This is a genomic window from Rothia uropygioeca, from assembly GCF_004136585.1.
Classification (GTDB): domain Bacteria; phylum Actinomycetota; class Actinomycetes; order Actinomycetales; family Micrococcaceae; genus Rothia.
The window spans coordinates 57,672-445,957 of sequence record NZ_NOIR01000003.1 but is presented as its reverse complement, the minus strand read 5'-3'; the positions used below and the strand labels follow the sequence as shown (position 1 = coordinate 445,957).

Here is a 388,286-nt window from a genome sequence, read left to right as displayed (position 1 = left end):
CGGACCATCATCACGGGGTGATGACACAAACATCCGCCGTGTCATGTTGAAACCAACAAGAATTCAAAAAATAAAAACTTCGGTACAACATTCAAACAAAGCACACTATTGAGTTCTCAAACAACAATCCCGTACTAGGAACTCGCATCAGGTATGTGATGTCCGCTCCCGCGGTTTGCTTGAACAACTTTACCGGCTGTTCATCGGCGAGTCAACTTGACGTTTCCGCTTTGTTCACTCAATTTTCGGCTCTTGAAGACCTAAGTCTCAAGGAGCCACAATCTACCAGTCTAGCTCACTCATCTCACTGAAGCAAGTCGGTGAGCTGGAGAATTTTTCCGGAGATTAGTCGCCACTGCCGGGTCGTGGACCCAGTCGCCGTGGCAACTCGCATTACTTTACATACGCTCACGGACCCCCGCAACTCGAGGGCCCGTGATGTGCATTACGCTCTTCGTGGTGCGGGGACAGACCCCTATCGTTGCCCCTCGGCTTGCCCCCGGAGGCGGGATACCTCATACAAAGCGATGCCCGCAGCCAACGATGCGTTGAGGGACTCCATCGACGAGTCAATCGGGATAGAAACTACTTGATCGCACTTCTCAGCCGTCAACCGGGACAGGCCCTTGCCTTCGGAACCCACGACGACGCAAAGAGGTTCGGTCGCCAGCCCGAGTGCCGGCAGTTGAACATCACCGTCGCCATCGAGGCCTACGACGAACACCCCCTGTTCTTTGAGCTGGTCAATCACACGGTTCAGGTTGGTTGCCTTGGCTACCGGAACTCGTGAGACCGCCCCCGCACTCGTCTTCCATGCTGAAGCCGTCACGCCGGCGGCTCGACGTTCCGGAACAATCACAGCTTGTCCCGAGAAGGCCGAAACGCTCCTGATGATCGCGCCCAAGTTACGCGGATCCGTGATTCCGTCCAGAGCAACGAACAGCGGAGGCTTCTCCATCTTGCCCGCGTGCCACTTCTCCAGAATCGAAGACGTGAGGTCGCCTGCGTCCGGGTATTTGTAGGGAGGGATCTGCAGAGCCACCCCTTGGTGAACGGCCCCTTCTGTCAACCGCTCGATCTCGCTCCGCGTGATCTCCAAAGCGGGAATGTCTCGGCGGGTGACGGTTGCGAGAATTTCCCGGATGCGGTCGTCGGCCTCGATATTGGCCATCACAAAGATGTGCTTGGCCGGAATATCAGTGCGCAGCGCTTCAAGGACGGCGTTGCGCCCCGTCACGAGTTCTTCGCTCGTGCGCCTTCCGCCAAGACGTTGCTGCCTCGCCGGCCCAGCGGAACGCTGGTGCCGGGCCGCAAGCTTCTTCGCCTTGTGAGCTTTGTGATAAGGACGGTCCTCCGCCTTGGGTGTCGGGCCCTTGCCCTCCAAAGATTTGCGCCCGTGGCCACCCGTGCCTTTGAGGGGGCCCTTTTTCTTCTTCCGGATTGCTCCGGGCCGGTTGTTTTCAGCCATGATGTGCCTTTCTGTGCTTGGCTCGGTCTCAGACCGACCAAGTCGTCCCGCTTTCGGAATCCTTGACGGTAATTCCGGCGGCGGCGAGTTCGTCTCTGATGTGATCTGCGCGGGCCCAATCCTTTGCGGCGCGCGCCTCGGCCCTCTGGGCCACAAGTGTTCGGATGAGTGAGTCGAGGGCTGAATGCTCCGCCCCTGAACCGCTCGGTGAAGCGAAGTCCATGAGAGGCGTCAGACCTAGCACATCCGTCATCGCTCGCACGGCGTCGGCTTCACGGGCGACGGCATCTTCCTTATGCTCCGCACGGGCCGCATTTCCGGACCGTACGTGTTCATGCAAAATGGCCAGGGCCTGCGGGATATTGAGGTCATCATCCATCGCGTCCGCGAATCCTTGCGGGACCTCACCATCGGGACGTCCGCCGCCTGCATGTGCGAGGAAAGTCTCCACGCGTTCCACCGCCACTTGGGCTTCATCCAACGAGGTAGGGCGATAATCCAGTATCGACCGATAGTGCGCTTGGCCCAAGTAGTACCTGACGACCAACGGACGCGCTGTTTCCAGCATCTCCTCGGGGGAGACGGTGTTGCCAATGGACTTGGACATTTTGTCGCCCTCGTAGGTCACCAGGCCGTTGTGCAGCCAGAAGTTCGCGAAGCCGAAACCTGCCGCGGTGGACTGCGCCAGTTCATTCTCGTGATGCGGGAAACGCAAGTCCAGCCCGCCCCCGTGAATATCGAAGCGTTCCCCCAAATACTTACCGGCCATCGCAGAGCACTCCAGGTGCCACCCTGGCCGTCCCCTCCCCCAGGGAGATTCCCACGAGGCCGTGAACGGCTCGCCATCCTTATGGCCCTTCCACAAAGCAAAGTCGCGAGGATCGCGCTTGCCCCTGGGATCGGCATCGGGGGCGGCTTGCATGTCATCGATGTTCTGACGGGTCAGTGAGCCGTAGGACTTCCATGACCGGACGTCGAAGTAGACATCTCCGGAATCGTCCAAAGCGGGATAGGCGTGTCCACGATCGATTAGCCGTTGGATGAGACGGAACATCTCCGTAATGTGCCCTGTCGCGCGCGGCTCGTAGGTCGGTTGGTCGATTGCGAGTGCCTGATACGCCGAAGCGAAGACCTTCTCGAATCGATAGGCCAGAGCCCACCACTGTTCTTCGGGATGCGAACCCGAATAACCCTGCTCAAAACTGGCCGCAGAATTGGCGAGGATCTTATCGTCAATATCCGTCACGTTACGGACCGTCGTGACCTTAAATCCCCGATACCGCAGCCAACGGCTGAGCTGATCAAAGACCAAAGCTGATCTGATGTGGCCGATATGAGGCATACCCTGCACCGTGGCGCCACAGTAGTAGAGACGCGCCTCCCCCGGGGAGACCGGCTCAAAATCTCGGACACTGGCCGTATCGGTACTGTAAAAACGCAAGCTCACGGGGCAATTCTAACGAGGATCATCAAGTACCGAGTCCAGGGCGCGATCAAAACGCGCCCTCGGCCGACCCGGAACTGCCGGGCGAGGACAAGATCAACGACAAAAGCGCGTCCCTCCTGGGTGGAGGAACGCGCATTCGTCGTGAACTCTTCGGCGCCTGAAGGCCCGCCTAGTCCTCGAGGATCTTGTCGAGCTGGGTCTCCGCTGCCTCTTCGTCGATGTCCCTCGCCAGGGCCACCTCGGAGGAGAGAATTTGCCGAGCTTTGGACAGCATGCGCTTCTCGCCCGCCGAAAGACCCTTTACTTGTTCGCGGCGCCACAGGTCGCGAACGACCTCGGCAACCTTGAGGACATCGCCGGAGGCGAGCTTCTCGGAGTTGGCCTTGAAACGGCGGGACCAGTTACTGGCTTCCTCGACGTCCTCGGCCTGAAGTACGTTGATGACCTCTTGGAGGCCCTTCTCATCAACGACGTCCCGGACGCCCACCATGTCGACGTTGTCCGCCGGAACCTCAATCGTCAGGTCACCCTGTGCGACCTGCAATTTGAGATACATCTTCTCTTCGCCCTTGACCATGCGAGTCTTGATCTCTTCGATCGTCGCCGCGCCGTGGTGAGGGTATACGACGGTTTCGCCAACCTCAAAAAGCATATGGATAAACCCCTTTCAGCCTACCCAGTTTACCACGGCCCATTTACACCAATGAGCCATGAGTTTCCTATAATGAAGCACTGGAAATTCTGAGGCTTTCGCCACCACCGCCAGTGGGGTGCATCCCTCTAAATCAAGGCACGGCCGCCCTATCGGCCAAGGCCACGGCTTCGGCGCGCCCGCCACGGGCCCCGTTGCCGACGAAGCGTCCACAAAAAGCGCTAAACTGACCAGGGAATGACTCTGCGGCGCTTTAATCGGGGCGTCGATCGATCCTCGCATCACCACACAAGGAGTGAGACGTGAAGTCTTTTGCTCGCCAGAACGTCAAGCGCGCCGGAGCAACGGTTGCCATTGCGGCGGCGGTTCTGTCCGCCACGGGCTGTGGCTACATTCACCAGCAGCCCACCACGATTCATTACGCCGCGTCCGACGGCGTTCATGCGAACGTGGCTGATGCAGAATTCCGGAACCTGATGGTCATAGCCAAGGACAAGGACTCCGCGGGCCGTCTGCTCGGAACCATCATCAACTCCTCGGACCAGGACATGGACGTCCGGATCGACACGGGCAACGCGACCGCTTCCGTCAGTGTTCCCGCCAACGGCAAGGTTCAGTTGGAACAGAAGGAAACCATCCTCGACCCCGTCAGCAAGGCTCCGGGTGAACTCCTCGACGGCACCAAGCTTTCGGTCGGATCCCAGAGCACCACCGCCAACGTTCCGGTTCTGGACGGCACGCTCGATGAGTACAAGGAATACATGCCGAACCTGGCCGAAACGCAGTCCTCGAGCAGCGCCTCGCCCAGCTCCAGCCAGTCTTCACAGGGCAGCTAAGACTCACGCATTCCGGAAGCGGACAGCCCCGCTCCGCATACACGAGGGCTCCCCGTTGCAGTGCAACGGGGAGCCCTCGTGTATGCCGGGGTCTTTCCATCATGCCGATGAAGGACCTGACCAGTTTCAGGGTTCGAATTTGTACCCGAGGCCGCGTACGGTCACGAGGTACCGAGGATGGGAAGGATCGGGTTCAATCTTGGACCGGAGCCTTTTGATGTGAACATCCAGTGTCTTGGTGTCGCCCACGTAGTCGCTGCCCCACACACGGTCGATGAGCTGACCACGGGTCAGAACACGGCCAGCGTTGCGCAACAGCATCTCGAGGAGTTCAAATTCTTTCAGAGGCATTGCGGTTTGTTGGCCGTTGACGCTGACCACATGCCGCTCGATGTCCATGCGCACGGGCCCGCCCTCGACCGTCGAGGTCACCAACTCCTCGGTCTCCGTTTGTCGCCGCAATACGGCGCGCACCCGGGCAACGAGTTCACGAGACGAATATGGCTTCGTCACATAATCGTCGGCACCGAGCTCGAGGCCGAGAACCTTATCGATTTCCGTGTCCTTCGCGGTCAACATGATGATCGGGACGTTGGAGCGTTGGCGCAATTGTTTGCACACTTCCGTCCCGGACTGACCCGGCAACATCAGGTCCAGAAGAACCAGATCGGCTCCTGCTCGATCGAATTCGGCGACGGCGTCGAGACCGTTGTCGATCACGGTCACCTCGAACCCCTCGCGCCCCAGTAAAAAGGCCAGAGGCTCGCTGAGGGCTTCCTCATCCTCGATAACCAAGAGTCGAGTCATGCTTGAGTATCCTCCTCGTCAAAACCGGTATCACCGGATCTATTCTTCCCCGCGCTATCTGCAGGGGTCTGATCCACCGCAATGATGGAAACGGGTTCTTGATCGCGGATCGGTCCGAGATCCGACTCGCTTTCGCGCAGGTCCTTCTCGGTTGCCTCGTCCAGCTCCGGGAGGCTCACCGTAAAGGTCGATCCCTGTCCCGGCGTAGACCACACAGAGATTTCTCCGCCGTGCTGAGCCATCACGTGTTTCACGATCGACAGCCCCAAACCGGTACCACCCGTCTGCCGTGAGCGAGCGGCGTCGACCCGGTAAAAGCGTTCGAATATGCGGTCTTGCTCTTCTTCGGGAATACCCGGACCCTGATCCTTGACGGACACCGAAGCCGTGCCGTTCTTGGATCGGATTCCCACTCCGATGCGGGTATTCTCCGGCGAATAGCGAATTGCATTGTCGATGAGATTCCGCAAGGCGGTCATGAGCAACTCCGGGTCGCCGTGAATCGGCCGGGTAGCCGTACCTCCGACACGAATCGAGATGTTCTTGTTCTCGGCGGTGAGCTTGTTTCGATCCGCTGCTTCATGCACCAGCTGGTTGAGATCGATGATCTTTCCCTTTTGCACGATATCCGTGCCCTGCAACCGCGAGAGTTCGATGATGTCGTGAACCAGCGCGGTCAATCGCGCCGCTTCCTTATGGAGTCTCCGGGTGAAATGCCGTACCGCCTCCGGGTCCTCGGAGGACCCTTCGATCGCTTCAGCCAGCAAACGGACGGCACCGACCGGGGTCTTGAGCTCATGTGACACGTTCGCCACAAAGTCTGTTCGGATCGCCTGTGCACGGGTGATCTCGGTGCGGTCATCCGCGAGCATCAAAATGTATTCGTCTGCCACGGGTGCTATGCGGACATTCAGCACGAGGACTCCGCGCCCCATGGGGCCACGAGAAATCTCTACGGTCTTCTCGATAATCACTCCGTCGCGCCGTACCTGACGGATCAATTCGAGCAATTCGGGTTGAGCCAGACTGTGTCCGCGTACCAGGCCGTAGGCATAAGACCCCTGGGACGCGCGTACGACGCCGTCCACCGCGTCGACGAGTACGTACGCCTGCCCGACGACAGCCAGTACCTGAGCGGCACCATCGCTTATAGTTGGTTCGTCGACCACGGCCCACTCGGCACGCTGGCGATCGCTTCGGCGCAGGGCGAAGTGGCTGACCAAACCAAGCGCCAACCCGATCAGGCCCCACATGAAGGCTAAAGCGACAGAACTCACCTGTACAGCTTAGGCATAAGTATCAACTGAATTGATCCAAATAGTGCCTTGCGCCCCCGGGTTCAACTAAGGTTCACCCAAGACGGGGATCGCGTTTACGCGCGATTGAGACTCTAAGGTAGTAGATCCGTGTTGTCAGGAAAGGACCGTTAATCGTGCGCAAAGTTTTTCAGGCCGAGCTCCAACAAGTGGGCGACGACCTCGTCGAAATCGCGACCCTCGTGGAGGCTGCGTTCGACCGCGCATCTGACTCGTTATTGAACGCAGACATTCAGCAGGCCGAAGAGGTCATCTCGAATGACGCGCGCATTGACTTCCTGCAGAACCAGCTCGACGAGCGTTCCATTGATCTCCTCGCTCTCCAAGGCCCCGTCGCCTCGGACCTTCGCATGATCGTGGGAGCTCTTCGCATGAGTGCCTCGCTCGAACGAGCCGGAGACCTCGCCCGCCACGTCGCACAGGTCACGCGGCTCCGGTATCCCGAAGCCGCCGTCCCGGAAGACCTCCTCCCGACCTTCCAGGAAATCATTGACAACGACAAGACGATCATCAAGAACGTTATCCAATTGCTCGAAACCCGCGAGTTGGGCTACGCCGACGAGATCTACACGGCCAAAGGCCGCATCAATGTGCTGCACGAATCGGTTTTCTCCCACATTGCGGGCGCCGAATGGGGCTCCAATGCACAGACCACGATCGATATGACCTTGGTTTCCCGTTACATGGAGCGCTTCGGCGACCACGGCGTTTCGGTCGCTCGCAAAGTCACATACTTGGTCACCGGCGAGTGGGACTCCGCGCCGACGGCCAGCCAGTCATAAAGGCTTAGTCAAAAAGACAGCTCCCGGCCGCGGAGACGACGTCGTCGGCGCGAGCTTGTGACGGATCCGGTCCGTACCCTTGAGCGCAATGAAGCCGCCCCGCGAGGTACCTCGCGGGGCGGCTTCATTGCTGAGTAAGACCAGGCCTTATTTCTTGCCTTGATTGGCAACGGCCTGGATCGCGTCGGCAGCGGCGTCGGGATCCAGGTACTCACCGGCCTTGATCGGTTTGAAGTTCTCGTCGAGCTCGTAATAGAGCGGGATCCCGGTCGGAATGTTCAGCCCGGAAATCTCGTCGTCGGCGATGTTGTCCAAGTGCTTGACCAACGCGCGGAGCGAATTGCCGTGCGCGGCCACCAGGACGGTTTTGCCTGCGGCCAGGTCAGGTTTGATGCCCTCGTCCCAGTACGGAAGCATGCGCTCGAGAACATCCTTGAGACATTCGGTTCGGGGGGCGTCCTCAACATCCGCGTACCGCGGATCATGAGCTTGGGAGAACTCTGAGTCATCTTCCAAGGGAGGCGGCGGCACGTCGTACGAGCGGCGCCACTGCATGAACTGGTCCTCGCCGTATTTCTCCCGGACCTCGGCCTTGTCCTTGCCTTGGAGGTCTCCGTAGTGGCGCTCGTTGAGACGCCAACTGCGCTTGACGGGGATCCAAAGGCGATCGGCCTCGTCCAGCGCGATGTTCGCGGTGTTCATGGCACGGCGCAAGAGGGAGGTATGAACGATCTCCGGAAGGATTCCCCTTTCCTTGAGCAAGGCGCCGCCTCGCGCGGCTTCTTCCTTGCCCTGGTCGGAGAGGGGCACGTCAACCCATCCGGTGAACAGGTTCTCTTTGTTCCATTCGCTCTGCCCGTGACGGAGCAAAACAAGTTTGTAAGTTTCAGCCATAGCCCCATTGTTCCACTTTCCGAGGAGCATTCGGGAATGCATTCCACAGAAAACACACATGCCCCGGGCGAACCCGGGGCATGTGGACGACCGCGCATGCGGCAGAGAAGATTGAGCGCTATTTCCTCGTGCGAACGGCCGGCCTGACGTCGGCGAGGAACACGCCCACGGCAGAGGCCGCAATCAGCTGGATGAACAGGCTCGAAGAGCCTCCTCGCCACGCCCCGAGCATCGAAATCACGGCGCCCAGAAGGCACGCAGCCGTGACCAGGACCCAGAATTTCTTGGTGCGTTTGAAAGCGGATTGATAAGCGTAGTCGCTGGCCCCCACCGCGGAAATAAAGGCCCACAGGGCGAGCAGGAATAGAATCAGGCCGAGCGCGAGGTCGATAATGCGCTCGAGGTTCAGCACTACGGTCAAGATCGTCATATGACTACCCTATCGTTTCTGAACAAGCTCAAGTGCTTGCTGGAGATCGCTCCACAAGTCCTCGACGTCCTCGATGCCCACCGACAGGCGGAGCAATGACTCACTGACGCTCTGCGCCTCGTTGGAGTGTCGGCGACGACGCTCGATCAACGATTCCACGCCGCCCAACGACGTCGCCGGAGTCCAGAGGTTCAGGGCATCGACCACGCGCTCAGCAGTTTCCGCATCGGCGTCGAGAGTGACTGAGAGGACCGAACCGAAATTGCTCATCTGTGCTTTGGCGCGCTCGTGTCCTCGATCGGTCGGAAGCCCCGGGTAGCGCACTTCGGCGGCCGCGGGATGCTCGCTGAGGCGTTCGGCCAGAATCTGTGCCGATGAGGACGACTGTTTGATGCGCAAGGGCAGAGTCCTCAGTCCTCGCAGACCCAACCACGCTTCGACCGGTCCGGCGATCGCCCCGGACAGCGAGCGCTCGGCCAGAGTGGATTTCCTCAGCTGCGGGTCGCGAGTGACGACGGCGCCCAGGATCACGTCAGAGTGTCCGGCCAGGTATTTGGTTGCGGAATGCACGACGAAGTCCGCTCCCCATTCAAGAGGGCGTTGCACCAACGGCGTTGCGAACGTGTTGTCCACTGCGGTCCGGACTCCCAACCCGCGAGCCACGGCGAGTAGCGTCGGCAGATCAGCGACCTCGAGCATGGGGTTGGTGGGGCTTTCCAACCACAACAACACATACGGAGCTTCGGCGCCCTGAGACGGTTCGGGAAGAGAGCGGGCCTGCTGAGTCAGTACCTCGATGACGTGATCGGTGTCTTCGATCGGAACCTCGACGAGCGTGCAAACCCCGCGTTGCTCCATCTGCCGCACCAACGACATGGAGCCCAGGTACGTATGCTCCGGCATGACGATGACGGATCCGACCGGGACCTGGCCGACGACCGCTGCGACCGCGGCCATTCCGGAACCGAAGAGAAGAGCAGGCAATTCCGAGCCTTCGAGTGAGGAAAGCACCCCTTCGAAGTCCTCCCACGTCGGGTTCGTGAACCGCCCGTACGCTCGGTCCTCGGGCAGGATGGGGCCTGCCCCGTGAAATGTGGAGGACAGGACGATCGGCGAGTTGACGGGTGCGTCATGTTCTGAGGCAGGGCGTCCTGCCGAGACCACCAGAGTTTCCCGTGACCACGGGGATGATGCTTCCGTGCCTTCACGCTCGGCGCGGCGCTCTTCCGCAATAATCTCCTCGGGCTCGTGCCCCTTGCGTCCGTGGATATCCGAAGAATCTAGCTGCATAATCCACAGGCTACCCGGAGCACCGCGGCAATCCCCGCTGGGCGCCCATATGCCTCCAATGATTTCGATAGGCTACGAGAGTGACTTCAGAGCTCCATTACTCCCCGGCAACCAACGCTCCCCCACGTCCCGGCGTTTTCATCGTCTTCGAGGGCGGAGACGGCAGCGGGAAGTCGACCCAAGCCCGGATCCTGGAGACGCGGATTCGTGAGGAAATCAAGTGCGAGGTGCTCCTCACGCGTGAGCCCGGAGGCACAGAAATCGGCGAGAAGATTCGGTCCTTGGTCCTGGAACAGGGTCAGGGGCAGATAGATGCCCGCACCGAAGCCCTTCTGTACGCGGCCTCCAGGTCAGCGCACACGCATCAGGTCATTGCCCCGGCGCTCGAGCGTGGCGCGATCGTCGTCTGTGATCGTTACATCGACTCCTCGGCCGCATACCAGGGGGCCGGTCGCGGACTCGGCGAACGCCCCGTCACCGAACTTTCCCGGTGGGCCACCGAAAACCTTCTTCCCGACCTCACGATATTTCTTTCGCTCGGGGTCTCGGACGCCCGCCGGCGAGTCACGTCGCGTGGAGCGGCCGACCGGCTGGAGGCAGAACCGGACTCATTCCATGCCCGGGTCCGCGATTCCTTTCACGCGTTGGCGCAGAGCACCGATTCCGCTCGCGTCACAGTCAACGGCGGAGGAGAGATCGACGACGTCGCCGACCGGGTGTGGAACGCCGTCGCACCAGTACTGACGGCGGGTGAGCCGCGATGAGCGTGTGGGACCAGTTGGTCGGACAGGGCCAGGCAGTTCAGCAATTGCGCCGGGCAGCATCTTCTGAGCAACCGCCGCATGCCTGGTTGTTCACGGGGCCTCCCGGCTCCGGCCGATCCATTGCGGCGAGGTCCCTCGCGGCCGCTTTGCTCTGCGAGAAGCCGGATCCTGCCGAGCGCGGCTGCGGCGAATGCAAATCCTGCCGCACCGCCATGACTGGTGCACATGCGGACGTCACCAACTTCGCAACCGAAAACGTCAGCATCAAGATCGAAGAAGCACGCGACCTCGTGGTCAAGGCCCAGGACCGTCCTTCGGTGGGTCGCTGGCGGATCATGATCGTCGAAGACGCGGACCGCATGCCCGAACGCACCTCGAACGTGCTCCTCAAGGCCGTTGAGGAACCGCCGCCCCACACCATCTGGTTGCTCTGCGCACCGAGCCCTATCGACGTCTTGGTCACGATCCGTTCGAGGTGCCGCGCAATCACGCTCAAGGTTCCCGCGACCGAGGAGGTCGCAGGGCTCTTGTCTCTCCGGGATAACGTGGATCCGGAGACCGCGCAGCAAGCGGCACGCCTGGCTCAAGGACATATTGGAATCGCCCGGCGGCTGGCGTTGTACCCGGAAGCCAAAGCCCGTCGTGAGGACGTGGTTCGACTCCCCCTGGGGTTGGCGGGCATCAGCTCGGCGGTTGCCGCTGCGGATCGTCTGATTTCAACGGCCGAGGCAGAGGCATCCGCCGATGCCGACGAGCGCAATGACCAAGAAAAAGCAGACCTCTTGATCACCCTCGGTGCCCCCGAATCGGGCCGGATCCCGCCGACCATCAAAGCCGCCGTACGCCGTCTGGAAGAAGATCAGAAGCGCCGAGCCAAGCGCATACAGGTAGACACCTTGGATCGTTTTCTCATTGATCTGTCGACCTTTTACCGAGATGTGCTGACGCTTCAGCTCAAAACGGGATCGCAACTGATCAATCACCATTTAGAACGCGAGCTGACCGATTATGCGGTCAATTCGAGCGCGGAACGAACCCTCGAACAGATCGACACGATCAATCTCACACGGCGCCGGATTTCCACGAACGTCAGCCCGCGATTGGCCTTCGAAGCGATGGCGGCCAGCTTGATACTGCGCCACTGAACCTGCTGGCCCAAAGATCTTCGTTTTCATCTCCCGCCAAACGGCCCCATGCCTCAGAGAGGCGTGGGGCCGAAGCTGGAGGAGTTCTCCATAGTTCAGTTTCGGAAGCCGTGGACGGGCGACGGAATATAGCCCGCCCTCTTGACGAATACCTCTGATGAGCCCTGATGCGCAGGCATAACGGGTGCCCGCCCCAGCAGACCGCCAAATTCGACGATGTCGCCTACACCCAATCCGACAGCGGGGATCACCCGGACCGCCGTGGTTTTGTGGTTCATAACTCCAATGGCCGCCTCGTCCGCGATCATCGCCGACAGCGTCGCAGCGGTCGTATCACCGGGGACGGCCACCATGTCCAGCCCGACGGAGCAGATCGCGGTCATAGCCTCGAGCTTGTCGAGTGTGATGTCACCGGAAGCCGCCGCCTCGATCATCCCGATATCTTCTGAAATCGGGATGAACGACCCGGACAGGCCACCGACACGCGAGCAAGCCATCAGCCCGCCCTTCTTCATGGCATCGTTGAGCAACGCCAGGGCTGCGGTGGTTCCGTGAGTTCCCACGACTTCAAGTCCCATTTCTTCCAGGACACGCGCCACTGAGTCCCCGACCTCGGCCGTGGGGGCCAAGGACAAATCAACGATGCCGAAGGAGACACCAAGACGTTCCGCGGCCAAGTTGCCCACCAGCTGGCCGACACGCGTGATCTTGAAAGCGGCCTTCTTGATGGTCTCCGCACACGCATTCAATGACGCGCCGGGAACCTTCTCGAGCGCGCGTTTGACGACGCCAGGACCGGAGACACCCACGCTGACGACGCAGTCGGCCTCTTGTACGCCGTGGAATGCCCCGGCCATGAATGGGTTGTCCGATACGGCATTCGCGAAGACAACCAGTTTGGCGCAGCCGAAACCATGGGCATCCGCGGTGAGGTCCGCGGTCTGGCGGACAACCCGTCCCATGTCCTGGACGGCATCCATGTTGATGCCGGCCCGCGACGATCCGATATTGACGGATGAACACACGACATCCGTCTCCGCGAGCGCCTGCGGTATCGAGGCCATGAGCCTCCGGTCGGCTTCAGTCTGGCCTTTGTCGACCAGAGCCGAGAATCCTCCGATGAAATCGACCCCTACCGCCCGGGCCGCCCGGTCGAGGGTGCGCGCGTAGTCGAAGTACTCGGTGTCACCCGAGGCCCCAGCTACGATCGCGATGGGGGTCACCGCGATGCGCTTGTTGATGATCGGGATGCCCAACTCGGCCTCGATCCCCTGAGCGACGCGTACGAGGTCCTTGGCCCGGCCGGTGATCTTGTCGTAGATCTTTTGGCGGGCTCTCGCCCCGTCCGAATCGATGCAGTCGAGCAGAGAGATGCCCATGGTGACCGTCCGGATGTCGAGTTTGTCCTCCTCGATCATCTGGATGGTTTCAAGAATATTTGCGTTGGTATCGATCATGCTCGGGCGCCCTAAAGTGTGTGCATCGCGTCGAATATGGCCTCGGACTGGATCCTGACCTCGACCCGAGCCGCCTGCCCTATAGGCTTCATGGCTGCTTGGATGTCCTCGATGGTCTGTTGAGTCTCGTCGAACTCACCCTGCATGATCATGGTGAAATAACCCTCCATGAGGGTCTGGGAGACGTTGAGGATGTTCACGTGACGATCGGCCAATCCCGTGGAGACGGCGGCAATGATGCCTTCGTGATCCAGGCCCGTCACGGTGAGAATTATTTTCATGGTGCTCTTTCTGAGTGATCGCGGATTGCCGGAGGTCTGCGCGGCCCCGGACAGCTCGGTCGGCTCGAGCGGGCCAGTTCATTAAATCACTCAGAGAGAGCCTGTTCAGGGTTTTTCTCTGGCGCTCGTGGCACCGCCAGCGGGCCGCTGCCGTCCGAGCCGCACTCCTTTTTCACGCTTGAGCTGCCGCTTTTGCTCCGAGGAGGGGCCCACGGCTCCGGCCGGAGCATCGTCCGGGTCCGGGCCATACGTCTTACGCAGCGAATAACGTCCGTCTTCGTGAACGGAGTCCCCGATTCGGCGCAAGTCGTTGGGCTTGCCCCTGGAATCGAAGGCCACTCCGATCCACCGCGAGCGGGGGTCCGAGTCGATGAACATCGCTTTGAAGAACAAAGTCAGGGGCACAGCGAGGATCGCGCCGAGAGGGCCCACGATTGCCGCCCAGAAGATCAAGGAAACGAACGTTACGGTGGTGTTGAGCCCGACGGCGTCCCCCGTAACTTTGGGCTGGATCACGGACTGGGCCACGAAATTGATGACCGAGTACAGCACGACAACCCAGATCGCCGTGGCCGGTCCGCCGGCGAGAAGCCCTAGGAGGGCCGGAGGAATCAAGCCGATGACGAACCCGATGTTCGGGATGTAGTTGGTGACGAACGAGAAAACGCCCCAGGTAAAGGCCAACGGAACGCCCAGAAGCATCAGGGCAACGGTGTCCAAGACCGCGACAATCGCGCCGAATACCGTATTGACTACCCAGTATTTCGAGGTTCGGTGGCTGAAGTCCGCGTATGCCTCCCCCAGGCCCGGCTTGGCTTTACTGATTTCCGAGCGACGGCCGGGGATGATCGTGGCGTCGATGAAGAGAAAGGCCATGACCATCACGAGCACGAAGAGCTGGGACCCGGCCGAAGAAAGCCCGCTCAGAATCGTGGTGGCCGCGCTGATGATGCGGCTGGGCTGCAGGTACTCCAGCAGCGAGTCTCCGACGTCGGTCTCGCTGAGACCATAGTCGCTCAGCCAGTGCCTCGCTTCCTGATAGAGAGCAGCAAATTTACCGCTGTAACTGGGCAAAGTCTCCGCCAGTTGGACAACAGAGACGACCATCGATCCGATGATGGCCAGAAGTATGGCATAGAGGAAAAGGGCAACCAAGAGCGTCGCCAGCCAGCGAGGAACCTTGCGGTCGGCGAGCCACAGACGCATAGGCCGTACGGCAACAACCAATGAGTATGCAAGGAACATCGGCCCGAAAATGTCCGAGATAAATTTGAGCCCACCCATGAATACGACGAGGGCTGCGAGCGCAACCAGCCCTACGACGCCCAGAGGTAAGCCTGCGCCGCGTCGCGACTGCTGATCCTGATGACTCATCGCAGTGGGAGTCTCCGTTTCTCTTCTACCCGTTCGGTGGTTGACCCGGTGCACGGGCTTGAACTGGCTGTCCACCGGTTTTGATCAGTGATTAGACGCAGGTCGCAACGTATGCACGGCCGTTGCCCGTCAATTCAAGCGTGTCTTCAGAGCCAACATGCAACACGGATTCCGTCCCGCGCAGCCTGAAGTTTTCTCCGGCTCCCGAAATGCCGATCTCGCCGTCTATGCACAAGATCGCGGCAAGACCATCGCATGGGTACTCTACGGGCACGTCCTGTGCAACGTCGATCTGGGCAACGCTCAACCGAGGGTCCCACAATTCATAGCGAGCGACCCCAGGCATTTGCTTCTTCGGCAGTCGGAGTTCCGGAGCGGGCTGGTCCTCAATGAGGACCGACAGCATTTCCTTGACGTCGATGTGCTTGGCTGTAAGTCCGGCGCGCATCACGTTGTCCGACGGGTTCATGATCTCGATCGCGGTGCCCTGGAGATAAGCGTGTACTTGTCCGTGCGGGGTATACGCGGATTCTCCAGGCTTGAGGAAAAGCTGGTTCATGGCCACAGCTACGAGCAGTCCACGGTCCCCCGGATAGGCGTCATGCACCAGGAGGATGAGGTCGGCCAGGGCATCGAGCTCGAATCCGGGTTGCTCGCGGCGCTCGGCGGCGCCCTCCTCTTCAAACGGGTGCGCGAGGCTCCAATCCATCGCTGCATTCACGGTGGCCTCCAAAGCGACCGAAGAGCTCGTCTCATCCTTGGCGAAAATGGCCGTGATGATGTCGGCGGCGTTGTAATCGGCCATTTCCGCAAGCCACGTTAGGTTCAGTTTTTTTGCGATGTCCTTGAGCTCAAGCGCGGGACGGATACCCGTGAGGATTCGAAGTGGCGAATACGCGATGACCGTCTCCGGTTTGGATTGGCGATCCTTGTAATTGCGCTCTTGCGCATTCAGCGCGACGCCGGCCTGCTCTTCTCGTTCATACCCTTCGGCAGCCTGCGCTTCGGAAGGGTGCACCTGCAACGACAGCGGCGACTCGATGGCGAGGATCTTGAAGAGAAACGGGAATTCGTCCGTACCGCTCGGAAGCAGCCCCTCGGGATCCTCGCTGCAAAGTTCAGCGAGAGAGCGCTCCCCTTGGGGGGTCTGGATCCTGGACGGCGCTTTCGGGTGAGCACCGATCCACAGCTCCGCTTCGGGCTCGGCGGCAGGACATTCTGCGCCACGGAGCTTCGGAAGCGTGTCCCGAGTCCCCCAGGCGTAATTCTGGATTGGATTTACCATCTTCAATAGCTGCCCCATAGTCATCAATCCAACCACACGTCTTCTCGAGCGCGCAGTAGCCGTGGGCGGGTATGAGGGCGGTCACGATCGTGCACGGCAGGTTTTCAAAGCGCGGCACCGTAGAATCTCAGCGTGAGCATTAACCTAGAAGAGTCATTCAAGGCCTACGACGTCCGCGGAATCGTGGGTGAGAGCATAACCCGCGAGACCGTTCGAGCAACGGGAGCGGCTTTCGTCGATGTTCTTGGCCTAACCGGAAAAACCGTCCTGGTCGGCGGAGACATGCGTCCTTCCTCCCCCGAATTCATAGACGAGTTCGCAGCGGGAGTGACGATGCGGGGAGCCGATGTTCTGAAGATCGGTCTGATCTCCACGGATGAGCTTTATTTTGCGTGTGGCGTTTTCGACGCCCCGGGCGTTACCTTCACGGCTTCACACAATCCCGCCGAGTACAACGGCATGAAAATGGCCAAGGCCGGGGCGGTCCCGATCTCCTCCGAAACCGGATTGTTTGAGATCCGTGATGCGGCCCAGAAGTACTTGAGCGAGGGCGTGATCTCGGTCGAGAAGACTGGGTCCGTGAAGGAGCGCGACATCCTCGCGGACTACGCAAAGTACCTCCGTGATTTGGTGGATCTCGCCGGAATTCGCAGATTGAAGGTCGTGGTCGATGCGGGCAACGGGATGGCCGGAAAAACCACGCCTGCCGTCCTCGGCGACTCGGTGCTGGACGCGTTGCCGCTGGACATCAGCCCGTTGTACTTCGAGCTCGACGGTACCTTCCCCAACCACCCAGCCAATCCACTCGAGCCGGCCAATCTGCGCGATCTGCAGGCCGCCGTGGTCGAGCAGGGCGCAGACATCGGGCTGGCTTTCGACGGAGATGCAGACCGTTGTTTCGTCATCGACGAGAAGGGGCAACCGGTGACCCCCTCCGCGATTGCCGCGCTGGTTGCCGAGCGCGAGATTGACCGTGCGAACGCCGACGGGAATTCCGAACCGGTCATCATCTACAACCTGATCACCTCGAAAGCCGTGCCGGAGCTCGTCGAGGCGAAAGGTGGCCGTCCCGTCAAAACGCGCGTGGGCCATTCCTTCATCAAAGGCGTTATGGCCAGCCAAAAGGGGGTCTTCGGTGGTGAGCACTCGGCTCACTATTACTTCAAAGACTTCTTCAACGCCGACACCGGCATGCTCGCAGCAATGCACGTGCTGGCTGCGCTGGGGACGCAGGACCAGCCACTATCCGAGCTGGCTGAGAAGTACGCACCTTATGTGGCTTCCGGGGAGATCAACTCAAAAATCGAAGACAAGACGGCCGCAGTCCAGCGGGTTCGTGAGGCTCTGTCGGATCAGCCGGTAGACGTCGATGAGATGGACGGCACGACTTTCACCCATCGGTCCGAAGGATGGTGGTTCAACCTCCGCCCTTCGAACACCGAGCCGTTCCTGCGCCTGAACGTCGAGGCACCGGATCAGGCCACGATGGAGCGTGTCCGGGATTTCGCTCTGAACCTGGTTCGGCAGTAGCCGACCAACCCGTCCAGTCCACTCGATCGAGGCCCCGACGCGGACTATCGCCGGTAGACAGCGAACGACGCCGCCCGACCGCTTCCCTCATGGGATGCGACCGGGCGGCGTCGTTGTCAACGGAGGTCAGCCGTTCAAGCGTGCTCGCAGAGCGTCGCGCTGTTCCTTCACCTCGGAGGGAACGTGGTCACCGAGCTTCTCCAGCCATTCATCAATTCCCGGAAGCTCTGCCTTCCACTCATCCGCGTTGACGGCTAGGGCAGCCGCGGTGTCCTGGGGATCGGCGTCAAGTCCGGTCAGGTCGAGATCCTCGACATCGGGCACGATACCGACGGCCGTTTCCCGGCCACCGGCAGTGCCCTGAAGACGCTCGACGATCCACTTGACCACGCGCGAGTTCTCGCCGAATCCAGGCCAGGCGAAACCGCCATCCGGGGTGCGGCGGAACCAGTTCACGTAGAAGATCTTCGGCATATTCTCTTCGCCGTACTTCTCCGCGAGGCTCACCCAGTGCTTCAGGTAGTCGCCAGCGTTGTAGCCGATGAATGGCAACATTGCCATCGGATCGCGACGCACGACGCCGACCTGGCCCTTCGCCGCTGCGGTCGTTTCCGAGGACAACGTCGCGCCCTGGAAAACGCCATGGTTCCAGTCGAAGGACTGCGACACGAGCGGCACGGTGGTCTTGCGACGTCCACCGAAAACGATCGCGGACAACGGCACGCCTTCGGGGTCGCTGTACTCGGGAGCGACGATGTCGCACTGCTCGATCGGGGTGCAGAATCGCGAGTTCGGGTGCGCGGCAGGACGACCTGACTCGGGAGTCCAGTCTTGCCCCTTCCAGTCCGTCAAGTGCTCGGGGACCTCGTCGGTCATGCCTTCCCACCAGACGCCGCCGTCATCAGTCAGGGCAACGTTGGTGAAGATCGTATTACCCTTCGCGACGCCGCGCATCGCATTGGGGTTGGTCGACCAGCCGGTCCCCGGGGCCACACCGAACAGGCCGGCCTCCGGATTGATAACCCGAGGCTTGCCTTGATCATCGAAGCTGATCCAGGAAATGTCGTCGCCGACCATCTCTGCTTTCCAGCCTTCAATGCTGGGCTCGATCATCGCAAAGTTGGTCTTGCCGCACGCGGACGGGAATGCCGCGCTGATGTAATGAGTCTCCCCTTTGGGATCGGTGACCTTGAGGATTAGCATGTGCTCGGCAAGCCACCCCTCATCATGCGCGATGGCCGAGGCAATGCGCAGGGCATAGCACTTCTTTCCGAGAAGTGCGTTGCCGCCGTAACCGGAACCGAAGGACCAAATGGCTCGTTCTTCTGGGAACTGGACGATGTACTTATCCGGGTTGCAGGGCCACGCGACATCCTCCTGGCCCTCTTCCAGTGGCGCACCCACGGAGTGGAGGGCTTCTACGAAGAAAGCCTCAGTGTCTTCCATCTTGCGCAACACATCTTGACCGATGGTCGCCATAATGCGCATCGAGCACACGACGTAGGCGGAGTCTGAAAGCTCCACCCCGAATTTCGGGTCCTTGGCATCAAGGTGGCCCATGACGAAAGGGATCACGTAGAGCGTGCGACCGCGCATGCAACCACGGTATTTCTCGGTCAGGGTCCCTTTCATCTCTTCCGGGTCCACCCAGTTATTCGTGGGCCCTGCGCCCTCGCGGGTTTTGGAGCAGATGAAAGTGCGTTCCTCGACGCGCGCAACATCCTCGGGATCGGAGAATGCGGCGAATGAGTTCGGGAACTTGTCTTCATTGAGCCGCACGAACGTGCCCGCGTCCACGAGTTCACTCGTGAGACGGTCCCATTCTTCCTGTGAACCATCCACCCAATGGATGGCATCCGGTTCAGTCAACTCGGCAACTTCACGAACCCAGTCCAGCAAAGGCTGGTACTTGGTGGGGGCGTTCTTCAGGGCCTCTTCCACGGCTGGCTTCAGCTTGTCGCTGTTTCCGACGACGATGTCAGTCATTAATTGTTCCCCTCAACAGGTTGCGGCCCTCTCAGGCCATCACTCACGACATTGTGTGGGGGGTGCTCGATATCCATATGGACTGTTGCTCGCTGCGCGCACAACAGGATCCAGCTCCATCCCTTGTGACATGACCACAGTAGCGTAAACCGAACATGCTGTTCCACGATCTCAATGGGGCACAGATCACAGGAGCTCGAGTTGGCGTTTCAGATACCCGCATGTAAGCTAGTACTCGGCCTTGAAACGGGAAGCCGTTCAGTGGCCGGGCGCCTGTAGCTCAACGGATAGAGCATCTGACTACGGATCAGAAGGTTGGGGGTTCGAATCCCTTCGGGCGCACATTAAAGGAAGCCCCGTCATCGGAAGATGACGGGGCTTCTCCCGTTAAGAGCCACTCGATCAAGGTCCCCGCTCCCATTGCCTGCTGTTTCACAATGACGAGCCGAATGGGGCGTGCTCGGCCGGCTTGCAGTTCACGATCGCGATCTGGCTGATGACGACGATCGAATCTGCGATCTGCCGGTCCACACGGACACCCCCCCCCGAATCGACCCGGAGGAGCTGACTGCGCGAGCCAGCCGAGCGGAACGGACGTCCGGCCCGCGGCATGCCCGCCCGAGGAATTCCTCGGGCGGGCCGAAATCGCGATGGGACTTCGACGGTGCGGGAGAACTGCACCCTGGACCGATACCCACGGTCCGGAGCGACTCAGGACCGGGTGGTGACCCGCGCCATTCAGCCGGGCAGCCCCGTCGTCGTCCGACCGATCGAGGCGTATACGAATCCCGCCTCGGCCACGCGCTCCGGGTCGTACAGGTTGCGGCCGTCCACGATGACCCGGCCACGCATTGCCCGGGAGAGCGAGGCGGTATCGAACACCCGGAATTCCTCCCACTCGGTGCAGATCACCAACGCATCCGCACCCTCGACGGAATCCTCCTTCGTCTCCGCGTAGATCACTCGACCCTCGTCTTGGCCCACGGCGGCCCGGAACGAGTCCGCGGCGACGGGATCATAGACACGCACCGTGGATCCGACGGCCAGCAAAGATCGGACGACGTCGAGCGAAGGAGCCTCCCGCACGTCGTCCGTCTTGGGCTTGAAGCTCAAACCCCACACCGCCACGATCTTGCCCTCCAGAGAAGGAACCAGCGAGGAGAGTTTCTGGAACAAGAGCGTCTTCTGTTCCGCGTTGACGTCTTCGACGGCCTTCAGCATGCGCGGCGTACGTCCCGCGTCGCGAGCCACGTGCGCTAGGGCCGCGATGTCCTTAGGGAAACAGGATCCGCCATACCCGGCGCCCGCGTAGAGAAACGGCTGGCCGATACGGGAGTCCGAGCCGACCCCCAGGCGCACCTTTTCGATGTCAGCGCCCGTTGCTTCGGCAATGCCCGCGATCTCGTTCATCAGACTGATCTTGGCGGCCAGCATTGCATTCGCCGCGTACTTGGTGAGCTCGGCGGAGGCGACGTCCATGGCGATGATCTTCTCGCGCTGACGGTTGAAGGGTTCGTAGATCTCCCGGAGAACCGTCGCGTCGCGATCGTTCGCGGTGCCGATGACGACACGCTCACCGTGCTTGAAGTCCGCGATCGCCGTCCCCTCCTTGAGGAACTCCGGGTTGGAGGCCACACCCACGCGCGGGCTCTCCCCCTCGGGATACCGCTGGTTCAGCTCGCGCCGAATGGCCTCACCGACCCGAGCGGCCGTGCCTACGGGCACCGTGGACTTGTTGATGACCAGCATGTCGCGGTTTGCACGCCGACCGATTTCCTGGGCCACGGCGTCGACGGCGCGCAGGTCCGCCGAACCATCAGTGGCCTGGGGTGTACCCACCGCGATGAATACGGCCTCTACGCCGTCCAGGGCTTCACCGGCGTCGGTGGTGAAGTGCAACCGGTCATTTTCCAGATTCCTGGCGAGGAGGCGGTCGAGGCCCGGCTCGAAGATCGGGGATTCGCCGCCCTGCAGGCGGCGTACGCGGGCGGCGTCGACGTCGACGCATGTCACCTCGTGCCCACCATCCGCCAAACACGCACTTGTGACCAGTCCCACGTAACCGGAACCGAACACCGCAATCTGCATCGATGCATTCCTTTCTTCTGTTTTCGGTGGGGCCGGAGACCCACGGGGATTCGAAGCAGCATGGCCCCCGCCCACACTCGTACCCCGGATGATTTCCGTAGGCTACTCCCCGGTACACTAGGATAACTCCCGCCTCATGCGGCCTCCGCACGCGCAAAGGGAACGGCCGCAGTTCGGAAAACTAAGATCCCTGCCCAACGGGAGAACTCACGTCCTGGTCGGGATCTGCCCCGTGTCATTCGGCTGAACATCAGCCAGAGGCAACACCGATTCGAGTCAAAAGGCTTAGGACTTCAGCCCATAGCCGCAGAAGAGCGTGGAGCATCGACCGAATCCGGTCAGTCCGAATCGGGAGCATGGCCCGATCGAATCCACGAACGGGGACCGGCCAGATTAGTTCGGTCAAATCGCCAGATCGAGCGGGAGATCCGAGATGTCGCGGAGTCGCCGGCCTTGAACCATCGTGTGAAGGAGCTCGGCGCCGGCCGGGTCGGTCTCGGGGTCGATCGCATCCAACAATTCGTGCAGCGCGAAGTGGTAGACGCAGTCCAGGTCCCCCGTGCCGAGGGCCACCGAGGCGATGCGTGAAGGCATCGGCTCCCCCGTGACCAGCACCAGGTGGGGGATACGGCCCCGACGGTTCCGGATGAGGTGACGGGCTTCGGCCTTTATCTGTTCGGCACGGTCACTGCGGAGCGTCCACTTGCAGGAGACCACGGCGTGCAAAAGCAGTTTGGACTGGACGGCGGACCGCAAGGGACTCGAGGAGGCCAGCGGTCCCATCGGATCCACCAGTCGAGCCGAACCGTTGAGCTCCGAATCCGAGACGGGGTGACGTGCGATGACGACATCGGGGGCCATGATCTCGGCGTCGTGACCCATGAGAGCCCGGAGGTCGCGACGCCCGAGGATGGACTCGCGCATTCCGGGCAAGTGGTCGTACTGCTCGAAGATTTCGGAAGCGTCCTCTATACCGGTCCACTCCTCGCGGTCCCCGAGGCGTCGCACGACCCAGTCGCCCGGCCTCACGGCGTCGAGCGCCTGCGTGACCGACTTGAGATACGCGGCCACGGCCCGCTCGAAATTCCGGCTGACGCCTTTGCCGGGTGCGCGCGAGATCTCGGGCACGCCACCGATGCCGTCGGCCACGAAGCGTGCGTACCGGATGCTCGAAGGGGAGTCCTTGTCCGCGTTGGAAGGAACACCGCTCGCCGGGTTCAGGACCAGCACGCGCTCGTCCAGCAGCACCCGGTGGAAAACCCGACGAGCACGATCCAGAAGGTACTCGGGCTTGGACCGGTGGAAGGCGGCGACCTCAGCTCGGGTCATCTCCGCCTTCGCCTCGTCCAGATTCGGCGGCCCGGCAGTGGCGGCGATGCTCGCGGAGGTCGAGGCCGGGCCTGCCGGCGCTTCTGCACCCTCCGCTCCCGAGGCGCTGACGTGGTCCCCTGTGGTCCGTCGATTCGCTTCTTCGACGACCTTCCGGGCGGTTTTTCCGCCCGCCACACCGGATGCACCAGGCTGAGTCCGCATGCCGCCCGAGCGACGGCCCGCCTTCCCGGATTCCTCGAATTCGGTCAGGTCGAGGGAGAACAGGAACTGTTCTTCCGGTTCGTCGTGCGGATGCTTGGGACTCATGCGACCTCCTGAAGATCGGATCAGCCGCCAGGTTACTGGAGAAGTCGCGTACTCGGGTCGCGCTATGTTTCCGGTCACTCCTTGTGAAGAGTCGTTTACGCCGACACCGGAGCCCCACCTAGACTGTTTCGAAAGAGATTTTCGATCCAACCTGGAGAGCAATGAGCATCAATATCACCGTGGTCGATGAGTCCGGAGAGGCTCAGGAAGTGGAGTGGAAGGACAACCAGACACTCCTCGAATGCCTGCACAAGAACCAGTATCCGGTTCTGGCCACGTGCGGCGGAAACGCATCGTGCGCAACCTGCCATACCTTCATGGACCCCGAACACTTCGAAGCCGGCGGCGACGAACGCACGGAAGCGGAAGAAGACCTGCTCGAGATGATCGACGACGTCGCGAACGACTACTCGCGGCTGGCATGCCAGACCGAATACAAGGACGAGCTCGACGGCGCAACGGTGACTCTCAAGCCCGGGATGTAGCCTAGGTGGCTCTTGCGGCGTCATCTTGTCGAACGCCACATTCGGTGGAAGCGGTGGAACCGCTCTGTTAATACGCATAATCTAATGCCATGGCTCATGACACCACTCGACGCTTTCGAACGTCGCTCACGGGGGTAGCCTTCGCGGCATTGCTCCTCGGAGCTAGCGCGTGTTCTTCTGGCGACTCCCAAGGGCAGCACGAATCCGCGTCGTCTTCCGATTCCGCATCATCGTCGACGTCAAGCCCCGCCCCGTCGCCCTCCGCAACCTCTGCCAAATCCAACCCTGAGCCCGGCTCCTCGACGCCCGCACCCACGCCGACCGTCACCGAGCAGTCTCCGACACAAGAGCCTTCGGGCACCTCGTCCCAGGCACCGTCGGAAGCTCAGCCGAGCGAGCCCACGCCGACGGAGCAGACCCCCTCGTCAGAGGCTTCTTCCCAGAGCCCCACGAATCCACCGGGCGCGAAAAGTGCTTCTTGCGCTGACGGTGCACTCAAGGTCGCCGTCGAGGCTTCCGGCGGCGCGGCCGGATCCACAAATTACACAGTGACGTTCACCAATTCCGGATCGGACGCATGCAAGATGTCCGGATATCCCAGCGTAAACTTCGTCGACGGTTCCGGACAGACGATCGGTGCCGCGGCGATGCAGGCCACGGAACTTCCCGGCAACGGGGCAACCCTGAATCCCGGAGACTCGACCTCGGCTGCCCTGCGCAGCACTCAGGCGGATCTCTACGGGCAGACATGCGAGAAAACCAATGCTTCCGGCCTGCGCATCACCGCACCGGGAAGCGAACAAGTATTAGATGTCAGCTTCCCGATGTCGGCGTGCGCCAATGGTTCGGTTCAGCAACTGTCCGTGAGCAAGGTCGGCGTCCAGAGCTGAGCGGAGATTCCGCTAGAGGGTCGTCGTGGATTCCTCGTAGGAGTACCGCGGGGAACGATCATATGAAGGGTCGACACCCTTACCAATATTCACGACCACAAGCGAGCTCAGGTCCATTCCGGCGAGCAGGTCCTCGTCCACGCCGGCGGTGTCGAACCCTGTCATCGGGCCCGCTGCGAGGCCCAAGGCCCGTACGGCCATGACGAAGTAGCCCACCTGGATGAATGCGTTGTCGCGCCCGGTAGTCTCTGCGAGCTCCGGATTGTCCAGGTACATCTGACCCATCTGCGGACGAGCCGGCAGGAAGTGCTCGAATTTGTGGTGCCAATTCTTGTCGACGGCCAAGATCGCGACCAACGGGGCAGCCTCGGTCTTCGGCTGATTGCCGGGCATCATGTGCGAGACCAAACGTTCCCGCCCTGCCCCGCGCTCAACCCACACCACGTGAAGAGGCTGGGAGTTGAAAGCCGTGGGGCCCATCTTCGCCAGCTCGTAAATGGCGCGCTTCTGGTCCTCGGTGACCTCGATGTCCTCGAACTCGCTGACAGTGCGAGAGTTGAAGAGCAGGTGAAGATCCTCGTCGGTCAACTGCGACTGGGTAATGGTGTCGATCATGCGTATTCCTTCGTCTCGGAGCGGCACCGGACGAGTGCCGTTGCTTTACGTGTAAACGGACTCCTTCAAATGCTTATTCCTTGAGAAGCGCGTCCAGCGGCAAGTGTGATGCAACTCGCTAAAGCCTCGCCCTCGGGCGACGAGCCACCACTGCGTACACCACGAAAGTCACGACGAAGGCCGTCAGGGTTGCGCCAAGGGGAATCGAGACCACATATGCGAACCACCACGAGGTCAATGCGCCCACGGTCCATGCCAAGAGCGCAGGCAGGCCGAAGGCCGGCATAGCCGCACCTTCTGCGTAGTGAGCCTTGTTCTTCAGGTAATAATCGCAGATCATAATCGCGAAGACGGGGACGAAAAACGCCCCGATAACCAGCAGAAAATCGGTGAAATAGGACAACAGGGCAATTTGGGTGGCTCCCAGAATAGAGATCCCGCCGACCACCGCGACGGTTCTCCCGTACCGCTTACCCGCCGCCGGGAAGAGACTCGAAACGGAAGTGACCATCCCATAGACAACCATGGTGTTGGTTGCCATGACAGAAAGAAACACTGTGGCAGCGATGGGCCATCCGAAGCTGTTGACGAGCGGTTGCGGGTTGAAGTCCACCACCGAGCCGCCCTGATCAAGAATCGCCATGGTAGCCGTGGCTCCCATCGCCATCGCGAGGATCGTCGACGCCGTGTATCCCAAGAACGTGCCCGACATGGTCCCTCGCTGGGATCGACCGTACCGGTTCAGGTCCGCGGAGAGAACCGTCCACGAAATCGCCGTGGCGAAGACGGCATCGAAGGCCAACGACGGTGTATACGCTCCTTCCGCGGGGGGACTCGCGAGATACTGCGAAGCCTGACCCTCCCCCAGACACTGCCAGAATATCCAAGCCATGCACGCAAGAATGACCAAGGCCAACCACGGCTCGATGCGGGAGATTCCGGCATGTCCGAAGACGGCCAGGATCACGACCAACAGTTCGGAAGCCACAGAGAAAAGGACTGGGTTCGACCATCCCGTAGCGCTGGAGACCAACGTGTTGACGGTGACGCCCGCCAACATCGCTTGAACCCAACTCCATCCCATGAGCACCAGAATGTTGGCGACCTTGGGAACGACGCTCCCGGCCCGGCCGAAGGGAGCCTCCGTCAGTTCCATGGTCCCTCGTCGTGTACGAGTACCGATGTTGCCGACCAGAATCAGCACGATACCGCCCAGCAGAGTCCCGGCGACGATCAGCACGAGCGAGGTTCCGTAGGCCAGGGACGGTACGAAGAGTGTTCCCGTCAACATTGTGGTGACCACGAGGTTGGCCGCAAGCCAAGTGCCACCGCTGCGAAGAAAACCAGGTCGATCCTCGCTCTGAGTTTTCACTCCAACCTTCACCTGATCTCCTGTGACATATCAATGAGAGAAACACACTGCACGGTGGTCCAGGGTACCTGGAGCGAGGGAAGGCAGGACACGGCACAATGGGAGGTATGCCCTCGGCAATCGAACGTTTCAGTCCCGCAACCCGCGAGTGGTTCACCGGCGCATTCCAGCGCCCGACTTCGGCACAAGACGGTGCCTGGGATGCGATTGCCCAAGGTCGGCATGCGCTCGTTGTGGCTCCCACCGGATCCGGCAAAACCCTCGCCGCGTTCCTGTGGGCTCTCGATCGTCTCCTCCATACCGACACCGGTGCGGATTCCACCGATGAGTCAGCCCCCAGTCCGACGGGGCCTCACGGCCCACCCGAATTCCCCGGCCGACGAGCCGCGGAACGGAGGAAGAAAGCCACCAATCACACCAAGGTTCTCTACATCTCGCCACTCAAAGCCCTCGGCGTCGATGTGGAACGGAACCTGCGCTCTCCTTTGGTCGGCATCTCCCAAACCGCGAGATTCCACGGCACGGAACCACGCGAACTCTCCGTTGGGGTCCGCTCGGGTGACACCCCGGCTCGTGAGAGGCGGAGCCTGGTCACGGACCCTCCGGACATCCTGATCACCACGCCGGAGTCGCTCTACCTGATGCTGACGTCCAAGGCGAGGTCGACTTTGTCCCAGGTGGACACCGTGATCGTGGACGAGGTCCACGCCGTTGCCGGCACCAAGCGAGGTGCCCACCTGTCAGTTTCTTTGGAACGACTGGACCAGATACTCCCCCAACCGGCACAGCGGATCGGGCTCTCCGCGACGGTCGAGCCCGTGGACACTGTCGCTCGTTTCCTCGGCGGCACCGCACCCGTGACCGTCGTCCGTCCCGAGACAGAGAAGAACTGGGAACTTACGGTTTCCGTCCCGGTACCGGACATGTCCAATCTGACGACCCCGGTCCCCCGCACCGACCTGCCCGAACAGCGCTCCGGGGTCAGCGCCGGCTCGGCATCTTCGGGTACTGCGACCCTGGAGGACGCCCTCGGCCTGGACCTGAAGTCCCCTCTGACGCAGGACTCCAAGCACCATGAGCACGCGCCTGCATCGTCGTATCCACTCCCCCAGGAAACACCGCACACCGTGGTCGCCTCGATCTGGCCGCACGTTGAAGAACGAATTGTCGACTTGGTGGAAGCGAACCGCTCGACCATTGTCTTCGCCAATTCACGAGGGTTGGCGGAAAGGCTCACCTCGCGACTCAACGAGGTACACGCATTTCGCGAGGAACAACGTGGCAACGTTGCACCGACCGCGAATGATGCTGGTTTCTCCCCCATCGAGGACCCACAAGACGATGTTCCGGGAAGCCTTGCGGGCGGAGTCGAAATTCCATATGCCCCTCCGGCTCTTAACCACCTGAATTCCGGCACAGCTGCCTCCGAATTGGCCCGCGCACACCACGGGTCCGTATCCAAGGACCAACGGGCTCTGATCGAGGACGCCCTGAAGTCAGGCCGCCTCCGTTGCGTTGTCGCGACGAGTTCCCTCGAGCTTGGCATCGACATGGGCGCGGTCGACCTGGTCATTCAGGTTGAGTCTCCACCGAGTGTGGCCAGCGGACTGCAGCGGGTTGGGCGCGCAGGCCACCAAGTCGGCGAGACCTCACGCGCGGTGATGTATCCCAAACACCGAGGTGATCTGCTCTCGTCGGCCGTCACCGTTGAACGCATGCGGTCCGGGGCCATCGAGACACTGCACATTCCGGCCAACCCTCTGGACGTGTTGGCGCAGCAGACCGTTGCGGCGTGCGCGTTAGGGCCCATCGACGTGGAGGCATGGTTCGAAGCGGTCCGGCACACCGCGCCCTTCGCGGCTCTTCCACGATCCGCCTTCGATGCCGTCCTCGACCTGTTGGCCGGAAAATACCCGTCCGATGAGTTCGCGGAGCTCCGCCCACGGTTGGTCTGGGATCGAGACGCAGGAACCCTCGAGCCGCGTCCGGGCGCCCAACGCGTCGCCGTCACCTCAGGAGGCACGATCCCGGACCGTGGCCTGTACCCGGTCTACATCGTTGGCTCCGACGAGCAGGACCGGGGCCCCAAACGCGTGGGCGAACTCGACGAAGAAATGGTCTACGAATCTCGGTCCGGGGACGTCATAGCCCTCGGTGCGACCAGTTGGCGCATCGAGGAAATCACCCACGACCGGGTCAACGTGACTCCGGCCCCCGGTCAGGTCGGCAAATTGCCGTTCTGGCACGGCGACGGGCCAGGGCGACCCGTAGATCTAGGGGAAGCTACCGGAAAATTCACGCGTGAAGTGGCGACGTCTCTTGCCGAAGGCGATGAGGGCGTCGAAACAGTTCGAGAACGCCTGACGTCTGCTGGGCTGGACGAATGGGCCGTCGACAATCTGTGTGCCTACGTGGACGAACAGCGGGTCGCGACCGGCCAGGTTCCGAGCGAGAAAACCATGGTCGTCGAACGTTTCCGTGACGAACTGGGCGACTGGCGGGTCATCCTGCATTCCCCTTACGGCATGCCGGTCCATGCCCCCTGGGCGCTCGCCGTCGGAGCCCGGATCGACGAGCTCTACGGTTTGGACGGTTCCGCGATGGCATCCGATGACGGCATCGTTCTGCGCATCCCCGCGATGGAAGAGGACCCTCCCGGTGCGGACTTGTTCATGTTCGAACCGGAGGAGATCGAGGCGATCGTGACCGAGCAGGTCGGATCATCGGCATTATTCGCCTCGCGCTTCCGCGAATGCTCAGCGCGCGCTTTGTTGCTTCCGCGCCGTGACCCTGGCAAGAGGACACCGCTGTGGCAACAGAGGCAACGATCGGCCCAATTGCTCGACGTCGCCCGCAAGCACCCGAACTTCCCGATCATCCTGGAAACTGTGCGCGAGTGCCTCCAGGACGTCTACGATCTTCCGGCTCTGCGTCGAATTCACGAGAGCATCGAGTCCAAGCGCATTACCGTCCGAGAACTCGAGACCCCGGAACCCTCGCCCTTCGCCAAGACTCTGCTCTTCGGCTACGTCGGACAATTCCTGTACAACACGGATGCGCCGCTCGCCGAGCGCAAGGCCGCCGCGTTGTCCCTCGACCCGACGTTGCTCTCCGAATTGCTGGGCCGGGACGAGTTGCGCGAGCTCCTGGATCCCGAGGTGATTCGGGAGACCGAAACACAGCTTCAGCGGCTGGCCGAAGGCCGGCAGATGCATGGACCCGAGGGCCTTGCGGACCTGCTCCGGATACTCGGGCCTCTCACCGTGGAGGAGGCGGCCGCGCGCCTCGAAGACGGGGAGGACACCGAAGTTTTCGCTCAAGAATTGTTCCGAGCGAATCGTGCGTACAGGACCCGCGTCGCCGGAGCCGATAAGATCGCCGCAGTAGAAGACGCCGCCCGCTTGCGCGATGGTCTCGGCACACCTCTGCCGATGGGAATTCCTCACGCTTTCATTGAGCCCGTCGCGGATCCACTGGGTGACTTGGTCTCCCGCTTCGCACGAACCCATGGCCCGTTCACCACCTCCCAGGCTGCGCAGTCGCTCGGGCTCGGCCCCGCGGTGATCGAGACGACTCTGACGCGGCTGTCCACCGACCGGCGCGTCGCACAAGGCCGTTTCCTGCCGCCGGAGATGGCGAACGAGCGGGCAGGCGGCGAGCAAGCGGTCGAATGGTGCGACGCAAGTGTGCTCCGTACGATTCGCCGGCGTTCTCTGGCCAAATTGCGCTCGCAGATCGAGCCAGTGGATGCGGCGACATACGCTCGTTTTCTGCCGGCGTGGCAACACGTGCGAGCCGAAGGGGCCAGCGACGATCCGCGCGTGGACGATTCGGACGGCCTTCTGAGCGTCATCGACCAGCTTGCCGGCTTCCCGGTCCCGGCCTCCGCGTTGGAGACCCTCGTGTTGCCTGCCCGCATTCGCGGTTACCAGTCCCAGATGCTCGACGAGGCGATGTCCCGTGGTGACGTGTTGTGGACGGGCTCGGGCACGATTCCAGGCCAGGACGGATGGGTCAGCTTGCACTTGGCCGAGTCCGCGGATCTCACCGTTCCGGCGGAGCCCCCTACCCGGCTCGAAGACCTGAGCGAGGACGCGCGCAAGGTCTTCGATGCCATGGGGGACGGCGCCGATTTCGCCCCGAGAATTGCGATGCGCGCCGGGATGACCGTCGGTACGGCAGGCGATGCGCTGTGGGAACTCGCCTGGGCCGGATTGGTCACCAACGACACCGCGGGGCCCCTTCGCGCGTTCTTGGACGGAGGGAAGTCCGCACATTCGAGGCCCAAGGCACCGGGACGGTCCAGATCTCGTGGACGACGCGGAGCAGGCCGCATCACCTCGGCCAGGTTGGGAAGCCGGACTCACGCCGATCCGTCGCGTATTGGGCTTGGACTCGCAACAGGAGAATCCGCGGAGTCTGCCGCAAGTATGTCCGGGTTGAGCCCCCAACGGGAACGCGAGTTGAGCGGTCGGTGGTCGCGGGTCAGCTCATTCCTCGATGAGGAGCCGCTGGACACGACGGTCCGTGCGGTCGCCATGGCGCAACTGATGCTCGACCGGTACGGCATTCTGACCCGTGGGGCAGTGGCCCAAGAAGAGACGCCAGGTGGTTTCGCCGCCGTGTACCAGATACTGACCGCCCAAGAAGACCAAGGCGAAGCCCGGCGCGGATACTTCATCGAGGGTCTCGGCGGTGCTCAATTCGCCGCACCTTCCACCGTGGATCTTCTGCGGTCCTCGACGATCGACGAGCAGCTCGAGGGCTCAACCTCTGAGCCGAGGGCCCCGGAAGTGGTGGCGCTGGCGGCCAGCGATCCGGCCAATGCCTATGGCGCGGCATTGGCATGGCCCGAGGCGGTTCCCGCGCCACGGCTTCTCGGCCGTGAAGCGACTGCTGACGAGGATTCTCGTCTTGCCCGCCCGGGCAGGAAGGCCGGTTCCCTGATCGTTCTGGTAGACGGCAGGCCGGTCTTGTACGTCGAGCGCGGAGGAAAAACCATGCTTGCATTCTCTGCCGATCCCACGGACATGGAGCTTGCCGGTCCCGCGGTGGCTTCCGCTGTGCGAGTCGGGGCGGTGGACAAACTCATTGTCGAGAAGATCAATGGGGTGTCAATCCTCGAGCGGGGAACCACCGGCGATGGCGGCGAGCGCGCTCCGATCGCTATTCTCAGGGACGGGCTGGTTTCCGCGGGTTTCTATACGACGCCCCGCGGGATCCGGATGCGAAAGTGACAACGTGGCAATTTTGCACGGGCCGGGGCCGAGTTGCCCGTTGGGTGGCGACTGAGCGCAATATTCACACGGAATACCGCACAATGTTGTCACATCACTGCGCGACGTCGTCTTGGCTTGCGCGGAAAATCCGGGCTGCGGCGGCGTACCAGTCGAGGACGTCTTCATTTTCCGCACTAGACCGGTTCAATGTGTCGGCGTCCGCCCCCTGGAAAAGCTTTTTCACCGGAATCTCCATCAGTTTCCCGGTGCGCGTCCTGGGGACCGCTGGGGCTTCGATGAACTCATCGGGCACGTAGCGCGGAGAGACCCGAGTCCGAATGGCGTCCACGATGCTCGCTTTGAGCTCATCCGTGAGTTTCTTTCCCGGTTGAGGCACCACGAACAAGGGCATGTAGTAGTCCCCACCGGCCAGTTCCGCGCCGATGACCATCGACGCCTCGACGCCGTCGACCTGATCCACGACGTCGGTAATGTCCGCGGAGCCCATCCGGATGCCGCCGCGATTAATCGTCGAATCGGACCGGCCGTGGATGATCATTCGTCCGTCCGGCATCTGCGTGGTCCAGTCCCCCTGCCTCCAGGTTCCAGGGAAAAGATCAAAGTAGGCGTCACGGTATCGAGTACCGTCGGCGTCGTTCCAGAAACAGATCGGCATACTGGGCATCGGCAGTGTGATCACGAGTTCTCCCACCTCGTTCCACACCCTTTCACCTCCCGAGTTCCAGGCTTCTGCCGCGATGCCGAGGTACGGGCCCATGATTTCACCGCGATACACGTCCATATACGGATTACTGCCGACGAAAGCGCTGGTCACATCGGTTCCGCCGGAGTCGGACCCCAGCCTGACGTCGTCGCTGACGGCCTCGTACACCCAGTCCCATGTGGGGTCGGGAAGCGGCGAGCCGGTGACAAGGATTCCGTTGAGGGCCGAAAAGTCGTATTTCGTGTTGGGGTAGACGCCCGCCCGATGCGCCATGCTCAGCACGCCTGCGCCGGTTCCGAAGAAAGTGACCCTGTTACGTGCCACGAGTTCCAAAGACTTGTCCGGCCCCTCGAAAGTGGGAGAGCCGTCATAGACCAGAATCGCACTTCCGACCAGGAGGTTTCCCATGTGCAGGTTCCACATCATCCACGTCGTTGCGACCGCAATGTAGACGATGTCCCCGGGACCGACGCCTGCGTGCAGCCCCAGTGCCTTCATGAATTCGAGGGTCACGCCACCGTGTGAGTGCACCATCCCTTTGGGTTTGCCCGTGGTGCCGGAGGAGTACAGGATCCACAGGGGATGGTCGAAGGGGACCTGTTCATAATGGGGCTCGGCCGACGCCGTGATGATCTCGGAGTAGCGGAGCACGTCCTGGGGCACGGCGCCCACGTCCGTTGGGGAACTTTGGTCGACGACGATGACGTGTTCGACCGTCGGCAAGAGCTGACGCAGTGGCTCGATCGTGCCCGTCGTGTCCCGCATCGTGCCGTTATAGTCGTAGCCATCCACGGTGAACAGGATCTTAGGTTCGATCTGCGCAAAACGGTCCGCCACGCCTTGGGGACCGAAATCCGTATTGACGACCGACCAGATCGCGCCGACTGAGGCGGTAGCCATCAGCGCCACCACGGTCTCGGGAATATTGGGGAGCACCGCTGCCACGCGATCCCCGGGTTCAACACCGAGATCGCGAAGTCTCTGCGCAACCGATGCCACCTGTGCCTCGAAGTCTCTCCAGGTGAGCTCGGTGCGCGGGGCGGACTCGTGTTCGCCAACGATCGCGACGTCGTCCGGTCGGCTCTTCGCTGCGCGCAACGAATTCTCGGCGTAGTTGAGTTTGGCTCCTGGGAACCATTGGGCACCAGGCATCTCGCGAGTCGTCAAGACTCGGTCCGATTGCTCCGAGGAGACCACGCCGAAGTATTCCCAGATATCGGACCAAAAGTCCTCGAGATGCTCGGTCGACCACTTATGGAGTGCCTGGTAATGGGGCAGGTCAACCCCGTGCTTCCGTTCAGCCCACCGAGCGAAGGCGTACATCCGGGACCGTTCTATCGATTCCTGGGATGGGCTCCAGAGGCGTGTGCGGGTTTTGAGAGGTTCGGGCTGCTGGCCTCCAGGTTCGATGGGCATCGTGCCTTCTCCTTAGTTGGACTTTCGGTCGTGCCGGTACCTGCGCTCAACGTGCAGTGACACGGCAGAGTTCCGGTACGTTCGAGCCGTCGGATCGCCCTACCAGAGGCTCGCGGCATCAACCACGGTGTGCAGGTCATCACTTCAAGACTAGCCCTGGAGCATCGCGACCGGAGGAAGCGTTCATTGTGCGGGCAAAACATCCCTCTGACTTCCTCCGATCAATCGCCAGACCTTCAGTACCCAGTTTCAAATATTGAGAATCCGCCCCAAAGCGGCTATCTGCAGAGTACGCTCAGACATCACTATTACCGGCCTTACTTTCCGTTAAGGAGCCATCATGGCCTCTGGACTTTTCCGCACCAAGTCCGTTGAGCAGAGCATCCGGGACACCGAAGAGCCCGAGCATCAGCTCAAGAAAAATCTCGGTTCGCTTGATCTTGTCGTGTTCGGCGTCGGCGTCTGCATCGGTGCGGGCATCTTCGTTCTGACCGGACACGCCGCGGCCACCAACGCCGGCCCCGCTATAGTTCTCTCATTCCTCATCGCGGGCGTTGCCTGCGGTTTGGCGGCCATGTGTTACGCCGAACTCGCCTCGACCGTCCCGGTTGCGGGATCCGCCTATACCTTCACCTACGCCACGCTGGGTGAATTGGCCGCATGGATCATCGGCTGGGACCTGATCCTCGAATTCACCGTCGGTGCGGCGGCCTTGGCCACATCGTTCAGCCAGTATCTCGGCGTTCTCCTGGCCGATACTCCCTTCGCAATTCCGGACGCGATCGCTTCCGTGGAAACAGGATGGATCAACCTACCGGCATTCCTGCTGGTTGCGGCCCTGACCGTCGTCCTGATCACCGGGGTCAAACTCTCCAGCCGGTTGAATCAGGTAGTCACCGGTATCAAACTGCTCGTCGTTCTGGCGGTCATCATCGTCGGTATCTTTTTCGTCAAAGTCTCCAACTGGGTTCCTTTCATTCCTCCGGCTCAGGGAGCCAGTGGATCCGAGGGTAGCGCTCTGACGCTGCCCCTCGTCCAGACGGTCTTCGGCATCGCCCCCAGCGTCTTCGGAATCGGAGGCGTGTTCGCGGCCGCGGCCATGGTGTTCTTCGCGTTCATCGGCTTCGACATCGTCGCCACCACCGCCGAGGAGACCCGTAATCCTCAGAAGAACCTCCCGGTTGGCATCTTCGGTTCATTGGCTATCGTGACCGTCCTCTATGCCGGAGTCTCGCTAGTCATCACCGGAATGCAGAACTACAAAGACATCGATCCGGACGACGGCGCCCCGCTCGCGACCGCATTCACCCACAGCGGTCTTCCAATCATGGGAAACATCATTGCCGTGGGCGCCTGCATCGGTTTGATCGTGGTGACCATGATCTTGTTCTTGGGCCAAACCCGCGTTGGCTTCTCGATGTCGCGGGATAATCTCCTGCCAAAGGCCTTGGGAAAGACTCACCCGAAATTCAAGACTCCGTACCGGTTCACGATCCTTGCCGGTCTCGCCATTGCGCTGCTCGCCGCTTTTGTTCCGCTGTCCAAGCTCGCGGATCTCGTCAACATCGGCACGCTTTCGGCCTTTGTTCTGGTTTCGGTGGGCGTGATCATTTTGCGGAAAAATCGGCCTGATCTGAAACGCTCGTTCAAGGTTCCTTTTGTGCCGGTTCTGCCGATCATCTCCGCCCTCGTGTGCTTCTACCTCATGATGAACCTGCCCCTGGAAACCTGGATCCGCTTCGTCGTCTGGCTTGCCATCGGGATCGTGGTGTACTTCGCGTATTCCCGTCACCACAGCCGGCTCCGTCACGAGGCACCGCCCGAGCCGGCGTCGAGCGACTCCTCGACGCCGGTCTCCTGACTAGGTCTCCACGCCCCCTGACGACGGCGCGCGATCGGTCCGGCCGGTTGCGCGCCGTCGCCCTTCTATCGGTCCACGAGATACCGTGGTTTCATGACTACCTCCGATTCACAACCCGTACGCATCGCGCTCCTCCAGACCGAAGGCTCACCGGGCGACGTCGAGGCGAATCTGCAGGAACTCCGCGAGGCAGCAGAACATGCAGCCCAAGCCGGCGCAGCTTTGCTCCTCACTCCCGAAATGTTCGTGACCGGATACAACATCGGCAGTCAGCTGTCGGCCCTGACCGCTCTCCCCTTGACCGAGTCCGTCGCGGAGGTCGCCCGGGAAACGGGCGTCGCGATTGCCGCCGGCTTGCCCCTCACCACGGACGAGGGCATCGTCAACAGCGTCGCGATCTTCGACCGCCAAGGTCAGCAAATGGCCCGATACGACAAGACTCACCTGTTCGGCGAGCTCGACCGCTCGATGTTCAGTGCGGGTTCAGTTCCCTCTCCCATCATTGATTTCGAGGGCCTCAAGCTCGGAATGCTGATCTGCTACGACGTCGAGTTCCCGGAAAGTGTGCGTTCCCTCGCTCTGCAAGGGGCCGACGTCGTCCTGGTCCCGACCGCGCAGATGGCACCGTATGCATTCATCGCGGAACGCACGATCCCCTCCCGTGCGTGGGAATCCCAGATCTACGTTGCCTACGCAAACCATGTGGGCACCGAAGGGGACCTCACCTACGTGGGTCGAAGCAGCGTGACCGCTCCTGACGGCGAAATCCTGACGATGGCGGGCGAAGAACCGGAACTTCTTTTCGCGGAGCTCGACCCGAAACGCGTCCGGGCCTCCCGGGAGGAGAACCCCTACCTGAACGACCGGCGCCCCGACCTCTACACGACTTGATCCGGCGAGCACCGGATCCCGCCGACTACAGAAAACTGGCTCATGTCCCGTCGACCGAGACCATCTTGTCCCGTTCCTGCCCGCAATGGTGTTTCACCTACCCGCGTCAGACTTCCGGGCGACGGTGAATTCCCGACGATCTCCGCATTCCTCACCGCACGCTTCCCGCCGCACGATCCGAAGGTGACGGATGAGATCTTCGCACGGGGCGACGTCTTGGACCCTGAGGGAAAGCCGTTGGACGTCCGCGCGGCCTTCCGGCCAGGTAGTCACGTGTGGGTCTTCCGACCGCTGCCCGATGAACCGGAATTGCCTTCGGACCTGCCGGTTCTCTACGAGGACGAATACATACTCGCCGTCGACAAGCCTCATTCCCTGCCCGTGACTCCGCGCGGTTCATTCGTCCGACAGACCGCGGTCACGAAATTGCGGGTCGAAACGGACAATGAATTGCTCTCCCCGGTCCACCGGCTCGACCGGTTGACGGCCGGAGTCCTTCTCTTCGCAAAGACCCGTGAGGCGCGTGGTCCGCTCCAGGCGTTGTTCGAACTCCAACGGGTTTCCAAAACGTACGAGCTCATCGCTCCGCTGACTCCACTGACTCCCGACGCCGGTCCACCGGATCTCCCGGTCTATCCGGCTGAACCACGGGTCATGCGCTCCCGCATCGTCAAGGACGCCTCTTCTCTCCAAGCACGCGAGGTTCCCGGTGCCCCGAATGCCCTCACCGGCGTCGTGCTTCTGAAGGAAATCGAGGAAACGGGCTGGGGACTGTACGGCGCCAATCCGCTGTCCGGGAAAACGCACCAGATACGCGTTCATATGAACTCGTTGGGCAGACCGATCTACGGCGACCCTCTGTACCCGCGCGTCCATGAGGACGAGCTGAGGCAGCCCATCGGGAACCTTCGGTTGCTCGCCCGCGAAGTGCTCCTCAAGAACCCGTTCACTCAGGAGTACCTTCGCATCCGCTCAGACCGTACGCTGGATGTCAGTACGATCGCTGATTCCCACTGAATCGAAACCACTATCGACCGGGAGAGACCATGAGCTACGAGAACAGCCCGACCACGCAGAATTCGAGCAACGAACGCCGTCGAGCAACCACGGCATCCCATAATCAGGTCCTCACTGCAACGCAAAAAGACCGAATCGAGCGTGCAAAGCGGGCCGAACGTGCCTCATATTCCGTCAACCGTTTGTTCGTGCACCGTCTCATGGGGGTTCCCGGAACCCTGATCGGGGAACCTTCCTTGCCTCCGGCCAAGGGATTCACGAAAAGGGTGACCGATTGGAACTATTGGTGGCAGGCCCAACTTCTGGACGCCTTCGTCGATTCCGGCGAGCGCGCATTCCACAATGGTCAGAAGACCGAGGCCAAACGTGTGATCGACCAATGCCACCGGCTGCTCCGTGGCATTCGGATCCACAATTTTGGCACGTACGTCAATTCGTACTACGACGACATGGCGTGGCTCGTCCTCGCCGCTCACCGTCTCAATACCTTGTCACGCGAGGTACTGGGGGCCGGATCGGAGCCGGCACAGGAGGTGGGCCGGATTCTCTATCCGCAGCTCCGTCAGGCAGTCACGGAGGATCTCGGCGGCGGGGCCTTCTGGTCCAAGACGGAAGACTTCAAGAACCTCCCGGCATCCGGCCCCATCGCGATCGCTCTGGCCCGGGCAGGGGACCACAAAGCGGCTGCACAGTTGATCGGATGGTTCCGGGAAAACCTGTGGTCTTCGGACAAGGGCTACCTGGACGGGATCAAGCGCGTGCTCCAGAGGGACGGCTCATACGAACGCGTCGTCGAAGAAGCCGCTTTCCCCTACAACCAAGGGCTCGCGATCGGCGCCCATTTGGAGGTTTCGGGCGGAGACGTACGGCATGTGGAGGACATTGTGCGCATCGTCCTCGATCGTTTCACCGCGACGCACGAAGCAGAAAACACTCAATTCCGTATCCTCGATACACGCGGGACAGGCGACGGCGGCCTGTTCGCCGGTATTTTGGCCCGGTACCTTGCCGACGCCGCTGAAGACGCCCGGATAGATCCCAAGGTTCGGCACGCTGTCCGCGAGGTCATCATTGCGACGGCCGAACTCCTCTGGGCCGGGCGCCGCGAATACGACCCCGACCTCCCGCTCAACGAGCCCGGCGTGGACGTGAATGAAATTCGCGGTGATTCCGTGGTCCTCTTCTCCCCCGATGCTTCCCGGCACAGCTCCGAGACACTCGGTGCCGGGGCGAAGGTGGAACTCAGCTCCCAGATCCAGGCATGGACCATTCTCGAAGCCGCGTACCGCTTGGCCTGATACGTCACCTCGCGGTCGTCGAGTTGCCGATGACGCACCGATTCCCACCCCAAACCGGTGCCTCATGGGCGACTAGGCGGCCGGTGATCAGCCAGGAGCTCCGATCACAGTTCAGCGGGTAGCCGAACCCCGCCTTGAAAACCCCTGATGACTAGGCAGCACGCCATTCGGTGAGATAGAACCGAAACATGAGCAGAGTACGCACCCCGGACCCCACGCCCGGCTGGCTTTCGGATGAAGAGCTTGCACAGGCCCGCCAACAATTGCCGATGGTGTACGTCCAGGCAATCCCTGTGACCCTGGATCCCTTGGGATGTGTCAGCGAGATCGGTCTGCTTTTGCGCCCTAACGACGAGGGAAATATGATCAGATCCTTCGTTTCGGGGAGGGTTCACTATCGGGAGACGGTGCGAGCGGCATTGCTCCGCCACCTCGAAAAGGACCTCGGACAATTGGCCATGCCGCAGTTGCCTCCGTCGCTGAACCCCTTCACTATTGCCGAATACTTCCCACATCCTTCCCAGTCAGGGCTGACAGACGACAGGCAGCACGCCGTCGCCCTGTGCTACGTGATACCCGTCAACGGCGATTGCGAGCCCCGCCAGGATGCCCTGCAACTTTCCTGGCTCACACCGGAAGAAGTCCTTCGGGACGAAGTCCAAGAAGAGTTCGAGGGCGGAAGCGGGGACCTCGTCAGACGTGCCCTGGCCTACGCCGGATGGGGACGCTGCTGATGCAGGACACCAGTCGAAAAACGATCGTCATCACTGGGGCTTCCGACGGTATCGGTGCCTCTGCCGCGCGGCGGCTCAGCCATGACGGTCACGAGGTGATCGTTGTCGGGCGTTCGGGGGAGAAGACTCGCGCAGTAGCCGAAGAGATCGGTGCCCGATACTTTCTCGCGGATTTCTCCGATCTGGCACAGGTTCACTCGTTGGCTTCGGACATCGCGGAGTCGACGGACCGCATCGATGTCTTGGCCAACAATGCGGGCGGGATCTTCGGCAAAGGACGCTGGGTCACCACTGACGGGCATGAGATGACCTTCCAGGTCAATTACCTGGCGCAGTTCTACCTCACACAGTTGCTCATGGGTCGGCTCCTGGCTTCGAAAGCGACCGTCGTCAACACTTCGTCGTTCGCGCATAGGATCATGGCCCGCTTTTCCCTCGAAGATTTGGATTCCGAAAAACGCTACGATCCCCGTATCGCGTACGGAAACGCCAAACTCGCGGATTTGTTGCATGCGCAGGAACTGTCGCGGCGCTACAACCACCTCGGGCTGGCATCGGCGTCCTTCCACCCGGGCGTGATCAGCAGCAACTTTTCCAGGGATTCGTCCGGCGCGGGAGTTGGTGCCCTGTATCAGGGGCCCATGCAAAAGCTCCTCGCCGGCCCGGAGCAGGGTTCCGATACTCTCGTGTGGCTGGCCGAAGCGGTTCCGGGCGAAGAATTCGGTTCGGGCGGTTATTTCGCCAAACGCAAGCCCGCGACCATGGCACGCACTGCCCAGGACCCGCTCATGGGCCACAAGCTGTGGCAGGCTTCCGAACGCATGATCTCGGACCTTCCCGGCCTGGAATCGTGATTCACTCGGACCATCTAGGATAGGTCGGGTGTCCAACACTGAATTTCCCAATCCCAATTTTCGCTTCGACATCGGCTCGCGCCTGAACGATACGGCGGGCGACGACGCGTCCTCGGCCGCTCTTGACCGTAATAACGGCGGCGAGTTCCTGGGACGAACGGGCGTGATGACGACGCCGCACGGCCAAATCCAGACCCCCGCCTTCATTCCGGTCGGGACCAAAGCAACCGTCAAGGCTGTTCTTCCCGAGGAAATGAAGCAGCTCGGGGCCCAGGCGCTCCTGGCCAACGCTTACCACCTCTTTCTCCAGCCCGGCCCAGACGTGCTCGACGCCGCGGGCGGTCTGGGTGCGTTCATGAATTGGGGCGGACCCACGTTCACCGATTCGGGCGGTTTCCAGGTCATGTCCCTTGGCTCCGGGTTCAAGAAGGTCATCGACATGGGAACCGTCGCGGGAACCATCGGGGCCGACGGACGCCCTGTTGGGGACGACGACGTCGCCTCCGGCAAGGAACGGATGGCCCACGTCGACGAGGACGGCGTGACCTTCAAATCTCATCTCAATGGTGACCTCCACCGTTTCACGCCGGAAGTTTCTATGGGCGTCCAGCATCAGCTCGGCGCCGACGTCATGTTTGCCTTCGACGAGCTAACCACGCTCTACAACTCGCGCGGATACCAGGAAGAAGCGCTGGAAAGAACCCGTCTCTGGGCGTTGCGGTGCATCGCGGAGCATCAACGACTCACCGTTGAGCGTGCCGACAAGCCGTATCAGGCCCTGTTCGGGGTGATCCAAGGAGCCCAGTACGAGGATCTCCGACGCAAAGCATGTCGAGACCTCGGCGACATGGATTTCGACGGCTTCGGCCTCGGAGGCGCTTTGGAAAAAGAGAATCTGGGAACCATTGTGCGCTGGTGCAACGAAGAACTCCCCGAGAACAAACCGCGGCACCTGCTCGGAATCTCGGAACCCGATGACATCTTCGTGGCGATTGAAAATGGCGCCGATACCTTCGATTGTGTTTCACCGACGCGGGTCGCGCGTACTGCTGCGGTCTACTCTCCGGATGGCCGCTTCAACGTGTCCAACGCCAGGTTCAAGAAGGACTTCACACCGATCTACGACGGGTGCGACTGCTATACCTGTGCGAACTACACCAAGGCGTATCTGCATCATCTCTTCAAGGCCAAGGAACGCCTCGCGGCCACGCTGGCCTCAATTCACAATGAGCGTTTCATCGTCCGTATGGTCGATACCGCTCGGGAGACCATCGCCTCGGGCGAATACTTCCAGTATCGTGACGAGTTCCTGGGTCGTTACTATGCGTAGAAAGGCCAAGAATTGAGCATTTTGACCACGGTCCCGAAGGACCAAATCGTTTCCGTCTCCCACGATGTACCGGCTCCGCCCCAGGACGTTTTCGGTGCCTTCATCGACCCGCTCCGCCTCGCGGGCTGGTACGGACCGGAAGGCTGGATCGTGCCGGTCCACACGATTTCGCTCGAACCGAGACCAGGCGGTACTTTTCGCTTGGCCATGGTCAACCACGCACAGCCCAACCAGGCAGTTCCGCTGTATTCTACGTTCGTCAGCGTCGTCGAAGGTGAGCTCATCGAGCATCGGGAGTCTCTTCCCGGTCCCGACGGCGAAGCCACGGACGCGACCGTGCTCCATAGAATCGAATTCCTCTCGCGCGAAGTTGACGGGACCGAGGGTACACGTGTCGTCGTGAGTCAGGGTCCATTGCCGCGAGAGGCCCACGCAACCGTTGTCGCCGGATGGCGCTCGGCTCTCGCCGAGTTGGCTCACGCGATAGTCCAGGAGCGTACGGTCCGCGCCGCGAACTAGCTAGTCGCTCCCCCGACCGCCCGAGGGCCGACGGTGGCCGGCCCGGACCGCGCGCAACTGACGCGTCTCCGGATTCTCGGTTCCGGTAAGGACCCTCCCTTCGAAATCGCCGGGGTCCTCATCCTCATATTGTTGCGCTTCGGCCAGCTCTACCGCGGCGTTCTTCCGTTTCAAGTGCTGCACGTACAGGTGTCCCCCGGTGTAGAGCAGTACCCCGATGACGAGCCAGACAAGCTCCAAGATGATGTCGCCCCTGATCGAGGCGTCCGGCAGATACACCTGGAGACGGATCGCGCCGAGAGCAGCGGAACTGGGCACCACATGATTGAGCACCGTGTAGATCGGTGGGGCCATATCCAAGGGCAGGAGCAGGCCGGAGCTGGGCACGCCACACATGATGAACAGCGGCAGCGATATCAGCATCACGGAATTTCGAAGGAAAAGCGCCCCACCGAGCGTGAAGAACTGGATGGTCAGCGAGGTCAGGAACAGTATTCCCCAAACGGTCCACGGTGCACCAGGATCCAGGAAATGAACCACGTGCACCGAGATCACGTATTGCAGGAACGTGTTCGCCGCGGCCACGCCGATGACCCACGCGACGCGCCTGAACCAGTGCCACCCGCGCCCGACCAGCCCGATCATCATTCCGGCCAAGTTGGAACCGACTATTCCGCCCATTCCGAGGTACATCATCGACATGCCGAATTTGTCGTTATCGCTCGTCGGGGCCAAGTCCACCTGTTGCATCTGCTGACCGTTGGCGAGAGTTCCGAAGAGTTTTTTGACGGTTGTCTCGGCTTGCATACCGTTTCCGGTGGCCACATACAACACCGACGAGGCAGGATCGTTCCGTTCTGAAACATCCCCTGCTGCCGAAGCGGGCACGAATGCCGCGCGGGCTTTGTTCTCCTTGACGTCCTGACGCGCCTCGTCGGCGTCGTGGACCGTATTGACCTCGTACTGATCAGTTGGCAGCTGCTTCATGGTTTGGGCCAGCGCTTCGGATGATTGGTCGGCCACGACGACGTCGAGCTTCATATGATTCGGCGAGGGTGCGTGCACCAAACCGATATACATGAAAGGCAGAGCTATCAGAACGATGACGGGCAGCTTGAACGCATGGATCAGTCCTCGGCGGTTCTGCATCTGCTCTTCGCTGACCGAACGACGGCTACCGAAGTAGTAACGGAATCCTGGTGAAGAATAGCCGCGGCTGACGTGGCGGGAAACCCCTGCCGGAATCTCGCTGTCGCTCTTCTGCTCGAAGTCGAGAGCGTCCGGGTCCGACGGCCGGGGCTTTTTCAGGAAAGAGACCGCCAGCAGAATCAGCGCGAGGAAGAACCAGAACATCAACGTGATGATGTAACTGCTCAACGGCGCATTCGGGAAGTAGAGAATCCGCCGTAAGGCTTCCATCAGTGCAGGAGTGGGCAGGATCTTGTGCAACCCCTGAAATACTGGTGGAACCAGCTCGATAGCCATACCCGCGCCGGAGGCGGGTATCCCGAGAAGCACCAAGAGGAACATCGTCGGCAGGGCCATGTACAGCCCGATGAGTCTGAGCCCGCCGGTGTGGAAGAGCATGACCGTGAAGGACATGAACGCGAGCAAGCAGTATACCGGGAGCCCATGCTCGGTGAATGCCCCATGAATTGCGTAAGCGATGAACATCGGAACCGTAGCGATGAACAACGCCATGATCCCCATGATCGAGATCGAAACCTTGGCGCTGAGCTTGGCCAGGTTGCTTCTCAGCCCGACTGCCGTCATGAAGCTCGCCAAAAGGACTGGGAGGCCCATGAACATCAACGATGTCCCCATCCCGTCATTCGGCGGAGGTGGGACCAGGTCCTGGACCGTGGGCTCCGGAACATCCTTGGGGCTGTCATATTGGCCCGACTGTGTCAGAACCTGCGGCGCCGCCTTGGTGAAATACGCTTCCGCGAATTGAGCGGCAGTGGATGCGCCCATGGTGGCGACGTACTCGGTATTGGTCTGCGGATCCCACGCGGCGCGGATCTGAAGGGACTGGATCTGCTCCTTGGCCTCATCCACCGAGCCGACCGCTGAGACCTCGTAGGAGGCCCCCGCGGTCGCATTGAGCTTGGTCGCCATCTGTTCTGTCTTCGCATCCGAACCAATGACCGCGACTTTGAGACCGTGCGGGGACGGCGAATGCATGCTGAACCCGTAGACCAGCGGAAACATGATGGTCATGAACAACGGCAGGACAATCGAGAACTTCAGGACCTTGGAGGCACCTTTTCTCAATCCGCCTGCGTTGAGGCGTCTGCGTCGGGATGTCATGAGACCTTCTTCTTGCGTTGGCTACTACGGAGAATCGGCATGGCCTGCGTGTCAGCAGCGCGCTCGGCCGGAGTGCGAGTGACCAGGATGAGAACGAATCCGACGGCCGCGCCGATGGCGGTTTCTGCCATGCGCGCGGTCAGGATTTCCGTGGGCGAGGCAGGGTGGCCCATTTGAACCATCATGAGAGCCAAAGGCGTCACGAAAAGCATCGCAAACGCATAATTCCTCATGACAAACGCCTCGGCCAGGAACTGGAAAACCACCACATACACGGCCATATGCCATTGCTGCAGTCCCGTCGACAGCAGGAAGGCCGTGATCAGGATGCCGCCGAACGTCCCGATGATGCGCTGGACGCATTTGTGCAAACGGGCCGTCACGCTCGGGGCAGCGATGGGTGCCACTGCGGCAACCATCGCCCAATATGCGTGGGTCAGCCCCGAGAGTTCCCCCAGGATCCCCGCGATGGCTGCAGCGCAGAAAAAGAGCAGGCCACGCCGGAAAACCTGCGGCGTGGTCTGGCCGTGGTGCGTGGGAACGGGGGCCACGGGCCCTCGACGTCCTTCGCCCAGGAAAGTACCGGCCATGCCGGCGAGAATGGACCACATCGCCGCGCCGACCGCGGCGAGAAGTGCCAAAAGCACGGGCGGCGTCGTCGGCATCGAACCCACTGCGCCCGAAGCGAAGATGAAGAACAACCCTCCGGGCGGCCGCAGGGTGAGGATCAAGCACGCCATGGCGCACAAGCCGCCGACCAACGCACAAACCACGATCACGACCCATGGGCCAGGTTGTATAGAGGCGAGCGCAAGGCCGACGGCAATCGACCCGATCAGCAGGGCCGCGGCCTCGCATTGGTGACGGAAACGATCCCAGAAGGGTTCCTGACGCGCGTAGAGCGAAGTGAACGCACCGAATGACGCGTAAATCGTGAGATCGACACGCCCTACGAGAAGCAGTACCACCAGTGGAACAGCCACGCTTGCTGCAATTCGCATCGCCGGAATGTGATCCGAGGTCGAGGGGGCGAACGAAATGATCTCGCGCAAATGGCCGTTGGTCACTGTGAGATGGGCTCCTCAAGGGGTTGAAAACGGTGGTCGTGGACGACCCGAAGGGTCGAACTGGGAAGCAACGGGCCTGTCGCCGGACGCTCCAAGGTTCCGTAATCTTGGCGAAGGGGTGGTTCCCGTCAGGTAGCTGACAAGCTACACCTTGCTTAATACTAAACCTCTTCTCTCCAGGCGCGACCCGGGCCTTGTAACTTTGTTTGTATGACCGCGCGCACCCGAATCCACGACGACCCGATTGAGCTGTGGCGTTCCGTCGCCCAACTCAGTCCTCGGGTTTTGCCGAGGCCTCGGGCGTCGGAGCGGGCCTCCACAGTCAAGGATTACCTGTCAGGGCACCATCTTCCTTGGGAACCCGCCGCCGGTCACGTCAGCCATGGCAAGGACCGCACCTGGCGCCACGTCGTCTTCGCCGGCCTGGTCCAATACCGCCGCCTCATGACGTTTACGGGCCTCGTCTCCGACGACGCCGCCCATACCGCTGAACTCACGGCGCTCTTCGCAGCCCGCGTGACCGAGGACGGCCGACTCCTTGCGGAAAGTCTCGAATTGTCCCGTGCGGCCTGGGCAGCGGCCGTACTCGGGCGACAAGCAGACGTGCCGACTTTGTTCGCAGACGCGGCCGAGCAATGGAGGGCCGGTGCCGTCGATGTGCTCCGCGAACGCCGCGTACAGATGTACGGCGTGCGGTACCACCGGATTACGGACGACATCGAGCGGGATCACCCGCTGGACCGGGCCGACATAACGCAAATTATCAAGTACACACGTAATTGGCTCGGCCTTCAGGCCTTGTTCCCGGATAAGCCGAAGAACCTTCCCATACGCATTGCGAGCACTCTGGTTCCGCCGGTCAACTCGGTGGGAGACACGTCTATACTGAACCACCCCGCCGCGGAGGACCTCGACCTCGCAACGGACACCACAAGATTCCGTCAGGCCGCTGCGGGGCTCCTCGGGGTGGATGCCGCGGAATCCTTCGAAGATGTCACAGAATCCCGGGAGATTCTCTACTATGCGCTGGCCCCGCAGATGATCCCCGAAGGAACCTTCCACCTGGATCGTCCAACCGCAGCCACACAATTTGCCATCAACGCAGCCCTCAACGAGCTGTCGCACGCGGAAGGGCTCTGGTGCTGCCCACGACGGACTGCCGCCGGGGCTCCGGATCCGACGTGGAATGATGACATGTTGGCTGGTTTGGTGACTCGGCGCGCGGTTGCGATGGCGAACATTCCTGACCCCGCAGAGCTGTTCGACCCTGAGCCCCTGACGTGGTCCGGGAGCCGTCAGATCTTCGTACCTCACCCCGATCTGGCGCAATTCGAGATCCTGCGGTCCTCACCTCTCCTTGATCACGCGGATGGTACCGACACGGGATCGTATTCGGGCGTTCAAGGCTGTCAGAGGGCTCGGACTGATCACCTTGTTTTCGCCCCGGGGGTCTCCCCTGCACAGGTTCGGTTGTTGCCGGGTATGGAAGACGGCGAACCATATCGAGAGTTTACGAAAGACCAGAACGTGGAAGCCGTCGACGCGATCGACTCCGTACTCAACACCCTGGGGCATCTTTCGCCTCACATGACGCCAGAGGACTACGAGCTCTGGGATGAAACCGCCGAGGCCGTCTTGGCGAGCGTCGAACGAGTCCACACCCTGCTCCGAGAACGGCAACGCTTTCACGAAGTGGTTCCCATGCTGCTGCGCAACGAAGAGGTGGTCACGGATATCGCGGAAGCACTCGCCGAATCCTCGGGCGGGATCGCGGAGAAGGAAGAAGAGTTGGCGCGGCTGACTCAACTGCACGACGCCGCTCGAGCGTGCTCCATGGAGTTCAGCGATGCGATTGCCACGCACCTGAGGGACGAGCCGAGAATGATTTCGCGCCTTGCGACTTTCGGCCGTGTGCGCGTGCCTTGGCGGGAGCGTCTGTCACAGCTTCGCCGCAGCCAAAGCATCGCCCAAGCTGAGGAACAGGACGCACAGGCGAAGGTGGACGGGGTGCACAGAGAACTTCGGCAACTTCGGGCCGCCCACGAAGCGCTGCGCGATGACCTCAGAGAAAACAAGGCCTCCGTTCGATCGCTCAGAGACGAGCTGGCCAGTTATCGATACCCTGATCAGGCGATCGATCAGGAATGGCTCGCGGGTGACTGGCAGGAAACCGGCGCCTTGGCTCCGTGGCTCGACTCCGAGATCCAACAGGCACGGTACGAGGCATTCCGGGCTGCACTGCGTATGCATTCGATGGCCATCCAGGGCTTGCCCACGGAATTCCGCGCCGGTCTGTTGGCCGCTCGAGATCTTCTGAGCGGACACCCCAGTGGAGACTCCACTGCGGTTTACGCCGCATGGCAGGTCTTGTGTCTGGTTTTTCCCGAGGTCAGCATTCAAGCCGAATTCTTGCCCGGAATATGCCGCAGTTTGGGTGACCATCGGTTGGGTTGGATTGTCTATTCCGATTCCGCCCGCCTGCGACCTGGCGTCGCGTACGCCGGTATGCTGCATGCCCAGCGGGCAATACTCTTTGCGGACAAGAGCGACGATGCTGCTGGCGCGCACCAAATCGCCGGGAGCGGAATCGCCTCGACAACGGTGGAACACAGCTCTTCTCCGTACATGGTTCCGCCGGACACTGCGCAGATTGCCTTGGCGAAGGCCAACGCGTGTTCCGTCGATTGGGCGCCGTCGCGAACCAATGCCTACGAGCTTGCCCTCGCGGCGTCGAGATATTCGGGATAAGTCTACCGCGACACTCGGAGGGGGAGGAGCTCTCATCGTGGTGCTGGCCAGCGGTTACACCGGTAAAATCGAACTTGCGCGCCGGCTCCCGACCAAGAGGTCGACGCGTGCGATCATCGTCCCGCGCCAGAAAGATTCTCCATGGAAAGTACCGGCCAGCCGTACCTGCGGGCCTTTTACGATGACGTGCCTGGCCCGTGGCGTTCTGTGCTGAGCCATCTGCCGCTGTATTGCGCCGGTCTTCTGGTGATGTGGACCCTTGGGATTCTCAACAGATTTTCCGGTGCCCAGTCAGTCTCGGCTCCGGCACTTCGATCCGTGACCCCGACCATTACCTTCGTGGCCTGGCTCGTGCTGTTGATCTACACGGCTTTTCTGATCCTGGTCGCGGTGAGACCGCGCGCGTCGGGCAGGCAGCCCCTCAGCTTGCAACGGCGCCTGGCTAGAACGGTAGCGCCCACGGCCCAAACGTCACTGGTCATGGGAATCATCCAGGGCGGCGAAGTCGTCATAGGCAACATCTGGCGCGGGCCCGCCCCTCATTTCGGCGACCTCTGGTTGACCGCGTTGTTTTACGCGCTGGAAGCAACGATTGGAGTTGCGGCCTTCTGTATGCTGTTCGCGACCATCGCGGTTGCCCTTTCTCCGATCATGCGAGGTTGGTGGACATATGCGCTCGGCGCGTGGGTCGTTTATGGCGTCATCGACCGGTTTCAGAGGTACGCAACCTTTGTGCCGTTTCCTTGGACAAACGGGTCCGTGTTCCATTCGGGGCTGGACTTCGGCAAGTCCGCCGCGACCAATGTATTCATTAATGGATTTCCCGGTAATTACATTTCCTCCGGTGCGGAATCGACCGATGCACAACCTCCTTACACGAACATTGATGTTCACAATATTTGGATCAACGTGGGAATCGTTCTGGTGTGCGCTGCCTTCCTGACGGTCACTGCGCTGGTTTCCTCGTCGCGCACTCGGGCGGAATTGAGGCGATCGGGTGGCCCTCCGCGTACCGGAGCATCTTCTTTCAGCAGGACTTCGCCTGGCGAAATATACGCAGACGAGAGCAGTCTCATTCCTTGGGACCATGACGAGGCCCCGCCCTCCTCCCGTAGACTTGGCCCGTGAATTACTCGCTCCTGAACGTCCCCGGTTTGCCGCCCTGGGTCGATACAACGCTGGTGGTCATCGATTTGTTGATCCGCGTTGTTGCCCTGTGCTGGATCCCGTACAACCGAAAGCCGTCCGTGGCGCTGGGATGGCTCATGGCAATTTTCCTCATCCCTTACGTAGGAATTGTGGCGTTCTTGATCATCGGGTCAACGTATCTGCCTCGTGGACGACGTGAACGCCAAACCCACATGAATGAGATCATTCGTGAGCAAATCGGTGACCAACCTATCTTGGGAGACACCTCGGGGTTGCGGGAACCGGATTTGTCCTCCGCTAAGCTGAACTACAAACTCGGCTCTCTGCCGATGGCAGGCGGCAATCGCCTGGAGTTTCTTCGTGACAACCACGAGTCCATGCGCCTGATGGCCGATGCCGTCGACCAGGCCAAGGAATACGTTCATTTCGAGTTTTACATCGTCGCGTACGACGAAACGAGCGCGCCCCTTTTGGACTCTCTATTCCGTGCGCATCGCCGCGGGGTCAAGGTACACATTCTAGTGGACCAGCTCGGCTCTGCGGGCTACCCGGGCTACAGCAAGCTGGTGAAAATGCTGGACGATTCGGGCATCTCTTGGCGTAGGTCCCTGCCCATTCGTCCGTGGCGCGGCGAATATCAACGACCTGATCTGCGGAACCACCGCAAGATCCTGGTCATCGACGGGGATATTGCGTTCTCCGGCTCGCAGAACATCATCAACCGGTCCTACAACAAGCGTGCCAATCTCCGGAAGGGCCTGGCCTGGAAGGACCTGATGCTCGGCCTTGAGGGCCCCATGGTCGACGAGCTCAACGCGCTCTTCATCTCCGACTGGTATTCCGAGACGGGCGACCTCCTGCTCGATGAGGTGGACCAGGAGTTGCCGGCCGTGGATTCCGGGGTCCGGGCCCAGGTGGTTCCTTCGGGGCCCGGGTTTGAAACCGAAAACAATCTGCGCCTCATCAATCATTTGATCTACAACGCGGAACGCCGGATCGTCATCTGCAGCCCCTATTTTGTGCCGGACGACTCCCTCAAAATGGGGCTCACAACTGCCGCACAGTCCGGCATCGAGATCCACCTGATCGTGTGCGAGAAAGGTGATCAGTTCTTCCCGCACTTCGGCCAGCGGTCTTATTACGAGGCCCTCTTGGAGAGTGGAATCAACATTCACCTCTACCCGGCGCCCACCGTCCTGCATTCGAAATTCATGATTATCGACGACGACGTCGCCTTTATCGGTTCGTCGAATATGGACCAGCGGTCATTTGCCCTGAACCTTGAGGTATCGCTGTTGATCCTGGACAAGGAGGTCACGGCGGAGCTCCAGGAGATCGCGGATGACTACCTCGAGACCAGCTTCGGGATCGACTACGACGAATGGAAGAAGCGGCCGCTGCGCATGAAGGCGTTGGAGAACGTGTGCCGTTTGACTTCGGGTCTTCTGTAGCTCCCGATCGATGCGGGGAGTCTAAAGCGAGCTGTCAGTCCAGCTGACCGTGCCGCCAGGCGCTTGCGGAGGATTCGAGCTCTTCGGCCGTGGTGATCAGTCGGCGGGAAGCCTTGGTGAGCCGATTCCCTTGAGCAGTGGATCCGGGAGAAGAGACGAATTCCCCGGCACGCAGATGCCCCTCAGCTCCGACGGGCTCGACTGCGACGTCGGCGCGGTCCGCGGCAACGGCTTGGCCAAGGGCGACGACGCGGCAGAACGCGCCAAATCGTTCCAAGGCGACGTCGAATTCCCCCGTATACGCACCGGTGAGAATCGCGTCGATGGTCTGGCATACTTCCTCGGCTTTCGGAGGATCGGCGACGCCTGCCACCACGCGAGAGACTTGGGCCGTATCCTGTCCCAAATGATAATGGCGACTGATGTTTTCGGGGCTCTGCCGGACAGCGTCTCGGAGAGCGTAAATTCGCCACAATGCGCCGGGCAGAGAGACGCCGGGGGCTTCCGCCCACATTTCGGCGATCGCTTCTAGCCCATAGTGATCAGTGAATTCTACGAGCCTTTCGGTCACGGCGGGGTCGCTGTTCGCACGGCCTTGGGTCAACAGGGCCCAAGCCGATGAGTGAGCAGCCTGGGATATGACCTCGGGGTCCGCTCCTCCGGCGAGGTGCTCGAATATCCCCGGGGAGAACTTGACGGGGCTATGGTGCCTTGATGGCTGGCTCGATCCTGACATGCGCCCAGTCTAGGCTTCCGAGCGGTTGCGTGACCGTGCAGATTCTCACGGTTCGCCACACGGAAACGCGGTCCTGACCCGACGACGCCGCGCGATAACATTTTGATGTAAGGGTGATTACATCGGTTAGATCGAGACCGCTTGGTGTTGTAGACTAGATGAGCTTGAGTCAAGCGCGTGTTGACCGCGTCCGACTCAGGTGGGCGCCTTTAGCTCAGTTGGTAGAGCATCGGACTTTTAATCCGTGGGTCGTGGGTTCGAGCCCCACAGGGCGCACTGTTTTTGAATCCCGTCCCGGCCTGTGCCGGGGCGGGATTTTTGTCGCCTATGACGGGCCTCGGCCCGGATGTCCGCTACTAGTGAATGACCGTGGGGCCACGCTACGCACATTGCTTGCCGCATCTACAGCTGGCATCCTATGCCCGCCCCGCTGGATGCATTCGGCCCCCTTGACTGTCAATCAGAACCTCATCGATGACGAATGCTGCTTCCGTCCGAGGAAGATTTTAAGGACCCTGGGATACAACGACAGCCAGGCAAAAGACCGTTCAAGCTGACACCGGATGATCGACACGCGTTTGCTTGTTTCCACTCAGGCAGCCGCGAAGCGGGTGAGAACGGCATCGGGCCGCACACCGGGCAACACAGCCCGGAAAATCCTGTAGTACCCCAGCTCCTCCTTGCTCCGGATCTGTGGGGCACCTTCACGGTTCACCTCGGCCATGAAATCATCGTCGGCGATATCAGAACCCACGGTGTCGAGGAGGTCCTGTGCGCCGCTTCCTGCGCCGAATTGCTCTTTGCGCCGCCATAACAAGTGATCCGGGAGCCAACCGTCGAAGGCGCGGCGAAGGTGGCCTTTCTCCATCCCGTCCGCCTCGAGGGCTTTTACCCATGTCGGAAGTGACATCGAGTGCTCGATGACCTCCCGGTCCAGGAACGGCACACGAGCCTCCAATCCGTGGGCCATCGTGATGCGATCGCACCGCTGCAGGTTCAAACCGTGAAGGCTCTCGATCGTGCGTCGCAGCTCCCCATCAAGGTCATCGGGATCATCGAATTCTTCATGGTAGTAGCCGTAGCCCGCAAACAACTCGTCCGCGCCTTCTCCGGTGAGAACCGCCTTGACGTGCTGGGAGGCCAGTTGGGACAAAAACCAATTGGGCACGGCGCTGCGGACAAGACTCGCATCGAATGACTCGATGGACCCGACAACGACGCCGAGAATCTCACGGACTTCACTTTCAGCGAGGAGAGCTTCGTGGTGCTCGGTACCCAAGAACGCCGCGGTCTCACGGGCGGCCAACAGATCCGGCGATCCTTCGGTTCCCACCGCGAAAGTCTTGAGGTGGCGCCCTTGCCGCGCATACTCTTCGGCGGCCACCGCGGCGACCAACCCGGAGTCGAGGCCACCGGACAGGAAGACGCCGACATCGACATCGGCCATCAGATGTCGGCGTACGGAATCGGAGACGACGTCGAAAGTGGCCTTCTCCAAAGCCGCAGGCGATGCTTCACTCCGTTTCGCTTCCTCTTCTCTAGTGGGGACCGCGTACGCGAAACGTTGTAGGCCGTCCTCCGGCGTCCACCAGAAACCTGGCGGGAAGATCTCGGCGGCCGGTTGGACGTCAGGGGCGAAGGCTCGGAGTTCTGAAGCGAAGTGCACGCCCATTTCGGTGCGCGCCCAGTAGAGCGGTTTGATTCCAACGGCGTCGCGGGCGGCCACGAAGCGTCCGTCCTCGGTCGCTGCGCACAGGGCCCACATTCCACGTAGCCGCCCCAGCTCTCCGGGACCAAAGGTTCTCAAGACAGCGAGCGCCGCAGCGGAATCGGAAAGGGAATCGAATGCTTCGGGCATCTCCCCGCGCAATTCTTTGTGATTGTAGATCTCACCATTGCACACCAGCGACCAGTCGCCACTCCCGCGAGTGCCACCGAGGGGCTGGTGCCCCATCTCCAGGTCGACGATCGAAAGGCGACGGTGACCGAGCCAGGCTTTGCGACCGACTTGTCGAACACCTTTGTCATCGGGACCTCGGTGCGCCAACCGGTCGAGGGCCCCCTCGGCTTCTGTGGCGAGCTGAAGATTGATGTCTTTTGCATCATGGAAGATGCCTACGATTCCGCACATGAGTTAGACCGTAGGCGGTCGCGTTCCTAAACAACAACGCTCGTTGCTCCATACGCACGGAACTGCCATCATATGCAGTATGGCGAGCGAGAATTTGAGCAGCGTGCACCGTGCACTTGATGTCCTGCGCGTTCTGGGACATGGCCCTATGGGTGTTCAAGACGTGGCTTCCGCGGTAGGGCGGGAGAAAACCCAGGTCTCCCGGACGTTGAAGGTCCTGGCTCAAGAGGGCTTCGTCGAAAGGGACGCCCGTAGTCTGCGCTACAGTCTCGGGTGGCAGGTACTGGCCCTGGCGACCTCGGCGTCCGAAGACCGGCTTCAGAGAGAAGCCCCCGGCGTTCTGCGAGCCCTCGTGCGCAGAGCCGGAGAGCCCGCCTACTTGACCGTGCTTTCAGGCCAAGGTGCGATGACGCTCCTGACCGAGCGCACCTCCCGCGGGATCCAGGCGAATGAGTGGGTCGGTCGCACGTCGCCGCTCAGTTGCACTTCCGCAGGTCGCGCCCTGATGTTCGGACTCGACGAGCCTCATGTCCGGTCGCTCCTGGAAGGATCCGGCGCCCCGCTTCCGGGCACCGCCGCGTCACCCCGTGACGTCTCGGCCGTACTACTACGCCTGCGCAGTGAACGCGGGAAAGGATATTCGGTAGCCGTAGAGGAATCCGAACCAGGGCTCGTCGCGGTTGCGGCCCCGGTGTACGACCATCGAGGCGAAGTCGTCGCGGCCGTCAATGTGTCCGCACCCGCATTCCGCATGCCACCAGAGGTCATCCCCCAGGCCGCCGATTCGGTGATTTCCGCGGCTGACGAGCTCTCATCTTTGATCGGCGGGGCACCAGCAGCCGAAAATCGCTCCTAGCCGCCCTCACTCGCTCCTATTTCCGAATGCCCGATCTATGACGCAACTGCATTCACGGATCCAGAGCAATTCGACAATTCCCTCTCCCACACGCTTTTGTCACTGCTAGATTTGCCGACATAATCTGCCACGCCCTCGTAGAAGTGCGCACAAGATCTTTTCCACAAGGCATGCTCTGGGCGATTATTTCGATCTGCCTCCCTGAAGCTTGCGCGCGGAATCCAAGGAAATTACTCGAGAGGACGCGGCAAGCCAAGACGTCAGCGCTCAGCAGGTGAGATCGCTGGGTTGCAGCCACCGAATCCACACCCTTCCATTCCCACCCGGGACCGAACCCCGCTCGCCCCGGTGCCGTGCGCAATAATTCGAGTCCTCAATTCTCAATAAATAATTGAAATTTCACGGTGTGCCCTGGATACCCCCCTATACGGCCCGGTTTGTATCTGCCTCAGTTTCAGCTCCTGAAATTTTCCTTGGCTTTTCGGCTTTTACCGGGGAGTTACTCGTTGTAGCCTGAAAAAGCACCTCGAAAAGGAGACTGATATGCGACGGAAAATTGCGGCCGGAGTGTCGATTGTATTTGCACTTGCGTTAGCCGGTTGCGGAGCCGACGATGCCTCAGACGACCAGGGTTCATCGTCGTCTACCTCGGCCAATGCCAGCGCATCGAGTGGTTCAAAAGATGACCTCGCGACCAAGAAGTTCCCAGTCAGCTGGAAGGATGCCCTGAAGACGGCACAGGGCAAGTTCGACGGCGACGTCAGCAAAATCGAGTTGGAACCGAACCCCTCCGGCAAGTACGAGTACAAGATCGAGCTACTCTCTGATCAGCAAAAATATGCAATCCAGATTGATGCCGAGTCGGGTGACACCGTCAGTGAGAAAACCGATGACCTTGATCAAGAAGATATCGGAACAGAACGCGAATCGGACAAGATCGACGTGTCTAACGTCATGTCATTGGAAGATGCAATGAAGAAAGCCAAGGCCGTTCACGACGGTCCCATCAACAAATGGAAGCTTGAAGGAAAGGAACGCGGGCCCCAGTACGAGTTCGACATTGACAAGTCGGACGGGTCGGGTGATAACGAAGTCCAGATCGACGCCCACACCGGCGAAACCATCCCGGACAGCTGATCCGGCCATCAGTCAGATGCGGCAGGGTTCGAGCCACGCTTCGAACCCTGCCGTTCTTTTGAGAAAAACCATGAACGAGTGCATGATATAGAGTTGTTGTTTGGAGTCAACAAGCGATCTGGAAGCGAGGTGAGGCCCGATGGACAGTGAAAGTCCCAGTCATTCTTTATTGAGCGCCCCCTCCGGATCATTTTCCTGGGAGTAACCAGGTCCATCAGCTGGAGCGGGCGTGATGTCCCGTGGTCACACTGAGGCGATTCGTCCTCAGGTGATGAAATTCCTCTGCCTTAAGGAACCAGCATGAACACTCCTCAGACCACTGAAGTGGCCAACATTGTGGCGGACATTCAGCCGCTGATCCAGTCCAAAAACTTCGTCGCGATCGTCGACGCCGTGGCTCCTCTGACTCCCGAACAGGTCGCTTCCCTCCTGGAACGGTTGTCGGTCAATCACCTAGCGATCGTGTACCGCTTGTTGCCCAAGGAGAAAGCCTTGGAAGTCTTCGAGCGGCTCACACCCAAGATGCAAAGCGACCTCATCGACGGCCTGCAGGATTCGGAAGTCTCAGCAATCTTTGCGGATCTCGATCCCGACGACCGTGTATGGCTCCTCGATGAGCTGCCCGCAGCACTCGCTCCTCGACTCCTTCACGGGCTCTCTGCCAAAGACCGCGAACTGACCTCGGGAGTACTCGGGTACCCGAAAGGGTCCGTTGGCCGACGCATGAGCCCGGAGTACGTGTCTACGCATCCTAGCCATACGGTGGCCCAGGCCCTGGAGCGGGTGAACCATCACCTCGCGGACGCCGAAACCGTGTACACCCTTCCGGTATTGGACGGAAGCCGCCGCGTCGTCGGCGTGGTGAGCCTACGAGATCTCATGCGTTCGGAATCGCATCTGAAGATTTCCGAGCTGATGCACCAGGCCAAAACCACCTCGGCTTACCAGTCGGCAGAAGAGGCCGCCCGCCGCAGTACCAACCTGGGACTTCTCGCCCTTCCCATCGTGGACAAAGAAGGTCGGCTCGTCGGTATTCTGACCATCGACGACGCTGTCCGCATCCTCGAACACGAAGAGACGGAAGACTCGGCCCGGCAAGGCGGCGTCGAGCCCCTGGGGCGTCCGTACTTCGCGACCCCGATCCGCGCTCTCGTGAAATCTCGCATCGTGTGGCTTTTTGTCCTCGCCATCGGCGCAACTCTGACCGTACAGGTTCAGTCCCATTTCGAAGCGACCCTCGAGCAGGTAACGCTGCTCGCATTGTTCGTACCGTTGCTGATCGGCACCGGCGGAAATACCGGAAATCAGGCCGCGACCACCGTGACCCGAGCGCTGGCACTGGGCGACGTCCAGCCGCGTGACCTCTTCAAAGTCCTACTCCGTGAGCTGGGTGTGGGTTTCTCACTCGGCGCGACGCTGGGCGCTCTGGGAGGACTGCTGACCGCGCTGCTGTACGAACCGCGCATCGGAATAGTCATTGGGCTGACGCTCGTGGCCGTGTGCTCCTTGGCCGCGACGGTCGGAGGAGTCATGCCCATGATTGCGCGTGCGCTTCGAGTGGACCCCGCGGTCTTCTCGAACCCATTCATCAGCACCTTCGTGGACGCCACCGGGCTGATCGTGTACTTCCTGATCGCCCGGGCCGTCCTCCAGATATAGGACCGGCATAGTGGCGACCAGCCTGGACGAGGCGGCTGAGTATGGAAATTTCGTCATACACAACCGCTTTGGCCAGTGAATACGGCCGGGCATCACGCACAAACCCGCCACCTCGGGCGGGGGCGCGCACAAAACTGCCACCTCGACCCTCGACTACAGAAAGGAACCGGCAGGAACCGGAAAACATCCGAGGAAACTCACCGTGACGGTGAGAAGAAAACCATAGAAGCACCCCTCAGGGGTATTCCGTCCGGAGGACCATTCGCCTCCAGGGCTACGGTGATCTTGAGACGATGGGCCGTTTCCCAGGGGTCAAGGCCCTTGCCCAGATTCCTTTTGCTCCCGTTCCGCGGCGGCAGCCATTGACTCGCTCGCCAGTTCAGCCGTCATCACGACGACCCTTTCCTCGCCCTAGCCTGACCAGGCCTTGGAATAGAAGTCCTTGGACCGGGAATCCAGAAGTTCGCGGTATGCGTCCGGATCCAAGGCTTGGGCAGAGCCTTCAGGGATCTGCGAGGTGAAAGCTGACACTCCTAGTCCCGCCTGATGGTCTTTGAGCTGGAGACCCGCGGCTTCCAAGATCGTGGGGTACATGTTCAATTGGTCCACGGGGGCGCGAAGATTTCGGTTCTTGTTTTCTCCCGGAACCCAAATGCGGTTGAAGATCGAACGATTGGGGTTGTTGTCCAACTGCTCGTGGAACGCGTCGCCCGCGCTCATGTGCTTCAGGTGGTCACCCATGATCACAACCGACGTGTCATCGAGGTAGCCCTTTTCCTTCATGTAGTCCACGAATCCGGTGACCTGGTCCATGGAACAGGCGTAAACGGACGTGACGTCGCTGTTCGTGTCCACATTGCAGTAGTCGAAGATGTGCACCGGCTCGTGCGTATCCAAGGTCAGCATGGACAGGTTGAAGGGTTGTCCGGTCTGTTCCGACTCGGCGTGGAGCTGATCGATCTCGTCCTTGGCATGAGCCATCAGACGCTCGTCGCTCAAACCCCAGTCGCTCCGGAAGTTCTTCTCCGGCTCACCAGCGGCGCGCCAGTCGTTGAGGTCCTTCTCCTCGGAGTAGCCGTGGCTGCCCAGGAAGGTGTCTTTGGAAGCAAAGGACCCATTGGCCCCGCCCATGAAGACGTTCTTGTAGCCGTGGTCCGCGAGGACATTGCCTGCGCAGTTGACACCGCCCAGGTACGAAGCCTGCGACTCCTCTGACTTCCCGATGGATCCGCTGCCCTCACCGATGCCCGGCCCCTTGAGCGGAATTCCGCACTGCGTGGACGTCAGCCCCGCCATGGTCCAGCCTCCGCCCTCGTACTGCTGCAACCCGTCGACGCTCTGCCAACCTTCGGACTCTTGGGTAGCGCCTTCGAGAGATTTGAAAGCATCCTTCTCGAAGAGCTGATCGTCGGTCAGGGTCTGCTCACCTGACTCAAGGTAAATGGTCACCAAGTTGTTCTTTTTCGAATCGTCGGTGACTTCCGGCTCGGCGTAGTAGTCGCCCATGTCGTACTTGGAATTGGCGGACTTGATGTAGTCGCTCATGCCGACCGTGGTGGCAAATGCCGAACCGCCGCCAACGGTCAAAGCGAGGACCAGAACGGTTGAGATCGAGCGCCTGACCCACGGACGGCGCCGCTTCGTCTTGTCCCCACCGTTGCGCCGCAGCTTGCGCAATCGGAAATGCCGCCAGACAGCGATACCGACGGTAATGAGGACCGGGGCAACTCCGATACCGAGGATGCCCATCCAGACAATGGCTCCGCCACCGCCGTCGGTTTGAACCGACACGAGGTTCAGGAGCATCTGCCCCACGGAGATCTTGCCCCAGAAGAAACGAATACCAAGTCCTGCGATGAGGAGCGTGAGGCCCAGCCAAATCAGCACGTAAACGAGGATACCCCCGGTGACTACGCCGACTCGTCGGCTCACATCAAGAAACCGACTGGACATGGCATTACCTCGCGTTTCGACTTTCCCTAGTTCTCAGAGGACTGTTGGCACCCATATCTCATTATTCGGGCACATATAATCCTGGCTACCGTACACTACCCGTTCACGGATGGTTAACCTATTTGTGGCGTATCGCTCAGCCTGGCCAGATCCGTATTCCGAGCCCCTCGGCGGCATTGATGGGATTCGCGCGCGTGCGGAGGCTATGGATTTTTCTCAGAGCGACACGCCACGGGAAGAGCGATTCCTCAACCATTCGGTTGGTCCAGTCTTCAATCTTTTGCCCGATGTTCCGCAGGCTCGCGGCTTGGTTGAGTTGTATCCGCAACACACAGCTCATCCGAGGAAGGAACCTCCCGTGAAAAAACTATTGAATGCGGCATTCATCTACATGCTCATCGGCGTACTGTCCGGACTGTTCTACAGGGAATTCGCCAAGGCCAATGACTTCCCTGACGGGCAGTTCACACAACTCAGCCTGGTGCACACCCATCTGCTCACCCTCGGCTTCATCGTCTTGCTGATCGTCTTGGTTCTCGAGAAGGTTTTCGGCATCTCGGAGAGCCGGAAGTTGTTCACCTGGTTCTTCTGGCTCTACAACATCGGCGTGGTCCTCACCTGTGCCATGCTCGCGTGGCACGGTTCGCTGACAGTTCTCGGCAAAGAATCGAGCGCCATGATCTCCGGAATCGCGGGACTCGGACACATTTCAATTTCCGCCGGCATGATCGTGCTCTTCATCGCGCTTCGTCGCGCGATTTCGAAGGCCACCGAGAACCGTTCTGAGCCCCGCCTCGACGCCTGAAATATGGGCATCTCAGCAACCACGCACGAAAACGCTCCGACCACGAAACAGTGGATCGGGCTGGCCACGCTCGCCGCGGGACTGGGTTTGATCGTTCTCGACAGAACCATTGTGGAGGCTCGCACTCCCCACGATCATCGGCGTCATAGCGCTGGCGGTGCTGACCACCGGTGAAACGTCCAGCTGGTTGGTCGCGGTACCGCTGACCCTCTACGGATTGGGGCTCAGCCTGGCCTCCGCGCAATTCACAAGCACCGTTCTGCGTGACGTACCGAAAGAGGAGTCGGGACCGGGATTGGCAGTTCAGTCCACTGTCCGCAAGATAGGGACCGCCCTCGTCGGCGCCATTCTTTCGATCGGGATGGCGGCGAGGTGGCCTGCGAGGCTCTCGGGTGTCGATATCGACGGCTCGGATGCGGATGCAGTTTCGGATGCAACCCGATGGGCGCTCATCGTCGCGGTGATCTTCCTCGCCCTCGGATTCATCGGTGCCGTGCGCATTCGGAAGCAAGACCCCTCGAGAAAAGCCTCAACCCGGTGACGCCGGGCACGACGAGGATCTGTACGGAATCCGATCGATGCCGAGCACTCGCTCTACGAGCGGGATTTCGTCAATCCGGTCCTTTCCCACAGTTTGCGCCAGAGCGACTACGGAGGTCAGCCCGATTTCAGAGCGAGCACAGCGACTCGTGGATCCGCTGGTGTCAGTCGTGGTCCGTCAGGAGCGCGGCGTACCCTTCGCGGAAAGTCGGATATTGAAGCTCCCGCACCAGTGAGTGCGCCAAGGAACCATCCAGCGTTTTTCCGAGATCGCGACGCCCCGTTTCCGGCGCAGCCGGTGGCTCGGGGACCCCCAAGAGAGATGCAATGTGGTCCGCGACCTCCCCCAGGGGAGCGGCTGCCCTGTCGACCGCGTGAACGATCGACGGAGGGTTGTCGACTTCGAGTATTCTTTCGACCACCGTCACCAGATCGTCCCGATGTATGCGGTTTGTCATTCGTTCACGCACGAGGGGTACTCCACGGCGGACGCGGTCTATCAGGGCACCGCGGCCCGGACCGTAGATTCCGGCCGGCCGTATAATCGTCACGTTACGGAACAGGCAAGTGACCAGCCCTTCGGCTTCCAAGAGAATCCGGGAGGTTTCCCTCCGGGGCCGTGGCACGGTTTCTTCCGTGATGGTCTCGCCGTCGCTCTGGCCAAAAACCCCGGTCGAGGAGATTAGCACGACCCTAGGTTGCTCGTCGTTTTCGCTCCCTCCCAGCACGCGAGCCAACCCGCGCAGGCCCCCGAGATGCGTGTGAGCGTATGCGTCTGCACCGGGCGCATCCGTCGTCAGGGAAACAACCACCGCGTCCGGTTTCGGGATTCTCGTACTTCCCGGATTCGCCAGGTCCAAGCTCATCGGAGAGATCTCGGCAGGCAAGAGTTCCGCTCGGCGCCGAATCCCGGTCGCTCGCCAGCCGCTCCTGACCAGGCGTTGACCCAGGCAGATTCCAACGTCACCGCACCCCGCAAGCACAACACTGCGGCCCATCAGCCGCGCCCGGGTTCAAAAGCTTCGGCAACCCCGTTGAGTTGGCTCTTGAATGATGAATAGCTTTCGGGTTCGAGGGAGAATCTGGCCCAGACCTTTTCCGGAACGGCCTCGGCAGGGCGTTGGAGTTCCCGGCCCTGTTCGGTCAGGCCAATGAGTCGACGCCGCTCGTCATGAGGGTCCCGCCGCCGCACCACGAGGCCTCGTTGCTCAAGGCGACGCAGCACCGGAGTCAGGGTTCCGCTGTCCAGGCCGAGGAGTTCGCCGATTTGCCCCACGCTTTGGGGCTCATTCGATTGCCAGAGCGCAAGCATCACCAGGTACTGCGGATAAGTGAGACCCAATTCATCCAATAACGGCCGGTACGCGCGGACCATGGCGTGGCTGGCCCGATACAGGCTGAAGCACAGCTGGTTGTCCAGGGCCAAGGGTGATTTCGAATTCGACACAACCCAATTCTAGCAAAATGGTTGACGCTTTTATATTGCACCCAATATAGTCGTGCTTTAAGGAATCACTAAGGAGACCCCATGGAACCGCTTTACACTGCAGAAGCACTCAGCACAGGAAATGGCCGCTCCGGGCACGTTCGCTCGAGTGACGGCACCATCTCCATCGATCTGGCTCCGCCCCAGGAGATGGGTGGCAGCGGAGAGGGCAGCAATCCCGAGCAGCTTTTCGCTGCGGGCTACGCGGCCTGTTTCCATTCGGCTCTTCAGACGGTCGCGAAATCGGCTCACAAGAAACTCGGAGATTCCGCCGTTGGCGCGCGCGTCTCCATCGGCAAAGAGGGTGAAGGATTCGGCCTGTCGGTCGTCTTGGAAGTCGTCGTCCCCGACCTTCCCGTTGAGGAGTCCCAAGAACTGGCGGACCAAGCGCACCAGGTTTGCCCCTATTCCCGCGCGACCCGCGGGAACATCGACGTGCAACTGAACGTCACCGACCAGTAGACAACACGCAGAAGGCCGCAGGCGTGACATTTTCTGCCACACCCCGGCGTCACTTAAGCTACGCCCCTATCTGCCGAAACCACGATGGCTTCAGCAAATAGGGGCATATTGCTGTCTGCATCACCACCGAACCGACTGCTTTACAGACCTTCCCTCAGGCGCTCCCCGGTTCGCCGACGTCACCCACGTCCGCGTCGGCCGTCTCATCGATGATGTCCAGGATGTTGTTGAAGTGTTCCGATTGGGCGTCGACCAGAGAGCCATGCGAATCCCCGTCCATGAGGCGCAGACTCCCCCGACCGCCCGCCTTCTTGACGGCATCGATGTACCGCCGGGAGTTCTCGGGTGAAACGACCTGATCCGCAGTGCCGTGGACCGCGACGACCGGCAGAGTGTTGTCGATGTTCTGTATGGGATCGACGTCGGAATAACGGGCCGCGATCTGGTCGGGTGTGCCGCCGAGGGCGTTGACGATGTTGGTATCCCCGTGAGTCGCCGCATACGTCAGGTCAAGCGGACCGGCCAAGGAAACCACCCTCGTCGGCACGAATCGAGGGTGGGCACCGAGCTCATGCTCTTGCTTCGAATCTCGAGTCCCGGCCCACATGGCCAACTGGGCCCCAGCACTGTGACCGACCACCAGCTCATCGTCAGTCGTGAATTCCGGGTGCTTCTTACTGAGCTCCGGGATGAAGTCCAGCGCGGACGCGACGTCCGTGAACGTCGTCGGCCAGCCACCGCCTGAGCCCACCCGTCGGTACTCGATGTTGTATACCGCCATCCCCCGGTCGACCAGGGACTCGGCGTACGCGTCGAAGGATTCCGCCCCGATAGTGTTTTGCCATGCACCGCCATGGATCAGAACGACCAACGGCACCGACTTGGCGTCGTGCTTACCGGCGGGAAGATAGAGATCGCCCCAGTTCTGAGACGGATCTCCCTCTCCGTTGACTGGATAATTGATCCTTTTCGTCAGGGGCTCATCACGCTGGACGACCGTTTCCTCTGCATCCGACGAGGAAGGCTGCTGCGATGCAGGGGCCGAGGAGGAGCTGGCCGAATGATCTCGCTGGCCCTGTGGATCTCCCGCGGCACACGAGGCAAGGAGGAACGTGAGAGTCAGCCCAACCGCGACTCTTCGGGTCCGAGAGGCCAAGGCATGGGAGGAATTCATGGCAGACATTGTGCGACTTGCTTCCTGACGCAGAACCGATGCAGTCCTGCCCCTTGGATAGTGAGGGATCATCTTTATAAGTGCTACACATCACCGTATCAATGTCACGGAACATCACGTCAAGGTTTTTCTTGTTATGGGTGATTTCCATTCTCGAACCGACCTTCGGAGAAGATATCCACAGATTGACGAATCCACCCTCACCGGCTTCCTCCAGGATCTAATATCTCTGTCCAAGACCAAGCGGTCGGGCCAGACGCCATTGACCGTCGGTCCGGATACCGGCGGTTCCGGGCTGATGACATCAGTTAAAGAACTCACTGAGAGCTATCTGCTCGAAATACTGGAAAATCCGGGATGACTGTTTCATACCTTTGGGGGAAGGGTTTCATGCTGCTTTCAAACCGTCGAGAATTGCGAGAACGTATCGCCAGTGCACATCGACTTCACCTTTGTACGGTGGGGATATCAACACTCAGCGGCCTGCTGATGGCCTCAGCCGTTGGAAGCCAATGTGCATGGGCGTCCACGCCCGAATTTTCGTCCGTCTCCACCAACCGAGAAGCTACCGGCTACCGCGAACGCGTTCAGGTGGACACAACGGTTCTGGATACGGCAGTCTCCAACGCAGAAAATATGGGTGTTCAGGTCAGGAAAGAGGGTGTAATCAGTGAAATTGTCGAGAACAGAGCCGTGCCTGAACGCCAGGATGCGATCCGGAAATCATACCGAGAGCAAGCGAGCACCCTGGAGGCTGCCTCGAGAAGACTCCAGGAGCTGAATGCCGCGCACAGCATCAGCCAGTCTGAAGCCGAAGCTAAGTACCAGCGGGAGATGGCGGACTACGAACGAGATAAAGCCGCCTACGATCGAGCCAAAGAGCAGTACGACCGTGAGAAGGCTCAGTACGACGCCCATCTCGAGGAGCAGATCACCGCCGCCGACCCCAATCATGCCCTCTCTCCCGGGAAACTCGTGTATGAGCAGCCGTTCACCATCTCAGAAAACCGAAATAGCCTCGTCCGTGTCGAAGGCGTTGAGAGCCACCCCGGCCAGAACAATCTGTTCGACGCCCACAACAATTACAACTCGGACTCCGTGACCCACGTGTACCCGACCGACGGATCGAGTTTCACGGTCTTGTACAAGAATGTGGCTCGAGACAAGGCAACCGGTCGGTCGCTTGACGCGAGAATTCACGTATCGGATGTGGTCACGTCCACGACCAACCCGGGGCGGCCGACCATCGAAGTCTTTTCGAATTATTCGGACAATGTGGCACTCTACAACGTGACGGCGGTCAAGCAAACCGTGAGCTTTGCGTTCTCCGACACCGGGGAGGAATACGCCCGCAACTACTATGTGTCCTTCGGTTCGTTGAATGGCCAGCACCAAGGGGACAAGGCTCGCTATGAATATGCGAATGGGGTTTACGCCGCGGCCGGCCGCGGCGTGATCGCTACGTTCGTGAATCCGAAATCGGAAATATCCCGGGAAGCCCAACCGGTCCACGGTTCGGCGTCCAAGGCTGTGACCAATGCATTCATGCTGCCCCAGGGCGGTCGCCAGTCTCGGTCGATCGCTGATACCGATCCGGACATCATGACGCACCTTGGTGTGACCTTCTTGGCACACAACAGCTCGTCATTCTGGGTCGGAACTTCGGGAGGCTCCCCTGGGCATGATCCTGACGACGTCGAGAGAATTACGGCAACATACAATCACGTCATGCTCTCCTCGGACACCGTTGCGCCTACCGAGGCAATGCCTACCCCTCCGCAGCCTCCTGCGCTGCCGAAGCGTCAGGAAGTGCCACCCGTTGCGCCAGTGACCGCATCCGTCCGTTATTACGAGTTGTTCACACCGAGCTCCGGCACTGAGAAGGTCGCCCAAGGGGAAGGAAAATTCGTCCTACCTGGGCAAACCACTCACCAGACGGTCACCAAAAGCACCGGATTCGAACCACTCAAGCAATTCGTCATCGGCGACAATATCTTCGCGACCGAAGACGGACGCGTCCCGGTAGCTGTGGATATGGCCTCCGTCCGAGTTGAGTCGGGAGGAGTTGACGTTTCGGACCGGTTCCACCTCGTCAAGGAAGAGACGGAATTCCAAGGTAAGAAGGTTCTCCAAGTCCGGGCGGAAGCCAAGGACGCTCAAACTCTCACAAAAAACACCGCCTACACCCTCCGTCTGAGTCAGACGGCCTTGGCCGACGGCTCCGCAGATGATGAGTTCGACGCCGGATTTTCGATTGTCAACGGAAGACTCGATTACACGGAGACCCACGCCTACCACGAGCCATCGATCGATCCCCACAAACGCGGGGCCAGTTCGGTCAGTGGCGAGGACATCAATCAGAAAGCCGTCACCGTCGGGGAGACGATCCAATACCTACTTTCTCTGGATGCGTCCCAGCTTGCCGACACCGTCGAACCGATCACCCGCTTCGGCATGATCGATGACTACGACGAGACCCACGGCCGCATCGACGTGTCCTCGATCCGAATTTACAAGGTTCCCTCCGAGACAGATGGCGCCAATCTGAAGGCTCTCCGAGAAGTAGTCACCACCGGGTCTGAAGATGTCACCGACCAGTTCGAACTGAAGGACTCCGGCGCGGCAGGCCTATCCATCATGGCCAAGGTGGAAGGCGGCCGACTCATCCCGCCTCTCGGGTGCAAATATGTAATTTCAATTCCCTACACGGTGACCATTAATGCCGATGGGGACATCAGCAATACCGCGTGGCAGATCGTCAATGACCATCGGCTTCACACGGAGACCGTTGCCAATCACGTGCGAAAGATCAATCCGCACAAGGACATCGTCATGTCGTCCACCGACCGAACGTCGCTGGATGGCCACACCATACCTCTGGGCCAAATGTTCGATTACAGACTGGATTCCTCCATACGTCCGGCCCAATACGGCGGACAGACCACCGAGTGGACCATCTTCGACGACTACGACGAATCCCATGATCGTTACGACGGCAACTTCGTAGTCCTCTCCACGAGCTCCTTTGTCCGCGAGAACGGTTCTGTGATCGGCCCAGGTGAAGACATCACCCGGTATTTCACCCAGAAAATCGACCAACGATCCGGCGCCGTTACGTATTCGGCCACGGATGAGTTCCTCAAGATTTTGAACCTCGAATCCAACCGTGCAAAAGAGCAGGCTTGGTCCGTCTACGTTCAAATGACCCGGATCGATGCCGGCGACGTCGAGAACACTTTCACGGAGTCTTATAACGGAAACTGGCTGAAGTCGAACCCCGTCCGGACCCATACGCCGACTCCTTCACAACCGAGCGAGGAGCCCCCTCGGCCTCAGGGTCCGCCGGCCCAGCCCGTGCCTCCGCAGCCAGAGTCAAGGGATCCTGAACCGCCCGGAGGCGGCACGCCGTGGTCGCAAGAAGCCCCACCGGAAAAGCCAGCCGACGAGCTACCGGGGCCGCCCCCTCGTTCGCCCGAACCACTAGGCCCGTCGCCAGAGGAACCTCGCCGCGCTGGGCCGATCGCGCACACAGGCGTCACTGGCGATAACGAAGTCAGCTCTGCGTCGGCAGTAGGCATCGGAATAGGAACCGTCCTTGTCGGATACGGGGCTTATCGCGGCCGCCACCGTCGCAAGGATCCATCACATCCTGCAGATCGCGGCCCCCGTGCAAGCCGACTCGTTCCCGCTACGGATGATCACTGGCGACCAAAGGCGTGCACCTTCTCAGCGATGACAACCGGACAACATCACAATGCTGGAGTTTTCTAGACGCGAGCCTTCGTCAAGGGAGGGGACCCGCACCCTGGTGCCGATATGTCTGGGGCTGACGGTCATCCTGTTGGTGCTCGTCTGCGAGTTCTCCCCTTCGCGGCATGTTCCCCTCGTGCTCAGACACCCCGAGTTTCTCCTGAGCCGGACCTTCACTTCACCGGAGGGTCACACCCTCCTGGATCGAGGCCCTCACAAGACTGCCCTCGATGAAAAGACTCGTGGGCAATACGCCCCGCGTCCCGTCCGCGGTTTCAGGGACGCGCGATGTGAGACCACAACGGTTGGGATCGTCCCAGACCTTCCCGGCAGCAATACGTGGAACGCACCCACCGTCGGCGCCACGGCTGGATTCGACGTCGCCGAGGCGAATGAGCTCGGGGAATTGCCTTTACCGGAGGCACCACGAGGGGTTCGGGACAACGGGTCGGCAGACATTGGTTCTGGTTCCGGCTCCGCATTTTTGGCCGGCCACGTGAACCACGATTCTGGCGACCTTTCCCCCTGGGGGCGCCTCCACGAACTCGAACCATGCGCTCCGATTTTCGCCGCGGGATCCGACGGGGCAGCACATACATACCGCGTTACCGATCTGTACGTGGTTCCTCAGGCCAAGCTCAAGGAAGACCCGGATTTGCTGGCTTCGACAGGGCCACCTCGATTACATCTCGTCACGTGTTCCGGTCCGGAGACGGCGGGGGTCACCAGAGGTATTTTCGCATATCAAGACAACTTAGTCGTCCGGGCCAGCCTCGCCAGCTGATGGCTCTACACAGCGCATATAGAGCCGGGAAGGTCTCCGCGTTCCGGACGCGCTCCGTTCACTGCGCCGGAAGCGAGCCGACCGATGGGTCGACCCGCTTCCGTCGTCTGCGCTCTATCGAACTATCTCACCGTTCGATGCTAGTCCTCGAGGTGCTCGATGTCTTCGAATACCTCCGTCTTGTCACCTTTTCGATGCACGAAGAACCAATTGATGAGGCCTAGTGCTATACCGATGATCAGCAGTGCCCCCGCAATCTCATATTGGATCCATGCCGATCGTTCTCGGGCCCAAGGTCCGGCAAGGAATACGCACGTGATCACGCCCAGAATCGGGATGATCGTGGGAGATCGGAAAGCGCCCGGAGGGGTCGCGTCCCTGCGAAGCACGAGGAGAGACGCGTTGACCACCGCGAAGACGCACAAGAGCAACAGCGCGGTCGTTCCTCCCAGAGCCGCAACGATGCTCTTCTGGCCACTGACGTTCACGTACACGACCAGTCCAATCGCCAAGAGCGTGGTGAACACGACCGCAACCCACGGGGACCGGCGCTTGGGCAGAACGCTTGCGAAAGGTCTGGGCAAGACGTGCTGCTTGGCGAGGCCATAGAGCAGGCGACTGGCCATGAGCATATTGATGAGAGCGGTGTTCACAACGGCAAAGACCGTCAAGAACGGGAAGATCACATCGACCGGGATGCCTGGAGCGCCCACTCGCACGACGTCGAGCAGAACACCGGCATCCGGGTTCTTCGGGTCGGCAATGTCGCCCGGAGGGATCACAATCGTCACGGTCACTGCAACCAGGATGTAAATGATCACGCAAACGCCGAGTCCCGTAAGCATCATTCGGGGCATATCGCGCTTCGGATCCTTGCACTCCTCCACCAAGTTCACGGAGTCCTCGAAGCCGACCATCGCGAAGAAAGCAACCGACGTCGCCATGGTCACCGCAGCGAACATGTTCCGGTCGCTGTGATTTTCGAAGACGACTATCCGACCCAGGTCACCATGCCCACTGACGATCGCGGCAAAACCGATCACGATGATGATTCCCATCGCGACCAGAGTCACCAGCGTCAGAATCACGTTGAACTTCACGCTCTCGCCGATTCCTCGGAGGTTCACGAGCCCAAGAATGATGATGATTCCGATAGCCATGAACATCGAAGCAGTCGGCCCGGAGGGAATCCCGGGGATGAATTGCCCAATACCGATCAGCAAATTCTTGCCGACCAAGGTCGACGACGTCGCCGCGCTCGTAATACCCGAGCATGCGACCGCGAAAGCAACGATAAAGGTAACGAAGTGTATTCCGAACGCTTTATGAATATAGAGAGCAGCACCGGCCGCCTGAGGGTACTTGGTGACCAGCTCAAGGTAGGAGAACGCCGTGAAGGTCGCGACAATGAAAGCGACGAGGAACGGCAGCCACGCAACACCGCCGACTTCCTTGGAGACGGGACCGGTAATCGCGAATACCCCGGCCCCGATCACGTCTCCGATGATCAACAGAATCAGCAGCTTGGGCCCGATGACCTTTTTGAGCTCCCTCGGTTGGTCGCTCGTCTCAGCTGTGTTGGTACCCATGATTGGGCCCCCTTCTCAATCGATGCGAGTGTTGTGCCGATTACAACCCTGTGTGACCCAATCGGCAGGGACACAATTAAATCACGACTACGTCGAGTTTGTCGGCACTCCCTCCATCGCCCACGAACCGGAATTCGAGGTATCTCCCACGATGGGACCAACCTGGACCTACAAAATTTTCGATATATCGAGCATGATGTACCCATACGAGGCCCACCGGCCACTATCGAGCATCCACCAGTGAAAGCGGCGAAAACCATGGATATCGTCAGGAAAAACGTTGTATTCGATGCATCCGATATCGAAGCGGAAACCTCCTTCTGGACCAACGTTCTCGGCGGCCAGGTCAGCGACGAGGACAGCAACGATCCACGGTGGCGGGACATCGTGGTGGACGGGGAGATTCAGGTCTCGGTTCAGCACGCTCCCGATCACATCGCCCCGACCTGGCCCGCCGGTGAAGACGACCAGCACCAGCAGCTGCATTACGACCTCACCGTCGCCTCAGCGGAGTTCGAGGCCTCGTGTCAGGAAGTGCTCGCACTGGGGGCTCACTCGCTCCAAGAGCCCCGCGACCTGGAAGCTGCTCATGGCTTTCACGTCTTCGCCGACCCGGCAGGGCACCCATTCTGTATCTGCTGGGGATAACACGCGTTTCCTCCCGTGCCATGCTGGGATGAGGCGACGAACCTCGGGAGGGTCATGAAAAGCGCGAAAATTACCATTATCACGGGCGGTTTGGCCCTGCATTCCTCATCCGCGCAGCTGGCGGACCGGTTCAAGGACGCCACGAAACGCGAACTGCTCGATCGGGGAATTGAACCCAAGATCCGCACTCACCATCTGAGTCAGTTCTGCTACGACATCGCTGATTTCATCACCAACGGATACTCGGAAGGGGAATTGGAAAGCCTGCTGAATGAGGTCCTGGACTCGGCAGGGATCATCACGGTGTCCCCCACTTTTCAGGGCAGCTATTCAGGCCTCTTCAAATCCTTCTGGGATCTGGTCTCCCCCGAGGACCTCACCGGCAAACCGGTACTAGTCGGTGCCACCGGTGGATCTGCCCGCCAATCAATGGTCGTCGAGTACTCGATGCGGCCGCTATTCAATTTCCTCCACGCCGACGTGACACCGACCGGGGTCTACGCAACATCAAGCGAGCTGTCCTCGCATGAGGTCTTGGAAGGCCGCATAAGACAGGCTTCACGGGAATTCGTGGGCAAAGTTGCGCCCGGCACGTCGTCAGGCTAATCCGGAAAATGTCAGCACCACCAGCAATACGTTGAGCACAACAATTGCCACGGTGACTACGACCGCAAAGACCCGAATCACCATCGGGTTGACCCACCGACCCATGAGTTGACGGTCCGCCGTGAACTTGGCCAGCGGAATGATTGCACACGGGATGCCCAAAGAAAGAACCACTTGACTGACCACCAAGCTCCACGTGGGGTCCCAACCGACGGCGAGCACCGCGAGCGCGGGAATCAAGGTGATCGCCCTTCGTGCTAGTAACGGGACCTGAACGTGCAGAAGACCTTTCATGATCGCCGACCCCGCATAGCAACCGACTGAGGTCGAGGCCAGTCCGGAAGCCAACAATCCTATTGCAAAAACGAGTCCGACCACCGGGCCGAGATGATCGGAAATGGCCGTTGCCGCCCCTTCGATGCTGTCCGTTCCGGGCACTCCCGGCAATGACGCGGCCGCCATGAGCAGCATGCCAATATTCACCGACCCGGCGAGAACCAGGCCAAGCACGACATCCCACCGCGTTGCCTTCAAGAGGCGTCCAGTCATCCCGTCGGCACGCCCCCGGGGGCTGCCGTGTCGGTCGCGGACAAGAGCCGAATGCAGATAGATCGCATGGGGCATCACGGTGGCCCCCAGCATGCTCGCGGCAAGCAAGACGGACTGCGAGTCCTGAAACCTCGGGACCAACCCCTCGGAGACCCCTGTCCAGTCCACGGGGCTGACGACCAGTCCGGCCATGAAACCGATCGTGATAACCACCAGAAGCCCGACGACGAGCGCCTCGAACCTGCGTGGATTGCGGCGGTTCTGGGTGGCAAGGAGAAGCATCGAAACGGCACCCACCAGTACTCCACCCCAAAGCAGCGGCAGACCGAAGAGAATGTGCAAGGCTATGGCTCCGCCCACGACCTCCGCGAGATCCGTCGCTGCCGCCACAATTTCTGCTTGACCCCAGAACAGCAAACGGGGTCCTCGACGCATGCGCTGACCCAGCAGATCCGGAAGGCTCTGTCCCGTGACGACCCCGAGTTTCGCAGACAAGTACTGCACCAGGACCGCCATGAGGTTCGCCAGGACGAGCACCCAGACCAGCAGGTATCCGTATTCGGCTCCCGCCGAGAGATTTGAGGCGACGTTTCCCGGATCCACATACGCAATCGATGCGACGAACGCTGGCCCCAAGAGCGCGAACCACCGCTTGCGCGGCAGAGTTGGAGATTGCTTATGGGGCGCGGCGGTCGGCCGTGGCCTCGTCGTCTTATGGGATTCCACGGTCGCACCTCGCATCCGGACAGTTCTTCGCTCTGGCTGTTTTACAGACTACGCCGGGGCGAAGTTAGGGACCACCCCGGAGGCGCGACGTCAAATTCTGAGCCGGGAGGTCCCATTCGGTGAACCTTTGGTACAGCACCTTCGTACACCTCATTTACACCGTTAGCGACGCCCTGGGGTCCACATATGTCAGCTTCAGCTCAGATCACCAGTTCGCCCAGCACTCGAGCCCATCTCTGACTCCTGCCCTTCGCCCTGAGCCTTATCTGCTCCAACCTTCTGCTCCACATTCTGATTACCCTTCGATGCAATCGCATCGATGCAGTCTCCACAACGGCGCTGGGCGGCATCGCGGACGCGGCCTACCTCTTGACGATGGGAAGAAAGCCGAACCGAATCCGATACGGTTCTTTCATTGCTCATGCGCTCACCTACGGCGTCGTCAACGTCGGCTATCTGCTCCGCGCCTATTTTCTGGTCGCCCTGAATTCACCCGCGATCCTGACGGACGGGAAATTCCCACGGAGAAACTTCGCGGATGGCCTCCTTCTGGGGAATCGGCCTGATCACCCACGGAATCGGAGCCGTTGTGTCCCGCGGTTTCGAGGCGAGACGGCCTTGAACACTTCGAAAACGGATCCCCAGCCAATGCCCACTGAAGATCAGGAATAGGTAGAGGAACTGACCGCAAACTGGATCGAGGTCTACAAGAAGTCGGCCACGACTCTGGCACTGCTCAGGATCGTCCGCGATCACGGTCGACTATCAGCCGCTACGATCCGGACAGAATTCGTGCAGGTCACGGGCTGGTCCGTCACGGAGCGAAGACTCTACAGAACCCTCAAGAGACTGGCCGACAGCGGTGCATTGTCCGTTCGCAAGGTCGACATGGCCAGAACTGGCGCAAAGAGTCACGACTTCGAGCTGGCCCCCTTGGGCCACAACTACTTATGCAACATCGAGCAGGAACTCTTGTGAGCTTCAGACGCGCGCCCGAGTGAGGCCGCGAATGGCCCGGGCAACGTCACCCGGGGGCAGAAAATACTCGGCGAAAGAGAGAGACGGATGATCCCCCACGCAATAGCTCTGTCCCGCATTGCGCAACAGATCAACGTCATTCGCATCATTGCCGAACGCCGTATAGCTTCGGGCGGATACGTGCAACGCCCTCAAAGCTCCGTACTTCGAAATTCCGCTGGGTGCGACGTCGATCAAACCCTCCTCGGGATGGTGCGTCACTGTGAGGCCCGCCCTGCGCAGACGGCTTATCGTCTGCGCATTCTCCGTGAAGAGCACGGCCTTCGAGTAGCTTTCCAGTCGAGACCGCTCGACGCGGGAAGCCAACCGTCCGGCGTCCAGCTGCCGGAATATTCGATGATCCGCATCTCCCGTATAGGCGTAATTCCACGGACCGTCTAGCAGATACGCGTATCCACGTGCATCAATCAGTTCATCGAGCATCCTGCGATCGCCGACCCGGAACCCCACGACCTCGACCTGGCCGGCGTGACGGACAAAGGCCCCATTGCCCCCAATCAATGTTTGATCCTGAAGGTCCTTCGGGATAACGGGAACGAGGTCACGGAGAGGGCGGGCCGAGGCGAAAATGAGCGGCCGGAACCTGCGGAGCTCCCGGAGGGCTTCAACGATGTCCTCGGAGATTCTGCGCCCGTCAAAACAGATCGTTCCGTCCACGTCAAAAACTGCCGGGTTCTCCATAGCGGATGAGTCTACAAAGAATCCGAATCATCGAACAAAATGCGGCCGGGAGAGTTCGTCCCCCGGCCGCACTTCACGCCATGACATCGACGCTGGTTCGCAACGTAGGACTTTAGAATATGCCCGGACTCGGGTTCTGGAAATCGGTCGTGGTGTTTTGACGCGAGTCCACGTTCTGATCATTGCCCGTGGACTTGTCGTCGTCCAGGCGGCCCACCTGAGTCACGGTGATGTAGTTGGTCAGACGCCCCTCCTTGGTCAGCCCGTCACCGAAGTTGAGGTTGGCGATGAGCTGATCCTGACCGGCCTCGACGGGGTTGGACAGGGTGACCATGAAGGACCGGGTCGACGTTTTTTCGTCGAATCCCAAGTCTTGGGTATAAGCGCCGTTGAACCACCCTGGGGTAATCACCCGATCGACGCCTTGGGGACCGTTGTCGGTCTTGACGTCAATCCGGAAACTGATCGCCGGGAATTCGGAGTAGTACCGCTCGGACCCGACGTTCTTCGCATGAATCGCAACCAACCCGGCATAGCCTTTCGCCTTCGCTCCCGAGACGGTGTATCCAACGGTCAGGTCGTGTGCAGATGGGGCAGGTTCGGCCGCTTGGGCAGCACCCGCACCACAAGTGACGATGCCGAGGGCAAGTGCCAGAGTGGCCGCTGCGGCACGGCTCATGAGCTTTTTCATCATTTTTTTGGTTCTCCGTTCCAGAGTCCAGCGGCGTCTTAGGAATCAGCCGGATTGTTGTACAGCTTGACTTCGACCTCATTCTTGACGGGAACGAATGCGTTCCACGCCGTGGGGTTGGTCCATCTCCCATCGGCTCCGCAGATCTGTTGTGTTCCGGACATCGTCACAGTGCGGAACCCATACGTGGCTTCACCCGTGTATCCCGGAGGAACGTCGTAGGGGCCGATTGTTTGGCCTGCGTTCCAGGACAGTTGGTAGGAGGCCTCAAAACCGATCTTCTTGGAGATCTCTTCGGCGATACCGAAGGTCCCGCCGTCCTTGGAGGCTCCAGCGTTGATGGTGGTGCTATTTCCCTGTTCGCCATTCACGCTGATATTGATCGTTTGAGACTTGGACGTCTCCTGTGTCAGCGGAATGTCTTTGGTGGTGTGATTGGTCGTGGAGATGGTCCCCACCGGTGAGAAATTGTCGTTGACCTTGTACACCACGGTGCGGCGGTCCTCCAGGGCGTTGCACACGGGGTGAGGGTTCAACACATTCGGCTTGATGTGATCCGACCCGTGGTAAGTGTTCACGATCGGCAATGTGGGATTCAGCGCCGGCGTTTCAGGGTAGTGGTTCTCGATGGTGGTGGCATTCGCGGGCGATGCGGCGAGACCGACCAGCAGCGCGCTGCCGCCCAGAATTCCGGCCATCTTTCCTGTCAGCTTCATAGGTGCTCCTCGTTTTGACCTTGTTCAGTAGATCTCGACGAACCGCAGTGCGGCCGCACCGATCGACGCTCGTGACGAGGACTGCACCCTTCTCCACGAAAGCTGTTCAGCCCCGCCCTCGGGCCCGATCTGGCGAGTTCGACGACATCTGCACGGAACTTTACATAGCCACAGGACACTTTTGTACTGATTAGTACATTAACTTTTGGTGTCTTCACGGAAAGTTTCGTCCCCCGCATTGCACGGGTTCACACAACAACCCACCCAAAGTCACCGACCACTTCATGGGGCAACATGGCGGCTACCCCACCCCTCCGCCCGGACCCCAGTCGGATCCTATGAGTAGCAGCCTTAGATCCCTTGAAGCTCGAGCAGCCGGGTTACCGGACCGCTCGAGATCAGCAATCCGCTTCAATATTTAACGTGTGGTATTCGTTTGCCTTGCCCGAAGGAGTTAAGCCGGAGCGCCCCGCAACCACTCCCCTGGCCCATGGAACATTACAAACTGTTACGCAATACGGTGTTTTCCCTACGGGACACCGTCTAGTCGCGATCATTTCCGTATCGGATAGGCGTCACCCAGCCGAAACTCCACCTGACCGGCTGCGGACCATGGCTCATTTTTCACGCAGAACTTTCTTGATCGCCGCCAGCGCTGTGGCTGCTGCTTCATTCGTCCCCCGGGGCTTGCACCTCGGCATCCACCCAGGATCGGATTCTGTTCCTGGCCGAAATGACCGTGGAAACCGCTGCAACGCCGAGCTCTTGCTGGTCAATCCGAGAAAGTAACGCTCCACTCGTCGTAACCGCCCGAAAGGCTGTGGAATTCAACGTCCGGTCGCACCTCGGCCAGGATGTCCATGGCCTTCCGTGAGCGCACTCCGGCCTTGCAATAGAGAACCACGTGCGAATCCTTGTCGAGACGGGCTCCCAGGTCTTTCCCGGAGTCGCGTTGGATATCGCCCAAGGGGACGTTTGCGGCACCGGGTATTGCACCCAATCTGTTCTCCCACGGTTCGCGTACGTCCACGAGCGTCAGCTCGTTGCGCTCCTCGAGAAGAGCATTCAAGGCGGTAGGGCTGATTTCGCCCTGCGGAATCGAGGGCGAAGATACAGCGCACATCGTCTCGTCGGATGACCCTGCAAGATCCGAGGCCACACCGGTGACTTTCCGGCGTTGTGGATCCGGTTCCAGCCGTAGTTCCTGAAAACTCGCGGCCAGGGCATCGTAGACCATGACGCGGCCCAAGAGCGGGTCCCCGATACCGGCCAGGACCTTAATGGCTTCAGTCGCCATCAGAGTACCGATGACTCCGGGGAGCACTCCGATCACTCCGGCTTCGGCACATGAGGGGACCTCTCCCGGTCCCGGTGCTTCGGGGAACAAGTCCCGGTACGTGGGTCCGTGACCTGCCCAAAAGACACCGACCTGACCCTCAAAACGCAGAATTGCACCGTAAACGACGGGCTTGCCCAGGATCTCGGCCGCGTCGGAGACAACGTATCGGGTCAGGAAGTTATCCGAACCGTCGATCACCAGGTCAACGGGACGGACCAGATCCAGGGCGTTCTCCGGGGTAATCCGAAAACGGTGTTCGACGACTTCGGCATCCGGGTTGAGCCCTCTCACCACGTCCGCGGCGGACTCTGTCTTGGGCCTGCCCAGGTCGGCTTCCGAATGGATGACTTGCCGGTGGAGATTCGAACGGTCGACGACATCGTCGTCGACGATCTCGATATGCCCTACTCCCGCGGCCCCCAGGTACTGGAGGATGGGAGATCCGAGCCCTCCGGCACCAATCACGAGAATCCGGGAGTCAAGCAACGCTTGTTGCGCGTCTGGGCCGAAGCCCGCCAGGCCCAGGTGACGTTGGAAGCGCTCGAGTTGGGTATCGCTGAGATCGTTGATACCGGTCATATGCGATCCTCCGCGCGGACCCGTCCTTGCACGGGCGAGGACGCCAGGGCCTCGGTACGACGGGGGATTCGGCCTGCCTCGCGAGCGAGATAACCGGCCTCGACTCCGCGACGCATCGCGAGCCCCATCGCCCGAGAATCGCGGGCTCGCGTGACGGCCGAAGCGACCAGGACGGCGTCGCACCCGAGTTCCATGGCCTGCGCGGCCTCGGACGCGGTTCCGATGCCCGCGTCGACGATCACCGGAACCGACGCGCGGGTTGCGATGAGCTCGATGTTGTACGGGTTCAGGATTCCCAGCCCAGTGCCGATCGGCGATCCCATCGGCATGACCGCGGCCGCCCCAACGCTTTCGAGCCTGAGCGCCACGCTGGGGTCATCGGTGGTGTACACCAGTGGCGTGAACCCCTGCTCGGCGAGAGTCTCCGTCACGCGAAGCGTCTCGACGACGTCCGGCAGGAGCGTGTCCTCATCGGCGATGACTTCGACCTTAATGAGATCGGTCTCGAGTGCTTCACGGGCCAGGTTCGCGGTGAGGATCGCATCGCGAGCCGTGTAGCATCCCGCGGTATTGGGCAGGACGTCGATTCCCAGTTTTTCCAGGAGCGCGAAGACACTGGTCTTGGTATCGGGGTTGTACCGTCGCACGGCTACGGTCGTCAGCGATGTACCCGAGGCGACCAACGCATCCTCCAGGGAGGTCAGGTCTGTGGCGCCGCCCGTGCCCATGATGAGCCGGTTGACGAGTTCGTAATCTCCGATACGCAGCGGGGGCAATTCTTGGTCGGTGACCGGCTTCTGCGCCGTGGCTGCGTCGGTTTCAGTCAGCTGTTCCATTCTTTTCTTCCTTCTATCCACCCTGGACGGCGGTGACCAGGTCAATTTCCGTACCGTCCGCGACCACTCGTTCCTGCCACGCGGTCCGGGGCACCACTTGGCCTCCGACGGACAGGGCGACGCCGAGCCGTCCGCCGTCCACGGGACGCCCGTCGGGCTCTAGGTCTCGGTCCAAAAACTTGCCGACCACGTCGACGAGCGTCGCACGATCGTGCAGGGAGACCTCTTCGTCATTGACCTTCACGGTTTTCATGCGGGTATACCTCCTGTGAGGCGCGCTTGCGCCATATCAGTGTGCGCGCCGAAGCGGCCAGGGTCCATGGTTTCGAGCAATCGGGCGTCCGCGTTGCTCAAGGACGCCCCGGTGAGCAGATCGGCGCCGAGCCGTGCGCCGAGCGGAGCGAGCAAAATTCCGTGGCGCGAGTAGCCGGTTGAGACGACGACGCCCGGAGCCCCCGGCACGGGTCCGACGTACGGAATATCGTCCGGAGTCCCTGGACGCGCCCTGGCCATGGCCTCAACGAGTTCCATATCCCTCACGCCCGGCACAACGGTCACGGCGTCCTCGAGCAGCTCCTGCACGCATCCCGCGTTGACTCCGGGCAGGTTGTCTTCCCGTACGCTGGCTCCGATCACCAGCCCGCCATCGGCCCGTGGGACCAGGTAGACCTGTCGTCCCAGGACTGTCGCGCGAATCGTCGCATTCACCACATGCTTTTCTCCCGGTGCGAGTTGCCCTTCGCGGAGCTTCAGCCGAAGAATGTCTCCGTACACCGGCCTCAGGTCCAAGGGCAGACGGTCGAGAACCCCACCGATACGCCCATAATTCACGCCACACGCCACGAGCACCCGATCGACCCGGTGGGGGCCGCTGTCCCCCGCCGTGACGTCGTAGCCTGCTGTTCGGTCCCCCACCGGGTCGATTCTGGAAACGCTTTCCATAATCCATGCGGCGGACGGCCCGGCATGGGCGAATCCGGTGGGATCGAGATCATGGACGAGTGCAGCGCGGAGAGCCTCCAGGAGCAGACGCGGGTCCACCTGCTGATCGGTCGGCGCTTCGAATCCGCCGGCCAAGCGAGGGTTCAGGCCGGGTTCCATATCCAGCAGCCGACTCGCGGAGAGGGACCGGGTCTCCATGCCGTATTCGGTCTGGACCCGAGCATGATCTGCGGCTCGAGCCAAATCGGCGCGGTCTGCCGCAACAAGTAGCGTGCCGTTCTCGAGGTATCCGTGAGGACGATCGGTGACCCGTTCCAGTTGAGCGATGAGCTGCGGATATTCTCGCCGGGCAGCAAGCATGAGTGGGTAAAGGCCTTGCTGCCCGAACTGCACTTCACTGATGGGTGCCAACATGCCCGCTGCGGCCCGTGTCGCACCGTTTCCGGGGTCCGGATCGAAGATCGTCACCCGATGGCCCCGCAATCTCAGGTGCCACGCGGTCTGCATCCCGACGACGCCAGAACCCACTATGCCGATATGCATCGGTTACTCCTCCTCACGACGGCATGACCCGCATCGAGTTCGAATGGTCGGCGGTATTGCCCTCTCAGTCCGGCCAGCCCGGACTCCCACGTGTCTCCAGTCTATGACCTAACTCGCAAGTCCTTTAATGTTGCAAGGGTGACGACTGCCCAGAATGCACCAGACCATACTTCCTTGACCGCCCCCTCCCAAGCTCCCGGGCCCTCCCGCCTTCGCACGGAACGATCCGATCGATTGCGCTGCGCCCGACTTTATCTCTGCACGGATCTGCAGAGATTCATTCTCGGAGGTTCGGAAGCCGACGCTGTCGAAAAGCTTGATACCACACGACTCGAAGAGTTCTACAGGGCAGCTTTTCGCGGTGGTACGGACATCATCCAGGTGCGCGACAAGCAGGTTTCCATTCGAACCGAGCTCGAGGCCCTAGACGTTCTTGTCTCGGTTGCGGGGGAAGAAGGCGGCCTTTCGGCGGCCAACGACCGTGCCGACGTCGCGTTGCTTTCAGGGGTCGACGTATTTCACGTGGGACAAACCGACCTGACCACCGAGCAGGTTCGGCGAGTTCTCGGGGAAGACATCCTTGTCGGTCGCTCTTGTCATGACAAGGCACAGGTTCGTGCCGCGTCCCAAGACTCCGGGGTGGATTACTACTGCACTGGCCCTATCTGGGAGACTCCCACCAAACCCGGGCGGGCGGCAGTGGGACTCGAATTGCCCGAGTTCGCTGCCCACATAGGCCAGAGCCTGGATTCGGCTGCCAAACCGTTCTTCGCGATCGGAGGCGTCAACATCGACACCGCGCCGCTGGTTCGGAACGCCGGGGCCGAGCGGATCGTCGTCGTACGGGCCGTAACCGCCGCCGACGACCCGGAATCCGCGGCTCGGGAGCTCAGGGCCTGCTTCTCGCCTCGGTAATCACGAGAAACATTCCGCCTACGTCGAAACTCACTGGACGCGGCCAGGGAATTTGGTTTGAGTACCTATATGAGTACTTTTGCTGTGACAAATCCGAACACTGGCGAAGTCGAGCAGACTTTTGAGTCCCTCACGGCAGAGGAGATTCCCGGGGTCATCGACACCGCCGATCAGGCCTTCCAGTCCTGGCGGGACACCCCTGTCAGCAAGCGTGGCGAAATTCTGAACAAATTCGCTGACCTCGTCGAGGCTCGCGCCGGAGAGCTGGCCGACATCATTGGCCGAGAAATGGGCAAGCCCAAGAAGCAGGGCGAGTCAGAAGCCCAGAAGGTGGCTTTCACGGCTCGTTGGTTCGCCGAGAACGCCGAAAAATTCCTTGCCGACACACAGTTGCCGGATGCGCAAGGCGCCGACAAGACCTACGTCAAGCATGACCCGTTGGGTGTACTCCTGGGCATCATGCCCTGGAATTTCCCGTACAACCAGATCGCGCGTTTCGCATTGCCCAACATCATGGTCGGCAACGCGATCCTGATGAAGCAGGCAGCCATCTGTCCCAAGTCGTCCCAGACTTTCCAGGACCTTCTCGAAGAGGCAGGACTGCCCAAGGGCGTTTACACGAATATCTACCTGAACAGCAGCGATGCAGAAGAGGTCCTCAAGGATTTCCGCGTCAAGGGCTTCTCCTTGACCGGATCCGAGGAAGCAGGCGCCTCGGTTGCGAAGATCGCAGCGAAGCACCTTAAGCGCTCGGTTCTGGAGCTCGGCGGCAATGACCCGTTCGTCGTGCTGGACACCGATGACGTCAAAGGACTTGCGCAAAAGGCCGTAACCCTCCGGACCGCGAACGCCGGGCAGGTCTGCACCTCGCCCAAGCGTTTCATCGTGGTCGAAGACTACTATGACGACTTCGTGGCGGCCGCCAAGGAAGCAGTCGAGAACGTGACCGTCGGAGCCTTTGACGATCCCGAGACCGATATGGGACCGCTGTCCTCCGAAGGCGCACGCGACGAGGTCGTCGAGCGCATCCAAAAGGCCGCACAAGAGGGTGCGACCTTGCACACCGGAGGCGAGAAGCTGGATCGACCGGGTTGGTTCATGTCCCCGGCGTTGCTGACAGATATCGACCCGAATTCCGATTTGGGATGCAACGAGCTCTTCGGCCCGGCCGTGATGGTTTTCAAGGCCAAGGACGAGGAAGACGCCCTGAGGATCGCGAATGATACGCAGTACGGGCTGATGGCCTCGGTATGGACCACCGATCCCGAACGCGGTCAGAAGTTCGCCGAAAAGATCAATGCCGGCATGACCTTTGTGAACACCCACATGGATTCGAGCCCCGAGTTCCCCTTCGGCGGCATCAACCGCTCTGGCTATGGGCGCGAGAATGCGCAGTGGGCATTGCAGCAGTTCACCAACGAGCGCACCGTTCGTGTGCGGAACCAGCAACTCTAAGAGGCACAGCCAGCTCTTCGTCCCATCGGACGACGAGGGGGCCGGGCACCGTCTGCAAGGGACTAACCCCCGACGACGCGCCTGGCCCCCTCAGTTCTTTATACGGGCGCACCAGGGCCACGTACCGCGAATCAGCCCTGAGCAGGAGCTTCTTCCTGACGGTGCCGGGGCGCCGGCCGATCTGCGCCGTGTTCCTCGGCATCATCGTTAATGCGGTTGTGTTTGAAATGGCCGAAGCTCGTCAATAAGACGCCGAGAACGACCCACGCAATGAGCGTCCACCACTGTTGAGCCATGGGGGCCTCGGGGAAGTAGCTCAGGGACCTCAGCAATGTATTTGAGGCACCCGGCACCAGATACTGACCGATGCGCCCCCACGGTTCCACCATGAACTGCCACGGCACCTGGGCTCCGGAGAGCGGATTGCCGACCAACAGCGTGACGACAGCACCGAGTCCGATGCCCGGCGTACCCAGGACCGCCGTACAGCCCAGGATGAAAGTCGCGGTGGCCATGGCCGACAGGCCGAAGGCGAGCCAGACCAGCCCGAAATTGCCCTGCACGAACCCGAACCACGTGTGCAGAATCAGGGTCAGGCTCAGCCCGGCCAGGGCCCCATAGGCCAATGCCGCGATGAGTCTGCGCCAGACGCCCTTAACAAGGAATGTGACGAGAACACCGCCGATCATTCCGCCGAGAACCAACGGGAATGCCGCCGTGGTGAGGCCAGCGCCGTTCGAGTCGTCGCCCGAAAGGGGAACTACCTCGGTTTCGGCTACCTGAGTCGATGCCGCTTTCTCTTCCAGCTGCTCGGCCTTTTGCGCCTGCTGACCATTCAGCTGGCCACCGGACTTCTCTTTCATCTGGTCGACCTGACCGGTGATCTGGGTACGGATCTGCTGGGTCAGTTGATCAGCGATCCCGCTCATCACCTGCGTTGCGGTCGAGTTGGCGGCCGGTGCGGTGAGAACTTCCGGAGTCTTCGGTTGTTCGGCCAAGATGACGGCACCGTAAGTTTCCCGATGCTTGATCTGATCAACGGCCTGCCTGCGGCTATCGGCAGCCACGAAGTCGAAGGTGTCCCCCGACTTCTCGTTGATTTTGTTCTCGAATTGATCGACGGCTTGCTTCGGGCCTGCGACGCTGACCGGCAGATTGTGGGCGGTCGACGTCTTGCTGGGCCAGGTGAATGCCATGACGAAAATGGTCATCACCACGGCGGCAAGGAGGGACACTCCCACTACCTTGCCCATATGGCTGCCGGTGCGGATTTTCGAGGGGTTTGAGGTGGACTCAGCCTCGGCGTGCTGAGAATCCCGAACGCTCATAACGTCTCCTAAACAGAATGCTTCTTCTACTTGCGGCCAGACTAACAGAACGACTATTCTTTTTCTATGCCGAAGCTATCCGAGTCATCAAAGATCGACAGACGCGAGCGCATTATCGCCGCGGCCCGCCGCTGCTTCCTCAGCAACGGCTTCTCCAACACCTCAATGGCGGACATTGTTGCTGAATCAGGCATGTCTCCTGGTTCGATCTACTCGCACTTCGAGGGAAAAGCCTCGATCATGAGAGGCACCGCAGAGAGCATCTTCCACGCGGCACTGCAGGATTTGATTGCCATGGAAAACGAAAAAGGTTCGACCCCGGCCCCCTCCGACGTCGCCCGACTCGTGGTCAGCACGCTCTTCACCAACGGTTTGGGGCCGCTTCTGATTCAGTTCATCGCCGAATCGACCGTCAACCCGGAGGTCGCGGAGGTCGCGCGAGAAAATATTGCTCGGGCTCGTCAGCTGCTCACAGAAGTTCTCACACCGTGGTCTCGGCAAAGAGTCTCAGAGGGCGCAGACCCGCTGAGCCCCCTGATAGACCCTCCCCGACTCGCGAATATGCTCTTGCTGTTCGTCCACGGTCTCTTGGTCCGCACCGCGGTTGACATCGACGCCGACCTTGAACAACTCGTCGAAGACGCCATTCGTCTCTTCCCCGACAGGGAAAATGCGGCCTGAGGCTGCCTGGCCTCAGGCCGCGTGCCCAATTTCTAGACGGTCACACCCGCGCGTACCCGTCGGGCGGCTTCCACGAGTCTCTTCAACGCGGCCGTGGTTTCCTCATACTGTCTCGTCTTGAGACCGCAGTCTGGGTTGGCCCAGAGCCTGTCGCGAGGGATGACTCGCGCAGCCGCAGACAACAGATCCTCGGTTTCCGTCACAGTGGGAACCCGGGGAGAGTGAATATCCCAGACACCGGGCCCGATGCCACGCTCGAATCCGATGTCCGCCAGAGGATCCAGCAATTCCATCCGCGAGCGCGCCGCTTCGACGCTGGTCACGTCCGCATCCAGCGCGTCGATCGCGGAGAGCACCTCTCCAAATTCGGAATAGCACAGGTGCGTGTGGATCTGGGTTTCGGGCCTCACACCGGACGTGGCCAAGCGGAAGGCCCGTACCGACCACTCGAGATATTCGGCCCGGTCGCGTTCCCGGAGTGGAAGGAGTTCGCGCAATGCGGGTTCGTCAACTTGTACGACGCCTATACCGGCCGCCTCGAGGTCGTTCACCTCGTCGCGCAAAGCGAGAGCCACCTGATTCGCGGTATCCGCCAACGGCTGGTCCTCGCGGACGAAAGACCAGGCCAGGATAGTGACCGGACCCGTCAGCATCCCCTTCACAGGGCGGTCCGTCAGGGACTGCGCGTAGGTGATCCAGGGAACCGTGATGGCTCGACCCCGCACCCCTTCGCCTTGTCGACTGACGTCCCCCCAAAGGATCGAAGGCCGGGTGCAGCGCGAGCCATAGGACTGGACCCAGCCGTATCGGGTTACGTCGAACCCATCCAAGTTCTCCGCGAAGTACTGGACCATGTCGTTGCGCTCGGGTTCCCCGTGCACGAGCACGTCCAGCCCGATCTCCTCCTGAAGAGCAACGACGGCGCGAATTTCTTCCCGCAAGCGCTCGGTGTATTCGGAATCGGAGATGCGCCCGGCTCTGTGGTCCGCACGCACCGCTCGGATCTCCGGGGTCTGCGGGAAAGAACCGATCGTCGTCGTGGGCAGTTCCGGAAGGCTCGCCGAAATGCCCTGCAGAGCCTGTTCACGGCGCCTCTCCTCCGCGGACTCACGATGACCATCGGATTCGGTCAGCAGGTCAGCCCGTTCTCGAATCCGTGCGTCCCTGGTCCCGCGGGCCTCTGTCCTATGACGAATCGCCCCGTCGGACTCGTCGAGGAAATTCGCGATCGCCTCGGGTCCGTCCGCCAGCCCTCGGGCCAGGATGCAAACCTCCTCGACTTTCTGGTCCGCGAACGCGAGCCAGGTGCGAGGTTCGTCCCCGAGCTGGTCCTCGAGAGCGGCGTCGTGCGGTACATGGATGAGCGATGTCGAAGTACTGACCGCCACATTCGCCCCGGCCTCGTGGAGCTCCTCGAGTCGAGCCAGGGCCGTACGCAGATCCGTTCGCCAGATGTTCTGTCCGTTCACGATGCCGGCCACCAGTACCGGGGCTTCGGTGCCGGTAAAGAGGGACAGCTGATCCGGATCGAGTCGCCGGATCTGCCCGTTCGCAGGGCCGGAGACCAGGTCCACGTGAACGGCATCGACGCCAGCCGCCACCAGGGGCTCGAGAAGATTCTCGGCGTCACCGTAGGCGGTCGTAACCAGGACCAAGGGATCACCAGCTGCGCGATCGGCGCTCAAGCGCTCATAGGTTCGCCGGACGATCTCGGCCAGTTCCGGATTCTGATTCTCGGCGACGAGGGCCGGTTCTTCGAGCTGAACCCATTCGGCACCGGCATTGCCCAGCGCCGAGATGAGCTCTCGATATACCTCCACGAGTTCCTCGATCCGATTCAGAGGTTCGAATCCAACGGGCGCGGTGTCCTCGGCCTTGGACAGAAGCAAGAACGAAATCGGGCCGAGGATGGCAGGGCGCATCGGGGCGTCGTCGTTCGGCGAAAAGGCACCGGCCTGCAACTGGCCGACGATCTCCTGCGGATTTGCGGTGAAAGGAGTCCGAGGGCCGATCTCGGGCACCAAGTAGTGGTAATTCGTATTGAACCACTTGGTCATTTCGAGTGGGCCACGGGCGTCATCTCCTCGGGCCAGGACGAAGGAGGCGTCCCGGTTCAGGTGATGGTCACGGTTCGCAAGATCCGCAAACCGAGTAGGCACGGCCCCTGTCGCCAGAATCGCGTCCAGCACCTGGTCATAGAGGGCGAACGAAGCCGGGATCGAGGAGGAAGCCTTCAAGCCCAGTTCCCGCAGGCGGCCTACGGTTAGGTGTCGAATTCCGGTCACGGACGACGACAGGTCCTCGATATCGCCTTGCCCGCTCCAGTACGCTTCCAGGGCGCGCTTGACCTCGCGATTCGGTCCGATGCGCGGATAGCCGAGGATGGTTGCCGGGGGAAAAGCCCTGTCCTTGGGTGAGGTGCTGTGGAGGACGTTGTTAGGGTTCGTCACGATGATCTCCTGATCGTTGAGAGGCGAGATGGGTTGATTCGAAGGGGCAGTATTGCCGCGCAGACCGAGTCGATCCACGAGTTCGAGCGCCGCCTGGTGTTCGTTGAAGGTATAGATGTGCAGTCCTGGGGCCCCTGCGGCAAGGGCCTGGCGAGCGAAGTCCTCCGCCGAGTCCACTCCGACGGCCAGGCGTTCTGCGAACGTCTCGGCGGTTTCGAGCCTGTGTGCGAGACCTGCATTCGGCTCGATCCCTGCGAGTCCGCACACCCGCAGATACCTCCGCAGGCTTGTCACGGGCAGAATTCCGGGGATCAGAGGCAATTCGACGGCATTGGCGCGGGCCCGCTCGGCGAGACGAGCGTAATCGGAAGGGTCCGGATAGACCTGAGTGATGGCGAAATCCGCTCCCGCCCGTTGCTTGGCCAGCAGGACCTCGGTGTCGTGGTGGATGCTCGAGGATTCTGGGTGACGGACCGGATAGGCCGCCACGCCCACGGCCAGACGTCCGGCACACAATTTGGCCGATCCCCTCGACTCGACGCCACGGATCAGTTCCACCAGGTGTCGAGCGAAGGGAAGTTCGCCCTGCTTGAGGGCGTAGTTCTCAGGTCGATCGCCCCTCAGAGCCAGGAGGCCGCGCACGCCAAGCCGGATGATCTCATCGACCAGTTCTTCGAGCTCGGAAGCTATCTGTCCGGTCGAGACGATGTGGGCCAATGGTTTCAGCTCCGTTTCCTCGACGAGGTGTCGTAGCAAGTCCAGGCTTTGGCGCCTCCTCTCGCCATCCACGGCGGCGGTCACGGAAACGTAATCAGGGCGAGTGGGTTCGATCTCGGCGATAGTGGTTTCCAATGCCTGTCGGCTCATCCTGCTGCGAGGCGGATAGAGCTCGAAGGACAACGCTGGCCTGTCATCAGGGTTCACGCCGGGTCTCCTTTCGGTACACCCGACGGAGAGCGGAGCCTCCTCGTCCGCCGACGCAACCGACCCGGTCCAGTGGGACCGTGCCGGAGTTGCGCCGACGACGTCCGGAGACGGCCGATACACTCCATCGGTCCTGGCGGGAGCACCTTTCCTCGGGACCGAGATGTTCGGGTTTCCGTGAGGAGGTTGCTGCGGCGTCGACGAGCCAGGTCTCTCGGCCGCTCTGGATAGATACGCAAGTATTCAATCCGCCTCAGCGCAGGCCCGCAAGAGATGAGAGAGTTTGACGCCGCATTTCGCGCATTGAGCGCACCCACACGCTTGACGCAACGTCGACGTCATATGACGTGGCCGCAATGAATCGTGACATCGAAGTTCATGAAAGCGGCCGACCCCGCCATCCGGTATGGGCGGGAGAAGCCGGAGTCGGAACGTTGTCAGACGGAACGAGCGTTCACGAATGACTGTTCCCGGCCGTGAAACTTTGATCGTTCACGGTCTTGTCGACAGTTCGTATCGCTTGTGTTCTTTTCGATTTCCCCTGCCGGACCGGATACTTCTCCAGGTATTCGAGAACGGTCGTTCGCGACAACAAGCTATTGCACAATATTTGATACAAGGATTCACTATTGCGCCAAGACCATTGGTGTCCTGTTCCAAGAAGCGGACCGATGTGGCCGGGGTAGAGGTCGCACATAGCGCGGAAGCCCCCTCCCGTCGGGGCGTCATCAGGACGACGTGGCCCGATATACCGAGTGGGATTTTCTCCGCGGTTGGAGCATGCAAGATACCTAGAAGAAAAATGCAGTAATCTCTCGACCGTTTTTGGTTTTGTCGGATACGAATTGTTAAAGCCCAATGCCTTCGGTATTATCCCGAACTTGAGTCACCCTATTGTGGTGAACGACAAATTCATGTTTGGATAGTGACGTCAGATCAAACACCCGCGAGAGGAAATAATGACCGAGAACCACGACTCCCCGGCAGGCAACCAGCCTCCTCAGTACGGCGGCTCCCCCGAGGGCGGCCAGCCGCGGTACCAGGGTGGAGACACGGGTTACGGACAGGGAAACGGACCCGTTCAAAACCAGAGCGGGGCACTTGTCGCCCCCAAGCCCGTCAAGACGGGGGCGCTCTTGGTGTACATCTCTGCTGCCATAACCATCATCGGTTTGATCATTTCCCCATTCGTTCTCATGGGCAGCGCCGAATACAAGCAGCTTCAGGACCAAGGCCAGTCCGGTCTCGTCTGGGGCGGCTTGATTTTCGGCGCCGTCATCTCTGTGGCCATCGTGGTGCTTCAGGTTCTCGCCGCACGAGCCGCGACCAAGGGCAAGAACTGGGGACGAATCACCCTGTTGGTCCTCGCCATTCTGAGCCTTCTCTCGCTCTTGGTCTCCCTCGGTAGCGGCTCCGGAATCACCGGTTCAGTCGGAACCATCTTGTTGATCATCGGCACCATCATGATGTGGGCAGGACAAGGCGGACGTTGGTTCAAAGACATCAAACAGAACCGCAATGAGATGATGCGCTAGCCTCATCGCCTGAACACCGTGGCATCCCCCGGTTTTTTGGGGTGCTGGGTCGGATTCACCATGAGTCCGGCCCAGCCTTCTTCAGAGGTACCTCTTTGACAGGTTCTCGGGAAAAGGACCACACTGGATACAAGGCACTGGGCCGCAGGTTGCCCCGGGCTCCATTATTTAGCCGCTTCGAGCGGCCTTCCGCCGAGAGGCGCACCCGGTCCAGTGCCCCTAATCTTCACCTGCGTGCCCCCGCTCCAGCGGGGGCTTTTGCGTTCGCGAGACTGGCCCCTCGACGAATCGCCCAAAACGCGCCGGTTGCTTCCCCGACCCGGTGCCACAATGACGGATCGGATCCGGGCGAGAGCAGTATCACGGCACCGACCGGGGCCCACTGCATCATGGCCTTGTGAACCTTCCATGACAGTCCTGTTAACCAAGGACGGTTATCTTAGGAACGATCACCACCACCACCTTGGAAGGCAGAGCGTGGCAATTCGCTTATTTCCTCAGGAGAACAAGGCCCTCGAGCTGCTCGCGGACATGGCACAGCTTGTCGTTGATTCCACTTCCGCGGCCTCACGCATGATGGGGTCACCTCTCACGGATCACGACGAGGTCTTCGAACAGGCTCTGGAGATTGAGGGACGATCCACCGATTCGTTCTTCGCGCTGATGACCACCGTACGAAGCGCCTTCGTACTCCCTCTCCCCCGCGCGGACCTATACCTGCTGGGCCAACGCCTCAACCAGGCGACCGAATCCCTAACCTCGGCCTCGCATATCATCAAGATCCACAGCCTGGATCGATTTTCCAAGCGCGCCTCCGACCTCCTGGACCTTCTCCAGCGCCAAGCTTCCCTGACCGCCGAGGCCATGCGGCATCTCTCGGACCTTGAGGGCCTCGACGAATACTGGGTCGAGGTCCTTCGCATGTCCAAGCAGTCCATTCGGACCACGAACCTCTACCAAGCTGACATGATGGACCGGCTCAAGCCAGCGGCCTACCTCAAGGAGTCGCAGTTCACCGCCCAACTTCAGGCAGCTTCCCTGAGCGTGCGCGAAGTGGCCACCGACGTCGGACGAATCCTCGTCCAGGAGTCGTAACCGGTGGAGTACTTCCTCTTCGCCCTGTGTGGGTTGTTTCTTCTGGGCTACACCGTCATCGGTTGTTTCCATGACGCTTCCAACGCCGTAGCAGTGCCCGTCGGAGCCCGTGCCCTCACCCCCAAGGTTGCGCTGATCGTCTGCGCGTTCTTCAACGTGGTGGGCTTGCTCATCGGCTCGCTGACTTTGTCACTGACTTCGGATCACTGGCTCACGATCCCGCACGACGACATCGGCCTTGCCGTCCTGACCTCGTCATTGCTCACGGTGATCCTGTGGGAGATCTTCACCTGGTGGCGCAGGTCACCGTCCTCGTCGACCAATGCCCTGATCGGCGGGGTATTCGGCGCGCTGTGGGCCACCCAGCAGGTAGGGCTGGGCGATCATCTTGACCTCGGAGTCAAGATGGTGGGCGACGTCGTCCTTCCCCTCATCCTTGCCCCTTTGGCCGCCTTCGGGATCGCCTGGGTGGCTGTCATCCCGTTGGTGCATTTGCTCCAGCACACGAGCCCGGGAAGAATTCACCGACGCTCTCGCTACGTTCTTTCACTCAGCACATCCGTCATATCCCTCGGGCACGGGATCTACTTCGGGCATCGTAGCCTCGTGATCGGCGCTTTGATGTGGATGTCGATCGGGCACAGCATCACGTCGACCCAAACCGCTTGGATGTGCACACTTATCGGCGTCATGATGGTCATCGGAACTTTGATGGGCAGCTGGCGTATCGGACACACTATCTCGGACCGTCTGGTCACGATCGACCCATTCCGCGGTGCAGTGGCTCAGGCCGTAACCAGTCTCCTGGTTTTCGGTACGGGGGCAGTGGCCAAAGACCCGTTCTCCTCGTCCCACCTCGCGGCGTCTGCCGTTCTGGGCGCAGGCTCCAACCAGCGCTTCCATGCGGTGCGTGCCCATACGGCCGCCCGCCTGGTCCTGACCTGGATCGTCACCGTGCCGGTCACGGTCATCGTCTCGGCCATCTTTTTCCTCGCGCTGTCTCCTTTGTTGTAATTCCACGATCTGGTAGCCGCTCTTGGGCCGCCGTGAGGAAGTTTTAAAAGGCCGTACGGACTTTTCGAGCAGGCGTTGACCTGCCGAAAAGTCCGTACGAGGCCCAACGGCCGTCGTCGACCGACGGAGGAGACCTCAGCCGAAACGACCCGAGACGTAGTCCTCGGTCGCCTTGTTCTGAGGCTTGTTGAAGATTTCCTGGGTGGGCGCATACTCGATCAATTTGCCGGGCTTGCCCGTACCCGCAATATTGAAGAAAGCCGTCTTGTCGGAAACGCGAGCGGCCTGCTGCATATTGTGAGTCACGATGACAACGGTGTAATCCTCCTTGAGCTCGTTGATGAGGTCTTCAACGGCCAGAGTGGAAATGGGATCAAGCGCCGAACACGGCTCATCCATGAGGATCACGTCCGGGCGGACCGCGATACTGCGCGCGATGCACAGGCGTTGCTGCTGTCCACCCGAGAGGCCGGAACCTGGCTTGTCCAGGCGGTCTTTGACCTCTTCCCACAGGTTGGCGCTCCGCAGCGAGGATTCGACCAGCGTCTGAGCGTCCGAGCGGGAGATGCGCCGTGAATTCAATTTGACGCCGGCCAGCACGTTGTCGCGGATGGACATCGTGGGGAACGGGTTGGGCCGCTGGAACACCATGCCCACCTGGGAACGGACCCGGACGGGGTCCACGCCTTTCCCGTACAGGTTCTCGCCGTCGAGGTTGACCTTGCCCTCGACGTAGGCGCCAGGGATGACCTCGTGCATACGGTTCAGGGTGCGAAGGAAAGTCGACTTGCCGCACCCGGACGGCCCGATGAACGCGGTCACCGAGCGGGGCTCGATCTCCATGGTGATATCGTCCACCGCCAGGAAATCACCGTAATAGACGTTGAGGTGTTCGACGTCGATGCGCTTGGACATTTATTTCCTTTACTTCGGTTCGCCGGACTCAGCGACCGGTCTTGGGGGCAAAGAGCTTGGAGATCAGACGGGCGATGAGATTCAGCGCCATCACCAGGATGATCAGGATGAGGGCCGAAGCCCAGGCACGACCTTCGGAAACCTGCGGGTTCGTCGGCGACGTCGGGTTCATGATCTGGTAGTAGATGAACGTCGGTAACGTGGTCATCCATCCGCTGAAGGCGTTGAAATTGATGCTCGAGACGAAGCCGGCCGTCACGAGAATCGGCGCAGTCTCACCGATCACGCGGGCAATGGCCAGGGTAACGCCCGAGGATATACCGGAGATCGCCGTCGGAATGACGACCTTGGTAATGGTGCGCCATTTGCGCACCCCCAATGCATACGAGGCCTCACGCAATTCGTTCGGAACAATCTTGAGCATTTCCTCCGTATTGCGCACTACCGTCGGGATCATGAGCACCGACAATGCGACGGACGCGATGAATCCGAATCTGGCCGAGGGGTCCCCTAGAACCTGGACGAAGAGTGCCACGGCGAAGAGGCCCGCAACGATCGATGGAATTCCGGTCATGACGTCCACGAGGAACGTGATGATGCGCCCCATCCACCGGAATGCTGCGTTGCTGCCACTGTACTCGGTCAGGAACACCGCGGTGAGCAGGCCGATCGGGACCGACATCAATGTTGCCCAGAAAGTGATGATCACGGTTCCGGCGATCGCGTGGTAGGCGCCGCCGTAGACCGGACCACCATTGGCGGCCTCATTGTCGGTGACGCCGCTGACGCCGTTCATCGAGGTGCCCAGGAGATTCCCGGACAGCCCAGGAACCCCGCGGCTGAGCACGACCCAGATCACCGAGATCAGGGGGATCAAGGCCAGCAGGAACGCGCCGTAGATCAGATAGCGGGCGAATGCGTCCTGGCCTTTGCGACGACCTTCGATGATCCCGACGACGAGTGGCCCGGCAATCACGAAAATGATCGCGGCGAAGACTACCCACAAGGCAATACTGAAACCAACCAGGGCCGAAAGCGCGGCACCTACGATCAGGGCACTCATGCCGATGACTGCGGGAAGCCATCGGGGGGACTGTCCGCTGGTGAGTTTGGATGCGGTGGTCGCTGTCGTGCTCATGAGTTGGCTCCCGAGAATTCCTTGTATCGGCTGATCACCAAGCGCGCGAGGAGATTGACCACCAGGGTGATCACAAACAGAACCAAGCCCGCTGCAATGAGCTCGTTGAGGCGCAAGCCGTAGGCCTCAGGAAAGTTCAACGCGATCTCGGAAGCCACTGTCTGGTTTCCGGACTGGATCAGGGAAGGATTGAACGGTCCGCCGGAAAGGACCAGAGTCACGGCCATTGTCTCGCCCATGGCCCGGCCGAGAGCCAACATGACCGAAGAGATGATGCCGGCTCGCGCGAACGGAAACACGGTCATCCGGACCATTTCCCATTTGGTTGCCCCCAGCCCGAGCGCTGCTTCTTGTTGCAGCACCGGGGTCTGAGCAAAGATTTCGCGGCACATCGAGGTAATGATCGGCAGAATCATGATCGCCAGCACGATTCCGGCCGTGAGGATGGTCTTTCCGGTCGCGGTCGCCGGTCCTTCGAAAATCGGAAGGAATCCGAGGATGCTCGACAACCAGTCGTAGAACGGAACGATCTTGGGTGCCAGGACCGAAGCACCCCACGCACCGAAAATGATCGATGGGATAGCCGCCAGAAGATCAATCACATAGCCCACACCCTTGGCGAGCCGCGGCGGAGCATAGTGAGAAATGTACAGGGCGACGCCGATGCCAACTGGGGTCGCCAGGACCAACGCGATCACCGAGGCAATCAGGGTCCCGAGCACGAGCGGCCAGATGTAGGCCAGGAAGCCCTGCCCGCCGGTCACTTCGCTGGACGCCGCGCTGAAAATCGGCGAGGCCTGCCAGGTCAGGAAGAAAGCTACGGCCGCCAGCACCACGAGGATGATGCCTCCGGCGATGAGCGTGATGCTCGCGAAGACCTTGTCCTGGGCCGGGCTGCCCTTGGCACCGGCCACGGGAACGGGCCGATTCTGCCGAGGACTATTGCCCTCGTCCCCGTGTTCCCCACCGGGCTCGGCTGAGGTTCCGGGGGCGGGAACCGTCGAAGAAGAGTGAGACATGAATCCTCAAAAACTCTCTGCTGGTTACTGTTGGTCGTTGCGCGAGATTCCCGCCAAGGCTACCTGCGCCTTGGCGGGAATCTCACCTGGCCGCAGGTCTTGCGGCGGTAGGGCTACTTGGTCTTGATCGATTCGATAGCCTTCTTGGCGTCTTCTCGCATGCTCTCAGGAAGAACGGCAGACTTCGCAGCGCTGGCTGCCGATTTCTGCCCGTCCTCGCTCACAACGTAATTCTCGAATGCTTTGACCAGGTCAACGGTCTTCTGATCCGAGTAACCGGAGCATAGGACGTGGTAGGAGACCAAGACGATAGGGTAGGAGCCGTCATTCGGCGTACGATTCAGCTCGAGCGACATATCGTGCTGACCGCGTCCCTCAACCTTCTTGGACTGCTCGACGGCCTTGGCCGCGGAATCGGCCGAGACCTCGACGTAGTCGTCGCCGTCCTTAACCTTGGCGGTCGAAAGATCGCCCACGGCCGACTCATCGGCGTACGTTATCGCCCCGTCGGTGCTCTGAGTGGTCGAGATGACCCCGGAGGTTCCCTTGTTGGCTTCCCCCTTGAACTGACTGGGCCAGTCACCCGAAGGTTCCTGCCCCCAGGCGCCCTCTGCAGCCTTGGACAGGTACTCGGTAAAGTTCTCGGTCGTACCCGAATTGTCCGAGCGGTGGACGACGGTGATCGGGGTGGACGGGAGGTCTGCGTCCTGGTTCTGCTTCTTGATGGCGTCGTCGTTCCAATTCTTGATCTCGCCCTTGAAGATCTTGGCGATCGTCGCGGGGTCGAGGTTCAAGGAGTCGACGCCCTTGACGTTGAAGGCGACGGCAATCGGGGACACATAGACCGGGATGTCGATGGCTCCGTCGGGACCGCACTGGTCCTTGGCCTGGCTGTACTCGTCATCGGACAGGTGAGCATCCGAGCCGGCGAAGTTGGCACCGCCCGAGAGGAAGGCCTTGCGACCGGCTCCCGATCCATCCGGGGAATACTGCACGTTGGCGCCTGAATTCTGGCTCTGGAAATCGGTCTGCCACTGGGTCATGGCCGCCTGCTGGGCGGAGGACCCCACCCCAGACAGGGTGCCGTTGACATCGGGCCCTGCCGAAGACGAGGCGGTTCCCGCCTCACCCGTGGCGTTGTCGGAGCCGCAAGCGGTCAATGCGATAGCGCCTGCCGCTGCGATGGCTGCGAAACGCCCCATGCGAGAGATCTTCACAAAAAGTACCCCTTCAAGTGTCGTCAACCGTCGCCCGCGGGATTTTTCGCGCGGATCGGAACGGTCCGGTGATGTGATGCGGTCGGACGATAGCTCGACCGAATGGCAAGGAACCCGAGCGGAGAGGAATCCGTCCTGCCCCCCTACCTCTGGCACGTTACGGAGGGCAGGTATCCGGATGCCCGGGGTAGAGTGAACGGCGGGTTAATTTTGAAGTTAGGCCGTGACAACGACGAACTATGATGGCTCCATGAGTCGATTCAAGGTCAGGGAGAGGGCACGGTCCTCGAGACGCGAGATCGTCTCACGGGCTCGGCTCGGCCTCTCCAGGGTTCGGAGCGGACTGTTCCAATCCATTCAGATCACGGTCGCCGCGGTCGATGCGTACTTCATCGCTGAAGTCCTGTTCCAGCACCATCAGCCTCTGTTCGCCGCGACGGCCGCGATCGTCTCCTTGGGTTATGTCCGCGGTGGCAATCACATGCGTCGGATCATGGAAGTGGCCATCGGGTGCACCCTCGGCATCGCGGTGGGCGATTCGCTGATGTACTTCCTGGGGCGGGGCCCTCTCCAGGCCTCGCTCGTTTTGTTGTTCTCCCTGCTGCTGGCACGATTCCTGGACAACGGGACTATCTTCTCGACCCAGATGGGTCTCCAAGCGGTGCTCGTGGTTCTGTTGCCTCCCGCGATCGACGGGCCCTTTGCCCGGAGCCTCGACGCCGTCGTCGGTGGTTTGTGCGCCCTGGTGATCATGGTCTTGGTGCCGCAGGATCCACGGCGTCAGCCGAAGGACGAGATCTTGCATGTCGCCCGCGAATTCTCACGGGTACTGCGCGAGGCATCCGAGGCAATCGGGGATTACGATGCCACTCGGGCCTGGCACGCCCTGAGTCGCGCACGAAAGACCCAGCCGCTTCTCGACCAGGTCGAGAGCTCGCTCAAGACCAGCAAGTCCATGGCGAGGGTTGCGCTCACGCGACGCCAAGCGATGGAAGACATACGCTTTTACGAGCAGGCTCTCCACGGTTTCGATTACGCGATTCGAAATGCTCGTGTTCTCGTGCGGAGAATCGCCAACGTCATCAATACCGTTCAATTGCGGGACGAGGCGATTTCCTCGCTGAGAGACGTTCTGCTCGAGCTCTCCGAGGCAGTGGACCTTCTGGGCTTGGCACTCAAGGCGGACACCGAGGATGCCCGCAACGTCATGCGCCGTCGTGCCCGCATCGACCTGAGCTCGACGGCTGCGAAGCTCGACCCCCAATCCCTGGGCGTCAGGACATATCAGGGCGAGGCTCTCGTCATGATCATCCGCCCGCTGACAACTGATCTCTTGGTGATGACGGGGATGGACGAGAAGTCCGCCGGCAAAGTGCTCGTGACGATACGCCAGGAGCTCACGGAGGCCATCGACGTGATAGATCCGCGAGACATCGAGGATCAGGACTCTTAAGTTGTCAGTCAGCCCCCGTAGTCTTTTCCTATGAGCACCGCACGTAAGACAACCCGGAACACCAACGCCTATCGTTGCCGCGAATGCGGCTGGACCACGGCCAAGTGGGTCGGTCGCTGCGGCGAGTGCCAGCAGTGGGGGACCATCGAAGAATCGGGCGGCCCCACGGTCGCCCGGACCAGTGCCGCTCGTTCGGTCGAGACGCCGGCCCGTCCCATCGGCGAGGTAGATGCCTCCGTCGCCCAGTTCTCCAGCACTGGGATTCAAGAGTTCGACCGCGTCCTGGGCGGCGGCTTGGTCCCTGGTGCCGTGATCCTCATGGCCGGTGAACCCGGAGTGGGCAAGTCGACCCTCCTCCTGGACGTCGCGGCGACTTTCGCCCGAGGACGTCCTACGCACCGCGATGCTCAAGAGTCGGCGGGGCGATCTGATGCCCCGGACGGAGGCTCCGAGCCTCACGAGGTCCTGTACGTGACCGGCGAGGAATCCGCAGCGCAGGTCAAGCTCCGCGCGGACCGCATCAATGCTGTCGCCGATACATTGTTCTTGGCCGCGGAGACGGATCTGGGTTCGGCCCTGGCCCACATGGACAAGGTTTCCCCCAGCCTGCTCGTCGTGGACTCCGTCCAGACATTGGCCAGTGCGGACGTCGAAGGATCGGCGGGCGGTGTCACGCAGGTCCGCGAAGTCGCCGCGTCGATCATCGCCGAAGCTAAAAAGCGCAATATGACAACGCTGTTGGTGGGACACGTGACCAAGGAGGGGACCATCGCGGGGCCGCGTTTGCTCGAGCACCTGGTGGACGTGGTCTGCCAATTCGAGGGAGACAAGAACTCACGGATCCGAATGCTCCGTGCAGTCAAAAACCGCTTCGGGCCCACGGACGAGGTCGGTTGTTTCGACCTGCTCGAGGACGGGATCGAAGGCGTCTCGGATCCATCCGGTTTGTTCGTTTCCCGTACCGCTCACCCGGTCGCGGGTACCTGCCTGACGGTCACCATGGAAGGACGCCGCCCTCTGCTGGCCGAGGTCCAGGCCCTGCTCGACGAATCCTCAACAGCCCAGCCGCGGAGGGCAACTGCCGGACTCGATTCCGCACGCACCGCGATGCTTCTCGCCGTGCTTCAGCGCCGGGCCGGATTCAACGTCGGCAAACTGGACTGTTACCTTTCAACCGTCGGAGGGGTCAGACTCAACGAACCCGCCGCGGACTTAGCCACGGTGATGGCACTGGCCTCGGCGGCAGAAGACAAACCGCTTCCCCGCAAACTCGTGGTCTTCGGCGAAGTCGGGCTAGCTGGTGAGGTCCGGGCGGTACCCGGAATCCGGCAGCGCATCAATGAGGTAGCCCGACTCGGGTTCACGCATGTCATGGTCCCGGCCTCACCCGCCGGTGTCGGCGATGTCCCCGAGGGCGTGCACGTCAAGGAAGTCGCTTCCGTGGTTGATGCCGTCGACACTCTCTTTCCGGGCCGTTCCTGATGGCGCGGCGAGCCACATCGTTGTGACCACGCGTTAGGCTAGATTCGTGGCTTCACCCCGTAACAAACAGCTCAAAAAGACGTTGGCGCTCCTGGCTCCCGGAACTCAACTCCGGGACGGCCTCGACCGGATCCTTCAAGGACGAACCGGTGCACTGATCGTGTTGGGGAAGGATCGCACCGTCGAGGCCATCAGTAGCGGCGGGTTCACCATCGACACGGAGTTCACCGGCACCCGACTCCGCGAACTTGCCAAAATGGATGGCGCGATCGTGTGCGACCGAGAAGTCGGCACCATCTACCACGCTGGTGTACAGCTGATGCCGGATCCCACGATCAGCACCGAGGAGTCCGGAACGCGCCACCGCACGGCGGAACGGGTGGCCAAACAAACAGGGTTCCCGGTCATATCGGTCTCGAAATCCATGGGGGTCATCACCATCTATACGGATGGTCAGAGATACCCCCTGGAAGGCGCTCAAGAAATCATGGGGCGAGCGAACCAGGCCATTCAGACCCTTGAGCGATACACGATGCGCCTCGAGGAGGAGCTCAGAAACCTCTCCGCGTTGGAAATCCAATCCGATGTCACGGTGCGGAACGTGGCCCTGGCCTTGCAGCGCCTGGAACTGGTCCGCAGAATTTCCGAAGAAATCGGGGACAGCGTCGTCGAGCTGGGCGCCGAGGGCCGCATGATCGCCATGCAGCTAGAAGAGCTCGTCCTGAACCAGCCCACCGCGGAACTCGTCTTCCGCGATCACCTGCCGTCAGGCCAAGACACCGCTGTGATCGAAAGGGCCCAAGAGAGCCTCTCGGATCTTTCCCCCGTTGAGTTGGCGGATCCCGTCGCCATCGCACGGGCCGTTGGCCTCCCGGGTGGCGGAGACCTCGACTACACGCTGCATCCACGCGGTTACCGCCTGCTCAGCGGAGTCAAATCCATTCCGCGGTCGGTCTCCGAAAGACTCGTGGATCGGTTCGAGGGCCTGCAATCGCTCATGGCCGCCAATCTGGACGACCTTCGTGGCGTCGAGGGCATCGGAGAGTATCGCGCCAGAAGCATCCGTGAATCACTGGCCCGGATGGCGGAAACCAGCCTCCTCGACCGCTTCATGTAACGGTGACTGGGTACGGCGGTAGCACGACCCTCAATGACTCGATGCCAGGGTCGCCGGCCTGCCCGATCCTGGGCAGAAGCTACTGGATCACGATCTGCTGTTGCTCGCTCGGCACCCCATTGACTGAGACGGTCAGCCAGTAGTAGCCGGGTTGAGCAGGCTGCGATGCGTCACCGCAACCGTTGACGTTGATGGTTCGGTCCCATGGCTGGGTTACCTTTTGCTCGCCACCGGCTTCCAAGGTTGCTTCCTTGGAGCCTCCCCCACCGCCGCATTTGGTGTTGTTGTAGACATCGGCCGGGCCCGAAGTGATATCGTACGTGACCTTGCTGGCGCCCAAGTCGATGTTGCACGGATTGCCGCCGGTGTTCTTCACGGTCGCCGTCATGACGGGGTTCTCCCCCTGTCCGTATGACTGCTTGTCCAAGGACGCATTGACCTGAATATTAGAACCGCAGGCCTCCGGCTTGGCTGGTTCGCTATCGGTCGGGGTCTGCTCGGACGCGGCCTCTGCCGAGGACTCGCTGGGACTCGGCGTCTCACTCTTACTCTCAGAAGGTTCCGACGAGCCGGAAGCGTTCGCTGACGACGACGCCGATGGACCCGCGGAGCCGCTGGGTCCCTCCGACCCAGAAGCCGATGGCGAAGGGCGCGCGCTGAAGCTCGCGAAGTTATCGCTCGGAGGCGCTGAAGTCGATGCGTCGCTTCCCCCGGTGAGACTCGAAGCGATTTTGTTCACGGCAAAGACGATGCCCCAAACGATCAGGACGATCACCAAGAGAGCCAGGATCAACGCAATGATCCGGCGTCGACGGTATACCTCTGGGGACTCACGTCGGTACCCGCGCTCAAAACCGTCGTCATCCGGGGTGGGATCTTCGTACTCAGCCATGCGTCCAAGGCTACTAAACAGAAGCGTCAACATAGGGAAGAAATGAGGACACTACAGTAGTCACGTCATGAAATTTTCGAATGCGTCGGCCGTAAGGTCGAATCAGCCCACATCGCCCGAATATCGGGGTACCGACCTCGACCCGGAAAAGATCCAACGCCTTCATCGGCATATCGCGAACTGGTTCGCCGAAAACGCGCGGGATCTGCCTTGGCGTGCGCCCGACCGCACACCGTGGCAGGTTATGGTCAGTGAGTTCATGCTGCAGCAGACGCCCGTTGTCCGGGTATTGCCCCAGTGGACGCGCTGGATGGACTTGTGGCCGACTCCGGCGGATCTGGCACAGGCCACGACCGGCGAGGCCGTCCGGGAGTGGGGGCGTCTCGGTTACCCCCGCCGAGCATTGCGGCTGCACGCGGCCTCAGTGGCGATCGTGGAACGTCACGGAGGCGAAGTTCCCTCGGAATACGAGGATCTTCTCGCGCTGCCCGGTGTCGGCTCGTACACCGCGGCGGCTATTTCGGTTTTCGCCTTCGAAAAGCGGCAGACCGTGATCGACACGAATATTCGACGCGTCCACGCCCGCGCTGTCAGCGGCAAAGCACTTCCGGCGAAGTCTCTGACCTCAGCCGAAACACGCCTCGCTCACGAGCTCATGCCCGAGGACGACGAACCGGCGGCACTGTGGAACATATCGGTCATGGAATTGGGTGCGTTGGTCTGCACAGCCAAAGCGCCCAAATGCGATATGTGCCCCGTGCTCGACGATTGCGCCTGGGTCGCCGCCGGGCGGCCCGAGGCGGAGTACGTGCCGCGAGGCCAAACGTGGAAAGGCACCGATCGGCAGGCACGTGGCGCGATCATGGCCGTGCTGAGAGAAGCCACGAAGCCGGTTCCACGCGCATCATTAATAGCGCCCAATCGCGATACGCCGGGTGTGGAACCGAAGTCGATGACCCGGCTCCGCGCGCTCGAAGCCTCACATGAACAGCTGAAACGGTGTCTGGATGGGCTCATCCGGGACGAATTGGCCTTCGAAGACGAGCGTAATCGGGTTACGCTGCCCGGATAAACCGGAAAGCGCTCAGAGCGCGCGGATCATCCGGGTGTTGCCGAGCGTATTGGGCTTGACCCGGGCCAGGTCGAGGAATTCCGCGATCCCTTCGTCGTGGGACCGCAGGAGCTCCGCGAAGACTTCGTGGTCGATGGTCTCCTGGTTGGTCATCACCTCGAAGCCCATACGACGGAAGAATTCGACCTCAAAGGTCAGGCAGAACACCCGCTCGACGCCGATGCCGCGGGCGCGCTCCAATAGGGCGTCCACGAGCATCCGCCCCACGCCGCGTCCGCGAGCTCGCTCGTCCGCGGCGAGGGTCCGAATCTCACCGAGATCTTCCCACAGAATATGGAGGGCCCCGCAGCCGACCAACGGCGCCGCGCCTTCGGGATTTGAGGCATCAAGGTCCTCGACCACGAGGAATTCTTGGATCGCCTCGAAGTAGTCAACGGCTTCCTTGGAAATCAAGGCGCCCGTCTCCACATACGGTGCAACCAGACGCCTGATGCCGTTGACGTCTGAAGTTCTGGCAGGTCGCATCCGCAAGGTCGTCATGGGCGTTGAGTTTACGCCGCCGGCCTACCCAGGCGCCAAAGTCGCGACACGCGTCAAAGAAGTAAAAGTAGGGCCGCGGAGCCCTTGTCGCCCCGGTGGAGAGGTTAAATCCACAGTTTCGAACAGTACCCCCCTAGGGCGGCAGCCCCTGACCGAATTGTCCTCGCCGCAAAGATTCCTGGGCATGCAAAAACGGGGCCGCCCCGTAAGGGACGGCCCCGCTTATCGAAGGTCGTCAGAAGCCTGCTCAGGCCCCCTCGCACACGGCCAGCACGCTATGCGGTCGCGGAGCCCGCGGCCCCACCGCCGTCGCCGCCTTCATAACGCGGAGGCGTTGACGGGCGCGAGAGCTGCTGCGAATCCGGATTCGACTCGGTCGACTCGGTCGCGCCGTAATCGAAACCGTCGTCGGACAGCTCCGACATCTTCTGCGAAGAGAAAATGAATTTGGCTTCCTTCCCCTCGCCTTCGACGTCCACGGTGATCTTTTCGCCACCCTTGATCTCTCCGAAGAGAATCTTCTCGGAGATGTGGTCCTCGATGTCGCGCTGCATGGTACGACGCAACGGACGAGCGCCCATCGAAGGATCGTAGCCGCGCTCCCCCAGGACCTCCTTGGCCTTGTCCGTGAGCTCGATTGACATGTCCTTGTCCCTCAGGCGTTCCGCCAGACGTGCGACGAACAGGTCGACGATCTGAAGGATTTCCTTCTCCGACAGCTGCGGGAAGACGATGATGTCGTCCACACGGTTCAAGAACTCGGGACGGAAGTGCTCCTTGAGTTCCTCCTGGACCTTCGACTGCATGCGCTCGTAGTTGGTCGTCGGGTCCTCAATGGACTGGAAACCAACGGGCACACGCCGCGAAATGTCCTTGGTGCCGAGGTTCGTGGTCATGATGATCACGGTGTTCTTGAAGTCCACTACGCGACCCTGGGAATCGGTCAGACGACCATCCTCCAGGATCTGCAACAACGAGTTGAACAAATCGGCGTGGGCCTTCTCGACCTCGTCGAAGAGAACCACGGAGAACGGCTTGCGGCGGACTTTCTCGGTCAACTGTCCGCCCTCTTCATAACCGACGTAACCGGGAGGAGCGCCGAACAGTCGCGAGACAGTGTGCTTCTCTTGGTATTCGGACATGTCCAGGGTGATCAGGGATTCGTCGTCACCGAACAGGAACTCGGCCAGGGCTTTGGCCAGCTCGGTCTTGCCGACGCCGGTGGGCCCGGCGAAGATGAACGAGCCACCGGGACGGTGCGGATCCTTCAGACCCGCACGAGTACGCCGGATCGAGCGGGACAGCGCCTTGATGGCATTGTCCTGGCCGATGACGCGGCGGTGCAGCTCGTCCTCCATGTTGAGAAGGCGACCGGATTCCTCATCGGTGAGCTTGTACACAGGCACACCTGTGGAGGCCGAGAGCACTTCGGAGATGACGTCCGGAGTGACCTCGCCCATGGCGGAATCGCTCTCCTTCCATTTCTTCTCCTCCTCATCCTTCTCCGCGATGAGCTTCTGTTCCTTGTCGCGGAGCGATGCGGCCTTCTCGAAGTCCTGACCGTCGATCGCCGCTTCTTTCTGCGCCCGCACTTCCGCGACGCGCTCCTCGAGATCCTTGATCTCCGGCGGGGCCGTCAGGCGTTTGATGCGGAGACGAGCACCGGCTTCGTCGATCATGTCGATCGCCTTGTCCGGGAGGAACCGGTCCGAGATGTATCGGGCCGAGAGACTCACCGCGGCTTCGAGTGCCTCATCGGAAATCGTGACCCGGTGGTGCGCCTCGTATTTGTCCCTGAGCCCCTTGAGAATCTCGACCGTGTGGGCCTGCGAAGGCTCATCGACCTGGATCGGCTGGAAGCGGCGCTCGAGCGCGGCGTCCTTCTCGATGTGCTTGCGGTACTCGTCCAACGTGGTGGCGCCGATCGTCTGCAATTCGCCGCGAGCCAGCATCGGCTTGAGGATCGAAGCGGCGTCTATCGCACCTTCTGCGGCACCTGCGCCCACCAAAGTGTGGATCTCGTCGATGAACAGGATGATGTCGCCACGAGTGCGGATCTCCTTGAGCACCTTCTTGAGGCGTTCCTCGAAGTCACCACGGTAACGCGAACCGGCCACGAGGGAGCCCAAGTCCAGCGTGTAGAGATGCTTGTCCTTGAGCGTCTCCGGAACGTCTCCGCGGACGATAGCCTGGGCCAGCCCCTCGACAACGGCGGTCTTGCCGACGCCGGGCTCACCGATGAGCACGGGGTTGTTCTTGGTACGCCGGGAAAGGACCTGCATGACGCGTTCCATCTCCTTGTACCGCCCGATCACCGGGTCCAGCTTGCTCTCGCGAGCCGCCGCAGTCAGGTTGGTGCCGAACTGGTCCAGGACGGCGGACCCTGCTGGGGTGCCATCCTTGCCGCCGGCGCCAACGCCTGCGGTCTCTTTGGAATCTCCTGAACCGCCCTGGTAACCGGAAATCATGTCGATAACCGTCTGGCGGACGCGGGAAGGCTCGGCGCCCAACTTGGACAGAACCTGGGACGCAACTCCTTCGCCGGCGCGGATCAGACCGAGCAAGATGTGCTCGGTCCCGATGTAGTTGTGGCCCAGCTGAAGGGCTTCCCGAAGAGAGAGTTCGAGAACCTTCTTGGCCCGCGGGGTGAACGGGATGTGCCCGCTCGGTGCCTGCTGGCCAGGTCCAATGATGTCTTGCACTTGCTCGCGAACGGCAGAGAGGGTCACTCCCATGGACTCCAGAGCCTTGGCGGCGATTCCTTCGCCCTCATGGATCAGACCCAGCAACAGGTGTTCTGTGCCGATGTAATTGTGGTTGAGCATGCGGGCTTCTTCCTGAGCCAGCACCACAACACGCCGTGCGCGGTCCGTAAACCGTTCAAACATAGTTAGGTCTCCTTGTACGTCTTTGTTTCGATGCTACGCACGGAAAATGGCTTGGTATCTACTGTTCGCCACCGGCGAGACGCAATAAAGCTCAGGGCGGAAAATACATGAGAATTTCCGCCCTGAGCTTGATCTTCTACCTCAAGAGAACCGGTAGAGAGCCTCTGCCGATTCGTCGGTAACGGCCAAAACCGCCCCTTACTAGGAGTCCTTCTTACGGGCTGCGTAGTAGGCGTCCTGAATCTCCTGGTGGATGCGACCACGATCGGACACGTTGTAGCCGTTGTCCTTGGCCCACTTGCGAATCAGAGCGGTCTCGGGATTGCGGACCTGGCCCGTACCCTTGCCCGATCCGGTCCGGCCACTGTTGCGCGCCTGCACGCGGCGGGCCTTGGCGGCGAACGGACGGATCGCGTCGCGCAGCTTTGCGGCGTTGCCCGAGGACAGATCGATTTCGTACTGGCCGCCGTCGAGTCCGAAACGTACGGTTTCGTCGGCGGCACCGCCCTCGAGATCGTCTTCCAGAATGATCTTTACTTTCTGAGCCATGAGTGTCTCCTCAGTCCATATTGGCAGTGGTCCGACGCATTATGTGATGTCTTAGGACCATAAAACGTGTTAGCGAGGCGCGGGAACCATCGGCGACTCACGCGACACTAAAGCTGGTGGACATTTGTCCTGTATAACAACAGAGTATCAATCAAGGGGAGGAAATCACAGTCAAACAGTGTGAGGGAGGCATAATTCTTCCTGAGAATAACTTATGAATTTTCTTGTTCTCGTGGGCGAAAAACTTCGCCGGATCCCTCCCGGGATTTGATCTCCTCGTACCATTTTCGTGCGTCTTCTTCTGAAGCGGCATGGGCTTTGCGTTCGGAACTATCCGCCCGAAACGCCCATCTCATCAGGAAATAGAAGATGACTCCAATAGCGACGGAAGGCAACAATACAGCCACATATTCCATGCTGAACCTTCTCCCCGGGCCCTCCGGCCCGCTCGATCACCCCGAGTTATTCGGGCTTCATCAGCGGAAACAGGATTGTTTCCCTAATCCCCAGTCCGGTAAACAACATCATCAAGCGATCAATTCCCAGCCCCAGGCCGCCCATGGGAGGAGCGGCGTGTTCCAGGGCCCGCAGGAAGTCCTCGTCGAGCTCCATCGCCTCGTCGTCGCCGCCGGCAGCCAAACGGGATTGTTCCGTGAGACGCTCGCGCTGGATCACGGGATCGATCAATTCGGAGAACGCCGTTCCGCGCTCCGTTCCGCCGATGATGAGGTCCCAAGCCTCGATGACATCAGGCTTCGAACGATGCGGACGGGCCAGTGGCTGAGCAGACGGCGGGTAATCGCACACGAATGTCGGATTGATCAGGGTCGGCTCCACGATTTCCCCGAATAGCTCAATCACGAGCTTCTCAGCGCCCCATGCAGGATCCACGGAGACTTCGTGCTTTTGTGCGATTTCTCGCAGAACATCAGCGGGCGTCTCGGGCGTGATTTCCTGGCCCACCGCTTCCGAAAGACCAGGATAAACACCCAGCCACTTCCATTCCGCGTCCAGATCGATCGTGCCTTTTTCGGTTTCGATCTGATGTGTTCCCACGGCGTCCGCACAGGACATGATGATGTCCTTGATGAGCTCGGCCATGGTGAACTGGTCCCCATATGCCTGATAAGCCTCGAGGGTCGTAAATTCGGGGCTGTGGGTCGAATCCACTCCCTCATTGCGGAAAATACGGCCGATTTCGAAAACGCGATCAATTCCGCCGACCACGGCCCGCTTCAAATAAAGTTCGGTCGCGATGCGCAGGGTCATGTCCTGGTCAAAAGCATTCAAATGCGTTTGGAACGGGCGTGCGGTGGCACCCCCGTGGACGAGCTGAAGAATAGGTGACTCGATCTCGATGTATCCCTCGTCGACAAGGACCTGGCGCACGGTCTGCATGATCTTCGCGCGCTTGATCACCGTTTCCTGCGCTTCCTTGCGAACCATGAGATCCAGGTAGCGTTGGCGGACCCGGGTCTCTTCGTTGAGGTCCTTGTGCAATGTCGGAAGCGCCCGCAAGGACTTCGAGGCCATCTCCCAGTCCTCGACCATGACGGACAGCTCGCCGCGGCGTGAGCTGACGACTTCCCCGTGCACGAACACGTGATCCCCTAGGTCCACGAGGGCCTTCCAGTCGTCCAGATTCTCCTGTCCAGCCTTGGCCAGCGAAATCATGGCTTGCAGCCGGGTGCCGTCCCCGGCCTGGATGCTCGCAAAGCACAGCTTTCCCGTGTTCCGCACGAACACCACGCGCCCGGAGACTCCGACGACATCACCCGTCTCTTCGCCGGCTTCGAGGCCTTCGTACTGTTCACGGATGCTCTGAATGGTGCGAGTAATCGGAAGACCCACGGGGTAGGCTTCACGCCCCCGTGAAATCAGCTCGGCACGCTTGTCCATGCGGATTCGCATCTGCTCGTTGATCTCGGTCTGCTGACTTGTCTGGTCCTGTTGTGAGGACGACGAATCTGAAGTAGTCACGGTCCTAAGCCTATCTGTGGGTTTTCCGGGGAAGGAATTGAAAGGGGTGCGGACGGCTAGATGACATCCATATTGTCGATGAGCCGCGTCCCGCCTACTCGAACCGCCGCGAGAGCGGTCGCGCGTTCCGAGTTGTCCACCGGCGCTTCGAATGTTTTGGGATCGACGATTTCGAGGTATTCGAGCTCCACGCCGTCCCTGTCCGAGATGCGCTCTCGTGCGGCGTCGACGTCTATTCCCGCGTAGCCGCGGGACAGCCCTTCTTCCCGTAACAGCGCCAATGTCCGCGACAGAACGAGCGCTGCTTTCCTTTCCTCGGGGCCGAGGTACGAATTGCGGGAGGACATGGCCAGGCCGTCGTCATCGCGAACAATCGCAACGGGGCATACGGCCAAGGGAATGTTGAAGTCAGCGACCATCCGTTGGACCAATGCGACCTGCTGGGCGTCCTTCTGCCCGAAATACGCTCTGACGCGGTGGGTCCCGGCTGCCGAAACGACAACGTTGAACAGCTTGTTGACCACGGTCAGGACGCCGTCGAAGTGTCCGGGACGGGCCGCTCCCTCGAAAAGGGTGCCCAGACGCCCCGAGCTCACACGGACCAGGGGCTCTCCCCCCGGATACATGACCTCTAGTTCGGGGATGAACACGATATCAACGCCTTGCTCTCGCAGCAGAGCCAGGTCCTCTTCCTCCCGACGAGGGTACTTGTCGTAGTCCTCTCCAGGACCGAATTGCAGGGGGTTGACGAAGATCGAGACTGCGACGACGTCGTTCTGCTCGCGAGCCCGGTTGATCAGGGTCCCGTGCCCGTCGTGGAGCGCACCCATGGTCGGAACGAATCCCATCGTCGCGACGCGGGGCGCGGCGGGCTCGGTTTCCGGGTCGGCACGATGGTCAGCGAGCCTTTCGGCCTCGGCCGAGTGGATTCGCGCCTCGGCGTCGCCCATTCTCTGGCTGATATGGGCGGAAAATTCTTCCAGGGTTCGAGCAACGAAAAGCTCACCCGTCATAGTCGTCCTTCCTTAACCGGATGCTGTGGCATGACCGAACATCGTGAACGGTCAGGTGCCAACTGGTCGACAGCCTGCCCGCGGAGGTGCGGAGGATGTCTAGGACCGCAAAGCAGTTTACTGTTCGTGGTCGTCGCTTTCACTTTCGGGCGCTTTTTCAAGGTCTAGCGCCCGCAATATTCGGTGAAATGCTTCTTCAGGCAGAACCCCACGCCGATGTGCGCGGTAAGCGCTCGCCTCCGCGAGAGCGAGGTACGCCGCACCGATATCCGGCGCGGATTCTTCTGCCCCGAAGCCTTGGAGGATCTCTCGGTGGGTCTCGACCGTCCCGGAGTCACCACGCACCACGGGTCCGGTCAGAGCGCTGTCGCCCGAAGCCAAGGCGTTGTCGACGCTGGCCCGCACGAGCGGGCCCAGAACCTCGCCAGGGCTCTCGACCCCGAGGCTCTCCAAAATTTGGGAAGCCTGTGCGATGAGCGTGACCGTATGATTCGACGCGTGGGCCAGAGCGGCGTGGTACAGGGGACGGTCGCCCTCGGCAATGACCACAGGCTCTCCTCCCATTTCCACGACCATCGCTTGTGCGATCGGTAGGAAGGGGGCCGCGGCCGTCACGCCGAAACTCGCGGTCTGCAATCGCGTCAGATCAAGCGAAAGACCCGTGAAAGTCATGGCCGGGTGAATAGCCAGCGCGATCGTGCCGGCGTCCCGACCGGCGGACAAGACGTCCGTTCCGAAACGACCGGAGGTGTGGATCAGGATCTGCCCCGTGGTGAAGTGACTACCCCGGGCTAACCCTGACACCAGAGGTTCGAGTACATCGTCGGGAACTGCGAATAGAACGACTTCACTGCGCTCGACGATTTCGGGAATCCGGAGAACGGGAACGTCGGGCAGAAGCGCCTCGGCCCTCGTCCGTGACTCTTCCGAAACGGCGTGAACCCCAACGAGCGCGTGGCCCGCGTTGCGCAGGGCGGCACCGAGCACGGCGCCGACCTTTCCTGCGCCGATGATCCCTATTCCGAGCCGCCCTGGGCGACTCGCTGGTTCAGTCATAGTGTGCTTCGTCCTTGATCGTTGAGTATGTTCCGGCACCCCGTGGAATTCGTCCGCTCGTGAGTCTACGAGCGAATGCTGCCCGATTCGCCTGGTCACGAATCATACGTCGAGCGTCGTCGACGGCCAGGTGCGCGACCGTGGTGCGGACCGATCCCCCGACGGAATCCAGACGCACGTCCGCCAGGCCGAGAAGCCTGAGCAAAGGCCCGTTCGTGATCGAGGCCGACTGTGTCCTCTCGTGGGGCACAACGGAGAGCCTACGCTTCAGCCAGCCACCGCGCAGAAGCAGCAAATCCGCAGTATTGGAATATCCGTTGCGCCGGTAGCTGAAGGGATCCAACCATCGGGAACGGCGCGGGGCCACCACAAATCCGTAACCCGGTCCGCTTCCTTCGAGCGCGGCTCGCAGCTGATGTCCGTCGATCCCGGCCTCCGTCGTGGCGACGATGTGCGGCAAGAGATTCATCAGGTCTTGCCCCGCTCCCACAGGCAAGAGGACCCGATGTTCTCCTTCAGACGATGATGAGCCCAACCCTGCCGTATTGATTCGTACACGGAACCAGCCCGGTATGCGCCACAACACGGGTTGCTCAATACCGACGGCCTGGATCTTGCCCAGAGGAAGGGTCTGAGTTCGGGTGGACGTCAGCCCGTACCGCACTTTGAGTCCGTCCTGTGTGCGCGCTACTCGGAAATTCGCGGAGGTGTTGACCGAGCTCCACACACCGCTCACCAGGCTCAAGGCAGCGGGTATGAAGATGAATCCGCCTACCTCCGGGAGAAAAATGGCGAAGGACAACGACGCTAGGAGAACGATCACGAACCAGATCCCGGTTGAGCCGAGAAGAGTTGCCAGAACGGCACGCCCGACACCGACCGAGGCGATCGGACTTTCGGTGTCGACGCGAGGGCCGGTCGGAGAAGTTCCGGGGCCGAGAAGGTACGCCCCGGTGCCGCCGACGGAGGGCTCGGCGGTGGTCGCAGGGTCGCCGCTCTGACCCTCGACAGGAAGATCCTGGGACCACGGGGATTCTGACCGGCTGAGAGCCGGCCTAACGGCCGAGTCACCCGTGCCGGATTCCTTCGCCAGAATAGTCTGCTTCCGGCCCAGGAGGCGCGCGCGGAGCTCTTCGGCCTCGGTTTTGCGCAGGTATTGGAGGTGCAGGGCTGAGTCCCCGGAATCCGCGACGTCGAACCGCAGCTCCGCCATGCCGACCAGGCGTGCAAAGAACGGCTGAAAGATCTCGATGCTCTGCACGCGATCGAGGCGCGCCTGTTTTTCTTTGCGGAAGAAGTACCCCTGCCGCATCCGGACCGAGTCCTCGGTCACGAGGTAGCGGGTGAACCACCAGCTCCAGAACATACCGCCGAGAACCAGGACGATCGCGAAGATCAGCCCGAGCCAGGCGATGAGGCTGAGAGATGCGAAGAATTCCCCGAAGCCGTGACGCACTTTCTGGACGTCGGTCTGGCCTTCGAAGGCGTCCTCGATGAAGTGCCTGCCGATTGCGAAGAGGAAGATCAGGATGGCGAACCAGAAGCGAGCCAGCGGGCTCAGGGGGTGTACCCGTTCCCAGTCCTTGGTGGCGGGAATCTGTGAGTCCTTCATTTACAGCCCCGCGAGTCGGTCGTCGCCACGCTTCGACAGCTCCTCGCGCAACCGGGCAGCGTCGCGCGCGCTGATGCCTTCGATCTTTGCATCGGTCGACGATGACGCCGTGTGCAGCTCGACCTTGGCCAGACCGAATTTGCGTTCCAGCGGGCCGACCGAGACCTCGACGGTTTGGAGACGCCCATAGGGTACCGCGTTGATCTTGTGCCACAGGACTCCGTGACGGATCAACAGATCGTCTTCGCGTTCCGAATATCCTCGGGCCCGTGCGCTCCGAGGCACGAGTGCCATTCGGAGGATGCTCACCACGAGGTACACGGCGGGGACCACGATGGCCAGCCACAGCCAGGGCCAGTTCCACCACCCGATCGAGACGAAGACGAGGGGGATACTCAGGATCGCGGTCACGACCACGGTGGACAGGGCTTCGGAGACGAGAATGAGCCGAGGGTACCGCCGATCCGGCCGGATCCACTCCGTGTCCCATGCGTCCAATTCCCGAAGTTTCTCTTCGAAACGAGGGCTACCGGGTCCAAGGCGTCGCGATGGCTCGCTGTCTTGATTCACCGATTCGGCAACAGCGTGGTCAGCAACCGGTTTGTCGTCTCGTGGTTTCCCGCCCAGCGGATGGACGTCGGCTCGTCTCCGTGGGTTCGGTTCCGAACGGTCGTGGCTCGGGACCTCGTGGTTCTCAGCGTCGCTGGTTCCTGGCATATCCGCCTTCTCCCTCGGGTATGTCATTGTCGTTGCGACGTCGAGAAGAGATTCCGTTGCCGGACTCGGAACTGTTCGGGTCGTCCGGAGGCCTCTTGCACCACATCTCGGCGACGCAGCCTGCGATGCACACCACCGCACCAACCACCACATTAGCGATGCTCAGTACCAAGGTGTCCGAAGCCGGTCGAAATCTCAACAGCGCGAGCTCGTAGATGAGCACCCCTCCGGCCCAACCGAAGAGCACGGTCCCGTAGACGGCACAGGTTTGACCGAGAACCGCGATCCTCGCTGCGAAAACCGGCTCGATGGGTTTGTGCTTGGGGTCTTTGACGTGAGCTCTGACCCTCCATCCGAGACTCAGGGATACCGCGGCCAGGAGAATACTCAACGCGAGCGACGGCCACGGCAGAACAAAGGCCACTTCACGCAGGTCAGGCCACAACGCCGTCACGACGCTGCTCGCGGCCAAGACCACCGCCGCCAGAAGGACCAACCATCGGTAACGGAGAGGTCTCACGTGCTTTGTCCCGGCGTGATCGTTTCGCCCAAGTATCCCCGTATTCCGTTTCGGTCCTCGGCGCGGGCGGCTAGGTCAACCACGGGCTGACCGTCCAACAGGGCATCCGGATCCATGCGCGCCCAAGGGGCCAGGACGAATGCACGCTCTGCCGCTCGGGGATGCGGCAGACTCAATTCGGGTTCGTCCATGAAGAGGTTCCCGAACGTCACGATGTCAATATCAAGGGTTCGCGGACCCCAGCGGACGGTCCGGACTCGGTGAAAATCTTCCTCGATCCCCTGACAGAACCGCAAGAGGGCAAAGGGACTCATGTCGGTGCTCACCCGGATGACCTGGTTGAGATAGTTCGGTTGGCCTTCAGGGCCACCAACGGGTTCCGTCACGGCAATCGGGGAAACCGCCTCTACGGTGATCTTCTCATTGTTCGCGAGGGCGGTGATGGCGCGTGCGAGCGTATCCTGTGACTCCCCCAGATTCGATCCGAGGGCGATGATGGAATCAACGGTCATGGTTCTCCCGCAGAATCGTCACTGAAACATCCGCGAAGGTGACCTCGATGGGCGCTTTCGGCTTGTGGACCGTCACCTCGACGGCAGGCAGGTCGAACTTCTCGAACAGTCCCTGGACAATGCGCTCGGCAACGGTTTCGATGAGGTTGACGGGTTCTCCGACGATGACTTCTTTGACCGATTCGGCCACCGCACCGTAGTTGACGGTGTTCTCCAGGTCGTCCGTCCGGCCCGCGGTACGGCAGTCCATGAACAGCGTGACGTCCACGAAAAACGGCTGACCCACGCGTTTCTCATGATCGAAAACCCCGTGATAACCGACTGCGCCAATGCCTGTGACCGAGATTCGGTCATATTGGCTTGTGCCCGGCGCCACGGCTGCGGCTGGCGCTTCTTGGAGATTCTCCGTCATGTGTTCGTCTCCTCATGAGGTGCAAGTGATGTGTCGCATTGCGATGCTATTGAGTGCGTTGACTATCAGGATGCGTCAGATACGGCTTTGATCGCGAGCAGTTTACGGGTGACTTCCACCGCATCCCGGGTTGATGCGACGTCGTGGACTCTCACGGCCCAAGCACCTCTTTCCGCCGCGAGGGCCGAAATTGCGGCGGTCGAGGCGTCGCGCTCCGAGGGACGCGGCACCTTTTGTGATGTTTCCCCCAATGGTTCGGGGAAAGTAGCACGCGCTTGAGCCATCAATGTTCCAATGAATCGTTTCCGGGAGGCCGCAATCAGCACCGGGTGACCGATATCCGCAATCCGGTCCATCCGTGCCAAGAGCTCCCAGTCCTGGTCGCCGCTCTTCGCGAATCCCAAACCGGGGTCGACGAGGATCTGGCCCGGCGCGATCCCAGCGTCCAAGAGTCGTTGACGCCACTGAATCAGTTCGGCCCGAACGTCCTCGACCGTGTTCTGGTAATGAGCCAGCCGGTCCATTGATCTGGAGTCTCCGCGAGAGTGCATGAGGATATACGGCACCCCGGATTCGCGCACGACGTCAATCATTGCGTCTTCGACCCGCTCGCCCGAGACGTCGTTGATGATGTGGGCACCGGCTTCGACGGCCGCCTGCGCCGTACTCGCATGCATGGTGTCCACCGAAACGACGATGTCTCGGGCAACCAGTTCGTCGATGACGGGGAGAATTCTCTGGCGTTCCGTCGACGCTGCGACGGGTGTTGCTCCTGGGCGGGTCGACTCCCCGCCGACGTCGACGATGTCGGCGCCTTGTGCTACAAGCTTCAGGGCGTGCGACACGGCTCGCGACGTGTCATCGTGTTCGCCCCCGTCAGAGAAGGAATCGGGCGTGACGTTGAGAATACCCATGACCAATGTCCGGTCCTGTGGCAAGTCGGCAAAGCATCCCCACCCCCGCGCGGCGGACGATTCCGGAGGCACGCTGGACGCGTCTCCGGGGCCGCCGAAGGAGGCTACGGGAGCGTTCACCGCTGTTTCCCTCCCATGATGAGTCCCATCGCCTCAGAGCGTGTGGCGGTGTCTCGCATTTGCCCCCGAACGGCCGAGGTGACCGTCTTGGTCCCGGGCTTTTGGATCCCGCGCATCGACATGCACATGTGTTCGCCTTCCAGGACAACCATCGCGCCCGCGGGATCGAGAAAGTCTTCGATGGACTCGACGATCTGAGTCGTGAGACGCTCCTGGACTTGGGGTCGCTTGGCATAGAGGTCCACGAGACGTGCGAATTTCGACAGACCAGTCACCTTGCCGTCCGTGCCCGGAATATATGCCACATGGGCCAAGCCGTAGAACGGCACCAAGTGGTGTTCGCACATCGAGAAGAAGCTGATGTCCTTGACCAACACCATCTCGGAATGATCGATATCGAAGGTCTTGGACAACAGTTCGGCGGGATCGCCCCCCATACCGGAAAAGACCTCGGCATAAGAACGAGCGACCCGCGCCGGGGTATCCTTCAGCCCGTCCCTGTCCGGGTCCTCGCCTATAGCGGAGAGGATTTCACGGACGGCGGCTTCGATACGAGGCTGATCCATTCTTACCCCTGCTGACCTGGCGTATCGTCATCGGGGCCGGGCGAACCCGCCGGCCCCTGACCGGGGTTGTCCGACCCGGGCTCTCCCGGACCGGGCTGCGGGCCGCTTTCCGGCGGCGTCGCTCCCGAGGAATTCTCCGGGACCTCGAGCGGATGCTCTGGTTTTGCGGCCACGGCCTGATCCTGAGGAGCCATGTTCTCGGGGTCCTCAGCGCCTGCCTCGGCGGCCTCCTGCTTTTCTGCGGGGGTCGTGATCGGAGGCATGCTCGAAACCGGACGGGTCTCCTTGGACAACCACACTTCGCGCAAAGGACGTTTGCGGACGTCCTTGAAGATCTCTGCGATCTCGTGCTCGTTGAGCGTCTCCTTATCCAGGAGCTCGAATGCGAGGCGGTCCAGGACGTCGCGGTTCTGAGTGAGAATCTCGTAGGCCTCGTCGTGTGCGCTGTCGATGAGGGATCGAACTTCGGCGTCGATCTTGGCCGCCAACTCGTCGGAGTACTCCGGTCCGCTGGCGCCGGCGTCGCGGCCCATGAACGGTTCCGAATTCCCCGAGCCGAGCTTGACCGAACCGATGACCGAGCTCATTCCGTATTCCGTGACCATCTTGCGAGCCGTGCCGGTAGCCTTCTCGATGTCATTCGCGGCTCCCGTGGACGGATCGTGGAAGATGATTTCCTCGGCAGCTCGTCCGCCCAAGGCATAGGCGAGCTGATCGAGAAGCTCATTCCTGGTCGTCGAGTACTTGTCGTCGACGGGCATGACCATGGTGTAACCCAGCGCCCGACCGCGCGGCAGGATGGTGATCTTGGTGACCGGGTCGGTGTTGCGCAGTGCCGCGGCAACCAGGGCGTGTCCGCCCTCGTGGTAGGCCGTGATCTTGCGCTCGAGTTCTTTCATGAGGCGCGAACGACGTTGCGGGCCCGCGATCACACGGTCGATTGCCTCGTCCAGGGCACGGTCATCGATGATCTGCGCGTTGGACCGTGCGGTCAGAAGGGCGGCCTCGTTCATGACGTTGGCCAGATCCGCACCCGTGAAACCGGGCGTCCGCTTGGCCACGGAGCCGAGTTCGACGTTTTCTGCTAGGCGCTTGCCCTCGGCATGAACCTCGAGAATGCGCTTTCGTCCCTTGAGATCAGGGGCGTCGACGCCAATCTGCCGATCGAAACGGCCGGGGCGCAAGAGCGCCGGATCCAAAACGTCCGGACGGTTGGTCGCGGCGATCAGAATGATGTTGGTGTTCTCGTCGAAGCCGTCCATTTCCACGAGAAGCTGGTTCAGGGTCTGCTCGCGCTCGTCGTTGCCGCCACCCATTCCGGCGCCGCGCTGGCGGCCGACAGCGTCGATCTCGTCGACGAAGATGATGGCCGCGTCATTCTGCTTGGCCTGCTCGAAGAGGTCACGAACGCGCGAAGCACCCACGCCGACGAACATTTCGACGAAGTCGGAACCGGAGATCGAGTAGAACGGAACGCCGGCCTCGCCCGCCACCGCCTTGGCGAGCAGGGTCTTGCCCGTTCCGGGTGGGCCGTACAGCAGCACGCCCTTGGGAATCTTTGCCCCGACGGAGGTGAACCGGGCGGGTTCGGTCAGGAATTCCTTGACCTCGTGGAGTTCCTCGACCGCTTCGTCAGCACCGGCGACGTCGGCGAACTTGACGGTCGAATTCTCCTTGTTGAACTTCTTGGCCTTGGACTTGCCGAAGTTCATGATTTGGCCGCCGCCACCGCCCATGCGGGAGAGGAGGAACCAGAAGATCACCATAATGAGGAGGAAGGGCACGATGAAGCCCAACATCGAGGTGAACCAGTTGTTCTGAACGGGTTGATCCGTGTAGCCCTTGAGCCCGGCGTCGTCCATGGCTTTCACAACGTCGCCCGAACGCGGCTGGACGTAGTAGAAGTCAACCTTTTTCCCGAGGTCCCGATCGCCCTCGTGATAGTTGTCCTTGAGCGACAGCTCAACCTTTTGGTCGCCGTCGTAGATCTTGGCCTCGTCGACCTTGTCGTCCTTGAGCAATTCCATGCCCACGTTGGTGTCCACCCGATTCGTATTCGACGAGGTGGAGACGAAGATCACGGGCAGCAGAACCAAAAGCGCCAGGAAGATCCAGAAATAAGGCCCCTTCAGGATTCTGTCCTTGAGCGGCTTCTTCTGGTTGCTGTTTTGCTGAGCCAAGCTATTTTTCCTCCGCGTGAGGCGTTCACGGTCGAGATTTAATTCTCGGAATAGGCTACCGCCGAGAGGTGAGGAGCGTGCGCTCTTCACCTCACAGCGGACATCTGCCGAGGTTCATGGAAGGTCCCGCGAGACCCTTAGGAATATACGTGGGGCGCGAGCGTTCCGATGCAATCGAGGTTGCGATATTGCTCGGCGAAATCCAGGCCGTAGCCGACCACGAATTCGGGATCGATGTCCCAGCCGATGTACTTGACCGGAATCTCCGTCTTGACCGACGCCGGCTTGCGCAGGAGTGCACAGATTTCCACCGAATTGGCCCCACGCGACTCCAAGTTGGACTTGAGCCAGGACAAGGTGAGTCCGGAATCGATGATGTCCTCGACGATCAGCACATCGCGACCGTGCAGATCCGTGTCCAGATCCTTCAGGATGCGAACCACACCGGAGGACTTGGTCCCGGAACCATACGATGAAACAGCCATCCAGTCCATGGTGTAATGCGCGTGCAGAGCACGAGACAGATCGGCCATCACCATGACCGCGCCCTTGAGCACACCGACCAGAAGAACGTCTCTGTCCTCGTAGTCCTTGTCTACCTGGGCCGCGAGCTCGGCGATCTTCTCCTGAATCTCTTCTTTGGTGAAGAGCACGTGTTTGAGATCGTCCTTGACGTCCTGTGAATCCACTGCTGTCTCCTGCTTGAGTCACTGAAATCTTGGGGGTCGTGCAATCCGGCGCCAGAGTTCGCGGATCGCGACGACACATGGCAACTCTACCCGTCTGTTCTCCACGCGCATTACTGTTTCCGAAACGCCCGGAATCAACGCATTGACGTCCTATGAAGACCGGATGAGGACCAGAGCGCCGTACCGGCCTTGTCGATGCTGCTCTGATCCCGGCTGTGCCAGCGGGCGGCGTCTCCAGACGGCCACATGACCGGCCATCTGAATTGGGCCGGCATTTCCGTGCCCGGCCAGTAATTCGTCCAGGGCCCGGAGCCGCTCGAAACTGGGAGACTCTCCCCCGCTTGCCACGATGGCACGGGCCAGCACACGCCGGCGCATCGCGGGATGGGCTGCGCGAAGTTCCGGCATGGACAACGCCCCTGCCGGCCGCTGGCCCTCTTTCATCGGTACGGGCTGATAGTCGGCAGGGTCCGCCGCTGCGGTTCGCGCGACCTCATCTGCTCGTTGTTCCAGGAATTCTGCATCCGGCCCCAAGACGGCCGCCGTCCGCGCGAGGGCTTGAGTTATCCCCGGCCCCATCCTCTCCTCGAGAAAGGGAAGGACCTCGTGCCGGACGAGGTTTCGACGAAACGCCAGATGCTCATTCGTAGGATCGTGCCAGGGCTCGATTCCCTCGGCCTCGCAGATCGCAAGCGTGTCTCGCCGGCGTAGGTCCAAGAACGGGCGAATCAGAAGAGCCGCGTCCTCGGTCGCCGGTTCGTCTATGCGTCGGGCCTGGGGCATACCGGACAGGGAACGGGTCCCCGAGCCTCGAGCGAGTCCCAGCATCACGGTTTCGGCCTGATCGTCCAGAGTATGGCCCAACAGAACGGCACGCGCTTCCTCCTCGCGGGCCGTGCGGTCGAGCACCTCATAGCGGGCCGTGCGGGCGGCCATTTCGGGTCCCATTCCTTGACTTCTGACCACCGCACGAACCGTACGCACCGGGTCGAGACCGAGCCTCCGACACTCTGTCGCGGCTCGCTCGGCTTGTTCCGCACTGCCGTCCTGGAGAGCGTGGTCCACGATGACGGCACCCACCCGCAGATCCCCGCGTCGGGCGAAATGCGCCGCGACGGAGGCCAAAGCCAGCGAATCGGGGCCGCCACTGCACGCGACCAGAGCCAAAGGCACATCCCCGGCTTCGTCAGGTACGTCGCCTCGGGTCCGGCCCGTGGGCGCCGCACAGAAGCCCGGAAGGTGATCCTCGAGGACATCGACAAATTTCTTGCGTGCCGACCCCACGGAGGGATGAAGCCGGCCTTTTCGCCCGGTCTGTGCCACTAGCTCGCGTCTCCGGAGAAGCCGCGGGCACTGGCGTCCCGTGGTATTCCGTCGAGGACCCGCTCGATCCAGAGCCTCGGATTGTGGATCTCGAGTTCGCTCGGGAGGTTTTCAGGGCCTTCCCAAATACGGTTGAACTGTTCCATTCCGCGTTCGTCGACGATGGTCTGGACGAAAGCCTGACCGTCACGGTACTGACGCATCTTGATGTCGAGCCCCATGGCCTTGCGGATCAGGGTATCGAGAGCGCCGCGGTTCTTGCCCCGGCTGTCGAATCGACGCCGAATGGTCTTGACCGTGGGCACAATGCTCGAGTCGACGGCGTCCATCACGACGTTCGCGTGGCCTTCCATCAGACTCATGATCCCGGTCAGCTCCGAGAAAACGGCCGCCGATTCCTTGTCCAGCAAGGCCGTCATCCGATTCTTGGGCACGGGGCGCAAGTCTTCCGAGGAGTTCGGCGTGGCGCCGTCGACCCGCGCCTTGGGAGAAGCCTCGTCTTTCTGGGTCGCATTGCGGACGACCTCGCTCGCCCCTTCGAGCAGCCGGTCCACGAGCTCCCGGCCGCCACCGGCAACGGACTGGGGCAATCGGGACATCAACCCGAGCATGTGCTCGCGCAACCACGGTGCCGCCGCGAACTGGACGCGGTGTGTTTGTTCGTGGAGGCACACCCATAAGCGGAAATCTTCCGGTTCGAGGTTGAGCTCCTTTTCGATCATGACCATATTGGGGGCCACGAGGAGCAAACGACCGCCCGAAGCACCAAAGCCACCGAGCGCCGCGAACGGGTCGTACTGACCCAGGACCTTGCTCGACATGAACGAAAGGACTCCCCCGAGTTCGACGGCGGTGCCGACTTCGGCGACCTTGCGATCAACCTGCCCCATCTCGTCAAATCTTTCCTTCATCCCGGCTTGGACCAGCCGATTGAGGATGTAGGAGAAAGTTTGGGAATTTGCTCGAGACCATCCGGCCCGGTCCACCACCAGCACTTCGGAGTCGTGAAGATTCTCCGCCGCATCGAGCCTGGTGATCCGATGCACGTGATCCACGGATGCGGTCGCGTTGTATCGCACGGACTCGACGACTCGACGGGTTGCCCCAGCGGACAATTTGGGCCCGGCGGGAGTCAACCGCGCGGCGGTAGCGGCTGCGGCGTTCCAACTGATGATGTTCTCGCTCATGATCCCTACGATGCCACACGACTTTGAACCCAACCTGAGCGGATCGGCCGATCCTGTCCGGAGAACTCCTCAGGGACGGCGCGTGCGATCGGACCGCTCGTCTTCCCGTCCGAGTACGGAGTTCAGAGTTTGGTCAACGCAGCGACCGAAGCATCGAGAGCGGTCGTTGCGGCCTCGGAATTCGTCACGTCGTTGACGACGAACGAGTAGGCCAAGAGGCGACCCTGCGACGTCGTGGTGTACCCGGTCAAGGAATTGACCTTGAGAAGTGTTCCCGTTTTCGCACGAGCGCTGCCCTGCGCGGCCGAGGCGTCATCGGCCTCGAAGCGACTCGCCAGAGTTCCTGTTCCGCCGGCGACGGGCAACGTTTCCGCCAGGTTAGAGGTCGCCGTTTCGGACTGGGTCGCGTGCGCGATGATCTGGGCCAGTGTTATGGGAGTCACGCGGTTGTCCGCGGACAGTCCGCAGGAGTCCTTCTGTATCAGTCCATCCGTGGAGATCCCCGCGCCGGTTAGCGTCTGCTTGACGGTTTTGATGGCGCCCTCGATGGATCCTTCATTGCCTGCGGCAATCGCGGCGTTACGACCCAGCACCTCGGCAAGAACATTGTCCGAATTCTCCATCATGTATTTGGCCTGTTCGAGCACCGTTGCGGATTCGACCGATCCCAGCCGTTGCGAGTCCGCGTGTTCGGCGGCCTCGGACGAGTCCGAGCCCGATGTGAAGCTGAGTCCTTGGCTCGCCCCGGCCTCGTTGAGGGCCTTGACGTAGCCGTTCAGGGCATCCGCCCCCGCATTCTGGGGGCGATGCGAAACATCCTCGCCGTCCGAGGGCCGTTGCGTGTGGTGGTCCCATAGCGCGATCGGAGAAATGGAGGTTACGTAACCGGCGTCGACATCGGCAGAGTCCCATGCCGGATTTGTTCCCTGCCCCGAATACATCGATGCATCCAGATTCACGGGAAGTTTTCCGCTGACGCCCTTGTCCTTGAGTTCCTGAATGGTCTGCGCCGCGAGCGTCTGCACGCCAGCGTGCCCCAACACGGAATTCTCGTCGGAGGTCCCACTCGAGAGCATCGTGTCGCCGCCGGCCACCAGGGTGACGGATTTCGAATCCTCCGACAGGTAGGAGTTCGTTTCATAACGCGAATTCGGATCGGCATGGCTAAGCAGCGCGAATTGCGTCAGCAGCTTGAGGTTCGACGCCGGAGTCACCGGACGCGTCGCATCATCCGAATACAGAACGTTTCCACTGGCCACGTCCACCACCTGGGAAGCCATCGTGCCGCCGCCGTCGAGCTTGCCGGATGCGGCCTCCAGCGGCCCCGCAAGGTCGGCGGGAGCTGGCTGGTCCGCATCGCCAGGGAGGTCCTTGACGGGATTGTCGACCGACGAGGCCGAGGCCAGCGCGTCGGGTTGGTCGGCTCCGGTCAAGGAGTCCCATTGTCCCGCGGCCGTGGGCACGAGCCATGCCCCGATCCCGATGCAGCCGACGGCGACGATGCCCGATGCGATCCACCATCCGCGTGACGTGTGCTGTTCGGATCGCTGCGGCTGACGCTTCCTCATCGGGACTCCTCGATTCGCTGGTGGTTCGGTCTTCGGTCAGAAGCCGGACGACCGCCGTCGCCCAGGTGCTCCTTCACGAGTTTAGGCGCAAATCCGCCGATCTGGTTTTCCCAAAAGGCGATAAGGGGCGATAGATTGAGGGGTAGAAAAGCCGAGAACAAGGCACCGAAATCACGAAATCCGCAACTATCCATCCTCTAGGAGAACCATTCATGGAACTTGATGTCACGATCGAGATCCCCCAGGGATCCCGCGTTAAGTACGAGATCGACCACGAGACCGGCCGCCTCCGCCTGGATCGTGTCCTCTTCACGTCGATGCAGTACCCCACCCACTACGGATACTTCGAGAACACCCTCGGCGAAGACGGCGATCCGCTCGACGCCATGGTCGTGATGGATTACGACATCATTCCCGGCGTGATCGTCGAGGCTCGCCCAATCGGCGTCTTCAACATGACGGACGAAGCCGGCGGAGACGCCAAGATCCTTTGCGTTCCGACCGACAAGCGCTTCGACAATATCCAGACCCTGGACGACGTCGAGGACTACAAGAAGGACGAGATCAAGCACTTCTTCGAGCGCTACAAGGATCTCGAACCCGGCAAGTGGGTCAAGGGCGAAGGCTGGGGCTCCAAGGAAGAAGCCGAGCGTCTCATCACCGAGGCCGTCGAGCGGTCCAAGTAGCCCGAGTTCGATTCCGGCACTCAGGCGCGGAACGACTCGTCGCTTTGCTTTCCAACGGGCGGCGTCGCGAACCATTGGTTCGCGACGCCGCCCGTTTTTCGTCTACCGGTCCAGGTGCAGGAATCCGCGCAACAACGACTCCGTGCCCTGCACGTGATTCCGAGCGACGGACTCGGCAAGTTCTGGCTCCCCCTCGAGTATCGCTTCGACGAGTTCGCGGTGCTGATCATTCGAATGCTTGAGATTGGAAGCCAGCAGAGGAATCCTGTTCAGCAGATCGTTGACCAGGGCACGTGACTCAATGACGCACTCAGTCAGTCGACGAGATCCCGTGGCTTCGGCTATGGCGATGTGAAGTCTCGAATCCAGCCGTCGGTAGTGTTCTGCCGGAGCTTCCATGACCGCCTGGGACGCCGTCCGAAGGTCTCGACGCTGCCGGGCGGTCAGGTCGGACTCCGCCGCCAGCCGGGCGACCCCTGTTTCGACAACCGATCGATACAACAGAATGTCGTTGGCTTGGCTGGGGTCGACCTCTAGGGGAAGGTCCGTCTCCGGTACCGCAGTCGTCACGAATGTTCCTCCGTAGCGGCCCCTTCGGACTTCCAGGTATCCGTGTCCCTGAAGGTCGTGGAGGACGCTTCGAAGAGTCGACCGGGAAACGTGCATCTGTTCGGCTAGTTCCCGCTCCGAAGGCAGTTTTTCACCCGGTGGGATCGCCCCGACCTTGACCAGACGTACCAAGGCCTCGAAGGTCGCTTCCAGAGTATTTGCTGCGCGGACGGGACGAATCAACGAATGAGGATCCCCGAGATTGCGCTGACATCCCGTCGCTCCACCCGTCACCTGTCGACCACCCTTCTCTCGCGTCCCAATTCATTTCATTCTAGTGACCTGGGCAAATATGGGGCATCCAAAGGTCTTAGGACAGACCCTTTGTCAGCGATGGGTGTCACTTTTATGCGCCCCCTTGACAGATTTATGTGACTTACCTCATGATAGTGAGCCACGTTAAAGGTTGTGAATAATACCTTTGATTGGAAGGGGCTCCATGACCGATCACGAACGGCACCAGTCCGATTACCTCAGGAAGAGACAACTCAACAGGGGCGCGGCGGGATGGATTCTGCTTGCCGGCCTGGGCGTCGCCTACGTCGTTTCCGGGGACTTCTCCGGGTGGAATCTGGGCCTCGCCCAAGGTGGGTGGGGAGGCCTGCTCATCGCATTCGTTCTGATGGGCCTTATGTACACCTGCATGGTCCTGGGTCTTGCCGAGCTCTCCTCGACCTTGCCGACAGCCGGGGCCGGATACGGATTCGCGCGGCGGGCCCTGGGCCCGCTCGGAGGGTTCGCAACTGGCATGGCCATCCTGATCGAATACGCCGTCGCACCCGCCGCGATTGCGACCTTCATCGGCGGATATATTGAGTCGCTCGGCCTCTTCGGAATCACGAATTCCTGGCCCCTGTACCTCGTGTTCTATCTCGTCTTCATCGGAATCCACTGCGTAGGAGTCGGCGAGGCTCTCAAGGTCATGTTCGTCATCACCGCGATTGCCGTAGCGGCCCTGATCGCCTTCGTCTGCGGTATGCTCCCCCACTTCGATCCCTCGAATCTGGTGGACTTCGAGCCTGTCTCGGCGGCGGGCTCCAACTCATTCCTTCCGTTCGGGTTCGCCGGAGTCCTCGCAGCCCTCGTGTACGGAATCTGGTTCTTCTTGGCCGTCGAGGGGGTGCCGCTCGCAGCGGAGGAAACGGCCAATCCTCAACGCGATATGCCGAGGGGAATCGTAACGGCCATCCTGATTCTGCTCTGCTCAGGGCTGGCCGTCCTGGTCTTGGCGCCGGGAGGCGCAGGTGCGGTTGCCATGAGCACGTCGGAAAGTCCATTGCCGGATGCTCTGCGTGCCGTGTATGGGCGGGACAGCTGGTTGGCCCAGGCCGTCAATTACGCCGGGTTGGCAGGTCTGGTCGCGAGCTTCTTCTCCATCATCTTCGCGTACTCGCGGCAGCTCTTCGCTTTGTCCCGAGCCGGGTACCTGCCTCGCTGGTTGTCCCTCACGACCGGACGAAACACCCCGGCTCTGGCCCTCGTGGTCCCCGGGACCATCGGATTCATTCTTGCCGCCACCGTCCGAGACGGCGGCCTGCTGATCAACATCGCCGTATTCGGCGCCACTGTTTCCTATGTACTGCTCAATCTCTCCCACATCATCCTGCGCGTACGGGAACCAGATTTGAAGCGCGGTTATTACACCCCGGGTGGGATCGTGACGACCTCGATCTCCTTGGTTCTGGCTGTCATCGCCGTGATCGCCACTTTCGTGGTCGACGTCACCGCCGCGTCGTACACACTCGGGGTCTTTGTACTTTCACTGGCCTACTTCTGGTTCTACAGCCGTCACAGAGTGGTCACCAGTGCACCGGAAGAAGAATTCGCTTCGATAGCCGAAGCCGAATCACGCCTCAAATGAACGCCTAGGAGCCCAACCCAGTATCGGCTCCGGAGAAAGGATCACTCATGCCGGATTCAGGGAAATTGCCTGGAATGCTCGACCTCGATGAACTCGAGGCGCTGGTGGGCAAGGGGGAAATCGACACTGTCGTCGTCGGCATCACCGACGCTATGGGCAGACTTCAAGGGAAGAGATGCGGCGCCCAATTCTTCCTTGACGACGTCGCCCACCACGGGGTCGAAGGGTGCAACTACCTCCTGGCGGTGGACGTGGACAACAACACCGTGGACGGATACTCGTGCTCGTCGTGGGAAAACGGCTACGGCGATCTGGTCATGAAGCCGGACTTCGCGACACTGCGGAGGCTGCCCTGGCTGCCGGGTTCGGCGCTGGTTCTGTGCGATATCCACTCGACGGACGGACGTCCGATCCCGATGTCGCCGAGGCAATTGCTGAAGCAGCAGATCGACCGGCTGGAATCCTTGGGGTATCGGGCAAATGCGGCGACGGAACTCGAGTTCATCCTGTTCGAGACAGACTACGAGCACGCCCATACGCGCCACTACGCGGATCTCGAACCGTCCACGCAACACAATGTGGACTATTCCCTATTGGCCACGTCGCGCCTCGAACCGGTGATCCGGGATATCCGGGTCGGCATGGAACACGCCGGGATGACCGTCGAAGCCTCCAAGGGAGAATGCAACTTCGGCCAGCAGGAAATCACTTTCCGATACCGGGACGCCCTCACAGCCTGCGACAATCACAGCATTTACAAGGCTGGGGCCAAGGAGATCGCTGCACAGCACGGTAGATCGATCACGTTCATGGCCAAGTACAACGAGCGCGAAGGCAATTCCTGTCACGTTCACTTCAGCCTCACTGACTTGGATGGGAACCCGGTCTCGACCGGAGACAGCGAATACGGGTTCAGCCCAGTGTTCGAACACATGATTGCCGGGCAGATCGCTTGCTTATCGGATTTCTCCCTCTTCTTCGCCCCCAACATCAATTCCTACAAGCGCTTCCGAGAAGGCAGTTTTGCGCCGACCGCGATCGCGTGGGGCAAGGACAACCGCAGTTGCGCCCTCCGAGTCGTGGGCGAGAACTGTTCACTGCGGGTCGAGAACCGGGTCGGCGGGGGCGACGTCAACCCATACCTGATCGTTGCCGCGATCATCGCAGCGACCTGCCACGGGATCGAAAAGGCTCTCCCGATTCCGCCGATCACCACCGGCAGCGCCTATGTGACCGAGGCCGACAGAGTTCCCGGTTCTCTCGCTCAGGCCAGGGACTCGTTCACCAAGAGCACGATTGCCCGCGAGCTGTTCGGTGACCAGGTCGTCGATCACTACACCCACGCTGCCGACATAGAACTGGAAGCGTTCGGACGAGCCGTGACCGATTGGGAAAGGGAGAGAGGCTTTGAACGACTCTGACAACATACCCGTCATTGGGGTCACCACGTACTATCAGGACGCTCAGTGGGGAGACTGGAGCGGTGAGGCCGCCATTCTCCCGGGCAATTATCTGAACGCTCTGGTCGATGCCGGAAGCAGCCCAGTTCTTCTTCCGCCGAGAGGGACACACCCCGAATTTCTCAGGCTTCTGGACGGTCTGATGATCATTGGAGGACCCGACGTCGATCCGAACAGTTACAGCGAGGAGCCTCACCCTGCCACTGTCTCGGATCCTGACCGTGACGCTCACGAATTCGCGTTGCTCGGGGCGGCCGAAGCGGCCGATATTCCCCTCCTGTGCATTTGCCGCGGAGCCCAGATCCTGAACATCGCGCACGGAGGAACCCTGCATCAGCACTTGCCGGAAGTGCTTCCGGACGGTGGACGGTACCGCGCGGCACCCGCAGTCTTCACAGACACGGAAATCACGGTGGATCCCGGCACCCTCGCATACGGGATCCTGGGAGGTTCGTGCGTCGTCTCCTCGTATCACCACCAGGGCATCAATGCCGTCGGTCGGGACCTGAAGGTCACGGCGCGCTCGGCCGACGGACTGCCCCAGGTCCTGGAGAGCACCGGGGATGCCTGGCTCGTGGCCACCCAGTACCACCCGGAAGAAAAGCGTTTGGACGATGCCCGCCTCTTCTCCGCTTTCGTCAACGCCTGCCGCGAGCACGGTTCCGCACGAAAGGCATCAGATTCACCCAGACCATGGCAGAAGGAGGACCCGCGATGACGGTTCACGAAATCATCAATCCCGCGAATGAGATGAGGATCCAGGATGTTGAGCTCTTCGACCGGACGCGGACGGATGAGGCGATCGACCGGGCTGCCGTCGCTTTCGAGACCTGGAAGCATGTCGCCCCCGCGGAGAGGGCCAATATCATGCGCCGGTTCGCGCGATCTTTGGATGCCGCGCAAGAGGACCTGGCGCAAATGGAGGTCGCGAATGCGGGCCACGTCATCGGCAACGCCCGGTGGGAAGCCGGAAACGTGCGCGATGTCGTCCAGTACTACTCGGCCGCACCTGAGCGTCTCCTCGGAGATCAGATCCCCGTCGAGGGCGGAATCAACGTCACGTTCCACGAGCCGCTCGGCGTCGTGGGAGTAATCGTTCCGTGGAACTTTCCGATGCCCATCGCGGGATGGGCCATCGGTCCGGCCCTGGCCGCGGGCAACACCGTGGTTCTCAAACCGGCCGAGCTCACGCCGCTGACCGCCCTGCGCATAGGACGAATAGCTCAGGACTCCGGCATCCCGGATGGGGTGCTCCAGGTTCTCCCTGGCAAGGGATCCGTGGTGGGAGAACGCTTCGTGACGCATCCGGCCGTCCGCAAAATCGTCTTCACAGGCTCCACCGCAGTCGGTCAACGAATCATGGCCGGCTGCGCCCCGCGGTCCAAGCGGGTCACCTTGGAGATGGGCGGCAAGAACTCGAATATCGTCTTCGCCGACGCGGACGTCCGAGCAGCCGCACTCGCCGCACCCGGCGGTGCATTCGACAATGCGGGTCAAGATTGCTGCGCACGATCGAGGATCCTGGTGCAGGATTCGGTGTTCGACGAGTTCCTGGAACATCTGGAGTCTGCGGTCAAGAATTTCGTCGTGGGCGACCCTCTGGACGAGAGCTCGGATATGGGCCCTCTGATCTCGGCGGGACATCGTGATTCGGTCCTGGAATACGTTGATCAAGGAAACGTCGCTTTTAGGGGTTCGGCGCCCGCGGGCCCCGGCTTCTGGGTTCCGCCGACCGTTTTGATCGCCGATTCCGAAACCGAGAAATGTTTCACGGAGGAAATCTTCGGGCCGGTCGTCTCGGTCTTCAGGTTCCAGGACGAGGCCGAGGCTCTCCGCATCGCCAACAACACGGAATACGGGCTCTCCGGTTCCGTCTGGACCCGGGATCTCGGTCGGGCGCTGCGTGTGAGCCGAGGGGTCCAGTCAGGCAACCTCTCGGTCAATTCCCACAGTTCCGTGCGGTACTCCACGCCATTCGGAGGCTTCAAGCAGTCCGGGTTCGGCCGAGAACTCGGGCCCCACGCGGTCGAGGCCTTCACCGAGGTCAAGAACGTCTATTTTTCCAACAACTAACCACTTCACCCCGATTACAGGAGGAAACCATGACTGACGTCAAAGCACACCGGCTCGATGGAAAGAGCGCGGTCGTCACGGGCGGAGCTTCCGGCATCGGCCTCGCCACAGCCCGGCGCCTCGCGGCCGAAGGGGCGCGCGTGGTCATCGCTGACGTATCCGAGGAACAAGGACAGGCGGCGGCCAGCGAAGTCGACGGCCTCTTCGTGAAGACCGACGTGACGGACGCCGAGAGCGTCAGAGCCCTCTTCCAACGGACCAAGGATGAGTACGGTTCGGTGGATGTTGCGTTCAACAACGCCGGAATCTCACCCAGCGATGACGCATCGATCACCACAACCGGAATCGACGCGTGGAAACGGGTTCAGGACGTCAACCTCACAAGCGTTTTCCACTGCTGCAAGTACGCCCTGGAGCATATGCGGGCCCAACGCAGCGGGTCCATTATCAATACGGCCTCATTCGTTGCTGTGATGGGCGCAGCGACCTCCCAGATCTCATATTCCGCTTCCAAGGGCGGCGTTCTTGCCATGAGTCGCGAACTAGGCGTCGAATTCGCACGCGAGGGAATCAGAGTCAATGCCCTGTGCCCTGGTCCGGTCAACACACCATTGCTCAAAGAACTATTTGCCAAGGACCCCGAACAAGCACAGCGGCGCCTCGTCCACGTTCCAATGGGTCGCTTTGGGGAACCGGAAGAGATGGCCGCCGCGGTGGCATTTCTGGCTTCGGATGATTCCTCGTTCATCACCGCCAACACCTTCCTGGTCGACGGCGGACTCTCCGGAGCGTACGTCACCCCGGAGTAGACCCTGCACGGCCGGCGAGTTGGCAAAAACGCGTCTCTCGACCCGTAGTGGTGCGGATTTGCCAACTCGCAGCCTCGGTTTCTATGGGACCAAGTACTCCAGCGCCGCGAGCACCTGGGCTCGCGTTCCGGTCTCGATGGTCGGGTGAATCACCGGGTAGAAGAAAGGCGAATGGTTCGCCGGGATGTCTTCCTGCAATCTGCCGTTCTTCACCGCGTCAGCGTATTTCTTCTCATCCGCGCCTCCGAAGAACCAGTAACAATACGGCACCCCGAAAGCGTCCGGGAGTTCGCTGAAGTCCTCGGAAGCCGTCGCGGGGGATCCTGTCTGGAGAACGCCCTCGTCGAATCCGGATGTGAAGGCTCGGCTGAGACGGTCGGTCACGTCGGCGTCGTTCTCCGTGAGCGGGAACTGGTCGTAGTACTCGAATTCCGGGTCCTCGGGCGAGCCGGCGGCCTGGCACTCGCCGCGGACAATTCGCTCGATCGATGCGATCACGCGGTTGCGCACATCGTGGTCGTAGGTGCGAATATTCAAGCGCAATTCGGCTCGATCCGGAATCACGTTCGCTTGTTTGCCGGAGTTGAAGGCGCCCACAGTCACCACGGCGAACTCGCCCGGTTCGACCTCACGGGAAACGATCGACTGCAAGCGCAGCACGATGCTCGCGGCGAGTACGACAGGGTCTACCGACAGATGCGGCATCGAACCATGCGAACCGCGTCCGTGGACGGTGATGTGAATGGAGTCCGCCATGGAAAGCATGGGACCCGAGTGGGTATAGACGTGGCCGGCAGGCTTAGGCATCACGTGCTGCCCCAGGACGACCTCGGGGTGTGGGACCTTGTCCACAAGCCCGTCGTCGATCATGGCACTCGCGCCCTTGGCATTCTCCTCAGAAGGTTGGAACAATGCGACGTAGGTGCCCGACCATGCGTCTTTGTTCTGAACCAGGATCCGCACCGCGCCCAGAAGCGTGGCCATGTGCATATCGTGCCCGCAGGCGTGCATCACCCCATCGTTCTTCGAGGCGTAATCCAGACCGGTCCTTTCGCTCACGGGAAGTGCATCGATATCGGCACGCGCCATGATGATCGGCCCATCCCCGTTCTCGATCACCGCAACTACTCCGGTACCACCGATCACTTTCGGCTCAAGCCCCAAATCGCCCAGCTCTTTTTGCAACCGCTCCGACGTCCGGTGTTCTTTCAGACCCAATTCCGGATTGCGGTGGAGGTCCTTGTACAGCTCCTCTTGCCAGTTCAGCTGCTCGGCCAGCCCGGCGAAAATATCGCTGACGTTCTTTCCCATGGGTATCCCTCTCAATCCCTCTCAACTCGAGTACGCCCCGACCAGCATCAACCGGAGCGGGCGGTTGGGCTCACTCGGCCAAAGCCGCTCGGTACCCATCTTCCGCCTCTTGGCCGAACGGAACCAGAACGACGGTGCGAATGGTGTCTCCGACTTGGTCTTTCATCGCACGGATCGCCTCCACGGCGATGCGCGTCGCGTCATCCATCGGCCAGCCGTAGACGCCAGCGGAAATGGTGGGGAACGCGACGGACTCCGCACCGTTTTCCGCGGCGATCTGCAACGCGCTGCGGTAGCAGGATGCGAGAACCGGAGCCTTTTCCGCGTACTTCTCCTCCGTCTTGGCGTAGGTGGGTCCCACGGTGTGAATGACCCACTGCGCCGGCAAATCACCAGCGGTCGTGGCCACTGCCCGACCCGCAGGAAGCCCGTCAGGGAAGTCCGTCTCCCGGACTTTCTTGCACTCCTCTAGGATCGCAGGCCCGCCCGCACGGTGAATCGCCCCGTCCACGCCGCCACCTCCCATCAACGATGAATTGGCGGCGTTGACGATCGCGTCGGCCTCGACCTCGGTAATGTCTCCCGGACGTATCTCTATATCCATGTGCCCAGCCTAAAGCCGGGAACCGGAACACGGACCGATAGTTTTCGATGGGATCTCGGGACCCGGGCGAGCAGATGGCAATTGTCTAGTTGCGAGCGAGCATCATCTCTCGGGCATTTCGTGCCAGACCTCGGCCCGCACGGACGGTGCGGTACGCCGCATAGCGAGCCGTCGAGACGGCCAGATCCCATGTGCCCGCGAGTTCGACGTCGTCACCACCGAACGACCTCTTGAACCGCGTGAACCCTGCCCAGGGGTGCGTCGGCGAATCCGTAGGCGCAATACCGAACAGATCGGCGACGGAGCTACCGCGCTCGGCGGCGTCCAGAATGGCCTGGGCAATCAGCGGCTGATTCGGGCGCATCCTGCGATATTCGGGGCGCATTCCCGCGTGGGCGAAAATCCTCGTGCTCGGGGAATCATAGACAAACGCAGATGCGACGACTCGCCCTTCATGGAATGTCATATAGACCCTTCCCGCATCTGCGGGCATCAGGGAGCGGGCCACCGCCCGCAGATAGTCGGCGTCGTGCGCAACGAACCCTTTGCGCTCAGCACTTGCGTGGTTCAGTGCGATGAGTTCTTCCACAGCCTCCGGGTCCTGGCTCGACTCAATGCTCAAGCCCTTGTCCCGATGCCGACGCCACAGGTTCCGATTGGTTCCCGTCATGCCAGCCAGGATCCTTTCCGGATCCGTCGTGAGATCGATCCAACGGGTACGACGCGGCTGAATGTCCCTGGGCGCCTCATGGGCACCGAGTTCCAGAAGTTCGGAACGGACTCGGGGCGCGCTCATGGGCTGGGTACCGTCTGCGACGACGGGTTCGATCCTCAACCAACCAACGCCCTCGTGACTCGCGGCATCCCGAAGGACCTTGACCGCGGTCTCGAGGGCCTCGACGTCCTCGACGACCGGGCCATACGGGACATACCAAATACACCCCAGCACGTTGTTCTCCTCGATGACCAGCGCCGACCATCCTGGGCCGCCCAACCGATGAGTCTTGTGGCCCAGGGCAGTTTGGGTCCGTGCCCACAATCGCCCCTGAAGCACTGTTTGCGGACCAGCAATCCCTTTCGCCTGAGCGAGCGGTACTGACATGGGCGAGTCTGTATATTGAAGCGGTGACATCGGCGTCGTCCCTCTCCGGTTCTGGGTGATCAACATGGATCAGCACAGACGCCGGAAAACGCCGCCCTGCTGATTGTCTCTACCCTGTATTCGGAGCCGAGGAGGCGTTCGGATTCATCATCGTGCTGGTTATTTTCAGCCGGAGACTATTCGCTGTGCGAAGTGGACAAGGTATTCGTTCAGTTGCCGTGCCGCTTGCTCACCGCCAGAGAGATCCTGTACTGCGATGGCCGTGAGCATCTCGCGGTGCAACTTGGCCCCTGTGCGCACTTCGGAATCGTCGACGACGTGGGCGGTCCAGAAACGACGCGAAAGGTTCTGCAGTGGGACCATCGCATCCTGCAGATAATCGTTGTGACTTGCCTTGAGAATCAGACCATGTGTCTGCCGGACGGTTTCCGAGTAAGTGTCGAGCGTGAATTCCTCCGTTTTCAAGCGCTCGGCCAATTGCCCCATGTCATCACGTTCCTCGTTCGAAGAACGTTCACAGGCCAATTGAACCGCCAGAGGATCCAGAACCCGCCGCATCTCGAGGATACGCAACTCCGCTTCGACGCTGACCTGGGGCACCAGAATGCCGCGGCTTGGGTGGATCTCAACCATACGTTCACGCGCGAGTCGATGGACGGCCTCCCGTACCGGTGTGCGGCCCAGCCCGGTCCATTCCATGAAATCGGCCTCGGAAACGAACGTGAGCGGTTCGATTTCCCCATGGATGATCATGTGCTCAATGCTCGTGTAAGCCATGTCGGTGAGGGTGGTGCGGGACCGTGTCCGAGTGGGACAGTTCATGGTCATCCTCTCTGAGAGTCAGTACTGAAATTTTTGCATAACCCTGGCATATACAGCCAATATATCGGTAGAGTATCGCAAATAAGAGTGTCAGCAGTCACACTGACCAAAGGATTCAAGGAGATACTCATGGCCACTCCAACAGCGGGGCCCAAAACCATGGAGCTGCGATCCATTGACTGGATCCCTCCCAAGGAGCGGCACGGTTCCCCCGTCTCTCTCTTCTTCCTCTGGTTCGCGGCCAACAGCTCGATCACGGCTTTGGTCACCGGCGGCCTCTTCGTCCTGTTGGGAAATTCCGCCCTGTGGTCGATTCCCGCCATCATCATCGGCAACCTGATAGGTGGCTTCATTACGGCACTGCACTCCGCCCAGGGGCCGCAACTGGGCGTTCCGCAAATGATCCAAAGCCGCGCACAATTCGGTTATTACGGCGCTATCTTGCCGTTGGTCCTGGCTCTCATCATTTACATCGGTTTCTATGCAACGGGGTTGGTGCTCGGAGGGCAGGCTCTGGCAACGCTTCTTCACGTCAGCGTGAGATTCGGTGCGATCATCTTCGCCGTGTTCTCCACGGTCCTCGCCATCGCAGGGTACAAGTGGATCCACAAGTTCTCCCACGCCGCATCGGTTTTGAGCGGGATCGTGTTCATCCTTCTGCTGATCATCATTCTGGGCGGTCCCATGAGGAGCGACATCACCGCACATACGAACTTCGCGCTGGCACCGTTCATCCTCGGCATCTCGTTGTCCGCGTCGTGGCAACTGACTTTCGGTCCGTACATTGCCGATTACAGCCGGTATCTCCCGGAGTCGACGTCGCAGAAATCGACTATCGGGTGGACCTTTGCCGGGAGTTTCGTCGGAGCGACCCTGGCGATGACGGTCGGCGCCTTTGCTGCCCAGATCGGAGGCGATGCCTTCAGCGAGCACCAGGTCGGTTTTCTTTCGGGGCTCGCCGGATCATTCTTCTGGCTCGTACTGCTGGCCGTCGTCGTCGGCAAGCTCACCGGAAATACGCTGAGTTCTTACGGTGGCTTCATGTCTCTGGCAACCATCGTGACCGCGGTCGCCCGACACGAGGTCATCAAACCTCGCGCCCGCTCAATCTATGTACTGATCATTTCGCTCTTCGCGGTCGTGATTGCGTTACTGGCCTCGGATAACTTCGTCGCAGTCTTCACCGACTTCCTCATGTTCCTCCTGTACTTCATGACACCGTGGTCCGCCATCAACCTGGTCGACTACTACCTGGTCCGTCACAAGAAGTACGACGTCGACGCTCTGTTCCAACGCAATGGGCCCTATGGAACCATCAACAAGGGGGCATTCGTCGCGTACTTCGCGGCCGTTTTGGTCCAGGTCCCCTTCATGAACAGTTCCCTCTACGTCGGCCCGGTCGCGAATCTTTTCGGCGGTGCCGAAATAGCGTGGCTGATCGGCCTCGTCGTCGCAGGTGGCCTGTACCTTCTGATCGCCAGGATCAAAGGCGTAGGTCGTGAGCCCGTACCCTCAGAAGACGTCTCTTCTCCTCACTATGAAAGGTATGCACAGTGAAATACGATCCCAACGAGACGGAACGCCCGCTCGCCCATTCCCCCTTCAAAGCGCTCACGGTTCCCCGCCCGATCGGTTGGCTTTCGAGCATCAGCGAAAACGGCGTCGAGAACATTGCGCCCTACAGCCAGTGGCAGAACCTGACCTTCGATCCGCCGATGGTCATGTTCGCGGCCAACCAGTACCCGGACGGGCGGCGCAAGGACACCGTGATCAACGCGGAGAAAACCGGCTGGTTCGTATGGAACATGGCCACGTGGGATCTGAGGGACGCAGTCAACACGAGCGCGATGGCTCTGGACGCGCACGAGAACGAATTCGACCGTCTCGACGTCACCAAGGTCACGGCCGACCTTTCCTCAACGCCCATGGTTGCCGAGAGTCCATTCCACTACGAGTGCAAGTACCTGACGACCCACCGGCTGCCTGGTCGGTCCAATGTCGGGAGCATCGATGTGGTCTACGCGACGGTCGAACGGATCCACCTTGATGAGCAGTATCTGACCGACGACGGGCGGGTCGACATCACGGCCGCTCGCCCGATCGCGCGCATGGGGTACTTCGACTACACCGTGGTCACCGAGACCTTCGAAATGCGAGTGCCCGGTGCCGACGCGAATGCCCAGGCAGGGCTGGGCGGCGACCCGCGGTGATTCGACGGCGACCGGCTAGAAATCCCAATGGGTGGGCCGGCCGTCGACGAACGTCGCGGCAACGCGCATACCTGACAGGTTACGGGCGGCCTCTTCGGATGTCGCCCCGCCATACGGATCCGAATCGAGCAACAGGACATCGCCCCGGTCGCCCGAACGGAGGCGGTCGACACCATCGGTCGAGGCCGCGAGGGCTTCACGCGGCGAAAGTGCTTCCTGCTGATTCCACGGGGGTCGGCCGTCTCCGGACCGGTACACTGCTGCGGCCATGGCAAGCCAGGGGTCCAAAGCGGCGACGGGCGCATCCGAGCCCAACGCAAGACGGACCCCTCGGTCGAGCATCGCACGAAACGCAAAACTGCGATCGGCCCGATCGGCCCACAGCCGATCCATCACATCGCGGTCGTCGAGGAGGTGGGCTGGCTGGACGCTGGCAGTGATTCCCAGCCCCGACATCCGGTCGATATCCTCCCACCGCACTACCTGCGCGTGTTCGATCGAACCCCTGCTCCCCGTGATCTGAAAAGCATCCAATGCGTGGGACACCGCCGCATCGCCGAGTGCGTGAAGAGCTACGTCGAGTCCTCCGGATCGAGCAATACCGAGCAGCCTCACCAATTCCTGCGGATCCACATTCTGTACCCCTCGCGGATGAGTCATCTCGTCCGCTCCGAGGTACGGCTCGCAACAATGGGCCGTGCGGGTACCGAGGGAACCGTCCGAGATGATTTTGAGAGGCCCCATCCGAACCATTCCGCGCTCGTCGAGGACATCTCCGCTGGCCAGACCCCGCTCCAGGACGGTGTGGACGAGGTCCGGGTAGACACCGGTGCGCACGCGCAGTTTCGTATCCGCGTTCTGGGACCGGCGAACCCACACATCATGGTTCGCTGCGAATTCGAGGTCCACGATACCGACGACGCCTTTGGCCGCGGCTGCCTTCATCGCATCGCGCACCGCGGATTCGGGGTCCGGGGCCCAAGGCTCCAATCTTCCGAAGAGAGGAAACCAATCGTCCTCATCGAAGGGCGTGTCCCTCGGCGGTGCCCCCACAAGAGTCATAGCCGCCGAGTTGAGCCAGCCGTTGTGCATGTCTCCGCTCACCAGAGCTACGGGACGCGAACCGGTGACCGCGTCGAGCTCCGCCACGGTTGCCTGGCGGGACCATTCCGAGGCTCGGTACCCGAAACCGAAGAACACGCCGTGCCCACTGTCATGGGCCAAGGCGTCGCCCACCAAACGCGTGACAGCCTCCGGTGACTTCGTTCCCGCGAGATCGAGCCGGGAACGAGCCTGTGCCCACTGGTCAAAATGAACGTGTGCATCCCACAACCCCGGGACGAGCCAGCGGCCTTCGGCGTCGACGACTTCGTCGCCGATGTCAGGCGAGATCCGGGATGCCAGATCGATTCGCCCGTCGGTGATGCGGGCATCGAGGACCTCACGGGTGAAGGCCTCCCGCACATTGCGGAGGAGAAACGAACTCATGTCTCCCTTCTACCTCAGGCAAACGCTCACTCATGTGTACGTTTCCGAGAACGCGGGAATGTGACGCCCCCGCTGCCAGGTGACCCTCGGCCACGACTGACTCCCCGAACGCAAAGGCAGGGGATGCCTTCAGACGTCATGCGACCTCCCAGCGCGCAATGTGCGGTGCGTGCCTCGGTCCAGGCCGCACATTGGCTCAGACTGGACCGGCTGAGGCCGGGCAACTACCCCTTGTCTTCGTCCGCCATGCGTGCGACCAGGTCCTTGGGCACCCCGAAGAAATACGTCAGGATGAAACCTGCTACGTAGGAAATCAGCAGCCCCACAGCATAGATCGCGAGCGCGGCACCGATACCGTGGTTGCCCGCTGCCAAGGGAAAGAGCGCCCACCCGCTCGGTCCGATGGCGGTGGATCCGGTGGCATAGCCGAGCTGATTGAACAGCCCCACGAACCCGCCTCCAAAGGCGCCACCAAGACACGCGGTGATGAAGGGGCGGCCCATCGGCAGGGTAACGCCGTAAATCAGCGGCTCGCCCACCCCGAGGATGCCCGCCGGGAGGGCGGACTTGATGGTATTTCTCAAGGCACGATTGCGGATACGCAAGTAAATCGCCGCGGTCGCCCCGACTTGTCCGCCACCCGCCATCGCGAGAATCGGCAGGAGGATCGTGTACCCGGCCTGGGAGATGAGAGTTGTGTGAATCGGTATCAGAGCCTGGTGCAGACCCAGCATCACTAAGGGCAGGAAGAGTCCGGCCAGAACGAATCCGGCGACTCCTCCACCGACCCCCAAAAGCCACGTCGCACCGGTTCCGATGCCGGTCGAGATCCAGCCTGCCAGGGTCATGAGCGGGAAGAGCGTCAGCGCCCCCGCGATTAGAACCGTGACCGTCGGAACGATTAACATGGCCAGTGATTCCGGGGCCCACTTGCGTGTCCAACGCTCGATGTACGCGGCGAGGATTGCCGCGAACAGGGCACCGATCACGCCGCCCTGGCCCGGTTCGAGGGATGTGCCGAAGACGGAGATTTCGGAGACCCCCGCAAACGGAATGATCGCTGCGACTGCCCCGCCGAGCACCGGAGTGCCGCCGAACTCCTTGGCCGCGTTCATGCCCACGAACACGGCAATCAAGGTCATGAACCCGCTCGATATCGCTGTCAGGACGGGCACGGCCCCAGCGGCCCACGGCCACGCCCCATTCGCGACGAAGTTTTGCAGAACGCCACTGATACCGGCCACGATGCCGCACGCGATCAGGGCGGGAATCAGTGGAAGGAAAATATTGGCGATCCGACCCAGGAATCCGCGGATCGGGGATTTCCCACGCTCGGACTGCGAGCGTTTCATCTGCGCGCCGAGAGCCTGGAGATCGTTCGGGGACGTCGGCTCGGTGACGTCCGGATTCTCCGCGCTCTCCGACGCTGCCACGGATCCGCCGCCGCGCGAGCCCTGAGTTACTTTCTCTTTCTGCAGGCGCTTGTCGATATCCCGGGCGACCGTGTCCACGACCCCAGGGCCGAGCACGACCTGCATAGTCGATCCGGGCACGACACCCAATACTCCCTCGACACCGCGCAATGCCTCGACGTCGACGGCGGACTCGTTGTTAACGGGGATTCTCAAACGAGTAATGCAGTTTTCTACCCCGCCGATATTGGAAGCACCACCGAGACCGGCGATCACTTCCTGCGATATTTTCTCTTGGTCAGGCATTGTCGACTCCTTTGTACGTTGCCTTCATGACGTCGTGCGGGCAAGTTTTCCTGCCGTGCAGGTCTCCCCCCCCATCAGCTGTGAGACCGGACCAGCCGTCCCAGAGCTGCTCGGAGGACGCCCGCATCACGATCCAATTCCTCGCGTGCACGTGCGGCGTCGACACCGGCAAGGATCATGAGAATGGCTACTTTGGCGCTTCCATCCGCCGCCTCGACAGCCGTTTCGACCTCGGAGTCCTCGGCGTCGGTCACCGTCTGAACGATCCGACGGACTCTCTCCTTCAATTTGGTATTGGTCGACTGAACGTCCACCATGAGATTCCCGTACGTCTTGCCCAGTCGGACCATGCTCATCGTCGAGATCATGTTGAGCACGAGTTTCTGGGCCGTCCCGGCCTTCAACCTGGTCGAGCCCGCTACGAGTTCCGGCCCCACAATCACCTCGATGGCATGCGCGGCAGCCGCCGCGAGCCGGGACCCCCGATTGCACACGACGCCGCCCGTCGTCGCGCCTCGCTTTGCGGCCTCCTCGACAGCACCGACTGCATAGGGCGTCGCCCCGGATGCCGATATCCCAACGACGGTGTCCGAGGGACCGATGTCCAACGCGACGATGGCCTGCCCGCCCGCGGCCGAGTCGTCCTCGGCTCCCTCCACCGCGGAAACGATAGCCCGCTCTCCGCCGGCGATGAGGCCGACGACTTCTCCGGGTGCGGTATTGAACGTCGGCGGACACTCGGAAGCGTCGAGGACACCGAGCCGTCCCGCGGTTCCCGCGCCGGCGTATACCAACCGACCCCCCGAGCGAAGACCAGGAACTGCCGCGTCCACGAGTCGGGCAATATCCGCGCTGCGTTGCCCCACGGCAAGCGGAACCGTCGAATCGGCCCGATTCATGAGCCTTGCCAAGGCTTCGGTGGGCATACGGTCGATCTCCGAGAACTGTTCGTCGATCGCTTCTGTGGTGGGAATGTCAGGTGTCATGAGTTCCGGTTCTCCTGGGGTGTCGTGCCGTTCGGGCGGGGTGAACGTTTGAAGGCCAGGGCCTCGTGGGAGCGCGCGATGGCCCTCCGCGCTTCCTCTTCACGGACCTGGAAAACCATGGTGAACAGCGCATCAACCACGAAAAGCTGTCCCGAGCGAGAAGTCATTGCCCCGAGGCGAATCCCGGATTCGCGGGAAGCAACGCTGACCAAGACGTGGTCGGCGCTCCCCAGAGGTGCACGCGGTTGTGTCGTAATGCCGACCGTTCGGGCACCGGCTTGAGCCGCCAGCCCGAGCGGATCGACGACGTCGCGGGTTCGGCCCGATGCGGATACCCCGATGAAAACGTCCTCAGAAGTCAGCAGCACGGCAAAGGTCAGCGCATCGTGCGCCTCGGTCGCGGCATGAACCGACAGACCTATTCGGCCGAGCTTGGCGGCAAGATCTTGAGCGACCAGCCCGGATGCACCGATACCGACGACGAGGACTCGCCGAGCGTTCGCCACGGCGTCCGCCACGGTCCGTACCGCCTCGGCATCGAGCGCCCGCTCGGTCTGCGAAATGGCCTCCCGCTCCCCGGCAGCCAGCTTCGTCACGACGTCGCCCGGGGCGTCCTCGGCCGAAATCCCCACCGGATACGACCACTGGTCTGCGGCGGCTCCCTGAGCCCGCCCGACGGACGTGGCGAGGAGGGTGCGCATTTCCCTGTAGCCGGCACACCCGATGGATCGGGCCAAGCGGATGACCGAAGCATCGCTGGTTCGGCTGCTCCGGGCGAGCTCCCCGAGCGTCATCGGGACCGTGCGGACGGGATCGTCCAGGATGAACCTCGCGACCTTGGCCGGGCCGGGACTCAATGTGTCCGCGAGCGCTCGCAGCGAGCCGAGGACGTCAGGCGGCGACGCTCTTTCGGAGTTTTTCTTCACATCTTTCTTCACCCTTTGAAGTTTTCCTCCCATTGTGACTCATGTCAATAACTACGGCCAGGCGTAGTTTTAAGTTCGCCTTAATGATATTCCTATATGTGCCAGCTTAACGTTGCCATCAGCACAACATATTGTGCTCGGCACGGATCTTGCAGAAAGGAAGACATGGAAGAGCACTCGGCCACCCGCTCCCGGCCGCCTATCCGATTCCGCACGCTTGCCCCGCACGAGTCCCCGAGCCTCGTCTATTTTTCGAGCGCTTCGGAGAACACCCGCCGCCTCGTGGACCGTCTCCGATTCGACGCCGTCAGAATTCCCCTGCGTCCACGCCTCGACGGGATGATCCGCGTCAGTCGGCCCTACGTTCTGATCGTGCCGAGTTATGGCGGAGGAGAGGCAAAACAGGCCGTCCCCCGACAAGTCATCACCTTTCTGAATGACCCGCAGAACAGGAGCTTGATTCGAGGGGTCATCGCGTCAGGAAATACCAATTTCGGTGAGCACTTCTGCATCGCAGGTCCCGTGATTTCGAAGAAGTGCGGGGTTCCGGAGCTCTACAGATTCGAGCTCTTGGGTCACTCCCGCGACGTCGAGACCATCAATCACGGGCTCGACGAGTTTTGGCACGCTTTGGAACACGACAAGGAATCCGCATGACATCACCCACCACGACATCACCCGGTGACAAAGAAGGCATCGGCACGCGCAAGGACTATCACGCCCTCAACGCTCAACTGAACCTGTTCGACGAGTCCGGACAGATCCAGTTCGATCGCGACAAGCAAGCAATCGGCGCTTATGTACAGCAATGGGTCAAGCCTCGTACACGACGATTCGACAGCGTGACCCAACGTCTCGAATGGCTTGTGGACAACGACTACTACGAAGCGGATTTTCTTCAGGCCTACGACTCCGAGTTTCTTTCCACGGTTCACCAACGAGCTGCGGAGGCAGGACACCGTTTCGGGTCCTTCCTCGGCGCATTCAAGTTCTACACCTCGTACGCCATGAAGACCTTCGACGGACGGGAGTATCTCGAGGACTTCTCGGAGCGGGTGGTCGCCACGGCCCTGTATCTCGCGCGGGGCGACGAAAAGTTGGCGGTGCATCTCGTCGACGAGATGATGTCAGGTCGCTATCAGCCTGCGACCCCCACTTTTCTGAATGCGGGGAAGAAACAAAGGGGCGAGCTCGTCTCCTGCTTCCTGCTGCGCGTGGAAGACAATATGGAGTCGATCGGCCGGTCGGTGAATTCCGCCCTCCAGCTGTCGAAACGTGGCGGCGGCGTCGCGTTGATGCTCACGAATCTTCGTCAGACCGGTGCCCCCATCAAGAAGACCCAGAACCAAGCCTCTGGAGTGGTTCCGGTCATGAAAATTCTGGAGGATTCCTTCTCCTACGCGAACCAGCTCGGCGCCAGGCAGGGGGCAGGGGCCGTATATCTGCATGCGCACCATCCCGACATTCTGCGGTTCCTCGACACCAAACGGGAAAATGCTGACGAGAAAGTGCGCATCAAGACCCTCTCTCTCGGCGTCGTCATCCCCGACGTCACGTTCCGGCTCGCCAAGGAAGACCGGGACATGCTCCTCTTCAGCCCGTATGACATAGAACGGGAATACGGAAAACCGATGTCGGATTTGTCGATTACCGCGCTCTACGACGAACTGGCCGCAAACCCGCGGATCCACAAGGACTCGATCCGGGCTCGCGACTTCTTCACGACGATCGCGGAGCTTCAATTCGAGTCGGGTTATCCCTACGTACTCTTCGACGACACCGTCAACCGGGATCATGCGCATCCCGGACGCATTGGGATGTCCAATCTCTGCAGCGAGATCCTTCAGACCAGCACCCCCTCGACGATGGGTTCCGATCTCAGCTACGAGTCCGTTGGTCGGGACATTTCATGCAATCTGGGCTCGCTCAACATCGCCGCGGCCATGACCTCCCCTCATTTCGGCCGCACCGTCGAGACCGCGGTCCGAGCGCTGACCAGCGTCTCCGACCAGTGCGACGTCGACGCCGTGCCCTCCGTGGCCCGCGGAAACAGGGCCACCCACGCGATCGGGCTCGGGCAAATGAACTTGCACGGCTACTTGGCATCCCAGAACATCCGCTACGGGAGCACCGAGGCTATCGATTTCACGGACGCATATTTTCGGCTCGTGACATTCCACGCGATCCGGGCCTCTCATCTGCTCGCGGTCGAACGCGGCGAGACTTTCGAGGGATTCGCCAGTTCGGACTATGCGAACGGGGTCCGCTTCGAACGCTACGTCTCGACGGATGGCACCCCCGCCACCGATCGTGTCCGCTCGCTGTTCGCCGAGGCGGGTGTGCACCTGCCCAGCCGCGAGGACTGGATCGTCTTGAGGGCGGCTGTGATGAGGGACGGCATGTACAACGCTTACCTTCAGGCGATTCCTCCGACGGGATCGATCAGTTACATCAATCATTCGACCGCTTCATTGCACCCGGTCACCTCGCGGATTGAGATCAGAAAGGAAGGGAAGCTAGGGCGTGTGTACTATCCGGCCCCGCATATGAGCCAGGAGAATATCGAACTCTTTGAGGACGCCTACGAGGTGGGGTACGAGAAGATCATCGACACCTACGCCGTGGCGACCAAACACGTGGATCAAGGTCTTTCGCTGACGCTCTTCTTCAAGGACGACACGACCACGCGAGATATCAACCGTGCCCAGATCTATGCCTGGAAAGCGGGAATCAAGACGCTCTACTACATCCGACTTCGCCAGGCCGCGCTGGAGGGCACGGAGGTCCAGAACTGCGTCTCCTGCGCCCTTTGACCCCATCCGATCCAAGCTCCAAGGAAACCACTATGTCCAACGCGACCCCGAACCTTCCGATCACCGATATTTCCGTGACCCCGCCGTCCTTTCGCCACGACCCGGCTCTGCGCCTGCGCCCCGTCAATTGGAATCAGGTACAGGACGAGAAAGACCTCGAAGTCTGGAACCGATTGACCTCGAATTTCTGGCTTCCCGAGAAGGTACCCCTGTCCAACGACCTTCCGGCTTGGCAGCGACTGACCGATGAGGAACGAACATTGACCATGCGAGTGTTCACCGGGTTGACCTTGCTCGACACGGTTCAGGCGACGGTCGGGGAGATCAGCCAGATCCAGGACGCTCGCACCGAGCACGAGGAAGCCGTCTACACGAATATCGCCTTCATGCAGTCCGTGCACGCCAGATCCTATTCGAGCGTTTTCTCCACGCTTTCCAGCTCTCGCGATATCGAGCAGTCGTATCGGTGGGCGGTCTCCAACGACCTCCTGCAGGAACGTGCCAAGAAGGTCTTGGTGCACTATTACGGCGATGACCCGTTGCGGCGGAAAGTCGCCTCGACCCTGTTGTCTTCGCTCTTGCTCTACGCGGGGTTCTACCTGCCGCTTCACTTCTCGGTGCACGCGACCCTGACCAATACCGCGGACATGATCCGGCTGATCCTTCGGGACAAAGCCGTCCACGGTTACTACTCGGGTTACAAATTCCAGCGGGGCCTCCGAGCTTGCTCGGCCGAGCGCCAGGAAGAGGTCAAGGACTTCACCGTCAACTTGTTGGAAGAGCTGTACGAGCTGGAGCTGCACTATTCGGGAGAACTGTACGAACCGCTGGGGCTCATGGACGACGTCGCCGTTTTCGTCCGATACAACGCCAACAAGGCACTGATGAACTTGGGCTATCCCGCGTACTTCTCCGCGGAGGAGACCGCCGTGAATCCGGAAATCCTGGCGGCCCTCGCTCCAGGCGCCGATGAGAACCACGATTTCTTCAGCGGTTCGGGCTCCTCCTACGTGATGGGCAAGGCCGTGGAGACGGACGATTCCGACTGGGACTTCTAGCCCTCAGTCTCTCGACGGGGGTTCTCGCCATCGGCGGAGTCGACGCGCTCAGTAGCCGATGACGAGGCCTCCTCGAGGTCTCCGTCCGCGACCGCCGCACCTTCGTCGGGGTCTTCCTCGCGCCCCGGGGTTCTCAGGTTCCATTTACGGATCACGAATCGGAAGAGGAAGTAGTAGATCAGTCCGTAGCCCACCCCTATGGGTATCAGCCAGATCGAATTCTGAGATATGCCGAAGTTGAGCACGTAGTCGATGGTTCCGGCAGAGAAACCGAATCCGGAGTGAATCCCCAGGGCGTTAGTCAGCGCCATCGAGGTCCCCATGAGCACCGCGTGGATCAAATACAGCGGCCATGCGATGAACATGAAGGAAAACTCGAGGGGCTCAGTGATACCGGTCAGGAACGACGTCAGACCGGTGGACAGCATGATGCCGCCGACGATCTTCTTCTGCCCTGGTTTGGCTTCATGCCATATGGCCAGCGCAGCCGCGGGAAGACCGAACATCATGATCGGGAAGAAGCCCGTCATGAACACTCCCGCGCTGGGATCGCCCGCGAAGAACCGCGTCAGATCGCCGTGAGCGCCGTTGTAGTCTCCGAGGATGAACCAGACAATGGAATTGAGAATGTGGTGGAGGCCGAAAGGAATCAGGAGCCGGTTCAGTACACCGTATAGACCGGCACCTGCCACAGGGTTCCCTCCGACCGCGGTGCCGATTGCGGACAGCCCCTTGTCGAAGAGCGGATAGATCAAGGCCAGGACCACGCCGAGCACCAGGGCCGCCAGGGACGTCAGGATCGGGACGAGACGCCTTCCGCCGAAGAAGCCGAGCCAATCGGGCAGTTTCGTCCGGTGAAAACGTTGCCACAACATGGCGGACGTCAATCCGATCACGATCCCGCCCAGGACGCCGTAGTCGATCGCAGGGTCCTCCCCTGCGGCCGAGGTTGCGTCGCTGCTGAGGACGACCGGCGACATCACCTTGAACACGTTGGTCATCACGAGGTAGCCGACGACGGCCGCGAGCGCCGTCGAGCCATCGCCCTTTTTGGCGAAGCCGAAGGAAATGCCGACCGCGAAGAGCAGCGGCAGCCCGTCGAAGAGAGCCGTACCGGCGGCGCCGATCACCTGGGCTGCGGTGGAGATCGAGGAGAAACGGCCGAGGAGGTCGTCTTGCCCCAGTCGTTGAAGGATCGCGGCTGCGGGCAGAGCCGCGATCGGAAGCATCAGGCTCCTCCCGAAGCGCTGAAGGACTTTCATGGATTTGCCGTCGCCTTTTTTGGGGGAAGACCCGGCGGCCGTCATGGGGACGTCTGACGAAGACATGGGGACCTCGATTCTCGCGTCGGCGAGAGTAGCGTGCGGTTGTGTCGATGGAGCGCAGTCGGTACGCTCAAGTCAACTGTTTATAACCAGTGGTTCTGATCACTGTGAGGCACAAGGAATTGCTTGTCAAGGGCAAGGAGGAATTCAATGTTTGATCCGGAAAAGCTTCTGGAAGCTCTCGGGGGCGCAGACAATATCGAGGACATCGAGGGCTGCATCACACGGTTGCGCACCGAGGTCGAGGACTCATCCGTCGTCAACCAGGCTGCGCTCAAGGCCATGGGCGCCCACGGTGTGGTCGTCTCGGGTGGCATGGTTCAGGTCGTCGTCGGTCCCGAGGCGGAGAACCTGGCCGAAGACATCCAGGATCTGCTGTAGCGGAAGCGATCGCAGAGGTGGTTCACAAGCATGAACAGGTCAGGTCGGAACTGCGCGACCTGGCGCGGCACGAGTTGTCCCCGGGTGATGCCTTACCTGGTGAAAGGCAGCTGGAAAAACAATTCGGCGTTTCCCGCATCACGATCCGACGTGCCGTCGCGGACCTCGTGGCCGAAGGCGTGCTGGTGCGCATCCACGGCAAAGGGACTTATGTCTCCCATGGGCGCGTTCGTTCCAATCTGCACTTGGCTTCCTTCACGGAAGACATGAAACGCGCAGGACTGGAACCATCGACGAGGATCCTCTTGGCCGAACGCAGGCAGGCCACGCCGAGGGCAGCGGAGTTCTTCGGGCTGGACGACGGCGAGGAAACCCTGTGCGTCAAACGGCTCCGGCTCGCGAATCATGCCCCGGTCAGCGTGGACGAATCGTGGATGCGACCGGAACTGACCGATCTTCTGCTCGCCAAAGATCTGAGCCAATCTCTGTATTCGCACTTGTCCGGGACGGAGTTCGCGGTCAGCACCGCCGAGCAGACCGTGGAAGCCGCTGCGGTAGATCCTGATCTGGCTCGAATTCTGGACGTGGAGGCGGCAGCACCCGTCCTGCTTTTCCACCGATATACCTTTGCCCGCGGAGAACACGGGCCCCTTCCGCTCGAATACTCGATTTCGACGTACCGTTCGGATCGGTATCAGATTTCGATGAGTCTGGAGCTGGATCGAACCGGGCTTTCCGATCAGCCTGAGGCCGCCTCCGCTTAACTTGTCAGTCACTGCCCGTACCCTGTATTCAACGCCCCGCGCGACGCCGGAGGCGGAACCAGGAGGTGGCTGTGTTCTTCGTCGATGCCCCGGGCCAAACCCCCGGGAGCTCTCATCGTTCCTTGGTCTACTCTGCTTCGGATTTGGTCCGTGCCGCGGAATGTCCGTGGGCAACAGTACACATCTTGGAGGAAAAGCTAGGCCGCCTGCCCCGCTTCCGTGCCCCAGAGGACGCGATGCTCGAGCGCACCTCCAGATTGGGAGATCAGCACGAGGCCGCTGTGCTGCAAGACATGATCGCTCAATGCGGGCGTTTCGATCGGAGCACCGGCCGCGGGGTCTATGAGGTCGAGCCGGCCGGAACCCTGGACCGCGGGGCCCTTCTTCGAAAGCACCAAGAATCCATTGCAGCTCTGCGCGTGGGCGCTGACGTCGTTTTTCAGGCATCTTTCTTCGACGGCCGATTCCACGGTCGTTCGGATTTTCTCGTCCGTGAGCCCGACGGCAGATACGCCGTCTTCGACACCAAACTGGCTCGTCACGCCAAGGTCACCGCATTACTGCAGCTTGCCGCCTATGCGGACCAACTGGCGCAAGCGGGGATCCCGGTCTCGGATACGGTCACGTTGATACTCGGCAATCGGGAACGGGCGTCATTTAGTGTCGGGGAGTTCATGGCGGTTTACCAAGAGCGCAGGGACCGCTTCGAGTCACTGACTCAGGATCGCATGAATCCATCAGCCGCTCCGCTCGACTGGTGGGACGAGGCCCTGCCCCGTTGCGGCACGTGTCCCCACTGCCTTGCCGAAATCGAGAAACACCAGGACGTCCTGAAGGTTGCGGGGATGTCCATGACCCAGCGCAAAAAACTACGCCAACGCTATGACGTACGCACCATGATGGACTTGGCGGGTCTGGGCGGCCGAGACCTTCCCGCTCCTGTTCGCTCCGCTCGGGATCAAGCGGCGATGCAATGTGGACTGTCCGTCCCGGACAAGACCGTGACTTATACGGATGCGGAAGGAGTCCAGCAGAGTGTTTCCTATCTGGTCACTGATTCCGCGCCCCTGACAAGGATCCCGGCCGCCAACCCCGGGGACATATTCTTCGATTTCGAGGGCGACCCCATGTGGCAGGATCCTGATGATTCTTCATGGGGCATCGAGTATCTTTTCGGCCTTATCGAGACACCGCTCGACCCTGCTGAAGAACCCGCGTTCGTGCCGTTCTGGGCGCACTCCCGGGAAGAAGAGAAGCAGGCTCTTCTCGATTTTCTGCAGTACGTCAGTGAACGTCGGCAGCGTTATCCCGGTATGAAGATCTACCACTATGCCAATTACGAGAAACGTGCACTGCGAGACCTCGCGGCCCGGCACGGCGTCGGGGAGGAAGAAGTCGACGACCTCCTTCGCGAAGAGGTCCTTGTGGATCTCTACGAGTCCGTCCGCGCGAGTTTGCGCATTTCGCAGGGCTCGTATTCGATCAAGAAATTGGAACCGCTCTACATGGGCGATCAGCTCCGCATGGGGGATGTCACCAACGCCGCGGCCTCGGTCGTGGCCTACGCCGATTATTGCTTGGCTCGCGATACGGGTGAGAACGAGCATGCGAATTCCGTTCTGAGTTCGATCAGCGACTACAACCGATACGATTGCCTGTCGACTCTCAAGCTCCGCAACTGGTTGCTCTCTCTCGTCTCTCGTTCCGCGACCGAAGAAGTGAGCCGGCCGCCCCAATTGCCCGGGACTCAGGTCGAACCGGAAACGATCGAGTCCGCGCGCGAGACACCCGTCGAATTGTCGCTGAACCACTTCGTGGAGACAGCCACGCCCGAGTCCACCGCGCTCTCCCCGGGAGAGCTGAGGGACACGGTCCGGGCGGTCGCTATGGTCTCCAGCGCTACCGGTTATCACCGACGCGAACGGAAACAATTCTGGTGGGCTCACTTCGACCGACTCACGGCTCCCGTTTCGGACTGGGAATCGCAGCGAGACGTCGTGGTCTTCGAGCGGATGAGTGTGGAAGAGGATTGGCACAAGGCTTCACCTCGGTCGAAGGTCGAAAAGCGCGTCCTCGCCGGAACGGCCCGCCTCGCGGAGGGTTCCGGACTGAAGCCCGGAGACTCAGGGCTCTTCGCTATGTACGAAGCTCCGCTACCACCGTACTTGGAAAACAAGGCGCTCGAAGCCCAGCAACGTATCGAGGCTCGGTCCGGAGGGCAACAACCGGTCGTTTCGCGCGCCAGCGATGCTCGGCTGACCGTAGAATCCCTGGAGCCCGCTTCGTCCCCTGGACTGGTCCGCATCCGGATGATCGAATCCCGTCCTCAAGGCACGGAGCCCTTCGACCAGATTCCAATGGCGTCGACCCCCTCGGCGCCCATTCGCACTGCGGCCCAGGAAGATTCGCTCGCGGCTCTCGCGGAGGAAGTCGACGCGGCCCTCCCCCAGTTACCTCGGGCAGCGGGATTGGACATCCTGGCCCGCAGGCGGCCACGGCTCGTCGGCGGGGCAGCCCTTCCACGAGCAAACGACCCGGGCTGGGGAGACGGGAAGATCCCCATGGCAGATGCGATCCACGCGGCGGTCTCGCGGCTGGACGACTCCTACATTGCGGTTCAGGGCCCGCCCGGAACCGGGAAATCGTACGTGGGATCTCATGTGATCGGACGTCTGGTGACCGAGGGGTGGACCATCGGGGTAGTCGCCCAATCGCACGCCGTCATCGAAAATCTGCTGCGTGGCTGCATCACCAACGGAGGCGTCCCCGCGGCGGCCATCGCCAAAGCCAAGAAAGCACGCCCACAAGGAGATGCGATTTCTCCTCAAGTTCCTTGGCGGGAAATCTCGCCCAAGGAGATTTCCTCATTCTTGGCGGAAGCAATGCCTCCCGACTCGGGGCCAGGCGAGGGGCGAGTGTACGGCGGCACGGCCTGGGACTTCGCGAACCAAGACCGTTTTGCCCCGGGGAGCCTGGACCTTCTCGTCATCGACGAGGCCGGGCAGTACTCCCTGGCCAATATGCTGGCCGTCTCTCGGGCCGCGCGCAACATGCTTCTGCTGGGCGATCCTCAGCAATTGCCTCAAGTCACCCAGGGAAGTCATCCGTATCCTGTCGACGAATCAGCTTTGGGTTGGCTCTCCGCGGGCGAGCGCACCCTGCCACCCGAATTCGGGTACTTTCTCGACTCGTCATGGCGAATGCATCCACAACTGTGCGGACCGGTCTCCAAGCTGTCATACCAAGGCAAGCTTCGGTCCGCACATGCTGCGGCTCGGCGGGTGCTGACAGATACCCGCCCAGGCGTGTATCGTCTCGACGTTCCACACGTAGGGAATGCGACGTCCTCTCCGGAGGAAGCTCACCAGGTCGTGGAGCTCGCGAGACAATTCATCGGAAGGAGCTGGAGTGATGCGCCGGACCAAGCGCTCAGGCCGTTGGAACCTGAGGATGTCCTCGTCGTGGCTGCCTACAACGCCCAAGTGGAAGTCATTCGTGACGCCCTGGAAAAAGCGGGGCTTTCGCATCCGGATGAAACGGGGGTCCGGGTGGGTACCGTCGATCGGTTTCAAGGCCAGGAAGCGCCGATAGTCATTATTTCAATGGCGGCTTCTTCTGCAGACGAAGTGCCTCGGGGGATGGATTTTCTCTTGTCACCCAACCGACTCAACGTAGCCGTTTCCCGTGGACAATGGGCGGCGGTGATCGTCAGCTCCCCCAGCCTCACAGATTATTGGCCGACCAACCCGGAATCGCTGTCGATTCTCGGCGGTTTCACGGCCCTTCGTCGGGACGCCGCACGATGGAACGAACTTCCGCTCTCAGGGAGCACGCGGGACAAAGAAGGGATGATCCATGAATAATAATCTAGAACCCCACGGACACAACCAGGAGGAAGGGATGATAAACATCAACCCGAGTTTTAAAGCCCGGACTCCCTACATCTTCCATTTCGACGAGCAAACGGTCGTCTTGGGGGATCCCGAGTACCTGAAACAGGTTGAGACGTTCCTTCTCACGGCGGATCTGGCGACACGCACCACCTACTGGGACACGGGAGAGGAAGATCCCCTCGACTTCGACCCGGATCCCGAGCCCGAAGACATGAACAGCGTCGGCATTGAAGGCGACGAGCGGGTCTTCTGGAATGCCATCGAATCGGCGATTTTCCAACAGACCGAATGGCCCGAGGGCGAGGAGGCCGTTGTGTACGCACCTCACGTGCCCGAATGGTTGTCCCGTGCCCAGTCGTGGTACTTCGATCCCGTATGCCCCCCGCTGGGCCCGGGAGGACCTGGCGGTTGGGTTCGACGTCGTTCCGTAGACGGCCGCGGTTATCCGGTGGGCCTGTTCCAACTCACCGAAGCAGATTCCTTCTGGGTGTTCGCGGCCGAAGACGACCTCTCCGACATCATGGAACTCTGCCGTTCCCTTGCCCGCTTCCGGATTGGTTTCGACCAGGTCACGCCGTACATCGGGCCGGATGACTCGGTCGGCTCCCTGGCCCTGCCCATAGAATGCCGAGATGCTCTCCAGGAAGAGCTCATGATCAGGGGCGTGGACGTCGAATCGATGTTCTGGGAATAACCCCCGGAACTGGGTTCAGTTTCGAATCCAGAAGCTGAACCGAAAGGCCCTGACCCCACGGCGGCAATCCCAGAGCTCTAGCCGGCCGGGTCGAGGCCGCGATTAGTGCTTCGTTGATACTGACCCCAGCGGAAACAACCGTGCGCACGGCCTGGTCCATGGTCAGGGTCGAGCCAGCGATCGCCCCTTGGCTACCGTCTTGAGTTGCCAGGCGGGCGATCCCGGCCTCAACATGCACATCCAATGAGCCCAACCGATACTCCCCGTCGGACTGGCCTGTCGCGGACATGGCATCCGTAATGAGCAAGACCCTTTCGGGCAGAGACCGGAACAGCATGGCGATCACCTCGGGGGCCACGTGAACACCGTCGGCAATCACTTCTGCGTAAACGTGTGGCGATTCCATGGCAGCCATCACTGGACCCGGGCGCCGGTGATGGATGCCGTTCATGGCGTTGAACGCGTGCGTCAGAATCGACGCCCCGGCGTCGAATGCTCGACGGGCTGTCGCATAGTCAGCATTCGTGTGCCCCACCGCCACTCGCACTCCTTGATCCACAAGGTACCGAGTAACGGCCAGATCCTCGTCGTATTCGGGGGCCAGCGTCACCTGACGGAGGTATCCCCCGGCCGCCTCGACCAGCCGCTTCGCTTCGTCGAGGGACGCGCCATGAAGGAAATCCTCACGGTGAGCACCTTTGTGCGTCGGGGATAGCCATGGGCCCTCGGCGTGAATCCCTTCCAGCCTCACACCCTCCGGAACGCCATCACCCGACTCGATTACCGTGGCGATTCTCCGACACGATGCCTCGAGTTCTTTCAGCGGATTGGCAACCAGGGATGCCACGGCCCTTCCCGTACCGTGCTCCCGATGCACCTTCAACGATGCCGGGAGACTCTCGACCTCCTCGTACGCGTACCCTCCAGCCCCGTGCGAATGAATATCGGTAAAGGGTGCCGTCAGGTACAAGCCCGTCGCATCCACACGGGTAGCAACCGCATCGATCTCGGGCAGACCGCGAAAAGAATCGCCGAGACCGCCACGGACGGGTTGACCGTCCTCGTCGACCACGATCCAGACCGTTCCGGAGTCACCACGCAGGGCCGCTCGGGGCAGATGAGATAGGACCGGGAGATCCCGCAAAACTTGGGTCGGGTGCGCGGAATGGATCAGCAGAGTCATCAAACTCAATCCTTCGGTGTGCGGACAACAGTGAGGTCGAAGCCGTACCGGTCCGCGCGATAGGTGGTCTCCGTGGTTTCGACGGGGGTTCCCGCCGCGTCGAAGGCGATACGCTCCACACGCAATGCCGCCGCGCCGACAGGCTGGGACAGAAGATTCGCTTCCTCCAGGCTGAGGTTAACCGCCCGAATCGCTTGCCGTGCAGATTCCGCCCGGTGACCCTCTCGCGCCAATTGCCGGTCGAGCGAGCCGTTGGGATCGGGCAAATGGCCCCCCAGCACGGCCAACGGAATGAAAGATAGCTCAATGGCCATGGGCGCACCATCGGCGAGGCGCAAACGGTACACGCGCCCAACGTCCTCGCCCTCCGAAATCCTGAGTTTCACGGCGAGGTCGGCGTCGGCTCGGACGACATCGTTGCCCAAAGGCTCGCTGGTCGGCCGATGACCTCGTTCCGCCATATCCTGCGAGAAAGAAGTCAGCCGCAGGTCCTTGCGAATCAGACTGGGGTCCGCAACATAGGTTCCCGACCCACGAACCGCATAGACGGCACCGGAAGCGACGAGATGACCTATGGCCCGGCGCACGGTCGCCCGGCTCACATCATAGCGTTCCTGCAAGTCCCTCTCGGTAGGAAGAGCCTGATGAGGCTCCAGCGCAGAAATGACCTCGGTTTCCAAGTCCGCAGCCAACGAGACGTACTTGGGCTTTGCCCGGACATCATGAGGAGTCATCGCCGAATATCACCCACCGAAAATATATTGGTACGAACCAAACATACACTTTTTCGTGACATTTGATAATTGGTACGTACCAATAGGTGCTCAGGGGAGTAGGCTGAAGTCATGGAGATCATCGTTACCCCGAACCCGGAAGCCGTGGGCGAGTACGCCGCCCGACGCATTGTCGCACTCATCGAGAATAAGCCGGACGCCGTTCTGGGCGTCGCAACCGGCTCGAGTCCAGTGCCTACTTATCAGGCTTTGGAACGGAAGGTCCGGACCGGTCTCGACATGTCGCAGGTCAGCGCTTTCGCCCTCGATGAGTATGTGGGGTTGGACGAAGGGCACCCGCAAAGCTATGCCGAGGTCGTGCGGAGGGACGTGACCGAGCGACTCGAGCTCGACCCGAACCTCGTGCATGTCCCCAGCGGACACGCGCACGACATCCTGGCGGCTTGCGAGGACTACGAGGCCCAGATTCGTGAAGCCGGCGGAGTGGACATCCAGATCCTCGGCATTGGAGCCAACGGACACATCGGATTCAATGAGCCAAGCTCTTCCTTGTCGGGACGGACGCGGGTCAAGACGCTGACTCCCAAGACGCGCAAAGACAACGCACGGTTCTTCGACAATGATCTCTCTCAGGTGCCCACTCATTGCATCACCCAGGGGATCGGTACCATCCTGGATTCCCGCGTTGCCCTGCTCGTCGCGACGGGCGAGGGCAAGGCCGATGCGGTCGCCGCAATGGCTGAGGGCCCTATGGGAGCGTTCTGCCCCGCCTCGGCGCTTCAATTGCACCGCAGGGCGGTCGTCGTCGTGGACGAAGCCGCCGCCTCCGGCTTGAAAAATCGCGAGTACTACGACTTCGTCCGGGACCACCGGCCCGATTGGCAGGTCGAGCCTCAAGGTCGTGATGAGCGCACCGTCACCTCAGCGCATCGACGAACCACGACGTAATGCTGGCCGGGTGGGTGATCGCGGTGCCCACGACCACGGAATCCGCCCCTGCGCCGAGGGCCGCGGCCGCCTGGGCTGGGGAATGGATGCGGCCTTCGGCAATGAGCATCTTCCCAGTCTGTGCTTCTGCGATCGAGGAAATGAGCTCCAGGTCCGGTCCGTCAGTTTTGGCTCGTTCCCCGGTATAACCGGCCAGGGTTGTCCCCACGATGTCGGCCCCTGCATCGACCGCGGCGAGGGCGTCATCGAGGGAGCCGCAATCGGCCATGACTTTGGCCGCCGACTGCTCGTGCAAGGCGGCAATCGTCTCGTGCAGACTCCGCCCGTCAGGCCGGTTCCTGCGTGTTCCGTCGATGGCGACGATATGCGCACCCGCTTGGGCGACCGCCAGAGCGTGGTGAAGGGTCGGGGTGATGAAGACGCCTTCGTGCCCGTCCTTGAACAATCCGATCACCGGCACCTCTACCGCGGATCGGGTGTGCTGGATATCCGCGATTCCCTGGACCCTGATGGCCGCCGCTCCTCCGACGACGGCCGATTGAGCGACCTGCGCCATGGTCCGCGGATCCCGCATAGCTTCCCCAGGGTAGGCCTGCGCCGAGACGATCAGACGCCCGCGGAGATTCTGGAGCTGCTCATTCGTGAGAAGCATGGAGGATTCCTTTCCGCCGCTGAGGCGTTGTTCAGGTATTCGGGGAGGCCGGGTTCTCGTCCGACCAGGCCAACGATGCTGCACCCAGCAACGCCGCCAACCCGCCCGAGGACGCCGCTGCCGGAACGGTCTCGATTCCGGGCAACCTTACGGCTTCAAAGGTCTTGATCATCGGGTCCCACCACAGGGGCCCCGAGTCGGCAATGCCGCCGGAGAGCACGAGTTCGTCCGGATCGATCATGTTCACGATGCCGCCCAGGAAGGCCCCTGCGATTTCCGCCGAAACGCGGATGACCTTCTGAGCTGCCGCGTCGTCCGCCGCGTTCGCGAAGACATCCCGGGCTGTGCGGACGTCACGATCCCCGCCGACGCTGCGATAGGCGTCCGCGAAGGAGACCCCGCCACACGCATCCTCGAGGATCATGTGTTCCGGGGTTTTGGAACCCGCGGCGAAGATCTCCGCGTCAGGATGGTGAGGCATCGGGATCATTCCCACGTGGCCCGCGACGAAATGCCTGCCCACTTGCGGCTTCCCATCGATCAGCATGGCTCCGCCGACTCCCGTGCCGAATGCGACGAGAAACATCGTTCCTCGCGCCGACATCCCGTTGTTGCGCCGGTACAGGGCCTCACCCAAAGCATGCGCGTGAACATCGTTCACGGGCCGAACAACCTGGATCGGTCGTCCCGGCACGTCAGCGAGGAGCGCGCTCAGTTCCTTGGACAATGAGGTCCCCGTCCACCCGCGAATATTCGGTGTCGCAGAAACGACTTGGCCGGTATGGGGGTCGATCACTCCCGCCGAACCGATGCCCAGGATCGGCCGCACCTCGAGGCCGAGCTCATCGGCTTTCCGCAGCAACGTCTTGGAGACCGACGCCGCCGCGGCCAGAACGGCTGGGGGTCCTTCTTGCGCGGGGGTCGGCTCAGCAGTTTGCCCCAGGATCTCCCCGGTCGCTGTAATGAGAGCTCCCGCCGTCTTCGTTCCACCCAGGTCCAGGGCAACCGCGGCATGGGTCATAGAAGACCGGTCCTTTCCAAAATTTCTCGAATCGAGGCGGCTTCCTGATTGTTGAGCGCCGCCATGGGCTTGGACATTGTATTCGACGAGAACACGCCGAGTTCCACGAGGGCGGTTTTGAATGCACCCACGCCGGCGGCGCCCCCGGAGACCCGCGTGGCGTCCGCGCAGGTCACTATCGTGAAGAGGTCGGCCAGGCGATCCTGCTCGCGACGAGCTGCGTCCCAGTCTCCGGCGACGGCTGCCTCGTACAACCGAACGTACCCCGCGGGATCGACATTGCCCAGTCCCGGCACCAACCCGTCGGCACCTGAGAGCATTGCTCCGTCGCATACGATCTCGTGCCCGGTAAAGAGCGAGAAACCTTCGATATGGCGGGTAGCGAGACGCAATTGGCGGAACGCAATGTCATCGTTCGCCGAATCCTTGACCCCGATGATCGTGCCTTCTTCGGCCAACTGTGCCAGGACGTCCGTACCCAAGGGGATGTGTGTGCGGACCGGAACGTTGTACGCGAAAACCGGGACATCCACGGCTTCTCGCACAATGCGGAAGTGCTCGAGGATCTCGCGCGGGTCGGTGATGATGTAATAGGGACTCGAAACGACGACGGCGTCCGCACCGAAATCGCTCATACGGCGTGCTTCGTCGGCCACGCGAACGGGGGTCTGGTCGTTGGCGCCGACGATGACCGGTACGGAACCATTCGCGAATTCGGCGGTCAGCTCGACGACGATGCGTCGCTCGTCGTCACTCATGTAGGGGGTCTCGGCCGAGGAACCGAGCATGAACAACCCGTGGACTCCCCCGTCGATCAGATGGCGAACGACCCTTTCCAGGCCCTGGCGGTCGATCTCGCCATCGCTGGTGCGAGGGGTGATCACGGGCGGGATGACGCCGTGGAATGCGGGGGTTACAGACACGAAATTTACTCCTGATGGTTGTGTTGCTGATGATCCGGGTTCAAGACCGGCCCCGGTGGCCGGGGCTGTTATGGGGCTCGAAGGTTGAGAAGGCTCGGCGCGGCGTGGAGCAGTGACCGTGTGTAGTCGTGCGATGGGTTTCTCAGGACTTCGTCCGCCTCTCCTTGTTCGACGGCCTGGCCCTTGGTCATGACCAAGAGATCGTCGGAAATATGGCGGACGGTCTGAATATCGTGAGAGATGAACACCATTCCCAGATTGAGTTCCTTCTTCAGATCGATGAGCAGGTTGAGCACCTGAGCACGGACGGAGACGTCCAGGGCGCTCGTTGGCTCGTCGGCCACGATGACCTCCGGGTCGAGGGCGAGCGCTCGGGCGATGGCCACGCGCTGCCGCTGACCACCCGAGAGCTGAGCGGGTACGGCTTCGGCCGCCGAGGTCGGAAGCCCGACCAGATCGAGCAGCTCGTACACACGGTCCGAGCGGCCGGATGCGGCCCCCATCCCGTGCACGTCCATGGGGTCCTTGACGATGTCGTGCGTGGTCATTCGGGGATTCAACGCGGTCGAGGCGTTCTGGAAAATCATGGTGACGGCTTTGCCGAATTTCTTGCGGTCCGCGGCCCCCGTGCCCACGGGTTTTCCGCGGTACAGCAGCTCACCGTCCGTGGGCTCTTGGAGGCCCACGATGACGTTGGCGAGGGTCGTCTTGCCCGATCCGGATTCCCCGACAACGCCTACGGTACGACCGCTCAGGACGTCCAGGGAGATTCCGTCGACGGCTTTGACGACGTTGCGTTTGAACAGGGACCCGGTGCGCGTCGTGAAATGAACCTTCAGGTCCTTGAGGGACAGAACAGCTTCGTCCGTCCGGGATGCCGTGGCACTCATGAGTCAGCTCCTTGAATGATTTTGACGGTAGCGGATCCGTTCGTCGGAGCGTTGGTCGCCCAATAATGGTCCGATCCGCCGATCTGCTCCATATGCAGGGGCGCCAGCGGATTGGCGTCGGGCCTTTGCGATCTGGGAGCGAATCGGTCGCCGGGTGCGAATTCACGCGGGCTGGGAACTGTCCCCGGGATTTGGTAAAGGCGTTCGGCCGACGACTCGATGGACAGAACTGAGCCGAGCAGACCCTGTGTGTATTCGTGTCGGGGATCGGACAGGACCTCCGTCGTACTGCCGGTTTCGACGACCTGTCCCGCGTACATGACCGTCACCCGGTGGGCCAGGGACCCGACCAGAGCGAGATCATGGCTGACGAAAATCATCGCGAAGCCGAGCTGCTTCTGCAGGTCGAGCAGCAAGTCGACCACCTGGCGCTGCACTGTGACGTCAAGGGCCGTCGTCGGCTCGTCCGCGACGACGAGTTTGGGTGAACGGGACAATGCCATCGCAATGAGCACGCGCTGCCGCTGTCCACCGGACAACTCGTGAGGATAGCTCTTGAGGGTCCGATCCGGGTCCAGCTGCACGAGCCGCAAGAGCTCGTTCGGCTTCATGCGCCCGCCGCGCTTGGTCAGTTGTTCCATCTGATCCTTGATGAGCATCGAAGGGTTCAGGGAGGATAAGGCGTCCTGGTAAATCATGGCGATCTGTTCTCCACGAAGTCCGGCAAAGGTGCGGTCCAGGGCTTGCTGACCCGGTTTGGAAGGTACCAGCTCTTTCCCACCGAAGAGGATCGATCCGGTGACGACCGCGTTGGTCGCTTGAAGCCCCATGATGGCCAAAGACGTAATCGATTTACCCGACCCGGATTCTCCGACCAACCCCATGGTTTCGCCCGGGGCGACCGAGAAGCTGAGATCGCGAACGACCTTGGTGTCCCCGTATCTGTCAGGGAAGGAAATCGAGAGGTCCTTGACCTCCAACAACGGCTTCGCATGGGGATCGGGAGCCAACCGATCGCCCCGCCGTGATTCCGCCGCCGCCAGAGCCGCAAGCTGCTCGTCCAGCAAAGACTTGCCACGGGGGCTGACCGTCTGAATGTTCGACGTCGGGACGGCCCGTGAGGACTCCGCCGCAAATATGGCTTCGGTCCTGGGTTGGACGGTTTCGCTGCGAGGTGAGGTCGCTTCCGAGGATGCCGCTTGGGCTCGCAATCGCGGATTGGCCATCGCATCGGTCATTCCCTCGGACAGAACGTTCAGGGCGAGGACCGTCAGCAAAATCGTGATACCAGCGAAGGTAGTGGCCCACCAGGCACCCGCAAGAACCACATTTCGTCCGTAGGAAATGACATTTCCCCAGCTCGGGTCCGGGTCTTGGATGCCCGCTCCCAAGAATGACAGCGAGGCCTCGAAGATGATGGCATCCGCGACCATGACCGTCGCAAAGACTAGAACGGGAGCCGCGCTGTTGCGAAGCACGTGCTTGGCCAGAATGAATGCGCGCTTCGCACCGATGATGCGCTCCGCGCGGACGTAGTCCTCATTCCACTGGGTCAGGATATTGGCGCGTACCACCCTGGCCAGCTGAGGTGTATAGATGATCGCGATCGACAGGATGATCACGGGAATCGAATTGCCCATTGTGGACAGGAGAACGGCGGCGAGCGCAATACCGGGGAACGCCATGATGACGTCCATGATTCGCATGATCCCCTCGTTGACCCAGCGACGTCCCGTCGCGGCGATGGCCCCGAGGATCCCGCCAAGGATCAGAGCCAAGGCAACCGAGCCCAATCCGATGACGAGTGAGCTGCGGGCACCGTAGAGCAGACGCGAGAAGATATCCCGATTGAGTCGGTCCGTGCCGAACAGGTGGTCCCAACTGGGGCCCTGAGGCACTCCCGCTCCGGTCTGCAAAGGGTCGTGTGGTGCGATGAGTGGGGCGAAAATCGCGGCGAGCGCTATCAGGATCAGGAATACTGTGGCGACCTTGGATCCCCATGGCATCCTGCGGAATCGAATCCCGGGCTGGGAGAGTCGGTCGGCGAGCTTGAATCTCATGGTCACACCGTCCTAATGCGAGGGTTGATGAGCAGATAGAGCAGGTCGACGACGATGTTGACCAGCACGAAGGTGACGGCAATGGTGACGACGACGCCTTGAACCAGGTTGATGTCCTGGTTGGTGATTCCGTTGAGAATCAGCTGGCCCATGCCCGGCATCGAGAAGATCATCTCGATCACCACGGCACCGCCTAAGAGGTAACCGATGCGCAGGCCGAGCACCGTCACTGGAGTCACCAGGGCATTGCGCAGAACATTCGTCCGGAGGACTTCGCCGCGCGGGACGCCGTTGCCGATGGCCGTCCGCACGTAGTCCTTGTCCAGTTCCTCAACCATCGAGGTGCGAACCACCCGGATGAGGGACGCGCACACCGGAATGGCCAGAGCCACGGAAGGCATCAGCATCGAGGTGAAGTACTTGCTCGGACTGTCGAAGAAGGAGGTGTATCCACCGGAGGGAAGAATGCGCCACCCGACGGCGAACCACTGGATGAGCAGGATTCCGAGCCAGAAGGACGGCGTGGCGACCGCGGCGATCGAGAATACGCGGATCAGTTGGTCCGGCCACCGGTCCCGGCACAGAGCAGCGATGATGCCCAGGACCAGGGAGACCACCGCAGCGATGACGACGCCCCAGAGGGTCAGTTGAAGCGTGACCGGGAAGGCCCCCGCAATCATGGTCGAGATCGGTGACTCAGGCGGAGTCGTGACACCGAAGTTCAGGGTGCACAACCGACCGAGGAAGGTCAGGTACTGGACGATCATCGGCTGGTTGAGCCCGTGTTCTTCCCGGTACGCATCCTTGGCATCCGCGCTGGCGTTTTCTCCGAGGGCGGCCGTTGCCTGGTCACCGGGCGAGAAGTGCAGCACGATGAACACGAGCAGCGTAATGCCCAGGATCATGAAGGGGAGGGCGATGATTCGTCGCCCGAAAAGTCTGAGTATGTTCCCCACGAGAAATCCTCCTTGGATCGTATGCGGGAGAAGTTGGCTGGGTCAGTTCCGCTCTACACCGAGGAAAGAGAGGCCCGTGGTCGGCAGCGGTTTGAAGCCCTTGAGGTCGGTTCCGTGCCAGGCCGTCGGCAAATTGCGGTGGAAAATGGGATAGAGCGGGACTTGCTCGGCCATGATGTCGATGGCTTGACCCCACAGTCGCAGGGCTTCATCCCGATCGCTGGTCTGCACCGCACGGTCCATGAGGTCCAGGGTTTGGTCGTGTTCCGGCGTGCCGGCCCAGTGGAATCGCTTGTCTGCCCAGGTCTTGCCCCGGAACCACCAGGAGAGCAACAGGTCCATGTCGTTGCCGTAGACCGATGGGTCACCGGGGGCCACGCACAGTTGGTAATTGCCTGTGTCCACGTACTGCGCGTACAGGGCCCCCGACTGCATGGCCTGCATGTTCACCGAGACACCGGGGATCTTGTTCCAGGATTCGAGGATCACGGGCATGACGTCCTTGACCCACGAGGTATCGGTGGTATGAACCGTGAAATCGAGCTTGTCCACGCCTGCCTGGTGCAGGAGCTGAGACGCCTTGTCGAGGTCGTAGTCGTAGACCGTAGAGGCTTTGACGTAGTCCGGATGCTCTTTGTGAACGAATGAAGTCGCGGCGCTCGCGTGCCCCAGTAACCCCCGCTCGATGACCAGCTCGGTGTCCAGGCCGTAATGCAGGGCTTGGCGTACACGGACGTCGTCGAACGGCGGCTTCTGGAGATTGAACATCATGAACAAGAGGCCGAACGAGGGCACCTGTTCGAGGCTCGATCTCTTCTGGAGCCATTCGGCGTCGAGGTACGGGACATCCTCGATGGCCTGTACCCGGTCCGAGTCCTGCGCGGTCACACGAGCCGCGGAGTCGGAGAGCAGGTACCAAATCATTTCGTCCACGGTGGCCTTGTACTGACCGTTGTAGTCGGCGAATCCGCTGAATTCTATACGGTTGTCCTTGAGAGCCCGGACGAATTTGTACGGTCCCGAGCCCACCGGTTGGGCGTCGAATCCCTTCGGATCTTTCTCGATCACGGCCTTCGGCACGATTTTGATGCACGAGATGCGCTCGGCAAACAGCGGGAAGGGGTTCTTCAGGTGGAACCGGACTGCTTTGTCCCCGTGGGGTTCGACGCCGTCGATGAAATCGACGAGTTGGAGCAACGTCGATGCATTCTCCGGGTTGAGGACCCTCGTGAAGGAGTACACGACGTCGTCAACGGTGACGGGGGAACCGTCGTGGAAATGGGCACCTTGGCGCAACGGCACCTCGTAGGTACGCTCGTCGATTTCCCGGGGCATCTCAGAAGCCAGAGCAAGGTACGGCTTTCGGGTCGCTGGGTGGAGATCAACGAGACCCTCGAAGATATGCAGGTTTGCGGCCATGGCCGCTGCACTCGTGGTGATCATCGGGTCGAATCCGGTGGAGAGGGAATACGAGATGCCCGCCTCGATGCGCTTCTTGGCCGGAGCGGTATCCGCCGAACATGCGGAGAGGCTCGCCGAAAAAGCGAGAGCCGCGCTCAACCCACCGGCAGCCGTGAGAAATCCGCGCCGTGAGATGCGGCGCGCGGTCTGGGACTTCTTCGTCGAAGACTCTGGGATCATCTGGGCCTCCAGAGGAGATGGGATGTAGGATGTCCTATGCTTGGTGTGTAAATTTAGCCACATAGAATCCTGTTGTCAACATCACGTTTGTTGTGGCGGACGGCCACCCATCGAGCGATGACGGGACCACGATAAGATCCACAAAGTTCGACCATCGACGAGGAGAACGCATGGAACCGAAGGATTACACCTCGAAACGCCGGGTCGGCGCTGCCGATCGTATGCGTGCCCTCCAGCAAGAGATCATGACGATCATCCTGGACCGCGGCCTCACGCCGGGCGACCCCATGCCCACGGAATACGAACTCGTCGAAGAGCTCGGCGTCGGACGCAATACGGTCCGCGAATCGCTCAAAGTACTGCAGTCGATGGGCGTGGTGGAGGTACGGCACGGATACGGAATGTTCGTGGCCCACAAGAACCTCGAGGCTTTGGCCATGGGCTTGGAATTCCATGCCCGCATGTCCCTCCAGGGCCATGGGAACGAGGCCATGGAGGTCGTCGAGGTCCGTCAGGCCCTCGAATCGGCGCTGGTCAGCTCCGCCATGGACGCAATGACCGCGGAGGACCATGCTGCCCTCGAAAAATGCATTCAAGGCATGGAAGAGTCAGCCGAAGACGGTGCACTCAACGCGGAACACGACCACGAATTCCACCGTCTGCTCTTCGCCCCCTTGAACAATGGGCTTCTGGCCAGCCTTCTGGAAGTCTTCTGGTCCGTATATGGACAGATCAGGGAGCAGGTTGGCCAATCTATTCCTGTTGCCAAAAAGAACGCCCAAGCCCATCGAGACATTCTCGAAGCCGTGAGGAACGGGGAAAAGGAACGAGCCGCGCTTCTGCTGAACTCCCACTTCGACGCCCTGCGCGGATCACTGCAAAAAACCATCTCCTGATCCTGTCCGGGCATAATAGCCGTACATGTACGCCCTCATCATCGAATCACCTGACTCCAGTGTCCTCGCCAACCGATTGAACTCACTCCCCTCTGCCGACCGGTACATCCAAGAATTCACCGTCTCGTCCGCGGGAAAGCTCAGCGCCGTATTCTCCGCTCCGGAAGCCGCGCTCGATGCCGCCCTTGCGACCCTGCGGCAGCCCGGAGTCATGGTGGGGCTCGGCACCGCGGGGAACGCCTCCGACCAGGATGCCGGAACCACGTTGGCCTACGCGCGTGCGGCTTGTGATCGGTGCGCTGCAGGACCAACCCAAGCCAATGCGGCATTTCGAAATATCGCGGTCGAGGCCCCCGATCCGCGGCTTGCCGATGCTGCGACCGGCGTCGCACGTTTGCTTTCCCGACTCGTCGGCACGAGGACCCAAGCCGAGTGGCGCGTTGTGGACCTCCTTGTCCCAGGGGTCCGCGGACAGCACCGTGCCATCGCCGATGCGCTCGGCATTTCCCCTCAAGCAGTCAGCAAAGCCCTCATCCGAACGGGGTGGCACGAGCAGACCGAGGGCTATTTCGCTTTGGCCGAGATTCTGAGGCGATTGGAAGGCACCGCGGCCGATACAGCGCAATAGCCCCGACACACTGACGCGTACCCACGGGTACACTTCCGAGGTATACTTTCGCTGTTATATACGTCACCCTCGCACACAGGTGAGTCCATGGCCCCCAGAACCAGCGTCATTCTGCCGGTCTACAACACCGCATCGAGCGTCATTCGATCGATCAGAAGCGTAACCGCTCAAACCGATCCGGACTTCGAACTCGTCGTGATCAACGACGCGTCCCCAGACGACGCCGACCGTGTGATCCGCCAGCACCTGGCGAGCATCGATGATCCTCGCGTCCGGTACGTCGTCAACGACCACAACCTTGGCTTGGCAGGGTCCAGGAATCGCGGAATGCGGGAAGCGCGGGGAGAATGGGTTGCCTTCCTGGACTCCGATGACGTCTACCATCCGGAATTTCTCGAGAAAATGCACGCGCAGACAACCGCCTCGACCGACGTCGTGGTCTGTTGCCATGACGTCCTGTATCCCGACGGGACGCACCGATATCGCGTACGAGGGACCACCGGAATCTTCACGGGACGCCAAGCCATGATCAACCTCATGCGGGATCAGCTCACGCCCTATGCATGGGACAAGATCTTCCGTGTTTCTTCCCTGGAGGATCTGGAATTTCCGCTTCTCAATAGAGTCGAGGACTCTGGATTCTCAATCGCCGCGTACCAACGCGCCAGAGAAGTCGTCTACATCCAAGATTCTCTCCACTTGTACTCGGTCAACCCGAAGTCCATCACGTGGGGTTCGGTCCCGCCGATCTCGGAGAGTTACCGGTTCATGGAATTTCTCAAGGAACGGACCCAGGCGCACCGTGGCTCCTACCGGGAGAAGAACGCGCTGGCCGCGGCGTGGATTCTGACGTTCCTGAATTCTGCACAGGCCGCGCTGAGGCTGAATCCACCAGCCCTCGAATCCCATGTCGCCGCCTGCCAGAACGCCATGAACTGCACCCTGCTTTTGCGGTGCCTCATGACCCGCCCGGTATATGCCCTCGCCGGGGCCCTTCTCAAAGGCTCGCCACCCCTCTACGGAGTCCTCTACAAAGAATTCGTCAAGAGGCAATACGGACTCTGAACACCCCACCGCGCCAGAGAACGGGCCGGGCGCAAAAAACGCCCCGGATCGAGCACCGAACCGGGGCGTTTCAGGTATTTCGACAAAACGAGCTATTTCTTCCCGACCAGACCTTTATCGACCATCCAGTCCAGAGCGACGTCACCAGGGTCCTGCCCCTCGACATCGACCTTGTAGTTCAGGTTCTGCATTGTCTTGTCATCCAACAGCTTGGAAACCTGTTCGAAGCGCTCCTGCAGTTCCGGGTACTTCTTCACCAGATCCGAGTTGAAGACGGGCGAGCCGTTGTACTTCGGGAAGAACTCACGGTCATCCTGGAGAACCGTGAGGTTGAGGGCCGGAATGCGCCCGTCGGTCGTGAAGACCTCTCCGAAATTGCAATCGCCCTTGGCTGTGGCCGCGTACACCGTACCGGTGTCCATGACCGAAACGTTGCTCTCCGGGACACCATCCGGCGCACCCCGCTGAAGACCGTACTTTTCCAACATCGGGTTGAATCCGTCACTGCGCGAATTGAACTCGGACTCGACGCAGAACGTACGTTCATTCACGGGTACCTTGGCTATGTCGTCCAGGCTCTTGACGCCGTACTTATCCTCGAATTCCTGGCGGACTGCGAACGCATACGTATTGTTCAGCGGCGCAGGCTTGCCCCAGGTGAGATTGTTCTTCTCATCTGCTTTCTTGACGGCTTCCCACTGCTGCTGTGCATCGGGGATCGCTTCGGTCTCCCCCATGTAGGTGAGCCATGCGGTACCCGTGTACTCCCACCCGAGTTGTGCTTGTCCGCTGACCATGAGATTGCGTGAAGGCTGAGAGCCCGGCACGTTGGTCATGTCCGAGACGTCGAACCCCGCCGCGTCCGCGGTCAGAACCGCAATCTTGCCGAGGACCAGCTGTTCGGTGAAGTTCTTGGACGTGACCGTGACCTTTTGGTCGCCCGCACCATCGATCGGTTTGATGCTTCCGGGTTTCAAATCGGGGAGAGTCGATGTCGCCGGCTGCAGGCCGCAACCGCTCAAGGCCAACATCCCGATCACGCCCAACGCGGCGAGCCTGGTCTTCTTCTTTCCAAACATGTCTAGAGTCCCTTCGGTCGAGCGACCTGCTCGAAAACGCGAGCAATCCAGTCCACGCTCAGCGCGAGGAGGGCCACCAGCAACGATCCGGTAATGAGCACCCTGTTCAAGGACAGGTTGACGCCGGTTGTGATCAGAAGCCCCAAGCCACCGCCGTCGACGAATGTCGCGAGTGTTGCCGTGCCCACGAGCAGCACGAGTGCGGTGCGGATGCCGGCCAGCATCACCGGGATCGCGAGGGGGAGTTCGACCTTCAGCAGGACGCCCATGTTGCTCATGCCCATACCTCGCGCGGATTCCACGAGGCGCGGGTCCACGGCATCGAGCCCCACCATGGTGTTCTTGAGAACGGGCAGGAACGCGTACAGGATCAGTGCGAGGGCGGAGGCCTGAAAACCGAAACCCAGCCAGAACGCGAACAACACGATCAGGCCGACGGGCGGGGCCGCCTGGCCCAGGTTTGCCAGAGCCATGAAAGGCGTCCCTAGCCACCGCAAGGGCTTGCGGGTCAGGAGCACACCGATCGGGATGGCCAGGATCAGGACCACGACGGCGGCGACGACGGTCAGTTGGAGGTGCTGCCACGTCAGGTTCAGCAGATTCTTGGGGTCCAGGGTCACTTGTTCGGGATCGGTCAGGTCGGCCTGGTTGAGCCACCAGATGATGGCGCCCAATGCGAGGATGATGACGACCGGCTGGATGACGAGGCCAGCCCACTGGCGGCGGCTCGTATCGAGTCCGGCCGTCTCCACGGTCTGGCTCATGAACGCTCACCGCTTTCATTCCACGGTTCTTGCCCGGGGCCGCGCCTTCCGCTGGCAGAGGAACCCGCTGCGGTCGAACCCCCACCGGCATCCGAACCCGCGTTCTGCTCTGCGCCGTCCTGGGAAGCTTTCGAAGACTCAACCGAGTCCCTGACCTCGGCCACCGGGATTTCCCCGGTGTTGTTGCCGACCGGTGTGTAGTCGCCGGGGTTGTAACTTCTCAGTTCCGTAATGGCCTTCATGACCGTCTCAACGGTGATGATTCCCTTGTACCGACCGCGTCCGCCTTGGACGAGCGCCTCGCCGGTACTCGCCACGAGCATCGTGTCAAGGGCGTCGTTGAGGGTTGATCGCGTGCTGACAATGGGAAGGTCCGGGTCCTGCTGGGTGGGCACCTTGGTTATCCGAGAGAGCTGTTCCTTCGACAACCACTGCAACGGGCGTTCACGCTCGTCCAGGACCACGGCGGTGTTGAACCCTGCTTTATCGACATGCCCCTCGAGCTCCCGTGCGTCCTGTCCAGGGTGCCCGATCACGCCGGGGATCAGGTCGACGTCGCCCACGCGGGCGAGTCCCAACTGCTTGAGTCCAGCCCCAGAGCCGATGAAGTCCTCCACGAACTCGCTCGCGGGATGAGCGAGGATACGCTCCGGGGTGTCGTACTGAACGATCCGCGCGCCTTCGTCGAAGACTGCGATCCAATCGCCCAACTTGACGGCTTCGTCGAAGTCGTGGGTGACGCAAACAATTGTCTTGTGCAGTTCGTGCTGAATGTTGATGAGCTCGTCCTGGAGCCGCTGACGCGTGATCGGGTCAACGGCGCCGAAAGGTTCGTCCATCAGCAGAACGGGCGGATCGGCGGCCAGCGCACGAGCCACACCGATACGCTGCTGCTGTCCGCCGGAGAGTTCCCTCGGGTAACGATCGCGGTAAGTATCGGCGTCCAAGGACACCAGGTCCAGCAGCTCGTCGACGCGATCCGCGATGCGCTTCTTATCCCAACCGAGCATCTTGGGAACGAGGCCGATGTTGTTGGCCACGGTCATATGCGGCAGGAGCCCGCCGGCCTGGATCACGTATCCGATCTTGCGGCGCAGCTTGTCGCCGTTGATTTTGGTGACGTCTTCCCCGCCGAGAATCAGCCGGCCCTCGGTGGGTTCGATCAGACGGTTGATCATTTTTAGGGTCGTGGTCTTGCCGCAGCCAGAGGGTCCGACGAACATGATGATCTGCCCTGCGGGGATCTCCAGTGTCAGCTGATCCACGGCAGGCTTCTTGCCGCTGCCATATCGTTTGGTGACGTTTTCGATCAGGATCGACGCGCCTTTGTGGCGGCCGCTCCCGGCGGAAGACGTGTCGGTCTGCGCGTCGCTCACGGGCGACGTCGCCTGTGCGGCTCCTGTGCTCTGGGCAGCGGCGTGGGCGGAAGTGGCGTTGCTATGGGTGTTCTCAGACACGGATACCCCTTGAAGTGGTCAGGCGGCCGACGAGGATGAGCACCACGTCGAGAATGAGGGCGAGGATGATCACGGCGACGACGCCGGTCACGACGGATTCGAGGGAGTTTGCTCCCCCGAGGCGAGACAAGCCCGAAAATATGTAACCGCCCAGGCCGGGCCCGAGCGCATAGGCCGCGACGGCGGCAATGCCCATGGTCATCTGCGCGGAGACCCGCATCCCTGCCAGAATCACGGGCCAAGCCAGTGGAAGCTCGACGCGGAAGAACGTTTTCACTCGACTCATACCGATACCGCGTGCGGCCTCGATGGTCGATTGGTCGACGCCTGCGAGACCGACGACGGCATTGCGCAGGATCGGCAGGACCGCGAAGAACGTGACCACGACGACGGCCGGAACCACACCGAAACCCAACGGGACTATGAGGAGGCCGATCAAGGCGAAGGAGGGGATGGTGAGGCCGACCGCAGAGACGTTGTTCGCCACGGAGGTCAGCGCTCGGCTTCGATAGCACAGCGCGGCCAGAACGATCGCGATGACCGTTGCGAGCACAAGGCACTGCACCACGAGGCTCATGTGTTGCCAACTCGAGAACAGAATCTGCCCCCACCGTTGGCGAAGAAAATCGCTCATGGTGTTCCTAGTGTGATGACTGACGCAGTCAGTGAGTACCGACGCTTTGTCCAAGAGTAATCAGGGTGCTGATGAAATCCAACTATTTGCGGAAACTGCAATTGTCCTGGTCAGGCCGGAAAGCCAGCATTCTGGCGTTCAATCTCCCGGTATTCCGCGCTCGTCATGGCGCGCCGTCACATACGGAATAAGTCCTGAAACAATCGAAACAGTTGCAGGCAGGCCACCCTGGCGCGGACGATGAGACCCAAGCGCTTCACTGCGAGCATCGACCGTCGAAGAGGATCAGCATGGCCGAACACACTTTCGGATTCCGAACCCGCGCACTCCATGCCGGGGGAACCCCCGACGCCGAGCACGGTGCACGAGCAGTTCCGATCTACCAATCCACGTCCTTCGTTTTCAAGGATTCGGACGACGCCGCGAATCTCTTCGCTCTGCAGAAATACGGCAACATCTATTCTCGGCTCGGCAATCCCACGGTTGCGGCCTTCGAAGAACGGGTCGCGTCTCTCGAAGGAGGCATCGGCGCCGTCGCGACGGCCTCGGGCATGGCGGCCGAGTTCATCACCTTCGCGGCCCTGACCCAGGCCGGGGACCACATCGTCTCCTCGGCGCAGCTCTATGGCGGCACGGTGACCCAGCTGGATGTGACCCTGCGACGATTCGGCGTCGAGACCACATTCATCGATTCGATGGACCCGCAAGCCTTCAAGGATGCGCTCCAGGAAAACACCAAGGCTATCTACACCGAGGCGGTCTCCAATCCCGCATGTCAGGTCGCGGATCTCGAAGGACTTGCCCAGGTGGCCCATGAGGCCGGGATCCCGCTCGTGGTCGACGCGACAATTTCAACTCCTTACCTTGTCCGCCCGATCGAACACGGCGCCGACATCGTGATCCATTCGGCCACCAAATTCATTGGGGGCCACGGCACAACCCTGGGCGGCGTGGTGGTCGAGTCCGGGCGATTCGACTGGGGCAACGGAAACTTTCCCTCGATGACCGAGCCCATCCCGTCCTACAACGACATTTCGTGGTGGGGGAACTTCGGCGAATACGGGTTCCTCACCAAGCTTCGTTCGGAACAGTTGCGCGACATCGGACCTTCACTGGCCCCGCAGTCGGCATTCCAGCTCATCCAAGGCATCGAGACGCTCCCCCAGCGCATGGACGCGCACCTGGCCAATGCCCAACAGGTCGTCGAGTGGCTCGACGCCGACCCGCGCATTGCCTACGTCAACTACGCGGGCCTGCCCGAACATCAGCATTACGAGCGCGGACGGAAGTACCTGCCTCTTGGCGTTGGCTCCGTATTCAGCTTCGGAGTGGCGGAGGCCAACGGCCTGTCGGGCCGCGAAGTTGGCGGTCGTTTCATCGAGAACCTCCAGCTCGCGAGCCACCTGGCCAACATCGGCGACGCCCGAACCCTCGTGCTTCATCCAGCGACCACGACACACCAGCAGCTCTCCGCCGAGCAGCTTCTTGCCGGAGGAGTGGCCGAAGACCTGATCCGAATCTCGGTCGGCCTGGAAGATCCGGAAGACATTCTGTGGGACCTGGATCAAGCACTGACCTCAGCAACAGGTCTGACCCGAGAGTCCGCCGCACAGAAAGGTCTCTGAACAATGACCAACCAGCCCGTCGCAACCGAACGCACCTGGGTCGGCCCTAGCGCCCCCGAACGGCTCAACATTCTTCACAACACGAAGTCCGTCGCGATCGTGGGGATGTCAGACAAGCCGGCGCGAGCCTCGTATTTCGTCTCGACTTATCTGCTGTCCAGCTCTCCTTACCGTGTTTATTTCATCAACCCGATCCTCGCAGAGAAGGGGAAGAAGGTTCTCGGTCAGGAAGTCTACGCATCGCTCGAAGATCTCCCCGAGGTGCCGGACGTCGTCGATGTCTTCCGCCGACACGACGACCTCCCGGGAGTAGCCGAAGAAGCCGTCAGAGTGGGGGCCAAGACCTTGTGGCTGCAGCTCGGCTCGTGGAACGAAGAAGCCGCAGCCATCGCCGAAAAGGCCGGGCTCAATGTCGTGATGGATCGGTGCATCAAGATTGAGCACGCACGATTCCACGGTGGTCTTCATTTGGCTGGATTCAATACGGGGGTCATCTCCTCGAAGCGCCAGCGGACGGCGTAACCGCACACATGGGCCGACATGGACCGAGGTTGTAGGCCTCGGCGAATGTCGGCCTTTTCCGGACGATCCGTTGGGATCAGCATCGCACCAGATCAGGAGCCCTGAGGGCCCGAGGATCCTCCCTGTTCATCCGGACCCCATTCGGTGTATCCGTCGGGGCCCTGAACCTGCCTGAAGGAAATATCCTCCGTATCCGCATCCGCGTCGAAACGCCAGTCGTCATTGTCCCACTGGACCGTAAATGTCAGTTCTCCGTATCCGGCACCGCCATAGATGGAAACGAGGATTTTCACGGTGGCCTTGTCTTCGGCATAGTTTTCTATCCTGAAGCCGGCGACCTGAAAGTCCCCAGCCTCGCTGGATGCCGAGGCCGAGGAATTCTGATCCTCGAATTTCTTGGCCACCTGGTTCCGCGCGTCGTTGTCCAGCGCCTGCTCACGGATGATCTTGGACATCACCCCATAGTCCTGGGCGATGACCGGAAGACTGTAATTCGTCGCTGCAAAGAGGGCGCCTTCGGGAGAGTGCTGAAAACAGGAAGGGACTTTGTCGTCGCCGACTTTCTCCGGTCCGAATTCTTTGGAAGAGGGGACCTTGAGACCGTTCAAGCTGTTTTTCCAGTCGGTCTTGGGAGCCGAATCCAGTGACGTCTTGTCCGACGCATCTTCCATACAGATAGATGTCTTCTGACTCGATTCGTCGGAACTGCTCGACCCGCCCATTCCGCAGCCCACGAGGACCAAGACACCGATTGCCCCGAAACCCGCGAACCCACACAAGTGGTTCAATTTTTTCATGATGGACCTTAAACTAAATTTTTAGATATAGGTCACAAGGCTATATAAGTAGCATCACTTTTCAAGGCCCTCGGGTTCAGAACCGACTTGGCGGTTCTCCAGTTGCACGTCACGCAACCAGACGAGCACACACAAGGCAGTCATCACGAGCCCCGCAATGCAGACCCCGGCCCAGTGACCCGTATTCCAGGCCCAGACACCGACCGCAGACCCCACCGCGGCCCCGACGAAATACATGGTCATGTACACCGAGTTCAGCCGGGCACGCGCGGACGCATCAAGGGTATAGACGGTGTTCATGGAGATGATGTGCACCAACTGCACGCCGACATCCGTGAGGACCATACCGACGCAGAACCACAACACACTGTGTCCGCCCAGAATGAAGGCTCCCCAGCCGAGGGCCAGTGCAATCAACCCCAGGACGGTCGCTCGGCGGCCGAGGCCCCGGTCCACCATGCCTCCGGCGACACTGGCCATGAGCGCACCCGCCAAGCCCGTGAGGCCCACCAGACCGATGGCCGTGGGGCTCAGCCGGAAGGGGTCGTCAGCCAGGAGGAGCGTCGTCGTCGCGAAGACAGCGCTCATCGAGGCAAAGGAAATCCCGGAGATGAGGGACCGGGTTCGCAACCGGGGATGGCGCCGGATGAGCCTTGCCATCGACGTGAACAGTCCGAGGTAGCTCGGCGGATTCTCGGGATACGACGGTGGGAGGACTCTCCACAGGCCGATACCCACGAGAATCATGAGGACAGCGGCCACGTGATAAATCAAGGTCCACCCGCCGATATCGGACAGGATCCCCGCAACTGCACGGGCTATCAGAACCCCGGCGAGTAGCCCGGACATCACGGTGCCAACGGCCTTGCCGCCTTTGCCCGGTTCGGCCAGGATCGCAGCATACGGAACCAGTATCTGGGCCGCGACAGAGAACAGACCGGCAACCGCGATACCGATCATGAAGACGCCGAAAGCGGGCGCAAAACCCGCGACCAGTTGCCCGACCGCCGTCAGCCCAATGAGGCCGACCGTCAGCTTCCGACGCTCGAAAAGGTCACCGAGAGGGGTCAGGAAGACCAGTCCGACGGCGTAGGAAACCTGGGCCACCGTCACCGACGTCGCCGCGGTAGAACTGCTGACGCCCAACGCCTGCGAGATCTCTTCGAGCAGAGGCTGGTTGAAGTAGTTGCCCCCAGCGCACAGGCCGGTGGCCAGGCACATCAGGAACAAAACGGCACGGGTCAGCTGGGGTCCAGGTTTCGTCGAGGTCACCAACCAACTCTATGTTGTGGATGCCCCTCAGCGGTAGACGCGCACGACCCCGTCGGCGATGTTCCAGCCCAGGACATATCCATTCGAGAAGTTCTGTCTCATCTCGTTCCCATAGTGATACTCATTGCTCGTGGGGAATCCGAATCCCCTTTCGTAGTCGTGCCGTGACCACGAGGCACCTATCGCCCCGTACTCTTTGACGTAGTGCGCACCGGTTTGCGGGGTCCACAAGAACTTGTGACGGCGGCCGCGGCCGTCCTGGAAGATTTGGTACCGGCCACCGGTCGCATCGCTTTCGTTCATGGTCGGTTTGCCGAAAGCCGCCGGTCCCCCATTGCCGTAGTAGGCCGAGCCGACGGCACCGTAGGTGCTGTATGCGCCGGACGTCTGGGGTTGATAACCGGCGCCACTGACCGTGGTCAAAGCATCCTCGGGAGCCCCGCCGTTGGCGTATCCGTAGAGGTTAACCGTGCCGAGAAGACTCCACGGTTGACCCGTGCGGGAGAGGCTGCCGTCCGCATAGGTCAGTGCGATACCGACCACCTGAGCTCCTGGGTTGAGCAGGGCCGCACTGTGCGCAGGCGACGTTTTCCACCACGCGAGCAATTGCATAACGTCTCGCTGGTAGGTCAGAGCGATGACCTCATTGGCATGCGAGTATCGCCCAGCCCGTGAGTCGGTCAGGAAATTATTCGTGTGGTAGAAAGACTCGGCGGTGATCTGGTCGTCCGAATGCTGCTGTTCGATCTGCGTCAGGCGGGCGGAGAATTTGACCGGGTTCAGGCCATGGGCCCTGCGGTAAGCATTGATTCCGTCCAGAAGGCGCTGGGTATCGGCCATTCGCTGGCCCTGGCTGACCTGCACGATATCCTGTTGCGCCGCCTGGCTCGCTGCTGGAGCCTGAACCTGTGACCCGGTCAGTGCCGTGGCGGCCAACGCGGATGCTGCAACGGCTACGCGAGCCGCCCTGCCGTGGGCAACGCTCTGCACCAAGGACTGACGCCGCCCCGCATGTCGCGGCGTGTATTTGCGGCCGGCGGACTGGCCAAAAAGAGACTGAGTAGGCATAGATAGACCCATGGAGGGCTCCATTCGCAGTACTGACGAGTGACGATGAAATAAAGTGCCCAGGAGTCATTCGTCGACACCGAGGCACACTGATTTTATATAGAAATAGTCACGTTTTGATACAAGAAATCTAGTTTCGAAATCAAAGCGTGACTACACATTAAGGTCAGTGCATGAAATACCGGTGTCCTACCTGCACAATTATGTTCACCAATGCGATCCGGAAGCGAAAATACTCAGGCTGTGTTCGAAATGCTTTAGTTACTTTTCGAAAATATGTTCGGGCCAGCGCACCGGACCTCGGGGGTCTTCCGTGAGCAATCCGGCGATCCACACATCGAGCAATCTTCCGTTGACGGTGGTCAGGGCCCGGCGCGACAGGCCCTCGTAAGAGAATCCGAGCCGCTGGGCCAGCCGGGCCGAAGGAATGTTTCCGACCATGGCTCGCCATTCGACCCGGCTCAAGCCCAAACCGGAGGGCAGATCTTTCGGATCCTGGGGAGCCGGCGAGCCGAAAGCGAAATCCAGAACCAGCTCACACGCCTCCGCGGTAAAGCCTCCTCCCCTGGCATCCCGCGCCGCCCACACTCCCATACTGGCCGTCCGGGAACTTGTCATGGACAGTGACACCAGTCCCGCGAAGAGTCCGACGTTCTCACCCTCTCCCGGAACCTGATCGGCGGCGTCGCGCGGAACCTGGACCAGCGTCCCCGTGTCCGGCCCATCGACCTCATCCCTGATATGGAAAGCCCAAGTCAATACGCTTCCTGATTTCCACCCGGGAGCGACGACGCCCTCGATGTATTCGAGGGCGTCGTCTTCTTCATAGGAATCGGGAACCGATCCGGTCCACCGAGGAATCTCCGGATCCCGGCATGCGTCGACCATGGCGGCGACGTCGTTGGCACACGGCGCATCGAGGGCAAGACGGGAGGACCGGAGGCTGACATTACGCATGATGCAATCTTAGCCCGCGCCTAGAACCCCAGGCCCCACGAGACCGGTGCTCGAACAGCGAAGGCCCCGTGAACACGCCACGGGGCCATTGCGCTGCGGCCAGCTACGGACTAGGACTTGTTCCGCCCTTTCGCCGCGGGGCGCTGGGCCACGACGGGATGCAGACCCGTGACTCCTTCGCGCTCGGCCGCAATTTCGAGAACCCGCCCGCGAACCGCGAACCACCCGATGATGAGGGCCGGAATAACGATCACCATGGATCCGAGCGTGTACGTGCCCACCGGATAGTCCATAGCGATCAGAACCACGACTCCGGCCATGAACAACAGGACCAGCCAGTTGCTGTACGGGCTCAGGGGGGCGCGGTAATCCGGTCGCCGGTACAGTCCCTTTTTGGTCAGGGAGACGAACTTCATGTGGCAGATGGTAATGGTCAACCAAGCGCTCATGATGCCGATCGAGGCGAAATTCAGCACGATCTCGAAGGCGCTTTCCGGGACGAAGTAGTTGAGCACCACACCGAGCAAAGCAACGATTGCGGTCAGGAAAATGCCGCCGTAGGGAACGCCTGAACGCGTCAGATTCTGCGCGAATTTGGGCGCAGAACCGGCCATCGCCATCGAATGCATGATGCGACCAGTCGAGTACAGGCCGGCGTTGAGGGACGAGAGTGCGGCCGTGATCACTACGAGCTGCATGATCGGCCCGGCAGCGTCAACCCCGATCGAGGAGAAGAACGTGACGAAGGGGCTCTCTGTCTCGCTGAAAGCTGTGTACGGCAGCAACAGGCAGAGCAGGAGAACGGAACCGACGTAGAAGACTGCGATACGCAAAATCACGGTGTTGATGGCCTTGGGGATAATCTTTTCCGCGTTCTTGGTCTCGCCGGATGTCGTGCCCACGAGCTCGATGCCTGCGTAGGCGAAGACGACACCCTGGGTGATGATCAACGCCGGCATCAATCCGTTCGGAAAGATTCCGTCGTTATCGGACATGAGCTGGAAGCCCGTGGGGTTACCGTTCGGCGTACCCACGATCACGAAGATGATGCCCACCACCAGGAAGATCAGCAGGGCGACGACTTTGATCAGGGAGAACCAGAATTCCATCTCGCCAAAGACCTTCACGGAGATCAGGTTCATTGCGACCACGATCACCACCACGAGGAAAGCGATGACCCACTGAGGAATCGCCCCGAAAAAGTCGAAGTATTGCCCGAACCAGCGCACGTAAATAGCGATCGCGGTCGCGTCCACCACCGCCGTGGTCGCCCAGAAGAGCCAATACATCCAGCCGGAGAAGTACGCGGCCTTCTCGCCGAAGAATTCGCGCGAGTAGGAGACGAAGGATCCTGAAGAGGGCCGATGGACCACGAGTTCACCGAGGCTGCGCAGAATCAGGTAGCCCATGAATCCGCAAATTGCGTAGACAATGAACAGTGAGGGGCCCGCGCTGTGGAGGCGCCCTCCGGCCCCCAGGAAGAGACCGGTACCGATGGCTCCGCCGATAGCGATCATCTGAAGCTGACGGGGGCCCAGTCCCTTGTGAAACCCCGCCTGCTCATCATTGAATGTTTGCCCGGTGCCGTGGCTCTGAGGCTCGACCTCCGCGCGGGATGCTTTGGATGACATGGGTTAGTTACCTTCTCTTAGGAAACCTCGTAAGTGTGCGAGTTAGTCCGATACATTATCGGCTCGATGTGTCGAATATGTTACCCACAAATATGAAGGACCGTGCCGCACACCACACTGCGCGCGACACGGTCTTTCGAGGACCGAGAAGGGTGGGCCCTTATCCCACGGGCTTTAGCGCATTGACGAGCGAAAAGAGGTCCTTGGGGTCATCGGGATCCGCGACCATGTCAATATAGGTTTGCAACGGCGAATCGGCCGTAGCGTCCCGGACGCAGCGGAGCGCCGAGAAATCGTTGATCGCAAATCCGACCGAGTCGAAGATCGTGATGTCTTCTTCCGATGTCCGACCTTCCGCCTCACCGTTGAGGACCTGCCAGAACTCGGTCACGGGGAAATCGGGGTCCATCTGCTGGATTTCTCCCTCGACTCGAGTCTGCGGAGTGAACTCCACGAACACCTTGCCCCGGTCGAGGATGGCCGCCTCCAGCTCGGTCTTGCCGGGGCAGTCGCCGCCCACAGCATTCAGGTGCATTCCGGGGCGGACATGCCGGGTGGCCAGGATGGTGTTCTGCGCCTTGTCCGCGGTGCAGGTCGTGACAATGTCGGCGTCGGCCACCGCTTCATCTACGGAGTCGGCCGCCGTAATGCGGAAGCCCAGCGGCTCGAGGTTGCGCCGCAGCTTCTCGACCGCTTTGGGGTCGACGTCGTAGACCGTGAGGTCCTCAATGCCCAGCGCCGCGCGGAACCCGAGTGACTGGAACTCCGACTGCGAGCCCGCCCCCACCAGAGCCATTCTCTTGGAGTCGGGACGAGCCAGCTTTCGGGCGGTCATGGCCGACGTCGCCGCGGTCCGCAACGCCGTCAACAGGGTCATTTCGGCCAAAAACGTCGGGTAGCCGTTGTCGACGTCGGCCAGCACGCCGAAGGCCGTGACGGTTTGGAAACCGCGAGCGGGATTAGAAGGGTGGCCGTTGACGTACTTGAAGGAGTACAACTCGCCATCGGAGGTGGGCATGAGCTCGACCACGCCGAAAGGGGTGTGGCTCGCGATCCGAGGGGTCTTGTCGAATTTGGCCCAGCGACCAAAGTCATGCTCAAGGTAGCCGATCATTTTCTCGATGATGGCCTCCACACCGTCGCGCTGGATCCACCGCGCCATGTTCTGAACATCGACGAATTGCGTCATGTTTTTCCTCCTCCTGACGAGTTCTGGATTCACCATGAGCCTAGTATTCACACTATTGAACCGAAATGGCCTCAATTCATCCAGAATGCCCCTCAGGTATTCAGATTGTTCGATACGGATTAGCATTATGGATATGGCGAAGACTTCAGATCTGGATCGACGACTCATCGCGGCCTTGCGCAAGGACGGCCGTGCCTCCATTGCAGCGCTGGCTCAGGAACTCGACGTCTCCCGGGCGACGGTCACCAAACGCATTGATTCGCTGACCGCCCGGGGAATCATCGTGGGGTTCAGCGTGCGTGTCCGAGACTATGCAGAGGCTTCGCAGGTCCGCGCCATATCTCTGATCGAAGTCGAAGGCAGAACCACGGATCACGTGATCGACGAGTTGCGTGGGCTCCCCGAGATTCTGGCGCTCCACACGACCAACGGAGGGTGGGATCTCGTGGCCGAATTGCAGTGCGTGGATCTTCAGGATTTCGACGCCGTCCTCAAGAGCATCCGCGGCATATCCGGAGTCGTAAACAGCGAGACGAGTCTGCTGTTGAGCTCGGTGGTCAGGTAGCCCGTCCTCATCGATACGAGGATCCCTCCGAGGCTTCGGCGCAACCGGCACCTTTGTTGCACCTCGCGGATGCGCCCGCTCACCCGATGGTCGGATGAGCGGGCCCACTCCGGATCGCCGTCGTCCACATATCATCGCTGAGACAAGAGCGGACGTTCGGTCTACTCCTTGTTGTCAGCGTTTCCGGCGTAGATGTCCGGAGCGATCACGGTTCTGGCCTTCTGGGCCTCGTGCCGTTGCTGCGCGTCAACCGCCTGCCGTGCCGCAACTATGGGATAGGCGCCGGTGACACCTTCTCTTTGGGCCGCCAGCTCCATGACGCGTTTCCGGACGGCGAACCACCCTACGATGAGGAGAGGGACTACGATCAGCATGGACCCCAGGGTCAGCGTCCCCACGGGGTAGTCCAGGGCCATGAGAATGACGACCGAAACCAGGAATGCGACCGTCAACCAGTTGGTCACCGGTGCGAACGGCGCCCTGTACCGGGGCCTGGTGTAGAGCCCCTGCTTCGACAGGCGGACGAACTTCTGGTGCGACAGAGTGATAGCCGCCCATGAGGCCATCGTCCCGATAGCGGAAATATTGAGCACGATTTCGAAGGCCTGCGACGGCACGAGGTAGTTCAGCACGACACCCAGCAGTGAAACAACCGCGGTCAGGAGGATTCCTCCGAAGGGAACACCCGATGCGTTCAACTTGGCGGCGAATCGAGGTCCCGAACCGGCCATCGCCATGGAGTGCAGGATCCGACCCGTCGAGTACAAGCCAGCATTGAGCGAGGACAGAGCCGCCGTAATGACGACGAGCTGCACGATGGGCCCGGCGGCATCCACGCCGATCGAGGAGAAGAAAGTAACGAAGGGTGATTCGCCCTCGCTGTACGCGGTGTACGGCATCAGCATGCACAGGAGCAGAACGGAGCCGACGTAGAAGACCGCAATACGGAGAATGACCGTGTTGATGGCCCTGGGAATAACCTTCTCCGGATCCTTGGTTTCGCCGGACGTGGTTCCCACGAGCTCAATACCCGCGTAGGCGAACACCACGCCCTGAATCACCACAAGCGCGGCCATGCCACCGGAGGGGAACAGACCCCCATGATCCGTGATGAGAGAAATACCCGTAGGCTGTCCAGTCGGCGACCCGAAGACCACGAAGATGATGCCGAGCACCAGGAACAGGACGAGCGTGCCGACCTTGATGAGCGAGAACCAGAATTCCATTTCCCCGAAGACCTTGACGGAGATCAGGTTGGCTCCCACAACGATCGCGACAACGGCAAGAGCGGAAACCCATTGGGGAATGCTCGCAATGGCCTCGCTGTACCGACCGAACCATCGGACGTAGATCGCGATGGCCGTCGCATCCGCGATGGCGGTCATGGCCCAGTTGAGCCAGTACAGCCAGCCGGAGACGTACGCGGCCTTTTCCCCGTAGAACTCGCGCGTATAGGAGACGAATGACCCGGACGACGGGCGGTGACAGACCAGCTCGCCCAGTGAACGCAACATCAGGTACCCGAAGAAACCGCAGACACCGTAAATGATGAAGAGGGAAGGACCCGCGGAGGCGAGACGGCCACCGGCGCCGAGAAACAGGCCGGTGCCGATGGCACCGCCGATCGCAATCATCTGGAGCTGGCGCGCCCCTAGTCCTTTCCGCAGGCCGGCATCCTCCGCGGCCATGAATTGATTGGATTTTCCGTGGGCCTTGCCCGACGGGCCCCCCGAAGAAAATGTCGATGACATTGACTAACCCTTTGGTTCAGGGAGCATCCACTCCATCGCTCCCCTAGCGAGGGGAGTCAAGGAGGGACGCTCGACTCGAAACATCACCGACCGGGAGGCCCCATAGCGACACCATGTGCCCTACCTCACTCGATCGGCTCAAGGCCGTAGCTTACCCGGAAATGCGCCCGCAGTGCTGCATCCACCGACCCCTCAGGTCCTCGGTTGTCAGGGAAAACCCGTTATTCGTCGTCGAGATGGATGGTCGTGTTGGACTTGCCGTGGTCGAACGGAGCGTCCTTGTCCTCGGTCGTCGGCCACTGAGCAACCACCGGGAACTGACCGGTGTACCCCTCGCGCTGTGCGGCGACTTCCATGACCCGACGACGGACCAGGAACCATCCGATGATCAGCAGCGGAATGATAACCACCATGGACGCAAGGGTGTAGGTACCCACCGGGTAGTCAAAAGCGATTAGCACCATCACGGCCGCCAGAAACAGCATCGTGATCCAGTTGGTGAAAGGGGCCAGCGGGGCCCGATATTTCGGTCGCTGGTAGAGGCCCTTTTTGGCCAGGGCCACGAATTTCTGATGCGGCAAAGTAATCGCGGCCCAACCAACGATGATTCCGACCGCTGACATGTTCAACACGATCTCGAATGCCGCCTCAGGGACGAGGTAGTTCAGGATCACGCCCAGCATACCGACACCCGTGGTCAACAGAATACCCACGAACGGGACACCGCCCTTGGTGAGCTTCTGGGCAAAGCGTGGGGCCGAACCGGCCATCGCCATCGAGTGGACGATTCGGCCCGTCGAGTACAGCCCGGCATTGAGCGAGGACAGGGCCGCGGTGATCACCACAAGTTGCATGATGGGCCCCGCAGCATCCACCCCGATCGAGGCGAAGAATGTCACGAACGGCGATTCGTCGTCGCTGTACTGCGTATACGGCAGCAGGAGGCAGAGAAGCAGGACCGAGCCGACGTAGAAAACGGCGATGCGGAGGATCACGGAGTTGATCGCGCGCGGAATGACCCGGTCGGGCTCCTGGGTCTCGCCCGATGCTGTGCCCACAAGCTCAATACCGGAGTACGCAAAGACGACACCCTGCGAGACGACGAGCGCGGGCAGCAAACCATTGGGCAGCATTCCGCCGGATTCCGAAATCAGCGTGAATCCGGTGGGATCCCCCGACGGGGATCCGAAGATCACGAACAGGATGCCGACGATCATGAAGATCACGAGCGCGCTGACCTTGATGATCGCGAACCAGAACTCCATCTCGCCGAAGACCTTGACGGAGATGAGGTTCATGACCGTCACCGCGGCGATCACCAGGAATGCCAGAGCCCACTGGGGGACCGCATTGATGAAGGAGATGTACTGCCCAAACCATTTCACGTAGATCGCCATGGCCGTCGCGTCCACGATCGTGGTCGTGGCCCAACTGAGCCAATACATCCATCCGGTGAAGTATGCGGACTTCTCCCCGAAGAACTCGCGGCAATAGGACACGAACGACCCGGAGGAAGGGCGATGCACCACGAGCTCGCCCAGTTGCCGGAGGATGAGATAGCCGAAGAATCCGGCCACGGCGTACAGGATGAACAGGGTTGGTCCGGCGTTTTGGAGCCGCCCACCCGTCCCCAGGAACAGTCCCGTTCCGATCGAGCCACCGATCGCGATCATTTGTAGCTGACGAGGGCTCAAACCCTTTTTGAAGCCTTCTTGTTCCGCCTCGAATTGATTCTGTGCGGCCTCGGGTGAACGACTCGCCGCCGACGAGTCTGAACCAGGTGATGCCATGGGGGTTCCTCCCACTACGTCGGTCACGAACCTCCCCTTGGTCCGTAGAGTCTGCACGGTATCTTACCGAAACGTCGACGCATCTGTAACCCCGGCCACAACGAAAGTTGTCCACGGGGCAACACGCCCCGTGGACAACAGAAGATGCACGACAAGGGAGGTGCGGTCCCTTGCGGGACCTGCCTCGCGGAAGCTTACTCCGGAACGACTCGAACAGCACCCTTGTCCGCGCTGGTCACCATAGAAGCGTACGCGCGCAGAGCCGTGGAGACCTGACGCTCACGGGGTTTGGTCGGCTTCCAGGGCAGAGGACCACGGGCCTCTCGACGCCTGGCCAGCTCCTCGTCGGAGACGTGCACCTGCAGGAGACGGTTGGCGACGTCGATCTCAATCTCGTCGCCGTGTTCGATCAGGCCCACGGCTCCTCCGGCTGCGGCCTCGGGCGAGATATGACCGATCGAGATACCCGAAGTGCCGCCGGAGAAACGACCGTCCGTGATGAGGGCGCATTCCTTGCCGAGGCCAAGACCCTTGAGGTAAGAGGTTGGGTACAGCATTTCCTGCATCCCGGGGCCGCCCTTGGGCCCTTCGTACTGGATCACCACGATGTCGCCGGGTTCGACGTGCTTGGATAGGATCTCGAACACGGCTTCGTCCTGGGACTCGACGACAAAGGCCTTGCCCCGGAAGTGGAACAGGCTCTCGTCGATTCCCGCGGTCTTGATGACCGCTCCGTCCTCGGCGATATTGCCGAAGAGGATAGCCAGACCCCCGTCCTTGGTGTAGGCGTGCTCGACCGAGTGGATACAACCGAATTCCGGATCCGTATCCAGTTCCTCGAATTTGTTGGCCGTCGAGAATGCCTGCGTCGTGCGCACTCCCCCCGGCGCGGCGAGGAACAGTTCACGGGCGCGTTCCGAGGCCGAATCGCGGCGTATGTCCCACTCGTTGAGCCAATCGTCCACCGACTCGGCGTGCACGGTGCGCACGCCATCGTGCCGGAACAGCCCCGCCCGATCCAACTCACCCAGGATTGCGGGGATACCGCCGGCCTTGTGGACGTGCTCGATATGGAATTTCGTCGAGTTGGGGGCAACCTTGGCCAAGCACGGGACGTGCCGAGAGAGCTCGTCGATGTCCTTGAGCTTGAAGTCCACCTCGGCCTCCTGCGCAGCGGCAAGGATGTGCAGAACCGTGTTGGTAGAACCGCCCATGGCGATGTCGAGGGCCATCGCATTCGCGAAGGCGTTCTTGGACGCGATATTGCGGGGAAGGACGGATTCGTCGTCCTCCTCGTAGTATTTCTTGGCCAGTTCGACGACGGTGCGACCGGCATTGAGGAACAGGTCCTTGCGGGCAATCTGGGTCGCCAACGTGGTCCCGTTGCCGGGCAATGAGAGCCCCAAGGCCTCCGTCAGGCAGTTCATCGAGTTGGCCGTGAACATGCCGGAGCAAGAGCCGCACGTCGGGCAGGCGTTTTCCTCGATCATGCCGAGCTGATCGTCGGTCACAGATTCGTCCACCGCGTATGCCATGGCGTCGACCAGGTCGATGCGGTGCTCGATGACGCCCTCGACCGCGTTGCCGGACTCCATGGGTCCGCCGGAGACGAATACCACGGGGATATTCAGGCGCATGGCGGCCATGAGCATCCCGGGAGTGATCTTGTCACAGTTGGAAATGCACACGAGAGCATCGGCCCGGTGGGCGTTGACCATGTATTCGACCGAATCGGCGATGATGTCGCGGGATGGCAAGGAGTAGAGCATGCCGTCGTGCCCCATCGCGATGCCGTCGTCGACGGCGATCGTGTTGAATTCCTTGGCGACGCCGCCGGCCTCTTCCACTGCGCCCGCCACGAGAGAACCCATATTTTTCAGATGGACGTGACCCGGAACGAACTGCGTGAAGGAGTTGGCGATCGCGACGATCGGCTTGCCGAAATCTTCCTTCTTCATTCCCGTCGCACGCCACAGCGCGCGGGCCCCAGCCATGTTCCGCCCGTGCGTGGATGTTCTGGAACGCAGGTCAGGCATATATCCTCCTTGAACGTCTGATGCTCCGTCCAGACTACTCCCGGTTATACTCACGCCAATTGTTGAGATGGGCTGTCTTGAATGCTGGAATGCAGGGCTCGGTACTGTGACGACGGGCGTCACCGGGCGGATTCCAGACGGATCACCCGCTGGGCAACCGTATCGGCGAAAGCTTCATCGTGTGTCACCACAAGAACCGCGGCGCCCCAAGAAACGCGCCGGCGAATGTGCCGCTCGAGGATGGAGCGTCCGACCGCATCGAGAGACACCGTGGGTTCGTCCAGGAGGAGAACAGGCGTTTGACGTGCAATGACGGCGGCCAAGGAAAGCAGGCGCCGTTGGGAGGCGCACAGCTCCAGGGGGTGCTCGTCGCATTGGAAACCCAGACCACAGTCGACGACGGCTTGGTCCGCAGCCAGATGGCTCTGGGCCCCGGCGAGCACTTGGGCATAGACCGTACGTTCGCTCAACTGATCCGTCGGGTTCTGCAGCATGATGGAGATATCGCGCGCCGCTTCCGCGGGCTTGTTCGGAACCGGTTGCCCTCGGGCCTCGATCCGCCCCGTTGAGCGTTCAAGTCCCATGATCGCCCGCAGCATCGTGGTTTTGCCGGCACCATTCGGTCCGGTGACTGCGACACACTCCCCCAGGGCCACGCTGAGGCTGAGGTTCTGGACCACGGGCACGTCGCTGCCGGGTCGGTACCCATCCACCCCTCGCAGTTCGAGGCCTGGACTCCCGGTTTCTGGCCCCTCGGCCGGTGATACAGAGCAAGCACGAGGACGGGGTACGAATCCTGTCGGGCTCTCCCCCAGATCCAGTCTGTGGGTAGCCCTGTCGAGGAACGGTTCGTCATATCCGGCTAGGAGCACGATGCCCATGCCGTCAGCCGCCAATGCATCGATGCTCTCCCTCACTGACATCGTGGTTTCCGGGTCGAGTCCTGCACCTGGCTCATCGAGGATCACGATGGCTGGCCGCAGCACCAGAACGCAGGCCAAGGCCACCAATCGCTCTTGCCCTCCCGAGAGCTCCATCGGGTCCCGGTCGAGAATCCCACTCAAACCCAAGGTCCCGACGACCCGTGCCACCTCGTACCTCTGCTCATCCCTCGTCATTCCGCGATATTCCAGGCCGAAGGCGATCTCCTCCTCGACCGTCGCTCTTGCGGCCGAGAGATAGGACCGGGCGTCCTGAGGCAGGTAGGCCGCACGCCGGGACCATTCGGACAGATCGGTCTGAGGACGGTCTTCCGGGCGGTAGTCCACACGCTGATCCCCGAATTCGATGAATCCTCGCATCTGCCCTCCGTTGCTGGGGAAGATTCCGGCCATGATCTGCCCCAATGTGGACTTCCCGACGCCGGACCCGCCAGTTACGGCGAGAACCTCGCCAGGGTTGAGCTCGACGTGGACATCGCACAGCAGAGGGTTCTGGAGGTCCACGCGCTCATCGTGGTGGAAGGATTCGATCCCGAGGTTCAGAAGGGCCACACAATCACCGCCGTTGCCACGATCGAGGCTGCTAATACTGTCCGACGAAGTACAGCTTGGCCTCGGGAGTCAGGGACCTCCCGATACCTCGGGACGCGGGCGGGGCCGTGACCGGGGAATCCGCGAGCCTGGAGGTGCACGGAACGCTCCGTTGCTTCGTACACGGCGGAGGATACGAGCGGAACAGTCTGATGCCTGACTCTCCGCACCCACGAGAGCGGAAATCGGCCCAGGTCGAGACCCCGTACAGCCTGCGCCTGTCCGATAAGCCGCGAGCGTCCGGCCAGGTGGGGACCCATATTCAGGGTCGCTATCACCACGTATCCGATAGTGCGCGGAACTCTCGACTCGTCGATCGCGGCCACGAGGCGCATTCGGTCCACGACGACGAGGCACAGCACACCCACACCGACAATCGGAACGAGTCTCAACGCATAGTCGCCCGCGGTCCGGATGCCTTCAGCGGTTAGACGCACCCATCCCCAGTTCCAGAGAACGGTGAGTCCGGTGGTGTCGAACAATGCGTGCACCATGAGCTGCGATACTGCCAGAGGGACCATGATTCCCACCGCGCCGCCGAGCCACGCGCGGCCACGGTGATGGAACAAAGCCAATGCAAGGCATAAGAAAGCCACGAGCCCAGCGGGCCAGAGACCACCGATGCCCGTCGAGACCAGGACGACGGCCAGACCTACGGTAAGAACCGTGAAGGGATGCAGCTGTGTCAACGCGTCTCAGAAATCCTCCGGACGGTGCGCTGGGGCAGCGCACAGATCAAAAGTGCCACGACCAAGAAGGAAATCGCCTTGTCGCCAGGGTCGGTCACGAGCGCTTGCTTGGTCGTCGCCTGAAGGATCGAGTCTCCGTAGGCTCGGAAGGCCGTCACGATGGCCCCGGTGGCCGCGCCGGATGTTCCCCCGTAGACGAATGCGGCTATGGGCGCCGAGATCGTCGCGCTGATCAAGCCGGCGACGAATCCGAAGATCGGGGCGGACCAGATCCTTCGCACGGCTCCCCAACGCCCTGCCGTCCCGGCGCAGAATCCGACAACCGCCGCGACCGCGGCAAAAGGCAAGAGGGTCGGGTTGAACAGGGACCACACGAGGTTTCCGAGGATTCCCGTCGCGACTCCCGCGCTGCGACCCGCGAGGAAAGCGATGAGAATCGTACCCATCGAGTCGAGGTACAGAGGAACCAACGAGCTTCCGACGAACTGACCCAAGAGAATGTTGAGCACCAATCCGACGGGAATCAGAACGATGGTTCCGACGGACAGCCCAGGGAGGGTTCCGGCGAGCAGGAAGAGCGCAGCGACGAGGTATCCCACGAACAGAACCGCGGCCGGCACATTGGTTGTACCGATCGCGGCATCGGCAGGTTGAGTCAGCACTGTTCCGAGGTAGATCGCCGCGATGAGCAACGCTCCCACGATGATGCAGAAACGTTGCCACGAGGAACGCGCGGAAGAATCTGCTTTGATCAAGGAGGGGCAGTCGGTGATGCGAGGTGATGAAGGCATAGGTGTCGTCCGAAGGTCAGATGGAAACGGCCTATGTCACCTCGGCCCCAATGAGCTACCAGATTAGTCCGAGTCGGTCCTCCCGTCACCTTCAGGCCGAAACACGGACCCGCGGGCTAGGAGCTGATCCTGTCGACTCGCCGAGCGAGATCCACGATCGACGAACGCAGGCGCGAGAATCCTTGGTCCGGATCGTTCGATGTCACGAGCCGAGCTGAGGGCCTGCGTCCCAAGAGATTTCGCAAGTCGGCGACCGTCGCTCCGTAGGCCGGGCCATCGCTCGTCACGACGTCGATGTTGGTCGTCACGGCCTCGTAGGTCGCGTCCCCGATCGCGGCCGCGGAGGCGAAGAAGTCATGAACGTGGGCCATGTACCCGTAACCGTATTCTTCGTGGAACTCGAAGTAGAACCGAAGGGCGTCCTCCAGGACTTTGAGGAGTTCGGTCCCTCGCCCATGAGGATCGAGGGCTTGGGGATTGCCTGCGTCGATTGCCCAGGTTGCGGCTTCCTCCGGCATCAGTTCATACCGTTCGGTCGTCTCCAACCCGCACACCAACGGAAGTTTTTCTTCGGGCAGACCCCCGTACGCCTCATAGGCCGCGAAGACCTCGTGCGCGGCGTGCGGATCCGAGTGAATGTTCCATTCGGTCAACGGGGTCGTATTCCCGGGATGGAAAAATGCCCCGCCCATGATCGTGAGCGAACGGAGCAACTCGGGAAGCCGCGGCTCGATACGCAGCGCGAGAGCGAAATTCGTCAGGGGCGCGGTGCATATCGCATCCAGTTCCCCCGGATTCGCTCGCGCCAATTCTGCCCAAACTTCGGGGGCGTAACCATCAGAAATGCTCCCGGAGGAATGAACCTGCGCGTGGCCGATCCCTTGCGGCCCGTGCGTTTCGGGAGTGGTCGTCAGCTCCGCCTCGAGAGGCTGAGTCGCCCCCAGAAAGACGGGCACCTCCTCACGCCCGCACAACCGTAGGAGACCCAAGTTGTTCCTCGCGACGTCGTCGGCCGAAACGTTCCCGGGAGTGCAGGAGATCGCCTCGAAACTCACTTCGGGCTGGGCGGCCAGGTACACCAGGGCTATCGCATCGTCGATGCCTGTGTCGTTGTCCAAAAGAATGCGGGGCATGGACCCAGCATAGGTCCGAGCCATGCCGATCGGCAGATGCAGACGCGGACGGACCCGACGCTGGTCTCAGTAGGAGGTTACTCCTGCTGAGACCAGCGTCGGGTCTCCCCCAGTGTCCTGACCGCTCCGCATAGGGCGTCAGTCCTCGTCTTTTTCTTCCTCTTCGGGTTGATGGATGATCGTGGTGTTTCCGTGCCCGTGACGCCCACGCGTATGCGTACGCTGTGCGGCCGGACGATCCGCCACGATCGGGTAAAGACCGGTCACGCCTTCCCGTTCGGCCGCCAACTCGCGGACGCGCTTGCGAACCGCGAACCATCCGACGATCAGCGCGGGAACGATGATGATCATCGAACTCAACGTGTAAGTACCCACGGGATAGTCGAATCCGATCAGCACCACGACGCACCCGAGGAATACCAGGGTGACCCAGTTCGTCACCGGGGCAAAGGGCGCCCTGTAACTGGGCCTCTCGTAACGTCCTTTCTTGACGAGCGAGACGAACTTCATGTGCGCCATCGTGATCGCCACCCAACCGGCGATGATTCCGAGAGACGCAATATTCAGCACGATTTCGAAAGCCGCGTCCGGAACGAAGTAGTTCAGGATCACGCCCAACAGAGCCACGGCCGCGGTCAGCAGAATCCCGCCGTAAGGAACGCCCGACTTTGTCAGACGCTGGGCGAATTGCGGTGCCGAACCGGCCATCGACATCGAGTGCAGAATGCGCCCCGTGGAGTACAACCCGGCGTTGAGCGATGACAGCGCCGCGGTGATCACCACCAACTCCATAATCGGTCCCGCGGCCCCCACGTTGATCGATGAGAAGAACGTGACAAAGGGGGATTCGTCTTCGCTGAACGCCGTGTAGGGCAAAAGCAGGCACAACAAGAAAATCGCACCGACGTAGAAGATCGCGATACGAAGAATCACCGTGTTGATGGCTTTCGGGATCACCTTGGCGGCGTTGCGGGTCTCTCCGGAGGTGGTGCCGACCAACTCGATCGATGCATATGCGAAAACGACGCCCTGCATGATGACCATCGCCGGGAGGAACCCATTGGGGAAGAGCCCGCCGTTCTCCGAGATCAGCCCGAGTCCACGGGGGCTGCCTGTCGGTGTGCCGAAAATGACGAAAACAATCGCCAAAACCAGGAAGATGACAAGGGCGACGACCTTGATCAACGAGAACCAGAATTCCATCTCGCCGAAGACTTTGACCGAGATCAGGTTCATGATCACCACGACCACGATCACAAAGAGCGCGACGAACCACTGGGGTATTGCGTCGATGAACGAGCTGTACTGACCGAACCAGTGCACGTAAATCGCAATGGCCGTGGAGTCCACGATGGCCGTGGTTGCCCAATTGAGCCAGTACATCCACCCGGAGACGTAGGCGGCCTTCTCACCGTAGAACTCGCGCGTATAAGAAACGAAAGAGCCTGACGAAGGCCGGTGAACCACCAACTCGCCCAGCTGACGCAGGATCAGGTACGCGATGAGTCCACAGAGCGCGTAGTCCAAGAACAAGGACGGGCCGGCGCTGGCCAAGCGTCCTCCGGCACCGAGGAACAGACCGGTGCCGATCGCTCCTCCGATGGCGATCATTTGGAGCTGTCGAGGCCCCAAGCCTTGTTGAAGTCCGGCCTGTTCCTGCTCATAGGCCATTTCTTCCGGATATTTCGTTGCCTGCTGTTGAGGCGTTTGAGTCATAGGTTCCTCTAGATTTCGTGACACCGCGGGGCCGACGGTTCGCCTGTGCGAGGCGGGCAAGCCAGAGGAAAAGCGCGCGGCGTCGGTGTTGCATCAACTGGTCACTCGCCAGTCACGACCACCCTGTTGTGGTCACGACTACAGGCTGTAGTGATCTGCATCGGCAAAAGACGCATTCGACACGATAACCCCAAGTGTCACAATCACGTAACAGGCACCACACACGAAATACCGTGTCACAAGCCGTGACTGGCTCGTCTGCGTTGGAATCCCGGGCTCATCCCGGGAAAAGTGGGCCAAGGAATAGGACCATCCCGAGCGGCCGAGAGACTTGGCTCGACGACGCCGCAGCAACCCACGAGGCCCGACCCTCGTCGGTGCTAACGCCAAGACCGATGGAGGAAACATGCTGAACAGTTCCGACCGCATCCGCACGACCCACGTGGGTTCGCTGCCCCGCACGGACGAGCTCATCCAAGCCAACGTACAACGCGGCAAGGGTGAGATTTCCGAACCCGATTTCCAACGCGTACTGACCGATTCGGTCCACGAGATCGTGGGGAAACAAGTCGAGTGGGGAATCGACGTCGTCAACGACGGCGAATACGGTCACGCGATGGCCAGTGACGTGGACTACGGCGCGTGGTGGCACTACTCCTTCGCCCGGACCGGTGGCCTCGAAACTGTCGGTGACACCTCGTTCCGGGAAATCCTCAAGACCCCGGGAAACGGACGCTACAACAGCTTTGCCGTCCGCCGGGATTGGAACCGGTTCGCAGACTTCTATGAGTCATTGGACCTGGGCAACGACCCTGATGCCGAGTTCCCGATCGCGACCGGGCCGCTGACCTACAAAGGCCAGGACGCCGTCGCCGCGGACATCAACAACCTGCGAAATGCCGTGACTCAACAGGGCGCATCCGAGGCGTTCATCGCCTCGCTCTCCCCCGGCTCGGCCTCACGCATCGGAAATCATCACTACGCGACCGACGAAGAGTTCATCTACGCCTGGGCGGATGTTCTCCATGAGGAATACAAGGCCATCACGGACGCGGGATTCATCGTCCAGCTCGACGATCCCTCGATCGCCGAAGCATGGGACCAGTTGGTTCCGGAACCGACGATCGAGGAGTATCTCCGGTTCAATCAGCTCGCCATTGAGGCCGCGAACTATGCCCTGCGGGGAATACCTGAAGAACAAATCCGATTCCACCTGTGTTGGGGCTCGTGGCACGGGCCCCACACGACCGACATCGAGATCCAGCACCTCATCGACTCGCTCTTCACTATTAACGCCGGCGCCTACGTTTTCGAAGCCGCGAACGTCCGCCACGCCCACGAGTGGAAAGCCTGGGAGGATGTGAGTTTGCCAGAGGGCAAATTGGTCATCCCCGGGGTGGTTTCCCACTCGACCAACGTCGTCGAACATCCCGAACTCGTGGCCCAGCGCATCGAGCAATACGCTTCGGTCGTCGGCAAGGAGAACGTCATTGCGGGCACCGATTGCGGCCTCGGTGGACGTCTTCATCCGCAAATCGCGGAAGCCAAGCTCAAGTCCCTGGCGGAGGGTGCGCGCATCGCGAGCGAGCGACTGTTTTAGGGTGGACTGAAGAACCTTCGCAATCTCCCTTAAGGAATGAGCTCATGTCCGCTGATCAGCCCCAACCCCAAGATGCCGCCCCCACAAGCGAGCATCCCTTGCAGATTCTCGCGCCCGTCGCGGGAGAAATCATTCGGATCGAGCACGTCGACGATCCTGTTTTCGCCGGAAAGATGATGGGTGAAGGCTTCGGCATTCAGAACCCCACATCGGGAGAAATCGTCGCGCCCGTCGCCGGAGAAGTGACCGTGACGACGAGCAGCAAGCATGCGCTCGGCATCCGGACCGACGACGGCCTCGAGGTTCTGCTGCATTTGGGGATCGATACCGTCGAGCTCAAGGGCGCGCCCTTCGAGCTGCATTCGGCCAAGCACGACCGGGTCGCGGCGGGCCAACGACTGGGCACGATGGACATTGAGGCGGTCCGAGCCGCGGGCAAGGACCCGACGAGCATCGTGGTCATCACCAATTCCGCCGACCGGCTGGAAGCGCTTTCAGTACAGGGCGGTCAGGCGGCGCTGGGCGATGTGGCGGCGTCCGCTGTGCTCCGCGACTGATTGCTAACGCCCCGATTCCTTGGGGAGGTCCTCCCTAGAACACGATCGCGTGGTTCCCGTGCCAGAAGACGCGGTCTTCCGCATGGGCTTGGACGGCTCGGGACAAAGTCGCTCTTTCCACGTACGCTCCGTGTTTCTGCAGATCCGCAGGCGAAAACGTGTGGTCCACCCGCGTGACGTCCTGTTCGATGATGGGCCCAGCGTCGAGCTCCGGAGTGACGTAGTGTGCCGTGGCCCCGATGAGTTTGACCCCGCGTTCCCAGGCCATGCGGTAAGGACCGGCGCCGACGAAAGCGGGCAGGAACGAGTGATGGATGTTGATAATCGGCACATCGATCCGCCGCAGGAAGTCCTCGGACAGAATCTGCATGTACCTGGCCAGGACCATGAAGTCGGCTTTCCCGCTCACGAGCTCCATGATCTGTGCCTCGGCGACCGACTTGTCCGAGCCCTGGGAGGGAACGTGATGGAACGGAATGCCGAAGTATTCGACCTCCTCGCGCAGGTCTGGATGATTCGATATGACCATGGGGATCTCGACCGGAAGTTCACCGCGCTGCTGACGCCACAGGAGGTCGAGCAGGCAATGGTCCGATTTCGGTGCTAGAACGATCATCCGTTTGGGCTTGGAGCGGTCAATCAGTTGCCATTCGAGCCCCACGGAAAGCAGAGTTTCCTGCAGGTCGGACTCTATCTCCGGGATCGACTCGGAAAAGTTCTCTTTGTGAAAGACCGTCCGCTGGTAGAAGATCGGAGCCTGGTCAATACTCGTGAACTGGTCGCTCTGCAGAATGTTCCCGCCGTTGCGTGCTATCGCGGTAGCCACGGCTCCGACGATCCCCGGACGGTCGGGTCCCTTGACGACGAGGCAGCCCTGGTCCGCCAGACGGTCAATACGATGTGTCATAAAATCTCCGTGCTTCTTAAGGATCGAGGAAACGCACATGGCCCGGACCGGCACCGAGTGCTGGTCCGGGCGCATTCACGTGGTTTCTACCGGAACAGCAACAGGGCCTCGCCCTGCCCACCGCCGCCGCACAGCGAGACGGCGGCCTTGCCGCCATTCCGGCGCTTCAGCTCGTAGGCCGCGTGCAAGGCCAGCCGCGCGCCGGAAGCACCGATCGGGTGACCCAGCGCAATCGCGCCCCCGTGAATATTGATCTTCTCCTGGTCGATGTTCAGGTCGCGACCGGACTGCAGAGCGACCGCGGCAAAGGCCTCGTTGATCTCCCAGAAATCGAGATCCTGAGCCGTCCAACCGCCCTTGTCCAAGGCGGCCTGGGTCGCCTGGGACGGTTGAGAATGCAGGGCGCCATCAGGGCCCGCCGTTTGGCCGGCTGCCCCGACCTCGGCAAGCCATTCGAGTCCGTGATCCTCTGCGAACGTCTTGGATGTCACGATCAGCGCCGCGGCACCGTCGGACAGCGGCGAGGAGTTTCCGGCAGTAATCGTGCCGTTGTGGGCAAAAGCAGGGCGCAGCTTGCCCAAAGTTTCGGTCGTGGAGTCGGGGCGGATGCCCTGGTCCGAATCCACCGTCACGGGTTCGCCCTTGCCCTGGGGAATTCTCAGCGGTGCGATCTCTTCGCCCAGAATCCCCGATGCCGCGGCCTCACCCGCTCGGCGATGCGAAGCGGCCGCGATCTCATCCTGCTCCTCACGTCCGATGCCGCGAGGCACGTTGTCCTCTTCGGTCATCGCACCCATCGAGCGACCGTCCTGTGCGTCCGTGAGCCCGTCACGCGCCACGGCGTCGACAAGCCGAAGGTCCCCGTACGATTTCCCTGCCCGTACCCCGGGGGCCACGTGCGGCGCTGAGGACATGGATTCTTGGCCTCCGGCCACCACGACGTCGGCCTCCCCCAAACGAATCAGCCGAGCGGCCTCGGTCACGGCAGCGAGACCCGAAAGGCAGACCTTGTTGAGGGTCATGGCTGGAACATTCCGTGAAATTCCCGCTTCCAGCGCCGAGGATTTCGCCGGGTTCTGTCCGCAACCGGCCTGGACCACGTGCCCCATGAAAACCTGGTCCACCTGCTCCGCGGACACCCCGGAACGTTCGAGGGACGCGGCGATCGCGTGAGCCCCAAGGTCCACGGCCGTGAGCCCCGCGAGTTGTCCCATAATTTTTCCCTGCGGAGTGCGAGCGCCGCCCACAATCACGACGTCATTGAGATGGGACACGGAAGAACTCCTTCGATCGGCACGGGCGCGTTGCACCACCTCATGGTACGACAGGGCGCGAGCCCGGCGGATATTCATGAAGCACAAGTCCGAGACACTGTCTCGAAGTCCGGCTACATCCAGTTCTTCTTCTTGAAGACCAGATATAGGGTCCCGCAAATCAGGGCCATCAGTCCCAGGACCAAGGGGTAGCCCACGGTCCATTTCAGTTCCGGCATGACCTCAAAGTTCATGCCGTAAATCCCCGCGATGACGGTGGGGACCGCCAGAATCGCGGCCCAGCTCGAGAGCCTCTTCATGGCGTCGTTCTGCCGTTGGCCCACCAGCGTGGAGTCCACGGTGAGCGCGTTCTGCAAGGCGGAGCGGAGGCTGTCCAGGTGTTCCAGTGCTCGCAGCACGTGGTCCTTGACGTCGCGGAAATGCGGATGGAGCTGCTTCGGGGTCTCATACTTCTCGGCACCGCGCATCAACAGATCCAGCAAGTAACTCAGCGGGCGCGTGCCCCGCTGGAATTTCACGACTTCTTTGAAAAGTTCGTAAATGCGCTGGGAGGAATTGCTTCCCGTGAAAAGATCCTCCTCGATCTCGTCCAGGTCTTCTTCGAGGTCCATCAGGATCGGTTCGTACTCGTCGACAACGCCGTCGAGCAGGAAATACAGCAAAGTCTGCGGATTGTGCGGCTCCAGGTGCTGGCGTTTGAACGCTCGACGCATCTGGTTCAGGACCAGCTGGGAGGCCCCACCTTCCGGTATGGTCACCAGAAAGTAATTGGGCCCGATGAAAGCGTGAATTTCACCGATCGACAGCTTCTCGGTCCTGTCCGTATACGAGATCGGATGAACCGCCAGGAAGAGCGCCTCACCGTATCGCTCCAGTTTCGGCCGTTGATGTCCGTGCGAGGCATCCTCGACCGCGAGGGGGTGAAGATCGAGGGACTCCGCCAGACGTTTCAGCTCCTCGTCCGAAGGATCCTCGACCACCAAACATGCGCTCGAGCCAGGAGAGGTGGACAACGCTGCGATGGCGTCCTCCGCCGAATCCTGCGGATGAGTTTGTTCGCTCGAATCAATGAGAGTGTGAAGAAGATACGCCATGCTGAGCCCGTCTATCCGTGGTCACTGCTCGTTCTTGACGGTGCTTCACTCATCGATGAGATCACGAACGACGATCGTGTTCTCACGCCCCGGCCCGACGCCGATCGCAGAGATACGGCATCCCGAGAGTTCTTCGAGTTTTTCGACGTACTTCCGTGCGTTCTCCGGAAGGTCGTCCAGAGACTGTGCTTGAGAGATGTCCTCGGTCCATCCGTCGAAGTACTCGTAGATCGGTTTGGCATGGTGGAATTCGGTTTGCGTCATCGGAATCTCGTCGTGCCGCACCCCATCGACGTCGTAGGCCACGCAGACGGGAATTTGCTCAAGTCCGGTCAGAACGTCCATCTTGGTGAGGAAGAGGTCGGTGAACCCGTTGATACGGACCGCTTGCCGGGCCAGAACCGCGTCGTACCAGCCGCACCGGCGAGGACGGCCGGTATTCACACCGAACTCGCCACCGGTCTTTTGAAGGAATTCGCCCCACTCGTCAAAGAGCTCGGTCGGGAATGGCCCGGCACCCACACGGGTCGTATAGGCCTTCTGAATGCCGATCACTCGTGAGATTCGGGTCGGGCCCACACCGGAGCCCACCGATGCACCGCCGGCTGTGGGATTCGACGAGGTCACGAAGGGGTATGTCCCGTGGTCGACATCCAGGAAGGTAGCCTGGCCGCCCTCCATGAGTAAGGTTTTGCCCTCGTCGAGCGCGTTGTTCAGAACCAGCGTGGAATCCACGATCATCGGTTCGAGCCGCTGAGCGAATGACATGAAGTAATCGACGATCTCATCGACTTCCACATGGTGCCGGTTGTAGACCTTGACCAGAAGCTCATTCTTCTGGCGGAGGGATCCCTCGACCTTCTGCCGAAGGATCGACTCATCCATGATGTCCTGAACGCGGATGCCCAAGCGACCGATCTTGTCCATGTAGGCGGGGCCGATGCCGCGTCCCGTCGTTCCGATCGCGCGCTTGCCCAAGAAACGTTCGGTCACCTTGTCCATGGTCTGATGGAACGGCGCCACGAGGTGAGCATTCGCGGAAATCCGCAATTTGGACGTATCCGCCCCGCGAGCTTGAAGGCCGTCGATTTCCTCGAAGAGAGCCTCGGGATTGACGACCACGCCATTTCCGATCACCGGCGTCGCGTTAGGACTCAGGATTCCAGCGGGCAGCAATTTGAGTTCGAACTTCTCCCCGCCGACGACGACGGTGTGGCCAGCGTTGTTTCCGCCATTCGGCTTGACGACGTAGTCGACGCGGCCGCCGAGGAGGTCGGTAGCTTTGCCTTTGCCCTCATCGCCCCACTGGGCGCCGACGATTACGATTGCTGGCATTTGGAAAATCCACTCCTGTTGACAGGTCACCAACCGGGTTTCACGGCGGCGAAAGGCACGCGGGACATGAGCGCCTCGCAAAGCCACAGTCCAGGATACCTGCTGCAGTCGGTCGCATACTCGCTCGGACAGTATTTTTCGAGATGAAGGCGCCGCCCGGTACCTTCTCGGCCCGCGACCGAGAACTGCGGAATACCAGGCGGCGCCGACATGGCCAAGTTGGATCCGTGACGAACGGACCCCTCTTAGCTGAGGATCGAGATCTTCATGGGATAGCGATAGATCTCGCCCTTATTCGCTTTGACCGCCCCAATGATGTGGCAGATGAACGCGACGACGTTGACGACAACCCATACGGGAAGGGCGATGACAATGCCGACCCCGAAGGTCACGATGACGAGGATCCACGCGGCAATGTTGACGATCCACACCAAGGCATTGAAATTGAACGCTTCTGCAGACGAGACGCGCACAAATTGGTAGCCGGGCTTGTCCTTGTAGATGAACCAGAAGACCAACGGTCCGAGAATGCTCAACCAACCGGCGGAAATCAGGAGGATGACGAGTGTGGACAAGTGCGAGAGCACTGCCATCGTCCGAGCGTCGGATGGAATGCGATTCCCGTAGGCATCGAAGGATCGGTCCTGCGGCCCAGGACCGGGGCCACCCGGACTGCCCTGAAAGCCTGGCTGCCCGGGGTTTCCGGTCGGGCCTGGCTGTCCCGGCTGTCCGGCCGATGAGGCGGACCCGTTCCACGAGCCCCCGTCCGGTGGCTCAGGCGCGTGGGGAGGCTGATTCGTCATGGTGTCTCCGTTGCTTTTCGGGCGATGTAACTACACACCTACTGTATGGGCCATTTTTCGTGACGTCGACGCCATTATTGCGGCCGAGGCCTACCCCCGGCGGGCCGGCAGATCCGGGAAGGCATCGGCCACGCCCCGGAAGACGATCTCTCCCGCGTCCGTATTGAGACCGGCGGCCAAAGCCGCGGACCGCTCGAGGGCGTCGTCGATCCCTTGAGCCAACTGCAGAATGAACGGCAGGGTCGCGTTGGTCAACGAGGCGGTGGCCGTCCGCGGAACGGCGCCCGGCATGTTGGCGACGCAATAGTGCCGAATACCATCAACCTCGAAAACCGGATCATCGTAGGTGGTCGGATGCGACGTCTCGAAGCAACCGCCCTGGTCGATCGCCACGTCGATGAGCAATGATCCCGGCTTGAGAAGTTTGAGATGCTCCCGGCGGACCAGCTTCGGGGCAGCAGCACCCGGGACAAGAACCGAGCCGATGACGACGTCGGCCTGTTCCAGTTCGCGTTCGATGTTGCGCGGGTTGCTCGCAATCACGCGGGCAGAATTGCCGAAGTAGTCCGTGAGCTCGCGGACGCGCGGCAGATAGGCATCGAGGATGGTGACCTCGGCCCTCAGACCGACGGCCAACAACGCGGCTTGGGTTCCGACCATGCCGCCGCCCAGGATCACGACGCGAGCCGGGGTCACGCCCGGGGTTCCTCCCAGGAGAATACCGGCCCCTCCCTCGGTGTGCAGGGAATACTGGGCAGCCGCTTGAGCAGCTAGTCGACCGGCGATCTCGGACATCGGGGTCAGCAGAGGAAGAGATCGGCCCTCGCGCACGGTCTCGTACGCGATGGCACGGGTCCTGTTCTTGAGGAGTGACTCGGTCAGTGCTCGGTCTGCGGCGAGGTGGAGGTAGGTGAAAACGGTCAAGTCCTCGCGAAGAAAGCTGTACTCCGATTCGATGGGCTCTTTGACCTTGACCAAGAGTTCGGCCTTTTCCCAGACCTCTTCCTGAGTGCCGAGCTGCGCTCCCGCCGCGAGGTATTCCGCGTTGCCGAAGCCAGCACCGGTTCCGGCACCGTCTTGGACGAATACCTCGTGTCCGGCGTCGACGACAGCATGTACGCCATCGGGGGTCATCCCGATTCGGCGCTCGCTCGGCTTAATCTCAGTAGGCACGCCAATACGCATTTTTTTTCGTCGTTCCTTTCGATCACAGGGATCGATGACCTCTTTGTCATCGCCCTCGATCAATTATGACGCTTCCCACCGCGACTATCACCCATGTGTGGCCCAGAGTTCCGGGGATCCGTCCCCGCTAGGCGAGCTGGGCTGCGGCTTCCGGGTCGGAGTCGTCGAGGAATTGGGCGATGCGCTCGGCCTCGTCGTCCTCCCCGATTGCCGACGCTGCACGGCCCAACAGATATAGGGACTTCAGGAACCCACGATTCGGCTCGTGCGAGAACGGGATCGGACCGTGTCCTTTCCACCCGTGGCCGCGCAATGCATCCAAGCCCCGGTGGTACCCGACTCGGGCATAGGCATAACCCTCAACCACGTATCCGGAGTCGAGAGCATCCTGCGCGAGGACTGCCCATGCCAATGATGACTTGGGGAATGCACGGGCGAGGTCTTCTCCCTCGTCACCGGCATCGATGCGCGCACGCAGCTCGAGTTCGTCGTCGAGGTAGGTGGGCTCGGGCCCGTCCAAAAGATTCTTGCCGGCTAGGGACATAGCGGATCCTTTCGTGGTCATTCGCAGCTCCTCCCACTGTACCGGGATCAGCATGCGGGAAGCCGACCGCACAGTGCGGACGTCGTGCGCGAGACAGAAAGCCGAAAGCGCACCGGAATCGCTGTGAAACCGATGCGCTTTTGGCTTGTCGACGCGGCAGCGACCTGCGGCCGCTGGGGCGTCTACTTGATCGCGGTGCCCGCCGAGCCGAGGTGCTCGCATGCTTCCACCACGCGGGCGGACATGCCGTCTTCGGCCTTGGCTCCCCAGGTGCGGGGATCGTAGAGCTTCTTGTTGCCGACTTCGCCGTCGATCTTCAGAACGCCCTCGTAGTTGGACAGCATGTGTCCAGCAACGGGTCGGGTGAACGCGTACTGGGTGTCGGTGTCCACGTTCATCTTGATGACACCGTAGGAAACCGCGTCGGCGATTTCCTGTTCGCTCGAGCCGGAACCACCGTGGAAGACCAGGTCGAAGGGGCGCTCCTTACCGAGCTTCTCGCCTACTTCCTGCTGGATCTGCTGGAGCAGCTCGGGACGCAGTTTCACATTGCCCGGCTTGTACACGCCGTGAACGTTGCCGAAGGTCAGAGCCGTGATGTAACGGCCCTTTTCCCCGTTTTCCCCGAGCGCTTCGATGGTCTTGAGGGCGTCTTCCGTACTGGTGTACAGGGTGTCGTTTATTTCACCGACCACACCGTCTTCTTCGCCACCAACGGCACCGATCTCGACCTCGAGTACGATGTGCGCCTTGCCGGTACGCTTGATGAGGTCCGCGCCGATGCGCAGGTTCTCCTCGAGCTCGATGGCCGAGCCGTCCCACATGTGCGAGTTGAAGATCGGGTCCTCGCCACGTGCGACCGCGTCCTCGGATTCCTTGAGCAATGGCAGAACGAAGCCGTCCAGCTTGTCCTTGGGGCAGTGATCGGTGTGCAGCGCGATGTTGACGTCGTACTGCTTGGCAACCTCGCGAGCAAACGCAGCGAATGCGAGCGAACCGGCCACCATGTCCTTCTTGCTGGAGCCTGACCAGTACGCAGCGCCACCGGTGGAAACCTGGATGATTCCGTCCGACCCGGCCTCTGCGAAGCCGCGGATCGCGGCGTTGAGCGTCTGAGAAGAGGTCACGTTGATGGCGGGGTAGGCAAAGCCTTTGGCCTTGGCCTTATCAAGCATTTCCGCATAAGCGTCCGGGGTTGCGATGGGCATGCTGACTCCTTTGTAACGGAAGATCGGGCCGACGCCGTGTCGACCCCTGATAGCTGAAGGAACCCGGTCACCCAGGCCCTCCACAAACCTGCTTTTAGTCTAACAAGACACATCTGAAGCAGAAGGGAGAATTCCCCACAATTTCCCAAGTTAAGCCACAGAAACCCACCCTTGCTGCGGCCCTCGTCCGTCCGGGAGAGGGGGCATGCTCATGGCGGTGCCCCGCAACCACCGGGTCACGGGGCACGTCGCGGGACACGGTGTCAGAACGGATCGGCATAGAGCGCTTCGTCCGCGCCGTTGACCGGACGATCCGGATCGCCGAACATCGCAAAGAACTGGATGGGAGTTCCGTCGCGATCTGTGAAGGAGAACGTGTATCGCCCCGAAGGGAGGTCCGCGAGAATTCCGCCCTTCAACTGAACCTGCCCTTTGTCATCCTTCTGGAAATGGGCTTCGGTAGGCACGGTGACCGGCTTTCCGGTTGCTCCGTCACGATAGGTCACGTCAACCTTAGGCTGGTCACCATCCGGAAGGGCGTACGTGCTCTCGGGCAGGAACGTCACGGAGTCCAGCCCGATGGGTTGTGTATGCAGATGAGCAGGACCGGCATTGGCCAGGGACTGCTGGTCTCGAAGGATCGCAAGGGTGGCCTCAGCGCCGTACACGTCTCCGTAGGCCAGCTGCGGTATATCGTTCGGTTGACCGTCATCTCCCAGGAAGGGTGGCTGACCACCTTCCAGACCGTCCGGGTTGAGGGGGCCTTCGAACTGAATCATTTGCTGACCCTTGGTGTTGTCGAGCATCGTGCTCCCACTCAAGTCGACCATGCCTCCCTTCGAGTCGACCACCAATTCTTCACCGTGCACACCGTCGCCGATCTTGGCCCGATACAGACCGTCAGGTGCCGATTCGGGTTTTTGGCCTTCCCTGGGGTATTTGAGAAGTTTGAAGTCTGTCGACCCCAGACCTTGCTGCTGGGCGAGTGTCATGGTCGAGCCGGTGCCCGCCCGCAAGGTGTACCCGGTCGGGGCCGTACCGTGTTCGTCTTTCCACGGGCCGTCGTTGTCTGTGGGTGGTTGCTCTGCCGTGCCTGCAGATTCGGTTCCCGCAGCAGATCCGGACGCCGGCCCGGCCGACGGCGCCTGCTGAGAGGCGTCGGGAGACTCAGCGAGTGCCGGAACAGCCGCACCCACGCCCAGAGCGGTGCCGGCTCCCAAGGCCATGACTGCCGCGGTCGAGGAGGTCATCTGGACCAAGTCGGTCAGAGGATTCATGTGATTCTGCATGTTTTCTCATCCTTCGATGTGTCGGGATTACTGCCCGTTCGTCCTGTGACCTGACGTGATGAGGTCAGGCCCCAGAATTCAACAACGCGACCTCAGGAGGGATCGTCGTAGAGCGGTGATTCGCCAGGGCGTTCCTGGTGATTCGCGTCAGCAAGCATCACGTAGACCTGGTGATAGTTGCCGGCTTCGTCGGTGAAGGAAAAGCGGTAACGCCCTGAGGGGAGATCCTTGAGCTGACCTTGTTGGATGCTCAACTCACCATGGATGTTCCTGCCCAGATATGCGACGTCCGGGACCACGACGGCCTCACCCGTTTCGGCATCCCGGTACGTAGCGTTGACCCGAATGTTGGCCATGTTCGGATGGGGAATGGGTGTTTCTGCGGTCACCGGAATGTCATCCGTTCCGGCGTCGTGGACCGGCAACCCGGTGGATTTATTGCGCACGCTGTCTCCTGCGGTATCCGCCGGAACCACGAGGTGGTTCGAGTCATAGAGAACGCCGCCCTCGGCCAAATGCGGTTGATCGGCCGGTTGATCATGGGAGTCCAGAAAACGATGCTGCTCGTTGGTCCCCGGGTCGGGATTGAGGGGCCCCTTGACCTGGACCATGAGCTGACCGTGAGCCGATTCGATCAGCTGCTCACCTTGGCTGATGTCCAGGATGCCGCCGCTCGATTGGGCGGTGAGTTCCGTTCCGCAGACCCCATTGCCGATCGTCACCTTGTAGGCGCCATCGGGCGCAGGACCCAGACCCACGGCATCGGGTAGCGAAGCCTCGAGTTCGAGCCGGACACCGCCCGGCTCCGTCTGGGTTACCGCCCCGGTAGGTCCTCCTGCAGCCGGAAGTCCACTAAAGGGTATCGGTGCCGTTCCATGGGCCTGTTTCCATGGGCTGTCCTCGGACAGCGACGGATCACCCGTTGTGGGACCCGAATCGCACGGCGTTTCGTCCGGCGGCCAGGCCGCTTGAGCGGGCGAGGAGGCCCCGACGAGAGTTCCGAAGCCCAGGGCAGCCGCTGCCGCAGCCGCGATGAGAGGAGACATTTGCTTCTGGTGCGAGAAATTCATGACTCTTCCGCTCCTTCAGGTCAACCGTGCCAGGAAAGATTCCTGACCTGAGCCCCTGTTCCGTCGAATCTTTGAGAAGATTTCGGGGAATCCGTTGCTCACACATTGAGCATATGAAGAGAAAAAGAGATTTGGGTTACCGTTTGATCTCAATCCACAAGAAACTGCATAACATTTCAATAACCCTTGGAAATCGGCCGAAAACAGTTCAGAAGAATTGGAATGACAGATTTCTTGGTTATCAGATCACGCGTTGGTCAAATACGTGACGGCGAATCCACGAATGCATTGCAACGGCCGCGGCCGCCGACGCATTGATGGATCTCGTCGAACCGAACTGCTCGATCGACAAAGTATCCACCGCTGCGTCTTTCATCTCCTGGCTGATCCCCGGGCCTTCCTGCCCGAAAACCAGGACGCAATCTCGCGGAAGGTCATAGGTTTCTAACTTCCGAGAATCCGGGAAATTGTCGATACCGATGACGGTCAGCCCCTCGGATTGGGCCCATTCAATGAACGATTCCACGGTGACATGGTGCCGAACATGCTGATATCGATCCGTGACCATTGCGCCGCGTCGATTCCACCGTTTTCGTCCGATGATGTGGACTTCCCGGGCAAGAAAAGCGTTTGCTGTTCGAACCACGGAACCGATATTGAGATCGTGTTGCCAATTTTCGATGGCCACGTGGAAAGAATGCCGTTTGGAGTCCAGGTCCGCGATAATCGCGTCCATGGTCCAATAACGGTATTCGTCGGTGACGTTCCGGCGGTCGCCCTCGCGGAGAAGTTCGGGATCCCAGTGATCCCCCTCCGGCAATTCCCCTTGCCACGGGCCGACTCCGACAACATGCTCGGCCGCCGCACCGTCCGTCACCGGCGTGGGGACCTCGGTGCCCGCTGCTTCCGAGGCTACACATTCTTCGGGCCGCGAAGCGGCGTCGTGTTCCGATCCCACCCCTAGTCCAGGCCGAGTTCCGACTTGGAGAAGGCGTAGAGGCACGGGACGGATGCGCTCTCCTCGATGCGTTCTTTGGCGCCGGTCGCGCGGTCCACGATGATGGCCACTGCCACGACGTTGGCCCCGGCTTCCCGCAATGCCTCGACGGCGGTCAGTGCCGAGCCACCCGTGGTCGAAGTGTCTTCGAGGACGACGACGTTCTTCCCCTTGACCTCAGGGCCCTCGACCTGACGGCCCATACCGTAGGACTTCTGGGCCTTGCGAACCACGAAGGTATCGATGGCCCGGTCCTGGTCCCCCGCGGTTCGCATAATCGCGTGTCCCACGGGATCCGCACCCATGGTCAGACCGCCCGCTGCGTCGAAATCGATGTTATTTCGATCCAGAAGATCCAACATGACCTGCCCCACCAAGCGCGACGCCTCATGGTGCAGGGTCACTCGACGCAAGTCGACGTAGTAATCGGCCTCAAGGCCGGAAGCCAACGTTACCTTGCCGCGCACCACGGCGAGCTCGATGATGAGATCACGGAGCCTCTCGCGGGCGGCCTCGATGGACAGAGCGGTGGAAAGATCGGAAGTCATGACGTCATTCTACGTGGTGGGCCGGCGATTCGAGGCGATCGAGCATCACGCTGTGGATACGCTCTTTGGGAGCGAGCTCGCCTCCCGAAACGGAGCTCTGAGTTTGGCCAGCATCTCCTCGTACTCCGCTTCCGGATCGGAATCGGCAACGATGGCCCCACCGGCACTCACGCTGATTCGCGTCCTCGATTGCGTCTCCGCGCTGAGCACGAGCGTACGGATCACGATGGACAGGTCAGCTTCCCCGGTTGGGGAAAGATATCCCAAGGCCCCGGAATACACCCCACGGGCACGCCCCTCCAAGCGCTCGATGATCTTCATGGTGCGCGGCTTCGGTGCGCCCGTCATGGAGCCTCCTGGGAAGCAGGAACGCACCAGGTCGAGCGCGGAACGCCCAGGTAACAGTCGCCCTCGAATCGTCGACACGAGCTGGTGTACGGTCGCGTAGCTTTCGACACCCATTAAAACCGGAACCTGGATCGTCGCCGGATCACAGACGCGCGAGAAATCATTGCGCAGGAGATCCACGATCATGAGGTTCTCGGCGCGAGTCTTCGGATCCACTGCCAGAGCTCTCGCGGCGCGGGAGTCCTTTTCGGCATCGTCGCAACGCGGTGTCGTGCCTTTGATCGGTTTGGTTTCGCACCAGCCGTCGCTGGCGACGGACAGGAACCGCTCAGGACTCGAGGACAGCACCGCGATGTCGTCGCACCACAGAAATGCGGCATATGGGGCCGGGTTCGCCTGACGCTGCTGCCGGTACAAGGCAAGCGCTTCATCGAGCCCAAACGGCGCTTCGACGATTCCCCCGGCTTCCGCGGTCAGACACACTTCATAGGAATTCCCATCGCGGATCTCACCCAGGGCTTCCCGGACGGCGCAGATGTATTCCTCGCGCTCCGGGCAGGCAAACCCAGGTTTCGGGATCGCCGAATCCTGTGTCGCCGTTATCGACGGCAGCGATTCCTCAGCCCTCGAAACGAGGTCCATCCACACCGAGTCGCCAAGGACCCAAACCTCTTCAGCGTCATGATCAACGAGGACAAGTCGGGTGGCCTTCATCCACACTGCGTCGGGGGTCTCTGCCGAGTACTCGTTCGGGGAATCGAGGTCGGCTTTCACCTCGTACCCGAAGTAACCGAACCACGCACCGACCAAGGATCGGGCAAAAGCCGGGATGCGCGAGTCTGCGTTCCGGGGCGGAGCCGATCCGGATGCACCGGACGGGGTCGAGCATTTGAGCCGCTCTTCCAGGACATCGAGAATCGTCCCGCTCACGGGCTCTCCGGTATGGGCATCGGGGCCCAGATGGTGCACCCGGGGGTCTGGCGAGCCCGCCTGCTCGTATCGGAGAACCTCGCTCGGGAATACCAAGACGCTCCAGCGGGATGGCGCCCCTCCAGGCTTCCGTGCAGAGGCCGAATCGAGCCATGCCGCATAGCGCATTTCGGCACCGTTCTCATGGTCAAGGCAGTCAAGAAGCCGATGAAAGAGGTCTGCGAGGCTGACATCCACCTCAGTGAACGCGGACTGCGATGCCCAGAGGGTCCGACCGTGGGCATCCACACCGCAAGGAAACCTGTGCGAGAGCATAAGTTACATTCTTCCACGCCGACTTCTCCCCTTTTCGGGTCTAGGCTGGAGGTCGCACACATTGCATTGCAAAGGGAGTGATGATGGCCTTTTCAGCTAAACGCATTGCCGCGTCCGTAGGGCTCTCAGGGGCCGCCGGGTTGCTCGGAGTCGCCGCGCACGATGTGCTCCAGAAAAAGCACACCATCCTGCGAAATTTCCCCGTCCTGGGGCACGCCCGCTATTTCATGGAATTCATCCGCCCGGAGATTCAGCAGTATTTCATCGAGAACAACTACGACGGGCGTCCCTTCGACCGTGACACCCGGACCATGATCTACGAGCGCTCCAAGGGGTTGGGAGGCGAACAAGCCTTCGGCACCGAGCGCAAGGTGCTGCGGCCGGGCCACGATTTCATCCTCCACACCATGGCCCCAGTCGATCCCATGAAGGAAGAACCACGCCAGCGTCTCGGTGGACCGGACTGCACCCAGCCTTACGATATTTCTCTGTTCAATATTTCTTCCATGAGCTTCGGCGCATTGTCCGCGAATGCGGTCATGGCCATGAACAAGGGGGCGTCCCTCGGCGGGTTTTCCCAAGAAACAGGGGAAGGCGGGCTCACCGAATACCATCTCAAATACGGTGGTGACATCATTTGGGAATTCGGTTCCGGATATTTCGGCTGCCGCACCAAGGACGGCCGGTTCGACGACGAAGTCTTCGCCCACAAGGCCGCCAAGCCAGAGATTAAGGGGATCCTGATCAAACTCAGTCAGGGGGCGAAGCCCGGCCTGGGCGGTGTCCTTCCTGGCGACAAGGTCACCCGTGAGATCGCGGACGCACGTGGAGTGCCCGAGGGACAAACGTGCGTCAGCCCTGCCGCTCACCCCGAATTCGATACTCCCCGAGAACTTTTGGAGTTCGTCGCTCGCGTACGCAAGGCGGCGAACGGCAAGCCCGTGGGCATTAAATTCTGCGCGGGATCACGGATCGAGATCCTCGCTTTGTGCAAGGCGATGTTGGAAACACGGATAACCCCCGACTGGATCACGGTCGACGGTTCGGAAGGCGGTACGGGTGCGGCCCCCGTCGAGTTCGAGGACGCCGTCGGAATGCCGCTGACCGAAGGCCTGATCAGCGTCAACAACGCCCTCGTCGGTGTTGGGCTGCGAGAGAAGGTCGCATTGGGAGCTTCCGGGAAGGTCGTCGGTGGTGCCGATATCGTCCGGCGCATGGCCTTGGGCGCGGACTTCACCAACAGCGCCCGAGGCATGATGATGGCCACCGGGTGCATTCAGGCGCAGAAGTGCAACACCAACAGGTGCCCCTCCGGGGTCGCGACACAGGATCCTCGGCTGGCGCGGGGAATCGACGTCGGCGACAAAGGCGAACGCGTCAAGAATTTCCATATCGGCACCATGAATTCAGCGATGCGAATCATCGCCTCGATGGGACTTCACACATTCCGCGATCTCGGACCTGAACACATCATGCACCGCATCGACTCCACGAGTTCCTCGTCCTACAAACGGATGTACACCTGGCTGGAGACGAATTCTCTCCTCGACGGAACCGCCCCCGAAGACTGGATGGAAAAATGGAACCGCGCAGACCCGGATAGCTTCATGGTCGCGAGGCACCACCACACTCGAGCGAACTGACCCTCCCGACTGCCCCGAGTCGGCGAGAAGGGCCCGGTTTCAGACTGGACCGGGCCCTTCTCGCGGTGTCCTTTATGCGAAGGCGGATTGCCCCGTGATGTCGCGACCGACAATGAGTCGCTGGATGTTCTCGGTTCCCTCGTATGTGTGAACACCCTCGATGTCGAACATGTGGCGGATCACGTGGTTTTCCAGGAGCACGCCGTTGCCGCCCAGCATGTCGCGTGCGGTAGCGAGAACCTTCCGCGCTTTCGTGGTGTTGTGGACTTTGAACAAGCTTGCTTGTTGGTCCCTCAGGGTCCCTGCTTCCTGGAGCTTGGCGATCCGCGCCGCCATGAGCTGCATGTCCGTGATCTCGGAGAGCATTTCGACCAAGCGTTCCTGAATCATCTGGAACTTCGCGAGCGGCTTTCCGAACTGGATGCGCTGCTGGCTGTAGTGCAGGGCGGTCTCGTATGCGCTGATCGCGTGGCCCAATGCGGACCAGGCAACCCCGACACGGGTCTGCACGAGGACCACGGAAACGTCCTTGAAGTTCTTGACCCCCGGAAGGAGATTCTCTGCCGGAACTCTCACGTCGTTGAGGCTGATGCGGGCCTGGTAGATGGCTCGCAGGGTGCCTTTGCCTTCGATCACCTCGGCGTCGTAGCCCTCGGATTCCTGGTCCACGATGAAACCGCGTACGTTGTTCTCCTCGTCGCGCGCCCAAACCACTGTGATGCCACCCGAGGCACCGTTGCCGATCCATTTCTTCTCACCGGTGATGACGTATTCGTCGCCGTCCTTGACTGCCCGGGTTTCCAAGGACACGGAGTCCGATCCGTGGTCTGGTTCGGTCAGAGCGAAAGATCCCAGCAAACTCGCGTCCGCCAGCGGGTCAAGGTATTTCTTCTTCTGGTCCTCGGAGCCGAACAAGGCAATGGAGCGCAGAGCCAACCCGCCTTGGACAGCAACGGCCGTGGCCATGGAACCATCCCATCGGGACAGTTCCATCGTCACCAGACCGGCCGCCAACGGTGAGAGCTTCCGGTGGCCGGGTACATCCAGACCATCGGTCATGAGGTCGAGCTCCCCGATTCGACGTACCAGGTCCAGAGGGTATTCCGCACGGTCCCAGTATCCATTGACCAGCGGAAGAATTTCCCGCCCGTACTGCCGGGCCACATTCCATGCTTTGCGGTCTTCGTCGGTCGCATCGGAAAACACATCCAGATAATCCGTGTCGACGGGCTCGGTCAGATCGTAGGAAATCTCAGGGTTTACCGCGTTCACGGTCCCTCCTTCAGGGTTGTTGGATTCTCTGTCCCGTGTGGCTCGACGCCGACCGGGCCTCTTCGTCGGTGAAGGGCCACGGGCGTCAGGTCAGTAACTCGGCTCACAGTCTACCGGCTCGCCAGCGGCACACCGGACTCCGAACCCCTGCGCCACTAGACGGAACGCAGGTCTCTCTTGAGGATCTTTCCCGATTGGTTACGGGGCAGTTCCGCGACGACTTCGATGCGTTTGGGTACTTTGAACGGCGCGAGATGCTCCTTGGCGTGAGCGATCACCTCGGCTTGGTCCAACGACGCCCCTTCCCGCGGGACGATGAAAGCAGTGACGGCTTCGATCCAACGCTCGTCGGGGACTCCCACAACCGCCACCTCGGCGACGCCTTCATACCGGTAGATCACGTCCTCGATTTCTCGGGACGCAACCAATATCCCACCGGTATTAATGACGTCCTTGATTCGGTCCACGACCTCGATGTACCCGGCGTCGTCCATGACCACTTGGTCACCCGAGTGGAACCAACCGCCCTCGAAGGCTTCGTCCGTGGCCTCGGGCATGTTCCAGTAACCCATGCAGACCTGGGGCCCCCGATACTGGATTTCGCCGGGTTCGCCGACTCGGGCACGCAGACCGTCGGCGGTCATGATCCGCACCCTGACGTTGTGGACGGGCTTTCCACACGACGCCGGGCGCTGGTCGTGTTCTTCGGGTTTGAGGACGCAGGTCAGTGGCCCCAATTCGGATTGTCCGAAACAGTTGTAGAACCCGATCCCCGGGTACCGCGAGCGCAATTTCTCCAACACCGCGACCGGCATGATCGATGCTCCGTACTGCACTTTGCGCAAGCTCGACAAGTCGCGCCGGTCCACATCAGGGTGGTTTGCGAGCGGGACCCACACCGTGGGTGCCAAGAAGAGTGAACCGATTTTCTCTTTCTCGACGCGCTCGAGGATCTCCGGAATATCCGGTTTCTCCAGAAGGCGCACGGTCGCACCCATCAGCAGGTACGGAACCGCGAAAACGTGGAGCGCGGCAGAGTGGTAGAGAGGCATCGCGATGAGGGGCGCGTCCTCGGGGCCGAGGGAAAGGACCGTGATGCAGGACTCGTATTGGGCCCTCAGACTATTGTGGCTGTGAACGGCACCCTTGGGTTTGGATGTGGTTCCGGAGGTGTACAGCAATTGGGCGACGTCGCCACCGGATTGGACAGGCGTGCCGAGAGGTTCGGGCCGCGCGCCGTTTGTGCCGAATTCGTCCGGGAAGTCTTCCATGACTCGTTCCAGCAACGCACCGGGCTCCCCGAAGAGCGGTTGGACGGACTCAGCCGGGACGTCGCCCAGAACTCTCTCCGCTGTCTCCCGTAGCCCAGGATCCGTGAATACCGCGGAGGCTCCGCTGTCCTTCAGGATATGTGCGAGCTCGTTGCCCGTGAGGGCGAAGTTCACGGGCACGTGGACGTATCCTGCCCGCAACGTGGCGAAGAAGCCGATCAGGAACGCGTCGGAGTTCTTGCCGTAGAACGCGATCCGTGCCCCTTCGTCGAATCCTTGGGACCGCAGTATCCGGGCGGCGGCCGTGACCGCGGCGTCGAAGTCCCGGTAGGACCATTCGCGGCCTTCGAATTTCAGGGCGATGTGCAGGTCCGACCGGGCGGCGCTTCGGGCGAGAGCGGCGTCGATGCTCTCTTCTCGCGCGGCACGGACCTGCTCAAACGTACTGACTTCCGGCATTGCCTTCATCTCATTCACCCCATCGCTCGATGATGGTCACGTTGGCCTGCCCTCCGCCTTCGCACATGGTCTGGAGACCGAATCGTCCGCCGGTCTGCTCCAACGTGTGAAGCAGCGTCGTCATGAGGCGGGCTCCCGTGGCGCCAATGGGGTGGCCCAAAGCAATGGCTCCTCCCCGCCGATTGACCTTGGCCATATCCGGTTCAAGCTCTCGTGCCCAGGCCAGAACCACCCCGGCGAAAGCCTCGTTGATCTCGATCGCGTCCATGTCCTCGAGGGTCATCCCTGACCGTTCGAGTGCGCGTCTCGTCGCGCGAATCGGCGCGGTCAGCATTTGTACGGGATCATCACCACGGGCCGACAGGTGATGGATCCTCGCTCGTGGGTTCAGCCCGAATTTCTCGACCGCATTGGCCGAAGCGATGACCACAGCGGCAGCCCCGTCGGAGACCTGCGAAGCGGAGGCTGCCGTGTGGATGCCTCCCGGAACGATGGGGTCAAGCTCGGACATCTTGGCTCGATTCGGCTCGCGAGGACCTTCGTCGCGGACGACATCGCTTACCGGGACGATCTCCTCGTCGAAGACCCCGGCTTCCCATGCCGCAATGGCGCGTCGGTGGGATTCGGCGGCAAAGGTTTCCACATCGTCCCGGGTGAATCCCCACCTCTCGGCCATGAGCTCGACGCCGCGGAACTGGGAGATCTCCTGGTCTCCGTAACGCTTGCCCCACTCCTCGGAACCCGCAAAAGGATTCGGAAACCCGAGTTGGTTTGTTGCGGTATTCGCCCATCCGAGGGGGATCGAACTCATCGATTGGATCCCGCCGGCAAGAACCAGGTCACTCGTACCGGACATCACTGCCTGAGCGGCGTAGTGAACGGCTTGTTGGCCTGAACCGCATTGACGGTCGATCGTCGTACCCGGGACGGCCTCAGACCCACCGGCAGCGAGCCACGAAGTGCGGGCGATGTCGAACGCCTGAGGGCCGACCTGGTCGATGCAGCCGAGAATGATTTCATCGAACTCTTCCGAGTCGACCCCCGTGCGTTCCAAGGCCGCTCGGATGGGAACGGCCGCGAGATCCACTGGGTGGGTCGAGGCGAGTCCGCCTTTTCGGCGCCCAACGGGCGTACGGATGGCGTCGACGATGTAAGCCTCAGGCATATGTGCTCCTTGTGATGGAGTTTCGATATCGGGGTCCGGGATTTACTTGGGTGCCATGCGGATTGCGCCGTCCATGCGGGTCACCTGGCCGTTGAGGTAGTCGTGACCGATGATGTCCAAGGCCAGTTCGGCGTACTCGACTGGCTTCGCCAAGCGGTGTGGGAACGGCACCGACTTCTCCAGGGATGCCCGGAAATTCGGGTCGATTCCGGCCATCATGGGCGTATCGACGATTCCGGGGGCAATCGTGTTCACACGGATACCCTTGCTGGCCAGGTCTCTTGCTGCGGGGAGAGTCAGTCCGACGACGCCGCCCTTGGAGGAGGCGTAGGCCGCTTGGCCGATCTGTCCCTCGTAAGCGGCCACCGACGCGGTGTTGATGATGACGCCGCGCTGGCCGTCCTCGTCCACGGGCTCGGTTTTCGCGATGGCCTCGGCCGCGAGCGCCAAGACCTGGAAGGTGCCGATAAGATTGACCGTGATCACGGCCGTATATGCCTTGAAGTCGTGAACCCCGTTCTTACCGAGTACGCGACCCGCATTTCCGATCCCTGCACAGTTGACGGCAACGCGAAGCGGCCCGGTGCCACCGTTTACGGCCTGTTCGACGCCGGTTCTCACCGAATCCGGGTCCGTCACATCGACCTCGACGTAGGTAAGGCCATCGAGCCTTTCGGCCTTCTCTATGGATTGCCCCAGATCGAAAACGTAGACATGTGCGCCCTTGTCGACCAGGGCCCGCGCGGTTTCGTGGCCCAATCCGGACGCACCGCCCGTGACGATCGCAGAAATTCCATTGACGTCCATTTGTCCTCCTTGAATGATGGATGCGGCCGCGGATCCCGGCCGCCGGTCCTGGGGACTCGCTTACACGAATGCGGAGACGCCCGTGATCGCGCGACCCACAATGAGCGAGTTGATCTCGTATGTTCCTTCGTACGTGTAAAGAATTTCGGCGTCGCAGAAGATCTTGCCGGCCTCGAAATCGCTGGTTACGCCGTTGCCTCCCAGAAGCGCGCGGGTTTTGGCCACCGATTCTCGGGTCAGACGCGTGCCCGTGGATTTGCCCAAGGCTGCGTGCATCATCTGCAGAGCGCCTGCCTGTTGTTCACGAGCCACTTGAATCATGAGCCCGAGAGTCGCGTGGGCGTTGCCGGCAATCTCGGAGAGCGACTGCTGAATGAGCTGGAATTTGGCGAGCGGTCGCCCGAATTGCTCACGGTTCAGCGCGTAGGAGCGGGCGACATCGAAGGCAGCCATCTGCAATCCGTAGCTTTGCCATCCGACCCATACCCGGGAGTTCCTGAGCATCTCGTTGACGCTCGCGAAATCCACGGTAAGGGGCAGGTGATTCTCGGCGGGTACGTGGACGTCGTCCAGCTCGATATCGGCGTTCTGCATGATGCGCAGGCCGATCTTGTTCGCGATTTTTTTCGCGGTGTATCCCGGCCGATCCGTCTCGACCAAGAAAGCCTTGAACTGATGGTCGGCCGTGTCACGAGCCCAGACCAGTGCGAAGTCGGCGATCGTTCCCGCCCCGATCCAGCGCTTGCTGCCGCGAATGACCCATTCGTCGCCGACACGTGTGGCCGTAGTCTGTATTCCGCCAGCGATGTCCGAGCCATGTTCGGGTTCGGTCAGCGCGAATGCACCGATGGCTTCGAAGCGACGCAATTTCGGCAACCACTTCTCGCGTTGTTCGTCGGACCCCAATTGGTTGATCATTCCGACGATCAATTCATTGTGAATACCGACGAGAGCCGAGAGCGACACATCGGCGCGGGCCATCTCGGCATAAACGAGGCCCCTGTACAGCCAAGTGGTATCCGATAGCTCGAGCTCTCCGAGCCCCAGCTCGGCGAGCCCAGGGAGCAGATCGAAGGCGAATTCTTCGCGGTTCCAGTAGTCGATGCTCTGGGGACGGATCGTTTCCTGCAAGTACTTTCGAATGTTGTCGTATGACGCACGTTCCTCTTCATTGAGCAACGTACGCACGTCCAGAAGGTCGCCGTCGGGATGGGGGAGCTCGGTAAAGCGCCCATCCGCGGAAGCGGTTCCAGGTAGATCTGACATGTTTGCCCTTCCTCGTGGGAGACCATGACACCCGCAAAATATGGCGTGAATCACAGTTATTCGTGACCATACCGGACCTGGACTTGAATGTCCCAGCCAATGAGGAACCATCCGCAATATTGCTGAAATGTCGGGCGTCTATCATGGGCGCATGCGCGAATTACAGGCTCAGATCATCGAAGAAATGGGCGTCAAGCCCCGGATCGAACCCGCCGAGGAGGTCAGACTTCGCGTCGATTTCCTGTGCGACTATCTCAAGGAATCCCACACGAACGGCTTCGTCCTGGGCATCAGCGGGGGCGTCGACTCGTCGTTGGCTGGCAGACTCTGTCAGCTTGCCGTGGACAAGCTGTCCGAGGAAGGAATCGAGGCCGACTTCGTCGCGGTCAGATTGCCGTACCGCACCCAGGCCGACGAAGAAGATGCCCAGCTCGCCCTGAAATTCATCCGACCCCGAACCAACTGGACCTTCGACGTCGAACCGGGAACGAGCGGAATCGAGGAAGAGTTCCTCCGGACCACCGGCCGTGAAATTTCCGATTTCAACAAAGGCAACGTCAAGGCACGAATGCGCATGATCGCCCAATACGCCCTGGCCGGCGAGCGGAATCTGCTCGTCGTCGGAACCGACCATGCGGCCGAGTCGATCACCGGATTCTTCACCAAATTCGGCGATGGCGGCGCCGACATCCTCCCGCTCTATGGCCTCAACAAACGCCAGAATCGCCAAATGCTGCAATACCTCGGCGCCGACGAGCGACTCTGGGCCAAGGCGCCTACGGCCGATCTTCTGGATTCGACTCCCGGACGCCACGATGAGGAAGAACTCGGAGTCACGTACGACGTCATCGACGACTTCCTGGAGGGACAAGAGATCCACGACGATCAGGCCGAAGCCCTGGAATCCCGTTTCCTCCGCACGCGGCACAAGCGCACGACGCCGGTCACGATCCTCGACCCCTGGTGGAAATAGGACGCTGGACATCCGGTCACAGGAGGCACCACCCTGCCGGACGGAATGTCTCCAGCTGCGGCCCGACCGCGAGGGCTGCATTCACGGTGTGGTCGGTGGTCAGCAGGTCCTGCACATCCGAATAAAAAGTGGCAGCGCGACTTAAAGCTGTTCGAGCTTTTGCCGAGCCCACCCCTGGGCTACTGTGTAACAACGTGAGTTGCCTCACAGTGGCGTGAGGCAATAGCCGAATCAGAGGGAGGCCATATGACCGTCACCGATCAGTTCCGCCAGGCCAGAGACCGCCTTGTCGAATTGCGCGAGGATTATCGCGAAGCTCGAAAAGAATTCCAGTGGCCTCGGTTCGAGCACTTCAACTTTGCCCTGGACTGGTTCGACGCGGTTGCAGCGACTCCGGAACGCGCGGACCAGAACGCGCTCGTCGTCGTCGAGCAGGATGGCTCGTCCCAACGACTGACGTATCGGGAGATGTCCGACCGGTCGAGCCAGGTGGCCAACTGGATGAGCGAGATCGGCGTGCGACGGGGCGACCGTATGATCCTCATGCTCGACAACCAGGTCGAGCTGTGGGAAAGCATGCTCGCGGGCATCAAAATGGGCGTAGTACTCCTCCCGACGACGACGATGCTCGGCCCCAAGGATCTCGAGGAAAGGGTCGCTCGCGGATCCGTGTCCTGGATCCTCACGAATTCAGGGAACGTGGCCAAATTCGCCGAGGTTCCGGGGGAATTCTCGGTGATCGAGACAGGCGGCAAGACCGAGAATGCGATACCCGGGCGAGGCCATTACGCCTATCAGGAGAGCCACGAGGCGACGACCGAGTTCACACCGGACGCCCCGACCCCAGCCGATGAGACCCTGCTTCTCTACTTCACGTCAGGAACCACGTCGCGCGCCAAATTGGTCGAGCACACCCACGCGTCCTATCCCGTGGGGCACTTGTCCACGATGTACTGGATTGGGCTCGAGCCCGGCGACGTCCACCTCAACGTTGCATCCCCAGGCTGGGCCAAACACGCTTGGTCCAACATCTTCACCCCCTGGATCGCCGAGGCCACGGTATTCATCTACAACTATTCGCGCTTCGATGCCGCAGCTCTCATGCAGACCATGGATGCGGAGGGCATTACGAGTTTCTGTGCTCCGCCAACCGTCTGGCGGATGTTCATCCAGGCGGACCTTTCGACCTTGAAGACGCCACCGCGCAAGGTCGTGGCCGCCGGCGAGCCCCTCAACCCCAAGGTCATCAACCGCGTCCGCGAGGCGTGGGGGGTCGATATCCGAGACGGATTCGGTCAGACCGAGACGACAGTTCAGATCGCGAACACGCCGGGGCAGGAGCTCGTGGTCGGTACCGTGGGACGCCCCCTTCCGGGATTCGACATCGTTCTGGTGGACCCGGTCTCGGATGAAGTCGTCGAAGGAACCGGTGAGGGCGAGGTCTGCATCGTCACGGAGCCGCGCCCCGTCGGACTCATGGTGCGGTACAAGGGCGATCCCGCCAAGAACGACGAGGTCTTTCGGAACGGCGTGTACCACACGGGCGACATCATGAGCAGGGACGAGGGCGGCAACTTCACGTACGTCGGGCGGGCCGACGATGTCTTCAAGGCAAGCGACTACAAGCTTTCGCCATTCGAGTTGGAGTCTGTGGTGATCGAACATCGTGCCGTTGCCGAGGCCGCCGTGGTCCCTTCGCCCGATCCTTTGCGTCTGGCCGTGCCGAAGGCGTACGTCGTCCTGAATTCAGGACACGAACCAACCGCGGAATTGGCCGAATCGATCCTGGCGCATTGTCGCGCCAATTTGGCTCCGTACGCGCGCATCCGACGCTTGGAATTCTTCGACCTCCCCAAGACGGTCTCCGGAAAGATTCGACGCGTCGAGCTCCGTGCCCGCGAGCGCGCGTTCCACGGCCCGGAGGGCGAGTTGACCGATTCATCGCGCGGTCAACGCACGACGACGCAGGGTTACGGCCACGAATTCAGCGAGAGCGACTTCCCTGGCCTGAAGAACTCCTGACCCTCCCCTCTACCGCGAGGCGGCACAGTGGCATCGAAAGTCGCCTTGTCATCGCCCACAAGTGCCACCTCGCGGGCGTCGGGGACGTATAACCTGGTGACGTGACCGCAACAAAGACCGTGAGACTCGTGGATTGTCGATCCACTGGGTGGCGTCTCGCGCGCACTCTGCTCATCGTCGGGGTCAGTCTCTGGCTCGGTTCGGTCTCCCACGTGCTGGGCGGTGGCCATATCCCCCGCTCAGGGCTCGCGCTCGCGCTCTCCCTCCCCTTGATCGGCGCGGTTTTCGCCCTCACACGCTTCACGCTGGGTTTCGTGGCCTGCTTGCCCCTCCTCGGGCTGGGCCAGCTCGCGGTTCACGGGCTTCTCATGATCGGCTCGATCTCCACCGGAGACCATACTTCGATCCTCGGCGGAGCACCCGTCGGGACCAGCTCGGCGCACGTCGGTGGCACGGACATGCACCAGGCGGCCGGGGTCGCACACGTCGGGATGATGCATTCGGGACATGCGCTTTCCGGAGGCACAGACTCCATGACCATGGGGAACGGTTCCATGCCGATGCTCCTGGCCCACGTGATCGGAACAGTGCTCGCAGCCGCCGTCGTGGGTGCGGTCGATGCCACTCTGTGGGTCCTCGCGGTCCTGATCCTGCCATGGGTCGCTCGGCTGATGGGGGTTGCTCCCCTTTGCCGCAAGCCTGCCCCTACCGGTTTCCCGGACACATCCGAGGCACTTCCCCAGAGGAAACCACGAGCCTTGGATCCGGTCCGAGGCCCGCCTCTCCACCTCGCATTCAGCTGAAACAGACGTCGGCCCATCCTGGGCCGGCGCAATTCTGCGCGCACTGAAGCGCGCACCGATGCGAGGAACAGAAAATGACAACCATCGATACATCGCGCCCTGAAACGGGCCCTAACACCACACCTCCCCCTCGAGGCCGCAGCGGCTGGTTCCGGGCCATGGTTCTGAGGCTGCACTTCTTCACCGGCCTGATCGTCGGACCGTTCATTCTGGTCGCGGCGCTCTCCGGAGCGTTGTACGCTATGGCTCCACAACTCGAGAAAGCCGTCTACTCCCACGAGCTGTACTCGGGCACCGAGGCCCAGAACCTGTCTCTCGATGACCAGGTGCAACGGGCCATAGAACATGTTGATCGAGAGAGCACAGAACATGAGGCGCCTCCGCTGACGTCTGTGCGGCCTGCACCGCAACCGGGGATGACGACCCGGGTCATGTTCGCGCCACCGGAAGGTTCTTCCCCTTCTGACCACAGGGCCGTGTTCGTCAGCCCTGCCGACGGGGAAATTCGTGGGGACCTGACCGTTTACGGTTCCTCCAGCTCGCTGCCGCTCCGCACATGGATCGATCAGCTCCACCGCAACCTCCATCTGGGGGAACCCGGACGCCTGTACGCCGAGTTCGCGGCATCATGGATGTGGGTTATTGCCCTCGGAGGCCTGATCCTGTGGGTGCCTCAGCTGACCGGACGGTTGCGTGCAGGGCTTTCCCGACGTCGAGCTATTCGAGAAGCCATGTTGCCGACGCCCGGAGTCAAGGGGCGGAAGCGTCTGCTGGGGTGGCATTATTCGGCGGGTTTGGGCCTTCTGGTCGCGATGCTGTTCCTCTCGGCCACCGGAATCACGTGGTCCACTTATGGGGGCGAGAACGTCACTCGACTTCGTGCCGCACTTGACTGGTCCACCCCCGAAGCGAGCACGTCATTGACAGGGGCGGAAACACCTGCCGACGAACATGCTGGTCACGCAGAACATGCGGCCGCCTCCGATGATTCGTCCTCCATGTCGATGCCCCTGGATTCCGGCTACGATGCGATCATGCGCGCATCGCGGCGTCTGGGCATCGGATCGGACCAGGTCGAGATCGTACCGGCAGCGTCTATGGACAAAGCGTGGACGGTACAGGAGGTCGACCGCCACTACCCCACTCACGTGGACAGCGTGACGATCGACCCGATGACGTACGAACGGGTGGATTCGGTGTCGTTCAAGAACGACTACTCGCTGCCGGCGAAGCTGGCCCGGTGGGGAATCGACATCCACATGGGACTCTGGTTCGGATTGCTCAATCAGCTGGTGCTCTTCGTCGTCGCAATCGGGATCGCCGCGATGGTGGTGACCGGTTATTGGATGTGGTTCAAACGCCGTCCGACGTTGTCCCGAATGAAGGCTCCGAAATCGGGATTGCGGAGCGCCCCTTGGTGGGCATGGCCCGCCGTGGGCATCCCCGCCTTGGTGATCGGCTGGTTCCTTCCCCTTCTGGGGCTTCCGCTCGTGGCCTTCGTCCTCGTTGACGGCGCCTTGGCGTGGAGAAGCTCGCGCACCAGAGACACCGCCTGACAAGGGCGTCCCTGAAAGATGGCCCGAGGCTGACTCGCGAGGGTCTGCTTCGGGTCATCCGCGGGCGGTCATCGCCGCCTGCCTAGTATAGATGCATGGCAGAGACACAGAACCCCTTGGAATCGACCGGCCGGACCCTCGGATGGGGGATCGTTGCAACGGGCTCGATTGCCCGGAAAGTCACCCCCGACATCGGGGCCCTCGCCGATGCCCGCCTCGTCGGAGTTTCTTCCCGAACTCAGGCGAGCGCGGATGACTTCGCCCAGGAATTCGGTGTCGACAGGGCCTACGGGGACGACGCCGAGCACACCGGATACGAAAAATTGCTGGCCGACCCCGAGGTGGAGGTTCTCTACATTGGGACGCCGCACGGACAGCACTACGAGAATATGCTGGCGGCGCTCGAAGCGGGCAAGAACATCGTGTGCGAGAAGTCCTTCACCATGAATGCCCGCCAGGCCCGAGAGGTCCTGGGCCTGGCCGGGGAGAAGGGTTTATTCGTCATGGAGGGGCTGTGGACCCGTTTCCATCCGCTCAGGGCACGTGTGGCAGAGATCCTCGAGTCCGGCGAAATCGGCGTGGCCAGATGGGCGCAGGCCGACCTGGGCTTTCGCGGCCCCACCGAAATCACGCACCGCTTGTGGCGTGAGGACGCCGGCGGAGGCGGACTCCTCGACATGGGCTGTTATGTTTTGCACTGGCCGTGGCTGGCCCTCGGAAAACCAACCGGATTCACCGCACAGACCATCAAACGCGGAAATGTTGATGCCCTGACCCAGATCACGGGCACATTCGAGAAGGCTGCGGCCCAGATGACCATATCCTTGGTCTCCCAGGGGCCTCGACAAGCAATTATTTCAGGCCACGAGGGCTTCATTACCATCGGTTCGCCCATGCATCAGGCGAGGTCCTTCACCGTCACGAATTCCCAGGGGCAAATCCGCGAGGAGTCCTGGCCTCTCGTCGGAAGAGGGTATTGCTACGAGATGCGCGAGGCCACACGGCGCATCCAGGAAGGCTCTCTCGAGTCGCCCATCATGCCGTGGGAGGACACCATCGCACAGATGGAAATGATCGACGAGATCCGCGGGCAAATCGGCGTCGTCTACCCTGACCACGACGAGGCCTGACTACCCAGCCCACCGGGCGGGGACGGCACATGTCTGCGTGCCCGCCAGTTGCCTGGTCACACGGAAGCGGCGCGGGAGCGCGGCTCATTCGGTCGAATAGTCGACGGTTGAGTCCAGCGGCCCCGCGCCGTTTTTGTGCGGCTACCTGTTCTCGAATTCGGCGTCGCGGCGCTCCGAGAAAGCAGACATGCCTTCCTTCTGGTCCTCGGTCGCGAAGAGCGAGTGGAATACTCGACGTTCGAAGGTCAGCCCCTGGGCCAAGGGGGTTTCGAAGGCCATTCCGACCGACTCCTTGGCGATCATCGCGACGGGTCGGGACTTCTTCGCAATCGTGTCCGCGATCTGGAGTGCCGTCTCCACGACGTGGTCGTCCGCGACGACGCGGGAAACCAATCCCGCGCGTTCGGCCTCTTCCGCGCCCATGTTCCGGGCCGTCAGAATCATGTCCATAGCTTTGGCCTTGCCGACGGCGTGGGTCAATCGTTGGGAACCGCCCATTCCGGGAATCACCCCGAGGTTGATTTCCGGCTGGCCGAATTTGGCGCCCTCACCGGCAATGATGATGTCGCACATCATCGCCAGCTCGCAGCCGCCGCCCAGCGCATATCCATTGACCGCAGCAACGATAGGCAATCGAACCTGCGTAAGCCGTTGCCACTGGGCAAACCAGTCGCTCGCGTACATCTCCATGTAGCTTTTCGATGACATTTCCTTGATGTCAGCACCCGCGGCAAAGGCCTTTTCCGATCCGGTCAGAACGATCACGGAAATATCCTCGTCGCGCTCCCAGGCCTGTGCGGCGTCGACGACGGCTACCATGGTCTCGTAGTTCAATGCGTTGAGAGCCTTGGGACGGTTGAGCCGGATGATGCCGACACCGCCTCGGGTCTCAGTCCGGATGACGGCCGTCTCTTGCGACGATCCCTTTTCGTCTGCCGTCGTAGTCTTTTCGCTCATGCTTGATTCTCCCTCATCGTTTGGATGATCGCGGAAAAGTCGAGATCTCCGTGGCCGCTGTCCAGGAACTCAGAATAGGCTTTGTGCGCTGCCCTGCCGAAGGACGCGTCGGTCTGCGTGGATTCCAGGGCCGCGAGGGCGAGCCCGAGGTCCTTGGCCATCAGAGCGGTCGCGAATCCGGGTTTGTAGCCGTTGCTGGCCGGGTTCTCCGGGACGGGTCCGGGGACCGGACAGTTGGTCGTGACCGACCAGCACTGGGCGGCTGAGGTGGACATGACGTCGAAGAGCGCCTGGTCTGTCAGGCCCAACTTCTCGCCCAGGGTAAAGGCTTCGCACGCGCCGATGGTCGTGATCGCGAGCAACATATTATTGCAGCACTTCGCGGCCTGGCCTGCCCCGTTGTTCCCACAGTGCACGACTTTCCGTCCCATCGCGTCGAACAGCGGGTGTGCGGCATCGAAATTTTCCTGCGGACCGCCGACCATGAAGGTCAAGGTGCCTGCCTCGGCTCCGGCGGTTCCACCGGAAACGGGCGCATCCACGGCTCGATGTCCGGCTTGGTGGACCAATTCCGCCGCTTCACGTGCTTCGTCCACGCTGATGGTCGAGCAGTCGATGAAGAGGGTGTTCTGTGGGGCCGCGGCCAGGAGACCGTCGTTATTCTGTCCTTGATAAGCGGCAATAACGTGCTTGCCGGCCGGAAACATCGTGATGACGACCTCTGCGTCCGCCACGGCCTCCTCGCCGGAAGAAGCGATGTTGAGTCCGTCTTTCTCGGAGGCCTGGCGTGCGGGCTCGGCGAGGTCGAAGGCCACGACGTCGTGGTCAGCCTCCTTGAGGTTCCGCGCCATATGGCCGCCCATGTTGCCTAGGCCCAGGAATGCAATCTTCATGCCAATTCTCCTTACTCGGGCAATTGCAGATCTTCGTACCCGGGGACCGGGTCGAAGAATCCGAGAACTATTTCCCGGCTCACTTCTTCGAGTGTCTGCGGTTGCCACTGGGGGTTGCGATCTTTGTCGATCACCTGCGCGCGGATGCCCTCGGCCATATCGTGGGCCAACAGCGCGTTTCCGCTGGTGCGGAAGTCTTGAACCAAGGTTTCCGCAAGGCTCTGGTCCTTCGCCCGGTGCAATCCTTCGAGGGCGGTTTTCATGCCCGTAGGGCTGTTGCGGCGCAGAGCCTTGAGTGCCTTGTTTGCCAGCTCGTTGTCCGGTTCCTTCTCGACACGCGCCTCGAGGTTCTGAAGGATTTCCTCGACGCAGTCCGCCGCGTAGTCCTCGTCGATCCACGAGGCGGCTTCCTCGAGTTCGGAACGGGGAGGTTCGACCACGAAGTCCTGGATCGTGGTGGCGACGGCGCCAGGATTCTCTACACTCTCGAGGCTCCGGAGCAAGTCTTCGATCGCCGCATCCGGAACGTAGAAATCGGCGAGTCCCGCGTGGATGGCGTCCCCTCCGTCGACATGCAACCCGGTCAATGCCATGTGTCGACCAGCCTGTCCTGGCGCCTTGGAGAGGTAGTTGAGACCTCCGACGTCAGGGGAGAAACCGATTCCAGTCTCCGGCATACCTGTCCGCGTGGACTCGGTGACGACCCGGTGCGAGCCCGGCACGGACAGCCCGATGCCGCCTCCCAGAACCAGACCGTTCATGATGGCGACATACGGCTTGGGATAACGCGAAATACGGTAATCGAAGTCGTACTCGTGGCGGAAGAAGTCGGTTCCCTGGCTCCGGTCTCCGCCCGTGGCGGCCTTGTACAGAGCGACGACGTCCCCGCCCGAGCAGAGGCCTCGTTCACCTGACCCGACGACGGCGACCGACTTGACGTTGGCGTCGTATTCGAAGTCGTCCAACGCTTTGTTGATCAGCTGGATCATCTCAACGTTCAACGCATTGACCGCGCGCGGGCGGTTGAGGGTGATGACCCCGAGGTGCCCCCGGACCTCGGTCAGAACGCTGGGCTCCTGCTGCTTATCCGCCATGGATGTTCCTCCTGTTATGGGTGTCAACGGGATGTGCGACGTCGGTCAGTTGCCGGTCGGCATGACAAAGCTGGCGCCTTCCTTGATGCCGGAGGGCCAGCGCTGGGTGACCGTCTTGGTCTTGGTGTAGAAGCGGAAAGCATCGGGGCCGTGCTGATTCAGATCACCGAAACCGGAGGCTTTCCACCCACCGAAGGTGTAGTACGCGATCGGAACGGGAATCGGGACATTGACGCCGATCATCCCGACCTCGACCCGACGGGAGAATTCGCGGGCCGTATCGCCGTCGCGAGTGAAGATCGCTACTCCGTTGCCGTATTCGTGCTTGGTCGGAAGCTCCAAGGCTTCCTCGAAATCCGCGGCCCGAAGAACCGAAAGGACCGGCCCGAAGACCTCTTCCCGATAGATGTTCATATCCGCAGTTACGCGGTCGAAGATTGTGGGGCCGACGAAGAATCCGCCGTCATGCCCTTGAACGTGTGCATTGCGTCCGTCGAGGATCAAGTTGGCGCCTTGTTCGACGCCCTCAGCGATCGCGTTCTCGACTCGCTCCTTCGCTGCAGCGGAGACCAGGGGCCCGAAGTCCGATGATTCCTCGAGGGAGGGGCCGACCCTGAGGTCGGCCGCACGTTCCTTGAGCTTCTCGATCAGCGCATCTGCGGTTTCCTCCCCCACGGGGACGGCAACGGAAACCGCCATGCACCGCTCACCGGCCGAACCGAAAGCGGCACCGATCAAGGCGTCGGCGACCTGGTCCAGGTCCGCGTCCGGCATGATAATCATGTGGTTCTTGGCGCCTCCGAAGCACTGGGCGCGCTTTCCTGCTCGGGCGGCGTGTTCATAGATGCTTTGAGCGATGGGAGTCGAGCCCACGAACCCGACCGCTTTGATATCCGGATGGTCGAGCAAGGCGTCCACTGATTCCTTGTCGCCGTTGACGACGTTGAAGATTCCGTCCGGGAGGCCTGCTTCCTTCCACAACCGCGCGAGAATCAGGGGAACGGAGGGGTCGCGTTCGGACGGTTTGAGGATGAAAGCGTTTCCGGCCGCGATCGCCGGGCCACATTTCCACAAGGGGATCATCGCGGGGAAGTTGAAGGGGGTGATCCCGGCGACGACGCCGAGCGGCTGCCGCATCGAGTACACGTCGATTCCGGTTCCCACCGAATCGCTGAATTCGCCCTTGAGCAAGTGCGGCGCGCCCATCGCGAATTCGACGACGTCGAGTCCGCGCTGCAAGTCTCCGTGGGAATCCGGAACGGTCTTGCCGTGCTCTCGCGAGAGCGCCTCAGCGATCTCGTCGGCATGTTCATTCGCGAGGTTGACGAACTTCCCCAGGACGCGAGCCCGACGCTGCGGGTTGGTTGCCGCCCAGCCCCGTTGTGCTTCCTTGGCGTTCCGGACGGCGGCGTCGACCTCATCCGTCGATGCCAGCGGAACCTTGGCCGTGACTTGCCCCGTGCTGGGGTCGAAGACGTCCCCGAACCGTCCGGACTTTCCCGAAACGTCTTGACCGCCGATGTAGTGCGTTAGTTCCTTGACCCGCTCCTGCGCCATTACCGAGGGCTCCTTCCCGCAGGGACTGACCCCGCGTTCGGTTTGTGTTCTGAGTCACAGGCTATCGACCCGGCTCAGCTATTGCCAACGGGTCTGCGGCGCAGCTCGTAACATCGGCGTTGCTAAGCATTTCGATGCTTCTTCGACTCGGCCGCAGCTTTCTTGCCCTTCTCGGCAATCTCGGCCCAATCGGAGTCGTCGAGCTCCGTGAGCGCGGAGAAGGTCGACGGTCCGGCGAGCATCTGACCCCCGTCCATCGTGATGGTTTGGCCGGTGATGTAGTCGCATGCGCCTGACAACAAGAAGATGCCGAGGTTACCCATTTCTTCGACCGTGCCGGCTCGACGGGCGGGCACGGACTCCAGATCGGTCATCGCACCTTGCCCGTCCTTGTTGGAGCTCAGAACGACCGAGGTGAATTCTGTTGGGATGGGGCCGGGCGCAATGGCGTTGAGTCGGATACCGTACTTGGCCCACTCGACGGCCAGGGACATGGTCATCGCGTGGACGGCTGACTTCGCCATGGCCGAGGGCACCACGTATGCGGACCCCGTATAGACCCAGCTGACCAAAGTGGACAGGATATTGCCGGGAAGGTCCTGCTCGATCCACCGGCGTCCGACGGAGTGAGTCACGTTGTATGAGCCCTTCATGACCGTGTCGGTGATGGCTTGAAAACCGCGGGGGCTCAGGTCCTTGGTCTGCGCAATGAAGTTGCCTGCGGCATTGTTCATGGCACCGGTCAGCGGACCGTGCTGCTCCCAGATATAGCCGACGGCGGCGTCGACGGCTTCCGAATCACGCACATCGACGACTTGGTAATGCGCCGCACCCCCCGCAGCCCGGGCGGACTCCTCGATCTCGTGCGCGGTCTCGCGGAGGACGTTCTCCCGACGACCCCAGATGTGGACCGTGGCGCCATGTTCGGCGAAGTGGCGGGCCACGCCTTTGCCCAGACCGCTTCCGCCGCCCGTGACGAGAATGCTCTGTCCGGACAGGACGTCTGGGCGAAAAGGAGATTGCGGCGCTCCAGGGGAGGGATTGGTGCTACTGGGCTGTTCGGACATCGTATTGCCTTCCACAAGGGTCGAAGAGCCGGATATCGAATCCTTCCGGCCAAAAATTGTGCTCGTCATCACGCTAGCTTGGCTCAGCCCGCGCCCCAAACCCCGCCGCGGGGTGCTTCTATGGTTTTCGTCAGGCTTTCACGACGAGTTTCCTCGGATGTTTTCGGTTCATGCCGGCGCCCTTCCGTGGCCGAGGGCCGAGGTGGCGGATTTGCGCTCGCCTGGGGCAGAGTGGGACCTCCGGGGCGCAGGTGCGCCACCTCGCGGGGTGCCGTCGACGTCGTGCGGACTCGGAGCGCCGTTGGGCAGGGATTACCGTCAACGCCGCGCCCCTTGCCGAGTGCGGCTGGGAGGGGTACCTGATTGAGAGGCGTTTCCCCGCGTCAGGGGGTAACCACCGCCTAACGCGGGGCTCTCCAAGCTTCCGACGCCAACCCGGTAGCCTGGTGAGCATGAGAATTGCGACCTGGAATGTGAACTCCATCCGTGCCCGCGCCGACCGAGTCGAGGCATGGTTGGATCGCTCCGACGCCGATGTCCTGGCAATTCAAGAGACGAAGGCCAAGGACGAGAACTTTCCTTTCAGCGTATTCGAGCGCCTGGGTTACGACGTCGCCCACTTCGGCCTGAACCAGTGGAACGGTGTCGCGATCGCCTCCCGCGTGGGCCTCGACGACGTCGAACGCACCTTCCCCGGTCAACCGGTATTCGGCAAACCTGGCAAGGAAGAGATCCAGGAGGCTCGAGCGATCGGGGCCACCTGTGGTGGCGTTCGCGTCTGGAGCCTCTACGTCCCCAACGGCCGCGGAATTGACGACCCGCACATGGCTTACAAGCTGGATTGGCTTAGGGTCCTCCGCGAGGACACCCAGAAGTGGCTCACGGATGATCCGGAGGCTCAGCTGGCCCTGGTGGGAGATTGGAACGTCGCACCCCAGGACGACGACGTCTGGGATATCGAGTTCTTCCGCAAGAACGGGATGACGCACGTGACCGAGCCCGAAAGGTCGGCATTCCACTCTTTTCTGGACGACGCCGGGCTGGTTGACGTCGCCCGCCCTTATACGCAGGGGGAGAAAGACTACACCTATTGGGACTACACCTCGTTGCGTTTTCCGAAGAACGAGGGCATGCGCATCGACTTCCAGCTCTACTCCCCCGCCCTGGCTAACCGCGTGACGGGCGCAAGCTACGACCGTGAGGAGCGCAAAGGCAAAGGCGCCTCCGACCACCTGCCCGTGATCGTGGACGTGAAGTGAATCAACCGTGAGACCGGCCGGGGGCTGGCCGCGTTCCACGGTTAACGCAAAGGACCCCTTCACCGCGTGCGGCGAAGGGGTCCTGCGCGAGTTTCTTATCCTCAGCGCCCCAACTTACTGCCCAACGGGGTACTGAATACCGGCCATCGGGTCGTAACCGTCGGCGAGTTCACCGAGCCCGTTGGAGGCACAGTAGGACTTCACCAGCTGGTCGGTCGAGACGTCGTAAGGTTCGGAAGATGTCCAATCGATGGTGCACTGCCCGCCTGTGTTCCAGTAGCCCTCCAGCTGAGCAGCCGCGGCGGCATCGCCTGCACCGCTCGCTCCGGCCTGGTCGCCACCGGCAGCCGCGCCGTCACCGGCTTCTCCCGTGGAACCGGCGGCACCCTGGCCGCCATTGGCTCCGTCGGTGCCTTCACTACCACTGGCACCGTTGGCGCCCTCACCATTCTGACCGCCGTTGGTTCCATCGGCACCTTCCGCACCATTGGCACCCTGGCTGCCGTTGGCTCCATCGCCATTAGCGCCGGAGTTCCCGTTCGCACTGTCGTCGCCGTTGGCACCCGCGGCGCCGTTAGCGCCTTCACCAGATGACGCCTCGCCCGAGCCGCCCGACGACGAATCCGACGAGGCCGAACTTGAGCTGCCTCCCGAACTTGACGAGGAAGCCGAGGCCGAACCCGATGCATCGGAACTACCATTATCGTCCTGGCCGCATCCGGCCAGAGCCAGAGCGAAGACTGCTGCAGTCAACGTCAGAACACGAGCTTTCATTGGACTCTCCTTATGTGTCTTGGCTAACACTTGAGTATAAACAAACAGAAGAACAATTGTCTCGCAATATTTTCATCGAATTTTGCGAATTATGAAGACCTCGCGCTTACTCGACAGTTTTTACAATCTCAGGCGGTCAATAATGGTTAGAAGGGCTATCTGTCAATAGAATTTCCCTTGAGGTTTCAGCGCACAAGTTTGGTCCCACACCCTCACCGGAAGAACTAGCGTTACCCCTGAGGGGCAACGGTTACGAACTTGCCTTGACTCGCATCGCTCCTTTCGGATCAGTCGGGACACCCTGGTTTATTGGGTTCTCGGCGGTAGGGTGCTGGTATGTCTGAAGCCTCGGAGAGCCCCATATCGCGCTACAGCCACGGACACCATCGAAGCGTGATGAATTCCCATTCGACGCGCACGGCAGAAAACAGCTGTGCATACTTTCTGGGTCGAGTAGCCGAGGGAGACAAGATCCTGGACATCGGGTGCGGGCCCGGTACGATCACGCTGGGACTCGCTAAACGCGCGGGAGCCTCAGGAGCAGTGGTCGGCGTGGACTTTTCTCCAGACGCCATCGCGCTGGCAAAGAGCAACGCGAATTCGGCTGGTCAGGAAAACGTCCGTTTCGTGGAGGGAGATCTCTACGCGCTCGACGTGGAGCCGGCGAGCTTCGACATCGTGCACGCTCATCAAGTGCTCCAGCATCTTTCAGACCCGGTGGAAGCTTTACGCGGCATGGCTCGTTACTGCAAACCAGGAGGGCTCATTGCAGTCCGGGACGCTGACTACCACGCCATGACCTGGCATCCCAGATTCCCGGGAATGGACCGCTGGCTGTCCGTCTACACCGCGGATGCCCGCTCGCGCAGCGCGGAGCCGGACGCTGGGCGGAATCTCCGTGCGTGGGCGAATGCTGCCGGGCTGGCGCCGGTTGCGGTGACCTCGTCGACGTGGACGTACGGAACTGCGGAATCCGCAGCATGGTGGGGCACCAGCCAAGCAGACCGTGTTCGCAACTCACGGTTTGCCGCCCATGCAGCCGAAAAAGGATTGACCCCTCAGGACATCGAAGGTATTGCCCAGGATTGGGAGAGCTGGGGCAACCACCCGGATGCTTGGTTCTGCATGGTGCACGGCGAAGTTCTCGCCACGGTCGAGTGATCTCCAGGGCCCACTTGGACCCTAGTTAATTCTTTCGGCCATGGTTCGTTGTTCTGTCACTTGCCGCTGTAGACGGGGAACACGGCGTTCTCCCCGTAGTCCTTCTCGTCCAAGGTGCGCAACGCGTCCATGTCCTCCTCGCTGATTGCGAAGTCGACCTGCGCGTTGGAGCGCATATGGTCGGGGTTCGCGGTCTTGGGCAACGATACGGTGCCGAGCTGAAGCGTGTAGCGGATGCACAGCTGAGGAACCGTCACCCCGTATTTCTCCGCGATCGCGGCGACTTCCTTGTTCTTCAGAATCTCGCCGTGCGCGATGGGTGAGTACGCTTCAACGAAGATGGCCTTGCTTTCGCAGTAGGCGATGAGCTCGGAGGGGGTGTTACCGGTGTGGACGAGGATCTGGTTCACGTGCGGTGCAACCGTGCCGTTGTCGAGGATGTTGTCGAGGTCTTCCTGCAGGAAGTTTGACACCCCGATGGAGCGGATCTTGCCCGCCTGGTGTGCCTCCTCCAGGGCTCTCCATGCCTGTCGGTTGCCCTCTGCGTAGTCACCACCTCGGAAGTCGTCCCACGGCTGCGGAGCGTGGATCAGCATGAGATCGATGTACCCGATGTCGAGCTTCCCCAGCGACTTGTCGATCGCGGCGACCGCCTCGTCGTAATCCTTGATCTCCGCAGCCAGCTTTGTGGACACAAACAGGTCCTCTCGGCTCACTCCGCAGTTGCGTACGCCGTCGCCGACCCCTTGTTCATTGCCGTAAGCCTGGGCGGTGTCGATGTTGCGGTACCCGATCCCGACGGCATCGCGCACGGCCTGTGCCGCCTGATCGTCGTTGATGAACCATGTGCCCAGACCCAGCTTCGGGATCTCGACGCCGTTGGACAGAGTATAGGTTTCATTCAGGATGCTCATGCTTTACTTCCTTGTCTTCGGCAGTTCGTCGTACATCTGGTCGTTGACCGGTTCGAGCCATTCATTACTGACATTCTCGCCCGGGGTGATGAAAGCGACGTGGGAAAACCACGAGTCGGCCTTCGCCCCGTGCCAGTGCTTCGTACCGGCCGGGACACGAATTGCCTTTCCCGGCTCCAAGCTGACAGGATCCTCGCCCTCGGCCTGGTACCAGCCGCTGCCGGCGGTGCAGAGCAGGATCTGGTCACCCCCGCCTGCTCTGCCATGGTGGATGTGCCAGTTATTGCGGCAGCCCGGCTCGAAAGAGACGTTGTTGACGGGAACGCTCCCGCCGGTCAGCGGGGCGAGGTAACTCTGCCCGATGAAGTACTGCGCGAGGGCATCGTTCTTCTCACCGAGCGGGAAGATCTGGTCGAATTCGTTGTTGTTCATGCTGATTCCTTCGTTTCGTGGTTGATGAGACAGAGGGGCCAGATTCTGTCGCCTTCCGTGACCTCGTCGGACCGCAGGTCGAAACCGTGTGAGCTTCAGCCCGATCCGGTGGTGCGGCCTTCCTCTTGCTCCGTCGTCTCGCCGGCGGCCCCGGAGGCCAAGAAGCGCAGGGCCTCGTGAGCGGCGCTCTCCGGCGGGGCCGTCCAGACGACGAGCTGCTGCTCGGCGTCGTGCGCTTCGACGAGGGTGTCCCAGTCGAGCACCAGTTCGCCGACCGTCGCGTGGTTGAGCGTCTTGGTGCCGATGGTGAGGCTCTTGACCGTGCGACCGGCCCACCACTGACTGAACTGGGAATCCTGCACGGAGAGCTCTCCGACCAGTGAGCTCAATCGCGGGTCGTCGGGGTATTTCGCGGCCTCCATGCGCAGCTGCGCGACCGCCGTCTGGGCGACGCTTTCCCAATCGGCGTAGAGAGCACGCATCACCGGGTCTGTGAACAAGATGCGTACGTAGTTGCGGTGCTTCTGCGGGATCTTCCCGAAGTCGACCATCATCGCGGCCGCCAGGTCGTTCCACGCGAGAATGTCCATGCGTCTACCCATCACGATCGCCGGCGTCGCCATCAGATCACCGAGCAGACGCCGTAGCTGTGGTTGGACCTTCTGCACGGTCCTGCGCGGAGCCCGGTTGGAGGGCTTCCCCGCGAGACTGAACAGGTACCGCCGCTGGTCGTCGTCCATCTGCAGAACCTCAGCGAGGGTGTTCAGCACGGGAGCGGAGACCTTGATGCGGCCCTGCTCGATGCGCGTGTAGTAGTCGGGGCTGATCGAAGCTAGCTGCGCCACTTCCTCACGACGTAGGCCGACCACACGCCGAGTACCGGAGCCCTCCGGGAGCCCGGCGTCGCGGGGCGTGAGCTCACCGCGTCTCGTCTTGAGGAACGTGCCGAGCTCGTTCATCTTCGTATCACCAGCCATGCCCACATCCTTCCACCGTCCCTGCCTGAGGTGGGAGGGAGGAAAACATCCCTGGATGATTTCTTCCGTTGTCGAAGCGGGGTGATCGGCGGGATGCTGGGCGCAACGGCCGTGATTCGGGATCAGGTTCATGGCCATGCCGACATCGAAGGAGAAACGCAGGGATGACTGACATGATGCGAGCACTGATCAGCGGTCGCGGTCCGCAGTGGACGGTCGACGACGTGCCCGTCCCGCAGCCGCGACGGGGTCAGGTCCTCATCCGCAACTATGCTTCGGCAACGAACAATGCCGATCTGCCCATGTTGGACGAGGCCGATCCCTGCAACGGAGGCAGCGGAGAAGAGTCCATTGCGGGATTCGAGTATGCCGGAGAGATCGCCGCCGTCGGGGAAGACGGTGGCAGTTGGCAGGTCGGCGACCCGGTGATGGGCACCTTCCCGTCAGCGTTTGCCGAATACATCGTGGCCGACCACCGGTTCGTGCTGTCACGGCCCGAAACTCTCGACCCGGACGTGGCGTGCACACTTCCGACTGCTCTACTGACCGAGTATGGGGCGCTCACCGTCGCAGGCTTCGAGCCAGGACAGAGCGTCTTGAGCACGGGGGCGTCGACCGGGATCGGCATGATCGGGGTGCAGATCGCCAAGGCGCTCGGTGCGTCACAGGTCATCGCGACCACCCGCAGTGCCGATAAACGGGAGCTACTCGCAGCCCTCGGCGCGGACACCGTGATCGTCACCGGGGAGGAAGACCTCACCCAGGCTGTGCTCACCGCCACCGGTGACAAGGGCGCTGAGGTGGTCCTCGACCACGTGGCCGGCGACACGTTCGCCCAATGCCTGCCCGCCACGGCCATAGACGGTCACGTGGTGAACATCGGACGGCTGGCCGGTCCTGCCTCCACGATTAATATCGACTCCTTGTCCTACCGGCACCTGACCGTCAGCGGCGTCTCTTTCGGGTTCTCCCGGGACTGGGAAACTGTTCCGATTCTGGAGGGTCTGCGCGCAAAGGTGCTGCCGGCCGTCGGACGCGGCGAGATCCGCCCCGTCATCGACTCCGCCTTCGACATCGCGGACGTCCAACGGGCCACCGAGCGGCTGCGCTCCGGCAAGGCGATCGGGAAGGTCGTCTTGTCCTTTGCCTAAGAGTCCACGTTCTGGGCGGGATCGCCCTGGCCGGTTGCGCGGAAAGCCACCGTTCAGCCTGAACTGTTCGTTGTCGCTGTCGGGGACAACAGTCGAGTGATCGGCACCGTCATGGCCGGTTACGACGGCCATCGCGGTTGGGTGAACTATCTTGCCTCCGCTCCCGAGGCTCGCGGGCGAGGCATAGGCCGTGCACTTATGGCACATGTCGAGGCGGCTCTGCTGGAGCTTGGTTGCCCTAAGGTGAACTTGCAGACACGAGCTTCGAACCCCGAAGTCGTCGGTTTCTACGAACACCTCGGGTACCGGGTAGATGACACCGTGGACCTGGGCAAACGACTGATCAGCGACTGAGCGTCTGATGCGTAGGAATGTGCACGGGTTGCAATTGATTCGGTTGACGCTCTTCTGTCCGAAGCACGAGCTTTAGCCGCCGCTTGTGGGTCCGGCAGGTATGAATATGAATTGCTGGAATTGCCCGGTCTCGGGTTGATGAGTATCCCGGAGATCGCTGCCCAGGTTCTCGTGCGGGCGACCCGGTTTTTGGGTTTCTGATCACGGGCCAGGGACCTGAATACGCGCCCTCAGTCCATACTGTGTGCATGACTAAGTCCACTTTCCCCGACAAACCCACTCTGCACGGTGATTTGGTGACCCTGCGTCCTATTCGAGGTGAAGACGCAGAAACTATGGATGTGATCCTCCATTTCGTCTACGGCGCCTTTTCAGCGGCCCGCAAAGCCAGAAGTCGGCGAAGGAGTCCTGGGTGCGGCCCTACACGGAAACAGGATCCTCTGCGTGAGGCGCAATTATTGCCGGCCACACCAGAGAGGCGTGAAACCAGATACGGCAGACCGTCGGAACGAGAAGAGCCCCGGGCCGCCGATAACGCTCACCGCTCTCCCGAGTACTGTGCCGGCAGGGACACCACGTGAAAGCCCGCGCTTCATGCCGGGTATTCGACCCTTAAAAAGAAATCCGCCCCGCATAGAAGCCTACGAGGCGGATTTCGTGGCTCCGACCGGCGTCGATCCGGTGACCTTACGATTTAGAGTTCGCGATAATCACGGGTTTCTGCGGGATGGCAGCGGCTTCTCTCTGCCCGGAACCGAGCCCAACAAGTTGCCAACCACTGTCACCAATGCCCATAAAATGTGCGGAATAGATGCGGAGTCTGGCGCAGTCACTCCACCCAGTCACCTAATACTCTGGCTGCCAGTGCGCGCTCTCGTCAGGTCGGTATTCCTAAGGAAGTTGTGGATCTTCGGTGGCTCGTTCAGCGTTCCGCATATGGTTTCGATGTGCGGCTTGGACTTCAGGGCCCTGGAGGGCGAGTAGTTCAGCTTTGGTATAGCTGGTGCTGTCCATTGCTGGTTCCCTTCTGGAGATATCGGTGGGTACTCGTCAGCGTATCCTGATCCAAGACCGGGGTGATTTCGAGGTCGCCTTCAGGCCGATAGTCGCATCGTCAAGGAGCCTTTGCCCTGCGCACATAGGGAAACTGAACTTTTTCATGTTCGGCACGCTCCCATTGGGATCACCCCTGCTCCGGGAAAACAGCAGTTCCTTCACAAACTCATTGCCCACGATGAGCTCACCTCCTGCGCACGCAGGGAAACGCCAGGAACCTGTCGGCTCCCATCCACCTCGGGGCTCGCCTCTGGGTGTACGGGGAAAACTTGGACGCGTTCGACGGATCCGGCATCTGATAGAGCTCACCCTTGCATACGCGGAGGAATCGGCGGCGGACCGGTACTCGACAGCCAGGGCTCACCCCTGCGTGCGCGGGAAAACCAATGAAGATCGGTGGCTTATCCTTCCACGCCCGGGCTCACCCCTGCGTGCGCGGGGAAAACACTGCCTGACGAGGACAAATACGTCCGCTTACCCTGGTCCTGATTCATTTTCCCGCAGTTGATTATAGGGATGAGTGTCCGATTGCTCGGGCACGGTGGCCGCACCTGCCGGTACGGTCTTGACGCTTCCACGCCCTCCACCTGGTAGCTCCCAACGCGTACGCCGGGACAAGCGGTAGGCTCGGCGTCCGCTTACCCTCTCCCGCTTGCCTCAGGCGAGCTGATGATGTCGACCGGTCCCCGTCTTGTGTCCTCGAGCGAGGGCGAGAATATTGATCGCAGCATTGATGTCACGATCAAGAACCACCCCGCACTGGCGACACCGATAGACCCGCTCGGACAGGGACAGTTTGGTTTTCACTGCCCCACAGTTCGAGCACGTCTTCGACGACGGTGCATACCGGTCAATCACTTCCACCCTGGCACCATGCCAGGAAGCCTTGTATTCCAACTGCCGCCGGATCATCCCCGGGGCAACATCGAGGACGGCACGATTCAACCCGGACTTGGCCCGGACATTCTTCCCCGGGGCCTCGATGGTTCCGGCCGCCGAGGCCGTCATCCCGGCCACGTTGAGATCCTCGATCGCCACCATCGAATACCCGGTCGCCAGTCGTTTGGTCATCTCATGAGCAGCCGTCTCACGCTGCAAAGCCACTGTGTGATGCGTCCTGCTGATCTGGGCCACCAGGCGCTTGCGGCGGGCCGAGCCCTTCTGCGATCGGGCCAGACGCCGTTGCAGCTTCTTCAATCGAACAGCTGCTTTCTTGCCCGGGGCAGGGTTGTCCACCAGCTGCCCGTCCGAGGTCGCGGCCATGACATGGGCTCCGAGATCGACACCGATTTCTCCGCGTGCCTGGGCTGCTCGGGTGGGCTGCGGCGGTGTTGGTGCAGCCGGTGTCTCGACCAGCAGGGAGGCATACCAGCATCCCCCGGCCTGCGAGATGGTGAAGGATTTGATCCTCCCGCCCTGTTTCAGGGCACGAGAGAGCCGGCGAGTGTTCTGGCAGGTGCGGATGACACCGAGGAAGGCCAGCCGCAGGTGACGGTAGTCCCGGATGACTTCCCCAGAACGGGGACCACCGCGAGGGTAGGTGGCACCGTAGCCTCCCATGGCCTCCGGTGCCGGGATCGTGAACGAGTCCCGGTCGCGGCCTTTCTTCTTGAACCGGGGCAGACCGACTGGTCGGCCCTTGCGTGCTCCGGAGAGTGAGTCCATCCAGTTGGAGAAGGCACGCGAGGCGTTCTGCGCCCCGGAGATCAGTACCCGCCGGGGTGCGGTGTGCAACCAGGGGTTCGACCAGCGCGGGTGATCCCACCTGTCACCGTTGTTCAGGACTGTCTCGGCGCGCCGGTGTTCTGCCCGGACCGGGGTCAGTACTTCGGTGCTGAATCGTGTCCAGGACAGGGTTTGCAGAGCAGGTTCCTGTTTGCGACGGGCTCTGATCTGTTTCTTCGCTTCGGCGGCGTCGGTGCCTGCTGTGATCAGGTCCCGTTCTGCAGCCCATCCGGCTTTCAACGCATTCAGGTTGCAGGCGATGAGCATGTTGTAGGAGACCCGGGCCGCCCCGGCCGCCTGGGACAGGGCACGGATCTGGTCAGCGTTCGGATCCAGACGGTACTTGTAGGCCCGCAGGTCCGGATCTGCCTGTTCCGTGTCCATGCTCTTTTCACCGCCTCACTTACTTCGCTGCTGCCGTTCTTCCAGTCACTCTAGAGACAGGGTCTGACAACTTAAGGGCCTGTCCTTAAGGCAGCCACTCAACCACGCGGGAGCACCAACGACCGATGATTGACCCGGCAACATGTGGATACGTACAATATTCTGTACGCTAGAAAGGTGTAGAGACATGAAAACGATGTCGTACTCAGAATCACGGGCGCGGTACGCCGAGACCCTGGATGCAGTCACCGACGACCGGGAAGAAGTCATCATCAACCGTGCCGGCCACGAACCAGTAGTGATGGTCTCCCTCGACGACTACGAATCGCTGAAGGAGACCGCCTACCTCCTCAGGAACCCGGCGAATGCCCGTCGGCTCCTGGCTTCCATCGACCGCCTAGAAAACGGGGGCGGGACTCGGCAGGAGCTGGCTGAATGAGTCTGGTCTGGGACGAGGCCGCCTGGGCGGATTATCTCTGGTGGCAGGCCCAAGATCGCAAAACCCTCAAGCGCATCAACACGCTCATCAAAGACATCCAACGCAACGGCAACGAAGGCATTGGCAAGCCCGAACCCCTCAAGCACGGCTTCTCCGGGTACTGGTCCCGCCGCATCACCGACGAGCACAGACTCGTCTACAAGATCAGCGGCGACGACATCCGTATTGCAGCCTGCCGGTATCACTACGAATAATCCAGGATCGGCTCACCGGAGGGAGCCCCATCTCCGTTTCCGATCGTCGTTTTCGTGTTCTGATCACCGTTGCGGCAGAGGCGGGCTGACAGCTCGATAGCCAGTCCTACTTGCCGATCTGGGACACCTTGGCGGGGAACTTGGTGGTCCGATCAACCGTCTACAGGGCTGTACAACGGCAACGGGTCGGACGGGTTCAGCGCACGGAACCCCATGCGGGTTTCCTCCGATGACGTCGGCGATTTCATATTCGGATACGAACCCGAGAGGCCATACTCTCAAAGTGATGCCAAACCCTAGGACTGTCCCCGCATACGGCACGGCCATCCTGCTTGCCGTGGCCCCAATACTGGCTTCTTGCTCGGCGAATGCCTCCAAAGGTGGGCCCCATTCTCTGGCCGTTCAGGACTCGACCATCGCCCAGGCAGCCGAGCCCGTCTCCCAACGGGCGGCACCGGAGGTTCAAAGGATCAACTATCCGGTCCAGGGGCAGTCAGATCCTTCCCAAAATTGGGGGGATCTCTATCTTCCGGCTGGTATCCATCAAGAAAAATCGGTGCCTTTGGTGGTTCTCATCCACGGTGGGGCCTGGCACCACTCCATTGGCGCTGAAGATTTCAGCTACTTCGCCAGCTCGCTGGCCGGTCGTGGTGTTGCTGTCTACAACATTGAGTACCGTCGGGTCGGTTCCGGCGGTGGCTGGCCGACTACCTTCACCGATGTCGCTGCCGCCGTGGACCACGTGCCGCAACTACTTCGAGACCATGCAGAGCTGTCGGGCAAGACCGAGGTCGTTGGCCACAGTGCAGGGGCCCAGCTGGCGGCTTGGGTGGGGACCAGAAGCCCCCAAGCCGCATCGCAGGTACCGGAAACGCCGGAGTTCAGGCCGGATCGAATTGTTTCCATATCCGGTCCGTTGGACATGACGTTTGCTGCGAATTCAGGGGATCTGGATCTGGCCAATGTGATCGGCGGCAGCCCGGTCCAGATGGCGACCAGGTATGAAGATGTGGACCCGATTCAGAACATCGACCCCAATATTCCGGTGGCGGCAATTCACGGGACAGCTGACACCACGGTTGCATGGCAGCTTTCGCAACGATACGTCCAGGCCGTTCAACAAGCCGGTGGGCCTGCAAGGTTCTACCCCATGTACGGGGACTCACACGGCTCTTTGATCACACCAGGGACTACGCACTACGACGATGTTCTGGACATTGTCACCAACGGTCTTCAAGACAGCGATCTCTGACCAGGGGTTCTTGACATCCTCCCCACGGCTGAAGCCGGGGCTTGCGCGAATCCCTGGTCAGCGCCCTTGGCGGTCGAGTCGATTAACCAGCAACCAGTTGCCCGGCGCGTTGATGCGATACGTGCAAAACCTGTCCGATATCTTTTAGCGTCATCCCCTGCTCGCGCATCAGCCGAGCAGCCTCTCTCGATTTCGCTGCCGCCAACGTAGATGCATGTTCTGCTTCGGCACGGTACTTGTTGGCCTCTTCCTGAGCTTCACGGATCTGCTCCGGGACCCGGACGGTAATTTCTACCCGCACCTGATCCAGGTCCTGCCCGGTCAGAATCGAGATCAGTTCCTTAACCATCACCTCGGCTTCGGTCAGGTTCCTGGCCTGAGTGCCCTGAGACAGGCCATCTACTTCCAGATGCCAATACCGCCCTGAGCGCTGAGCAAGCACTTTGTAGGCAGTCATTTCCACCACTTCTCTCCTAGCTTGGCTTCCGCGGCCCTATAGATGCTGACGGTCGTCAGCTCGTTGATATCTCGATGACGAGGAACCACGATCATCACACCGTCAAGATCGTAGATATCGTGGTTACCGCCGGAGCACGAGAACTCGAAGGTGTATCCGGCCGATCTGGCCGCTTTGCGGAGCTTCTTCAAAATCTCTTGCTGTCTCGCCACAACAACATTCTACCCAGGCTAGAACTGCGCTGCAATAGGGGGTAGCTAATCGTTGCCACTATCGCTCGGCAGATCAGTGCAGCTCGCCGGCGTTGATACTCACGTGCCACTCGTTGCTCGCTTGTTCAGAGACGGATCCCATGGCATCAGTTGTGTCCGGTTCGTGTGCGTCTCCGTGAGACTGGATGCGAGACCAGACTCCGGGCCCGTAGGCGCTGGTCGTAGTTGCCGACCTCGGACAGTTTGTCAGGGAATTTGGCGGCCCATCGTTGACGAGTGGCCGGGGGCAGGAACATCTCATTCCAGACGGACTGAATGATTTCGCCACTGAGGTAGCGGGCTTGGTCTTCCTTGGTGCCGTTGTCCATGACTTCCCGAACCAGCACCCGTCGGCCACCAACGGTGGACAAATCCAGGGTCCGGTACGGTGCCCAACACAAGCGTTGCGGCAGTGTGATGGGCCCGGCGGTTGGCCCCTGCGGGTCCTTCCACTGGTTCACAATTTCGTCCGGCTTGGAGTCAGCGAAGCGTTGGTGTGGAGTCTGCACCAAGAATCAACTCTTGTAAACAAGTGCACATATATACTTGCCGGAAAATATACATGGATGCACTGGCAAGATCCCTGCACCATGAGTGGGAGCATGGACCCGACGATCTGACCTGCAGAGCTTGATCTTAAGAATTATGATGGCCAAGTCCGCTCATCCACGTGTAATCGCTACGGAACGATCACAGATTTCAGGAGACCTTTGTCCGAGCCCACGTCGTTACTTCCACCATGGCACCAGTTCGTTTTCCACGTCGTCACCTCCCTCTCAGACGAACAAACACGCTCGAACCGAGAAATCTTCTCAGCCGTATCCACATCCATGGAACTAAGCCCTGAACAACTGGCCGAGACGCTACAGAGCGGAGACTCCCGAGCGAAAAACCGAGCGAGTTGGGCCATCACCCACTGCCACAGGGCATCAATGATCGAGCGTGTTTCCAGGGGCCACTACCGCATCACGACCGCGGGTCAACAGTGGCTGGCTGCTCATCCATCGGGGTTTGCTACGTCCCGGGAGGCCGATCTTTTCTTCAAGCCTTTCTGGGATACAGCGTCATCGTCCGCCACTGCATCCGCAGTCGAGACGGCCGAGACAAGATCGGCTTTAGGCTCATTGACAGTCAAGTCCGGTCTAGATCCTTTGGAACAGATTGAAAATGGCATCGCCTCGATCCAAGACGAGGTGGCCCAAAGCCTGCTGATGCGACTGCGCAGTAGCGACCCGGAGTTCTTCGAAGAAGCGGTGGTTAAAGTACTCCTTGCTATGGGCTATGGTGGGGCCGAGCAACGGGGCCAGCGCATCGGAGGAACCGGAGATGGCGGGGTCGATGGAGTCATCGATCAGGATGCTTTGGGTCTGGACCAGATCTATATCCAGGCCAAGCGTTACGCAGACGGAAACACCGTCGGTAGAGAGACCATCCAGGCGTTCGCCGGGGCGTTGCAATGGCGGGGATCCAGTCGAGGTGTATTCATTACCTCCAGCGACTTTTCTCGAGGGGCCGTGGAGTTCGCCCGCCAGGTCCAAGCCCGGATTATCTTGCTCAACGGAGAACGTCTGGCAGATCTGATGATCAAGTACCGCGTTGGAGTCCAGGTCAAACAGAGCTACGAAGTCATGGAAGTCGACGAGGACTTCTTCGAATAGCATCCATGCCCTTCGCCTGAGTTGCTAGAGAGGATGGCCTTGTTCTTCTTGCCGGTAGAGGAGAAGAGGTGGCTGGAGAATTCTTCAGGGCTCAAAGTTGAACTTGCTCCCCTGGCGCAGTAAGCCCGCCTGCCGGCTTCATAGAGGTCTTCTCCAGTCTGACCAACAATTGGCTGATAAAACCCATATGTTTAGCTGTGTGAATTTTCGCACTCGACAGGTTAAACGATCTCGAGCGCTAGCGATGATCGCCGTGCCCTGCTCCTTATTTATGCTCTCCGCCTGTTCCGGATCCGATAGCGGAGTTTCTGACCCGTTGTCGGTCCCTCCAGCCGCTACCGCGTCCGCTAAGAAGTCCCCCAAACACAGGCGTAAGGAAGTTTGAAGTGGGGCAGGAAGTTGTTGTCAGGACGCTGACGACAAGATGGTGTAGTGCTTCAAAGTGAATTCGGATGAACCGGTATCAGAATGTCCGAACACGCAATACGAGGGTGCCCCTAGGCCAGAGAACGGCCGTCTTATACAGTTCAATATAGAAGAACAGATCGGTGACCTTGCCAATTCGAAAGACTCTTATATAGCTGACTCTGAGAAGTTTGGTAGTGGAGTCAACCAGGCTTCATGGTCCTTCGTAGGTGAGAACGGCACACGGGCCAACGAGATCATGACACCTATCGCTTACAACTGCTTCAAAAGCGGCACTGAGACCCTGCCTGACTCCTTGAAGGGTAAGGAGCAGGCTACTGGAGCTATGTTGCTTGATCTTCCCGAGACTAAGGGCAAGTTGACCTATGCTGATTCTTACTCTGGGGAAGCGTTCACCTGGAAAATTGAGGATCTGCCAAGCCCAGGAGCCTAAACAGGTGAGTGATTCAGAGGCAGGGTGCTTGTTATGTCCCAGTCTCGTGGCGCTAATACCCCAAGGCATCGACTCCAGAAACTCGCACTCGATCGTCTTCACACGCTGAGTCAGTTCCGGGGCCGGGCAGTTGATCCTCGGGTTGCAGACTGGGCTTTGCCACGGTTGCAGTTTCCCGAACGGCGGGTGGGACCGTGGAGAACCTGCACGAATCAACCGGCTATAACCCAACTGCTCCGCGCTGAGAGGTGCTGATTTGCTGAGGCGCATCGGGATCTGGTGCTAATTGCGGTTCAGGCCGTGGCGTCGAGTGTCCAAGGCTTGCTTGAAGTGACTTTCGGCGGCATCAATCTCCGAGTTCGGTGTGGCAGGATCGAAGACCCTCAACAACGAATAACGGAACGTCGAGGGGTCCAGGCCACGCAGCTCAACGTTGCCACCATGACCGTTGGCGGCATAGGAACTCCATCTTTGACTGATGCGTTCGGCTCCGTCGGCTTTCCCGACGTATTGGCGGCCATCTCTTGTGTCGGTAATGAGATAGACGCCCAGGACTGAAGCCAGGGCTGTCCGCCATGCTGCGTAGCGATGCTCGCGCATCACTGCCTGCAACTGGTCGTAGTCCAGCACCAGTTCATCGAACCCGGGGAAAGGGATCGGTGCAGCATCGGCGATTTCCAGGACAGGGTAGTTGGCTGCCGTGGTGGTTGTTATCCGCCAAGCCCGTGGCGACTTCCACCCGATGACTAGTCGGTTGTTCAGATCAGCCATTGCATCCGAGGCCGTCAGATCGAAGACGCGACGGTGCTCGTCGGACGAGACCAGTCCGTGATTCTCCACGACTGACCAGAGTCGGGCTCGGTTGCTGCCCTCAGCGATGAATACGATCCAAAATCGCGGCGGCTTGGCCGGAAAACTCCGGGTGTTGAGGGACTGGTTGGTCGTGTACTCCATGATCCGTTCGTACGTGGAATTTGGGCTGATACCGGGCGAGCTGTCTTCGTGTTCCTTGATGAACACGTGACGGATCACTAGGGATTCGGAGGGGTCGATGCCGGCGTTGTTGAGGATCGTTTCGAAGGTGAGCACGATGTCTGTATCCCACTTCCAGGAGCTCGAGAATGCTTTCTGACCATAAGCATATTGCCGCCGCAGATGTGGACAGGACCCAGCTCTGATGCCTTCCATCAGCGCATCGAGAGTCTAAGAAGCGTCTCGCGGACCTATGAGTATTGCCATCACGTTGGGGCTATTAGGGCAGGCTTATGGGAATCGACCAACCGCGAAAACTATCGGTGGCCCAACGTGATCGCAGGCTTCACCAGGTGCCCCTGTGAGGGACCCTCATACGGGCACCACGGAAACCGATAGATGCCAAACAGCTCCTCCGGCACGTCGATAGAATCCTCAGGTGCCTAACTACAGCCCTCGTTCCCATGTCTTTGTTGATGAGTCCAAGAGGAACGAGTACTACATCGTCGCCAGTGCCGTGGCTCCCGGCAACGTCACCGAGGCTCGCAAGTTCGTGCGAGGACTCATGCTGCCAGGGCAGAGGCGTCTCCATTTCACAGACGAGAAGGACTCACGACGCAAACAGTTACTCAAGAGCTTCTCCGACCTTGATGTCGAGGTCTCGGTATACATAGCCAGCGGCCGCAAAGGCAAAGAGGCCAGGCCGCTGTGTCTGGCTGCGCTAGCGAAGAACCTCGCAGAATCTGGGGTCAACCGGCTATACCTAGAGCAAGATGCCTCCACCTTTGTGGCCGACAAGAAGGTTTTACGAAGTACGTTCGCCGGATATCCCCATGGCCCTAGCTACGATTTCCCCAGAGCCTCAGAGGAACCACTGCTGTGGATTGCAGATGCTGTGGCTTGGTGCTACCAGAGACGCGGCCATTGGATCCAGCAAGCGGCACCACTCGTGGACGGCCGGGTCAGAAAAGTTGTCTGACACTTCCCGTTAAATACGCGAGCCAGGCTCGTCGAACCGTCCGGATGACTGCCTGGCTTACTTCTCGGGGCTACTGCCCTTCGCATTTCCTATGGTACCTGGTAGATGACACGGATGCCACTGATCAGGAAGGACCAATCCGGTCGATTCTGCACAGGGGTGAACCCTCAATCCAGCAGGGATATCACCATGACCGAGATCAACCTTGCTTGACATATCACGGTTGGATACCTCATTGTCGGCGCGTGCGCCGGGGCCTGCGCTGCCGGAGAAGCCGGCGTGACCATCCCGGTCTGTGTCGCATGCATCGGCGGGTACGCGACAGCAGGAGGGGCCTCTGTAACCGCTGTCGCCAGCTGCTTCAACTAGAGAGGAAACAAGATGTCCAAAAAACACACCCTGGCCGGCTTCATCATCGGCTTGGCCATCTCAAGCGGGATCCTCCTTCTCCTCCTTCCTGGCCTGTTCGAACGAGCCTCATCGGGACACATCTGGCTCACGTGGTTGTTCTTCGGCCTCGCCATCAGCTGCGCCGCAGGAACACTCCTGACTCGACGGTCCGCCCAATAATTCACGTTGGCTTCCTCCCCCACCCATGGGGAGGAAGCCAATCCTCCTTTGGTGTGCAGATCCGGCTCATCTTGCACGAGTGGTCATGAAAAACAGAGATAACAATCTCATTTGGTCTCTTGCCCGAGGTGCCGGTAGATGGTCGGCCTCGAGACTCCGAAGGTGTCAGCGATCTGCTGCACCGTGTGCTCTCCCACGTCATACATGGCCCGAGCCTGCTTGACCTTCGTGGGGGTCATTTTGAACTTCGGTCCAACCCTTCCGGCCACGCGCACGGGCAGCTGCCAACCCGTCACGAGTCCGCTCGACAATCAGATCGTGCTCGAACTCCGCAATGGCTGCCAGCATATGAAGAACAACCGGCCTCCGGCCGTGGTGGTATCAATCCCCTGGGACAGGGCAACCAGCCCAACACCTTGATCCTGCAACTGATCAGCGACGTCTTTGAGATTACCCACCGAACGACCGAGTCGATCCAGCTTGGTGACCACCAATGTGTCACGCTCTCGCAAATACTCCAACGTCCTGCTCAGAGCAGGGCGCTTGGTCAGAGTCCCTGAGGCGTGGTCAACGAAAAGCTTCTGGCATCCGGCCGCATTCGGGGCATCTGTTTGCCCCTCCGGATTCTGGTCTCGGGTCGAGACCCTCGCGTATCCGATCATCACCATGCCCATAATGTGCCGTAAACGTCGCTGATGCGACATAGATAGCGGACACGGGTAACGAGACATAGCACGCCGCATCAACCCGTTTAGCCCGAAGGTGCCTTGTAAACGGTCGTTTGTATTCAACCCATATTCAATAACCCACAACCAGCATCCGCACCCTTAGGACCTTCCCCCTACACCGATATTGCCCCCCTATAAGGAGGCTTTGCCAAGGCTACAATCAGGTACACTTAAGCCGCAGCCCAGACAACATCACGGCTAGTGACACCTCAACCCCTCAAGTCGTGGTCACAATGACCCACTCAGGGTGCCGTCATGCTGACTCCTTGGCTTCACCACACCCTTGCTAGTCTCCAGCGAATCACTGACAGGAGGGGTGGACCCCGGCCCCAAATACACAGCTCTTGGTCTCACCGCAGTCGGACTTGCAGTCCTTGGGGCCTTGTTTATTTTGTTCCCCGCCGTTCGGATGCTTGGGGTGACTCTGCTGATCACCGCGATAATTATTGGCATTGTCGTACTGACACAGCGAGATCGCATCATCTGGGAAGGCGTGACAGCCATCTGCCTCCCCGCTGTGATACTCGTGGTCGCAGCGGGGATAGGAATCGCGAGCACTCCCAGCACGCCATCAACGACTGCTAATCAAGCCACAGGGGCCAGCTCCTCAGCCGGTGAAGCCAGCACTCCGTCTGCCACCTTCTCCACCCAAGAGACTCAAGCTGCACAAACGGCATATTCGGAAGCACCGAGTGCAACGAACCTCGTGGCTCTATACAGCGCATGTGAGGAACCCTGGTTGGGTCACCAGACAAAAGATCCAGCTGTCTGGTCGGACGACTGGACACGCCATCGTGTTCAAGGAGCCTTGATCTTATGCCCTGACCATAAAGACCGCGCGGCTGTCGAAGAACAACTGAAAGCCACAGAGGGCAAGCCCTCCCAAGGGGAGGTAGAGAAAAAAGCTGTTCAGGTTGCTTATGGAACACAGCCTTCAACGGGCACCAATAGTTCTGACGAGTACGAGCGAGACCTCGAGACACTTAAAGAGCTGTGCGGCAAGCGGTATCTCGGTGATACCGAAGGTAAATGGCCCTGGTCTGAGAGCCAACGCCAGGAAGCAAAGGGGGCCTTTGTTCTATGCCCAGATCATCAAGACCGGGGCGAAGTCGAAGCCAGGTGGAGAAAAGGCGAACAAGCCGACCAGGGCAGGTCAGAAGGAACCAGATTTGGTAACGGCACCTTCCGAGTAGGCCAGAAAATCCAACCCGGAACCTACCAAACCGAAACCACCGCATCCGAAGGGTTCTCTGCCTGCTACTGGGAACGACAAGACGAGGCCGGAAACATCATAGACAACAACTTCATGTCCGGAGCCCTTCAAGCACAAGTCACCATCGCCCCGACAGACTTCGCGTTCATGTCCCGCGGGTGCGGAGAATGGCACCAGTAACCCTTGAGACTTTGGTTCTACAGGGGATAGACGGTTGTAGCGGAAGCTGCACCTTGCCGTGCTTCACGAGAACCCATTACTACTGAAGAGAACCAGCCCAGCAACACGAGAAGCCAGGAACTACCGGTCCCATGCTCACCTTCGAAACGATCCTCAACAACGCCGGCATCGACCCCTCCGAATCCCTAGTGATCCGTCACGTGTTCATCAAGGAACACGAAGACAGCTCGCCCGGTATCAGCCCAAATTCCACGTACGAACGGATCATGGAGTACACGACCAACCAGTCCCTCAACACCCGGAGTTTTCCGGCCAAGCCGCCGCGATTTTGGATCGTATTCATCGCTGAGGGCAGCAACCGAGCCCGACTCTGGTCAGTCGTGGAGAATCACGGACTGGTCTCGTCCGACGAGCACCGTCGCGTCTTCGATCTGACGGCCTCGGATGCAATGGCTGATCTGAACAACCGACTAGTCATCGGGTGGAAGTCGCCACGGGCTTGGCGGATAACAACCACCACGGCAGCCAACTACCCTGTCCTGGAAATCGCCGATGCTGCACCGATCCCTTTCCCCGGGTTCGACGAGCTGGTGCTGGATTACGACCAGTTGCAGGCAGTGATGCGCGAGCATCGCTACGCAGCATGGCGGACAGCCCTGGCCTCAGTCCTCGGGGTCTACCTCATTACCGACACACGGGACGGTCGCCAATACGTGGGGAAAGCTGACGGGGCCGAACGCATCAGTCAAAGGTGGAGTTCCTATGCCGCCAACGGTCATGGTGGCAACGTTGAGCTGCGTGGCCTGGACCCCTCGACGTTCCGTTATTCGTTGTTGAGGGTCTTCGACCCTGCCACGCCGAACTCGGAGATCGATGCCGCCGAAAGTCACTTCAAGCAAGCCTTGGACACCCGACGTCATGGTCTCAACCGCAACTAAACCCGGCTGCACCGCCTTGACGATCTTCACCGGGCACTTATTCGGCGGGTCCCGTGGGAATCCAATCGCCGCGAATCTAGCGATCACTCAGTCTGAAACGAAGACTCCAGAAGTCTCCCAGTGAGGGACCGTCTAACAGGACGTGCGTGAGCTGAATCAGTCAGAATCGCCTTGAGGTGGATTTCCTTCGGTCTGGGACCGGTAGAACGCCCGCCCAATCAGCTGACGGGCACGTTCGGCATGACGATCACCGGCGAAGATGATCTCGCCAAACCTACCCAAGACATCACCTGCTCCAAGCACGGCCTCGTCGGTGCCGGCTTGGAGGTCTGGGCTCTCTTCAAACTGGCTCTGACTATTCGAGTGCGCCTGCCGCACCAAAGTCTCGTCTTCACCGAGCTTGGCGATGATCGTCGCCAAAGCACCCTCGGTGGTCTCCTCGGACTCACCCAACATGTTCGACAATTCACGCACTACCTCGAGAAGGGCAACCCTCTTCGAGTCCCGTGGCTCGCCGGTCGCGACGGCCGTCGTGCCGGTCACGATGCCGCCGCCGGAAATGTCGATATCGACCGGTTGCTCTTCGACCAGCTGCAACCGGGTCAGCTCGACATCGGAGAGATCAACATTTTCTGATACTTCGGTTTCTCTCAGATGGGGTGCCAGGAGTCGTATGTAGACCGCCTTCTTCGCCAGCTCCGTATCCTCATAATCAACGACCTGAGTCATGAAGTCGTAGAAGTTCAGGAACGAGGTCGTGTTCTTCCGGAACAACTCAAGCTCGTTGACCTCGATGCGGTCATCGGTCAACTGCGCATGCTTCCACCTGTCCCTGAAGCGCTTCTTGGCCGGGCCCAGGCCGGCCGCGATCTTAGCATTAACCTTGGTTCCTGCCCCGGTGCCTTCGGTCAAAAACGCCGTTGCGACGTCGTGGATCTCATCATTTTCGTAGATGTCAGCACTATCGAGCCTGGAGACGATATCCCAGATCAGGTTCGGGTCCGTGGTCTCATCGATGGCGGCGTCGTTGAAGTAGGGCTCGAAGGATGCCTGGATTTCTGCGGGGTCGTTGACGAAATCCACGACCTGGGTCATCGCGGCGGTCTTCTTCGTCCCCTTGGCCGTTGTGTGCGTTCGGTTCAGCCGGGATAAGGTCTGGACCGCCGTGATTCCCGAGAGCTTTTTATCGACGTACATGGCACACAGCAACGGCTGGTCGAAGCCGGTCTGGAATTTATTCGCAACGATCATCACCCGGTACTGCTGGGATTTGAATTCCTGTCGCAAATCACGCGCGCCGGCATCGTTCATGGTTGCTTCGGTCAGGGTCTCCAGGCCGAGTTCGGTGCTGGTCTCGGCGTCTTCGACCGTGCCGGAGAATGCCACAAGGGTCCCGTAGTCCAGGCCCATGGTTTTGATGTACCGGTCGATTTCGCGCTTATACCGCACGGCACCGAGACGGTTGGGCGAGACGACCATGGCTTTGGCCGAGCCATCGAGCAGATGGGCGACGTTGGCTCGGAAGTGCTCGACGATGATCGCGGCCTTCTGCGCGATCGTGATGGGGTTGACCCGCACCCATTGCATGACCTTTTTCCGTGCCTCGGTCTCGTCGACCTCGATGTCCAGCGAGCCGGCGATTTTCTCTCCGAGGTCGAAGTACATCTTGTAGGTCCGATAGCCGCGCAACACGTCGAGAATGAACTCTTCCTCGATCGCCTGCTTCATTGAATACAGGTGGAAGGGCCTGGGCTCGCCCGCGTCGCTGTCACGGTGACCGAATAGCTCAAGGGTCTTTTTCTTCGGAGTCGCGGTGAAGGCGAAGAACGAGGTCCCTTCATGCGAGGCGCGGGCTGCCATCTCATGGCTGAGCATCTTGTTGATCATCATCTGCTCGGCATCGACCTCGACCTCGCCGGTCTCAGCCAGTTCCTCCCGCTGTTCGGCGCTCAGCACTTTCTTCAGGCTCGCCGCGGTATTGCCCGACTGCGACGAGTGGGCTTCGTCGGCGATGACCGCGAACTTCTTCGCTTTCAGGTCCGAGGCGTTTTGGAGCTTGTCCAGGATGAAGGGGAACGTTTGAATCGTGACGACGACGATGAGTTTTCCGGACTCAATGGCATGCCCGAGGGCCCCGGATTTGGAGGTCGTGTTCTCCTCTCGGAGCGCGGCGTATTCCCGGATGGCCTTGTCGTCAATAGTCGCAACAATCGACTGATTATCGGTGTCGATCTGGCGGATGGCCTCTTGCAACTGTGCGTCGAGGACATTGCGGTCGGTGACAACGATGACCGTATCGAAGACCTTCTGATTATCGACCTGAATCCGTGCCAGGCGGTGTGCAAGCCAGGCAATCGAATTCGTCTTACCAGACCCTGCCGAGTGCTGGATAAGAAAACGTCGATCAGGATCCGGGGCGGTGACGGCTCGCTCGAGCTTCTCCACCACGTCCCACTGATGGAAGCGGGGGAAGATCAGCGTGTACGAACGCTTTTGGCGGCCCGTGTTGTCACGGGTCCGAGACTCGGAAATCCAGATATACCGCGAAAGGATCGCCAACCACGCATCACGCGCCAGAACCTGCTCCCAGAAGTACGCGGTCTTCTGCCCGTTCGGATTCAGCGGGTTACCCGCTCCCCCGTCCTCGGTTCCGCGGTTGAACGGCAAAAACCGCGTCTTGGCTGCCTCGAGTTTGGTGGTCATCCAGACCTCGTCCTCGGAGACGGCGAAGTGCACCAAGGCGCGGGTTCCGTTGCCCAGCAACGCGAAGGGTTTCTTGCCCTTGGGTTGAAGCACCCTGTCCCGGTACTGTTGCTTGGCGTTTTCGACCGTTTGGGTGTTCTCGGTTTTGACCTCGGCGGTCGCGACGGGGACACCGTTCAGGAAGAACACCAGGTCGATGGAGTTATTGCCGTCTCCGTAGTGGACTTGGCGCATTACTCGTAGCCGATTCGCCTCATACCGTGCCAGCGTTGACGGGTTCAGCGTGGTCTCGGGCTTGGCCTGCATCATGTCGAACTTGGCGGAACCGGCACCCAGACCGGCAACGTTGAAGCCCTTGCGCAGGGTGCGTAGGGCCCCCTCGCGGTCGGTCATGGGCTTGTCCAGGCTCGCGGTCAGCCGGTCCAGCAACATGCGACGACGTTTGGCTTCATCCGTGGATCCGGGCTTGATGAACTTCTCGAACGTCTCCTTTTGGGTCTCCTGGAGCCACGCGAAGACGTCCTCCGGTACGAGCGCGCGGTCGACGTCGTAGAGGTCGTCGTTCTCGGAGTAGAGCCACCCGTGCGCCGCCAAGTATTCGGCAAGCTCGCGCTCGAACTCGATTTCCTTATGCTGACCACTCATGATGCCGTCCTTACATCGATTTGACCGGTGACTGCTGCGGTGATGAGTGCCGCGCGGCGTTCCTGGGAGAGGGTGATGAGGTCCTCTGATTCGGAGATAAGTTCGTCGATACGGGATGTTTGGTCGTCGAGATAGGCCGTCACCTGACGCTGTTCGCCGACCGAAGGCAACCAAATTGGCAACCCACGGAGAAGAGGTAGACGAACGTTATTGACAGTTGATCCGTTCGAATGAGCCCGAAAGTAATCCTGCACGATGCGGCTATAGATTTGCCACATGATGAACCGGCCGTCCGCTCGAGCCTGGTTCACTCGCAGAAGTACCATTCTCTGGCCAAGGCAAACATTTATATCTGGGACCATACATGCTTCTCCGGCAGGAGCCTCTCGGGTAAAAAGAACATCCCCTAACCTCGGAGCTCCGCCAGCATTACGTTCGCGCCAAGTGGCCTCCGATACTCGAAGCCCATGCCCTTGCCTGAAGCTACCGTTTCGTATGGATGCCGTACGAACCGCCTCAAACTCCCCATCGAGATCGATCTCTGGGGTGCTGTGAGGACAATCCACCACATCAAGACAGGCAGCGTACATACGGCTGTTCACATCCTTCACCCCGAACACCGAGTCGATCACAGCTTGACGCCGCTCCCGAAGAGTTTCGATGAGACTACGTTGCTCGGTGATCAGCTCGTCGATCTTCTGCGTCTCGCGGTCCAGATACGCAACGATCGCATCCTGTGTGTCACGCGGTGGTCTCGGTAGGGCCATAGACTTCAATACTGGTCGATCAAAACTAGTCGAACGTTCGCGTATCCCCTTCGCAAGCGCACGAATGAATCCAGCTCGCGACGCAGCTCGCAAAGAGTGGACTATGAATTCCGGGTTATCGCTTGGGGCGGTGTAAATATGCACCACGGGAGACATCTTTCCGTCAGAGTCGGACACGCCAATTGCCCCAGCAAAAGCATCCATGGAGTGAATGACAACTTCGCCTCGGCGGACCCCTTGGTAACCGATCTCTTTAACGGATTCAGTGAATCCATCAACCCGGCGATTTGATCGTAGAGTCACCTGCCCGTCACGAAAGGCGGTGACCGTCATGTCATTCGATTGCGGATCGCGCCTGACAGGTTCCAGCATGGCCCTTGCAGGAACGACTTGCCAGTTCGATGGCAGCTCCGATGTCCAGGGTAGCCAGCTCACGCCTCCACCGCCTTCAACAGCGTCAGGATCTTGGCGACCTTCGCCTCCAACTCCTTATCGATCTCCTCGAGTGGCCGTGGCGGCACGTACTTGTAGAAGATCCGTGTGAACGGGATTTCGTAGCCGACCTTGGTCTTCTTGGGATCGATCCAGGCGTCGGGCACATGCGGTGCCACCTCGGCGTCGAAGTACGCCTTGATCGTCGCATCCTTGCCAACAGCACCGTCGGTGTTGCCGCCGTAGGTAAACGGCACGTTCTCGGTGTCGCGTTTCTTGCTGTCCGGCTTCGGATTGCCCTTCCGATCGCGGACCACCTCGTCGTTCTCGTCGAACAAAGGCCTCTCAACGGTAATGGTCCAGTACCCGAACTCGCTGGTGGGCAAGATCTTGGAATGCTCGCCTTCCTCATGCGCGTCGTAGATCCCCACGATCTCATCACGTTGAGCAACGGAAATCTCGCGGCGCTTGGACCCCATGCCCTTACGCAGTTTGGTCCACATGCAACTGGCATCAATCAGCTGGACGGTCCCGCGTCGCTCGGGCTGCTTGTCGTTGTCGAGGATCCACACATAGGTGGCGATACCGGTGTTGAAGAACATGTCGGTGGGCAAGGCAATGATCGCGTCCACAAGATCCTCTTCGAGCAGCCATTGCCGAATCTTGGACGGCCCCGACTCCGCGGCACCGGTGAACAGAGGCGATCCATTCAGGACGATGCCGGCTCGGCCACCACCTTCATGAGCCGGCCGCATCTTCGCGACCAGGTGCTGCAAGAACAACATCTGCCCATCGCTAACCGGCGGCAGTCCTGCATTAAACCGGCCCATGCCCCCAGCACGATGCTCTTCCTTCACGAAATCCTCGGCGGCCTTCCAATCGACCCCGTATGGCGGATTGGAAAGACAAAAATCGAAGGTCCGACCGTAGAACCGATCAGTGATCAGGGTGTCGCCCTTGCCGATATTGCCGATCTCCTGGCCCTTGGAAATCATGTCCGACTTACAAATCGCGTACGACTGTCCGTTGATTTCCTGGCCGTATAAGGTCAACCGGGCGCTGGGGTTACGCTCGTGCAACCGCTCTTCGGCCACCGACAACATGCCGCCGGTACCCGCGGTGGGGTCATACACCGTCCGCACGACGCCCTGACCGGTTAGTGATTCTTGTTCCTCGGCAAAGAGGACGTCGACCATCAAACGAATTGCGTCGCGAGGGGTGTAGTGCTCGCCGGCTTCCTCATTCGAGGCTTCGGCGAATTTGTAGATCAGGTGTTCGTAGAGGTTGCCCATCTCGGCGTTGGTGATGGCCTCCGGGTGCAGGTTCACCCCGGCGAACCTCTCCACGACCAGGTAGAGCCGATTGTTCTCGTCCAGGATATTGATGACCTGTTCGAAGCCGAACTGCTCGAAGACATCGATGTTCGATGAGAAGCTGGTGATGTATTCGATGAGGTTCTCGCGGAGCTGGTCCGGGTCCTCGAGCAACCGGTCGAAGTCGTATTGGCTGGTGTTATAGAACGCCAAGCCCGTGGCTCTGCGCATCTGCGCATCCAGAACACCTCCGGTATGTTTCTTAGCCAGGGCCCGCATCTGATCCCTGCTTGGGGCCATCAGCGCATCAAGACGGCGCAAGATCGTGAACGGCAGGACGATGCTACCGTACTGATGCGGTTTGTAGATGCCACGGAGTTGATCAGCGATCGACCAGACGAAGGGCCCGAGGTTGCTCATGCGAAGATTCGGCTTTCTCTAGAAAAGTGTCCCCTCTCAGGCTAGAGGGTGGTACCGAGATCAGAGCAGCTCCTGTATGCGGCGAGTTGACTGAGGCCTTGACATGGAGTCCTAGGTACAGGCCCGAAAGAGGCTTTCTTCAGGAGTAAGGACAATCGGTCGTTTGTGTTCAACTCATAATCAAGAACCAACAGCCTGCGGGCGTTGCCGCTTTTGGCCGGAGTTCTGTGATCGCCGAGTAGCGCAGTCGGTAGGATTGGTGACCATCCCTCATCGGGCGTCGAGCGAGCCTGGGCTATTCCAAGCACTTGCGCATTTTGAAGTTTGTCAACGTCACCCCTCGCTTGACCGGGTGTTGTTGAGTGACGACAACGAAACCCTGGCTCTCGAAGAAGGGCCGTGCCGTAACGCTGACGTCGGCCGACAACCCGCGGACATTCCTCGCGCGAGCTAGGTTCTCGCCGTGGGCGAGTAATTTCGTTGCCACCCCGCGTCGCAGAAAGGTCGGGGCTACGAACATCATGTCCACATAGCCGTTGCCACCCACATCGGAGAACCCAGCCATCTGGCCACCCACAATTGCGACGAAACTTCCCCGATTCAGCATCGCAGCGCCCCAGCGATCGAGGCCGCGTGCCTCTGGGGCGGCCCATGCCTGGATCTGCTCGGCCGTGTAGTCCGCAGAGGCAGTCTCGGTGACAGCAGCCAAGAATATAGCCAAGGTGTCAGCCGCATCCCCGTGCTTGTAGGGTCGCACTTCGACTGACGAGCGATCGGAAGCCAGCGGTGTCATCACCCACATAGTCTGCCATTAGGCAGAGCCCTAGTCATCAAGCACCGCCCGCAAGACGGCCCTCAACGGTGCACGCGGACTGTCCCAAGAAAGTATCGGCTATGCACCGGATAACCCACCGTGAGCGGGTCTTTACGCGGGCAGGCCATACGGGAATTCAGGAGCCGCTAAATCTAACGGCGATCCAATCCACCGGGAAGCCTACTCAGGGCGCACCGGTGAGGGACCGGCAATCGGTCATGTGGGGACTTCCTGGTGGGGGTATCGACGTCGCAGGGCGAGGGATATATAAACCAGTCCGATGAGGACAGGTACCTCAATCAGGGGACCGATCACTCCAGCCAAGGCCTGACCGCTGGATACGCCGAAAGTCGCGATGGAGACAGCGATAGCCAGTTCGAAGTTGTTCCCCGCGGCGGTGAACGCCAGCGTCGTGGTGCGTTGATAGGAAAATCGCAGGGACCTGCCCGTCAGGTATCCAACACCCCACATGATCGCGAAATATGCCAGCAGAGGCACGGCTATACGTGCGACATCTGCCGGTTGGCGGGTGATCCGGTCACCTTGGAGAGCAAAAAGGATCACGATGGTAAACAGTAGACCGTACAAGGCCAGCGGACCGATTTTCGGCAGAAAAGATGTTTCGTAGGCTTGCCGGCCCCAATGGCGTTGGCCAAAACGTCTGGAGAAGAACCCGGCGGCTAGAGGAATTCCCAGGAATATCAGAACGGACCCGGCGATACTAGCCGCAGAGACTTCCAGACGGGCCTGCGACAGCCCGAGCCAACCAGGGAGAAAATCGAGGTAAAACCAGCCCAGACCGGCGAAGGCAATGACTTGGAAGATGGAGTTGATAGCGACTAATACCGCGGCTGCTTCTCGATCGCCACAAGCCAGATCGTTCCAGATGATGACCATGGCAATACAACGAGCCAAACCGACAATGATCAACCCGGTCCGGTAGGCCGGAAGACCCGGCAAAAACACCCACGCCAGTATGAACATCACCGCTGGTCCAACCACCCAGTTCAGGATCAAAGATGACACCAACAGACGCTTATCCGAAGTAACGTGACCGAGCCGGTCGTAGCGAACTTTGGCTAGCACCGGATACATCATCACCAAAAGCCCCAGCGCGATCGGCAGAGATACTCCTTGGATCTCGATTGCAGATAAGGCCGAACCTAGACCGGGGGCCAGTCGCCCCACACCGAGTCCGACCAGCATGGCCAGGATGATCCACACCGGTAAGAACCGATCCAGGACAGACAGTTGCGAAGCCGCCGTTGCATCATTCCTCACGCAATGGCCTTCCCGTCGGAAGTGCTACAGCAGGGCCCTGACTGCGCATCGAAATCTCCAGATCCTCCGCACACTCCAGTCTCCGGGACATCTAATTGAAGGCTTCTGGCAGCCTGAAGGTCTCCTGCCAGGTATGCAGCGATAGAGCGGACTTGTTCGAAACCAATCATCGCCAGAAATGAGGGGGCCCGGCCGTAGGACTTGATCCCGGCGATAAACAAACCCATATCTGGTTGCTCCAAGGCTTGATACCCGTGGGCAGGCACTGACCCACACGAGTGCCAATTGGGGTCGATGTCTCCAGCAATGCCGGCGGGAGCTTCCAGTTGGTGGTCTAAATCCAGTCGGACTTCGGAGAGAAACGACAAGTCCGGACGGAACCCGGTTGCACATACAATACGGTCGAGCCCTTCGACCACCTCACCGTTCGAAGAAACCAGGCCCACTGTGCCCGCGGAACCCGAGCGTACTTCAGCAGCCCTGAAACGAGTCACGACCGTAATCCTGCCGTCGGCAACCGCGCGACGCACCTTATCCCCCAGTGCTGCCCGAGCGGGCAACTCATCGTTCTCCCCACCCCCGAGGGCCTGATCGGCAGAACCTCGTCGCAACACCCACAGCACCGATGCCGAAGCATTGGGGCCCTGACGAGTCAATGCCACCAGTGAAGTCAACGCCGAAGCTCCAGAACCGAGGACCGCTACCTTTTGCCCGGACCAGGTGGCATCAGTAGGATCCGGCATCGTGTGAACGATCTGGTCGGCATGGTCGTTTTCCCCGGTGACCGGGTAACCTTCGGAGCCGAGCGGGTTCGGCCGTTGCCACGTTCCGGTCGCATCTACGACCGCGCGGGCCAGAACCCGCTCGATTGTTCCGTCAGGCCGATAGGTGTGCACTACATAGGGCTGTTCGGACCGACCTGATTCAACGACGAGGTCCCGATCCAGGCGGGCGACTCCGACAACGCGTCGGTCGAAGCGGATCCACGGGGATAGGGCTTGACCCAGTGGTTCCAGATAATCGCTAACCCATTGCCGACCAGTCGGATACACAGACTCTTTGGGCATGGTCCAATCCGATCCCAGTTGCCTGGCCACAGCCGCCGAGACGAGCTCGCTCCAGGGGGAGAACATACGTACATGCCCCCACTGGCGCACGCTTTCGGCAACGCGATCCGATTTTTCAAGCACTAGAACGGCCTGGTCTCGGCCACGTAATTCAGCCGCGCACGTCAGACCAATGGGGCCAGCCCCCAGAACGATGACCGGCAAGTCCGCGGTGGGTGATTGCACAGAACGCCTCCTACTTTGATGCATATCGATATAGCGATTGTTGCCTCGTGATTCGATAGTTGTCAAACTAGGAGTATGTCCGCCTTACCAACTCCACCGCCACCCCGTCCTCCGTCCAATATCCCCGCCACAGAAGATCGGATCCGGGAGGCTGCCGAAATTTTCAAGGCATTAGCAGACCCAGTTCGATTGCGCTTGTATCTGGCAATCCGGGCGGCATGGCCTGGGGATGTTTGCGTCTGCGACCTGCCAGACCAGGAGGTTTCCCAGGCCACCGTCTCCCACCACCTGCGCAAACTCAGAGAATCAGGCTTAGTGACGGCCGCACGCAAGGGGACCTGGGTTCATTATTGCGCCGTCAGAGACACCGAAATAGATGCGATCAGCATCATCAGGTAAATAGAGGCGTGACACCGAGGCGATCTGGGTCGATTATGCACTCGTCACCATCTGATGCCCTTGCACCGAGTCATCGAGCATGGTCAACTACAAGTGTCACACCTCACTATGAAGGTCACAAAGCACCCATGAACCTCTCTTCGTCTTTCCCCCTCCGTGTATCTGCCATCGGTGCAGCGGCGGCACTCAGTCTGGGCGCACTGACCATAGCAGGGCCCGTTAGCACCTCGACGCCAGCAAGCGCGGCAGAGACCGCAGCCAAGAGTCCCTGCCCATACAAGGGCAGCCACTCTCTCATCAAGAAGAACGCCGGGAACATCACCTCCGACGTCAAACACGCCCAGTGCCTCCTCAACCTTCTCGGCTACAACCTTAAAGTCGACGGCATCTTCGGGGTCGGGACAGAAAATGCTGTCAAAGACTGGCAATCAAAGCACAAAGCCCTCAAGGTCGACGGTGTCATCGGCGCTAAGACATGGGACTCGCTCCACGCAGGAGTCAAATAGCCTCGCATCACCACTCATGAAGGGTCCGTCCCACTTGGGCGGGCCCTTCATGAGTAATCAGTACGAAAAATGCTCACAAGCCAGCGCGTTGCACAGCCCGATATACCGTAGACCGAGCCACTCCGAACAACTCCGCGATCTCAGCCGTCGTGTGTTCCCCGCCCCGATACAACGAGACCAGATGCTTCTCCTGGGACGTCGAGAGCTTCGGCTTCTTACCCCGCAATCTCCCCTTGGTTTTGGCTACTGCCATGCCCTCACGGGTACGCATGCGGATTAGATCAGCTTCGAACTCGGCAACCATACCCAGCACGTTGAACAACAGCCTGCCGATGGGATCCTCAGGATCATAAACACTGCCGCCGATATTCAGAGTCACGCCTTTGGTCGTCAGTTCGGCCGCGAGGTCACGAGCATCCGGCAAGGACCGGGCCAACCTGTCCAGCTTGGTCAAGTGTCCCGGTGAGGGACCCTCGAACGGGCATCACACTGCGTGACAAGGACCTAAAGACCTACATGCACGCGCAAATGTCTGCTTGAATGGAAGCAATCGTTCGGCCCGCCCCAACCTTGGTTGGGAGCGGGCTGGATCTTTTTAACCTCTGGAGTTCCGTCCATGACCAGACGCATAAAGGCGACCAAGACGATTGCCGAACATATCCACCTCTTGCGATCCCGTGGGATGGAGGTTAACGCGACCCTGGCGGAACAGTGGCTCTCCAACGTTAGCTACTACCGAATGTCGGCATACTGGCACCCAGCCCGGGCTTTGGACAGCACGGACCGTCCCACTGATCGATTCAAGCAGGGGACAGCGTTCGAAAATGCCACGCTTCTGTATGAGGCAGACCGCAAGCTTCGCACCCGGGTACATGACGGCATGGAACGAATTGAGATCGCCCTACGAACTCGTGTGGGTGAGCAACTCTGCAAGCAAGACCCCCTCGCCTACACCAACCCGTCCAATTTTCGCGAGACTTTCAACCACGTCAAATGGGTCACCACGGAGAATAGACGCGTCTCGCGCGCCCTTCCTCACAATGAAGCCATAAAGCATTACAAGCGCGAGTACGGCCATTTTCCCTTTTGGGTCCTTGCCGAAGTCCTCGACTTTGGTGATGCTTCACGCCTCTACGCAGGGCTGCGAGACGAGGACCAACGCGAAATCGCAGATGGACTCGGGTTTAGTATCAACTACGGTGCGCTGACGAGGATCCAACGAGCCAAGACAAGAGAGCAGCATCCGCTCGTGAGGTGGATGCATCAGCTGACCATCATCCGTAATACCTGTGCCCATCACGGACGCCTATGGAACAAATCCTTCACACCTGCAGCTACATCAGCACTTCGAGCGATCCCGGGGCTTGAGCTTCTACCTGAAGGCCAGAGTGAGCGAATCTTTGGAGCCCTTAGTGTGATGGCGTATCTATTACGAGTGGTCTCACCAGGAACGACTTGGCCCGATAAAGTCACTCAACTTATCGAGACGACATTCCTAACTAATCCCCTGGTAGACCAAGGGAGTCTCGGAATTCCTTCGACCCGATCGCACCACCTATAAATACGGTGGTTTCTGCAACGGTCTCTCCTGATGTCGTGGTTGTCTTTGTTTAATGAGACGTAGTTGTCCCGTGAGCGTTTGATCGGGGAGCCCACGCCAACGGTGATAACCCATAGATGCCTACGGGTTGTTCGATCGTCTGCTGGTCCACGGTCAGTGGTGGGGTCACGAGGGTGAGCTTCCCATAAGGTGAATCCATGGCAACCGTGGGTACAGTCAGTCCCGTAGGCGCATCAAATGTCGGGGGTTGGTAGGCAAGGAGGGTGCGGGCTGCCCCAAGAAGGCTGATCCGGATGATGCCTGAACTCTCGTTGGCAAGAGAGTCCATGACGTGTGCTGCCATAACGTACCCGGTGGAGTGATCGAGAGCCTGTACCGGCAATGCTCCAGGGCGGGGTTCGCGATTACTGCAGTAGGTAGCGATTCCGCAGGCGGCTTGGACGATGGAATCGAATCCAGGCCGTTGCGCCCAGGGACCACGCTCTCCCCATGCCGACAGGGACGCAATGACGAGATGCGAGTGGCGATCGAGTAGATCATCAGGATCAAGACCGAAGCGTGTCATCGACCCGGGCCGATAGCCAAGTAAGACAACATCAGCACTCGAGAACAGGGTTTCAAGATTTTCTCGGCAGGTGGTCAGATCGATGGTGGATGATCGTTTGCCCATCCCAGTTGAGAGGTGTTGTTCCAGAAGCTCGGGCCGGTTGGGCGGGTCGATACGCAAGACATCAGCGCCGAGGCAAGCCAGTAGCTGTGAACAGGTCGGGCCCGCGATGACCCGGGTGAAATCCAGAACCCGCACCCTATCAAGCAAGGAACACTCCGATGTCGCAGGCAACGGGGGCCGCTCTTGGTGCTGCTCAACAGCAACCCAAGGGTCATTGGCAGTTGCTACACCCTGGGGGTGACCACCCCATTGCTGCCCGGTGCGGACCGCCACGGCGATCCCGCGCTCCTGAGTGATCGCGCTTTCAACCTCGAGTGCAGTCCACTCCCTCAAAACGTTGGTGAGTTCATCACTTGTCGATGCACCGAGTGCCCGAGTGATGGCAGCAGCGTGGTGCGGGTAGTTCGCATGCAACCGCACCCACCCTTCAGCGGTGGGAAAGTATCCGGACATGGGTGCCCAGCCAGACGGTTCGCGACCGTCAACCCGCAGATGCTCGATCGCTGCAAAGGACGCCGCAACCCGTGCAGGACTGGCGTCGAAACGCATCGGCGCGCGTCTCCTCTTCGCCAAGCGTTCGGCTGCCTCTTTGGCCTGCACAATGGAGGTCCATGCCAACCGCTCCACATCTAATGAGCAGTCCCACCAGCGACGCGGTTCGAAGTCCATGTTAAAAATTATCCCCCCAGATCCTTTTTGACGGCGTTCAGGGACGATGGCGGTCTGCACGCTATTACTCTTCAGCGCTCTGGCCGTCGTCTCCATCGACCAAGCGGATAATCATTTGGATCTCCTCCGCAACGGAGTCATCATCGATCCACGCCGCGATTAGACCACGCGCCTCCTCTTCGATCTCACTGAGGGAGGTCGCCTGACCGACCGGCATGATCGCAACCCCGGTGGTTGGTGACGGCTCCCCCAGTTCGGGGATTCTGAAGACCCAGAAATCGGTCTCGGCCGTGACCTCACGATGCGCGAAGACCTCATACAACGACTCAGACGGTGTTTGTTCGTTCACTTTTGCTGCTCCTTGGGTGAGGACGGGCGGTGCGCGTACTGCTCTGACATCATGTGATGGCATTTCATGTCATGGCATGTCGCATGCTTGTCCTCGTGAAAGCTCAATCCGTGGATCATGACCGACCCGGCCCGAAGTTCTTGCAAGCAGGTGCTGCCCGGTTTGCCCCGGAACAGGGCCGGTCATGATGGATGGATTCGTTCTAGGCCGGTGACAGGCTCTTGGACGGATCCTTCGGGTCGGAACCTGGCTGATCGCCCAGCAGGTCCGGATCGACCCCGGCAGCCCGAACGGCTGCCCTCTTGTCGCGCTCGGTGAGCACGTTGACGATGCTCTCGTAGCTACTGGTGATCGGCGGATTCTTCACCGTCCCGTAGGAGAGCACGTACATGCTGTTCATCGCCCGGGTGAAGGCGACATAGAACATCCGCTTCAGCTCCTGACTCATCGAGGGGTTCTCCTTGTGCAGGACCACGACGTTGTCGAACTCCATACCCTTGGCCCCGTGAATGGTCGAGACCACCAGATCCGCCTGGGCCTCAGAGTTCTTGGCCTTGCGGTCCCGGTTGCGCTGATTGGTCAACGACTGCCTGACCCCAAGGGGGTATATACAGCTTGTACCAGATGAAGTGGTACAGCCTTTCGCCTGCAAAATCAGGGGATTAGGCGCTTTTCCGCCTTCGATGTACCACATCGATTTTGACAAGTGGTACAGGCCCCTGCCCTGATATACCGGCTAGAACATACCCCCTGTACCACTTGTACCATTTAATATGAAATATCCATCACGCCCGCCTGCGCACACGCGCACACGCATGTAAGTCCCTCGAAAAGGGTGGTACATGTGGCACAAACGGCGCGATCCCCGGTATATCAGTCGAATCGCCGTACCACTAGTTTATAGACTAGTGGTACAGCCCCCTTTGAAGGGCGCTCCCGAGGCTCGCGATCACAGTCGCATACCCCGATCTACTGGGCTTCGTCCCCAGAGCTGAGGATGTACCACATCTCTGGTACACATCATCAGGCCGATAAACCATTGGTGATCGACTTCTGAACCTCGCCCCTCGGATGAGCTGCAGGGAGCTCTACATCAGTGGTACATCTTGGGGCAACCTATCCGACACATGTCTAGGTGAGGGAGCACGCCACCCAGAGATAATGATTTCGGAAATCATTTCGCCCGACTAGATCCAGGTCAAAACGCCCTCGCAGCCTCGCGACCACGCATAACCTCCTGGTTGACGGCCCTCTCTCGCCGAGAGAACGCCGACAACACTCACCGTAAGGGAAATTGGCCTCCAGCATGATGTTGGCCTCCCCAGGGCAAGCAGATGGCAAGAATAGAGTTGCTTGCCAAGGTTGACGATGCAGCTCCGCCTACGCCCAGCTCCTGCAGCGGATGACTCCCATCAAGCAGCATTTGGCCCACCGGACGCCGTAAACAAGGTGCGCCTTCGCCTCTCTGGCCCACCGGTCAGAAGTTGGCAAAGGGCTGACCGACGAAAACTGGTCAGCAACATTGACCATTTTGTTCGCAGGCGGATGCCATACAGCCCTCGTCGAGCCGATCCACATATATATATCCTGACAACACCTTTGGCGCAGATAGCACCCGTGCCAGCTCCGCTGGCTGTGAGCCGCCCTCCCCTGCCTTGATCCTGAAGACCACTGGCACGATTTGGCGCGTCCGGAACGGACGAGAGCACCCCGATCGCCGGGTCTTCAGCGCAGCGGCTCACTTTTACACTCAAGCGACCGCAGGGAGCGGATGGGCATACCGAAGGAGCGCCAGCGACTGAAGGACAGGGAGCGATAGCGACCGGGGAAAAACCGTCGGCTATGCCGACCACCACCGTCTCGCAGCGAAGCGCAGAGACCGGAGCGCAGCGGAGGGTCCGCAGGACCGGTGGTGCCAGTTTTTCTTATGCCCTTTTCACTTCTCCACCCTCTGCATCGCGTCCGGAGCCTTGGCGGAGGACCGATGCGTGCTATATCAGGGGAAACGTCTTGACCGTACGGGTCCGGATTCAACACTTTTTGCGCGGAGCGCGTGTCCGGACACGGCTGTTTCCCCTGGTTTTGTCGCCTTCATGGTGTACGCCTGTTTTGTTGCCTCTGGCAACACCGGTCAAACGCCGTTCGCGCCGTCGTGAGGGACGAACGACGGTCCACTTCTCTGCTCAGAACGAGACCTCGACTCCGGGTCGTGTGCCGCAGGCGCACTACTCTTCTGACCCGCAGCAGCCGGTCCGCCGCGACAGCGTGTTCCTCCTCCGGCTGGTCCTGCTGTTCTCTTCTTCTGGTCCACTCTTAATGCCTGGCGCAGCCGCCGGATGGATCAGAACCTCGTTCCTCAGTTGCATCGATGTCTACTCCACCATCGAAGCCTGGTGCATCGACAGTCCGTCGCCGTCGACTCCGTTCGACCAGCACTGACTGCCTCTGCTGATCCGTCTCTTTGTTGCCAGAATTTCGCACCGGTCGAGACGGGTCTGTACCACCGGATCGCTGGCTCGCTGCAGACTGGTTCCGACCTGTCGTGGGTGCTGCTGATGGACCACTTCCCTATCGCTGGTCTGCGCCCTCTGGATACCGTCGGCGGCCGGGCAAAAAAAGAGATATCCCGGTTCCGGACCATCGGGCTCTGGGGACATCAGAAGGCCCCAACGAGGCGTCCATGTTCGGCCTTCTGCTGAGACGGACAGGATGGCGCTGATGACTCGCTTCGGATGGTCCTCGGTTTCGACCAGCGGCTGCGGCGGGCGCTCTTCGAGGATTCGGTTGGGGAGGCCCGCCGGGTTCCAGATTCAGCACGGGACCGGCTCGGATATTCCCCGCCGAGTCGGCCCCTTTCGCGTCCTGGTTGCGTCCCGGTCGGGCACGGGCGAGACATCGACGGGCCACAGCACGGCTGGTATGGCCGCCCGTGTGCCTGGTCCGTGTCTTGGTCGGTACCCCTGTTGGTTCCGCATGCGTCCCATCCGGGGCGCGGTCGGGACACGCGCGAGTCCCATGCCGTGGCCGCGTCCCGGTTGCGTCTTTGCTGTGTCCCGTCACGGACGCGGGCTGTACTGACATGCGACGCGTCCGTGGCACCGGTGATCCCCGGATCAACGGGAGTGCGAGCAAGATAAAAAATCAGGCCCCGGTGGTGACGCAGTGGAATTTCGGTTTAACGTCTAGCGTTAATGACGGTGCCCGTTACACGCTGGTGACGTGATCAGATCGTTCGGCAGCAAGGACACCGAGCGCATCTGGCATGAGCAGTACGTCAAGCGCGTTGACCGGACGGTGCAGCGGGCGGCGCTTCGGAAGCTCGAGTTGATCCATGCGGCGAAGGATGTCGAGGACCTCCGGGTTCCGTCTGGAGCGTCTGGTCTGCGACCGACGCGGGCAGCACAGCATCCGCGTCAATCCGCAATGGCGTCTCTGCTTCGTCTGGAGAGAGGGAGGTGCGGACAATGTCGAACTCGTCGACTACCACTGAGCGCGACCTGATCGAGCCGATCCACCCGGGAGAGATCCTGATGGAGGATTTCATCGAGGGCTTCGGTATCACGCAGAACAAGCTCGCCGTGTCCATCGGTGTGCCGCCGCGCCGGATCAACGAGATCGTGCACGGCAAGCGGGGGATCACCGCTGATACGGCGATCCGTCTGGCGCGCTACTTCGGAACGTCCGAGGAGCTCTGGATGAATCTGCAGTCGAACTACGAGCTCCGGCTTGAGCGCCGTGCACTGCGCTACAAGATTGCCGCGATCACGCCGTTGCAGGTCCCATGACCGGGCATCTCATCGTGATCTCCGGTCTTCCCGGCGTCGGAAAGACAAGCGTTGCTGAGATCGCCGCCGCGCGCACAGGCTCGGTGCATCTGTCCATCGATGCCGTCGAGGAGTCAATTCTCGCCTGCGGTTTGCCGCGAGGATGGCAAGTCGGCGTCGCCGCGTACGAAGCGGCTCGCGCGATGGCGGAACTGAACCTTCGCCTCGGTCGTATCGTCATCATCGATGCAGTGAACGACAGCGAGGATGCCAGGCAGACCTGGCGTGCTGCGGCCGCGCGCACCAGTTCTCGTATCGACTTCGTACACTTGGTGGTCGCGGATTCGCAGGAGCATGAACGCAGGCTCAGCGGCAGGGATCGCGGTCTCGCCTACGTCGGCGAGCCGACGTGGACGGAAGTGCAGCGCCGTCGAGCTGACTACGCCGCGTGGTCCGACGAAGTCTTGGAGTTCGACACGGCAGCGCGGACTGCGGATGAGGTCGCAGACGCACTTACCGCGCGCCTCAGCGCGAGATGAGGCCACGTCGTCGCTGATGGTTCTCCGCGCCGGAACTCGGTGGAGTTCCGCTTCACCCTGTTGTGCAAACGCCGGATCCCCTGAGAGGTCCGGCGTTTTCGCTTTCAGTTCGCTACGAATCCAACGTCATCCCGAGAACCTTTCGGACAGGAATGGTTCCGCCATGGTCGTCTTCTAGCCAACGCATGCCGAGCTTTAGGGCAACGCGTTCCGATGCCTCATTCTCGGGGTGGATGATTGCGACCAGCTCGGGTGAGCCCACGACGTCACGTGCGTAGTCCCGGCATGCAATGGCGGCTTCGGTGGCGTAACCGCGGCCCTGCCTTAAAGTGACGACATGGTAGCCGACCTCGAGCTTGAGTGCGCCATTCACCTCCTGCCAGGTGAGGCCGCAGTCGCCTACGAACTCCCCGTCGATCGTCTCAACGATCCACAGGCCGTAGCCGCGCTCCGCGTAGTTCTCTTCATTCCATGTGATCCACCTAGCTGCCTGCTCACGTGTTTTCGGTGCGGGGTAGAAACGCATGACTTCAGGATCCCCAAGCATGTCGGCCATGAGCTCGATGTCAGCAAGCCGCATGCGGCGGAAGCGGAGGCGTTGAGTGTTTGGCGGAGTCACCGTCTCATCGTAGTTGCAGGAATACTTCGCTCCAAAGGCGGGCTGGGGCCAGAGGTCTGTATCTGCTGCGACGTGGTGGAGTTTAGGTTTTCAAACTAACCCCTGAGGCCATCCGTAGAAGAGTGATCTAGTCCTCGCACGTAAAGTCGCAACGCGTTTGCAGCGAACCTTGCGGCCTCCGGGGTTCCGAAGGCTACATGGAATTCGGGGCTCGTTTCGTACTGGTCTGCGAAACCTCGGATCATGTCGCTGGACTTCGCCCTATCTCCCGTGTGGGTAGGAGTTCCCGGAATCTCCTTGAGCCACTCAACATAAACGACCGCGTGCTCCTGCGCTATGACGGAGTCCAGTTCTTGCCCTTCCTGCTGGATCACACGCCACCGTCCACGTCGATCGCCCACTGCCCGCCCGCGATCAGCCCGGCGAACCACTGATCACCGGATCAACAGAGGATGCGAGCAAGATAAAAAATCAGGCCCCGGTGGTGACGCATCTGCGTCACCACCGGGGCCTGATCGTGTCTCGATGACGTCTCGATGGTGTCTTGTAGTGGTACCTCGAAAGACGGCACGTCTACTTCCGTCCCCTCCAGGAATTTTGACAAGACATGAAAGGATATACCCACCGGAAGTATCGACAAGATCTCCCGAGGTGGTTGCCGGTGACATCCCGGTCCTCTACCTGGATTCCCGGTGGTCGCGGCACTTGAACCGCGAAGGTTTGTATCTGGCGGCCCAGACGGTCGAAGACCGCCAGAAGGCCCAGGAGCAGGTGACGACTGTCTAAACAGCGCCCTGGTTCCGATATCGCATGGAAAGGACCCCACATCATGAAGATTATTGGCGAATCAACAAGAATCGGATCAAAGAGTATTTGGGGGATATCAGATGACCCCGCTCTATCGGGATCTGCGTAGCTTCAAAGAGTCCTGACTGGGCGACCCACTGACCCATCCATCAGCGTTATCAATGGTGCACAATATGATGTGATGTCATTGCACAGGGCATCACATTATGTGCAGGGCTCAACTCGTTCCGGCAGGAGACGCCTCCCCGATTTCATATGCGGCATTGTACGATGACAGGTCCCCCACCACGGAACGCGACTATCGCTCCACCGACCCTTGGCAAGGGAGTCGATCAGGGACATGGCAGACCGCCGCAATGAGAAGATCCCACGCCCGCACGGCACAATACACCGGTTGGAGTACTGCGCCGGCGGCGTTACCACCTGCATGGTTCCTGACCAATCCGTCATCTTCCGCCCCCCTCTGGGGTAGATACGTAAGTATCTTGGGCCCTCAACGAAGGCCTCACCAAGAAGGCGAGGCGATGCCGTGCGGATATCAGGGCGGCGAATGAGTGTGGACCCTCAACGAAGGCCTCACCAAGAAGGCGAGGCGATTTAGCTCACGCCTCTCGGCGTGGCAGACAACGTTCCGCCCTCAACGAAGGCCCCACCAAGAAGGCGAGGCGATCCGGACGCCGCTACGGACACCGCTGATCGCACCCCCCTCAACGAAGGCCTCACCAAGAAGGCGAGGCGATTCCTCATTGGCGGGACCGGCATCGCCCAAGCCGCCGCCCTCAACGAAGGCCTCACCAAGAAGGCGAGGCGATCATAAAATCTTGCGACATATAAGGTTGTAAACAGCCCCTCAACGAAGGCCTCACCAAGAAGGCGAGGCGATCCGGAGTTGCAGGAAGCCTGGTCGCCGCCGTTTCCGCCCTCAACGAAGGCCTCACCAAGAAGGCGAGGCGATTGTTGTTTCGGGTCAGCACCCGGTCGCCGGGATGGCCCTCAACGAAGGCCTCACCAAGAAGGCGAGGCGATTACTGGAACCAGTACAGAGCCCCGGCGTGGACGGCACCCTCAACGAAGGCCTCACCAAGAAGGCGAGGCGATGACTGATTAGGTGACGTGTAATCCTCGATCATCGTCCCTCAACGAAGGCCTCACCAAGAAGGCGAGGCGATTAGAACAAGTCCCGCACATCCTCCGTCAGGAACAGCCCTCAACGAAGGCCTCACCAAGAAGGCGAGGCGATACTGATCGGTGACCAATTCGGCCGCTACCTGCCGACCCTCAACGAAGGCCTCACCAAGAAGGCGAGGCGATACACTGACCAAGTCCATTGAGTAGGAGGGGCCGGGGAGCCCTCAACGAAGGCCTCACCAAGAAGGCGAGGCGATATTTCACCTCATCACCGTCCACAGTCAGTTGCATCCCTCAACGAAGGCCTCACCAAGAAGGCGAGGCGATGGTGTTCGCGGCCTCCGCGGATGAACACCAGATCGCCCTCAACGAAGGCCTCACCAAGAAGGCGAGGCGATTCCGGAGACGATCAGGTCTCTCTGGCCCTGGCGGCCCCTCAACGAAGGCCTCACCAAGAAGGCGAGGCGATCCGCTCTGATTCTACCCATTGTTTTCGTTCTCTCGTCCCTCAACGAAGGCCTCACCAAGAAGGCGAGGCGATCGGTCTGCGCTGATGACCAACACCTCAGTTAAGCTACCCTCAACGAAGGCCTCACCAAGAAGGCGAGGCGATACCTGAGGCAAGGCGCAGGCACGGAAATGTCGTCCCCTCAACGAAGGCCTCACCAAGAAGGCGAGGCGATAGCGAACCCACGGTACGTGCGTGATATATTGGGCCCTCAACGAAGGCCTCACCAAGAAGGCGAGGCGATTCACCCAAAAGGGCCGCATAACCCCTCACAGCGTCCCCTCAACGAAGGCCTCACCAAGAAGGCGAGGCGATCTACCGCCTGGGGCCGCGCTGACATTGCGAGCAATGGCCCTCAACGAAGGCCTCACCAAGAAGGCGAGGCGATACTGGTCAATATTACCCTACGGAGACCGACGAACCCGGACTGGCCCGCGAGGGCTCGTCCAAAGCACCTGCCTGCACGGTCTCGAAAACAGATCAACCACCCAAAAAGCGCTCCTGACTAGTGAAAATGTTCCGCGACGGCTCGCCGGTAAATCTACAGCGCTGGAGCTCTCGCGCGGGCCGGGCTAGTAGATCATGATGGAGTCGTCTCGATCTTCCTTCTGGACACCGAGGTACTGAAAATTTTTGTCGGATACTCTTGTGGTCAGTCCAAGGTCACAGATCAGTACAGAGTCTTCGGACGAGTCCATCAATTCAAGCAACTCGCACTTGAGGCGTGTCATTGCTGCCGGGGACACATCGAATAAAAACACGCTGTACTGGATGCGGTCACCATAATGACTCAGCTCGTCTGCAATGCGTGTGCGTCTCTTGTCGCTGGGGACGTCATACGTTATTAGGAACCGTCTGGCGTCGTCGCGGCTCATCGGGTAACAATCCCTCGGTAAGAGCTTTGGGTGCCGTCGATAACGCCAAGCACTAATCGTGCCTGAATCTCGATTGCCCGACGCCAGGAGACAGAGTAGCCAAATATAGGATGCCGGAACTCTGTAGAGACTCTCTGCTCTACGGATCTAATGATGGCTTTCCGTCCCTGGTCTGTCAGCCTGGCCGATCCCAGTGCTGAGTTGAAGGACTTCTGCCTCAGCTCTCCATTGTTGAATGCGCGGAAAACAGCGGAGTCGGCAATGGGCGCTCGGAACTCCTCCATGAGGTCTAGCGCCAATGCGGGTTTGTTTCTGCCACCCGAGTGCAGGAAGCCCGCGTGGGGGTCAAGTCCGCAGGAAGCTATGGCTCTGATAGCTTCGGCCGCCAACATTCCATAAGCATAGTTGAGTGCGACATTGACAGGATCGACTGCCCCACGGCCGATCCGGCCTGCAAACCCTTCAGATAACCATGATTTGTCGGAGAACTGGAGCATTTTTGGGACCTGCTGGAAATACAATCTTGCAGACTTTCCCTCTAGGCCCATAATCTCGCTGAGCGAATGAGACCTTGATACGGCCTTCTGCAGAGACCGCAGCGAGGCGATGATGTTCCGGGGAATACCGTACCTTCTCACCTGGGTAGCCTGGTTGGCGATTTTGGCCTGGATGAATTCTCGGGCCAGTGGTAGGTGGCCCTCGGCGCTGAGGACGTGTTGTCGGATGCGAGCGCTCCCATTGGGCATTGCCGCAGGCTGAGACCACCCAACAACTCTTCCTGTGCCCGTGCACCAGACGATCGGGCGACCACGCCACATGAACTCCCGGATGAGGGCTCCTGATAAATCGACATTGCCATGGACGACGATAGACTGCACTTTTTCTATCGGCACTGATGCGAGGCGCTCATCGAACTTCTTGACGGTAACCCGCCCTTTCGAGATCGAGACCCGTGAGCCGGGGGTGGTTGCGTGCAGAACGGTCCCCTCCGGATCGGCAACCTGGATTTGGTGTGGAATCTCCTGGAGTTTTCGTTCCTCGGGGAGACAGATCACCGCGTGAGAACAATGTCGGCAGCGCGGATCGTCTTCTAAAGCCTCAGGTGCTTTGGCCGCGTCCACGACGGCTCGAGTTGCTTCGACCGCTGCGCGAGCCTGGGCCTCGTCTTCTTCGTCGAGGTCGATGAGAACCCTTCGTTTGTGCCCGGTGAAGTAGACTCCCTGGGCGATCACAGGAATACCCGCCTCCAGGAGGGCAGCTCTCTGGAGAGTCAGCTGGATCCGATGGGACGTGCTTATTTCCGGGATTTTTCTTACAGGTGTGGCCTTGTACTCGAGAAGTGTCACCCCGGTTTCGGGAGAACCTTCCGCGATGTCAATTCGCCCATGAATACCCCACCGCTTGGATCTGACATCAACCGCACGAAACGTGTCACTGGTGTTTTGCGACGGATCGTGGGCACGTCGGTGCTCAAAGGTTCCCTGCTCGATTTGAGCCGACTGGCGGGCTTTCTCATCGGAGGCTTCTAGCCAGGCTCGACGAGGACAGAACTGATGATGCCCGACCCAGCTGATTGGTATGGATTCCTGTGTCTGATCAGTTTCCTGGTTCAAATCAGTATCTCCGTTCCGTGAAGTGCCCGCCTTTCAGGGGCGCTGGGATTATCTGATCGGGAAATGGGGAACGATACCGCCGCTAAGAGCCGTTGGGTGCGCAGTCGTGCGCGTGCTTCTTCTGCAGCAATTGGGTCGGTGTCTATCCGCTCCAGTGCCCTGGTCAAGGGCGCGCTGCGTTGGATCCGCCCCCAAGCTGCAGGCGAGACCAGCCCGTTCGGTACGGCCACGACAAGAGTTTCTGTCTTGGTTGCCATGTACTTTCCCGGGATCCGCCCGGTGTATGGGGAAGGCTCGGGGGCAGCCAGGCTTCTGCCACCGGGTGCTAATCGTTGAGTTTGGTGGACCGGTTGCATCGCCGTCAGTGCCCAGAGGGCGCACCAGGCCAGGGCGTTGTCGCACGGACCCGGTTGGGTCAAGCCGGTCGCGGTTCGGGAATCGGGCTTGTTGCCGCCGAGGACGTCGTTACACGTCTGCCCAGTCAGTCCGGTCAGGATCATATCCGGTTCCCACCCGGCAATTTCTTGGGCCAAGGGCAGGAAGCGGTGGGCCAGAAACTCTTCCCCGCGGTTTCGGGTCTTCATCTCCCACGGGGAGGCTCCCAAATCCGGCCTGATGCCTTTGGCCTCGGAGAGCCACCAGGACCTGGTACCAAGACCACGAACTAAATCTTGTTCCAAGGCGCTGAGTTCTGATACCTCCGCTGACCGCTGATCCTGCAGGGCTCGCCACCAGGCAGCCGATTGACCGGTCAGTTCTTTGGTCTCAGGCAGCCCGGTTCTGGGCGTCAACAGGCTGACAGTATGTTGCCCCTTTTTGCCCGTCCACCGGGCTTGAGCCGCCCAGTGCTGGCTGGAGGAGACCATCAGCGCCAGGTCACGAATGATCGTGGCTGCTTCTTCGGAGTTAGCTCCGTCGATGTCGATGACTGCTTGCGGATTCACCAGGACCTCGGGCTGGTCGGGATCGATCCATCCGGCCCTCACCCGGGAGGAGCCCAGGTCGTTGGCAAGAATCGAGGCTGTTCCCCACAGGGCACAATGGGTCAGCAGCGTGTGATAACTGCCTGTGATGGTTATGGTGCTCATCGTCCCTCCTGGGAGATCGTGTTATCAGCTGCTCTGAGCAGAGCTTCCAGATAGGCCACACCCCACGGGCCAAGGCTGTGCTCAACCAGGGTGGCGAGGTCATCCCAGAGCCCTTCAGCAAACAGCGTCCGTGTAGCTGATGCGACATCACCGTCTGTGCCCGGGGCCACCTCACTCGGAGCTGTCAGGGGAAAATCTGCCCGGCCTCGCCCATGGTGGGTGCCGATCAGCCACGTCACCAGTTCGCAGGTTCCGGCCTTCTGCGGCAAGGGACTAGTCGCCTGGCCAGTCTCGGACCAGTAGAAGGCGGCCGAATACATTTCATGCCGCCACCCGGAGACCACTGTCGGAACTGTCCTGCTGATCTGTGGAAGGAGTCCCAGGCTCTTGGCGTAGACATGATGTTTCTGTGCTTCTTTGACCTGGCGGATCTTCGTCTCAGGCCAACCTGTGCCGGGTTCGGTGCCGTTTGCTCTCAACATGGCCTGGAACGCGTCTGCCTTTTTCCCGGAGTCGTGGTGCAACCCGGCCTGGGCAAGAGCCTCGACCAGCCCTACGTCCAGACCCAACTTTTGCCCCAGGGCAGCGGCGCGATCAGCGACATCGCCCTGGTGGGTCTCCAATAGAACCGGCTGAATATTCGAGTACGGGTCAACATAGCCCGTTTGCACCTCAGGATCGCGACGATGACAAAGCACCCAGGCTGGTTCTCCGTCGGTTTCATCGGTGCTGGGTCCGACGAGCACGTCGTAGACAGCATGCTCAGTATCCAATTGGTCAGTTGGCAACAGCTCGACATCGATGGTGCCGTCGTCTGTTAGCGCTTCGTCGATGACGGCTCGACACACTGCCGTTGATTCCGGAACGTGCTCCTTTGTGGCACCTTCGTTCCAGAAGATGTGGGTCCCGGTCAGTTCCGGGTCGGAGAAATCTCCGATGGGCCGGTGGCCCTCGGCGGCTAGAACCACCCCGGGAGTCTTGTCCTTGCCTGCGGTATCCAAACCGAGGGTGCACGGAAGAACCGCATCCAGAACCACCAAGTCCCCGGGATGGAAACGAACACTGCTAAGAGGTTGGGAATGCGGCAGCTCGCTACCGGTGTCCTGCAGCAGAGTCCAGGTCCCGTCGTGACGGACCCATGCTTGGTGGTCTTCCAAGACGTTTTTGTTCTGAAGAATCCGTCGCAGACCGGCCGGGGTGGACGGGTACGCCTCGGAATCGTCGAAGACCAGGTGGGTCAACAGTTGGTAAGTCGTATCCACCCGTTCGGCACGAAGCGTCGTGGCTTGCTGATCGGTACTCTCCTTCGGGGATTTCAGGGAAGGAAGAGCCCTGCCGACGACCTGGATGTCCGGGGTCTCCGGATCAAGACTGTCTCGTAGCCAGAAACTCAGATCGGGCTCGGCCACCAAATGTTCGCTGGTCCGGGACAGCAAGCGCACATCGGCTGCCTCCAGGTGCGAGAACACCGGCCTCGGTGGGCCCGCTTCGGGGACATCGGATGAGCGGATGGCATCGGGGCTGATCCCTCCGCCCTCGGCCTGGCTGATCGCCCAATCCCGTGCAGCATGAAGGTCGGAGACCCGGTAAGGCAGGGCTTGGACGGTCTCGATCGTCTTGTCCTGGTCTGGTCCGACGATGATCACGGTGGCAGCCGGATGAGCTCCGTTGCGGTTGACCCGCCCGGCTCGTTGCACCAGAGCAGTACCGGCAGCCAGGTCGGTGACCATCCCCGCGAAGTCGATGTCTACCCCGACCTCGATGGTCTGGGTGGCAACGACAAGATCAACTCCATCGAAATTCAGGGAACCAGTAGCGCCAACACGCATGGGTCCGACAACCAAGCGAGTATTCCAGCCGGCTGCAGCTGCAGCCTCCTGAACGGCAACAGCAGTAGTGACCCTGTTGACCACTACACCGATCAGTCCCGCCGATTCCGAACGGAGTTTCTCGGCTGCCTCCAACAGGGTCCCGATGTGGTTCTTGCGTGCCTTGGCCGAGGTGCCATTCCATCCGGTGATCGGCTTGTATTCGACCGGTTTCGGTCTGGTAAGGATCGCAGCCAGATGTGGCTCGAGATGACCCCATTCCAAACCGATACGGTTCTGGTCCTGATTGTGGTCTTGAGTTGCGGTAGCAGCACAGACCTGCAGGGACGGGACTGTCTCTGCGACCGGGTTCCATCGGTCAGTCATGGAACTGACTCGCCGGAAGGTATCCACGAGTTGCCTGCTCAGATGTGCCTCGTCGATGACAGCAACATGGTCATAACCCAGCAGTCCTGCAGCCCGGGATCGGGACCAGACCGATGCCCCATAACCGCGGAAGAGCAATCGGGATCCGAGCATGTCCGGGGTCGCGCACAAGACCTGCACGGCGGTCGGGTAATTGAGCCATTCGTCCCGGCTTGACCTGAACCGACCGGTCCCTGTCACCGTCGCTGTACCACCACGCAACAAATGCACCCGCAAGGGAACCCGAGCGGTTTCGGGGCACCCGTCCGGGCTCGAGCGACGGATCAACAGGTCTCGGACCTCGGCCAAGATCCCGGTTGCCTCGTTGCAGAGTATCTCTGCTACGGCGGTGGCTCGATCGAGCTGCTGGTCCACGATGGCCCGGCGCGGGACCACCGTGCTGAGACGACGCGGAATCCGAGGCCCGGGGTCCCCGTCTTCGAGTCGTTGCTGGTCGATGGCATTGGCAAACACGTGGACGTCGATGACCGCGCTTTTCCCGCCACCTGTCGGTACATCGATGGTTTCGGGCCAGTGGCCTGTCTCTAGTAGTGACTCCAGCATCTGTTGCTGCCACCGGTAGGGGCGGACCTGGTCGCCGTAGATGGCCGCGAAGAATTCGGGGAATCTGTCAGCGGTCAGTCGCATCGTGCCTCCTTGCCCTCAGCTCGGGCGTGTCTTGGGGAATCAGCAGGCCTCCACCGAAGTGGCGAGATTGTCCTATGGATACAGCCATCCGCGGGCCAATCAGCTCGCTGGTGCGAATCCTGGCGGTATACGCCCGGACCGGCATCTTCCCGTTGGTTTTGTGCACCAGTTCATCGGGCCGGTTGGTTGTGTAGTGTTCAGTGCTCAGGGTCGGGACGGTGTTCGGGTCCGGCCCGATCAGTGCCTGGACGACTGCACGGATCCGCTCGACCGGTTGCCCGCTGGTATCCAGCCCCTCGGCCATGCCCTTGAAGACATTGGCCAGGCTCCATAGCAAGGTCACGTCAACGTCGGTGAAATCCCCCATGGCTTTGGTCTTGCGTTCGGCCACCGCCGGGGTCTGGGTCACCCATTGGCGTTCGACACCTGGCCCTGGAGCTTTCCAAAAGAAGGCCCCGTCGATGAGGCTGTCGGTGCGTTCGCCCCGATCGATGCGCAATGCTCCGGCATCACGGGTCCCGATACGGTGCAGGCGTTCGACAGTGCGCAGCAGAAGATCGAGCTCGGAGTCTTGGAGACCACGGGGGATCATGATCGCCAAGTGTGGGCCCTGTCGGTTGCCGGAGACCAGTTTGATCTCTTCGGTATCGAGTAGGTGGAAGGCCAGTCCGTTGGCCCTGCCGTGGGCGATGTTGCCCCGCCCGGAGATGAGCCCGGAAGGATCCGTCGTCCCGAGCAGGCGGGTCAGTGTCTGGTGAACGGTGACCATCAGCTTTCGCCGCGATACCGGAGTCAGTTTTTTCGCCCGAATCTGTACAGGGATCAGTAGCACTCTGCCCCAGGGGGCATCTGGAAGATCAGCGGCAATCGGCGAGTACACCGCGTTGCGGATCCCCTCCCGGGGGCTGGCCGGCGGCGGTGGTGGAGATGTCAGCGTGTGTGCCTTGGGTCTGAACGCCTTTTTACCGGACGGGTGCAACGTCTGATGCCAGGCATCGAGAATGTCACGGCGGCCCGGGGCCACGGTCTGTAGAACTTCACCGCTGAGCACATCAGTCCTGCTGGGGGCATCGACCCGGTGGTGGGTCGGATCGAAGTCACGGACCACACGTAGCAGAACGGGACTGTCGGCAGAACCCAGGTAGCCGACATCGGCGCACAAATCATCCAGGGCCTCAGTAACATCATCTGGAAGGTTCTCCCAGCCCCACCCAAACGCAGAGCCCAGGGCGAAGCCATCAGAGATGGGTTTGGCGCGGACCTTCGGTCTAATTGCCTTGGTGCCGGGGGTCTTTTCGAAATCTCCCTCGTTGCGGTAAGCGACGCGCTGGATGGTTTCAACCGGTAGAGCCTCCGGAACGGACAGATAGTCCGGCGGGTTGGCCTCAATCCAATCCAAGGCATCCAGGCTCCGGGCAGAGGCCGTCAGCCGGTCGGGATGATCTGGTGAGCGGGTCGCCGTGGAGCCGGTATTGGCTGCATGGACTAGGGCAGAGTAGAGCCTGGGCTGTTCGGGCAGAGGCTCGGCCGATCCGCTGGGCCCGTGGCCTCGATAGACCCCCAGCGGAAACTCGGCAGTGATGGCCACGACCATGATCAGGCCTCTTCTTCGGGGTCTTCGTCAGTGGCCGATGCGATGATGCTGGGATCGCCCACGACGTCGAGGACCTGGCCGTCCCAATCGATGCCGGCAACAGTCTTCAGATTCTCCAGGGCCTGTTCCAACAGCTCGACCGCGTCGTCGACCTCAATGGGGGCGAACTCTTCGCTCTGCCCGTACCGCTTGTCCAAAGACACCTGAGGGGCAGCGGCTTCGATGAGATCGCAATTGGCCCGAAGCACCAGCTCCTGGGCCGACAAGGCCGAAGCAAGCAGACCGTAGGCGGCCAGAACAGCCCGATGGGCTGCATCGGATTCGGCATCGCCACCGAAACGTAGCTGCCGCAGAGCGGAGAAACTCAGTACCCGGGTCCGAATAATCCTGGAGCAGGCGACCCCTCCGAGGTTCTGATCGACCCTCGGGGGAATATTGCCCAGCCCCAGTCCGGCCAACGAAATGGGTTTGTCCTTGGTCTGTTTGCTCTGGTTCTGGAGCTTGGCGATGTTCTTATCGGACAGTTCGGCCTCCTGGTCCTTCAGGAGCCGATCCAGGTTCTTCCCGTCCAACTTGACGCTGGGGGAAACACTGTCGGCCCGGCCAGCCCCGCGGGTCGGGGACTTGTGATCCGAATCGGTCTGCTTAGCAGTTACACCGATGACTTCCCCGGACAGGATCGTCCGAAAACGGGCCTGATTTGCCTTGCGCCGAGAATCCCAGCCCCCAAGCAGGGCCATGGTCGGTGCCGTATTGAAGACAGCTGAGGCATCGGCCTGAGACGAATCCCGGACTGCCCTGTACGAATCATGATGGGTGGCAGGTACCCCCTCGATCCGGCCGGCCTGAATATGTCCGTCGAAACCACGGGCGGGAAGATCGAGATCAGTGAAAGACTTCCCCGCGTTTTCGTAGGTCACACGGATTGTTGGCACCTTCGACAGGAGCTGATATCCGGGGGAGCTCTCGTCGTTCCGAGCCTGGACCACTGCGCTCTCGTCCCGGTTGCTGACACTCTGCTTCGAATCCACGATCACGACCAACATTGGTTGCCCGCTGATATAGCGCGTCTCGAACGCGAACGTCGCATTGCCGCGCCCGTCCACGTATTGGGCCGGGGCAACCGTAGCGTGCTCTCCACCGGCTGGTTGCAGTTCAGTGACCACGGTCAGGGCGCTGCCTCCTCCTGGTTTGCACTGGGGGTAGAGGTGGTCGTGGAACGAGAATTTGGTGGTCATGCTGTCTCCAATCGAAGCACCGGACGGATACACGGCCCCAACCACGGTCAGCCGAGGGGGACCACTCCAAACGTATGTCATGGACCACCAACCAGCAACCCCAAACCTAGTAGATAATCCAAGTATCAATATTTATGTTGTAAAAGTTGGGATGCTGGCCCGTAAGCTGGAGATCGGTGGAGTAGCCTTCGTTGAGGCTTGGACAATCTGCTAGGCATAGAGATGCGGTCACTTAGCTACTCCACCGCCCCTGGCTGACCTCAAGGCGCGTTGAAGCGGGGCCGGTTGCTGGGATCGCGGGGATCCGTCCTGGGTCGAATCTGCCCTACTCCCGGCGTTTTCCTTGCAGGGCTGCTCTGTGGAGTCGTTGAGTCTTCACCGGCGCTCCTGTTAGTGCAGCAGGATGGTAGTGTCAGTGGCATCACGATCAGCCCGTTGCCTCATGGCGCGGGCTGATTTTCTGCCCAGGCCATGCGCTACGCCAGCAATTCACTATCCAGAGAGTTGGCCTGATTCGAGCAGAGCCTGAGACTAGGGCCTGTCTCGCTGGTTGTGGGTTGTTCCTTAGGCGTGTGGTAACAGGGTGTAGTTGGTTATGCTGATCAGTTCCCCATCACGGAACGCGATGATCGCTCCACCGACCCTTGAACAGGGAGTCGACCAGGGATATGGCAGACCGCCGCAACGAAAAGATCCCCCGCCCGCACGGCACACTGCTGAACGGCAACACCCAACACTTTTTGGAGTACTGCGCCGGCGGCGATACCACCTGCATGGTCGAAATCCGTCGCAACAGCTATGTCTCGGCCGAATCCATCGAAGGCCACGACAAACTGGCCCAACTGGCAGAAGATGATGCCCAAGCGCGCGCCTACTTCCAGGCCCTGGACTGGAACGAGAAGACCGGACGCTACATACTCACCGGCCCCCTGGCCAAAGAACGGGTCTTCATTGATGATCCGGCCTATGACCCGTCCGTCTACACCCTGACTGCCGAGGAAGAAGCCGACGAACAATACTGGAGAGAACTCTCCGAGGCAGCAGAGAGAGGAGAACTAATGCCGTCAGGACGACCCCATTTCGTCGCCCGGGCCGAGAGGAACGAGGCCGGGACCTGGACCGTCGATGTCCCCGAGGTCGGAGTCAGCCAGGTCGAGGACCTGGCCGAAGCCAAACCCGACATGGTCTCCGCTATGGCAAACCGGACCGGTACCCACATCGAGGCCGACGATCTTTCGGTCCGTCCCTATTACCGAGTGGTTGTCCATGCTCGAGCATGGTCGGGCGGATGGGAGCTGATCTTCGACAACGAACAGGCCACCCAGGTCAGCGAGCTGGATTTCGCCGAACAACAGGTCCGAGACTTCCTCGACACCGTGGAACCAGAACTCGATCATTCCGACGTCGACGTCGAGATCGTCATCCACAACGGATCTCAATGATGCAGGCCAGCCTCGGCTGTCTCTCACCAGCCGTTGCTCCACCCGCAAGGGCAGGATTCGGCCTGACAGACCAGGCGGGGAGATCACGCATCCGATGTCGTCTTCATCGATTCGTCCTCTTGAGTTAGACACCATGGCTTGGATGTATTTGGGTGCTCCCGATCATCAGCCAGCCTCGAGCCTTGACCCCATAAATCGAGATCCGCGCGCAGGGCACCTTGCAAGCAGGTCTAGACAGCACGGGATGGCGGGAACAGCTAGCCTTGGCACTTGTTTGCCTATCGGGTACACGTTAAGTGGTTCTGCTGCCCACCACGCCCGTATTATCGACGGCAAGTCCACGCGGGATTCGCTTCGCAACCACAAGTCGCACGGTGCGGGCTAAGTGCCGGAGGAGGGAACATGCCACACCTTGAACCAGATCCAGAGCTGGTCACCCTACACTCGCGTGGCAACGCCACAGTCCGCGTTCCAGATGCGCAAGACAGGTGGTTTCTTCGCCATGCTGATGACCTCATTATGAGAATGGAGCGGCAACTCAGCTCAGGAGATACAAACGCCCGCCGATCAGGAGCAGTTTGTCGTCGTTTTAAATCGGCGTTCACGAATATGGTTCGGTGAGGGTGACCAACCAGAAGACTAACCTTCATCGCGAGGCCACCCACCGCTGCGCAACCCACGAACACCCGGAGTCGAAGAGCTTCAACAGCAGGCCGAATCTAAACCTTGCGGGTCAAGCCGCCGGCTCGAGATGCTCTTCCACCCATTCATCGATATCAGCCTGCCGCCACCGTACCGCGTTGCCGAACTTTACTGCTCGCGGGAGAGACTCTCCACGAGAACGCCTTCGATAGATCGTCGATACTGACATCCCAGTCTGCGCCGACAATTCCCGCACATCGAGCAACACTGCTTTGTTACGCCGCTCAGTATCCATGCTGGTCACCTCACAAGTTACCGTATTCTATAATCTGTTACTCAGAGTATCACAAGTTATAATTTCTGGTAACGTGTCATCCATGAAAGCCACAACTTACTCGCGCGCCGTGGGCCTGTTCGTCCGCAAATACCGGATTGAACACCAGATCACGCTTGAGACCATTGCACGACATGGGCGTGTATTCGGAGCCCGGTGGAGCGTATCCAGTATCCAGGCAATAGAATCCGGACGGGCTGCACCGACACTACCGACACTGCTGACCCTCGGTCTGGTTCTCGGCGATCTAACCGGTCGACGGTTGACCCTGCTTGACCTCCTGGGAGATGCAGAGACCTTCGGTCAACCGCCTCTATCGCGTCGCAATCAGCCAGTCGGCCGGTCTTTCGTGGCACGAGCGCTGAAGGGCAAACCGCTGGAACTTCGGGAGACCGACTTCGATCACCCCATTGAGCACAACTGGAGCCGTCAAGGACCTGAACCGTTGCCCGGAGAAGAGACATCAGAATCACGCTCACTCGATGGCTCCGACCCCATTACTGGCACACCACCACTGAGGCCCTCCGAACGATCCGGACAGCTCGATGCACTGCTGGAAGACAGCCAGCTCCCCCCGGAACCGGACTGGAATCAGGATGAGACGGTCGTGTCAGACATCCTTCCACCCAGCCTCGCCGAACGGCGCGCCGCAAAACGACTCGGAATCGAAGCCACCCAGCTTCAACGCTTGGCAGATCGATTGTGGGGACGATCGATAGAGGAAGAGTCTGCGCGTCGCGCCGGGGAAGGCAGCACCTCACAAGCACGTGGGCGGGTGACCCGTCTTCTGGTCGCCGAATTGCAACAGACTTTGAAGGAGGGGTCGTGGGACGACCAAGACTGAGCATTGGTACCTACGGGACGATCAATCTGACTGAGATTCAACCCGGCAAGTGGAGGGCCAGAACCAGATATAGATTTGCCGATGGGAAGGCTCGCCAGATTGAAAAATACGCCTCCACCAAGGCTCGGGCTGAAACTTCCCTCAAGCAGACGCTGCTGACCGTTGAGGCCAGCCGTGGGGGCACATTGACTCCGACGACGCCCCTGCGTGTCCTCGGGCAGAAGTTTCTGGCACACAAGCGCGATCTAGGGCGTTCCGAAGGAACTTTGGAGACATACGGATATGCCGTCAATGCTCACATCATCCCCAAGATCGGCGATCTCACGGTCGGGGAAGCAAAACCTGATCGGCTCCAGGCCTTCCTTAACGGAGTCCACAAAGCCGCTGGGCCGGGAGCAGCCAAAAATTGCCGCTCGTCGCTCAGCGGCATGATGGCTCTGGCCGTCAGCAATGGCGCGGCCGCACGAAACCCCGTCCGTGACGTCGAGCGGATCAATCATCACAAGGGCAGAAAAGGGTCCACAGCTGTATCGGCCGAGGCTCTGCCGGACCTTGTCGAGAAACTCCGTGCATCACCGAGCTTGATTGAGCAAGATACGGTTGAATTGCTTGAGTTCATGATGGCTTCAGGGTGGCGAGTGGGTGAGACCTGCGCCCTGGAGATCTCTTCCGTTAATTTCGCGTCCAGAACTGCTGAGGTGGAAGCTACCTGCGTCAGGGTCAAGGGCCGCGGTATCATCCGCCAGACGGTGCCCAAAACGGCGGCATCCCGCCGCGTCACGCCCCTGCCCCAGCAGACGATGGAACTATTGTTTCGCCGATATTCGCGGCTGAAGGACTATACGGATCTAGTCTTCCCGACACGCCTGATGACCCTGCGAGATCCATCCAACACGCAACGTCAATTACGCGACGTTCGACAGGACATCGGATACCCCGACCTATCGACCCACTCCTTCCGCAAGACGGCGGCCACCATGCTCGATCGGGCCGGCATGTCCGCCACAGAGATCGCAGCATATCTCGGACACGAGAATCCGTCCATGACTCAAGATGTCTACCTGAACACCTTGAAGGGCGAGACAAAGGCAGGCAACGTGATGCAGCACCAGTTGGAGGGGCTCATCTGAAAATGCGGGGTTTGTGCGGGGTCGCTGACTGTTATACAAAGAAAACCGCCCCGCATAGAAGCCTACGGGGCGGTTTTCAGTGGCTCCGACCGGCGTCGATCCGGTGACCTTACGATTTTCAGTCGTACGCTCTACCAACTGAGCTACAGAGCCAGGCACATCTAGTGCAGATATGCCACGACGGCGTCTCTATCTGACATTCATCAGAATAAATACGCCGCCAGAGCGACCCTGACGGGACTTGAACCCGCGACCTCCGCCGTGACAGGGCGGCGCGCTAACCAACTGCGCTACAGGGCCTAGTTGTTTTTTCCAACGAGAGAAAATCCTATTGGAATAAACTAAGGTGTGCAAATCAGAGACTTGCAGTACCCCCAACGGGATTCGAACCCGTGCCGCCGCCGTGAAAGGGCGGTGTCCTAGGCCGCTAGACGATGGGGGCTTAGGCCAGCTCGGGAGTATTCCTCGCTTGGACCTCCATAAGCATAATCGCGTTTGGAGCCAAAGCACAAATCGAGAATCCCGAAAGAGTCGCGAATCACAAATAAGGCGGAGAGTCGGCCCTGAACGCTTCTGCCTCCACGGCCGACTCCGCCCGCCTTATGCGAAACAGAACGAATCAGCCCCAGACCACACCCGGTTCCGGAGCGGAGTCGATGCGCTCGTCCTTGAGCTCCGGGACGATCATCACGGGATTGTCCGAACTGTGCAGCACGCCTTGCGACGTCGAGCCCAGGATCATTCCGGTCAACCCGCCACGTCCCCGAGTACCGACCACAATCATGTCGGCTTCCTCGCCGGCTTCGATCAGCACGCGCACTGGGGAACCATCGATGAGTTCCGCGGTGACGTCGAGCTTCGGGAAAAAGCCACTGATCCAATCCTTGGCCTGGTTCTGAAGCTCCTCGACCTCGCGGTACATGGCCTCGAAGTCAACGGCAGCGGGAACCCAGTTCACCGCACCGGTGAACGGCGCGAGCGCGTTGACGAGCTTGAGACCCACACCCATGCGCTCGGCCTGCTCGGCGGCCTTCAGAATCGCGATACGAGCCTGATCCGAACCGTCCGAACCGACGGCGACGCCGTGGCTCGGCTGAAGAATCGTCGCATCCTCCGCGTGCCTCTTTGCCCAATTCAATGGAACGACCACGACGGGGCAGTGAGACTTGGCCGGCAACGCCGTCGAGACGGTGCCGAGAAGCCTGCCGAGGAACCCCTTGGCCGACCGAGACCCGACGACAATCAGCTCCGCACGCTTGGAAAGTTCCAGCAAGATGCCCGAAGCATCGCCGGTCTCCACCGTGGCTCGCAAATCGACGTCGTCGTCCTCGACGCGACGATGAGCCTCGTCGAGAATTTGGGTTACGCCGTCTTCCAGCGCTTTGTCGTCGATGACGGAATATCCCGAGTCGAATCCCGTGCCGGTGAAGACCGGCAAGGAATAGGCAGTGACCAGGCGAACCGGAACCTTGCGCCTCTTGGCCTCGGAAACTGCCCAGATCAGGGCCCCGTAACTTTGATCGGAACCATCAATTCCGACGATGACCTCGCCGTGGATATCTCCCAGATTCTGGCCTCCGGAGCCCTCAGCCACCGCGCGGGCCCCGAACGTGCTGTTGGAATGCAAGCCATTGGTCTCTGACATGGCGTCCCTCCTTGGGTAGTTCCTGTACCCATTCTAGGACGTAAATCACGTATATGCCCTGGTGCGCCCCGGAAATTCACTTCCGGGGCGCCACATGAGAGCCCCTACTGGCCTTTTCGGGAAATTTCGACCATGTCTTCACGCGGAACGACCTTGACGCGCTTGCGCGGGTTGCCCTCGGCGTCGGTCACGGCTTGCCCCAAGGACTGCTCGTGCTCGTCCAGGGCATGCCACCCTTCCCACGTCGTGTATTTGATGCCCTTCGATTCGAGGAATTCGAGAACATTCTCGGCATCGGCCTTGGTCGCCGTGAATTCTCGGTCCTCGAGCAAGTGGGTGATGGTCTCCAACGCATCCGACTTGGTCGAGCCGATCAGGCCCACGGGACCGCGCTTGATCCACCCGGTCGCGTAGAGCCCCGGGATGGGCGTCTCGGTTTCGTCGAGGACGCGTCCTTCCTCATTGGGAATGACACCCCGCAGGCCGTCGTAGCCGACCTCGGGCAACTGAGAACCGTGGTAGCCAATTGCGCGGTACACCGCTTGAACGGGATATTCCTCGGTTTCTCCCGTCGGGCGAATTCCGCCCGCGCCGTCGAGTTCATTGCGTTCCATACGAATGGCGCGGACCTTGCCATTCTCATCCCCCACGATCTCGGCCGGGGACTGCATGAAGTGCAGGTGGAGTCGACGGGAAGCGGTTCCCGGATTATCTTTCTGCTCCTCGCGCCATTTGTTGAGGGTCTTGATCAAGGCCTTGATCTGGTTATTCGACTCGATAGCCGCTTCGGAGGCCTCGTCGAATTGGAAGTCCTCGTCGTGAAGCACGATGTCGACATCGCGGGATTTGGCCAGCTCGCGGAGTTCGAGCGGCGTGAACTTCATCTGAGCCGGTCCGCGGCGACCGAAAATGTGGACGTCGGTGACCGGGGACTGCTTGAGACCCTCGTAGACGTTGTTTGGGATCTCGGTGACCAGCAGGTCTTCGGCGTGCTTGGACAGCACACGGGCGACGTCGAGCGCGACGTTGCCGTTGCCCAGGACCGCGATTTCCTTCGCCTCGAGAGGCCATTCACGGGAGACGTCGGGGTGGCCGTCGTACCAGGCCACGAATTCGGCAGCACCGTAGGAACCGTCCAGTTCGACTCCGGGGATATGCAGCGACGCGTCGAAGTAAGCTCCCGTCGCGAAAATGACCGCGTCGTAATGTTCGCGAAGCTCAGCGAGCGTGATGTCCGTTCCGTACTCCACATTGCCGAAGAATCGCAGCTTGGGGTTCTCCATGATCTTGTGCAGCGAGGTGATGATGCCCTTGATGCGGGGATGGTCGGGAGCAACGCCATAGCGAATCAGACCGAACGGCGCGGGGTAGCGATCGAAAATATCGATGCTGACATCCACCTCGCCGTCGGCGACGGCATCGGACTTGGTCAGCAGGTCCGAGGCGTACACGCCCGCGGGACCCGATCCGATCACGGCGACGCGCAGCGGACGGGCGGGGTTTTCAGACACAGAGACTTCCTTTCGTAACTGATCCCGGACTCGGTTCCGGGCCCTCGTGAGGAGGGGCAGCACTGAGGCACTAGCTATCAGTCTAACGAGATGACCTCATACGAATCAGGGTGCCCTTAGTAATTCTTCAGCGGACGTCATAGGCAGATCGGTAGAGTTGAGTCATGACCCCAAGCTCATCTGCACAGCCCGAAGGATCACCCCGTTCGGAGGATCATGACCTCGACACCTCAGGCATGAATACCTCGGTGGATCCACGCAATGACCTCTATCGTTACGCCAACGGAGCGTGGATCGACCAGCACCGAATCCCCGCTGACCGGGGAATCGACGGCGCATTCTACGCACTGCGCGACCGCTCCGAAGAACAGATCCGAGACATCATCGTCTCGGCCGGCGAAGCCGATCCCGAGTCCAAAGTCGGTGCGTTGTACAACTCCTTCATGGACGTGGACGCGATCAACGACGCCGGCAATCAGCCCCTGGAAAAGGATTTCTCCCTCCTGGACGCGGTTCAGGACAAGGACGGCCTGGTCATAGTGCTCGCTGCCCTCGATGCCAGCGGCGTCGGCAGCCCGGTCGGCCTGTACATCAACAACGACGCCAAGAACGCGACGGAATACGTCCCCTATGTGGCACAGTCCGGTCTCGGCCTTCCGGACGAGGAATACTACCGCGAGGCCAAGTACGCCGAGATCCGCGAGGCATACCGCGAACACATTTCCCGAATGTTCGAGATTACGGGAGCGGCCGAACGCCTCGGCGAGACCCCCGATTCGGCGGCACGGCAAGTCTTCGATCTGGAAACGCAGCTCGCCTCGCATCACTGGGACAAGGTCATGTGCCGCGATGCGCACAAAACCTACAATCCCTACACCCTGGCTGGGCTCAAGGATAAATTCCCGGGCTTCCCTTGGGGTCGGTGGGTCGAAGCCCTCGGGGGCTCCGAGGAGAGTTTCGCACGCGTCGTCGTCGCGCAGCCTTCCTTCCTCAAGTCCTTCGCAGCCATGTGGAAGACGGAGCCGATGTCCCGCTGGAAACTCTGGACTGCTTGGCACATCATTCACTCCCGCGCCGCATTCCTTCACGACGAGGCGGTGCAGGAGAATTTCGAGTTCTACTCCAAGCGCCTCATGGGAACAGAGGAAATGCGCGATCGTTGGAAGCGCGGAGTCGGGCTCGTGGAATCTCTTCTGGGCGAGGAAGTCGGCAAGGAATACGTCGCCCGCCACTTCCCGCCCGAGCACAAGCAGCGGATGCAGGAACTCGTCGGGAACCTGATCGAGGCCTACCGTGATTCCATTTCCTCGTTGGACTGGATGACGCCGGCCACCCGTGAACGAGCATTGGAGAAGCTCTCTAAATTCACCCCGAAGATCGGGTACCCGGACGAATGGCGTGACTACTCCTCATTGCAGATCAGTCAGAACCTCGTGGAGAACGTCCGCTCGGGCAATCGTTTCGAACACGACTACGAGCTCGGAAAGCTGGGTCAGCCCATCAACCGTCATGAGTGGCACATGACTCCCCAGACCGTGAACGCGTATTTCAATCCGGTGATGAACGAAATCGTGTTCCCCGCTGCGATCCTGCAGCCGCCGTTCTTCTCGATGGATGCCGATGACGCCGCAAATTACGGCGGCATCGGGGCCGTCATCGGGCACGAGATCGGGCATGGCTTCGACGATCAGGGTGCCAAGTACGACGGTGATGGCAACCTCAACGACTGGTGGACCGAGAAGGATCTCGAAGAATTCGAGAACCGCACGAATTCGTTGGTCAGCCAGTATGCGCAATACACCCCGGAGGGGCTGGACCCGGCCGAGGACCGCGTCAACGGTGAACTGACTCTGGGAGAGAATATCGGCGACCTGGGTGGGTTGACGATTGCGATTAAGGCGTACCGCAAGGCGCTCGAGAAGCAAGGCACCACGCTCGAGGACGCGCCCGAGGTCGACGGCGTCAGCGCTGTTCAGCGCCTGATTCTGGCCTTCGCGCAGATTTGGCGGTCCAAGGCGCGCCCCCAGACAGCCAAGATGCTTCTGTCGATCGACCCGCATTCCCCCTCGGAATTCCGGTGCAATGGCACGGTTCGCAATGTCGACGAGTTCCACGAGGCCTTCGGCGTTCGGCCCGAGGACGAGATGTGGCTCGACCCCGAGGAGAGGGTGAGGATCTGGTGAAGCCGGAGGTGTTCGTCGTCGGGTCGGTGAGCCGCGACGTCACCGTGACCGTTGAGAAGTTTCCGGCCCCCGGGGAAACGGTCGTGGGCCATTCCGTAACGTACGGTCTGGGCGGTAAAGGAGCTAATCAAGCGGTTGCCTCCGCGCTAACCGGAGTCCCGACCTCCTTCCTCGGGTGCGTTGGAACTGACGAGGTCGGAAAACAGCTCGTCTCGGTCCTCCGCGACCGAGGGGTCCGGACCGAATGGGTCGTCGAGGTGCCCGGGGACTCGGGCTCGGCGCACATCACCGTGGACGCGCTCGGGGAGAACATGATCTCGATCGTCCCAGCGGCGAACCGGTCGGTCTCCCCCGAGCTGATTCGGCGGGGGCGCGATTGCAGTTTCGACGATGCCGCGGTCGTCATGGCGCAGGGCGAAATTCCGGCCGAAGCCCTCGAGGAGTTGGCGCGAGCGGTCGCGCCCCTCGAAGCGCGTCTGGTCCTGAACCTCGCTCCGGCCGTGAAAGTCTCGACCGAGTGCCTCGCCGCGACCGACGTGTTGATGGTCAATGAGTCCGAAGCCGCCGCAGTGTTGAGCGAATTGGGCTCGGCGACTGTCGAGTCGGTCGCCCAACGGTTGACCGAACTCGCGCCGAATGTGGTCGTGACATTGGGCGAGCAGGGCTCTGTCGTTGCCACCCGCGAGGATCCTCGGCCCACACGTATCCAGGCTTTCCCCACAGAAGATGTGGTGGATACGACCGGTGCGGGAGACGCTTATGCGGGGGTCTTCGCAGCTGCCTTGGCACATCGGGTGTGTTCCGACGACGGCGCAGGAACCCTGCCGCTGGAAACTCTGGCGGCGTGCGCGACCATCGCCTCCCGCGAGGCCGCCAAGGTCGTCGAGAAGGCAGGGGCGTCGTCATCCTACTCAGAATTCTCTTTGGAGGAACAATGAAGGTTGATCTCAATTCGGACTCGGGCGAGTCCTTCGGCTCCTGGACCATGGGCGACGACGCCACGATGGCGCGGATCGTCTCCTCGCTCAACGTCGCATGCGGATTCCACGCCGGAGACCCCGTCGTCGCACGGACGACGTGCCGTGCGGCGGCGGAAGCCGGTGCCGCTGTGGGGGCTCACGTTTCTTACCCCGATCTGCAAGGATTCGGCCGGAGAGTCATGGACATGGGCCACAATGAGCTGGTGAACTCGGTGATCTACCAGATCGGCGCGCTCCAGGCCATCGCGGTGGCCTCGGGTACGCAGGTTGCTTACGTCAAACCCCACGGGGCGCTCTACAATCACATTGCCCGCGATGAAGCCCAAGCCCGCGCTGTGGCGGAAGGTATCGCATCGGTCAGCACCGATCTGCCGATCTTGGTTCTGCCGAATTCCAAGATCGCAATGGCCGCGGAGGCAGCCGGGTTGCGCGCGGTTCCAGAGGTCTTCGCAGACCGCGGCTACAACTCGGACGGTTCCCTCGTGTCTCGCAGGGAACAAGGCGCGGTCCTCCACGATGCCGACGAGATCGCTTCCCGCGTCGTGCGCATGGTCAAGGACGGACTGGTCACTGCGGTCGACGGTTCAGAGATCGAGGTCAATGCCCAGAGCGTGTGCGTGCACGGGGATACACCGGGAGCTGTGGAGATCGCGAGAACCATCCGCCAAAGTCTCGACGACGCCGGAATCGCGGTAGAAAGTTTCGCCGCAGCATAACTCGGTGGAAGCACTCACTCGAACGACAAAAGCGCACCGGAGTAGTTCGACAACCGGTGCGCTTGTGGCATTCGTGGCGAAGAGTCATCGCCCCCAGCACAAGATACTCAGGAGAGCTCGGGCCTGACCCTGGAATCGTCAACATCTCGGTGGCGCCAAGCCTCGACAATCCACATCGCAAAGAACACGAAGAGGCACATGATGGGTATCGCGGAGATGACCAACGGGATCGTGGTGATGTCGTCCAAATACTGCGAGGACCCGTACAACGCGATTCCGATCCACATCGGCGAGATGTACAGGCCGATTCCGGCGACCCAGGCGAGAACCAAGGCAACGGTGCGCTCCGGTCCACGACGCGAGAAGAGCCACGGGAGAGCGTCCACACAAATTGCGGCGATGATCAGCGGGAACCACGTGTTGTGATGTGACCAGGAAATGGGGGAGATCGAGAGCATCACGAAGGCATTGAGCGAGACGATCGACAGTTTCATCCCCCGTTTGTCCAACGAGGGAATCACGGCCGCTACGCCCACAATGAGCGCAACGATCAGCACGTACATCACGATTTTCAGCAATGAACCCGTCAGGCCAATGTGCATCAGCCATCCCTGGATCGAGATGTTGTCCAGGTAGTTGATGTTCCCGACCCTGGACGGATCGGAAATGGCATGGAACCAGAATTCCGCTGCCTGGTGGGGCAGAAAGATCACGCCGACCAGGATGGTGCCCGCAAACGACGCGGCCAGGGTTACCAAGCCCTTGATATCCTTGCGCATCAGGAGGACCAGCCCGAAGGCCAGTGGGGTCAGCTTGATGCCCGCGGCGATACCGATCAGCAGACCTCGCGGAACCTTGGTGGCCGGGCGCAGCAGATCCGCGAGAATCAAAAGCATGATCAGCGGGTTGATCTGCACGAGTCCGAGCCCACGTCGCCACGGCCCGGAAAGGCAGATGAGCGCGGCCAGAAGCGCGATCGTCGTCGTGCGCCCCAGCTTGTCCTGCAGCGGAATCTTGTACCCGCGGTGGTTGACGTAATCGTAAATGATCGCGGCGAACCACCATGCGACGGCGATCGAGAACAGGACCATAATCGCCGTTCCGACTTTGACCGGCAGGAACGCAAATGGCAGAAACAACAAGGCCGCGAACGGAGGATACGTGAACGGCAGGAACGAGGTTTCCGTGAGCGGCACGAGGTGAAGCTCGTAGAGGTCCTTGTTGATTCCGTCGTTGCCGAAGATCGTCGCGGCACCCGCACGGTAGACCGTAAAGTCCAAGCCGCCTTGTGTCAGTGCGTAGAGAATCTGTCCGCCGAGAACGACGACAACGACGATCCAGGCGGCCGCCTGCCAGGGTTTGGAGGGCGCGCTGCGCTCAACGGAAGAGGAAGTCATTGGTTCAGTTTACCTAGCGATCAGCCCTGAAGCTGCGGTTGTGGACGGAGAACAGAATCGGCCTGCCCGCCGTGGGGCCAGCGCAAGCCACATCGTGCATCTGCCCTCGCACCGCGCTGGGCCCCGATACTAGCCCTGCGGTTTTTCCGAGTCCTCCGGCGAGGACTGGTTCTTGGGCTTGGCCACCAAATTGGTCGGACCGGCGCCCGCGACTTTGCGGCGACGTTTGGGCTTGCGCACCTCGCCGTTCTCGCTGTCCGGCTCGGCCTTCTTCTTTTTCGGCATCGCCGCGATCCGCAATGCCGTTTCGATCACGATCACCAGTAGGCACACGTAATACACGATGTACGAGGGGTACAGCGCGAACACGGTTCCCACAACACCGATGAGTGTGGCCACGAGGGCCAGAATGCCCAGAACCATGACGATCGTGTGCGCCAGGAAGAAACGCTCCGAGCCCTTGTTGCGCCACGCCAGGTAGACGGACATGAGACCGAAGAGAACAGGGAAGAAAACCTGTCCGGCCACCGCCATGGAATCCGGATGCCACTTGTAGAGACCCATCGCTTGAATGATCGCGGCGGCGGCCAGAGCCAGGGAAGCAGGCAGAGATTTCATGGCCGCCAGTCTACCGGCCTCACGCCGTGATGAAGTATGTGAGTCCCGCGATCACGAACACAGTGCCAGCAATCAAGGCACAGACGAGCTCGATCAGCATGCCGATTCCGGCGGCTTTCAGCGCCGCAACGGATGAGGAGAAGGCCGCGCCGAGGTCCTTCTGGCGGTATACCTCGGAAGCGAAAAGGCCCACCGCAAAACCGATGACCAGCCCCAAAACCGGCAATACGAACATTCCGACGACCGCGCCTATGACTCCGTAAAGCAGTGAGCGGTTCGGGATGCTTCTGCGTTTCATGGTCCGGCCCGTGAGCACAAGGCTCGCGCAGAGCCCGACGAGAGCCAACCCTCCCCCAAGGCCCAGAACCCACCAGCCTTCGGGCGCACGGACCGTCAGGGACCAGACCAAAGTCGCCGCCAGGACGAGAACCGAACCGGGCAGTACCGGAAAGATAATTCCCAGGATCCCGACGACGATCAGCAGGGCGGCGACAACGGTCGCGACGATTACGGCTGTCATACCTTCAATCCTACGTCTCACCAGCCATGACATGGCTTGGCAGAGAACCCGGACGAGTTTTTGCCAACGCCGAAAGGCGCTTCGCGCCAGCGTGTGCGTTTCTACCTGGTCACGCCGAAGAGTTTGTCGGTGTGCGCATTTCCGAAAACGGCATCCGGGTCCAACCGTTCGCGCAGCCGCCGGAAGTCCTCGAAGCGCGGATACAACCGCGAAAGCTCCTCGCAACCCAGCGAGTGCCTCTTTCCCCAGTGGGGCCGGCCGCCATGGGCGCGCATGATCTTTTCGACCCCGCCCAAATACCTCGTCGGGTCCTCTTTAAAGTACTGGTGCACGGCGATGTACATCGTTTCACGGCCGAATGCGGTCGAGAGAGGCACGTCGTCGGCCGCAGCCACACGGCCTTCGACGGGAAACGAGACCTTCAGATCGTTGCGCTCGATGAATCGCTTGACTTCCCTGATGGCCTCGGGACCTTCTTCCAACGGAACCGCGTATTCCGTCTCGTTGAACCGAACCCTCCGCGGCGAGACGAAGACTTCGTGGGCCGGGGCACGGTAGGAGCGGTTCGACGTCGCCCACGCTGCCGCATGGGCCATAGCCGGAACAGCCCGGGGGAAAGCGGTACCGACCTCGCACATCAGGCTGAGCGCGCCATTGTCCACGATTTCTTCGCTGAGCATCTGCAGCCAACGGGTTCGCGGCCCGATGTGCGCGAGGTCCGGTGGTGATGCAGCGCCTCGGGGAACACGGGTGTTTGTTTTGGCGACCGCCTTGTCGGTATGAGGGAACCAAAAGAATTCGAGGTGATCATGAGACCGCGCACGATCCTCCAAGCTGGCCAACAAGTCCTCGAGATGTTCCCCGGTTTCCTGCGCAACGAGGTCGAAGGCCTCCACGCATTCCAGCTCGACTTCCAGGATCATGCCCAGCACCCCAACCGATATCCGCGCCAGATCGAAAATTTCGGGATTCTCCGATGCGGACAGGCTCATAACCGAGCCGTCCGGCGTCACGAGGCTCAGCCCGGTCACGGTCCCGCCGAAACCGGTGAAGCCCAGGCCAGTACCGTGAGTTCCCGTCGAGATCGCTCCCGCAATCGACTGGGGGTTGACGTCTCCCTGATTGGTCAGGGCCAAGCCGTATGGTTCAAGAAGCCGAGGAATGTCTCGCAGGCGTGTTCCGGCAAGGAATCGTGCGCGACGCCGGGGCAGATCGACCCGGACGAGCCCGGTCATCTCGTCCAGATTCACGAGGTGTTCGTCGCCGAGGGCGATTGGTGTGAAGGAGTGGGCGGCTCCGACCACTCGGATCCTTTCCCCGTTGTCTGCGGCTTGGCGTACGACACCGACTGCTTGCCCCTGCGTCCGAGGCTTCCACAAGTGCTGCGGTTGCGCGGATTCGATGCCCGACCAATTGCTCACCGTGTGCATCAGAAATTCCACCCCTTTCCTCGATAAGTGGCCCAAGTGTCGACAACCCGACCGTCCGCGACGACCACATACTCGGCCAGGTGCTCGGCAAGTTCACCGGCTTTGGCATGCCGGAAATACACCAGGTCGCCCAGCGCCAGAGTCTCGGCGCCCGGTCCGCGAAGCGGCGTCTGGACTTCTCCTGGTCCTTCGGCCAGCGAATACTTCAGTTCTGCAGGCCAATCGATCGTGGGAAGACGGTCGGTTCCGCTCGGGCCCGAGGCAATCCATCCGCCTTCGAAGACCGTGACCCAGCCCGGCGCCGGACGCCGCACGACCGGCGTTGCGATGAAGGCCGCGGGGCGATGATGAAATTGTTGGTAACCGTCGAACAAGCCGGGCGAGAGCAGCCCCGAACCCGCGGCGACCTCCGTCAGAGTTCCCTCGCTCGAGCTGCTCTCGAGCGATCCTGTGCCGCCTCCGTTGACGAATTCCAGGTCCCGTTCTTCTCTGATCGCGGCGAGGACCTGAGCCCTGCGTTCCTTGAGTTCGGCCGCCGAGGTTCCCTGCATGCGCCGCGTCAGAATGGCACCAAGGCCCTTCCCCGCATTCCCCCGTCCAGCGATTTGGCCCTCATATGACAGGACACCCACCAAGGCGAATCGAGGCCGACGGGCAATCTGCCGGACGACGTCGATCGCCTGTTCCGGCGTGCGGACCGGTGATCTGCGGGCCCCCAGATGCAAACGGTCGGCCAAAACTTTCTCCCAAATCCGCAACGACGCGTCGACATCGAGACAGACCCGAACTGGCGGGAGGGGCGATGCGGAGGCCTCCGTCTCACCTTGGCGGAGTTGGTACTCGATGTAATCGAGGTGTTCCGCAGAGTCGACCGTGAGCGTGATGTTTTCCCTCCCGGTTCGGCTCTCACCCAGCTGCCGCAGAGCAGATCGGTTGGTCGTGGGATAAGCCACGAGTATGTCGCCGAATCCCTCCTCGACCAGCGACAGGGCCTCATCCAGGGAGAAAGCCATGATGCCGTGAAATCCCGGCTGGGCCAGAACGTAGGACATTGCCCCAGGGACACGCAGAGATTTGGAGGCGACACGGATGGGAAGTCCCGCAGCCCTCTTGCGCAAGGCCGCAATGTTGGTGTCCAGAGCATCTCGATCGATCGCTCCGACCGGTCCGTCCATGCCGTGGAGGGCCTGCCGGATGGAGAGGGAAACCATAGAAAATCCTTGCTTGACGAGGTGCTTTGCCTCACACCATACGTCAAAATCTGCCAAACTGGACTCATGAGTACAGTCAGTGCCGATCTCTCCTCCACCCGGCCCAATACCGTGGGCCTGCCCCCGCGACTCGCCGAGTTCCTCACGGAGAACCTGAGCGATGATGTCGCAGGAACCGGACCCCGCCTCCAGGCCACGGCCCCTGCGCTCGGAGAGAGGCTGTTCTCTTTTCACGGCGCAGGCGCTGAGGATGTGTTCCGTGCCGTCGATAGGGCTCGGGCCGCGCAACCGGGGTGGGCCGAACGGCCCGCGTCCGAACGCGCTGCCGTCCTGCTCCGCTTGCACGGTGAAATCCGGCGCCACGAAGAACTCATTCTGGACACGATCCAGGCCGAAACCGGCAAATCCCGGATCCATGCGTTCGACGAGGTCATGGACGCATACAACGTGTGTCGTTTCGTGGGACGCACGGCCCCGAAAGTCCTTCGTCACGAACACCGCCGTGGCGCCCTTCCCGGGCTGACGAACACCACCGTCCAGCGCCTCCCTCTGGGAGCGGTCGGGTTCATCACCCCGTGGAATTACCCGGTCTCCTTGGGAGGAACGGATCTGCTCTCGGCATTGGCCGCGGGCAATGTGGTGATCCACAAACCCGATTCCAAGACCGCGCTCTCGGCCATCCTGATGCGCCGGCTCGCGATCTCGGCCGGTCTCCCGGCCGAGGCGTGGCAGCTTGTCCCGGGTCCCGTGGATGAGATCGGCGACGCCCTCCTGGACATGGTGGATGCGGTGTCTTTCACCGGATCCACCGCCGCCGGTCGCGGTATCGCCCAGAAAACGGGCGCAATGCTCAAACCGACCGCGCTCGAGCTCGGCGGCAAGAACCCCATGATCATCTGTTCGGACGCTTCCCTCGATGCAGCGGTGGACGGGGCCGTGCGAGGGTGCTTCTCCTCGACGGGCCAGTTGTGCCTGTCGATCGAGCGCATTTATGTCGCGGACGAGCTCTACAACGAATTCTGCACACGTTTCCGGAACGCCACTGGGGCGCTGCGACTGGGTTTCTCATTCGACCACCACCACGACGTCGGCAGCCTGATCTCCGAGGAGCACCTCGCCAGGGTGCAACGCTCCGTGAAACAGGCCACACAGGTCGGCGCGAAGATTCTTGCAGGAGGCTCGGCACGGCCGGACCTCGGTCGTTGTTTCTTCGAACCGACGATTCTCACCGATGTACCACCCTCGGCCCGACTCACGCATGAAGAAACCTTTGGTCCGGTCGTCGCGGTCTACCGAGTCGACTCCGAGGACGAAGCGATTGCCCGTGCCAACGAGACTCCCTACGGCCTCAATGCGAGCGTGTACTCGGGCGACAAATCCCATGGACTGGCGGTCGCCTCCGACGTCGAAGCCGGAATGGTCAACGTCAACGAAGCCTTCGCCGCCGCGTGGGGATCGATTGCGGCGCCGTCCGGCGGTCTGAAGGCATCCGGTCTGGGGCATCGGCACGGGCCGGAAGGAATTGTCGAATTCACCCGAACTCGAACCGTTGCCCACCAGGCACTCATGCCCATTGCTCCCTTCGGTCCATTGGACGGCGAGAGGTTCCAAAAGGTCATGAGCCAGGCCCTCGGGGCGATGAAGGCACTGCGGCTGAAGTAGCTGCCGAAAGCAGCACCAACGCGTTCCTTCGTGATCTCTGACATCCCGGAGCGACCAGGCCAAACGCACTCTGTAAGCTTGGCCCGATGGCTAATTCGAAAAAGCGCTCTCCCGCCGGAAAACCCCACGACGGTCAGGCCAATAAGATCTCACGGACGCTCGTGCGCCACTGGCAGGTCCTGACCGCCCTGCTACTGCTCGTGGTGGGTTCGGTCGGTCTGATCCTGAGTGACTACGGAAAGTCGGAGTGCACGATTCTGAATTCATCGGCCATACCGGATCATCTGTCAGAAGACATGCAGAAGGCCTCGGAGGAATCGGGATTTCCCGTCAAGATTCTCGCGGCTCAGATCGAGGCCGAATCGGGGTGGAACCCTGACGCTCATTCGAAAGCCGGTGCCATGGGAATCGCGCAATTCACCCAGGACACCTGGGACGTCTGGGGGGACGGGGACCCCATGAATGAAAAGGATGCGATCGCGGCCCAGGGCCGGTACATGAAGTACCTCCACAAGCAGGCCGACGAATACGCCAATTCCGAAGAAGACGTCGCACGGTACGCTTTGGCCGGCTACAACGCCGGCCCCAACGCCATGAAGAAGGCGCACGGTGTCCCCGACATCTCCGAAACCAAGAATTACGTCCACAAGATCATGAAGCTTTCCGAAGGCAAGTACTCGAAGACTTGCAATTAGTCCACGGGGTTCAGAATTCGAGCCGCGGTCCGGAGCATTCTCCCCGAGGCTGGCTTCCTTGGACTAGATTGGCACTATGCCTACGTCTTCACATATTCCTTGGGTCACATCGGTCGAGGACGCCGACCAGCTGCTCCTCGGCTCCGACCTGGAGGTCCGCGTGGCCGATGTGCGTTGGTACTTGGATGGGCGCTCAGGTTCTGCCGCCTTTGCCTCGGGCCATCTGCCCGAGGCGACTTTCGTCGATCTTGACACGGTCCTTGCTGCGCCGGCAACGGCCGAATCCGGCCGACATCCGCTCCCGGATCCCGAGACTTTCGCGGCCGGCATGGAAGCCGCGGGCATAGCCGAGAATACCGTCGTCATCGCCTACGACGATGCCTCGGGAGGCTCTGCTTCCCGACTCGTGTGGTTATTGCGCGCCACGGGGCACACCGCGACCCTTCTCGACGGCGGGATCCAGGCCTGGACCCGTCAGCATGGCGCGGACGCCCTCGAAACCGGGGCAGGCGACGAAATTCCGGCACCCGCGGGAAGCTTCCGACGCACGCCGGTGAACCCGGAATGGCTCGCGACGATGCACGACGCCGAAACTGCCGCTTCTGACGGACTCCCGCTTCTGGACTCGCGTGCCCCAGAACGGTACCGGGGCGAGGTCGAGCCGATGGATCCATGGGCAGGCCACATTCCCGGCGCACTCAATGTTTTCCACGCGGAGAACATCGGAACGGACGGACACTTTTTGGCGGCCGTCGATCTGCGGAAACGCTTCGGAGAGGCAGGCGTGGACGGCGATACCGAACCCATCGTGTACTGCGGGTCCGGCGTGACGGCATGTCATAACCTCGTGGCTCTGGAAGCCGCAGGCCTCCACGGGCGCCTCTACCCGGGATCCTGGTCCCAGTATTCGGCCCTCCATCCCGAGCCGGGCGATATTTCCGGCTCATAGAAGAATTCCCCACTTCCGTGCCAGGAGTGGGGAGTTCTTTGTGCCACCGGAGCGCTGGGCCCCTAGAGGACGCCCGCCAGGCGCTGGACCCCCTCCGCGAGACGTTCCGGGGCCACCGATGAGAACGCGAGGCGCACATTGCGTGCCCCGGAGGGCTCGGCAGGCGGATTGCCTGCGCGGTGCGCGGCGGCGTCGTCGTAGAACGCGGTGCCCGGCACGAACACCACGCCCGCATCGATGGCCCGGGGAAGTGCTAGCTCAGCATTTCCGGCCCCGCCCTCGGGCAGGGTCAGCCAGGTGAAGAACCCACCCTCCGGAGTCGTCCACTGCGTGCCCTCGGGCATGAACTTCTCGCACGCCTCCAGAACGGATTCGCACCGCTCCTTGTACAGCTTGGAGGTCCTGCGGGTGTGAGGCTCCCACATCCCTTCGCTCATGAACCCGAGAACCAGCCGTTGGGAGAGGACCGACGGACAAATGGTTACGGCCTCACCCGCGATCTGCAGGAACTTGCGGACCCGCGGCGGCGCAACCATCCAGCCGACGCGCACCCCCGGTGAGAAAACCTTCGAGAAACTACCGAGGTAGATGACGGCTTCGGGATCGTACGAATGCAGGGACCGATGACGCTCCCCGTCGAATCCGAGCTGACCATAGGGGTTGTCCTCAACCACCAGGACGTCGTTCTCACGGCACACACGGACGAGTTCTGCACGGCGCTCGTCAGCGAGCGTCACACCGGTGGGGTTCTGGTAATTGGGGATCGTGTAGAGGAATTTGACCTTTTTTCCCTCGGACTTGAGGCGTGTGATCTTCTCCTCGACCTCTGCCGGGTCCAGACCCTGATCGTCCATCTCTACCTGCTGGACCTCGACCTCGTAGCCTTCGAATACCCCGAGGGCGCCAGTATAGGTGGGCCCTTCCGCCAGAATGACGTCGCCCGGGTCCGTGAACAGCTTGGTCACGAGGTCGAGCCCCATCTGTGAGCCCGCGGTCATCTGGATCTCGTCCAGCTTGGGGTGGGAGCCTTCCGACTCCATGAACTCACACACGAGCTCTGCCAGTTCTTCCAAACCGGCGCCCGAGCCGTACTGCAGGACCTCGAGGCCCTCCTCGGAGATGATCTTGGAAGCCATCTCACCCAAACGGTCCAATGGAAGGAGTTCGAGGTCCGGGTTGCCACCGGCCAAAGAGATGATGCCCGGACGCATCGAGACCTCGAAGACGTCACGCACGGGCGAGGGACGGAAGCCCGCAGCCCTCGAGGCAAAACCTTGCATGAGACGCGCGTCCGCGCCGGTTGCTCCGGACATGAGTTCCTGAATGCTGACCACTTAAGTCTCCTTTGATTCGAGTGGAGGTCGAGGACCTGGTCTGGTGGGGTCGTCGCGTGCGGACACCACGGCTGAGGGGCACGCCCGGGACCCGTGTGGGGCCGCACCCGGCGTCCGTGCCGGGTACGGCTCCTGCCTATGCCCCGTACGTGTTCTTGGCCTCGCCGTATGCGGGGCCATCTGCCGACGCGTTCTTGCCCAGGGCCATCAGGCTGATGAATTCGTACACAATATGTGCCGCGGCTATACCGGTCAGTTCCGCGTGATCGTAAGCAGGGGCCACTTCCACGACCTCGGCGCCGACCACGTCCAGTCCGCGCAGGCCACGGACGATCTCGAGGATCTCGCGGCTCGTCGCGCCACCGGCTTCCGGGGTCCCGGTCCCCGGAGCATGAGCCGGGTCCAGCACGTCGATGTCCAGGGAAATATACAACGGACGGTCACCCACGCGCTTTCGGAGCAACTCGACGACCCTGTCGACGCCGAGGCGGTAGATATCGGCGGATGAGACAATGCCGAAACCGAAGCGGGCGTCGTCGTCGAGATCCTCCGTTCCGTACAGCGGACCCCGGGTGCCTACGTGGCAGAGCGCATCCGTATCGATGAGATTTTCCTCGAAAGCACGGCGGAATGGGGTTCCGTGGGTGTATTCGGCACCGAAGTAGGTATCCCACGTATCCAAATGCGCGTCAAAGTGCAGCAGAGCTACCGGCCCATGCTGTCGGTGCATGTTCCGCAGGTTGGGCAGCGCAATGGTGTGGTCACCGCCGATCGTAACGAGCTTGGTACCGTCCTTGGTCAGCTCGTGAGCGCCCGCGTCCATCGCCTCAAGGGCTTCCTCGATGTTGAAGGGATTGCCGATGATGTCACCCGCGTCAGCGACCTGGGTGTTCTTGAACGGGGAAACGTTCTGCGCAGGGTTGAAGGGACGCAAGAGACGGGAGGACTCGCGAACGTGATTCGAACCGAAACGCGCACCCGGGCGGTACGAGACCCCGGTGTCCCACGGCATGCCGGCGACGACGACGTCCGCCTTGTTCACCTCGTCCAATCGGGGCAACCGAGCGAAGGTTCCGTTACCGGCCCAGCGCGGGACCTGGGCGGCGTTGACGGGACCCACGTACTCGCGACCGTTCGCATCGGTTTCGATAATGCGCTCGGGGTCCGCCGAGAAACTCGGCTGAATCTTGGGATCGTTTTTGCTGCTCACGTGTGTCCTCCCGGGAAGTCGTACTGGGCTTGTTTCCCATTGTGCAACAAAAGTTGCTTTTATGCACTGGGACATACTCGTCACGCCCCGCCCGCAAAACGATCCGCCTAGACGTAGCGACGAGCCGCCTGAATCGCTTGCTTGACGTACCCACCGCCGAACAATGCCGCATGGAGCAGGATCAAATGAAGCTGATGCAAGTCCACGCGTTCCTGCCACCCCGCCTCCAGCGGATGGACCTCTTCATAGCCTTCGAGAATGTCGCGCAGATGCGGGGCTCCGAACATCGCCAATGCGGCCAGGTCGTCCTCGCGGTGCCCGCCATAGGTCGTCGGATCGATCAGCACGGCTTCGTCACTGGTCCAGAGCACATTGCCCGCCCACAGATCACCGTGCAGACGGGACGGCGCATCACCGTCGTCGAAAACTCCGTCACGCAACCGCTCACACAGCTGACCGAACAGTCGTCGCTCGTCGCTGGAGAAGCCTTTGACCTCCCGAACCAGCGGCGCAATCCTCAACTGGGCGAACATCGCTCCCCATGATTCGAATTCACCGAGGGGCAAGGCCAGTTGCTGGCTCGCAGGACCTTGGTATCCGTCGCCCTCCCACCCTGGAGGGCCCGCTCCCCATGCCGGGGCACCGGCGTCGTGCATCGTGGCAAGACCCTGGCCGAATGCCCGCGCGGCCGCCTTGGACGGAGAGGATTCCCGTATCAGTTCGAGCCGGAGGCCATCCTCGGCCACACCGACGACGCGACAAATGCGCGCACCCCCATCGCCTTCCGCATCGGTTAGCCATTCCAAGCCGGATTTTTCCCAGTCAGCAGGTCTGCCGGTCGTGTGCTTGGTGAAAAACTCCATACCTCATGATCCACCAACGCACCGCCAGCCCAAAAGGGGTCGGCGTTAACCGGCACGCCACTTTTCTCTGCCACTATGGATTCGTGAGTTTCTTGATCGCCCATCGCGGGCACTCCGAGAAGGCCCCCGAAAACACCATGGCCGCGTTCCGGGCGGCCGCGGACGCCGGTTTCCAGTGGGTTGAGACGGATGCCGACATGCTGGTTGACGGGACCATTGTGCTCATCCACGATTCGTCCTTCAAACGCACTGGTAAAGTCGCGACCCGTGTGAGCGAATCGCAGATTGAAGATCTGGCAGAGATCGACGTAGGTCGCTGGTTCTCCCCGAACTTCGCGGACACTCGCGTTCCCACCCTCAGAGACCTGGTGGATCTCATGAACAACACCGGCCTGAACATGAATCTGGAGCTCAAGCTCACCGACCCCAGCCCTGAACGGGTCGACACCTACATTCATGCGATCGCCCGGGAGCTTGAGCGCGTCAAACCTCGTGACGAGGAACCGCGCGTCATCGTTTCCTCCTTCAATCACCCCCTCCTCACGGCACTCCACCTCGTGGCGCCCCGCCTTCGTTTGGCCTGCCTCTTCGAGCGGAACCGTTTCACCCTGACGAACCGGCATTCGGGGTGGCGAGAGATCGCCCATTCCATCGGCGCGACGTACGTTCATCCGCACCATCGCGAACTCAACGAACATATCGTCGGATTGATACATGCCGAAGGGCTCGAAATCAACACGTGGACCGTCAACAACCCTGGCCGTGCAGCCGAACTCGCCGGCTGGGGCGTCGACGGAATCTGCACGGATGGCCCCAAAGGGCTCACTCCAATCGAGGCGCCCGCAGCATTGCGGCACGCACCTGCGGCACGCCCCGAGCCGCATCAGTCCGGAAGCGCAAAAGCCCATCCGTGATTATTAAATAAAATTTACATAAATTCACATTTATAGCTTTCGTTGTAAACATATGACGAATTCATTTTCCAGTCTTTGTTGACCACATACTGAGACGTGCATTACATTAGGCTCACCAGGGCCAAAAATAGTTTGGTCCGTAGCTCTATGGAGTTAGTCAATGAAAAAGCCTCAGCACCTTAAGAGAGCAGCTTCAGCACTTGGAATCCTCGGCGCTTCAATCGCTCTGGGCGTTTCCGGCACCCCCGCGTTGGCGGCAACGCAGGCGGATTCGACCAATTACATCGTCGGCGGTCAGGCGACCAATAGCCCTAATATCGTCCAGCTCTCCTTCAACACCGCAGGAGAGTCGGGAACCTTCGGCTGCACCGGCGAAGCCATCAACAGCGAATGGATTCTGACCGCGCGCCACTGCACCGAGGATTCGCAGAACATGAAGGCCTACTACTCGAACGACACGGCCAATCCCGGCAAGGCCTATGGTTCCGATCGAGTGGTCAATTCGCCCTACGGTGACGTCGGCTTGATTCACCTCCAGAGCCCGCAGGAGGTCAGCTCGTACGCCCAGCTGGGAAGCGGCTACAGCCCCAAGTCGGGCGACCAAGGCAATATCTTCGGGTACGGTCTCCGTGCCAACCAGGGACGAGCTGACTGGCTGTACACCGCGAGCGTGAACGTCTTGGGCTCGTCGACCGACGCCTTCGGCGGCAAGGCAGTACACGTCCGCGGTTCGAGCGGAGCCTCCAATCACGGCGACTCGGGTGGTCCGCTGGTCATCAACGGCCAGATCGTCGCCGTGTGCTCGACCGGCGACTCCGCAGATCCCGGCGCAGACACCCAGGCCGGCAGCAATTACGCCAACCTGACCGATCACCGCAACTGGATCAGCCAGCAGACCGGGGTCTAATCCAGCATTTCGACGGACACCACTTCGCGCGGCGACAACCCCTTCACATCCGGGCGTTGTCGTCGCGCGAATACTTTCGGCCCATCGAGAATTCTCAGGGCACAGAAGAATTTCGATATCTTGAGGAAATCTCGGCACTTCTTTTCAAATCGGAAGGATTGATCGGCGCCCGTCGAAATATGAAATACCCCGAGAATCTCTACTTATTCACCAAAACCCAGAGGACCTCCGCCGGCCCGCCACCGGTATTGCGCCATGAATGAGGCTCCCGACCGCTCAGGGTCACGGAATCTCCGGGGCCCAGCTCAAGCTCCCCGGCGCTGGTCCTCAGCACGAATTCACCCGAGATGACGTGCAGAACCTCGGTCTCGCATTCCACGGTGTACAGGGCGTCTTCGCCGGTTCCCCCGGGTTCGATACTCGCCCGGATGACTTGGACCTTCTCGAGGTTCGGACCGGACACGAGTCGCTCGTGGATTCCCGCCCCGCCGAGGTCCACCTCGGGTGCCTCCTCCAGACGAATGACCTGGGTATCGGGCTCCTCGAAGAGATCACCGACGTTCACACGGAGGGCTCTGCACAACTTGACGAGCGACGCGACGGAGGGCGAGGTCTGGTCTCGCTCGACACGACTGATGAACCCCTTGGTCAGGTCCGTCGCTGTTGCCAGCTGCTCAATCGTCATGTGCTGTCGCAACCGGTGATTGCGAAGCCGTGACCCCAGTTCAGGCGATCTCTCCAGTTGCTGAACGGGCAACGCCTTCATCGCTCGATCCTTTCATTGGCCTCTATGCATGGTATCGATAGAGACCATGAATTGCGCATCACATCAGGATTGGAACCGTTCTTGAACCTCCTCATCATTCTTCTGTACCTGGCCGCGATGGTTCTTATCGGCTGGTACGGCAAACGCCGCGCCAAGAGCACAGAAGACTATCGCGTGGCCGGACGTCGGCTGGGATATCTCTTCTTCACCGGGACGATGTCCGCCGTCGTCCTGGGCGGAGCCGCAACGATCGGCGGCGTCGGACTCGGATACACTTACGGCATTTCCGGGATGTGGATGGTTGCCGCCATCGCGGTCGGCGTCATGGTGCTCTCCCTGGCTTTTGCCGGACGCCTTCAGAAGCTGGGCGTGTACACGGTGTCCCAAATGCTCGGCCTTCGTTACGGCGGCCGGGCCGTCAAAGCATCGTCGGTGGTCATGCTCGGGTACACCGTGATGCTCGCCGTAACCTCAACCTCCGCCTACGCGTCGATCTTCAAGGTCCTGTTCAATATGGACCGGCCCTGGGGCATCGTGATCGGGTCCGTGGTTGTCATCGGGTATTCGATTCTGGGCGGCATGTGGTCCATCACCCTGACCGACCTGATGCAGTTCCTGATCATGACGGTCGGCATGTTCTTTCTACTCCTCCCGTTCTCTCTTCACTCGGCCGGCGGCTGGTCCGGTCTGCACGCACGCCTCGACTCGGAGTTCTTCGACCCCGGAGCCATGGGTGTACAATCCATCATCACGATGTTCGTCGTCTACACCTTGGGCCTGCTGGTCGGGCAGGATATTTGGCAGCGCGTCTTCACGTCCCGCACCCCTCACGTCGCGCGGTGGGGCGGATTCGCTGCGGGCCTCTACACACTTTTGTACGGCATCGCAGGTGCGATCATCGGCATGGCCGCCGCCGTGGTTCTTCCGGATCTCGAGGTATCCGATGACGCCTTCGCGGCCCTCGCACAGGATTATCTCCCCGCCGGCCTGGGTGGCGTGGTACTTGCTGCCGGCGTCGCCGCAATGATGTCCACGGCCTCGGGAGCGCTGATCGCTTCGGCCACGGTTGCGAGGGTCGACGTCGTACCGTTGCTTTCCCGCGCATTCACGCGGCCCAGGCCTCAGGTGCACGAGGGATCGAGTGCTTCCGGAACCGAGAATCCCGACGAATCGGGCGCAAGCATGAAACTCGACAGGCTGTACGTGCTGATCATCGGAGTGTTCGTCACTGTCATCGCGATGATCGTCCCCAGTGTGGTCACAGCGTTGACGATCGCATACGACATCCTCGTCGGCGGACTCTTGGTTGCGATCCTCGGCGGGCTCTTCTGGAAACGCGGGACAGGACCCGGAGCCGCCAGTTCGATGCTGGTGGGCGCGATCAGCGTCCTGGTATCCATGGCATTCTTCGGTGTCGCCGCAAACGAGCCCATCTACGTCGGCCTGGTCCTGTCCCTGATCGTCTACGTCGCGGTTTCGCTCTCGACGCCGCGCACCGATTCGACGACACTGGGTGAATGGCAGGCTCGGCTCGAAGGATCCCGCAAGTAGCAGGCCCGAATTCCGAAAGGGCCCGGTTTTCCGACAAGCGAGTTGCCGCATCCCCAAAAAGTTTCATATATGTATATTCTGGTTGCGCGTCAGGATACTTTTGTAGTGAACCCACAACCCCATCCGCTGCAGCGCCGCGGCGAAGAGGAGGAGCATCATGAGCGAGCAGGCCGCACGGGAAACCCCCGTTCAGACCGAACAGCGTCACAACGCGGGTTATGCCATTCTGGCTACTTTGCGGAATTACGGTATCGACACGGTTTTCGGCATCCCTGGCACCCACAACCTTGAGTTCTATCGACACCTCGACGAACTCGACATCAAGCCCGTGACCACCCGTCACGAGCAAGGCGCCTCGTACGGCGCCGACGGATGGTCGCTGACCAAGGGGCTTCCCGGCGTTGTCATCACGACATCGGGTCCGGGCCTGCTCAATTCGCTCTCGGGTGCGGCCACGGCATATGCCGAATCCCGCCCGATGATCATCCTGTCCCCCGGTCGGCCTCGCGGAACCGAATTCCGCGACATCGGATCCCTGCACGAGACCAAGAACCCCACCGGAGCCGTGGACTCGATCATCGGACTGTCCCGCCGCGTCAGCTCGGCCTCCGAGGCGGTAGAGATGATCCACAACGCGTTCGTCTCCTTCAAACACTCCCGCCCGCGGCCGATCCACATCGAGGTTCCCCTGGACGTTCTCGAGGAGACCGGAGGTTTCACCGAGGAAGAGCTCCAGGCCCGCCCCCTCGGCTCCTTCCAGCCGGCTCAGCCGCACGACATCGCCCGCGCCGCGAACATGCTGGCCGCAGCAGAGAAACCGATCATCGTTGCCGGTGGTGGTTCGGTCGCAGCGCACGAAGCAGTTCTGGAGCTGGCCGAGCTGCTCGAGGCGCCGGTGATCACCTCGACCAACGGCAAGGGCGCGATCCCTGAGCGGCACCGACTGTCCCTCGGCGCGGACCTGCGCCTGAGCACCGCCCACGAGTTCTGCCGCAAGGCCGATGCGATGCTGATCATCGGTTCGAAAATCGGCGAGGCCGAGCTCTGGGGTGGCGACATCCGTCCGAAAGGCCCGATCATCCGCGTGGACATCGAGCGCCAGCAGATGCTGACCAACATCACCCCGGACCTCGAACTCCCGGGCAACTCGGTCGCCGTGGTCCCTCAGCTGGTCTCCGCGCTCAAGGCCGAAGGCGTGGAACCTGGCTCGCGCCCGGCGCCGGATTTGACCGAGGTCTTCGAAAAGCTCGACGAGGAAGGCCGCTCGATTGCCCCGGAGCTCGCCAAGATCAACGAAATCATCATGAGCGTGCTGCCGGACAACGCCATCGTTGGTGGCGATTCCTCTCAGGTCACCTACATGGGCACGACGACGTTCTACCGTGCCCCCAAACCCAACTCGCTGTTGTACATGGGCACCTACGCGACACTCGGCTACGGGCTCCCCGCGTCCATCGGCGCTAAGGTAGCCGCCCCGGACCGTCCGGTGATCTGCCTCCTCGGCGACGGCGCACTCATGTTTGCCATCCAGGAAGTCATGACCGCGGTCGAGCAAGAACTGGATTTGCCGATTATCTGCGTGGACAACGGGGGTTACGGAGAAATCCGCGCCAACGAAGAGGACCGGAACATTGCACCCATCGCGGTGGACCTCAAGCAGCCCGACTGGGTCAAGCTCGCGGAAGGTTTTGGCGCCACGGGATTCTCGGCCACCATGGACACGTTGGCCCAGAAGGTCCAGGAAGCGATGAAAACCAAGGGTCCGTCCCTGATCCATCTCACCATCGGCCGGGGTCTGTAATACCGAATCGAGGTTCGGCCGGCCGGGCTTCGGACGGCGCCGTGTGTCGCAGACATGGATTGGTACCGTCTGTTCACGCAGCGCCGTGCCCGGCGGCCGTATCTCCCAGGAGACCACCTGTTTCTGCATAAAGTGGATCCGTGCATAGTCTTCAACGAGCCGCCGCATTCGCCGGCACGGAAATCTTCTCCCCGTTCATCCTCGCCGCCGCGTTGCTCATTGCTGTTCCCGCGAGCGCAGGCCCGGGATGGGCATGGCAGGCGGCCGTGGGCGTCGTTGCCGTCGTCGTGATCCCGTGGGGGCTTTCCCTGTATATGGCGCACACGGGCCAGGTCAGCGATCGGTTCATTTACCACCGGAAACAGCGATACGTGTTCTACGGCCTGTCCCTGATCTCGATCGCCGCGGGCACCACGATTCTTCTGGTTGCCCCTGCTGCGGCTGCCACCAAGAGCATCATCGTGGTGATGCTCCTGGCCGTCCTGGTCATCGCGCTCGTGAATTTTCGGCTCAAAGCCAGCGCGCATGCTGGCATGAGCGCCGTCTTCGGTATGGTTCTCCCCGGTCTTCTGGGGCCGTGGTGGATCATCCTGTCTCTGATCGTTCATGCCACGGTCTGCTGGTCCCGGTGGCACCTCAGAAAACACACCGTTCCGGAGATTCTCGTGGGCTCCGTCATCGGCGTAATTCTCGGAGCGTGCCATCTCTGGTTTGTTTCTTCCCACTGATTCTCCGTTTCTCATGATGGTCACCATTTGCGCGGGTGGCTGACCTGCGGGGAGGCTGAAACCGCTAGAACGGAAGTGCAAGAAAGGGCCACATGTTCGGAGTGCTCGAAGGCTTCGCCATCATTGGGGTCGTTGTCGGCATTGGGTACCTCGTTGAACGGATGGGCATCCTGGGCAAGAACGCCGGGTGGACCCTCAACCGGTTCGCGTTCTTCGTGGCCCTCCCCGCCCTCATGTTCACGACCCTGGCGACCGCTGACCTGCACGTCATCTTCTCTGCCCGGCTTCCGGTGGCCGCCCTGAGCTTCGCTGCAATGGCCGCGGTCTACACATTGATCGCGGGAGTATTCCTCAAACGCGGAGTCGGTCGAGTCACGGTCGGGGCAGTGGGTTCGGCCCTTCTGAATTCCAACAACATGGGCCTTCCCGTGGCGACGTACATTTTCGGTGACCCCACACAGGTGGCTCCCATCCTGCTCTTTCAGCTCGTTCTCGCGACACCGGTTTGTCTGGCAATTTTCGACGTCGTCGCGAAAGGCAGGGTTTCCGCCCGGGACATTCTGAGCCAGCCGTTTCGCAATCCCATCATTATCGGATCGGTCCTTGGGGTCCTCGTGAATGCGCTGGGGGTCCCCGTGCCCAATGTGATCAACGAGCCCTTGGGACTCGTCGGCGGCGCGGGAATCCCGCTGATTCTGGTGGCCTTCGGAATGTCCTTGCGTGGAAATCGCCCGCTCGCGGTCGAGGGTCAGAAGACTGAAACTCTGCTTGCGGTCGGCCTCAAAGTCGTGGCCATGCCCGTCGCGGCTTTCCTTCTGGGACAGTACGTTTTCCATTTGGCCCCTCACGATCTGTTCGCGGCCACGGCCCTCGCCGGGTTGCCGACGGCTCAGAACCTCTTCAGCTTCTCATCCCGATACAACCAGAGCATCTCTCTGGCGAGGGACATCGTGTTGCTTTCAACAATCGCAGCTGTACCGGCACTGTTCGTGATTGCCGCGATCATGGCCTAGCCCCAGAGGGTTCCGAACATCAGACCCGCGGCCGCCGCGCCGGTCGCCAGGAACACCATTCCAAATGCGTTGATCAGTGCGGCGCCCCAGCGACGTTCCTGGACGAGCCGAAAGGTCTCGACGCTCGCGGTGGAGAACGTCGTATAACCGCCCATGAAGCCGGCGCCGACCGTGATCTGGACTTCCGACGAGATCGTTTGGGCCATGAGCAATCCCGCAAGGAATCCGAGCAGAAGCGAGCCCGAAAGGTTGATGAGGTTCGTCGCCCACGGCATGGTACTGCCGAGCACTGATCTGAGCACTCCGTCGAGAAACATCCGGACTGCGGCGCCCGCTCCGCCCGCGAGCGCCACGCCCAGGAACAACCAGTCGATCATGCCGGGGTCTCCTCGTCGTCGAGATCCGCTGCCACGACCGCTGGTCCGACGGTCCGGGCCGCCAGGAGAATCCCGGCTCCGGACGCGACGACGCCGGCGACCACGCTGAGCACTGCGTAGCCGATTCCGGCCCAAATGTGGCCGGAACCGAGAAGCCCGGTTACGTTCGTGGCCAACGTGCTGTACGTCGTGAAGCCCCCGAGGATTCCGGTTCCTATAAGGACGCGCGCGGTGCGCCGTCCCCCGACGTCCGCTCCCCGACGAGCAAGGGCCTCCAACACATATCCGAGGAACAACGCTCCGACGACGTTGATCGCGAGAATGGCCCCGAGGGCGCTTCCCGAGCCCGGAAAGAACAGTGTCAGCGCGTACCGAAGGCTCGTCCCAACGGCACCGCCGAGGAACGCGAGGCCCAGGAAGGCCGGCCGGAGGTGCACCGGCCGAGCTTTTTTCGTGGGCCCGCCGGCAATGCCATGGTTACTCTGTGACACGTTGATGTACCTCGACGTTGTTCGTGATGGACCATGCTTTCTCTCGGCACGGTCGAAGAATCCCGTGCTCTATCCACGATCAGATCGAGCTGTCTCGGATCGATGCCGACGACGATCGCGGAGCTGCGCAGACTCATCTCATCTCACCACCGGCAGTATTGGCATCGGCCCGTTTGTCGGTGGGGGTCTTTCGAGGATTCATGGGGCACCTACCTTTCAGCTGCGGCACGTCATCGGAAGACATACCGAATCGACTCAGGTAGGGACTGTTGTCGCGCCTTCGAATCCGAGTGCATCCGATTCGAAGAACCGCAAAGTTGGGCAACGGCGAGCCCCACCGCCGTGACGGAACCTGTCCGTCCAGTGGTTTTCAAAATATGTCGGTCCCCATGACATGTCAATGCAGAAACATTCCCCTTGCGCGATCGGCCCGACACGCCTACCGTACAACTTGTATCTATGTTGCGCTTATGTTGATCCGGAACGGTAACCGAAGGAACCGAATTTGGCACAGAATGCCTCACAACGCCGCCCCGAACAGGCAAGTCCGGCCTCGGCCACACCCGCCAGCGATCTCGTGTATCGAGAGGTCAAGGCCCGCATTCTCGACCATCGCCTGGAGGGCGGGTCCCTCATCAGCGAAGGGGAGATCGCAACAGATCTGAAGGTCAGCCGCACACCGGTCCGGGAAGGCTTTATACGCCTCCAAGCCGAGGGATGGATGACGCTGTACCCCAAACGTGGTGCGCTCATCCGTCAGGCAGGGCCGAACGAAGTACGGGACGTAATCGAGGCAAGGATCGTCGTCGAGTCCCATGCGGTCGAGTCCATAGCGGCTTCGGACCGTGGTGGGGAAGTTGCTGCCGAATTGAGCGAACTCATCGGCCACCAGAGCGAGGCGCTGGCAGCCCACAACGACGAGGACTTCGCAAAAATCGACGCAGACTTCCATCAGTGCATCGTGGCTCGGGCAGGCAACAGCCTTTTCATCGACTTCTTCGAGAACCTCAAGGACCGCCAGCGCCGCATGTCCACGCGGGCGATTTGGAAGTCGAACGAGCAAGCCGAAGCCGTCCTGGCTCACCATCGCGAGCTCGCCGAACTCATTGCCCGGGGTGACTCCGCCCTATTCCGGGAGCGCCTCGGAGCCCATCTCCACGAGATCCACGAGCGCTTCTTGTCCTGAATTCCACCACCATCACCAACCGCACGCCATCCGACGTTCGGATTCATCCCGAAAGGAACCTCTTGCTTCCTCAGAAGCGCCTTGTCCCACCGTGGTTACTCGCCGCAGTATCTCTCTTCGCCGTCGCGTGGGGAGGCAATCAGTTCACCCCTCTGCTCGTGATGTACAAGGACCTCGACGGCCTGACCACGGGGGCAGTGGATGTCCTTCTCGGGGCGTATGTTCTCGGCATCATCCCTGCCCTTCTCATCGGTGGGCCGCTTTCTGACCGGTTTGGGCGACGCCCGCTCATGATCCCGGCTCCCGCATTTGCCCTGATCGCCTCGATCCTGTTGGCGGTTGGTTCTGCATCCCCGACGGTTCTTTTCATCGGACGGATCTTCTCCGGCCTCGGGCTGGGCTTGGGCATGGTGGTCGGCGGGTCGTGGATCAAGGAGCTGTCGGTTGCACCTTATGATTCCGCAGCGGACCACGCGGCCGGCGCACGCCGAGCCTCAATGTCCCTGACGGCAGGATTCGGTTTGGGCGCCGCCGTGGCTGCGGCCCTCGCGCAGTTCGGCCCGATGCCGGCCGAACTGCCGTACATCGTGCACATGGCAGTGGCCGTGGCCGGCCTCGTTGCCGTGATGCGCGCCCCTGAAACCCACAGTCGGCAACTCGAACCAGCCCGGCTCATCGATGACCTGCGCATACCCACCGCGAAGCACCGTCGGTTCCTGTGGGTTGTGGTTCCCATGGCGCCTTGGGTCTTCGGATGTGCGGGCAGCGCGTACGCGGTCTTGCCCAGCGTGTTGGGAACACGGACCCAGGGGCTCGACATCGGCTTCTCGGGCCTTCTGTGCATGGTCGGTTTGGGGTGCGGCCTCGCATTGCAGCAGCTCGGCAAGCGATTCGACGACGTCGGGTCGGCTCGGGCCATCGTCATAGCCCTCGGGGTCACGGTTCCGGCGATGGTTTGCGCGGCCTGGGCCTCGCACACCGTCAGCCCTTGGCTCGCGACGTTGGCGGCCGCCCTGCTCGGCAGCTCATACGGACTGCTACTGGTCTCTGGTCTTCAAGAGGTCCAGCGCATTGCGGGCCCCAAGGATCTCGCCGGACTCACCGCCGTCTATTACTCGCTGACTTACCTCGGATTCTTCGTCCCGGCCGCATTGGCAATTCTCAATTCCTGGATCACCTACCAGGTCATGTTCGTCGGAGGTGGCGCAATCGCGCTGCTGTGTCTGGCCCTGGTGGCGACGTTCTATCGCAAGCATCTTCCCCAGACTGCTTGATATAGCTCCGGCGACGGTCCCACGGCCCGGAATGCACATCGCCGCCTGCACTCGAGCACTCACGAGTCGTTCGGGTGCATGCGGCGAAGTGCGTACGAGACGAACTAGGCGTTCATCGCATTGCGATACTCCCCGGCACCACGCAAGGCCTCGAGGTTATGACCGATGAGGTCCTCCGGATCGACCGGGCGGCCGCCCGCCGAGTGAGGAGTGATAATGAGGTTCGGGGCATCCCACAGCGGACTGTCCGAGCCGAGGGGCTCTTGTGAGGCCACGTCAATGGCCGCTCCGGCAATCTGTCCGTCGTGCAGAGCGCCGATGAGCCCGTCTTCGTCGACCGTTGAGCCACGGCCGACGTTAATCACGAATGCTCTGTCCGGTAGCGTTCGCAGAACCTCGGCGTCGAGAGCGTGATTGGTTGCTTCCGCATTCGGGAGGATCATCACGAGCACGTCCGTCCGGGCCAGGAGTTCGTCCTTCTCCTCCGTCGCGACGACGTTGTAGCCGTCGCGCTGACCGGTCGAACGCGCAATACCCGAGACTTTGGCGCCAAGGGCCGAGTACAAAGGCGCCAGCGTCGAACCGATCGAGCCGAAACCCCAGATCGTGACCTGAGCGCCGAGGAGGGTCGTAATGGGACCTTCGGCGGGGTGAAGCGGCTGCGGGCCGCCCAGCTCCGAGGCCCAGTGATGATCCCGGTGATGCTCGCCGAGCGTGGGCAAGGACCTCACCAGCGCGAGGGTCAAAGCCAATGCGTGCTCGGATACCGTCTTGTCATGCAACCCGATGCCGGAGCAGATCACCGCATCCTCCGGGAAGCCTGCTTTCTGGACCTTCTCCGGACCGGCCAGGAGCGCCTGGATCAAACGGAGATTGGTCATGCGTCGCGCGGAATCGGCGAGTTGGTCGTCGGTATTGGACCAGACCACCATGACCTCGGCGTCGACGTGTTCTTCCGGAATGGGCGATGTGGGATCGTAGACGGCGACGTCGTCGTCCTCCCCCAAAGGCAATTTGCCCTGGTCGATCTCGACCGAGGTGGGCAGCAGAATCTTCACGGTTTCTCCTTCGGCGGTACGGTCCTCCCAGCTTACGAGACGCATGCCACGGTTCTCACATGGACCTTAACCCAACGTCCGATGAAGGCGGGCGAGCGAGGTCGCGATGCCTCGTCGATTGCGCGCGAAGGAGCCGTTCAGCCTGAATATCCCCGCCAAAGGTAGACCCAGGAACCTCGCGGGACTTGCATCGAAGGTTTCCCGAACCAGTGTGCCCTCGTCGATGGACTCCATTTCCCAAGTCCAGGTGTGGCCGGTCGGCATCCGCCAGGCGAAGGCGCGGTTGGGCTCGGCACGGGTCACCGTCAGGCTAATGCGATACGGAATCCCGTACAGGCGCATGAACTGGGTGACGCGGTCCCCCACGCTGGGACGCTCCGGCCCCGAAATCTGCCGCTGAACCGTTCCTGATCCATCGAGCTCACAGTGACGGAATGGATCCGAAACGAGCGCATAGACGGATTCGGGAGATGTCTCGGACAGAACGGTCTCTGCCGCGATGACTTCTGCAGGGCTGTCCAGGAAACGCACGAGGGAATTGCTCATGCAGCCCATTCTCGCATCACCGGGGTGTGTCACCATGGGTAGTGCAAGCAACACTTACCGTGGAGGTGCCCCGTTGATTTCCATCATCGTCAAATTCCAGGTCAAGCCGGAATCCGCAGACTCATTCACTGACATCACGCGCGAATTCACCGAGGCGACTCGGGCCGAGCCCGGCAACAAGTGGTTCGAGTGGTCCCGAAGCATCGAGAATCCGAACGAGTACGTGCTGCTCGAAGCATTCGACGACGATGCCGCTTCGGATCACGTCAACAGCGACCACTTCAAGAAAGGTTTGGAGTCCATGCGTCCGCACCTCGTGGAGACGCCGAAGATTCTTTCCCGCCAAGTCGAAGGAGATGGGTGGGACCGCATGGGCGAATTGCAGATCGAGCAGTGAACGACGTCCCTTCGCAGACGGAAGACCTTCCCCAGGACGCCGGATATGCGCACGGCTCGGTCCAGCTCGCCGTCTCGACCGTGATTCTCGCGATGCGACGCGAGGCGAAAGACGAGCCCCACTCGTTGTGGTTACCGCTGGTCCGGCGTCTGCGGGAACCTTTCAAAGGCAGGTTCGCTCTTCCCGGTGGGCCGCTGTCCCCGGACCTGTCATTGGAGATGTCGGCGGCGTCGACCCTCAAGAGAGCGACCGGTTTGGTGCCCGGCTACCTCGAGCAGCTGTACGCTTTCGGACGCGTCCATCGACTACCCGGCCCGGAGGACGACTACGACGACGTCGAGCCGCCTAGCGAGCGCGTGGTTTCGGTCGTGTACTGGGCGTCGATCCCCGCCAATGAGGTTGCCCACTCCCGAGTCCACGAGAATATTCAGTGGATGCGAGCCGACGACCTGCCCCGTTTGGCTTTCGATCACAACGAGATCGTTGATTATGCCCTGTACCGGCTGAAGAATAAGGTCGAGTACTCACGGATCGCTCACTCGTTCCTCGGCGAGGAATTCACCTTGGCCGAGTTGCGCGAGGTATACGAAGCCATCCTGCGGCGCCCTCTGGATCCCGCGAATTTCAGACGCCAGATTGCGGCCTCGAAATCCATCATCGACACGGGCAAACGGGTCGAAGGGACCAGGCACCGACCACCGCGCCTGTTCCGCTACGACCACACTCAGGCTTTTGCGGATCAGGGGCCCCTCGGTATGTACCGCGCGGCCGCGCACGACGCCGCGATGCGTCAGGATGAGAATCCGTAAGGGTACCCTCCGATTTTCACGCTGTGTCCCGCAACCCGCGGACTCGCGGCGCACGGATGGTTGACTCTTCAGCTTTCCCGACCGAACCCGGAAACCAATTCCCACTCCTCGATAACGCGTATTCCGCGTCCAATACTCTTCCTGATTGACTTCGGATGTGACCCACACCATAGGTCTCATTATCGATACTCAATGAGGAGAAGTCATGAGCACACAGGACACCGCGTCAGGGGATCTCTCAACAGTCGAAGCGGCTCGCCGGCATGCACCCGTTGGACAGCGCGTCGCTATCGTTACGGGATCTGCGCGAGGAATCGGGGAGAGCATCGCCCAAAGATTGGGGCGGGACGGACTGCACGTCGTCGTGGCAGATCTACCTTCCATGCAGGAGGGCATCGACTCGACGGTCGAGTCGATCAACTCGGCCGGCGGCACCGCGACGGGCACGACCGTCGATGTTTCCGACGAAGACTCGGTCGCGGATCTCATTTCCACCGCAGTCAAGGCGGGAGGACATGTGGATGTCTTCGTCGCGAACGCCGGGATCGCCCAGGTGCAGGAATTGCTGGAATACGACGCCGCGGACTTCCAAAAAATCCTGGACGTCAACATCAAAGGGGTTTTCAACTCCTACCGCCAGGCCGCGCGCCAGATGGTGCACCAGGGACACGGAGGCAAGATCATCGGCGCAGCCTCGATCGTGGCTTTCCGACCATTTGCATATTTGGGGCCGTATTCGCTGACCAAATGGGCGGTCCGCGGACTCACTCAGGCCGCTGCGATGGAGTGGGCCGAACATGGAATCACGGTCAATGCGTATGGTCCGGGCATCGTCGGCACGGCCATGTGGGACTTGATCGATGAGAAACTCGCGGCCAAACACGGTCAGCAGCGAGGTGAAGCCCTGGCCGAAAACGCCGAATCGATCCAGTTGGGCCGCGTTTCCGTTCCCGACGACATCGCCCGCCTGGTCTCATACCTCGCTGGAGAGGACTCTGACTACATAACCGGGCAAACGATGCTGGTGGATGGCGGTATCCAATTCAGCTAAGGGATGACAACGCCGGCCTCCGGCCTGCGGGTCGTCAAAAACGGCCCCGATTGACCAGTATCAATCGGGGCCGTTGTGGCGATTCGAGGGATGGGTCATACGACCCCAGCGCGCCCTTAGAGCTCGACGGTCTCGCTTCCGCCTGCGGGACGATCACCGGTGAACTTCGACTTCACGATCTGAGCCAGAGAAGCGACCTTGCCGCCGGGCTGTCCCCAGAACTGAGCGGATTCGCCCACGAAGCGCATCAGACCCAAGTTCGGGTCTTCCTTGCCGCCCTCGAACCAAGCAGCGGCACCGTCGTTCCAAAGCTGGTCGATCTTTTCCTTGTTGGTGTTCTCGAACTCGACGTGTCCGGAAACCGAAAGCCAAGATCCGACCTCGGCGAAGGCGAGGTTGACCTCGGAGGTTTTCATGAGGTCATCGGCCAATTCACCGTGGAGCCCGATGAAGAACCAGGCCTCGGCGTCGTCAGTGACTTCCTGCGGAGTCATCGGGTGGGAGTGGAGCTTGCCATCATCCTTGGAGACGGAGGTCAGCATGACGAAGCGCTCGCTGCGCATGATCTCGACGATCTTTTCCTGAGTTAGGTCAGACATTGCGGTTCCTTTCAATCGTGAAATGCGGCGCGTTGGCTCTACCCCTATCATCGTCCGTCCCGACCGCCTCTGGCCAGAGCCGTCCCATCCTTTTGCTCACGGTGGAACGGTGCCCGGCCCCCTTGTCTCGAGTTCGGGCTCGCGCCGGGTTTACCGCCGGAACAGCCGCTGATTCGCGAATTCCACGACCCCCAGGCGACCGAGCTCCCGTCCGTTGCCCGATCGCTTGACCCCGCCGAAGGGAAGTTCCGCCGCGCTACCGCCAGGCATGTTCACGGATACCATCCCGACCTCAAGGCCTTCTCCCACGGCTTCGGCGCGCTCGGGGTCGCCTCCGAAGACGGCGCCTCCGAGACCGAACGGAGAATCATTGGCCATTTCGATAGCGTCTTCGTCGCTGTTGACCGAGTACACGACGACGACCGGGCCGAACAGCTCTTCGTAGTAGGCGTCCATGTCCGGGGTGATACCGGTCAGCAGAGTCGGTGCGTAGTAGAAACCGGCGCGATCCAGGCGCTTACCGCCGGTGACCAGGGTCGCCCCCTGAGATACGGCCCGATCGACCTGCTGAGCAATAGCGTCAACCGCGCTTTCCGAAGAAAGGGGCCCGAGCGTCGTCGAAGGCTTGTGCGGGTCGCCCGGGCCGTACCCCTTGTCGAGAATCCTTTTGACGGCTGCAACGAAGGGGGCATACGCCTCTTCCATCACGATGAAACGCTTGGGGGAATTGCAGGCCTGCCCCATATTTTCGAGTCGAGTTTCCACGGCGAGCGCCGCGATGTCCTCGATATTTTCTTCGTCGAGGACGATCAACGGATCCGAACCGCCAAGTTCGAGCACGACCTTTTTCAATTCTTCGCCGGCGATCGAAGCTACCGAGGCACCTGCGGCTTCGCTGCCCGTCAAGGAAACTCCGACGATCCGACGATCGCGGATGACAGCCTCGATATCCTTTGAGGCAATCAACAGCGACTGGTAGACGTCCGGTCCGAGGCCGGCCTCGGCCAGAACATCCGCAAAGGCCAGTGCTGACCCCGGAGTCGAGGAAGCCGGCTTGATGAGAACAGTATTGCCCAGGACCAAATTCGGCGCAGCCAATCGAGCGAGCTGGTACATCGGGTAATTCCAGGGCATCACACCGAGTACGATGCCGGTCGGGCGGTACTGCACGTAGTCATCCTGCGTGGAGTCCTCGATACGGCGTTCTTCGAGCATCTCCGGGCCTTTGGAACCGTAGAACTCGAAAATCTGGGCAACTATTTCGATCTCGTCGCGGGCGTCTTGGTGCCGTTTCCCCATCTCGCGGGTGATGACGCCCGCAAGCTCGTCTGACTGGTCCCGGAAAAGCTCGGCCGCTTTGAGCAGAGCGCTTGATCTCTCCGAGGGGGTAGCTTGCCGATTGGCTCGGTACCCGTTGTGGAGGGTCTCCAGTGCGAATTCGATGTCATCGCTTGTGGCGTTCTTGAATTCGTGGACGGTTTCGCCAGTGGTGGGGTTGATGATGGCGTACATACAGCTCCTCGACGTTGCGACGGTTGTGCCCATGACTCTTCCCGGTTTGTAGAAGACTTTCCAGGCACGACCATCATGAGAGATGAGGCCAAGCCTGCGCCGTCTCGCATGCAAAAAGCCCCGCACCCTAGTGGGTGCGGGGCTTCGAACCAGGGTCATAAATTCCTTACTGGGGAATGATGAGGCCCTTGGTCTGCGAACGCGCGCGATCGAAACGCTCCTGGGCGTCGGCCCAGTTGGCGATGTTCCAGAAAGCCTTGACGTAGTCCGGCTTGACGTTCTGGTAATCGAGATAGAAGGCGTGCTCCCACATATCCAGCTGCAGAATCGGAGTCTGAGCCAACGGAATGTTGCCAGCCTGCTGATCATAGAGCTGGAACAGGTTCAGACGCTCGCCAATGGCGTCCCATGCAAGAACGGCCCAACCGGAGCCCTGGATGCCGGTCGCGGTTGCGGTGAACTGCGCCTTGAACGCATCGAAGGATCCGAAGAAGTCGTCGATTGCTGCGGCGAGTTCACCGGTGGGCTTGTCGCCTCCGTCCGGAGACAGGTTGTTCCAGAAGATCGAGTGGTTGGTGTGCCCGCCCAAGTTGAAGGCGAGATCCTTCTCGAGCTGGTTCACGTAGGTGAGGTCGTTGCTCGAACGGGCCTCTTCCAGCTTTTCCAGAGCAGTATTCGCGCCCTTGACGTAGGTCGCGTGGTGCTTGTCGTGGTGCAGCTCCATGATGCGAGCCGAAATATTGGGCTCGAGAGCCGCGTAGTCGTACGGAAGATCCGGAAGTACGTACTGGTCAGCCATAACCAATCCTTTCAGTGATCCAGCTAATAGATCCACTGTCGACTTTAACACCCGCCATGGTCGGCCTCTAGGGCTGCGTCACAACTTCCGCCGCCAGCGAAGACCGGCGTAGCACGGGGCCATACGTGTGACGGCGGCGCAGATTCCCTGGGCCGGCGGCTCGCGCCGCAGAACCGTTCGGTGGTGCGACCCGGAAGTTCAGGGCTGCGGATTCTCACTCTGCGAGAGCCGAACTTCTCAGTACGTGCGTGACCTGGTGAAACTGTGTTCCAGACCACATATAGTTACACTCAACGAGGAGTCATCGTGAAGGCTATCCGTCTCCATCAATACGGGAAGGACCCTGTGCTCGAAGAGGTCGACGAACCGACCATCACCGACCCGTGGGGCGTCATCGTCGACGTCGGGGCTGCGGGCCTCTGCAGGACCGATCTGCACATTGTCGAAGGCCAATGGGAGCCGATCCAGCACCCTCAGCTTCCCTACATTCTCGGCCACGAGAACGCGGGGCGAGTCCGTGAGGTAGGCAGCGCGGTGAACAACGTCAGCCCGGGTGACACCGTGATCATGCACCCCCTGACCAGTTGCGGGCTGTGCCCGGCCTGCCGACTCGGCCAGGACTCACATTGCGAGAATTCGACTTTTCCAGGCGTCAACGTCGACGGAGGGATGGCCGAGCAGCTGCTCACCAACGCCAGGGCAGTCGTCAAGCTCGATAACGGGTTGGATCCCAAGGACGTGGCCGCCCTGGCCGATGCCGGTCTGACTGCCTACCACGCGGTCCGGAAGGCCGCGGACGTGCTGTTCCCGGGAACCCACGCCGTCGTCATCGGCGCGGGCGGGCTGGGCCACATCGGTATCCAGACCCTTGCAGCCATCACGAGCGCCGAGATCACCGTGGTGGACCGGAGCGAAGAAGCTCTTCAACTCGCGAAGCAGCTCGGAGCGCATCACACGGTGCGCGCCGGCGACGACGAAGCCGTCGCATCGGAAGTCCTCGACATCACCGACGGTGGCGCTCACGTCGTCTTCGATTTCGTCGGCGAGCAGGGAGTCGAGCTATTGGCGCCCAAGCTCATGCGTAATCGCGGTTCGCACTACGTCATCGGGTACGGCGGTCACGTGAAGCTGCCGACGATCGAGATCATCAGCCGGGAAATCAACGTGATCGGCAACCTGGTCGGCACGTATAACGACCTGGTCGAACTGATGACGCTCACAGCTCAAGGGAGGGTCAAACTGCACACCTCCGTCTACCCCCTCAATGCCGCCCTGGATGCCTTTCATGACCTCGAGGCCGGCCGGCTGGTCGGACGCGGAATCCTCGTGCCTTGAATTGAAGAGACGACCGATAGGAGCTGAACGATGACGTTCCCAGCAAAATACCCACAACTCAATGAGATGGAACTGACGGATGACGCTCACGACGTGCTCATCCGAGTGCTCCGTGTGGCTTTTCCCCATCCGGCCTTTCCGGATGGGCCGTATGAGCGGACGGCCGCCAAGATCCTCGTCGAGGCCAAGGAATCGACCTGGTTCCGTGTCGCCCTGACCCAAGGCCTTCTCACGCTGAGCCAATTGGCGGGCGGAGATTTCAGGAATCTCGACGACGACGCCGCGACAAGCGTACTGCGCCGCATTGAAGCCACGGCGTTCTTCGGGTTCATCCGCCGCACGACCGTGCTCAACCTCTACGACGACCCCGAGGTCTGGGAGGTTCTCGGTTATGAGGGACCGAGCTTCGACAAGGGCGGTTACATCAATCGCGGTTTCAATGATCTCGACTGGCTGCCCGAGCCCCGGATCGAAATCTACGACGGAGAGCCCTTGCCGGACATCGCGCCGAATGCGGTGCTCGCGGCCACCGGCAAATCGCCGACTGGCGGTCAGCAAACCGATACCAGCAACCAGCCCGGATCCCAGGAAACCGTGATGAGAAAGGTTTCGAAGTGAACATCGACCAGAATGAAGAAGCCGTCGTCATCGTGGGTTCAGGTGCGGGTGGGGGAACTCTCGCCTACGAGCTGACCAAACAAGGCATACCTGTTGTCGTGCTCGAGGCCGGGCCGTATTTGCGCAATGAAGACTATGTGAACAACGAGTGGGAAGCCTTCAACCAGATGGCGTGGCTCGATCCACGGACAACAAGCGGTTCATGGCGCATCACCACCGATTTCCCGAACCTCCCCACGTGGATCGTGAAAGCGGTGGGCGGTACCACCACGCACTGGTCGGGTGCGACTCCGCGCTTCAAAGAGCATGAGTTCAAGGCCCGGAGCACTTACGGCCGCGTGGAAGGGGCGAACCTTCTCGATTGGCCGATCGCCAAGGAGGATCTGGACCCGTATTACGACCGTGCCGAGATCGCGATGGGGTCGACCCACACCCACGGGCGCAAGCCATTGCCGGCAAACAACAACTACAAGGTCTTCGCGAACGGCGCGGAACGTATCGGTTACAAGCATTACGCGACTGGCCCCTACGCAACCAACGCCGAGGAGTACGACGGTCGTCCCGCATCCATCCAGGATGGCTTCAATTTCCAAGGCGACAAGAACAAGTCGAAGTGGTCGACTCTGGTTCGCGAAATCCCGCGGGCCGAGGACTCGGGTCTGTTGGACCTGCGCTCCGACTGCCAGGTCGTCCAGATCACCCACGACGCCTCCGGCAGAGCCGATTCCGTGCTCTACCTCGACGAGGAAGGCAACCTGCACCGGCAGGCCGCGAAGCTCGTGGCAGTCGCGGGCAATTCCATCGAGACCCCGCGATTGCTTCTGATGTCGGCGACGCCCATGTTCCCTGATGGGCTCGCGAATTCGTCGGGCCAGGTCGGGCGCAACTACATGCGGCACACGACCGGTTCCGTGTACTCACGGTTCGACAAGCCGGTGCGCATGTACAGGGGCGAGACAATGGCCGGTGTCATCGCCGATGAATCCATTCATAACCCTGACCGTGGGTTCGTTGGAGGCTACTACCTCGAGACGATCTCGCTCGGCCCCGCGTTCTTGGCCAGTTTCGCCGATCCGGGTGCCTGGGGCGCGGACTTCGCCGAAATCATGGATTCTTATCTCAATACGGCTGGTCTGTGGGTGATCGGCGAGGATATGCCGCAGGAATCGAATCGGATCACGTTGAATTCGGCGGTCACCGACAAAAACGGCCTGCCGGTCCCGAACGTTCATTTCGATGATCATGCGAACGACGTCGCGATGCGAGACCACGGGTATCAACAAGCTGAAAAGCTCTACGACTCCGTCGGTGCCATCGGCTCCCACCGCACCCCGCCTTACCCGTCAACGCACAACCTCGGGACCTCACGGATGAGCGCTCGCCCTGAAGACGGCGTGGTCGACCAGTGGGGGCGCACCCACGACATCCCCAATCTGTTCATCAGCGACGGTTCGGTCTTCACCACCGGAGCCGCAGCAAATCCGACGCTGACCATCGTCGCGCTGGCTATCCGACAGGCCGAGTACATCGTCGACCAGCTGAAAACCGACGGCATCTAAGGCACCAAAACTTCACCAATATATGAGGAGAGACCATGGCCAATACATCCCCGTACGATCAGATCGCAGAAGTTCCCTCGTTCGAGGTAACGAGCACCGACTTCTCCGATGGCGGAACCCTGCCCGCCGCCCAAGTCAGCGGAATTTTCGGCGCTGGCGGAGAAGACATCAGCCCACAGCTGTCCTGGAGCGGTTTCCCCTCCGAGACGAAGAGCTTCGCCATCACCGTGTACGATCCCACGGCACCAACCGGTAGCGGTTTCTGGCACTGGGCCGTCACTGATGTGCCTGCCTCGACGACGTCGGTACCGAGTGGTGCCGGCGGAGACGAGGGTCAGGGCCTGCCCAACGGAGCTATCCAGTTGCGCAATGACGCGAGCCTCTCCCGCTACCTCGGTGCGGCGCCGCCAGCAGGCCATGGTTCCCATACGTATTACATCGCGGTTCACGCGCTCGACGTCGAGACCCTCGACATCGGATCCGACGCGACACCGGCGTTCCTCGGGTTCAACATGTCCGGGCACACCATTGCCCGGGCCGTGCTGACCGGAACGTTCGAGGCCAAATAGGGCCGTCGACCCAAGCCGCCCGTCCCGCTGAGAAGAGGGGCGGGCGAGCGTCGGGCTCCTAACCCATGGCTTATTCACACTGACTGAAATGTACGGAGACGAGTGAACGTGACTGTCGAGAAAAGGACCTCCGCAAAGCCGTCATCGCCTCGTGATTCGAGCGTCCAGACCATTGAGCGAACGCTCGCTATCCTCGAACTCATCTCCGAGCGCGGTGGCGCGACGGCGCGAGAAATTTCGAACGCGCTCAAATATCCCCTCCCGACCGTTTATCGGCTGATGCAAGCGCTCGTGCAGGCCGACTATCTCACTCATCTGCGCTCAGAGCATCGGTTCGAATTAGGATTCAAGCTCGATCGGCTCGGAGCCTCCTTGCACCGCCAGGTCGGGGTCCCGGCTATGGTCCGCTCGGAAATCCAGATCCTGCACGACTACGCCAAAGCTGCGGCGTATTTCGCCATATACCGAGGCTCGGGCGTGGTGCTCGCTTACGTCGTGGACAGCCCCCGGTACCCACGACTTCGACCGCTTCGATTCGGATTCCACGAAGCGGCCCATGCAACGGCCTTCGGCAAGATCATGCTGTCCGGAATGTCGAAAGCCCAGCTCGATCAGTATCTCGAGGCGCACGGAACTTCGGATCTGACTCCAACAACCATCACGGATCGCGGCACGCTGGAGGAGCATCTTGCCGAAGTCGCGAATCGGGGCATCGCCTGGGAGAAGGAGGAATTCATCCCCGGCATGACCTGTGCGGCGATCGGTGTTCGCAATGGTGCGGGCATGGTCGTGGGCTCTGTAGCCATCAGTACCCCATCCCAGGACACGGATCCTGTCCGAGAAAGGGAACTTGAACGACGTCTTCGGGACACCGCAAACCGCATCAGTCGTTACTACCGCACGACGCAAGCACCCATCGCGTAGGCCGGGTGCCGGTACCCTTCCGAGGTGAGTCTAAAGTGGTTTCTGCTTCCTTCGCGCCCCGCAGAAGAAGCCAACGCGGGTTGGCTCGAGAATTCGGCCGGGTTCAAAGTCGAGATCGTGGCCACCGAGCGATAGTTGAAAGTCAATGAGTCCCAGCAATTGCGCTTCGGTGTTTTTGAACTCTTCAGTACCCGTTCCCCGAAGAACCACGAGGCGCGCTTGTTGTTGCGGCTCGACAACGCCTACAGAGCCAGTTTGAATCCTTCGTGGGATGGGGAAAAACCGAGGCTGCCATAGAAACGGTGAGCATCCGCGCGGGTTTTGTCCGTGGTCAGTTGGACGAGTGAGCACCCGCGCGATCTGGCCAGTCCAATAGCCCACTCGAATATCGCGCGGCCCAGTCCGCGACTGCGGAAATCGTCGCGAATTCGAACCCCTTCGATCTGAGCCCGCAGTGCTCCGCGTCGAGACAGCCCGGGAATGAATGAAATCTGCAAGGTCCCGATCACCTCGGACCTTAAGCAGGCCACAACGAGGAGCTCCCGGTCATTACCGTCTATCAAGGAAAATGCCTGCCGGTATGGGGTCAAATCGTCTTCCGTAGACCTTGACTCCCTGCTTCGGCCCAATGGATCGTCCGCCAACAATTGCACAATCTCGGGTACATCGCCCAAAACCGCGCGACGGATCTCAACCTGCATACCTGCCACAGAAAGATTTGCCACGGGTCGAGCCATGGAACGAGCATACCGCCCGTCGAAGTAGCAAGAAATGGTTCACACATCGCGGCACCATGGAAAGGAAAAACCGGTCCGGGAGCCTTCCCGTTAGTTCAGGTTGCGGGCTTTTCGGCCGTCTCGGTCATGAGCGGTCCCTCCCCGGCGGGCCGCTATCGTTCCGGGCCGTACAGGTGCTCGGGACGGCCGGTCGAGCCGTAGTGGAGGGTCACTGTCACGGATCGGGATTCGGCGAGTTTGACCAGGTGACGCTGCGCGGTGGCGCGGGAAATTCCCACGGCTTCAGCAACCTCGGATGCAGACATGAGCCCGCGGGCAGCCCGCAAAACCTCCAAGACCCTTCCCGACGTCGAGGACCCCGGCACGGGTGCATTGGCGCTCGATCCTCCGGTCTCGGTCAACGAGCGAAGGGCACGGTCCAAACTCGACTGGTCCAAACGGTCCCGATCCAGCAGTCGACGATACCGGGAATACCGGCGGAGGAAACCCTGGAGATGCGCAGCGTCGAACGGCTTGAAGATGTACGTCAAGGCGCCGGCACGCAAGGCCGAACGGACCACCGAGGCGTCCGAAACTGCCGAGAGAATCGCGGCATCGACATCGAATCCCCGCAAGAGGTCCACTCCGTTCCCGTCCGGAAGCACGTAATCGGCCAAGAGAAGGTCGACCTCGCCACTTCCCAGAACCTCCCGCGCCGCCCGCACGTCGCGGACGGGGTCAAGAGCCTCGAATCCGGCCGTCTGGTTGACGTATTCACAGTGCAATTGGCCGACGTACAGATCGTCGTCGACCACCAAAACATTCGTCATGACTCCATCTTCTCCTCCAAGACATGGGGCAGTTCCACGCCGAAACTCGCACCGCCCATTCGCGGGTCCTTTCCCTCGACCAACCACACGCGCCCGCCTTGTCGCCTCGCCACCCGTCGGCACAAAGCCAGACCGATACCCAGGCCGTGGGCGTCGTCGTCCAGGGCCCCGCTGCCGCTGACACCTTCCTGGAATGCGCGCTCACCGTCTTCCGGCGAATCGATCCCGGCGCCCGTGTCCGTCACGACAGCGTGCAGCGCCTCGCCGTCGCTCAGCAGCTGAACCTCAACCGCCTTGGAGGGCGTTTCCCCTTGGACCGCCGCACGAACCGCGTTGTCGATGAGGTTGCCCAGTATCAACGTGACGTCCTCCGGTTCCCGAACGCGGCCGAAGACCAGGGAGTCCTCCGAGATGCGCAGCTCCACGCCGACTTCGGAACTCGTGGTGCTCTTGGCCTCCGCGAGAGCTCGAAGATACGGGTCGTCGACATGTTCGATCCCCTTCACGGGTGCACCGATCGGGCCGGTCCGCAGAATCTCGGCCAGATAGCTCTCCGCCTCATGGTGCGCGCCCGTGGTCACGAGTCCCATGACCGTGTGAAGCCGGTTCGCGAACTCGTGTCTTTGCGCCCGCAAAGCATCGGCCATGGTGATGACGGATTCGAGTTGGCGAGACATCGTCAGGATTTGGGTCTCGTCACGCAGGGTCACGACGCCGCCGACTGAGATGTCCCCGCGTCGCACCTGAACCGCCGTCGCGAGGAGGATCCGGTCTCCGACCGAGATACGCCGTCGCAACTCGGAGCTCCCGGAGTCGCGTTCACCCAAGACTTCACCGACCATCACCTGAATCTCATGCGGTATGCGCACTTCCTCGGTCGGGTATTCCGAGTATCCCAGCAGGCTCCGGGCGGTTTCATTGCTCAAGGTCAGCCGCCCGTCCGGGGAGAATCCCAGGACCCCGTCGTCGAGCCCGCGCAGGACCGCTTCCTGGTGACGCGCCATTTCGGCCAGTTCTTCGGGCCCGATCCCCAAGGTCTGGCGTTTGAGACGCCGCCCGAGCGCCAGCGAAGCCACGATGCCGACGGCCAGCGCCACCGCTGCGAGCGCCCCGATGACCCACAGTTTTCGACGGACCTCCGCCCCGACGGCAGAGGTACGTACACCTACGGAGACCTCTCCGACCACGGTGCCGTCATCGGTCGCGGAATAGATCGGAACTTTCGCCCGGACGGTCTCTCCCAAGGTGCCTTCATCGTGGGTGGTTTCTTCCTTGCCGGAGAGCGCGACGTCGGGCGATGTGGAGACTTTCTTGCCCAGCAGCGACGGGTCCGGGTGCGCGAGTCGCAGTCCCCGGTTGTCGGTCACCACCACGAAATCAACGTTGTTGCGGGACCGAATATCCATTGCGAGTGCCTGCAGGTTGCTTGATCGAATGACGTCCGGACCGACCTGCTTCTCGGCGGTCACACGGGTAGCCCCGCTCCTGACTTGTGGTTCCGCGGCCAAAGTCCGCGCTATGGAAAGGGCCTGCGTCTCCGTGGTGTCGGTGACCGTGCGGGCACCCAGCCACGCGAATGTTGCGGCCGCGAGCGACAGCACCACGATGATGACGGCCAGTTGGCTCATCAGCACGCGGCGCGAGAAGGAATCGGAAGGTCGCGGCATGCGCCCAGCTTAGATGATTGGTCCCCGGGGGTGCTGGGGCGGGAACCAGCGAAAGAAAGGGATCATGCCCAGAATCGACTCCTCCGTAGCGCTGGATCGGGCGACGACCCGTGTTGGCTCCACTTCGTCGATGTGTCACCGGCCCAGGAGCCAACTTCCAGCCAAACGCTCGGGCCTTTGAGGCCCGGCTGTCTCCACTGCCCGAAAACCGCAAGCCCGACCGATATCAGCTCAAACTCTCACCCCACCCCCATCTATGGATTGAGGCTAAGCTGGCCCCATGGAACCATCCTCTCCCGGAACCGTTGTCCACTCGTGAACCGACTGTCTCGGGCTGTACTGCGCTTATTCGCCGCACCCCGGCTCAACATTCGTGAGGACTATGAGAAGGTCCGGCGACTGCAACGTCGATTGGCCGCGCTGTTGATGCCACCGTCTCGAACCCCGCGCTGGCAGCCCATGCCCGACGACAAGAGACTCCATGCTCAAGTCCGGATTTTCCGGCCGAAAGAACGACGGCGCGACGATGTCCTCGTCTTCTTCCACGGAGGCGGCTGGGTCACCGGGGACAGTGAGACGTACACCCCGACGTGCACCAGAATGGCGGACCTCACCTGCTGTACCGTGGCCTCCGTCGACTACAGGCTCGCGCCCGAGTACCCCTTCCCGGCGGGACTGGAGGATTGCTACGACGTCGCCCGGTTGTTGCTGGAGGAACCGCAACGTGTGGGCGCCGCGGACGCCAGTCAGATCGTCTTGGCCGGTGACTCCGCCGGGGGAAACTTTGCGGCCGTCATCTCATCGCTGCTGCGAGAACGCGGTCATCGCGGCCCGAGTCGACAGATCCTGATCTACCCGGTGACCCACTGGGCCCACGATCCGGAGACCTCCCCGTTCGCCTCGGTGCGCTATCACGGCGGGGACTACCGGCTCACCAATACCGAGGTCGAGGACTACTTCGACCTCTACGTTCCTGACCGGGACCAGCGTCACGACGCGCTTGTCGCTCCGCTGATGGCGACGGACCTCTCCAAGCAACCGACGACCCTGGTGATCACGGCGGAGCTGGATTTGTTGCGCGATGAGGGTGAGGCTTACGGCCGTGCCCTCGCCGACGCCGGGAACGCAGTGCGGATACACCGGGTGGTCGGGGCGTTGCACGGTTTCATCTCTCTGCCCCGCTTCTCCCGGTCGGTCCAAGAAGCCTACGAGGTGATCAACGAATTCCTCAGCAATGCTCCCGTCGCCGAGGAACAGACCGACCCTCAGGAGCCCACATGACCCACCGGGACTGGGTACGGCTCGACAACGCCTCCAATATTTTCCTCGCCGCCCGAAGCGCTTCCGATCCCAAAGTGTTCCGCTCGAGCGCCGAGGTGGACCACGCCGTGGACCCGCAACTGTTGCAGGAGGCCCTGGATGAGACGTACGACCGGTACCGGCTCTACCATGCGGTGCTGCAGAGCGGTTTGTTCTGGTACTACCTGCAGGACAGCGACCTGCGCCCGCTCGTCACCGAGGACAAGCAACACATTTGCGCCCCCATCTACCAGGCGGGCCGGCGCACTCTGCTGTTCCGCGTGGTCTATCATCGCCGACGGATCGTCCTCGAAGTATTCCACGCCCTGTCCGACGGCACCGGTGCCTCTTGGTTCCTCTCCGACCTGGTGAACGCATACATCCGGCGGCGGTACCCCGACCAGAGTCCGCCACTCGCGGAGGCCACCGGAGCCAACGCCTTACGGGCCGAGCCCGGTCGGAGCGATGCCGGTTCCCAGGCCGACGACGGCGCGTCTGACGATACGGCTGAGCCGGAACATGGCCTGCCCACCGATAGTTTCGAGCACTACTTCCACCACCGGCGCACGTCACCCGCTTCCGGGTCTACTTTCAGTCGTGCTGCCGTGCCGGCTGCGCTCACCATCGATGACAGCGCCCAGCCATCGAGTGCTCATCGGGCGACCCGCCGACTACACCGCCCCTCGAAGAAAGTGCACCAGGTCGGGGGAACCCGTACCCCTGACAACCGCACGCGCGCCGTCGAGCTCACCATGTCCGCAGCGGCGGTGCTTGACCTTGCGCGCGCCGAGGGGGTCTCCATCACGATGTACCTGACTGCGCTGTTTTTCGAATCCATCCGCCTGTCCTCGGGCGGTCTGGGCAAGAACCGAACCCTAGCGGCGTCAGTTCCGGTGAATTTGCGCCAGTTCTTCCCCTCGACGTCAGCACGGAATTTCTTTGCGACCGTCCGAGTGGAACATACCTACGGTGAAGGTGACGACGGTCTTGGCTCAATCTGCAAACACCTTGAGGGCCAATTCCTCCCCCAAGCCACCAAGGAAGCGCTGGAGAAGAAACTGAGATGGTTCATCCGGGCCGAGCGGATGCCCGGATTGAGGATCATACCGCGCCCGCTCAAAGACGTGTTCCTGGGGCTAATCAACAGGGGCAGCAACCGCAGTTTGAGCGTGGCAGTCTCGAATTTGGGGCGGATGAGCCTGCCCGAGCCAGCCGAATCACATGTGGGGCGGATGCTGTTCCAGGTCTCCGCCGTCCGCCCTCAGTTCTGCGCGACCTCCCACGCCGGATTGCTCACCATCAGCTTCACCTCACCGTTCACCGAGACCGGCCACGTCAAGGAATTCGCCCGGATGCTCACCGCCAACGAGATCGATGTGACGGTCGCCGCGGAACGCGTGACCGAGGCGGAACTCGCCGAAGGAGAATCATGAGGCGCTGCACCGAGTGTGCCGTCGATATCGAGGGCACATGGACTCTGTGCCCGTTGTGCGGGGCCCCTGTCACGGGCGAGACCGTTCCGAGTCCGATGCCGACAGTGCCACTCACCTTCTCACGACGACGGGTGCTGAAAGTATTGTTCCTGACCTCAATCGCGGTCATCGCGGCGTCCTTGGCTGGCCAGCTGCTGTTGGGCCGGGGGCCCGAGGGTTTCGGAGTTCTTCGCTCCTCCTGGCTGGGGGTGACGGCTATGTGGCTTGTGGTGCTCATGGCAATACGCAAACGACGCAATGTCGCCAAGGGCACCGTCTACCTCGTCGTCCTGATTGGCCTGGTCTGCGTGTACTGGGACTATCTCACCGGCTGGCGTGCGTGGTCGCTGACGTACGCGGTGCCGATCGTCTGTGCATCATCCATTGTTGCTTTGCTCATCACGCTCTGGGCAATGCACCTCGAGGTGGCGGAGCACATCCTCTACAGCGGTTTGACGGTGCTGCTGGGCCTGGCCCCCATCGGGTTCCTCGCATTCGGTTGGGTGACGAACCCACTCGCACCAGCCATTTGCGGTGCTCTCAGCGTTATCGCCCTGGTGGTGTTGCAGCTTGCCAGGGGCGGGGAAGTGCGCCGCGAACTCGTCAGACGCCTGCACCTTTAGGCATCGACCCACCGATGAGTGAGCCTGGGCGAATCAATATGACGTGAAAGTCCAGGAAGGCATCGCCGCTGCGTGCCGCTGACGCCGGCCAAGACATGAGGGTCTGGGACGCTGCGCAGTCTCCGTTCCCGCGGCACTCCGCGTTAGGCGGTGGTTACCCGAGTCGGTGCCGTTTCCCTGCGTTAGGCAGGGGCACGACGTCCACGGATAGGAACCGGCAGAAACCGGAAAACATCCGGGGAAACTCGCCGTGACGGCCTGACGAAAACCATAGAGACACCCCCGCCAATGCCCCCCCAGCGCGGAGCACGGAACGCCGGGTGGCTCCCCGGGCCCGTCACGTGATCTTTCATGTCATGACAGCCCGGAATTGAGCTGTTGAGCGCAGGTCAGGCTTGTGCGACGACTTCGTCATCGCCGTCCTCAGGGCGGACGGCATCGGCATTCACGAGTTGTTGGAGCTTGCGCGGAAGGTTCAGAGCAATCGAGAGGATGACGATGAGCGCGAAGCCGACCGAGAGCACGGCAAGCGCCGAGCCCAATCCGAAGCGGCTGGCAAGGCTGGCACCGACCAATGGTCCGACCGCACCTCCGAGCGCTCCGACGTTGTACGCGAACCCGAGACCAGCCGCTCGCTGCTCAACCGGGAAATAGCTGGTGACCCACTTGGGCAAGAGGCCGGAGATGCCTTGGCCGAACATCTGATTGAAGAAAAGAAGTGTACCCACGAGGAAAACGAATTCGCCGCCTTGCATGAAGAGCGGGAAGACGATCACTTGGGAAATAATGAGGCTTATCGCATACCAGCGACGCATGCCGAAACGATCGCCCGCGAATCCAGCAACGATATAGCCGATCGCATTGCCGAGACCGGCGATGGCCACCACGTTGGCCACGACATTCTCGTCCATCCCGACGCCGTCCAGGTATGTGGGCAACAGACCTTGAATCGGCCACGTGTACATGAATGAGGCAAAGATCGTCACCATGATCGCGACGCCAGTTACCCAACGCCGGGGATCGAACTGGACGATGAATGCGATGAATATGACACCACAAACTATCGCAAACGTTGTGATCAGCCAGGTGGGGACCCCGGACACCGCAAAAATCACCAGTAACGCCACGGAGGTGAGGACAGCACCCAGGATATTCAACACACGTCGACGACCTCCGAACAGGACACTGAACGCATCGGGTTCCCTCGCAGACTTTGACCGAGCGGCCTTGGCTGCCTTCCAATCGTCCGCCTCGGGCAACCTGCGCCGCATGTAGAGCGCCAGGAAGATCGGGACGATTCCGGTCAGGAACAGTGCCCGCCATCCCCATCCGGGATGCCAGGATTCGACCCAGGGCATCAGGAACTTGTCCACTTGGGCCGCGAGGATGACGCCAAAGGCATAGCCCGAGAGCAGGAACCCCGAGGCCTTGTTCCGCATGTGCCGCGGCCACGACTCGATAACGTAGGTCGCAGAGGAAGAATACTCACCTGCCATGGCGAAGCCGACCGCAAGGCGAGCAGCGAAGAGGAATGCAAAGTTGGGGGCGAAAGCCATTCCTATCGAGGCGATGGCGAACAACATCATCGACGCGACCATCGCCGGTTTTCGGCCGAATCTGTCCCCGACTGCGCCGAGAATCAAACCTCCGATCCACCGGGAGATGAAGGCCGCAGAGATCAGGGAGGCGCCTTGGACGAGGCTCAGGTCGAACGCCGCGATGATCATGGGGAGGGCAAACGAGATCAGAACGAAGTCGTAACCATCCAGGAGCACACCCAGCCAGGCGGCGAAGAAGGCCTTCCATTTCTCTTTGCTGAGGTACTGCCACCAGTGCCGTCCGGTGTCATCGGTATTTCTGTCGCGCGTTTCGAGGCGTCCCTCTGTCATACGAATCTCCGTTGATTTCACCGTCCTGCCTTCGAGACAGCCGACGTCCGACATCAGATGTTATGAAGCTAACATAAACTTCACTCGTGTGACACAGCCCATCTCGGCGGCGTTGACGACATCAGACGTCCGATGTACGGTCAGCGCAAGCGAACTGCCACGGTTCGCGGTACTCATCGACCGCAGACCGGGTACCCGAGACCGGCGCAGCCGGACGAGAGGACAAGATGCACACTGACGATGTCGCACCCCAAACCCGATTCGATTCCCGTGACAGTTCCAGCGGCCCGGAGATCGATGCACAGTCTCTGACCCTGGCGGCACAGGACTCAGCAGGGACTCTGCTCGTGGACATTGCTACGACCGTCGACGGCCCTGTACTTGCAGTCAACGGCGAGCACGGGTCCATAACCCTTGAGGTCACGGGAGGGCGACTCAATGGGTGGATCACGCACAAGGATCAGACACGTCAGCTGGACGCCGAGGACACGGTCGGTATCGACGACGGACGCACACACAGCATCGCGCTGACGGTGGATGCGACCGGAACCCATGTGTTCGCAGACGGTTACGAGGCCTTCTCCTCGACAACAAAGGTTTGGTTCCAAGAGCTCGGCCTCAACGCCCTTGCGGTCGACCCGCAGGGCATGATGTCACCCTCACGTCTCGCGATCTGGGACGCGCCGCTGCCTGCGAATGCGCTGGTCGCCCAATCCGTCGCGCAGCGGCCATTGATCGAGTTCGCCGCCGCAGAGCTATCGTCACGCGATGCAGGACGCCTCAGCCTTCTGGCGGAAGGCGCGATTCGTGCCCGGTGCCGCACGCGAGGCGAAGGTCAAGGCGGCGTGATCCTCCAGGCCGGCGGAACCTCCGGAAAACTCACTCTCGCTGTCGAGAACGGAGATATTACCTATTCTGTGATTGCCGGAGGCCAGCAGCTGGCCGGGATCCGGGCGCCAGGGCGATGGGATGATGGCAACTGGCATGACATCATCTTGGTCAGTGGTCGCGGCGCGCTAGACCTCTACGTCGACGGGTACCAGGTATTGCACGTCGCTGGCACCGCATTTTTCCAGGACATCGGGCAGATCGAACGGGTTGTGGCCGGCGCGGATCTCGACGGTACCCGACTTTTCGGGGAAGCCCAGACCGCAGCAATCTACGATGCCGTACTGTCGGATCACCAGGTCAAAAGACTTGCCTCCGCGGAACCTGTGGAGACGCGAGCCCTGTTCGACACCGGCTTGGCCGGATCACGCAGCTATCGCATCCCCGCTTTGCTGACACTGGAGTCCGGAGTGATCATCGCCGGGGCGGATCAACGCGTCAGCATCCCCAACGACAGTCCCAACGACATCAACTTCGTCATCCGACGCAGCCTCGACGGGGGCGAGTCCTGGGAGCCCGTGCGCACGATTCTCCACTACCCTGGCAGCGGCCGGTCGGGGGCATCGGTGATCGACTCGGTGATTGTCCAGGACAGGGACAGTGGCCGGGTCATTGTTCTCATCGACCAGTTCCCAGGCGGCTACGGCCAGCCCAACGCCCAGGTGGGGACAGGATATGACAATCAAGGGCGAATGATCCTCACCGACCGAGACGGTGCGATCTATCTGCGTGAGAAGGACGGCTCCGTGGTCACGGACGAGGGCAAGCAGAGCGCCTATCACGTGGCCGATGACGGTGCGGTGACCCGCAACGGCAAACCCGCCGGCAATATACACCTCGCTGCCGGTGACGACGCGAACGAGTCGCTTCTCAGTGCCCGCACGGCTTATTTCCAGATGGTTTGGAGCGACGACGACGGCGAGACATGGAGCGACCCCCGCGACATCACTCCCCAGGTGAAGGAGCCCTGGATGAGATTCTTCGGAACCTCACCGGGCAATGGCATCCAGCTGGCCCGCGGAGAACATCAGGGTCGCCTGCTGATGCCCGTCTATTACAACCATGAGGAGGGTCGTACGTTCTCCTGTGCCGCGGTCTACAGCGACGACGGCGGTACCACGTGGCGGCGCGGCGCCTCCCCCAACGACGGTCGTCTCCTGGACGGAGAGGACCTCTCCTCTCGCGATCTCGCCGACGACAGAGGCTCCTTGCACGAGTCCACGATCGTAGAGGGTACAGACGGTGCGGTGCATGCTTACATGCGCAATCAGCATCCTGCCGGTCTCGTTGCCCACTCGGTCAGCAAGGACGGTGGGGAAAGTTGGGGCGAGGTCAGCTTCGTCCCCCAAATTCCTGAGATCTTCTCACAACCGAACGCGATCCGAGTCAGCCTCGAGGACGGGCGCGAGGCGACAGTCTTCGCCAATGCTTCTCAAATGCTGCCGTTCCGTGGACGAGGGGTACTACGGATGTCCTTCGACGACGGTCGGACCTGGCCGCACAATCGCGTGCTCAACCCACGTCATCACGTCTACCAGTCAATGGCGCAGCTTCCCGACGGACGCCTCGCCGTGCTTTGGGAAAGGGAATGGCAAGGCTTGTTTCTTTCCATCATTCCCCTCTCGTGGCTCCTCGAGTCACGGAGTACGGAAACGGCCGCGTCTGCCTCGGACTGATGCAGGCAAAATAAGCACTCGCCTCCCAACGGGCTCACCCGGACCCATGGGGCATCCGGGTTATTGCCCTAGCGGCTTTTCTCCCCGCGCACGATCCGGGTAATGCGACCCACCATGTCGAGTCTTTCCTCGACGGTCGCATCACCGGGGGCCTGAATCTTGGCTCCTGCATAGCTGAGGTCACGTCCCGCCGCCAGGAGGCAGCGTCTTACTTCTCCGGAGTCCAGGAGGGAGGTGGGCTCGTCCTCGGCCAGCGGGAGGTGCGCGTCAGCCCAGGCATCTCCGTACTGATTCGCGGACGGGCCGGCGCCCGAAAACATGATTCCCTCGAGCAACCCGGCCTCGACGAGCGCGCGGATCTGGTTGAGCGCCCGGTCAGGGTCACGCGCCTCGATGACCGAACGCCCCCAATTGATCGTCATACCGACTCCCGCCTCCAGCGCGAGGGGCATTTCCTCTTCCAGAGACAAGAAACGTTTCTCCCCCGCGATCTCGGGGCTGTATGCGTCACAATGCTCCACAATGACTCGTGTAGACCACGAGCCAGCGGCAGGCGGGCTCGAGAGGATCTCCTCGAGCGAACGAGCGAACATTTCCGGGGCGGCTAGTTTCGAGGGAGCCGTGTGGATATGGAGGGCACCAACGGATTGTTCACCCGTGAGTTGGTTCAGTTCTTCCGCGGCACAACGAGCACGTCGGAAATGCTCCAGTGCTGCCCGCCGGCCGTCCGGATCCGGCGAGGCGAGCCCAAACACGGCGCAGGTGCCCACGTTGATCATGGTGCCGGGAATCAAAGTCAGAACCGACCGAGTGAAGCGACCGTGCATTTGATCGGCGAGCCACTGTGGATCATCAACGAGCTTGTCGCGGAAAGGTATCTCCAGTCCATCGGCGAGTTTCCGACCAGCAAGGCCTGCGTAGAACGCCTCCTGCTCTCGCGGCGAAGCAGGAAGGCATGCGTAGGCACCGACAAGAACGGCAGGCCGAGACGTGCGCCCATTCGCCGGAGGCCCAGAAGAAGGCCGTGTGGCGTCTTGTCGCCGTCTCGGAGATGCATCTCGAGTGCGGTTGGCGGGTTGTTCGACCATCATGCCGTCTTGGCATCGAGCGCACGCTCGATCGGATCATAATGGGAGACGATCGCGGCACGAAAAGCCTCAACGTCGCCGTCCTGGGCGGCTTCGAGCATCAATCCATGTGCCCGAGCCGTCTGCTCCAGATCCGCCGCCACAGACAGACCCAGCTTGGGGACCACCGATGTGTGCACGTCCCAGAAGGCCGTCACCAGCTGTCCGACGAGTGGGTTTTCAAGCCGTTCCAGTAGGCCTGTATGGAACGCTCGGTCATGTTGCGGAAAGGCTCGCCCTTTGGTCGCCAACGCCACCATCTCATCCACCAGGGAATGCAGTTCTGGATTGGACGTGCCGGCCAGGCTGGCCACAATCTGCTCGGCCAAGCCACGGTCAAGAGCTTGGCGAACCTCTACAACATCTCTCAGGGCACGCAGGTCGTCTCCCGGACTCAGTACACCGCGGAAAACGAGGGTTTCCACGAGAGCATCCAGAGACATCTCCCCGACATAGGTGCCATGGCCGCGTCTGATAACGATGATGTCCAGGGTCGACAGCGTGCGAATGGCCTCCCGCACGCTGGATCGAGAGACACCAAGGTACTCGCACAACTCATTTTCCGTAGGCAGAAGGTCCCCTGGCTGAAGACCTTCGGCCAGGATGAAGTCCTTGATCCGGTCCGCTGCCGTTACCTTCCGTGCGCCGCTTGGAGCAAGCGACGCCTCGGAGGTGAGCGTCGTAAATCTCCGTGGTGGAGCCGTCGACATCGTGGCCTCCTCGAGTTTCTGGTTCAACTTCCACTCTACTCAACATCAGATATCAGACAATGTGGGCTGACTTGTCCGACGGGCCGATGGTTTCAATGATTTCGGGCCCGGCACCGACCGACGTCGGGCTTTCCGGCCAGGCACCGCATGGAAACAAACAACTCGCGCGGTGCGTATTTGAGCACAATGCGCACAAGGTGCTCAATGAGCAGAACGCGATCAGTGAGCACAAGCGCGCACCACCTTCCCAGGTTTCCCTAAGGTGTATTCCGCATCACAACATACTTCGAAGGAGAAGCCCGTGATCGTCCTTCTCGGATTCGTCATGATTCTGGTCTTCATGGCCCTCATCATGACCAAGAAACTTTCGCCGGTTCTGGCGCTCATTCTCATCCCGACCATCTTCGGCCTCTTCGCCGGAGCTGGGCTGGGCATCGGCGACATGGTCATGGATGCCATTGAGTCCATGTCCTCGACGGCCGCGCTGCTGCTCTTCGCGATCATCTACTTCGGCATCATGATCGACGTCGGGCTATTCGACAAACTCGTCGAATTCATCTTGCGCTTCTGCGGCCACGATCCGGTCAAGGTGGTGCTAGGCACCGCGGTACTGACCGGCGCGGTGTCATTGGACGGTGACGGCTCGACGACGTTCATCGTGGTCACGGCCGCGATGCTGCCGATTTATCAGCGCCTGCAGATGTCCCCGGTGGTTCTGACTTGTACCGCGGGACTGATCAATGGAACGTTGAACATCGTTCCGTGGGGCGGCCCGACGGCTCGTGCCGCCTCGGCCCTGCACTTGGATGCGAACGCGATCTTTGCGCCCATGGTGCCCTCCCTCCTCGTGGGCCTCATCGTTGCTTTCGCCTTCGCATACCTGCTGGGCCGCTCGGAACGTCGTCGACTTCAGAAGAAGGGCGTGGCTTGGGTCGAAGGCGCAGCGAACGACGTCGAAACCCCACAATCCGGCTCTTCCTCACCCCGTCACGACTCCGGCCCGAGCGGCTCCCACTCGACGCCTCGAGACGGAGAGGGCTCGGCCGCACAGGCCACGTCGGGTGGGCCCGCTACCCAGGCCCTGGTGATCAACCAATTCGAAGGCGAAGGACAGGCCGCTTCCACGCTGACCGACACCGCCTTGGACCCGAACCGTTCGACTCTTCGCCCGCGTCTGTTCTGGTTCAACCTGGTTCTGACGGTTGCGATCATGATCCTTCTCATCATGGACGTTCTCCCCCTGCCCTATCTGTTCATGATCGGTACCGTGGTGGCCCTGTTGGTCAACTTCCGTGGCGTCAAGGAACAACAGGAAGAACTCGCATCCCATGCGACCTCGATCATTTCCGTCGTAGCCATGGTCATGGCCGCCGGTGTCCTGACCGGCGTGATGAGCGGTACCGGGATGGTCGACGGTATGGCGGCATGGCTCGTAGACGTCATTCCCTCCTCGATGGGCCCGTACCTGGCCGTCATCACCGGCATCCTGTCGATTCCGATGACGTTCTTCATGAGCAATGACGCTTTCTACTTCGGAATCCTTCCGGTTCTCGCCGAAACCGCGTCTCACTACGGAATCCCTGCCACCGATATGGCCCGTGCCTCGATCACCGGACAGCCGGTCCACCTCCAGTCACCCCTGGTTCCGGCCATCCTGCTGCTCGTTTCGCTCTCCGGCGTCGAACTCGGCGACCACCACAAGAAAGTGCTGTGGCGAGCGCTGGTCGTCTCGCTGGTCATGCTGGCCGTGGGCGTGCTGGTCGGCGTCGTCGCCATCGGCAGCGCCTAGTCGATACCCGGCCCGTCCCAGAAGGAGCACATCATGACGGATCTCTATTCGAAACCTTCCCACTCGATGCCGGAGCCCTCGCTGAGGGTATCGTCCTCGAATGGGATCGACCGCGCACCACGCACCGTCGTCGTGGGGTACCGCACGGATGCGAGCCCGAAGGTCATGCGGGAAGCGATCGCCGCGGCCCACCGCGAAAAGGCGGCGCTTCGCGTGGTGGCGTATGCCACGGACAGCACTACCAGTCCCTCCGCGAGCCGCATCGAAGTCGTCAAGGAAGTTTCCCTGCAGATCATCGAAGCGGGGCTGGAGTTCGAAATTCAGCGCGCGGGGGACGACGTCGCGGATCAGCTCCTCGATCTGGCCGAAGAGCACCACGCCAAGCTGATAGTCCTGGCAACGCGACGCCGCTCCCCGGTCATGAAACTCTTCCTCGGCTCGAGCGCCCAAAGGGTGATCCTCGAGGCGGAGTGTCCGGTACTGACGGTCAAATAGTGCGGCGCGGGACCTGGATCCGGGGCGAGCTGAACGAGCTCTGGGCTCGCGGTGAGCGTTACAGAGTCCACTTCTCCCCGCGATAGGCCGATTCCCAGAACATTTCTTCGAAGCGGGAAGCGTCCAGGAAGACCTCTCGCATGCGTTTCCGGACGACGTCGGTGACCGAGGCCGCTGCTTCCTCCACCAGGCCGATGGCCTTTTGGGTGGCCTCCGCGAAAGCAGGATCGCCGTATTCCTCAACCCATCGGCCATAGGGATGATCCTTCACCGCGGCCGAACGACTCGTCAGTACCCGCCCCACGTCCGCGTAGATCCAGAAGCAGGGCAACACGGCGGCGGCCCCAACCTCGTAGGGCTCGTAAGCACAAGCCGCGAGCAACGTGTACATGTACCCGCGCGTGATCGGCGAGGGTGATTCCGCTCGGGGGCAATCCGCCAGGAGTGGATCGTTCATGAGCTGGGAGTGCAGCACTTTCTCCTCGGCGACCGCGGTGCTGGCGCTACCTGCCCAAAACTCGGCGGCTTCCGCGGTCGGTGCCCTCGAGGACAACACGGCCAGGGCCCGTGAATAGTTGCTCAGATAGAAAGCGTCCTGGCAGATGTATTCCACGAAGATCTCTGGAGCCAGAGTGCCTTCGCCCAGTTGGCGCAGGAACTCCAGACGATTCACTCGCCCCAGAATCCCGGAAGCGTCTTTCCACAGTTGCCTTGTAAATTCTCCGGTGGTCCACACGTCATGATTCTTCGCTGATTGATTCATCGGGTCGCCTTCGCTCATCGGAGGATCTGGGCCAAGTGATTGACGGGGCCATGACCTTGGTCCGGGAACCGCGAGAGTTCCCAACACGCGCCGTCCACAAGTGCCCGGGTCAAGAAGTTCTTGCCATCTCTGGTCGCTGCCATCAGAGCGGCATCGTCGATCCCTCGGTCCCCCGAATCGGCTTGGTGCACGGCCCACCGCGCGGAAAAAGCAGCGATCGCCGAGGAGAGGGTGCACCCGGTTCCGTGAGTGTTGCGCGTTTCCACGCGGGGCGCAGTCAGTTCAATAACAGTCGGTTCGGCTGCCGGAGTCCTCGCCGCACCCTCAACGGGAGACGGCCTCGGAGATATCGCAAGAACATCCACGGCTTCCCCATCTCGTAGGTGCCCTCCCTTGAGGAGGACTGCACGGGGCCCAAGCTCTAGAAGCTCTTCGGCCTGGGAGCGCATATCCTCGAGCGAGTCGGCAACACGGTCGGGACGTCCCAACAACCGAGCACTTTCCGGGAGGTTCGGGGTGATGAGGTCCGCGAGAGGCAAAAGATCCGCGCGGATCGCTGCGTCGGCGTCCTGGCTCAGGAGGGTGTCTCCGCTCGTGGCCACCATGACCGGGTCGAGAATCACGGTCCCGAAGCTCTCGCGCCGCTCGTTCATCAGGCGTGCGAGCAAACGAACCACTCCCCCGGTTCCAAGCATCCCGATCTTGGTGGAATCCACCGGCACGTCATCGATGACCGCCTCGACCTGGGAGACCACGAAGTCTTCCGGCACATTGTGCACCCCTCGGACTCCGACCGTGTTTTGGCTGGTCAACGACGTCATACAAGCACACCCATAAGCCCCGATGGCGCTGAAGGTCTTGAGGTCGGCCTGGATTCCGGCTCCACCCGAAGGGTCCGAACCGGCAATGGTCATGGCGACGGGTGGGCGCATCACGAATCACGTCCTCTGTTGAGTGTCATGGTGGCGAGGCTCAGCAATTCGGCCGCCGCCTTTCTGGGGTCCTGGGCGGCAGCGATGGCGGAGACGACGCACAGACCGTCAACGGGCACACCCGCCAATTCAGTGGCTGTGGAGGGATTGATTCCTCCTATGGCTACACTCACGAGCCCTCCGGTTCGGGCTATCTCCGCACATTCGGATACCCCATCGGGCCCCAAGGCCGGGGCGGCGTCGGTTTTGGTAGGAGTGGCCCAGGCCGGGCCAATGCCCAGAACATCCGCTTGGCGTTCGGCCACCGCGGCCCGGACCTCGCCCGGTGTCGATACCGAGAGCCCAACCATGAGGTCGGGTCCGAGCGCCGCACGCGCATCCGCCGCGGCGGCGTCGGATTGTCCGACGTGAACATTGAGCCCCAGATCTGCGGCGACGCTGAGTCGATCATTGACGAACAGCTGGGCGGACCTGCCCGAGTCCTGCTCGGCCCGACGCAACTGCTGCTCGCAAGCGCGCGCCAGATCAGCGAAGCGGCCATCCGATAGCTCTTTGTCGCGGACCTGAACTACACCGACGCCGCCCATCACGGCCTCGTACACCACATTCGGTACACGATCGAGACCACCGCACAGCTTCGTATCCGTCACGAAATACAGTGAGAAATCGGTCGCGGGAGGTATCACTGGGCTTCCTCGTGAACCTCGACAAGGCGGCCGATTCCAGCCGGGGAGAGCTCGTAGAGCGAATCGATCCACCGCACGTGGAAGGATCCGGGACCGTCGGCGGTTCGACCCGCCAAGGAGCCGGCGGCACCCACATGGGCGTGGGCCGCCAAAACAGCGTCATGGTCGGCCAGGCCAGCCGCACGGGCGGCACCCAGATACGCCGCGACCGTGGCCCCGAGCGAGCACCCCGTCCCGATGACCAGCGGCATGAATTCGTGACCACTGGTCAGCCACGTGGTCCGGTTCGCAGAGACGACCACATCCCGCTCCCCGGAAATCGCGACGATGCCGCCGGTGCGTTCCGCAAGGAAGCGCGCGGCATCGAGAGCAGTTTCCACAGCATCGGTCGACTCGACCCCACGGCCGCCGCTTCCCTGTCCGGCCAGGGCGACGATCTCGCTGGCGTTGCCACGAATCGCAGTCGGACGTTGAGTGACGAGGTCCCGGGCGAATTCGGTACGTAGGGGAAGGCCTCCGACCGCAACCGGATCTAGAACCCAGGGCACACCCGCAGATCCCGCGGTTTCCACTGCGGCCTGGATCGCCGCGATCTGATCCTCCGAGACCGTCCCGACGTTCACAAGCACCCCGTCGGCCATCCCAGCGAAGATGCGCGCTTCGTCGGGGTGTTCGACCATTGCGGGCGAAGCCCCGACGGCGAGCAGAACGTTGGCCGTGATTTCTTTGACGACCGCGTTGGTCAAGCAATGGACCAGGGGTGACGACCCTCGAACGGCCTCGGCCGATCCGACGATGCCGTCGGGGGCGCGGTGATTTTCCGGTGAATCAGTCATGGTGACGATCCCTTCGCTAGTGCTGGCTAGATCAGGTTCAAAGGGTCTTATCTCAGCCGAACGGGGCACCCCTTGTCACTGTCGGCGCGCCATTGCGCCTCCCATCACTTTAGCTCGTGTCCCGCGAATGAAAACCGCCCCTGAAAGGTCATACAACGCCGCAAGCATGTTTTTCCGACAGTCCGGAGGGTTTATCCACAAGATCTATCCACAGTGTGGAGAACTTACACGAATGTGACTCCACGAAACCCACATCGATTCCCAACAGGTGGGTCCGAGGCCGCACCCCACTGCATAAACCTTGTCATTGCAGTGTGTACGTGCAGGTATTTTTCAGTGGTCGCTCCGCATTCCTGGCCCGTACCGTTGCCCACGGACGCCTCACGAACCCCAAACACAGATTTTTATCCCCACCTGTGGATAACTTTTCACACAACACGTGGAGAAATCGCTCGCTGAGGTCACCTCCCTGTGGAAGGTTGTGGATAATTGTGGACAACTTCCTCACGTCGTCCCCGACGCAAGCAGGGCCTGGGGCGACCTGGCATTCGGTCCCTAGAGAGAGCGCTGTGACCGGATTTTTCCCTGTATTCCGCGGCATCCTAGGTCCCCGGAGCGCCTGGCTGCTCGCCCTTCTCCCCTCGTCCGATCAGCATGAACATGCGGAGCCGACCGCGACCGGGCACCGACCGCCAACGCTTTATCCACACAGATGTCCCCAGTCGTGGACAACTTACACTTCTGTAGTTCGAGCAGCTTATTCACCGATATTCGATTCGAGATCCTGGGGAGAAGCGGCACGTTTCATTTTCCCCAACGCACTCTTAGGACAGATATTCGAGTTGTGCACATCGTTGTGCACACCTGTGGATAACTTTCTCCACCGCCTGTGTGGAATCGCCTGCGCCGACGGCTTCATTGGCACCCGGCCGCACCCCCGAAAGCAATTCTGTCCAGGCCCCTCGCGCATGGCCGCATTCCATCTGCACATGACCCTGTCCCGAGATCCGTCACAGCACTTACGATCGAGGCATGAGCACATTGAGCGACCAGCTACGCAGCCTGCCTTCCTTCCCCCAGGGCCTCCCTGTCCTCGACCCGGAACGGGTTCCCGAGGATCCAATAGACCTTTTCCTGGACTGGTTCAACGACGCGATCGGCGCGGGAAACCGTCAACCGCACGCGATGACGTTCACGACCATTCAGAATGGAGACACCCCAGTCGGACGCACGCTCATCATCAAAGACATCGACGAGCGAGGGTTCCAGTTCTCAACGCATCAGACCTCGCGCAAGGGGCAACACATCGATCAGAATCCCCGCGCATCAATGATCTTCTTCTGGCGCGAATCAGGCCGGCAGGTCAGGGTCACGGGCAACGTCGTGGCCCTGAGCGACGAGGAATCCCAACGCGATTGGGAGCAACGCCCCAGCTATACCGGTGAGCCCAACCCGGACTGGCGGCTCTATTCCCTCGCTCCCACGGAGTACGAATTCATGCAAGCTCGCGAAGACCGGAATCACTCCCGTGTGGAATACATACGAGACGGTTCCGGGTGGGTAAATCACCGGGTCACGACGCCGGCGGGCTAGGCTCGAATCATCGGCCCGAGTACCTGCGATCTATCCTGAGTAGTCATGGACCTGGAATTGCGCCACCTTCGCGCGCTCGAGGCGGTCGGCCGGAAGAAGTCGTTCACGGCCGCCGCCCGCAGCCTGCACATCACTCAACCGGCCTTGAGCCGAACCATCCAACAGCTGGAGGCTCGCCTCGGCGGGGTTACTCTGCTGAACCGCTCTTCCCGCTCCGTAGACCTGACCCCTCAGGGGCAAAGGCTATTCGAACGGGCCAGGACCATCCTCCGCGAGATCGAGGACGCCATCGCTGAGACTCATCAGGTGGAAGAGCTGCGCATCGGTTTCCCGTGGGCTCTTCCCGACCCGTGGATTTCCCGGACTTTGGCGACCTTCGAGCGTTCCAGCGGCATCCGAACGCATCTGACCAGACATGATGACGTATGCTCCGCGTTGCTGAACCGAGCCGTGGATGTGGCTCTCACGCGGCAAACTCTCATGGGGACAGAGGTCGAAACGATTGAGCTCTTCCGAGAACCGCGTGTCGCCGCGGTCAGCACCGGCAGTCGTTTGGCTCGGCGAACATCGATCCCCTGGAAGGAACTCGGCCGACATCCCGTGGTGATCAATACGCTGAGCGGCAATACGCGGCCGTCTCTCTGGGATCCCGGGCAGAGGCCCTCTTCAATCATCGAATGCGCCAATTACGACGAATGGATCACCTTGGTCGCAGCAGGCAAGGGTGTCGGCGCAACGCCGGCCTCGGCTGCGGCGTCGTACGGGCACTCGAGAGTCGCATTCGTCCCGCTCGACGAAGCCCCGTCCGTACCCCTCTGCTTGGCGTGGCGTACGAGCTCGAACTCGCGCGCGATCCAGGAGTTCAGAAACGCAGCACTCTCGGCTCTCCCCTGCCGCACAGAGGGTCGAAACTAGACCCTAGGCGAAAGCTCCCCAACCACGCCGTCCCTCAAGTGCACCGGCGATCGCAAATCGGCCGGGACCGACGAGAAAAACAGCGAGCGAAGCGAGGGCCAGCACCAGAACGGATTCGTATCCGCCGTCCGAGGCGAAAAACCCCTGGGAACCGTGGACAAAATAGATTGCCCCGAACATATCGATCGCCAGAACCAGCCCAGCAAGCCGAGAAAGCACACCGACGATCAAGGCGATACCGCCGATCAACTCGGCATAGGCGGCCACCGCAGCGGAAAGCTCAGGGGATGGAACGCCCATTTGCTGGAAGTTCGCTGCGGTTCCGTCGAGGGTCCACTCGTTGAACTTTTGCAGACCGTGCATCAAGAAGACAATGCCCAGGCCAACACGCAGAAGCAGGAGGCCCAAAGGCGCGGACAAGGTCGAATTCTGTGGGTAACTCATAGTTTTTTCACTTTACAGGTAAAGTACTTTGGTGGGGGTCTTCCGTGACGATGGGCACTCCGTCAGAGGCCCTTATCCGAAACCCAATCCTTGGCAGCCTGAACGGTTGAGGCCTTTTCGTCCCCACTGACCCGGTCGTTGAGGTGGATCAGGTCCTCAGTGGTCAATGTCTTGGAGACCTTGTTGAGCACTGCCTGGGCCGCTTCCGGAACCTGATCTTTTCGGATCAGCGGGATGGCCTGCTGCGCCAGAAAATTGTTCTTGGGATCCTGAAGCACCACGAAGTTGTTCTTCTCAATCGCGGGCGTCGTCGTGAAGATGTCCGCAACCTGCACCTGGTCATCGGTCAGGGCTTTGACCGTCAAGGGACCGCCGGAGTCGTTGATAGGAGAGAACTTGGCCGGCACGCACCCGTATTTGGCCTTGAGCCCCGGCAGCCCGTACGCCCGCTCTTGAAACTCGGGCGGCCCCGCCAACTTGAGGCTTGAACAAACTCTGCCCAAGTCTTCCAGGGATTTCAGGTTGTACTTCTGCGCAACTTCTTGGGTCACCACGAGGGCGTCCTTGTCTTCTGCCGGAGACGGGTCCAAAACCTGCAGGCCTTCCGGAACCGCGGCCCGCAGGGCCTGCATGATGTCCTCGGCCGTACTCGCGGTCGCCTTTTCGTCGAAATACTGCAAAAGGTTTCCCGAGTAATCAGGAACCACGCTCACGCTCCCTTGCTGCACGGCGCCGATATATGCTTCACGGGCCCCGATCGCAGGCTGACTTTCCGCTTTGTGCCCGGCGTTATTGAGCGCGGCAGTATAAATTTCCGCGATGATCTGAGATTCCACGAAATCCGCGGAACCGACGACCACGGTGCCTTTGCCCTTGGACGGGCCGAGCGCGTTCTTCCCTGACAGCCCGCACCCGGTCAGGCCCAGAACTGACGCGGCCGCGACCAGGCCGAGCACCTGGCGCCGCGAGGTGTTCACCGATTCGCGATTCACGATTCCTCCTTGACCAGTCCGGGTGAAGTGAGCGCACGCTGCACCAGGGCCAAAATCCCGTCCAGCACGAGGGCCAGAACAGCGGCGAGCAGCATCGACGCAACCATGCGGGAATAATCTCGGACGGCCAGTCCGTCGATCAGAAAACGGCCCAAGCCACCCAAATCGATATAGGCCATGACAGTGACGGTGGCAACGATCTGAAGGGTCGCATTACGGATTCCGCCGAAGAGGATCGGCACGGCGTTGGGAATCTCCACTTTGGTCAGAATCTGCCATTCCTTCATTCCTTGAGCCCGAGCGGCATCGACAACGGCCGGGTCAACCGCCGCAATCCCGGCGTATGCGTTGGCCAGCAACGGGGCAACGGCCAGAATCACCAGGGCGAGAACCGGCGCGGTCAGACCAATGCCAATCCACAGGGCAAACAAGGTCAGCAGGCCCAGCGTCGGCAGGGAGCGCAACGCACCGGTCAAACCGATCACCACGTTTCCACCCCGCCGCGTATGACCTAGCCAAAGCCCCACGGGGATCGCGACGATCACTGCTATTCCGAGCACGAGTCCCGTGTACTCGAGGTGCTCGCCGAGCCGCACCCAAATGCCACTGGAACCGCCCCATGACTGCGGATCCGTGAACCAATTCCACGTCTGTTGGACAACGTTCATGACCTCACCTGCCAACGAGTAGCGGCCGACGCGGCCAAGGCGACCAAACGGTCGAGCACGATGGCGATGATCGCGATCAACACAATGCCCACCACGATTTCCGTGGTGAAGTCACGCCGGAGGCCATCCGTGAAGAGCGTACCGAGCGACTGGATCCCGATCACGGCGCCCACCGAAACCATCGAAATATTGGATACCAGGGCCACGCGGAGTCCTGCGGCCATCACCGGAATCGATAGCGGAAGCTCAACCGTCCAGAAGCGACGTGCGGATCGATAGCCCACCGCCGTGGCCGCGTCGAGCACGGCGGTGTCAACGGACTCGAATGCGTCCACACATGAACGGACCATCATGGCGATGACGTACAGGCTCAGCGCGATGATCACGTTGGTCAGGGAGGTGATCGCGGTGCCGAGGATCAGGGGCAACAGCACGAAGAGAGCCAACGAAGGAATCGTGTACAGCAATGCCGCCGCATTCACCACGACGCCGCGTCGCGCTTTGCCCGCGCGGGCTCTGGCGGCCCGCCCGGAACCTTCCGCACCCCGAGCACGACGGACAGCGGCAAAACGTGCGATCGGGATCGAGATGATGGTCCCGATGATGACCGGCAGAACCGACTGGAGCAGATGCAACCCGGTCAGCTCGCCCACGTAGGAGAGATTGTGGAAGAGCCAGCTCATAGGCCTACCCCGTAACGACTGCGCCGCTCTCTCGCGGCCGCGTCCATGACGTCGTCGGAGGCCAGCAGGCCGAGGGCCTTTCCGTCTTCATCCACAGCGACTCCCCACCCGGAGGGGGAAGACAGCACCGAGTCCAACGCATCGCGCAGATTTCCTCCCCGGGGGAAGAGGCTGCCACCGATGATATTGCGTCCGTCGATGAGCCAGCCCGCGGGACGGCCGGCGTCGTCGAGAGCAAGGTCCCAATCGCCCCAGGGCCGATTTTCTGTGTCCAACGGGTGGATGGGAACTTCCCCTCCGGAAGCGAATGTGAGCCGGCGCGTGCCACGGTCGTGCCCGACGAAAGAGGCTACGAAATCGTCCGCCGGTTCGCGGAGGATCTCTTCAGGGCTGCCGAACTGGGCGACTCGGCCGCCTTCTCCGAAGACGGCGACCCGCTGCCCCAGCGTCACGGCTTCGTCGATGTCGTGAGTTACGAAGACGATGGTTCGCTCGAGCGTCTCGTGGAGTCGGATGAGCTCACGCTGAAGGTCGGCGCGGACCACAGGATCCACGGCCGAAAACGGCTCATCCATCAGGAGGATTGGGGAGTCCGCAGCCAGTGCGCGGGCAACCCCGACTCGTTGAGCCTGGCCGCCGGACAGTTGTGCGGGGTATCGCTTGGCCAGCCCTCGATCCAGGCCGACGGTGTCCATCAGGTCGAGGGCCCGGGCGCGGCACTCGCTCTTCGAGGCGCCGTTCAACCGGGGAACGGTCGAGATATTGTCCGCCACGGTGCGGTGCGGCATCAGACCGGACTGCTGCATCACATACCCCATGGAACGGCGCAGCTCGTAGGCCGACTGTTCCCGGTTGTCTTTCCCCTGGATCAGTATTTGTCCGTGGGTCGGCTCGACCATTCGGTTGATCATGCGCAACGACGTCGTCTTTCCGCATCCGGAGGGACCGACGAAAACCGTGATGAGTCCGTCCGGAATCGCGAGGTTCAGTTCGTCCACAGCGGTGGTGGAGCCATACTCCTTGGAGACTCCGATGAACTCAATTGCGTCCGTTTTTCCTAGTGGCATGGAGGTTCCTTTGGGTAAGACTGCTGTACCGATGGTACGTCAGACCCATCACGGATCGAGGTCCACCATGCGAAGAAGTTGCGTCATACTTTAGGTTCAGGACTCGAAAAAGATACTTTACGAGTCATCAGGAACCACCCGGAGCTCTACAGGAGGTCGCGTGTCCACCGCTTCATTGCCGAAGTACCGCGCAGTAGAACGGCAATTGCGCGCCCGAATCGCCGGCCTCGACGACGGCACTCTTCTGCCTACCGAGACCGAGATGTGCGAAGAGTACCGCGTCTCGCGAATTACGATGCGGCGAGCAATCGAGGAAATCGCTCGCGACGGCCTGGTGACCCGGCACCGCGGGCACGGCACCAAGGTCAACCGCCCTGAGCCGACGACCTCGGAAAACCATGTCGACCAAGGCGAACATTTCGACAGCCGCTTCACCGGATTTTTCGGTCAACTGACCGGGTTCGGACATCGGGTTCATTCCGACGTCCTGGAATTCGGCCCGGTCCAAGCCAATATGGCGGTTTCGAAGGCCCTTCGGGTCGATCCGCATTCCGAGGTCTTCCACATGTCACGACGCCGCTACGTTGACGGGAATGTCCATCAGTTGTCACGCACGTGGTTCGTTCCGGGACAGTTCCCGGGGATCGAAGACGAAGATTTCCGGGAGCAGTCGCTCTACGGCTATCTGGAACGGGAACACGGGGTGAGCATCGCCCAGCAGGACTTGAGCGTTTCCCTTCTGGTTCCCTCGCGGGACGAAGCCCGCACATTGAGCATTTCGGATCGTCAACCGCGCCTGTCGTTGCAGATCACGGCGTATTCGGCGGACGGGCGCCCTTTTTTGTACGGAGAGTCGATCTTCGTTTCCTCCGATGCTCACATCTTCTTCACCACCACCGGAGCATCGCCGCAACGGTGATCCGAGACCGCGGAAGCGCGATCGGCTCGCCGACGGGATCCGCGGTTGCCGACGTTCACCCGCGGGGACGGGCTCCTTGCGCCAGCTGAGCCGCGACGATCGACGACGGTTTTCCGCCCAACAATGCCTCACCGATTCCGGCGAGCTGAGTGACCTGGCGTTTGGTCAGGCGGTTGAACACGGCGGCACGCACTTGCGCCACGTGACCCGGGGCCGCCTCGATGACGGCTTCGTGCCCGGCCGGGCGAAGATGGCAGATGCTGACGCGCCGGTCGACCTCCGAGGTTGTCCTCGCAACGTAAGCATCCTCCTCCAGCCGTTTCACAACCCGTGAAAGTCGGGCGAGGCGAGTATTTGTTTGGGAGGACAGCTCCGTCATCGTCAGATGCTGGTCAGGGGCCTCGGAGAGCATGGCCAAGACCATGTATTCGACGAATCCAAGGTTGGAATCTCGCTGCAGCTGGTTTTCCAGCTGTCCGGGCAGCTGAAACATGATCGCCGAGAGGCACAACCAGGCTTCACGCTCTTCTTGCGTCAGCCACTGCGGCTCGCGCTGGGCTTGGGGCGCGTGGGACACCGGACAACCTTCCACTTGACGTATCTCTGCTCCTGCACCATCAGCAGGTCATGCCATTATGCCCCAATCGATCGCCGATTCTCGGTCTTCGAAATACACAGGATCACCTTCTGACATGGGCGGACTTGTGCACGCCCCGTGACGCGGAACGCAGAACCCGCCGGCGACCTCGCCTATACTGGGGATTTCAGGTGTGCCGGGAAGTCTGGTCGGCAAGTCAGCGTGGAACGCGGCTTCAAAATTCGAAACAAAGATTTTCCGATCCTTCCCATCGCAGGAGACCTCTCATGTCACACCGTGCCCCTCAGCGCTTCGCCGCGACTCTGCGTCAGGAGTCCACAGGCGGGGTGCTTCTCCTCGTGGCGACCCTCCTGGCCATAGTTCTGGCCAATAGCGGTGCCTCTTCTTGGTATTTTTCGGTTCGCGACCACCACCTCGGTTTCCGCATCGGTTCTCTCAATCTCGATATGTCGGTCGGCCACTGGGCCGCCGACGGATTGCTGGCCGTGTTCTTCTTCATCGTCGGTTTGGAACTCAAGAAGGAATTCGCGGTGGGTGAGCTGCGCGATCCCGGCAAATCCATTGTTCCCATGACCGCTGCGGTGGGCGGAGTCGCGCTTCCAGCCCTGATCTTTGCAGCCGTCGCCATCGGCTCCGGCGGCGAAGCGTTGAGCGGTTGGGCTGTCCCCACGGCTACGGACATCGCCTTCGCGGTCGCGGTGCTCGCCGTCGTGGGTCGGAACCTCCCAGGGGCTCTGCGAACTTTTCTCCTGACCTTGGCCGTGGTCGACGATCTCATCGCAATCACGATCATCGCGATTTTTTACACCTCGGACCTCAACTTCCTGTACCTCGCACTTGCCCTGATTCCCCTGGCCGCATATGCATTCATCGCTTACCGGGGCGAGAGGCTGCTCCATCTCAAGCCAGGTTCCGCGTGGCTCCTGCTCTTGCCGTTGGGCGCTCTGACATGGGCTTTTTTCGTTGGTTCGGGTATCCACGCAACCATCGCGGGCGTTCTCCTGGGCTTCTGCGTCCCCGTCAAACGCAGTTCCAGAACTCCCGACTCCGCCCATGGGGGCCTCACGGAGGTCCTGGAGCACCGCGTCAGACCATTGTCTGCTGGCCTGTGCGTACCGGTATTCGCGTTCTTCTCGGCCGGCGTGGCCATCGGAGGTTTCCGCGGATTCGTCGAATCCATCAGCAGCCCGGCGGCCATAGGGATCGTCGTCGGTCTCCTGGCCGGCAAGTGCCTCGGAATCACGGGAGCGACGTGGCTGATCACCCGTTTTCGTGGAGTCAATGTGGACCCCAGCATCCGCTGGCCAGATGTATTCGGTGTCTCGCTTGTGGCCGGAATCGGGTTCACGGTTTCCTTGCTGATCGCTGAGTTGAGTTTTGGCGGAGACACTCCGTTGGGCGACACCGCCAAGGTCGCCATTCTTTCGGCATCCGTACTCGCAGCGCTCCTCGGAGGTTCGTTCCTGGCCGTCAGGAGCAGACACTATGCGTGCCAGCCACGTCGGACGCCTGGGAATTCCTGTGGACAACCGGGGGAGTCCGGCGTGAACCTCCCCCTATCCTGAGCGGGGCCTCAGTAGACTGTCCACACCGCATCCGTGTGGAACATCCCTTGTTGAAAGGCAAGTATGGGTTTTTTTGACGTCACCGGGTGGGGATTCTTATTCGGAATCCTCGCAGTGACCATCATCGTTTTCGTGCTGGGTGTGCTCCTGCTGCCGAGGCTATCGGCTCCCGGCCCCGCCAAATATGTGGCACAGGCCGTTGCGTTCGTCGTGGTTTCTGCCCTGGTTCTGACCACGGCCACCGCCTGGCTCAACAAAGAGAACAATTGGTACACCTCGTGGGACGACGTCTTCAATGGAACGGACACGGCCGCCGCGAGCCCCAGACAGACTTTCGGGCAGAAAGCGGCAAAAACGGTTCACGCCTTGCCCATTTCCGGACAAGCTTCGGATAAGCAGAAAGACCCCGCCGCAAACCCCGCCTTCCAACGCAAGATCAAAAACGGCTCATCGAGCAGCACGTACTTTTCCGTGAAATTGCCGGGTCAGGTCAGCGGACAGAGCTACGACGTCATGGCTTGGTTGCCCGCGTCGTATTTTGAGAATCCGGAACGCTTCTACCCGGTGATCATGGGCTTCAGCGGTTTTCCGGGTTCACCCGAGACCTATTCGAAATCCATCGACTACGGCCACCTGATCGAAGACGCCGTGAGCCGCGGCAAACTTCGCGAATCCATCTTCGTGGTTCCAGCGGTCTATCCCGGCGACTACGACAGCGAATGCGTGGATGGCACGCAGTCCCAATCCGGCGGAACCACGCCCAAGGTTGAAACCTTCATCACGCAGGACGTCGTTCCGTGGGTCAAGCAGAATTTCCGAGTTTCGGACGATCCCCGCGCTTGGGCCTTGACCGGTTACAGCGCCGGCGGCTGGTGTTCGGCGATGCTGAGCATGCGGCATCCGGATCTCTTCTCGTCGTCAATGATCCAGGCCGGGTACTTCGAACCGCTCTATTCGGCCAATCAACAGTGGAATTCTCACAACGACCCACGGTACGACCTACAGAAATTGGCCGCAGAGAAGCGCCCCGACACGAATCTTTACTATTTCTCGAGCCAAGACGACACGCTCTCCTGGCCTTCGGTGAACGACTTCAAAGGCAAAGTTGGCGGCCCCACGTCCCTGACCTTGGATTCCATCAAATCCGGCGGGCACCGCCAAGAGGTCTGGGTGCCGGGTATGACCAAAGGCCTGAATTGGCTCGGACGCACCAGCCCGTTTTTCGCCCCACTGACCTGAAACCAAGGGGAAACTATCCATGAAGACCCAGACCAGAGCTAGCCGAAAAGCCACCCGGCACCTCCCAGGATCCCAGCCGGGGCGGCGAATCGCGGCGTTCATGACGTGGGCTTATGCTCTCGCGACGCTCGTGAATGTCGCCCTGCTCATCACGCGGCCCTCTCGGCACGGTTTCGTCGAATTCGTCTTCGGGATCCTGAATATCCCGGCCGAGCGCAGCCTGATCACCCTGGTGGTCGCCGCTGTCACCTTCTGGGCCCTTCTGCGGCGCAAACGAGCTGGGCTCTGGGCTGCGATGTTCTTCCAGCTCACGGGCGTTGCCCTCGGAGCCCTGACGGCGCTCACGTACCCGGCCTCCGACGTCCCGCCGCAAATCGTTGCAAACAATCCGTTGCTGCACCCGGTCTGGGACTATGTCGGCGGCGTCGTCGGAGTCGTTTTCCTTATCCTGCTCTTCCGAGCTCGCCGGGAGTTTCCTGCCCGCATTCGCGGGGCTTCGTACGGAGCCGCGATGCTCGTCCTCGTGGCCGGTTTCCTGCTCGCGGTCCTGGCCGCTTGGGCATTCCTTCCGTTCCATTCGTGGGGCGATCTCGGGGCATTACTCCTCCGCGCGACCGGAGTGACGTCGCCAGCCGTCATGTCGCATCTGCCCAACGTGCATCGCTGGCACATCCAGGCCGTCTCGACGATTTACGGCCTGAGCGCGATCGTGGCGATCTGGGTCTTTCTGCGATCGGCCCGCCCCGTGCACTCGTGGACCGGCGAACGCGAACTCCATCTGCGCGAATTGCTCCACGAGCACGGTCATCAGGACTCGTTGTCCTATTTCGCGAGTCGCCGTGAGAAGTCCACTGTCTTCTCCTCCGACGGTCGTGCGGCCGTAACGTACCGGGTCTTCGGATCCGTCTCCCTTGCTTCGGGCGATCCCGTGGGCGAGAGGGCTTCCTGGGAGGGTGCGATCCTCAAATGGAAGTCCGAGGCCCGTGAATACGGTTGGATTCCCGCTGTGATCAGCGCCAGCCGAGACGGGGCACGGGCGTACACCCGAGCCGGCCTGTCTGTGCTGGGAATGGGCGACGAGGCAATTCTCTATCCGGACCGGTTCTCGCTGAACAACACCTCTCTGACCGAGGTCCGCCACAGTGTGCAACGCCTCGTAAACGAAGGGCTCTCCTACAGGATCAAGAGGCAGAGCGAGTTCACCCAGGACCAGTTGGACCAGTTGGTTGCCCTGGCGGACGAGTGGCGACACGGCAAGGTCGAACGCGGTTTCTCGATGGCGCTCAATCGTCTGGGGGACCCGGCGGATTCTCGGACGATGTTCATGGTTGCCGAGACGCCAGAAGGCCGACCGGTCGGGCTTTTGTCCTTCGTTCCATGGGGGGCCAATGGCCTGTCCTTGGATGTCATGCGGCGGTCCCCCGAGGCGCCCAACGGTACAACCGAATTCATGATCGTCAAGATGATGGAAGAAGCCGAGTCGCTGGGCATCGCCAGGGTTTCGCTGAACTTTGCGATGTTTCGCGAGACCTTCGCACGAGCGGAAGAACTCGGCGCCAACCCGCTGACCCGATTCGGTTCTTCAGTTCTGGGAGTACTCGATCGATTCCTGCAACTCGAACGGCTCTACAAGTTCAACCAGAAATTCGGGCCCACATGGGTCCCGCGGTACATCTGCGTCGATTCCTATGTATCCATTCCCAACGTTGGCGTGGCGTGCGGCATCGCGGAGGGCTTCCTGCCGGCGTGGCTGGGCGGCAAGCCCGCACGGGAAGGAAGTCTTGGCCGGAATGAGCTGGAGCGCCTGACGGAGATCGAGCGCCGGCGCGTCGGCGCGGACGATCTCACACCGAAATGGTCCGATCAAACGAGGCACCGCATCAAACACCTCGAGCAGATGCGTGAGGCCGGCTACGAGCCTTATCCCAAAGGAACGGGTGAAGGCATCACCGTCAGCGAGTTCGCTTCTCGTCTCACGAATGCGGGCGTGCAGGAACCCTCCCTTCAGGCCGGCCGCACTCACACCGACGGAACGACGTCCTCCCCTGCCGTGTCCGTCAACGGCCGGGTCCGGTCGATGAGACGCCACGGAAAAGTCACTTTCCTGGACCTCTACGAACACGGCACCGTGGTCCAGGCGGTGCTCGACGAGTCCGTGTGCGGTCCCGACATGCGAAAACGAGTGCGTTGGATCGACTCGGGAGACTACGTGCTTCTCCGCGGGCGCACGGGCGCCTCGCGCAACGGCACACCTTCGCTCATCGTGGAAACCTGGGAGGTCATTTCCAAGTGCTTGCACCCAATCCCATTCGATTCCTTCACCGATCCCGAGGCTCGTCTGCGACGTCGATCAATGGACCTCATCGTCAATCCCGAGGAATCGAAGCGCTTGCGGATCCGATCCACCACGATCCGCGCGATCCGTCGAACCCTTGATGACCAGGGATTCCTCGAGGTCGAAACTCCGATGCTCAACACGATCCACGGTGGGGCCAGCGCGCGCCCGTTCAAAACCTTCATCAACGCATATGGAGTGGACCTGACGCTGCGCATCGCTCCCGAGCTGTATCTCAAGCGACTCGTCGTCGGCGACATGGGACCTGTCTACGAGTTGGGGCGAGATTTCCGCAACGAAGGCGCTGACTCCACGCACAACCCCGAATTCACAGTCCTCGAGGCCTATCAGCCGTACGCCGACTACAACGTAATGCGCGAGTTGACCGAACGGATCCTCAAGCACGCCGCTCGGGAAGTCTTCGGGAAGGAGTCCTTGCCGCTTCGGCTCGGCGACGATCCCAAGGATCCTCGTCAGAGTACTGTGCTGACGGATGTCTCCGGTGCTTGGCCCGTCGTCAGTGTCTGCGACGCCCTCTCGGAGGCGGTCGGTCAACCCATTACTTTGGACACCGACTTCGAAATCCTGATGGGTCTGGCCCGCGAACACGAGATTCACGTGAGGGACGACATGGGTCCCGGAGCGGTCATCGAGGAACTTTACGGCGAGCTCGTGGAGGCCAAGACCTCCCGGCCGACGTTCTACAAGGACTTCCCGGTCGAGACGTCACCGCTCGCGGGGCCGCACAGAGCGGATCCGCGTTTGGCCGAACGGTGGGATCTCGTAATCAACGGTACCGAGATGGGAACCGCATACTCCGAGATGGCCGATGCGATCGAGCAACGGCGTCGGTTGACCGAGCAGTCCCTCAAGGCGGCCGCGGGCGACATGGAAGCCATGCAGATCGACGAGGATTTCCTCGACGCGCTCGAAACCGGTTTGCCGCCCACGGGTGGGCTGGGGATCGGCATCGACCGGCTCATCATGATGCTCACGGGCGCACCGATCCGCGGAGTGCTGGCATTCCCGTTTGTCCGTCCAGGAGCGACGCCGCGCCTCAAATCGGCTCCTCGAAGCGTCAGCGGGCCCGACTCCGCTTCGGTCGAATGAGCCCGTTTCAGTTCACGGCGGCCGCAGCCGGCCTGGGGATCGGGGGATTCGATCCGGCGCCGGCCTTGATCGCCGCCGTCTTCATGGCCGCACGTCCCAGCGGGACCCCTCAAGCCATCCGGACGGTTCGGCGCGATGTCCTGTGGTTCGGGTTGCTCCTCATCGGTGGGACCGCAGCCTGGGGCATCGGTTTGTCCCGGCTGCTCGGAGAACGGTTGGCTGGGGTCCCCTGGCATGGCCTGTTGCGTGCTGGCGGATGGGCCGCCGGCATCGAACTGGCCGTCGCGGTTCTGGGCCTGTGCTTCGCGGGTTACCGGTGGGCACATCGCTCGGACCCGCCGCAAGAGGAGAAGGCACGCAGTAGGGCCGGGCTGATGCTCGTCGCTGTTGGATTCGTCGCCCTCGTGACCGCGGACATGCCCTTCGTCATCACCATCGGGCTGTCATCCCACCAACCACTGTGGGCGGTGGTCCCGGCCTTCATCATGTGGGCGATCATTTCCCAGGTTCCACTGTTCATTCTGTGCGTCGCCGTTTTGTTCAACAAACATCGACGGGTCTCCAGCGTCATCGGGCGCGCGTGGGGCTCATTGCGCAGGTGGGTTCGGATCGCGGTCCCCATCGGAATCGCATCCGCGAGCCTGTTGCTCTTGATCGATTCCGCCCGCTTCTTCGTTCTGGGGCATTTCCTGATCGGCTAGGCACGGTGCAACCTCGCTCCCCTCGGCCTTGGCATTGGGGTGACCTTTCACCGTAGGCATCAGTTCGCCTCCCTGGGCCCCACGCCAGTGCTTCCGCGCGTGCATGAGGACCGCGGCCCACGAGGCCGGATGGCGGCGGAGCAGCTGGATGAAGGGGTTCATTGGCCTAACTGCGCTACCAAGCCTCAACGAAGGCCGCTCCGCCTCTACCTAGCTTACGTGCTCGCAATCGGAGACTGAAGGGATAAATCGAGTACTTGGTAGTGCAATTAGGTGCAGGATTTCAGATATTGCAAATTTACCCCACCTGTCATACCTTAAGGGTGGTTCACGTCACCGAACTGTGGATGGCGCGGACCGTTCAGACCGACCATGTCCTCGATTGGAGATCCTCATGCCCGCAAAGTTTTCCTTCACCGAGCTCTACGACGGGTGCAAGCCCAGAGGCCCAGGCGCCCTGACCATCGTGACTGAGTTGAAACCGGCCGGAGGTGAACATGCGACGGTCGCCCCGCCCAAGTATGTAGACGGTCGAGGAAATGCCACCTTCGCGTTCGAAACGAGATACATCAGCGGGCAACCGATGATCGTCGTCGTGGTGGATCAGAAACAGAGTGTCAGCAACCGGGACGAAACCACCGTTCTCCAAGCCCGCACCGATGAGAGTTCCCCGGCTTATCAGGTTCTGTCACGGGTCCCGACTATCCGAGTGTCGTACGGAGAAGAATCTTTTACTGATCTTGATCTCCCCGGACGCGGCTTCGACGGCCACATTCGAGCAGGCCAGATCGACGGGCAGCCAGCGACCCATCACGAGAGGTACAAGGCGCTCCGCGACTCTTCTCTGGCTGATGCCTCGGCTGTCTTCAGCACAGCACCGACTATGGCTGTGTACGGGGGGTGGGACGCAACACGGAAAGCCAATCAGGCACGGTTCCGTACAGTCTTCACCGGAGAAATAATCGGTGTGACTGCTGATCAGACCGAGACAGGGCGGGAATCGCCGACTCGTGGCGCAGGACGGGTCGATGTCGTTTCCCCCAGCGTCAAGATGGACGGCAAGACTTTGGAAAGGATCTTGGAGACTCAAAAGGCCGAGTTGTCCGAGAAGAACATTGCCAAGCTCCAGGATGAGATCAAGAAGGCCAAGGGCAAGCCTGTTTCCCTGGCGGCGCTGGGTCTGGGCAATATCCCCCCGGGGGTGGATCAGAACCTCGGTGGGGTGGCTTGTTCCAGGATCATTCGTAGCCGTGTCCTGAGCTTCGCTGCCCTGCGCCAGCTCCGCTTCGGAGGCAACGCCGAGTCCGATGCGGCCCATCGCGCTGTACTGGCCGCCTATGGCCTAGTGGCCTCGGCGCTGTCCGCGGAGGAGTTGGTTTTGCGTGCCAATTGCGATCTGCTCGAAGCCGCGGCTCCGAAAGTGAGCTTGGATCAGCGTCATGGACAGACAAAGGATTTGGCGCCCATTGAGGTTGAGGACGCCGTCGCTCTGTTGGAAGAGGCCTTGGAGAATTTGAAGACTGTTGCCGGGGTCGAGTGGAACGGTGAGGTCCTTGAGGTTGTGGGTGATCCAAGCATTAAGGCTTCTGCTGTCTCCGATGAGCCGGAAGAGGCCTAAGAATGGCTGTGGCTATCACCGCTGAATTCCCTTTTGGGGTCTATCGCGGGCATGGTCCCAGTGGATCGGCCGAGCCTTTGCCTGAACAGCCCAGGCTCTACTCTGCTCTGGTCCATGCCGCCTACACCGGTTCCACCGCTACCCGGTCGCCTGACTATCCCGAACGATTAGTTCCCTCAGACAGCTGCTTGGCTGCGTTGGATTGGTTTGAGGCGAATCCGCCGCAGTATCTTTCTGTTCCTGAGGTCTTGCCCGTGGCGACCACTGAGCGGGTGGTCTACCGGAACGAGGGCTACTTCGAAAAAGACCCGAGCACCAAGGCAATTAGGAAGAAAATCCGGGGAAAGCCCCTCTCCGATGGTTTCGCGCTACGTTCTTCCGTCAGCTGGGCGTGGGATTCGATCCCCGCCGATGTTGCTGAGGCCCTAGAGAGTTTGTGCGCCGATGTTGGATATTTGGGTGAAACCGACAGTCCCGTCTTTCTCCACGTCGTTCGCGATGTCGCACCCACCCATCGTCGGGTCGAGGCTCCGAGCAGAACTGACATTCTGAACGGGGAAGTACTCCAAACCGTTGATCTGGGTCGGCGTCGTATCCTGGACGCCTGGCACGACGGGTTACATCCATACGGCAAGAAGGCGTTCAAGCCGGAGAAACACGCACTCACAGCACCGACGTCGCCTCCGGCCACTCCGCGGGACGGGATCCGCAACGCGGTGTACTCTCCGATAGGCGAGAAGATCCAGGACGCACCATGGGCCAGGATTCTGCTGATTCCCGTGCAGATTCGGGGAAAGAATCCGGCCCCTGCGAAGCGGCGGAAACTGATGGTCGCGGCTCACCAGACGCTGACCCGCCTGTTGGGCGATGCAGACCCTTCCGGGCTAATCACCGGACGCGGGAACATGGCCCGCGGTAGGGCCAACGGACTGGCTTTCCATTTACTCGATCAGGACGAGATCAGGCTGGTCTCGGGCAACCGGCAGAAAGCGCACCTGGCGATCATGATTCCCCGCGGTGTGGATGGAAACGACCTCCAGCTGGTATTGCGTACCGCGGAGAAGATGAATCGCATCTACACCCGTGACGCCGGTGTCCTTGTTATCGACCGAGATGAAAGGACGGATAGTCTGCTCGATGGGGCCAGTTTCTGGAAAGCCCCGCGCGAGGGGTTCATCCGCGAATGGGTCACGCAGAGCCCGGCTGTAGCCGAGCGCAAAACGAAGTCCATGGGCGATTTCACCGATTTTGACGTGACCCTGTTGTGGAGCTTGACCAACGTTTTCAAAGGAATGGTCGACGGCCTGGATTCAAGCAGAACACCGGCCGAGAGGATCCGTGCGGTTGTTCAGGCGATGATCGGCGAAGACCCCGCCACTACACCCTCCCTGCGTACCGATCAATACGTGACGAAGCGGCCCAATGAGCTGGTGCACAAGACCAATGGGAAATTACCGGTGCGGGCGTATACCGCAGGTATCCGCGCCAACGAGCTGATTTCCACTCAGATGGTCGTAGCCGTGGGGCAATCACGTCATTTCGGTGGTGGCCTGTTGATTCCGAACGATACTGCCCCTGGCGGGGAAAAGGACGCACAATGAAGTTGACCGCTGACCGATTCCCAGAGTTCTTCGCGGCCGTCTACGGGGATCAGATCCATCCCTACCGTTGGCAACAACAGATGCTGGAGTCGATACTGGAAACCGGCCGCTGGCCCGAGGTCCTCGATGTTCCCACCGGTGGTGGCAAGAGCGCTGTCATCGACATTCACGTCTTCGCCAATGCCGTTGACCAGCAACGATTTGAAGACGACGTCCCCGGCCCGCGGGTGCCCCGCCGCATCAGTACTGTGGTCCCACGCCGGGCGATTGTGGATCAGCAATTAGACCGTGCCACCGTCCTGGCGGGAGTTCTCTCCGAGGAGGCGACCGGGATCCTGGCCGAGGTGCGCGAACTGCTGATCCGCCGCTCAACCCCAGAAGGCTACCCCGAGTCATCTCGTCTTCCCTTGCGCGTGCACCTGTTGCGCGGCGGTACAGCCGCAGTGGCCGCCACGGGCCGGTTCGGGTCGGCCCGGGACGATTGGACCAATTACCCGGCTGCCGTGCAGGTCTTGTGCGCGACCCCGGACATGTTGGGTTCCCGGTTGCTTTTCCGCGGCTACGGAGTCTCCCGTCGTGCCCGTTCCCGTGCTGCTGGACTGTTGGGTTATGACCATGTGGCTGTCATTGATGAGGCCCATCTGAGCAGACAACTGGTAGATACGTTCCGGCGCATCAGTTCCATGACGGCCCGCTGGAGCCCCGTCTCGGAGACGATTCCTGGCCTTCAGGTCTGTGCCGCCACCGCAACCCACGACCCAGGGCAAGGGCAAGGGCAAGACGAGAACGCCGTCTGCTTGGACTGGGATCATTTGGAACCTCACCTTTCCGGCATCCTCACCACGCCGAAACAAGTCGAGTACCGCGGCATCACCGCGTGGAATGGCACCTCTCGCAAGGCCCGCGCCGAACATATTCGGTCGCTCATGGAATCAGTAAAGGAGATCCGTGCGGATTCGACGGGCCTGGTGGGTGTGGTGGTCAACAGGGTCGCTACGGCCGTGGCCGTTCAGGAGGCCGCGGCCAAGGCCGGGTTGAGCACCCGTCTCGTCGTCGGGCCCATGCGTTTCGGTGCCACGGGCTCCCTGGACTTTGCCGGCGTCGATCTCGTGGTTGCCACCCAGACCATTGAGGTCGGTGTGGATATAGATTTCGCGGGCATGGTCACCGACTTGGCTACGGGCTCGGCCTTAGTCCAACGGGCTGGTCGGGTCAATCGCAGCGGAACACGCCCTAGTGCCCGGGTCATCGTCGTCGGTCCGGAAAGAACCGATCCAATCTCTTCCGGCGCGGCGCTGCCATATCTCGCGACGGATCTTCATGATGCGAGGGATTGGGTCCTCCAACGTGCCGCCGGTGACGGGATCAGTCCCGGAGCTCTCAAGCTTGCCGGGGCACCTTCGGCGGCACCTGAACGGCCGGTGTTTTCGCATCTGGATGCCTCCGATGTGCGCCTGTTGGCTCGCACCAGTGAAACGCTGGTGGCCGATCCTGACCTTTCTTTCTGGCTCAGGGACAGCTTGGACCAAGATAGCCCGGAAATTCGCGTCATCGGCCGGCGCCTTCCCAGTTTGGCGGCGCCGGAGTCCGTTACCGATCAGCAGGCGGAGGAAGCCCAGGCGGAGGTCGTGGATGCGACCTACCAGCTGTTGCCCCACCTGGTCTTCGACGACTCCGAAGCCTATCCGACCACACCCGTGGGACTACGCCGTATCCTTCAGAACAAGCACGTCTTGGAGAACTATCAGGCGTGGGTGCGCCGTGACGGTGACTGGTTTCTCCTCCAAAACGCCGAGAGCGTACTTCCCCATGCGCAGCCGATCAGTAGCCTCCCGTTGCGGGCCGGTGATTTAGTGGTCCTGGACGCGAACCTTCCGTGCACCATCGGCATGGACAGCGCTGGGGAGGGCACAGCTGATGAACCAGGTGTCGTCCTTGCTGCGGAGGGTCAACGGCCCATCGGTGACTTTTCCACCGATGCATCGACCGGCGTGATCGTTTTCCACCACGATGGCTCCGAGCGGAAAGACACGACGGAAGGCACGCGTGTGTGCAGGGCAGCGCACGATGAGGCGGTGGCAGAAGACGGCACCATCGATGCCACGCTGTTGCCCACGGCCCGGTTGAATACGGATCACGTTGTCTACGATGTCGCCGTCGGGCCGGCTACCGCCATGACTGGCGGGGAGCCTGCCTGGGTGGTTTGTAGACGCCGCGATCCTGAAGGACAGGGTGTGCAGGTCGAGGTCTCCCCCAACGCCCAGCCGGTACTGCTGGAGACCCACCAGGCCGATGTCGCGGATCGGGCCAGGGCGCTGGGCCACAAGCTGGGCTTGCCGACCGGTCTGGTCGAAGCTCTCGCCGAGGCCGGCCTTCACCACGACTCCGGCAAGGTCTCCGAAGCGTTCCAGGCCATGCTCCGAGCAAACGGAACCAACCCAACCACGGGATGGTCCGAGAACCGGATCCGAGAGATCAAAGATGCACAGGAAAAGAGCGTCTACGCCAAAAGTCTGGGCCTGGTGGCCCAGCCCAGCAAGACGGTGACACCTGCCGTGACCGGGTGGCGACACGAGATGTATTCAACTGCCATGTATTGGGCTGACTCTGCCGACGGTTCAGAGATTTTGCCTCAGCGGGCAGGCACACGTGAACTAACCGCCTGGTTGGTGGGCACGCACCACGGCGAAGGACGAAGCGGGTTCCCCCTCAGTGTGCCGGAAGCGATCGTCGGAAATGCCCGCAGCGATGTCAAAACCGCGGCACGGCAGCTGTTCGCAGAAGGACTCTGGGATGACCTGGCCGCCCTGTTGAATCAAGACCTCGGCCCGTGGGGTTTGGCCTACTTGGAGGCCCTACTCCGAGCCGCTGACGTCACTATCTCCCAGGAGGGACGATGAGCGCCATAACTATCGGAGGCGACTACCACACGCTACTGTCTCACTGCGCCCTCTGGGGCGCGGCCTCCATCTTGGCCAATGACCTGGGCCCGTCGCGTGTTCGGGCCGGATGGATAGACCCTGACAACCCCGGGGCAGTGGTGAACCCGCAAGCCGTCATCGAAGTTGAGGGGAGCAGCCCCGAAGAGGCCGGAGCAGTCATTCGTGATCTGGCGTTGATGGTCTCCTCCAGCCAGCACTGGGCCGCTCAAGCCAACTGGACAGACAAAAAAGGTGACCACGCTGTGAGTCTGTTGACTCCCAGGACCGGGTTGCCCGAGACGAAAGACCTCACCGGCAAATCCGCGCAATGGTGGCAGGCCTTGGAGGACCAACGGGCCCGAGAAGTATCCGAGCTCAGCCCTCTGGAACAGGATATGGTCCGAAGCCTCGGGGCGAGATCCTGGTGGCTTTCCGAAGCCAAGGGCCTGAGACCGGATCTGGGGGCCTCTCCATGGGAGATGAAGACCCGCAACCGCGGTGAAGAGTTTCTGGCAAACCGGTTCCTGCCCTTGGCCAAGGAAGTTGCTGGCTGGGAACCGGCCATGATCTTGACCGGACTCACCGGCCAGACATGCAATGACGTTCTCGGCCGAAACAAACCCGACTCCCGGACCGCAACCGGCTTGGCCCAGCCCGGCCCCTGCGATAGCGCCCTAGCCTGGTGTGCGTTCTGGGCTCTGACCGCGATGCAACCGGTCCACCAGACCCAGCGGTCGACACCAGGAGGGAAAGGCCTAGCTGCCCCCGAACCGTCTCCGTACGCAGGCAGAATCCGAGGACGGTACATGGCAACCAAAACCGAAACTCTTGTTCTAGCCGTGCCGGACGGGTTGGTCTCGCCCTCGGCCTGGGCCCGCATCCAACGCAGCAGGCCGTTGACCTACATACTGGACCGTACTGATACCGAACCCGTGGCCGTCGAAGAAGCACGCGCACAATTACGCGCACAACGGGTCTCAGCGGCTGTGTCTTTCGCTATCTCTCGTTCCGATAACCCCAGCGCCCCTGAAAGAAGGGCGCTTCATGGATCGGAGGTACTGATGTGAGCCACAGAGTTGATTCGCAGCAAGAATCTATACCAATTGGCTGGGTGACGCACCATCAATTCTGTCCTAGGAGAGCTTGGCTGGAAGCCGCTGATGAGAAAAGCCGTCAGTCAGCACAAATTGAACAAGGAAATTTTGAGCATCGACGAACTCACGATCCTGGTCAGAGTGGTAGTGCTACGTTCCGTGCTGTGGATGTTCGATCAGAAGAATGGGGTATTCATGGCCGGATTGACCTGGCGGAGGGCGATCCGGAAACGGGAGTAACACTTCTCGAGTACAAAGCCACGCCTGTTCGCAAAATCCCAGAAATAACACCTGCCCACAGGATCCAGCTGACTCTTCAACGCGTTGCCCTCCGGGAAGCGGGCGTGCCCGTAATTGCTCAGGGTGTGTACTTCACCGGCCATAAACGAAGGGTCTTGATTGACCTTGATGGTAGGGATGAAGCCCAAGCTTACGAAGCGGTCAAAGCTACTCGTGAAACGGTAGATTCCCCCGTGGCCCCTGCGCCCTTGGAGGACGACCCTCGATGTCAAGGCTGTTCGCATGCCGTGGTGTGTCTACCTGAAGAGCGAAAGCTCGAAGAAATCCCCCACCAAATACGGGTGGCCAACCCGGATGGAAACGTATTACACGCCACCACCCAAGGCTCTCGTGCTTCCGTGTCCAAGGGGCGAGTCATTATCAACAAATTCGATGATCAACTCGCCTCTCTGCCGATAGAAAAAGTGCAAGCTATCGTGGTGCATGGAAATGTCGACTTATCCGGTGCTTTAATCCGAGAGTTCATGTGGCGGGGCCGTTCAATAGTCTGGTGCACAGGGACTGGACGAGTGGTGGGGTGGTCTCAACCTGCATCAATGCCTAATGGAGGCGCACGCGCCCAGCAACACGTTTCCAGCGTTGAAGGGAACCTTCCACTAGCACGAGAATTTGTTCTCGCTAAGATCGCGAACCAAGCGACTCTAGCCAGAAGATACGGTACTGCAAAAGAGGTCATTACATCACTGCGGTCACTCCAGACCGTCGTGTCTAAGGCATGCTCGGTCAGCCAGATCATGGGCGTGGAGGGCAAAGCTGCCACGCTGTATTTCCAGCAACTCCCTAAACTGCTTCAGTTCAAGGATAAACCGTGGTTAGCGGCGGGTTTTACAGGCAGAGTCGGTCGAGGCGCTGTGGATCCGGTCAACGTCGCGCTCAATTATGCCTATGGCATGCTCGCCGCGGAAGCGATCCGAGCTATAGCGGCTTGTGGCCTCGATCCTCATGCTGGTTTTCTCCATAGTGGAGGCAGAAACAAGCCAGCATTGGCGCTAGACCTCATGGAGGAATTTCGCGCCCCTGTAGCTGATTCCGCGGTGTTCCGAGCCTTCAATAATGGAGAGTTAAGGCAGGAGTCCTTCAACTCGGCGTTGGGGTCAGCCAGGCTGACAGACCAAGGACGAAGGGCAATCATAAGGGCTGTGGAACAGAGGATTTCCACCGAGTTCCGCCATCCGATATTCGGATATTCCGTCTCGTGGCGACGGGCTATAGAGATTCAAGCGCGGTTGGTATTGGGTGTTATAGATGGGACACAACAGTCCTATCGGGGGATAGTTACTCGATGAGCCGAGATGATGCTAGGCGTTTCCTGGTTACCTACGATATTCCGAGTGATAAGAGGCGAGCTCGAGTCGCAACTGAGCTGGGCCATTATGGTGATCGGGTCCAATACAGCGTATTTCTCTTCGACATATCCCCAGCCGCGATGACACGCCTCAAGTCGGGGATTCTTGAGATGATCAATTCGTCTGAAGACTCCGTATTGGTATGTGATCTTGGCCTTGTCAAAAAACTGTCTGACCAGACCTTTCAATATCTCGGCATTGAAAGGGAGGACCGAGATGACTCGCTGATGATATATTGACCCACCCCGTCGTGCGAGGGCTTCATTGATGCGAGATCTTCGGCGAGCCGTCGCGAAGAAAACTACTAGTCACACGCTAGTTTCAAAAGACTCACCCGGAATCGTGCTCTTCTACACTGTCAATTACACCGAGCCCTCGCATACCGACGCGTATGCCCATATGGCTGTATAGTAATAAAGCCTGCTGTCGCCTCACCTTCTAGGTGGGGCCTTCGTTGAGGGGCCCAAGAACATCGCCAGAGATCGTGTTACTTGTCCTGGAAGTCGCCTCACCTTCTAGGTGGGGCCTTCGTTGAGGGGGGGGCTGGCAGCAAATCCATGACCAGTTCGGATCACAGTCGTCGCCTCACCTTCTAGGTGGGGCCTTCGTTGAGGGGGGTACAACTCGATCACGGTCAATAACCACGACGCTAGTCGCCTCACCTTCTAGGTGGGGCCTTCGTTGAGGGAAGCATGTGGGGCGTGTGTCTCGTGTGGTGACGGCTGTCGCCTCACCTTCTAGGTGGGGCCTTCGTTGAGGGCGCAAAGCACGCAAACAGTTCCTCGCCCAGTGCGCAGAAGTCGCCTCACCTTCTAGGTGGGGCCTTCGTTGAGGGGCGGACCCTACCGGGGACCAAGCAGCCGCACGCGCAGAGTCGCCTCACCTTCTAGGTTGGGCCTTCGTTGAGGGAGATTCGGGAATGACTACGACTCTTACCGGCATACGGCACCGGTCGCCTCACCTTCTAGGTGGGGCCTTCGTTGAGGTCGGGGAATGACTGTTCAGCCATTAGTTTGTCTCCCTGTCGCCTCACCTTCTAGGTGGGGCCTTCGTTGAGGGTGGGATGCTGATGGCCGCCCTGTGGGTAAGCCGTGGTCGTCGCCTCACCTTCTAGGTGGGGCCTTCGTTGAGGGGCAGTCTGAGGCTGATTTGTCGAACGGTGAAGCTTTCATGTCGCCTCACCTTCTAGGTGGGGCCTTCGTTGAGGGGGAGAGCGAAGAGGTCACTGCCGAAATCCTCGACGTCGCCTCACCTTCTAGGTGGGGCCTTCGTTGAGGGTGTGAGAGTCATAACCACCTCCTTCCTTTCTAGTACCGTCGCCTCACCTTCTAGGTGGGGCCTTCGTTGAGGGCAATGCCAATCCTTCGGGTTCTTCGCCCGATGAATCGGTCGCCTCACCTTCTAGGTGGGGCCTTCGTTGAGGGTGGCCGGAATCGCAGAAGAACCGCCCAGCTTCGCCCAGGTCGCCTCACCTTCTAGGTGGGGCCTTCGTTGAGGGAGGTCGATCCTCTCGGCAGGCGAGCGGTCCTCGGTCCTCATGTCGCCTCACCTTCTAGGTGGGGCCTTCGTTGAGGGATGCAGGCTTGTGGGGAGTTCTTTGATGCGGTGATGACGGTCGCCTCACCTTCTAGGTGGGGCCTTCGTTGAGGGGGGAATAAGGCGCATGCTGACGCGGATGCCTTGTTCACGGTCGCCTCACCTTCTAGGTGGGGCCTTCGTTGAGGGTAACCGCAGGTACGACCCCGGAAACCGGTACCCGACGTCGCCTCACCTTCTAGGTGGGGCCTTCGTTGAGGGCTGGAAAGAGCCGCCCGGTTGGACGGCTCGTTGTGTTCGGGTCGCCTCACCTTCTAGGTGGGGCCTTCGTTGAGGGAAGGCGGGGAATGCGAACCAAGAAGGTTCGCATTCAAGTCGCCTCACCTTCTAGGTGGGGCCTTCGTTGAGGGCAGACTCGCCCCGACCGTAACAAGGACGCTTCCTAAGTCGCCTCACCTTCTAGGTGGGGCCTTCGTTGAGGGAAGTGTGTGCCTGTCCTGCCTGTACTTCATTGACAGACGGTCGCCTCACCTTCTAGGTGGGGCCTTCGTTAAAGGATCGGGAGTCCGTCCTGCGCCAGTCTATAGCCCCGTTGCCTGCGGGCCTGTGCGGCCTGAGAGTGGTGGTGTTAGAGATGGGCCGGGCCCACCCGGTTGTTGCCCGGTGAATCCGTGGTTACTAACGGAACTAGCACCCGCATAGGACACGTAACAGGTCAGCAAGAGCCCGAATCACTGATGCGATGCCGATCAGGGTCCGCACCAGGGTCGGGCTTTTTGCTTCCCTCCAGTCCTGTGCTCAGGTGTATGGCCCATGAGCCTGTCACCTCCGTATCTGACCCCCGCTCTCCCCGGCGCAGGTCTTGGTTAAGTCCCGCAGAGTAGTCGCCTAAAAGGTGACCACCATAAAAGCGCCCCGTCACCCCAGGCTTCCCAGCCCGAAGACCCCCAGGGCCAAGACGAAACCGACGACGCCTATCAACGTCTCCATCACGGTCCAGACCTTGAGCGTAGTGATTTCGTCCATGTCGAGCAGATTCCCGACGAGCCAGAAACCGGAATCGTTGAAATGGGACAGAACCACGGAACCCGCCGCAACGGCCACGACCATGGCGGCCAGCTGGAATTCGTTGTACCCGGCTGCCGCAACACCCGAAGAGATCAGCCCAGCCGTGGTCGTCAGGGCTACCGTCGCGGACCCCTGGACAACTCGTAGTGTCGCCGAAATGATGAACCCAGCCAAAATCAATGGGATACCGAGCCCGGACAAGGACGAGGCCAGGGCGTCGCCGATCCCGCTGGCTTGCAGAACACCGCCGAACATTCCGCCGGCACCGGTGATCAGGATGACCGAACACACCTTGGGCAGGGCCCCTTCCAGGAGATCCTGGGCCTGCTTCTTCCGCAAACCTTTCCTCCACCCGAAAACGACCAATGCAACCATGAGCGTCACCAGGAGCGCGACGGGCGTCTCCCCCAGCATGACCACGAATTCGTACCAAGGCTGGTCTGAGACTCCTTCACCGAGCACTCCGGCGTCGGACAACGCCGAAAGACCCGTATTGGCGAAGATCAGAATCATCGGGAGCAAAAGTATTCCGACGACGGCCATCCAGTGCGGCGGCTCCTCGACGTCTCGACTTTCCGCAACGCCCATGGTCTGGGGAACGGGCAGATCCACGCGTTTCCCAACGAACTTCCCGAAAAGATACGCGGACAAATACCAGGTCGGGATCGCGACGACGAGACCAACGAGCAGAAGGACCCCCAAATCCGCGTGGAAAAACGAGGACGCCGTAACCGGTCCTGGATGGGGCGGGACAAAAACATGCATCACGGAGAACGCGCCTACCGCCGGGATACCGTACAGGAGCATCGATCCACCGACCCAACGCGCCACCGAAAAAACCACCGGGAGCATGACCACGAGACCCGCATCGAAGAATATTGGGAATCCGAACAGCAACGAGGCGATGCCAAGGGCCAACGGCGCTCGTTTTTCCCCGAAAACGTGAACCAACCGGTGGGCCAAGGAACGCGAACCACCCGACGATTCGAGCAATGCGCCCAGCATCGCGCCCAAACCGACCAGAAGAGCCACGGTCCCCAAGGTGGTTCCGAACCCTTGGGTCACCACGTCGACGATGCTCCCCATAGGTATTCCTGCTGCCGCCGCTGTCAACAGGCTGACCAGAATCAGAGCGGGGAAAGCGTGGACCTTGAGTCCGATGATGAGGAGGAGAAGAACAACAACTGCCCCCAACGCGATAAGCAATAACGGGCCGGCACCAAGGGTTTGCGACCATCCGTCGACGTTCATGGGTGCATACCTTCCGTCATGTTTCGGAGGTGGATCCAGCTTCGAACGATCAACCTCAATTTGTCTGCAGTCGATGGAAATTACCGGCCGACTGGCGTGAACACGAAACTACCTTCTGCGGATCCCGCTGTCCGTCAAGGCGCGGGTCAAATGGTCAGGTAACTTGCAGTCATGACAAGCTATATGAAAACGGCGCACCAAGCGATCGACGGCGCATGCGACAGCTTGCATGCCCTCGGGTTCGAGGTTTCTCGGATCAACCGTTAGGGCCGCAAGAGCCATCAACCGTAACCGCACCTCATCACTCGAAAGTATTCACCATGGACGCATTGACCGACCTCGTCACCAACGTTGGCGACTTTATTTGGCAGGGCATGTTCATTGTCCTGATCGGCATAGGTCTGTACCTGACGATCCGCACACGCGGGGTACAGTTCCGGTCGATCCCTGAGATGTTCAGGATCCTGGGGGAACCCAGTGGTAAGGACTCCGAAGGCCGAACACAGATCTCCTCGTTCCGCGCTTTCACGATCTCAGCGGCTTCGCGAGTCGGAACGGCCAATATTGCCGGTGTCGCCCTGGCGATCAGCATCGGCGGGCCGGGAGCCGTCTTCTGGATGTGGGTCATCGCCTCAGTCGGCGCGGCCAGCGCGTTCGTCGAGTCGTTGCTCGCCCAGCTCTATAAGCATCCCGGCAAGGATGCCTACGTCGGAGGCCCCGCCTATTACATGCAACGCGGACTTCGTGCCCGCTGGATGGGCGTCGCCTTCGCGATCATCATTTGCTTGACCTATGGCTTCGTATTCAACACGGTTCAGTCGAATTCGATCGTGGACGCAATCTCCCAGTCCACCGCTTCCTTCGCTCCGGGTCTTGCGGAGAGCATGGGCCTGAAAGTCGTTCTTGGCGTGATCCTGGCCGTGCTGACCGCGGTCATCATCTTCGGTGGTGTGCGTTCGATTTCCTCGTTCACCCAGGTGATTGTGCCGGTCATGGCCGTCATGTATGTGGGACTCGGCCTGGTCGTGGTGGTCATGAACATTACCGCGATTCCCGCCGTCTTCATGCAGATCATCGAGGGCGCCTTCGGCATCCGGGAATTCGCGACGGGAAGTCTCATGGGCGTGATCGTCCAGGGCGTCCGCCGCGGGTTGTTCTCCAACGAGGCCGGCATGGGTTCGGCCCCGAACGCCGGAGCCACCGCAGCTGTTTCCCACCCTGCCAAGCAGGGATTCGTGCAGTCCTTGGGCGTGTACTTCGACACGATCCTCGTCTGCTCGATCACCGCGTTCATCGTGCTCCTTTCCAAACCGACTTTCGGAGACGAAGCGGCGGGCGCATCACTGACGCAGACGGCCTTGGCAGACCAGTTGGGCGGTTGGGCCGTCCACTTCCTGACCGTAGCGATATTCCTGTTCGCTTTCTCTTCCGTGATCGGCAACTACTACTACGGCGAATCCAATATCCAATTCCTGACCGAACGGAAATGGGTCTTGCAGGTGTACCGGATCGTCGTGCTCTTGTGCGTCTTCGGCGGGACCATTGCCGCTCTGGACCTGGTCTGGTCGCTCGCGGACGTCTTCATGGCCGTCATGGCGTTGCTGAACCTCATAGCCATCCTCCTGCTGGCGGGTGTGGCTTCGAAGGTCCTGAAGCACTATGAGCGTCAGCGCAAGGCGGGCAAGGAACCGATCTTCCACGCATCGGACATGCCGGAAATTACGGGATTGGAGACCTGGGACGGCGGAGACGAGGTCACAACCCGTCAGTTCTGGATCGATCGGGAGGCCATGCGCCAGCCCGCCAAAAAATAGTGGATATTTAATATCCACGACTCGTCGAAGGGGTATGCCCTTGCCGGAAGGTTTTTCTGCCTTCCGACAGGTGGCATGCCCCTTTCGTCTCCGTGGCTACGGCCTTTGTTCTCGGGGCGGGATCGCCATAATGGGTAGGGAATCACGCTCCTATTCCTTTCACGAAAGAACATCTCATTGGGCGGAAAACTGAATCGCGTAACTGGGGCGCTCATTCTCTCCACGGCACTGGCTCTTACCGTGTACTCGTCTCAGAGGCAGGATCTGCGAGGGGCGATCGGCGATTACTACCATTCCTCGGAGTCCGTGCAGAAGGAACTCGGCCACCCGCTCAAACCTCAAGAATGCGATCAGGCGGAGGGCGGATGCTTCCAAGAATTCGCCCATGGCCGCATCTATTGGTCTCCCACCGCCGGCGCGGCCCATGTCCGGGAAGGACAGATCTCTGAGTTCTACAACCAGCACGGGGCCCATGCGGGCCAGTATGGCTACCCCCGTGGACCGGAGCGCTGCTCACACCGTGGGACCTGCATCCAGAGCTTCGACCACGCCGAGATCGCGTGGTCTTCTTCCCATGGCGTTCAGGTCCTGACCTCGGATGCCATTCGCGGTTTCTACGACGGCGAGCACGGCGCGGAAGGACGGCTTGGGATTCCGGTCTCTGCGGAAGAACCGGCCGGCGAATCCGGGATAACGCAGACCTTTTGGAACCAGGCGGACGACAAGCGTTACTCGGTCGCGTGGAGCAGCGCGACCGGGGCGCACGCCGTCGAAACCACGGGGGCGATCGGCAAGAAGTGGACGGAGTTGGGAGCCGCTGGCGGCTCTTTGGGGCTCCCTGTCTCGGAGGTGTTCAACAACCTGCCCTACGGGGGTAGATACCAGGAATTCCAAGGCGGTCGGACGTATTCCTCCCCGGCAACCGGCACGTGGACCGTTACCTCGGGCACCATCCAGCGAGCCTGGGACGAGGATGGAGGGGCAGGAGGACGGTGGGGTTATCCCACCTCGGACGAGCACTCGACCCCGTTTGGGATCCAGCAGAATTTCCAGGGTGGTATCGCCCGGAAGTACGAGAACGACTCCGTTACTTTCCGGACCTATGAGCAAGTCCAGCCCGACGGGATCAGCAAGACCATGGACGCCGATGCCTCCGCCCTCGGGCTCGGGCGCGCGCTCGGGGCTGCGGCCAAGAGCGCTCTGGACACCTATTCGAAGCAGTACGAGGGTGCGGTCATGGTGTATTCGGACCGTTACGGGGGCGTCGCTCTGTCCAAACGGGTCTTCGACGTCTGGTCCGCCAATCCGAACCCGCACGGTTTGCCGCAGAGTCATTCCGGGGACGGAGATACTCGCCGAACAGCATTCCAACACGACGCACTGGCCTTCGACGTCGACCATGACCTGGTGCGCCGAGTGGACAGAACCCTGGGAACCGGTGACGCACTGGTATTCGGCGATTCCCAGGTCGCTCCGGACAACAGCTGGATCCGGCAAGGCATTTCCAGGGCCGGGTTCACGGTCGAGGCGAGCCAAACCGCGTACCCGAGCATTGGTTTCACTCGAAAACAACCGTCGGGGAGCTATTCCGGCGGCGTCCTGGACAATTATTGGACTCTTCCCCTCGGGGACCCGGAGGTCATTTACCTCCAAGGCTCCGGGAACGACGTCTACGTGCGAGACAACGAGCGCGTCAGACGTGACGCCACTCGGACAATACGCAAGTTGAAGGAGCTGTATCCCCGGTCGACGGTCGTCCTCAGCGGCGTCGTGACCGAGGACATTCCGGAGCACAGGAGCAGGGACGAACTCTCCCGCGTCTACGAACAAGTCGCCGAGTCCGAGAAGATCCGATTCCTCCCCCTGAAGCGGTGGACCACCATCTACCAGGGTGCTCCGTTGCTCTCGGCAGACCATATCCATTTCACGGACGCCGGTCATGATCACATGGCCGATCCCTTCACGGAACAATTCCGGAAGGCGATCCGTTAGATGCATGAGCTCATTGGCTCCGTCCGCCCCACCGCGAAAGATCGGCGCCGTGCGAACAGCGGTGGCATTCACCCTGTTTGCACGGAATGATGGGGTCGAATCGTAGATGGAGGAAAACATGTCGGACCTGACCGAGGTCGAGGTCTTCATCCCGGCTGGAGGCCCCGAGGACACCGAACGCGAAGAGTTCCTCGACGCCGCGGCCGAACTCGCGGAACAGGGGTACCCCATCACGGTGTACGTCCGCGGCGAAGACGAATGGGCCTTCGAAGAATGCGAACACGTGGCGGACATGCTTGAGGCTTCCGGGGACATGGTCTTGCCCATCACCCTTCTGGGACCACAGATCGTGGCCTCCTGGATGTATCCCACGTCCGAGCAGATGCGCAGGTTCGCGAAGGCGCAGGAGCCCAAGCGCAAGGACCCGCGTTTCAGTGCCGCCGCGGCCGCATGCGGTCCAGGCGGCCGTCAGGTTCCCGGCAGCGGACAGCCCTCGGAGAAGCCCGCCCCAGCGGGTTTTGCTGCGGTTTTGGCCGGGGTTCCCGAAACCCCTCGGGGCGGCCCCGATATGGGCGCCCGACGCAACCTCATGGGCGGTGACATCGGCGAGGGGGTACAACCATCATCGACCACGGCGGATTCCACCGGTGATGAGCAGGCCTCAGGCGGTTGTTGCGGCGGATCCTGCGGGTGCGGCGGCCACTGACCTGTCGGTGTCGAACAAGTACTGCCCCTGATCCGACAAGGTGAGCCAAGTAGTGTGGGACAAAACATCGACTTGAAGGAGTGACCATGAGGTTCTTCCCGAGCAGGAACAATCGTCGTCCGGAATGGCAGCTCTCGCTGTCTCCCGAAGAGAAGAAGAAACGTCAGGCCCAGACGCGCGAACACAAGCGAGGCGGAACAGTGCGGCAGGGCAGCCGGAATCGGGCGGGTCGGGCTGCTCCCGGTTCGGCCGTCGCCGCAGGCCGGAGCCGAGGGACCAACCACCCAACTGATACCCACCGGCACGATGATTCTGATAACCGCCCGGCACGGAAAGCGGGTGGGTTCCTCCGCGATTCGACTATCGCTTTCGTTTGGGGTTTCGCGGATGCGACGGTGTGGTGTGTTTCCCCAGAAGTGTGGACATCCAATGTGGCCCTCAAGAATCCGGCCCGAGGCGGCGCCATCACATGGGGCGCCCTTGCCGGTTCTCTCGCGGGAGGGGTCTGCACGTACAGAATCGCTCAAGAGGCCGGAAAACGCGAGAATGCTCAGCGGTTGCTCCGCATCCCCGGTGTTTCCGCAGAGACTCTTCACCACGCGAATGCCGAAGTCAAAAAATACGGCGCTCGGGCATTGGCTTCGGGCGCGGTCGAAGATCTACCGTACAAGGTTCACGCCAGCGCTTTGGGCATCCAGCAAGCCCCGATGGGCGAGTTCCTGTTCTGGTCCGCCGCGAGCCGCATGACGCGGATTGGGATCGTCACCAACGGCGTCGCCGTGCTCGGGAGCATCTCGCATTCGATCGCTCCGAGGTTGACCAAAGCTGTCGGTCCCCTGGCCCTCAATGCAGGCTGGGCGGCGTACTACGCGTGGCGCTTGTCCAAAGGAACCGAAACGAAGAGTCGCTCATAGGCCGAACGGTTCCAGAAAAGTCATGACGCGGCGATTGCGTACCGCTTGATCGCACAATGCGGTGCGCAATCACCACGCCGCCGAAGCAAGCGCGGATCTGCCCTTTCGGGCTAGGCAGCGCGCCGCCGCTTGAGTCCTCGACTCACCACGGGCCAGAACAGGACCAGAATGATGACCGCGATCAGGCTGGTCCACACCTGAGTCCGGCCGTCGGCCGTGGTCAGCATGACGATCAGGACGAAGGCGACGCCGGCGAAGAGCACGTAATTCAACACGGGATGCAGCCACACCTTAAGCTTCAGGCCGTCCCGTTCTTCCTGGGTCATTTTCCGACGCAGATTAAGTTGTGTCAGGGCGATGAACACGTAGACGAACAGCGCCACAAGGCCAGCGGAATTCATGATGAAGTCGAAGACGCCCGATTCGGGTGCTGCGAAATTCACGATGGTGGCCACCACCCCGCCCACTGTTGAAGCGAGAAGGGCCATGTACGGAACGCCATGACGGGAACGCGCTGTAATCGCTCTCGGGGCGAATCCTTGGTCCGCGAGGGCCGCAAACATTCGCGATGCGGAATACAGGCCCGAGTTCAGTACGGAGAGCACTGCCGTGAAGATGATCAGCTGCATCACCAGGGCCGCGCCCGGAACACCGAACTTGGCGAACGCGATCGTGAACGGCGCCTGCGTCACGTCGGTCGGAACAGGAAGCTCGTTCCACGGGATCACTGTGGTGATTACCAGCACCGCACCGACAAAGAACAGCAGGATGCGCCAAATCACGGTTGAGGTTGCTTGGCGGATGCCCTTGGCCGGGTCCTCGGACTCGGCCGCCGCCATCACAGCGATCTCGGTGCCGAAGTAGGAGAAAATCACCAGGGCTACGCCGGTCAGAGCCGCTCCGTACCCATGGGGTGCGAAACCGCCGTGCTCCCACAGATTGCCGACGGAGAACTCGGCGTGCGGCCACAGCCCGAAGGCGAACAGCACTCCGACGCCGAGGAACACCACTATCGCGATGACTTTGATGCTCGCGAGCCAGAATTCGACCTCACCGAAGGTTCGCACTGAGATCAGGTTGGTTCCCACGAACAACGCCAGCAGGAAGAACGAGGCCGCCCAGGCAGGTACGGCAGGGAACCAACCATGAAGGGTTTCGCCGCCGAGCACTGACTCGTAGGCGAGAACCCCCACCCAGAAGTACCAGTACAACCAGCCGACCAGGTACGCCGCCCAATCGCCCAGCCCCTCTCGGGCATATTCCATGAACGAACCGATTGCAGGACGGGCGGCGGCCATTTCCCCGAGCATCCTCATCGCCAAGAACACCAGGAGCCCGCCGATGAGGTAGGACAGTACGGAAGCGGGCCCGACGGCCCGGATCACGTTTCCTGACCCCACGAACAAGCTCGCGCCAATGATCCCTCCGAGGGTGATCATGGTGACGTGCCGAGAACGCAGTTTGCGCGGAGAGGGTGCGGCGTCGGGCCCGTTCGAACCGCGGGATGTCTTGCCGTGATGGACCGTCGAGCCCATGGAGGTCTGAGGCGAAACCCGGTCGTCGTAGGGTGAATGACTCATGGTTTGGTTGGCTTTCTTCGAGTGATCATCAAGCGGTGCTCGGCCCATTTCACTATGGACCGAGCACCGAGCTCGCACGTGACGGTTCGGGACTAGACCGAACGAATACCTTCGACCAGGATCCCCAGCGCCTCGTCGAGAAGCTCGTCGCTGATGGAAAGCGACGGGAGCAGACGAACGATGTTGCCGTAGGTTCCGCAGGTCAGGATGGCGACGCCGCGCTCCAGACAGTATGCGGCGACATCCTTCGCGGCGGAGGGGTGGGGCTTCTTCGAACCCGAGTCCGCCACGAACTCGATGGCCATCATGGCACCGCGACCGCGTACCTCGCCCACGACGTCGAGCTCATCGACCAACGGTTCGAGCGCGGAGCGGATCGCCTTCTCAATGGCCACGGCCCGTTCGTTGAGGTTCCACTCCTCCATGGTTTCGATCGAGGCCAGAGCCGCGGCACAAGCGACCGGATTGCCGCCGTAGGTGCCGCCCAAACCGCCGGGACCGACGGCGTCGAGCAGGTCTGCACGACCGGTCACGGCAGAGAGCGGCATACCGCCGGCGATGCCTTTGGCCAGGGTGATCAGGTCGGGCTGAACCCCCTCGTGATCCACGGCGAACCACTTGCCGGTACGGCAGAAGCCTGCCTGAACCTCGTCGGCGATGAAGACAACGCCGTTTTCGCGAGCCCACTCGGACAAACGCGGCAGGAATCCTTCGGCAGGAACAATGAACCCGCCTTCACCCTGAATCGGTTCGATTAGGATCGCGGCCACATCCTGGCCGCCGATCTGCTTCTCGATCTGTGAGATGGCGCGTTCTGCGGCTTCCTTGCCGTCGATCTCGGCAGGCTCGCGATAGGGGTAGCTCATCGGCACGCGGTACACCTCGGAGGCAAAAGGACCGAATCCGCGCTTGTACGGCGCCGCCTTGGCGGTCAGCGCCATCGTGAGGTTGGTCCGGCCGTGATACGCGTGGTCGAATACGACGACGGCGTTACGGCCGGTCGCAGCGCGAGCCACCTTGACCGCATTTTCAACGGCCTCGGCACCCGAGTTGAACAGCACGGAGCGCTTCTCGAAATCGCCCGGGGTTACTTCGGCGAGTTTCTCGGCAACGGCCACGTATCCCTCGTAAGGAGTAACCATGAAGCAGGTGTGAGTGAAGTGCTCGGCCGCGTCCTGTACGGCTTTCACAACCTTGGGAGCCGAGGCACCCACGGAAGTCACCGCGATTCCCGACCCGAGGTCAACAATCGAATTGCCGTCGACGTCGACGATCACGCCCCCGTCCGCATCCGCGGCGTACACCGGGACGGAAGAGGCCACGCCGCCCGGGACGACCTTGGAGCGACGCTCGGCAAGTTCTTTGGACTTGGGTCCGGGGAATTCACCCGTGAGGCGAATTTCCTGCGGGAGCCGGTAACTGATTTCAGTCATAAGTGGATGATCCTTTTGACGAGGGGGAATGATTAAGCGCTGATGTCATGCATGACGTGCTTGACACGGGTGTACTCTTCGACCGCGTACAAGGACAAATCCTTGCCGTGACCGGAATCCTTGAAACCGCCGTGCGGCATTTCTGCGGCGAGAACTACGTGGGTATTGACCCACACGCAACCGAAATCCAAGTCCCGGGAAACGCGCATCGCCGTGCCGTGATTGCTGGTCCATACCGAGGAGGCCAGAGCGTAATCGACGTCGTTGGCCAGCTCCAAGGCTTCCTCCTCGCTCGAGAAGGTCTGCACCGTCAGGACGGGAGCGAAAGTTTCCTCCTGGACGATCGGGTCGTCTTGGTGCACGCCCGAGATCACGGTCGGCTCGATGAAGAACCCCTTGTCGCCGAGCTGCCGACCACCGCACTCGACGGTTGCGTGGTCGGGCAGATTCTGCAATTTGCCCATCACCGTGTTGAAGTGATTGACGTTGTTCAAAGGACCGTAATAGTTTTGGGCGTCGTTCTCGGAGCCGGTCTTGGTGGCCTTGGCTGCCTTGACCAGGAGCTGAGTGAATTCCTCGGCCGCAGATTCTTCGACGAGAACCCGCGTGACGGCGGTGCAGTCCTGACCGGCGTTGAAGTATCCGAATTCGGTCAGCATCTGCGCGGTGCGCTCGAGGTCGGCGTCGGCAAACACGATGGCCGGTGCCTTGCCGCCCAACTCGAGGTGAGTCAGTTTCAAATCCTTGGCTGCGGACTCCGCGACGGAACGTCCCGCGCGGACGGACCCCGTGATGGCCACGAGTTGCGGGGTCTTGTGCGAGACCAGTTGGGCACCGACCTTGCCGTCGCCCAAGACGATGTTCACAACCCCTGCGGGGAAAATCTCCGAGATCAGCTCCGCGAGGACAAGTGTCGACTCAGGGGTGGTGTCCGAGGGCTTGAGCACGACGGTGTTGCCCGCGGCCAGGGCAGGTCCGAGTTTCCACACGGCCATGTCCAGCGGGTAATTCCACGGGGTCACCTGCGCGACGACGCCGATCGGTTCGCGCCGAATGTACGAGGTGTGGTCCTCGACGTACTCGCTGGCACCTTTGCCCTCGAGCGTACGGGCCGCTCCGGCGAAGAACCGGAACTGGTCCGCGCCACCGATGATTTCCTCGGACTTGATCGCATCACGGGGCTGGCCGGTGTTGCGATACTGGGCATCGGCAAGGCGGTCGGCGTTGGCCTCCATCGCATCGGCGAGGTCCAGGAGCATCTTCTGGCGATCGGACGGAGTGGTGCGCTTGAAGGTCTTGAACGCTTCCGAAGCGGCAGCGAAAGCTGCGTCGATTTCTTCCGCCGTGGAAATCGGCGATTCGGCGACCTTTTCGCCCGTGACCGGGCTGACGATATCGAGCACATCCGTCGAGGAAGACTCGACGAATTCTCCGTTGATGAAGTTCTTAAGACGGTTGACCATGTCGACTCCTTCTTATGGGGTGAGCTTTCTGGATCGGATCAGGCTCCGTCGCCGTCACTGACCGGCGTAAGGATCCTTGATGCCGATGTACTGGGTCGTCGTGTATTCGGCGATGCCTTCGGCCCCGCCTTCACGGCCCAGTCCGGACTGTTTGACACCGCCGAACGGCGCGGCAGCATTCGAGATGACTCCTGCGTTGAAGCCCATGAGCCCGTACTCGAGGTGATCCGAAACGCGGAACATGCGCGAAGGATCCTGCGTGTACACGTAAGACGCGAGGCCGTATTCGGTGTCGTTGGCCAGCTCATATGCCTCCTCTTCCGTGGAGAAGGTAATGATCGGGGCCACCGGTCCGAAGATTTCTTCCTGGATGACCCGGGCATCCCGTGGTACATCCACCAGGACCGTGGGTTCAAAGAAGTATCCCGCGCCCTCACCGGGTTTTCCACCGACCAGAATGCGGGCCCCGCGCTGGGTCGCATCTTCCACGAGTGCCGTCACGGATTCCTGGGCCTTCTTCTCGACGAGGGGGCCACAAGTGATTCCGTCTTCCAGACCGTTTCCGACCTTGAGGGCACTGATTTTCTCGGCGAATTTCTTTCCGAATTCCTCGGCCACGGACTCATGGACGATGAACCGGTTCGCCGCGGTGCAGGCCTCCCCGATATTGCGCATCTTCGCGCCCATCGCGCCCTGGACGGCATCGTCGATGTCGGCGTCTTCGAAGACGATGAACGGGGCATTCCCCCCGAGTTCCATGGACGTGCGCAGAACATTGTCCGCGGCTTTGACCATCAGCTGCTTGCCGACCGGGGTGGACCCGGTGAAAGATACCTTGCGCAAACGCGGATCTTCCATGATCGGATTGGAGATCGCCGACGCCGAGGCTCCGGAAACCACGTTGAGGACACCAGCGGGAAGGCCCGCGTCGACCATGGTTTTGGCGAAATATTGGCTCGTCAAAGGGGTTAGCCGGGCAGGCTTGAGCACCATGGTGCAGCCCGCGGCCACGGCCGGGGCAACCTTGCGCGTGCCCATCGCCAAGGGGAAATTCCACGGCGTAATGAGCAAGCAGGGTCCAACCGGCTTGCGCACGGTCAGCATCCGAAGGTTTCCTTCCGGAGTTGGCGCATACCGACCGTAATCGCGCACGGCCTCCTCGGAGAACCACCGAAGGAATTCGCCGCCGTACGCGACCTCACCGCGTGCCTCGGCCAATGGCTTGCCCATTTCCAGGGTCATGAGAGTCGCGAACTCCTCCTTGCGCTCCTGAACCAGGTCAAAAGCACGACGGAGAATATTCGAGCGCTCACGTGCGGGAGTCGCGGCCCATTCGGCTTGGACCGCGCACGCCGCGTCCATTGCGGCACGGGCATCATCGCTCGTACCGGACGCGAGGGTCGCGATCGTCTCGCCGGTTGCGGGGTTATCGACCTCGTATGTGGACCCGTCAGAGGCATCGCGCCACTGGCCACCAATCAATAATCCTGTGGGAACTTGGGCCAATAGCTGATCAATATCGATGGCCATGGAATCACACCTCTTTCACGTGTCCTACGGCACGAAGTCTACCGTAGTTAACCAATACTCAATTTTTGTTTCATGCCCTTCAGTTCCCGCCATTCCGGGGCTGTTGGGGATTCACCGCTTTGAGCTGACCGGTCCAGGGCTGGGCCTCGGAGCCGTATCGTCCGGGGTGATAGTCCCTCGGCACCACGACGATGGGAATAGGCAGCTTCGACAGGATCTTCGACGTAGTGGTGGAGAGAAAAAGCTCTCCCCTTTGGGCTAGCTTGGAGGATCCGGCCATGAGGACCGCGCCCTGCTCCCAATCGAGAGATTCGACGGCTTCCGATATTCCTCGACCGTGCCCAACGACGACCCGTAACTTTTCAGGCTCATCCGGCCTGACGCTGGAGTCGGCAACCAGCCCCTCAACGGCTTCCTGCACCCGGCCTTCGTCGTCTTCCGCAGAACCGTCCACCATGCACACCAATCGCACAGGGATTCCGGTCCGATTGAGCGTCGCAATGGCTTCCTCGACCAAACCGATCGAGTCGTACTTGGGGCTCACCGCACAGTCGATCGCGGTGATCGACGCGGAATTCTCGTAATTACGAGGAGCAATAATGACCGGCAATGCGGCACGGTGCAGCAGCGCATTGTCGACGGAGCCAATGCCGTGCCACAGCCAAGAGCTCTTCGACGAGCTCCCGACGACTATGGCACCTGCATTGACAACCTCGGCCATTTCCATCAGACCGGTCGCGGCATTCACTGAACGGCGAATGTGGTACCTGGCGACAACGTCGTCCGGAACCATTTCCGCGGCCTCCTGGAGCCACTCTTTGGCTTGATTCTTCACGAGGTCGGCGTAATTGCCGGGACCGCGCAGTGCCCCGGCATACGCATCCTCGGCTTTCAGGACCAGAACCACGTCAAGTTCGGCACCCATCGAGCGCCCCAGTGCCACGCCCAGGTTCAGCGCTTCCCTACCGCGGCGGTTTGCGGAATAACCAACGATGTATCTCATAGTGAGTCCACAATATCCGCAGCTGTCTTCAGACCCATACGAATTGCTCCGTCCACGTGCTGATACCCCTCGGCGGCAATATCCGAGCAGGACCAGTGGATCGGCCCCACGGGCTCACTCTGATCCTTGCCGTACCGGTGGAGACCACCCAGGTCATAGCTCGCCGCGTAGGCTCCGCGGGTCCATTCCTCGGCGCCCCAGTCGGACTCGTAGTAGACCACGGGGTTCTTGGCCTCTTCACCCAGCAATTCGGCCATCGCGGTCAGGATGGCTTCCTTGCGCTCTTCCGCCGAGATCTCGAACATGCGATCAGCATTCTCGTCGGAGACGAAGCCAACGAGCGTTCCGCGGGATTCTTCCTCGCCGGTTTCGGGGTCGTAGTTGGTGTTGTCGTAGATCTCCTGGACCAATGAGTCCGCGGCGAACGCCGTACCGGACAGACCCTTTTCCCGCCAGAAAGGCGTGTCGTACACCGCGTGAACCTTGATGACCAGGCCCAGGGACTGATGCTGGTGCAGCTGATGTTGGCGTCGGGGCAAAGCCGGCACGTAGGAGATGCGGCTGTAAAGGTTCGGCGGAACCGCAACAATGGCCCGCTTCGCCCGCACGAGGATGCCCGAGCCACTGGCCCGGCCGTCTTCCGAGAACTCTTCCGCCTCAACCAGAACCGGGTACTCGGGGTCCTCTTCCTGCCACCGGAGGACGCGCACGGGATGACCCGTTATGACGTCGTCGCCCAACCGCTCGGCAAGGGCAAGAGAAACGGACTGCATTCCGCCGAGGACCCGCTTGTCGAGAATGAAGTCCTCGTCCACGAGGTGCGAGAAGGACCCGGCAGAGGCAGCCATGAGGACAGCCTGAAGCGCTGAGAAAGCGTGAGACGGCTTGGTCAGCATGCCGCCCGCGATGAACAGGCCAATGTTGTTGCAGGCTTCTTCGTCCGAGGACTGCTCGCGCAGCCAGTGATGGAAGGAGATCGTATCCAATTCACGCGCCTTGGGGTGAGCCCACGGCTCGGTCGGCCCGATCTCCGCGGCCAGGCCGTCCAGAATCTCGATCAGACGCTCCATCTCGCGCTCGGTTTCCGCGGAGACCGGGAACATCTCTCCCGCGTACCGGGTCACGGTGCCCTTCGGCGAACGGTAGATGTTCTCTCCCTCGCGGTACCGAGAAAAGGTCTTGAGCCCTAGATCGTCGACCAACTCGGTGAGCACGGTCTGATCAGGGGAAATCCACTGGCCGCCGATCTCGAGGAACGCGCCGTCGATGACCTGCGACCACGTGCGCCCTCCCACGCGCTCGCGGGCCTCGAGCACCGTAACGCTTTTGCCCGCCTTGCGCAGTTCAGTTGCGGCGGCCAAGCCGGAAGGGCCGGCACCGATCACGACAACGTCGGACTCGCGGACGGACCACTCGGATTGCTGAGGATTATGAGGGTTGGCACTCATGTTCAGACCTTTCGTGAGGTGGGGAGGAAATAAACGAATGTGTTTCGTTTATGGTAGCGACGAAGATGAAATTTGTGAAATGTGCCGCACATCAGGTGCCTGCCGGGCGTTGCAGCGACGCGCGGGTAAGGTCGTCTGCGTGATGGAAAAAGCCACGAGAAGGCCGGGCCGGCCTGCCCAGACGATCCTGACCTCGAAGAACATCGTGCACGCCGCGCGGGAACTTCTGGAGTCCCACGGGGAGAGTTTCACGATGACCATGCTGGCCAAGCGGCTCGGAGTCGCCGTGTCGTCGCTGTACAACCATGTGGCCTCCCGCGACGAGGTCTTCGCCAAGATCTCGGACGATGTGGTGCGCGGAATCGACATCGCCGATCTGGTAAAACTCAGCCGTCGCTCGGACAGTACTGGAAATCGGGCCGAGGCAGCCTCGGAGTGGCGCTCGGCCACGGAGGCCTGGGCACGGTCCTATTTCGAAGCGTTCGCGGCTCAGCCATACGTCGTCGCGACGCTCGCCCTGACCCCGGTGGCCGAGGCGCCCCAGACGCTGGCGATGTACGAAGCCGTCGCACAGGCGTTCCTCAAGTCCGGCTGGCCCGAGGCCGAAATATTGAGGGTCATCGAAACCCTCGAATCTTTCCTCCTCGGCACGGCCCTGGACGCCGCGGCTCCCGCCGACATCTTCAACCCGGGAAAGCTCAGCCCGGATTTCGCGCTCATGGCCCGCTTGCAGAAGGACAGAGAGCATCTCAGCGGCCCAATGGCCGCCGAGCAAGCACTCGACCTCGGGCTTCCGAGCCTCCTGGACGGCTTGGAGCAACGCCTGCGAACTCATCTCGCAGCAGCCTGAGTCAAAGTGGCGCAAGGGCAAATGCCCATTACGCACGGTCCACCGCCCCGGGCGCGACTTCGATCTCACCGCGGAAGAAGGACGGAATCAGACGCGAGAGCGCGAACATGACGACGAGGCCCAACACGATCATGCCGGCGCCCAAGTAGAAGACCAGACCGATCCCGAAGAGCGACGAGCCGGAACCGTACGACGGGTCGAAAGAATCGATCGTCGTTCGCACGAAGAAAATCAACAGAAGGATCCCGCCTAACAATGGCCCCAGAAGCTGGGTACAGAAAGTCCGCAGGGACCGCAGGGAAGACCGGCGGAAGTACCACACACACGCGAGCGCCGTCAGTCCGTAGTAGAAGCACACCATCAGGCCCAGAGCCGAAATCGTATCCCAGAGGACGTCTTCGGAGACGAAACGCATGATCGCGTAGAAAACCGCCGCGACAACGGTCGATGTCACGGTTGCGGTGCTGGGTGTCTGGAATTTCGGATGGATCCGGGACAGCCCCTTGGGAAGCGCCCCATAGAAACTCATGGACAACATAGTGCGGGCCGGGGAAACCATGGTCGACTGCAGCGAAGCGATGGAGGACATGAGCACCGCGATCGACATGAGAATGCCGAGCGGCCCCAGAACGGGGGTTGCCAGGGCGGCGAAGACATTCTCCTGGATGTTCCCGTTGGTCAATCCCAAATCGCCGTTCCCAACGCCCGAATATGCGAGGGTTGCGCAGGCGACCAGCAGGTACAGTACGACGACGATAGCTATGACGAGCAGGGCCGCCCTGCCCGGCGTCTTGTCCGACCCCTCGGTCTCCTCATTGAGTGTGAGGACGGTGTCCCAACCCCAATAGATGAAAACCGATAGAGAGACACCCGCGGAGAATGCCGAGAACGAGTCCACGCCGAATGGGTTGAACCATTCGATGCTGGGCATATGCCCGTCAAATGCGGTTCCGTTGGCGACGTGAACGATAGCGACGACCGAGAATCCGATCAGGATCAACAGCTGAAAACTCACGAGAAAAATTTGGAAGCGCTTGGTCTCCTCGACTCCCCTGTAAGAGATCAAACAGGCACCGGCCATGAAAACCAGGCACGTCACCACGTTGAGTGGGACGTTGCGTGTCAGGTCGGCGATCGCATCGTTGCGGAAAATCTGCGACAACAGCAGATAGAAGAAATCAACGCCGATCCCCGCGAGATTGGACAGCACCAGCACGGTCGAGGCCAAGAGCCCCCAGCCACCCATCCACCCGACCCACGGGCCGAAAGCTTTGGTAGCCCAAGTGAATGTGGTTCCGGAGTCGGGCATTGCGGAGTTGAGCTCCCGGTATCCGAGAGCCACGAGGAGCATCGGGATGAAGCCGAGCAAGAAGATCGCCGGCAAGTGAAAACCCACGACCGAGACGGTGGGCCCCAGCGCACCGGAGAGCGTGTAGGCGGGAGCGATCGTGGAGACGCCGATGACGGTCGCGCCAACCAGGCCAATGCTGGCGGCACTCAGACCTTTCGCCTGTTTTTTCTTGCCGTCCCCGACGATGGTGACGGCGGAGTCCGAACGCTGGACGATCGGCGACGTGGACGTGTGGATGGTGACACCGGAACGGCCGGGGTCTTTTCTCCGCTGTGAGGACGAGGACATGAGTTCCTCCTGGTGAGTCATTGGATTCGAATGATGGATGGGAGCGCTTCCGCGCCAGGAAGCGGTTATCCCTGAAGTCGGGGCGTTCGGGGTGGCGCCGTCCGGCGAGGGCCGAGCGCATCGAAGGCAAGACCGATGCCTAGGAGATCGTTGTCCGAATACGCGCGCCCAGCGAATGTCAGACCAACGGGCATCCCGGTATCCGGCATGGTCCCCATAGGGACGGTGACGCTCGGAATGCCCAGGTGGCGCATGACCAGGTTCCCGTTGGCGACCCACACACCATTGCGCCAGCCCAGGTCCGCGGAATCTGGATCCACGTCCATATCAGCAGGGGCCACATCGGCCATGGCGGGGAACAGAACGGCGTCAAGGCCCCTCTCCTCCATCCAGTTCTCCAGGTCGACTCGGCGCGTTTCCTCGAGCCCCGCGACCCCCTGCGCCAATTCGGGGATATCCCGGAAGGAATCAATGGGGTTTTCGCGAATAAATGCGGGATATTCGGCGATGTCGTCGTCGAATCCGTCGTATCTGTCCGGCAGGGCACCCTCGGGCGCGGGAAAGATCGTCTCGCCATTGACGGCCGCGAGTTCGGAGATTCCTTCGTCCCCGTTGGCTCGGAGGAGGTCGTCCCAAGCCCACGCGGAAAGGTCCAGGATCTCCCGATCCAAGTACTCAGGTTTGACCAGTCCACGCGTCCGAATCGTGGGCGCTCCGGGGCGGTCGCCCTCGTACCGGCTCACCACGGGGAAGTCCACCTCGACGACGCGCGCCCCGGCTTCCTCCAGGTCTGCTTTTGCCTGCCGCCACAGTTCGACAACGCTCGCCCGTGTCTCGATCCGCCGGCCCGTCGAGCCCCCGATTCCCGGCGCTCGAGCGGTTCCTGCTTCGGGATCAGCATTGATGTACATCCGGGGAACGCCCAGGGTCAGGCCATTCAGGCGGTCTTTCGCCTCGGTCGTGTTCCGCGCGACCAAAGGGAGGTACGACTCCGGCCGCACGCTCGAGGATTTGGGGATGTCGACCCAGTCCTGGGACCGCCAGAAGTCGCCGCGGGAATCGGCATCGTCCGCGACGATGACGTCAAGAACCTCGACGAGATCCGCGGCGGTACGGGTATGCGGAACTACGACGTCCATCGTGGGCACAAGCGGCCAATTGCCCCTCACCGAGATGACTCCGCGAGAAGGGGTATAGGCGAAAAGAGCGTTGCACGAGGCTGGGGCCCGACCGCTCGACCAGGTCTCCTCCCCTAGCCCGAAGGCCGCGAAACTGGCCGCAGTAGCGGTCCCCGAGCCGTTGGAGGACCCCGAGCCGAAAGCCGAGGTCAGCCACCCGGCGTTGTACGGACTTTCGGCGCGACCGTAGACGCCGCGCTGCATTCCCCCATTTGCCATGGGCGGCATATTGGTCAGGCCGATGCAGATGGCCCCGGCAGCACGGAGCCGCTCGATCGTGAAGGCATCCTTCTGAGCGACCAAATCGACGAAGGCGGGGCTCCCGGCCGCGGCGGTCAGGCCCTTGACGAGATAGCTGTCCTTGGCCGTGTAGATGATTCCGTCGAGCGGTCCCAGGGTCTCTCCACGAGCACGGCGTCGGTCCGAAGCCTGGGCTTCCGCTCTGGCTTCCGGGTTCCGCACGACGACGGCGTTGAGACCGGGTCCCCCGGAGTCGTAGGCATCGATGCGGGCGAGATATTCGTCGAGAATCTGCTCGCACGTGGTTTGCCCCATCTCCATGGCCGCTCGTAGTTCGCGAATGCTGGCTTCTACGACGTCCACTCTTGTCACGGACGATCACCCGCCGCGGGCTGCTGCTGGGTGATGCAGTGGATTCCTCCGCCGCGGTCGAAGATCGGCCGCGCTTCGACGGAAACCACTTCTCTTCC

329 protein-coding genes, 5 tRNA genes, 3 pseudogenes, 2 CRISPR repeat arrays and 3 riboswitches (1 of these 342 only partly in view) are annotated in these 388,286 nt (G+C 61.0%); of the genes and pseudogenes, 139 read left to right on the top strand and 198 right to left on the bottom strand.

The features are described 5' to 3' along the window. Nucleotides 1–475: 475 nt before the first annotated feature. The 3 genes from rlmB to EWR20_RS10040 all read right to left on the bottom strand — a co-directional run bounded on the left by rlmB (nt 476) and on the right by EWR20_RS10040 (nt 3,567). A complete protein-coding gene (rlmB, locus tag EWR20_RS10050) occupies nt 476–1,468 on the bottom strand; it encodes a 23S rRNA (guanosine(2251)-2'-O)-methyltransferase RlmB (RefSeq protein ID WP_129360516.1) in 993 nt (330 codons plus the stop codon). Nucleotides 1,469–1,496: 28 nt separating this feature from the next. Further along, nucleotides 1,497–2,915 (bottom strand): cysteine--tRNA ligase, encoded by a 1,419-nt coding sequence (gene cysS / locus EWR20_RS10045; RefSeq protein ID WP_129360515.1) that lies wholly within the window; start codon nt 2,913–2,915, stop codon nt 1,497–1,499. A 169-nt stretch (nt 2,916–3,084) separates the two neighbouring features. After that, nucleotides 3,085–3,567: a CarD family transcriptional regulator gene (locus EWR20_RS10040; protein WP_129360514.1), complete on the bottom strand. Its 483-nt coding sequence runs from the start codon at nt 3,565–3,567 to the stop codon at nt 3,085–3,087. 302 nt (nt 3,568–3,869) lie between these two features. Here EWR20_RS10040 and EWR20_RS10035 point away from each other — a divergent pair, with 302 nt between their 5' ends. Beyond that, nucleotides 3,870–4,403, top strand: a complete 534-nt coding sequence (locus EWR20_RS10035) for a hypothetical protein (RefSeq protein ID WP_129360513.1) — start codon at nt 3,870–3,872, stop codon at nt 4,401–4,403. A gap of 126 nt (nt 4,404–4,529) precedes the next feature. On the opposite strand, the gene EWR20_RS10030 is transcribed toward EWR20_RS10035, so the two are convergent. Both EWR20_RS10030 and EWR20_RS10025 read right to left on the bottom strand, forming a co-directional pair. Continuing rightward, nucleotides 4,530–5,210: a response regulator transcription factor gene (locus EWR20_RS10030; protein ID WP_129360512.1), complete on the bottom strand. Its 681-nt coding sequence runs from the start codon at nt 5,208–5,210 to the stop codon at nt 4,530–4,532. Then, complete coding sequence (locus tag EWR20_RS10025) at nt 5,207–6,487, bottom strand: sensor histidine kinase (protein ID WP_129360511.1); 1,281 nt, start codon at nt 6,485–6,487, stop codon at nt 5,207–5,209. Before EWR20_RS10025 ends, EWR20_RS10030 begins: the two co-directional genes overlap by 4 nt. A gap of 155 nt (nt 6,488–6,642) precedes the next feature. Between EWR20_RS10025 and phoU the strand changes: the two genes are divergently transcribed. After that, nucleotides 6,643–7,308: a phosphate signaling complex protein PhoU gene (gene phoU, locus EWR20_RS10020; protein WP_129360510.1), complete on the top strand. Its 666-nt coding sequence runs from the start codon at nt 6,643–6,645 to the stop codon at nt 7,306–7,308. A gap of 147 nt (nt 7,309–7,455) precedes the next feature. Here the strand turns inward: phoU and EWR20_RS10015 are convergent, their stop codons facing one another. From EWR20_RS10015 to EWR20_RS10005, 3 genes are all read right to left on the bottom strand, one after another. After that, the gene (locus EWR20_RS10015) at nt 7,456–8,202 is read right to left on the bottom strand and encodes a phosphoglyceromutase (RefSeq protein ID WP_129360509.1); all 747 of its coding nucleotides are present in this window, start codon (nt 8,200–8,202) and stop codon (nt 7,456–7,458) included. Between the two features lie 118 nt (nt 8,203–8,320). Continuing rightward, nucleotides 8,321–8,632, bottom strand: a complete 312-nt coding sequence (locus tag EWR20_RS10010; protein WP_129360508.1) for a DUF2516 family protein — start codon at nt 8,630–8,632, stop codon at nt 8,321–8,323. Nucleotides 8,633–8,641: 9 nt separating this feature from the next. Beyond that, on the bottom strand, nt 8,642–9,922 hold the full coding sequence (locus tag EWR20_RS10005; protein ID WP_129360507.1) for a trans-sulfuration enzyme family protein: 1,281 nt from the start codon (nt 9,920–9,922) through the stop codon (nt 8,642–8,644). An 80-nt stretch (nt 9,923–10,002) separates the two neighbouring features. Between EWR20_RS10005 and tmk the strand changes: the two genes are divergently transcribed. Continuing rightward, nucleotides 10,003–10,686, top strand: a complete 684-nt coding sequence (gene tmk, locus EWR20_RS10000; protein WP_129360506.1) for a dTMP kinase — start codon at nt 10,003–10,005, stop codon at nt 10,684–10,686. Beyond that, nucleotides 10,683–11,831 carry a DNA polymerase III subunit delta' gene (locus EWR20_RS09995; RefSeq protein WP_129360505.1) on the top strand — a complete coding sequence of 383 codons (1,149 nt, stop codon included), beginning with the start codon at nt 10,683–10,685 and terminating at the stop codon, nt 11,829–11,831. The genes tmk and EWR20_RS09995 overlap by 4 nt, the downstream gene beginning before the upstream one ends. 95 nt (nt 11,832–11,926) lie before the next feature. Here the strand turns inward: EWR20_RS09995 and EWR20_RS09990 are convergent, their stop codons facing one another. The 4 genes from EWR20_RS09990 to manA form a co-directional block, all read right to left on the bottom strand. Then, nucleotides 11,927–13,288 carry a PFL family protein gene (locus tag EWR20_RS09990; RefSeq protein WP_129360504.1) on the bottom strand — a complete coding sequence of 454 codons (1,362 nt, stop codon included), beginning with the start codon at nt 13,286–13,288 and terminating at the stop codon, nt 11,927–11,929. An 11-nt stretch (nt 13,289–13,299) separates the two neighbouring features. Beyond that, nucleotides 13,300–13,569 (bottom strand): ACT domain-containing protein, encoded by a 270-nt coding sequence (locus tag EWR20_RS09985; protein ID WP_129360503.1) that lies wholly within the window; start codon nt 13,567–13,569, stop codon nt 13,300–13,302. Between the two features lie 105 nt (nt 13,570–13,674). Beyond that, the gene (locus EWR20_RS09980) at nt 13,675–14,943 is read right to left on the bottom strand and encodes an AI-2E family transporter (RefSeq protein ID WP_129360502.1); all 1,269 of its coding nucleotides are present in this window, start codon (nt 14,941–14,943) and stop codon (nt 13,675–13,677) included. Nucleotides 14,944–15,034: 91 nt separating this feature from the next. Then, a complete protein-coding gene (gene manA, locus EWR20_RS09975; RefSeq protein WP_165001012.1) occupies nt 15,035–16,228 on the bottom strand; it encodes a mannose-6-phosphate isomerase, class I in 1,194 nt (397 codons plus the stop codon). A gap of 132 nt (nt 16,229–16,360) precedes the next feature. Between manA and EWR20_RS09970 the strand changes: the two genes are divergently transcribed. Beyond that, entirely contained in the window at nt 16,361–17,758 is a 1,398-nt protein-coding gene (locus EWR20_RS09970) for a phosphomannomutase/phosphoglucomutase (protein WP_129360500.1), read from the top strand. Nucleotides 17,759–17,884: 126 nt separating this feature from the next. Here EWR20_RS09970 and EWR20_RS09965 read toward each other — a convergent pair whose 3' ends face one another. Beyond that, nucleotides 17,885–19,744 carry a phosphoenolpyruvate carboxykinase (GTP) gene (locus EWR20_RS09965; protein WP_129360499.1) on the bottom strand — a complete coding sequence of 620 codons (1,860 nt, stop codon included), beginning with the start codon at nt 19,742–19,744 and terminating at the stop codon, nt 17,885–17,887. A gap of 269 nt (nt 19,745–20,013) precedes the next feature. Between EWR20_RS09965 and EWR20_RS09960 the strand changes: the two genes are divergently transcribed. After that, nucleotides 20,014–20,086, top strand: a tRNA-Arg gene (locus EWR20_RS09960). A 396-nt stretch (nt 20,087–20,482) separates the two neighbouring features. Here the strand turns inward: EWR20_RS09960 and EWR20_RS09955 are convergent. Then, nucleotides 20,483–21,832 (bottom strand): UDP-glucose dehydrogenase family protein, encoded by a 1,350-nt coding sequence (locus EWR20_RS09955; protein WP_129360498.1) that lies wholly within the window; start codon nt 21,830–21,832, stop codon nt 20,483–20,485. Nucleotides 21,833–22,234: 402 nt separating this feature from the next. Further along, a complete protein-coding gene (locus EWR20_RS09950) occupies nt 22,235–23,470 on the bottom strand; it encodes an NgoMIV family type II restriction endonuclease (protein ID WP_129360497.1) in 1,236 nt (411 codons plus the stop codon). A 161-nt stretch (nt 23,471–23,631) separates the two neighbouring features. Between EWR20_RS09950 and EWR20_RS09945 the strand changes: the two genes are divergently transcribed. Beyond that, complete coding sequence (locus EWR20_RS09945; RefSeq protein WP_129360496.1) at nt 23,632–23,955, top strand: 2Fe-2S iron-sulfur cluster-binding protein; 324 nt, start codon at nt 23,632–23,634, stop codon at nt 23,953–23,955. 89 nt (nt 23,956–24,044) lie between these two features. Next, nucleotides 24,045–24,845 (top strand): DUF4232 domain-containing protein, encoded by an 801-nt coding sequence (locus EWR20_RS09940; RefSeq protein WP_129360495.1) that lies wholly within the window; start codon nt 24,045–24,047, stop codon nt 24,843–24,845. 12 nt (nt 24,846–24,857) lie between these two features. Here the strand turns inward: EWR20_RS09940 and EWR20_RS09935 are convergent, their stop codons facing one another. Both EWR20_RS09935 and EWR20_RS09930 read right to left on the bottom strand, forming a co-directional pair. Then, nucleotides 24,858–25,460 carry a malonic semialdehyde reductase gene (locus EWR20_RS09935; protein WP_129360494.1) on the bottom strand — a complete coding sequence of 201 codons (603 nt, stop codon included), beginning with the start codon at nt 25,458–25,460 and terminating at the stop codon, nt 24,858–24,860. A 118-nt stretch (nt 25,461–25,578) separates the two neighbouring features. Next, nucleotides 25,579–26,832, bottom strand: coding sequence for a purine-cytosine permease family protein (locus EWR20_RS09930; RefSeq protein ID WP_129360493.1), 1,254 nt, complete (start codon nt 26,830–26,832; stop codon nt 25,579–25,581). Between the two features lie 107 nt (nt 26,833–26,939). Here EWR20_RS09930 and EWR20_RS09925 point away from each other — a divergent pair, with 107 nt between their 5' ends. Further along, nucleotides 26,940–32,069 carry an Lhr family helicase gene (locus EWR20_RS09925; protein ID WP_129360492.1) on the top strand — a complete coding sequence of 1,710 codons (5,130 nt, stop codon included), beginning with the start codon at nt 26,940–26,942 and terminating at the stop codon, nt 32,067–32,069. A gap of 94 nt (nt 32,070–32,163) precedes the next feature. On the opposite strand, the gene EWR20_RS09920 is transcribed toward EWR20_RS09925, so the two are convergent. Continuing rightward, on the bottom strand, nt 32,164–34,191 hold the full coding sequence (locus tag EWR20_RS09920; RefSeq protein WP_129360491.1) for an acetoacetate--CoA ligase: 2,028 nt from the start codon (nt 34,189–34,191) through the stop codon (nt 32,164–32,166). A gap of 340 nt (nt 34,192–34,531) precedes the next feature. On the opposite strand from EWR20_RS09920, the gene EWR20_RS09915 reads away from it, so the two are divergent. The 8 genes from EWR20_RS09915 to EWR20_RS09880 all read left to right on the top strand — a co-directional run bounded on the left by EWR20_RS09915 (nt 34,532) and on the right by EWR20_RS09880 (nt 42,695). Then, complete coding sequence (locus EWR20_RS09915; protein ID WP_129360490.1) at nt 34,532–36,052, top strand: amino acid permease; 1,521 nt, start codon at nt 34,532–34,534, stop codon at nt 36,050–36,052. A 93-nt stretch (nt 36,053–36,145) separates the two neighbouring features. Beyond that, nucleotides 36,146–36,943: a carbon-nitrogen hydrolase family protein gene (locus EWR20_RS09910; protein WP_129360489.1), complete on the top strand. Its 798-nt coding sequence runs from the start codon at nt 36,146–36,148 to the stop codon at nt 36,941–36,943. A 183-nt stretch (nt 36,944–37,126) separates the two neighbouring features. Next, the gene (locus tag EWR20_RS09905; protein WP_238147690.1) at nt 37,127–37,960 is read left to right on the top strand and encodes a pseudouridine synthase; all 834 of its coding nucleotides are present in this window, start codon (nt 37,127–37,129) and stop codon (nt 37,958–37,960) included. A 29-nt stretch (nt 37,961–37,989) separates the two neighbouring features. After that, nucleotides 37,990–39,258 carry a glycoside hydrolase family 76 protein gene (locus EWR20_RS09900; protein ID WP_129360487.1) on the top strand — a complete coding sequence of 423 codons (1,269 nt, stop codon included), beginning with the start codon at nt 37,990–37,992 and terminating at the stop codon, nt 39,256–39,258. 188 nt (nt 39,259–39,446) lie between these two features. After that, nucleotides 39,447–39,992, top strand: a complete 546-nt coding sequence (locus EWR20_RS09895) for an NUDIX hydrolase family protein (RefSeq protein WP_129360486.1) — start codon at nt 39,447–39,449, stop codon at nt 39,990–39,992. Next, nucleotides 39,992–40,846, top strand: coding sequence for an SDR family NAD(P)-dependent oxidoreductase (locus EWR20_RS09890; protein ID WP_129360485.1), 855 nt, complete (start codon nt 39,992–39,994; stop codon nt 40,844–40,846). The genes EWR20_RS09895 and EWR20_RS09890 overlap by 1 nt, the downstream gene beginning before the upstream one ends. A gap of 28 nt (nt 40,847–40,874) precedes the next feature. Next, nucleotides 40,875–42,176 (top strand): tRNA guanosine(34) transglycosylase Tgt, encoded by a 1,302-nt coding sequence (gene tgt, locus EWR20_RS09885; protein ID WP_129360484.1) that lies wholly within the window; start codon nt 40,875–40,877, stop codon nt 42,174–42,176. 12 nt (nt 42,177–42,188) lie between these two features. After that, nucleotides 42,189–42,695 (top strand): SRPBCC family protein, encoded by a 507-nt coding sequence (locus EWR20_RS09880; protein ID WP_129360483.1) that lies wholly within the window; start codon nt 42,189–42,191, stop codon nt 42,693–42,695. Here EWR20_RS09880 and EWR20_RS09875 read toward each other — a convergent pair whose 3' ends face one another. Together EWR20_RS09875 and EWR20_RS09870 are read right to left on the bottom strand one after the other, a co-directional pair. After that, nucleotides 42,696–45,005 carry an ABC transporter permease gene (locus EWR20_RS09875; protein ID WP_129360482.1) on the bottom strand — a complete coding sequence of 770 codons (2,310 nt, stop codon included), beginning with the start codon at nt 45,003–45,005 and terminating at the stop codon, nt 42,696–42,698. Beyond that, nucleotides 45,002–46,072 carry an FUSC family protein gene (locus EWR20_RS09870; RefSeq protein ID WP_129360481.1) on the bottom strand — a complete coding sequence of 357 codons (1,071 nt, stop codon included), beginning with the start codon at nt 46,070–46,072 and terminating at the stop codon, nt 45,002–45,004. Before EWR20_RS09870 ends, EWR20_RS09875 begins: the two co-directional genes overlap by 4 nt. Nucleotides 46,073–46,282: 210 nt before the next feature. Here EWR20_RS09870 and EWR20_RS09865 point away from each other — a divergent pair, with 210 nt between their 5' ends. The 3 genes from EWR20_RS09865 to cls all read left to right on the top strand — a co-directional run bounded on the left by EWR20_RS09865 (nt 46,283) and on the right by cls (nt 51,420). After that, nucleotides 46,283–48,820, top strand: a complete 2,538-nt coding sequence (locus EWR20_RS09865; RefSeq protein WP_129360480.1) for a coiled-coil domain-containing protein — start codon at nt 46,283–46,285, stop codon at nt 48,818–48,820. 141 nt (nt 48,821–48,961) lie between these two features. Continuing rightward, the gene (locus EWR20_RS09860) at nt 48,962–49,948 is read left to right on the top strand and encodes a hypothetical protein (protein ID WP_129360479.1); all 987 of its coding nucleotides are present in this window, start codon (nt 48,962–48,964) and stop codon (nt 49,946–49,948) included. Further along, on the top strand, nt 49,945–51,420 hold the full coding sequence (cls, locus tag EWR20_RS09855; protein ID WP_129360478.1) for a cardiolipin synthase: 1,476 nt from the start codon (nt 49,945–49,947) through the stop codon (nt 51,418–51,420). The genes EWR20_RS09860 and cls overlap by 4 nt, the downstream gene beginning before the upstream one ends. Nucleotides 51,421–51,454: 34 nt before the next feature. Here cls and EWR20_RS09850 read toward each other — a convergent pair whose 3' ends face one another. Continuing rightward, on the bottom strand, nt 51,455–52,156 hold the full coding sequence (locus EWR20_RS09850; RefSeq protein WP_129360477.1) for a hypothetical protein: 702 nt from the start codon (nt 52,154–52,156) through the stop codon (nt 51,455–51,457). Between the two features lie 203 nt (nt 52,157–52,359). Between EWR20_RS09850 and EWR20_RS09845 the strand changes: the two genes are divergently transcribed. Then, nucleotides 52,360–52,432, top strand: a tRNA-Lys gene (locus EWR20_RS09845). Nucleotides 52,433–52,748: 316 nt separating this feature from the next. Here EWR20_RS09845 and asnB read toward each other — a convergent pair. Further along, nucleotides 52,749–54,287: an asparagine synthase (glutamine-hydrolyzing) gene (asnB, locus tag EWR20_RS09840; protein ID WP_129360476.1), complete on the bottom strand. Its 1,539-nt coding sequence runs from the start codon at nt 54,285–54,287 to the stop codon at nt 52,749–52,751. Between the two features lie 79 nt (nt 54,288–54,366). On the opposite strand from asnB, the gene EWR20_RS09835 reads away from it, so the two are divergent. The 3 genes from EWR20_RS09835 (at nt 54,367) to mgtE (ending at nt 57,939) form a co-directional block, all read left to right on the top strand. Continuing rightward, nucleotides 54,367–55,143, top strand: coding sequence for an IclR family transcriptional regulator (locus tag EWR20_RS09835; protein WP_129360475.1), 777 nt, complete (start codon nt 54,367–54,369; stop codon nt 55,141–55,143). Nucleotides 55,144–55,686: 543 nt separating this feature from the next. Beyond that, the gene (locus tag EWR20_RS09830; protein WP_129360474.1) at nt 55,687–56,280 is read left to right on the top strand and encodes a PepSY domain-containing protein; all 594 of its coding nucleotides are present in this window, start codon (nt 55,687–55,689) and stop codon (nt 56,278–56,280) included. A gap of 300 nt (nt 56,281–56,580) precedes the next feature. Further along, the gene (gene mgtE, locus EWR20_RS09825; protein WP_129360473.1) at nt 56,581–57,939 is read left to right on the top strand and encodes a magnesium transporter; all 1,359 of its coding nucleotides are present in this window, start codon (nt 56,581–56,583) and stop codon (nt 57,937–57,939) included. 411 nt (nt 57,940–58,350) lie between these two features. Here the strand turns inward: mgtE and EWR20_RS09820 are convergent, their stop codons facing one another. Beyond that, entirely contained in the window at nt 58,351–59,892 is a 1,542-nt protein-coding gene (locus EWR20_RS09820) for a sulfatase-like hydrolase/transferase (protein WP_129360472.1), read from the bottom strand. Nucleotides 59,893–60,250: 358 nt separating this feature from the next. On the opposite strand from EWR20_RS09820, the gene EWR20_RS09815 reads away from it, so the two are divergent. After that, nucleotides 60,251–60,697 (top strand): DUF2871 domain-containing protein, encoded by a 447-nt coding sequence (locus EWR20_RS09815; protein ID WP_129360471.1) that lies wholly within the window; start codon nt 60,251–60,253, stop codon nt 60,695–60,697. A 109-nt stretch (nt 60,698–60,806) separates the two neighbouring features. Further along, nucleotides 60,807–61,238 (top strand): MFS transporter, encoded by a 432-nt coding sequence (locus tag EWR20_RS09810; protein ID WP_129360470.1) that lies wholly within the window; start codon nt 60,807–60,809, stop codon nt 61,236–61,238. 163 nt (nt 61,239–61,401) lie between these two features. Here EWR20_RS09810 and EWR20_RS09805 read toward each other — a convergent pair whose 3' ends face one another. Then, nucleotides 61,402–62,103 carry a Rossmann-fold NAD(P)-binding domain-containing protein gene (locus EWR20_RS09805; RefSeq protein ID WP_238147689.1) on the bottom strand — a complete coding sequence of 234 codons (702 nt, stop codon included), beginning with the start codon at nt 62,101–62,103 and terminating at the stop codon, nt 61,402–61,404. A 131-nt stretch (nt 62,104–62,234) separates the two neighbouring features. Beyond that, nucleotides 62,235–62,684, bottom strand: coding sequence for a MarR family winged helix-turn-helix transcriptional regulator (locus tag EWR20_RS12965; RefSeq protein ID WP_304999906.1), 450 nt, complete (start codon nt 62,682–62,684; stop codon nt 62,235–62,237). 81 nt (nt 62,685–62,765) lie between these two features. On the opposite strand from EWR20_RS12965, the gene EWR20_RS09795 reads away from it, so the two are divergent. Next, nucleotides 62,766–63,185 carry an organic hydroperoxide resistance protein gene (locus tag EWR20_RS09795; protein ID WP_129360468.1) on the top strand — a complete coding sequence of 140 codons (420 nt, stop codon included), beginning with the start codon at nt 62,766–62,768 and terminating at the stop codon, nt 63,183–63,185. 154 nt (nt 63,186–63,339) lie between these two features. Here the strand turns inward: EWR20_RS09795 and EWR20_RS09790 are convergent, their stop codons facing one another. Beyond that, on the bottom strand, nt 63,340–64,359 hold the full coding sequence (locus tag EWR20_RS09790; RefSeq protein WP_129360467.1) for an alpha/beta hydrolase family protein: 1,020 nt from the start codon (nt 64,357–64,359) through the stop codon (nt 63,340–63,342). A gap of 489 nt (nt 64,360–64,848) precedes the next feature. On the opposite strand from EWR20_RS09790, the gene EWR20_RS09785 reads away from it, so the two are divergent. Beyond that, complete coding sequence (locus tag EWR20_RS09785) at nt 64,849–68,130, top strand: LPXTG cell wall anchor domain-containing protein (RefSeq protein WP_165001011.1); 3,282 nt, start codon at nt 64,849–64,851, stop codon at nt 68,128–68,130. 37 nt (nt 68,131–68,167) lie between these two features. Continuing rightward, the gene (locus EWR20_RS09780; RefSeq protein WP_165001010.1) at nt 68,168–68,893 is read left to right on the top strand and encodes a class F sortase; all 726 of its coding nucleotides are present in this window, start codon (nt 68,168–68,170) and stop codon (nt 68,891–68,893) included. A 140-nt stretch (nt 68,894–69,033) separates the two neighbouring features. Here EWR20_RS09780 and EWR20_RS09775 read toward each other — a convergent pair whose 3' ends face one another. Next, complete coding sequence (locus EWR20_RS09775) at nt 69,034–70,482, bottom strand: APC family permease (RefSeq protein WP_129360464.1); 1,449 nt, start codon at nt 70,480–70,482, stop codon at nt 69,034–69,036. 240 nt (nt 70,483–70,722) lie between these two features. Here EWR20_RS09775 and EWR20_RS09770 point away from each other — a divergent pair, with 240 nt between their 5' ends. Next, nucleotides 70,723–71,130, top strand: coding sequence for a VOC family protein (locus EWR20_RS09770; protein WP_238147688.1), 408 nt, complete (start codon nt 70,723–70,725; stop codon nt 71,128–71,130). Between the two features lie 54 nt (nt 71,131–71,184). Further along, a complete protein-coding gene (locus EWR20_RS09765; protein WP_129360463.1) occupies nt 71,185–71,736 on the top strand; it encodes a CE1759 family FMN reductase in 552 nt (183 codons plus the stop codon). Here the strand turns inward: EWR20_RS09765 and EWR20_RS09760 are convergent. From EWR20_RS09760 to thiO, 9 genes are all read right to left on the bottom strand, one after another. Continuing rightward, nucleotides 71,728–73,026, bottom strand: coding sequence for an Nramp family divalent metal transporter (locus EWR20_RS09760; protein WP_129360462.1), 1,299 nt, complete (start codon nt 73,024–73,026; stop codon nt 71,728–71,730). The two genes, EWR20_RS09765 and EWR20_RS09760, sit on opposite strands and share 9 nt — an antisense overlap. A 180-nt stretch (nt 73,027–73,206) precedes the next feature. Further along, the gene (locus tag EWR20_RS09755) at nt 73,207–73,434 is read right to left on the bottom strand and encodes a hypothetical protein (protein ID WP_129360461.1); all 228 of its coding nucleotides are present in this window, start codon (nt 73,432–73,434) and stop codon (nt 73,207–73,209) included. Nucleotides 73,435–73,992: 558 nt separating this feature from the next. After that, entirely contained in the window at nt 73,993–74,730 is a 738-nt protein-coding gene (locus tag EWR20_RS09745; RefSeq protein WP_129360460.1) for an HAD hydrolase family protein, read from the bottom strand. 112 nt (nt 74,731–74,842) lie between these two features. Then, on the bottom strand, nt 74,843–75,424 hold the full coding sequence (locus tag EWR20_RS09740; RefSeq protein WP_197964430.1) for a hypothetical protein: 582 nt from the start codon (nt 75,422–75,424) through the stop codon (nt 74,843–74,845). A gap of 35 nt (nt 75,425–75,459) precedes the next feature. Then, complete coding sequence (locus EWR20_RS09735; protein WP_129360459.1) at nt 75,460–76,137, bottom strand: hypothetical protein; 678 nt, start codon at nt 76,135–76,137, stop codon at nt 75,460–75,462. A gap of 772 nt (nt 76,138–76,909) precedes the next feature. Continuing rightward, nucleotides 76,910–78,055 carry a molybdopterin-synthase adenylyltransferase MoeB gene (moeB, locus tag EWR20_RS09730; protein ID WP_129360458.1) on the bottom strand — a complete coding sequence of 382 codons (1,146 nt, stop codon included), beginning with the start codon at nt 78,053–78,055 and terminating at the stop codon, nt 76,910–76,912. Continuing rightward, nucleotides 78,052–78,891 carry a thiazole synthase gene (locus tag EWR20_RS09725; protein WP_129360457.1) on the bottom strand — a complete coding sequence of 280 codons (840 nt, stop codon included), beginning with the start codon at nt 78,889–78,891 and terminating at the stop codon, nt 78,052–78,054. Before EWR20_RS09725 ends, moeB begins: the two co-directional genes overlap by 4 nt. A 13-nt stretch (nt 78,892–78,904) precedes the next feature. Beyond that, nucleotides 78,905–79,144 carry a sulfur carrier protein ThiS gene (gene thiS / locus EWR20_RS09720; RefSeq protein ID WP_129360456.1) on the bottom strand — a complete coding sequence of 80 codons (240 nt, stop codon included), beginning with the start codon at nt 79,142–79,144 and terminating at the stop codon, nt 78,905–78,907. Beyond that, on the bottom strand, nt 79,141–80,376 hold the full coding sequence (gene thiO, locus EWR20_RS09715) for a glycine oxidase ThiO (protein WP_129360455.1): 1,236 nt from the start codon (nt 80,374–80,376) through the stop codon (nt 79,141–79,143). The genes thiS and thiO overlap by 4 nt, the downstream gene beginning before the upstream one ends. A gap of 174 nt (nt 80,377–80,550) precedes the next feature. Between thiO and EWR20_RS09710 the strand changes: the two genes are divergently transcribed. Together EWR20_RS09710 and EWR20_RS09705 are read left to right on the top strand one after the other, a co-directional pair. Continuing rightward, nucleotides 80,551–81,291, top strand: coding sequence for a thiamine phosphate synthase (locus EWR20_RS09710; RefSeq protein ID WP_129360454.1), 741 nt, complete (start codon nt 80,551–80,553; stop codon nt 81,289–81,291). 69 nt (nt 81,292–81,360) lie between these two features. Further along, a complete protein-coding gene (locus tag EWR20_RS09705) occupies nt 81,361–82,746 on the top strand; it encodes an NAD-dependent succinate-semialdehyde dehydrogenase (protein ID WP_129360453.1) in 1,386 nt (461 codons plus the stop codon). Nucleotides 82,747–82,877: 131 nt separating this feature from the next. Here EWR20_RS09705 and EWR20_RS09700 read toward each other — a convergent pair whose 3' ends face one another. Beyond that, on the bottom strand, nt 82,878–84,074 hold the full coding sequence (locus EWR20_RS09700; protein ID WP_129360452.1) for an ABC transporter permease: 1,197 nt from the start codon (nt 84,072–84,074) through the stop codon (nt 82,878–82,880). 66 nt (nt 84,075–84,140) lie between these two features. On the opposite strand from EWR20_RS09700, the gene EWR20_RS09695 reads away from it, so the two are divergent. Continuing rightward, nucleotides 84,141–84,755, top strand: a complete 615-nt coding sequence (locus EWR20_RS09695; RefSeq protein ID WP_129360451.1) for a TetR/AcrR family transcriptional regulator — start codon at nt 84,141–84,143, stop codon at nt 84,753–84,755. A 32-nt stretch (nt 84,756–84,787) separates the two neighbouring features. On the opposite strand, the gene metE is transcribed toward EWR20_RS09695, so the two are convergent. Further along, nucleotides 84,788–88,129 (bottom strand): 5-methyltetrahydropteroyltriglutamate--homocysteine S-methyltransferase, encoded by a 3,342-nt coding sequence (metE, locus tag EWR20_RS09690; RefSeq protein ID WP_129360450.1) that lies wholly within the window; start codon nt 88,127–88,129, stop codon nt 84,788–84,790. A gap of 121 nt (nt 88,130–88,250) precedes the next feature. After that, nucleotides 88,251–88,363: riboswitch (SAM riboswitch) on the bottom strand. Nucleotides 88,364–89,088: 725 nt separating this feature from the next. Between metE and EWR20_RS09685 the strand changes: the two genes are divergently transcribed. The 3 genes from EWR20_RS09685 (at nt 89,089) to EWR20_RS09675 (ending at nt 91,773) form a co-directional block, all read left to right on the top strand. After that, the gene (locus tag EWR20_RS09685) at nt 89,089–89,664 is read left to right on the top strand and encodes a hypothetical protein (RefSeq protein WP_129360449.1); all 576 of its coding nucleotides are present in this window, start codon (nt 89,089–89,091) and stop codon (nt 89,662–89,664) included. A gap of 477 nt (nt 89,665–90,141) precedes the next feature. Continuing rightward, nucleotides 90,142–90,759, top strand: a complete 618-nt coding sequence (locus tag EWR20_RS09680; protein ID WP_129360448.1) for a phosphate transport regulator — start codon at nt 90,142–90,144, stop codon at nt 90,757–90,759. 3 nt (nt 90,760–90,762) lie between these two features. Beyond that, nucleotides 90,763–91,773 (top strand): inorganic phosphate transporter, encoded by a 1,011-nt coding sequence (locus tag EWR20_RS09675; RefSeq protein ID WP_129360447.1) that lies wholly within the window; start codon nt 90,763–90,765, stop codon nt 91,771–91,773. Between the two features lie 135 nt (nt 91,774–91,908). On the opposite strand, the gene pstB is transcribed toward EWR20_RS09675, so the two are convergent. The 4 genes from pstB to pstS form a co-directional block, all read right to left on the bottom strand. Then, nucleotides 91,909–92,688: a phosphate ABC transporter ATP-binding protein PstB gene (gene pstB / locus EWR20_RS09670; RefSeq protein ID WP_129360446.1), complete on the bottom strand. Its 780-nt coding sequence runs from the start codon at nt 92,686–92,688 to the stop codon at nt 91,909–91,911. 28 nt (nt 92,689–92,716) lie between these two features. Beyond that, nucleotides 92,717–93,826 (bottom strand): phosphate ABC transporter permease PstA, encoded by a 1,110-nt coding sequence (gene pstA, locus EWR20_RS09665; protein WP_129360445.1) that lies wholly within the window; start codon nt 93,824–93,826, stop codon nt 92,717–92,719. Continuing rightward, a complete protein-coding gene (pstC, locus tag EWR20_RS09660) occupies nt 93,823–94,845 on the bottom strand; it encodes a phosphate ABC transporter permease subunit PstC (protein WP_129360444.1) in 1,023 nt (340 codons plus the stop codon). Before pstC ends, pstA begins: the two co-directional genes overlap by 4 nt. 113 nt (nt 94,846–94,958) lie before the next feature. Beyond that, a complete protein-coding gene (gene pstS / locus EWR20_RS09655) occupies nt 94,959–96,062 on the bottom strand; it encodes a phosphate ABC transporter substrate-binding protein PstS (protein WP_129360443.1) in 1,104 nt (367 codons plus the stop codon). A gap of 250 nt (nt 96,063–96,312) precedes the next feature. Between pstS and EWR20_RS09650 the strand changes: the two genes are divergently transcribed. The 3 genes from EWR20_RS09650 to disA are packed head-to-tail and all read left to right on the top strand — an operon-like array spanning nt 96,313 to nt 100,114. Next, complete coding sequence (locus EWR20_RS09650; RefSeq protein WP_129360442.1) at nt 96,313–97,515, top strand: FUSC family protein; 1,203 nt, start codon at nt 96,313–96,315, stop codon at nt 97,513–97,515. Between the two features lie 30 nt (nt 97,516–97,545). Next, nucleotides 97,546–98,997, top strand: coding sequence for a DNA repair protein RadA (locus tag EWR20_RS09645; RefSeq protein WP_129360441.1), 1,452 nt, complete (start codon nt 97,546–97,548; stop codon nt 98,995–98,997). 46 nt (nt 98,998–99,043) lie between these two features. Beyond that, nucleotides 99,044–100,114: a DNA integrity scanning diadenylate cyclase DisA gene (gene disA / locus EWR20_RS09640; RefSeq protein ID WP_129360440.1), complete on the top strand. Its 1,071-nt coding sequence runs from the start codon at nt 99,044–99,046 to the stop codon at nt 100,112–100,114. A gap of 79 nt (nt 100,115–100,193) precedes the next feature. Here disA and EWR20_RS09635 read toward each other — a convergent pair whose 3' ends face one another. Next, nucleotides 100,194–101,006, bottom strand: a complete 813-nt coding sequence (locus EWR20_RS09635; RefSeq protein WP_129360439.1) for a hypothetical protein — start codon at nt 101,004–101,006, stop codon at nt 100,194–100,196. Nucleotides 101,007–101,073: 67 nt separating this feature from the next. Between EWR20_RS09635 and EWR20_RS09630 the strand changes: the two genes are divergently transcribed. Then, nucleotides 101,074–102,078, top strand: coding sequence for an HhH-GPD family protein (locus EWR20_RS09630; protein ID WP_129360438.1), 1,005 nt, complete (start codon nt 101,074–101,076; stop codon nt 102,076–102,078). 12 nt (nt 102,079–102,090) lie between these two features. On the opposite strand, the gene EWR20_RS09625 is transcribed toward EWR20_RS09630, so the two are convergent. From EWR20_RS09625 to dacB, 18 genes are all read right to left on the bottom strand, one after another. Then, the gene (locus EWR20_RS09625) at nt 102,091–102,618 is read right to left on the bottom strand and encodes an amino-acid N-acetyltransferase (protein WP_129360437.1); all 528 of its coding nucleotides are present in this window, start codon (nt 102,616–102,618) and stop codon (nt 102,091–102,093) included. Nucleotides 102,619–102,893: 275 nt separating this feature from the next. Continuing rightward, nucleotides 102,894–105,506, bottom strand: a complete 2,613-nt coding sequence (locus EWR20_RS09620) for an ATP-dependent Clp protease ATP-binding subunit (protein ID WP_129360436.1) — start codon at nt 105,504–105,506, stop codon at nt 102,894–102,896. A 201-nt stretch (nt 105,507–105,707) separates the two neighbouring features. Then, the gene (locus EWR20_RS09615; protein ID WP_129360435.1) at nt 105,708–106,055 is read right to left on the bottom strand and encodes a histone-like nucleoid-structuring protein Lsr2; all 348 of its coding nucleotides are present in this window, start codon (nt 106,053–106,055) and stop codon (nt 105,708–105,710) included. Nucleotides 106,056–106,517: 462 nt separating this feature from the next. Further along, nucleotides 106,518–107,966: a lysine--tRNA ligase gene (gene lysS / locus EWR20_RS09605; RefSeq protein WP_129360550.1), complete on the bottom strand. Its 1,449-nt coding sequence runs from the start codon at nt 107,964–107,966 to the stop codon at nt 106,518–106,520. A 125-nt stretch (nt 107,967–108,091) separates the two neighbouring features. Next, the gene (gene panC, locus EWR20_RS09600; protein WP_238147687.1) at nt 108,092–109,048 is read right to left on the bottom strand and encodes a pantoate--beta-alanine ligase; all 957 of its coding nucleotides are present in this window, start codon (nt 109,046–109,048) and stop codon (nt 108,092–108,094) included. 117 nt (nt 109,049–109,165) lie between these two features. Next, entirely contained in the window at nt 109,166–110,104 is a 939-nt protein-coding gene (locus EWR20_RS09595; protein ID WP_129360433.1) for a Rossmann-like and DUF2520 domain-containing protein, read from the bottom strand. Then, on the bottom strand, nt 110,097–111,716 hold the full coding sequence (locus EWR20_RS09590; RefSeq protein WP_129360432.1) for a PH domain-containing protein: 1,620 nt from the start codon (nt 111,714–111,716) through the stop codon (nt 110,097–110,099). The genes EWR20_RS09595 and EWR20_RS09590 overlap by 8 nt, the downstream gene beginning before the upstream one ends. Next, nucleotides 111,717–112,433, bottom strand: coding sequence for a PH domain-containing protein (locus EWR20_RS09585; protein WP_129360431.1), 717 nt, complete (start codon nt 112,431–112,433; stop codon nt 111,717–111,719). Next, nucleotides 112,411–112,953 (bottom strand): DUF3180 domain-containing protein, encoded by a 543-nt coding sequence (locus EWR20_RS09580; RefSeq protein WP_165001009.1) that lies wholly within the window; start codon nt 112,951–112,953, stop codon nt 112,411–112,413. Before EWR20_RS09580 ends, EWR20_RS09585 begins: the two co-directional genes overlap by 23 nt. Next, nucleotides 112,950–113,465: a 2-amino-4-hydroxy-6-hydroxymethyldihydropteridine diphosphokinase gene (gene folK, locus EWR20_RS09575; protein ID WP_129360429.1), complete on the bottom strand. Its 516-nt coding sequence runs from the start codon at nt 113,463–113,465 to the stop codon at nt 112,950–112,952. Before folK ends, EWR20_RS09580 begins: the two co-directional genes overlap by 4 nt. Beyond that, a complete protein-coding gene (gene folB, locus EWR20_RS09570) occupies nt 113,455–113,877 on the bottom strand; it encodes a dihydroneopterin aldolase (RefSeq protein ID WP_129360428.1) in 423 nt (140 codons plus the stop codon). Before folB ends, folK begins: the two co-directional genes overlap by 11 nt. Before the next feature lie 65 nt (nt 113,878–113,942). Next, nucleotides 113,943–114,911: a dihydropteroate synthase gene (folP, locus tag EWR20_RS09565; protein WP_238147686.1), complete on the bottom strand. Its 969-nt coding sequence runs from the start codon at nt 114,909–114,911 to the stop codon at nt 113,943–113,945. After that, nucleotides 114,908–115,477 carry a GTP cyclohydrolase I FolE gene (gene folE / locus EWR20_RS09560; RefSeq protein WP_129360427.1) on the bottom strand — a complete coding sequence of 190 codons (570 nt, stop codon included), beginning with the start codon at nt 115,475–115,477 and terminating at the stop codon, nt 114,908–114,910. The genes folP and folE overlap by 4 nt, the downstream gene beginning before the upstream one ends. Nucleotides 115,478–115,479: 2 nt before the next feature. Next, entirely contained in the window at nt 115,480–117,657 is a 2,178-nt protein-coding gene (gene ftsH, locus EWR20_RS09555) for an ATP-dependent zinc metalloprotease FtsH (RefSeq protein ID WP_304999905.1), read from the bottom strand. Nucleotides 117,658–117,794: 137 nt separating this feature from the next. Continuing rightward, on the bottom strand, nt 117,795–118,346 hold the full coding sequence (gene hpt / locus EWR20_RS09550; RefSeq protein WP_129360426.1) for a hypoxanthine phosphoribosyltransferase: 552 nt from the start codon (nt 118,344–118,346) through the stop codon (nt 117,795–117,797). 150 nt (nt 118,347–118,496) lie between these two features. Further along, nucleotides 118,497–119,669, bottom strand: a complete 1,173-nt coding sequence (tilS, locus tag EWR20_RS09545; RefSeq protein ID WP_129360425.1) for a tRNA lysidine(34) synthetase TilS — start codon at nt 119,667–119,669, stop codon at nt 118,497–118,499. Next, entirely contained in the window at nt 119,669–120,856 is a 1,188-nt protein-coding gene (locus tag EWR20_RS09540; protein ID WP_129360424.1) for a zinc-dependent metalloprotease, read from the bottom strand. Before EWR20_RS09540 ends, tilS begins: the two co-directional genes overlap by 1 nt. A gap of 122 nt (nt 120,857–120,978) precedes the next feature. Next, entirely contained in the window at nt 120,979–122,424 is a 1,446-nt protein-coding gene (gene dacB, locus EWR20_RS09535) for a D-alanyl-D-alanine carboxypeptidase/D-alanyl-D-alanine endopeptidase (RefSeq protein WP_129360423.1), read from the bottom strand. Nucleotides 122,425–122,636: 212 nt separating this feature from the next. On the opposite strand from dacB, the gene ppa reads away from it, so the two are divergent. After that, nucleotides 122,637–123,110, top strand: a complete 474-nt coding sequence (ppa, locus tag EWR20_RS09530) for an inorganic diphosphatase (RefSeq protein WP_129360422.1) — start codon at nt 122,637–122,639, stop codon at nt 123,108–123,110. 102 nt (nt 123,111–123,212) lie between these two features. On the opposite strand, the gene EWR20_RS09525 is transcribed toward ppa, so the two are convergent. Further along, nucleotides 123,213–123,902 (bottom strand): FadR/GntR family transcriptional regulator, encoded by a 690-nt coding sequence (locus EWR20_RS09525; protein ID WP_129360421.1) that lies wholly within the window; start codon nt 123,900–123,902, stop codon nt 123,213–123,215. 256 nt (nt 123,903–124,158) lie between these two features. On the opposite strand from EWR20_RS09525, the gene eat reads away from it, so the two are divergent. The 5 genes from eat to EWR20_RS09500 are packed head-to-tail and all read left to right on the top strand — an operon-like array spanning nt 124,159 to nt 129,922. Continuing rightward, nucleotides 124,159–125,580: an ethanolamine permease gene (gene eat / locus EWR20_RS09520; RefSeq protein WP_129360420.1), complete on the top strand. Its 1,422-nt coding sequence runs from the start codon at nt 124,159–124,161 to the stop codon at nt 125,578–125,580. A gap of 47 nt (nt 125,581–125,627) precedes the next feature. After that, nucleotides 125,628–127,001, top strand: a complete 1,374-nt coding sequence (locus tag EWR20_RS09515) for a glutamine synthetase family protein (protein ID WP_202864801.1) — start codon at nt 125,628–125,630, stop codon at nt 126,999–127,001. After that, on the top strand, nt 126,988–127,758 hold the full coding sequence (locus tag EWR20_RS09510; RefSeq protein ID WP_129360419.1) for a gamma-glutamyl-gamma-aminobutyrate hydrolase family protein: 771 nt from the start codon (nt 126,988–126,990) through the stop codon (nt 127,756–127,758). Before EWR20_RS09515 ends, EWR20_RS09510 begins: the two co-directional genes overlap by 14 nt. Next, entirely contained in the window at nt 127,755–129,113 is a 1,359-nt protein-coding gene (locus tag EWR20_RS09505; RefSeq protein WP_129360418.1) for an aldehyde dehydrogenase family protein, read from the top strand. The genes EWR20_RS09510 and EWR20_RS09505 overlap by 4 nt, the downstream gene beginning before the upstream one ends. Nucleotides 129,114–129,142: 29 nt before the next feature. Continuing rightward, nucleotides 129,143–129,922 carry a 3-oxoacyl-ACP reductase gene (locus tag EWR20_RS09500; RefSeq protein WP_129360417.1) on the top strand — a complete coding sequence of 260 codons (780 nt, stop codon included), beginning with the start codon at nt 129,143–129,145 and terminating at the stop codon, nt 129,920–129,922. Nucleotides 129,923–130,003: 81 nt separating this feature from the next. Here the strand turns inward: EWR20_RS09500 and EWR20_RS09495 are convergent, their stop codons facing one another. From EWR20_RS09495 to EWR20_RS09480, 4 genes are all read right to left on the bottom strand, one after another. Continuing rightward, complete coding sequence (locus tag EWR20_RS09495) at nt 130,004–131,233, bottom strand: M20 family metallopeptidase (protein ID WP_129360416.1); 1,230 nt, start codon at nt 131,231–131,233, stop codon at nt 130,004–130,006. Nucleotides 131,234–131,303: 70 nt separating this feature from the next. After that, the gene (locus EWR20_RS09490) at nt 131,304–131,837 is read right to left on the bottom strand and encodes an O-acetyl-ADP-ribose deacetylase (protein WP_129360415.1); all 534 of its coding nucleotides are present in this window, start codon (nt 131,835–131,837) and stop codon (nt 131,304–131,306) included. Nucleotides 131,838–131,922: 85 nt separating this feature from the next. Continuing rightward, complete coding sequence (locus EWR20_RS09485; protein WP_165001008.1) at nt 131,923–132,939, bottom strand: lipid II:glycine glycyltransferase FemX; 1,017 nt, start codon at nt 132,937–132,939, stop codon at nt 131,923–131,925. 165 nt (nt 132,940–133,104) lie between these two features. Next, complete coding sequence (locus EWR20_RS09480) at nt 133,105–133,761, bottom strand: GntR family transcriptional regulator (RefSeq protein ID WP_193553887.1); 657 nt, start codon at nt 133,759–133,761, stop codon at nt 133,105–133,107. 129 nt (nt 133,762–133,890) lie between these two features. Here EWR20_RS09480 and EWR20_RS09475 point away from each other — a divergent pair, with 129 nt between their 5' ends. Together EWR20_RS09475 and EWR20_RS09470 are read left to right on the top strand one after the other, a co-directional pair. Then, complete coding sequence (locus EWR20_RS09475) at nt 133,891–135,318, top strand: purine-cytosine permease family protein (protein ID WP_129360413.1); 1,428 nt, start codon at nt 133,891–133,893, stop codon at nt 135,316–135,318. Next, a complete protein-coding gene (locus EWR20_RS09470; protein ID WP_129360412.1) occupies nt 135,315–135,971 on the top strand; it encodes a flavin reductase family protein in 657 nt (218 codons plus the stop codon). Before EWR20_RS09475 ends, EWR20_RS09470 begins: the two co-directional genes overlap by 4 nt. A 15-nt stretch (nt 135,972–135,986) precedes the next feature. Here EWR20_RS09470 and EWR20_RS09465 read toward each other — a convergent pair whose 3' ends face one another. From EWR20_RS09465 to EWR20_RS09450, 4 genes are all read right to left on the bottom strand, one after another. Further along, nucleotides 135,987–137,459: an amidohydrolase gene (locus EWR20_RS09465; RefSeq protein WP_129360411.1), complete on the bottom strand. Its 1,473-nt coding sequence runs from the start codon at nt 137,457–137,459 to the stop codon at nt 135,987–135,989. Between the two features lie 224 nt (nt 137,460–137,683). Continuing rightward, nucleotides 137,684–139,177 carry a PTS transporter subunit EIIC gene (locus tag EWR20_RS09460; protein WP_129360410.1) on the bottom strand — a complete coding sequence of 498 codons (1,494 nt, stop codon included), beginning with the start codon at nt 139,175–139,177 and terminating at the stop codon, nt 137,684–137,686. A 74-nt stretch (nt 139,178–139,251) separates the two neighbouring features. Beyond that, entirely contained in the window at nt 139,252–140,163 is a 912-nt protein-coding gene (murQ, locus tag EWR20_RS09455; RefSeq protein WP_129360409.1) for an N-acetylmuramic acid 6-phosphate etherase, read from the bottom strand. Then, entirely contained in the window at nt 140,160–141,089 is a 930-nt protein-coding gene (locus tag EWR20_RS09450; protein WP_165001007.1) for a MurR/RpiR family transcriptional regulator, read from the bottom strand. The genes murQ and EWR20_RS09450 overlap by 4 nt, the downstream gene beginning before the upstream one ends. Before the next feature lie 165 nt (nt 141,090–141,254). Here EWR20_RS09450 and nrdI point away from each other — a divergent pair, with 165 nt between their 5' ends. From nrdI to nrdF, 3 genes are read left to right on the top strand one after another with little or no spacing between them, the layout of a single operon-like run. Further along, nucleotides 141,255–141,746: a class Ib ribonucleoside-diphosphate reductase assembly flavoprotein NrdI gene (gene nrdI, locus EWR20_RS09445; RefSeq protein WP_129360407.1), complete on the top strand. Its 492-nt coding sequence runs from the start codon at nt 141,255–141,257 to the stop codon at nt 141,744–141,746. Next, entirely contained in the window at nt 141,743–143,902 is a 2,160-nt protein-coding gene (gene nrdE / locus EWR20_RS09440; RefSeq protein ID WP_193553886.1) for a class 1b ribonucleoside-diphosphate reductase subunit alpha, read from the top strand. Before nrdI ends, nrdE begins: the two co-directional genes overlap by 4 nt. A gap of 32 nt (nt 143,903–143,934) precedes the next feature. Further along, nucleotides 143,935–144,960: a class 1b ribonucleoside-diphosphate reductase subunit beta gene (gene nrdF, locus EWR20_RS09435; RefSeq protein ID WP_129360406.1), complete on the top strand. Its 1,026-nt coding sequence runs from the start codon at nt 143,935–143,937 to the stop codon at nt 144,958–144,960. On the opposite strand, the gene EWR20_RS09430 is transcribed toward nrdF, so the two are convergent. Further along, nucleotides 144,957–146,288 carry a PTS transporter subunit EIIC gene (locus EWR20_RS09430; protein WP_129360405.1) on the bottom strand — a complete coding sequence of 444 codons (1,332 nt, stop codon included), beginning with the start codon at nt 146,286–146,288 and terminating at the stop codon, nt 144,957–144,959. The two genes, nrdF and EWR20_RS09430, sit on opposite strands and share 4 nt — an antisense overlap. A 147-nt stretch (nt 146,289–146,435) precedes the next feature. On the opposite strand from EWR20_RS09430, the gene EWR20_RS09425 reads away from it, so the two are divergent. From EWR20_RS09425 to EWR20_RS09410, 4 genes are all read left to right on the top strand, one after another. Further along, nucleotides 146,436–146,666, top strand: a complete 231-nt coding sequence (locus tag EWR20_RS09425; RefSeq protein ID WP_129360404.1) for a glucose PTS transporter subunit EIIB — start codon at nt 146,436–146,438, stop codon at nt 146,664–146,666. 17 nt (nt 146,667–146,683) lie between these two features. Further along, the gene (locus EWR20_RS09420; protein WP_197964431.1) at nt 146,684–147,430 is read left to right on the top strand and encodes a GntR family transcriptional regulator; all 747 of its coding nucleotides are present in this window, start codon (nt 146,684–146,686) and stop codon (nt 147,428–147,430) included. Nucleotides 147,431–147,501: 71 nt separating this feature from the next. Continuing rightward, nucleotides 147,502–151,293 (top strand): TM0106 family RecB-like putative nuclease, encoded by a 3,792-nt coding sequence (locus tag EWR20_RS09415; RefSeq protein WP_129360402.1) that lies wholly within the window; start codon nt 147,502–147,504, stop codon nt 151,291–151,293. Further along, complete coding sequence (locus tag EWR20_RS09410) at nt 151,286–152,017, top strand: hypothetical protein (RefSeq protein ID WP_129360401.1); 732 nt, start codon at nt 151,286–151,288, stop codon at nt 152,015–152,017. Before EWR20_RS09415 ends, EWR20_RS09410 begins: the two co-directional genes overlap by 8 nt. On the opposite strand, the gene EWR20_RS09405 is transcribed toward EWR20_RS09410, so the two are convergent. Together EWR20_RS09405 and EWR20_RS09400 are read right to left on the bottom strand one after the other, a co-directional pair. After that, nucleotides 151,980–153,200, bottom strand: coding sequence for an N-acetylglucosamine-6-phosphate deacetylase (locus EWR20_RS09405; protein WP_129360400.1), 1,221 nt, complete (start codon nt 153,198–153,200; stop codon nt 151,980–151,982). The genes EWR20_RS09410 and EWR20_RS09405 overlap by 38 nt on opposite strands. A 5-nt stretch (nt 153,201–153,205) precedes the next feature. Further along, the gene (locus tag EWR20_RS09400) at nt 153,206–153,934 is read right to left on the bottom strand and encodes a GntR family transcriptional regulator (protein ID WP_129360399.1); all 729 of its coding nucleotides are present in this window, start codon (nt 153,932–153,934) and stop codon (nt 153,206–153,208) included. 111 nt (nt 153,935–154,045) lie between these two features. Here EWR20_RS09400 and nagB point away from each other — a divergent pair, with 111 nt between their 5' ends. After that, entirely contained in the window at nt 154,046–154,882 is an 837-nt protein-coding gene (nagB, locus tag EWR20_RS09395) for a glucosamine-6-phosphate deaminase (RefSeq protein ID WP_129360398.1), read from the top strand. Here nagB and EWR20_RS09390 read toward each other — a convergent pair. From EWR20_RS09390 to EWR20_RS09360, 7 genes are all read right to left on the bottom strand, one after another. After that, nucleotides 154,851–155,534 carry an N-acetylmannosamine-6-phosphate 2-epimerase gene (locus EWR20_RS09390; RefSeq protein ID WP_129360397.1) on the bottom strand — a complete coding sequence of 228 codons (684 nt, stop codon included), beginning with the start codon at nt 155,532–155,534 and terminating at the stop codon, nt 154,851–154,853. The genes nagB and EWR20_RS09390 overlap by 32 nt on opposite strands. 31 nt (nt 155,535–155,565) lie before the next feature. Then, a complete protein-coding gene (locus tag EWR20_RS09385) occupies nt 155,566–156,555 on the bottom strand; it encodes an ROK family protein (RefSeq protein WP_129360396.1) in 990 nt (329 codons plus the stop codon). Next, nucleotides 156,552–157,478 (bottom strand): dihydrodipicolinate synthase family protein, encoded by a 927-nt coding sequence (locus EWR20_RS09380; RefSeq protein WP_129360395.1) that lies wholly within the window; start codon nt 157,476–157,478, stop codon nt 156,552–156,554. Before EWR20_RS09380 ends, EWR20_RS09385 begins: the two co-directional genes overlap by 4 nt. 68 nt (nt 157,479–157,546) lie before the next feature. After that, nucleotides 157,547–158,368, bottom strand: a complete 822-nt coding sequence (locus EWR20_RS09375) for an ATP-binding cassette domain-containing protein (RefSeq protein WP_129360394.1) — start codon at nt 158,366–158,368, stop codon at nt 157,547–157,549. Beyond that, nucleotides 158,365–160,428: a dipeptide/oligopeptide/nickel ABC transporter permease/ATP-binding protein gene (locus tag EWR20_RS09370; protein ID WP_129360393.1), complete on the bottom strand. Its 2,064-nt coding sequence runs from the start codon at nt 160,426–160,428 to the stop codon at nt 158,365–158,367. The genes EWR20_RS09375 and EWR20_RS09370 overlap by 4 nt, the downstream gene beginning before the upstream one ends. 2 nt (nt 160,429–160,430) lie before the next feature. Continuing rightward, complete coding sequence (locus tag EWR20_RS09365) at nt 160,431–161,384, bottom strand: ABC transporter permease (protein WP_129360392.1); 954 nt, start codon at nt 161,382–161,384, stop codon at nt 160,431–160,433. Nucleotides 161,385–161,426: 42 nt separating this feature from the next. Then, nucleotides 161,427–163,025 carry an ABC transporter substrate-binding protein gene (locus tag EWR20_RS09360; protein WP_129360391.1) on the bottom strand — a complete coding sequence of 533 codons (1,599 nt, stop codon included), beginning with the start codon at nt 163,023–163,025 and terminating at the stop codon, nt 161,427–161,429. A 170-nt stretch (nt 163,026–163,195) separates the two neighbouring features. Between EWR20_RS09360 and EWR20_RS09355 the strand changes: the two genes are divergently transcribed. The 3 genes from EWR20_RS09355 (at nt 163,196) to EWR20_RS09345 (ending at nt 165,614) form a co-directional block, all read left to right on the top strand. After that, nucleotides 163,196–163,921 (top strand): FadR/GntR family transcriptional regulator, encoded by a 726-nt coding sequence (locus EWR20_RS09355; protein ID WP_129360390.1) that lies wholly within the window; start codon nt 163,196–163,198, stop codon nt 163,919–163,921. A gap of 25 nt (nt 163,922–163,946) precedes the next feature. Then, nucleotides 163,947–164,549 (top strand): recombinase RecJ, encoded by a 603-nt coding sequence (locus EWR20_RS09350; protein WP_129360389.1) that lies wholly within the window; start codon nt 163,947–163,949, stop codon nt 164,547–164,549. An 87-nt stretch (nt 164,550–164,636) separates the two neighbouring features. Continuing rightward, the gene (locus tag EWR20_RS09345; protein WP_129360388.1) at nt 164,637–165,614 is read left to right on the top strand and encodes a glycosyltransferase family 2 protein; all 978 of its coding nucleotides are present in this window, start codon (nt 164,637–164,639) and stop codon (nt 165,612–165,614) included. Nucleotides 165,615–165,706: 92 nt separating this feature from the next. On the opposite strand, the gene EWR20_RS09340 is transcribed toward EWR20_RS09345, so the two are convergent. The 4 genes from EWR20_RS09340 to EWR20_RS09325 form a co-directional block, all read right to left on the bottom strand. Next, on the bottom strand, nt 165,707–166,693 hold the full coding sequence (locus tag EWR20_RS09340) for a glycine betaine ABC transporter substrate-binding protein (RefSeq protein WP_129360387.1): 987 nt from the start codon (nt 166,691–166,693) through the stop codon (nt 165,707–165,709). Between the two features lie 2 nt (nt 166,694–166,695). Next, nucleotides 166,696–167,457: an ABC transporter permease gene (locus EWR20_RS09335; RefSeq protein WP_129360386.1), complete on the bottom strand. Its 762-nt coding sequence runs from the start codon at nt 167,455–167,457 to the stop codon at nt 166,696–166,698. Then, complete coding sequence (locus EWR20_RS09330) at nt 167,454–168,833, bottom strand: ABC transporter ATP-binding protein (RefSeq protein ID WP_129360543.1); 1,380 nt, start codon at nt 168,831–168,833, stop codon at nt 167,454–167,456. Before EWR20_RS09330 ends, EWR20_RS09335 begins: the two co-directional genes overlap by 4 nt. Before the next feature lie 73 nt (nt 168,834–168,906). Then, a complete protein-coding gene (locus tag EWR20_RS09325; RefSeq protein ID WP_129360385.1) occupies nt 168,907–169,548 on the bottom strand; it encodes an ABC transporter permease in 642 nt (213 codons plus the stop codon). Between the two features lie 290 nt (nt 169,549–169,838). Between EWR20_RS09325 and EWR20_RS09320 the strand changes: the two genes are divergently transcribed. Next, nucleotides 169,839–171,173 (top strand): O-acetylhomoserine aminocarboxypropyltransferase/cysteine synthase family protein, encoded by a 1,335-nt coding sequence (locus EWR20_RS09320; RefSeq protein ID WP_129360384.1) that lies wholly within the window; start codon nt 169,839–169,841, stop codon nt 171,171–171,173. Nucleotides 171,174–171,176: 3 nt separating this feature from the next. Continuing rightward, entirely contained in the window at nt 171,177–171,695 is a 519-nt protein-coding gene (locus EWR20_RS09315; RefSeq protein WP_129360383.1) for a CoA-binding protein, read from the top strand. Nucleotides 171,696–171,787: 92 nt separating this feature from the next. Here EWR20_RS09315 and EWR20_RS09310 read toward each other — a convergent pair whose 3' ends face one another. The 6 genes from EWR20_RS09310 to EWR20_RS09285 form a co-directional block, all read right to left on the bottom strand. Next, nucleotides 171,788–172,492, bottom strand: coding sequence for a hypothetical protein (locus tag EWR20_RS09310; RefSeq protein ID WP_129360382.1), 705 nt, complete (start codon nt 172,490–172,492; stop codon nt 171,788–171,790). Between the two features lie 54 nt (nt 172,493–172,546). Then, complete coding sequence (locus tag EWR20_RS09305; protein WP_202864800.1) at nt 172,547–173,764, bottom strand: MFS transporter; 1,218 nt, start codon at nt 173,762–173,764, stop codon at nt 172,547–172,549. A 27-nt stretch (nt 173,765–173,791) separates the two neighbouring features. Then, a complete protein-coding gene (locus EWR20_RS09300; RefSeq protein ID WP_165001006.1) occupies nt 173,792–174,832 on the bottom strand; it encodes a CAP domain-containing protein in 1,041 nt (346 codons plus the stop codon). 261 nt (nt 174,833–175,093) lie between these two features. Next, nucleotides 175,094–175,789, bottom strand: a complete 696-nt coding sequence (locus EWR20_RS09295; RefSeq protein WP_129360380.1) for a GNAT family N-acetyltransferase — start codon at nt 175,787–175,789, stop codon at nt 175,094–175,096. A gap of 110 nt (nt 175,790–175,899) precedes the next feature. Continuing rightward, entirely contained in the window at nt 175,900–177,420 is a 1,521-nt protein-coding gene (locus EWR20_RS09290; protein WP_129360379.1) for an amino acid permease, read from the bottom strand. A gap of 160 nt (nt 177,421–177,580) precedes the next feature. Then, nucleotides 177,581–178,609 (bottom strand): ornithine cyclodeaminase, encoded by a 1,029-nt coding sequence (locus tag EWR20_RS09285; protein ID WP_129360378.1) that lies wholly within the window; start codon nt 178,607–178,609, stop codon nt 177,581–177,583. 133 nt (nt 178,610–178,742) lie between these two features. Between EWR20_RS09285 and EWR20_RS09280 the strand changes: the two genes are divergently transcribed. Continuing rightward, complete coding sequence (locus EWR20_RS09280) at nt 178,743–179,174, top strand: Lrp/AsnC family transcriptional regulator (RefSeq protein WP_129360377.1); 432 nt, start codon at nt 178,743–178,745, stop codon at nt 179,172–179,174. Nucleotides 179,175–179,335: 161 nt separating this feature from the next. Here EWR20_RS09280 and EWR20_RS09275 read toward each other — a convergent pair whose 3' ends face one another. The 8 genes from EWR20_RS09275 to EWR20_RS09240 all read right to left on the bottom strand — a co-directional run bounded on the left by EWR20_RS09275 (nt 179,336) and on the right by EWR20_RS09240 (nt 190,612). After that, nucleotides 179,336–180,862: an amino acid permease gene (locus EWR20_RS09275; protein ID WP_238147698.1), complete on the bottom strand. Its 1,527-nt coding sequence runs from the start codon at nt 180,860–180,862 to the stop codon at nt 179,336–179,338. 284 nt (nt 180,863–181,146) lie between these two features. After that, nucleotides 181,147–182,715, bottom strand: coding sequence for an amino acid permease (locus EWR20_RS09270; RefSeq protein WP_129360375.1), 1,569 nt, complete (start codon nt 182,713–182,715; stop codon nt 181,147–181,149). A 194-nt stretch (nt 182,716–182,909) separates the two neighbouring features. After that, complete coding sequence (gene ilvD, locus EWR20_RS09265) at nt 182,910–184,751, bottom strand: dihydroxy-acid dehydratase (protein ID WP_129360374.1); 1,842 nt, start codon at nt 184,749–184,751, stop codon at nt 182,910–182,912. A gap of 119 nt (nt 184,752–184,870) precedes the next feature. Next, nucleotides 184,871–186,244, bottom strand: a complete 1,374-nt coding sequence (locus EWR20_RS09260) for an ATP-binding cassette domain-containing protein (RefSeq protein ID WP_129360373.1) — start codon at nt 186,242–186,244, stop codon at nt 184,871–184,873. Then, nucleotides 186,232–186,972, bottom strand: a complete 741-nt coding sequence (locus EWR20_RS09255) for an energy-coupling factor transporter transmembrane component T family protein (RefSeq protein WP_129360372.1) — start codon at nt 186,970–186,972, stop codon at nt 186,232–186,234. Before EWR20_RS09255 ends, EWR20_RS09260 begins: the two co-directional genes overlap by 13 nt. Continuing rightward, entirely contained in the window at nt 186,969–187,763 is a 795-nt protein-coding gene (locus tag EWR20_RS09250; protein ID WP_129360371.1) for an ECF transporter S component, read from the bottom strand. Before EWR20_RS09250 ends, EWR20_RS09255 begins: the two co-directional genes overlap by 4 nt. A 116-nt stretch (nt 187,764–187,879) precedes the next feature. After that, the gene (locus EWR20_RS09245) at nt 187,880–188,896 is read right to left on the bottom strand and encodes a nucleoside hydrolase (RefSeq protein ID WP_129360370.1); all 1,017 of its coding nucleotides are present in this window, start codon (nt 188,894–188,896) and stop codon (nt 187,880–187,882) included. A gap of 138 nt (nt 188,897–189,034) precedes the next feature. Next, on the bottom strand, nt 189,035–190,612 hold the full coding sequence (locus EWR20_RS09240) for an amino acid permease (protein WP_129360369.1): 1,578 nt from the start codon (nt 190,610–190,612) through the stop codon (nt 189,035–189,037). Between the two features lie 306 nt (nt 190,613–190,918). Continuing rightward, nucleotides 190,919–191,014: riboswitch (SAM riboswitch) on the top strand. A gap of 4 nt (nt 191,015–191,018) precedes the next feature. Here EWR20_RS09240 and EWR20_RS09235 point away from each other — a divergent pair. Beyond that, complete coding sequence (locus EWR20_RS09235) at nt 191,019–192,212, top strand: cobalamin-independent methionine synthase II family protein (protein WP_129360368.1); 1,194 nt, start codon at nt 191,019–191,021, stop codon at nt 192,210–192,212. 44 nt (nt 192,213–192,256) lie between these two features. Beyond that, the gene (locus tag EWR20_RS09230) at nt 192,257–192,769 is read left to right on the top strand and encodes a PTS sugar transporter subunit IIA (protein WP_129360367.1); all 513 of its coding nucleotides are present in this window, start codon (nt 192,257–192,259) and stop codon (nt 192,767–192,769) included. 34 nt (nt 192,770–192,803) lie between these two features. Here the strand turns inward: EWR20_RS09230 and purU are convergent, their stop codons facing one another. The 13 genes from purU to EWR20_RS09165 form a co-directional block, all read right to left on the bottom strand. Further along, entirely contained in the window at nt 192,804–193,676 is an 873-nt protein-coding gene (purU, locus tag EWR20_RS09225) for a formyltetrahydrofolate deformylase (RefSeq protein ID WP_129360366.1), read from the bottom strand. Between the two features lie 86 nt (nt 193,677–193,762). Next, the gene (locus tag EWR20_RS09220) at nt 193,763–194,950 is read right to left on the bottom strand and encodes an acetyl-CoA C-acetyltransferase (RefSeq protein ID WP_255411264.1); all 1,188 of its coding nucleotides are present in this window, start codon (nt 194,948–194,950) and stop codon (nt 193,763–193,765) included. A 113-nt stretch (nt 194,951–195,063) separates the two neighbouring features. After that, complete coding sequence (locus tag EWR20_RS09215; protein WP_129360364.1) at nt 195,064–196,044, bottom strand: magnesium and cobalt transport protein CorA; 981 nt, start codon at nt 196,042–196,044, stop codon at nt 195,064–195,066. A gap of 45 nt (nt 196,045–196,089) precedes the next feature. Then, nucleotides 196,090–197,379, bottom strand: a complete 1,290-nt coding sequence (locus EWR20_RS09210) for an adenylosuccinate synthase (RefSeq protein ID WP_129360363.1) — start codon at nt 197,377–197,379, stop codon at nt 196,090–196,092. A 245-nt stretch (nt 197,380–197,624) separates the two neighbouring features. Then, nucleotides 197,625–198,182, bottom strand: a complete 558-nt coding sequence (locus EWR20_RS09205; RefSeq protein WP_129360362.1) for a DUF4870 domain-containing protein — start codon at nt 198,180–198,182, stop codon at nt 197,625–197,627. Between the two features lie 90 nt (nt 198,183–198,272). Beyond that, on the bottom strand, nt 198,273–199,367 hold the full coding sequence (gene ald, locus EWR20_RS09200) for an alanine dehydrogenase (protein WP_129360361.1): 1,095 nt from the start codon (nt 199,365–199,367) through the stop codon (nt 198,273–198,275). Between the two features lie 127 nt (nt 199,368–199,494). Further along, nucleotides 199,495–199,911 (bottom strand): DUF3151 domain-containing protein, encoded by a 417-nt coding sequence (locus EWR20_RS09195; RefSeq protein WP_129360541.1) that lies wholly within the window; start codon nt 199,909–199,911, stop codon nt 199,495–199,497. A gap of 182 nt (nt 199,912–200,093) precedes the next feature. Continuing rightward, a complete protein-coding gene (gene fbaA, locus EWR20_RS09190; RefSeq protein ID WP_129360360.1) occupies nt 200,094–201,119 on the bottom strand; it encodes a class II fructose-bisphosphate aldolase in 1,026 nt (341 codons plus the stop codon). A 263-nt stretch (nt 201,120–201,382) separates the two neighbouring features. Next, entirely contained in the window at nt 201,383–202,408 is a 1,026-nt protein-coding gene (locus EWR20_RS09185) for a hypothetical protein (RefSeq protein ID WP_129360359.1), read from the bottom strand. A 92-nt stretch (nt 202,409–202,500) separates the two neighbouring features. Beyond that, nucleotides 202,501–203,478 (bottom strand): hypothetical protein, encoded by a 978-nt coding sequence (locus tag EWR20_RS09180; RefSeq protein WP_129360358.1) that lies wholly within the window; start codon nt 203,476–203,478, stop codon nt 202,501–202,503. 241 nt (nt 203,479–203,719) lie between these two features. After that, the gene (locus EWR20_RS09175; RefSeq protein ID WP_129360540.1) at nt 203,720–204,355 is read right to left on the bottom strand and encodes a TrmH family RNA methyltransferase; all 636 of its coding nucleotides are present in this window, start codon (nt 204,353–204,355) and stop codon (nt 203,720–203,722) included. Between the two features lie 83 nt (nt 204,356–204,438). Then, on the bottom strand, nt 204,439–205,023 hold the full coding sequence (gene pyrE, locus EWR20_RS09170) for an orotate phosphoribosyltransferase (RefSeq protein ID WP_129360357.1): 585 nt from the start codon (nt 205,021–205,023) through the stop codon (nt 204,439–204,441). A gap of 45 nt (nt 205,024–205,068) precedes the next feature. Beyond that, entirely contained in the window at nt 205,069–206,616 is a 1,548-nt protein-coding gene (locus EWR20_RS09165) for an anthranilate synthase component I family protein (protein WP_129360356.1), read from the bottom strand. A gap of 80 nt (nt 206,617–206,696) precedes the next feature. Here EWR20_RS09165 and EWR20_RS09160 point away from each other — a divergent pair, with 80 nt between their 5' ends. After that, nucleotides 206,697–208,259, top strand: a complete 1,563-nt coding sequence (locus EWR20_RS09160) for an FMN-binding glutamate synthase family protein (protein WP_178946099.1) — start codon at nt 206,697–206,699, stop codon at nt 208,257–208,259. 72 nt (nt 208,260–208,331) lie between these two features. On the opposite strand, the gene EWR20_RS09155 is transcribed toward EWR20_RS09160, so the two are convergent. The 5 genes from EWR20_RS09155 to EWR20_RS09135 form a co-directional block, all read right to left on the bottom strand. Continuing rightward, nucleotides 208,332–209,531 (bottom strand): acyl-CoA dehydrogenase family protein, encoded by a 1,200-nt coding sequence (locus EWR20_RS09155; protein ID WP_238147685.1) that lies wholly within the window; start codon nt 209,529–209,531, stop codon nt 208,332–208,334. Nucleotides 209,532–209,686: 155 nt separating this feature from the next. Further along, complete coding sequence (locus EWR20_RS09150; RefSeq protein WP_129360354.1) at nt 209,687–211,261, bottom strand: fatty acyl-CoA synthetase; 1,575 nt, start codon at nt 211,259–211,261, stop codon at nt 209,687–209,689. A gap of 10 nt (nt 211,262–211,271) precedes the next feature. Next, the gene (locus EWR20_RS09145; RefSeq protein WP_129360353.1) at nt 211,272–212,426 is read right to left on the bottom strand and encodes an acetyl-CoA C-acetyltransferase; all 1,155 of its coding nucleotides are present in this window, start codon (nt 212,424–212,426) and stop codon (nt 211,272–211,274) included. A 42-nt stretch (nt 212,427–212,468) separates the two neighbouring features. Next, entirely contained in the window at nt 212,469–213,233 is a 765-nt protein-coding gene (locus EWR20_RS09140; RefSeq protein WP_129360352.1) for an SDR family NAD(P)-dependent oxidoreductase, read from the bottom strand. Between the two features lie 60 nt (nt 213,234–213,293). Continuing rightward, the gene (locus EWR20_RS09135) at nt 213,294–214,499 is read right to left on the bottom strand and encodes an acyl-CoA dehydrogenase family protein (protein ID WP_129360351.1); all 1,206 of its coding nucleotides are present in this window, start codon (nt 214,497–214,499) and stop codon (nt 213,294–213,296) included. 151 nt (nt 214,500–214,650) lie between these two features. Here EWR20_RS09135 and nadE point away from each other — a divergent pair, with 151 nt between their 5' ends. From nadE to EWR20_RS09110, 5 genes are all read left to right on the top strand, one after another. Continuing rightward, on the top strand, nt 214,651–215,472 hold the full coding sequence (gene nadE / locus EWR20_RS09130; RefSeq protein WP_129360350.1) for an ammonia-dependent NAD(+) synthetase: 822 nt from the start codon (nt 214,651–214,653) through the stop codon (nt 215,470–215,472). Between the two features lie 246 nt (nt 215,473–215,718). Then, nucleotides 215,719–217,494, top strand: a complete 1,776-nt coding sequence (locus EWR20_RS09125; RefSeq protein ID WP_129360349.1) for an AMP-binding protein — start codon at nt 215,719–215,721, stop codon at nt 217,492–217,494. 101 nt (nt 217,495–217,595) lie between these two features. Beyond that, entirely contained in the window at nt 217,596–218,297 is a 702-nt protein-coding gene (locus EWR20_RS09120; RefSeq protein ID WP_129360348.1) for a hypothetical protein, read from the top strand. A 74-nt stretch (nt 218,298–218,371) separates the two neighbouring features. Then, nucleotides 218,372–219,853: a PepSY-associated TM helix domain-containing protein gene (locus EWR20_RS09115; RefSeq protein WP_129360347.1), complete on the top strand. Its 1,482-nt coding sequence runs from the start codon at nt 218,372–218,374 to the stop codon at nt 219,851–219,853. A 95-nt stretch (nt 219,854–219,948) separates the two neighbouring features. Continuing rightward, a complete protein-coding gene (locus tag EWR20_RS09110; protein ID WP_129360346.1) occupies nt 219,949–220,983 on the top strand; it encodes a Gfo/Idh/MocA family protein in 1,035 nt (344 codons plus the stop codon). 141 nt (nt 220,984–221,124) lie between these two features. Here the strand turns inward: EWR20_RS09110 and EWR20_RS09105 are convergent, their stop codons facing one another. The 5 genes from EWR20_RS09105 to EWR20_RS09085 form a co-directional block, all read right to left on the bottom strand. Continuing rightward, nucleotides 221,125–221,940 (bottom strand): enoyl-CoA hydratase, encoded by an 816-nt coding sequence (locus EWR20_RS09105; RefSeq protein WP_129360345.1) that lies wholly within the window; start codon nt 221,938–221,940, stop codon nt 221,125–221,127. Next, nucleotides 221,937–222,833: a 3-hydroxyisobutyrate dehydrogenase gene (mmsB, locus tag EWR20_RS09100; RefSeq protein WP_129360344.1), complete on the bottom strand. Its 897-nt coding sequence runs from the start codon at nt 222,831–222,833 to the stop codon at nt 221,937–221,939. The genes EWR20_RS09105 and mmsB overlap by 4 nt, the downstream gene beginning before the upstream one ends. 11 nt (nt 222,834–222,844) lie before the next feature. After that, nucleotides 222,845–223,927 (bottom strand): enoyl-CoA hydratase/isomerase family protein, encoded by a 1,083-nt coding sequence (locus EWR20_RS09095; protein WP_129360343.1) that lies wholly within the window; start codon nt 223,925–223,927, stop codon nt 222,845–222,847. A gap of 45 nt (nt 223,928–223,972) precedes the next feature. Continuing rightward, the gene (locus EWR20_RS09090) at nt 223,973–225,484 is read right to left on the bottom strand and encodes a CoA-acylating methylmalonate-semialdehyde dehydrogenase (RefSeq protein ID WP_129360342.1); all 1,512 of its coding nucleotides are present in this window, start codon (nt 225,482–225,484) and stop codon (nt 223,973–223,975) included. A 122-nt stretch (nt 225,485–225,606) separates the two neighbouring features. Continuing rightward, nucleotides 225,607–226,620 carry an SDR family oxidoreductase gene (locus EWR20_RS09085; RefSeq protein WP_197964434.1) on the bottom strand — a complete coding sequence of 338 codons (1,014 nt, stop codon included), beginning with the start codon at nt 226,618–226,620 and terminating at the stop codon, nt 225,607–225,609. 383 nt (nt 226,621–227,003) lie between these two features. Between EWR20_RS09085 and EWR20_RS09080 the strand changes: the two genes are divergently transcribed. Continuing rightward, complete coding sequence (locus tag EWR20_RS09080; protein ID WP_129360341.1) at nt 227,004–227,810, top strand: exodeoxyribonuclease III; 807 nt, start codon at nt 227,004–227,006, stop codon at nt 227,808–227,810. A 114-nt stretch (nt 227,811–227,924) separates the two neighbouring features. On the opposite strand, the gene EWR20_RS09075 is transcribed toward EWR20_RS09080, so the two are convergent. Further along, entirely contained in the window at nt 227,925–228,584 is a 660-nt protein-coding gene (locus EWR20_RS09075) for a hypothetical protein (RefSeq protein ID WP_129360340.1), read from the bottom strand. 336 nt (nt 228,585–228,920) lie between these two features. Between EWR20_RS09075 and EWR20_RS09070 the strand changes: the two genes are divergently transcribed. Then, complete coding sequence (locus EWR20_RS09070; protein ID WP_129360339.1) at nt 228,921–229,745, top strand: class I SAM-dependent methyltransferase; 825 nt, start codon at nt 228,921–228,923, stop codon at nt 229,743–229,745. Nucleotides 229,746–229,801: 56 nt separating this feature from the next. Here the strand turns inward: EWR20_RS09070 and EWR20_RS09065 are convergent, their stop codons facing one another. The 3 genes from EWR20_RS09065 to EWR20_RS09055 form a co-directional block, all read right to left on the bottom strand. Next, nucleotides 229,802–230,659 (bottom strand): aldo/keto reductase, encoded by an 858-nt coding sequence (locus EWR20_RS09065; RefSeq protein WP_129360338.1) that lies wholly within the window; start codon nt 230,657–230,659, stop codon nt 229,802–229,804. 3 nt (nt 230,660–230,662) lie between these two features. Beyond that, nucleotides 230,663–231,091 carry a cupin domain-containing protein gene (locus EWR20_RS09060; protein WP_129360337.1) on the bottom strand — a complete coding sequence of 143 codons (429 nt, stop codon included), beginning with the start codon at nt 231,089–231,091 and terminating at the stop codon, nt 230,663–230,665. A 95-nt stretch (nt 231,092–231,186) separates the two neighbouring features. Next, complete coding sequence (locus tag EWR20_RS09055; RefSeq protein WP_129360336.1) at nt 231,187–232,068, bottom strand: helix-turn-helix domain-containing protein; 882 nt, start codon at nt 232,066–232,068, stop codon at nt 231,187–231,189. Nucleotides 232,069–232,232: 164 nt separating this feature from the next. Here EWR20_RS09055 and EWR20_RS09050 point away from each other — a divergent pair, with 164 nt between their 5' ends. Together EWR20_RS09050 and EWR20_RS09045 are read left to right on the top strand one after the other, a co-directional pair. Continuing rightward, on the top strand, nt 232,233–233,219 hold the full coding sequence (locus tag EWR20_RS09050) for a quinone oxidoreductase family protein (protein WP_129360335.1): 987 nt from the start codon (nt 232,233–232,235) through the stop codon (nt 233,217–233,219). Nucleotides 233,220–233,264: 45 nt separating this feature from the next. Further along, nucleotides 233,265–233,573, top strand: a pseudogene (locus EWR20_RS09045) (GNAT family acetyltransferase); the annotation flags it as partial. A gap of 1,713 nt (nt 233,574–235,286) precedes the next feature. Here the strand turns inward: EWR20_RS09045 and EWR20_RS09040 are convergent. Continuing rightward, nucleotides 235,287–236,738: an RNA-guided endonuclease InsQ/TnpB family protein gene (locus EWR20_RS09040; protein ID WP_129360333.1), complete on the bottom strand. Its 1,452-nt coding sequence runs from the start codon at nt 236,736–236,738 to the stop codon at nt 235,287–235,289. Nucleotides 236,739–236,925: 187 nt separating this feature from the next. Between EWR20_RS09040 and EWR20_RS09035 the strand changes: the two genes are divergently transcribed. The 3 genes from EWR20_RS09035 (at nt 236,926) to EWR20_RS09025 (ending at nt 238,683) form a co-directional block, all read left to right on the top strand. Further along, nucleotides 236,926–237,177, top strand: a complete 252-nt coding sequence (locus EWR20_RS09035; RefSeq protein WP_129360332.1) for a type II toxin-antitoxin system Phd/YefM family antitoxin — start codon at nt 236,926–236,928, stop codon at nt 237,175–237,177. Beyond that, a complete protein-coding gene (locus EWR20_RS09030; RefSeq protein ID WP_129360331.1) occupies nt 237,174–237,431 on the top strand; it encodes a Txe/YoeB family addiction module toxin in 258 nt (85 codons plus the stop codon). Before EWR20_RS09035 ends, EWR20_RS09030 begins: the two co-directional genes overlap by 4 nt. Nucleotides 237,432–237,717: 286 nt before the next feature. After that, nucleotides 237,718–238,683: an alpha/beta hydrolase family protein gene (locus EWR20_RS09025; protein ID WP_202864799.1), complete on the top strand. Its 966-nt coding sequence runs from the start codon at nt 237,718–237,720 to the stop codon at nt 238,681–238,683. An 82-nt stretch (nt 238,684–238,765) separates the two neighbouring features. Here the strand turns inward: EWR20_RS09025 and EWR20_RS09020 are convergent, their stop codons facing one another. The 3 genes from EWR20_RS09020 to EWR20_RS09010 form a co-directional block, all read right to left on the bottom strand. Further along, nucleotides 238,766–239,149: a hypothetical protein gene (locus tag EWR20_RS09020; protein ID WP_129360330.1), complete on the bottom strand. Its 384-nt coding sequence runs from the start codon at nt 239,147–239,149 to the stop codon at nt 238,766–238,768. Beyond that, the gene (locus EWR20_RS09015; RefSeq protein WP_129360329.1) at nt 239,137–239,352 is read right to left on the bottom strand and encodes a hypothetical protein; all 216 of its coding nucleotides are present in this window, start codon (nt 239,350–239,352) and stop codon (nt 239,137–239,139) included. The genes EWR20_RS09020 and EWR20_RS09015 overlap by 13 nt, the downstream gene beginning before the upstream one ends. A gap of 146 nt (nt 239,353–239,498) precedes the next feature. Further along, nucleotides 239,499–239,903 (bottom strand): hypothetical protein, encoded by a 405-nt coding sequence (locus EWR20_RS09010; RefSeq protein WP_129360328.1) that lies wholly within the window; start codon nt 239,901–239,903, stop codon nt 239,499–239,501. 198 nt (nt 239,904–240,101) lie between these two features. Here EWR20_RS09010 and EWR20_RS09005 point away from each other — a divergent pair, with 198 nt between their 5' ends. Both EWR20_RS09005 and EWR20_RS09000 read left to right on the top strand, forming a co-directional pair. After that, nucleotides 240,102–241,049, top strand: coding sequence for a restriction endonuclease (locus EWR20_RS09005; RefSeq protein ID WP_129360327.1), 948 nt, complete (start codon nt 240,102–240,104; stop codon nt 241,047–241,049). Nucleotides 241,050–241,491: 442 nt separating this feature from the next. Further along, nucleotides 241,492–241,908 (top strand): hypothetical protein, encoded by a 417-nt coding sequence (locus tag EWR20_RS09000; protein ID WP_129360326.1) that lies wholly within the window; start codon nt 241,492–241,494, stop codon nt 241,906–241,908. Nucleotides 241,909–242,190: 282 nt separating this feature from the next. Here EWR20_RS09000 and EWR20_RS08995 read toward each other — a convergent pair whose 3' ends face one another. After that, complete coding sequence (locus tag EWR20_RS08995) at nt 242,191–242,997, bottom strand: GIY-YIG nuclease family protein (protein WP_129360323.1); 807 nt, start codon at nt 242,995–242,997, stop codon at nt 242,191–242,193. A gap of 322 nt (nt 242,998–243,319) precedes the next feature. Between EWR20_RS08995 and EWR20_RS08990 the strand changes: the two genes are divergently transcribed. After that, on the top strand, nt 243,320–243,859 hold the full coding sequence (locus tag EWR20_RS08990) for a hypothetical protein (protein ID WP_129360325.1): 540 nt from the start codon (nt 243,320–243,322) through the stop codon (nt 243,857–243,859). A 381-nt stretch (nt 243,860–244,240) separates the two neighbouring features. After that, nucleotides 244,241–244,429, top strand: coding sequence for a hypothetical protein (locus EWR20_RS08985; protein ID WP_129360324.1), 189 nt, complete (start codon nt 244,241–244,243; stop codon nt 244,427–244,429). Nucleotides 244,430–244,536: 107 nt separating this feature from the next. Here EWR20_RS08985 and EWR20_RS08980 read toward each other — a convergent pair. Further along, nucleotides 244,537–245,097, bottom strand: a pseudogene (locus EWR20_RS08980) (recombinase family protein). Between the two features lie 799 nt (nt 245,098–245,896). Between EWR20_RS08980 and EWR20_RS12750 the strand changes: the two are divergent. Next, a complete protein-coding gene (locus tag EWR20_RS12750) occupies nt 245,897–246,550 on the top strand; it encodes a hypothetical protein (RefSeq protein ID WP_193553885.1) in 654 nt (217 codons plus the stop codon). A gap of 131 nt (nt 246,551–246,681) precedes the next feature. Beyond that, entirely contained in the window at nt 246,682–247,488 is an 807-nt protein-coding gene (locus EWR20_RS08970; RefSeq protein WP_129360323.1) for a GIY-YIG nuclease family protein, read from the top strand. A gap of 156 nt (nt 247,489–247,644) precedes the next feature. Here EWR20_RS08970 and EWR20_RS08965 read toward each other — a convergent pair whose 3' ends face one another. From EWR20_RS08965 to EWR20_RS08940, 6 genes are all read right to left on the bottom strand, one after another. Further along, nucleotides 247,645–250,836, bottom strand: coding sequence for a type I restriction endonuclease subunit R (locus EWR20_RS08965; RefSeq protein ID WP_129360322.1), 3,192 nt, complete (start codon nt 250,834–250,836; stop codon nt 247,645–247,647). Further along, nucleotides 250,833–252,038: a restriction endonuclease subunit S domain-containing protein gene (locus tag EWR20_RS08960; RefSeq protein ID WP_129360321.1), complete on the bottom strand. Its 1,206-nt coding sequence runs from the start codon at nt 252,036–252,038 to the stop codon at nt 250,833–250,835. Before EWR20_RS08960 ends, EWR20_RS08965 begins: the two co-directional genes overlap by 4 nt. After that, nucleotides 252,035–253,768, bottom strand: a complete 1,734-nt coding sequence (locus EWR20_RS08955; protein WP_129360320.1) for a type I restriction-modification system subunit M — start codon at nt 253,766–253,768, stop codon at nt 252,035–252,037. Before EWR20_RS08955 ends, EWR20_RS08960 begins: the two co-directional genes overlap by 4 nt. Before the next feature lie 295 nt (nt 253,769–254,063). Continuing rightward, a complete protein-coding gene (locus tag EWR20_RS08950) occupies nt 254,064–254,561 on the bottom strand; it encodes a GNAT family N-acetyltransferase (RefSeq protein ID WP_129360535.1) in 498 nt (165 codons plus the stop codon). A gap of 237 nt (nt 254,562–254,798) precedes the next feature. Continuing rightward, nucleotides 254,799–255,863 carry an ACR3 family arsenite efflux transporter gene (gene arsB / locus EWR20_RS08945; RefSeq protein ID WP_129360319.1) on the bottom strand — a complete coding sequence of 355 codons (1,065 nt, stop codon included), beginning with the start codon at nt 255,861–255,863 and terminating at the stop codon, nt 254,799–254,801. Then, nucleotides 255,860–257,155, bottom strand: a complete 1,296-nt coding sequence (locus EWR20_RS08940; protein ID WP_238147684.1) for an NAD(P)-binding domain-containing protein — start codon at nt 257,153–257,155, stop codon at nt 255,860–255,862. The genes arsB and EWR20_RS08940 overlap by 4 nt, the downstream gene beginning before the upstream one ends. A 75-nt stretch (nt 257,156–257,230) precedes the next feature. Here EWR20_RS08940 and EWR20_RS08935 point away from each other — a divergent pair, with 75 nt between their 5' ends. Beyond that, the gene (locus EWR20_RS08935; protein ID WP_129316092.1) at nt 257,231–257,554 is read left to right on the top strand and encodes an ArsR/SmtB family transcription factor; all 324 of its coding nucleotides are present in this window, start codon (nt 257,231–257,233) and stop codon (nt 257,552–257,554) included. A 128-nt stretch (nt 257,555–257,682) separates the two neighbouring features. Further along, a complete protein-coding gene (locus tag EWR20_RS08930) occupies nt 257,683–258,060 on the top strand; it encodes a peptidoglycan-binding domain-containing protein (RefSeq protein ID WP_129360317.1) in 378 nt (125 codons plus the stop codon). A gap of 73 nt (nt 258,061–258,133) precedes the next feature. Here the strand turns inward: EWR20_RS08930 and EWR20_RS08925 are convergent. Then, nucleotides 258,134–258,514: pseudogene (locus EWR20_RS08925) on the bottom strand (recombinase family protein); the annotation flags it as partial. A 162-nt stretch (nt 258,515–258,676) separates the two neighbouring features. Here EWR20_RS08925 and EWR20_RS08920 point away from each other — a divergent pair. Further along, nucleotides 258,677–259,621: an Abi family protein gene (locus EWR20_RS08920; RefSeq protein WP_129360315.1), complete on the top strand. Its 945-nt coding sequence runs from the start codon at nt 258,677–258,679 to the stop codon at nt 259,619–259,621. Between the two features lie 49 nt (nt 259,622–259,670). Here EWR20_RS08920 and EWR20_RS08915 read toward each other — a convergent pair whose 3' ends face one another. The 4 genes from EWR20_RS08915 to EWR20_RS13035 all read right to left on the bottom strand — a co-directional run bounded on the left by EWR20_RS08915 (nt 259,671) and on the right by EWR20_RS13035 (nt 264,642). Further along, entirely contained in the window at nt 259,671–260,960 is a 1,290-nt protein-coding gene (locus EWR20_RS08915) for a CoA transferase (RefSeq protein WP_129360314.1), read from the bottom strand. Between the two features lie 64 nt (nt 260,961–261,024). Further along, a complete protein-coding gene (locus EWR20_RS08910) occupies nt 261,025–261,309 on the bottom strand; it encodes a hypothetical protein (protein ID WP_129360313.1) in 285 nt (94 codons plus the stop codon). 202 nt (nt 261,310–261,511) lie between these two features. Then, a complete protein-coding gene (locus EWR20_RS08905) occupies nt 261,512–261,892 on the bottom strand; it encodes a 3'-5' exonuclease (RefSeq protein WP_202864798.1) in 381 nt (126 codons plus the stop codon). Nucleotides 261,893–264,513: 2,621 nt separating this feature from the next. Then, nucleotides 264,514–264,642, bottom strand: a complete 129-nt coding sequence (locus EWR20_RS13035; protein WP_255411263.1) for a hypothetical protein — start codon at nt 264,640–264,642, stop codon at nt 264,514–264,516. Between EWR20_RS13035 and EWR20_RS12960 the strand changes: the two genes are divergently transcribed. From EWR20_RS12960 to EWR20_RS08890, 3 genes are read left to right on the top strand one after another with little or no spacing between them, the layout of a single operon-like run. Next, nucleotides 264,641–264,799: a type II toxin-antitoxin system RelE/ParE family toxin gene (locus EWR20_RS12960; RefSeq protein ID WP_366150742.1), complete on the top strand. Its 159-nt coding sequence runs from the start codon at nt 264,641–264,643 to the stop codon at nt 264,797–264,799. The two genes, EWR20_RS13035 and EWR20_RS12960, sit on opposite strands and share 2 nt — an antisense overlap. Beyond that, complete coding sequence (locus tag EWR20_RS08895) at nt 264,774–265,094, top strand: HigA family addiction module antitoxin (protein WP_129360312.1); 321 nt, start codon at nt 264,774–264,776, stop codon at nt 265,092–265,094. The genes EWR20_RS12960 and EWR20_RS08895 overlap by 26 nt, the downstream gene beginning before the upstream one ends. Continuing rightward, nucleotides 265,091–265,612, top strand: coding sequence for an AAA family ATPase (locus EWR20_RS08890; RefSeq protein WP_129360311.1), 522 nt, complete (start codon nt 265,091–265,093; stop codon nt 265,610–265,612). The genes EWR20_RS08895 and EWR20_RS08890 overlap by 4 nt, the downstream gene beginning before the upstream one ends. 112 nt (nt 265,613–265,724) lie before the next feature. Here the strand turns inward: EWR20_RS08890 and EWR20_RS08885 are convergent, their stop codons facing one another. From EWR20_RS08885 to EWR20_RS08845, 8 genes are all read right to left on the bottom strand, one after another. Further along, entirely contained in the window at nt 265,725–266,231 is a 507-nt protein-coding gene (locus tag EWR20_RS08885; RefSeq protein ID WP_129360310.1) for a GNAT family N-acetyltransferase, read from the bottom strand. Nucleotides 266,232–266,326: 95 nt separating this feature from the next. Beyond that, on the bottom strand, nt 266,327–266,605 hold the full coding sequence (locus tag EWR20_RS12745) for a hypothetical protein (protein WP_193553884.1): 279 nt from the start codon (nt 266,603–266,605) through the stop codon (nt 266,327–266,329). Between the two features lie 923 nt (nt 266,606–267,528). Continuing rightward, nucleotides 267,529–269,062: direct repeats of the CRISPR family, unit length 36 nt; unit sequence CCCTCAACGAAGGCCTCACCAAGAAGGCGAGGCGAT. A gap of 184 nt (nt 269,063–269,246) precedes the next feature. Then, a complete protein-coding gene (gene cas2, locus EWR20_RS08870) occupies nt 269,247–269,549 on the bottom strand; it encodes a CRISPR-associated endonuclease Cas2 (protein ID WP_129360308.1) in 303 nt (100 codons plus the stop codon). Next, the gene (gene cas1, locus EWR20_RS08865; RefSeq protein WP_129360307.1) at nt 269,546–271,162 is read right to left on the bottom strand and encodes a CRISPR-associated endonuclease Cas1; all 1,617 of its coding nucleotides are present in this window, start codon (nt 271,160–271,162) and stop codon (nt 269,546–269,548) included. Before cas1 (EWR20_RS08865) ends, cas2 (EWR20_RS08870) begins: the two co-directional genes overlap by 4 nt. Further along, a complete protein-coding gene (locus EWR20_RS08860; RefSeq protein WP_129360306.1) occupies nt 271,159–272,250 on the bottom strand; it encodes a hypothetical protein in 1,092 nt (363 codons plus the stop codon). The genes cas1 (EWR20_RS08865) and EWR20_RS08860 overlap by 4 nt, the downstream gene beginning before the upstream one ends. Next, nucleotides 272,247–275,132 (bottom strand): type I-G CRISPR-associated helicase/endonuclease Cas3g, encoded by a 2,886-nt coding sequence (gene cas3g / locus EWR20_RS08855; protein ID WP_129360305.1) that lies wholly within the window; start codon nt 275,130–275,132, stop codon nt 272,247–272,249. The genes EWR20_RS08860 and cas3g (EWR20_RS08855) overlap by 4 nt, the downstream gene beginning before the upstream one ends. Continuing rightward, a complete protein-coding gene (gene csb2, locus EWR20_RS08850) occupies nt 275,116–276,726 on the bottom strand; it encodes a type I-G CRISPR-associated protein Csb2 (RefSeq protein WP_129360304.1) in 1,611 nt (536 codons plus the stop codon). Before csb2 (EWR20_RS08850) ends, cas3g (EWR20_RS08855) begins: the two co-directional genes overlap by 17 nt. Before the next feature lie 2 nt (nt 276,727–276,728). Beyond that, on the bottom strand, nt 276,729–277,964 hold the full coding sequence (locus EWR20_RS08845) for a type I-G CRISPR-associated protein Cas7 (protein WP_129360303.1): 1,236 nt from the start codon (nt 277,962–277,964) through the stop codon (nt 276,729–276,731). A gap of 668 nt (nt 277,965–278,632) precedes the next feature. Here EWR20_RS08845 and EWR20_RS12955 point away from each other — a divergent pair. Next, a complete protein-coding gene (locus tag EWR20_RS12955) occupies nt 278,633–279,406 on the top strand; it encodes a hypothetical protein (RefSeq protein ID WP_238147683.1) in 774 nt (257 codons plus the stop codon). Between the two features lie 733 nt (nt 279,407–280,139). Here the strand turns inward: EWR20_RS12955 and EWR20_RS13145 are convergent. Then, the gene (locus tag EWR20_RS13145; protein WP_129360302.1) at nt 280,140–280,343 is read right to left on the bottom strand and encodes a helix-turn-helix transcriptional regulator; all 204 of its coding nucleotides are present in this window, start codon (nt 280,341–280,343) and stop codon (nt 280,140–280,142) included. A gap of 82 nt (nt 280,344–280,425) precedes the next feature. Here EWR20_RS13145 and EWR20_RS08830 point away from each other — a divergent pair, with 82 nt between their 5' ends. Further along, entirely contained in the window at nt 280,426–281,226 is an 801-nt protein-coding gene (locus tag EWR20_RS08830; RefSeq protein ID WP_129360301.1) for a hypothetical protein, read from the top strand. Then, nucleotides 281,208–282,356, top strand: a complete 1,149-nt coding sequence (locus tag EWR20_RS08825) for a tyrosine-type recombinase/integrase (protein WP_129360300.1) — start codon at nt 281,208–281,210, stop codon at nt 282,354–282,356. Before EWR20_RS08830 ends, EWR20_RS08825 begins: the two co-directional genes overlap by 19 nt. Before the next feature lie 80 nt (nt 282,357–282,436). Here EWR20_RS08825 and EWR20_RS08820 read toward each other — a convergent pair. The 5 genes from EWR20_RS08820 to EWR20_RS08800 all read right to left on the bottom strand — a co-directional run bounded on the left by EWR20_RS08820 (nt 282,437) and on the right by EWR20_RS08800 (nt 285,512). Further along, nucleotides 282,437–282,509, bottom strand: a tRNA-Phe gene (locus EWR20_RS08820). 73 nt (nt 282,510–282,582) lie between these two features. Beyond that, nucleotides 282,583–282,656 (bottom strand) — tRNA-Asp (locus EWR20_RS08815). A 69-nt stretch (nt 282,657–282,725) separates the two neighbouring features. Beyond that, nucleotides 282,726–282,798, bottom strand: a tRNA-Glu gene (locus tag EWR20_RS08810). Between the two features lie 177 nt (nt 282,799–282,975). Beyond that, nucleotides 282,976–284,001 carry a universal stress protein gene (locus tag EWR20_RS08805; protein ID WP_129360299.1) on the bottom strand — a complete coding sequence of 342 codons (1,026 nt, stop codon included), beginning with the start codon at nt 283,999–284,001 and terminating at the stop codon, nt 282,976–282,978. A 104-nt stretch (nt 284,002–284,105) separates the two neighbouring features. Next, nucleotides 284,106–285,512 (bottom strand): FAD-dependent oxidoreductase, encoded by a 1,407-nt coding sequence (locus EWR20_RS08800; protein ID WP_129360298.1) that lies wholly within the window; start codon nt 285,510–285,512, stop codon nt 284,106–284,108. Between the two features lie 164 nt (nt 285,513–285,676). On the opposite strand from EWR20_RS08800, the gene EWR20_RS08795 reads away from it, so the two are divergent. From EWR20_RS08795 to EWR20_RS08785, 3 genes are read left to right on the top strand one after another with little or no spacing between them, the layout of a single operon-like run. Then, nucleotides 285,677–287,695, top strand: a complete 2,019-nt coding sequence (locus EWR20_RS08795) for a M13 family metallopeptidase (RefSeq protein WP_129360297.1) — start codon at nt 285,677–285,679, stop codon at nt 287,693–287,695. Then, nucleotides 287,659–288,633 (top strand): ribokinase, encoded by a 975-nt coding sequence (locus tag EWR20_RS08790; protein WP_165001004.1) that lies wholly within the window; start codon nt 287,659–287,661, stop codon nt 288,631–288,633. The genes EWR20_RS08795 and EWR20_RS08790 overlap by 37 nt, the downstream gene beginning before the upstream one ends. After that, complete coding sequence (locus EWR20_RS08785) at nt 288,630–289,391, top strand: LamB/YcsF family protein (RefSeq protein ID WP_129360295.1); 762 nt, start codon at nt 288,630–288,632, stop codon at nt 289,389–289,391. Before EWR20_RS08790 ends, EWR20_RS08785 begins: the two co-directional genes overlap by 4 nt. Before the next feature lie 107 nt (nt 289,392–289,498). On the opposite strand, the gene EWR20_RS08780 is transcribed toward EWR20_RS08785, so the two are convergent. From EWR20_RS08780 to EWR20_RS08760, 5 genes are all read right to left on the bottom strand, one after another. Then, nucleotides 289,499–290,788 carry a glycosyltransferase family 87 protein gene (locus EWR20_RS08780; RefSeq protein WP_129360294.1) on the bottom strand — a complete coding sequence of 430 codons (1,290 nt, stop codon included), beginning with the start codon at nt 290,786–290,788 and terminating at the stop codon, nt 289,499–289,501. Between the two features lie 129 nt (nt 290,789–290,917). Next, complete coding sequence (locus EWR20_RS08775) at nt 290,918–291,406, bottom strand: hypothetical protein (RefSeq protein ID WP_129360293.1); 489 nt, start codon at nt 291,404–291,406, stop codon at nt 290,918–290,920. A gap of 19 nt (nt 291,407–291,425) precedes the next feature. Beyond that, entirely contained in the window at nt 291,426–291,926 is a 501-nt protein-coding gene (locus EWR20_RS08770; RefSeq protein ID WP_129360292.1) for a DUF456 domain-containing protein, read from the bottom strand. Between the two features lie 101 nt (nt 291,927–292,027). Further along, entirely contained in the window at nt 292,028–293,356 is a 1,329-nt protein-coding gene (locus EWR20_RS08765) for a D-arabinono-1,4-lactone oxidase (protein WP_193553888.1), read from the bottom strand. Further along, entirely contained in the window at nt 293,356–294,567 is a 1,212-nt protein-coding gene (locus EWR20_RS08760; protein ID WP_129360291.1) for an alanine racemase, read from the bottom strand. The genes EWR20_RS08765 and EWR20_RS08760 overlap by 1 nt, the downstream gene beginning before the upstream one ends. A gap of 66 nt (nt 294,568–294,633) precedes the next feature. On the opposite strand from EWR20_RS08760, the gene EWR20_RS08755 reads away from it, so the two are divergent. The 3 genes from EWR20_RS08755 to EWR20_RS08745 all read left to right on the top strand — a co-directional run bounded on the left by EWR20_RS08755 (nt 294,634) and on the right by EWR20_RS08745 (nt 297,873). Continuing rightward, a complete protein-coding gene (locus EWR20_RS08755; RefSeq protein WP_129360290.1) occupies nt 294,634–296,229 on the top strand; it encodes a succinic semialdehyde dehydrogenase in 1,596 nt (531 codons plus the stop codon). 86 nt (nt 296,230–296,315) lie between these two features. Continuing rightward, a complete protein-coding gene (locus EWR20_RS08750) occupies nt 296,316–296,924 on the top strand; it encodes a transglycosylase SLT domain-containing protein (protein WP_129360289.1) in 609 nt (202 codons plus the stop codon). 76 nt (nt 296,925–297,000) lie between these two features. Next, entirely contained in the window at nt 297,001–297,873 is an 873-nt protein-coding gene (locus EWR20_RS08745) for a sulfurtransferase (RefSeq protein ID WP_129360288.1), read from the top strand. A 62-nt stretch (nt 297,874–297,935) separates the two neighbouring features. On the opposite strand, the gene EWR20_RS08740 is transcribed toward EWR20_RS08745, so the two are convergent. The 3 genes from EWR20_RS08740 to EWR20_RS08730 all read right to left on the bottom strand — a co-directional run bounded on the left by EWR20_RS08740 (nt 297,936) and on the right by EWR20_RS08730 (nt 301,280). Continuing rightward, entirely contained in the window at nt 297,936–299,207 is a 1,272-nt protein-coding gene (locus EWR20_RS08740; protein ID WP_238147681.1) for an aminotransferase-like domain-containing protein, read from the bottom strand. Between the two features lie 136 nt (nt 299,208–299,343). Further along, on the bottom strand, nt 299,344–300,417 hold the full coding sequence (gene speB / locus EWR20_RS08735) for an agmatinase (protein WP_371811896.1): 1,074 nt from the start codon (nt 300,415–300,417) through the stop codon (nt 299,344–299,346). Between the two features lie 107 nt (nt 300,418–300,524). Further along, nucleotides 300,525–301,280 carry a fructosamine kinase family protein gene (locus EWR20_RS08730; RefSeq protein WP_129360286.1) on the bottom strand — a complete coding sequence of 252 codons (756 nt, stop codon included), beginning with the start codon at nt 301,278–301,280 and terminating at the stop codon, nt 300,525–300,527. Nucleotides 301,281–301,363: 83 nt separating this feature from the next. Here EWR20_RS08730 and EWR20_RS08725 point away from each other — a divergent pair, with 83 nt between their 5' ends. Together EWR20_RS08725 and EWR20_RS08720 are read left to right on the top strand one after the other, a co-directional pair. Continuing rightward, nucleotides 301,364–302,194 carry a glycerophosphodiester phosphodiesterase family protein gene (locus EWR20_RS08725; protein ID WP_165001003.1) on the top strand — a complete coding sequence of 277 codons (831 nt, stop codon included), beginning with the start codon at nt 301,364–301,366 and terminating at the stop codon, nt 302,192–302,194. 160 nt (nt 302,195–302,354) lie between these two features. After that, a complete protein-coding gene (locus EWR20_RS08720; protein ID WP_129360284.1) occupies nt 302,355–303,101 on the top strand; it encodes a S1 family peptidase in 747 nt (248 codons plus the stop codon). A gap of 199 nt (nt 303,102–303,300) precedes the next feature. Here EWR20_RS08720 and EWR20_RS08715 read toward each other — a convergent pair whose 3' ends face one another. Beyond that, nucleotides 303,301–303,867 (bottom strand): helix-turn-helix domain-containing protein, encoded by a 567-nt coding sequence (locus EWR20_RS08715; RefSeq protein ID WP_129360283.1) that lies wholly within the window; start codon nt 303,865–303,867, stop codon nt 303,301–303,303. 117 nt (nt 303,868–303,984) lie between these two features. Between EWR20_RS08715 and EWR20_RS08710 the strand changes: the two genes are divergently transcribed. From EWR20_RS08710 to EWR20_RS08695, 4 genes are all read left to right on the top strand, one after another. Continuing rightward, a complete protein-coding gene (locus tag EWR20_RS08710; protein ID WP_238147693.1) occupies nt 303,985–305,418 on the top strand; it encodes a sodium:solute symporter in 1,434 nt (477 codons plus the stop codon). 157 nt (nt 305,419–305,575) lie between these two features. Next, nucleotides 305,576–307,219 (top strand): thiamine pyrophosphate-binding protein, encoded by a 1,644-nt coding sequence (locus EWR20_RS08705; protein WP_129360282.1) that lies wholly within the window; start codon nt 305,576–305,578, stop codon nt 307,217–307,219. A 140-nt stretch (nt 307,220–307,359) separates the two neighbouring features. Beyond that, the gene (locus tag EWR20_RS08700; RefSeq protein ID WP_129360281.1) at nt 307,360–307,947 is read left to right on the top strand and encodes a phosphatase PAP2 family protein; all 588 of its coding nucleotides are present in this window, start codon (nt 307,360–307,362) and stop codon (nt 307,945–307,947) included. Between the two features lie 92 nt (nt 307,948–308,039). Then, complete coding sequence (locus EWR20_RS08695; RefSeq protein ID WP_129360280.1) at nt 308,040–308,960, top strand: AEC family transporter; 921 nt, start codon at nt 308,040–308,042, stop codon at nt 308,958–308,960. Here EWR20_RS08695 and EWR20_RS08690 read toward each other — a convergent pair. Further along, nucleotides 308,957–309,337: a fluoride efflux transporter FluC gene (locus tag EWR20_RS08690; RefSeq protein ID WP_129360279.1), complete on the bottom strand. Its 381-nt coding sequence runs from the start codon at nt 309,335–309,337 to the stop codon at nt 308,957–308,959. The two genes, EWR20_RS08695 and EWR20_RS08690, sit on opposite strands and share 4 nt — an antisense overlap. Continuing rightward, the gene (locus EWR20_RS08685; RefSeq protein WP_238147680.1) at nt 309,334–309,828 is read right to left on the bottom strand and encodes a fluoride efflux transporter FluC; all 495 of its coding nucleotides are present in this window, start codon (nt 309,826–309,828) and stop codon (nt 309,334–309,336) included. The genes EWR20_RS08690 and EWR20_RS08685 overlap by 4 nt, the downstream gene beginning before the upstream one ends. A 505-nt stretch (nt 309,829–310,333) precedes the next feature. On the opposite strand from EWR20_RS08685, the gene EWR20_RS08680 reads away from it, so the two are divergent. Then, on the top strand, nt 310,334–311,014 hold the full coding sequence (locus EWR20_RS08680) for a GntR family transcriptional regulator (RefSeq protein WP_129360278.1): 681 nt from the start codon (nt 310,334–310,336) through the stop codon (nt 311,012–311,014). A 62-nt stretch (nt 311,015–311,076) separates the two neighbouring features. Next, nucleotides 311,077–312,288, top strand: coding sequence for an MFS transporter (locus tag EWR20_RS08675; protein ID WP_202864797.1), 1,212 nt, complete (start codon nt 311,077–311,079; stop codon nt 312,286–312,288). A gap of 104 nt (nt 312,289–312,392) precedes the next feature. Here EWR20_RS08675 and EWR20_RS08670 read toward each other — a convergent pair whose 3' ends face one another. Together EWR20_RS08670 and EWR20_RS08665 are read right to left on the bottom strand one after the other, a co-directional pair. Beyond that, nucleotides 312,393–313,346, bottom strand: a complete 954-nt coding sequence (locus tag EWR20_RS08670) for a phosphoglycerate dehydrogenase (RefSeq protein WP_129360528.1) — start codon at nt 313,344–313,346, stop codon at nt 312,393–312,395. A 66-nt stretch (nt 313,347–313,412) separates the two neighbouring features. Further along, nucleotides 313,413–313,892 (bottom strand): SRPBCC family protein, encoded by a 480-nt coding sequence (locus EWR20_RS08665; RefSeq protein WP_129360276.1) that lies wholly within the window; start codon nt 313,890–313,892, stop codon nt 313,413–313,415. Nucleotides 313,893–313,965: 73 nt separating this feature from the next. Between EWR20_RS08665 and EWR20_RS08660 the strand changes: the two genes are divergently transcribed. The 3 genes from EWR20_RS08660 to EWR20_RS08650 all read left to right on the top strand — a co-directional run bounded on the left by EWR20_RS08660 (nt 313,966) and on the right by EWR20_RS08650 (nt 316,149). Continuing rightward, nucleotides 313,966–314,289: a putative quinol monooxygenase gene (locus EWR20_RS08660; RefSeq protein ID WP_129360527.1), complete on the top strand. Its 324-nt coding sequence runs from the start codon at nt 313,966–313,968 to the stop codon at nt 314,287–314,289. A gap of 92 nt (nt 314,290–314,381) precedes the next feature. Then, on the top strand, nt 314,382–315,098 hold the full coding sequence (locus tag EWR20_RS08655; protein WP_238147692.1) for an NUDIX hydrolase: 717 nt from the start codon (nt 314,382–314,384) through the stop codon (nt 315,096–315,098). 205 nt (nt 315,099–315,303) lie between these two features. After that, a complete protein-coding gene (locus tag EWR20_RS08650) occupies nt 315,304–316,149 on the top strand; it encodes an SDR family NAD(P)-dependent oxidoreductase (RefSeq protein WP_129360274.1) in 846 nt (281 codons plus the stop codon). Between the two features lie 116 nt (nt 316,150–316,265). Here the strand turns inward: EWR20_RS08650 and EWR20_RS08645 are convergent, their stop codons facing one another. From EWR20_RS08645 to EWR20_RS08635, 3 genes are all read right to left on the bottom strand, one after another. Then, nucleotides 316,266–316,748, bottom strand: coding sequence for a pyridoxamine 5'-phosphate oxidase family protein (locus tag EWR20_RS08645; RefSeq protein ID WP_129360273.1), 483 nt, complete (start codon nt 316,746–316,748; stop codon nt 316,266–316,268). A 150-nt stretch (nt 316,749–316,898) separates the two neighbouring features. Continuing rightward, complete coding sequence (locus EWR20_RS08640) at nt 316,899–318,260, bottom strand: NAD-dependent succinate-semialdehyde dehydrogenase (RefSeq protein WP_129360272.1); 1,362 nt, start codon at nt 318,258–318,260, stop codon at nt 316,899–316,901. 166 nt (nt 318,261–318,426) lie between these two features. Next, the gene (locus EWR20_RS08635; protein ID WP_129360271.1) at nt 318,427–319,059 is read right to left on the bottom strand and encodes a superoxide dismutase; all 633 of its coding nucleotides are present in this window, start codon (nt 319,057–319,059) and stop codon (nt 318,427–318,429) included. Between the two features lie 306 nt (nt 319,060–319,365). On the opposite strand from EWR20_RS08635, the gene EWR20_RS08630 reads away from it, so the two are divergent. From EWR20_RS08630 to EWR20_RS08610, 5 genes are all read left to right on the top strand, one after another. Beyond that, nucleotides 319,366–320,394: an NAD(P)-dependent alcohol dehydrogenase gene (locus EWR20_RS08630; protein ID WP_129360270.1), complete on the top strand. Its 1,029-nt coding sequence runs from the start codon at nt 319,366–319,368 to the stop codon at nt 320,392–320,394. Nucleotides 320,395–320,424: 30 nt separating this feature from the next. After that, the gene (locus tag EWR20_RS08625; RefSeq protein WP_178946141.1) at nt 320,425–321,012 is read left to right on the top strand and encodes a hypothetical protein; all 588 of its coding nucleotides are present in this window, start codon (nt 320,425–320,427) and stop codon (nt 321,010–321,012) included. Further along, on the top strand, nt 321,009–322,571 hold the full coding sequence (locus tag EWR20_RS08620; protein WP_238147678.1) for a GMC family oxidoreductase: 1,563 nt from the start codon (nt 321,009–321,011) through the stop codon (nt 322,569–322,571). Before EWR20_RS08625 ends, EWR20_RS08620 begins: the two co-directional genes overlap by 4 nt. 35 nt (nt 322,572–322,606) lie before the next feature. Continuing rightward, entirely contained in the window at nt 322,607–323,140 is a 534-nt protein-coding gene (locus EWR20_RS08615; RefSeq protein ID WP_129360268.1) for a YbhB/YbcL family Raf kinase inhibitor-like protein, read from the top strand. Between the two features lie 108 nt (nt 323,141–323,248). After that, nucleotides 323,249–324,064, top strand: coding sequence for an IclR family transcriptional regulator (locus EWR20_RS08610; protein ID WP_165001002.1), 816 nt, complete (start codon nt 323,249–323,251; stop codon nt 324,062–324,064). A 242-nt stretch (nt 324,065–324,306) separates the two neighbouring features. Here EWR20_RS08610 and EWR20_RS08605 read toward each other — a convergent pair whose 3' ends face one another. The 3 genes from EWR20_RS08605 to EWR20_RS08595 form a co-directional block, all read right to left on the bottom strand. Next, nucleotides 324,307–324,801, bottom strand: coding sequence for a GNAT family N-acetyltransferase (locus EWR20_RS08605; RefSeq protein ID WP_238147677.1), 495 nt, complete (start codon nt 324,799–324,801; stop codon nt 324,307–324,309). Nucleotides 324,802–324,953: 152 nt separating this feature from the next. After that, nucleotides 324,954–325,610, bottom strand: a complete 657-nt coding sequence (locus tag EWR20_RS08600) for a response regulator (protein ID WP_129360266.1) — start codon at nt 325,608–325,610, stop codon at nt 324,954–324,956. After that, the gene (locus EWR20_RS08595) at nt 325,607–327,277 is read right to left on the bottom strand and encodes an ATP-binding protein (protein ID WP_129360265.1); all 1,671 of its coding nucleotides are present in this window, start codon (nt 327,275–327,277) and stop codon (nt 325,607–325,609) included. Before EWR20_RS08595 ends, EWR20_RS08600 begins: the two co-directional genes overlap by 4 nt. Nucleotides 327,278–327,592: 315 nt before the next feature. Between EWR20_RS08595 and EWR20_RS08590 the strand changes: the two genes are divergently transcribed. Genes EWR20_RS08590 through EWR20_RS08580 form a run of 3 tightly spaced genes read left to right on the top strand, consistent with a single transcriptional unit; the run spans nt 327,593 to nt 330,671 of the window. Next, complete coding sequence (locus EWR20_RS08590) at nt 327,593–328,558, top strand: alpha/beta hydrolase (protein WP_129360264.1); 966 nt, start codon at nt 327,593–327,595, stop codon at nt 328,556–328,558. Continuing rightward, the gene (locus EWR20_RS08585) at nt 328,555–330,009 is read left to right on the top strand and encodes an alcohol acetyltransferase (RefSeq protein WP_129360263.1); all 1,455 of its coding nucleotides are present in this window, start codon (nt 328,555–328,557) and stop codon (nt 330,007–330,009) included. Before EWR20_RS08590 ends, EWR20_RS08585 begins: the two co-directional genes overlap by 4 nt. Next, nucleotides 330,006–330,671: a DUF6320 domain-containing protein gene (locus tag EWR20_RS08580; protein WP_129360262.1), complete on the top strand. Its 666-nt coding sequence runs from the start codon at nt 330,006–330,008 to the stop codon at nt 330,669–330,671. The genes EWR20_RS08585 and EWR20_RS08580 overlap by 4 nt, the downstream gene beginning before the upstream one ends. 389 nt (nt 330,672–331,060) lie before the next feature. Here the strand turns inward: EWR20_RS08580 and EWR20_RS08575 are convergent, their stop codons facing one another. Further along, nucleotides 331,061–332,560 carry a sialate:H+ symport family MFS transporter gene (locus EWR20_RS08575; protein WP_129360261.1) on the bottom strand — a complete coding sequence of 500 codons (1,500 nt, stop codon included), beginning with the start codon at nt 332,558–332,560 and terminating at the stop codon, nt 331,061–331,063. 227 nt (nt 332,561–332,787) lie between these two features. On the opposite strand from EWR20_RS08575, the gene EWR20_RS08570 reads away from it, so the two are divergent. Next, nucleotides 332,788–335,124, top strand: coding sequence for a sialidase family protein (locus EWR20_RS08570; RefSeq protein ID WP_129360260.1), 2,337 nt, complete (start codon nt 332,788–332,790; stop codon nt 335,122–335,124). 68 nt (nt 335,125–335,192) lie between these two features. Here EWR20_RS08570 and EWR20_RS08565 read toward each other — a convergent pair whose 3' ends face one another. Next, nucleotides 335,193–336,215 (bottom strand): DUF4862 family protein, encoded by a 1,023-nt coding sequence (locus tag EWR20_RS08565; RefSeq protein ID WP_238147676.1) that lies wholly within the window; start codon nt 336,213–336,215, stop codon nt 335,193–335,195. Further along, nucleotides 336,212–336,961 carry a FadR/GntR family transcriptional regulator gene (locus EWR20_RS08560; protein ID WP_129360259.1) on the bottom strand — a complete coding sequence of 250 codons (750 nt, stop codon included), beginning with the start codon at nt 336,959–336,961 and terminating at the stop codon, nt 336,212–336,214. Before EWR20_RS08560 ends, EWR20_RS08565 begins: the two co-directional genes overlap by 4 nt. Nucleotides 336,962–337,262: 301 nt before the next feature. Here EWR20_RS08560 and EWR20_RS08555 point away from each other — a divergent pair, with 301 nt between their 5' ends. Beyond that, nucleotides 337,263–338,750: a CitMHS family transporter gene (locus EWR20_RS08555; RefSeq protein WP_129360258.1), complete on the top strand. Its 1,488-nt coding sequence runs from the start codon at nt 337,263–337,265 to the stop codon at nt 338,748–338,750. Between the two features lie 33 nt (nt 338,751–338,783). Next, nucleotides 338,784–339,245, top strand: a complete 462-nt coding sequence (locus EWR20_RS08550; RefSeq protein WP_129360257.1) for a universal stress protein — start codon at nt 338,784–338,786, stop codon at nt 339,243–339,245. A gap of 58 nt (nt 339,246–339,303) precedes the next feature. On the opposite strand, the gene EWR20_RS08545 is transcribed toward EWR20_RS08550, so the two are convergent. From EWR20_RS08545 to thiM, 4 genes are all read right to left on the bottom strand, one after another. Next, entirely contained in the window at nt 339,304–340,008 is a 705-nt protein-coding gene (locus EWR20_RS08545) for a TenA family protein (protein ID WP_165001001.1), read from the bottom strand. Nucleotides 340,009–340,022: 14 nt separating this feature from the next. Further along, nucleotides 340,023–340,940, bottom strand: a complete 918-nt coding sequence (gene thiD, locus EWR20_RS08540; protein ID WP_129360524.1) for a bifunctional hydroxymethylpyrimidine kinase/phosphomethylpyrimidine kinase — start codon at nt 340,938–340,940, stop codon at nt 340,023–340,025. Beyond that, on the bottom strand, nt 340,940–341,626 hold the full coding sequence (gene thiE, locus EWR20_RS08535; protein ID WP_165001000.1) for a thiamine phosphate synthase: 687 nt from the start codon (nt 341,624–341,626) through the stop codon (nt 340,940–340,942). Before thiE ends, thiD begins: the two co-directional genes overlap by 1 nt. Further along, nucleotides 341,623–342,462 carry a hydroxyethylthiazole kinase gene (thiM, locus tag EWR20_RS08530; RefSeq protein ID WP_129360254.1) on the bottom strand — a complete coding sequence of 280 codons (840 nt, stop codon included), beginning with the start codon at nt 342,460–342,462 and terminating at the stop codon, nt 341,623–341,625. The genes thiE and thiM overlap by 4 nt, the downstream gene beginning before the upstream one ends. Then, nucleotides 342,453–342,545, bottom strand: a riboswitch (TPP riboswitch). Its footprint overlaps the gene before it by 10 nt. Before the next feature lie 949 nt (nt 342,546–343,494). On the opposite strand from thiM, the gene EWR20_RS08525 reads away from it, so the two are divergent. Together EWR20_RS08525 and EWR20_RS08520 are read left to right on the top strand one after the other, a co-directional pair. Then, nucleotides 343,495–344,055 (top strand): pyridoxine/pyridoxamine 5'-phosphate oxidase, encoded by a 561-nt coding sequence (locus EWR20_RS08525; protein WP_129360253.1) that lies wholly within the window; start codon nt 343,495–343,497, stop codon nt 344,053–344,055. 45 nt (nt 344,056–344,100) lie between these two features. Further along, nucleotides 344,101–344,970: a LysR family transcriptional regulator gene (locus tag EWR20_RS08520; protein ID WP_129360252.1), complete on the top strand. Its 870-nt coding sequence runs from the start codon at nt 344,101–344,103 to the stop codon at nt 344,968–344,970. Between the two features lie 3 nt (nt 344,971–344,973). Here the strand turns inward: EWR20_RS08520 and EWR20_RS08515 are convergent, their stop codons facing one another. The 5 genes from EWR20_RS08515 to EWR20_RS08495 form a co-directional block, all read right to left on the bottom strand. Further along, nucleotides 344,974–345,414, bottom strand: a complete 441-nt coding sequence (locus EWR20_RS08515) for a DoxX family protein (protein ID WP_129360251.1) — start codon at nt 345,412–345,414, stop codon at nt 344,974–344,976. A 62-nt stretch (nt 345,415–345,476) separates the two neighbouring features. Beyond that, nucleotides 345,477–346,409 carry an ABC transporter substrate-binding protein gene (locus tag EWR20_RS08510; protein WP_129360250.1) on the bottom strand — a complete coding sequence of 311 codons (933 nt, stop codon included), beginning with the start codon at nt 346,407–346,409 and terminating at the stop codon, nt 345,477–345,479. Next, a complete protein-coding gene (locus EWR20_RS08505; protein WP_129360249.1) occupies nt 346,403–347,074 on the bottom strand; it encodes an ABC transporter permease in 672 nt (223 codons plus the stop codon). Before EWR20_RS08505 ends, EWR20_RS08510 begins: the two co-directional genes overlap by 7 nt. Then, the gene (locus EWR20_RS08500; protein WP_129360248.1) at nt 347,071–347,757 is read right to left on the bottom strand and encodes an ABC transporter permease; all 687 of its coding nucleotides are present in this window, start codon (nt 347,755–347,757) and stop codon (nt 347,071–347,073) included. Before EWR20_RS08500 ends, EWR20_RS08505 begins: the two co-directional genes overlap by 4 nt. Then, nucleotides 347,754–348,824: an ABC transporter ATP-binding protein gene (locus EWR20_RS08495; RefSeq protein ID WP_129360247.1), complete on the bottom strand. Its 1,071-nt coding sequence runs from the start codon at nt 348,822–348,824 to the stop codon at nt 347,754–347,756. The genes EWR20_RS08500 and EWR20_RS08495 overlap by 4 nt, the downstream gene beginning before the upstream one ends. Nucleotides 348,825–348,984: 160 nt before the next feature. Here EWR20_RS08495 and EWR20_RS08490 point away from each other — a divergent pair, with 160 nt between their 5' ends. Then, nucleotides 348,985–349,743 carry a GntR family transcriptional regulator gene (locus EWR20_RS08490; RefSeq protein ID WP_129360246.1) on the top strand — a complete coding sequence of 253 codons (759 nt, stop codon included), beginning with the start codon at nt 348,985–348,987 and terminating at the stop codon, nt 349,741–349,743. Nucleotides 349,744–349,798: 55 nt separating this feature from the next. Here EWR20_RS08490 and EWR20_RS08485 read toward each other — a convergent pair whose 3' ends face one another. Continuing rightward, the gene (locus EWR20_RS08485) at nt 349,799–350,320 is read right to left on the bottom strand and encodes a MarR family winged helix-turn-helix transcriptional regulator (RefSeq protein ID WP_238147674.1); all 522 of its coding nucleotides are present in this window, start codon (nt 350,318–350,320) and stop codon (nt 349,799–349,801) included. 287 nt (nt 350,321–350,607) lie between these two features. Between EWR20_RS08485 and nhaA the strand changes: the two genes are divergently transcribed. From nhaA to cas2 (EWR20_RS08435), 10 genes are all read left to right on the top strand, one after another. After that, complete coding sequence (gene nhaA, locus EWR20_RS08480; RefSeq protein WP_129360245.1) at nt 350,608–351,906, top strand: Na+/H+ antiporter NhaA; 1,299 nt, start codon at nt 350,608–350,610, stop codon at nt 351,904–351,906. 63 nt (nt 351,907–351,969) lie between these two features. Continuing rightward, complete coding sequence (locus EWR20_RS08475; RefSeq protein ID WP_129360244.1) at nt 351,970–353,145, top strand: alpha/beta hydrolase; 1,176 nt, start codon at nt 351,970–351,972, stop codon at nt 353,143–353,145. Nucleotides 353,146–353,164: 19 nt separating this feature from the next. Then, nucleotides 353,165–356,590 (top strand): bifunctional lysylphosphatidylglycerol synthetase/lysine--tRNA ligase LysX, encoded by a 3,426-nt coding sequence (gene lysX / locus EWR20_RS08470; RefSeq protein ID WP_238147673.1) that lies wholly within the window; start codon nt 353,165–353,167, stop codon nt 356,588–356,590. After that, nucleotides 356,587–357,291 (top strand): hypothetical protein, encoded by a 705-nt coding sequence (locus EWR20_RS08465; protein ID WP_129360243.1) that lies wholly within the window; start codon nt 356,587–356,589, stop codon nt 357,289–357,291. The genes lysX and EWR20_RS08465 overlap by 4 nt, the downstream gene beginning before the upstream one ends. Nucleotides 357,292–357,685: 394 nt before the next feature. Continuing rightward, nucleotides 357,686–358,909 (top strand): type I-G CRISPR-associated protein Cas7, encoded by a 1,224-nt coding sequence (locus tag EWR20_RS08460; RefSeq protein ID WP_129360242.1) that lies wholly within the window; start codon nt 357,686–357,688, stop codon nt 358,907–358,909. An 8-nt stretch (nt 358,910–358,917) separates the two neighbouring features. Continuing rightward, the gene (gene csb2 / locus EWR20_RS08455; protein ID WP_165000999.1) at nt 358,918–360,510 is read left to right on the top strand and encodes a type I-G CRISPR-associated protein Csb2; all 1,593 of its coding nucleotides are present in this window, start codon (nt 358,918–358,920) and stop codon (nt 360,508–360,510) included. Beyond that, nucleotides 360,507–363,410, top strand: coding sequence for a type I-G CRISPR-associated helicase/endonuclease Cas3g (gene cas3g / locus EWR20_RS08450; protein ID WP_129360240.1), 2,904 nt, complete (start codon nt 360,507–360,509; stop codon nt 363,408–363,410). The genes csb2 (EWR20_RS08455) and cas3g (EWR20_RS08450) overlap by 4 nt, the downstream gene beginning before the upstream one ends. Further along, nucleotides 363,407–364,498, top strand: coding sequence for a hypothetical protein (locus tag EWR20_RS08445; protein WP_129360239.1), 1,092 nt, complete (start codon nt 363,407–363,409; stop codon nt 364,496–364,498). Before cas3g (EWR20_RS08450) ends, EWR20_RS08445 begins: the two co-directional genes overlap by 4 nt. Beyond that, nucleotides 364,495–366,111, top strand: a complete 1,617-nt coding sequence (gene cas1 / locus EWR20_RS08440; protein WP_129360238.1) for a CRISPR-associated endonuclease Cas1 — start codon at nt 364,495–364,497, stop codon at nt 366,109–366,111. The genes EWR20_RS08445 and cas1 (EWR20_RS08440) overlap by 4 nt, the downstream gene beginning before the upstream one ends. Next, a complete protein-coding gene (cas2, locus tag EWR20_RS08435; protein WP_129360237.1) occupies nt 366,108–366,410 on the top strand; it encodes a CRISPR-associated endonuclease Cas2 in 303 nt (100 codons plus the stop codon). The genes cas1 (EWR20_RS08440) and cas2 (EWR20_RS08435) overlap by 4 nt, the downstream gene beginning before the upstream one ends. 186 nt (nt 366,411–366,596) lie before the next feature. Beyond that, nucleotides 366,597–368,264: a CRISPR direct-repeat array (repeat unit 36 nt; unit sequence GTCGCCTCACCTTCTAGGTGGGGCCTTCGTTGAGGG). A 361-nt stretch (nt 368,265–368,625) separates the two neighbouring features. Here cas2 (EWR20_RS08435) and EWR20_RS08430 read toward each other — a convergent pair. Next, the gene (locus EWR20_RS08430; RefSeq protein ID WP_129360236.1) at nt 368,626–370,026 is read right to left on the bottom strand and encodes a GntP family permease; all 1,401 of its coding nucleotides are present in this window, start codon (nt 370,024–370,026) and stop codon (nt 368,626–368,628) included. A 320-nt stretch (nt 370,027–370,346) separates the two neighbouring features. Here EWR20_RS08430 and EWR20_RS08425 point away from each other — a divergent pair, with 320 nt between their 5' ends. The 4 genes from EWR20_RS08425 (at nt 370,347) to EWR20_RS08410 (ending at nt 375,452) form a co-directional block, all read left to right on the top strand. Beyond that, nucleotides 370,347–371,840, top strand: coding sequence for an alanine/glycine:cation symporter family protein (locus EWR20_RS08425; RefSeq protein ID WP_129360235.1), 1,494 nt, complete (start codon nt 370,347–370,349; stop codon nt 371,838–371,840). Nucleotides 371,841–372,017: 177 nt separating this feature from the next. Further along, nucleotides 372,018–373,832, top strand: coding sequence for a GDSL-type esterase/lipase family protein (locus tag EWR20_RS08420; RefSeq protein WP_129360234.1), 1,815 nt, complete (start codon nt 372,018–372,020; stop codon nt 373,830–373,832). A gap of 118 nt (nt 373,833–373,950) precedes the next feature. Continuing rightward, nucleotides 373,951–374,538, top strand: a complete 588-nt coding sequence (locus EWR20_RS08415) for an arsenic metallochaperone ArsD family protein (protein WP_238147672.1) — start codon at nt 373,951–373,953, stop codon at nt 374,536–374,538. 86 nt (nt 374,539–374,624) lie between these two features. Next, nucleotides 374,625–375,452, top strand: a complete 828-nt coding sequence (locus EWR20_RS08410; protein WP_129360232.1) for a hypothetical protein — start codon at nt 374,625–374,627, stop codon at nt 375,450–375,452. A gap of 110 nt (nt 375,453–375,562) precedes the next feature. Here the strand turns inward: EWR20_RS08410 and EWR20_RS08405 are convergent, their stop codons facing one another. From EWR20_RS08405 to EWR20_RS08380, 6 genes are all read right to left on the bottom strand, one after another. Then, on the bottom strand, nt 375,563–377,032 hold the full coding sequence (locus tag EWR20_RS08405) for an amino acid permease (protein ID WP_129360231.1): 1,470 nt from the start codon (nt 377,030–377,032) through the stop codon (nt 375,563–375,565). Nucleotides 377,033–377,124: 92 nt separating this feature from the next. After that, nucleotides 377,125–378,465, bottom strand: a complete 1,341-nt coding sequence (gene gabT / locus EWR20_RS08400; protein WP_129360230.1) for a 4-aminobutyrate--2-oxoglutarate transaminase — start codon at nt 378,463–378,465, stop codon at nt 377,125–377,127. Between the two features lie 32 nt (nt 378,466–378,497). After that, nucleotides 378,498–379,928 carry a gamma-aminobutyraldehyde dehydrogenase gene (locus tag EWR20_RS08395; protein ID WP_129360229.1) on the bottom strand — a complete coding sequence of 477 codons (1,431 nt, stop codon included), beginning with the start codon at nt 379,926–379,928 and terminating at the stop codon, nt 378,498–378,500. Between the two features lie 54 nt (nt 379,929–379,982). Next, nucleotides 379,983–381,458 (bottom strand): NAD-dependent succinate-semialdehyde dehydrogenase, encoded by a 1,476-nt coding sequence (locus tag EWR20_RS08390; RefSeq protein ID WP_129360228.1) that lies wholly within the window; start codon nt 381,456–381,458, stop codon nt 379,983–379,985. Nucleotides 381,459–381,537: 79 nt separating this feature from the next. After that, nucleotides 381,538–382,461, bottom strand: a complete 924-nt coding sequence (locus tag EWR20_RS08385) for a universal stress protein (RefSeq protein ID WP_129360227.1) — start codon at nt 382,459–382,461, stop codon at nt 381,538–381,540. Next, nucleotides 382,458–383,909 (bottom strand): flavin monoamine oxidase family protein, encoded by a 1,452-nt coding sequence (locus tag EWR20_RS08380; protein ID WP_129360226.1) that lies wholly within the window; start codon nt 383,907–383,909, stop codon nt 382,458–382,460. The genes EWR20_RS08385 and EWR20_RS08380 overlap by 4 nt, the downstream gene beginning before the upstream one ends. Before the next feature lie 142 nt (nt 383,910–384,051). Between EWR20_RS08380 and EWR20_RS08375 the strand changes: the two genes are divergently transcribed. Continuing rightward, the gene (locus tag EWR20_RS08375) at nt 384,052–384,759 is read left to right on the top strand and encodes a TetR/AcrR family transcriptional regulator (RefSeq protein WP_238147691.1); all 708 of its coding nucleotides are present in this window, start codon (nt 384,052–384,054) and stop codon (nt 384,757–384,759) included. A 28-nt stretch (nt 384,760–384,787) separates the two neighbouring features. Here EWR20_RS08375 and EWR20_RS08370 read toward each other — a convergent pair whose 3' ends face one another. The 3 genes in view from EWR20_RS08370 to EWR20_RS08360 are tightly spaced (at most 44 nt apart) and all read right to left on the bottom strand, a layout consistent with a single transcriptional unit that may run on beyond the window. After that, nucleotides 384,788–386,419 (bottom strand): APC family permease, encoded by a 1,632-nt coding sequence (locus tag EWR20_RS08370; RefSeq protein ID WP_238147671.1) that lies wholly within the window; start codon nt 386,417–386,419, stop codon nt 384,788–384,790. A gap of 44 nt (nt 386,420–386,463) precedes the next feature. Next, nucleotides 386,464–388,188: an amidase gene (locus EWR20_RS08365; protein WP_129360224.1), complete on the bottom strand. Its 1,725-nt coding sequence runs from the start codon at nt 388,186–388,188 to the stop codon at nt 386,464–386,466. Next, on the bottom strand, nt 388,185–388,286 hold the end of the coding sequence (locus EWR20_RS08360; protein WP_129360223.1) for an agmatine deiminase family protein. Its footprint extends 939 nt past the window's final position; 102 of the gene's 1,041 nt are visible here — the last part of the coding sequence; the start codon falls outside the window, past its right edge; its stop codon occupies nt 388,185–388,187. Before EWR20_RS08360 ends, EWR20_RS08365 begins: the two co-directional genes overlap by 4 nt.

Bases quoted from the DNA above. Each gene is read 5' to 3' on its own strand.
- EWR20_RS08935 (WP_129316092.1), top strand. From the start codon at position 257,231: ATGTCCGCCTTACCAACTCCACCGCCACCCCGTCCTCCGTCCAATATC.
- thiS (WP_129360456.1), bottom strand. From the start codon at position 79,144: ATGAAAACCGTGAAGGTCAATGACGAAGAGGTCTCCCTGCACGATCGT.
- moeB (WP_129360458.1), bottom strand. From the start codon at position 78,055: ATGACCGGTATCAACGATCTCAGCGATACCCAACTCGAGCGCTTCCAA.
- EWR20_RS09950 (WP_129360497.1), bottom strand. From the start codon at position 23,470: ATGAGTCCCAAGCATCCGCACGACGAACCGGAAGAACAGTTCCTGTTC.
- EWR20_RS08500 (WP_129360248.1), bottom strand. From the start codon at position 347,757: ATGAGCTGGCTCTTCCACAATCTCTCCTACGTGGGCGAGCTGACCGGG.
- ilvD (WP_129360374.1), bottom strand. From the start codon at position 184,751: ATGCCTGACCTGCGTTCCAGAACATCCACGCACGGGCGGAACATGGCT.
- EWR20_RS09110 (WP_129360346.1), top strand. From the start codon at position 219,949: ATGGCAGAGACACAGAACCCCTTGGAATCGACCGGCCGGACCCTCGGA.
- EWR20_RS08425 (WP_129360235.1), top strand. From the start codon at position 370,347: ATGGACGCATTGACCGACCTCGTCACCAACGTTGGCGACTTTATTTGG.
- EWR20_RS09475 (WP_129360413.1), top strand. From the start codon at position 133,891: ATGGCCACTCCAACAGCGGGGCCCAAAACCATGGAGCTGCGATCCATT.
- pstA (WP_129360445.1), bottom strand. From the start codon at position 93,826: ATGAGCACGACAGCGACCACCGCATCCAAACTCACCAGCGGACAGTCC.
- EWR20_RS08525 (WP_129360253.1), top strand. From the start codon at position 343,495: ATGAGCACATTGAGCGACCAGCTACGCAGCCTGCCTTCCTTCCCCCAG.
- EWR20_RS08445 (WP_129360239.1), top strand. From the start codon at position 363,407: ATGAGCGCCATAACTATCGGAGGCGACTACCACACGCTACTGTCTCAC.
- EWR20_RS09210 (WP_129360363.1), bottom strand. From the start codon at position 197,379: ATGCCAGCAATCGTAATCGTCGGCGCCCAGTGGGGCGATGAGGGCAAA.
- EWR20_RS09920 (WP_129360491.1), bottom strand. From the start codon at position 34,191: ATGCCCATCGAACCTGGAGGCCAGCAGCCCGAACCTCTCAAAACCCGC.
- EWR20_RS09215 (WP_129360364.1), bottom strand. From the start codon at position 196,044: ATGGCGTATCTTCTTCACACTCTCATTGATTCGAGCGAACAAACTCAT.
- EWR20_RS08745 (WP_129360288.1), top strand. From the start codon at position 297,001: ATGCCTACGTCTTCACATATTCCTTGGGTCACATCGGTCGAGGACGCC.
- EWR20_RS08635 (WP_129360271.1), bottom strand. From the start codon at position 319,059: ATGGCTGACCAGTACGTACTTCCGGATCTTCCGTACGACTACGCGGCT.
- fbaA (WP_129360360.1), bottom strand. From the start codon at position 201,119: ATGCCCATCGCAACCCCGGACGCTTATGCGGAAATGCTTGATAAGGCC.
- nrdE (WP_193553886.1), top strand. From the start codon at position 141,743: ATGACATCACCCACCACGACATCACCCGGTGACAAAGAAGGCATCGGC.
- EWR20_RS09315 (WP_129360383.1), top strand. From the start codon at position 171,177: ATGACCAACCAGCCCGTCGCAACCGAACGCACCTGGGTCGGCCCTAGC.
- EWR20_RS08395 (WP_129360229.1), bottom strand. From the start codon at position 379,928: ATGGTCAACCGTCTTAAGAACTTCATCAACGGAGAATTCGTCGAGTCT.
- EWR20_RS09505 (WP_129360418.1), top strand. From the start codon at position 127,755: ATGACGGTTCACGAAATCATCAATCCCGCGAATGAGATGAGGATCCAG.
- EWR20_RS08715 (WP_129360283.1), bottom strand. From the start codon at position 303,867: ATGAAGGCGTTGCCCGTTCAGCAACTGGAGAGATCGCCTGAACTGGGG.
- EWR20_RS09425 (WP_129360404.1), top strand. From the start codon at position 146,436: ATGTTTGATCCGGAAAAGCTTCTGGAAGCTCTCGGGGGCGCAGACAAT.
- EWR20_RS09965 (WP_129360499.1), bottom strand. From the start codon at position 19,744: ATGACTGACATCGTCGTCGGAAACAGCGACAAGCTGAAGCCAGCCGTG.
- EWR20_RS09645 (WP_129360441.1), top strand. From the start codon at position 97,546: ATGAGCACCGCACGTAAGACAACCCGGAACACCAACGCCTATCGTTGC.
- EWR20_RS08390 (WP_129360228.1), bottom strand. From the start codon at position 381,458: ATGGCCATCGATATTGATCAGCTATTGGCCCAAGTTCCCACAGGATTA.
- rlmB (WP_129360516.1), bottom strand. From the start codon at position 1,468: ATGGCTGAAAACAACCGGCCCGGAGCAATCCGGAAGAAGAAAAAGGGC.
- EWR20_RS08890 (WP_129360311.1), top strand. From the start codon at position 265,091: ATGACCGGGCATCTCATCGTGATCTCCGGTCTTCCCGGCGTCGGAAAG.
- EWR20_RS09115 (WP_129360347.1), top strand. From the start codon at position 218,372: ATGACAACCATCGATACATCGCGCCCTGAAACGGGCCCTAACACCACA.
- EWR20_RS09460 (WP_129360410.1), bottom strand. From the start codon at position 139,177: ATGCCTGACCAAGAGAAAATATCGCAGGAAGTGATCGCCGGTCTCGGT.
- lysX (WP_238147673.1), top strand. From the start codon at position 353,165: ATGAAGACCCAGACCAGAGCTAGCCGAAAAGCCACCCGGCACCTCCCA.
- EWR20_RS13035 (WP_255411263.1), bottom strand. From the start codon at position 264,642: ATGGATCAACTCGAGCTTCCGAAGCGCCGCCCGCTGCACCGTCCGGTC.
- EWR20_RS09345 (WP_129360388.1), top strand. From the start codon at position 164,637: ATGGCCCCCAGAACCAGCGTCATTCTGCCGGTCTACAACACCGCATCG.
- EWR20_RS09050 (WP_129360335.1), top strand. From the start codon at position 232,233: ATGACTGACATGATGCGAGCACTGATCAGCGGTCGCGGTCCGCAGTGG.
- EWR20_RS08645 (WP_129360273.1), bottom strand. From the start codon at position 316,748: ATGTCTGACCTAACTCAGGAAAAGATCGTCGAGATCATGCGCAGCGAG.
- EWR20_RS09595 (WP_129360433.1), bottom strand. From the start codon at position 110,104: ATGACTGAACCAGCGAGTCGCCCAGGGCGGCTCGGAATAGGGATCATC.
- EWR20_RS09725 (WP_129360457.1), bottom strand. From the start codon at position 78,891: ATGGAACAGCTGACTGAAACCGACGCAGCCACGGCGCAGAAGCCGGTC.
- EWR20_RS08520 (WP_129360252.1), top strand. From the start codon at position 344,101: ATGGACCTGGAATTGCGCCACCTTCGCGCGCTCGAGGCGGTCGGCCGG.
- lysS (WP_129360550.1), bottom strand. From the start codon at position 107,966: ATGCGAATCCGCATGGACAAGCGTGCCGAGCTGATTTCACGGGGGCGT.
- EWR20_RS08565 (WP_238147676.1), bottom strand. From the start codon at position 336,215: ATGATGGTCGAACAACCCGCCAACCGCACTCGAGATGCATCTCCGAGA.
- EWR20_RS09090 (WP_129360342.1), bottom strand. From the start codon at position 225,484: ATGGCGCAGGAGCGGGTCAAGGAACTAACGCACTACATCGGCGGTCAA.
- EWR20_RS09405 (WP_129360400.1), bottom strand. From the start codon at position 153,200: ATGACTCTGCTGATCCATTCCGCGCACCCGACCCAAGTTTTGCGGGAT.
- EWR20_RS08970 (WP_129360323.1), top strand. From the start codon at position 246,682: ATGCTCACCTTCGAAACGATCCTCAACAACGCCGGCATCGACCCCTCC.
- EWR20_RS09790 (WP_129360467.1), bottom strand. From the start codon at position 64,359: ATGAATTCCTCCCATGCCTTGGCCTCTCGGACCCGAAGAGTCGCGGTT.
- EWR20_RS09080 (WP_129360341.1), top strand. From the start codon at position 227,004: ATGAGAATTGCGACCTGGAATGTGAACTCCATCCGTGCCCGCGCCGAC.
- EWR20_RS09860 (WP_129360479.1), top strand. From the start codon at position 48,962: ATGGAAAGTACCGGCCAGCCGTACCTGCGGGCCTTTTACGATGACGTG.
- EWR20_RS10005 (WP_129360507.1), bottom strand. From the start codon at position 9,922: ATGCAGCTAGATTCTTCGGATATCCACGGACGCAAGGGGCACGAGCCC.
- EWR20_RS09495 (WP_129360416.1), bottom strand. From the start codon at position 131,233: ATGGGAAAGAACGTCAGCGATATTTTCGCCGGGCTGGCCGAGCAGCTG.
- EWR20_RS09850 (WP_129360477.1), bottom strand. From the start codon at position 52,156: ATGTCAGGATCGAGCCAGCCATCAAGGCACCATAGCCCCGTCAAGTTC.
- cas3g (WP_129360305.1), bottom strand. From the start codon at position 275,132: ATGCGACTGACCGCTGACAGATTCCCCGAATTCTTCGCGGCCATCTAC.
- EWR20_RS09700 (WP_129360452.1), bottom strand. From the start codon at position 84,074: ATGAGCGTTCGGGATTCTCAGCACGCCGAGGCTGAGTCCACCTCAAAC.
- EWR20_RS09205 (WP_129360362.1), bottom strand. From the start codon at position 198,182: ATGACGAATCAGCCTCCCCACGCGCCTGAGCCACCGGACGGGGGCTCG.
- EWR20_RS08405 (WP_129360231.1), bottom strand. From the start codon at position 377,032: ATGAGTCATTCACCCTACGACGACCGGGTTTCGCCTCAGACCTCCATG.
- EWR20_RS08380 (WP_129360226.1), bottom strand. From the start codon at position 383,909: ATGAGTGCCAACCCTCATAATCCTCAGCAATCCGAGTGGTCCGTCCGC.
- EWR20_RS08625 (WP_178946141.1), top strand. From the start codon at position 320,425: ATGACGTTCCCAGCAAAATACCCACAACTCAATGAGATGGAACTGACG.
- EWR20_RS08710 (WP_238147693.1), top strand. From the start codon at position 303,985: ATGGTTCTTATCGGCTGGTACGGCAAACGCCGCGCCAAGAGCACAGAA.
- EWR20_RS09320 (WP_129360384.1), top strand. From the start codon at position 169,839: ATGGCCGAACACACTTTCGGATTCCGAACCCGCGCACTCCATGCCGGG.
- EWR20_RS08430 (WP_129360236.1), bottom strand. From the start codon at position 370,026: ATGAACGTCGACGGATGGTCGCAAACCCTTGGTGCCGGCCCGTTATTG.
- purU (WP_129360366.1), bottom strand. From the start codon at position 193,676: ATGACACATCGTATTGACCGTCTGGCGGACCAGGGCTGCCTCGTCGTC.
- EWR20_RS09240 (WP_129360369.1), bottom strand. From the start codon at position 190,612: ATGACTCAAACGCCTCAACAGCAGGCAACGAAATATCCGGAAGAAATG.
- EWR20_RS08780 (WP_129360294.1), bottom strand. From the start codon at position 290,788: ATGACTTCCTCTTCCGTTGAGCGCAGCGCGCCCTCCAAACCCTGGCAG.
- EWR20_RS09910 (WP_129360489.1), top strand. From the start codon at position 36,146: ATGACTACCTCCGATTCACAACCCGTACGCATCGCGCTCCTCCAGACC.
- pstB (WP_129360446.1), bottom strand. From the start codon at position 92,688: ATGTCCAAGCGCATCGACGTCGAACACCTCAACGTCTATTACGGTGAT.
- mmsB (WP_129360344.1), bottom strand. From the start codon at position 222,833: ATGAAGATTGCATTCCTGGGCCTAGGCAACATGGGCGGCCATATGGCG.
- EWR20_RS12955 (WP_238147683.1), top strand. From the start codon at position 278,633: ATGGCAGACCGCCGCAACGAAAAGATCCCCCGCCCGCACGGCACACTG.
- EWR20_RS09295 (WP_129360380.1), bottom strand. From the start codon at position 175,789: ATGCGTAATGTCAGCCTCCGGTCCTCCCGTCTTGCCCTCGATGCGCCG.
- EWR20_RS08545 (WP_165001001.1), bottom strand. From the start codon at position 340,008: ATGAATCAATCAGCGAAGAATCATGACGTGTGGACCACCGGAGAATTT.
- EWR20_RS09480 (WP_193553887.1), bottom strand. From the start codon at position 133,761: ATGAACTGTCCCACTCGGACACGGTCCCGCACCACCCTCACCGACATG.
- EWR20_RS09245 (WP_129360370.1), bottom strand. From the start codon at position 188,896: ATGCCCCGCATTCTTTTGGACAACGACACAGGCATCGACGATGCGATA.
- EWR20_RS09400 (WP_129360399.1), bottom strand. From the start codon at position 153,934: ATGACTCCTCATGATGTCCGGGCAAAGCCCAAGTACGTCTCGTTGGCT.
- EWR20_RS09795 (WP_129360468.1), top strand. From the start codon at position 62,766: ATGGAACCGCTTTACACTGCAGAAGCACTCAGCACAGGAAATGGCCGC.
- EWR20_RS08760 (WP_129360291.1), bottom strand. From the start codon at position 294,567: ATGGTTTCCCTCTCCATCCGGCAGGCCCTCCACGGCATGGACGGACCG.
- thiM (WP_129360254.1), bottom strand. From the start codon at position 342,462: ATGACTGATTCACCGGAAAATCACCGCGCCCCCGACGGCATCGTCGGA.
- EWR20_RS09165 (WP_129360356.1), bottom strand. From the start codon at position 206,616: ATGCTCTCGCACAGGTTTCCTTGCGGTGTGGATGCCCACGGTCGGACC.
- EWR20_RS13145 (WP_129360302.1), bottom strand. From the start codon at position 280,343: ATGGATACTGAGCGGCGTAACAAAGCAGTGTTGCTCGATGTGCGGGAA.
- EWR20_RS08505 (WP_129360249.1), bottom strand. From the start codon at position 347,074: ATGAACGTTGTCCAACAGACGTGGAATTGGTTCACGGATCCGCAGTCA.
- EWR20_RS09135 (WP_129360351.1), bottom strand. From the start codon at position 214,499: ATGTCAGATCTACCTGGAACCGCTTCCGCGGATGGGCGCTTTACCGAG.
- EWR20_RS09070 (WP_129360339.1), top strand. From the start codon at position 228,921: ATGTCTGAAGCCTCGGAGAGCCCCATATCGCGCTACAGCCACGGACAC.
- EWR20_RS08560 (WP_129360259.1), bottom strand. From the start codon at position 336,961: ATGTCGACGGCTCCACCACGGAGATTTACGACGCTCACCTCCGAGGCG.
- EWR20_RS08965 (WP_129360322.1), bottom strand. From the start codon at position 250,836: ATGAGTGGTCAGCATAAGGAAATCGAGTTCGAGCGCGAGCTTGCCGAA.
- EWR20_RS09310 (WP_129360382.1), bottom strand. From the start codon at position 172,492: ATGAAAAAATTGAACCACTTGTGTGGGTTCGCGGGTTTCGGGGCAATC.
- EWR20_RS08795 (WP_129360297.1), top strand. From the start codon at position 285,677: ATGACCCCAAGCTCATCTGCACAGCCCGAAGGATCACCCCGTTCGGAG.
- EWR20_RS08415 (WP_238147672.1), top strand. From the start codon at position 373,951: ATGTCGGACCTGACCGAGGTCGAGGTCTTCATCCCGGCTGGAGGCCCC.
- EWR20_RS09410 (WP_129360401.1), top strand. From the start codon at position 151,286: ATGAATAATAATCTAGAACCCCACGGACACAACCAGGAGGAAGGGATG.
- EWR20_RS08930 (WP_129360317.1), top strand. From the start codon at position 257,683: ATGAACCTCTCTTCGTCTTTCCCCCTCCGTGTATCTGCCATCGGTGCA.
- EWR20_RS08845 (WP_129360303.1), bottom strand. From the start codon at position 277,964: ATGACCACCAAATTCTCGTTCCACGACCACCTCTACCCCCAGTGCAAA.
- EWR20_RS09875 (WP_129360482.1), bottom strand. From the start codon at position 45,005: ATGACATCCCGACGCAGACGCCTCAACGCAGGCGGATTGAGAAAAGGT.
- EWR20_RS08730 (WP_129360286.1), bottom strand. From the start codon at position 301,280: ATGGAGTTTTTCACCAAGCACACGACCGGCAGACCTGCTGACTGGGAA.
- EWR20_RS08615 (WP_129360268.1), top strand. From the start codon at position 322,607: ATGGCCAATACATCCCCGTACGATCAGATCGCAGAAGTTCCCTCGTTC.
- EWR20_RS09955 (WP_129360498.1), bottom strand. From the start codon at position 21,832: ATGCAGATTGCGGTGTTCGGTTCCGGTTACGTGGGACTGGTCACAAGT.
- EWR20_RS09685 (WP_129360449.1), top strand. From the start codon at position 89,089: ATGACCGAGAACCACGACTCCCCGGCAGGCAACCAGCCTCCTCAGTAC.
- EWR20_RS09540 (WP_129360424.1), bottom strand. From the start codon at position 120,856: ATGAGCGAGAACATCATCAGTTGGAACGCCGCAGCCGCTACCGCCGCG.
- EWR20_RS10040 (WP_129360514.1), bottom strand. From the start codon at position 3,567: ATGCTTTTTGAGGTTGGCGAAACCGTCGTATACCCTCACCACGGCGCG.
- EWR20_RS08600 (WP_129360266.1), bottom strand. From the start codon at position 325,610: ATGACGAATGTTTTGGTGGTCGACGACGATCTGTACGTCGGCCAATTG.
- EWR20_RS08370 (WP_238147671.1), bottom strand. From the start codon at position 386,419: ATGACTCACCAGGAGGAACTCATGTCCTCGTCCTCACAGCGGAGAAAA.
- EWR20_RS08650 (WP_129360274.1), top strand. From the start codon at position 315,304: ATGAGCACACAGGACACCGCGTCAGGGGATCTCTCAACAGTCGAAGCG.
- EWR20_RS09180 (WP_129360358.1), bottom strand. From the start codon at position 203,478: ATGAATTTCTCGCACCAGAAGCAAATGTCTCCTCTCATCGCGGCTGCG.
- EWR20_RS08385 (WP_129360227.1), bottom strand. From the start codon at position 382,461: ATGAGATACATCGTTGGTTATTCCGCAAACCGCCGCGGTAGGGAAGCG.
- EWR20_RS09300 (WP_165001006.1), bottom strand. From the start codon at position 174,832: ATGCCTACTCAGTCTCTTTTTGGCCAGTCCGCCGGCCGCAAATACACG.
- EWR20_RS09430 (WP_129360405.1), bottom strand. From the start codon at position 146,288: ATGTCTTCGTCAGACGTCCCCATGACGGCCGCCGGGTCTTCCCCCAAA.
- EWR20_RS09925 (WP_129360492.1), top strand. From the start codon at position 26,940: ATGCCCTCGGCAATCGAACGTTTCAGTCCCGCAACCCGCGAGTGGTTC.
- EWR20_RS09390 (WP_129360397.1), bottom strand. From the start codon at position 155,534: ATGCTTCTCACGAATGAGCAGCTCCAGAATCTCCGCGGGCGTCTGATC.
- EWR20_RS08495 (WP_129360247.1), bottom strand. From the start codon at position 348,824: ATGCCACTAGGAAAAACGGACGCAATTGAGTTCATCGGAGTCTCCAAG.
- EWR20_RS08475 (WP_129360244.1), top strand. From the start codon at position 351,970: ATGGGTTTTTTTGACGTCACCGGGTGGGGATTCTTATTCGGAATCCTC.
- EWR20_RS09290 (WP_129360379.1), bottom strand. From the start codon at position 177,420: ATGTCATCCAAAGCATCCCGCGCGGAGGTCGAGCCTCAGAGCCACGGC.
- mgtE (WP_129360473.1), top strand. From the start codon at position 56,581: ATGAACACTCCTCAGACCACTGAAGTGGCCAACATTGTGGCGGACATT.
- thiD (WP_129360524.1), bottom strand. From the start codon at position 340,940: ATGCGCCCACCCGTCGCCATGACCATTGCCGGTTCGGACCCTTCGGGT.
- nrdF (WP_129360406.1), top strand. From the start codon at position 143,935: ATGTCCAACGCGACCCCGAACCTTCCGATCACCGATATTTCCGTGACC.
- ppa (WP_129360422.1), top strand. From the start codon at position 122,637: ATGGAACTTGATGTCACGATCGAGATCCCCCAGGGATCCCGCGTTAAG.
- EWR20_RS09900 (WP_129360487.1), top strand. From the start codon at position 37,990: ATGAGCTACGAGAACAGCCCGACCACGCAGAATTCGAGCAACGAACGC.
- EWR20_RS09485 (WP_165001008.1), bottom strand. From the start codon at position 132,939: ATGTCAGTACCGCTCGCTCAGGCGAAAGGGATTGCTGGTCCGCAAACA.
- EWR20_RS09055 (WP_129360336.1), bottom strand. From the start codon at position 232,068: ATGGCTGGTGATACGAAGATGAACGAGCTCGGCACGTTCCTCAAGACG.
- EWR20_RS08585 (WP_129360263.1), top strand. From the start codon at position 328,555: ATGACCCACCGGGACTGGGTACGGCTCGACAACGCCTCCAATATTTTC.
- EWR20_RS09985 (WP_129360503.1), bottom strand. From the start codon at position 13,569: ATGAAAATAATTCTCACCGTGACGGGCCTGGATCACGAAGGCATCATT.
- panC (WP_238147687.1), bottom strand. From the start codon at position 109,048: ATGACGGGTGAGCTTTTCGTTGCTCGAACCCTGGAAGAATTTTCCGCC.
- EWR20_RS09760 (WP_129360462.1), bottom strand. From the start codon at position 73,026: ATGCGAGGTGCGACCGTGGAATCCCATAAGACGACGAGGCCACGGCCG.
- nrdI (WP_129360407.1), top strand. From the start codon at position 141,255: ATGGAAGAGCACTCGGCCACCCGCTCCCGGCCGCCTATCCGATTCCGC.
- EWR20_RS09275 (WP_238147698.1), bottom strand. From the start codon at position 180,862: ATGGCCGCGGAGGATGCCGGCCTGCGGAAAGGACTAGGGGCGCGCCAG.
- EWR20_RS09185 (WP_129360359.1), bottom strand. From the start codon at position 202,408: ATGCAGAATCACATGAATCCTCTGACCGACTTGGTCCAGATGACCTCC.
- thiO (WP_129360455.1), bottom strand. From the start codon at position 80,376: ATGCATATCGGCATAGTGGGTTCTGGCGTCGTCGGGATGCAGACCGCG.
- EWR20_RS09385 (WP_129360396.1), bottom strand. From the start codon at position 156,555: ATGACCCATGCCGCGGTTGCCCTGGACCTGGGTGGAACGAAGACGGCG.
- EWR20_RS09785 (WP_165001011.1), top strand. From the start codon at position 64,849: ATGGCCTCAGCCGTTGGAAGCCAATGTGCATGGGCGTCCACGCCCGAA.
- EWR20_RS08570 (WP_129360260.1), top strand. From the start codon at position 332,788: ATGCACACTGACGATGTCGCACCCCAAACCCGATTCGATTCCCGTGAC.
- EWR20_RS09350 (WP_129360389.1), top strand. From the start codon at position 163,947: ATGTACGCCCTCATCATCGAATCACCTGACTCCAGTGTCCTCGCCAAC.
- EWR20_RS09355 (WP_129360390.1), top strand. From the start codon at position 163,196: ATGGAACCGAAGGATTACACCTCGAAACGCCGGGTCGGCGCTGCCGAT.
- EWR20_RS09160 (WP_178946099.1), top strand. From the start codon at position 206,697: ATGATGGCCTTTTCAGCTAAACGCATTGCCGCGTCCGTAGGGCTCTCA.
- EWR20_RS09630 (WP_129360438.1), top strand. From the start codon at position 101,074: ATGAAATTTTCGAATGCGTCGGCCGTAAGGTCGAATCAGCCCACATCG.
- EWR20_RS08460 (WP_129360242.1), top strand. From the start codon at position 357,686: ATGCCCGCAAAGTTTTCCTTCACCGAGCTCTACGACGGGTGCAAGCCC.
- EWR20_RS09035 (WP_129360332.1), top strand. From the start codon at position 236,926: ATGAAAACGATGTCGTACTCAGAATCACGGGCGCGGTACGCCGAGACC.
- EWR20_RS09915 (WP_129360490.1), top strand. From the start codon at position 34,532: ATGGCCTCTGGACTTTTCCGCACCAAGTCCGTTGAGCAGAGCATCCGG.
- EWR20_RS09980 (WP_129360502.1), bottom strand. From the start codon at position 14,943: ATGAGTCATCAGGATCAGCAGTCGCGACGCGGCGCAGGCTTACCTCTG.
- EWR20_RS09360 (WP_129360391.1), bottom strand. From the start codon at position 163,025: ATGATCCCAGAGTCTTCGACGAAGAAGTCCCAGACCGCGCGCCGCATC.
- EWR20_RS09830 (WP_129360474.1), top strand. From the start codon at position 55,687: ATGCGACGGAAAATTGCGGCCGGAGTGTCGATTGTATTTGCACTTGCG.
- EWR20_RS09230 (WP_129360367.1), top strand. From the start codon at position 192,257: ATGTCCGCTGATCAGCCCCAACCCCAAGATGCCGCCCCCACAAGCGAG.
- csb2 (WP_129360304.1), bottom strand. From the start codon at position 276,726: ATGGTCGTGGCCATCACTGCCGAGTTTCCGCTGGGGGTCTATCGAGGC.
- ald (WP_129360361.1), bottom strand. From the start codon at position 199,367: ATGCGTATTGGCGTGCCTACTGAGATTAAGCCGAGCGAGCGCCGAATC.
- EWR20_RS09635 (WP_129360439.1), bottom strand. From the start codon at position 101,006: ATGGCTGAGTACGAAGATCCCACCCCGGATGACGACGGTTTTGAGCGC.
- EWR20_RS09895 (WP_129360486.1), top strand. From the start codon at position 39,447: ATGAGCAGAGTACGCACCCCGGACCCCACGCCCGGCTGGCTTTCGGAT.
- EWR20_RS10030 (WP_129360512.1), bottom strand. From the start codon at position 5,210: ATGACTCGACTCTTGGTTATCGAGGATGAGGAAGCCCTCAGCGAGCCT.
- manA (WP_165001012.1), bottom strand. From the start codon at position 16,228: ATGGTAAATCCAATCCAGAATTACGCCTGGGGGACTCGGGACACGCTT.
- EWR20_RS09085 (WP_197964434.1), bottom strand. From the start codon at position 226,620: ATGACGAGCACAATTTTTGGCCGGAAGGATTCGATATCCGGCTCTTCG.
- EWR20_RS09280 (WP_129360377.1), top strand. From the start codon at position 178,743: ATGGCGAAGACTTCAGATCTGGATCGACGACTCATCGCGGCCTTGCGC.
- pstC (WP_129360444.1), bottom strand. From the start codon at position 94,845: ATGTCTCACTCTTCTTCGACGGTTCCCGCCCCCGGAACCTCAGCCGAG.
- EWR20_RS08775 (WP_129360293.1), bottom strand. From the start codon at position 291,406: ATGAAATCTCTGCCTGCTTCCCTGGCTCTGGCCGCCGCCGCGATCATT.
- nadE (WP_129360350.1), top strand. From the start codon at position 214,651: ATGCGCGAATTACAGGCTCAGATCATCGAAGAAATGGGCGTCAAGCCC.
- EWR20_RS09150 (WP_129360354.1), bottom strand. From the start codon at position 211,261: ATGCCGGAAGTCAGTACGTTTGAGCAGGTCCGTGCCGCGCGAGAAGAG.
- EWR20_RS08755 (WP_129360290.1), top strand. From the start codon at position 294,634: ATGAGTACAGTCAGTGCCGATCTCTCCTCCACCCGGCCCAATACCGTG.
- EWR20_RS09650 (WP_129360442.1), top strand. From the start codon at position 96,313: ATGAGTCGATTCAAGGTCAGGGAGAGGGCACGGTCCTCGAGACGCGAG.
- EWR20_RS09500 (WP_129360417.1), top strand. From the start codon at position 129,143: ATGACTGACGTCAAAGCACACCGGCTCGATGGAAAGAGCGCGGTCGTC.
- EWR20_RS09865 (WP_129360480.1), top strand. From the start codon at position 46,283: ATGACCGCGCGCACCCGAATCCACGACGACCCGATTGAGCTGTGGCGT.
- EWR20_RS08655 (WP_238147692.1), top strand. From the start codon at position 314,382: ATGCGACGCGAGGCGAAAGACGAGCCCCACTCGTTGTGGTTACCGCTG.
- EWR20_RS09490 (WP_129360415.1), bottom strand. From the start codon at position 131,837: ATGGATATAGAGATACGTCCGGGAGACATTACCGAGGTCGAGGCCGAC.
- nhaA (WP_129360245.1), top strand. From the start codon at position 350,608: ATGTCACACCGTGCCCCTCAGCGCTTCGCCGCGACTCTGCGTCAGGAG.
- EWR20_RS09745 (WP_129360460.1), bottom strand. From the start codon at position 74,730: ATGGAGAACCCGGCAGTTTTTGACGTGGACGGAACGATCTGTTTTGAC.
- EWR20_RS09585 (WP_129360431.1), bottom strand. From the start codon at position 112,433: ATGCCAGGAACCAGCGACGCTGAGAACCACGAGGTCCCGAGCCACGAC.
- folE (WP_129360427.1), bottom strand. From the start codon at position 115,477: ATGGATCAGCCTCGTATCGAAGCCGCCGTCCGTGAAATCCTCTCCGCT.
- EWR20_RS09235 (WP_129360368.1), top strand. From the start codon at position 191,019: ATGCTGAACAGTTCCGACCGCATCCGCACGACCCACGTGGGTTCGCTG.
- EWR20_RS08640 (WP_129360272.1), bottom strand. From the start codon at position 318,260: ATGTACGCCATCATCAACCCCACCACTGGCGAAACCGTCCACGAATTC.
- EWR20_RS09125 (WP_129360349.1), top strand. From the start codon at position 215,719: ATGACCGTCACCGATCAGTTCCGCCAGGCCAGAGACCGCCTTGTCGAA.
- EWR20_RS09325 (WP_129360385.1), bottom strand. From the start codon at position 169,548: ATGAGCGATTTTCTTCGCCAACGGTGGGGGCAGATTCTGTTCTCGAGT.
- EWR20_RS09695 (WP_129360451.1), top strand. From the start codon at position 84,141: ATGCCGAAGCTATCCGAGTCATCAAAGATCGACAGACGCGAGCGCATT.
- cas2 (WP_129360308.1), bottom strand. From the start codon at position 269,549: ATGAGCCGCGACGACGCCAGACGGTTCCTAATAACGTATGACGTCCCC.
- EWR20_RS12960 (WP_366150742.1), top strand. From the start codon at position 264,641: ATGCGGCGAAGGATGTCGAGGACCTCCGGGTTCCGTCTGGAGCGTCTG.
- EWR20_RS09465 (WP_129360411.1), bottom strand. From the start codon at position 137,459: ATGAGTTCGTTTCTCCTCCGCAATGTGCGGGAGGCCTTCACCCGTGAG.
- EWR20_RS08550 (WP_129360257.1), top strand. From the start codon at position 338,784: ATGACGGATCTCTATTCGAAACCTTCCCACTCGATGCCGGAGCCCTCG.
- EWR20_RS09590 (WP_129360432.1), bottom strand. From the start codon at position 111,716: ATGAAGGACTCACAGATTCCCGCCACCAAGGACTGGGAACGGGTACAC.
- EWR20_RS08950 (WP_129360535.1), bottom strand. From the start codon at position 254,561: ATGACACCGCTGGCTTCCGATCGCTCGTCAGTCGAAGTGCGACCCTAC.
- EWR20_RS08765 (WP_193553888.1), bottom strand. From the start codon at position 293,356: ATGCACACGGTGAGCAATTGGTCGGGCATCGAATCCGCGCAACCGCAG.
- EWR20_RS09285 (WP_129360378.1), bottom strand. From the start codon at position 178,609: ATGACGCAATTCGTCGATGTTCAGAACATGGCGCGGTGGATCCAGCGC.
- EWR20_RS09040 (WP_129360333.1), bottom strand. From the start codon at position 236,738: ATGGACACGGAACAGGCAGATCCGGACCTGCGGGCCTACAAGTACCGT.
- EWR20_RS09515 (WP_202864801.1), top strand. From the start codon at position 125,628: ATGCCGGATTCAGGGAAATTGCCTGGAATGCTCGACCTCGATGAACTC.
- EWR20_RS08915 (WP_129360314.1), bottom strand. From the start codon at position 260,960: ATGGACTTCGAACCGCGTCGCTGGTGGGACTGCTCATTAGATGTGGAG.
- EWR20_RS08690 (WP_129360279.1), bottom strand. From the start codon at position 309,337: ATGATCGACTGGTTGTTCCTGGGCGTGGCGCTCGCGGGCGGAGCGGGC.
- EWR20_RS09995 (WP_129360505.1), top strand. From the start codon at position 10,683: ATGAGCGTGTGGGACCAGTTGGTCGGACAGGGCCAGGCAGTTCAGCAA.
- EWR20_RS09835 (WP_129360475.1), top strand. From the start codon at position 54,367: ATGGCGAGCGAGAATTTGAGCAGCGTGCACCGTGCACTTGATGTCCTG.
- EWR20_RS08575 (WP_129360261.1), bottom strand. From the start codon at position 332,560: ATGACAGAGGGACGCCTCGAAACGCGCGACAGAAATACCGATGACACC.
- EWR20_RS09105 (WP_129360345.1), bottom strand. From the start codon at position 221,940: ATGAGCGAAAAGACTACGACGGCAGACGAAAAGGGATCGTCGCAAGAG.
- EWR20_RS08750 (WP_129360289.1), top strand. From the start codon at position 296,316: ATGGCTAATTCGAAAAAGCGCTCTCCCGCCGGAAAACCCCACGACGGT.
- EWR20_RS09025 (WP_202864799.1), top strand. From the start codon at position 237,718: ATGCCAAACCCTAGGACTGTCCCCGCATACGGCACGGCCATCCTGCTT.
- murQ (WP_129360409.1), bottom strand. From the start codon at position 140,163: ATGACACCTGACATTCCCACCACAGAAGCGATCGACGAACAGTTCTCG.
- EWR20_RS09625 (WP_129360437.1), bottom strand. From the start codon at position 102,618: ATGACGACCTTGCGGATGCGACCTGCCAGAACTTCAGACGTCAACGGC.
- EWR20_RS09705 (WP_129360453.1), top strand. From the start codon at position 81,361: ATGAGTACTTTTGCTGTGACAAATCCGAACACTGGCGAAGTCGAGCAG.
- EWR20_RS09140 (WP_129360352.1), bottom strand. From the start codon at position 213,233: ATGGACGTCAATGGAATTTCTGCGATCGTCACGGGCGGTGCGTCCGGA.
- EWR20_RS09375 (WP_129360394.1), bottom strand. From the start codon at position 158,368: ATGAGTGCCACGGCATCCCGGACGGACGAAGCTGTTCTGTCCCTCAAG.
- gabT (WP_129360230.1), bottom strand. From the start codon at position 378,465: ATGACTGAAATCAGTTACCGGCTCCCGCAGGAAATTCGCCTCACGGGT.
- EWR20_RS08705 (WP_129360282.1), top strand. From the start codon at position 305,576: ATGAGCGAGCAGGCCGCACGGGAAACCCCCGTTCAGACCGAACAGCGT.
- EWR20_RS08410 (WP_129360232.1), top strand. From the start codon at position 374,625: ATGAGGTTCTTCCCGAGCAGGAACAATCGTCGTCCGGAATGGCAGCTC.
- EWR20_RS08375 (WP_238147691.1), top strand. From the start codon at position 384,052: ATGGAAAAAGCCACGAGAAGGCCGGGCCGGCCTGCCCAGACGATCCTG.
- EWR20_RS09095 (WP_129360343.1), bottom strand. From the start codon at position 223,927: ATGGCGGATAAGCAGCAGGAGCCCAGCGTTCTGACCGAGGTCCGGGGG.
- EWR20_RS09740 (WP_197964430.1), bottom strand. From the start codon at position 75,424: ATGATGAAAAAGCTCATGAGCCGTGCCGCAGCGGCCACTCTGGCACTT.
- EWR20_RS09075 (WP_129360340.1), bottom strand. From the start codon at position 228,584: ATGAAAGCTCGTGTTCTGACGTTGACTGCAGCAGTCTTCGCTCTGGCT.
- EWR20_RS08720 (WP_129360284.1), top strand. From the start codon at position 302,355: ATGAAAAAGCCTCAGCACCTTAAGAGAGCAGCTTCAGCACTTGGAATC.
- EWR20_RS09340 (WP_129360387.1), bottom strand. From the start codon at position 166,693: ATGTTTGGAAAGAAGAAGACCAGGCTCGCCGCGTTGGGCGTGATCGGG.
- EWR20_RS09195 (WP_129360541.1), bottom strand. From the start codon at position 199,911: ATGTCCCTAGCCGGCAAGAATCTTTTGGACGGGCCCGAGCCCACCTAC.
- EWR20_RS08955 (WP_129360320.1), bottom strand. From the start codon at position 253,768: ATGAGCAACCTCGGGCCCTTCGTCTGGTCGATCGCTGATCAACTCCGT.
- EWR20_RS09990 (WP_129360504.1), bottom strand. From the start codon at position 13,288: ATGATCGATACCAACGCAAATATTCTTGAAACCATCCAGATGATCGAG.
- EWR20_RS08695 (WP_129360280.1), top strand. From the start codon at position 308,040: ATGTTCGGAGTGCTCGAAGGCTTCGCCATCATTGGGGTCGTTGTCGGC.
- EWR20_RS09940 (WP_129360495.1), top strand. From the start codon at position 24,045: ATGGCTCATGACACCACTCGACGCTTTCGAACGTCGCTCACGGGGGTA.
- EWR20_RS09030 (WP_129360331.1), top strand. From the start codon at position 237,174: ATGAGTCTGGTCTGGGACGAGGCCGCCTGGGCGGATTATCTCTGGTGG.
- EWR20_RS09615 (WP_129360435.1), bottom strand. From the start codon at position 106,055: ATGGCTCAGAAAGTAAAGATCATTCTGGAAGACGATCTCGAGGGCGGT.
- nagB (WP_129360398.1), top strand. From the start codon at position 154,046: ATGGAGATCATCGTTACCCCGAACCCGGAAGCCGTGGGCGAGTACGCC.
- EWR20_RS09735 (WP_129360459.1), bottom strand. From the start codon at position 76,137: ATGAAGCTGACAGGAAAGATGGCCGGAATTCTGGGCGGCAGCGCGCTG.
- eat (WP_129360420.1), top strand. From the start codon at position 124,159: ATGACCGATCACGAACGGCACCAGTCCGATTACCTCAGGAAGAGACAA.
- EWR20_RS09805 (WP_238147689.1), bottom strand. From the start codon at position 62,103: ATGAGCTTGGACCTGGCGAATCCGGGAAGTACGAGAATCCCGAAACCG.
- cas2 (WP_129360237.1), top strand. From the start codon at position 366,108: ATGAGCCGAGATGATGCTAGGCGTTTCCTGGTTACCTACGATATTCCG.
- EWR20_RS08785 (WP_129360295.1), top strand. From the start codon at position 288,630: ATGAAGGTTGATCTCAATTCGGACTCGGGCGAGTCCTTCGGCTCCTGG.
- folB (WP_129360428.1), bottom strand. From the start codon at position 113,877: ATGACGGAGAATCTCCAAGAAGCGCCAGCCGCAGCCGTGGCGCCGGGC.
- EWR20_RS08985 (WP_129360324.1), top strand. From the start codon at position 244,241: ATGTCCAAAAAACACACCCTGGCCGGCTTCATCATCGGCTTGGCCATC.
- EWR20_RS09620 (WP_129360436.1), bottom strand. From the start codon at position 105,506: ATGTTTGAACGGTTTACGGACCGCGCACGGCGTGTTGTGGTGCTGGCT.
- EWR20_RS08805 (WP_129360299.1), bottom strand. From the start codon at position 284,001: ATGTCAGAGACCAATGGCTTGCATTCCAACAGCACGTTCGGGGCCCGC.
- EWR20_RS09145 (WP_129360353.1), bottom strand. From the start codon at position 212,426: ATGCCTGAGGCTTACATCGTCGACGCCATCCGTACGCCCGTTGGGCGC.
- EWR20_RS08920 (WP_129360315.1), top strand. From the start codon at position 258,677: ATGACCAGACGCATAAAGGCGACCAAGACGATTGCCGAACATATCCAC.
- EWR20_RS09775 (WP_129360464.1), bottom strand. From the start codon at position 70,482: ATGGGTACCAACACAGCTGAGACGAGCGACCAACCGAGGGAGCTCAAA.
- EWR20_RS09370 (WP_129360393.1), bottom strand. From the start codon at position 160,428: ATGAGATTCAAGCTCGCCGACCGACTCTCCCAGCCCGGGATTCGATTC.
- EWR20_RS08895 (WP_129360312.1), top strand. From the start codon at position 264,774: ATGTCGAACTCGTCGACTACCACTGAGCGCGACCTGATCGAGCCGATC.
- folK (WP_129360429.1), bottom strand. From the start codon at position 113,465: ATGACCGTTGATTCCATCATCGCCCTCGGATCGAATCTGGGGGAGTCA.
- EWR20_RS09820 (WP_129360472.1), bottom strand. From the start codon at position 59,892: ATGTCCAGTCGGTTTCTTGATGTGAGCCGACGAGTCGGCGTAGTCACC.
- EWR20_RS08465 (WP_129360243.1), top strand. From the start codon at position 356,587: ATGAGCCCGTTTCAGTTCACGGCGGCCGCAGCCGGCCTGGGGATCGGG.
- asnB (WP_129360476.1), bottom strand. From the start codon at position 54,287: ATGTGCGGAATCGTAGGCATCTTCCATGATGCAAAAGACATCAATCTT.
- EWR20_RS08860 (WP_129360306.1), bottom strand. From the start codon at position 272,250: ATGAGCACCATAACCATCACAGGCAGTTATCACACGCTGCTGACCCAT.
- EWR20_RS09270 (WP_129360375.1), bottom strand. From the start codon at position 182,715: ATGGCATCACCTGGTTCAGACTCGTCGGCGGCGAGTCGTTCACCCGAG.
- EWR20_RS08595 (WP_129360265.1), bottom strand. From the start codon at position 327,277: ATGCCGCGACCTTCCGATTCCTTCTCGCGCCGCGTGCTGATGAGCCAA.
- pyrE (WP_129360357.1), bottom strand. From the start codon at position 205,023: ATGACTTCCGATCTTTCCACCGCTCTGTCCATCGAGGCCGCCCGCGAG.
- EWR20_RS10010 (WP_129360508.1), bottom strand. From the start codon at position 8,632: ATGACGATCTTGACCGTAGTGCTGAACCTCGAGCGCATTATCGACCTC.
- EWR20_RS08580 (WP_129360262.1), top strand. From the start codon at position 330,006: ATGAGGCGCTGCACCGAGTGTGCCGTCGATATCGAGGGCACATGGACT.
- EWR20_RS09060 (WP_129360337.1), bottom strand. From the start codon at position 231,091: ATGAACAACAACGAATTCGACCAGATCTTCCCGCTCGGTGAGAAGAAC.
- EWR20_RS09945 (WP_129360496.1), top strand. From the start codon at position 23,632: ATGAGCATCAATATCACCGTGGTCGATGAGTCCGGAGAGGCTCAGGAA.
- EWR20_RS08515 (WP_129360251.1), bottom strand. From the start codon at position 345,414: ATGAGTTACCCACAGAATTCGACCTTGTCCGCGCCTTTGGGCCTCCTG.
- EWR20_RS08665 (WP_129360276.1), bottom strand. From the start codon at position 313,892: ATGAGCAATTCCCTCGTGCGTTTCCTGGACAGCCCTGCAGAAGTCATC.
- EWR20_RS09935 (WP_129360494.1), bottom strand. From the start codon at position 25,460: ATGATCGACACCATTACCCAGTCGCAGTTGACCGACGAGGATCTTCAC.
- EWR20_RS09755 (WP_129360461.1), bottom strand. From the start codon at position 73,434: ATGAGCAATGAAAGAACCGTATCGGATTCGGTTCGGCTTTCTTCCCAT.
- EWR20_RS09335 (WP_129360386.1), bottom strand. From the start codon at position 167,457: ATGAGCCAGACCGTGGAGACGGCCGGACTCGATACGAGCCGCCGCCAG.
- EWR20_RS08770 (WP_129360292.1), bottom strand. From the start codon at position 291,926: ATGACAGCCGTAATCGTCGCGACCGTTGTCGCCGCCCTGCTGATCGTC.
- cas3g (WP_129360240.1), top strand. From the start codon at position 360,507: ATGAAGTTGACCGCTGACCGATTCCCAGAGTTCTTCGCGGCCGTCTAC.
- EWR20_RS08605 (WP_238147677.1), bottom strand. From the start codon at position 324,801: ATGGCTCGACCCGTGGCAAATCTTTCTGTGGCAGGTATGCAGGTTGAG.
- dacB (WP_129360423.1), bottom strand. From the start codon at position 122,424: ATGAGGAAGCGTCAGCCGCAGCGATCCGAACAGCACACGTCACGCGGA.
- EWR20_RS09065 (WP_129360338.1), bottom strand. From the start codon at position 230,659: ATGAGCATCCTGAATGAAACCTATACTCTGTCCAACGGCGTCGAGATC.
- EWR20_RS10015 (WP_129360509.1), bottom strand. From the start codon at position 8,202: ATGGCTGAAACTTACAAACTTGTTTTGCTCCGTCACGGGCAGAGCGAA.
- EWR20_RS08830 (WP_129360301.1), top strand. From the start codon at position 280,426: ATGAAAGCCACAACTTACTCGCGCGCCGTGGGCCTGTTCGTCCGCAAA.
- EWR20_RS09250 (WP_129360371.1), bottom strand. From the start codon at position 187,763: ATGCCTTCATCACCTCGCATCACCGACTGCCCCTCCTTGATCAAAGCA.
- EWR20_RS09890 (WP_129360485.1), top strand. From the start codon at position 39,992: ATGCAGGACACCAGTCGAAAAACGATCGTCATCACTGGGGCTTCCGAC.
- EWR20_RS09765 (WP_129360463.1), top strand. From the start codon at position 71,185: ATGAAAAGCGCGAAAATTACCATTATCACGGGCGGTTTGGCCCTGCAT.